This is a genomic window from Paenibacillus sp. JCM 9796 (genome assembly GCF_055379675.1).
Window position 1 is genome coordinate 3,907,512 of the sequence record NZ_AP043723.1, and the last position, 461,373, is coordinate 4,368,884.

398 protein-coding genes, 7 tRNA genes, 3 rRNA genes, 8 pseudogenes, 1 riboswitch and 2 other annotated features (2 of these 419 running past the window's edge) are annotated in these 461,373 nt (G+C 52.1%); of the genes and pseudogenes, 323 read left to right on the forward strand and 93 right to left on the reverse strand.

All coding sequences use genetic code 11. The annotated features are described in order from the left end of the window. The 3 genes in view from ACZ439_RS18945 to ACZ439_RS18955 are tightly spaced (each overlapping or abutting the next) and all read right to left on the reverse strand, a layout consistent with a single transcriptional unit that may run on beyond the window. On the reverse strand, window positions 1-10 hold the start of the coding sequence (locus tag ACZ439_RS18945) for an ABC transporter ATP-binding protein (RefSeq protein WP_127605042.1). Its footprint begins 764 nt before the window's first position; only the first 10 of its 774 coding nucleotides appear in the window; its start codon is at window positions 8-10; its stop codon lies beyond the left edge, outside the window. After that, window positions 10-1,014 carry a FecCD family ABC transporter permease gene (locus tag ACZ439_RS18950; protein ID WP_127604810.1) on the reverse strand — a complete coding sequence of 335 codons (1,005 nt, stop codon included), beginning with the start codon at window positions 1,012-1,014 and terminating at the stop codon, window positions 10-12. The genes ACZ439_RS18945 and ACZ439_RS18950 overlap by 1 nt, the downstream gene beginning before the upstream one ends. Beyond that, complete coding sequence (locus ACZ439_RS18955) at window positions 1,011-1,988, reverse strand: ABC transporter substrate-binding protein (protein ID WP_127604808.1); 978 nt, start codon at window positions 1,986-1,988, stop codon at window positions 1,011-1,013. Before ACZ439_RS18955 ends, ACZ439_RS18950 begins: the two co-directional genes overlap by 4 nt. Window positions 1,989-2,435: 447 nt before the next feature. Between ACZ439_RS18955 and ACZ439_RS18960 the strand changes: the two genes are divergently transcribed. Next, window positions 2,436-6,437 carry an NEAT domain-containing protein gene (locus ACZ439_RS18960; protein WP_464620037.1) on the forward strand — a complete coding sequence of 1,334 codons (4,002 nt, stop codon included), beginning with the start codon at window positions 2,436-2,438 and terminating at the stop codon, window positions 6,435-6,437. A 104-nt stretch (window positions 6,438-6,541) separates the two neighbouring features. Here ACZ439_RS18960 and ACZ439_RS18965 read toward each other — a convergent pair whose 3' ends face one another. Beyond that, on the reverse strand, window positions 6,542-7,174 hold the full coding sequence (locus ACZ439_RS18965; RefSeq protein ID WP_054799191.1) for a bifunctional 4-hydroxy-2-oxoglutarate aldolase/2-dehydro-3-deoxy-phosphogluconate aldolase: 633 nt from the start codon (window positions 7,172-7,174) through the stop codon (window positions 6,542-6,544). 491 nt (window positions 7,175-7,665) lie between these two features. On the opposite strand from ACZ439_RS18965, the gene ACZ439_RS18970 reads away from it, so the two are divergent. From ACZ439_RS18970 to ACZ439_RS19055, 18 genes are all read left to right on the forward strand, one after another. Beyond that, window positions 7,666-8,730, forward strand: coding sequence for a TRAP transporter substrate-binding protein (locus ACZ439_RS18970; protein WP_464620038.1), 1,065 nt, complete (start codon window positions 7,666-7,668; stop codon window positions 8,728-8,730). 53 nt (window positions 8,731-8,783) lie between these two features. After that, window positions 8,784-9,320: a TRAP transporter small permease gene (locus ACZ439_RS18975; protein WP_464620039.1), complete on the forward strand. Its 537-nt coding sequence runs from the start codon at window positions 8,784-8,786 to the stop codon at window positions 9,318-9,320. Then, window positions 9,317-10,594, forward strand: a complete 1,278-nt coding sequence (locus tag ACZ439_RS18980) for a TRAP transporter large permease (RefSeq protein ID WP_127604800.1) — start codon at window positions 9,317-9,319, stop codon at window positions 10,592-10,594. The genes ACZ439_RS18975 and ACZ439_RS18980 overlap by 4 nt, the downstream gene beginning before the upstream one ends. A gap of 52 nt (window positions 10,595-10,646) precedes the next feature. Beyond that, the gene (locus ACZ439_RS18985; protein WP_054799192.1) at window positions 10,647-11,675 is read left to right on the forward strand and encodes a C-terminal binding protein; all 1,029 of its coding nucleotides are present in this window, start codon (window positions 10,647-10,649) and stop codon (window positions 11,673-11,675) included. A 37-nt stretch (window positions 11,676-11,712) separates the two neighbouring features. After that, window positions 11,713-12,762: a TRAP transporter substrate-binding protein gene (locus ACZ439_RS18990; RefSeq protein WP_127604798.1), complete on the forward strand. Its 1,050-nt coding sequence runs from the start codon at window positions 11,713-11,715 to the stop codon at window positions 12,760-12,762. Next, window positions 12,759-14,003, forward strand: coding sequence for a nickel pincer cofactor-dependent isomerase, group 22 (locus ACZ439_RS18995; RefSeq protein WP_464620040.1), 1,245 nt, complete (start codon window positions 12,759-12,761; stop codon window positions 14,001-14,003). The genes ACZ439_RS18990 and ACZ439_RS18995 overlap by 4 nt, the downstream gene beginning before the upstream one ends. Before the next feature lie 137 nt (window positions 14,004-14,140). Continuing rightward, a complete protein-coding gene (locus tag ACZ439_RS19000; protein ID WP_464620041.1) occupies window positions 14,141-14,905 on the forward strand; it encodes an IclR family transcriptional regulator in 765 nt (254 codons plus the stop codon). Window positions 14,906-14,988: 83 nt separating this feature from the next. Next, window positions 14,989-16,713, forward strand: a complete 1,725-nt coding sequence (locus ACZ439_RS19005) for a methyl-accepting chemotaxis protein (RefSeq protein WP_054796400.1) — start codon at window positions 14,989-14,991, stop codon at window positions 16,711-16,713. Between the two features lie 54 nt (window positions 16,714-16,767). Beyond that, window positions 16,768-17,787 (forward strand): zinc-dependent alcohol dehydrogenase, encoded by a 1,020-nt coding sequence (locus ACZ439_RS19010; RefSeq protein ID WP_230876075.1) that lies wholly within the window; start codon window positions 16,768-16,770, stop codon window positions 17,785-17,787. Between the two features lie 205 nt (window positions 17,788-17,992). Further along, window positions 17,993-18,754 carry a glycosyltransferase family 2 protein gene (locus tag ACZ439_RS19015; protein ID WP_054796398.1) on the forward strand — a complete coding sequence of 254 codons (762 nt, stop codon included), beginning with the start codon at window positions 17,993-17,995 and terminating at the stop codon, window positions 18,752-18,754. A 1-nt stretch (window position 18,755) separates the two neighbouring features. Continuing rightward, the gene (locus tag ACZ439_RS19020; RefSeq protein ID WP_464620042.1) at window positions 18,756-19,862 is read left to right on the forward strand and encodes a glycosyltransferase family 2 protein; all 1,107 of its coding nucleotides are present in this window, start codon (window positions 18,756-18,758) and stop codon (window positions 19,860-19,862) included. Continuing rightward, window positions 19,855-20,445 (forward strand): glycosyltransferase family 2 protein, encoded by a 591-nt coding sequence (locus tag ACZ439_RS19025; RefSeq protein WP_054796396.1) that lies wholly within the window; start codon window positions 19,855-19,857, stop codon window positions 20,443-20,445. Before ACZ439_RS19020 ends, ACZ439_RS19025 begins: the two co-directional genes overlap by 8 nt. A gap of 92 nt (window positions 20,446-20,537) precedes the next feature. Beyond that, entirely contained in the window at window positions 20,538-21,542 is a 1,005-nt protein-coding gene (locus tag ACZ439_RS19030) for a CgeB family protein (RefSeq protein ID WP_201318135.1), read from the forward strand. Beyond that, window positions 21,539-22,651, forward strand: coding sequence for a DegT/DnrJ/EryC1/StrS family aminotransferase (locus tag ACZ439_RS19035; RefSeq protein ID WP_127604782.1), 1,113 nt, complete (start codon window positions 21,539-21,541; stop codon window positions 22,649-22,651). The genes ACZ439_RS19030 and ACZ439_RS19035 overlap by 4 nt, the downstream gene beginning before the upstream one ends. Then, a complete protein-coding gene (locus ACZ439_RS19040; protein ID WP_054796394.1) occupies window positions 22,648-23,712 on the forward strand; it encodes a Gfo/Idh/MocA family protein in 1,065 nt (354 codons plus the stop codon). Before ACZ439_RS19035 ends, ACZ439_RS19040 begins: the two co-directional genes overlap by 4 nt. Further along, window positions 23,709-24,668, forward strand: coding sequence for an NAD-dependent epimerase/dehydratase family protein (locus ACZ439_RS19045; protein ID WP_464620043.1), 960 nt, complete (start codon window positions 23,709-23,711; stop codon window positions 24,666-24,668). The genes ACZ439_RS19040 and ACZ439_RS19045 overlap by 4 nt, the downstream gene beginning before the upstream one ends. After that, window positions 24,665-25,654, forward strand: coding sequence for a glycosyltransferase (locus tag ACZ439_RS19050; RefSeq protein WP_464620044.1), 990 nt, complete (start codon window positions 24,665-24,667; stop codon window positions 25,652-25,654). Before ACZ439_RS19045 ends, ACZ439_RS19050 begins: the two co-directional genes overlap by 4 nt. Window positions 25,655-25,677: 23 nt before the next feature. Beyond that, the gene (locus ACZ439_RS19055) at window positions 25,678-26,094 is read left to right on the forward strand and encodes a hypothetical protein (protein ID WP_127604774.1); all 417 of its coding nucleotides are present in this window, start codon (window positions 25,678-25,680) and stop codon (window positions 26,092-26,094) included. Between the two features lie 57 nt (window positions 26,095-26,151). Here the strand turns inward: ACZ439_RS19055 and ACZ439_RS19060 are convergent, their stop codons facing one another. Further along, window positions 26,152-27,165: a DUF4855 domain-containing protein gene (locus ACZ439_RS19060; RefSeq protein ID WP_054796390.1), complete on the reverse strand. Its 1,014-nt coding sequence runs from the start codon at window positions 27,163-27,165 to the stop codon at window positions 26,152-26,154. A gap of 172 nt (window positions 27,166-27,337) precedes the next feature. Between ACZ439_RS19060 and ACZ439_RS19065 the strand changes: the two genes are divergently transcribed. The 13 genes from ACZ439_RS19065 to ACZ439_RS19125 all read left to right on the forward strand — a co-directional run bounded on the left by ACZ439_RS19065 (window position 27,338) and on the right by ACZ439_RS19125 (window position 41,350). Continuing rightward, complete coding sequence (locus ACZ439_RS19065) at window positions 27,338-28,324, forward strand: glycosyltransferase (protein ID WP_054799199.1); 987 nt, start codon at window positions 27,338-27,340, stop codon at window positions 28,322-28,324. 61 nt (window positions 28,325-28,385) lie between these two features. After that, entirely contained in the window at window positions 28,386-29,081 is a 696-nt protein-coding gene (locus ACZ439_RS19070) for a DapH/DapD/GlmU-related protein (RefSeq protein WP_141335627.1), read from the forward strand. Window positions 29,082-29,101: 20 nt separating this feature from the next. Next, window positions 29,102-30,406, forward strand: a complete 1,305-nt coding sequence (locus tag ACZ439_RS19075; protein ID WP_464620045.1) for a nucleotide sugar dehydrogenase — start codon at window positions 29,102-29,104, stop codon at window positions 30,404-30,406. 199 nt (window positions 30,407-30,605) lie between these two features. Next, complete coding sequence (locus ACZ439_RS19080) at window positions 30,606-31,817, forward strand: ROK family protein (protein ID WP_230876088.1); 1,212 nt, start codon at window positions 30,606-30,608, stop codon at window positions 31,815-31,817. A gap of 86 nt (window positions 31,818-31,903) precedes the next feature. Continuing rightward, on the forward strand, window positions 31,904-33,412 hold the full coding sequence (locus ACZ439_RS19085; protein ID WP_219996653.1) for a sugar ABC transporter ATP-binding protein: 1,509 nt from the start codon (window positions 31,904-31,906) through the stop codon (window positions 33,410-33,412). After that, window positions 33,409-34,446: an ABC transporter permease gene (locus ACZ439_RS19090; RefSeq protein ID WP_054796384.1), complete on the forward strand. Its 1,038-nt coding sequence runs from the start codon at window positions 33,409-33,411 to the stop codon at window positions 34,444-34,446. The genes ACZ439_RS19085 and ACZ439_RS19090 overlap by 4 nt, the downstream gene beginning before the upstream one ends. A 90-nt stretch (window positions 34,447-34,536) precedes the next feature. Then, a complete protein-coding gene (locus tag ACZ439_RS19095) occupies window positions 34,537-35,640 on the forward strand; it encodes a substrate-binding domain-containing protein (RefSeq protein ID WP_054799204.1) in 1,104 nt (367 codons plus the stop codon). A gap of 24 nt (window positions 35,641-35,664) precedes the next feature. Further along, window positions 35,665-36,516, forward strand: coding sequence for a sugar phosphate isomerase/epimerase family protein (locus tag ACZ439_RS19100; protein ID WP_127604762.1), 852 nt, complete (start codon window positions 35,665-35,667; stop codon window positions 36,514-36,516). A 27-nt stretch (window positions 36,517-36,543) separates the two neighbouring features. Beyond that, window positions 36,544-36,969 carry a cupin domain-containing protein gene (locus ACZ439_RS19105; protein WP_054796380.1) on the forward strand — a complete coding sequence of 142 codons (426 nt, stop codon included), beginning with the start codon at window positions 36,544-36,546 and terminating at the stop codon, window positions 36,967-36,969. Between the two features lie 32 nt (window positions 36,970-37,001). After that, window positions 37,002-38,237, forward strand: a complete 1,236-nt coding sequence (locus ACZ439_RS19110) for a Tm-1-like ATP-binding domain-containing protein (RefSeq protein ID WP_201318145.1) — start codon at window positions 37,002-37,004, stop codon at window positions 38,235-38,237. Then, a complete protein-coding gene (locus ACZ439_RS19115) occupies window positions 38,230-39,054 on the forward strand; it encodes a phosphoenolpyruvate hydrolase family protein (RefSeq protein WP_127604758.1) in 825 nt (274 codons plus the stop codon). Before ACZ439_RS19110 ends, ACZ439_RS19115 begins: the two co-directional genes overlap by 8 nt. A 41-nt stretch (window positions 39,055-39,095) precedes the next feature. After that, window positions 39,096-39,659 (forward strand): gluconate 2-dehydrogenase subunit 3 family protein, encoded by a 564-nt coding sequence (locus tag ACZ439_RS19120; protein WP_127604756.1) that lies wholly within the window; start codon window positions 39,096-39,098, stop codon window positions 39,657-39,659. Beyond that, the gene (locus ACZ439_RS19125) at window positions 39,656-41,350 is read left to right on the forward strand and encodes a GMC family oxidoreductase (protein ID WP_127604754.1); all 1,695 of its coding nucleotides are present in this window, start codon (window positions 39,656-39,658) and stop codon (window positions 41,348-41,350) included. The genes ACZ439_RS19120 and ACZ439_RS19125 overlap by 4 nt, the downstream gene beginning before the upstream one ends. A gap of 45 nt (window positions 41,351-41,395) precedes the next feature. Here ACZ439_RS19125 and ACZ439_RS19130 read toward each other — a convergent pair whose 3' ends face one another. Next, window positions 41,396-41,662 (reverse strand): hypothetical protein, encoded by a 267-nt coding sequence (locus ACZ439_RS19130; protein ID WP_054796376.1) that lies wholly within the window; start codon window positions 41,660-41,662, stop codon window positions 41,396-41,398. Window positions 41,663-41,933: 271 nt separating this feature from the next. Further along, on the reverse strand, window positions 41,934-43,142 hold the full coding sequence (locus tag ACZ439_RS19135) for an MFS transporter (RefSeq protein ID WP_127604750.1): 1,209 nt from the start codon (window positions 43,140-43,142) through the stop codon (window positions 41,934-41,936). A gap of 355 nt (window positions 43,143-43,497) precedes the next feature. Between ACZ439_RS19135 and rpoD the strand changes: the two genes are divergently transcribed. From rpoD to ACZ439_RS19195, 12 genes are all read left to right on the forward strand, one after another. Beyond that, window positions 43,498-44,616 (forward strand): RNA polymerase sigma factor RpoD, encoded by a 1,119-nt coding sequence (gene rpoD, locus ACZ439_RS19140; RefSeq protein ID WP_127604748.1) that lies wholly within the window; start codon window positions 43,498-43,500, stop codon window positions 44,614-44,616. Window positions 44,617-44,664: 48 nt separating this feature from the next. Continuing rightward, window positions 44,665-44,889 (forward strand): hypothetical protein, encoded by a 225-nt coding sequence (locus ACZ439_RS19145; RefSeq protein WP_230876074.1) that lies wholly within the window; start codon window positions 44,665-44,667, stop codon window positions 44,887-44,889. A 24-nt stretch (window positions 44,890-44,913) separates the two neighbouring features. Further along, entirely contained in the window at window positions 44,914-45,240 is a 327-nt protein-coding gene (locus tag ACZ439_RS19150) for a YnfA family protein (protein WP_054796374.1), read from the forward strand. A 339-nt stretch (window positions 45,241-45,579) separates the two neighbouring features. Next, on the forward strand, window positions 45,580-46,611 hold the full coding sequence (locus tag ACZ439_RS19155; RefSeq protein WP_155614580.1) for a Gfo/Idh/MocA family protein: 1,032 nt from the start codon (window positions 45,580-45,582) through the stop codon (window positions 46,609-46,611). A 130-nt stretch (window positions 46,612-46,741) separates the two neighbouring features. Then, window positions 46,742-47,557, forward strand: a complete 816-nt coding sequence (locus tag ACZ439_RS19160; protein ID WP_372814651.1) for a sugar phosphate isomerase/epimerase family protein — start codon at window positions 46,742-46,744, stop codon at window positions 47,555-47,557. Between the two features lie 28 nt (window positions 47,558-47,585). After that, window positions 47,586-48,770, forward strand: coding sequence for a substrate-binding domain-containing protein (locus ACZ439_RS19165; protein WP_464620046.1), 1,185 nt, complete (start codon window positions 47,586-47,588; stop codon window positions 48,768-48,770). Window positions 48,771-48,804: 34 nt separating this feature from the next. After that, the gene (locus ACZ439_RS19170; protein ID WP_054799207.1) at window positions 48,805-49,968 is read left to right on the forward strand and encodes a levoglucosan dehydrogenase; all 1,164 of its coding nucleotides are present in this window, start codon (window positions 48,805-48,807) and stop codon (window positions 49,966-49,968) included. A gap of 85 nt (window positions 49,969-50,053) precedes the next feature. Then, window positions 50,054-51,547: a sugar ABC transporter ATP-binding protein gene (locus ACZ439_RS19175; RefSeq protein ID WP_127604740.1), complete on the forward strand. Its 1,494-nt coding sequence runs from the start codon at window positions 50,054-50,056 to the stop codon at window positions 51,545-51,547. Beyond that, window positions 51,528-52,496 (forward strand): ABC transporter permease, encoded by a 969-nt coding sequence (locus tag ACZ439_RS19180; RefSeq protein ID WP_054796372.1) that lies wholly within the window; start codon window positions 51,528-51,530, stop codon window positions 52,494-52,496. Before ACZ439_RS19175 ends, ACZ439_RS19180 begins: the two co-directional genes overlap by 20 nt. A 16-nt stretch (window positions 52,497-52,512) precedes the next feature. After that, window positions 52,513-53,664: a Gfo/Idh/MocA family protein gene (locus tag ACZ439_RS19185; RefSeq protein WP_127604738.1), complete on the forward strand. Its 1,152-nt coding sequence runs from the start codon at window positions 52,513-52,515 to the stop codon at window positions 53,662-53,664. Window positions 53,665-53,712: 48 nt separating this feature from the next. Then, entirely contained in the window at window positions 53,713-55,728 is a 2,016-nt protein-coding gene (locus tag ACZ439_RS19190; protein ID WP_127604736.1) for a methyl-accepting chemotaxis protein, read from the forward strand. Window positions 55,729-55,983: 255 nt separating this feature from the next. Beyond that, window positions 55,984-57,153 (forward strand): ROK family protein, encoded by a 1,170-nt coding sequence (locus ACZ439_RS19195; protein WP_164751714.1) that lies wholly within the window; start codon window positions 55,984-55,986, stop codon window positions 57,151-57,153. A gap of 164 nt (window positions 57,154-57,317) precedes the next feature. Here ACZ439_RS19195 and ACZ439_RS19200 read toward each other — a convergent pair whose 3' ends face one another. After that, the gene (locus ACZ439_RS19200; protein WP_464620047.1) at window positions 57,318-57,503 is read right to left on the reverse strand and encodes a hypothetical protein; all 186 of its coding nucleotides are present in this window, start codon (window positions 57,501-57,503) and stop codon (window positions 57,318-57,320) included. A 297-nt stretch (window positions 57,504-57,800) separates the two neighbouring features. On the opposite strand from ACZ439_RS19200, the gene ACZ439_RS19205 reads away from it, so the two are divergent. The 10 genes from ACZ439_RS19205 (at window position 57,801) to ACZ439_RS19250 (ending at window position 63,614) form a co-directional block, all read left to right on the forward strand. Beyond that, window positions 57,801-59,342, forward strand: a 16S ribosomal RNA gene (locus ACZ439_RS19205). 204 nt (window positions 59,343-59,546) lie between these two features. After that, window positions 59,547-62,615: ribosomal RNA gene (locus tag ACZ439_RS19210) — 23S ribosomal RNA — on the forward strand. Between the two features lie 198 nt (window positions 62,616-62,813). Beyond that, a 5S ribosomal RNA gene (rrf, locus tag ACZ439_RS19215) occupies window positions 62,814-62,930 on the forward strand. Together the 16S, 23S and 5S rRNA genes with 7 tRNA genes alongside form the textbook arrangement of a ribosomal RNA operon. Window positions 62,931-62,964: 34 nt before the next feature. Then, window positions 62,965-63,040 (forward strand) — tRNA-Asn (locus tag ACZ439_RS19220). Between the two features lie 27 nt (window positions 63,041-63,067). Then, a tRNA-Glu gene (locus ACZ439_RS19225) sits at window positions 63,068-63,139 on the forward strand. Window positions 63,140-63,145: 6 nt separating this feature from the next. Further along, a tRNA-Val gene (locus ACZ439_RS19230) sits at window positions 63,146-63,221 on the forward strand. 8 nt (window positions 63,222-63,229) lie between these two features. Continuing rightward, window positions 63,230-63,306 (forward strand) — tRNA-Met (locus ACZ439_RS19235). Window positions 63,307-63,350: 44 nt separating this feature from the next. Then, window positions 63,351-63,427 (forward strand) — tRNA-Asp (locus tag ACZ439_RS19240). Between the two features lie 20 nt (window positions 63,428-63,447). Further along, window positions 63,448-63,520 (forward strand) — tRNA-Lys (locus tag ACZ439_RS19245). Window positions 63,521-63,542: 22 nt separating this feature from the next. Further along, a tRNA-Gly gene (locus tag ACZ439_RS19250) sits at window positions 63,543-63,614 on the forward strand. A 111-nt stretch (window positions 63,615-63,725) separates the two neighbouring features. Here the strand turns inward: ACZ439_RS19250 and ACZ439_RS19255 are convergent. The 3 genes from ACZ439_RS19255 to ACZ439_RS19265 are packed head-to-tail and all read right to left on the reverse strand — an operon-like array spanning window position 63,726 to window position 66,647. Next, complete coding sequence (locus ACZ439_RS19255; protein ID WP_464620048.1) at window positions 63,726-65,369, reverse strand: hypothetical protein; 1,644 nt, start codon at window positions 65,367-65,369, stop codon at window positions 63,726-63,728. Continuing rightward, on the reverse strand, window positions 65,356-65,715 hold the full coding sequence (locus ACZ439_RS19260; RefSeq protein WP_464620049.1) for a DMT family transporter: 360 nt from the start codon (window positions 65,713-65,715) through the stop codon (window positions 65,356-65,358). Before ACZ439_RS19260 ends, ACZ439_RS19255 begins: the two co-directional genes overlap by 14 nt. A 20-nt stretch (window positions 65,716-65,735) precedes the next feature. Further along, entirely contained in the window at window positions 65,736-66,647 is a 912-nt protein-coding gene (locus ACZ439_RS19265) for a decaprenyl-phosphate phosphoribosyltransferase (protein ID WP_464620050.1), read from the reverse strand. A gap of 224 nt (window positions 66,648-66,871) precedes the next feature. Here ACZ439_RS19265 and ACZ439_RS19270 point away from each other — a divergent pair, with 224 nt between their 5' ends. From ACZ439_RS19270 to cyoD, 5 genes are all read left to right on the forward strand, one after another. Beyond that, window positions 66,872-67,132 (forward strand): hypothetical protein, encoded by a 261-nt coding sequence (locus ACZ439_RS19270; protein ID WP_054798397.1) that lies wholly within the window; start codon window positions 66,872-66,874, stop codon window positions 67,130-67,132. 266 nt (window positions 67,133-67,398) lie between these two features. Next, entirely contained in the window at window positions 67,399-68,382 is a 984-nt protein-coding gene (gene cyoA, locus ACZ439_RS19275) for a ubiquinol oxidase subunit II (protein WP_054800382.1), read from the forward strand. Between the two features lie 24 nt (window positions 68,383-68,406). Next, window positions 68,407-70,386: a cbb3-type cytochrome c oxidase subunit I gene (locus tag ACZ439_RS19280; RefSeq protein ID WP_464620051.1), complete on the forward strand. Its 1,980-nt coding sequence runs from the start codon at window positions 68,407-68,409 to the stop codon at window positions 70,384-70,386. After that, window positions 70,386-71,015: a cytochrome o ubiquinol oxidase subunit III gene (gene cyoC / locus ACZ439_RS19285; protein WP_054798396.1), complete on the forward strand. Its 630-nt coding sequence runs from the start codon at window positions 70,386-70,388 to the stop codon at window positions 71,013-71,015. Before ACZ439_RS19280 ends, cyoC begins: the two co-directional genes overlap by 1 nt. A gap of 1 nt (window position 71,016) precedes the next feature. After that, window positions 71,017-71,373, forward strand: coding sequence for a cytochrome o ubiquinol oxidase subunit IV (gene cyoD, locus ACZ439_RS19290; protein ID WP_054798395.1), 357 nt, complete (start codon window positions 71,017-71,019; stop codon window positions 71,371-71,373). A 156-nt stretch (window positions 71,374-71,529) separates the two neighbouring features. Here the strand turns inward: cyoD and ACZ439_RS19295 are convergent, their stop codons facing one another. The 3 genes from ACZ439_RS19295 to ACZ439_RS19305 all read right to left on the reverse strand — a co-directional run bounded on the left by ACZ439_RS19295 (window position 71,530) and on the right by ACZ439_RS19305 (window position 77,844). Then, window positions 71,530-73,080, reverse strand: coding sequence for a putative bifunctional diguanylate cyclase/phosphodiesterase (locus ACZ439_RS19295; protein ID WP_430104089.1), 1,551 nt, complete (start codon window positions 73,078-73,080; stop codon window positions 71,530-71,532). A gap of 162 nt (window positions 73,081-73,242) precedes the next feature. Continuing rightward, window positions 73,243-73,935, reverse strand: a complete 693-nt coding sequence (locus tag ACZ439_RS19300; RefSeq protein ID WP_464620052.1) for a response regulator transcription factor — start codon at window positions 73,933-73,935, stop codon at window positions 73,243-73,245. A gap of 105 nt (window positions 73,936-74,040) precedes the next feature. Further along, window positions 74,041-77,844, reverse strand: a complete 3,804-nt coding sequence (locus ACZ439_RS19305) for a response regulator (protein WP_464620053.1) — start codon at window positions 77,842-77,844, stop codon at window positions 74,041-74,043. 177 nt (window positions 77,845-78,021) lie between these two features. Here ACZ439_RS19305 and ACZ439_RS19310 point away from each other — a divergent pair, with 177 nt between their 5' ends. Further along, the gene (locus tag ACZ439_RS19310) at window positions 78,022-78,540 is read left to right on the forward strand and encodes a hypothetical protein (protein ID WP_464620054.1); all 519 of its coding nucleotides are present in this window, start codon (window positions 78,022-78,024) and stop codon (window positions 78,538-78,540) included. Window positions 78,541-78,719: 179 nt separating this feature from the next. Here the strand turns inward: ACZ439_RS19310 and ACZ439_RS19315 are convergent, their stop codons facing one another. Next, window positions 78,720-79,526, reverse strand: a complete 807-nt coding sequence (locus ACZ439_RS19315; RefSeq protein ID WP_054798469.1) for a histidinol-phosphatase — start codon at window positions 79,524-79,526, stop codon at window positions 78,720-78,722. 8 nt (window positions 79,527-79,534) lie between these two features. Further along, the gene (locus ACZ439_RS19320; protein WP_054798468.1) at window positions 79,535-80,437 is read right to left on the reverse strand and encodes a LysR family transcriptional regulator; all 903 of its coding nucleotides are present in this window, start codon (window positions 80,435-80,437) and stop codon (window positions 79,535-79,537) included. Window positions 80,438-80,592: 155 nt separating this feature from the next. Between ACZ439_RS19320 and ACZ439_RS19325 the strand changes: the two genes are divergently transcribed. Beyond that, window positions 80,593-82,155 carry an MDR family MFS transporter gene (locus tag ACZ439_RS19325; protein WP_141335119.1) on the forward strand — a complete coding sequence of 521 codons (1,563 nt, stop codon included), beginning with the start codon at window positions 80,593-80,595 and terminating at the stop codon, window positions 82,153-82,155. A 16-nt stretch (window positions 82,156-82,171) separates the two neighbouring features. Further along, window positions 82,172-82,735, forward strand: coding sequence for a PadR family transcriptional regulator (locus tag ACZ439_RS19330; protein ID WP_054798467.1), 564 nt, complete (start codon window positions 82,172-82,174; stop codon window positions 82,733-82,735). Window positions 82,736-82,823: 88 nt separating this feature from the next. Here ACZ439_RS19330 and ACZ439_RS19335 read toward each other — a convergent pair whose 3' ends face one another. The 5 genes from ACZ439_RS19335 to ACZ439_RS19355 all read right to left on the reverse strand — a co-directional run bounded on the left by ACZ439_RS19335 (window position 82,824) and on the right by ACZ439_RS19355 (window position 88,296). Then, complete coding sequence (locus ACZ439_RS19335) at window positions 82,824-84,446, reverse strand: MDR family MFS transporter (protein WP_196426986.1); 1,623 nt, start codon at window positions 84,444-84,446, stop codon at window positions 82,824-82,826. 44 nt (window positions 84,447-84,490) lie between these two features. Continuing rightward, window positions 84,491-84,925, reverse strand: coding sequence for a MarR family winged helix-turn-helix transcriptional regulator (locus ACZ439_RS19340; protein ID WP_127608860.1), 435 nt, complete (start codon window positions 84,923-84,925; stop codon window positions 84,491-84,493). A 143-nt stretch (window positions 84,926-85,068) separates the two neighbouring features. After that, window positions 85,069-85,863 (reverse strand): HAD-IIA family hydrolase, encoded by a 795-nt coding sequence (locus ACZ439_RS19345; protein WP_054798470.1) that lies wholly within the window; start codon window positions 85,861-85,863, stop codon window positions 85,069-85,071. Between the two features lie 41 nt (window positions 85,864-85,904). Beyond that, a complete protein-coding gene (locus tag ACZ439_RS19350) occupies window positions 85,905-87,572 on the reverse strand; it encodes a sensor histidine kinase (RefSeq protein WP_464621145.1) in 1,668 nt (555 codons plus the stop codon). A 31-nt stretch (window positions 87,573-87,603) separates the two neighbouring features. After that, a complete protein-coding gene (locus ACZ439_RS19355; RefSeq protein ID WP_127608857.1) occupies window positions 87,604-88,296 on the reverse strand; it encodes a response regulator transcription factor in 693 nt (230 codons plus the stop codon). Between the two features lie 208 nt (window positions 88,297-88,504). On the opposite strand from ACZ439_RS19355, the gene ACZ439_RS19360 reads away from it, so the two are divergent. Next, a complete protein-coding gene (locus ACZ439_RS19360; protein ID WP_054798465.1) occupies window positions 88,505-88,996 on the forward strand; it encodes a cysteine dioxygenase in 492 nt (163 codons plus the stop codon). Window positions 88,997-89,777: 781 nt separating this feature from the next. On the opposite strand, the gene ACZ439_RS19365 is transcribed toward ACZ439_RS19360, so the two are convergent. After that, a complete protein-coding gene (locus ACZ439_RS19365) occupies window positions 89,778-90,662 on the reverse strand; it encodes a transposase (RefSeq protein ID WP_054798464.1) in 885 nt (294 codons plus the stop codon). Between the two features lie 935 nt (window positions 90,663-91,597). Here ACZ439_RS19365 and ACZ439_RS19370 point away from each other — a divergent pair. From ACZ439_RS19370 to ACZ439_RS19380, 3 genes are all read left to right on the forward strand, one after another. Continuing rightward, on the forward strand, window positions 91,598-92,041 hold the full coding sequence (locus tag ACZ439_RS19370; RefSeq protein WP_127608854.1) for an NUDIX hydrolase: 444 nt from the start codon (window positions 91,598-91,600) through the stop codon (window positions 92,039-92,041). 331 nt (window positions 92,042-92,372) lie between these two features. Further along, a complete protein-coding gene (locus ACZ439_RS19375) occupies window positions 92,373-92,831 on the forward strand; it encodes a chemotaxis protein CheX (protein ID WP_054798625.1) in 459 nt (152 codons plus the stop codon). Between the two features lie 134 nt (window positions 92,832-92,965). Next, a complete protein-coding gene (locus tag ACZ439_RS19380) occupies window positions 92,966-93,742 on the forward strand; it encodes an SDR family NAD(P)-dependent oxidoreductase (RefSeq protein WP_464620055.1) in 777 nt (258 codons plus the stop codon). Window positions 93,743-93,749: 7 nt separating this feature from the next. On the opposite strand, the gene ACZ439_RS19385 is transcribed toward ACZ439_RS19380, so the two are convergent. Continuing rightward, window positions 93,750-94,010: a DUF2573 family protein gene (locus ACZ439_RS19385; protein WP_054798626.1), complete on the reverse strand. Its 261-nt coding sequence runs from the start codon at window positions 94,008-94,010 to the stop codon at window positions 93,750-93,752. An 86-nt stretch (window positions 94,011-94,096) separates the two neighbouring features. On the opposite strand from ACZ439_RS19385, the gene ACZ439_RS19390 reads away from it, so the two are divergent. Then, window positions 94,097-94,954: an alpha/beta hydrolase family protein gene (locus tag ACZ439_RS19390; protein ID WP_464621146.1), complete on the forward strand. Its 858-nt coding sequence runs from the start codon at window positions 94,097-94,099 to the stop codon at window positions 94,952-94,954. A 7-nt stretch (window positions 94,955-94,961) separates the two neighbouring features. Here the strand turns inward: ACZ439_RS19390 and ACZ439_RS19395 are convergent, their stop codons facing one another. Continuing rightward, complete coding sequence (locus tag ACZ439_RS19395) at window positions 94,962-95,615, reverse strand: MOSC domain-containing protein (RefSeq protein WP_430104104.1); 654 nt, start codon at window positions 95,613-95,615, stop codon at window positions 94,962-94,964. Window positions 95,616-95,758: 143 nt separating this feature from the next. On the opposite strand from ACZ439_RS19395, the gene ACZ439_RS19400 reads away from it, so the two are divergent. Both ACZ439_RS19400 and ACZ439_RS19405 read left to right on the forward strand, forming a co-directional pair. Next, window positions 95,759-97,336 carry a DEAD/DEAH box helicase gene (locus ACZ439_RS19400; RefSeq protein WP_464620056.1) on the forward strand — a complete coding sequence of 526 codons (1,578 nt, stop codon included), beginning with the start codon at window positions 95,759-95,761 and terminating at the stop codon, window positions 97,334-97,336. Window positions 97,337-97,513: 177 nt separating this feature from the next. Next, window positions 97,514-98,053, forward strand: a complete 540-nt coding sequence (locus tag ACZ439_RS19405) for a hypothetical protein (protein ID WP_464620057.1) — start codon at window positions 97,514-97,516, stop codon at window positions 98,051-98,053. A 207-nt stretch (window positions 98,054-98,260) separates the two neighbouring features. Here ACZ439_RS19405 and ACZ439_RS19410 read toward each other — a convergent pair whose 3' ends face one another. The 3 genes from ACZ439_RS19410 to ACZ439_RS19420 form a co-directional block, all read right to left on the reverse strand. Beyond that, on the reverse strand, window positions 98,261-99,709 hold the full coding sequence (locus tag ACZ439_RS19410; protein WP_054798344.1) for a DHA2 family efflux MFS transporter permease subunit: 1,449 nt from the start codon (window positions 99,707-99,709) through the stop codon (window positions 98,261-98,263). Window positions 99,710-99,840: 131 nt separating this feature from the next. After that, window positions 99,841-100,266 (reverse strand): MarR family winged helix-turn-helix transcriptional regulator, encoded by a 426-nt coding sequence (locus tag ACZ439_RS19415; protein ID WP_127608848.1) that lies wholly within the window; start codon window positions 100,264-100,266, stop codon window positions 99,841-99,843. Between the two features lie 170 nt (window positions 100,267-100,436). Continuing rightward, window positions 100,437-102,065: an FAD-dependent oxidoreductase gene (locus ACZ439_RS19420; RefSeq protein ID WP_464620058.1), complete on the reverse strand. Its 1,629-nt coding sequence runs from the start codon at window positions 102,063-102,065 to the stop codon at window positions 100,437-100,439. A 187-nt stretch (window positions 102,066-102,252) separates the two neighbouring features. Here ACZ439_RS19420 and ACZ439_RS19425 point away from each other — a divergent pair, with 187 nt between their 5' ends. The 3 genes from ACZ439_RS19425 to ACZ439_RS19435 all read left to right on the forward strand — a co-directional run bounded on the left by ACZ439_RS19425 (window position 102,253) and on the right by ACZ439_RS19435 (window position 105,087). Then, window positions 102,253-103,491 carry an S-layer homology domain-containing protein gene (locus ACZ439_RS19425; RefSeq protein ID WP_127608844.1) on the forward strand — a complete coding sequence of 413 codons (1,239 nt, stop codon included), beginning with the start codon at window positions 102,253-102,255 and terminating at the stop codon, window positions 103,489-103,491. A gap of 170 nt (window positions 103,492-103,661) precedes the next feature. Further along, the gene (ilvA, locus tag ACZ439_RS19430) at window positions 103,662-104,915 is read left to right on the forward strand and encodes a threonine ammonia-lyase IlvA (RefSeq protein WP_372814393.1); all 1,254 of its coding nucleotides are present in this window, start codon (window positions 103,662-103,664) and stop codon (window positions 104,913-104,915) included. Between the two features lie 16 nt (window positions 104,916-104,931). Further along, window positions 104,932-105,087, forward strand: coding sequence for a hypothetical protein (locus tag ACZ439_RS19435; RefSeq protein WP_464620059.1), 156 nt, complete (start codon window positions 104,932-104,934; stop codon window positions 105,085-105,087). A 200-nt stretch (window positions 105,088-105,287) separates the two neighbouring features. Here ACZ439_RS19435 and ACZ439_RS19440 read toward each other — a convergent pair whose 3' ends face one another. The 5 genes from ACZ439_RS19440 to ACZ439_RS19460 form a co-directional block, all read right to left on the reverse strand. After that, complete coding sequence (locus ACZ439_RS19440; protein WP_127608842.1) at window positions 105,288-106,595, reverse strand: aminotransferase class I/II-fold pyridoxal phosphate-dependent enzyme; 1,308 nt, start codon at window positions 106,593-106,595, stop codon at window positions 105,288-105,290. Between the two features lie 107 nt (window positions 106,596-106,702). Then, on the reverse strand, window positions 106,703-107,647 hold the full coding sequence (glsA, locus tag ACZ439_RS19445) for a glutaminase A (RefSeq protein WP_141335105.1): 945 nt from the start codon (window positions 107,645-107,647) through the stop codon (window positions 106,703-106,705). A 247-nt stretch (window positions 107,648-107,894) separates the two neighbouring features. Then, complete coding sequence (locus ACZ439_RS19450; RefSeq protein WP_127608840.1) at window positions 107,895-109,154, reverse strand: MFS transporter; 1,260 nt, start codon at window positions 109,152-109,154, stop codon at window positions 107,895-107,897. Between the two features lie 72 nt (window positions 109,155-109,226). Then, on the reverse strand, window positions 109,227-110,027 hold the full coding sequence (gene asd, locus ACZ439_RS19455; protein WP_430104111.1) for an archaetidylserine decarboxylase: 801 nt from the start codon (window positions 110,025-110,027) through the stop codon (window positions 109,227-109,229). Between the two features lie 158 nt (window positions 110,028-110,185). Beyond that, window positions 110,186-110,398: a hypothetical protein gene (locus tag ACZ439_RS19460; RefSeq protein ID WP_054798337.1), complete on the reverse strand. Its 213-nt coding sequence runs from the start codon at window positions 110,396-110,398 to the stop codon at window positions 110,186-110,188. A 258-nt stretch (window positions 110,399-110,656) separates the two neighbouring features. Next, window positions 110,657-110,762, forward strand: a riboswitch (TPP riboswitch). Window positions 110,763-110,900: 138 nt separating this feature from the next. Here ACZ439_RS19460 and ACZ439_RS19465 point away from each other — a divergent pair. From ACZ439_RS19465 to ltrA (ACZ439_RS19490), 6 genes and pseudogenes are all read left to right on the forward strand, one after another. Next, window positions 110,901-111,485 carry an ECF transporter S component gene (locus ACZ439_RS19465; RefSeq protein ID WP_054798336.1) on the forward strand — a complete coding sequence of 195 codons (585 nt, stop codon included), beginning with the start codon at window positions 110,901-110,903 and terminating at the stop codon, window positions 111,483-111,485. Window positions 111,486-111,590: 105 nt separating this feature from the next. Next, a pseudogene (locus ACZ439_RS19470) lies at window positions 111,591-111,938 on the forward strand (ATP-binding cassette domain-containing protein); the annotation flags it as partial. A 207-nt stretch (window positions 111,939-112,145) separates the two neighbouring features. Next, window positions 112,146-113,024: an ABC transporter ATP-binding protein gene (locus tag ACZ439_RS19475; RefSeq protein WP_464621147.1), complete on the forward strand. Its 879-nt coding sequence runs from the start codon at window positions 112,146-112,148 to the stop codon at window positions 113,022-113,024. A gap of 6 nt (window positions 113,025-113,030) precedes the next feature. Beyond that, complete coding sequence (locus ACZ439_RS19480; protein ID WP_054798335.1) at window positions 113,031-113,825, forward strand: energy-coupling factor transporter transmembrane component T family protein; 795 nt, start codon at window positions 113,031-113,033, stop codon at window positions 113,823-113,825. A gap of 56 nt (window positions 113,826-113,881) precedes the next feature. Beyond that, window positions 113,882-114,547, forward strand: a complete 666-nt coding sequence (tenA, locus tag ACZ439_RS19485; RefSeq protein WP_054798334.1) for a thiaminase II — start codon at window positions 113,882-113,884, stop codon at window positions 114,545-114,547. A gap of 529 nt (window positions 114,548-115,076) precedes the next feature. Next, window positions 115,077-116,477 carry a group II intron reverse transcriptase/maturase gene (gene ltrA, locus ACZ439_RS19490; RefSeq protein ID WP_054798696.1) on the forward strand — a complete coding sequence of 467 codons (1,401 nt, stop codon included), beginning with the start codon at window positions 115,077-115,079 and terminating at the stop codon, window positions 116,475-116,477. 93 nt (window positions 116,478-116,570) lie between these two features. Here the strand turns inward: ltrA (ACZ439_RS19490) and ACZ439_RS19495 are convergent, their stop codons facing one another. From ACZ439_RS19495 to ACZ439_RS19505, 3 genes are all read right to left on the reverse strand, one after another. After that, the gene (locus ACZ439_RS19495; RefSeq protein ID WP_127608835.1) at window positions 116,571-117,341 is read right to left on the reverse strand and encodes a pirin family protein; all 771 of its coding nucleotides are present in this window, start codon (window positions 117,339-117,341) and stop codon (window positions 116,571-116,573) included. A gap of 60 nt (window positions 117,342-117,401) precedes the next feature. Then, window positions 117,402-117,857, reverse strand: coding sequence for a MarR family winged helix-turn-helix transcriptional regulator (locus ACZ439_RS19500; RefSeq protein WP_054796937.1), 456 nt, complete (start codon window positions 117,855-117,857; stop codon window positions 117,402-117,404). Between the two features lie 212 nt (window positions 117,858-118,069). Beyond that, window positions 118,070-118,819 (reverse strand): EcsC family protein, encoded by a 750-nt coding sequence (locus tag ACZ439_RS19505; protein ID WP_201318175.1) that lies wholly within the window; start codon window positions 118,817-118,819, stop codon window positions 118,070-118,072. A gap of 181 nt (window positions 118,820-119,000) precedes the next feature. On the opposite strand from ACZ439_RS19505, the gene ACZ439_RS19510 reads away from it, so the two are divergent. Further along, window positions 119,001-119,570, forward strand: a complete 570-nt coding sequence (locus ACZ439_RS19510) for a DNA-3-methyladenine glycosylase I (RefSeq protein WP_054796936.1) — start codon at window positions 119,001-119,003, stop codon at window positions 119,568-119,570. 65 nt (window positions 119,571-119,635) lie between these two features. Here the strand turns inward: ACZ439_RS19510 and ACZ439_RS19515 are convergent, their stop codons facing one another. Next, on the reverse strand, window positions 119,636-120,862 hold the full coding sequence (locus tag ACZ439_RS19515; protein ID WP_054796941.1) for an aminopeptidase: 1,227 nt from the start codon (window positions 120,860-120,862) through the stop codon (window positions 119,636-119,638). 296 nt (window positions 120,863-121,158) lie between these two features. Here ACZ439_RS19515 and ACZ439_RS19520 point away from each other — a divergent pair, with 296 nt between their 5' ends. Further along, a complete protein-coding gene (locus ACZ439_RS19520; RefSeq protein ID WP_464620060.1) occupies window positions 121,159-123,918 on the forward strand; it encodes a WIAG-tail domain in 2,760 nt (919 codons plus the stop codon). A gap of 146 nt (window positions 123,919-124,064) precedes the next feature. Here ACZ439_RS19520 and ACZ439_RS19525 read toward each other — a convergent pair whose 3' ends face one another. After that, window positions 124,065-125,168 (reverse strand): YheC/YheD family endospore coat-associated protein, encoded by a 1,104-nt coding sequence (locus ACZ439_RS19525; RefSeq protein WP_141335097.1) that lies wholly within the window; start codon window positions 125,166-125,168, stop codon window positions 124,065-124,067. Between the two features lie 120 nt (window positions 125,169-125,288). After that, window positions 125,289-126,323: a ketoacyl-ACP synthase III gene (locus ACZ439_RS19530; RefSeq protein ID WP_054796930.1), complete on the reverse strand. Its 1,035-nt coding sequence runs from the start codon at window positions 126,321-126,323 to the stop codon at window positions 125,289-125,291. A 776-nt stretch (window positions 126,324-127,099) separates the two neighbouring features. Here ACZ439_RS19530 and ACZ439_RS19535 point away from each other — a divergent pair. Together ACZ439_RS19535 and ACZ439_RS19540 are read left to right on the forward strand one after the other, a co-directional pair. Continuing rightward, a complete protein-coding gene (locus ACZ439_RS19535; RefSeq protein WP_054796929.1) occupies window positions 127,100-127,918 on the forward strand; it encodes a sensor histidine kinase in 819 nt (272 codons plus the stop codon). After that, window positions 127,915-128,586 (forward strand): response regulator, encoded by a 672-nt coding sequence (locus ACZ439_RS19540; protein WP_054796928.1) that lies wholly within the window; start codon window positions 127,915-127,917, stop codon window positions 128,584-128,586. The genes ACZ439_RS19535 and ACZ439_RS19540 overlap by 4 nt, the downstream gene beginning before the upstream one ends. 95 nt (window positions 128,587-128,681) lie before the next feature. On the opposite strand, the gene ACZ439_RS19545 is transcribed toward ACZ439_RS19540, so the two are convergent. Both ACZ439_RS19545 and ACZ439_RS19550 read right to left on the reverse strand, forming a co-directional pair. Then, window positions 128,682-129,635, reverse strand: a complete 954-nt coding sequence (locus ACZ439_RS19545) for an NAD-dependent epimerase/dehydratase family protein (RefSeq protein WP_054796927.1) — start codon at window positions 129,633-129,635, stop codon at window positions 128,682-128,684. Between the two features lie 14 nt (window positions 129,636-129,649). Next, window positions 129,650-130,942, reverse strand: a complete 1,293-nt coding sequence (locus ACZ439_RS19550) for a UDP-glucose dehydrogenase family protein (RefSeq protein WP_127610750.1) — start codon at window positions 130,940-130,942, stop codon at window positions 129,650-129,652. 338 nt (window positions 130,943-131,280) lie between these two features. Between ACZ439_RS19550 and ACZ439_RS19555 the strand changes: the two genes are divergently transcribed. Then, window positions 131,281-131,955 (forward strand): hypothetical protein, encoded by a 675-nt coding sequence (locus ACZ439_RS19555; RefSeq protein WP_464620061.1) that lies wholly within the window; start codon window positions 131,281-131,283, stop codon window positions 131,953-131,955. A 274-nt stretch (window positions 131,956-132,229) separates the two neighbouring features. On the opposite strand, the gene ACZ439_RS19560 is transcribed toward ACZ439_RS19555, so the two are convergent. Genes ACZ439_RS19560 through ACZ439_RS19570 form a run of 3 tightly spaced genes read right to left on the reverse strand, consistent with a single transcriptional unit; the run spans window position 132,230 to window position 136,628 of the window. Further along, window positions 132,230-133,369, reverse strand: a complete 1,140-nt coding sequence (locus tag ACZ439_RS19560) for a glycosyltransferase family 4 protein (protein ID WP_127607719.1) — start codon at window positions 133,367-133,369, stop codon at window positions 132,230-132,232. Between the two features lie 32 nt (window positions 133,370-133,401). After that, a complete protein-coding gene (locus ACZ439_RS19565; RefSeq protein ID WP_464620062.1) occupies window positions 133,402-135,255 on the reverse strand; it encodes a CotS family spore coat protein in 1,854 nt (617 codons plus the stop codon). Between the two features lie 41 nt (window positions 135,256-135,296). Beyond that, entirely contained in the window at window positions 135,297-136,628 is a 1,332-nt protein-coding gene (locus tag ACZ439_RS19570; RefSeq protein WP_464620063.1) for a glycosyltransferase, read from the reverse strand. 224 nt (window positions 136,629-136,852) lie between these two features. On the opposite strand from ACZ439_RS19570, the gene ACZ439_RS19575 reads away from it, so the two are divergent. From ACZ439_RS19575 to ACZ439_RS19610, 8 genes are all read left to right on the forward strand, one after another. Further along, window positions 136,853-137,830, forward strand: a complete 978-nt coding sequence (locus tag ACZ439_RS19575; protein ID WP_464620064.1) for a phosphotransferase — start codon at window positions 136,853-136,855, stop codon at window positions 137,828-137,830. Between the two features lie 176 nt (window positions 137,831-138,006). After that, on the forward strand, window positions 138,007-138,639 hold the full coding sequence (locus tag ACZ439_RS19580) for a YcnI family copper-binding membrane protein (protein WP_127607727.1): 633 nt from the start codon (window positions 138,007-138,009) through the stop codon (window positions 138,637-138,639). Between the two features lie 318 nt (window positions 138,640-138,957). Next, window positions 138,958-139,725, forward strand: a complete 768-nt coding sequence (locus tag ACZ439_RS19585; protein WP_054800184.1) for a peptidoglycan-binding protein — start codon at window positions 138,958-138,960, stop codon at window positions 139,723-139,725. Window positions 139,726-139,815: 90 nt separating this feature from the next. After that, window positions 139,816-140,289, forward strand: coding sequence for a large-conductance mechanosensitive channel protein MscL (gene mscL, locus ACZ439_RS19590; protein WP_054796920.1), 474 nt, complete (start codon window positions 139,816-139,818; stop codon window positions 140,287-140,289). Between the two features lie 235 nt (window positions 140,290-140,524). Continuing rightward, on the forward strand, window positions 140,525-140,749 hold the full coding sequence (locus tag ACZ439_RS19595; RefSeq protein WP_010493958.1) for a helix-turn-helix domain-containing protein: 225 nt from the start codon (window positions 140,525-140,527) through the stop codon (window positions 140,747-140,749). A 270-nt stretch (window positions 140,750-141,019) separates the two neighbouring features. Further along, entirely contained in the window at window positions 141,020-141,220 is a 201-nt protein-coding gene (locus tag ACZ439_RS19600) for a cold-shock protein (protein WP_054796919.1), read from the forward strand. A 70-nt stretch (window positions 141,221-141,290) separates the two neighbouring features. Next, window positions 141,291-141,521 carry a cold-shock protein gene (locus ACZ439_RS19605; RefSeq protein ID WP_155613743.1) on the forward strand — a complete coding sequence of 77 codons (231 nt, stop codon included), beginning with the start codon at window positions 141,291-141,293 and terminating at the stop codon, window positions 141,519-141,521. Window positions 141,522-142,443: 922 nt separating this feature from the next. Continuing rightward, on the forward strand, window positions 142,444-142,758 hold the full coding sequence (locus tag ACZ439_RS19610; protein WP_054796916.1) for a hypothetical protein: 315 nt from the start codon (window positions 142,444-142,446) through the stop codon (window positions 142,756-142,758). Between the two features lie 139 nt (window positions 142,759-142,897). On the opposite strand, the gene ACZ439_RS19615 is transcribed toward ACZ439_RS19610, so the two are convergent. Further along, on the reverse strand, window positions 142,898-144,115 hold the full coding sequence (locus ACZ439_RS19615) for a CynX/NimT family MFS transporter (protein WP_464620065.1): 1,218 nt from the start codon (window positions 144,113-144,115) through the stop codon (window positions 142,898-142,900). Window positions 144,116-144,317: 202 nt separating this feature from the next. Between ACZ439_RS19615 and ACZ439_RS19620 the strand changes: the two genes are divergently transcribed. Together ACZ439_RS19620 and ACZ439_RS19625 are read left to right on the forward strand one after the other, a co-directional pair. After that, entirely contained in the window at window positions 144,318-145,034 is a 717-nt protein-coding gene (locus ACZ439_RS19620; RefSeq protein ID WP_127607738.1) for an AzlC family ABC transporter permease, read from the forward strand. Then, a complete protein-coding gene (locus ACZ439_RS19625) occupies window positions 145,025-145,351 on the forward strand; it encodes an AzlD domain-containing protein (protein ID WP_372813094.1) in 327 nt (108 codons plus the stop codon). Before ACZ439_RS19620 ends, ACZ439_RS19625 begins: the two co-directional genes overlap by 10 nt. A gap of 197 nt (window positions 145,352-145,548) precedes the next feature. Here the strand turns inward: ACZ439_RS19625 and ACZ439_RS19630 are convergent, their stop codons facing one another. After that, window positions 145,549-146,475, reverse strand: a complete 927-nt coding sequence (locus ACZ439_RS19630) for an aromatic acid exporter family protein (protein ID WP_127607742.1) — start codon at window positions 146,473-146,475, stop codon at window positions 145,549-145,551. 450 nt (window positions 146,476-146,925) lie between these two features. Here ACZ439_RS19630 and ACZ439_RS19635 point away from each other — a divergent pair, with 450 nt between their 5' ends. Together ACZ439_RS19635 and ACZ439_RS19640 are read left to right on the forward strand one after the other, a co-directional pair. Next, a complete protein-coding gene (locus ACZ439_RS19635) occupies window positions 146,926-148,101 on the forward strand; it encodes a DGQHR domain-containing protein (RefSeq protein WP_141335083.1) in 1,176 nt (391 codons plus the stop codon). Then, window positions 148,101-149,273 (forward strand): DNA sulfur modification protein DndB, encoded by a 1,173-nt coding sequence (locus ACZ439_RS19640; RefSeq protein ID WP_127607745.1) that lies wholly within the window; start codon window positions 148,101-148,103, stop codon window positions 149,271-149,273. The genes ACZ439_RS19635 and ACZ439_RS19640 overlap by 1 nt, the downstream gene beginning before the upstream one ends. Before the next feature lie 188 nt (window positions 149,274-149,461). On the opposite strand, the gene ACZ439_RS19645 is transcribed toward ACZ439_RS19640, so the two are convergent. Next, a complete protein-coding gene (locus tag ACZ439_RS19645; RefSeq protein ID WP_155613917.1) occupies window positions 149,462-150,649 on the reverse strand; it encodes an ROK family transcriptional regulator in 1,188 nt (395 codons plus the stop codon). 167 nt (window positions 150,650-150,816) lie between these two features. Here ACZ439_RS19645 and ACZ439_RS19650 point away from each other — a divergent pair, with 167 nt between their 5' ends. The 7 genes and pseudogenes from ACZ439_RS19650 (at window position 150,817) to ACZ439_RS19680 (ending at window position 157,978) form a co-directional block, all read left to right on the forward strand. After that, on the forward strand, window positions 150,817-151,572 hold the full coding sequence (locus ACZ439_RS19650; protein WP_127607747.1) for a class I SAM-dependent methyltransferase: 756 nt from the start codon (window positions 150,817-150,819) through the stop codon (window positions 151,570-151,572). Continuing rightward, the gene (locus ACZ439_RS19655; RefSeq protein ID WP_054796914.1) at window positions 151,565-152,566 is read left to right on the forward strand and encodes an MBL fold metallo-hydrolase; all 1,002 of its coding nucleotides are present in this window, start codon (window positions 151,565-151,567) and stop codon (window positions 152,564-152,566) included. The genes ACZ439_RS19650 and ACZ439_RS19655 overlap by 8 nt, the downstream gene beginning before the upstream one ends. Window positions 152,567-152,813: 247 nt before the next feature. Then, window positions 152,814-153,434 carry a type II toxin-antitoxin system PemK/MazF family toxin gene (locus ACZ439_RS19660; RefSeq protein WP_464620066.1) on the forward strand — a complete coding sequence of 207 codons (621 nt, stop codon included), beginning with the start codon at window positions 152,814-152,816 and terminating at the stop codon, window positions 153,432-153,434. A gap of 580 nt (window positions 153,435-154,014) precedes the next feature. Continuing rightward, a pseudogene (locus ACZ439_RS19665) lies at window positions 154,015-155,181 on the forward strand (IS110 family RNA-guided transposase). Between the two features lie 287 nt (window positions 155,182-155,468). Further along, complete coding sequence (locus tag ACZ439_RS19670) at window positions 155,469-156,596, forward strand: Ger(x)C family spore germination C-terminal domain-containing protein (protein ID WP_127607751.1); 1,128 nt, start codon at window positions 155,469-155,471, stop codon at window positions 156,594-156,596. Continuing rightward, on the forward strand, window positions 156,593-157,231 hold the full coding sequence (locus tag ACZ439_RS19675; RefSeq protein WP_127607753.1) for a hypothetical protein: 639 nt from the start codon (window positions 156,593-156,595) through the stop codon (window positions 157,229-157,231). Before ACZ439_RS19670 ends, ACZ439_RS19675 begins: the two co-directional genes overlap by 4 nt. Before the next feature lie 108 nt (window positions 157,232-157,339). Next, on the forward strand, window positions 157,340-157,978 hold the full coding sequence (locus tag ACZ439_RS19680) for a DUF1906 domain-containing protein (RefSeq protein WP_054800178.1): 639 nt from the start codon (window positions 157,340-157,342) through the stop codon (window positions 157,976-157,978). Between the two features lie 45 nt (window positions 157,979-158,023). On the opposite strand, the gene ACZ439_RS19685 is transcribed toward ACZ439_RS19680, so the two are convergent. Then, window positions 158,024-158,551, reverse strand: coding sequence for a phosphatidylglycerophosphatase A family protein (locus tag ACZ439_RS19685; RefSeq protein ID WP_054796906.1), 528 nt, complete (start codon window positions 158,549-158,551; stop codon window positions 158,024-158,026). Further along, window positions 158,548-159,435 carry a sensor domain-containing diguanylate cyclase gene (locus ACZ439_RS19690; RefSeq protein WP_054796939.1) on the reverse strand — a complete coding sequence of 296 codons (888 nt, stop codon included), beginning with the start codon at window positions 159,433-159,435 and terminating at the stop codon, window positions 158,548-158,550. The genes ACZ439_RS19685 and ACZ439_RS19690 overlap by 4 nt, the downstream gene beginning before the upstream one ends. A 191-nt stretch (window positions 159,436-159,626) precedes the next feature. Here ACZ439_RS19690 and ACZ439_RS19695 point away from each other — a divergent pair, with 191 nt between their 5' ends. The 3 genes from ACZ439_RS19695 to ACZ439_RS19705 all read left to right on the forward strand — a co-directional run bounded on the left by ACZ439_RS19695 (window position 159,627) and on the right by ACZ439_RS19705 (window position 162,207). Further along, window positions 159,627-160,667 carry a GerMN domain-containing protein gene (locus tag ACZ439_RS19695; protein WP_054796905.1) on the forward strand — a complete coding sequence of 347 codons (1,041 nt, stop codon included), beginning with the start codon at window positions 159,627-159,629 and terminating at the stop codon, window positions 160,665-160,667. 153 nt (window positions 160,668-160,820) lie between these two features. Continuing rightward, window positions 160,821-161,582: a ribonuclease PH gene (gene rph, locus ACZ439_RS19700; protein WP_054800177.1), complete on the forward strand. Its 762-nt coding sequence runs from the start codon at window positions 160,821-160,823 to the stop codon at window positions 161,580-161,582. Then, a complete protein-coding gene (locus ACZ439_RS19705) occupies window positions 161,563-162,207 on the forward strand; it encodes an XTP/dITP diphosphatase (RefSeq protein WP_054796904.1) in 645 nt (214 codons plus the stop codon). The genes rph and ACZ439_RS19705 overlap by 20 nt, the downstream gene beginning before the upstream one ends. Before the next feature lie 294 nt (window positions 162,208-162,501). Here the strand turns inward: ACZ439_RS19705 and asnB are convergent, their stop codons facing one another. Continuing rightward, the gene (asnB, locus tag ACZ439_RS19710; protein ID WP_155613748.1) at window positions 162,502-164,346 is read right to left on the reverse strand and encodes an asparagine synthase (glutamine-hydrolyzing); all 1,845 of its coding nucleotides are present in this window, start codon (window positions 164,344-164,346) and stop codon (window positions 162,502-162,504) included. Window positions 164,347-164,645: 299 nt separating this feature from the next. Between asnB and ACZ439_RS19715 the strand changes: the two genes are divergently transcribed. The 6 genes from ACZ439_RS19715 (at window position 164,646) to ispG (ending at window position 170,829) form a co-directional block, all read left to right on the forward strand. Next, window positions 164,646-164,987, forward strand: coding sequence for a hypothetical protein (locus tag ACZ439_RS19715; RefSeq protein WP_127607759.1), 342 nt, complete (start codon window positions 164,646-164,648; stop codon window positions 164,985-164,987). Between the two features lie 134 nt (window positions 164,988-165,121). Then, window positions 165,122-166,033, forward strand: coding sequence for a hypothetical protein (locus tag ACZ439_RS19720; RefSeq protein WP_464620067.1), 912 nt, complete (start codon window positions 165,122-165,124; stop codon window positions 166,031-166,033). A gap of 154 nt (window positions 166,034-166,187) precedes the next feature. Next, window positions 166,188-167,477 carry a trigger factor gene (gene tig, locus ACZ439_RS19725; RefSeq protein ID WP_141335075.1) on the forward strand — a complete coding sequence of 430 codons (1,290 nt, stop codon included), beginning with the start codon at window positions 166,188-166,190 and terminating at the stop codon, window positions 167,475-167,477. 250 nt (window positions 167,478-167,727) lie between these two features. Then, on the forward strand, window positions 167,728-168,318 hold the full coding sequence (clpP, locus tag ACZ439_RS19730; protein ID WP_127607765.1) for an ATP-dependent Clp endopeptidase proteolytic subunit ClpP: 591 nt from the start codon (window positions 167,728-167,730) through the stop codon (window positions 168,316-168,318). A gap of 15 nt (window positions 168,319-168,333) precedes the next feature. Continuing rightward, window positions 168,334-169,599, forward strand: coding sequence for an ATP-dependent protease ATP-binding subunit ClpX (gene clpX / locus ACZ439_RS19735; RefSeq protein ID WP_464620068.1), 1,266 nt, complete (start codon window positions 168,334-168,336; stop codon window positions 169,597-169,599). Window positions 169,600-169,716: 117 nt separating this feature from the next. Beyond that, window positions 169,717-170,829, forward strand: a complete 1,113-nt coding sequence (ispG, locus tag ACZ439_RS19740; RefSeq protein ID WP_054796901.1) for a flavodoxin-dependent (E)-4-hydroxy-3-methylbut-2-enyl-diphosphate synthase — start codon at window positions 169,717-169,719, stop codon at window positions 170,827-170,829. A gap of 52 nt (window positions 170,830-170,881) precedes the next feature. Here the strand turns inward: ispG and ACZ439_RS19745 are convergent, their stop codons facing one another. After that, entirely contained in the window at window positions 170,882-171,619 is a 738-nt protein-coding gene (locus ACZ439_RS19745) for an N-acetylmuramoyl-L-alanine amidase family protein (RefSeq protein ID WP_230875893.1), read from the reverse strand. Between the two features lie 147 nt (window positions 171,620-171,766). Between ACZ439_RS19745 and lonB the strand changes: the two genes are divergently transcribed. From lonB to hemL, 16 genes are all read left to right on the forward strand, one after another. Continuing rightward, window positions 171,767-173,473 carry an ATP-dependent protease LonB gene (gene lonB, locus ACZ439_RS19750; protein WP_127607771.1) on the forward strand — a complete coding sequence of 569 codons (1,707 nt, stop codon included), beginning with the start codon at window positions 171,767-171,769 and terminating at the stop codon, window positions 173,471-173,473. Between the two features lie 111 nt (window positions 173,474-173,584). Continuing rightward, window positions 173,585-175,921, forward strand: a complete 2,337-nt coding sequence (gene lon / locus ACZ439_RS19755; protein WP_464620069.1) for an endopeptidase La — start codon at window positions 173,585-173,587, stop codon at window positions 175,919-175,921. A gap of 23 nt (window positions 175,922-175,944) precedes the next feature. After that, on the forward strand, window positions 175,945-176,613 hold the full coding sequence (gene yihA, locus ACZ439_RS19760) for a ribosome biogenesis GTP-binding protein YihA/YsxC (protein WP_127607775.1): 669 nt from the start codon (window positions 175,945-175,947) through the stop codon (window positions 176,611-176,613). Window positions 176,614-176,946: 333 nt separating this feature from the next. After that, entirely contained in the window at window positions 176,947-177,534 is a 588-nt protein-coding gene (locus ACZ439_RS19765; RefSeq protein ID WP_174817579.1) for a non-ribosomal peptide synthetase module, read from the forward strand. Between the two features lie 371 nt (window positions 177,535-177,905). Then, window positions 177,906-178,307, forward strand: a complete 402-nt coding sequence (gene speD, locus ACZ439_RS19770; protein WP_054796898.1) for an adenosylmethionine decarboxylase — start codon at window positions 177,906-177,908, stop codon at window positions 178,305-178,307. A gap of 137 nt (window positions 178,308-178,444) precedes the next feature. After that, window positions 178,445-178,975 (forward strand): S-adenosylmethionine decarboxylase, encoded by a 531-nt coding sequence (locus tag ACZ439_RS19775; protein ID WP_127607776.1) that lies wholly within the window; start codon window positions 178,445-178,447, stop codon window positions 178,973-178,975. A gap of 197 nt (window positions 178,976-179,172) precedes the next feature. Next, window positions 179,173-180,573: a glutamyl-tRNA reductase gene (gene hemA / locus ACZ439_RS19780; RefSeq protein WP_054796938.1), complete on the forward strand. Its 1,401-nt coding sequence runs from the start codon at window positions 179,173-179,175 to the stop codon at window positions 180,571-180,573. A gap of 15 nt (window positions 180,574-180,588) precedes the next feature. Next, window positions 180,589-181,413: a cytochrome c biogenesis protein CcsA gene (gene ccsA / locus ACZ439_RS19785; RefSeq protein WP_127607778.1), complete on the forward strand. Its 825-nt coding sequence runs from the start codon at window positions 180,589-180,591 to the stop codon at window positions 181,411-181,413. Between the two features lie 15 nt (window positions 181,414-181,428). After that, the gene (locus tag ACZ439_RS19790; protein ID WP_464620070.1) at window positions 181,429-182,139 is read left to right on the forward strand and encodes a precorrin-2 dehydrogenase/sirohydrochlorin ferrochelatase family protein; all 711 of its coding nucleotides are present in this window, start codon (window positions 181,429-181,431) and stop codon (window positions 182,137-182,139) included. 44 nt (window positions 182,140-182,183) lie between these two features. After that, on the forward strand, window positions 182,184-183,131 hold the full coding sequence (hemC, locus tag ACZ439_RS19795; protein WP_054798545.1) for a hydroxymethylbilane synthase: 948 nt from the start codon (window positions 182,184-182,186) through the stop codon (window positions 183,129-183,131). A gap of 71 nt (window positions 183,132-183,202) precedes the next feature. Further along, window positions 183,203-184,729, forward strand: coding sequence for a uroporphyrinogen-III C-methyltransferase (gene cobA, locus ACZ439_RS19800; RefSeq protein ID WP_464620071.1), 1,527 nt, complete (start codon window positions 183,203-183,205; stop codon window positions 184,727-184,729). A gap of 64 nt (window positions 184,730-184,793) precedes the next feature. Continuing rightward, entirely contained in the window at window positions 184,794-185,786 is a 993-nt protein-coding gene (hemB, locus tag ACZ439_RS19805; RefSeq protein ID WP_054798546.1) for a porphobilinogen synthase, read from the forward strand. Window positions 185,787-185,987: 201 nt separating this feature from the next. Further along, window positions 185,988-187,061 (forward strand): uroporphyrinogen decarboxylase, encoded by a 1,074-nt coding sequence (gene hemE, locus ACZ439_RS19810; protein ID WP_127607784.1) that lies wholly within the window; start codon window positions 185,988-185,990, stop codon window positions 187,059-187,061. Window position 187,062: 1 nt separating this feature from the next. Next, window positions 187,063-188,004: a ferrochelatase gene (gene hemH, locus ACZ439_RS19815; RefSeq protein WP_054798547.1), complete on the forward strand. Its 942-nt coding sequence runs from the start codon at window positions 187,063-187,065 to the stop codon at window positions 188,002-188,004. 4 nt (window positions 188,005-188,008) lie between these two features. Then, the gene (gene hemG, locus ACZ439_RS19820) at window positions 188,009-189,454 is read left to right on the forward strand and encodes a protoporphyrinogen oxidase (protein ID WP_464620072.1); all 1,446 of its coding nucleotides are present in this window, start codon (window positions 188,009-188,011) and stop codon (window positions 189,452-189,454) included. Between the two features lie 137 nt (window positions 189,455-189,591). Next, a complete protein-coding gene (gene hemL / locus ACZ439_RS19825; RefSeq protein WP_127607788.1) occupies window positions 189,592-190,893 on the forward strand; it encodes a glutamate-1-semialdehyde 2,1-aminomutase in 1,302 nt (433 codons plus the stop codon). Window positions 190,894-191,078: 185 nt separating this feature from the next. Here the strand turns inward: hemL and ACZ439_RS19830 are convergent, their stop codons facing one another. Beyond that, window positions 191,079-192,671 carry a phosphodiester glycosidase family protein gene (locus tag ACZ439_RS19830; RefSeq protein WP_464620073.1) on the reverse strand — a complete coding sequence of 531 codons (1,593 nt, stop codon included), beginning with the start codon at window positions 192,669-192,671 and terminating at the stop codon, window positions 191,079-191,081. Window positions 192,672-192,870: 199 nt separating this feature from the next. Between ACZ439_RS19830 and ACZ439_RS19835 the strand changes: the two genes are divergently transcribed. The 8 genes from ACZ439_RS19835 (at window position 192,871) to corA (ending at window position 203,941) form a co-directional block, all read left to right on the forward strand. Next, window positions 192,871-193,029 carry a hypothetical protein gene (locus ACZ439_RS19835; protein ID WP_155613752.1) on the forward strand — a complete coding sequence of 53 codons (159 nt, stop codon included), beginning with the start codon at window positions 192,871-192,873 and terminating at the stop codon, window positions 193,027-193,029. Next, window positions 193,026-193,901, forward strand: coding sequence for an RluA family pseudouridine synthase (locus ACZ439_RS19840; protein ID WP_054800460.1), 876 nt, complete (start codon window positions 193,026-193,028; stop codon window positions 193,899-193,901). The genes ACZ439_RS19835 and ACZ439_RS19840 overlap by 4 nt, the downstream gene beginning before the upstream one ends. Before the next feature lie 117 nt (window positions 193,902-194,018). Next, the gene (locus ACZ439_RS19845; protein WP_464620074.1) at window positions 194,019-195,161 is read left to right on the forward strand and encodes a LysM peptidoglycan-binding domain-containing protein; all 1,143 of its coding nucleotides are present in this window, start codon (window positions 194,019-194,021) and stop codon (window positions 195,159-195,161) included. Window positions 195,162-195,333: 172 nt separating this feature from the next. Further along, window positions 195,334-195,609: a binding site (T-box leader), on the forward strand. Between the two features lie 153 nt (window positions 195,610-195,762). Further along, window positions 195,763-198,432: a valine--tRNA ligase gene (locus tag ACZ439_RS19850; protein ID WP_127607792.1), complete on the forward strand. Its 2,670-nt coding sequence runs from the start codon at window positions 195,763-195,765 to the stop codon at window positions 198,430-198,432. A gap of 7 nt (window positions 198,433-198,439) precedes the next feature. Next, window positions 198,440-199,819: a bifunctional folylpolyglutamate synthase/dihydrofolate synthase gene (locus ACZ439_RS19855; protein WP_127607793.1), complete on the forward strand. Its 1,380-nt coding sequence runs from the start codon at window positions 198,440-198,442 to the stop codon at window positions 199,817-199,819. A gap of 7 nt (window positions 199,820-199,826) precedes the next feature. Further along, window positions 199,827-201,209 (forward strand): UDP-N-acetylmuramate--L-alanine ligase, encoded by a 1,383-nt coding sequence (gene murC / locus ACZ439_RS19860; protein ID WP_127607795.1) that lies wholly within the window; start codon window positions 199,827-199,829, stop codon window positions 201,207-201,209. A 121-nt stretch (window positions 201,210-201,330) separates the two neighbouring features. Continuing rightward, entirely contained in the window at window positions 201,331-202,791 is a 1,461-nt protein-coding gene (locus ACZ439_RS19865) for an SPOR domain-containing protein (protein ID WP_141334311.1), read from the forward strand. 199 nt (window positions 202,792-202,990) lie between these two features. Continuing rightward, on the forward strand, window positions 202,991-203,941 hold the full coding sequence (gene corA / locus ACZ439_RS19870; protein ID WP_141334309.1) for a magnesium/cobalt transporter CorA: 951 nt from the start codon (window positions 202,991-202,993) through the stop codon (window positions 203,939-203,941). Window positions 203,942-203,993: 52 nt separating this feature from the next. Here the strand turns inward: corA and ACZ439_RS19875 are convergent, their stop codons facing one another. Further along, window positions 203,994-205,265 (reverse strand): N-acetylmuramoyl-L-alanine amidase, encoded by a 1,272-nt coding sequence (locus tag ACZ439_RS19875; RefSeq protein WP_141334307.1) that lies wholly within the window; start codon window positions 205,263-205,265, stop codon window positions 203,994-203,996. A 176-nt stretch (window positions 205,266-205,441) separates the two neighbouring features. Here ACZ439_RS19875 and ACZ439_RS19880 point away from each other — a divergent pair, with 176 nt between their 5' ends. The 9 genes from ACZ439_RS19880 to ACZ439_RS19920 all read left to right on the forward strand — a co-directional run bounded on the left by ACZ439_RS19880 (window position 205,442) and on the right by ACZ439_RS19920 (window position 212,442). Then, a complete protein-coding gene (locus ACZ439_RS19880; protein WP_127607803.1) occupies window positions 205,442-205,684 on the forward strand; it encodes a DUF4321 domain-containing protein in 243 nt (80 codons plus the stop codon). A gap of 43 nt (window positions 205,685-205,727) precedes the next feature. Beyond that, window positions 205,728-206,339: a Maf family protein gene (locus ACZ439_RS19885; RefSeq protein ID WP_372813075.1), complete on the forward strand. Its 612-nt coding sequence runs from the start codon at window positions 205,728-205,730 to the stop codon at window positions 206,337-206,339. A gap of 101 nt (window positions 206,340-206,440) precedes the next feature. Further along, window positions 206,441-207,130: a RadC family protein gene (radC, locus tag ACZ439_RS19890; protein ID WP_054800144.1), complete on the forward strand. Its 690-nt coding sequence runs from the start codon at window positions 206,441-206,443 to the stop codon at window positions 207,128-207,130. A 55-nt stretch (window positions 207,131-207,185) separates the two neighbouring features. Continuing rightward, on the forward strand, window positions 207,186-208,226 hold the full coding sequence (locus ACZ439_RS19895) for a rod shape-determining protein (protein WP_127607807.1): 1,041 nt from the start codon (window positions 207,186-207,188) through the stop codon (window positions 208,224-208,226). 60 nt (window positions 208,227-208,286) lie between these two features. After that, window positions 208,287-209,141, forward strand: a complete 855-nt coding sequence (mreC, locus tag ACZ439_RS19900) for a rod shape-determining protein MreC (protein ID WP_127607809.1) — start codon at window positions 208,287-208,289, stop codon at window positions 209,139-209,141. A gap of 14 nt (window positions 209,142-209,155) precedes the next feature. After that, window positions 209,156-209,683, forward strand: coding sequence for a rod shape-determining protein MreD (gene mreD, locus ACZ439_RS19905; protein ID WP_054798069.1), 528 nt, complete (start codon window positions 209,156-209,158; stop codon window positions 209,681-209,683). 70 nt (window positions 209,684-209,753) lie between these two features. Beyond that, window positions 209,754-210,410 carry a septum site-determining protein MinC gene (minC, locus tag ACZ439_RS19910; RefSeq protein WP_054798070.1) on the forward strand — a complete coding sequence of 219 codons (657 nt, stop codon included), beginning with the start codon at window positions 209,754-209,756 and terminating at the stop codon, window positions 210,408-210,410. Between the two features lie 72 nt (window positions 210,411-210,482). After that, entirely contained in the window at window positions 210,483-211,280 is a 798-nt protein-coding gene (gene minD / locus ACZ439_RS19915) for a septum site-determining protein MinD (RefSeq protein WP_054800146.1), read from the forward strand. A gap of 7 nt (window positions 211,281-211,287) precedes the next feature. Next, on the forward strand, window positions 211,288-212,442 hold the full coding sequence (locus tag ACZ439_RS19920; protein ID WP_127607812.1) for an FtsW/RodA/SpoVE family cell cycle protein: 1,155 nt from the start codon (window positions 211,288-211,290) through the stop codon (window positions 212,440-212,442). A gap of 146 nt (window positions 212,443-212,588) precedes the next feature. On the opposite strand, the gene ACZ439_RS19925 is transcribed toward ACZ439_RS19920, so the two are convergent. Both ACZ439_RS19925 and ACZ439_RS19930 read right to left on the reverse strand, forming a co-directional pair. Next, window positions 212,589-213,620, reverse strand: coding sequence for an anthranilate phosphoribosyltransferase (locus tag ACZ439_RS19925; RefSeq protein WP_054798071.1), 1,032 nt, complete (start codon window positions 213,618-213,620; stop codon window positions 212,589-212,591). Further along, window positions 213,617-214,261, reverse strand: a complete 645-nt coding sequence (locus tag ACZ439_RS19930) for an ANTAR domain-containing response regulator (protein ID WP_464620075.1) — start codon at window positions 214,259-214,261, stop codon at window positions 213,617-213,619. The genes ACZ439_RS19925 and ACZ439_RS19930 overlap by 4 nt, the downstream gene beginning before the upstream one ends. A 517-nt stretch (window positions 214,262-214,778) precedes the next feature. On the opposite strand from ACZ439_RS19930, the gene ACZ439_RS19935 reads away from it, so the two are divergent. The 13 genes from ACZ439_RS19935 to ACZ439_RS19995 all read left to right on the forward strand — a co-directional run bounded on the left by ACZ439_RS19935 (window position 214,779) and on the right by ACZ439_RS19995 (window position 228,159). Then, window positions 214,779-216,014, forward strand: a complete 1,236-nt coding sequence (locus ACZ439_RS19935) for a nitrate/nitrite transporter (RefSeq protein ID WP_127607816.1) — start codon at window positions 214,779-214,781, stop codon at window positions 216,012-216,014. 284 nt (window positions 216,015-216,298) lie between these two features. After that, window positions 216,299-218,719, forward strand: a complete 2,421-nt coding sequence (nirB, locus tag ACZ439_RS19940; RefSeq protein WP_054798073.1) for a nitrite reductase large subunit NirB — start codon at window positions 216,299-216,301, stop codon at window positions 218,717-218,719. Window positions 218,720-218,769: 50 nt separating this feature from the next. Then, window positions 218,770-219,120 (forward strand): nitrite reductase small subunit NirD, encoded by a 351-nt coding sequence (gene nirD / locus ACZ439_RS19945; RefSeq protein ID WP_054798074.1) that lies wholly within the window; start codon window positions 218,770-218,772, stop codon window positions 219,118-219,120. A gap of 29 nt (window positions 219,121-219,149) precedes the next feature. Next, entirely contained in the window at window positions 219,150-221,354 is a 2,205-nt protein-coding gene (locus ACZ439_RS19950; RefSeq protein WP_464620076.1) for a molybdopterin oxidoreductase family protein, read from the forward strand. Window positions 221,355-221,490: 136 nt separating this feature from the next. After that, on the forward strand, window positions 221,491-222,405 hold the full coding sequence (locus tag ACZ439_RS19955) for a M23 family metallopeptidase (RefSeq protein ID WP_155613760.1): 915 nt from the start codon (window positions 221,491-221,493) through the stop codon (window positions 222,403-222,405). Continuing rightward, entirely contained in the window at window positions 222,398-223,306 is a 909-nt protein-coding gene (locus ACZ439_RS19960; RefSeq protein ID WP_201318185.1) for a M50 family metallopeptidase, read from the forward strand. The genes ACZ439_RS19955 and ACZ439_RS19960 overlap by 8 nt, the downstream gene beginning before the upstream one ends. 61 nt (window positions 223,307-223,367) lie before the next feature. Further along, the gene (locus tag ACZ439_RS19965; RefSeq protein WP_155613761.1) at window positions 223,368-224,609 is read left to right on the forward strand and encodes an Rne/Rng family ribonuclease; all 1,242 of its coding nucleotides are present in this window, start codon (window positions 223,368-223,370) and stop codon (window positions 224,607-224,609) included. A gap of 51 nt (window positions 224,610-224,660) precedes the next feature. After that, window positions 224,661-224,749 (forward strand) — a sequence feature (ribosomal protein L21 leader region). A 12-nt stretch (window positions 224,750-224,761) separates the two neighbouring features. Further along, window positions 224,762-225,073 carry a 50S ribosomal protein L21 gene (gene rplU / locus ACZ439_RS19970; protein WP_054798075.1) on the forward strand — a complete coding sequence of 104 codons (312 nt, stop codon included), beginning with the start codon at window positions 224,762-224,764 and terminating at the stop codon, window positions 225,071-225,073. 7 nt (window positions 225,074-225,080) lie between these two features. Then, a complete protein-coding gene (locus tag ACZ439_RS19975) occupies window positions 225,081-225,419 on the forward strand; it encodes a ribosomal-processing cysteine protease Prp (protein WP_054798076.1) in 339 nt (112 codons plus the stop codon). Between the two features lie 14 nt (window positions 225,420-225,433). Continuing rightward, complete coding sequence (gene rpmA, locus ACZ439_RS19980; protein ID WP_127607824.1) at window positions 225,434-225,745, forward strand: 50S ribosomal protein L27; 312 nt, start codon at window positions 225,434-225,436, stop codon at window positions 225,743-225,745. A gap of 133 nt (window positions 225,746-225,878) precedes the next feature. Then, window positions 225,879-226,523 carry a Spo0B domain-containing protein gene (locus ACZ439_RS19985; RefSeq protein ID WP_127607826.1) on the forward strand — a complete coding sequence of 215 codons (645 nt, stop codon included), beginning with the start codon at window positions 225,879-225,881 and terminating at the stop codon, window positions 226,521-226,523. A 36-nt stretch (window positions 226,524-226,559) separates the two neighbouring features. Beyond that, window positions 226,560-227,861: a GTPase ObgE gene (gene obgE, locus ACZ439_RS19990; protein ID WP_141334295.1), complete on the forward strand. Its 1,302-nt coding sequence runs from the start codon at window positions 226,560-226,562 to the stop codon at window positions 227,859-227,861. 13 nt (window positions 227,862-227,874) lie between these two features. Continuing rightward, the gene (locus ACZ439_RS19995; protein ID WP_464620077.1) at window positions 227,875-228,159 is read left to right on the forward strand and encodes a hypothetical protein; all 285 of its coding nucleotides are present in this window, start codon (window positions 227,875-227,877) and stop codon (window positions 228,157-228,159) included. A 6-nt stretch (window positions 228,160-228,165) separates the two neighbouring features. On the opposite strand, the gene ACZ439_RS20000 is transcribed toward ACZ439_RS19995, so the two are convergent. The 3 genes and pseudogenes from ACZ439_RS20000 to ACZ439_RS20010 form a co-directional block, all read right to left on the reverse strand. Then, a complete protein-coding gene (locus ACZ439_RS20000; protein WP_464620078.1) occupies window positions 228,166-228,981 on the reverse strand; it encodes an ABC transporter ATP-binding protein in 816 nt (271 codons plus the stop codon). Between the two features lie 32 nt (window positions 228,982-229,013). After that, window positions 229,014-229,320 (reverse strand): annotated as a pseudogene (locus ACZ439_RS20005) (MTH1187 family thiamine-binding protein). Between the two features lie 31 nt (window positions 229,321-229,351). Continuing rightward, entirely contained in the window at window positions 229,352-229,855 is a 504-nt protein-coding gene (locus ACZ439_RS20010; protein ID WP_054798567.1) for an NUDIX domain-containing protein, read from the reverse strand. A gap of 138 nt (window positions 229,856-229,993) precedes the next feature. Here ACZ439_RS20010 and ACZ439_RS20015 point away from each other — a divergent pair, with 138 nt between their 5' ends. From ACZ439_RS20015 to ACZ439_RS20045, 7 genes are all read left to right on the forward strand, one after another. Next, window positions 229,994-230,464 carry an ACT domain-containing protein gene (locus tag ACZ439_RS20015; protein ID WP_054798566.1) on the forward strand — a complete coding sequence of 157 codons (471 nt, stop codon included), beginning with the start codon at window positions 229,994-229,996 and terminating at the stop codon, window positions 230,462-230,464. Between the two features lie 187 nt (window positions 230,465-230,651). Then, entirely contained in the window at window positions 230,652-231,938 is a 1,287-nt protein-coding gene (locus tag ACZ439_RS20020; protein ID WP_054798565.1) for a homoserine dehydrogenase, read from the forward strand. Window positions 231,939-231,945: 7 nt separating this feature from the next. Next, window positions 231,946-233,007, forward strand: a complete 1,062-nt coding sequence (gene thrC / locus ACZ439_RS20025; RefSeq protein ID WP_127607838.1) for a threonine synthase — start codon at window positions 231,946-231,948, stop codon at window positions 233,005-233,007. 14 nt (window positions 233,008-233,021) lie between these two features. Beyond that, complete coding sequence (gene thrB / locus ACZ439_RS20030) at window positions 233,022-234,005, forward strand: homoserine kinase (protein WP_054798564.1); 984 nt, start codon at window positions 233,022-233,024, stop codon at window positions 234,003-234,005. Then, entirely contained in the window at window positions 234,002-234,886 is an 885-nt protein-coding gene (pheA, locus tag ACZ439_RS20035) for a prephenate dehydratase (protein WP_127607840.1), read from the forward strand. Before thrB ends, pheA begins: the two co-directional genes overlap by 4 nt. Before the next feature lie 5 nt (window positions 234,887-234,891). After that, on the forward strand, window positions 234,892-235,770 hold the full coding sequence (ilvE, locus tag ACZ439_RS20040) for a branched-chain-amino-acid transaminase (protein WP_141334287.1): 879 nt from the start codon (window positions 234,892-234,894) through the stop codon (window positions 235,768-235,770). 486 nt (window positions 235,771-236,256) lie between these two features. Beyond that, window positions 236,257-237,954, forward strand: coding sequence for a LysM peptidoglycan-binding domain-containing protein (locus ACZ439_RS20045; RefSeq protein ID WP_464620079.1), 1,698 nt, complete (start codon window positions 236,257-236,259; stop codon window positions 237,952-237,954). A 196-nt stretch (window positions 237,955-238,150) separates the two neighbouring features. Here ACZ439_RS20045 and ACZ439_RS20050 read toward each other — a convergent pair whose 3' ends face one another. Then, the gene (locus ACZ439_RS20050) at window positions 238,151-238,396 is read right to left on the reverse strand and encodes a hypothetical protein (RefSeq protein WP_127607054.1); all 246 of its coding nucleotides are present in this window, start codon (window positions 238,394-238,396) and stop codon (window positions 238,151-238,153) included. A gap of 127 nt (window positions 238,397-238,523) precedes the next feature. On the opposite strand from ACZ439_RS20050, the gene ACZ439_RS20055 reads away from it, so the two are divergent. Then, entirely contained in the window at window positions 238,524-238,658 is a 135-nt protein-coding gene (locus tag ACZ439_RS20055) for a hypothetical protein (protein ID WP_258313386.1), read from the forward strand. A 90-nt stretch (window positions 238,659-238,748) separates the two neighbouring features. Here the strand turns inward: ACZ439_RS20055 and lepB are convergent, their stop codons facing one another. Continuing rightward, window positions 238,749-239,297, reverse strand: a complete 549-nt coding sequence (lepB, locus tag ACZ439_RS20060) for a signal peptidase I (RefSeq protein ID WP_054798587.1) — start codon at window positions 239,295-239,297, stop codon at window positions 238,749-238,751. 129 nt (window positions 239,298-239,426) lie between these two features. Between lepB and ACZ439_RS20065 the strand changes: the two genes are divergently transcribed. The 8 genes from ACZ439_RS20065 (at window position 239,427) to yajC (ending at window position 247,742) form a co-directional block, all read left to right on the forward strand. Continuing rightward, window positions 239,427-240,143, forward strand: a complete 717-nt coding sequence (locus ACZ439_RS20065) for a BofC C-terminal domain-containing protein (RefSeq protein WP_141334281.1) — start codon at window positions 239,427-239,429, stop codon at window positions 240,141-240,143. 432 nt (window positions 240,144-240,575) lie between these two features. Next, window positions 240,576-241,079: a crossover junction endodeoxyribonuclease RuvC gene (ruvC, locus tag ACZ439_RS20070; protein WP_054798592.1), complete on the forward strand. Its 504-nt coding sequence runs from the start codon at window positions 240,576-240,578 to the stop codon at window positions 241,077-241,079. Then, on the forward strand, window positions 241,076-241,726 hold the full coding sequence (gene ruvA, locus ACZ439_RS20075) for a Holliday junction branch migration protein RuvA (RefSeq protein WP_054798586.1): 651 nt from the start codon (window positions 241,076-241,078) through the stop codon (window positions 241,724-241,726). Before ruvC ends, ruvA begins: the two co-directional genes overlap by 4 nt. A 52-nt stretch (window positions 241,727-241,778) precedes the next feature. Beyond that, the gene (ruvB, locus tag ACZ439_RS20080) at window positions 241,779-242,783 is read left to right on the forward strand and encodes a Holliday junction branch migration DNA helicase RuvB (protein ID WP_054798585.1); all 1,005 of its coding nucleotides are present in this window, start codon (window positions 241,779-241,781) and stop codon (window positions 242,781-242,783) included. 240 nt (window positions 242,784-243,023) lie between these two features. Next, window positions 243,024-245,156, forward strand: a complete 2,133-nt coding sequence (locus ACZ439_RS20085) for a SpoIID/LytB domain-containing protein (RefSeq protein ID WP_464620080.1) — start codon at window positions 243,024-243,026, stop codon at window positions 245,154-245,156. 17 nt (window positions 245,157-245,173) lie between these two features. Continuing rightward, a complete protein-coding gene (gene queA, locus ACZ439_RS20090) occupies window positions 245,174-246,226 on the forward strand; it encodes a tRNA preQ1(34) S-adenosylmethionine ribosyltransferase-isomerase QueA (protein WP_141334277.1) in 1,053 nt (350 codons plus the stop codon). A gap of 17 nt (window positions 246,227-246,243) precedes the next feature. Continuing rightward, window positions 246,244-247,377 (forward strand): tRNA guanosine(34) transglycosylase Tgt, encoded by a 1,134-nt coding sequence (tgt, locus tag ACZ439_RS20095; protein ID WP_127607062.1) that lies wholly within the window; start codon window positions 246,244-246,246, stop codon window positions 247,375-247,377. A 44-nt stretch (window positions 247,378-247,421) separates the two neighbouring features. Then, the gene (gene yajC / locus ACZ439_RS20100; RefSeq protein ID WP_372813111.1) at window positions 247,422-247,742 is read left to right on the forward strand and encodes a preprotein translocase subunit YajC; all 321 of its coding nucleotides are present in this window, start codon (window positions 247,422-247,424) and stop codon (window positions 247,740-247,742) included. A gap of 109 nt (window positions 247,743-247,851) precedes the next feature. Here yajC and ACZ439_RS20105 read toward each other — a convergent pair whose 3' ends face one another. Further along, complete coding sequence (locus ACZ439_RS20105) at window positions 247,852-248,211, reverse strand: TIGR04086 family membrane protein (RefSeq protein WP_054797603.1); 360 nt, start codon at window positions 248,209-248,211, stop codon at window positions 247,852-247,854. 152 nt (window positions 248,212-248,363) lie between these two features. On the opposite strand from ACZ439_RS20105, the gene ACZ439_RS20110 reads away from it, so the two are divergent. After that, a complete protein-coding gene (locus ACZ439_RS20110; protein WP_054797604.1) occupies window positions 248,364-249,047 on the forward strand; it encodes a DUF421 domain-containing protein in 684 nt (227 codons plus the stop codon). Between the two features lie 19 nt (window positions 249,048-249,066). Here the strand turns inward: ACZ439_RS20110 and spoVB are convergent, their stop codons facing one another. Beyond that, window positions 249,067-250,635: a stage V sporulation protein B gene (gene spoVB, locus ACZ439_RS20115; RefSeq protein WP_464620081.1), complete on the reverse strand. Its 1,569-nt coding sequence runs from the start codon at window positions 250,633-250,635 to the stop codon at window positions 249,067-249,069. A gap of 170 nt (window positions 250,636-250,805) precedes the next feature. Between spoVB and ACZ439_RS20120 the strand changes: the two genes are divergently transcribed. The 12 genes from ACZ439_RS20120 (at window position 250,806) to ACZ439_RS20175 (ending at window position 265,113) form a co-directional block, all read left to right on the forward strand. Further along, window positions 250,806-251,402, forward strand: a complete 597-nt coding sequence (locus ACZ439_RS20120) for a post-transcriptional regulator (protein ID WP_306439340.1) — start codon at window positions 250,806-250,808, stop codon at window positions 251,400-251,402. A 166-nt stretch (window positions 251,403-251,568) separates the two neighbouring features. After that, entirely contained in the window at window positions 251,569-252,801 is a 1,233-nt protein-coding gene (secD, locus tag ACZ439_RS20125) for a protein translocase subunit SecD (protein WP_127607068.1), read from the forward strand. After that, window positions 252,791-253,714, forward strand: coding sequence for a protein translocase subunit SecF (secF, locus tag ACZ439_RS20130; protein WP_127607070.1), 924 nt, complete (start codon window positions 252,791-252,793; stop codon window positions 253,712-253,714). The genes secD and secF overlap by 11 nt, the downstream gene beginning before the upstream one ends. Window positions 253,715-253,825: 111 nt before the next feature. Continuing rightward, window positions 253,826-254,731: a cation diffusion facilitator family transporter gene (locus ACZ439_RS20135; protein WP_155613769.1), complete on the forward strand. Its 906-nt coding sequence runs from the start codon at window positions 253,826-253,828 to the stop codon at window positions 254,729-254,731. Between the two features lie 26 nt (window positions 254,732-254,757). Then, a complete protein-coding gene (recJ, locus tag ACZ439_RS20140) occupies window positions 254,758-257,211 on the forward strand; it encodes a single-stranded-DNA-specific exonuclease RecJ (protein ID WP_054797605.1) in 2,454 nt (817 codons plus the stop codon). Beyond that, on the forward strand, window positions 257,208-257,720 hold the full coding sequence (locus tag ACZ439_RS20145; protein WP_054799929.1) for an adenine phosphoribosyltransferase: 513 nt from the start codon (window positions 257,208-257,210) through the stop codon (window positions 257,718-257,720). The genes recJ and ACZ439_RS20145 overlap by 4 nt, the downstream gene beginning before the upstream one ends. Before the next feature lie 223 nt (window positions 257,721-257,943). After that, the gene (locus ACZ439_RS20150; RefSeq protein ID WP_054797606.1) at window positions 257,944-258,159 is read left to right on the forward strand and encodes a hypothetical protein; all 216 of its coding nucleotides are present in this window, start codon (window positions 257,944-257,946) and stop codon (window positions 258,157-258,159) included. 142 nt (window positions 258,160-258,301) lie between these two features. Next, window positions 258,302-260,500 (forward strand): RelA/SpoT family protein, encoded by a 2,199-nt coding sequence (locus tag ACZ439_RS20155; protein ID WP_127607076.1) that lies wholly within the window; start codon window positions 258,302-258,304, stop codon window positions 260,498-260,500. A gap of 27 nt (window positions 260,501-260,527) precedes the next feature. Further along, window positions 260,528-260,977, forward strand: a complete 450-nt coding sequence (gene dtd, locus ACZ439_RS20160) for a D-aminoacyl-tRNA deacylase (protein WP_054797607.1) — start codon at window positions 260,528-260,530, stop codon at window positions 260,975-260,977. An 84-nt stretch (window positions 260,978-261,061) separates the two neighbouring features. After that, window positions 261,062-261,238: a hypothetical protein gene (locus ACZ439_RS20165; RefSeq protein ID WP_155613771.1), complete on the forward strand. Its 177-nt coding sequence runs from the start codon at window positions 261,062-261,064 to the stop codon at window positions 261,236-261,238. A 104-nt stretch (window positions 261,239-261,342) separates the two neighbouring features. Further along, window positions 261,343-262,887: a coproporphyrinogen III oxidase gene (locus ACZ439_RS20170; protein WP_155613772.1), complete on the forward strand. Its 1,545-nt coding sequence runs from the start codon at window positions 261,343-261,345 to the stop codon at window positions 262,885-262,887. A gap of 270 nt (window positions 262,888-263,157) precedes the next feature. Then, the gene (locus ACZ439_RS20175) at window positions 263,158-265,113 is read left to right on the forward strand and encodes an FAD-dependent oxidoreductase (protein WP_054797608.1); all 1,956 of its coding nucleotides are present in this window, start codon (window positions 263,158-263,160) and stop codon (window positions 265,111-265,113) included. A gap of 86 nt (window positions 265,114-265,199) precedes the next feature. Here the strand turns inward: ACZ439_RS20175 and isdG are convergent, their stop codons facing one another. Then, window positions 265,200-265,538: a heme oxygenase gene (isdG, locus tag ACZ439_RS20180; protein ID WP_054797609.1), complete on the reverse strand. Its 339-nt coding sequence runs from the start codon at window positions 265,536-265,538 to the stop codon at window positions 265,200-265,202. Window positions 265,539-266,056: 518 nt separating this feature from the next. Between isdG and isdC the strand changes: the two genes are divergently transcribed. The 14 genes from isdC to ltrA (ACZ439_RS20250) all read left to right on the forward strand — a co-directional run bounded on the left by isdC (window position 266,057) and on the right by ltrA (ACZ439_RS20250) (window position 285,688). Next, window positions 266,057-266,839, forward strand: a complete 783-nt coding sequence (gene isdC / locus ACZ439_RS20185) for a heme uptake protein IsdC (protein ID WP_054797610.1) — start codon at window positions 266,057-266,059, stop codon at window positions 266,837-266,839. A 39-nt stretch (window positions 266,840-266,878) separates the two neighbouring features. Beyond that, the gene (locus ACZ439_RS20190; RefSeq protein WP_054797611.1) at window positions 266,879-268,414 is read left to right on the forward strand and encodes an NEAT domain-containing protein; all 1,536 of its coding nucleotides are present in this window, start codon (window positions 266,879-266,881) and stop codon (window positions 268,412-268,414) included. Window positions 268,415-268,532: 118 nt separating this feature from the next. Next, complete coding sequence (isdE, locus tag ACZ439_RS20195) at window positions 268,533-269,420, forward strand: heme ABC transporter substrate-binding protein IsdE (RefSeq protein WP_372813050.1); 888 nt, start codon at window positions 268,533-268,535, stop codon at window positions 269,418-269,420. Window positions 269,421-269,505: 85 nt separating this feature from the next. After that, the gene (locus tag ACZ439_RS20200; protein WP_127607086.1) at window positions 269,506-270,489 is read left to right on the forward strand and encodes a FecCD family ABC transporter permease; all 984 of its coding nucleotides are present in this window, start codon (window positions 269,506-269,508) and stop codon (window positions 270,487-270,489) included. After that, window positions 270,479-271,249 carry an ABC transporter ATP-binding protein gene (locus tag ACZ439_RS20205; RefSeq protein WP_054797612.1) on the forward strand — a complete coding sequence of 257 codons (771 nt, stop codon included), beginning with the start codon at window positions 270,479-270,481 and terminating at the stop codon, window positions 271,247-271,249. The genes ACZ439_RS20200 and ACZ439_RS20205 overlap by 11 nt, the downstream gene beginning before the upstream one ends. A 565-nt stretch (window positions 271,250-271,814) precedes the next feature. Further along, window positions 271,815-272,207, forward strand: a complete 393-nt coding sequence (locus tag ACZ439_RS20210) for a hypothetical protein (protein WP_054799933.1) — start codon at window positions 271,815-271,817, stop codon at window positions 272,205-272,207. A gap of 137 nt (window positions 272,208-272,344) precedes the next feature. Then, window positions 272,345-276,607: an NEAT domain-containing protein gene (locus ACZ439_RS20215; RefSeq protein ID WP_464620082.1), complete on the forward strand. Its 4,263-nt coding sequence runs from the start codon at window positions 272,345-272,347 to the stop codon at window positions 276,605-276,607. Between the two features lie 161 nt (window positions 276,608-276,768). Then, a complete protein-coding gene (gene srtB / locus ACZ439_RS20220) occupies window positions 276,769-277,599 on the forward strand; it encodes a class B sortase (RefSeq protein ID WP_464620083.1) in 831 nt (276 codons plus the stop codon). Window positions 277,600-278,254: 655 nt separating this feature from the next. Next, a complete protein-coding gene (gene hisS, locus ACZ439_RS20225) occupies window positions 278,255-279,514 on the forward strand; it encodes a histidine--tRNA ligase (protein ID WP_201318195.1) in 1,260 nt (419 codons plus the stop codon). Between the two features lie 106 nt (window positions 279,515-279,620). Beyond that, complete coding sequence (aspS, locus tag ACZ439_RS20230) at window positions 279,621-281,405, forward strand: aspartate--tRNA ligase (protein WP_127607095.1); 1,785 nt, start codon at window positions 279,621-279,623, stop codon at window positions 281,403-281,405. 29 nt (window positions 281,406-281,434) lie between these two features. Next, complete coding sequence (locus ACZ439_RS20235) at window positions 281,435-282,187, forward strand: tRNA threonylcarbamoyladenosine dehydratase (protein WP_054799938.1); 753 nt, start codon at window positions 281,435-281,437, stop codon at window positions 282,185-282,187. Window positions 282,188-282,309: 122 nt separating this feature from the next. Further along, on the forward strand, window positions 282,310-283,095 hold the full coding sequence (locus ACZ439_RS20240) for a hypothetical protein (protein ID WP_464620084.1): 786 nt from the start codon (window positions 282,310-282,312) through the stop codon (window positions 283,093-283,095). 3 nt (window positions 283,096-283,098) lie between these two features. Further along, complete coding sequence (locus ACZ439_RS20245; RefSeq protein ID WP_464620085.1) at window positions 283,099-283,569, forward strand: hypothetical protein; 471 nt, start codon at window positions 283,099-283,101, stop codon at window positions 283,567-283,569. Between the two features lie 682 nt (window positions 283,570-284,251). Continuing rightward, window positions 284,252-285,688, forward strand: coding sequence for a group II intron reverse transcriptase/maturase (ltrA, locus tag ACZ439_RS20250; RefSeq protein WP_464619958.1), 1,437 nt, complete (start codon window positions 284,252-284,254; stop codon window positions 285,686-285,688). A gap of 90 nt (window positions 285,689-285,778) precedes the next feature. Here the strand turns inward: ltrA (ACZ439_RS20250) and ACZ439_RS20255 are convergent, their stop codons facing one another. Continuing rightward, window positions 285,779-287,032, reverse strand: coding sequence for a replication-associated recombination protein A (locus tag ACZ439_RS20255; protein ID WP_054797878.1), 1,254 nt, complete (start codon window positions 287,030-287,032; stop codon window positions 285,779-285,781). 194 nt (window positions 287,033-287,226) lie between these two features. Between ACZ439_RS20255 and ACZ439_RS20260 the strand changes: the two genes are divergently transcribed. From ACZ439_RS20260 to ACZ439_RS20290, 7 genes are all read left to right on the forward strand, one after another. After that, window positions 287,227-287,745, forward strand: coding sequence for a PCYCGC motif-containing (lipo)protein (locus ACZ439_RS20260; RefSeq protein WP_127607103.1), 519 nt, complete (start codon window positions 287,227-287,229; stop codon window positions 287,743-287,745). 112 nt (window positions 287,746-287,857) lie between these two features. Next, entirely contained in the window at window positions 287,858-289,201 is a 1,344-nt protein-coding gene (locus ACZ439_RS20265) for a hemolysin family protein (protein WP_464620086.1), read from the forward strand. 106 nt (window positions 289,202-289,307) lie between these two features. Then, window positions 289,308-289,943, forward strand: a complete 636-nt coding sequence (locus ACZ439_RS20270) for a YhbD family protein (RefSeq protein ID WP_464621148.1) — start codon at window positions 289,308-289,310, stop codon at window positions 289,941-289,943. Window positions 289,944-289,947: 4 nt separating this feature from the next. Beyond that, window positions 289,948-290,682 carry a polymer-forming cytoskeletal protein gene (locus ACZ439_RS20275; RefSeq protein ID WP_464620087.1) on the forward strand — a complete coding sequence of 245 codons (735 nt, stop codon included), beginning with the start codon at window positions 289,948-289,950 and terminating at the stop codon, window positions 290,680-290,682. Window positions 290,683-290,703: 21 nt separating this feature from the next. Continuing rightward, a complete protein-coding gene (locus ACZ439_RS20280) occupies window positions 290,704-291,435 on the forward strand; it encodes a polymer-forming cytoskeletal protein (RefSeq protein WP_054797875.1) in 732 nt (243 codons plus the stop codon). A gap of 15 nt (window positions 291,436-291,450) precedes the next feature. After that, the gene (locus tag ACZ439_RS20285; protein ID WP_201318201.1) at window positions 291,451-291,594 is read left to right on the forward strand and encodes a hypothetical protein; all 144 of its coding nucleotides are present in this window, start codon (window positions 291,451-291,453) and stop codon (window positions 291,592-291,594) included. An 88-nt stretch (window positions 291,595-291,682) separates the two neighbouring features. Next, window positions 291,683-293,023, forward strand: a complete 1,341-nt coding sequence (locus ACZ439_RS20290) for a TrkH family potassium uptake protein (protein WP_141334258.1) — start codon at window positions 291,683-291,685, stop codon at window positions 293,021-293,023. 146 nt (window positions 293,024-293,169) lie between these two features. Here the strand turns inward: ACZ439_RS20290 and mnmA are convergent, their stop codons facing one another. Beyond that, complete coding sequence (gene mnmA, locus ACZ439_RS20295) at window positions 293,170-294,252, reverse strand: tRNA 2-thiouridine(34) synthase MnmA (RefSeq protein WP_054797874.1); 1,083 nt, start codon at window positions 294,250-294,252, stop codon at window positions 293,170-293,172. A 168-nt stretch (window positions 294,253-294,420) separates the two neighbouring features. Here mnmA and cymR point away from each other — a divergent pair, with 168 nt between their 5' ends. The 17 genes from cymR (at window position 294,421) to ACZ439_RS20380 (ending at window position 312,392) form a co-directional block, all read left to right on the forward strand. Further along, entirely contained in the window at window positions 294,421-294,843 is a 423-nt protein-coding gene (gene cymR, locus ACZ439_RS20300) for a cysteine metabolism transcriptional regulator CymR (RefSeq protein ID WP_054800160.1), read from the forward strand. Between the two features lie 38 nt (window positions 294,844-294,881). Beyond that, window positions 294,882-296,033, forward strand: a complete 1,152-nt coding sequence (locus ACZ439_RS20305) for a cysteine desulfurase family protein (protein ID WP_464621149.1) — start codon at window positions 294,882-294,884, stop codon at window positions 296,031-296,033. A 26-nt stretch (window positions 296,034-296,059) separates the two neighbouring features. Further along, the gene (locus ACZ439_RS20310; protein WP_127607115.1) at window positions 296,060-296,581 is read left to right on the forward strand and encodes a PRC-barrel domain-containing protein; all 522 of its coding nucleotides are present in this window, start codon (window positions 296,060-296,062) and stop codon (window positions 296,579-296,581) included. 10 nt (window positions 296,582-296,591) lie between these two features. Beyond that, a complete protein-coding gene (locus ACZ439_RS20315; protein ID WP_014371928.1) occupies window positions 296,592-296,789 on the forward strand; it encodes a hypothetical protein in 198 nt (65 codons plus the stop codon). 252 nt (window positions 296,790-297,041) lie between these two features. Beyond that, window positions 297,042-298,112, forward strand: coding sequence for an AI-2E family transporter (locus ACZ439_RS20320; RefSeq protein ID WP_127607226.1), 1,071 nt, complete (start codon window positions 297,042-297,044; stop codon window positions 298,110-298,112). Between the two features lie 191 nt (window positions 298,113-298,303). Further along, entirely contained in the window at window positions 298,304-299,584 is a 1,281-nt protein-coding gene (locus ACZ439_RS20325; RefSeq protein ID WP_372813037.1) for an ArsB/NhaD family transporter, read from the forward strand. Between the two features lie 15 nt (window positions 299,585-299,599). Continuing rightward, complete coding sequence (locus tag ACZ439_RS20330) at window positions 299,600-299,890, forward strand: hypothetical protein (RefSeq protein ID WP_054797873.1); 291 nt, start codon at window positions 299,600-299,602, stop codon at window positions 299,888-299,890. A 493-nt stretch (window positions 299,891-300,383) separates the two neighbouring features. Continuing rightward, window positions 300,384-303,008: an alanine--tRNA ligase gene (gene alaS / locus ACZ439_RS20335; RefSeq protein WP_127607120.1), complete on the forward strand. Its 2,625-nt coding sequence runs from the start codon at window positions 300,384-300,386 to the stop codon at window positions 303,006-303,008. A gap of 78 nt (window positions 303,009-303,086) precedes the next feature. Continuing rightward, a complete protein-coding gene (locus ACZ439_RS20340) occupies window positions 303,087-303,350 on the forward strand; it encodes an IreB family regulatory phosphoprotein (RefSeq protein ID WP_054797872.1) in 264 nt (87 codons plus the stop codon). Window positions 303,351-303,385: 35 nt separating this feature from the next. Continuing rightward, complete coding sequence (gene ruvX / locus ACZ439_RS20345; protein ID WP_054797871.1) at window positions 303,386-303,808, forward strand: Holliday junction resolvase RuvX; 423 nt, start codon at window positions 303,386-303,388, stop codon at window positions 303,806-303,808. A 7-nt stretch (window positions 303,809-303,815) separates the two neighbouring features. After that, window positions 303,816-304,142: a DUF1292 domain-containing protein gene (locus ACZ439_RS20350; RefSeq protein ID WP_054797870.1), complete on the forward strand. Its 327-nt coding sequence runs from the start codon at window positions 303,816-303,818 to the stop codon at window positions 304,140-304,142. Window positions 304,143-304,166: 24 nt separating this feature from the next. After that, window positions 304,167-304,478: a DUF1292 domain-containing protein gene (locus tag ACZ439_RS20355; RefSeq protein WP_054797869.1), complete on the forward strand. Its 312-nt coding sequence runs from the start codon at window positions 304,167-304,169 to the stop codon at window positions 304,476-304,478. 129 nt (window positions 304,479-304,607) lie between these two features. Next, a complete protein-coding gene (gene mltG / locus ACZ439_RS20360; RefSeq protein ID WP_258313385.1) occupies window positions 304,608-305,624 on the forward strand; it encodes an endolytic transglycosylase MltG in 1,017 nt (338 codons plus the stop codon). A 35-nt stretch (window positions 305,625-305,659) separates the two neighbouring features. Then, on the forward strand, window positions 305,660-306,601 hold the full coding sequence (locus tag ACZ439_RS20365; protein WP_054800159.1) for a peptidase U32 family protein: 942 nt from the start codon (window positions 305,660-305,662) through the stop codon (window positions 306,599-306,601). Window positions 306,602-306,630: 29 nt separating this feature from the next. Further along, window positions 306,631-307,926, forward strand: coding sequence for a peptidase U32 family protein (locus ACZ439_RS20370; protein ID WP_054797866.1), 1,296 nt, complete (start codon window positions 306,631-306,633; stop codon window positions 307,924-307,926). A 443-nt stretch (window positions 307,927-308,369) separates the two neighbouring features. Continuing rightward, window positions 308,370-310,391, forward strand: coding sequence for a methyl-accepting chemotaxis protein (locus tag ACZ439_RS20375; protein WP_464620088.1), 2,022 nt, complete (start codon window positions 308,370-308,372; stop codon window positions 310,389-310,391). 177 nt (window positions 310,392-310,568) lie between these two features. After that, window positions 310,569-312,392 (forward strand): peptidoglycan D,D-transpeptidase FtsI family protein, encoded by a 1,824-nt coding sequence (locus tag ACZ439_RS20380; protein WP_464620089.1) that lies wholly within the window; start codon window positions 310,569-310,571, stop codon window positions 312,390-312,392. Here the strand turns inward: ACZ439_RS20380 and ACZ439_RS20385 are convergent. Next, window positions 312,386-313,669 carry an ATP-binding protein gene (locus ACZ439_RS20385; RefSeq protein ID WP_054797864.1) on the reverse strand — a complete coding sequence of 428 codons (1,284 nt, stop codon included), beginning with the start codon at window positions 313,667-313,669 and terminating at the stop codon, window positions 312,386-312,388. The genes ACZ439_RS20380 and ACZ439_RS20385 overlap by 7 nt on opposite strands. A gap of 183 nt (window positions 313,670-313,852) precedes the next feature. Between ACZ439_RS20385 and ACZ439_RS20390 the strand changes: the two genes are divergently transcribed. Beyond that, window positions 313,853-314,014 (forward strand): hypothetical protein, encoded by a 162-nt coding sequence (locus ACZ439_RS20390; RefSeq protein ID WP_201318207.1) that lies wholly within the window; start codon window positions 313,853-313,855, stop codon window positions 314,012-314,014. Between the two features lie 87 nt (window positions 314,015-314,101). Here ACZ439_RS20390 and ACZ439_RS20395 read toward each other — a convergent pair whose 3' ends face one another. Continuing rightward, window positions 314,102-315,145: a metallophosphoesterase family protein gene (locus tag ACZ439_RS20395; protein WP_464620090.1), complete on the reverse strand. Its 1,044-nt coding sequence runs from the start codon at window positions 315,143-315,145 to the stop codon at window positions 314,102-314,104. Between the two features lie 232 nt (window positions 315,146-315,377). Here ACZ439_RS20395 and ACZ439_RS20400 point away from each other — a divergent pair, with 232 nt between their 5' ends. From ACZ439_RS20400 to ACZ439_RS20410, 3 genes are all read left to right on the forward strand, one after another. After that, entirely contained in the window at window positions 315,378-316,607 is a 1,230-nt protein-coding gene (locus ACZ439_RS20400) for a DUF2157 domain-containing protein (protein ID WP_127607136.1), read from the forward strand. Then, a complete protein-coding gene (locus ACZ439_RS20405; RefSeq protein WP_230875898.1) occupies window positions 316,600-317,154 on the forward strand; it encodes a GDYXXLXY domain-containing protein in 555 nt (184 codons plus the stop codon). The genes ACZ439_RS20400 and ACZ439_RS20405 overlap by 8 nt, the downstream gene beginning before the upstream one ends. Window positions 317,155-317,244: 90 nt before the next feature. Further along, window positions 317,245-318,132, forward strand: a complete 888-nt coding sequence (locus ACZ439_RS20410; RefSeq protein WP_127607138.1) for a lipoate--protein ligase family protein — start codon at window positions 317,245-317,247, stop codon at window positions 318,130-318,132. On the opposite strand, the gene ACZ439_RS20415 is transcribed toward ACZ439_RS20410, so the two are convergent. Then, window positions 318,115-318,840, reverse strand: coding sequence for an alpha/beta hydrolase (locus tag ACZ439_RS20415; protein ID WP_127607140.1), 726 nt, complete (start codon window positions 318,838-318,840; stop codon window positions 318,115-318,117). The two genes, ACZ439_RS20410 and ACZ439_RS20415, sit on opposite strands and share 18 nt — an antisense overlap. Window positions 318,841-319,064: 224 nt before the next feature. Here ACZ439_RS20415 and pdhA point away from each other — a divergent pair, with 224 nt between their 5' ends. From pdhA to ACZ439_RS20440, 5 genes are all read left to right on the forward strand, one after another. Next, complete coding sequence (gene pdhA, locus ACZ439_RS20420) at window positions 319,065-320,135, forward strand: pyruvate dehydrogenase (acetyl-transferring) E1 component subunit alpha (RefSeq protein WP_054798678.1); 1,071 nt, start codon at window positions 319,065-319,067, stop codon at window positions 320,133-320,135. A gap of 18 nt (window positions 320,136-320,153) precedes the next feature. Beyond that, window positions 320,154-321,134 (forward strand): alpha-ketoacid dehydrogenase subunit beta, encoded by a 981-nt coding sequence (locus ACZ439_RS20425; RefSeq protein ID WP_127607142.1) that lies wholly within the window; start codon window positions 320,154-320,156, stop codon window positions 321,132-321,134. Window positions 321,135-321,166: 32 nt separating this feature from the next. Next, window positions 321,167-322,537, forward strand: a complete 1,371-nt coding sequence (locus ACZ439_RS20430) for a dihydrolipoamide acetyltransferase family protein (RefSeq protein ID WP_127607144.1) — start codon at window positions 321,167-321,169, stop codon at window positions 322,535-322,537. 6 nt (window positions 322,538-322,543) lie between these two features. Next, window positions 322,544-323,962, forward strand: a complete 1,419-nt coding sequence (gene lpdA, locus ACZ439_RS20435) for a dihydrolipoyl dehydrogenase (RefSeq protein WP_127607146.1) — start codon at window positions 322,544-322,546, stop codon at window positions 323,960-323,962. Between the two features lie 134 nt (window positions 323,963-324,096). Beyond that, window positions 324,097-324,855, forward strand: a complete 759-nt coding sequence (locus ACZ439_RS20440; RefSeq protein WP_054797154.1) for a GNAT family N-acetyltransferase — start codon at window positions 324,097-324,099, stop codon at window positions 324,853-324,855. A gap of 122 nt (window positions 324,856-324,977) precedes the next feature. Here ACZ439_RS20440 and ACZ439_RS20445 read toward each other — a convergent pair whose 3' ends face one another. After that, window positions 324,978-325,841: a hypothetical protein gene (locus tag ACZ439_RS20445; RefSeq protein ID WP_054797112.1), complete on the reverse strand. Its 864-nt coding sequence runs from the start codon at window positions 325,839-325,841 to the stop codon at window positions 324,978-324,980. A 140-nt stretch (window positions 325,842-325,981) separates the two neighbouring features. Between ACZ439_RS20445 and ACZ439_RS20450 the strand changes: the two genes are divergently transcribed. Both ACZ439_RS20450 and ACZ439_RS20455 read left to right on the forward strand, forming a co-directional pair. Further along, window positions 325,982-326,827, forward strand: a complete 846-nt coding sequence (locus ACZ439_RS20450; RefSeq protein ID WP_141334243.1) for a DUF429 domain-containing protein — start codon at window positions 325,982-325,984, stop codon at window positions 326,825-326,827. A gap of 233 nt (window positions 326,828-327,060) precedes the next feature. Continuing rightward, the gene (locus ACZ439_RS20455; protein WP_464620091.1) at window positions 327,061-328,008 is read left to right on the forward strand and encodes an NAD-dependent epimerase/dehydratase family protein; all 948 of its coding nucleotides are present in this window, start codon (window positions 327,061-327,063) and stop codon (window positions 328,006-328,008) included. A gap of 209 nt (window positions 328,009-328,217) precedes the next feature. On the opposite strand, the gene ACZ439_RS20460 is transcribed toward ACZ439_RS20455, so the two are convergent. After that, window positions 328,218-329,195: an aldo/keto reductase gene (locus tag ACZ439_RS20460; protein ID WP_054797155.1), complete on the reverse strand. Its 978-nt coding sequence runs from the start codon at window positions 329,193-329,195 to the stop codon at window positions 328,218-328,220. Window positions 329,196-329,440: 245 nt separating this feature from the next. On the opposite strand from ACZ439_RS20460, the gene ACZ439_RS20465 reads away from it, so the two are divergent. The 17 genes from ACZ439_RS20465 to ACZ439_RS20545 all read left to right on the forward strand — a co-directional run bounded on the left by ACZ439_RS20465 (window position 329,441) and on the right by ACZ439_RS20545 (window position 347,023). After that, entirely contained in the window at window positions 329,441-330,163 is a 723-nt protein-coding gene (locus ACZ439_RS20465; protein WP_413773675.1) for an MBL fold metallo-hydrolase, read from the forward strand. Window positions 330,164-330,194: 31 nt separating this feature from the next. Beyond that, window positions 330,195-330,875: a CoA transferase subunit A gene (locus ACZ439_RS20470; RefSeq protein WP_054797114.1), complete on the forward strand. Its 681-nt coding sequence runs from the start codon at window positions 330,195-330,197 to the stop codon at window positions 330,873-330,875. Window position 330,876: 1 nt separating this feature from the next. Then, entirely contained in the window at window positions 330,877-331,530 is a 654-nt protein-coding gene (locus ACZ439_RS20475) for a 3-oxoacid CoA-transferase subunit B (protein ID WP_054797115.1), read from the forward strand. 18 nt (window positions 331,531-331,548) lie between these two features. Further along, window positions 331,549-332,751, forward strand: coding sequence for a thiolase family protein (locus tag ACZ439_RS20480; RefSeq protein ID WP_054797116.1), 1,203 nt, complete (start codon window positions 331,549-331,551; stop codon window positions 332,749-332,751). Between the two features lie 121 nt (window positions 332,752-332,872). Continuing rightward, window positions 332,873-333,760, forward strand: coding sequence for an SDR family NAD(P)-dependent oxidoreductase (locus ACZ439_RS20485; protein WP_218029633.1), 888 nt, complete (start codon window positions 332,873-332,875; stop codon window positions 333,758-333,760). Window positions 333,761-333,774: 14 nt separating this feature from the next. After that, on the forward strand, window positions 333,775-335,013 hold the full coding sequence (locus ACZ439_RS20490; protein WP_155613790.1) for an ABC transporter substrate-binding protein: 1,239 nt from the start codon (window positions 333,775-333,777) through the stop codon (window positions 335,011-335,013). Window positions 335,014-335,065: 52 nt separating this feature from the next. Continuing rightward, a complete protein-coding gene (locus tag ACZ439_RS20495) occupies window positions 335,066-335,935 on the forward strand; it encodes a branched-chain amino acid ABC transporter permease (protein ID WP_127607165.1) in 870 nt (289 codons plus the stop codon). Next, entirely contained in the window at window positions 335,932-336,951 is a 1,020-nt protein-coding gene (locus ACZ439_RS20500) for a branched-chain amino acid ABC transporter permease (protein WP_127607167.1), read from the forward strand. Before ACZ439_RS20495 ends, ACZ439_RS20500 begins: the two co-directional genes overlap by 4 nt. Then, window positions 336,948-337,709: an ABC transporter ATP-binding protein gene (locus ACZ439_RS20505; protein WP_054797121.1), complete on the forward strand. Its 762-nt coding sequence runs from the start codon at window positions 336,948-336,950 to the stop codon at window positions 337,707-337,709. Before ACZ439_RS20500 ends, ACZ439_RS20505 begins: the two co-directional genes overlap by 4 nt. Continuing rightward, on the forward strand, window positions 337,696-338,409 hold the full coding sequence (locus tag ACZ439_RS20510; RefSeq protein WP_464620092.1) for an ABC transporter ATP-binding protein: 714 nt from the start codon (window positions 337,696-337,698) through the stop codon (window positions 338,407-338,409). The genes ACZ439_RS20505 and ACZ439_RS20510 overlap by 14 nt, the downstream gene beginning before the upstream one ends. Before the next feature lie 145 nt (window positions 338,410-338,554). Beyond that, window positions 338,555-341,326, forward strand: coding sequence for a BTAD domain-containing putative transcriptional regulator (locus ACZ439_RS20515; RefSeq protein WP_464620093.1), 2,772 nt, complete (start codon window positions 338,555-338,557; stop codon window positions 341,324-341,326). A gap of 214 nt (window positions 341,327-341,540) precedes the next feature. Next, window positions 341,541-342,803, forward strand: a complete 1,263-nt coding sequence (locus tag ACZ439_RS20520) for an LLM class flavin-dependent oxidoreductase (protein WP_127607173.1) — start codon at window positions 341,541-341,543, stop codon at window positions 342,801-342,803. Window positions 342,804-342,816: 13 nt separating this feature from the next. Then, on the forward strand, window positions 342,817-343,623 hold the full coding sequence (locus tag ACZ439_RS20525) for an alpha/beta fold hydrolase (protein ID WP_464620094.1): 807 nt from the start codon (window positions 342,817-342,819) through the stop codon (window positions 343,621-343,623). A gap of 169 nt (window positions 343,624-343,792) precedes the next feature. Continuing rightward, window positions 343,793-344,755: a ring-cleaving dioxygenase gene (locus ACZ439_RS20530; protein ID WP_054797127.1), complete on the forward strand. Its 963-nt coding sequence runs from the start codon at window positions 343,793-343,795 to the stop codon at window positions 344,753-344,755. Between the two features lie 21 nt (window positions 344,756-344,776). Further along, window positions 344,777-345,415, forward strand: a complete 639-nt coding sequence (locus ACZ439_RS20535) for an alpha/beta hydrolase (protein WP_054797128.1) — start codon at window positions 344,777-344,779, stop codon at window positions 345,413-345,415. A 90-nt stretch (window positions 345,416-345,505) separates the two neighbouring features. Then, a complete protein-coding gene (locus ACZ439_RS20540; RefSeq protein WP_054797129.1) occupies window positions 345,506-346,039 on the forward strand; it encodes an NADPH-dependent FMN reductase in 534 nt (177 codons plus the stop codon). A 33-nt stretch (window positions 346,040-346,072) separates the two neighbouring features. Next, entirely contained in the window at window positions 346,073-347,023 is a 951-nt protein-coding gene (locus ACZ439_RS20545) for a 3,4-dihydroxy-2-butanone-4-phosphate synthase (protein WP_464620095.1), read from the forward strand. 208 nt (window positions 347,024-347,231) lie between these two features. Here the strand turns inward: ACZ439_RS20545 and ACZ439_RS20550 are convergent, their stop codons facing one another. From ACZ439_RS20550 to ACZ439_RS20565, 4 genes are all read right to left on the reverse strand, one after another. After that, window positions 347,232-348,047: a methyl-accepting chemotaxis protein gene (locus ACZ439_RS20550; protein WP_464620096.1), complete on the reverse strand. Its 816-nt coding sequence runs from the start codon at window positions 348,045-348,047 to the stop codon at window positions 347,232-347,234. 80 nt (window positions 348,048-348,127) lie between these two features. Further along, window positions 348,128-349,102 carry an electron transfer flavoprotein subunit alpha/FixB family protein gene (locus tag ACZ439_RS20555; protein ID WP_054797132.1) on the reverse strand — a complete coding sequence of 325 codons (975 nt, stop codon included), beginning with the start codon at window positions 349,100-349,102 and terminating at the stop codon, window positions 348,128-348,130. Between the two features lie 23 nt (window positions 349,103-349,125). Then, the gene (locus ACZ439_RS20560) at window positions 349,126-349,893 is read right to left on the reverse strand and encodes an electron transfer flavoprotein subunit beta/FixA family protein (RefSeq protein WP_127607185.1); all 768 of its coding nucleotides are present in this window, start codon (window positions 349,891-349,893) and stop codon (window positions 349,126-349,128) included. A gap of 25 nt (window positions 349,894-349,918) precedes the next feature. Then, window positions 349,919-350,500, reverse strand: a complete 582-nt coding sequence (locus ACZ439_RS20565; protein ID WP_127607187.1) for a TetR/AcrR family transcriptional regulator — start codon at window positions 350,498-350,500, stop codon at window positions 349,919-349,921. Window positions 350,501-350,638: 138 nt separating this feature from the next. Here ACZ439_RS20565 and ACZ439_RS20570 point away from each other — a divergent pair, with 138 nt between their 5' ends. The 19 genes from ACZ439_RS20570 to ACZ439_RS20660 all read left to right on the forward strand — a co-directional run bounded on the left by ACZ439_RS20570 (window position 350,639) and on the right by ACZ439_RS20660 (window position 375,365). Then, window positions 350,639-352,780, forward strand: coding sequence for a heterodisulfide reductase-related iron-sulfur binding cluster (locus tag ACZ439_RS20570; protein ID WP_464620097.1), 2,142 nt, complete (start codon window positions 350,639-350,641; stop codon window positions 352,778-352,780). Between the two features lie 20 nt (window positions 352,781-352,800). Next, window positions 352,801-354,561, forward strand: coding sequence for an acyl-CoA dehydrogenase family protein (locus ACZ439_RS20575; protein WP_054797134.1), 1,761 nt, complete (start codon window positions 352,801-352,803; stop codon window positions 354,559-354,561). A gap of 130 nt (window positions 354,562-354,691) precedes the next feature. Continuing rightward, a complete protein-coding gene (locus tag ACZ439_RS20580) occupies window positions 354,692-356,908 on the forward strand; it encodes a helix-turn-helix domain-containing protein (protein ID WP_155613796.1) in 2,217 nt (738 codons plus the stop codon). A 220-nt stretch (window positions 356,909-357,128) separates the two neighbouring features. After that, a complete protein-coding gene (locus ACZ439_RS20585; protein ID WP_464620098.1) occupies window positions 357,129-358,115 on the forward strand; it encodes an alpha/beta hydrolase fold domain-containing protein in 987 nt (328 codons plus the stop codon). Between the two features lie 271 nt (window positions 358,116-358,386). Further along, window positions 358,387-359,580, forward strand: coding sequence for an MFS transporter (locus tag ACZ439_RS20590; protein ID WP_141334220.1), 1,194 nt, complete (start codon window positions 358,387-358,389; stop codon window positions 359,578-359,580). 28 nt (window positions 359,581-359,608) lie between these two features. After that, window positions 359,609-361,156 carry a class I adenylate-forming enzyme family protein gene (locus ACZ439_RS20595; RefSeq protein ID WP_141334218.1) on the forward strand — a complete coding sequence of 516 codons (1,548 nt, stop codon included), beginning with the start codon at window positions 359,609-359,611 and terminating at the stop codon, window positions 361,154-361,156. A 183-nt stretch (window positions 361,157-361,339) separates the two neighbouring features. Continuing rightward, complete coding sequence (locus tag ACZ439_RS20600) at window positions 361,340-362,539, forward strand: ABC transporter substrate-binding protein (RefSeq protein ID WP_141334216.1); 1,200 nt, start codon at window positions 361,340-361,342, stop codon at window positions 362,537-362,539. Between the two features lie 4 nt (window positions 362,540-362,543). Further along, complete coding sequence (locus tag ACZ439_RS20605; protein ID WP_306439338.1) at window positions 362,544-363,485, forward strand: branched-chain amino acid ABC transporter permease; 942 nt, start codon at window positions 362,544-362,546, stop codon at window positions 363,483-363,485. Window positions 363,486-363,499: 14 nt separating this feature from the next. Beyond that, window positions 363,500-364,519 carry a branched-chain amino acid ABC transporter permease gene (locus ACZ439_RS20610; RefSeq protein ID WP_127607201.1) on the forward strand — a complete coding sequence of 340 codons (1,020 nt, stop codon included), beginning with the start codon at window positions 363,500-363,502 and terminating at the stop codon, window positions 364,517-364,519. A 2-nt stretch (window positions 364,520-364,521) separates the two neighbouring features. Continuing rightward, entirely contained in the window at window positions 364,522-365,289 is a 768-nt protein-coding gene (locus ACZ439_RS20615; RefSeq protein ID WP_141334212.1) for an ABC transporter ATP-binding protein, read from the forward strand. Beyond that, the gene (locus ACZ439_RS20620) at window positions 365,289-366,011 is read left to right on the forward strand and encodes an ABC transporter ATP-binding protein (protein ID WP_127607205.1); all 723 of its coding nucleotides are present in this window, start codon (window positions 365,289-365,291) and stop codon (window positions 366,009-366,011) included. Before ACZ439_RS20615 ends, ACZ439_RS20620 begins: the two co-directional genes overlap by 1 nt. 77 nt (window positions 366,012-366,088) lie before the next feature. Next, on the forward strand, window positions 366,089-367,075 hold the full coding sequence (locus ACZ439_RS20625; protein WP_127607207.1) for an MBL fold metallo-hydrolase: 987 nt from the start codon (window positions 366,089-366,091) through the stop codon (window positions 367,073-367,075). Window positions 367,076-367,220: 145 nt separating this feature from the next. After that, window positions 367,221-368,078 (forward strand): 3-hydroxyacyl-CoA dehydrogenase family protein, encoded by an 858-nt coding sequence (locus ACZ439_RS20630; RefSeq protein ID WP_127607209.1) that lies wholly within the window; start codon window positions 367,221-367,223, stop codon window positions 368,076-368,078. 31 nt (window positions 368,079-368,109) lie between these two features. Beyond that, window positions 368,110-368,889 (forward strand): enoyl-CoA hydratase/isomerase family protein, encoded by a 780-nt coding sequence (locus ACZ439_RS20635; RefSeq protein WP_127607211.1) that lies wholly within the window; start codon window positions 368,110-368,112, stop codon window positions 368,887-368,889. Between the two features lie 24 nt (window positions 368,890-368,913). Beyond that, the gene (locus ACZ439_RS20640) at window positions 368,914-370,098 is read left to right on the forward strand and encodes an acetyl-CoA C-acetyltransferase (protein WP_127607213.1); all 1,185 of its coding nucleotides are present in this window, start codon (window positions 368,914-368,916) and stop codon (window positions 370,096-370,098) included. A gap of 15 nt (window positions 370,099-370,113) precedes the next feature. Next, a complete protein-coding gene (locus ACZ439_RS20645; protein WP_141334208.1) occupies window positions 370,114-371,670 on the forward strand; it encodes a class I adenylate-forming enzyme family protein in 1,557 nt (518 codons plus the stop codon). A 95-nt stretch (window positions 371,671-371,765) separates the two neighbouring features. After that, window positions 371,766-372,176, forward strand: a complete 411-nt coding sequence (locus ACZ439_RS20650; protein WP_054797147.1) for an acyl-CoA thioesterase — start codon at window positions 371,766-371,768, stop codon at window positions 372,174-372,176. 497 nt (window positions 372,177-372,673) lie between these two features. Continuing rightward, on the forward strand, window positions 372,674-374,278 hold the full coding sequence (locus ACZ439_RS20655; RefSeq protein ID WP_464620099.1) for an ABC transporter substrate-binding protein: 1,605 nt from the start codon (window positions 372,674-372,676) through the stop codon (window positions 374,276-374,278). A 277-nt stretch (window positions 374,279-374,555) separates the two neighbouring features. Then, window positions 374,556-375,365 (forward strand): pentapeptide repeat-containing protein, encoded by an 810-nt coding sequence (locus ACZ439_RS20660; RefSeq protein WP_464620100.1) that lies wholly within the window; start codon window positions 374,556-374,558, stop codon window positions 375,363-375,365. A 403-nt stretch (window positions 375,366-375,768) separates the two neighbouring features. Here the strand turns inward: ACZ439_RS20660 and ACZ439_RS20665 are convergent, their stop codons facing one another. The 3 genes from ACZ439_RS20665 to ACZ439_RS20675 form a co-directional block, all read right to left on the reverse strand. Beyond that, a complete protein-coding gene (locus tag ACZ439_RS20665) occupies window positions 375,769-375,963 on the reverse strand; it encodes a hypothetical protein (RefSeq protein ID WP_054799706.1) in 195 nt (64 codons plus the stop codon). Between the two features lie 228 nt (window positions 375,964-376,191). After that, complete coding sequence (locus tag ACZ439_RS20670; protein WP_155613801.1) at window positions 376,192-376,515, reverse strand: hypothetical protein; 324 nt, start codon at window positions 376,513-376,515, stop codon at window positions 376,192-376,194. 60 nt (window positions 376,516-376,575) lie between these two features. Continuing rightward, entirely contained in the window at window positions 376,576-376,860 is a 285-nt protein-coding gene (locus ACZ439_RS20675) for an AbrB/MazE/SpoVT family DNA-binding domain-containing protein (RefSeq protein WP_258313384.1), read from the reverse strand. Window positions 376,861-377,110: 250 nt separating this feature from the next. Between ACZ439_RS20675 and ACZ439_RS20680 the strand changes: the two genes are divergently transcribed. Then, window positions 377,111-377,314, forward strand: coding sequence for a cold-shock protein (locus ACZ439_RS20680; RefSeq protein ID WP_054799707.1), 204 nt, complete (start codon window positions 377,111-377,113; stop codon window positions 377,312-377,314). 133 nt (window positions 377,315-377,447) lie between these two features. Continuing rightward, window positions 377,448-377,720, forward strand: coding sequence for an HU family DNA-binding protein (locus ACZ439_RS20685; protein WP_127610806.1), 273 nt, complete (start codon window positions 377,448-377,450; stop codon window positions 377,718-377,720). Between the two features lie 116 nt (window positions 377,721-377,836). Here ACZ439_RS20685 and ACZ439_RS20690 read toward each other — a convergent pair whose 3' ends face one another. The 3 genes from ACZ439_RS20690 to ACZ439_RS20700 form a co-directional block, all read right to left on the reverse strand. Continuing rightward, complete coding sequence (locus ACZ439_RS20690) at window positions 377,837-378,631, reverse strand: MBL fold metallo-hydrolase (protein ID WP_464620101.1); 795 nt, start codon at window positions 378,629-378,631, stop codon at window positions 377,837-377,839. A gap of 409 nt (window positions 378,632-379,040) precedes the next feature. Then, complete coding sequence (locus tag ACZ439_RS20695; protein WP_464620102.1) at window positions 379,041-380,468, reverse strand: amidase family protein; 1,428 nt, start codon at window positions 380,466-380,468, stop codon at window positions 379,041-379,043. After that, entirely contained in the window at window positions 380,383-381,021 is a 639-nt protein-coding gene (locus tag ACZ439_RS20700) for a hypothetical protein (RefSeq protein ID WP_464620103.1), read from the reverse strand. The genes ACZ439_RS20695 and ACZ439_RS20700 overlap by 86 nt, the downstream gene beginning before the upstream one ends. 662 nt (window positions 381,022-381,683) lie before the next feature. Here ACZ439_RS20700 and sigK (ACZ439_RS20705) point away from each other — a divergent pair. Next, window positions 381,684-382,385 carry an RNA polymerase sporulation sigma factor SigK gene (gene sigK, locus ACZ439_RS20705; protein ID WP_330164460.1) on the forward strand — a complete coding sequence of 234 codons (702 nt, stop codon included), beginning with the start codon at window positions 381,684-381,686 and terminating at the stop codon, window positions 382,383-382,385. 229 nt (window positions 382,386-382,614) lie between these two features. Here sigK (ACZ439_RS20705) and ACZ439_RS20710 read toward each other — a convergent pair. Continuing rightward, window positions 382,615-383,735, reverse strand: a protein-coding gene (locus tag ACZ439_RS20710) for an IS3 family transposase (protein ID WP_464620104.1) whose coding sequence is annotated in 2 segments (ribosomal slippage) — window positions 382,615-383,486 and window positions 383,486-383,735 — 1,122 coding nt in all. Because the reading frame shifts where the segments join, the coding sequence is not laid out codon by codon here. Window positions 383,736-383,798: 63 nt separating this feature from the next. Next, window positions 383,799-385,016: pseudogene (locus ACZ439_RS20715) on the reverse strand (IS110 family RNA-guided transposase). Between the two features lie 479 nt (window positions 385,017-385,495). Between ACZ439_RS20715 and ACZ439_RS20720 the strand changes: the two are divergent. The 32 genes and pseudogenes from ACZ439_RS20720 to ACZ439_RS20875 all read left to right on the forward strand — a co-directional run bounded on the left by ACZ439_RS20720 (window position 385,496) and on the right by ACZ439_RS20875 (window position 431,091). Continuing rightward, the gene (locus ACZ439_RS20720) at window positions 385,496-386,848 is read left to right on the forward strand and encodes an aspartate aminotransferase family protein (protein ID WP_201318243.1); all 1,353 of its coding nucleotides are present in this window, start codon (window positions 385,496-385,498) and stop codon (window positions 386,846-386,848) included. A 13-nt stretch (window positions 386,849-386,861) separates the two neighbouring features. After that, window positions 386,862-387,995: an alanine dehydrogenase gene (gene ald, locus ACZ439_RS20725; RefSeq protein ID WP_464620105.1), complete on the forward strand. Its 1,134-nt coding sequence runs from the start codon at window positions 386,862-386,864 to the stop codon at window positions 387,993-387,995. A gap of 294 nt (window positions 387,996-388,289) precedes the next feature. Then, window positions 388,290-388,475: pseudogene (locus tag ACZ439_RS20730) on the forward strand (RNA polymerase subunit sigma-70); the annotation flags it as partial. A gap of 295 nt (window positions 388,476-388,770) precedes the next feature. Then, window positions 388,771-390,189: a Wadjet anti-phage system protein JetA family protein gene (locus ACZ439_RS20735; RefSeq protein ID WP_023554900.1), complete on the forward strand. Its 1,419-nt coding sequence runs from the start codon at window positions 388,771-388,773 to the stop codon at window positions 390,187-390,189. Window positions 390,190-390,195: 6 nt separating this feature from the next. After that, complete coding sequence (locus ACZ439_RS20740; RefSeq protein ID WP_023554899.1) at window positions 390,196-390,804, forward strand: DUF4194 domain-containing protein; 609 nt, start codon at window positions 390,196-390,198, stop codon at window positions 390,802-390,804. Beyond that, window positions 390,773-394,228, forward strand: a complete 3,456-nt coding sequence (locus ACZ439_RS20745; RefSeq protein ID WP_074727205.1) for an ATP-binding protein — start codon at window positions 390,773-390,775, stop codon at window positions 394,226-394,228. Before ACZ439_RS20740 ends, ACZ439_RS20745 begins: the two co-directional genes overlap by 32 nt. Window positions 394,229-394,252: 24 nt before the next feature. Then, on the forward strand, window positions 394,253-395,527 hold the full coding sequence (locus ACZ439_RS20750; protein ID WP_083351195.1) for a Wadjet anti-phage system protein JetD domain-containing protein: 1,275 nt from the start codon (window positions 394,253-394,255) through the stop codon (window positions 395,525-395,527). Window positions 395,528-395,873: 346 nt separating this feature from the next. After that, window positions 395,874-396,110, forward strand: coding sequence for a hypothetical protein (locus ACZ439_RS20755; RefSeq protein WP_023554896.1), 237 nt, complete (start codon window positions 395,874-395,876; stop codon window positions 396,108-396,110). Beyond that, window positions 396,094-396,360 carry a type II toxin-antitoxin system RelE family toxin gene (locus ACZ439_RS20760; RefSeq protein ID WP_023554895.1) on the forward strand — a complete coding sequence of 89 codons (267 nt, stop codon included), beginning with the start codon at window positions 396,094-396,096 and terminating at the stop codon, window positions 396,358-396,360. The genes ACZ439_RS20755 and ACZ439_RS20760 overlap by 17 nt, the downstream gene beginning before the upstream one ends. Before the next feature lie 217 nt (window positions 396,361-396,577). Then, window positions 396,578-396,847, forward strand: coding sequence for a hypothetical protein (locus tag ACZ439_RS20765; protein WP_464620106.1), 270 nt, complete (start codon window positions 396,578-396,580; stop codon window positions 396,845-396,847). Window positions 396,848-397,151: 304 nt separating this feature from the next. Further along, window positions 397,152-397,307, forward strand: a complete 156-nt coding sequence (locus tag ACZ439_RS20770; RefSeq protein ID WP_157462203.1) for a hypothetical protein — start codon at window positions 397,152-397,154, stop codon at window positions 397,305-397,307. Window positions 397,308-397,395: 88 nt separating this feature from the next. Further along, entirely contained in the window at window positions 397,396-398,529 is a 1,134-nt protein-coding gene (locus ACZ439_RS20775) for a DUF6155 family protein (protein WP_429848583.1), read from the forward strand. 12 nt (window positions 398,530-398,541) lie between these two features. Next, window positions 398,542-399,180 carry a UPF0158 family protein gene (locus ACZ439_RS20780; RefSeq protein ID WP_054799813.1) on the forward strand — a complete coding sequence of 213 codons (639 nt, stop codon included), beginning with the start codon at window positions 398,542-398,544 and terminating at the stop codon, window positions 399,178-399,180. A 28-nt stretch (window positions 399,181-399,208) separates the two neighbouring features. After that, complete coding sequence (locus ACZ439_RS20785; protein ID WP_209844419.1) at window positions 399,209-399,505, forward strand: nucleotide exchange factor GrpE; 297 nt, start codon at window positions 399,209-399,211, stop codon at window positions 399,503-399,505. A 178-nt stretch (window positions 399,506-399,683) separates the two neighbouring features. After that, a complete protein-coding gene (locus ACZ439_RS20790; RefSeq protein WP_464621150.1) occupies window positions 399,684-401,357 on the forward strand; it encodes an SWIM zinc finger family protein in 1,674 nt (557 codons plus the stop codon). A 147-nt stretch (window positions 401,358-401,504) separates the two neighbouring features. After that, complete coding sequence (locus tag ACZ439_RS20795; protein WP_054797303.1) at window positions 401,505-401,684, forward strand: hypothetical protein; 180 nt, start codon at window positions 401,505-401,507, stop codon at window positions 401,682-401,684. Continuing rightward, the gene (locus ACZ439_RS20800; protein WP_054797304.1) at window positions 401,677-402,261 is read left to right on the forward strand and encodes a zeta toxin family protein; all 585 of its coding nucleotides are present in this window, start codon (window positions 401,677-401,679) and stop codon (window positions 402,259-402,261) included. The genes ACZ439_RS20795 and ACZ439_RS20800 overlap by 8 nt, the downstream gene beginning before the upstream one ends. Before the next feature lie 384 nt (window positions 402,262-402,645). Further along, on the forward strand, window positions 402,646-403,602 hold the full coding sequence (locus ACZ439_RS20805) for an HD domain-containing protein (protein ID WP_054799821.1): 957 nt from the start codon (window positions 402,646-402,648) through the stop codon (window positions 403,600-403,602). 92 nt (window positions 403,603-403,694) lie between these two features. Then, window positions 403,695-404,816 (forward strand): Fic family protein, encoded by a 1,122-nt coding sequence (locus tag ACZ439_RS20810; RefSeq protein WP_464620107.1) that lies wholly within the window; start codon window positions 403,695-403,697, stop codon window positions 404,814-404,816. Between the two features lie 127 nt (window positions 404,817-404,943). Then, entirely contained in the window at window positions 404,944-405,321 is a 378-nt protein-coding gene (locus ACZ439_RS20815) for an HIRAN domain-containing protein (RefSeq protein WP_464620108.1), read from the forward strand. A gap of 54 nt (window positions 405,322-405,375) precedes the next feature. Further along, window positions 405,376-406,329, forward strand: a complete 954-nt coding sequence (locus ACZ439_RS20820; protein WP_054799812.1) for a helix-turn-helix transcriptional regulator — start codon at window positions 405,376-405,378, stop codon at window positions 406,327-406,329. Between the two features lie 182 nt (window positions 406,330-406,511). Next, on the forward strand, window positions 406,512-409,334 hold the full coding sequence (locus ACZ439_RS20825; RefSeq protein WP_464620109.1) for a PD-(D/E)XK nuclease family protein: 2,823 nt from the start codon (window positions 406,512-406,514) through the stop codon (window positions 409,332-409,334). Beyond that, window positions 409,327-412,656: a UvrD-helicase domain-containing protein gene (locus ACZ439_RS20830; RefSeq protein WP_464620110.1), complete on the forward strand. Its 3,330-nt coding sequence runs from the start codon at window positions 409,327-409,329 to the stop codon at window positions 412,654-412,656. Before ACZ439_RS20825 ends, ACZ439_RS20830 begins: the two co-directional genes overlap by 8 nt. 33 nt (window positions 412,657-412,689) lie before the next feature. Continuing rightward, on the forward strand, window positions 412,690-414,144 hold the full coding sequence (locus tag ACZ439_RS20835) for a type I restriction-modification system subunit M (protein ID WP_054797313.1): 1,455 nt from the start codon (window positions 412,690-412,692) through the stop codon (window positions 414,142-414,144). Further along, complete coding sequence (locus ACZ439_RS20840) at window positions 414,141-415,349, forward strand: restriction endonuclease subunit S (protein WP_150959875.1); 1,209 nt, start codon at window positions 414,141-414,143, stop codon at window positions 415,347-415,349. Before ACZ439_RS20835 ends, ACZ439_RS20840 begins: the two co-directional genes overlap by 4 nt. Further along, window positions 415,350-418,715, forward strand: coding sequence for a DEAD/DEAH box helicase family protein (locus ACZ439_RS20845; protein ID WP_464620111.1), 3,366 nt, complete (start codon window positions 415,350-415,352; stop codon window positions 418,713-418,715). A gap of 117 nt (window positions 418,716-418,832) precedes the next feature. After that, a complete protein-coding gene (locus ACZ439_RS20850) occupies window positions 418,833-421,055 on the forward strand; it encodes an AAA family ATPase (RefSeq protein ID WP_464620112.1) in 2,223 nt (740 codons plus the stop codon). A 212-nt stretch (window positions 421,056-421,267) separates the two neighbouring features. Beyond that, window positions 421,268-423,952: a DEAD/DEAH box helicase gene (locus ACZ439_RS20855; RefSeq protein WP_464620113.1), complete on the forward strand. Its 2,685-nt coding sequence runs from the start codon at window positions 421,268-421,270 to the stop codon at window positions 423,950-423,952. Between the two features lie 224 nt (window positions 423,953-424,176). Then, a complete protein-coding gene (locus ACZ439_RS20860; protein WP_464621151.1) occupies window positions 424,177-426,717 on the forward strand; it encodes a DEAD/DEAH box helicase in 2,541 nt (846 codons plus the stop codon). Window positions 426,718-426,756: 39 nt separating this feature from the next. Continuing rightward, window positions 426,757-427,293, forward strand: coding sequence for an HD domain-containing protein (locus ACZ439_RS20865; RefSeq protein ID WP_054797326.1), 537 nt, complete (start codon window positions 426,757-426,759; stop codon window positions 427,291-427,293). A 151-nt stretch (window positions 427,294-427,444) separates the two neighbouring features. After that, on the forward strand, window positions 427,445-429,805 hold the full coding sequence (locus ACZ439_RS20870; protein WP_464620114.1) for an AAA family ATPase: 2,361 nt from the start codon (window positions 427,445-427,447) through the stop codon (window positions 429,803-429,805). Further along, window positions 429,805-431,091 (forward strand): McrC family protein, encoded by a 1,287-nt coding sequence (locus ACZ439_RS20875; protein ID WP_464620115.1) that lies wholly within the window; start codon window positions 429,805-429,807, stop codon window positions 431,089-431,091. The genes ACZ439_RS20870 and ACZ439_RS20875 overlap by 1 nt, the downstream gene beginning before the upstream one ends. 364 nt (window positions 431,092-431,455) lie before the next feature. Here the strand turns inward: ACZ439_RS20875 and ACZ439_RS20880 are convergent, their stop codons facing one another. Genes ACZ439_RS20880 through ACZ439_RS20890 form a run of 3 tightly spaced genes read right to left on the reverse strand, consistent with a single transcriptional unit; the run spans window position 431,456 to window position 435,049 of the window. After that, window positions 431,456-432,397, reverse strand: a complete 942-nt coding sequence (locus tag ACZ439_RS20880; RefSeq protein ID WP_464620116.1) for a tyrosine-type recombinase/integrase — start codon at window positions 432,395-432,397, stop codon at window positions 431,456-431,458. Further along, window positions 432,394-433,521 carry a tyrosine-type recombinase/integrase gene (locus tag ACZ439_RS20885; RefSeq protein ID WP_464620117.1) on the reverse strand — a complete coding sequence of 376 codons (1,128 nt, stop codon included), beginning with the start codon at window positions 433,519-433,521 and terminating at the stop codon, window positions 432,394-432,396. The genes ACZ439_RS20880 and ACZ439_RS20885 overlap by 4 nt, the downstream gene beginning before the upstream one ends. A 10-nt stretch (window positions 433,522-433,531) precedes the next feature. After that, window positions 433,532-435,049 carry a tyrosine-type recombinase/integrase gene (locus ACZ439_RS20890; RefSeq protein WP_464620118.1) on the reverse strand — a complete coding sequence of 506 codons (1,518 nt, stop codon included), beginning with the start codon at window positions 435,047-435,049 and terminating at the stop codon, window positions 433,532-433,534. Window positions 435,050-435,324: 275 nt separating this feature from the next. On the opposite strand from ACZ439_RS20890, the gene ACZ439_RS20895 reads away from it, so the two are divergent. From ACZ439_RS20895 to ACZ439_RS20910, 4 genes are all read left to right on the forward strand, one after another. After that, a complete protein-coding gene (locus tag ACZ439_RS20895; protein WP_464620119.1) occupies window positions 435,325-436,083 on the forward strand; it encodes a hypothetical protein in 759 nt (252 codons plus the stop codon). Between the two features lie 270 nt (window positions 436,084-436,353). Further along, a complete protein-coding gene (locus tag ACZ439_RS20900; protein WP_464620120.1) occupies window positions 436,354-437,997 on the forward strand; it encodes a recombinase family protein in 1,644 nt (547 codons plus the stop codon). Beyond that, on the forward strand, window positions 437,951-438,487 hold the full coding sequence (gene sigK / locus ACZ439_RS20905) for an RNA polymerase sporulation sigma factor SigK (protein ID WP_328108706.1): 537 nt from the start codon (window positions 437,951-437,953) through the stop codon (window positions 438,485-438,487). The genes ACZ439_RS20900 and sigK (ACZ439_RS20905) overlap by 47 nt, the downstream gene beginning before the upstream one ends. Window positions 438,488-438,664: 177 nt before the next feature. Next, complete coding sequence (locus tag ACZ439_RS20910; RefSeq protein ID WP_464620121.1) at window positions 438,665-439,504, forward strand: hypothetical protein; 840 nt, start codon at window positions 438,665-438,667, stop codon at window positions 439,502-439,504. Between the two features lie 566 nt (window positions 439,505-440,070). Here the strand turns inward: ACZ439_RS20910 and ACZ439_RS20915 are convergent. Further along, the gene (locus tag ACZ439_RS20915; protein ID WP_127608444.1) at window positions 440,071-441,291 is read right to left on the reverse strand and encodes an IS256 family transposase; all 1,221 of its coding nucleotides are present in this window, start codon (window positions 441,289-441,291) and stop codon (window positions 440,071-440,073) included. An 88-nt stretch (window positions 441,292-441,379) separates the two neighbouring features. Continuing rightward, window positions 441,380-442,642: pseudogene (locus ACZ439_RS20920) on the reverse strand (IS4 family transposase); the annotation flags it as partial. A gap of 246 nt (window positions 442,643-442,888) precedes the next feature. Between ACZ439_RS20920 and ACZ439_RS20925 the strand changes: the two are divergent. From ACZ439_RS20925 to ACZ439_RS20945, 5 genes and pseudogenes are all read left to right on the forward strand, one after another. Continuing rightward, on the forward strand, window positions 442,889-444,349 hold the full coding sequence (locus ACZ439_RS20925; RefSeq protein ID WP_464620122.1) for a spore germination protein: 1,461 nt from the start codon (window positions 442,889-442,891) through the stop codon (window positions 444,347-444,349). A gap of 153 nt (window positions 444,350-444,502) precedes the next feature. Continuing rightward, window positions 444,503-445,799, forward strand: a pseudogene (locus ACZ439_RS20930) (IS1380 family transposase). A gap of 177 nt (window positions 445,800-445,976) precedes the next feature. Next, the gene (locus ACZ439_RS20935; protein ID WP_464620123.1) at window positions 445,977-446,462 is read left to right on the forward strand and encodes a Ger(x)C family spore germination protein; all 486 of its coding nucleotides are present in this window, start codon (window positions 445,977-445,979) and stop codon (window positions 446,460-446,462) included. Further along, entirely contained in the window at window positions 446,443-447,168 is a 726-nt protein-coding gene (locus tag ACZ439_RS20940) for a Ger(x)C family spore germination C-terminal domain-containing protein (RefSeq protein ID WP_464620124.1), read from the forward strand. The genes ACZ439_RS20935 and ACZ439_RS20940 overlap by 20 nt, the downstream gene beginning before the upstream one ends. Beyond that, entirely contained in the window at window positions 447,169-448,269 is a 1,101-nt protein-coding gene (locus ACZ439_RS20945) for a GerAB/ArcD/ProY family transporter (protein ID WP_464620125.1), read from the forward strand. 200 nt (window positions 448,270-448,469) lie between these two features. Here ACZ439_RS20945 and ACZ439_RS20950 read toward each other — a convergent pair whose 3' ends face one another. From ACZ439_RS20950 to ACZ439_RS20960, 3 genes are read right to left on the reverse strand one after another with little or no spacing between them, the layout of a single operon-like run. After that, window positions 448,470-449,312, reverse strand: coding sequence for an aldo/keto reductase (locus ACZ439_RS20950; protein WP_464620126.1), 843 nt, complete (start codon window positions 449,310-449,312; stop codon window positions 448,470-448,472). Between the two features lie 39 nt (window positions 449,313-449,351). Then, the gene (locus ACZ439_RS20955; RefSeq protein WP_054798576.1) at window positions 449,352-449,825 is read right to left on the reverse strand and encodes a tautomerase family protein; all 474 of its coding nucleotides are present in this window, start codon (window positions 449,823-449,825) and stop codon (window positions 449,352-449,354) included. Window positions 449,826-449,837: 12 nt separating this feature from the next. Further along, entirely contained in the window at window positions 449,838-450,314 is a 477-nt protein-coding gene (locus tag ACZ439_RS20960; protein ID WP_464620127.1) for a heme-degrading domain-containing protein, read from the reverse strand. Window positions 450,315-450,472: 158 nt separating this feature from the next. Between ACZ439_RS20960 and ACZ439_RS20965 the strand changes: the two genes are divergently transcribed. Next, the gene (locus ACZ439_RS20965) at window positions 450,473-450,841 is read left to right on the forward strand and encodes a winged helix-turn-helix transcriptional regulator (RefSeq protein WP_054798622.1); all 369 of its coding nucleotides are present in this window, start codon (window positions 450,473-450,475) and stop codon (window positions 450,839-450,841) included. Window positions 450,842-450,876: 35 nt separating this feature from the next. Here ACZ439_RS20965 and ACZ439_RS20970 read toward each other — a convergent pair whose 3' ends face one another. Next, complete coding sequence (locus ACZ439_RS20970; RefSeq protein ID WP_054798623.1) at window positions 450,877-451,647, reverse strand: DeoR/GlpR family DNA-binding transcription regulator; 771 nt, start codon at window positions 451,645-451,647, stop codon at window positions 450,877-450,879. Between the two features lie 240 nt (window positions 451,648-451,887). Between ACZ439_RS20970 and ACZ439_RS20975 the strand changes: the two genes are divergently transcribed. Together ACZ439_RS20975 and ACZ439_RS20980 are read left to right on the forward strand one after the other, a co-directional pair. Beyond that, window positions 451,888-452,931 carry an oxidoreductase gene (locus ACZ439_RS20975; RefSeq protein ID WP_464620128.1) on the forward strand — a complete coding sequence of 348 codons (1,044 nt, stop codon included), beginning with the start codon at window positions 451,888-451,890 and terminating at the stop codon, window positions 452,929-452,931. Window positions 452,932-452,947: 16 nt separating this feature from the next. Then, window positions 452,948-453,436 carry a heme-degrading domain-containing protein gene (locus ACZ439_RS20980; protein WP_464620129.1) on the forward strand — a complete coding sequence of 163 codons (489 nt, stop codon included), beginning with the start codon at window positions 452,948-452,950 and terminating at the stop codon, window positions 453,434-453,436. Here ACZ439_RS20980 and ACZ439_RS20985 read toward each other — a convergent pair. After that, window positions 453,433-453,750 carry a winged helix-turn-helix transcriptional regulator gene (locus tag ACZ439_RS20985; protein WP_464620130.1) on the reverse strand — a complete coding sequence of 106 codons (318 nt, stop codon included), beginning with the start codon at window positions 453,748-453,750 and terminating at the stop codon, window positions 453,433-453,435. The genes ACZ439_RS20980 and ACZ439_RS20985 overlap by 4 nt on opposite strands. A 195-nt stretch (window positions 453,751-453,945) precedes the next feature. Between ACZ439_RS20985 and ACZ439_RS20990 the strand changes: the two are divergent. Then, a pseudogene (locus ACZ439_RS20990) lies at window positions 453,946-455,152 on the forward strand (MFS transporter). A 35-nt stretch (window positions 455,153-455,187) separates the two neighbouring features. Beyond that, window positions 455,188-456,075, forward strand: a complete 888-nt coding sequence (locus ACZ439_RS20995; protein WP_054798624.1) for a LysR family transcriptional regulator — start codon at window positions 455,188-455,190, stop codon at window positions 456,073-456,075. Window positions 456,076-456,126: 51 nt separating this feature from the next. On the opposite strand, the gene ACZ439_RS21000 is transcribed toward ACZ439_RS20995, so the two are convergent. After that, a protein-coding gene (locus ACZ439_RS21000) for an IS3 family transposase (protein ID WP_464620131.1) occupies window positions 456,127-457,679 on the reverse strand; the annotation gives its coding sequence in 2 pieces (ribosomal slippage) (window positions 456,127-457,031 and window positions 457,031-457,679; 1,554 coding nt in all). A 95-nt stretch (window positions 457,680-457,774) separates the two neighbouring features. Then, window positions 457,775-458,434 carry a type 1 glutamine amidotransferase domain-containing protein gene (locus tag ACZ439_RS21005; RefSeq protein ID WP_054796749.1) on the reverse strand — a complete coding sequence of 220 codons (660 nt, stop codon included), beginning with the start codon at window positions 458,432-458,434 and terminating at the stop codon, window positions 457,775-457,777. Between the two features lie 199 nt (window positions 458,435-458,633). Between ACZ439_RS21005 and ACZ439_RS21010 the strand changes: the two genes are divergently transcribed. The 3 genes from ACZ439_RS21010 to ACZ439_RS21020 all read left to right on the forward strand — a co-directional run. Beyond that, the gene (locus tag ACZ439_RS21010) at window positions 458,634-459,650 is read left to right on the forward strand and encodes a LacI family DNA-binding transcriptional regulator (RefSeq protein WP_464620132.1); all 1,017 of its coding nucleotides are present in this window, start codon (window positions 458,634-458,636) and stop codon (window positions 459,648-459,650) included. Window positions 459,651-459,726: 76 nt separating this feature from the next. Continuing rightward, window positions 459,727-460,770 (forward strand): zinc-dependent alcohol dehydrogenase, encoded by a 1,044-nt coding sequence (locus ACZ439_RS21015; RefSeq protein WP_054796751.1) that lies wholly within the window; start codon window positions 459,727-459,729, stop codon window positions 460,768-460,770. Window positions 460,771-460,798: 28 nt separating this feature from the next. Continuing rightward, on the forward strand, window positions 460,799-461,373 hold the 5' portion of the coding sequence (locus ACZ439_RS21020; protein ID WP_054799509.1) for a zinc-dependent alcohol dehydrogenase. Its footprint extends 469 nt past the window's final position; only the first 575 of its 1,044 coding nucleotides appear in the window; it begins with the start codon at window positions 460,799-460,801; its stop codon lies beyond the right edge, outside the window.

The window sequence follows — 461,373 nt, forward strand, 5'->3', positions numbered from 1 at the left end:
TAGCTGTCATCATGCGATTCTCCGTTTCTTCAGCAAGTATAGAAAGAACGGTGCGCCTAAGGCGGCCAGCAGAATGCCGACGGGAAGCTCGATCGGATCAAACCACGAGCGGGCGATCGTATCGGCAAGCACGACAAGACTCGCTCCCCCGATGACGGAAAGCGGAAGCAAGTAACGGTAGTCGTCCCCGACAAGAATACGGATCGCGTGCGGAACGACTAATCCGACAAAGCCGATTAACCCCCCGACGCTGACGGCCGTACCGGCCAATAAGGACGACAATAAAATAATAAAAAGCCGCTGCGCCTCAACCCGTTGGCCCAGCAATTGAGCCGAATCGTCTCCTAATAGCATGAGATTGGACGGTTTTATCGCAAATACGCATGCAGCAAGGCCAGCAATAGCGTAAGGGGCCATGAAGGAAAGATGGTGCCAGCTTTTTCCGCTGAGCCCGCCGGCAAGCCAAGGCAAGACGGCCTGCACGCGATCGCTGAAGACGACCATGAATCCGTTGGTTCCGGCGCCTAGCAGAGCATTGATGGCGACTCCCGCCAAAACGATTTTAAGCGGGGACGCCCCCTTATCCCAAGCCAGCAGGTAGATGACGATGGATGTTGCCAGAGAACCGAGAAATGCCACCGCCGGTAGCAGATAGCTGTATTGCGGAAAAACGATCATCGAAATAATGGCCGCGAGACCTCCGCCGGCTGACACTCCGATAACGCCCGGATCGGCCAACGGGTTTTTCATCACGCCTTGAAGCAGAGCGCCGGAAGCGGCTAGACAGGCGCCGACCAACAATCCGATCAGAACCCTGGGGAATCTTAGGTTATAGATGATTTTTTCGTGCAAAGGTTGGCTGTCGGTTGTGAAGACCGCCCAAATTTCCTGGAGCGATATCGGGACTGATCCGTAGGACAGGCCATAAAAAGTAGCCAGAAGCAGCAGAAGAGGGGCCAGTATGACGAGCCCTTTTCTTCGCATGTTGCGTCGATCTGCCTTCATGACCGTCATTTCGCGGATTGAAGCAGCTTTTGCAGCAAATCGAGCGCTTCAATGACTCTCGTGCCGGGATTTGTGCCGAACAGATCGGACGGCAGCACTTCGATGCGGTTTTGCTTCACGGCGTCCAAGCTGGTCCAAGCCGCGTTCTGCTGCATTTCTTTCACGAATCCTTCCTTCACGGTCTCCGGGTTTCCGTGGCTCATCAGCAGGATGAGCTGCGGATCGGACTGTATGATTTTTTCCGTGTTTAATTGGGCGTATTGCGGATAGTTCTCCAGCTTCGGGTAGTCGGCGGCAATGTTTTCTCCTCCCGCCATGACGAGCATGTCGCCGCTCAACGAATTGTTCAAGGCGGCCATATACGTCCCCGGAGCTCCATACACGAGGAGAACTCTCGGTTTTTCGGCAGCGCGATTATGCTGGAGCTCCGTCAGCTTCTTATCGATGCTCCCAATCAGCTCCCGGGCTTTATCGTCCTTTTGCAGCAATTGGCCGATCAGCGCTATTTGTTTTTTGATGTCCTCGACCGAATTGGCCGAAGTGAGCACCATCTTCGCTCCGATACTTTCAATACTCGGAATATCCTTCGTGTTCATCGGATGATTGCCAAGGACAAGATCAGGGCTGACTAATGCGATTTTTTCCAAATCGATGCCGTGCGTCGTCCCGATTTGTTGGACCTTCTCGGCTTCCTTTACTGCAAGAGGCGCCGAAGTGGTCGGTCTGCCGACCAGCTGGCCGCCAAGCGCGTATACAATATCCATCTCTCCGCTGCTTAGCGCGACAATTTGTTGGGGGACAGCCTGAAAGCTTACCGTACGGCCTGCAAAATCCTGGACGGATACGGCAGCAGATTTGGGAGCGGTTTCGGAGGCCGCGTTTGCCCCCGTTACAGGCCGGGCGGAATCGGGGGTTGCGGTTTGCCCGCAGCCTATAATTACCGAGAGAGAAAGTGCCATAAAGGCAACCCATTTAAATTTCATGAAAGGCCTCCTGTCTGACGATGTAGGGGGAATACACAGTATAATAAAAAGATAGTTGAAAATGATTATCATTGTCAACTATTATTTAGAAATTTTTATCCAGTTAAAAACTTATTCTGGCAATTATCAGACCCGACCGTGCTGAATTTGCCTGTAATTTTTAAAGTTTATACAGGAAATAGATGGCCATAAAGTGATTGACAAAATGAAAGCGGCTAATATAAGATCATCTCGTAGGCGGGACACAGTTGGTAAATTTTTGTTTATCGGAGGGAAGCCGGAACGATATGGCTTATTTAGCGGCGTTTTAGCTGGAAGATAAACAAGGGTTTGCTTTTTTTAGCTTTTTTATTGAGAATGATAATCATTATCTGAATTTTATCTGGAATTGCAAAGCATGACGTGAGACATTCCCATACTTCATTGTGAACAAGGAGAGTAATGACTTTGAACAGGCTACTCAAGAAAAATATTTCAATTCTGCTCATGCTGTTCGTGCTGCTGGCTGCTCTGCAAATTCCGGTAGCCGGCGCAGAAGCAGGTCCTGAAGCGAAATTAAACACCAACACCGTTGCTCAAACCGTCTACTTGGGGAATTCCTTTAGAGCGACGATTAACATCAGCGGTGTGACAGACACCGTCTATCAGCAAGTATACGAGCATGAAGCAACGGTAACTTTTGATCCCGGTCAATTGGAATTAACACAGGTCTTGGCTCCGTACAATACCTTCAATGAGCCTGTGCTGACGGAGCTGTCACCGGGCAAGATTAAAGTTTACACCAGCCTTAAAGAAGGCAAGGCCGGTCTCGCTTTTAATCAGGGCGCGAGAAATTTCGCTGTGTTTCTGTTTAAGCCTAAAACACTTACGCAGGCCGCTTCTGTTTCAGTGAGCGATATCTCCATTACAAACGGACAAGGAAACAAGCTGGAGCTGAACGATGCCTCGACTACGGTAAGCGTATTGCCCGCCGGCGATAAAGAACCGCTAAAGGCATTAGTAACCGTCGCTCAGAATGTGCATGATTCGGCTGTTGAAGGGACTTTGGACGGGCAGTATCCGTATGGTTCGAAAAATACGCTGAAGACGGCGATTAATAAAGCCGAGAGCTTAGCCAACAGCACCGAGGAGCAATCTCAGGATAAGCTGGATCAGGAGGCCGCCTCCCTGCAAGCAGCGCTGGCGGCGTTTGAAGCATCGGTCATTGTAAGCAATCCGGGATCCGGCTCGCTGCAGGACGGGGAGTATACGCTCGGGTTTACGATTTACAAGAAGGGCACGAATGAACCTTCGGTCATGTATGATTATGTCGATCGAAACAGCGGGAAGCTGCAGGTGCAGAACGGGAAAAAGTATGTTTCGTTCACCCTGAAGCAAAGTGCCGAGACGCTCTCGTTCAAGACGGAGAAGAACGGGGCTTTGGTTGAAACGACTACAGTAAGCAGTGATGCGGCAACCAACACAAGAGTCGTCCAATTCGAAGTGGACGATTTGTCGGCAAGACTGAACGGCTGGGTTAAGGTGTATTGGGTGCTTCCTGCGCCAATAGGCATTTACGACCACGAGTATGAAATTGAACTGGGATTCGGCGCCGTTTCCTCCGAATACCCTCTTCAGTTTACGGCGCTGCACGCGACGAAAGATCAGCCTTCTTCCATGGATAACTATTTGCTTAAACCGGGCAAATTGATTGTACAGCAAGATAAGAAGAAAGTGTCTTTTACCGTGAAAGACAGCACGACCGTTACGAGCCTGAAAGTAGAGAAGAACGGAACTTTCGTTGAAACGCAGGTTGTAAGCACGGACCCGGCGGCAAATACTAGAACGGTTGAATTCGAAGTCACCGACTTGACCGCGTTGCTTAACGCTCAGGTGCACATCTCGACTACGATGCCGAACGGCACTCCGTACGAGATGGACCATACCATCCGCCTGAAGTTTAATATCGGCAGCAAAACGGCGCTGAATGCTTTAATTGCCGACGCTCAAGCGAATTATCATGCAGCCGTGGAGGGAAGCTACAAAGGCCAGTATCCGGCCGGCTCCAAGAGCGAACTGCTGACCGCCATCCAAGCGGCTAAGAAGTCGGCGGAAAATCCGGCGTTGAGCCAAGAGCAGGTGGATAACACGGCGGCGGCTCTGCAGCAGGCATTGGCGAAGTTCCAGGCAGCCGTTCATGCAAGCAATCCTTTACCGGCAAATCCGAACGATTTGGCCGACGGCGAATACATGATTCCATTCTCGGCGCTGCATGCTACCAAGGAACAGTTATCCAGCATGGAAAATTACTTCCTCAAGCCGGGCAAATTAACGGTGCAGCAGGGGAAAAAGAAAGTGTCTTTCACCGTAAAAGAAAGCTCTGTCATCCCGCAATTTCAAGTGGAGCAAAACGGTGTATTGACCGATACGACCATTGTAAGCACCAATGCGGCGAATGACACAAGGGTCGTACAGTTCGAAATAGCCGATTTAACGGCCGAATTGAAAGCGGCAGTTCAAATCAGCACAACGTATAACGGCGCGCCTTATAACATGACGCACAGCATTCGATTGAAATTCGATGCGGGCAGCGTGCTGACTCAGCCTGTTGAAGGCGCAGACTATACGTTTAACATTGTCGTAACCTCCGGCGATCAATCGGGAACGCCGGCGAATACGTACCTTGAGGATTCCGGCAAGTTGAAGGTGCAGAACGGCAAGAAAGTGGTGTCGTTCAAGACGAAATCCGGCGTACAGATCAGGAAATTACAGAAGGTGCTCGCGAGTGGCGGAACCGAAGATATTTTGCCGAAAACGGTGGCTAAACAACCGGGCGCGGTGAAGGTGTTGGCAGCCGTAAATGGCTCCCAGGAGGTTCAATTCGAGCTCGAGGATTTGACTGCCGCCTATATCGTCAACCTTGAAGTCCAGCAGGGAGAAGGAACGGAAACGCGCTCGTTCCAAATCGCCTTCAGCCAAGTGACGCCTGTCGCCACGAATCCGGGAACTGGAACAAACCCGGGGACAGGTCCGGGTGGCGGCGGAGTCTCAAATCCGCCGGCTACGTCGAACATTCACGGGCTCGCAGACGGTACTTACAGCATCAATTATAGAATAGTGAAGTTCGAAAAACCTGAGCAAACGTCGGTCATGCAGGATTACGTTGTCACGCCCGGAACGTTAACCGTGACGAACGGTGTGATGTACGCCGCCTTTACGTTAAAGCAAAGCAAGCAGATTACCGATTTCAAAGTCGAGCAAGACGGCAGCCTGTCTGACTCGACCGTAGTGAGTACGGATGAAAAAGCAAACACGAGGGTCGTTCAATTCAAGGTAGCCGACCTGACGGCCAAGACCAAAGCATGGGTTAGCATTGATTGGCCTGAATTTAATTATGATCATAATTATGACGTTTACATTACCTTCGACAAATCGAGCCTGAAGGCTGCTGCCGCCGGCGCAGGTGCAACTCAACTGGAGGCTAAACCGCTGGCAGAAGCGCTGACAAACGGCGAATACGCGTTGGATTTCGTCATGAACGTGCGCGGGAAGGACCAGAAATCGGTAGTTAACGAGTATGTGCTGCATCCGGCCAAGTTGACGGTGAAAGACGGGAAAAGCTATGCTGCCTTCACCTTGAAACGCAGCAAAGAAATGCCCGGGTTCAAGATCGAGAAGGACGATGCTCTGGTGGACGCGGAGGTTATCGGGACGAATGAGCAAGAAAATACAAGAACGGTCCAATTGGAAATCAAGGACGCAAAAACGAAGGTCAACGCGCAAATCCAAATGGCCATCCCGAATCAATATAACGGCGATTACCATGTAGAAATCTTGTTTGATGCGAACAGCATTAAGCCGTACGTCCGGGCACAGAATGGCAATGCCCCGAAAGACGGCGATGCTTCGGCCTCGAAGCCCGGGCAGGCAAGCCTGAACGATCTGGAGAACCATTGGGCGAAAGCTTTGATTGAACGGGCCGTCGGGCTCGGCATCGTGAACGGCTATGAGGACGGCTCTTTCCGTCCGGACGGTCAAGTGAGCCGCGCCGAGTTTACGGTCATGATCAATCGGGCGCTCAAATGGGAAGAAGCTGCGAAAGATCCGGAACTGCCCTTTGCCGATCTCGACAGCATTCCGGAATGGGTCAGACCAAGCTTGGCGCAAGTGGCGGGCGCGAATGTGATCAGCGGCTATGAAGACGGAACCTTCCGGGCGGACCGCTCGATCAGCCGTGCCGAGCTGGCGGTCATGATCGTCCGGGCGTTGGGACTTCCGTTAGATCCGAATACGCAGCTGACCTTTGAGGATGCCGATCAAATTCCGCAATGGGCGCAAGCGCACGTGGCTGCGGCGTTCCAGCTTGGGATGATCAGCGGAAGAACCCCTAACCTCTTTGCACCGAATGAGAGCGCAACCCGCGCGGAAGCGGTCACCCTCATTCTGGCCATGCTGAACCATGTCAAGTAATATCCCACTGTACAACCGATAATCGCATGATGACGGAGATGCCGGATGACCGGTATCTCCGTGATTGAAAAACTCCCTCCGCCTGTTAGCTAAGGGAGCCTTTATTATCCCATTCGTTCGATTAACCGCTTCGCTTTGTCGGTGACCCAGCTGTAATTGCCGCTGTGAATTTCCTTCAGGTTGACGAGCGAGCCGCCAATCCCAAAGCCGTAACATCCGGCATCGAGGAACTGCCTGATATTTTCCTCGTTGACTCCCCCGACAGCTACCATCGGGATGTGGCTCAGCGGTCCCTGGAGCTCTTTCAAATAGCCGATCCCAAGGCTCGCGCCGGGGAATATTTTAACGGCCGTCGCTCCCGTTTTCCATGCTTTCACGATCTCCGACGGTGTCATGGCCCCCGGAAATACCGGCACACCTTGCTCCACGCCATACCTGATGACGTCCTCGTCCGTATTCGGCGTAACCAGATACGCAGCTCCGGCGGCAATCGCCTTCTTGGCGTCGTCCAGATCGATGACCGTTCCTGCACCGATATACATGCGCTCTCCTACACGATCCTGCAGTCGGGGGATGATGTCCAGTGCGCCAGGCGTATTCAAAGTCACTTCCATGGCCTTAATGCCGCCGTCGTACAGGGCGTCAGCCAAACGGTCCATATGCGTTTCCTCAACACCCCGGATAATGGCGATAATACGTGTTTGCTCAATCAAGGCAAGCCCTTGTTCTCGATTCATCTCATACACCTCGTCTTAGGATATAGCTGTATTATGCCATGTTTTTTTTGTATTGCAAACCAGGATTGCATGAGTGAGACCGTGCGTACCGCGCCGGAAGCCGGAAATCAAAATCTATAAAATATTTAATTGACAGCATTTTAAACATATAGTACTATCAAAAAAGTAATCGACAAAATTCGTGAACGCGGTTCTATAATGTAGAACGTTTACATGATTAAAGTTCGGCACACTCCCATTCGACTTTCTAATATTCAGAACTATGTTCTATAATATAGAACAAATGGAATAACGAAGCAGGGGGCGGGGCAAAACTGAACTGCCGCGGTAATGTCGGAACAGAGTTCTATAATGTAGAACTACGGCTTGATATCAAAGCTCTTGACATGTGTCTTCAATGAAATCGCTTTCAAGATTATTGTTCATTTTGGAAAATATCAAAATGAAACATCCACGATGAACATCATTTAAATATTTAAGGGGGCGTTGGAATGAAAATCAGTAACCGTTTGAAAGTTGCAGTTGGAATGACGCTTGTCGCTTCTTTATTCGTTTCAGGGTGCGGAAATGGAAACGCTTCAGGCCAGAACGAAGAAAACGGGGAGTCAGCCAAGCCGGCCGCCGCGAAAGCGATTACAATCAAAGTGGCCAATTATTTCGCTCCTGACCATCCGCAGAACGTTGCGCTTCGGGAGAAATTCAAGCCGCTGGTTGAGAAAAATTCAGGCGGATCGCTCAAGGTAGAAATTTACGAGAATAACAAGCTGGGGGCAGAGAAAGAGTTTTATGACGGCATCCGCAACGGCTCCATCGAGATGGGGATTCCCGGCTTGATCATGCAAACAGAGATTGAGAAGCTTCAAGTAGGCGAGCTGCCATTCTTAATCGAAAGCTTCGCGCACGCTCAAAAGGTATTCCAAGGACCGATCGGCAAAGAACTGACGGTCGACCTTGAACAAAAGCACGGCGTTAAGGCTTTGGCCTGGAGTGCGAATGGATTCAGAATGTTCTCCAGCAATCGTCCTATTAACCAGATGAGCGATTTCAAAGGCCTGCGCATGAGAATGCCGAACGCTCAAGTCTTCCTCGATCTTGGCAAATCACTCGGGATGAACGTAACGCCGCTGCCGCTTTCCGAAGTGTTCACGGCCTTGGAGCAGAAGGTTGTGGATGGACAGGACAATCCGCTTGCCAGCTTACGCGCTTCAGGGTATTACGAGGTTCAAACCGATGTGCTGGAATCCCGGCATATTTTCAGCCCGAACATGTACATCATCAGCAACAAGTTTTTCCAAAAGCTGACACCTGAACAGCAGAAGGTGGTTCAGGAAGCGGCTACGGCCTCAGCGGAGCATGAGTGGAAGCTGATGGAGGAAAGCTATGAAACGGATAAAAAATTCCTCCAAGAGCATAAAATCAAATTCACGACTCCGGATGACAAATTCCGCGGTGAAATGAAAAAATCGGTTCAACCGATGTATGAGCAGTTCTATAAAAAGTATCCATGGGGCAAGGAAATCATCGAGAAAATTCAAGCCGAAGCTAAAGGTTTATAAAACCCGGGGCTTTTATGCCCCTTTTACCAGGTTAAGGAGGGTTTGAAGTCAGCATGTTTATTCGTTTGATTAATGGATTGACCGCCGCTTTTCTCGCTATTATGTCAATTTTGGTCTTTGGGAACGTCGTTTTACGTTATGCCTTTAACTCGGGGATTACATGGTCCGAGGAAATGGCCCGCTTCTTGTTCATTTGGCTCATATTGATCGGTGCGATCAGCACATTGAAAGACAATCAGCATCTGGGTGTCGATATGTTGGTTAAGCGGTTATCCAAAACGGGGAAAAAGATCGTTTACATTGTGAGCAACGGAATCATCTTGTACATCTTATGGATCGTTTTCTTTGGAAGCTGGGACATGACGATGTTGAATATGGATAACAAATCTCCGGCAACGGGGGTTCCGCAATCGCTCATCTATGGAACAGGGCTCGTGATGAGTTTTTGTATGGCTTTAATTATTTTAGGCAAGTTGTACCAGCTCTTTTTTGGCAAGGCGGATATCGATGAGTTGACTCAGGTACTGGATTCCGAAGAGCTGATTGGTGAAGCAGATAGCCATTCGGATCAAGGAGGTGCCGTGAAGTGACTATTGTTATTTTCTTAGGAGTTCTTTTGGGCGCTATGGCATTGGGTATGCCTATCGCGTTCGCGCTTCTCGCCAGCGGCGTGGCGCTAATGTTCCATCTGGATATGTTTAACAACCAAATTGTGGCGCAAAACTTGGTTAACGGCGCAGATAACTTTCCGTTAATGGCCGTTCCGTTCTTTATCCTGGCCGGCGAATTGATGAATGCCGGCGGCATATCCAAGCGGATTATTAATTTCGCTATGGCTTTGTTTGGACACGTTAAAGGTGGACTCGGGTATGTCGCGATCTTGGCGAGCGTCATATTTGCCGGGTTGTCCGGTTCCGCTGTCGCCGATGCTGCAGCGCTTGGCGCGATTTTGATCCCGATGATGGTGGCCGCAGGGTACGACCGCGCTCAATCCGGCGGCTTGATTGCTGCCAGCAGTATCATCGCGCCGATCCTTCCGCCGAGTATTCCGATGATTATCTTCGGCGTAACTGCAGGAGTATCGATTACGAAGCTGTTTATGGCGGGAATTATTCCCGGTTTATTGATTGCCGTTGTATTGACCATTTCCTGGTGGTCCATTACCCGTAAAGGGAATTTCAAAGTTCAGCCGAAGAAATCGTTTAAAGAAATTATGCAAGCTTTCCTGGCGGCCTCTTGGGCGCTCTTCCTGCCGGTGCTCATTATCGGCGGTCTTCGCGGCGGAATATTCACACCGACGGAAGCTGCGGTTGTGTCTGCTGTCTATTCTTTGATCGTAGGACTCTTTATATACAGAGAAATAAACTTGAAAAAAGTATACCACTTGCTGGTGGCCGCTTCCAAAACGACAAGTGTCGTCATGTTCCTTGCCGCCGCAGCGATGGTCTCTGCATGGTTAATTACGGTAGCGAACATCCCGGCCGAGCTCGCCGACGTGCTTGGGCCGTTGATTGAAAACAAAGTGCTGTTGATCCTTGCTATTAACTTGCTTGTGCTGCTTGTCGGAACGGCGATGGACTTGACGCCGACGATCCTGATTTTAACGCCGGTGCTCATGCCGATTATTGAGATGGCGGGTATCGACCCGATCTTCTTCGGATTGATCTTTATTCTGAATAACTGTGTCGGTCTATTGACGCCGCCTGTAGGAACGGTGTTGAACGTTGTAGCCGGTGTCGGCAAGCTGAGCATGGAGCAAATCATGAAGGGCGTCTGGCCTTTCCTGGTAGTGGAAACGCTGCTCTTGCTGATCTTGTCGTTGTTCCCGGATCTTGTGCTCATCCCGCTTGGCTGGTTCACCTAAAAAGCTTCAGGGTGCGACATAAACAATATTTTTTCAGGAGGAAACAGACAGAATGCGTAAGTTTAAAGTAGTCGTAACGGATTGGGAGTATGCAGATTTGCGGTTTGAAGAAAAAGTATTTCAAGCCTATGAAGAGATTGAACTCGTTCCGGCTCAGTGCAGAACGGAAGAGGATCTGATTCGGGTTTGCCAGGATGCCGATGCGTTGATCAATCAATATGCTCCGATTACGCGCAGAGTCATTGAATCCCTTCAAAATTGCAAGGTCATTACACGCTATGGCGTCGGTGTGAATACCGTTGATTTGGACGCTGCGACGGAAAAGGGCATTTGTGTAGCCAATGTTCCGGATTATTGTATGGATGAAGTATCGGATCATGCGCTCGCTTTGCTGTTAAGCTGGGCAAGAAAAGTAACAGCGGCGGATCATCATGTGAAAAACGGCGTATGGGATTTCAAATTAACGCAGCCGATTTACCGCCTGCGTGAAAGAACGATCGGGTTGGTCGGATTCGGCCGAATTCCGCAAGCGCTGGCCGAGAAGGTCAAGCCTCTCCATCTTCGGGTTATCGCCTATGATCCGTTCTTCCCGGCCGATGTCGCCAAACAGAAAGGGGTGGAGCTGGTATCGCTGGATGCTCTTTGCGAGCAATCGGACTTTATCTCGGTTCACGCTCCATTAACTGCGGATACGAAAGGACTTCTCGGGGAAAAGCAGTTTGCGCTTATGAAGAAAGACGCGGTCGTGATCAATACCTCCCGCGGTCCGGTTATTGACGAGCAGGCATTAATTGCCGCGCTGGAGAAAGGGCAAATTGCAGGAGCCGCTTTGGATGTCGTCGAAGAGGAGCCGATCGCTTCCGATAACCCGCTTCTCCGGATGGAGCAAGTGATTCTGACACCGCACGTGGCCTGGTATTCCGAAGAATCGGCGGCCGAATTACGGGCGAAAGCGGCGATGGGCGTAGCGGACGTCCTGGTGTTCGGCGAATATCCGAAATATTTGGTGAATCATAAGGTGAAGGAACAAGGTAAGCTGGAGGCCAGCCAACCTGAAGCGAGATATGCAAAGCTTGTCTAGGTATTCATATAACTAATAAATAAAGGCGGGGTTATCAATGAAACAATGGATTAAACGCAGTATGATCGCTCTAACAATTCCAAGCTTGCTGCTGGCTACCGCTTGCGGCGCATCAGGACAAGACGGCCAGGCCGCCGGCAAGCAGCCGGAAGGAAAAGTGCGCATACTCAAGTCGGGTATCGGATTCAACGAAGATCATTCTCAGGCGCAAGGTCTTATTAAATTTGCGGAAATCGTCGAGAAAAACAGCGGCGGCAGAATCAAAGTACAAAACTACTTCTCGTCCCAGCTTGGTGACGATATGAAAATGATGGAAGCCTTAAAAGCGGGAACGCAAGAGCTTACAATGCCTTCCACGTCGCCGATCAGCAACATGGTGAAAGAGTTCGGGATTTTCGATTTCCCATTCGTTTTCAACAACGAGCAGGAAGCCTATGCCGTACTGGATTCTCCATTCGGACAAAAGCTGTTGGATAAGCTGCCTCAGCACGGACTCATCGGACTCGGTTACTGGGAGAACGGCTACCGGAACTTGACGAACAGCAAGCGGCCTGTTGCAACGGTAGAAGACTTCAAGGGGTTAAAGATCCGCACGCTGCAAAATAAAGTGCATTTGGAAGTGTTTGGCGCATTAGGCGCGAATCCGGTGCCGATGCCGTTCTCCGAGGTGTTTACCGGTCTGGAGAGCAGGACGGTTGACGGGCAGGAAAATCCGATTGCAGCCATTGAATCCAGCAAATTTTACGAAGTACAAAAATACTTAAGCTTGACGAATCACGTGTATACGCCGTTTGTTTTCTTAATGAGTAAGAAGATTTGGGATCAGCTGACGCCTGAAGACCAAAAAATGTTGAAGGATGCCGCAGCTGAAGCGGGTAAATACCAAAGAGCGCTCAACATTGAACAAAACAAAAAGTCGTTAGAATCGCTTAAAGCGAAAGGTATGCAAGTGAATGACATTTCTCCTGCGGAAAAAGAGAAAATTCAACAAATCGTGAAGCCGGTCGTTGATAAATTTGCCAAGGAATTCGGCGAGGACGTTGTGAAGGAAATGTACGATGGCGTTCAAAAGGCCCGCAACAAATGAGCATCATTGAAGAGCTTCTAAGCGACATCCCGCTTCCCAAAATGGTGAAAGTTAAACAGCATTTTCACGCACCCGAGCTGCCGGACGTTCCGGCAGCAGTTCGGGAAGCATTGGCATCAAGGGACGTGTTGTCAAGAATCAGCTCCGGGGACCGGGTAGCCATCGCCGTCGGCAGTCGGGGCGTCGCAGATCTTCCGATTCTTACGCGGGAAGTGGTGTCAGCCGTTAAATCGGTTGGAGGAAACCCGTTTATCGTACCGGCAATGGGGAGTCATGGCGGCGCTACGGCCGAGGGACAGACCGAAGTGCTGGAAGAGCTTGGCGTAACGGAGTCTTATGTTGGGGCCCCGATCGTTTCCAGCATGGAGGTTGTCGAATTGGGGAAGCTGGACAACGGGCTTCCCGTTTATATTGACAAGCATACGTACGAGGCCGACAAAATTATTGTCATCAACCGGATCAAACCGCATACCGCTTTTCGGGGACCTGTAGAAAGCGGCCTGATGAAGATGATCACGATCGGGCTGGGCAAACAAAAGGGTGCCGAAGCGGCTCATGCCTACAGTTTTAAATATATGGCCAAGCATGTGCAGGAAATGGCCCAGATGGTCATCGAGAAGACGCCGCTTATTTTCGGACTGGGATCGATAGAGAATGCTTATGATCGTCCCGCGCGGATTGTCGCTGTACCGGCTGAAGCGCTGTGGGAGGAAGAGCCGAAATTGCTGCTTGAAGCCAAATCGCTCATGCCCAGAATCATGTTTAACCCCCTGGATGTTCTCATTGTCGACGAAATCGGGAAGGACATTTCCGGTGACGGCATGGATCCGAATATTACGGGGCGTTACGCTACTCCCTATGCCAGCGGCGGTCTGGAAGCGACAAGAATCGTAGTTCTCGGCCTGACGGAGAGAACGCATGGCAACGCGAACGGATTGGGGATGGCGGACATGACCACCCGCAAGGCGTTTGATTCTATCGTGTGGGAAAAAGGCTATGCCAATGCGCTGACAAGCACGGTGGTAGCCCCCGTTAAAGTGCCGATGATCTTCGATACGGAGAGTCTTGCCGTCAAGGCCGCGATTAAAACCTGCAATACTTTTGACATGACGAAAGCCCGCGTGGTCCGGATTCACAACACGCTTGAGCTGAAGGAAATTTGGATTTCCGAAAGTTTGCTGGAAGAGGCCAGAGGGCAAGAAGCGATTGAGATCGCAGGAGAACCGGAAGATCTTTTCTAACCGCATCGTTCTTGTTCTTTGAGAGTCCCTATATGGCATTTATCATTGGCAATTTGTTATCGTGTACGCCAGGATTTTTTATTTCAACTATGCTAATATTTAATTGACACGAAAATCCTAATGAGGGAAAAAAATTCATGCCTATTATTCAGTCGATAGAACGCGCTCTGCGCATCCTGGATTTATTTGATGAGAACGAAACGGAATTGAAAATTACAGAAATCAGCGAACGAATGGGGCTTAGCAAAAGCACGGTGCATTCCCTGTTAAAGACGCTTCAGCTGTATCGTTATATCGAGCAAAATCCTGAGAATGGCAAATACAGGCTCGGGATGAAGCTGTTTGAACGAGGTAATTTTGTCATCAGTCGTTTAGACATTCGGACGGTGGCCAAACGTTTTTTGGTTCATTTATCCGAACGGACAGGCCAAACGACGCATTTGGTTATCCTGGATGGCAAAGAAGGGGTATACATTGACAAGGTAGAGGGAGAACAGGCGATGATTCTCTCCTCCCGGATCGGCCGCCGCATCCCGCTGCACGCCACTTCCGTAGGCAAAGTGTTCCTGGCTTTCAAGTCTAAGGAAGAGCTGGCCAAGCTGTTGGACGGCTATGACTTCTACGAGAAAACGGTGAATACGATCACAACGAAGGAACGGTTAATGGCGGAGTTGGATGAAATTCGCCGTCAAGGCTATGCGGTGGATAATCAGGAATATGAGCCGGGTGTGCGCAGCGCAGGAGTCCCCATCTATAATTATGCGGGCGAGGTCGCTGCCGCGATTAGCATCACGACTACGATCGCTCGTGTGGATGACAAGGCTTTCGAACAACTGATTCCCCTGCTGGTTCGGGTAGGCCAGGAAATATCGGAACGAATGGGGTATGGCATCTTAAACTAATGGACATGCGGGGGGACTCCTAAAGAGCTCCCCTTTGTTTATCCAATAACAGCTTAACCCCATGTATGGAAAGGAGAATCCTATTGAGCTGGTTTCATCATCTTAAAATTTCTTTGAAATTTATGGTTTGTTTTGCGCTTGTGTTGATCATTTTACTGGCTACGGGTGTATTGGGACTGACGAATAGCCATAAAATCAACAATAATCTTGTGGATATTTATGAAAACAAGCTGATCACGATTAAGGATTTGGGGGAAATTTCCAGTTCCTTTCATAGAATCAATACGCATCTTGGCAACTATTTGCTAACTGCCAATTTGGACGAACGCATAAAGTCAAAAGAAAAGATGATGGAAAACCAGAAGCATATCGATCTTTTACTGGAAAATATGGCTTTGCGGCCTTTGCCCGAGGAATACGTCAAGGAGCTTGAACTGTTCAAAGGCTTATGGGTCAATTACTCCGAGAAGGGCAACAAAGTGACCGAATTGGCGGATCAAAACCAGAAGGCCAGTGCTCAGCTTATTTACGAGAAGGAAATGCTGAATAAGGTCGAAGGCATCGATCAAACGTTTCACAACTTTATCGAGCTGAATAAAGAGGAAGCGGAGCAGTCTTATTTAAGCTCCTCTGCCATGTATAAGAAAGTTACGGCTATTTCCATCGGATTTATCGCAGGCTCCTTTCTTATTTCCATCGCGCTGGGCTATATCATTACGTCTTCTATGGTGAATCCGATCAAGGAACTTCTTCGCAAGTTCCAGCTGATGGGATCCGGCGATCTGTCAGCGCCTATTTCCATTCAGCGCAAGGATGAGCTCGGCCAATTGGCACTAGCCTCCGAACAGATGAGACAAAGCATAGCTTCTATTATTAATCAGGCCCAAAACTCGGTCTCAACCTTATCCGACGTGTCGGACAAGATCAAACAATCGGCGATTCTGACCGGGAATTCTTCCCGGTTTATTCTTCAAGGGCTGCAGCATTCTACCGAACGGTTCAAGCACCAATCCGAGATGGTTTCGGGCGACGCAGCCATTGTGAAAGAAATGTCCATGGGCTTGCAGCAAATGGCTGGCGACGTCGACCAAATGAACCGCCGTGCACTCGATATGGAAACGGTGTCCGCCCAAGGGGATGTCGCCGTTCGCGACGCGATCGATAAGATGAACGGACTTCAACAGCAAGTAATGCAATCGACCGAGTCCGTTCGGAATTTGGCTCAGCTGTCGAAGGATATCAACCAGGTGATCACGACGATCATGGAGATTGCGGAAGAAACCAATCTGCTCGCTCTCAACGCGTCGATTGAAGCGGCTCGGGCGGGTGAAGCGGGTCTCGGCTTTGCTGTGGTTGCCAGTGAAGTGAGGAAGCTTGCCGAGAACAGCAGGAGCGCGGCCGATCGTGTGCGAATGGACATCGGCAAAATGCAGGCAGGCACGTTGACTGTCGTGAATTCCATCCAAATTTGGGCGGCTGAGATTTTGGACGGCCAGGAGAAGGTGGAGAACGTTAGTCTGGCTTTCCAAAACATTCGCAATTGGGTGTATAAAATGAACAGCTCCATTCAAGAGGTGTCGGCCAACATCGAAGAATTGGCTGCCGGGAGCTATCAAATCGATCAATCGATGCGAAGAATCGAAAATTTCTCGGTGGAGGTATCCGATTCGACGGAAAGCTATGCGAACACATCGGGGGAACAGGTGAAATCGATGAACGAAGTGATTGTTTCCATCGAGTCGATATTGGCCATATCCGAGGAATTGAATAAGGCAACAAGCCGCTTTACCGTCTCTCCCCAAGGATGAAGGAAATTCGCCGGAGCGGAGTCTAGGACGACATTTTAATTTGGAGGTTTAGTGATGGCGACAATGAAAGCAGGACTCTTTCTCGGCGCAAAAAACGTTCAGGTAGGCGAATTGGAAAAACCGTCACCCAAGCAAGGGGAAGCGTTGATCAAAGTAGCTTATGCCGGAATATGCGGAACCGATATGATGATTTATGCCGGCAGACATCCAAGAGCAAAGGCCCCGTTAGCGATGGGACATGAATTTTGCGGTGAAATCGTCGAAATTGCGGGCGACAGCGCTTTTGTTCCGGGTGAGCGGGTCGTGATCGAGCCGACGCTTAGCTGCGGGACTTGCGAAGCTTGCTTGGCAGGCCAAACCCATGTATGCAAAACGCTGCGGCTTATCGGCATTGACGGCCACGGCGGGTTTGCCGAATATGTTGTCGTTCCATTAAACAGACTGCACCGCATTCCTGAAAGCTTGTCGGATGCGCATGCCGCGTTGACGGAGCCACTGGCTGTAGCTGTTCATTCGGTGCGCCGTTCCAACATGAAAGTTGGCGACCGGGTTGTTATTTTGGGAGGCGGCCCCATTGGTCTGATGATCGGCATGGTGGCGAAGCTGGCGGGCGCCCGCGAAATTATCGTGTCGGACATTAGTCCTTATCGGCTGTCCAAGGCGAAGGAGCTTGGATTTGTAGCGTTGGATGCCAAGACCGCGAATGTTGGGGAAGAAATCCGGACGATTACCCAAGGAGTAGGGGCGGACATCGTATTTGAAGTTGCCGGAACACCCGCTACCGTGAGCCTGATGGTGGAAGCCGTCAGAATTCAAGGTCAGGTCGTCGTGGTCAGCTTGTTCAAGCAGCCTCCGGCTGTAGATTTGGCCAGCATGCACTTTAAAGAAATTTCCTTGACGACAACTCGATGCTACAGCACGGGGGATTTTGAAACGGCGATTCAATTCATGGCGAAAGGAATGCTTGATATCTCGCCGATGATTTCACATGAGCTTAAGCTGGATCAAGTTGCACAGGGATTCGAGTACATGGAAAATCCGGATCAATCGTTGAAAGTATTAATTCAACCTTAAGTAGGATGAAAGAGATCTAAACAGGTATGGCCGGGCCCTATTCGCGGGGCTCTTTTTTTTATACAAGCCCATTAATTACCGGAGTGGAAGCAAAAAAATGCGCTTTTTCCACAATTGTCCAAACAATACGTACACTAGCCGTCTCAACTCCTCGTTACTGCCATAATATAAAGCATATTAGACTATGACCAGTTGAGGTGTCCGAATGACAAATGAATTCAATCCGCGGGACCCTGTCGCGAAGCCGAAATTGTCCGTCGTCATTCCAGCCAGGAACGAGTCGACAACGATTGCCTATGTCATAGAGGAGGCCAGGAGCGTTCATCCTGAATCGGAGGTCATCGTTGTTGTCAACGGAGCAACGGACAGAACGGCGGAAATTGCCGCACAGATGGGGGCTAAGGTGATCCGCTATTCGGCGGCGCTTGGACACGATGTCGGGCGAAGCTTGGGAGCCAAGGAGGCCAGGGGCGATATTATCCTATTCCTGGATGGCGATATCGTGATTTGTACCGATCTGCTCACTCCGTTTGTCCAAGCGGTAGAGAATGGGGCTGACGTCGCTTTAAACAAATACCAAGGCCGTGTGAATACGAAAAATGTGCATAATGTCGTTTTATCGAAGCGGGTGTTAAACGCTTTGCTTTCGTCATCCGAACTGGGCGCTTCGTCCATGACAACGATCCCGCACGCCATTAGCCGAAAAGCACTGCGTGTCATTGGCTGCGACAATTTAGCCATCCCTCCCAAAGCTCAAGCGATAGCCCTGACAAGCGGACTTCATGTCGCGCAGGCATGCTTTGTAGATGTCGGGAAGGTCAATCCTAAACGAAGGAAATCCCCTGATCCACTCTCGCAGCTCATTGTGGGGGATCATCTTGAAGCCATTCATTGGCTGTTTAGTCAAAGCGATTCTCGTGCTAACCGTTCGGATCTCGGAAGGCAGCGGGAAAGGGTGAGAGATTAGCATGAAGATCATACCGAAAAAAGCAGCTGTAAAAAAAAAGCGGCCCTTACGCAAACCCGTTGCGGCAAAGAGCGTAAACTCCCTGAAAAAAACAGCTTGGGACAAAGGGGCTTATGCGGCAGGATGCCGTTCGGTCGGATGGTTCTGGCCTAAATCGATCGACGGGGAACCGCCGGAGAACATTCAATGGGAGCGCACAATCAATGTGCGCTGGGCCAAATGGTTTGGGAAGCATGCATTCAGACGCGTGCCCCGGTTAAGCTACCCTCTCGCGTGCGGACGGTTCATTCGCGGTTTTTGCGAAACGGCAAATATCGATATAAGTTCGAATCTGTTGCTTCCGACAACCAAGTCGGTCTGTTGCGTACTTACGGTAAAGAATGAGGCTGCTACGTTGCGAGCTCAATTAAATGAGCTTAGGCGTCTTCCGTTTGAAGAAATAATTGTAGTTGTTAACGGGTCTACGGACAATAGCTACGAGGTTGCCCGCAATCATCCCGTCCAGGCAACGGTCGTTCATTTCGATTCGGCGCTTGGTTACGATGTAGGGAGAGCGGTCGGAGCCAGAATGTCACATTCCGATATGATATTGTTTTTGGACGGGGACATGACGATTCGGGTGGATCTGCTGCTGCCGTTTATTTATGAGATTGAAAAGGGGGCGGACGTCGTTCTGAACCCGATTTCGTCCCTGCTGCCGACATTCGAACGAAGGGATTCCGTCTCTAATATCAAACAGTTTTTAAATATATGTTTGGGAAGGCGGGATTTGCATGCGGATTCGCTAACCGCCGTCCCCCATGCGCTTTCACGACGTGCGATCGAAAAGCTGGGAACCAGCGTACTGGCTGTCCCTCCTGTTGCGCAGGAGAGGGCCGTTCGTTTAGGACTGTCCGTTGTCCGTTCGCCGGTTACGGTCGATGTGATTACCCGCAACCGGCTCCGTAAACAAAATGTCGGGTCAGGAAACCGCGTTGAGCATCTCATACTCGGGGACCATCTGGAAGCCCTTCATGAGCTAATGGGTAATTTCGGTCCGCGGCTGCACTTTACCGACTCCATGCGACAACGTCACCTCATCGAGGAAGGAGCCGACGAAAGTGTCTAATACAAGTATAATCATTCCCGTCCATATGGCGAAGGAGCTTCTCGGAAAATGCATCGCCTCCATTCGCAACCATACGGACATTCCGTATGAAATCATCGTCATTGACAATGGATCGAATGATGGTACGGACGAATATTGCCGCAAGGAGCGTATAACTTTTGTTTCATTGCCGTGGAAGCATGCCGTTTCCGATGCCTGCAATCTTGGTTTAAGATTGTCAACCGGAGAGAATCTGCTTCTGTTGAAACACGATGTCCTGGCTTCACGCAATTGGTTGTCCGGTATGCTTCAAGGTTTGAACAGTCAGGACGATATCGGTATCGTCCGCCCTTCGTTGATCCCAATCCAAATCCATCTAAACAAGCATGTCGCGAATGAGGATATGTTGGAGCGTTGCATCTTGTTCAAGCGGGACTTGCTCAACAAAATCGGCTTCCTTCAGACCCCGCAGTTGTTTGCCGATCGTGTGTTTCATGATTATTGTTCCCGCGCAAGCCAAGCCGGGTATCTATTGATGATTGCCGGTAAGGTGAAGTTAAATCCGGATTCCACCATCGAACGGGTTGCTGCACATACGCCATGAGAAGAAAAAGGAAACGGCGTGTGCCGTTTCCTTTTCATACGAAATCCCATACCTTGCAAAGAAAGCAATCGTGCGTAAGGAGGGAAGCATATTTGAGGATATACAAAATATTTTTTTTGAATCATCTCTCCTGCTATATCAACAGCTTGGCAGATACGTTATGCCAAATGGGCCATCAAGTATATTACCAATCTTCGTGGGATATGAGAGAGATTGAAGCGGGAATTGATTATTATAAGCCGGATCTGTTAATTACCGTAGGCATCGACAAACCGGTATTCAATCCTGCCCTGAACGTCATACCGGCTTTGTGTGAAAAATACGGACTGCTGCACATTTATTGGGCGACGGAAGACAAAATCCATTTCGACGCCATATCGCTGCCGTTTGTTCAACGCATCAAGCCGGACATCGTCTGGACCATTCATCCGGAATGCGTACCCAAATACCGCGAGCTGGGAATGGGCTCGGAATATTTCAATTTTGCTCTTAATCCGCGCTTGTTTCCTCCTAAACCGGAAAGCGCCGAAGAAGTATACGATGTCTCTTTTGTCGGCACGACACATTTGGAAACCCGAACCTTCCGATACGATAGTCTGAAGCAATTATTATTTCCGCTTATTCCGACCGAAGTGGAAATCAACGTTTGGGGAAACAACTGGTTGGAGAGCAGGGAATTTCAAGTAAAGGAATTCGGCGCTTCCGTACCGCTTCATCGTTATCATGGTTTTTTGCCGTACAAGGACACGGCGGACATTTATCACAAAAGCAAAATTATGCTCGGCGTTCAGAACGCCCAAGATCAAGTCACGCAGCGCACATTTGAAATTTTAGGCACCGGCGCCTTTATGATAGCCAGCCGAACGGAAGAATTGGAGAGTCTGTTTGAGGATAAGAAAGAACTCGTTCTCAGTTCCGGCGAGGAAGAAACCGTAGAGCTTGTGCGCTATTATTTGAGTCGTCCGGAAGAACGGATGCTCATTGGCAAGCAGGCGCGGGAGAAAGTCATGGCTAACCATACGTTTGCTCATCGGATGGAGAACGTTTGGCCCGCGATTCATGAATCTTTAATGGAAAAAAGGAGAGTTCGTCGATGATTGAATTAGTTCCGCTGGTGCGTCAATTTCAGTCCATGAAGCAGGACATCTTGCAAGCGATGGCCGATACCATCGATTCGGGTAAATTTATTCTCGGCCCGAACGTTCAACGTCTGGAGAGCGATATCTCCGCTTATTTGGAAGTGTCTGACGCGATCGGCGTTGCTAACGGGACGGACGCTCTGGTACTTACGCTGGATGCTTACGGGATCGGGCCCGGTGACGAGGTCATCACGACTCCCTTTACGTTCTTCGCTTCGGCAGAGGCCGTTTCCCGTGTCGGCGCTACCCCCGTGTTCGCCGATATTGATCCGCAAACTTATAACATTGATCCGGCCCGTATCGAAGAAAAAATAACGCCGGCAACTAAGGCCATTATTCCCGTTCACTTATTCGGACAGCCTGCAGATATGGACGAAATGATGAGCATCGCGAACAAGCGCGGATTAGTGGTGATCGAAGACGCATGTCAAGCGTTCGGAGCCGAATATAAGGGAAGACGCGTGGGCAGCATCGGTCACGCGGCATGTTTTTCCTTCTTTCCAACCAAAAACTTGGGTACGATCGGCGACGGGGGCCTGATTACGACTTCTGATAAAGAGGTAGCGCAGCGAATCCGCCGGCTCCGTCAGCATGGCAGCAATAAAAAATATTATCATAGCGAGATCGGCTATAACAGCCGGTTGGATGAGCTTCATGCCGCCATCGTCCAGCTTGCTTTATCGAAGATCGATTCGTGGAATAAGGAACGGATGCGTCTGGCAGTCCGTTACCGGGAAGCGTTCAAGGATCTTCCGTATTTGCGCGTAGGCCCGGAACCGCAGGACCGGTCGCACATCTACCATTTATTTTGCATACAGTCCGAACACCGGGATCAACTGCAGGAAGCGCTGACTCGCAAGGATATACAGAGCGGCGTTTATTACCCGCGTCCGCTTCACCTTCAAGAAGCCTATGCGTCTCTCCATTACGGACCCGGTGCATATCCCGTATCGGAACGATTGTCGGAGCAGCTGCTCGCTTTGCCGATGAGCCCCTTCCTTTTAGAGAGCGAGCAAGACCAGGTAATCGACGTATTAATCGGCTTAAAAGGAGAATTAAAGCCATGATGGGGTTTGGTATAATCGGCTGTGGACGAATATCCGACAGGCATATCGCTTCGCTTGCCAAATGCGATCGCGCCCGACTGGCAGCCCTTTGCGACGTTCGGGTGGAACGCATGGATGAAATTGAACAGGAGTATAGGAAGCTCTCGGGTTCGAAATCGGAGGTAGCCAAATATCAGGACCTTGCCGAACTGCTGCAGGATGCAAGCGTTCAAACGGTCATCATCGCCACTCCTTCCGCGCTGCACGCCGAATTGGCCAAAGCGGCGATTGCGAAGGGAAAGCACGTCATTCTTGAGAAGCCGATGGCCCTTTCCCTTCGCGATGCGGATGAGATCGTGAAGCATGCGGAGCTGCATCAGGTTTGTGTGCACATGTGCCACCAATTGAGGTATAAGCCGATCATGAAGCGGTTGAAGCAGCTCATAGATGCCGGGGCTATGGGCACTCTTTATCTGGGCGTTATCTCCATGAGGCTGCAAAGATCGCAGGCCTATTACGAAGCGGCCCCGTGGAGAGGAACATGGGATCAAGACGGCGGCATGCTGCTCAACCAGGGCATCCACCTCGTCGATCTGATGCAGTGGTTCATGGGGGATTACAACCAGGTGTTTGGCAGTATGCTCCGCGGTCCATTGCCCAAGCAAACGGAGGACGTTGCTGCCGGAATCGTTAAATTTAACAATGGCGCAATCGGCATCATTGAAGCGAACACCTTGACTTACCCGAGCAATTATGACAACAGCATCACGCTCTTCGGAAATAAAGGAACGGTATGTATCGGAGGAATCGGGCTCAACGAGATACGCAAATGGTCGTTTGACGATCCAACGCTCGAAGCTCCAGCCGGGAGCAACGATTCGGATGAGCACCTTCTCATGTACGAACAGTTTATTCAAGCCGAGGAAGGAAACGCAAACGCCATGGTCATTCATGCCTCCGAAGGGAAGAAGGCGCTCGAGCTCATATTTGCGTTGTACGATTCCGTTCGAACGCAACAAGCCGTACAGGTACCCTTAACCTCATTTTCTACAGGGATGATGGCGAATGAGGGATGGCAATGAAAAATACCTTTGGTCATGTGCTCGTGACAGGAGGAGCAGGCTTTATCGGATCTCGGCTTCTGCGCAAGCTGCTTCCGATTTCGCAAAGCGTGACGGTGATTGACGACTGTTCAACGAGCAGGCGGGAGAACCTTCCCGTCTCGGAACGGCTGACGTTCATTGAAGCTTCCTATGTGGATGAACAGCTGTTGGAGCGGGTATTGCCCCGAACCACTCATATTTATCACTTGGCTTGCAGGAATTTGGTCAAGTCCGCGCAAAATATGGACGACGATTTGCACGTCAATTTATATGGAGGATACTTGCTGTTGAAAAAAGCGAAGGAAGCCTGCCCGCACTTGCAGCGTTTCGTGTATACGTCGACAGCATCGGTTTACGGGAATGCCGACGTTCTTCCAACACCCGAGAGCTGTTACCAGACGTCGGTTCCTTATGCAGCCAGCAAATTTTCCATGGAGCATTATTGTCAAGTTTTTCACCATATGTATCAAATGCCCATATCGGTTCTCCGGTTGTCTAACGTCTACGGGCCCGGTCAATTAACGACGAACCCTTACTGCGGGGTGGTGGCCAAATTTTTCGAGGCGGCCGCTCAGGGTCAGCCCTTCATGATCTATGGCGACGGTACGCAAACGCGGGATTACACGTACGCCGATGATGCCATTGATGCGCTTCTGACTGCAGGGCTTCATACAGGCGCTATAGGAAGGGTGTTTAATGTCGGAACGGGAGAGGAGACGAGCGTGAACCGGTTGGCCGAAATCATATCGGACATAAGCGGCTTGTCCTCCCCGCAGCTGGTCTATCATCCGAAGCGGGCCGTGGATGTCGTTTACCGTCGCTGTCTGGATGCCGATTATCTGCGCCGTACCTTAGGCTGGGTGCCTAAGACCGGATTGGCCGAGGGTCTGCGAAAGACAAAAGAGTGGATAAAAAGGGGGAACCGTTCCGAATGAAAATCTTTCACGGAACGATTGAGATTGCCGGGCAAATGGGGATTCTGAGCGGAGAGCAAAAAAAAAGAGGACATTTGGCTGCAGGCTACAACATCTTTCATTCCTATTTGGGCTACAAGGATCATCTCGTGAATACGAACCCGGATGAAATTCAAAAGACGCATAAGCACATCGTAAATTTCTTTGATCAGTTTCATTTCCATTACGCGACCAGTCTTCTTCCCGATTATCAGGATCTCGAGATCATTAAGCATAAAGGCAAAAAAATGATCATGCATCATTGGGGAAACGACATCCGATTTCATGATAAGGCACGAGTTCATAATCCGTATGTGTATACGGGCGATTCTCCGGCAAATGAAGTGATACACCACCGATTGACCCGAATCAGCCGGTATGTGGACGAAGCGATCGTACAAGATTATGAGGTTTACGCCTATGCCCAGCCTTATTATAAGAAAGTTCATGTCGTGCCGATCTCCATCGATCTTACGCCAATCGTTCCGTTTTACCCTAAGAACGATGTCAAGAGGCCGCTCATTCTTCATGCGCCGACAAACCCCGAATTCAAAGGGACGATGGCCATCGAAGCGGCGATTCAGGAACTGCAGAAATCGTATAGCTTTGAATATCGGCGTATTCAGCACTTGAATCATGAAGAGGCGATTCGGCTTTACCGGGAGGCCGACCTGATCGTCGACCAGATTCGCTGCGGCTCCTACGGCTTGCTTAGCGTTGAAGCGATGGCGCTGGGGAAACCGGTTATTGCCTATATTCGGAACGATATCGTCGCTCAGTTTCCTTCTCAGCTGCCGATTATGAATGCGAACCCGGATAATGTGCTCACAGCTATTCAGTCATTTCTCGAGAACCCCGCGCTTCGAGTGGAGAGGGGCTTGCAAGGGCGGGAGTATGCAGAAAAATATCATGCCAAGGAAGTTGTGGTCGATAGGCTGGAGCAGATTTATGATAACCTGCCTTCTTAATGGAGGGAAATGGAGGATTAACAGTGGACTCCCTAGAGAAATCCATGTTTTTTATTCCTAATCGCTTATTTGTCCAGGACAACGAGATGTACGTTTCCTTTAATATAGCGGGAATCCCCTCGGATATGGAAGTCACCTCGATGATCTTGTACGTCCCTTTACCTGAGGTGAGCTCGGAGGTGCGTCTCGATTTGCACGAAATCGTCGCAGCGTGGGATGAGCAATCGGTTACGCATGTCCGTCCTGTCTATACGCAAGCAAGAAGCAAAGGTTATTTTTGTTCCGAAACGAAGGAAGGCAGCTTTGCGCTGGAACATCTTGCTCATCCTTGGCGCAGTCACAGCTTGGAAAACCATGGGGTATATGTGCGTGTACACAGCCTTGATCCGGTATTGTTGTCCGAAGAACACCCGCCCTACCTCATCGTAAAAACAGTTTAATACGAGATCAGCATGCAAAAGAGCCGCCGGATGGCGGCTCTTTGCGATGCGAGAAAATCAGTAGCTAATGCCGGGGTAATTGATTTTCTGATATAGACCTTTAACAAACAAATAGAGCTGGATATAACCTGCGAGATCATTCCTATAGATCGATTCCAGCGTCTGATTCTGAAATTGATACACAAGGAACGATTCGTTCATATAGCTGTTTTGATCTTCCAAGCCCCGATTAAAGTAGTCGAGATGATGCGTATCGTTATACATCAAGCCTTTGCCCCAGGTCACCTGGATGCCTGTTTTGAAATATTTGGCAAATAAGCAAGCATTGTTTATCCAACCGGCATCAAAGCTGGAATTTCCACTATAGTTGGAGTGCAGGGCTGTCACGTGGAACCCCAATACCTGCCAATCGATAAGGCCGCCGGAGCCATAATTGGGCAGCCACATACTAAGAAGCTTCTTCGCATGGATGGCAGCGTTAATCCATTTCACAAGCATTTCATCATCGCCGTCAATCACTTCCCTTTGCCATAAAAATCCTCTTAATTCCAGCTTATCGTGAAGATGAGAATGTTCCCGCCAACGGTCCAGCAGCTGATCCAGCCACCATTGGATAGCGGTTAGACGGTCGATGTCCGACTCGAAATCAAGATTACGCCCTTGAACGACGCCGAAGCTTCTCTGGAAGGGATGGGGATAAGGAAAAGAAATCCAAACATCCATTTTGTCGTTTCCGGATAAACGATGCAGGGCATGCAAATTTGCTTCAGGGGCAAACAAAGCATCAATCCAGTTCAGCCAATCCGTCATGTCCGAAGGCTCGGCAAAGCCGATAAACAACGGATGGATGGAATGACTTTCCCGGGCCTGGTATCCATTGAAAATAAACCCTTTAAACATGCTGTCGATCGGTTGTCCGTTTAGTATATAACCTGTGTAGTACTTCAGCTGCTCGTCACTCCATTTGAGCGGGGTGCCGTTTAAGAAATCTCCGCATGGAATCATGCATACCTGATTGCGTAAGTCGTAAGCGCTCGGCGATAAGTATCCGCTTGAGGATGTTGGAACCATCTTTTCACTCCTAATTTTATAAGGTTTGTATTGATATTAAATAGTATGTTTCTAAAAATGTTGATGACCTACACAACAAACCATTTTTTACGAGAGTACAGGCGATTATTGTTAGACTTGAATAAATTCTAGTATTGATTATTTATCCATAACTTCGTGAAGGAGGCAACATATGATCATTGTTCATGCGCCGACAGAGATAGCGGGGCAGATGAGGGCGTTGGTAAGCGGCTTAAGGCAAGCTGGGTATAAGGCAAACGGATACAATTGGTTCCAATCCTACTTGAATTATATCGGCAGCGTGATCAATACGGATGCCTATGAATTAATTAAACTGATAGACCCGCTGGTGAACTATGTAGATTTGTTTCATTTTCATAACGGCAACACCTTTGTCGCCAATAACTATGATGTGCCGCTTATTCACGAGAGAGGGAAGAAAATGGTGATGCATCATTGGGGGAATGACGTCCGGACGGTCAAGGGCGCCTTAATGATGAATCCTTATCCCATTCCCCCCAGCTATATGACGGATGAAACGATACACGAGAACCTGACATTTTTAAGTAAATATATGAAACACGCGATTGTGCAGGACTACGAGATATATCCGTATGTCACGGATTATTACGAACATGTTCATGTGCTTCCTCTCGTTTGTGACTACCAGAAATTTCCTTATGTTTATCCATCGCCGGATAATCTCAATCCGGTTATTATTCACGCTCCTACGAATAGGGAATTTAAAGGATCGTACTATATTGAGAAGGCGGTAGGGGAACTGAAGCTAACCCATAACTTCACCTACTTTGCCGTAGAAAACATGAGCCACCAGCAAGCGATGAAGTCGTATTTGAACGCCGATATTATCGTGGATCAAATTTTATGCGGCACCTACGGCATGCTTAGCGTCGAAGCGATGGCCATGGGAAAAGTGGTTGTAGCTTACGTAAGGGAAGATGTCAAAAGCAAATTTCCTCCGGATCTGCCGATCGTGGTAGCCAATCCCGACACGATTCGCGATGTGCTCCTTCATCTTCTTCATAACCCTGAACTTCGCCATAGTATCGGAAAAGCAAGCCGGGCTTATGTCGAGAAATATCACAGCGTAGAACATGTAATCCCCAAGCTGCTTGAGATTTATTCGAAAATCCAGTAAGCGCCGTTGGAAATTGTCCGGCATGCGCATCCAGATGAGGATTGAAAAGGAGACAATATTCATGGATCAAGGACAGCAAATTAGTTATGGGAAAAACGTAACGACCGGCCTTCATGTTGTCATCGAACCGGATGTCACGATAGGGGACGATGTAACGATCGGAAACCATGTGGTCATTAAAAGCGGTACGCAAATCGGCAGCGGCGTTCAAATCGGCGATTTGTCCGTACTCGGAAAGGGCCCTGCGTCCAACAAAAAAATGGCGCTGAAGCCGGCTGCAGACCTGCCTCCGCTTCTCATTGGCGATGATGTGAAAATCGGCTGCGGAGTCGTCATCTATGCCGGGGTAGCCTTGGAGAACGATGTTCTTGTCGGGGATATGGCCAGTATTCGAGAACGCGTTACGGTTGGGGAGAGCAGCATTATTGGTCGAAATGTCATTGTCGAACCGAAGACGACGATAGGGAAACGTGTCACCGTCCAAACCTCATCTTACATTACAAGCGACATGATTATTGAGGATGATGTATTTATCGGTCCCTGCTGCTCGACCGCCAATGATAAATATATGGGACGGGGCAACTATCATCACCAAGGCCCCATTATTAAACAACGGGCGAGAATCGGAAATAACGCCACGTTACTACCGGGTATCACAATCGGCGAAGAGGCCATAGTAGGTGCGGGAGCGGTCATTACCAAGGATGTTCCATCCGGGCAAACCTACGTCGGTAATCCCGGCAGACCTATAAAATAATTTAACAAGGAGGTAGTTTCGTGCCCAGCAGCATAGATCGTCCGTTTCAAAAAATAGCAGTAATCGGTCAAGGATATGTAGGGCTTCCGTTGGCCCTTCTGTTTGTAAATAAAGGTCATACCGTTTATGGCGTTGATGTGGACCCGAAAAAAATTGAAGGGCTGCGCCAGGGTGTCAGCTACTTGCCTGATGTCCAAGACGAAGAATTGCGATGGAGCCTGGCGACAGAGCGGTATCATCCTACCGATCGTTATGAGAAAGTCGCAGAGGCCGATGCGATTATTATTTGTGTCCCCACACCTCTTAACGCTTCCCATTCCCCCGATCTTACGATATTAGAGAAGGCCGTTGTAGAAATCGGCAAGTTTTTGCACAAAGGCCAGATGGTCATTCTGGAGAGCTCCACGTATCCGGGAACGACGCGGGAAGTTCTGCAGCCCTTGCTGGAGAAGGAAAGCGGCTTGACAGCCGGCATCGACTTCCACATCGGTTACTCGCCGGAACGAATCGATCCCGGAAACAAAGACTATAAAGTGGAGCAAATACCAAAAATAGTAAGCGGACTAACCGCTACCTGTGTAGAATGTGCCCAAGCCCTGTATAGCAGCGTCTTTGATAAGGTTGTGAGAGTCTCTTCTCCGGATGTAGCGGAGCTTACGAAGCTCTTGGAAAATTCCCATCGTCTAATCAACATCAGCTTCATGAACGAAATAGCGGCAATTTGCGATAAGATGAACATCGATGTATGGGAAGTAATCGAGGCGGCCCAAACGAAGCCGTTCGGATTTACCGCTTATTATCCCGGTCCGGGAATCGGCGGACATTGTATTCCGGTAGATCCGTTGTATTTACAGTGGAAGGCCCAGAAGTTCGGTACCGAAAGCAAGTTCATCCAGCTATCCGATGAAATCAACCGCTCCATCCCGTCCTACATCATGAACCGTGTGAAGGCTATACTTGCCAAGCAGTCCGCACCGGAGCATGCCAGCATTCTTCTTTATGGCGTCGCTTATAAAAAAGATATTAACGACGTCCGGGAATCGCCGGCGCTTGACCTCATTCACTTGCTTGCGGAAGCGGAATTCCCGGTCTCCTATCATGATCCGTTTATTCCTGAAATTCAAGTGAACGGTCAGCGCTATACGAGTGTCGAAATCGATGAGGATACGCTTCGCAGCGCAGACTGTGTCATTATTTTTACGGACCATTCCGTCATTCCGCTCGACCAAATCATCGAGCATGCGCCGCTTGTGTTTGATACCCGAAACGCTACGGCCGGTGTGCAGGATAAGCATCATGTGTACCGCATGGGAGCGGGGAAATAACGATGCTCCCGGATGAAGCCGCTAATGGCGCAAACCCCCCCGCCCTGTTGGCGGGTCTTTTTTTTGAGCATCTTTTTTGGGAAAATGAGGGACTTTTTTATATTGACTGTAAAAAGTTATCGATATATTTTAGAAATAACCAATAAAATAAACAAATCTTCAACCAAAGTCGACTTTAAGGAGTGGTCGCAACGTGAATATGCCTCGGGTAACTCTTGAAGTGCTTCAGGCGATTCGACGCAGCCGGAAGCCGGTATCCAAAGCGGAACTTGTCCGGCTAACCAACTATAGCCTGGCAACCATCACGGAACATACCGAAATCTTGCTTCGAAATCATTTGGCGCTGGAATCAGACAGAGGCCCCTCCACAGGCGGACGCAAGCCGCAGCTTCTATCCTTTAACGCTGAAGCGGGCTATATCGCGGCTATCGATCTGGAATCCACGCATGCGGGAGTCGGCATAACAGACCTGAACTGCAATATTCTGATATCCGAATCGTCTAACGATATCGATGTGGCCGCAGGACCGGCGGCGGTGCTTGAGCAAATCAAAGATTTGGTTCTTGCCTTGCTCCGGAACAAAGGGATTGAACGATCCCAGGTCAAAGGAATTGGAATGGGTTTGCCGGGTCCGGTTGAGTACAGTCGGGGCCTGCCGGCATCGCTATCCATTATGCCCGGATGGGATCGGTATCCGATCCGCGAATTTTGGGCGCAGCACTTTGAATGTCCCTTATACGTAGACAACAATGTACATACGATGGCTCTCGGGGAGCAAATGCTTGAGCAGGACAGCAAGGTCGATAATTTAATCTTCTTGAAGATTGGCAACGGCATTGGAGCCGGCATCATCTGTAACGGGCACATTTATCGAGGCTCCACGGAGTGTGCAGGGAATGTCGGACATATCAATATCGGCCATGACTTTCTTTGCTATTGCGGAAACCGGGGATGTTTGGAAGCGCTTGCCGGAGGGAGGGCCATCGCCGCAAGAGCCGAGCAGATGGCGCGGGACGGTCAAAGTGAATTATTAGCTGCGATCCTTGCCGAGAAGAAAAAGCTAACCTTGGCGGATGTCAGGAAGGCGGTGGAAGAATCGGACCCGGTTGCCGTAGAGCTTATGCGGGAAGGCGGCACGGCTATCGGGAATGTGCTGGCGAGTTTGGTTAATTTTTTTAATCCGGCCCTGGTGTTGATCGGCGGCGGGGTATCGCAGGTAGGCGATGTGCTGTTAGCCTCGATCAGGCAGGCGGTTTATCAACGGTCCTTGCCGTTAACGACTCGCAACCTGTCCATTCAGCATTCTTTATTAGGGGAGCAAGCAGGCATTGTAGGAGCAGCAGTATTAACGTTCAATGAAATTATGCATATGCCGTTTGTTAACAGAGAACTGACCTTTACTTACAAGTGAACATTGGATTACACACATTCAATCAATTGTAACCGGTTACATCCCATGATACAGACATTGTGGAAAATAAAGGGTGGTGTCTTGTGGTGAATAAACAGGTCGATGATGTTCAAGGAACCCCGTTCTTGGAAATGCGAAATATTTCAAAGAGTTACTCCGGCGTTAAAGTGTTACATAACGTCAATTTGAAGATGAATTCCGGCGAAATCCTGGCTCTCGTCGGAGAGAATGGGGCCGGTAAATCGACGTTAATCAAAATTCTCTCCGGCGCCATTAAAGCCGATACCGGCGAAATATTCATGAGCGGCCGGCAAGTGGAATTTCATACCCCTCTCGATGCCGAGAAAAACGAGATTGTAACCGTGTATCAAGAGCTTAATTTATTTCCTCATCTTTCCGTTACCGAAAACCTATTCTTTACCAGTTATCACCAGACGAAAGGCTTCATCAATTGGAGAGCGCTGCAAGAGGAAGCGCAGCGGTTCCTTAGCGAGTTCGGCGTGCATTTGCCGGTTGAGAAGCCTGTCTCCGCGCTTAGTATAGCCGAGAAGCAAATGCTTGAAATCGCCAAAGCGCTTTACCGGAATGCGCGTGTTATGATCTTGGACGAACCGACTGCCGTCCTGGGCGGAGAAGATGTGGATAGGCTGCTTCACATTGTGCGGATGCTGAAGGAGCGCGGCGTCTGCGTCATCTTCATCTCCCACAGATTGAATGAAATATTCGGCTTGGCGGACCGGTATTTAGTCTTGAAGGACGGGCAGCAGATCGACGCAGGCAGCATGGAAGAGACGAATCCCGACGATTTGGTCGGGAAGATGGTGGGACGTCATATCAGCAGTGCCCCCGCGGGCAGGTCGGGCCATGAGAAAAGTCGGGAGCTGCTGCGGGTCGAAGGGCTGTCCCGAAGAGGGGTCCTTAAGGATATCCATTTCTCCCTTTACGAAGGGGAGGTTCTAGGAATTGCAGGTCTAAGAGGGGCAGGCCGAACCGAGCTGGCCAGAGCGATATTCGGAGCAGATCCGATAGACGCCGGCAAAATATTCGTTCGCGGGCGCGAGATCAAAATCGCCTCCCCGAGAATAGCGGTCGATAACGGGATTGGCCTGGTTCCCGAAGACCGCGGGAGCCAGGGATTGTTCAAAAATCTTTCCGCGCTGCAAAATATGTTCATGGCCTGTTCAAAGCCGAAATGGATACACCGCCGCAAAGAACGAATCGTTGCCAACCGCTATGTGGAATCGCTGCAGATCAAATTGCCGGGATTGGGGATTCTCGTCGGGAGTTTATCCGGCGGCAACCAGCAGAAGATCGTTCTGGCCAAGTGGCTGGAAACAGGCATCGGCATTCTCCTCCTGGATGAGCCGACCAGAGGGATAGATATCGGGAGCAAGGCACAAATATATAAAGTCGTCCGGGAGCTTTGCGAGCAGGGCATGGGTGTGATTTTAATATCGTCCGAGCTGCCTGAAATTTTAGAAAATAGCCATCGCGTTCTTGTCATGCATAAAGGACAGATCGCCGGAGAATTGGATCGACAGTCCGCTTCCGAGGAAACGATTATGAAATATGCCGTAGGAGGGATGACACAGTGAAAAGCGAAGCGAATCATCAGGTGAATCATGAAAGCGCAGTTGTACCCAAGAGCCATGCAGGCAGCGGTAAGATGGTCTTCCAAGTGATGCAAAATTATCAGGTGACTCTCCTTCTTTTTATCGTCATGTTTATTCTCACCGCCATCCTGGCGCCGGAATTTTATAACTTGCAGAACATGATCAATGTGGCGCGTCAGGCTTCCATAACCGGCGTAGTGGCTGTCGGCATGACCTTTGTCATCCTGACGGGCGGTATCGATCTTTCCGTAGGCGCCATTCTCGCTGTCGTCGGGGTTACATTCGCCACGATGATCAAGCAAGGGATTCCCGTAACGGGAGCCATCCTGATCGCGCTGATCATCGGCGTATGCGGTGGCCTGATTAACGGAATCGGGGCCACGTTTCTAGGCATTCAACCGTTCATTATGACGCTTGCGACGATGGCGGCAGGCAATGGCGTTGCGCTGCTTCTGACCAAAGGAACGCCTATCGACTTCAAGGCTAACAGCGCCATGATCGAGCTGCTTGGCAACGGCAAAATAGCGGGCATACCCGGGCCGGTTCTGCTTTTTATACTAAGCGCGGTACTCGCCGGAATCGTTCTGCGTTATTTGCCATTCGGCAGATTTGTCTACGGGATTGGCGGAAGCTTGGAGGCGGCGCGTCTTTCCGGCGTGAGAACGACCCGGATCCTGCTTGCAGTTTATGCGGTTAGCGGTTTGTCGGCAGCGCTCGCCGGATTAATGACGACCGCCAGGCTGTATGTCGGCCATCCGACAGCGGGCAGCTTCATTATGCTGGACAGCATAGCTGCCGTTGTCATCGGCGGCACCAGTTTAATGGGCGGGCGCGGGAGTGTCGCAGGCACGGTTGCCGGGGTTCTTTTATTAGCCATGGTTGCGAATCTTCTGAATCTGCTGGGCGTCTCTCCTTTCAATCAGCAAATAGCGAAAGGGGTCATTATTGTAGTCGCCGTATTGTTTACAACCCAGGGCTTGAAGCAGCGGATCAAACAGCAGTGGTCGGGTCTTTAATAAGGGCTTTGATTACATAAAGGGGGGATCGTATCGTCGTTCGTGGAGCAGGAAGGTTGTTGAAAGCAAAAAAAGGAGGATTGAAAAACAATGAATCTCATGAGAATCATGACTTCGGCAGCACTTTCCGCGTTATTGCTGTTCATGACGGCATGCGGCAGCGGCAGCAGCAACAACAATGGCACCGGGGCCGGCACCGGCAGCAAAGAATCGGCTTCGTCAACGGAAGGAGCGGCCAAAGCCGGGACTTCCGCTGCGCCCGTTCCAATCGACTATGGGCTCTATTGCGGCAAGGAGTGTCAGGAGGCATTAACGCTGAAGGCTTCCCCCGATTCCATTAAAGGTAAAGTTGGTTTTGCAGTCGCTTCTTTGACTTTTCCTTACGGCGCGGCTTTGAAGAGCAGAACGGAAGAAGCGGCCAAGAAATATTTTCCGAACATGGAGCTGCTGGTAGGCGACGGACAAAACGATCCGAGCGTTCAAACGAGTATCGTGGATGATTTTATTTCCAAGGGCGTGCAGGTTTTAATCATTAACGCGGTCGAGAAAGATGCGCTTGTTCCTGCCGTTGAACGGGCTGTGAAAGCGGGCATCAAGGTGATCTCCGTCGATCGTACCGTTAACACCAAAGTGCTGACGACGATCAAAGCCAATGATTTGGATTTGGGGATGAATGCGGGCCAATCTCTTGTTACCCTGTTGAATGGAAAGGGCAACGTTGTTGAACTGCAGGGAAGCCCTTCGGCATCGCCTACCATCGATCGGCACAAAGGGTTCACCGATGCCATCGCCGGCTCTCCGGACATTAAAGTCATCGCCAGTCAGCATGCCAACTATGACCAGGCACAGGGACTGAAAGTGATGGAAGATCTGCTGCAGCGGTTTCCCAAGGGGCAAATCGACGCCGTATATACCCACGCCGACATGATGACCATGGGCGCCTTACAGGCGATTAAGGCGGCCGGCAGACAGAACGAAATTAAATTGATCAGCATCGATGGTATGCAAACGACATTCGATGCCATCTCGGATGGAGAAATCGCGGGTACGGCCGTTTATCCGGTCATTGCGCCGATGAACGTGATTGCGGCTGCCAAGGCTTTGGTCGGCGAACCGATGCCTGAATTCATTAAGCTGGAATCCCCGGTTGTGACCAAAGAGAACGTAGCGAAGTATAACGGCACCACTTATTAAAATAACTTTGGGAGGTCTTCGATCATGACGATGAAATTGTCCTTTAACACTTGGCCCTATGCGAGTTTCCCGGTTTGGCTGCCCGCTTATCCGCTGGAAGAGGTGATCAAGCGCCTCTCCAAAATCGGTTACGAAGGGATTGAGATCGGCGCAGCCAGTCCCCATGCTTACCCGCCCACGACGACCAAGGAGAGGCGCGAGCATATCAAGAAGGTGCTGGAGCATTACGGAATGGAAGTATCCAGCATGCTGCCCGGCCTTAGCGGCGGTCCCGGCCATAATGTCGCTTCGCCGATCCCGGAAGAGAGACGCCACACGATCGAGCATTATAAAGACGTCATCGAATTGTGCGCCTATTGGGGAGGCAAAACGGTGCTGTACATTCCCGGCTGGCAAGTTTTCGGCACAAGCCTTAAACAAGCGTGGGCTTGGAGCGCCGAGGCATTGAAGGAAATTTCCAAGACGGCTGCGGATTACGGGGTAACGCTTGTCATCGAGCCTACCTCGCATGACAGCAACATTGTGGACCGGTGCGACGATGCCCTGAATTTGATGGAAGAGGTTAACGAACCGAACGTCAAGGTGATGTTCGATACGTTCCACGCTCTTTACCGTAAAGAGGTGTCCTCAGATTACATTTACCGAATGGGCGAACATCTTCACCACATCCATATTTCGGATAATGACCGGCTTGCGCCGGGACAAGGCAAAGGGGATTTCGTCTCCGTCATTAACGCGCTTAAGGATATCGGCTACGACGGTTATCTGGCGATGGAAATCGGATTTGACCGCCGGGATGTGGAGCCGGATCTTGTAGCCCGCCAAGCCTACGAATACCTCAAGCCGTTAATCGATCAAGCGGAAGGGAAAAAATAAGAGCAAATTCGAGAGGAGGCTTTCTGGATGAGCGGTAAACATTTCGTTATCGAGACGCATGAAGTTGAGACGATGCTGTTTGACTGGGGCCGCATCGTGATGACATGCACGCCCGAAGTGACCGGATCGGCCGGCTTTAGCGCCGGTATCGTCGAGATGCAGCCGGGACAGGGGCACGACCGTCACAACCATCCGGGCGCGGAGGAGCTTATCTATGTCATCTCCGGCGAAGGGGAACAGATGGTGGAAGATGCAAGCGGCAATCCCATCGTTTATACGGTCGCTTCAGGGAGCACCATCTATGTTCCCGAAAGCAGGTACCATTATACCGTTAATACGGGTAAAGAGCCGATGAAAGTATTCGTGGTGTATTCGCCCCCGGGCTCGGAGAAAGAATTACGGCAGCTTCCCGACTTCAGATCGGTTCCCCCCGTTCAGCAGCCCAAGCGTTAAAGGGAGATAAAATGCCGACGGAGGTTCTGGCGATGGAAACGGTAGTTCTTATAGGAACTTTGGATACGAAGGGCAATGAATATGAATTTGTGATGGATCGTATTCGGTCTGCAGGCTGCGAAGTGATCGTTATCGATGTCGGCGTCCTGGGCAGTCCCCGGATTTCGCCGCACCTGACCAGGGAAGACGTGGCCCGGGCAGCCGGAACCGATATCGGCGTTCTTATTGAGCGAAACGACCGGGGATTTGCTATGGAGCGGATGGCGGCCGGGGCGGCGGAGTTGGTTCGCAAACTGTATCAAGAAGGACGGCTGCACGGCGTGCTGGCGTTGGGGGGCTCGGGGGGATCTTCGATAGCTACTCATGCGATGCGCGCACTGCCGGTCGGCGTTCCCAAGCTGATGGTATCCACGATCGCGTCCGGCGATATTCGTTCGTATGTGGGCCAGTCGGATATTACGATGATGTATTCCGTTGTGGACATCGCCGGGATTAATTCCATCTCGGAGAAAATACTTGCCAATGCGGCTGCCGCCATCTCCGGAATGGCCCGGGCGAGCGCCGCCTATAAGCCGCACCAACAAGCAAGGCCTCTGGTGTCCGTTTCCATGTTCGGGGTTACATCGCCCTGCGTGCTGCAAGCGCGCGATTGGCTGGAAGCACGCGGTTATGAAGTGCTGGTGTTTCATGCCAACGGCTCGGGAGGGCGCGCCATGGAGGGACTCATGAAGGACGGCTTCATCCGTGCGTCACTTGATTTGACGACCACAGAGCTTGCGGACGAATGGGTCGGCGGTATGCTGTCGGCAGGAGCGGACAGGCTTGAAACGGCAGGCCGCCTCGGCATTCCTCAGGTCGTGTCGCTCGGCGCGCTCGATATGGTTAATTTCGGGACGCCCGATACCGTTCCGGCCCGCTTTCAGGGAAGGACGCTTTATAGACACAACCCGAACGTTACGCTGATGCGAACTACCGCTGACGAGTGTGCGGAATTAGGGAAAATCATAGGCCGCAAGTTAAACATGGCAACCGGTCCGGTGAGTGTCTTTATTCCGCTCAAGGGCATCTCTTCGATTGCCAAACAAGGGGAAGTATTTTACGACCCTCAAGCGGACCGGGCATTGGTTGATAACCTGCGGCAAGTGCTCGCTCCCCATATTGAGGTGGTGATCATGGACACGGACATCAACGATCCGGTTTTTGCCCAGGCCATGGCCGAAAAGCTAGATGCATATATCAAATATAGCGAGGTGCTTCGTCATGAGTAGAAAAGAAATTGTACAACGATTACGCAATCAGGTGGCCCAAGGGCTGCCGATTATCGGCGCTGGCGCGGGAACAGGAATTTCCGCCAAATGTGCGGAAGCGGGCGGAGCCGACCTGATCATTATTTACAATTCCGGCCGATTCAGAATGGCGGGACGCGGGTCCATTGCCGGCTTGATGCCTTATGGCGATGCCAACCAGATTGTTGTGGAGATGGCGGGCGAAGTTATACCGGTTGTGAAGAACATCCCTGTGCTTGCAGGCGTATGCGGCACCGACCCCTTCAGACAGATGCCTATTTTTCTTGAGGAATTGAAAAGAATCGGATTTAAAGGCGTGCAAAATTTCCCTACCGTAGGGCTCTATGAAGGACAGCTGCGGCAAAATATGGAGGAAACGGGAATGGGGTATGACCGTGAAGTCGATATGATTAGAATTGCCCATGAGCTGGACCTTCTGACCACCCCCTATGTGTTCAATCCGAATGAAGCCCGTGCCATGGCAGAAGCCGGCGCCGATGTCATCGTGGCCCATGTAGGTACGACGCTCAAAGGATCAATTGGAGCGAAAAGCACGATGACCCTGGACGATTCCATCCGTGCCATTCAAGCTATGCACGACGCTGCCAAAGAGGCGAATCCGGACGTGCTGGTCATCTGCCACGGCGGCCCCCTGGCAGAGCCGGACGACGTCCGCTACGTGCTGGAGCGGACCAGAGGGATCGACGGTTTTTTCGGAGCCTCAAGCATGGAACGGCTGCCGGTTGAGATCGCGATAACGGAGAACACACGGCGGTTTAAAGCTTTGCCTCTTGGCTAGTGCGTTACATACCAGTCGACATACAGGGAGGAGAATCGGCAATGACGGCGAGCGGGGAAAACGTTCAGACGTATATGTTTTTTAATGACGAGGAAGCCGGCACAATCGAGGCTATTACCGCCCGTATCATTCCAAGCGATCCGTTAAGTCCGGGCGCACGGGAAGCCGGAGCCGTTATTTACATCGATCGGGCGCTGGGTGGCTATTTTAGCCACCTCCAAACCTTTTATCGACAAGGAATTACAGCTTTCGACCGTTTGTGCCAAGAGCGGTATGGAGCTCCGTTTGTCGAGCTTACCGAAGAACAGCAGGACGGGATGCTTCATGAAATCGAGGGCTCGCTTACCGATGAGGAGCCGGACAGTCTGGCGCAATTTTTCGCGGTTGTGTATGAGCATACGCTGGAGGGAACGTTCGGCGATCCTCTCTACGGCGGGAACCGGGATGCGGTCGGCTGGAAGCTGGTCGGATTTCCCGGCGCCCAGTGGGGGTATACGGCCGAGCAGATGCAGTTAGGCTATGACGCCAAACAAATGAAAGTGCTGACTCTTGCCGACCTTCGCCAGGAAGCGAACCGATCGGCTGTAAGCGGGGTGAAGCCATGACTGGACGAATTGACGCTATCGTAGTCGGCTTGGGCGCATCGGGAGGCATTGTAGCGACAGAGCTTGCCCGCGCGGGACTTAAGGTGGTCGGACTTGAAAAAGGGGCCTTTTACAAGGAATCCGATTTTCAATCCAAGTTTGATGAAATCCGGTATTACCGCCGGAGCGCCATTGTGCCGCATATGGGAAAGGATCCGCTAACCTGGAGGCCGAATGAAGGCAAAGCGGCTGTTATTTTGCCCTGGGCATCGAATAAGCTTGGCCTGGGCGATCCTTTTCAGATTCCGCCGTCTATCGGAACGGGAGGAGGAACGATCAGTTGGGGCGGGGCTGCGTTCCGGTTCCGCGAGAAAGATTTCAGTATGCGAAGCACGGTTATTGAACGCTTCTCGGAAGCGGCGCTCCCGGAAGATACGACCTTGGTCGATTGGCCCTTAAGCTATCAAGAGCTGGAGCCTTATTATGACCGTGTGGAGTGGGAGATCGGGGTATCCGGATGCGCAGGGCATATGAATGGGGAGCGCCTGCCGGGCGGGAACCCGTTTGAAGCGTCTCGCACCCGGGGGTATCCTATGCCTCCGATGCAGCGCGGATCAACCGATCATTTATTTGCCGATGCGGCCCAACGTCTGGGCTATCATCCGTTCCCGACGCCGACGGCCATAGCTACGGTTGATTATAAAGGCAGATCGGCCTGTACCAATTGCGGGTTTTGCCATGGTTACCCTTGTCACGTTGGAGCCAAAATATCGACCCATGAAATCATTAAATCCGCCGCCGAGGAAACCGGAAATCTGGAGATACACCCCTTTGTCCGGGTTTTCCGCGTGAATCGCGATTCAACCGGCCGGGTCAAAGGCGTCTCTTACTTCGACTCGGAAGGAAAAGCGATGGAACTCGAGGCCGACATTGTGATTCTCGGCTGTTACGCTCTCGAGAACGCAAGACTGCTTCTGGCATCCGGGATCAATAAGAACGGGCAGGTCGGCAAGCATTTGATGCTGCACAATTTCGGTTGGTTCACCGGCATTTTGCCGTACTGGACGAATCCGTTCATGGGATCGCTGCAGGGGGGCTCCGTAATTGACGATTTTACGTCGGAATTGATTCCCGATAATGAGGAAGGGGTTCTTTGGGGGTCTCCGATCAATACTTGGACCGGCGATATGCAGCCGCTTGAAACCGCCCACGGCCTTCCTCCGCACGTTCCGAGATGGGGAAAGGGCTTTAAGGATTGGATGAGTGAAAATTACAGAAAGCTCTTCAGGATGTATTCGCAGCATTCCACGCTGCCTTCCCGCCGATTTTATTGTGATCTTGATCCGGTCGTGAAGGATCAATTTGGCCAACCGGCGTTAAGAATCACGCATGATTGGACGGAGTACGATAAGAAGACCGTCGAATATTTCATGAAAATCAAGCGGCAAATCGCGCAGGAAATGGGGATGAGCGAATGGTGGGAGGATTCGCCTGCTCCCGCTTACCATGTGTCCGTTCATGACGTCGGCACCCACCGGATGGGTTGGGACCCGAATTCATCGGTTGTCAGTCCGTTCGGAGAAGTGCATGAATGCGAAGGACTGTACGCCATAGGAGGGGGACAGTTCCCGACCTTTCCTTCCTATAATCCGACGGAAACGATCATGGCCTTGGCTTATATGACGGCGGATCGACTGCTAAACCGTATATAATAGCAGGCAAAGCGGAGGTTTCGTGTTTATCAAACACGGGACCTTTTAGCGCTTGAATCGCCTCAAGGCTTCGGCAAATCGGCGAATGCCCTCGCGTATGCTGCCGGCTTCCGTACGGCTGTAAGTAAACCTCATAAAGTTTCGGCTGGAACCGAGCGTCGTACCGGGGGCGAAAATAACCCCGTTCTGGATCGATTCCTTGAACAGCGCGTTCTCATCCCATTCCCCGTTTGGTTTGCACCATAAATGTATTCCGCCTTGAGGCTCCATAAAATCGACGCAGCCCTCTAATTCGTTTCTTAACGCATCCATGATCCGGCGGCATGCAATTTATCATACGCGGCAATAACCGTTTCGCGGTTAACGCCCAGTTCTGGACAAGAGCCTTTCGGACGGCAGGCAGCACCGGATCATATTTATGCCCACCGGGATCATTTCAACGAAAGCCATGAAGTCTCCGATCCGGCCGTGGTACGGAGAATAGAAGCATTAGCCGCGCAGGTGCTTCATATGAGCAAAGCTCTGCAAGGAAAGGCATCGGCGGCCAAGTAACCCATATAAAACAGCGAAAAACCTTGAGCGATCAAGGTTTTTCGCTTTGGAAGAACGCGATGTCGTTTCTTTCGCGTGAACGCATCTGCGGTTTATGATGCAGCCCGTAATAGATGACGATCGTAAGCGCGACGATCAAACCGCCTATAAGATACATGGTGCGATAGTTCGTATGGGCGGCGATAACCCCCAAAATATAAGAGCCGGAGGCATATCCCGTATCGAAGAAGACAAAGTATGTACCCGTGGCGAGTCCGCTGCGGTGAGCCGGCGAAGATTGGATGGCAATGGTCTGAAAACTTGGGAGCAGCGCGCCGAAGCCTAGGCCGATGATGCCGGCGGTGAGCAAAAAGATGAAAGCGGAATGCGCTTGACTTAACCCGATCATGCCGCCGACGAACAAAACAAGCCCCGGATAAACCAATACATGCGCGCCCAATCGATCGAACAGCTTGCCGGTAAACGGTCGGGAAATTAAGATGATGGCCGCAAATACCATAAAGAAATAGCTGGCGTACTGCGGTAATCCGAGTTCCTTGGCGTAGACGGAAATAAAGGTGGAAATTGCCCCGTAGGAAAAAGCCAATACGCTTGCGGCGATTGAAATGGGAATGGCCCGGCGTTCGATGAACCGGTTCCAGCTCCAGGGGATCCCCGCAAGTTTGACCGTGACGCGCTCGGGAATACGGGTCATCATGCCGCATACGAACGAGAGCACGGAGGCCGCTATGCATAGTCCGAAGAGTACGGTAAAGTCATAGCTTGACATAACGGTTATGCCGAGGAACGGCCCGACGACCATAGCCAGGCTCATAAATAGCCCGAAATATCCGATGCCTTCTCCTTTGCGCTCTGCGGGTACCGTATCCACCGCAATGGCGGAAAAGGCCGTTGCGGCTATGCCGAACCCGACGCCATGCACGATGCGCAGCAGCAGCAGCATGCTCATACTGCTTACCGACAAATAAAGGATGCAGCAAACGGTATAGAGGACGAGTGAAAGAAAGAGCAGCTTCTTCCGATCCCATTCATCCAGCCATTTCCCCGTTAAAGGCCGGAAAATAACCGCAGCTATAACAAAAACCGTAGTGACAAGACCTATTTCTTGTTGTCCCCCGCCCAAGCTCTCAAGGACGAACGTCGGGAGCGTAACTGCATACACGTAGAAGGTCATAAAAATAAAAAAACTGCTGAAGCAGATTGCTAAAAAATTGAGGTTCCATAACGCTTGTTTCTGCATGTCTTGTTCGCTTCTTTCCTTGTTTTGTTCAAACGCCGGCGCCGGCGTAATAAGCTTGAAACCGCAGGGTCAGGCCTTGGATTAGTTTTCTGCCTATGCGCTAATGATGAAACCTGGCGATTCGTCGTTTCGCATACGTTCACTCCTTTTATATCGCATGTATAATATTATCATAACAATTATATGCATGACAACTATTTATCAGTGAAGCATGGCAGGGCCCGCACGCCGCCAAGGAAAAAAAGATATTGACAAAATAAATAATTTGTGATATATTAATAAGTTTCTCGTTGACAATTTAATCAAGAGTGTGATACATATAAAGATGACTTACTTGGGAGGGGGCCGTTGGACGATGGAGAACGATCACCGTGCTGGATCAGAGACAGAACTTACGCTTGAACAGGTGAAGGAGCAGTTAATCCTTCAGGGCCAACAACATTCTTCATTAACTTATAAAGCCATTATGGAAAAGCTCGCCCCATTTGATCAGGAACCGGAACAAATTGACGAGTTTTTCGAGCAGCTTTTTGAGCTTGGTATTCAGATCGGCAACGATACGGATGACGGGCTCTCTGTAAGGTCTAACGTTCAGGAGCATGACGAGATGCAGGCTGACGATGACCTGTCGCTGCCGCCGGGCCTTAAAACCAATGACCCTGTACGCATGTATTTGAAAGAAATCGGACGCGTGGGGCTCCTTTCGGCAGAGGATGAGGTCGGCTTAGCGAAAAGGATCGAACAGGGCGATGAAGAAGCGAAACGGAGATTGGCCGAGGCGAACCTGCGTCTTGTCGTCAGCATTGCCAGACGCTATGTCGGACGAGGCATGATGTTTCTCGATTTAATTCAGGAAGGCAATATGGGACTCATGAAGGCGGTCGAGAAGTTCGATTATTCGAAGGGGTACAAATTCAGCACGTATGCGACCTGGTGGATTCGTCAGGCGATTACCCGCGCTATCGCCGATCAGGCCCGGACCATCCGCATCCCGGTGCATATGGTTGAGACCATCAACAAGTTTATCCGCATCTCCAGGCAGCTGCTGCAAGACCTCGGGCGGGAGCCTTCGCCGGAAGAAGTTGCGAAGGAGATGGACCTGACGACGGAAAAAGTACGGGAAATTATTAAAATCGCGCAGGAGCCGGTTTCGCTCGAAACACCGATCGGAGAAGAGAACGATTCCAGCTTGAGCGATTTTATCGAGGATCAGGAAGCGCTGCTGCCGGCTGACGCCGCAGCTTACGAGCTGCTGAAAGAGCAGTTGTCGGACGTATTGGATACACTCACGGAGCGCGAGGAGAACGTACTGCGCCTTCGTTTCGGACTCGCTGACGGACGCACGCGTACGCTTGAGGAAGTGGGCCAAGTGTTCGGCGTTACCCGAGAGCGGATTCGCCAGATCGAAGCGAAAGCGCTGCGCAAGTTGAGACACCCGAGCCGCAGCAAGCTTCTGAAAGATTTTCTGGAATAAGACTGGAACAGGTACGGGAATAAAATATACATGAAGGATGGTGGAGGTATGGAATCGGGATTCATCATTCGTTGCCTGCAATGCGGCGAAGAGTATAAGGTAACGCCCGGGCGGCGTTACTACCGCAACGAACAAATTGTTTTTGGTACAGACAATTACGGTGCAGACCAAATATCCTGCGAATGCGGGAATGCTCTCGAGGAAGTCAGCAAGTTTGAGGGGGGCGATTACGAAGGCGAGTTTATCGTGGAGTGGCGCGACATCTCAAAATAAAATATCCAGAAGGAGATGGCCCGGATGTTTGTTGCCATTCTGTTGTTCGTCATAGCCGGGGTTGCGGAGATCGGCGGGGGCTATCTGGTTTGGCTGTGGCTAAGAGAGTCCAAGCCTGTTTGGTACGGAGTAGTGGGAAGCCTTGTGTTAATTGCCTACGGCGTTATCCCCACTCTGCAGATGTTTCCGAGCTTTGGCCGGGTGTATGCAGCCTACGGCGGGGTGTTTGTTGTTCTCGCCGTCTTGTGGGGCTGGGTCGTAGATAAGAAGGCGCCGGATCATTACGACTGGATTGGAGCGGCCGTTTGCGTTGCGGGTGTGTGCATCATGTTGTGGGCACCCAGAAACTGAATGGCGAGGCAGAACCACGGCGGCAGGAGGGAGAAATTCCGGCAGGGCCCGCCGCACCGAAATCGGAGCTTTGCGCCTGATTAGCGTGGACCGTTCCCCGGCTGCCGCCGTTGGAGCCGGGCTTGTAAGCTGAAATATCGGAGGAAAGGGTAACCTCCAGAACCAGGGTCACTTGGTTCTGGAGGTTTTTCGTTTGCAAATTATGAATAAACGGTGAATTTGCCCGCTTGTAGAACCTAGATTTCCTTTATAAAAACATACTTTTAATATTGACAGTTAAAAGTATATCAAATATAGTTTTAAGTATAGTTTACAAAATAAAAAGAAAAGGGTGAATATATGCTAAAAGTTGGTGTGATCGGCTGCGGGGCAATTGCGCAAAGACGTCATTTGCCGGAGTACAGCAAAAGAAGCGATGTAGAAATCGTAGCCGTTTGTGATTTTAACCTGGAACGAGCTAAAGAAGTAGCTCAAACCTTCGGAGCGAAATTTGCGTTCCAAACGCATCAGGAGTTATTGGCATGCGAAGAGATTGAGGCTGTATCGGTATGTGCTCCCAACTTTCTTCATGCGTCCATTACGCTGGATGCGATTCATGCAGGGAAGCATGTACTTTGTGAAAAGCCGATGGCTACCAGCTTGGAAGAGGCGAAGAGTATGGTGGACGCCGCTTCTGAGAAGGGCGTTAAATTAATGATTGGCCACAGCCAGCGTTTTATGCCGGTACATCTCAAAGCGAAAGAAATACTGGATGAAGGAAAATTGGGGAAGGTATTAAGCTTTCAGACGACCTTCGGTCATTCGGGTCCGGAAAACTGGAGCGTGGATGGCAGCAAAAGCTGGTTTTTTAACCAGGATGAAGCCTTCGCCGGTGTGCTGGGAGACTTAGGAGTTCATAAAGCGGATCTGATTCGTTGGCTGTTGAACGATGAAGTCAGTGAAGTCAGCGCCATGTATGGAACCTTGCATAAAAATACGAATGTCGACGATCATGCGGTGATTACGATCAAAACGCACAAAGGTGCAATCGGGACATTGACAGCGAGCTGGACCTATTATCCTAATGAAAATAACTCCACGATCATTTATTGTGAGAAGGGAACTTTGAAAATAGGTACGGATGACAAGTTCGGCTTGATTGTCGAGCATCTGAACAAGCATCGTGAGTTGTATGAAATGGATAAAATGCAGACGAACGAAGCCGGCGGACAAACCGATTCAGGCATCATCGATCACTTCGTGGAAGGGATTTTGAGCGGACAGGGACATTCGATTACAGGAATCGATGGCTACAAGGCGCTTGAAATCGTACTCGCAGGCATACATGCTGCGAATGAAAAGAAAAATATTTCGTTGATTGCAACAATCTAAGTTTTTTCAACTAGAAATAAAATGTTTTTAGACTTACTTTTAACATTGACAGTTAAAAGGTATTGGAATATAGTTAATTTGAACGATATGTAAGCGATTAATTTACATCTGAATATAAGGAGGCCTCGATATGAAGTTGGGTTACCAGACGAATACATGGGGCGGAGTCGTTGGGCATCCGGCCGGCGTAACCTCAGTGAAGGATCTTTATTATTTAGCGAATGGGTCTACCGAGCAAGCGATTCAAGATATCGCTGCGGCAGGATACAAAGGGATTGAACTTTTTGACGGGAATTTGATGCAGTATGCAGACCGGCCCGAGGCGTTTACGGACTTGCTTAAGCGCTATGACTTAACCTTAATCGGCGTTTACACCGGAGCCAATTTTATTTATAAGGATATCCAGGACGATGAGTTTCACAAAATCGAGAAGGTTGCCGAATTCGCATCCCAATGCGGCGCGCAGCATCTTGTTATCGGAGGCGGAGCTATTCGCGCTGCGGGAATTTTGGATTCCGATTATACGGAACTGGCGCAATCGCTGGATCGTGCCGCGGCTATTGCGGTCAAATACAATTTGATTCCAAGCTATCATCCGCATCTCGGTACGATTGTGCAAGGACCGGATCAACTGGATCGAATTATGGAGCTTACGTCCATTAATCTGTGTCCGGACACGGCGCATATCGAAGCGGGCGGCGGCGACCCTGTGGCTACGGTGAAGAAATATATGGATCGGATCCTCTATATCCATTTCAAAGATTATGCGAACGGCGCTTTCCTGCCGTTAGGAGAAGGTCATCAGAACTTTGCTGAAATGGTAACCGCTTTACGCGAGAACAACTACAGCGGTTGGATCACGGTCGAGCTGGATAGCTATGAGGATCCTTTAAAGGGTGCCCAAATCAGCAAGAAGTTTATTCAGGATCAATTAAATATAAAGTAAGCAAAAAATAGAAGGGGGTCATTTCATCATGAAGAAAGCGCTTTCCGCATTATCGGTACTGACCTTGGCATTCGGCTTAGTATTAGCGGGTTGTGGAACTGGCGGCAATGGAAACGCCGGCGAAGCCTCGGGAAAAGCAGAGACGCCTGCCGCTGCACCGGCCAATGAGCAAACGGGTCCGCTGACAATTAACCAAAGCCTTCCGAACAAAGAAATTTTAAGTAAAGGTCCTAACGGTGAGAACGCTGTATCCGCCAAAACGCTGCAGTTGACTCCTGAAGAATTGGCCAAAATCAAGCAAGGAAATTATAAAGCTGCACTTGCTATGCACTATGCCGGTAACGACTGGTCGACAGCACAAATTAAAGGACTGAAAGAAACCTTTGCCAAAATGGGTATCGAAGTGATCGCAACGACAGACGCTAACTTCAAATCGGAGAAACAAGTATCCGACATTGAAACGATCTTGTCCAAAAAGCCGAATATCATTGTCAGTATCCCGGTAGATCCTGTATCTACGGCCGCTGCTTATAAAAAAGCCGCTGCTGAGGGCGTGAAATTGGTATTCATGGATAATAAACCGAACGGCTTGGAGCACGGTAAAGATTATGTCAGCGTCGTATCCGCCGATAACTACGGCAATGGCGTAGAAGCGGCTCATGTGATGGCGAAGGCGATTGGGGAGCAAGGGGATATCGGCGTTATTTTCCACGATGCGGACTTCTTTGTAACGAAACAAAGAACGGATGCATTTGAAAAAACAATCAAAGAGAATTATCCGAACATCAAGATCGTGGAGCGCGGCGGTATTGCAGGACCGAACGACGGCGAGAAAGTTGCTTCCGCTATGTTGACGAAGCATCCGAATCTTAAAGGGATCTTCGTAGTATGGGATGTGCCTGCAGAAGGGGCGCTTGCCGCTGCCCGTTCAGCCGGTAGAAACGATCTGGCTATTACGACGATTGACCTGGGCACGAATGTCGCGCTCGATATTGCCCAAGGCGGGATGATTAAAGGTCTCGGCGCGCAGCTGCCTTACGACCAAGGTGTCGCGGAAGCTATTCTGGCCGCTTATGCGCTGCTTGGCAAAGAAACGCCTCCATATGTAGCGGTGCCTGCGCTTCAAGTAACGAAAGAAAATATCCTGGATTCCTGGAAAACGGTATATCAAGTTGACGCTCCGAACACCATTCAAAACGCTGCTAAGAAATAATGAAATCATTCTTATATAAAGAGGAGAGAAAACAATGCGTAAATTAAATGTAGCTATGATCGGCGGAGGTTTCATGGGGAAGGCGCACTCGTTGGCTTATGCGGGAATGCCTATGTTTTTCTGGCCGGCTCCGGCTCTTCCTCAACGTAAGACGGTCGTGGATATCAACGACGAATTAGCGAAAGCAGCAGCAGATCGTTACGGATTTGAATCCTACTCTTCGGATTGGAGACGTGTTGTCGAGGATCCGGAGATTGACATTATCGATATCGTTACCCCGAACAACTCTCATGCGGAGATAGCGATTGCGGCTGCCAAAGCCGGCAAACATATCATCTGCGAAAAACCGCTTGCCAGAACTGGAGAAGAATCGAAACGGATGCTGGATGCGGTCACTGAAGCCGGCGTTAAGCATATGGTCGCTTTCAACTATCGTCGTACTCCTGCCGTGGCATTGGCCAAGAAGTATATCGAAGAAGGCGCTATCGGGAAAGTCCTCAATTTCCGCGGAACCTATCTGCAGGATTGGTCGGCGGATCCGGCCTCGCCGCTCTCCTGGAGATTCCGGAAGGATATTGCCGGCTCCGGAGCGCTGGGCGATATCGGCACGCACGTTATTGACTTTGCCCGTTACTTGGTTGGCGAAATTACTGAGGTTATGGGTGTGGCGAGTACCTTCATTAAAGAGCGTCCGATTCAATCCGGTTCTGTAGATAAATTGGGAACGGTGAAGGCAAGCGGCGACGTGAAGAAAGAAGCGGTAGACGTTGACGATGAAGTGAGCACCTTGCTTCGTTTTGAGAACGGCGCCGTGGGCAGCATCGAAGCTACGCGCAACGCATGGGGACGCAACAACTTCTTGACCTTCGAGATTCACGGCGAAACGGGTTCCATTTATTTCAACTATGAGCGTCGTGACGAGCTGCAGGTTTGCTTCTCTAACGATCCGAGCGACAGACGCGGCTTTAGAACGATTTATACCGGGCCTAATCATCCGTACGGCGAAGCGTTGTGGCCGATTCCCGCACTAGGCATTGGCTACACCGAAACCAAAATTATCGAAGCGCATGATTTTATTTCGGCTATTGTGAACGATACGGACGTTTCACCGAATTTCTACGACGGCTATCGAATTGCTGTCATTTCCGATGCGATTATTGAGTCTGCCAACAGCGAAAAATGGGTTAAAACGATCTAAGATCAAGAACTGCGAATGCGAATAAAGTGATTTTCTAACGGGGCGGAGTGCCGTCCCGTTAGAATCCTTGCAAAGGGGACTTCTTATGGAAACGCCATTTTTGGAAATGCGAGATATCTCCAAATCATTTAACGGAATCAAAGTTCTCGATAACGTCCATTTCGAATTAAAAAAGGGAGAAGTTCATGCCCTGATGGGCGGCAACGGTGCGGGTAAATCGACTTTGATGAAAATTTTGACGGGCGTTTATGAACTGGATGCCGGACAAATTTATATAAACGGTTCTGAAGTGCAGATCAAGACGCCGACCGATGCGGAAAAGAATGGCGTATCGATGATTTTTCAAGAGTTCAGTCTGATTCCTACATTAACGGTAGCCCAAAATATATTTTTGAGCCGGGAACCGAAAACAGCGATGGGGTTCATCGACGATAAAAAATGCGTGAAACTGACCAAGCAGCTGCTCGAAGAGCTGGATGTTGATATTAAACCGAATGACGTCGTAGCCGACTTGGGAGTCGGGTATTGGCAAATGACCGAAATTGCGAAAGCGCTGTCGAAAGAAACGAAAATATTGATTATGGATGAGCCCACATCCTCATTAACGAAGCGGGAAACGGAAGTGCTGTTTGAATTTATCGGACGATTGAAGCAAAAAGGAATTTCGATTATTTATATTTCGCACCGCATGGATGAAATTTTTCAAATTTGCGACCGAATTACGATCATGGGTGACGGACGTCACATCATCACGGCGGAAACAAGCCAATTGGATATGGACAGCGTGATTCAGCACATCGCCGGTAAAAACTTGGAAAAATTCGAATGGAAAGAACGAAAAGGCAAGTCTAACGAAACCGTTATTCTTCAAGTGGATAATTTGCAAACAAACAACCGGGTGAACGGTGTCAATTTCAAATTGAAGCACGGGGAAGTTTTGGGGATCGCGGGTTTAATGGGAAGCGGACGAACCGAAACGATGCGGGCGTTGTTTGGGATCGATCCGGTGACCGGCGGAGACATCTATATAAAAGGCCAGAAAACCGTAATCCGGTCGCCGCAAGACGCTATCCGCAGCGGACTTGCATTGGTGCCTGAGGACCGAAGAGTTCAGGGATTGATCCTGGATCTTCAAGTGAAAGATAACATTCTGCTGCCGTCCCTCTCGAAGATTACCAACGTCCTTGTCAATGACAAAAAAGGAAATGAAATTTCCGAGGAATGGGTCAAAAAACTGAACATTAAAACAGACTCCATTAACAAAACATCGCGGTTATTATCCGGCGGTAACCAGCAAAAAATCGTGTTTGCCAAATGGCTGGCCAATTCGCCCGATATCATTATGTTAGATGAACCGACCATCGGGATCGATATCCGGGCTAAAGTCGAGATTATCGATATGGTACGCGATTTGGCCGATGAAGGAAAGAGCATCTTGCTTATTTCCTCGGAAATGACAGAGCTTCTGGCTGTCAGCGACCGAATACTCGTCTTTCATGACGGAAAAGTAGTTAAGGAATTTATGCGTGAGGACATCAAATCAGAGGAGGATTTGCAGCATGCAATCCAAGGCTTCTAGTGGAGTTTCATTGCTTAGGCAGTTTAATTGGAGACAATATATCGTTTATTTGGCCTTCATCGGCGTATTAATTTATTTCTCTGTGACTTTGAGCGATGAAGGATTTTTGACAACGAACAATATTTTAAACATTGTGCGCCAAACCGCGATCATTTCGATTATGGGCGTGGCGATGACCTTCGTCATCAGTACAGCTGAAATCGATTTGTCCGTCGGTTCCATCGCGGCGCTTTCCTCTCTAACGTCGGCCATGGCGCTGGAAGCGGGCTTCGGCATGATCGGAGCGATCGTTGCCGGTTTGGGCACAGGCTTCCTGATCGGGCTCATTAACGGATTGCTGGTGACGAAGGTCATCATCCCTTCCTTCCTCGTGACTCTAGGCATGATGGGCGTGACGAAGGGATTGGCGATGTGGGTGACCAATACGGCGCCGGTTCCGATTATTGACAAAACGTTTGTTTATATTTTCGGCTCCGGCGATGTCGGCGGTATTCCGGTCTTATTATTCTGGACGGTCATAGCGGTAGTGCTCGGGCACGTTGTTCTGCGGAAAACCGCATTTGGGCGAAGGACGCTGGCAACCGGGGGCAATCAAAGCGCCGCGAGATTTTCCGGTGTTAACGTAACGAAAACGAAATTGTATGTATTGATCGGCTCCGGCGTGATGGCTGGGCTTGCCGGGATGCTGTATGCGGGACGGATGCACTCCGGACGGTACACCTTCGGCGAGGGAGATGAATTGTCCGTTATCGCTGCCGTTATTTTGGGAGGCACCAGTTTGTTCGGAGGTGTCGGTACGGTCATCGGGACCGTCATCGGATCGCTGATGATCGGAACGATTAATAACGGATTGATTATTATGGGATTGGATGTCAGCCAGCAAATGATCGTGAAAGGACTCATCATCATACTCGCGGTGGCGTTCGGGCGAAAAGCTGTCGCCAAGTGATGGGAAGGGATTTGCTATGGGAAACCTACGAGCGGCGATATTGGGAGCGGGGTTTATCGGGCAAGCCCATATTGAAGCGATAAGGCGGCTTGGCTTTGTCGATGTGGTTGCAGTCGCACAGAATGGCCAAGAGAAGGCTGAAGAAGCTGCCAGATCGTTGAACGTTCCTAAAGCTTACGGGAACTATATGGACCTGCTGCAGGATAAGGACATCGATGTGATTCATAATTGTACGCCTAATTACCTGCATTATGAGACCAGTAAGCAGATCTTATTGCACGGGAAACACCTGCTCTCCGAGAAGCCATTAACGTTGACGAGCGAAGAAGCGAAAGAATTGTACCATTTGGCCAAAGGGAAAGATCTCGTAACCGGAATCAACTTTAACTACCGGCAATTCCCTATGGTTCAGCATCTGCGCGGTATGGTAAGGGAACATGATTTGGGCAATATCCGAATTGTCCGAGGCCATTATTTACAAGACTGGTTGTTGTACCAAACCGATTATAACTGGCGCATAGAACCCGAGTATGGCGGACGCACGCGTGTCATCGGCGATATCGGCTCCCATTTGTTCGACCTTGCACAATACGTGACAGGGGCGAGAATTACGGAGGTTCTGGCTGATACATCGATCGTTTACCCTATACGCTATAAACCGTTAAAGGGGCAGCAGACGTTTCAAGCAAGCGAACAGAAAGAGACAGAGCCCGTTGAAATCAAAACCGAAGATTACTGCTCGGTATTGGTCAAATTCGACAACGGATCGAGGGGCGTATTTACCGTTTCCCAAGTATCGGCAGGAAACAAAAATGCGCTGGAGTTAAATTTAGACGGCGACCTTGCTTCCGGTTCTTGGAAGCAAGAGGAGTCGTTTCGATTGGTCGTGGGATATCGGGACAAACCGAGCGAAACCGTCTTGAGAGACCCGAGTTTGTTGAAGAAAGAAGCGCTTCCCTTCCTGCACTATCCCGGCGGGCATGAAGAGGGCTGGACAGAAAGCCTCAAAAACATGATGCAAAACTTTTACGATGCTGTAAGATCGAAGTCCTTGATTTCGGATTCCGTCGCTTCTTTCAAGGAAGGGTATCAAATTATGCTGATTATCGATGCCATCGTGAAAAGCGCCGACACCGGAAGCTGGGTCAAAGTAGAGACGGTCAGTTAAGATGATCGTAATTCATATTCCATAGAGAATGAAGGTGCGGCCATTCGCTTGATAAGTAGATTTCAATCTGTTGGAACCAAGTTGTTCCTTATTTTTTTTATCAGCATCGTGACCTTTGTATTAACGGTTGGTTTAGTTTCCTATAATATCTCCAAAAATACGATAAGCAGTCAGGTTTCCAAAGCATCGTTGCAGACGGTCGTCCAAGCGAGTGAAAAGCTGGATTTTATGTTTCGTGATTTCGAAACGATATCCAGCCAAATCCAAACCAATACCGAGCTTATGGATCAGATGTGGAAGCTCCTGTATTTTGAGGTCGATCAGGATGAAAGAGTCGCCATCCATCGGAAAATATTGAGTTCGATGAACCTGTTGCTTCACTCGAATCCGAATGCCGAGGGCATTTACCTGTTGAACGAAAAGGGTTCTTTCGGTACATCGAATCAAAAAATTCCAACTCAATTTATGGAGCAGGATTGGTACAAAAAGACAATCGAAGGCGGCGGCAAGTTTTTCTGGCTTGCGCCTCGCGAGCGGGGTTATCTAGGTCTGGGGAAGGAAAACACCCAACTATTTGCCGTTGCACAAGTCTTGAAAAACTCATTAAACGAAACGGTTGGCGTACTGTTGATCGAGTTTGATGCGAATCTGCTGTCGGAAACCTTGGACAAGGTGAAGCTGGAATCGGGCAATGTGTTGATTCGGGAGTCTTCCGGTCAAGTCGTAGCAAGCACAGACCCGTCGTTTACCGATCAGGTTGCTTCGCTTAAGCTGGACGAAGCGGAGGGGCAATTCAGCATTAAGGCAAACGGGATGGAAGCTTTAGTCGTTTACAAGGTGTCCGATGTGACGAACTGGTCCTTAATCGGCTTTATTCCGAAGCAGTTTTTGTACGCCGAAGCTAATTATATTTTCCGTATCACCGTCCTGTGCGCAATCTCGGCCGCACTGCTGGCTGTTGTCATCGGTTATTTAATTGTAAGAAGAGTCGGCAGACCGTTAATCCAAATTCGCGATTTAATGCAAACAGGAGCAAAAGGGAATTTAACCGTAAAGTCGGATCACAGAAGTAAAGACGAGATCGGCCAGTTGGGAAACAGCTTCAACGAAATGATTGAGAAAATCACATCGCTTATTAGCGATACAAGCGTTCTTGCAGGCAAAGTTCTTCATACGGCCAATGAGATCGTCTCCGGATCGGACAAAACTTCGACTTCCGCCAAAGAGATTGCGATGGCTACGGAAAGTATCGCCTCAGGAGCCGGAACACTGGCCGAGGAAGCGATGCGCAGCAATGAAATCACGCAAAACACCCAGCTGCAGCTGTTGTCGGTGGCGGAGAGCAATTCGGAAATTTCGGCATCCGCATCTGAAGTCATGCTGATAAGTAATGAAGGCATTCATCATATGAGCAACCTCATGACGGATACTTACACAGCCGAAGATACTTTGCGTACAATGGCCGACAAAATGGGACGGCTGCAAGAAAGTACTGGATCCATCGAAAAAATCATCCAGGTGATGGAGCAAATCAATAACCAAACCAATATTTTGTCATTGAACGCAGCCATTGAAGCCAGCAGGGTCGGCGCAGCAGGTAAAGGATTTATGGTGGTTGCCCAAGAAATGCGAAGCCTTGCCAGCCAATCGAGGGAATCGATCCAGGTCGTCTCTGGGATCATCCATGCGATTCAGGAGGAGATTACAGGAACGGTCTCCTCGTTCTTGGAATCGCGGCAGATTTATTCCGCTCAAGTGAATGCCGTCAAGGAAGCGAATGCGATATTTCAGAGCGTGCACGATTCGATGGAGCATGTCATCAGCAAATTAGGCGACAGCACGTTATTGATTCAGCAATTGAAGGAATCGCAAACCGCCCTTGGCGAATCGATCGGCAACGTTAGCGCGGTATCCCAGCAAGCGTCCGCCGTGTCCGAAGAGGTTGCCTCTCAGAGCAGCGAGCAGTTGAAAATCAGCCGTGAGCTTGTTGGGCTGTCGACGCAGCTCAAGCAGTTGTCGGATGCGCTGAAGGAATCCTTATCCAAGTTCAAAATAAGTGAATAGGATGCATGCTGACGGGGCTATCCTAAAAGTTTAAACAGACTTCCGGGATAGCCCCTCGTGTTTAAGTATGGAAATAGAAAATGATTTACTATTAGATGGAGGGCCTTTATATTAGATTAGGATACAACCGTCCAAATCAACGCTTGTTACAACCTGCAAGTGTTGTTTTGTATTTAGAAATATGAAAGTGGTGAAATAACGTTGCTTTCCATGACTGCAAATGTTCTCCAGATCATAAGAAGAGCTAAGGATCCGATGGCCAAAACGGATGTAGCAGCCGTATCCGGGCTATCCTTATCCGCTGTATCAGACCATATCGAACGTTTGCTCAAAGAAAATTTAATACAAGTTTCCAATATAGGAAATTCAAGCGGCGGCAGAAAGCCGAGGCTATATACGTTAAATAAAGACGTCGGTTATATCATTTCGGTCGAATTAGGAACGTCCAGTGTCCAAGTGGCACTAACGGATTTTGACTGTAATATTTTATGTTATGATCGTTCGCCGGTTAACCTGAGCGAAGGTCCGGAGACCGTATTAACGTATATTTATAAAATGGTAGAACAATTGATGCTCGAACATCATATCAGTAAGAGCACGGTATTAGGGATCGGCATCGGAATTCCCGGCCCCGTCGAATTTGCTTCCGGCCTGCCGATTTCACCGCCGATTATGCCGGGATGGGACCGCTATCCGATCCGGGAGTTCTGGTCTCAATATTTTGATTGCCCCTGTTATGTCGATAACGATGTAAACATTATGGCCTTAGGGGAACATGCCAAGGGATTAAACTTCGAAATAGACAATTTAATTTATATTAAAATCGGGACGGGTATCGGCGCAGGGATCATCTACGACGGCAAACTGTATCGCGGCTCCAGCGGCAGCGCCGGGGATATCGGCCATTTTGATGTCGGTGCGGATGTCAACTGTTGGTGTGGCAATACAGGCTGTCTAGAGGCGGTTGCAGGCGGGAAGGCGATTGCCTCGAAGGCGAAGGAGCTGGCATTGGCCGGGAGAAGCGATTTCTTGCTTGATATCGTAGAGGAAAAAGGAGGGCTAACGCTTAAAGACATAGGCCTGGGCATTCAAAGACTGGATTCCTTATCGGTGGAGTTAATTCGCGATAGCGGTGCTTTAATAGGGCGAGTCCTCGCATCTCTCGTTAATTATTCCAATCCTTCATTAATCTCGATTGGCGGCGGTGTATCCGAATTTGGCGATATTGTATTGGCAGCTATAAGACAAGGGATTTATCAGAGATCCCTGCCGCTCGCAACACGTAATTTAATCATTAATAAATCGATTCTTGGACGAAAGGCCGGATTGATTGGCGGAGCTTTTATGACTATAGATCAACTAATCATCAATTCTACGGATGACAATGCGCATACGTTTTTTGAACCGAAAGCCAAGCTTCAATAACCGTTAAACCACGGGATCCTTCGTTATTTGCAATGAATAGCCTTGGAGACTCCACTTGTCCTGTGAGCGGGCCTGAGTGGGGAGTCCTCGGGGCTTTTTCGTTGTGGCTGCCGTAAGGTAAGGAATGATTTTGGACTTGCAAACCCATATCAAAATGTGGTACATTACGATTCCGGCTGTTGATAGAGCAGCGGATGCAACCCGAGTTGAAAGCTTCTGAGCATGGCGGATATACCCCTTGAATGGAAGAACAAAAACACGGTTGCCAAATCGAATCGGATGTGATACATTACGATTCCGGCTGTTTGATAGAGCAGCGGACGCAGCCCGAGTTGAAAGCTTCTAAGCATGGCGGATATACCCCTTGAATGGAAGAACAAAACGCAGTTGCCAAATCGAATCGGATGTGGTACATTACGATTCGGCCGTTGAAACAATCGGCGAATGCAAACAAGTTGAGAACTTCTGAGCATGTGGTTAGACCCCTTGAATGGAAGAAAAAAACAAGTTGCAATAACGATTTGAATGTGTTACATTACGAAGCGTTGTGAAATTGCCCTTTGAAAACTGAACATCGAGTGAGTGCTTTAAATAAGAGATAGCAATATCTCAGCTAGCTTCAACAATGAGCAAGTCAGCTTTCTACATTAATGGAGAGTTTGATCCTGGCTCAGGACGAACGCTGGCGGCGTGCCTAATACATGCAAGTCGAGCGGACTTATCCTTCGGGATAGGTTAGCGGCGGACGGGTGAGTAACACGTAGGCAACCTGCCTGTAAGATCGGGATAACTACCGGAAACGGTAGCTAAGACCGGATAGCTGGTTTCACCGCATGGGGGAATCATGAAACACGGGGCAACCTGTGGCTTACGGATGGGCCTGCGGCGCATTAGCTAGTTGGTGGGGTAATGGCCCACCAAGGCGACGATGCGTAGCCGACCTGAGAGGGTGATCGGCCACACTGGGACTGAGACACGGCCCAGACTCCTACGGGAGGCAGCAGTAGGGAATCTTCCGCAATGGGCGCAAGCCTGACGGAGCAACGCCGCGTGAGTGATGAAGGTTTTCGGATCGTAAAGCTCTGTTGCCAAGGAAGAACGCCTCGGAGAGTAACTGCTCTGAGGGTGACGGTACTTGAGAAGAAAGCCCCGGCTAACTACGTGCCAGCAGCCGCGGTAATACGTAGGGGGCAAGCGTTGTCCGGAATTATTGGGCGTAAAGCGCGCGCAGGCGGTCTTTTAAGTTTGGTGTTTAAGCCCGGGGCTCAACCCCGGTTCGCACTGAAAACTGGGAGACTTGAGTGCAGGAGAGGAAAGCGGAATTCCACGTGTAGCGGTGAAATGCGTAGAGATGTGGAGGAACACCAGTGGCGAAGGCGGCTTTCTGGACTGTAACTGACGCTGAGGCGCGAAAGCGTGGGGAGCAAACAGGATTAGATACCCTGGTAGTCCACGCCGTAAACGATGAGTGCTAGGTGTTAGGGGTTTCGATACCCTTGGTGCCGAAGTAAACACAATAAGCACTCCGCCTGGGGAGTACGCTCGCAAGAGTGAAACTCAAAGGAATTGACGGGGACCCGCACAAGCAGTGGAGTATGTGGTTTAATTCGAAGCAACGCGAAGAACCTTACCAGGTCTTGACATCCCTCTGACCGGTACAGAGATGTACCTTCCCTTCGGGGCAGAGGAGACAGGTGGTGCATGGTTGTCGTCAGCTCGTGTCGTGAGATGTTGGGTTAAGTCCCGCAACGAGCGCAACCCTTGAACTTAGTTGCCAGCACTTAAGTTGGGCACTCTAAGTTGACTGCCGGTGACAAACCGGAGGAAGGTGGGGATGACGTCAAATCATCATGCCCCTTATGACCTGGGCTACACACGTACTACAATGGCCGGTACAACGGGAAGCGAAGTCGCGAGATGGAGCGAATCCTTAGAAGCCGGTCTCAGTTCGGATTGCAGGCTGCAACTCGCCTGCATGAAGTCGGAATTGCTAGTAATCGCGGATCAGCATGCCGCGGTGAATACGTTCCCGGGTCTTGTACACACCGCCCGTCACACCACGAGAGTTTACAACACCCGAAGTCGGTGGGGTAACCGCAAGGAGCCAGCCGCCGAAGGTGGGGTAGATGATTGGGGTGAAGTCGTAACAAGGTAGCCGTATCGGAAGGTGCGGCTGGATCACCTCCTTTCTATGGAGTCCATGATGACTGTAGGTCATCGGACAAATCTACAGCAGCACCACTGCTGTATACAGAAGCACTCACTTCGATGTTTAGTTTTGAAAGGCGCAATAGCCTTTCAGTAAAGTTTGTTCCTTGAAAACTGGATAAACGAAACAAAGCAACAATGCTGAATCAAAATCCGGTACGACTTCGGTCGTACATGTGATAGCTGGATAAGCTATAAAGAGCACACGGAGGATGCCTAGGCACCAGGAGCCGAAGAAGGACGTGGCGAACAACGATAACGCCTCGGGGAGCCGTAAGCAGGCATTGATCCGGGGATGTCCGAATGGGGGAACCCGCGTGAGGTAATACTCACGTACCATGCAGTGAATACATAGCTGCATAGGAGGCATACGAGGGGAACTGAAACATCTAAGTACCCTCAGGAAAAGAAAACAAAAGTGATTCCGTCAGTAGCGGCGAGCGAAAGCGGATTAGCCCAAACCAAGGAGCTTGCTCCTTGGGGTTGTAGGACGCCGTCATGGGTGCAGCAGGTTAGGCGAACAGGTCTGGAAAGGCCGGCCATAGAGGGTAAAAGCCCCGTAACCAAAAGTCTGCGAACACCCTAGGCGTATCCTGAGTAGGGCGGGACACGTGAAACCCCGTCTGAATCCGGCAGGACCATCTGCCAAGGCTAAATACTCCCTGGTGACCGATAGTGAAGCAGTACCGTGAGGGAAAGGTGAAAAGAACCGCGGGAGCGGAGTGAAAAAGAACCTGAAACCGTGTGCTTACAAGAAGTCAGAGCCCTATGTTGCGAACTTGTTCGTCAACAGGGTGATGGCGTGCCTTTTGTAGAATGAACCGGCGAGTTACGTTTGCAAGCAAGGTTAAGGTGAGAAGCCGTAGCCGCAGCGAAAGCGAGTCTGAATAGGGCGAAATAGTTTGTAGGCGTAGACCCGAAACCGTGTGATCTACCCCTGTCCAGGGTGAAGGTGCGGTAACACGCACTGGAGGCCCGAACCCACGAATGTTGAAAAATTCGGGGATGAGGTGGGGGTAGCGGAGAAATTCCAATCGAACTCGGAGATAGCTGGTTCTCCCCGAAATAGCTTTAGGGCTAGCCTCGGGAGATGCGTCGTGGAGGTAAAGCACTGATTGGGTGCGGGGCCCGCCAAGGGTTACCAAGTCCAGTCAAACTCTGAATGCCACAGACGTTATCCCGGGAGTCAGACAGTGAGTGCTAAGATCCATTGTCAAGAGGGAAACAGCCCAGATCATCAGCTAAGGTCCCCAAGTGTGTGTTAAGTGGGAAAGGATGTGGAGTTGCACAGACAACCAGGATGTTGGCTTAGAAGCAGCCACCATTGAAAGAGTGCGTAATAGCTCACTGGTCGAGTGACTCTGCGCCGAAAATGTAACGGGGCTAAACACACCACCGAAGCTATGAGTCAGCATCGTGTTCACTGCGTCTTTGAGGTCATGTTTGGCCACGGGACATTCGCCAGATTCAACGACTAAAGTTGATGAAAGAATCTGGCTAAATGTCTCCAGGGGCTAAACATCCTGCTTCGAAGCTGGAGTGAACACGATGCGGGCAGTAGGGGAGCGTTGTATGCGGGTAGAAGCTGGATCGTGAGGACTGGTGGACTGCATACAAGTGAGAATGCCGGTATGAGTAACGAAAAGATCAGTGAGAATCTGATCCGCCGTAAGCCTAAGGGTTCCTGAGGAAGGTTCGTCCGCTCAGGGTAAGTCGGGACCTAAGGCGAGGCCGAAAGGCGTAGTCGAAGGACAACAGGTTGAAATTCCTGTACCACCGTGAACCGTTATGAGCGATGGGGTGACGCAGAAGGATAGTGACGCTGGGCTATGGATTGCTCAGTCCAAGCAGTGAGGCTGGTGTGTAGGCAAATCCGCACACCGTAAGGCTGGGCTGTGATGGGGAGGGAAATTTAAGTACCGAAGGTCATGAGTTCAGGCTGCCAAGAAAAGCCTCTAGCCAGGGAGAAGGTGCCCGTACCGCAAACCGACACAGGTAGGCGAGCAGAGCATGCTAAGGCGCTCGGAAGAACTCTCGTTAAGGAACTCGGCAAAATGACCCCGTAACTTCGGGAGAAGGGGTGCCTCGGTAGGGTGAATAGCCCGAGGGGGCCGCAGTGAAAAGGCCCAAGCGACTGTTTAGCAAAAACACAGGTCTGTGCGAAGCCGCAAGGCGAAGTATACGGGCTGACGCCTGCCCGGTGCTGGAAGGTTAAGGGGAGCGGTTAGGGGCAACCCGAAGCTGTGAACCGAAGCCCCAGTAAACGGCGGCCGTAACTATAACGGTCCTAAGGTAGCGAAATTCCTTGTCAGGTAAATTCTGACCCGCACGAATGGCGTAACGACTTGGGCGCTGTCTCGACGAGAGATCCGGTGAAATTTTAATACCTGTGAAGATGCAGGTTACCCGCGACAAGACGGAAAGACCCCATGGAGCTTTACTGCAGCTTGATATTGGACTTTGGTACGATCTGTACAGGATAGGTGGGAGCCTGGGAAGCCTGCGCGCCAGCGTGGGTGGAGGCGCCGTTGGGATACCACCCTGATCGTATCGGAGTTCTAACCTGGTACCGTGAACCGGTACGGGGACAGTGTCAGGTGGGCAGTTTGACTGGGGCGGTCGCCTCCTAAAGAGTAACGGAGGCGCCCCAAGGTTCCCTCAGAATGGTTGGAAATCATTCGAAGAGTGCAAAGGCATAAGGGAGCTTGACTGCGAGACAAACAGGTCGAGCAGGGACGAAAGTCGGGCTTAGTGATCCGGTGGTACCGCATGGAAGGGCCATCGCTCAACGGATAAAAGCTACCCTGGGGATAACAGGCTTATCTCCCCCAAGAGTCCACATCGACGGGGAGGTTTGGCACCTCGATGTCGGCTCATCGCATCCTGGGGCTGAAGTAGGTCCCAAGGGTTGGGCTGTTCGCCCATTAAAGCGGTACGCGAGCTGGGTTCAGAACGTCGTGAGACAGTTCGGTCCCTATCTGTCGTGGGCGCAGGAAATTTGAGAGGAGCTGTCCTTAGTACGAGAGGACCGGGATGGACGTACCGCTGGTGTACCAGTTGTTCCGCCAGGAGCACGGCTGGATAGCCAAGTACGGACGGGATAAGCGCTGAAAGCATCTAAGCGTGAAGCCCCCCTCAAGATGAGATTTCCCAATTCGTAAGACCCCTTGTAGACGACGAGGTTGATAGGTTCGGGGTGGAAGCGCGGCAACGTGTGGAGCTGACGAATACTAATCGGTCGAGGGCTTATCCTACAAGTTTCCGAAGGAAACTGCTTCGGAAGCATATGGTATCCCCACAAAGTGACGTGAAGCTGACGAAGCTGATTCCGATTACTTTGCGTGGGCCCCAATAAAAGCATTCAGCATGCTGAGTTTCGTATCCAGTTTTCAAGGTGCAAGCCGCCTTGAATGGCAAGATCTGATGTTTCGCGGCAGAAGCATCAACATCCGTTTGGTGATGATGGCGGAAGGGAACCACGCGTACCCATCCCGAACACGAACGTTAAGCCTTCCAGCGTCGATGGTACTTGGACCGCAGGGTCCTGGGAGAGTAGAACGTCGCCAAGCGGATGCATGACACCATGACTCCATTCGATAACATTCCCCGATAGCTCAGTTGGTAGAGCACTCGACTGTTAATCGAGTTGTCACAGGTTCGAGTCCTGTTCGGGGAGCCATTCTTTCCACAATCTATACATAATTATGGCCCGTTGGTCAAGGGGTTAAGACACCTCCCTTTCACGGAGGTAACAGGGGTTCGAATCCCCTACGGGTCAGTCTATGAACGCTTAGCTCAGCTGGGAGAGCATTACCTTGACAGGGTAAGGGTCGGCGGTTCGATCCCGTCAGCGTTCACCATTTGCTATCGCGGGGTGGAGCAGCCCGGTAGCTCGTCGGGCTCATAACCCGAAGGCCGCAGGTTCAAATCCTGCCCCCGCAACCAATTTTCTTTCGAGGTATGAACTTCGAGAGCGAATAACTTCGTGTGGAGCCGTGGTGTAGAGGCCTAACATGCCTGCCTGTCACGCAGGAGACCGCGGGTTCGAATCCCGTCGGCTCCGCCATTTTTGATAAAGTGCAGTACGAGCCATTAGCTCAGTTGGTAGAGCACCTGACTTTTAATCAGGGTGTCGTAGGTTCGAGTCCTACATGGCTCACTTTTTACTCCTCCAATCTCTTGCGGAAGTGGCTCAGGGGTAGAGCATCGCCTTGCCAAGGCGAGGGTCGCGGGTTCGAATCCCGTCTTCCGCTTTCCTTTAAGATAACATGCCTTTGATCGTTATGATCAAAGGCATGTTTTTTTCTTATATCAGGGTGTGTGGCTCCGTACAGTCGGGGTACCGAGCCGCCCGAATGGGAATTTTAGTCGCAATAACGGACGATAGAGAACTTTATTTGGTCCGGATGTTTGCAGGAAAGTTCGTTTTGCGCGTAAGTGAACGCAATCCCTTGTTCCCGCAAACGAAGGGGAACAGAAGCAAAGCCCTCGCCTTCGCGATGAATCTGGAGACGGACCGGCAGCGCATCCAGCTGGGCTTTCAACTGCTGACTGTTCTTGACTTGCACGTGCACCAGCCGGTAGTTCGAACCGAGCGCATTACATCCGATCAACGTTAGCAGTAAAAGGGCGGCCCATTTCGGCACCTTATGCCGGGCAACATATCCGCATAGAGCGATAACGACCGGTATCAGCCAAAATTGCGGCACATAGCGGGCCCACCAGCTCTCCGGATTGATGAATACAGTCGCTGACAGAGCGGCGACCGCTAAAGCCGCCCCAAGCGCCAGACGCCAATCATACGCGAGAAGCAGGAACCCGAGCGCAATGGAGCCCAGCGCGATCCAAAACATGAACGGGCCGAAACCGCCGATTCTTGTATCTTGATCCATGTGCCTGAATTCGGTTTTGATTTCATCCAGATCTAGCGTAAACAAGTCGCGGGGCTCCGATTGCAGGGGTTGAATCGGATTGCCGGTTTTCCGGGTCAAGGAAAGCACCATTTTCTCAAGCGTCCCTTTGCCTGCAAAATCGGCCGGCTGGTTGGCTGATATAATATCGATTTTGCCGGACCCGGCCAGCGGATAAAACGGATGCCCCTTATGAACCGTGTTGGTAACATAGGGGTTATAGCCGAATCCGATGATACCGGCCATGAAGGTAAGACCTAAAGTTAAGGTGACGATAACCGATTTGAACCTGTTCGCAAACGTCAGGTAAACCACAAAAATAAGAGTGATCAATCCCGCATAAACGATGGCCGTAAATTTAATGTTCAGCAGAAGCAGCAGCGTTACCGACGCCAGGATCAGCGATTTTCGCTCGAATGTCTTGGCATAATGGGCAAGAGCCGCGATGTAAACCAACATCAGGCTGCCCAGCAGACCATCGTTATAATACGTAAACAATTCCGCCACAACGACAGGATTCGCCGCCATAACGGCGCCCGATAAACCTAAGACGAAGAGAGAGCGGTTCCGGAAAATGCGGGCCAATGCGCCAAAAGCTGCAAAAAAAGAGGCCAGCCAGCAAATCACGTTCGTTGCCTTACCGACTTCGATCGAAGGCCAATAAGCATAGAAAAACGCCGCAAGCAGCCACGGCGCCTTGGCATAATGCTCAATCCAGATCGAAAGCGGAAACGCAGAATGGTACAGTGGATTCCAGCCTTCCTTGATGGAACTGATTGCAAGAATATGATACACTTGGCCGTCATATGACGTATCGAGAATCGAAGTGCTCATGAATAGAGATAGAGTCACCCCAAGAATGGCCAGCGCATACGAAGTCCGGGCGAATGAAATCCCCCATCTATGCATGGCTATTCCGAATATGACCCAGAGAACTAGCGCAATCGGCGTCAATACCGCTGCATGCGGAGGCAAATTACACAGAAGGGCCGTCAGGATGGCCGTGTAACCGATGCCTAGAACGGAGATGAGCAGCAGAGCTGTATCAAGGCTCCATTCCCCCCGGTGCATGGAGGGCTCCCGTCTATGATATCGCAAGCACAAGCACCCCCAGCACGATCAAGGCTAGACCGCCCATTCTGGGCAGCGTGACCGGTTCATGAAAAATAACGGCCGCCAGCACAAACACGATGATATAGCCGCCAGCCACCATAGGGTACGCCTTGGATAGGGGGATGCTCCGCAAACCGCAAATCCAGAACGCCACCGATACGGCATACAATCCAAGCCCGGACAGGATGGGGGCATTGGTAAACATCTGAATGTTCCGGTGCCATACCGATCCGGTTATTTCTGCGGGCGTCAGCATAGCGCCCCATTTCATTAAAACCTGTCCTACAGCTCCAAGCGGAACGGATAAGAGCAAGTACATGTACGCTTGCATACGGAGCTCCTTTTCATTAATCAACCGAATGCCTTGAGAATAAACACAACTGAAATACCGTAAGTCATGACCGTCGTCACAATTCCTGTGTCCTGAAGCAGCAATTCTTCAGGCTTGCCGCCCTTGCCGAGGACATGGATGAGATAAAGGTACCGGAACACACCGTAAATAACAAAAGGAATCGTCCACATTAAATGAATGGTACGTCCCGATAAAAACGTAAACATGCTGTAAGAGATGATGGTCGCTGTCGTTACGATCCCCGTCATCTGATCCAGAAGCGTTTCGGAATATTTATCAAGCACCTTGCGGTGAGTTCCTTTGTCATTTTGCAGCAGCATGAACTCGTGCCGGCGCTTCCCGATCGCAAGCAGAAGCGAGAGCAGAAATACGCATAGCAAAAACCACGGCGTAAAATGAACCTGAATCACGATACCCCCGCCCAGTGCGCGCAGTACGAACCCTGCTGCAATAATCATAATGTCGATGATCACGACTTGCTTCAAGGCAAGCGAGTAGGCAACGTTGAGAGCAAAATAAATGAAGAGCAGCAAGGCGAACAGCGGATGTTCCCGTACAGCCGCGGCCATGGAGCAGACGAACAGCACGAAGCCGAAGGCAACGGCGAGCTGCGGATTCAATCGGCCGGAGGCCATGGGACGATGGCGTTTGTCAGGATGCTGGCGATCGGCTTCCCGATCCATATAATCGTTCAAAATGTAAACGCAGCCGGATACGAATGAAAACAAGATAAACGCGGTAAGACTATGGATAACAGCGCCGGGGTGCATTTTGTCGATGGAAAAAGTAAAAGCTGCAAAGACGAGCATGTTCTTCGTCCATTGCTTCGGACGAAGCTGCATAAATAACAGTTTGGAGGTCTCCATGAAGCTGCGGTAATTTCTGGCTTGATACAACATGCTGTCTGTCATGATTTTTGCTCCCTTTTCCAAGCATAGGTGTAAACTGAACCTTGCTTCTCTTTTATCCCAACTATTTTTCCAAAAATGTAAATGATTTATACGGATGCGTCTGCAAATTTGTCCTTTCTTTGTCCTTTCTTTGTCCAAAGCGTGAAAAAACTTTGAACAAATTGCGAAAAATGTGGTATACTAAGGAAAAGAAAACACTTTCATCTCAGATTGGAGTGATTAGCATGACGACGAGAACGGCATCGGCTAACGAGGTAAATCACAGTGGGCGGGATGTGGGTCGTCTAGTCACGATGATGACGGTGGCGGCTTGGGTCCTACTCGGTATCGGCTTTGTACTCAGTTTGCTTAACTTGCATCATTTCAGCGATCGGAATCCTTCCCTGATGGTCGGCATCGGCTTTATGGTCGGCAGCGTTCATATTTACGTCATCCGCACAGCGATCCACTTGGTGCATTCGCGCGCAGCCTCAAGAACGGAATAAAACCAACGATATTTTGCTAAAACAGAAGCAAGGCCAATCTTGTCGAGCAGACTGGATTGGCCTTTTTGCGTGTATCCATTCTCATAAAGACAGGTTACCGTCAATGTCGAACCGGTGACATTTGTTTTACAGGATCAAGGCGATTGCTTGACGTATTTGTTAACCCTGATTCAATAACCGCGGAAATCTGTTAAGTTATAGTTATAGATAAGTGAAGTAAATCACAAAGTTTTCATCGTGGGTTGAACGAGGATAGGAGGATCGTCATGGCAAAACCGAAAAGGGCTGTTCGGCTCGCATTCCCGTTCTTAATCGTAGGCATGGTCCTGCTATTGTCGGGGTGCGCGGAACAAATCATCGTGATGGACCCAAAAGGGCCGATTGGTGAAAGTCAGAAAGATTTGATTTGGTTTTCAACGATATTGTGCGCGATCATTCTGGTGCCGGTGCTGGCTCTGACCGCTTATATCGTATGGAGGTACCGCGATAAGCCGGGGACGAAAGCGACCTATCGGCCAGACTGGGCGCATAGTACGGTTATGGAGGCGGTATGGTGGGGCATTCCCATTCTGGTTATCATCGTGCTCGGCGTCGTAACGGTTCGGTATACGTATGAGCTCGAACCTTCGAAGCCGATCGCATCGGAGAAGAAGCCGATTACGATCCAAGCGACATCGCTGGACTGGAAATGGTTGTTCATGTATCCGGAGCAAGGCATTGCAACGGTGAACTATTTGCAAATTCCCGAGGATGTGCCGATTAAATTCGAGCTAACCTCGGATGCGCCAATGAACTCGTTCTGGATTCCTCAGCTGGGGGGGCAGATGTATACGATGTCAGGCATGGCGATGACGTTGTTTCTGCAAGCGGACCATCCGGGAACTTACTACGGATCGGGCGCTAATTTCAGCGGCGAGCATTTTGCCGATATGACCTTTGATGTGAAAGCGACGTCGGAAGAAGAATTCAAGATGTGGGTCGGCAGCGTGAAACGCACGTCTCCGGTGTTATCGATGGAAGGCTATGAAGAGCTGGCCAAGCCAGGCAAATCCAACCCGCAATATTATGCTTCGTTCCCGGAAGGCTTATTCGGGCAAATCGTAACGAAATACGCGGTTAACGGCCAAGGTCATGGAGCGCACGGAGGTCACGGGGCACCGGCACAGAACGAGGCTCCCAAGGCGCAGCCGGTCATAGAAACAAAGCCGAATCCGCAGTCGTCTACGACACACGAACATGCGGGGCATTAATTTAGACGAGAGGAAGGTTCGCTCATGCTGGATAAGATCAAGCAATTTGCTTCCGAGTTTTTCGTAACCGGCGATCCGCTCATCCTCGGCGCTCAGGTCAGTATCGGACTTACGATGGTCGCTATCGTGTTCGTGCTCACGTACTTCAAAAAGTGGGGCTGGCTGTGGCGCGAATGGCTGACGAGCGTCGATCATAAACGGATCGGCATCATGTATATTATTTGTGCCATTCTTATGCTGTTCCGCGGCGGAGTGGACGCCCTGTTGATGCGGCTGCAGCTCGCGGTGCCGAACGCCGAGTTTCTGCATGCGGAGCACTATAACCAAATTTTCACGACGCACGGCGTCATTATGATTTTGTTCATGGCCATGCCGCTCATGTTCGGGCTGTTCAACATCGTCGTTCCGCTGCAAATCGGGGCGCGCGATGTCGCCTATCCGTTCTTGAACTCGCTGAGCTTCTGGATGTTTTTCTGGGGCGCGATGCTGTTCAACGTCTCCTTCATTATCGGCGGCTCGCCGGATGCGGGCTGGCTCGCGTATCCGCCGTTGTCCGGTCTGCAGTTTAGTCCGGGCGTCGGGCAAAATTTTTATATTTGGGGCATTCAAATTTCCGGTATCGGTAGCTTGGCGACGGGGATCAACTTTATCGTAACGATCCTGAAGATGCGCGCGCCAGGCATGAAATTGATGAAAATGCCGATGTTCACCTGGTCTGTTTTTTCCAGCTGCGTCATCATCATTTTCGCCTTCCCGATCTTGACGGTTACGCTCGCGTTGTTATTCCTGGACCGTTTCGTCGGAGCGCATTTCTTCACGCTTGACGGCGGCGGTAACCCGATGATGTATATCAACCTCATCTGGATGTGGGGTCACCCGGAAGTGTACATCGTCGTTTTGCCCGCATTCGGGATTTTCTCCGAGATTGTGGCGACGTTCTCCAAGAAGAAGCTGTTCGGCTACAAATCCATGGTTTTTGCCATGTTCAGCATTAGCGTGATGTCGTTCTTTACCTGGGCGCATCACTTCTTCACGATGGGTTCGGGCGCTGACGTTAATGCATTCTTCGCCTTAACGACGATGGCGATCGCGATACCGACCGGTGTCAAAATATTCAACTGGCTGTTTACGATGTATAGGGGAAGGCTCTCTTTCCCGACGCCGATGCTATGGACGATCGCCTTTATCCCATGCTTTGTAGTCGGGGGGATGACCGGAGTGCTGCTGTCGGTCGCACCGGCCGACTTCCAGTTCCACAACAGCTATTTCCTGATCGCCCACTTCCATCAAGTACTGATCGGGGGCGTGGCGTTCGGTTACTTTGCCGGCCTGTATTACTGGTGGCCGAAGATGTTCGGCTTCCAGCTGAACGAGCATCTCGGCAAATGGGCGTTCTGGCTGTGGAACATCGGCTTCTACGTCTGCTTCATGCCGCAGTACATTCTCGGTCTGATGGGCATGACGCGTCGGATGTACACGTACGACTTCGACATGGGCTGGGGCCCGCTCAATATGGTGTCGACGATCGGCGGGTTCCTGATGGGGATCGGCTTCATCTTCCAAGTATGGCAGATCGCCTACAGCATCAAGCAGAACAGACGCGATACGACTGGAGACCCGTGGGACGGCCGGACGCTCGAATGGTCGATTCCTTCTCCGGCGCCGGTGTATAACTTCGCAGTCGTGCCTCAGGCGGGCAAGCTTGACGATTGGTGGGAAACGAAGCAGCAGCGCGCGAACGGAATCAGCCCTTCGGATACGGTTAAGCCGAAGTACGAACCGATCCACATGCCGAAAAACTCCGGCATTCCATTCATCATGTCGGCGTTCTGGTTTTTTGCCGGATTCGGCTTCGTCTGGGATTGGATGTGGCTGACGATTCCAGCGCTGGTCGGCGTCGCCATTTGCATGCTGGTACGCTCGTTCACCTATGATACTGATTATTATATCCCGGTCGACGAAATCGAACGGACGGAAAGAACGTTAAGGGAGGCGAAAGTCTAATGGCGCACACGGCAGTTCACAACGGACATGGGCATGACTCGCACGATCATGCGCACGACGACGGCCATCACGACCAAGAGTCGCTCAAAACGTTTGGGTTTTGGCTTTTCCTCATTACCGACTGTATCTTATTCGGCACCTTGTTTGCTACGTATGTCGTTCTTCGTGCCAATACGAACGGCGGACCGACGCCGGAAGAACTGTTCCTCATGCCCGGTATCATCGCCGAGACGTTCATCCTGCTTACGAGCAGCTTCACGAGCGGTCTCGCCGTGCTCGCGATGCATCAAGGCAAGAAAAACCAGCTGATCGGCTGGCTGGGGGTAACCGCGCTGCTGGGCGCTGCCTTCATTACGCTGGAGGTGTCGGAATTCGTGCATATGGTGCACGAAGGAGCGACAATCAGCACCAGCGCGTTCCTGTCGAGCTTCTACGCCCTGGTCGGGACGCACGGTATGCACGTCTCGCTCGGGCTCGTCTGGATGGTCGGCCTCATGCTTCAGCTTCGCCGCAGAGGCATTACGCCGGTCACCAAACGCAAGGTCGAAGTAATCAGCCTGTACTGGCATTTTCTCGACGTCGTCTGGATTTTCGTGTTCACGGTCGTTTATTTGATGGGGGTGATGTAGGATGGAGCGTATAAACGCGGCTTCTTCGCACGGACACGGACACGAGCAACACGGCTCACACAACGGCTCGCACGGTTCCCTGAAGTCCTACGTCATTGGATTTCTGCTTTCGATTGTGCTGACGGTCATCCCGCTCGTGGTCGTGATGAACAAAATGATGAGCCAGACCGGCACGATCTTATTGATTCTCGTCATGGCGGTGCTGCAATTCGCCGTTCAGCTGCTGTTCTTTATGCATCTGAAGGAAGGAGAGAATGCCCGTTGGAACATCATGGCGCTCATTCTCGGTTTGATCATCCTGCTGACCATCGTGGCGGGCTCGATCTGGATCATGACGTATAACGCGGTGGCGCATTAAGCGCAGCTCATACTTGTAGACCCTTACGCGCGTCGTAAGGGTCTTTTTGTTTTTGGGAAGCGAGGCGCTGAAGCAAGTCTCACGAAGGCGAAAAGCCGCTGACATGAAGGCCCGGACCTCTTAGGCTGGAAAGGGGAACACAACCCCGGAGGCCGGTTACGGGTGGACGAGGTGTTTAGCGATAAATGCCGGCAGCTGCTCCGGCGCAAGCGGCCTGCTCAGCAGGAAGCCTTGAGCGACGTCGCAGTCCATCTCTTTCAGCCGGTTCAACTGATCGAAGGTTTCCACTCCTTCGGCCACGACACGGTAGTCGAGATGTTTGACAAGCTGAATGATCGCTTCGGTCACTTTCGCTTCCTTCGGGGTGGTGAGATCGTTCGTGAAGCTCTTGTCGATTTTCACCACATGGAAGGGCAGCTTTTTCAAGTAGTTCAAAGAGGAGTAACCGACCCCGAAATCATCAAGCGCGAGTATAATGCCGGCCTGGCTTAATCGCATCAGCTGCCGCTGCGCATATTCAAGCGAAGCCATCAGCGCCGTTTCGGTCACTTCCAGCTCGAGACGGTGGGGCGGCAGCCCGGCGGAACGGGCGATCTCCTTCACGCATTCGGGAAAGTCCGGGTCGTTAATCTGGACGGCGGACACGTTCACGGACATGACGGCATCCGGGAACACGCCGAGCAAGGAAGTGCCCGTCTCACACGCTTGGCGCAGCACCCACATGCCGAGCGGTACGATCAGGCCGGACGCCTCGGTCAGCGGAATAAATTCGGCGGGCGAGATGAAGCCGTGCTCCGGATGGCGCCAGCGCAGCAGCGCTTCGAAGCCGCGCACCCGGCCGCTGCGAATATCGAATTGCGGCTGGTAATGTACACTGAATTGTCCCAGCTTCAAGGCGTCGCGCAGGTGCTCGGTCAATTCGGCGCGCCGAGCCGCTTCCGGGTCAGGCTGAACAGTCACGCCCAAATGCTCCGGGTGGGGAAGGCGTAACGAGCCTAGCGCACGTTCCACCAGCGCTGCCAACCCTTCCTCGTCGCCCCGATAGGTGACGAGAGAGGACGCAACCTCGGCGTAGAAGTGTTTGGATCGGACCATCCAAGGCTTGACCAGCTCGCACTTGGTTATAAATTTCCATTCGATAAGCTCCTCACGCGTTCCGCCCTCCACGCAAATCCAAAAAAGATTGTCTTCGGATAAGCTCATGCGCCAATCGGCCTGAAGCCTTCCCTGAATACGGGCCGACATCGTATCGAGTAAGCTTTGGCAAACGTCAGGACCATACCGTTTCTTCATATCCTGCAGGTTGTGAATCTGGAAAAGAACGACGGTAAAAGGAATTTCTTTATTCACGAGCCGGTTCAACTGCTCCATCATACAGCGGTGCTTGGTCAGGCAGGGCCTCCAGTAGGGCCGTCGGCTGCGCGTTAACGGAAAGTCGAGTGCATAAGCGCCAACTAATAAGGCGGCGGCATGAAGCGACAAGGAGAGCAGCAGGTAAAGACTCCATTCCCGGATACCGGCTTGCTGCCCGGGGAAAGCAATAACGAAGGACAAGAGGTCGGCAAGTCCCCAGAGCAAGCCTGCGGCCATCAAGCGGCGTATGGCCGCGCTTCGCGCCGCAGCCTGATTCCACCGGTTTGTCCAAACAAGAAATAACCCTACATCAAGCACACTGTGCCATACATGCCTTGCGATATCTCCGATCACGGTGATCCTATCCTCCCAGTAAACCTTAACTTTTTCCAGTATAAGGTGAATGTATTTGGAAAGTTTAGGAATAATCGTTAAGCGCCTGTTAATTTATCGACAATAAGCCGACATTCCGCTTAAACGGAAGTCGGCTTGTTACCGCGGGGGAGCGGGCTATGGCTATGGAATAAACTTATATCCGACGCCCCAGACAGTTTTAATATGAACGGGCTCCTTCGGACGGTTCTCCATTTTTCTGCGCAAATTGGTCACATGCACGTCGATCGCCCGGTCGTTCACGAACGAATCGTAGCCGCGGGCGGCGTTGATTAATTCTTCCCGGGAAAATACTTTGCCGGGATTGTGGCAGAACAGCTTCATAATTTCGTATTCGGAGTAGGTAATCTCTACGTAGTTCCCGCGCACGATGAGCATTCGCCGGTCGGCATCCAGTTGAATCTCGTCGCCCGGATCGCGATCCGTTTCGACGGCTTCAGGCAATGCCGGCGCGACCAGGGAGCGGCGCAAAACCGCATCGATACGGGCTTTCAGCTCCTGCATGCTGAAGGGCTTGCAGAGATAATCGTCGGCGCCGGCCGTAAGGGCCTGTATGCGGTCGGTCACGTTCGTCTTCATGGAGACGACGATAATCGGCGCCGTCGTCAAATCCCGGAACGTGGCGCATAGGCCGACTCCTTCCGCGTCCGGCAGCATTAAATCCAGAAGAAGGATATCCGGTTTAAAGGTGCCGAGCGCCATCATGCCGTCCTTGCCGGTTTCTGCGCGAAATACGATGAAGCGCTCCTCGGTCAAATACAGTCTGAGCATTTCTCCAATAATATTATCATCTTCTATGATAAGTACCTTGTACACGTTATCGGCCACCCGCCTTTAAACGATCAAATGTTAGAGACGCTAACACTTACCAAACACTTTTGGCATATTCGTATAAATTATATAGGGGTGAAGGCCGTTAGTCTATGTATCCTTTTGTCGAAAAGGCAACTCTCGAATTGCTTGTGTCAGTTGTTCGAGCTGATCTTTTAAACGAACGGTCAATTCCGGCAGCGCGCCGATCCCTGTTTGTAGCGCTTCTTCAAGTGCTCCCGCAGTGAGGAACACGTCCTTTGCCCCCAAATTGCCCGCGGCTCCGCGCAGCGAGTGAACGATCCGATGCGCATCGTGGCGGTCCGCAGGGTCCGTCAGCGATAGCTTGTCCCCGATCCTGCCATATTCCAGCAAGAAAGCGTCCAATAATTGGATATACATCTGTTCACGTCCGCCCAAAAAGGCGAGTGCGCGTTTCGTGTCGAGCGGCCCTTCGAAGGACCATCCTCCCGTGCCGACATCGGATAAGTCTGCGTCCGTGATTTCCTTGGACGCCGCCGTCAGCGGTTGGGCCGAAGGCAGCCATTGCGCCACGGTGCGGATCAGCTTCTCGGGCTGAACCGGCTTCGTCAGCACCTCATTCATCTCAGCCTTCAAGCACGCTTCCCGCTGTTCCTTCGTAGCGTCGGCTGTCAAGGCGATGATCGGCAGGCGGGCGAAGGCGGCATCTGTACGAATGCGCTTCGTCGTTTCGATGCCGTCGAGCCCTGGCATATGCAGATCCATCAGCACGAGATCGAAGCGGGTCTCTTCCAACCGCTGCAGCGCTTCAAAGCCGTCGCCCGCTACCGTAACCTGCAGCCCGTGCGAGACCAGAATTTCCCGGGCGACCGTCTGGTTGATACGGTTGTCCTCCACCAGCAGAATGTGCCCCGCTTGAGTCTCGCCGTACACTTGCTCGAGCTGTGCGGCCTCGGGTGCCGTCTGCCGCTGCTTGTCCCGTACGACGGACAGGACGTCGGCGAGCTCGTACCGACTGAACGGCTTGACCATGATCCAATCGGGCCGCAGTTGTTCGGGGACAAGAAGCAGGGCGTCTCGACCGGCCAGGGTCGTACACGCCACCGTCAGGACACCTTGGCGATCTGCCTCCCGTTTCAGCTCGAACCACGTTTCCTCCCCGTACATATCCGCCGATTCCATGTCGAGAAAGGCGATATCCGGCGGGGCTTCGACGATCCGGCGCAGCGCATCTTTCCATGTAAGCACGCCGTAAGCTTCGCCGGTGATTGAAGCGAGCGCCCCTTGCCATAAGCGGCACGTCGCCGGATGATCCTTCGCGACCAGCGCCTGATACGGGAACTTCCCGGCTTCCGCCCCTTGCCCGGGGATGACCGGGAAAGGCAGCCTGAAGCCGAACTCGCTGCCCTGGCCTTCGAGGCTGCGGACCCGAAGCTCGCCGCCCATGCGCTCGATCAGGCTTTTGGCGATGACGAGGCCCAGACCGGTGCCGCCGTACTTGCGGCTCGTCGAGCCGTCCGCTTGGACGAACGGCTCGAACAGGTGCTCCAGCTGCGCTGCGTTCATGCCGACACCCGTATCCTTGACGCTAAAGTCGAGCCAGATGGACGCGGCGTTGGCGCGATGGAGGCTAATGCCGAATTCGATCTGGCCTTGCGAGGTAAATTTCACCGCATTGCTGAGCAGGTTCAATAACACTTGCTCGAGCCGGAGCGGATCACCTGCCAGCTCATCAGGCACCTCGTGCCCGATATCGGCTACGAGCTCTACCGGCTTATGGCCGATGAGCACGCTAAGCGTGCCGTTTAACCGCTTGACGATGCCGCCCAGGGAGAAGGAGATGCGCTCGATGTCGAGCTTGTCCGCTTCGATTTTGGAAAAATCAAGAATGTCGTTGATGATGCCGAGCAGCGACTGGGAGGAGGCGACGATTTTGTGCATGTAATCGGCTTGAATGTCCGACAATTCCGAGCGCTGCATCAGATGCGACAGCCCCATGATCCCGTTCAGCGGGGTGCGGATTTCATGGCTCATGCGCGCGAGGAACAAGCTCTTGGAGCGGTTCGCTTCGTCCGCTTCTTCCTTGGCTTCGAGTATGGCCCGCTGAATGCGCTTCTGCTCGCGGATGTCGCGGACGATCGTCGAATAGTACGTTTCCCGACCGTCGGTCGAGGTGTGGGCGACCAGCGTTTGCGAGGTCACGATTCGCTCCCCGCGGGCGGTCCGGAATTCGATCTCCTCCTCCCAGAACCCGCGTTCCTCGGCGTTCCTCACGCCTTTCGATAAGCGGAACGCCATCTCGCCGACCAAGTAGTTGCCGATATTGCACGTATCCTCATCCAGCTTCTCAATACCGAGTAATTGCAGTCCCGCCTGATTGATGTAGAACATGTCCCCGCGCTTATCGAACGAAGCGATAAAATCGTGGGCGTTCTCCATAATGTTAAGCAGCCGATTTCTCGACTCGAGCGTTTCCTTATATCCTCGAATATCTTGGGCAATGAGGACGAAGCCTTTCACCTTGCCTTTCGCACCGATCATCGTGCTGACGTTGACGTTAACGGGAATGCGCGCTCCAACCCGATGCAGCCATAACCACTCGGTATCCATCGTCATTTTGCGCGCTGCTTTTATGAAAAAGGCGGTACAGTCCGCCGGAATAGGCTCCTGGAGCTCCTGCGCATACAAGGCCGCCCGCTCTGCCAGCTGTTGAGGGTCCAGCCAAATGTGCGGCGTTTTCTTATGAATGACGTCGATGGCCGAGTACCCGAGCAATTGTTCGGCTTGCCGGTTAAAGTACGTGATCTTATATGCGGCGTCCGTCACGATCATGGCGTATTTGTTCTCACGAATAAACGCTTCGAACGGCTCGAACAAGCTGCGCAAATTTTGAATCATGCCGTTGACCGACTGCGACAATTGCCCGAGCTCGTCGCTGGATGAATGATCCAGAGGGCTCGTGTAAAAGTTGCCGTCCGCTACCGATTCGGTCGCTTTCAGGATCGGCTTCAGCCGCCTGATAATGAAACGGTTGACGGTGAGACGGATGATGAGGAAAAGACACAGCTCGGCCGCCGCGATAATCAGGAGCGTTGTATACAAGAGCGAGCGAAGCGGTGCTTCGAAGTTGGATAAGCCGACCGAGAGCAGGACGATCCAGTTCGTCAGCGGCATTCTCACAAAGAAAGACTTGGACGGGCCGAAGCTGATTACCGTCTGGATCGAGCCCCGGTCTTGCTCCGAGACGATATCGTACTGATCCGTAAATGCGGGAAAATCGCGCCGGTAATTCAAGACGAAATTTTTGGAAGAGTCCGTATTGTAGAGCACGGTCGACTCCATGTTGACGACGATAATGCGCCGCTGTTTGGCCGGATCGTCCAAATTCAGCTGCGACGAGAACACGCTCCGGGCGTCCAGCGCGACGCTGAGCACACCGGTCACATGCCGTTCCTCGTTAAAGACGGGAACGAGAATAGAGATGACGGAATTATTCGTCATTTGCCCGATATACGGGTCGGAGACAGCGGATTTTCCTTGCAGCGCGGTTGCGAAAGCGGCTGTGTGGGCAAGGCTGCCCTGTTCGCCGTCCGACAGCGTCAGGTTGCCCTGCAGATCGGCAATGCCGATGGACAAGTAATGGCGCTCCAGCCCTTGCTCCAGCTCTTTAGCCAAATAAGCGAGCTTCTCCGGCAGGGTGCCGCTTCGGATCACCGTCGTCCGGCTGATGATTTCGGCCTCGGCCGTGCGCACTTTCAGGTAGGCGTCCAAGTTGTCGGCGGCATTGCTCAGCGTGTCGAGCGTTTGCTCCTCCAATTGCTGGTACAGCTTATTTTTGGAGAGTTGGTAATGGGTAAATCCGACAATGCCTAGTGTCAGGGTTGTCACCAGGAAGAGGATCGCCATCATTTTCGTTTCCAACGTCAACCTCATCGGTCAGGCCTCCCGCTCGCAGAATGAGTCCATCTAATCCAACGGCTTCATCTAATCATAACCCATTTTATAGGATTGGGTGAAGGTACAAACCTGTGCGACGGAATGGTCATAAGCTAGGGTATATAGATGAATCGGAGTGTCCGAGAAATCAGGAGAAGGAAGGGTGAACATCGTATGAGCCAGAAGCCAAAGGCTGCCCCCAGCTCAGGGAGCCAAAAGCAAAAGGCCGCCCCCGGTTCAGGCCGCCGGAAGCAGGCGGCAAGCGCATCGGCAGCGACGGGAAAGGGCGGTCGTCCAGGGAATGTGCGTAAGCCGCGGATCGCGAATCCGCAGCCGCAGCTTAACACGGCGGAAGTTCAAGGGTTGTTTAATCCGTTTGCCGGCGGAGCGGCGACAGGCGGTCTGGGTGCCGCTGCGGGCGGCGAGTCGGGTTTCGGCTTCATGTCGCTCTTTAACCGCGTAGGCGGGCTGGACGGCATCATTTCCACGATGGGCAAGGTGCAGAAGGTGATCACCATCATGAAGCAAATCGGCCCGGTGTTCAAGCTGATCGGCGGCTTTGGCGGCTTCGGCGGGCTGGGCGGGGGATCGGTGAAAACGGCGTCGCTTCGCCGCCCTCAGGCAAGCAAGCCCTCCGTGAAGCGGTCGTCTGCGCCGCCTGGCCGCCGGCCCGGCGGTTCGGCTCGCCGGTAGCCCGGCTCAAGCCGGCCGTGCCGCCTTGCGGGAAGCAGCGGTATTTCGCGTATGCATTGCGGCATCATGAAAAATAGCGGGACTGTGCTCGTCACAGTCCCGCTATTTGAGTTGTGCGCAGGTTTGCTTAAGATATCAGAAAGTATCTTCCACGGAAGGGCTCCGATCAGGAGCTTCTCTTACAAGGGCACGACTTGCGGCCGCTGCTCCTTGTAGTACACCCATTCGCGGTAGCCGATCTCCTTCAGCCGCGCGGCGACTTCGTTCCAGTCGTCCCCGACGCGACTCGGAACGTGCGCGTCCGAGCCGAAGGTGACTTGCACGCCATAGTGCAGGGCCCGCTCGAGAATGGCGTCGATCGGGTACCAGCCTCCGCACGCCTTCGTTTTGCCAGATGTGTTGATTTCGATCGCAATGCCGCATTCGCCGATCGTCTTGAGCGTCCGGTCCACCGCTTCCGTCTTGATGTCCGAGAACGCCGGATAAAACCCGCGCATCGCGTCGATATGCCCGAGAATATGGAACATCCCGCTGCGGGCCGATTGCTCGATCAGATCATAGTACAGCTCTTTTTGCTCGACTTTTTGCCGATCGGACAAGCCGTTCCAGCGCTTCTTGTTAAAGATGCTCACCCCGCCCGACAAATGGACGGATCCAATGATGTAATCGAACGGGTACAGCTTATAAACGTCGCGGTACACATCAGCGTGCTCCGGGAAGAAGTCCGACTCCACGCCGAGCAGCACATCGATGCGTCTGGCATATTCCGCTTTCAGCTTCAACACTTCGTCAACGTAACGCTTGAACTCGCTTTTGGCCATCGCAATGCCGGGCTGCGCCCGATCTTCGTCGCTGGCGAAATAAGGAGAGTGATCGCTGATGCCGATTACCTGAAGTCCGTGGGCGATACCCGCTTCGATGTAATCGCGTATCGTGCCCGTCGCATGGCCGCAGCGCTCGTGGTGGGTATGTAAATCGAATTTCATCTTTTGTCTCACTCCGAACCGATGAATTGAGTTTCCTGCATACCTTTCAAGTCCTGCAAAAACTGATGTAATGCCGAGCTTAAATAACGCCCGGACTTGTAGACGACGCCGACGGGATGACTGATTTCCAGTTCGTTCACTTTCACCATTTTAAGCGTACCGAGCCGCAGCTCGTTTTGAATCGATAGCTTCGAGATAATCGCCGCGCCGAGATTCAGCTCGACCATCCGTTTCACTTCTTCGCTGCTGGACAGCTCCATCACGATCTGAGGCGTGATGTTCAGTTCCTTGAACACTTGATCGACGAATCGGCGGCCGGCCGTTTCGGGGGACAGCATGATGAGCGACAAATCGTGAAGGCGTTCGATCGGCACATGGGCGTACCGGGCCAGTGGGTGATCCGGGGCTACCGTCAGCTCGAAAGTGTCATAATAAAGCACCGAGCTTTCAAGGGACGGATGCTTGTCGAACAAATACGTGATGCCGATATCGATCGTTCCGTTCTCGACGCTTTGCATAATTTGCGAAGTTGACATGGAATGGATCGTCGTTTTGATCAGCGGAAATTGGTCTTGAAAATAAGAGAGAACCCGCGGCAAAATTTGCATCGCGATTGAAGTTGTCGTGCCCAGATGAATATGGCCCTGCGGCGTTTGGTTCAAATCTTCGAGCCGCTGCTTCAGATCCTCAACCGTCTGCAGGATCATTATGGCATGCTCGAGAAACACGCGACCGCTATCGGTTAGCGTGACCGGTTGGTTCCGGTCAATCAGTACCGTTTTGAATTCGTCCTCCAAACTCTTGATTTGGGCGGACACGGCCGGCTGCGTCAAGTTTAAGATTTCACCGGCCTTGCGGAAACTCATCGTTTTCGAAATCGTAATTAACGTTTCCAATTGGTTGAGGTTCACGTTGTACCCCCTCTCCAAGGTGTGAACGTGTGAGTCACACTTCATTATATGCTACTTGAGAGGGAAGGGCAAACGATGAAGGGAGTTGCCATATATTCAAATTTGAGTATAATTGCTTTAGAGTTAAATATTTAAGAAGTAGGTGACCTGTTGAGATGGAAGCAACTAAAAAATCGAACATTCCGTGGACAGTGACAGGCCTGATGCTGGCGCTGCTGCTGGCTGCGCTTGACCAAACAATCATATCTACGGCCATGCCGACCATCCTGGGCGAGCTTGGGGGATTGGATCAGTTCGTTTGGGTATTCTCGGCGTACTTGATCGCCAACGTCGTATCGATGCCGATATTCGGCAAGCTCGGCGATATGTACGGACGCAAGCTGTTTTTCCTGCTCGGGCTGATCGTCTTTATGATCGGTTCCGCGCTGTGCGGCACGTCCGAATCGATGCTGCAGCTCATTATTTACCGCGCGATTCAAGGGATCGGAGGCGGTGCGTTGATGCCGCTTACGTTCACAATCGTCTTCGATATTTTCCCTCCGGAGAAGCGCGGGAAGGCGCAGGGGCTGTTCGGCGCTGTCTTCGGTATTTCCAGCGTGCTGGGACCGCTTGCGGGCGCTTATTTCACCGATTATGTCAATTGGCAGTGGATCTTCTATATCAATCTGCCGCTCGGAGTTGTCTCATTGATCCTCATATCCCTGTTCTATCACCCGGTATTGCCGAAAAACAAGAACCTCAAGGTCGACTGGCTCGGCACGCTCGTCTTCGCAGCTTCGATCATCGCTCTCATGCTCGGCCTCGAGCTCGGGGGCAAGGATTACGCGTGGAATTCGCCGGTCATTATCGGCCTGTTCGTGGCGGCGGCGGTTTTATTCGTGGGATTCTATTTTATCGAACGTGCCGCTTCCGCGCCGATCATTCCGTTTCCGCTGTTCCGGTCCCGATTGTTTACGGCGAGCATGGGGATCAGCTTTTTCTACGGGGCGCTGATGATATCGGCTGCAACGTATATTCCTTTGTTCGTTCAAGGGGTGTTTCAAGGCTCGGCGACAAGCGCAGGACTCGTGTTAACCCCGATGATGCTCGGTGTGGTTGCCAGCAGCGCATTCAGCGGACGTTTTCTCGGTAACGCGTCGTTTCGCAGCATCATGCTGTTCTCCGCCGGTTTGCTGCTCGTCGCCACCGTACTGCTCGGCACGGTGGCGGTCGATACGCCGAGATGGCTGGTGACGATGTACATGATCGTTCTCGGACTCGGAATCGGAACACAGTTCCCGGTGATTTCGATTTCGTCCGTGCAAAGCGTCAGCTTCCAATACCGCGGCGTCGTTACGTCGCTGGTGTCGTTCTTCCGTTCGATCGGCTCGGCCGTCGGCGTGACCGTACTTGGTACGATCCAGTCGTATGCGCTGAAGAACCGGATCGTCGAGCTCATGCCGGACAACGCTTCCGCACAGACGCCTGCCGATCCGCAAGTGCTGCTCAGTGAACAGTTTCGGCAAGCGGTGCCGAAGGAAATCATGGACAAATTGATTATCGGGCTTGCCGATTCGATTGCGTTCGTGTTCCAGGTCTCGATCTTGGTCGCAGCGTTAGGGCTGATGTTCGTCTTATTGATGGGCAAAGCCAAGATGGAGCTTGGGCAGCGCGGCCAGCAGAAGCCGGACGGAGCGGGCGAAGGCGAAGAATCGACCGTACAGCACGGTCATCTGTAAGGCGGGTGGACCATCGATGTCCATGAAGCTCGTCATCTTGGGGCTGCTGATGGAAAACGACAGCCATCCCTATCAAATGCGACAAAAGATGAAAGAGCGCGGAATGCTGCATTATATCAAAATGCAGGAAGGCTCGCTGTATTACGCGATTGACACGCTGGCTAAGGCGGACTATGTGAAGGCCATCGAGACGATCAAGCATAGCGCGGGCCGGCCAGACCGCACCGTGTACCGCATTACGGAATCGGGGAGACGGCTATTCCAAGAGCTGCTCGACAAGCAGTTCGCCGAGAACAAAGCTGTGTATCATCCGATGTATGCGGCGTTGGCCTTTGCCAAGCACGGTGACCCGAAGCGGATCCACGACTTGCTGCAGGGTAAGCTCGAGGAACAGCGGAAGCTCGCCGCTTCCTTGCGAGAGCTGTACGACAGCCATATCGATCAAGTGCCGCGCGCCGTGCTGCATATGATGAAGGGGCGCTTGGAGCATGCGGAGATTGAGCTGCGTTGGCTGGAGCGTCTGGCCGAAGACGCGTTGAACGACCGTCTCAAGGAATACGGCAAGCCGATCAAGGATTAACAGGTAAAGCCGCCGCCCGCGCATAAATAAAACTCCCGCAAGCACTGTTTATTCAGTGATTGCGGGAGTTTTTCATATCCTTTATCAGTTACTCGGTTGCAACATCGCTTGAAACCGCCTTGCCGCGTTTTTTGCGCGGCTGTTTGACCAGCTTGATTTTGCCGAGCATCGGCGTCAGCAGAGCGCCCAGCAGCACGAACATCAGCCCGAACCAAAACACGGCGTGCAGCGAATCGACAAGCGCCGATTTCACGATCGGCACCATCGTATGAATAAGCTCTTGCGGAAATTGGCTCAGCGTCTCCGGACTTAACAGCGCCGAGTACAACGCCTGCGGATTCGTATGAATGGAGGCCGTAATTTTCTCGACCATCGCGCCGCCCTGTTGAGGAAGCTGTTTCAGCACGGGCACCAGGTTTTCGGACAGCAGCGTATCCGAACGATTGTTCATTACTACGCCCAGAATGGTCATCCCGAACGTACCGCCGATCTGGCGGAAAAACTGGCTGGAACTCGTCACGACGCCCAGCTCGGATTTCGGAAAGCTTTCTTGCAATATTAACGTCAAGAGCGGCATCACCAGTCCCATGCCGAGCCCGATCACCATCATGATGCCGCTGGCGGCAAGCTTGCTCGTATCGATGCTCATGGTGGTCAATAGCAGAAAGCCGATGGCCATAATGATCATCCCGATGCTCATTTGCAGCTTTGGACCGATTTTGTACACGATTTGACCGCCGATCACGCTGGCGATGATCATCGTAACCATCAAAGGCGTCATGACGGTTCCCGAAGCGGAAGCGCTAATGCCGACGATGCCCTGCATGAACAGCGGAACGAACATAATCGCGCCGAACATCCCGATGCTCATAAAGAAACCGATGCCGTTGACGACCGTGAACGTCCTATTTTTGAATAAACGTACAGGCAGGATCGGCTCGCTTGTTTTCGATTCAATCCATACAAAGGCCGTTAAAGAGATAGCCGATAGCACGAACATGCCGATAATAGGCCAGGATGTCCATGCGAACTCCGTTCCTCCGAACGTCAAAGCAAGCAGCAGCGAAACAACCCCGATGATCATCGTAGCCATACCGGCAACGTCGAACCGAACAGGACCTTCCGCTTTGACACCTTTTAACCCTAGTGAAATCAGAATCGTCGCGATAATCCCGACCGGCAAGTTAATGTAGAACACCCAATGCCAGTTCAGCGAGTCCACGATCCAGCCGCCGACCTGCGGCCCGATAACGGAAGCAAGACCGAAGATGGCGCCGAATACCCCTTGCCATTTGGCCCGTTGCTCACCTGTAAAAATGTCCCCGATAATAATCATTGCCATCGGCATCATAATCCCGCCGCCCAGCCCTTGCAGCGCACGGAAGAAGATCAGCTGCTCGATCGTCTGCGACATTCCGCAAAGCGCGGAACCGACCATAAAAATGATGAGGCCGGATACGTACACCGATTTCCGTCCTAACAAGTCGGCGAGCTTCCCTGCGATCGGAACGATCGTCGTAGAAGTCAGCATATAAGCGGTCGTCAGCCAAGTCATCAGGCTAAGTCCGCCGAGCTCCCCGACGATACGCGGCATGGCTGTGCCGACAATCGTCCCTTCCAAGGCGCCGAACAGCATCGCGATAATAAGCCCTGAGATCAGCAGGCCGCGGTGTTTTGTCGTTGTATCCTCCGCATTTAGTTTTACCTCCATAGTTGGCTCCTCCTCTAGGTAGTATTTCATTATGAAAACGCCCGTTATTCTTCGATTTTTTTAACAATTTTTTCGAATGTGGTCAAAAATAATTCCAATTCATCCGCCTCTACATGAGACAAGTAGGTGTGGATAGCCGCGGTTCGCAGCTTGTTCAGCTCTTTCAGTACTTCCTTGCCTTTATCCGTGGCTTGAAGCAGCACAATTCTTCGGTCCAGTTCGTCATGCTTCCGTTCCACGAATCCGTTCTGGACGAGCCGGTCGATCATGACAGTAATCGCGCTGGGGGTAACCTCCATCTTGCCGGCGAGCTTGCCGGCGGGACAGGGGCCCATTTGGCTGATCGTGTAAAGCATCATGGTCTGCGGTCCGGTTAGCGTAATATGGTCAGGTAAACCAAGTTCAGGACCAAGCTTTTTGAACAAGGTAAAGAACGCTCGCTGGAACCGTTCGATTTGAGCCTCGCGGGATGTTTCCATCGCAATGTCACCTCCTTCAAATGGACATTTTTAATTCATTGATTTAATTTTTATTGCTTAATAGTTGAGTACAAAATAATTAAGTAGTTTAAATAATAACAGCGACTTTTCTAAAAGTCAAACCAAAAAAAAGAGGCGATCGTTTACCCGATCGCCTCGGCCAGTTCCATTAAATGATTGCATATGACGTCCGGTGTTACACCGCTGCGGCTCATATCATCCGCGGCCGTTACCGCCGTCACAAGCCCGGTCAGAACGAGCGCCGTCCGGCTGCCGATGGCTGCGCCGCCGCTGATGTCCGTCGCCAAGTTATCACCGACTGTCCAAATATCCGAAGCGGGAAGCCGCAGCTTGTCCACCGCAATTTGCATGACGATGCTTGACGGCTTGCCGATCACGACGGGGGCGATGCCGGAAGCCCGCTCGATCGATGCGGCAATGGAGCCTGCGCCCGGTGTTAGCTCGCCGTTCCAGGGCAGCAGATGGTCGGGATTGGTCAACACCGAAATGGCGCCTCGGCGCAGCTGAGAGGTCGCCGCCCTTAATTTGTTGTAATCGAAGGCACGGTCAATGCCTTGGACGACAGCCGATACGGTGCCCGCCTCATCGTGGGGCTCGGCCAGCTCGTAACCGGCATCTGTCAGCGCAAGTCTCAAGCCCTGCTCCCCGATGCACAGCAACCGGTTGTTAGCCAGCGGCAATCTGCGCAGATATAAAGCCGCCGCCTGCGAAGAGGTCAGCACCTCCGAGGGATTCGCCGAGATTCCGGTCTTCTCCAAATGCGCCGCCACCTCATCCGGCGTACGTGAAGAATTATTCGTTAGAAATAAAAACGGATAGCGTCGCTCCCTCAAATAATTTACAAATTCGGCGGCGTAAGGAATCGGCCGGTCGCCGTGATATAACGTTCCGTCCAAATCGAGTAAAAACCCGGGCATGATGGCGATCATCCTCTCCATGATGTAAAAAGCCGGTATCCTTAGGATACCAGCTTCAGTTTAACATAAAAATGTATGTCTCCGTCGTCCGACTCGGCCCAAATTTGGCCGTTATGCGATTCGACGATGCTTTTGGCGATCGCAAGGCCGAGTCCGGAGCCGCCTGTGGTTGAGCCGCGGGCGGGATCGATGCGATAGAACCGGTCGAACAACAGCTCCAGCTCCTCCCGTGTCAAAGCATCCGCCTTATTGCTGATGCGAACGACGGCATGTTGTTTGTCTTGGGCGAGCCCCACCGAAATGACGCCCGGTTTCGGGCTGTATTTGATCGCGTTGCTCAATAAATTATCGAAGACACGGATGATTTTATCCACATCGACTTGAACGATGAGCTTGTCTTGCGGGATGCTTCGGATTAGCGTCAACTTTTCTTCTTCGCTAAGCGTCACATACTCTTCCAGCAGTTGTTCCAGCACTTCATTAAGCACGACGCCGCGCTTATGGAGAGGCACGTCTTGATTCGAGAGTTTCGTGTACTCGAACAGATCGTCGATCAGCCCCTTCAGCTTTTCCGCTTTGCTGTAGGCGATCGAGACGTAACCTGCCGCTTGCTCCGGCGATTCATAGTTCTTGTCATGCAGCAGCCGCAAATACCCCATAATGAGCGTTAAAGGCGTACGAAGGTCGTGGGATACATTCGTGACAAGCTCGTTCTTCAATCGTTCGGCCCGGCGCTCTTCCTCCATCTTGAGCTGCAGCTCGCTGACCATTTGATTCATATCCCGGGCTAAGGAGCCGAGCTCGTCGCGTGAACGCTCGACCACCCTGTGGTCTAAATTTCCGGTAGAGATGATCCGCAAGCCTCCGGCAAGTTCTTCCAAATAACGCATTTTGCGCTGCGTCATAAAGTAGAACAGGAAGATAAAGACGCCCAACGCGCTAAGCATCGAAATCGGACTTTGACCTTTCACATAGCTAATATGCGGCTGCGGGATGCCTGTCACGACCAAGTACGATTTTTGATTGTTATACGTAACCGGATAGAAGCTGGAAAATTCCGTACGCGAATCCCGGAAATCGTTCCGGGTATCCATCGCATTGCGAATGACGCTGTGTACGTCCACATACATCTCAGGGGCGTTTTCACTGCGGAAAACGACTTTCCCGTAAAGATCGGTAACTACAATTTTAAACTTCTCATTAGCTGCCAGTCGTTTGACGTTGGAAGTGAACGAGCGCAGCCGGTTTTCGTAATCGTCCTGCCGCCGCTTGTTCGGATCGTCTTCCATTTGCGTATCGGGCGGATGACCGGGGCTGCCCGGTTCGGTCGCATGGTGTTGAACGATTCCCGGCTCCGGTATCCTCTCAACCGCCATTTCCGAGGGAGCAACCGGTTCTTCAGCTTCTATTTCGTCTTCATAAGAAGGCGGTTCCAGAATTCGAACCAGGTTCCGGGCTTCGTTATCAATGCGTTCGATGCCCATCGTATAATCGATGACCGTTCCTTTATTGATCTGTCCGAATAAGGCCGAGCTTACTCCGTAGAACAGAAGAGCGGCCCCAAAGCAAGCGGAAAATGTCAAGACCAGTTGAAGTCGAACGCTTCGTTCCACATGATTGCGAGCCAGATGGTACATATCGATAATGAAGTAGATAAATGCCCGCAGCAGCGTAAACGGAAACCATGTGAAGGGAAAGCGCTCAAGCATAGGCTTCCGAGGTTTTTTAACTTTCAATGACTTACTCAACTTTATATCCAACTCCCCAAACCGTTTTGATGAACCTTGGTTTCCGAGGATTATCCTCGATTTTCTCTCGTATTTTGCGGATATGGACCATTACCGTATTATCCGAATTCAAATACGCTTCTCTCCAAACAGCCTCGTAAATTTTTTCGATGCTCCACACTTTTCCGCGATGACGGGCAAGCAGCTCCAAAATCGCAAACTCCCGAGGGGTCAATTTAATTTCCCGACCGTCCAGCCTGACCTCGTGCGTCGATGTATTAATCGTGAGATCGTCGATTTCCAGTTCAAACTCCTTATTCGGAAGCGAGACATTCAGCCGCGTATAACGGCGAAGCTGCGACTTGATGCGGGCGATTAGCTCCAGCGGGTTGAACGGTTTCGTGACATAATCATCGGCTCCCGTGCTGAGTCCCAAAATTTTGTCCATGTCCTGGCTTTTGGCGGAAAGCATGATGATCGGCATGTTTCTTTGCTCGCGGATTTTCATGCACGTTTGGATTCCGTCCATCTTCGGCATCATGATGTCGAGCACGATCAGATCGACATCTTCTTTTTCGAGCAATTGGAGAGCCTCAGTCCCGCTGCCTGCACGAAGCAGATGGAAACCTTCGTTCTTTAAATAAATTTCGAGCAGGTCGATGATTTCTTTTTCGTCATCCACCAATAGAATCGTGGGCTGCGTCATAACCGGCCGACCTCCTTCACATGATGACATATCTTGTAGGCGTCTTGTTGCTGAATACAGTATAGCTGCAAAATCTTAACAAAGGCAGAGCTGAATTCTTAAAACATTCTTAATAAGTCATCACCCCAATGGGCGCGACAGCATACATAAGTATAAGGAAAATTGATCAAATTCATAAATAAAATTGAATCACGGAGGAGAAATGAGCATGAAAGGGATCGAAACACTCGAGCAAACGCTCGATTCCATAAGGAAACCGTCCCCGCGCATTTTGCAGCAATGGATCGCAGAGCAGGGACTGACAGCCGAAGTGTTCAAAGATGATGTGACGGAGCCGAAAGGACTTCCTTACGGCCGAACTTGTCTCTTCCGCAGCAATGCCGCGGAAATTGTACTAGTCCATCTGCCGCCGGGCGCGCAAACTTGGATACACGACCACGGCAGGTCGATCGGCTGTGCGCTTGTCCTGGAGGGGACCCTGTCCAATTGTATTTACGGGCTTGATGCTTACGGCTTCCCGCAGCTTAAGAAGCAGACGGCTCTTACGGCTGATGAATATTTTCATGCACCACGAGGGCAAATTCATCAAATGAAAAATAACGGTCCCCTTAGAACCGTTTCCCTCCACGTCTATGCCCCGGCTCTCGCCGGCACTCACACGTACTATGCTTACGAGGACGCTCTTGACTTCGTTATTTAAAACCAATATACCGTTCCTGTAAGATGAAGGGAACGGTTTTTTTGTTTTTTTCTTTCCTTATATTGGGATGGGAAGGGGGCATGGAGAACTGGATTGAGCCGCCAATATGGAGTTGGGTTCAGGGCCAAAGTCAGAGCCAGAGTCAGGGTCATACCTCAGCGACCCTTTTGAATGTTATCCCGTTGTCTCAGGAAAATTGAAGAAGCCTTATTCAATTCAACCGCGCAACTAAAGTAAGCAAGCCTAAAGAAAACGGTCTGAAGAGAGTAAGACCGAAGAAAAAACAGACTGAAGAAAGCAGATTGAAGAAAGCAGATTGAAGAAAGCAGATTGAAGAAAGCGGAGCTGCGTGAAAGAACTGAAGAATACAAAGTTGAAGTAGTAAGTAACAGAAATTAAGTAAACAGGAGTAGGAAGTAAAGAGTAAGCAAACAAGAATGAGCAAACAAGAATGAGCAAACAAGAATGAGCAAACAAGAATGAGCAAACAAGAATGAGCAAACAAGAATGAGCAAACAAGAATGAGCACACAGAAGTAATCAAACAGAAGTAAGTAAAATTGAAGTAAGTAAGTCAGAAGCAAGCAAGCTTATGAGAGCAGACTTGAATCAAAGAACAGAAGAAATAAAACCAAAGTAAGGAAAGAAGAAGTACGTAAATCCGAAATAAGCCGCAGTAGAAGCAGATATGACGAGTACTGCTTGAAATGGGAAGCAGGTGCAGGGCATGACAAAACAGCACGTCAAAAACAACTGTGATGAATGATGACAACTGCCGATACTTAGTAGTAAGAACAGGCCAATTTTTGAATAATTACAGAATAAGGTACAGCAGCAGTAGTGGCGGAAAGGCGTAGCATATTGTGGAAAATTGGTGTATCACGCAGTGTAAGATTAAGGCGGTAGCAGTATTCGTCCATATAAGTTTGGAGGTGCTTAGGCCCGATTCCATGGAAGGTAAGGTTAATCCAGCGGCCTGCATCTGCAGCCACGGCGAGTAAACGATGAAATCGGCGAGGACTAAAACGCGCAGTTATATATTCTATATCGACATTAGCCGTCTGATCCACATGCTGCTCAGTGAATAGTTGCGTGCCGGTGCGACGAACCAGTCCATCGTTTAAGTATTCTTTGGAAAGATGCTTTATCTTGAAGCGGCAAGGCTCTCCACTTTCTTTCATGGTTGCAGCGATAAACAGAGGTTGTCTTTGAGGGTGGGGCACTATGATCGGACAATGGGGGCGTCCGTAATGAGCGATATTCACTCGTACAATTCCTGAGAGAAGATCGCTATCGATCGCTTGATTCATGGCATGACGAAGTTTTTGGAGCATAAGCCAAGCGGTTTTGTAGGTAACGCGGATGATTTTACTGAGATGCTTTGCGTTAATACCGGAATCCGTACGAGAAATGAGAAATATGGCGTGCAGCCATTTGCGTATATCGGTTCGGCTGCCTTCCATGACAGTACCGGCAATAAGAGAGTTTTGGTAGCGACAGGCGTGACATTCATATAGAGGAAGTCTGCGAGTATGAATCTGGTAAGCGTGACGATGCCCGCAGCGTGAACAAATGAAGCCATTAGGCCATTTTGCCTGAAATAAAGTTTCGAAGCAAGCTGTTTCCGTCGGAAAATTGAAAGGCGGCGTCATCATGGTAAGGTCCATAAACAAGGCTCCTATTTTACAAAATGGGGAACAAATGTTCCTATTGTTAATAATATCAAACATTTGTTCTTATTTCAAGTTCTATTTTAATTAACATGTAGCCTCTTCTAGGCTAGCTTCTTTAAGTACGTCGTCCTATAGTTTGCCTGAGTAAAGGGGATAGTAACCGAAGACTAGTTGGGGTAATGACATGGTGGAGGAGCTGGAGGTTGAGAACATGCAGGGGCAAGCAAGGTGGAGGAGCTGGAGGTTGAGAACATGCAGGGGCAAGCAAGGTGGAGGAGCTGGAGGTTGAGAACATGCAGGGGCAAGCAAGGTGGAGAAGTAGGAGGTTGAGAAAATCAGGGTCGAGCGAGATGGAGTAGTAGGGGATTGAAAAATGCAGGGGCAAGCGAGATGGAGGAGCAGGAGGTTGAAGAAGTGGGGGAAAACAACGATAGAGGGCCAGCAGGTGGGGGAAAGGGAGAGGAAGTCTGGACTAAGAATTGAGTATGAAGGTTGAGTATGAAGGTTGAGTATGAAGAAGTCAGGATGGAGAACTCAGGGTGAAGAAGGGGGCCGTGCGACTAATGAATGAGGGACAAACGAGGCAAGAGGATACGGACCCTGAAATGGGGTAAAGAGACAAAAGAACGGGACGTAAACCAGGCAGAGGTTCAGGAAACAATGAACGGTAAACAGATCTACTAATGTTATTATTATTATCCAATTCAACTTCCTGTGTGCGGATTTTGTTGAATGCATACAATGGAAGAAGGATGAGGCCAGGGTGAGAAGTGTTACTCCAGTAGGCGTCGTATGGCGCGACGATGTTTGCGATAGGAGCAGCCAACACGATGGGGAAAACGGGCGGCTTGTTGTCTTGGAACCTGGACGGGATCTAAAGCGATGGCAGCTGTGTTTCAGGAATATGATGAGCAAAGCAGGTGGGATGAATGGATAAACCATGGTTTCATATATACGGCGCCGTTTATTTGCTGTTTGTACGCGAAGGGAAGCTCCTGATGCTGCGGCGAACCAATACGGGCTATGAGGACGGAAAGTTCAGTCTGGTGGCGGGGAAACTGGATGGCGGTGAAGAAGTGAAACAGGCAGCGATCCGGGAAGCGGAGGAGGAAATCGGTATTCGGCTTCATCCGGACAATTTGGAGGTTGTGCTTGTGATGCACCGGATGTCGGACTCGGGGGAGTGGGTCGATTTTTTTCTACGCGTCAACGCATGGGAAGGAGAACCGTTCAACAACGAGCCGGAGAAATGCTCGGAGATGGCATGGTTTCCGCTTGAGATACTTCCTGACGCTACGATTCCGCACGTTCGTCAGGCGATTTCCAGGATCAGGGAAGGCGTTGTGTATGACAGTTTCGGCTGGGATATATAAGGGTACGGCAAGCAGGAACGATGTGCAACCCGCGTTGGATGGCATATGAGCTTCAGGGCTGTTACTTCAGCATCAGCGGGTTTATCGATGTCGTTGTAGCCGGGATGGGACTGCTGCGGGGTGAGGGGCGATTGTTGGCGAAAAATCGCGTTTTGGGGACGAAGGATCCATGTTTGCCGATGGCTTTATAGGAGAAGTTTAGGAAATTCGTTATTCTTGTGAAGTATATCACAGGAATATGCCTATACGCCGAGCTTGATATTAGGTATAATGAAGTAATAATAAGTCCTACGAGTACAAAGGATTTGTCGAAAAGGAGACCGGTCTTCGAATGAAAGCAGAGCTAATTAATCCGTTTCTGGAATCAGCTAGAATCGTTATTGAACAGGTCGCCAATATTCGACCGTCCACCGGGCAGCTTGGCATCAAGGACGTAAAGTTTGTTGAGAATTACATATGGATCCAAATCGGCATGACGGGACAAATGCAAGGTGACATCGTATTCGGGCTGCATGAGAGCGTCGCTCTCAAAGTCGTTTCGGCGATGATGGGCGGTTTCTTGATCACGGAATTGGATGACATGAGCAAGAGCGCGATCTCCGAGCTGGGCAATATGATCAGCGGCAATGCAAGCACGATGTTGTTTAACCAGGGCGTCCGCGTAGACATTACACCGCCGAAGCTTCTGCATTCCGCCTCTTCCGCAGGGTTCGACGCCAAGAAGGCGTTGACGATTCCGTTGATTATGGAAGGAATTGGTGAGCTGGATATTCAGGTTTTGATCACGTAAAAGACAAAGAAGATTTTGTTGCTATCTCACCCGCAATATGTATAAGCTTAAGCGAAGGCGATACTCTGATCCGACCCGGACAGCGGCGCTTTCGCTTTTTTGTCGGTTTAACCTATGACTAGGGGGATAGAAGCATGTCTTTTCAAGATAAAATCGTTATCATTACGGGAGCGTCCAGCGGTATTGGGGCCTTGATGGCCCACATGTTTGCCGAGCGTGGGGCGGTGCCGGTGCTGGCTGCCCGATCGGAAACGAAGCTGGCCGAAGCTGCAGCCCGTATTCGCGGTCCTCACGGGACCTATGCGCTGGATGTGACGTCCGCCGAACAGGTGGAGGACGTAATGGGGCGTATTCTGCGCGAATACGGAAGGATCGATATCCTGATCAACAATGCGGGTTACGGGGTGTTCGACTCTTTCGTCAATGCGCCGCTTCGCGAGTTCGAAAATATGATGGACGTTAACTATATGGGGACGGTCCGATGCACGAAAGCGGTGCTGCCTTCTATGCTAAAGCGGGGAAACGGCCATATCGTCAACATCGCTTCGATGGCCGGCAAGATCGGTTCGGCCAAATCAAGCGGTTATTCGGCTACCAAGCATGCGGTGCTGGGGCTAACGAACTGCTTGCGGCAGGAGCTGGTCGGATCAGGCGTGTCATTGACGGCTGTGAATCCGGGACCCATCGATACGCCGTTCTTCGATATCGCCGATCCGTCGGGCAGCTACGTGAAGAACGTGAAATGGTTTATGCTCAAGCCTGAGCAGGTGGCTGAACGAGTGCTGCAGGCTATCGAACGGCGGACGCCGGAGGTCAATTTGCCGTTCACAGCTGCGGCGGGGGTCAAGCTGTATCAGCTGTTCCCACGGCTTTTTGACCGGATCGGCTACAAGCTGTTGAACAAAAAATAAACGGAGGTCATCCCTCCGTCTGTTTGTTGGCTTCTTTCAGCTTCTGGTTCAGGTTACGGACTTCTTCGTACAGCGCGCGGATGTCCGCTTTACTTTCCGGATGGTTCTGGTTCCAATGGCTGGCGAGCGCCGGCATCGTCTTATGAATATGGTTGTAAATCGACCATACTTTTATTTTCTCTACCATCTCGGGAGAAGTGTCCCCGGTCAGAAGCTCGGCAAATTTCTCAAGCAGCGCGTCGAATTCGGTTGTAAAACGTGCATTCATTGAAAGCCCACCTTTCCGGTCATAATAAGTTTTAGTGTAACTCCCGAAGCGGGATGTGTCAAAATGGAGCGTGAACTCGAATGGCAATGGAAACGATAGGTTCGGATAGCAGCATCGGTGAGTTCTCAAGAGCTTGCGTAAAATCGGAGCAGGACGGGGCACTGGTGGAGAGACAACCGCTCAGGAGCGCAGCAAAAGGGATTTTATTGTACGTACTGACATATATCAGTCAAGGTCTGAAGGTAAAAGGATATTTGGCCGTACCCGAAGGGCGGATGCCAATGCCTGCCGTCATCTACTGCCGCGGCGGCATTCGCAAGGTAGGAATGGTGCGAAAGCGCCGCATTTTCTCCATGGCCCGCCGGGGGTATGCCGTGTTTGCGCCTTTCTACCGCGGCAATGAGGGCGGCGAAGGCCGTGAAGACTTCGCCGGTGAGGATCGCTTCGACGTATGCCACGCCCTCGCCATGGTACAGTCTCTGCCCGAGGTCGAGAGCGGTCCGGTGCCGCTGATCGGCTTCTCGCGAGGGGCGCTGATGGCGATGCTCGCTGCGAAGGAATGCCCCGGTGCGGGGCCGGTTGTCGTATGGGGCGGGGTCAGCGACCTGCTCGATACGTATGAAGAGCGAGTCGACATGCGGCGGATGCTGAAGCGGGTCGTCGGACATCCGAAGAAGCAAACGGACGCGTACGAAGCCCGGTCGCCAGTATATTGGATTGACCGGATCGACGTTCCCGTGCTGATCGTGCACGGCACCGCGGATCACCAGGTGAGCGTGGAGCAGGCACGCAAGCTCGCGTTGGCGCTCGAAGCGGCCGGCAAGGACTATGCGATGGAGCTGTACGAAGGGCTCGGGCATCGTTTTCCGAAGGAGGAGGACGAACGGGCCCTGGATGCCGTGTTTACGTGGATTACCCGCAAGCGGCAGGAGATGAGCGAATAATATAGGGTTAGTTCAGTTTCGCTAGGCGTTTGCGGAACGTAGCCTGCCAGCTTGCCGAAAGCGCGGGGAGCTGGAGCAGACGCTCCATAGCGGCGGCATTTGTTTGGTCCCGATACATGATTCGATTGGCATAGTCGATTGTTACGGCTTGCGGGTCACGCTCGAGCAGCTGCAGGCTGCTGTCTGCGGACACCCGGCCTTCTTCCAGTACACGGAAATAATAACCGGTATATCCGGTTTTTTCGACTTGCTTCGGAAGTTCCGGCCAGCCGTGCTTGGCTGCCAGTTTAAAGCAAGGCTGGCGGGGCTGGCTGATTTGTACGATCGCGTCTCCCCATTGAAACGTATCTCCGATATAAGCTTCAAGCTCCGTAAGCCCGCCTACCGTCACATTTTCTCCGAACGCCCCGAAGGATAGGGTCGTGCCTGTCAAGGACTCCCAGTACGGGTAATGCTCGACGCAATAAACGCATACCGCTTTATCCCGGCCGCCGTGATGAACCAGATCCGCCTGCTCATCTCCGTCAAGATTGAGTAGAGAGAGTTGCAGAGGTACGGACACCGGCGTTTTTCCGATGCCTGAGGGGACGATCTTGTTCTGGTAAGCAAGGGGGGCGGGACGGCCAACGTTTACAGATACGATCTCGATCTTTGTACGCATAGCGGGTTGAACCCTCTCTTTATAGAATGAATTCTTTTTACTAAGGTATATAAAAACAAGCGCTCGGTCAAGACGGGGCAGGGGAAATTCGCGGAACAATTTGGTATACTAGGATCACGATATGCAACTGAAGGGATGATGACATGAGTTTAACGGGGTTTTCGGCGTTACGGATCGATCCGCCGTATGTGAAGCGGTTAGCGGAGCTTGGGATCACCGATCCGTCTCCGATTCAGGCGGAGGCGGTTCCGCCGGCATTGCAAGGCAAAGATGTCGTGGCCCAATCGCAAACGGGTACGGGCAAGACGCTTGCCTATGCGCTGCCGGTTCTGCACCGAATCGAAGCGCCGCTGCGTGAAGTGCAGGTGCTGGTCTTGGTGCCGACGCGGGAGCTTGGCATGCAGATCGTGCAGACGCTGGAAGAGCTGACCAAGGATACGGGTATTCGCGTGCAGCAGCTGATCGGCGGGGCGTCGATCGAGAGACAGATCGATAAGCTGAAGCTGAAGCCGCAGATCGTTGTCGGCACGCCTGGACGGGTGCAGGAACTGGTGAAGCTGCGGAAGCTGAAGCTGTCGGGCATCCGCATGGTCGTGGTGGACGAGGTCGATCAGGTGTTTGAGCTCGGCTCGATGGGTGAAGTCGAAGCGCTGCTCAAAGGAATGCTGCGCGACCGGCAGATGATGTTCTTCTCGGCGACGTATCCGCCGCAGCTGCAGGCCGTCATCGAGCGCTGGATGCGTGACCCGGTCTATGTGCGGGTCAATCCGAGTCAACGGACATCGGAAACGCTGGAGCATTTATATTTCGTCAGCGAAGAGCGGGACAAAATCGACACGCTGCGGCGCTTGGTGAGGCTATATAATCCGAAGCAGGCCATCGTATTCATTAACGAGACCGACGATATCGGTGAAGCAGTAGCGAAGCTGAAGTATGCCGGGTTATCGGTCGAAGGGCTGTACGGCGATTCCTTCAAGCAGGAACGGGCCAGAGCGATGCAGGCGTTCCGCGCCGGGCGGTTTCAACTGCTGCTGGCGACCGACGTTGCTGCGCGCGGACTTGATCTGCCTCAGGTAACGCATGTCTTCAACCTCGATCCGCCGGTGGATGCGGATCATTATGTGCACCGTGTCGGCCGTACCGGCCGGATGGGGCGTAAAGGAACGGCGGTTTCGATCGTTACGCCGCGGGAACATTTCATTATGGACAAATTCGCCAAGTCGCTGGGCATCGATCTGCAGCGTAAAATCATGTCGCACGGCAAAGTGTTCGATCCGAAGCCGGGGCGGGGCGCCGTCGCGGGGGAACCCGGTGCTGACAGCAGGAACCCGGCGGAGCGCAGGAAGCCGGAGGACGGACGTCCGGCAATGGCGCGAGAAAGCGCCGGGAAGCTTGCGGGAGCGGGACGCGCGGCCGCCGGAGACAAGCGAAGCGTGCGGGCAGCCGGTGAGGGGCGCGCCGCAGCGTCGCAGATGAGCAGCCGCAGCGAAGCGCTGCGGGCCGAAACCGCCAGCGCCCCGGTCCAGCGTCAAGCGCCGAAGGCGAAAGGGCCGGCGGGCCCGGGGCCGGTGAAGAAGGGCGCGCCGGCGGTGCCGGACAAGCGCCAGACGGAGCGGGAGCGCGAACGCGAACGCAAGAACAAAGGCGCGCCGCGCTGGCTGAAGTCGAAGCCGGAACGCACCGACATGCCGAAGGCGGAGCGCAGCCATAAGCGGAAGTAGCGGGAAGCGGGTGCGCTCCGGAAGGGCTGGTGCGGAGAACCGGCATAGACCGGCTCGAGTCTCCGGCGCCCGATAACGGCTTGCGAATGCGGCCGGTGAGCCGCCTCCGACCCCATGCAGGCCGGGATAAGCGCGGCGCCGGGGGAATGTGCGTGCAGCAAGGAGGGAGGGGCTGCGATGAAAGCTGTGAAAGCGTTGATCGCCGTGCTCATCATCGGTGCTTTGGCCGGAGCTGCCGCGCTATGGTACGTCAAGCCGGCGGAAGCGCTCGATTTAAGTTATGCGCCGCTGCGATTAGACGACAAGCTGGCGGCTCTGCTGCTGGAGCGAAAGTTCGAAGTGAGCTTGAGCGAAAGCGAGGTCGACTCGCTGATCAAAAAATCGCTGGCCGCGCGGCCCCGCGTCCATCCCGATGCAACCGTAACGGGGGCGCGCTTTACGCTGCGCGACGGTACGCTCGTGGCCGACGTGAACTTGCTCGTCAAGGAGCGCTGGCCGGCAAGCGCGAAGCTTCGCTTCGAGCTTGCCTGGCAGGAGCCGGTCTTGACGATCCGGCATGTCGGCACCAACATCCGGCAGGCGTCGCTTCCCCTCGATTGGTTCCAGCTCGATCCGATCGACATTCGGCTGGATTCGTATATGCCCCGGCATATCGGCATCCGCAGCGTCTCGTTTGACGGCTCGGACATGAAGCTGCAGCTAAAACTGCGGTTTTAGCGAAACTACCCACGAAGCATGAATACCTGTAAATGGAATTATAACCGAAAAAATAGCGGAACTTGAGTGCGCTTTTTGCAGTGAACGGCAGTTTGTGAGCCGTCTGCCAGCAAATAAGGTACCTCAGTTCCGCTATTTTCTTTGATGCGCCCGGAAAGCGCAAAATCATTCATGAAATCCCGCTTTCGTTTCGCGGCGCAGAGGCGTCTAGCCGCTTACGCCTCTTGCAGGCCGGGCGGCTTCCTTCGCCGTTTTGTTCACGTCGTTATCCGGCTTCTTGCGATTGCGGAGCACGAAAGCGAACGGTATGCCGACGAGCACGATGAATGTGGCCAGCCAGTATACATCGTTCACGCTGTTCGTGAACGCCTGTGCGCCGAGCAGCGCCTTGTCTTGGACCGCACCGGAAGCGGCAAGCTCCTCCCCGTGCACGGTTACCCGGGAGGCGAGCATCGTTGTAAATAAACCGATCGAGAAGGAACCGAGTCCTTGGCGAGTCCAGTTATTCGCCGACGAAGCGTGTCCGGACAATTCTCTCGGAATAACTTCCATCCCCGCATTGGATGAAGGCATCATGGCCAGCGCGATTCCGATGTTCCGTACGGTCATCCAGAACACGATATAGCTGTGCGGAATGTCGACGCTTAATTGCGCCATTGCGGCCGTGCCGACGGACATCAGCACGATACCGGAGATGATCAGCCACATCGGGCCGATTTTCGTGTACAGCTTGCCCGTAATCGGCATGAAAATCGCCATCGCAAGCGAAGACGGCAGCAGGATAAGGCCGGTATCGAACGCCGACACGTGCTGAATGTTCTGCAGGAACACCGGCGTCAAATACGTGCCGGAGTATAGGCTGATGGTCATGATACAGCTGATGATCAAGGTAAACGTGTAACGCGGATACTTAAATACGCTCAAATTCAGCAGCGGCTGCGGCGTGCTGCGCTCGCGCCGGATGAACAGGAACAGGCTGACCAGCCCGACCGTGATGAGCGTGAGCGTCTTCCACGATGCCCAGCCGAAGCGATGCGCTTCGCTGAAGGCAACGAGCAGCGAGGCGCTGGAGATGATCACCGTAATAAATCCGTACAAATCGAACGATTTCGGCGTATTAAGCCGGTAATAAGGTATCATTTTTACAGCGACGACGACAGCGAGGACGCCGAACGGCAGGTTGATGTAGAACAACCAGCGCCAGTCGAACGATTGAATCAGCCAGCCGGCGAGCGTCGGCCCGAGCGCCGGGGCCAGCATCGCGGCCAAGCTCCACATGCTGATGGCGTAGGCCTGTTTGCTGCGCGGGATGACTTGATAAATAATGGTCATCGTCGCCGGCATGACCATGCCGCTGAACACGCCCTGCATAACCCGGAAAGCGATCAATGATTCGATATTCCAGGCGGTTGCGCAAAGGCCCGACGTTAACGTAAATCCGATCAGGGCGGTCACATATAAGTACTTGGTGCTGAAGCGGTCCCCTAAGTATCCCGTGATCGGCGAGATGATCCCGGTCGACAGCATGAACCCGGTTAGCGTCCATTGCACCATGCCGAGATCGGTTTGAAATTCATTCATTAGGACGGGAATGGCGACATTGATCGTACTCATCCCGAGCAAGGCCAGGAACGATCCGAAAAAGATGCCGATCATCACCGGCCAAAACGCGATATTCCCCGCCGCGCCTTGACTCTCATTCGTTGTTTCCTTCGTTGCCGGTTCGGTCGTTGACATATTCATTCTCCTTCTTCGAGGTGAAATTAATGGGGGCTGTTGGGGCGGGCCTATTCTTTAGGCTGCATCGCTTTACGGAGCAGCCGGGTTAATTCGTCCACTTCCGCCGGCTCAAGTCTCGACCAGAAGCGTTCGACGAGTCCGGCTGCTGCGTCATCGAGCTCTTTCAGCGCTTCGAGTCCTTTCTCCGTAATGCGTACGTATACGACGCGGCGGTCCGCTTCCGTCAATATCCGTTCGACATAACCGCCGGACACGAGCTTCTGTGTCAGGTTGGTAATGGCCGGAAGCGTAACGTGAAGGGACTCGGCAATGGCGGAGCTCTTCATCTGACGGCCGTCGCGAAGCACCTCGAGCATGTAATATTGCTGGATAGGCAATCCTTGTTTCAGCAGAACGGACATGTCGGCGTGCCACTTGCGCATGACTAAACGAGTCCATTTTTCAATTGGAGAGGATGCATGTAATTGATCCAAAAAGGGTACCCCGTTTCTTTCAATAAATATTTTAAGGATAAATAGTTCAATCTTTTAACTAAATTATTGTAGTTGTTTTGTTCGAGGGTGTCAATTGAAAAAAAAAGCTCCCGGCCGACTTCATCCGGAAGTCATTCGGGAGCGATTCGCTGAGGCCGTCTCGGACGGCGCTATTTTTTTCTTGTTTTTATATAGGAGGGGTACACGATTTCGCCGGTATCGAGCTTAGCGAGCTCGTCGGCCGTCCAGCCGGTCAGCTTGTTGTTGCCGGTCACGCCGGTCAGCTTGATCTTGTACTTGCTTTCCAAGTAGGCATGGAGCGCCGGCATATCGGCTTCTGTCACCGCGCGCAGCTTCTGACGGCCCTGGATTTGCCCGAGGATGACGCCGATCGATTCGGCAGCCAGGCTCGTATTCGGCTGAATGCGCGCGCTGCCGTAAGCGATAGCGGAAGCGCCGACATTTTTACCGGCCATAATGACGTTGTCGAACCCTTTCAACAAAAAGCTGCGCAGCGGCATCCCGTATTTATCCGGGCGTCCCATCTCGATTCCCCACTTATTGGCGCTGGTGCCCTGCAGATCGAGCGGGTATCCGGCGATGCTGACGTTGTCCCAGAACATCTTCGCGCCGAGCATGTCCGACGGCTTCAATACGTAATCCGTTTCATAATGGTTGTACTCTCTAACATATAGGTAGTTCGGGAAGCCGTTCAGCTCCGCGTGTTCCCAGCCGACGATATTTTTGCGAAAATGCTCGAGAATGAGCGGCATCTCTTTCTTGCCAAGCTCCATCGCCTCCCGGATGGAAGCGTCGTTCGACGGATCGACGGTGTAGATGAGGAAGGCGTTGATCAACACTTCGCCGTCCCGCTGGTTAACCGCGTTCAATCCCCGCAAGAATACGCGATCGTTCGTCGGCTTGTACCGGCTCGTCATGCCCGAGAGGCTGATGGCGAAGCTGCCGTCGACCGAGCCCCAGCCGTACTTCGCATTACGCTCTTCCTTCGTTAATTCATTAAACTGCTTCTGGAATTTCGCCCAGTCGACGTTCTTGAACTTCATCATCAGGCCGGCGCTCATATACTCGACGTTGTTCTGGCCGTAAAAGGCTTCCAGTCCCGGCAGCCGGGGCACCTGCAGCTTGCCGACCAAGGCCGCGAAGTCGGTGTTGTCTACCCAGTAGGACGCCTCGATCCGTTTCTTCTGGCCGTCCTTCGATTTGTAGACGACCGCCTTCACCGCCTGCGGGCCAAACTCGCCGGGCTGCAGCTCAATGCCTTCGATGACGACGCCCTGCTCGACGGGAATGTCTTTGCTCAGCTGTTCGAAGTATTGCTCGAATTCCTTCAGCTTACGGATCTTGCCCTGCCGGAAGCCGTCAAACAGCTCTTTCGCCCGTCCTTGCACGAGCAGCCGGTGCTTGTCGTCGCGCGTTTCGTCGAGAAACAACATCTCTCCCTGCAGCACCTGGCCGCCGAACGCCTCGCGCGGGTCGATCACTTTCACTTTCAGCCCTTCGTCCGCCGCAGCGCGGGCCAAGTACAGCCCCTCCAGCTCGCTGCCGACGATGAGCACGTCAACCTTGTCCGCAGGGAGCGCCGTATCTTTCGTCTGCAGGGATTGTGCGCTTTCCGTATGTACGACGGCGTTCTTGTTCGAATCGCTTGTCGGCTGTGTCTGCGACTGCGTTTCCGTCCGGGAAGGAGAAGACGTATTCGTAAATAAATAAATGGCTGCGACCATGAGGAGAGCCGCCGTCGCCAGGACGACGGACAGCGTAGTTCCTTTGCGTTTCATCGGTTTTCATATCGCTCCTTTGGGGGGTATAGAGATAAGTCTATCATTTTTGCGACGGATCAGTAAGTGGCACCCCCACAAACATTTTCCAAGCGGCGAAAGCTATGGGTGAATCCAGGAACACTTCGCGAAGGTTCTGAGGTCTTACAGCCTTTTATTCATTCTACCGGTTAAAGGAGATCTGATGATGAACAACACATTCAAAAAAACGCTTGTTTCGGGATTGACGCTGGCCATGGTGCTGGGAAGTTCGACGGCTGCATTTGCACACGGTAACGACAAAGACCGTGACAAAGACCGCAAAGATAACGACCGCAACGAACGCAGCTCGATCCAGACGAAGTATACGCCGAAGAGCGCTAACCTTGAAATCAAACTTACCTTTGACGATCTAAGAGGAAAAGACGTGGAGTGGGCGGCCAGATACATAGCGAGCCTGGCATCCAAGAAAGTATTCGAAGGCTATGAAGACGGCACATTCCAACCTCGCAAAACGATCAGCCGCATCGAGGCGATTACCGCCGCCGTCCGGTTGATGGGTCTCCGCGACCAAGCGGAATCGCCGGAAGCGAAGCAGGCGAACTTGAACTTCAGCGATGCGAAGAAGGTACAGGAGAAATATCCTTGGGCCGTCGGCTACGTGTCTGTGGCGCTGCAGAACGACCTGTTCACGGAAACCGACACCATGGTGCAGCCGGAGAAAGAAGCGGACCGTCTGTGGGCGACGACGCTGCTTGTGAAGGCGCTCAAGCTGCAGGACGAAGCGAAGGCCAAGATGAATGCTAAGCTTCCGTTTAAAGATTCGAACAAAATTCCAGCGGGATCGGTCGGTTACATCGCCGTTGCGCTTGAGAAAAACTTGATCGACGGTTACGAAGACAATACGTTCCGTCCGAACCAACCGGTAACGCGTGCAGAGCTTGCGGCCTTGCTTGACCGTACGGGCAGCCAGCTGCCGGATCATACATCCGTCAAAGGCTCGGTTGTCGCTCCTGTTGCGAACAACATCCTGCAGGTGAAAGCTTCCAATAACGAAACGGTAAGTGTTGAGCTTGATGCGAACGCATTCGTATTCCGTAACGGCGCTCGCGTCGCTTGGAGCGAACTGCGTGCGAACGACCAGGTGCTGATCCGTACGTACGGCGGCAAAGCGATTTACGTGGAAGTCTTGAAATTAGCCGAAGGCAATCCGCAGCAAACGGTTGATTTTTCGGTGACGGGTACGCTGAACGGATACACCCTGAACTCCCAAGGGTCGATCGCGACGATTTCCATTAATCAAAATGTCAACGGCAGCGTTCAAACAGCCGTATACGGCGTATCGCCTGACGTGTATATCTCCGGTGACGTCAGCTTGCTGACAAGCGGTCGTTCGGTTGAGCTGCGCGGCAAACAACAACTCGTACACACCGTCATTATTCGATAATAGATAAAGATTGTTAGAGAGTAGAAAAAGGTTAGCCTTACAACGAAAGAACGGTCCTCCTCCTAAGTCTGCGGGCTTGGGGGAGGGCTGTTTTCGTTTTTATTATTTTCTTTTGGTCCGGGCCGTGTATAATAGTAGAAATTAAGTATAACGGGTGAGGAATGAAAACCATGGGCGAAAATCGGATCAAGCTGGAAGATATCCTTGTGGCCAGCCATGTGCTGAAGGATGTGGTGCATCATACGCCACTGCAAAAGAATTATATCCTGTCGGAAAGATACGGCTGCAATGTGTTCCTGAAACGGGAAGATTTGCAGGTGGTGCGTTCGTTCAAAATTCGCGGCGCTTATAATCTCATACGCAGCTTGTCGGACGAGCAGCTCGCCAAAGGCGTCGTCTGCGCCAGCGCGGGCAACCATGCCCAAGGGGTCGCATACTCGTGCAGAGCGCTCGAGATTCCGGGCAAAATCTTCATGCCGACGACGACCCCGCGCCAGAAGATTTCACAGGTGAAGCTGTTCGGCGGCAAGTTCGTGGAGGTGCTGCTGATCGGAGACACCTTCGACGATTCGCTGCGCGAGGCGCTCGCATACGGGGAACGGGAAGGGGCGGCGTTCATCCATCCGTTCGACGATGCGAAGGTAGTGGCGGGGCAGGGTACCGTCGGCATGGAGCTGATGGCGGACATGCGCGAGCCGGTCGATTTCGTCTTCGGCGGCATCGGCGGCGGCGGCTTGATGGCGGGCATCGGCACGTACGTCAAGAGCATCAGCCCAGGCACGCGCGTCATCGGGGTGGAAGCGACCGGCGCGCCGTCGATGAAGCAATCGCTCGATGCGGGGGGCATCGTTACGCTCGGCGAGATCGACAAGTTCGTCGACGGCACGGCGGTGAAGCGCGTCGGCGAGTTGAATTACACGATCGTGCGCGAGGTGGTCGACGACATTGTCGTCGTGCCGGAAGGCAAGGTGTGCACGACGATTCTCGAGCTGTACAACGAGAATGCGATCGTGGCGGAGCCGGCTGGCGCCCTCCCGGTGGCCGCTTTGGACTTGTACCGCGAACAGATCGCGGGGCGCAACGTCGTCTGCGTCATCAGCGGCGGCAACAACGACATCGACCGGATGCAGGAAATTAAGGAACGGTCGCTTATTTACGAAGGACTGAAGCATTATTTCATGGTTAATTTTCCGCAGCGTGCGGGCGCTTTACGGGAGTTTCTCGAGTTCGTGCTCGGCCCGACAGACGATATTACGCGTTTCGAATATACGAAGAAGACGAGCAAGGAGAACGGCCCGGCGCTCGTCGGCATAGAATTGAAGCATAAGGACGATTACGGTCCGCTGCTGGAACGGATGAACGAACGCGGTCTCCAGTACAGCGAGATCAATAAGGATCCGTACTTGTTTAATTTGTTGATTTGACGGAGGGTGAGGACTATTGCAGGAAAAACAAGAGACGGTGACCGACACGTTTTTGGAGGACTACGAGGAGTTTATGGATGAGGACGATCGTTGGTGTCCGGCGGGCCGATCCTTGCCGGGCGAGCGCGACCGCAACGGGCTCGCACGGAGAAGGCGCGGCACACGGCTGTAGACGAATGCCGTAGAAGGCGTGAGGACAGGCGGATGAGCGCGCTGCGCGAAGGGGCGTCAGAGCGGAGTATGGGCGGCCTTCGCATATCTCCCGGATGCTCCCGGCTGCACTGCGGATGTGGGCAACTACCAGACATCCGCACGCTCCGAACAAAAAAAGCCAAGCTTGGACCGGAGCCGGTCGCAGCTTGGCTTTTACGTTTATTTGGCGGTGACGGCCTGGATGTCGAGCACACCTTGATAAATCGAATCGAACAACTCGTCGAGGTTCGATTCTTCGATGCAGGAGAACGCGACGCGCAGGTCGGTTTCGCCGAGGGCAATCGTGCCGATGGCATATTTATCAAGCAAATGCGTGCGCAGCGCTTCGGCTTCGACCGTTTTCAGCTTCAGGCACATGAAATACCCGGAGTTGAACGGGTAGTATTCCCAGACATCGCCGTACTTGCCGCTGTCGAGCAGCGCTTTGACCCGGTTGGCGCGGCCCTTCATGATGTCGAACTTCTCTTGCTTTTGCGCCTTGAACTCGGGCGACTGCAGCGCATGCAGCACGAACGTCTGCGACGGGTGCGGCCCGCTGGAAATAGTGGCGCGGATAATGCCCATCGTTTTTTGCTCCAATGCGGCCAGCATGGCATCGCTCTGACCGGCGTAGGTGATGAAGCCTACGCGGAAGCCCCACACATACTCTTCCTTCGTTGCGCCGTCGATTTTGACGGACAGCACGCGAGGATGCAGGCCGGCAAGTTGCCCGGCAAGCGATTCCTGCAGGGAATCTTCGAAGAACAATCCGAAATACGCGTCGTCCGTGACGGCTACGACATTGATGCCGGCTTCGGCGGCTTCGCGGATCGCGGCTACGATCGCTTGGCCTTCTTCGGCGCCAGGCGTATATCCCGTCGGGTTGTTCGGGAAGTTCAGCACGACGATCGCTTTTCCTTTATCTTTTTGCGCCAGCAGCGCTTCGCGCAGTCCTTGCGCATTGAAGCGGCGGTCCGCATTATAGAGCGGATAGTACACAAGCTCGGCGCCGCGGCGGATGCCGAAGGTCAGCTCGTAGTTTTCCCAGTTCTTATCCGGAATGATGACGGCGTCGCCGGGACCGGCGAACAGGTCGGCGACGATGCTGAGTCCGTGCGTAAGCGCATTGGTGACGATCGGATTGCCGAGTCCTTTGCCTTGCAGGGACGGATTCTCCTCGATCATCTTTGCGCGCCAGGCGGCACGCAGCTCCGGCTTCCCGGCCGGAGGGGCATATTCGTAAATGTCCTTCGGTTGATAGGCGGACAGCGTGTCTTGGATCACCTTGAGGTGCATCGGCTGACCGTTCTCCAGCGCTGTTCCGATGGTAGCATTGAATTTCTTTGCTTTGGCCTTCGCCTCGGCGGATTGGCTCAAGATCCCTTCTTTCGGGAAGTAAATTTGCCGGCCGAGCTCGGATAGCATTTCGTAGACGTGCGCATTTTCCTGAGCGATCGTCTCGTTCAGTTTCTGGGCAAGAGAATTCATGAATTTCATTCCTTCCTAAATCTTTCTTCCGTACATTAGCCAATATTATACCACTTTGACGCGGGAGCGTCACGGTGGTTTTTCCCGGGCGTGTTGACGGCGGTCTGCTAAAAAATGCTCCAATCGCACGCTTCGGACATCGTCTGCAGCAAATGAACCCCGGCGACGCTGTTGCCCTTATCGTTCAGCGCCGGGCCTACGACACCGATGCCGTATTTGCCCGGCACCAGCGCGAGGATGCCGCCGGCGACGCCGCTCTTGGCCGGCAGCCCGACACGGATGGCGAACTCTCCGGACGCGTTGTACATCCCGCACGTAATCATGAACGACTTGGCGATCTGCACGTAGCGCCGCGGAATGAGCTCGCGCCCCGTATCGGGCTCTTTGCCGTTCAAGGCGAGCACCAGCGCCATCCGGGCAATATGATGGCAGTTGACCTCAATGGAGCAGTGCTTGAAGTAGACGTCCAGCACCTCCTCAACATCTTCCTCCAGTACGCGGTTGTCCTTCAGAAAATAAGCGAGGGAGCGATTCCGGTGCGCGGTCGCCGATTCGGAAGCGTACACCGCTTGATTGTACGTCAGCGACGCATCGCCGGCTATCGTACGAAAGAACGTCAGGATCCGTTCCGTCTTCTCCTCCGGCGTCCTGCCGCGAATCAACGAGGAAATGACGATCGCCCCCGCATTAATCAACGGGTTGAAGGGGATGCCGGGTTCCACGAGCTCCAGCTTCAGCATGGAATTGAAGTCGTCCCCGGTCGGCTCCATGCCGACTTTGCGGAACACGCCTTCTTCGCCTTGATCCATCAGAGCGAGCAGCAGCGTAAATACTTTGGAAATGCTCTGCAGCGTAAATGCATGCCCGCACTCGCCTGCAGAGATTTTCTGCCCGTCGGGGGCCATAATCGTTACGCCTAGCGCATCGGCCGGGGCGTGTGCAAGCTCGGGGATGTAGCTGGCAGGCTTTCCGTATGCGGCTTGCTGCCGGCTGGCTTCCAGCCAGGACGGCAGCAAGCCGCATAACTCGGCCCATTCGGTCTCCGTTTTCATTGTAAGCCTCCTTGGCGGATGTTGCTCCGGTTTTTTCTCTAGCATACCCGTTTACGCCTGTTTTTGGAAGCTGCGACGCGGTTTACACAAGGAAAGACCAATTGCGTAGGCCCGTCGCGCATGTTCCTGAGTGAAAGGGATAGCCGCTCAAAGCGTCGCTGACACACACCGCCCTGCTAGGCAAAGAGAGCGGGCCTGTTGGCCCGGACCATACATCCGCATGCCAAAGGATGGACCGCTCGATCGTTTAAGCTTCCTCCTTCGCCCATTCCTGAAGCTTCCGGTCTCCCGGAAGGAAGAACGTAAGCAGCCCGATGATCGGCAAAAAGCTGACCCAGCTCATGACGCTTTGCAGGTGATACTTATCGATCAAACCGCCCAGCGCAACGGCGCCAAGCGCACCAAGGCCGAAGGCCAGGCCTGTGATCAGGCCGGAGACCGTGCCGATTTTGCCGGGAATCAGTTCTTGGGCATAGACGACCGAGACGGAGAAGCTGGATAAGATAATGAAGCCGTTGATCAGTAAAATCACGTAAGCCCAGAAGGCGTCGGCGTAAGGCAGAATTAGTGCAAGCGGAGCGGCGCCGAACATGGAGAAAAAGATGACGTTGCGCCGGCCGAATTTATCTGACAGCGGACCGCCCATGAACGTCCCGACCGCCCCCGCGGCGGCGAACAAAAAGATATACAGCTGGGCTTGCTCCAAGCTGATAGAAAACTTTTCCATTAAATAAAACGGGTAGTAAATCGTAACCCCGGCATGGTACCACGAACGGGCAAAGACGAGGAAGATCAGCATAACGACAGCAAATTGAATGTGCTTCTTCCGCTTTCGATCCATCACACGGACGCCGTTCCTCCGGGCGGCCGGCGGATTTGCGGCTACATAACCGCTATACCAGCGTGAAATGAACAGCTGCACGGCGATGCCGATGCCTGCGACCGCCGTAAACCAGATAGCGCCAATCTGGCCCAGCGGGGCGAACACGAGGGCGGTCATTACGGAAGCCAGCGATTGGCCGGAGTTGCCGCCCACTTGGAAGATCGACTGGGCGAGTCCGCGCCGGGAGCCTCCGGCCATGTAGGCGACGCGCGAGCCTTCCGGATGGAAAATGGCCGAGCCGACGCCGATCAGCAGCACGGACAACAGCACGAGCGTGTAGTTCGGCGCGATCGCCAGACCGAGCACGCCGAGGAACGTAAATCCCATGCCGATCGGCAGCATATAAGGGCGCGGCTTGCGGTCCGAATACAGACCGACCACGGGCTGCATGACGGAAGCGGTCATGTTCAGCGCAAAGACGATAATACCGGATTGCGTATAATTCAATTGCATCGTTTCTTTCAATATCGGCAGGATGGCGGGAATGACGGATTGAATCGTGTCGTTAAACAGATGAACCAGACTGATAGCAAGCAAAATGCGAAAGACAGTCGGCTTGACGTCGGCTTTCGGCGGTTGACGCAAAGCCGGACCGTCGGCGGCCGTTCGGGTTTGTAAAGACATGTGAAGCGCTCCTTTCCCGGAGGGAACATAAAAGTCGGTACGTGCAGGCTGGCAAGCACGTACCGACTCATTCTAACGCGAGGACTGGGCCGGTTTTAAGGTGCCGAGAGCCTCGCCCATTTTGACTTTGCTGCCGACTGTGAGATCGGATCGGGCTTCGTACGTGCCGCTTTCCATGAGCAGCACGACTGTAGAGCCGAACTCGAAATACGCGAGCTCGTCACCGGCGGACAATTTCTCCGGCAGCGGCGATACGTATTGGATGGAGCTGACGTTCAACGCGCCGACCTTGACGACGGCGACTTCGCCGGTACCGTGCTGCATGTACGTAATAAGCCGCTCGTTACGGCTGAGTACGCGGCGCATATGTTTTAACCCGAAATCGTTGACGGGGTACACTTTGCCGGGGATGTGCTCCTTCTCGATAATCGTTCCCGAGATCGGCGCATGAATGCGATGATAGTCGGTCGGGCTTAAGTAAAGCACGTAGAAATAGCCGTTCGTATAATTGATGCGCCGCGGGCTCTGCGCCAGCAGCTCTTCGACGGTGTAATCCTGCCCCTTGACGCTCAGCATCGTTCCTTCGCGTATGTCGCCCATCCCGGTGATCAAAGCGTCTACCGGACTGACAACGCTGTTATCGGCGGTGTGAACCGGACGCAAGCCGGGTTTCAATCGTCGCGTGAAGAAGTCGTTTAACGACGCATATTCGTGCAGCGCTTTCTCCGCATCTTCAACGCGGATGCCGTACGTCTTGGCGAACTGCGCAATGAACGTGCGGCTGGCACGCGATTTGGCGAAGGCTCCTGTGAGGCGGGATACGGTCTTGCGCGATGAAAGTTCCGTTAAGAGCCGAAAAAACGTTATCTTCATGGGGTTTATGCGTCACCTGTTTCCTTCGTTAACGTAGTTTGAATCTATCGATATCTTGACACAGAACCGTAGACAAAGCAACCTGCAAACAGCCGTAAAAAAAGCACGAAGGCCCCCGAAAGGGCCTTCTACTTGCGCGGTCCGGTCGATTTTCACGCCTAGGTGCTTTTCTTGTATTCACCGCAAGTCATGCAGGTCGCCAAATTAACATGAATCGGGCTGCAGGAACCGGAAAATTTGGTGCAATGTACTGGCGTCCGGCAATACGGATCGCCATGCACCTGCGTGCAATATCCACAATGCGACACCATCTCGATGGTGACGAACACCGGTTCAACCGCTTCGAATTCACGATGAATTATGTTTTCCATGGTCTCGCTTCCTTTCCGTTAATAAAAAAGATAGCGCTTCCAATATGATCTGACGCCTTTTCTTATCGACTTCTGTCCACCGCTTTTGCCAGCTACCGAGAAACCCCCTTAGAACGTATCGACCAAATTATGGAATATGACAAATCAAAGTAATATTAACAGAATTCAAAACGATTGACTAGGCCGTTTCTGCAAAGATTTTTTTAAAAAGATAAGCAAGGAAAGCCATTGACATTTATTTCAATCGTGTTAATATGTTTATGTCACTAGGGGAGCCGCATCGGCTGAGATTGGATCAATAGATCCTAGACCCTCTGAACCTGATCTGGATGATACCAGCGTAGGGAAGTGGAGAGCGTAAGCACGCTGGTTCAATAGTGCTCACAAGGCCGCTTCCGAATCGATCGGGGGCGGCTTTTTTGGCGTAATCCGCACAGGGGAGACAGGCGAGCCTTGGGACGTCTTGTAAGGACAATTATTTATAAGAAGAGAGGGATCGTCCATGTCAAAAGGTTTGAAATTGACCGATATTTTGGTCACTATCGTGATTGCGGTCGTGTTTGCTATTATTTATCGCTTGTGGGGCGACGTATACAACGTACTTAAAGTACCAGGCTTGCAGTTGGAACAGCTCACGTACGGAATGTGGTTTATCGCTGCCACGGTTGCGTTCCTTATTATTCGGAAACCCGGCGTGGCGCTGCTCGCTGAAATTGCGGCTGCATCCGGTGAGCTATTGGCCGGTTCGCAGTACGGGGTCGAAGCTTTGACGTACGGCATTGCACAAGGGTTGTGCGCAGAGCTGATTTTCGCTGCGTTCCTGTACCGGAACTTCTCTTGGGCAGCGGCCGGCCTGGCGGGTATGGCTTCGGGCTTCGGCGCCGTGGTGTTCGATTATTTCAAAGGCTATTTGCTGGAACTGACAACCTGGAACTTGACGCTGTATATCGTATTCCGCTTCGTCGGCGCTTTCGTCATTTGTGGTCCTCTCGCTTATGCGCTTGTGAGCGCGCTGGAGAAGACGGGCGTGACCCAGTTGGTGCGTCCGGTCAACAAAAGCGATTATAACGCCCTGGAACGTAAATAAGCCATGATGAGCGCATTCGATACAGGAACGACAACTCCGGGTCTATGGGTATCGCAGCTTCGTTTGAAATTTCCCGGCAGCGCGTCGCTGCTGTTCGATGACTTGTCGCTGCATGTCCGGCCCGGCGAGAAGGTGCTGCTGCTCGGACCGAGCGGCTGCGGCAAATCGACGCTGCTGCAGGTGTTAAGCGGCTTGATACCGGACGTGATCGAGGTGCCGATGAAGTTCGACGGGATCAGCCGGCCGACATCTTGGGGATATTTGTTCCAAGACCCGGACGCCCAGTTTTGTATGCCCTATGTGGATGAGGAGCTGGCGTTTGTTCTGGAAAACTTGCAGGTGCCTCGGGAGAGGATGCCGGAGCTGATCCGCTTTTATTTGGAAGAGGTCGGGCTAGAGCTTGAAGATCCGCACTTTCCGATCGCCTCGCTGTCTGGCGGTATGAAGCAGCGGCTGGCGATCGCCTCGCTGCTGGCGCTCGATCCGGCCGTCTGGTTTCTCGACGAGCCTTCGTCGCTGCTCGATCCGGAGGGCACGCGCGAAGTATGGGAAACCGTCAAACGGGTGACGGCGAACAAAACCGTACTGATCGTCGAGCACAAGATTGACGATATCGTCGATTTCGTCGATCGGGTCGTATTGTTTGACACGGACGGCCGGATGCTGGCGGATGGGGAGCCTTCGCGTATTTTCCGCGAGCATCGACAAGAGCTGCAGACCTTCGGCATCTGGTACCCCGGCATATGGGACGACTACAGCCGCAAGCGTAAGCTTTCCGCCGAACGCGGCGCTGCATGCAAGCCGGGCGGAACAGGCGAGCCCTTGATCCGGCTCCGTCAATTTGCCGGATACCACGGCAAGGCGAAGAAGATTGAGGTGGACTTGGCCGAGCTGCATCCGGGCGAATGGGTGACCGTCGTCGGCAAGAACGGGGCGGGCAAAAGCACGCTGCTGTCCGCCCTGATGCAGCTCATTCCGACAGAGGGCGGTTATTGGATGAACGGGTCGGCGGTGAAGGGGCTGACTGACGTCGTCGATACGGCCGCATTCGTCTTTCAAAATCCGGAGCTGCAGTTCATCGCGAACAGCGTGTTCGACGAAGTCGCTTTTAATTTCCGGAGGGATGGCGAACCGGAAATCGGCGTTGCCGCGAGAACGGAGGCGCTGCTGGACGAGTTCGGACTGCTGCCGCAGCGGAACCAGCATCCTTATCAGCTGTCGCTCGGCCAAAAGCGCCGGCTCTCGGTAGCCGCCGCCACGGTTAAGGCGCAAGCCTTGCTGCTGCTGGACGAACCGACGTTCGGACAGGATGCGGCCAGCACGTTCGCGCTCCTGGAGAAGCTGGAAGCGTGGCGCGCGGAAGGCATCGCGATCGTGATGGTGACGCACGATCCGGGCATCGTGCGCACGTTTGCCACCCGCGTCTGGGAAGTGCGGGACGGCAAGCTGGCTGCGGACATGCTTCCGGCTGCGTACGAAGCGACCGGCAGAGCGTCCGGCACTGGGTCTGAGCAGCAAACGGTTAAGGTGAGGAGTTGAACGTCCATGCCACTGATGAAGGCAGGCCGCGAAACGTGGCTGCACCGGGTGAATCCGAGTTTTAAACTGCTGCTGTCCGTCGTGATTTTCGTGATCGTGCTGTTAACGCATAACATTAACGTACTGATTCATGTCACATGGATGTACGTGCTGCTGCTGTTTCTCGCTTCCGGTCAGCCGGTGTGCAGGCTTATGCTGATTATGCTTCCGTTCGGGATCATGTTCGTTTCGTCCGCCACCTCGATGGTATTTTTCGGTCAAGGCGAGACGACGTGGTTCCGCTATGGCCTCGTGCATATTACGGAAGAGAGCTTCTTCCGAGGCATGCACATCGGCTTTAAAACGATCGACATGGCGCTGATCGGGCTGCTGTTCGGGTTGACGACGAATCCGGTATTCCTGTTTTATTCCTTGATGCAGCAGCTGCGGCTGCCGCCCCGCTATGCGTACAGCTTCATGGCCGCGATCCGGCTTATCCCGATTGCTGCAGCCGAATACCGCACGCTGCGTTCGGCCTTCCTGGTGCGCGGCGTGCGAATGCCGCGGGGCTTGCGCGGCGTGCTCGATTCGGTCAAGCGGTATGCGATTCCGCTGCTGGCGCAAAGTATCCGCCGCGCCCAGCGAATTGCTGTCGCCATGGAAGCGAAGCGCTTCTCCGGCAGCGGAGCGCGCACGTTTTATTACCGCATCGGCTGGTCGGGGAACGATGCGGCGCTGGTTGCGCTCATGGCGTGCATCTGGTGTGCCGCGCTCGTGTTTGCCACGCAGCTGCCGCACTTTAGCATGACAGACGTGCGTTAACCGCATGTCTTGCGAAGTCGATTTCATCGGAAAATTTGGAGGAGGCTGGTCTTTTTATGAAATTTTCAGAGCAACTTCGGGCAGCGGTCGATACAAGCTGGAACGCAAGCTTCGAACATCCATTCGTTCGCGGCATCGGCGACGGTACGCTGCCTCTCGATTGCTTCCGCCATTACGTGTTGAACGACGCTTACTATTTGTCGCAATTCGCCCGCGTGCAGGCGCTTGGTGCCGCAAAGGCCGGCGATCTGTACACGGTCAACCGGATGGCGGTTCACGCCCAAGGCACCTACGGCGCGGAGCTTTCCCTGCATGAGAAGTTCGCCAAGCTGCTCGGCATCACCGAGGAAGAACACGCGGCGTTCGAGCCGGCGCCTACGGCCTACGCCTACACCTCGCATATGCTGCGCGCGGCTTATTCCGGCTCGCTCGGCGACATCGTGGCAGCCATCCTGCCTTGTTATTGGCTGTACTACGAAATCGGTGAGCGGCTGCAGTCCTGCACGCCTGACGAACCGATTTACCGCGAATGGATCGCAGCTTATGGCGGTGAATGGTTCCGTGAGCTGGTGGAGGAGCAGATTGCGCGGCTTGACGAGCTCGCGGAGCAGGCGTCCGAAGCCGATCGCGAACGGATGAAGCGCCATTTCGTGATCAGCAGCCGGTACGAGTACATGTTCTGGGAAATGGCTTACGACAAGGAAGCGTGGCCGATCGATTAAATCGTTGATAGGGTACAGAGGGTCGAGCTGAACAAGCAGATCTTCCGGAAAGCGGCGAAGGGGCAGCCCCTCAAGAAGGTCAATTCCTGACCTTGAGGGCTGCCCCTTTTACTGTGCGCCCGGCATGGGCGATAACTTGGCGGTGAAAGTCCGCTACAGGCTTGGCAGTAGGAACTGTTAGCCAAAGGCAAGGGTGTCCGCCGCGAGGCGGAATCTGAAGGAAGCCGGAGGCAAACCCTCGGTCTGACGAACAGAAATCACATAGAAGGCATGATGAGGCGGACGAGCTTGCAGTACAAAGCGAAGTCCAATACTGCCCGAATCTCATCATGTAGATGTGGCAGATGGATGAGGGGAAAGTTATCGCTCTTACCCGGGGAGATCTCACAGACGTCAAGTAGACCATTCGAAAGGCGGAGTAAAGCTTGCTGTGAGAAGTCAGCAGAGGCCATACTACCGGAAATTTTTTTTTCGGGAAGGGCCGAACAATCGTAAGCCTCAAGTACATGCAGGAAGGAGAACCGATACGATGAAAGCAGAATACCGAAAGGGCTGCCCGCAAAGGGATAGTGTGGAACACGAAGAGTATGCAGGAGCGCGGAGTATCGGAGCTCGGGAAAGCAGAGAAAGAGACAGTGCAACAGACCTGCTGGAGAGGATACTGGGCAGGGACAACCTAAACAGAGCCTACAAGCGGGTCAAAAGCAATCACGGAGCGCCAGGAATCGACGGAATGACCGTCGAGGCGGCACTACCGTGGTTGCGGGAACATAGAGACGAACTCTTGCAAAGCATTCGGGAAGGAAGATACAGGCCAAGCCCTGTGCGGCGCAAGGAAATCCCCAAACCGGATGGAAGCGGAGTGCGAAAACTTGGCATTCCCACCGTAGTGGACCGTGTGATCCAGCAAGCCATTGCCCAACAGTTGCAACCGCTGTTCGAACCGCTTTTCTCGGAGGGTAGCTATGGCTACCGCCCCGGACGGAGTGCGCAGCAAGCGATCCAGAACGTGAAAGCTTATACGGAGCAGGGGCACGGCTATGCCGTAGAAATCGACCTCTCGAAGTATTTCGACACCTTGAACCACGAACTGCTGATGAACTTGCTGCGCAAGCAAATCCGTGACAAGCGAGTAACCGATCTGATTAAGAAGTATCTCAAAAGCGGAGTCATGGAAAACGGAGTGCGACGTGAGACCGAAGAAGGTTCACCGCAAGGCGGCCCGCTATCGCCGCTACTCGCCAATATCTACCTGAACGAGTTTGATCAGGAGATGAAACGCCGAGGCGTAGTGGTCATACGCTATGCGGATGACATCGTCGTGCTGGCGAAGAGCAAACGGGCAGCAACGCGGCTTCTGGAATCCTGTAGGGCGTACTTGGAGAACAAGCTAAAACTCAAACTGAATGCGCAGAAAAGCAAGGTCGTCAGCGTAGTGGCTCGGAAACATTTCAAATTCCTTGGCTTTGCTCTGGGGAAGAACGGAAGCGGGATATATATCCGTGTTCATTCACAATCTCTCGCAAAAGCGAAGAAGAAGCTGAAAGAACTAACGAGTCGGAGTCAAGGCAGGAATGTTCGACAGGTCATGGAGGACGTAAAGGTCTATATTCGCGGCTGGATCGGTCACTTCTACGTGGCTGACATGAAACGGATTCTACAAAGCTGGAACGAGTGGCTGAGAAGACGATTCCGCATGTACATCTGGAAACAATGGAAGAAGCCGAAAACAAAGGTACAAAACCTGCGCAAGTTGGGGATACCGGAGTGGCAGGCTTACCAGTGGGGAAATACTCGTCTGGGATACTGGCGCGTGGCCGGAAGCCCAGTGCTGTCTCGTTCCATAACAAACGAAAAGCTCGTACAGGCAGGGTATTATGACTTCCCTGCCCAATACGAGCGTCTTCGTAACTTGCACTCAAGCGGTTGAACCGCCGTATACCGAACGGTACGTACGGTGGTGTGAGAGGTCGGCTACTCAACTAATGGGTAGCCTCCTACTCGATCAAGCCGGACGCGGTTATCAACGTTTCGGATATAACGGGTACGCCACTTGGGTCGGCACCTCGATCCAGATCATGCGCAACTTGTCGTTGTCGCCCGCTTTCAATGTCACTTCGGTTGGTTGGTCGGCTCGCATCGTCATGAAGTCTTGGTGGTTGAACGCCGTATCGGAGCCGTTCGCTTGCGTCCACGCGCCTTGGCCGCGAATGGCCAGCGCCGTCAGCGTACGTCCGCCGGGGATGGTATGCGTATAGGAAGCGCCCGGCTCGAGCTCGATGTCCCAGACGTGCACGTCGGCGACGAGCTCGATGGGCGAGCCTTCGCCGATCACCGTTTTGAGCACGGCGCCGTTCGCTTGGCGGATCGGGAACTCCTCATGCTCGAACTGCTTGTACGTCGGCTTCCGCTGCATGGCAGCGCGCAGCTCAGGCTCGAACCAAATCTGGAAGCCCTCCATATCGGGGCCGATGAACCGTTCCTCGTGCGAGACGCCCGAGCCGGTTTGCATCACCTGCGCACCGCCGGGGCCGACGACGCTGCGGGTGCCGAGCGTATCGCCATGCTCGGCTTTGCCCTGGATGACGTACGTCATGATCTCGAACCCTTGATGCGGATGCAGCCCGATGTACCCTTCATGCTTGGAGAATGCCCAAGACCAGTAAAAAAGCGGTCCGACTCCTTTCACGACCGAGCCTTCGCCGGGAAATCCGACCGGCTTCCGCTCGGTGATTTTGCCTCCGTCGAAAGCGCCGGTACCCTGCATGCTTGGGGGATATACCATGATTTGCATAACAATCGTCTCCTTAATATCTTAATATTGAGATAAGTGTGCGGCCGGACACGCGGAGCGTTAGTCGGCGGGGAGCTTGAAACTTTCTTTAGCGCTGATACCCAGCTTCTTAAGCAGCGCGATCGCTTGCCGCTTCTCTTCCGATGTGAGTCCGGCCACCGCATTCGCAACGACCTGCTGGTGCGCAGGGAAGGCATCGTTCAGGAAGGCAACCCCTCGTTCCGTAATCTCGGCAAAACTGACCCGCCGGTCTTCGGGACAAGGCTTGCGGACGACAAGCTGTTTCTGCTCCAGCTTATCGATGACGTAGGTGATGTTGCCGCTGGTCATCAATATTTTCTCGCCGATCTGCTGCAGCGGCTGCGGTCCCTTGTGGTACAGCAGCTCAAGCACGCCGTATTCCGTCGGATTCAGCCCATGCCGCCGGATGTCCCGATGCGCGTGCGCCGTGACCCATTCGCAAGCCCGGGAGAGGACGACAAATAAGTGTAAAGATTCATCGCGTTCATTCGGCATAAGTATCGTCCTTTCTGCAATTTGAAGGAAGCAATAATCTTAATATTAAGATAATTCAATGGCATGTAAAAGTCAAGCTGCAGCCAGTCCGGCCACGAACGAACCTTCCTGCCTGCCCTCGAGGCAGCGCCCGGCTGGAAGGCTTGGCGGGGAAAGCGAGCCGCCGCCTTCCGATTCGCGCCGCGGCGGCTCCTCCGGGCGTCCGGTCCCGGCTAAGACCGCGCAGCCAGCCAGCGCATCCGGTACACGTTCATGCCGGTTTGGCCGAGTTCCTCGAGCAGGCCGTAATTGGCCCAGGCGCCGACGACGGCGCCGATGCCGGGGACGAGCTGCAGCATTTTACGGAAATCGATCGTATCGCGGTATTCTTGCTGCAGCTGCCTCCAGTCGATGTGCGATTCGAAGGAATCGGCCGGCGGCAGCGATTTCGACGTCTCGGGCCATTCGGCAAGCGTGCGAAGCAGGGCCGGCTTGATCGCCTGGCTGGAGAAGGCGAGCTGAAAGATGTGCAGGATGTACAACCGCTCCCGGTAGTCGAGCGTGGAATGTCCGTATACGTGGGCCAGCTCGAACAGAAACTTCATCTTAATGCCGATCAGGATCGGAAAATCGGCCAAACCGAGCAGCAGTCCGCCCGCTCCGGTGCCGGCGCCCTCGGCCGCGGCCAGCTTTTTGTAGAAAGCGAGCAGTTCCGCCGCCTTGTGATCCCGTTCGGCAAGAGAAGCGGCGGCCAGCGGCTCGTTCTTCGGGATATAGTCCATCGTGAAGAGGGCGGATCGTACGATGCCTTTGACGGCGGCGGTAATGGCCGTATGCACTTTCTCGGGAATCACCTGGTTAATCCGGGTTTGCACCGCTTTGGACGTTTTTTCGAAGAGGCCGGGCGTCCTCAGCAGCTCCTTCTCCCAACGGATCAGTGCTTTGGCGGTTTGCTGCTCGTACACGGTATATTTGCCGTTCATCATGATCTTCACCTACCGAATCGTATACTGGGTTCTCCATAGTTGATACGCATGGCAAAGAAAAAGTATGCGGACCGGAAACAAAAGGCATATTTGCTCCGGGCTGAAATTGTGGTATGATACGGGAACGTACGTTCTATAACAGGTAGGAATAACCGCGAGGATACAGGAGGTTGGAGAGATGACACACCGCTGCGAATGGGTGAATGAAGATCCGTTATATATAAACTATCACGACCACGAATGGGGCGTCCCCGTTCACGACGATCGCAAGCTGTTCGAGATGCTGGTGTTGGAAGGCGCGCAGGCGGGCTTAAGCTGGTACACCGTGCTGCGCAAAAGAGCCCGTTACGTCGAAGCGTTCGACGGGTTCGAGCCGTCCGTCGTCGCAAATTACGACGAGGCGAAACTGTCGGAGCTGCTCGCCGATCCCGGCTTGATCCGGAACCGGCTGAAAATCCGCTCCGCCGTCACGAACGCCAAGGCGTTCTTGCGGGTACAGCAGGAATTCGGCAGCTTCGACGCGTACATCTGGCGCTTCGTGGGCGGCGCGCCGAAACGGAACCGGTGGGCGTCGCTGCGCGAGGTGCCGGCGAGCACGCCGGAGTCGGATGCGATGAGCAAAGATTTGAAGAAGCGCGGCTTTTCGTTCGTCGGCTCGACGATCTGTTACGCGTATATGCAGGCCACCGGCATGGTGATGGATCATACGACCGATTGTTACCGGTATAAGGAATCGATGGAAGGTTGAGCAAGCCTACCGCACATCTGGCCAAAGACCCTGGTGGAGCTTTCTGTCGTCAGGGTTTTTGGATATTACGCCCAATTGCCGCGGCGAAAAACAGGTTCGGTCACGCCGTCTGCGGTGATGCCGTCGATGTCGAGCTCGTCCGAGCCGATCATGAAGTCGACATGCAGCAGGCTCAGGTTTGCCCCGAGCCCCTCGAGCTCTTCGGGATTCATGGATGTGCCGTTCTGCACGCAGAGCGGATAGGCGTTGCCGAACGCCAAGTGGCACGAAGCGTTCTCGTCGAGCCCCGTGTTGTAGAACAACACGTTCATACTTGCGATCGGCGAATGCTGCGGCACGAGCGCCACCTCGCCGAGCCGTGCGGCGCCTGCATCCGTCGCGATGAGACGCTGCAGCGTGTCCAGCCCGGTTTCCGCGGTGCAGGCCACGGCAACGCCGTTCTCGAACGTGATGCTGAACTTGTCGATCAACTGGCCGTTCCAGTTCAGCGGCTTCGTGCTCGCCACGGTGCCGTTCACGCGGTCACGGTGCGGCAGGGTGAACAATTCTTCGGTCGGAATGTTAGGGACGAAGAATGTGCCTTTCGCATTGCGAATGCCTCCCGCCACCCATTGGTGCTCAGGGGGCAAATCGATCGTCAACTCGGTTCCGGGAGCTTTGTATTTCAACCGCGCGTACCGCTTGGCGTTCATGCGGTCCGCATGCCCCTTCAACTGCAGCAGATGGTCGTGCCAAGCTTGCACCGGATCGTCCCGGTCGGCCCGCGCCGCCTGAACGAGATATTCCCACAGCTTGCGGATGGCCTCTTCCTCGCCGGAGCCCGGGAATACTTTCTGCGCCCATCCCGGCGAAGGTGCCGACACAATCGCCCAGCTGATCTTACCGGCTTGCATCAGAGCGCGGTATTCGCGCATGGCCGAGCCGTACGCCTTGCTGGCAGCGGACAGCCGCTCGGGCTTGACGTCCTTCAATAAGTCGGGCGTCGGCGAGTACACCGTTAAGAATGCGGCGTCCGCCTCCGCCATTTCCAGGTACCCGTTTGCCTTCCACTGCGGATATTCATGAAACGCCTCATCCGGCGCCAGCAAATATTTCATTCGTTTCAGCTCGTCGTCGTCCCATTCCACATGCACGTGTTTGGCGCCTGCCTCATAAGCTTTCTTCGCGATCAATCGAACAAAATCGGCGTTGTACAGCGGCGCGTGAACGACCAGCGTCTGGCCCGGCTGCACGTTAATGCCCACCTGCACAGCCAACCCGGCATATCGTTCGATGGCGGTTTGCAGCGAAATCACCTTCCATCATCCTTTCGCTTGGTTAACTTCGAACGGGACGGCTAACGGCCGCAAGTGACGTTCCGTCGTTCCCCCTCATTATGCGGATTTCAGCGCGGAATTACAACTGGATGAGGCGAATCGCTTGAACCTGGCGCTGCGTAGAATCCCGGCGTACCGCCGCGCTGGTACGCGACCGCCTATTTTTCACAGGGCGAATGACCACCGTATAGGGGCATGCATATGTTAGCAGTGATTGCTTAACCATCATCAGCGATGTACTGCAGGAACAAGGCATAGTAGGAGGATCCCGGATGAAAAAGGTGAACCGCCGGAATTCCGGCAATGTAATAAAGCCCCCTCAAAAGCGGGTCGATTCGTTATATGACGAATTACGCTGGTTGAATGAGGATCGGGAGAAGCAGAACGACGGAGATGCGATGAGCTGGACGTCCGCCGCGAATCTTACAAAGGAAGAACCGAATATTTCCTCGTCGGATGAGAGCTCGTTGAGGGCATCGACCTCGAAAGTGACTCTTGAGGCGGAAGCTTCTGTATACACGGACGATTTGGCTGATGAAGCCGTCACCTCAGAGAAAATTGCGCGCTATGCGATTGACGGAAGCAAAATTAAACGAGGCAGCCTGGGCAAGGATACGTTGGCGGACTACGCCGTCGATACCTCCAAGCTGGCGGACCGCAGCATAAACCAGCAAAAGCTGGCTTGGGGTGCGGTGACGCAGGAGCATTTGGCGACGAATTCGATAACGACCGATAAAATTCAGGACCGGGCGATCACAGGCAGCAAGCTGCTCGATAACAGCATCACGTCCGAGAAACTGGCCGATAAAACGATCGATGCGATCAAAATCGCCGAACAATCGATCCATACGTATCATTTGGCGGATGAGGCCATTACCGGAGAGCTGCTGCAAAATCAATCGATTACCTCGGATAAAATCAAAAGCGGCGCGATTCTCTCGGGCAATTTGGCAAACGGCGCCGTCAACACTTCCAAGCTTTCGGACGGCGCGGTTACCACTGAGAAGCTGCGCGATTTGTCCGTGACGGCGGCCAAGCTGGTGGACGGCGAGATAGGCACCGATAAGCTGGCTGACGGTTCCGTGACGGAGGAGAAAATGGCGCCTTGGAGTATCGGCGCGGAACAATTGAAGCCGAGGGCCGTCTTGAACGAGCATTTGACATCCGGTCTTATTCGCGGCGTCAACGTCGCTTCGAAACAGATCGAAGCGATTCACTTGGTTGATGAAGCGGTTCATACCGCTCATCTGAAGGACGGCACGGTCACTTCCGCGAAGCTGGTCAAAGGCGCGGTGCAAGGCTTGCACGTACAGGACGGCTCTATCGAAGGGAGGCACGTGGAGCCGGGCGTCATCGTGAGCCGTCACTTGGCCGATCGCGCTATCACCGTCGACAAGATGGCATCGTCGAGCGTCGGCACGCCGCAGTTGACGGAAGGAGCCGTGACCGAGGCGAAGCTGGCGGAAGGAGCTGTCAGCTCGCGGAAGCTGGGGAGAGGGGCCGTCAAGGCCGAGCATGTATCGGCCGGTACGGTCGATACGCAGCATTTGGCCGATCAGGCGGTGCAGGCGGGACAGCTTGCGCCGAAGGCGGTCGGTACCGAGCATGTGCAGGAGAGCTCGCTCACGACGGAGAAGCTGAAAGACGGCGCGGTCACGTCCGACAAGCTGGGAATCGGCGCAGTGCGTTCGCAGCATCTGCATGACGGCGCGGTATTGAACGGCCATCTCGGCAACCACAGCGTCACGACTTCAAAAATTTCCAGCGAGGCGGTGTCGACCGATAAGCTGACGAATTTGGCGATCACCTCGGCGAAGCTGGGGCAAGGGAGCGTCACGTCGGAGAAGCTTAGCCGGGAAGCGGTGCAAGCGGAACACGTTTCCCCGGGCGCGATTCATCACGTGCACTTGAGCAAAGCCTCCGTTCGCACCCAGCAGCTGGTTACCGGTGCGGTGACGCGCGAGAAGCTGAATGACGGCGCGGTGACGACGGAAAAGCTGGCGGAGGGTGCGGTGACCGGCGTAAACCTGGCGGAAGGGGCGGTGCGCGGCGCGCATCTGGCGCCGGGGGCGATCGGCACGGAGCAGCTTGCCGCGGAATCGGTGACGACGGATCGGCTGGCGGATGGCAGCGTCACCTCGCAAAAGCTGGCGGACGGGAGCGTCACGACCGACCGTCTGGCGGATGGCAGCGTCACGTCGGAGAAGCTGAGCGCAAACGCCGTGAACAGCTCGGCGCTTGAAAGGGGTGCGGTGACGGCGGAAAAGCTGGCGGCCGGGGCGGTATCGACGGATCATGTAAGCGTCGATTCCATAGACGGCCTGCACATTATGCAGGAAACCTTATCGGGGTACCACTTGATCCCCGGTACGATTTCGATGCTTCATTTGGACACGTCGCTCCAAACGCTGTTGAACGGATTTTCGGCGAGCGAAGCGGCAAGGCAGCTTAAAGAGGCCGCTGAAGCCGAGCTGGAGCTTAAAGCAACGCCGGAGGCCGAATTAGAAGCGGCCGAGACGGAGACGAAGGCAGCGGTCATCCTTCCCGGGAACTCGGCTGCGGAAACGTTCATCGATGCTTCGTACATCGAACCGGTTGCGGAGACGGCCGAAGCGTTTACGATCGAGTCTGTCGCAGAGGACCAGAGCGCTCGGCAAGAGGCTGAGAACAAGCTCCGGCTGCATGCGCTATCGCCGGAAAGCGGGATGGTGATCGAAAGCGAAGCAGCTTCCCCGCGGTCCTACCTGCGTCCGGTGCAAGCGATAGCGGGGCAACCCGTTGTGCAGCAATTCGGATTAAGCCTGTTCAACCTGTACACGGAAGAGGAGAAAGTCGAACTGCTTGTCACGTTCGATCAACCGTTCGCTGACGCTAACTACGTGCTCGTAGCCACGTCAAGCCAGTCGGATGCCTTTGCCGTTGTGAAAGAAAAGCTGGCTGATTGCGCGATCCTCGAGCTCGTTCGTTTGAAATCGGCGGCCGATATTCAAGGGATCGTGAACTGGATTGCGATCGGCCCCCTGAGCGAATAAGGCGGCACTGGCCCCCCGCGGCATCTTCGAAGCGCCGTGCCGGCATAAGGTCGAACGATCAGGCGACGCCTGGTTCGCCAAATGCGGCGAGACATGAAGAAAGGACCGTCCCGGGTTTGAACGGTCCTTTCTTCATGTTCGGACGTTCAAACGTGGCCGGAACAGCCGTCGAGCAAATATTTGGCGTATGCCATCGGATTGTCGTACGTAGCGATCCATTCGCTCAGCATGCCGGCTTCGCGGAAGCTGTAGCGCTGGTCTTTACCGTTGCATTCGATAAACAGCGGGTAACCGTCCGTCGTGATTCCGACGTCCAGCCCCAAATCTGCCAGATGCGGAAGCCGATCGGACAGATGGGAGGCGACAAGTATGGAGAAGTTATAAATACGCTGTACGACTTCCTCGGGGTCCAGGTGAGCATATTCTTCTTGCAGGATGAGGGGCAGCTGGTAAGTCGTGCCGCCTTGGGCGACGTTCGTCACGAACGTATGCTTGGAGGCGACTTTGGCGACGATTCCCGTTACATCCCAGCTTCCGTCCGCCGTCCGCTGCACGGAGACGCGCAGATCAAACGGGCTTCCTTGAAACGTTGCCAGCGGCAATCGCTGCTGTACGATGTACGTTTCTTTTCGGAGGCGGCTGCGTAGGACGGCCGGCAGCCGCGTTCCTTTCCATCTGACGGTGCGCCACTTTTGGTTCACCGGGCCGAACGAAATCGGATAGGATAGCTTCCATCCTGTTGGGGTCCGGTCCATTCTCATCACGCCGCGTCCGATGCTGCTGTTGTTCGGCTTGATGATCAACGAGTCGAACCGTTTCATCAATCGTGCGATACCGTCCGGCGTAGCTCGTCGGGTTGCCGGCAGGTGCGGATGCAACGAAGGGTTTTCCAGCATCAATTGATGGATGCGCAGCTTGCCGTACCGGTTCCAGCGGTTGAACAGCTGGCGGCCGTCGCGAACCCAGGAAGACAACCGGCGATCCTGGGATTTGCTCAGATAGATCGCCCGGTTGTGTATGACAAGCGGAGCGGGGATTTTCCGCCGTACATAACCTTCGAGCTGCTTTACGTAGGCTTTCACCGTCTTTTGCCCGGCGCGAAGATCGCAAATCCTGAAGAAGCAGGGGGTGAATCCGTATTTTTTTCCCGCCTCTTCATAATGTTCAATAGCTTCGTATTTCCAAGTTCCCAACGGGATTTTACGGAGTTCGTTATCATTCACGAGAATGCCCACGTAGGGAGGATACACGGCGATCCCTCCTCGATCTGTTATCGATCCTTACCTGTGACGATCGTTTATACAGCATATGTCGGGGATCGTGTGGCGGTATGGACAGGTGTCGTAGGCATTCGTCCGGATGTTCCGCGTTTATCCTTCCCTCAGGTCGCTCCACCGCATCAATAGCCCGCCGTGGACGAAGCCGCCGCCGAAGCCGAAGAGCAGCAGCCGATCCCCGTCCCGGAACCGTCCCATCCGAACGGCTTCATCCATGGCCAGCCCGATGGTGGCCGCCGATGTGTTGCCGTAAAGCTCGATTGTGTGCAGCGTTCGTTCGAGCGGGAGGCCGGTTTTGTCGCAGATGGATTCGATAATGCGCAGGTTGGCGCTGTGGGGGAGGAACCAATCGATGTCGGCAGTTGTCAAGCCGGCTTGGGCGAGCAGCTCGGCAACGCCCTTTGGGACGGTTTGCACGGCGAATTTGTACACCTCGCGCCCGTTCTGAACGAGCTTTCCGTCTCCGCGCAGGGGGGCGCCGTTCAAGCTTGCCGCTGTGTTCGAGCGGTACAGATGCGCCGCCCCGTTGCCGTCGCTGCCTGCGGTATAACTGAAAAACGCAGGCTCCGAGCGGGGATCGTCCGTCCGCTCGAGCAGCACGGCAGCCGCCCCGTCCCCGAACAGGATGCAGGTCGTGCGGTCGGTATAGTCGGCGATTTTGGACAGCGCGTCCGCGCCGATGACGAGCGCCTTCCGGTGCATGCCGGAAGCGATCATCCCGTCCGCCACATGCAGGCCGTAGACGAAGCCCGCGCAAGCCGCGCTCAAATCGAGCGCAAACGTCTGCTCGATGCCGAAGTGCGCTTGCACCAGGCAAGCGGTGGAAGGAAACGAGAAGTCAGGCGTGCTCGTACAAACCAGCAGCAGATCGACATCGTGCAGCGCCACGCCGTAGCGCTCCTGCATATTTTGCACGGCTCGAATGGCCAGACGGCTCGTGAACTCGTCAGGCTCGCCGATGCGGCGTTCGCGGATACCGGTGCGCTGTACGATCCATTCGTCGTTCGTGTCGATCATGCGTTCAAGCTCGGCATTCGTCAATATGCGCTCAGGCACATAACTGCCGATAGCGGTCATCCGGGAACGGTAACGCGGCCCGGACATCGGGAGAACAGGTTCGGTAAACATGATTAAACACCTCGATCGAATAAAATGGGGTCACTGTTCATGTATGCAAGAATATGTTGGTTAATACCAGTACCAAGTATTAGTACCAGATACTAAAATTTTAGCGGGATGTTGTTCGTTTGTCAATGTGGACGCAAGTGAATGGTTTAACAGATTTACATGAATATGCTTTATAATGAAGTTGTTTGTCATGTCTATCCTATGGATTCCGGCGCCGCATATCCTGAAGTTGAAAGGGAAGAAAGGTTATCCATGAAGAAGCTTAACAAGCGATAAGGCAGCTTTCGGCACCTAACTTTTTAATAAATGTCATCCGTCCAAGCAACCAACATGCAATTCTCATATTTTAGATTGTGAGACTCGTATGCAAAACTTCAGTGCGGGAATGAAAAAGGAAATCTATCCTTGAACGGGTGAATGTGAAGGCCTTCCTTGCTCAGTATCCAGTTGATGAGACGGCGATTACTCCTTATATGGGGCGTTCTGAAACGATCATTCAGAGTATCCAAAACAAGCTTCGTTCGAATGGTAAAGTAAAGTCTGCGCAACCACGTCAGGAGCTTCGTCTCCCGGCGTCTTTGGCTTGCTGAAGCGTCTTTCGGGCAAGTGACTCGCATGAGGGCGAATTGTGTCTGTATGCGGAAAATTTCAGATTCAGCTGGCTTGTTCGAGAAAACCCATTATAATGTAACTAACGTTATGGCAGCGTCCGCGAATATGAAGGCGGCCCTCTGCAACGCCTTAATTTTCAATGAAAGTGTGGGAACGGAATCATCATGTCCATGAGAACGCTGAAATGGTTGACGATATTGCTGCCTACGCTGCTGATCGGAGGATTCGAATACGTCCGGCACGACTTTCTGCTTGATTCTTTATCGATGGAAACAGGCAATCTATATATCACGCTGCTGACGCTGCTGATGTCCTTCGTGTTCGCCACTTGGATGTTCAAACGTATCGCTCGAATGAACGATACGCTCGCGAGGGAACAGGCTAAACGGGCGGTCTACGAGGAGCGGGAGCGTCTCGCCGAAGAGCTGCACGATAATATCGCGCAAGTGCTGTTCTTCTTGAACGTACAGCTGACGAAAGGTCAAATCTCCGAAGCGCGGGAGGCGGTTTCCGAGATTGACCACCACTTGCGGCAAGTGATCTTCAACCTGCGGACTGTCCCGGAAGAAGGGGCCGGCTTTGCTATGAGGCTGCAAGCCTGGCTGGAGGAGTGGAGCGGCTTGACCGGCATTGCGGTCGATTGGCTGGTCGAACCGGCGGAAGAGAACGTTCCGCCGTCCGCCGAGGTGGCGCTGTTCTCCATCGTCCGGGAAGCGTTCACGAATATTCGCAAGCATTCGAACGCCGACCAAGCTTGGCTCGAGCTTGCCCGGACGGAGGACGGCCAGCGGTGGCGGCTGCGGATCGCCGATAACGGCCTCGGCTTCGACATGTCGGACGGTGTGGCCGTAAACCGTTACGGGCTGTCCATTTTGAACAAACGCGCAATGGACCTGGGGGCTGAGCTGCTCCTGCGCTCGTCGCCGGGTACCGGGACGGAGCTCATCTTGACCGGTCCGATGCGGGAAGGGAGAATGTCATGAACTATAGGGTATTGGTGGCCGACGATCATCCGCTGGCCCGCCGTGCGGTACGGGCGCTCATTGAGGGAGAGCCCGACTTTGAATGGATCGGGGAGGCTGCGAGCGGAAGCGAGGCGGTGGTGCGGTGCGGCGAGCTGCTGCCTGACGTTGTGCTGATGGATATCCGCATGCCGGATGGCGGCGGACTCGAGGCGACCAAACGGATTAAGCAGTTGTATCCGCACATTCGCATCGTTATGCTGACGGTATCCGATGACGTGGCCGATCTGTTTACCGCTGTGCGCTACGGCGCCCAAGGCTACTTGCTCAAAAACATGAACCCCGAGGACTGGGTTCACTATTTGCGAGGACTGCTGGACGAGAACAGCGAAATTTCCAGGGTCATTACTGACCGGTTGTTTCAGTCGTTCCGCTCCGAAGGCAGGACTTCATCGGACGAAGCTCCTCCAAGCGTCCTGTCGCAGCGGGAGCTAGAAATTTTAAGCTGTGTCGCGACCGGGCAGAGCAATCGGCAAATCGCTGAAACGCTCGTCATCTCCGAAAATACGGTCAAGAACCATATCAAGAACATTTTGGGCAAGCTCGCCTTGGACAATCGCGTTCAGCTGACCGCCTATGCCGTTCGTCATGGGCTAACCCAGAATATGTCTCAAGGCGACGGCCGCTAATTAACCCGCATTCCCCGGCAGAACGGGTTCCTCTAAATAAACCCGCATTCCCCGGCGGAACCGGTTCCTCCTATGGAAAGCGGGTTTATTCAGCCTTACTGGACCCTGTACAGATCGCGCAAGAACCGGTATTCCGCTTCCAGCCCGGTGCGCAGGTCGGTTTGAGGCTGGTAGCCGAGCAGCGACTGCGCTTTTCCGATATCCGCCCACGTTTGCTTCGGTTCTCCATAAATGTCTCCGACTTTCTGAAGGTCCGCCTTACGTCCGAACAGCTCTTCGATGATGGAAATGCATTCCAGAACAGAGGCTCTTTCCTTCCCTCCGATATTAATCGTTTCCCCGATTAATCCATCGGCGTAAGCAGCCCTGGCTACCGCATCCACGCAATCGGCTATATAGGTGAAATCGCGAGATTGGCGCCCGTCTCCATATAGCGGGATCGGCTTGTTCTCCAGCATGCGCCGAATAAACCGATGGAAAGCCATGTCTGTACGCTGTCTGGGTCCGTATACCGTGAAAAATCTGAGAATGGTCAATGGCAGTTGTTCATTATAAGCATACACCTTGCACAGATGCTCCCCCGTTAATTTGCTGACGCCGTACGGAGACAGCGGCTCCACGACGGCTGATTCCACAACCGGTCCCGTCTTCTGGCCATAAACCGACGAGGTGGAAGCATAAATAAATTTGCGGATGCTATACCGTTTGCACCCTTCCAGCAATCGCTGCGTCGCTGCGATATTGTGGGCAATGTAGGTTTTGAAATCTTCCCCCCAGCTTGACCGTACGCCAGGCATTCCCGCCAGGTGGAAGACGATATCGACGTTAGGGAGAAGCTGATCCCAGCTGACGGTACGCAAATCGATCTTGACCAAAGTAAAGCGCGGATGCCGGAGCAATGCGTGTAAATTTCTTTCCCTCATCCATATGGGGGACGCCGAAGGAACGAAAGCGTCCAGGCCGATTACCTCGACACGCTCATCTTGAAGCAGCCTCTCGCATAGATGGGAGCCGATAAATCCGGCCGCTCCGGTCACTAATATTTTCATAGCGTCATCTCTCCTCACGGATTTCCGAGGCATCGGTAGCTAAACCCCAGAGAGCTCATCCGCTTACCGTCCAGCGCATTTCTTCCGTCAAGAAAGTAATGCTGCCTCATGCTTTCTTTCAGCAGGCCCCAATCTGCCGTCGTATACTGCTTCCACTCCGTGCAAAGGATGACAGCGTCACAAGCGGCGACCGTATCTTCCAGCGTCTCGAACTGGCGGACGCGGTCGGATGCCATGTCGGCCGGCAGCTTGGAGACAGGGTCATGTACGCGAACGATGGCTTTCTCTTCCATCAGGTGCTTCAGAACGGAAAGTGCCGGGGATTCACGCTGATCGTCTGTTTCAGGCTTGAAGGACAGACCTAGCAGGGCTACGGTTTTATTGCGAAAGGATCCGAAGGTTCTTTCCCAATTATGCACGGCGTAAGAGATTTGCGTTTGGTTCACGGCGACGACGCTGTTCAGCAGCGTCATCTCGCTGCCATGCTCTTTTGCGGTATACAGCAGCGCTTGAATGTCTTTGGGAAAACAGGATCCGCCGAAGCCAATGCCTGCCCTTAGAAAGTGCGGTCCGATGCGAGGGTCGGTTCCCATCCCGTGAGCCACATCAGTAACGGAAACCCCGAGCCGGTCGCAGAGCCTTGAAAGCTCGTTGATGAAGGAGATTTTCGTCGCCAAAAAAGCGTTTGCCGCATATTTGATCATCTCCGCGGTTTGCGGCTTGGTGACAATCAGGGGACAAGTCATATCTTTGTATAAAGCGGTGATGATTGCGGTCGCTTGCTTGTTCGTACTGCCGATTACGACGCGGTCGGGATGGAGCGCATCGTGCAGAGCGCTGCCCTCTCGCAAAAACTCCGGGTTGGATATCACATCGAACGAAACCGGCTCCCGCTGCGCCTCGCCGATCCACCGGACAACCTGTTCGTTCGTGCCTACGGGAACGGTGCTTTTAATAACTACGAGCTTGTATTCCGTCATCAGGGAACCGATCTGTTCGGCAGCCTGCCGTATAAACTGCAGATCGGCGCTTCCATCAGGCCGGGACGGAGTGCCGACGCATAAAAAAATGATCGGATGCTCCCGCAGGGCGGTTTCAAAATCGGAGGTAAACGAGATGCTTCCTGCACGGCTGTGTTCTTCAAGCAGAACGTCCAAGCCGGGCTCGTAGAAGGGCAGGGTTCCTACGGCCAGACGGTTCAGCTTGGCCTCGTTCGTATCGAATCCGGTTACCTTCCAACCGAGCTCAGCTAAGATGAGCCCGGTCGTGACGCCGACATAACCCATGCCTACAATCAAAATGTTCATTTGCCCGTCCCTCCAGCATGATACAAATTTCGATCATTTTGGTGATCCCCAAATTGCTCAGGTTTATTCTTTTTTTTCTTGCTCCGTATGGTTTTACTCCTTGTGACTTAGTGCTTTATTATAAATATTATGTAAAGCATCTATACCCCGTAAGGGTATTTGCGGATGAACACCTAAATATGTGTGTATGTGCATTTTTTTGTGTAAATAACAATAAGTTGGTAAATATCCGCTTTCGTCTTCTATAACCAGCCTATACATCGCGACTACGAGATCATAGTATACAGTGAAACTAACTAAAAAAAGTTTCGAGACGAACATGGAGAGGAATGGTTGTTTTGTCTAAAGCCGAAAAAGTGAAGCACTGGCTGGCTGCCTACCCTGATGCTGCTGAAGTTGAAATTGAGTTTGCGAACGGCGATAAGATCAATTACTCCTTGGACGAAGGGGTATCTGCTTTGATGAGCAAAGTGGACTGGGAGGAAGTTGAAGAAATAGAAGTGGAGATGGCTGACGGCGAAACAGAAAAGTTAGAATTGGACGATGACGACGATGACGACGATGACGACGATGACGACGATGACGACGATGACGACGATGAAGACGAAGATGAAGACGAAGACGAAGATGAAGACGAAGACGAAGACGAAGATGAAGATGAAGACGAAGACGAAGACGAAGACGAAGACGGGGACGAAGACGAAGACGGGGACGAAGATGAAGACGGGGACGAAGACGAAGAAGAAGACGGAGACGAAGACGAAGAAGAAGACGGGGACGAAGACGAAGACGAAGATGAAGATGAAGACGGGGACGAAGATGAAGACGGGGACGAAGATGAAGACGGAGACGAAGACGAAGAAGAAGACGGGGACGAAGACGAAGACGAAGACGAAGATGAAGATGAAGACGGGGACGAAGATGAAGACGGGGACGAAGATGAAGACGAAGATGAAGACGGGGACGAAGATGAAGACGAAGATGAAGATGAAGATGAGGACGAAACTGACTAACCTGCTGTAATTTCGTCTTGAAACGATCCACTCTTTTCCGCTGCTGCGCGATTGGAGGGACGGGCAAGCAGCGCCACTCGCCCGTCTCTCCAATCGCGCAGCCCAATAAATCGAACAAGCCTCCTGCCTGCAGGCCTCTTTTATTTACGGTCCATAGAGACCGTTTATGAATGAGGCTATAAGTGTTTCGTGGCTCGGACGCGCGCTGCAGCCAAACCTCCGGTCCTCCGCCATGCAAGCTCTGCTTGCATGGCGGATAGGGAGAGCGTCATGGTTACGGCTGCCAGACGGTTAAGATGTCCCTGGCCACCCGGTCCCAAGTAAAGCCCTTCTCGACAAAACGGCGGCCTTGGAGTCCGTGACGACGAGCCGATTGCAGATCCGATAACAGCACATTCAGCTTCTGGGCATATTCGGCCGGATCTTCCGGGTTCTGAATAAGCTTGCCGAACGGATCGGCTGCGATCTCGGGATTGCCCCCCCTTGCCGTAGTAAGAAACGGTAGCCCGGCTGCCATCGCTTCGTAATGAACTCTGGCCAGCGGTTCCTGCCACAGCGAGGTGCACACAAACACATCTCCCGCATTAAACCAGCGGTGTACGTCGTGAGCTTCCACATAACCGGTCGTAATGACGGGTATTGGTGATTTTTCGGCAAGCGCCCGTACGTAAGCGATATAATCGCTGATCGAGTTGTCGCTGTACCAGGCACCTCCGACAACGACAAGCGCAGCATCCTTATGCGAGAGCTGGGACATCGCCTTCACCAAAACATGCGGACCTTTATTTCGTGATAACCGGCCAACGAACAAAATTACTTTTTTAGATCCGAGTCCGTATTCGGACCGGATCGTCTCTCTATCGCGATGCGACGATTCCGATTCCGACCAAGGGGAAAACCGGTTTAAATCGACTCCGGAATAAACCGTCTTCACTTTAGCCCTCGCATTTGGAAAAAGAGCGGCAATCTCATTTCCGATATAGTTGCTGATCGTGATGATACGCTCCGTCACTTCGACGACGGCGGCGCCTTCGCTGGGATGAATTTTGGCGGAGTTAAACATATCGTTGTGCATGCTTAATACGATTCTGGCGCTGGGCGCTGCCTTCCTTACGGGCAATACAAGCTTCGGCCGATTAAATATATGAATCAGATCATAGTTCCCGCCGAATCTTGAAACGAAGTCCAGCACACCTTCGGCGTATACCTCCAGTAGGCCATCGGAAGGGACACGGACATAACGGACTCCGTTGACCACTTCGTCATTCGGTAATTCGGGGTCCGTTCGTCCGAGAATCGTAAGGTTGTGGTGCTTATTCAATAAACCGGCCACTCCGACGATGTACGTTTGAATCGCTCCGCCTCGGATGTTCGGTACAGGCAGTTTTTCCGTGCAAATCATCAATACATTCACTCTTAGCTCACCATCCTGTCTCAAAATGTCCGTTACCGCCTAGCTGCCTTTCGATTATTGGCGGCGGCGGGTTTCCGAACGCGAGTCGTTTTCCCGGCCCTATTTTTATTCGGGTTGAAGACGCCGGCGGGCTTCTTCGTTTGGCTTGTTTTTTGTTTCTGTTTGGGTGCGAGCTTCAGGGCCTGCTTCGAGCGGTCAGGTTTCGTCCGGCGTTTGGGCGGTGTTACGCGTACGGCCGGTTTAAGCAGGGAGGCGCTTTTTTGGACGCTTCGTTTCTTTGCAGCTTGCTTTTTCAGTACGCTTTTTTTCGCTGCAGACCTTTTCTGGGAGCTGGCCGGCTTCCTTCTGCGTTTCGCAGCCGGTTGGGCCTTCGCGTCTTGAGCAACCGGTAGAGCCTTTGCGTCTTGTGCTGCCGGTTGGGCCTTCGTATCCCGAGCAAACGGTAGGACCTTCACGTCTTGACGAGCCGGTCGGGTCTTCGTATTTCGCTGTGGCGGCAGGGCCTTCGCGTTTCGACGTTGCGATTTGTCCTTCGCGGTACGTCGAGGACGCGACGTTGCGATTCGTCGAGCCGGTTGACCTGTTTCGATAAGAGGCAAAACGGCGACCGGCTCCATCGGGCTGATAGGAATGATATTTGGCTGGGTCGTAACCGGTTCGACCATGGCAGCGGGCGGGAGCAGTTCCGGCATGGGAAGCTCTTGGCCTTCCAGCACGCGCTCTGTCCGTTCGACAGGCAGCAGCACAGCCGCTTCCTGCTCCGGATAATGGCCAGGGACGTAATTCGCTTTGTCCTGCTCCAGCTCGGCCAGCGCCTGCCATTTGGTGCTCTCGGCAATCAGAACCCGGTCCAAAATGCCGTTCAATTCCGTCTCCATGAATAGGGTCGGCTGATAAACGATTTCTTTTACATGTTTATAAAATTCATTCGGAAACGCCATATCAAGCCACAGCAGCTCGAAGGTTTCACGGTCGATCGGATTGGCTTGATGGTAAGCTTCAATCATGCCGCGAATCCAGGTTAAATCCCACACTCCCATATCATCCATCGTGCTGGTGATCAGCTTGCGCAAATCCCGGATCGGCAGGTCATACGCCACGCCGTCCAAGTCGATAATCCAAATCCCGCCAGGACCCATCTGCCCGTTTGACCAACCGTAATCCTGGTGGGCCAAGCCCCAATGGGGATCGCCCATGGCTGCCATCCGGGGATAGGACGACAGTTTAAACTTCTCATAAATCTCCCGGGCCTGCCGGTCGTAATCGTCAACGATTGACAACAACCGGGAGCTGGCGGACAGTTCCGGGTACGCTTGGGCGATATCTCGAAACCAGCCGATTTTGGCAATAATTTTCTCGTAATATTTCGGCCATCTCGGCAGCCGGGTCGAACGCGCAGCGCCGAACGGCGGAACGTAGCCCTGGGACAGTTTGTGGAATTCGCCAAGCCCTGTGCATAGCTGGGCTGCGCCTTCCAAATCGATTTTGGACGCCTGAACGAGCGACTCGATCCACTCCGTGACGATCCACAGCTTACCGCCGGCCTCTACATAAAGCCGATCATCCTTCGTCCGAATCAAGGACGGAACCCGTGCCCCCTGATTCACCAAGTACTCCTGTGAGCCGACGCTGAACAGGCTCCGTTTCGGTTCGCGGTGGAGCACCTTAATACTGCGCGGACCGCGATCGGTATTCATTTTCCAGATAGCGCCGCCTTTGTCAGGCTTCGAAGTGACAAGCGTCATATCCGAGACCTTCATCTCGTAAAGCTCGGCGACTTTCCAAGCGATCGCTTCCAGCTCGGGCGGAACATATTGTTCCAAGACAATCCCCGGGTCAACTGTACCTTCCAGATGGTCCCATGGACCGATTCTGTACTCTTCCAACGTCATCACTCCATCATCAAGTTCAGCGATTCGACATGTATTCACGACAAATCGGAAATTCGGGCATCTTTCCTCGATTTGAGCATGTGCGCGTACACGTCGATCAGCTTATCCGTAGTTTGTGAAATATGGAAACGGTCAATCACGAACGACCTTCCGGACCGCACGTTCCGGACGATGTCCGTCCGATCTTCATGCAGCGCTTTTCTCACGTGTTCCGTCAATAAGGTTTGCGTTAAGGGGAGATCGGCGTCATGATCGCCGAACCAACAGTTCCATATCTGTTCGTACCGCTGCGGTTTCACGAGACCGCAAAAGCCTTTGCTGCCTACGGCAATAAGCGGGCGCTCGCATGACATGGCCTCCAGCGAGATTCTTCCCGTTCCGATGACACAATCACTAATGGAATAATAGGCGTTCATATTCAAAATCTCGCCGGCATAGTGAATGAACGGGGATTGCGTTTGTTCGTTTTTGCTTTCGACGATCTGCTGGATTTCGTCTTGTTTCTTACCGCCGCCCGCGATAAGCAGCTGCAGGTCGGGGTAGTCGGTTTGCTTCATCAGAGTCAAAGCATGAATGGTTTCTTCGCAAATGTCCGCTTTTTCCCACGACAGGCGGCTTGCATACATGACGACCGGGGCTTGCTGCGGAAGCCCTAATTTACGCCTGAGATAAGAGCGGTAAGCGGTGTCCAGGGGATGGTACTCCGATGGGTCGACGCCGTTCGGAACGACAAAGGCCTGGATCCCCGCGTTCTGAAGCATGCGCAAGACGGCGGGACTGACACAGGTTACGGTCGCGCTTCTTCTTAGAACGCTTAAAAATGCGGGATCATAGTAAGTGCCGTGGACCGTAAACAGGAACGGCACCCGCAGCGTTCGAGCCGCCTCCAGGGCTACGATCCCGGAGGGAACTTGATGGGCATGGACGAGATCGATCTTCTCCGTTCGAATAATCGATTGAAGCATGGCCATGTGGGCGCTGCGATTGGCCTCATCCCGCTCGTAGTCGTCCCCGACGAAATCAATCTCGTATACCGGGCAGCCGAGCCCCAGGAATGGCTCCAGCAGCTTTCCTTTTTTGGCGGCGATCAAGACGGAGGCTCCTTTTCGAAGCAGTTCTCTCGTTAGAGACAGCGTATAGGTTTCCGTCCCGCCGATATTCAACTGATCGAGTACCATCAGAACCCGAAGGGGGGGGGCGGGGAATTCCAGCCCGGATCTGGGAAGAATCAAACGGAGCGGGCCCGCCTTAGCCCGCCGTTTTCGGATTCCGGCATATGACTTCGGAACCGTGCTTTCGTTGTACGCCGTTCTTTTTTTTAGCGGAATTACGGATTTTTTAGGTAACGCGCGTCTGCTTTTTTTCAAGACTTCACCTCCAATCAGGATGGGGCGTACCTATACTCATGCATATGTCTCATGGATTGGGAATGATAGGTGCATTCGTGGATAGGCTGTAAAATTTTATTAAATACGCATATATCCTATTAAAATTTTGCAGAAGGCGAATATAGTGTAGTACCAATAAGTTTGGCAGTGGTTATGAGGTGAAGCATTTGGGGTCACCTATTCCAAGTCAAGGAGTGAGCGCTATGGAAAGCTCCCAACCTTCTAAACCGTTCGACGACGCGCTGCTGGAGTTCGTATGCGAGCGGTTCCAATTGGGCAGATTCATCCGATTTGACGGTATGCTGGGCGGTTCATTCAATGTGAACATGAAAATGACAACGTCCGACGGAACCTTTGCGGTCCGGGTGCTGAACCGCTCTGCCGCTCCGGAGCATTTGGGGCATGCCCGGCAGGCAATTGCGCTTCTGCGTGCGAACGGCATTCCCGCTGCGTGCCCGTTGACGGCGGTGGGAGGCGATCCGTTTATCCGATATAAGGAAAAACTGGTACAGGTGACTCCGTTCGTAAGCGCGGATTCGTTTCAATGCAGAGAAGCGCAGGTTTTTGAGAGCGCCCGCATGTTAAGAGCGTTTCACGAATCGCTTGTCCAAGTTCCGGCAGGCCCCCGTCCTTCGTGGTCGTTCTATGCCGATGCGGCCTATTATACGGAAGCGCTTGAGCGGATGCGCAGCTTGTCCGGTATACCGGTGGATGAACGGGCCGAGGCCGAGAAGCTGATCCGGCGGGTGCTGGATCAGTGGGGGGATGCCGCAAGCGGCTTGCCTTGCACGACGCTTCACGGCGATTGGCATTTTTGGAATCAGTGTTATGCGGAAGACCGCGTTTGCCTCGTGATGGATTTTGATTTTATGCAGCAGGGACAGCGTGTTCAAGACATCGCCTATGCGCTGTGGGTCATTAACTTGCTGCTTCCCGAGCATGCGGATACGTTTGATCGTTGTTTTCTCCGGGGCTACGGGAAGTTGACCGAGGAGGAAGCAGCCATTATGCCCATCGCGGCAGCCAGAGTCAGCTTGTTCTTCTTGTGCCATGCCGCCAATGCCTCGAGCCCGGCGCAAAGCTGGCGTAAACATTATCGCAAACAGCTGCCGTTCATCCGATCGATGCTGGCGGAAGGCGGGCAGCGGGTGGTGCGGTTGGCCCAGGAAAGTCAACTCTGATTGGCCGGAGTAAGCGCGAGAAGCGGCAGGCGACATGCCCGAATGCGCTCAGTCACAAAACGTCCAAAAAGACAACGAAAAATAGCCCGGTTGAGTCATTCTTCCAAGCAGCGGTTTACGATATATTACGAATGGAAATACTGATCGTTGTAACCAGGGAAGGGGATAATTTGGAAATGAAAAAGCTGCCATTCACGTTTGGACTCGTCCTGCTTTTATCTCTCTTGTTGTCGGGCTTAGCAAGCGCTCACGTGACCGTGCAACCGAAAGAAACGACACAGGGAAGCTATGAGAAATTCACTGTCCGCGTACCGTCGGAAAAAAACGAACCGACCGTAAAGGTTGAAGTGAAATTTCCGCTGGACGCGGTAACCGTTTCCCGCTTCGAGCCGAAGCCCGGCTGGAAGTACGAGCTGACCAAAGAAGGCGATAAAATCAGCGGCGTCATCTGGACGGCAACCGGAGAAGGCCTTGGACCGACGGAATTCGGCGAATTTTACATGCAGGGCAAAGTCGCCGATACGGCTACCGCGATTACGTGGAAGGCGTATCAGACTTATAAAGACGGCAGCGTAGTCGAATGGGTCGGCGCCGAAGGTTCGGACAAGCCGGCTTCCGTGACGAAGGTGAATGCGAAGCCGGCAGGTGCGGCAGCCGATAGCCACGGACATACCGCAGCGCCGTCAGCGGGCGATTCGCCAGCCGCAGCTTCGACTGACGGGGCATCGAACACGCCGCTTTACTTATCGATCGCAGCCGTTGTGCTGAGCGCAGCGTCTCTGCTTGTTTCACTGGTGCGCAAGAAATAAGCGAACTTCCGATTCGCGGTAAGCCTGCTTCTTCCTTCCGGGAGAAGCAGGCTTTTTGCGTTGTCGGCAGAACGGCGGCGCTTTCTCCTGCGGCATCCGCGCATTCCCCTACAACCCATTCTTATACGGTCCGTCAGATCGGCCGATACCGCTCCGCTTCACCGGATCGCGGCTCCACGGATTCCGCCTGCTGCCTGCTTCGGCAAGCGTGGAGAAACCGGCCGAATATCCGTTCATAATATTGCAATCGTCGGGGGATGCTGGAAGTAGGCAATCGATCAGCCCCATCTCACTTCTGTTCAGGAGGAATAAATTCACATGTTTAACCGATTACGAACGAAGAAAACAACACTGCTGCTTACGATCGCTCTGCTGCTTAGCTTTGCCGTCTCAGGAACGGTGTTCGCCTTCGGCAAAGGCGCCCAAGGACCAGATGTTTACGCTGTGCAAGGGATGTTGAAGTCGCTCGGTTATTTCTCCGGCTCCATATCGGGTTATTACGGACCCGTCACGGAGAACGGGGTCAAGAGGTTCCAGAAGGCGTACGGCCTTCCGGTAACGGGGGCGGTCGACGATAAGACGCTGCAATCAATCCTATGGGCTTACGGTAATTTGAAAATTCCGAAGAAGCCTGCGCCCGCTCCGACGCCAACGCCAACCCCGGCTCCGGCTCCGAATCCGCAGCCGCCAAGCGACAACAAGCTTAGCGCGGAGGAGCAGCAGATGATCGACTTGGTCAATGGGGCGCGTACCCAGGCCGGCTTGCCGGCGTTGACTGTCGATCCGCAGTTGTCCCATGTGGCGAAGTTGAAAAGTCAGGATATGGTGGATAAAAATTATTTTTCCCACCAGTCCCCGACGTATGGCTCGCCCTTCGATATGATGAAGCAGTTCGGCATCAGCTACCGCAACGCCGCCGAGAATATCGCCTGCAACAAAGGGGTAGAGGCCGCACACCAAGCGCTGATGAATTCGTCCGGACACCGCGCCAACATATTGAGTAACGATTTCACGCACATCGGCGTCGGCATCGTCGACGGCGGTCCGTGCGGCAAAATGTTCACACAGATGTTTATCTCTAAATAACCAAACCAGAGCAAGCTCCAGCAAAGCACAAACTTTGCGGGAGCTTGTTTGTTGTTATAAACTAATAAAAAAAACGGAGGTTTGAACGAGATGAAAGCAACGGTCTGGAAAGAATTTAAAGAGTTTGCCATGAAGGGCAATATGATTGATTTGGCGATCGGGGTTATTGTCGGCGGCGCCTTCGGCAAGGTGGTCACGTCCATCGTCAACGATTTGGTTATGCCCCCGATCGGCCTGCTGCTGGGCCGTGTAAAATTCCAGGACTTGTTCATCAGTCTGGACGGCCGGTCTTTCGCTACGCTGGAAGATGCCAAGAAAGCGTCGGCGCCGACGTTAAACTACGGCTTGTTTATCAGCACAATGCTTGATTTTCTGATCATTTCGTTCGTCATCTTCATTGCCGTGAAGCAATTGAACCGACTGCGCAAGAAGGAGGAGGCAAAGCCCGATCCGAAAGCCGGCTTGCAGGAATGCCCGGAATGTTTATCCGAGATCCCGAAGAAAGCGATTCGCTGCAAATATTGCACGGCTATCGTGAAAGCGCAAGCGAACGGACAAGCCTGATCCATAGCGGCACTTCAGTAGATCCATTCCATGTTGGGTATCTTAAGATGTAACCATAACCGTATGCCGGAAAACCGTACCCTGGCGGATTCCCCGCCAATAGCTGCGATGCCTCATCGTCTCGCCCATTTTTGGACGGTTGCCGCACCAGTATACGTGATCCTTCATAAACTGAATTTGACTGTATCCCTAGACCTTGTAATGATACAAAAACCCGGGCAAGGAGGGGTGACATTTGAAGGGCAGCGATCACAAAAGTAAATTTTTACTCACCAATCGCGAACGCGAAGTATTTGAACTGCTGGTGCAGGACAAAACGACGAAAGATATCGCGCAGCAGCTGTTTATCAGTGAGAAAACCGTACGCAACCATATCTCCAACGTCATGCAGAAATTAAATGTAAAAGGGCGTTCGCAAGCGGTTGTCGAGCTGATTAAGCTTGGGGAGCTGCAGATCTGAGGAAATCCAATGGACCTAACAAAGTCTTCTTTTTACGGTTCTTCTTTGCGGAGAATCGTAAGACGAGGGCTTTTTGGTTTGTGGAGGAGAGAAAAACTTGCCCTTTGCGTTTGAGTGTGGTATGATTACTTTAATCATATATTTGAAACCTTGATTCACATATTGCAAAGGGTTATCATTTGTGCGATGGTACCTTTTTCAATGTGTGAATTTTTTATTTGTTTCCAAAAATAAAAAGTACATGTTAAATAAAAATTTGGAGGTCATATTATGCAAACAGGTACAGTGAAATGGTTTAATGCTGAAAAAGGTTTTGGTTTTATCGAAGTGGAAGGCGGCAACGACGTGTTCGTGCATTTCAGTGCAATCACAGGCGATGGTTTCAAATCGTTAGATGAAGGTCAACGTGTTGAATTCAATGTCGTACAAGGAAATCGCGGTCCGCAAGCCGAAAATGTTGTAAAGCTGTAAAACCCAAAGCAAGCTGCCCTAACAAATATGGAGGGCAGCTTTTCTTTTGGATCATAAGGAGGGGTTCATCATGTATTTTCGGAAAAAATTGTTAGAGGATATCCCTACGGAAAATACGATGATTTGGTCATGTGAAAATGAAGACTGTAAGGGTTGGATTCGTGACAACTTTGCCTTTGAATGTCAGCCGATTTGCCGACAGTGTCTTGCTCCGATGGTAAGCAGCATGAAGATACTGCCGTTGCTCTTAAACTCGAACATCGACCTTAAATCACTTAAAAAAGGTGTGCAGATTTCTTAGCTGTCGCCCCCCTAATCAAGCCTTCTTTTTACGTTCCCTCTATAAGAGGGATCGTGAGATGAAGGCTTTTTGGTTGTTGGGGAAAAGAAAAAACGCGATTCATCGAGTAAAAAGCATGAAATAAAAGACCGCATGATATGTAAGCGGTATCACGCGTCGTTTTATCAAAACGATGTCTAATATCTTGATTTCATCTGTATTATAGCTTTTTTGAATAAGCGTATAATACAACTCATGAAAACAAAATAACGTTTCTAATTCTAATTCGCTTAATTTCCCTTTGGGAAAGCGGGGGAACCAAACTCAGGCTTTGCTTGCTGGGTGAGAGCCAAAAATCAAAGTTTGATGGGGGTATGGATCATATTCCTTTCCCTTCCGGTTGTTATCTATTTCTTTATTCGTATCCACAAGCATTACCTGAATATGGCTAATGAACTGCGGATTGATCCGAAAGCAGAGACGCCAGTGACCAAAGGTAATGTGATCGTTGTCCCGGTGGCAGGGGTTAATCGGGTCGTTTTAAATACGATCGGGTATGCCAAGTCGATATCAGAACATTATTGCCGTTTATGTTGCTTTTGACGACGATGATGCACAGAAGATGGAGAAAAAAGGAAGGAGTGGAATTCAGGCGTTCGGCTTGTTATTTTAAAATCCAGTTATCGGAGCATACTGAGACCTTTAATTAAATTTATCGATACAATTGAATGGAAAACCAGCGAGACGGATTATGTAACGGTGATGATTCCGCAATTTATTACAAGGAGTTGGTGGCACAATTTTCTGCATAATCAATCCAGTATATTAATTCGTGCCTATTGATTAAATCGAAAAGACGTTACGATTTCGACTGTACCTTTTCATTTGAAGCATTAATTAGAGTTGCTGCGTTCAGACCAAAATCCACGAATGGAGGCACCTGATGTTGAATTTATTTGAGCTGGCGAATCTTCATCCTGATATTGAAGCTGTTCACGAGGTCGTCCAGGCTTTAAAGGCTCGCATTGATGGTAAAGAAGTCGGAATTAAAATCCTGAAGAATGAAGCCGGTCATTACTTTTATGAACTAAGTTATTATTATAGAGGAGCGGATAATGCCAACCCGTACGTTTCAACGGACAATCGGTTTGCTTCAGTCGAAGAGGCGGCACGGGGAGCGCTCCGGTCGGCAACGATGTTTTACCGGAGCACCGATGAGGGTGGAACTTGGTTGAAGAACGAATCCTTTTATCCGTAATATCAAGCGAAGATTTTTGTGCCGGCGGCCCCCTGCCCCGCACGAATCTGAAGCAGGACCTCCGCAATTGCGAAGGTCCTGCTTCAGATTACGCTCCAGTTAAATCATCGGGTAAATCCGCTCCAACAAAGCTTTGATCTCATGATGATTTTTTCTTGCTGCCGGCTGTCACATACGCGTTGCGTCCGGCCCCGAGGCCCACGGACAGCAGCAGAAGACTGGCCGCCACAGTGATTAACAACGGAATTGCCCAAGTGTTGGTCACGTCATGAAGAAACCCGAACAGGACGGGGCCGAACGCGGCAAGCAAATATCCGACGGACTGCGCCATCCCCGACAGCTCGGCGGCTTGACGCGCATTCTGCGTGCGAAGCCCGAAGAAAGCAAGCGCCAAACTGATGCTTGAACCTACTGCAATCCCAATACAAATAATCCAAAGCCAGATCAGCGAGGTATTCCCGCTAAGCAATCCGAGGTATCCAATAAGGTGAAAGAGCACCGTTACGATTACAATGCCTCTTTGGTTGGAACTGCGCCCGGCGAGAATCGGAACGATGAATGAAACCGGCAGGCTTACAAACTGCATGGCGGATAGCATCCATCCGGCGGCTGAGACGCTCATCCCCCGGCTATGCAGAATTTCGGGCAGCCATGCCGCATTAATGTAAAAAAGCCACGACTGCAAGCCCATGAACAAGGTGACCTGCCATGCCAGGGAGGAGCGCCAGATGGAGCCGCCGCCGCCCGCAGTTGACGCTGCCTGGCGGGAACGAAGCTGCGGCAGCCAGAAGAGCGCGGCCAATCCGCCTAAGACAGCCCAGCTTGCGAGAGACCCCCGCCAGCCAAGTCCTGCCCCCACCGAAAGGGGGACGCTGATACCCGAAGCCAGTGCGCCAAAGACGTTCATCGAAACCGAGTACGCACCGGTCATGAATCCTACATGCTCGGGAAAATCCCGTTTAACAAGGCCCGGCAGCAGCACGTTTCCGATCGCAATGGCAAGACCGATGATGATTGTACCCATGAATAGCGTGACGACCGAAGCATAGGACCTTAGAAGAATCCCGACAATTAGCACGATCATGCTTAGGAAAAGCGTCATTTCCATCCCGATTTTGCGTGAAATTTTAGGGGCAACCGGGGAGAGCGCGGCAAAGGCCAGTAACGGCAAAGCGGTTAGCATGCCGGTTACCGTATTCGATAAATGCGTCTCTAAACGAATCGCATCTACCAAGGGGCCTAATCCTGTGATGGCGGCCCGAAGATTTGCGGCGACCAGCAATATCCCCAGGATTAACCACACGGTCTTCATCCGGGAACGCACGTAATGTCCGCTAGAGTCATACTTCAGAAGCATATTCCTAGACACCTGCTTTCTAGTCTGACAAATTACACATTCTATAATCATATCAAAAAAAATAGAGAAAAACATCATAGGTCTGGTCAATCGGGAGAAAATTTGCAGGCGCATGAGGAGGACTCTTTGGTTGGCGAGTGCGAAAATGATATAATTAATAGAATATGGCATTGAAAACTGATGAGATGATGGAGCAGATCACATGCAAACAAACACGACAGCTGCCCCCAAGGACGATACGTTCATACAGGGGGTAAAGGATTGTATTCCTACTTTGCTCGGGTACTTAAGCATCGGGTTCGCCGCAGGCGTCGTGGAGAAGACCGCAGGCTTAAGCTTAGCGGAAATCGCTCTTCTGTCCTTGCTGCTTTATGCGGGTTCCGCACAATTTATTTTTGCCGGGATGATCACGGCCAGTTATTCCGTTACCGCCATGATCTTTACGATTTTTTTTGTGAATCTCCGCCATATTTTGCTAAGCGCGGCCTTATCGCCTTATTTTCGACATCTCTCTCCGATGAAAAATATTGGGATAGGTTCCCTGTTAACCGATGAGACGTTCGGAGTGGCATTAACCCGGGCAGCCGGCAAGGAGCGGATCAGTGAAAGATGGATGCACGGTCTTAACGTGACAGCATACTTGAACTGGTTTGTCGCGAATATGGCCGGCGCGTATTTTGGCCAATGGATTACAAATCCGGAGAGGTATGGTCTTGATTTTGCTTTGCCGGCGATGTTTATAGGACTTCTTGTGCTGCAAATGGCAAGCCGCGGTCAAATCATGAAAGACGTTGTTGTCGCAATCAGCGCGATCTTCATTATCGTGGGCATGAGCATGATTTCATCCGGAAGCTTAGGTGTTATCGTGGCTACCGTTCTAGCTTCAACCATAGGATTGGTGATGGATAAATGGAAATAAGATGGCACATCGTATTCATTATTGTCGGAGCGGCTATTGTAACCTTCATTCCGAGAATTCTTCCCCTTGTAGCGCTTAGCCGTATTCAATTGCCAAGCTGGGCATTGCAGTGGTTGAAGCATGTTCCGATTGCTATTATGGCTGCGTTGATTGGACAGGAACTGTTCGCACCGCAAGGGGAGGCTTCGTTTTTTATAAATAAAGCGGAGTTAATAGCCGCCTTGCTTACTTTTACGGCAGCCATGATCACACGCAGCCTGCTGGGGACGGTCCTCATTGGCATTCTGAGCATGTTCGCACTGCGTTTATTTATTTAGGGCACAGCCGGAATCCTTGATATGAAGGCGAATCTTAGGTACTTTTAGCTATCTTTCGACAATAAGATTTGTTATGATTAGGTACAAAGTGCGACAGCTGCTTCTGCAGCGAAGTAGTCGTTCAGCCCAGCCAAATAGCCTTCTCTTCGCGCATCCCGTCCGGACTGTGCAAAGCAGAAGGCTTTTGTGAGCGCGAATTACATGGTTTCAATGAACTTCTCCAGCTCATTCGCTAAGGAGAACAAGTTTGCCCGGTTCTCGAACTCGGCGCGCGTGACCGGGAGAGGCAGCTGCTTGTGGTATTCGCGGATCGCTCTCAGCTTCTCATGGTACGAGGCGAGGTCTTGCCCCGCTTGAAGGTCACGTCCGAGCTCGTCGATCAAGCGTCCGATGCGCACGCCTTGCTCGAGGGTGGTGTCCAGCATCGAGACGAGCGTCAGCATGCGTTCGAGTATTTGATACTGCCGCTGCTTTTGTTCGAAGTAGTACAGAAACGGATTATCCTTCCGCATCATGTTGTTTTCCACTTCGAGAATGGCCAAATTTTTGCCTTTATCGAGCAGCTTGGCGAGCGTGAGCAGCTCTTTGCCGTCCCACAGCCCGTAACCTTCGACTAAATATTTAGCGAATTGGCCGAGGATGGCGGACATGTTGGCATGAATCTCTTCTTTGTATTGTGAAATTTGTTTATCAATGCCCGGCATATACAAATTGACGATAAGCGCCACGCCGAGCCCGATTGCGATGATGGCCAACTCATTGAGCACGAAGGACGTGTTAAGCGCGCCGTTCATATAGATGTGCATGATGATGACGGAGCTGCTGGCGATGCCGCCTTGAATTTTGAACCTGACGCAAACCGGAATGAACAGCATGTACAGCAGAATGAAAATTAACGGATGACGCCCGAAAAAGTGAAACATGAAGCCGGACATCGCCATTCCTGCGAGGCAGGCGAGGAGCCGTTCCCAGACGGCTGTGAACGACTGTTTTCTTGTTTTTTGAATGCACAGCAGCGCCAAAATCCCGGCCGACGTATAAGACGACAAGTGCAGCGATTGTGCGATCAATATAGCGATGCTGACGCCAACCGCCGTTTTGATCGTGCGAAATCCGATGGTCATGCCAACCCCTCCCCGAAAATCCTGACCGCTATAAAGTCATATATATGTAATAATATATAACATATACGCGGGGAGTCGCTCTACAGATTTGTCGAAAATATGAAAATAACAAAAATTACACTTCCACAGTCAGCCGTTAATATTTGAATCGGCCACAGTTTTTATTTTATGATGGGAGTAGCTGCAATTCGCTGTCTGTCTGGATGTATGCGTTCGGCCGCTCGTTCGACGCTTTTTTGTCTAAGAAGCTAGTGAATCGACCGGGGTACTCTAGCGGAACGAGAGGGAGAGATTCACTTTTTTCGTGAAAAAACGAATCAATTCGGGGATAAGCTGAATGTTTAGGTCTTAAAACGTGTATAATGGAGTCATATCAACCTATTTTTGCCATTTTGATTCGAAAGGCATGACGGCTTCTTAATAACGAGCCCGCAAAGGAGGAATTTAGCTTTGGATCAAATCTCATCTTTATCTGAATTGTTGGCTGTACAAAAAACGTCGTCGTTCATCGAAATTCCGGGAACGCTCTCCCGAACGTTCGGTCAAACGACGTTGTCCACTACGCTGCCGATGAGCAAGCTGTTCGCGATTTACGAAGTGGATCTCGAAGTACAGCGCTCCATCGTTCCGCTTAATTTATCCCGGATGATGGACTATATCATGTTGTATCTGGACCACGGCCAAGGCATTTATTTTCCGGGGATCATCCTGTCTGCCCGAGGAGCCGGGGAATATGATCCGGCATCCGGTGTATACCGCCTGCAAGCGATCGAGAAGCTCTATGTCGTGGATGGGCAGCACCGGTTGGCCGCTTTCCGCCGTTTGATGGAAACGCTGCAAAGCGCGATGGCGCGCGCCAAAGACCGCCGGGAGTACGACCGGATGGAAGAAATCGGCAAGAAGCTTAGCAAACTGTACACCTTCCCGATGTCGACGATGATTTATTTGGACATCAACGCCAGACAGGAGCGTCAGCTGTTCTCCGACATCAACAAGCTTCCGCGTAAAATCGGGGGCAATCTGGCTGTGCTTCGCGAACAGCGCCGTTTCTACCACGTCCTCGCCACGCGTCTGGTGGAGGAATCGCCGATCATGAAGCGTATTCCGGTGGATATGTTCACGGAGCGGGGCAAGGGACCGGAGTTTTTGTTCTCGTACCATTTGCTGATCGAAATCTTGATCGGATTGTTCGAGGGCAGGCTGAAATCGGCTTCGCGGGGCAATGGCTACTACTTTGAGGATCATGAAATCGAAAGCCAGATGAAAGTGGCGGAGCATTATTTCGAAGGCATGCTGCGACACTTGCCGGAGCCGGAGAAGGGCGAGCTGTGCTGGTCGGAGAACCTGCAGATCGCACTGGCGATGTTCTTCCACGGGGAAGCGACGAAAAGCGGCACGTTTAACAAATATGCGCTTGATTATGCGCTTCACATTTTGCCGCACTTGGATTGGAACGCGATTTATTCCGGAGACGAGAAAGACCGGCTGCCTAGACGTTCGCGCATTATGAAAGCTTTCCAATACGTGAAAGGTTTTTATGAGGAGCACCACTTGTTCCTGATTCGCGAATCGGACATGGCAGATGAGATGGAGGACGAGAAGGAAGCTAAGGAGGATGTCGGTTAATGGACGGCTTGCGTTTGAAAATGACAATTCATCCGTTTTGCGACCGTTTCGGTCTCGCGACGGTTCCGATCCAGGTTCAGGATCTGTTAAATTACACGACGATCGACCCGATGGTGCAGCGTAAGCTGAGCGGGGGCCAGCGTCGGAAAATCGCCAATTACTTGCAGGAGCGGGAGCTCGATCGCGTCTTCTTCGGACCGGTGACGCTGTCGCTGCGCGATGTGGCCAGTTTAGCCAAGACGGAAGAAGGATTAAGCTTGCGGCCGGGTTCGAAGCTGAGCATTCTCGACGGTCAGCACCGGATTTTGGCGCTCGGTTACGTGAATGAGCAAATGCTGAAAGAGTCTCGACGGCTGGAACGCAAATTGTCCGGTCTGAAGGTCAAGGTTCGCAGAAATCCGGAGGACACGGAAGCCGCGACCGAGCTGGAACTGCTGGAAGGTCAGATCGAGCAGCTGGAACGCCGCAGACTGGAATTGATGGAGAGCGAGCTGGCGGTGCAAATTTACATCGGACTGAGTGAAGAAGAGGAGAAGCAGCTGTTCGGCGACATCAACTCGAAGGTGCAGCTCGTAAGCAAGGAGCTCGGTCATTCGTTCGATTCGATCGACCCGCTCAACCTCGTCATTCAGCAGGTCCTCGAGCACAACATGTTCCTGAAGGGGGCCGGGGTGGAGCGTCGGGCGAACTTAACGGCGTACAACAAAAACTTTACGTCGTTCAGCTGGCTGTACTCGACGGCGACGATGCTGTTTACCGGCAAAATGCAGCCGTCTTACGAGCTGGCGCGCAAAATCAAAAAAGATCCGACCCTGTATATCGAAATTTTGCATCAGTTCTACAGTACGCTGCTTCCGCTTATGCCGGAGCAGCCGGGCTTGCCGCAATACAGCTCGTCGGCGCGCGCCATGCAGGAGAGCATCGCCTTGTTTGCACACCGGTACTTATTCACAGACGGTCAATATACGAAAAATTGGACGACATGTCTGCGCATCTTCGAAGGCTTCGATTGGACGCAGGAGAACGAACTTTTGATCGAACGATTCGGTCTGCTCGATAACGGCAAGCTGAATTTGATTCACGAGAAATCGCTTCGCAAGCACGGACGATTGGTTCAACTGTTCCAAGAGCTGTACGGCGAACCGTCATCGGAAGACGAAGCAACGGCATAGTGCCGCATATGGATGCAGCCTGTGCGTCTGCATCCGGGCATGAACGTTATGAGCTCTGCTCCTCGAACGCGAGGGGCAGAGCTTTTTGGTTTATGAAACGCGCGGATCGGTCGCATTTTGTGGATAAGAGCCGGGGCAGCGCCGCCGCTCTGTGGCGGGCCTTTAGGTAAAAGGCTCGGGCCGCCTGCCTATACAACGCTCAGCCGGTTGATGACCATCAGGGCGGCTCCGGCGGCAAGCGCGTCATCGCCGAGCGAGCCTTGGCTGAAGACGACTTGATATTTCGGATAATAATAGGTGCGCTGAATCGCTGCGCGTGTCGCGATGTGGAAAAATCCGGGGTGGCTGCCAATGACCGCGCCTCCCAGAATAACCTTCTCCGGGTGCAAAATGTTCAGCAAATTGGACAGGCCGATGCCGAAATAAGTCGCTGCCTGGGTAAACAGCTCTACCGTTAGCGGATCGTTCTCCTGCAGCGCCTGCTGCAGGTGGGCGAAGTGAATGAGATCGGGGTCCCGTTCCATTCGCTGCAGCGCGCTGTCGCGTCCTTGCTTCAGGCGTGAGCGCGCCTGCTGTTCGAGCGCGGGGATGGAAACATAAGATTCCAGCGCGCCGTAGTTTCCTTGCCCCCAGAGCCGGGGACCGTCCGTCTGGATGATCATCTGACCGATCGAGCCCTCCATGTCGACGGCGCCGTAGACGACATGCCCGCCGGTCATCATTGCCGAGCGCAATCCGACCCCGACATGCACGTAGAGCAAGTGGCGGTAGTCGCGTCCGCGGTCGGACCATGATTCCCCGATGAGCGCGGTGTTCGCTCCGTTGTCCAGCATGACGGGGAAGCCGAGCCGCTGCTCCAGAAACTCGGTCACGTGCACTTGGGTCCAGCCGGGGGCCGGGAAGTGAAGCGGGTCCAGCAGAACGCCGGATTCCCGGTCGAGCGGTCCGACCGCGCCGATCCCCATGCCGAGCACCCGGTCCCCGGTCAGACCGCGCTTAAGCAGCATCGCTTCCGCTTCCGCCGCAATTTCTTCCAGAAGTACCTGCGGCGTCGTCTGTTCGGTCATGACCCAGCGTTTCGCTTCGAGCCGGTTCATTTGCATGTCGAAGAGCATCAGCTTGGAGTAGATGCGGGATATATCCAGTCCGAACACATAGGCATAATCGGAATTAATCGTATACAAGATTGGCCTGCGCCCGCCGGTCGACTCGCCGAAGCCGGCTTCGGCAATAAACCCTTGGTTCGTCAGTTCTTCCAGCGTACGGGTCAACGTGCTGCCGGTCAGGCCGCTTTTTTCCAACAGCTCGATTTTCGAGACGACGCCGTGCTTGCGGATATGCTCATAAATTTCTTTCGATTTCCGCCCGTTGATCATTTGTTCGATTCGTGTACGGTTCACGTATATTCCTCCATGGGTTGGAGACCTGTTTTACAGAAAATCATTATACTACAGGCCCTTCCGGTTAACCATAGCTTTTACAAACACGATTCTGGTAAAATAGGGCGTAGTCTGTGTAAGCGAAGAAGGAGTAGAAGAGTCCTATGTCGGAATGGTACAAAAAAAGTTTCGGAGACGACTATTTAATCGTATACAAACACCGCGATATGAAAGGGGCTTACGAGGAAGTCCGGCGCATGATGGAATGGCTGGAGCTGCCGGAAGGATCGGAAGTGCTCGATTTATGTTGCGGTATGGGTCGTCATTCGATGGCCTTGACCGGTTTCGGTTTCAAGGTCACAGGCGTCGATTTGTCGGAAGTGCTGCTAGGGGAAGCCCGCAAGCTGGACAAGAAGGGCGAAGTGCGCTGGGTCCACGGCGATATGCGGCAAGTTCCGCTCGAAGGCCCCTTCGACGCGGTCGTGAACTTGTTCACGTCGTTCGGTTATTTCGACAACGATGCCGAACATGAGCGCGTGTTGAAGGAAATTTGGAGGCTGCTTCGTCCCGGCGGACGGTTTATCGTCGATTTCCTCAACCCGGAATACGTGAGGGCCCATTTGGTGCCGCATTCCGTGCGGACGGAAGACGGGCTGCGCATCGAAGAAACGCGCCGAATCGAGAACGGTTACGTATGCAAGACGATCAGGCTGGTGGAAGAAAACGCCCAGACATCAGACGAGGCGCGCGTCTACGAGGAACGGGTGAAGCTGATCGACCTCGACACGTTCCTGGATCTGTTGTGCCGTGCGGGATTGAAAGTCGACGCCGTATATGGCGGTTACGACGCCTCGCCTTACGAGTCGGAATCGGCAAAACGGATGATCTTTGTAGGCAGGAGGGGTGAAGGCGATGAGTAGCCGCGTTCCGGTTCCGGGCCAACCGGCCGTCTTGACGAAGCACGGCGACGTCGTGCAGGTGAAAGTTCCGCTCCCGTTTCCTTTGCGCTGGGTGAACGCTTATTTGCTGCCCGGCCCCTCAGGCTGGACCTTGATCGATCCGGGCCTTCGAACGACGGCCGCCGAAGAGGTCTGGACCTCGGCGCTTGCGGAGCTGGGCGTATCTTTTCGGCACATCGACCGCATCGTGCTGACGCATCACCATCCGGACCATTACGGGCTCGCCGGCTGGTTCCAGGAGCGCACGAACGCGCAGGTGTTCCTGTCGCAACCGGGCTTGGAGCAGGTGCGCCTGCTTTGGGGCGAGGGCGCGCCGATGACGGAGCGGCTGCTTGCGCTGTTTCGGCGGCATGGGCTGCCGGCCGAGCTCGAGGCGCCGATGCGCGAGCATATGGACGGCTTCATGCCGGCTGTGTCGCCACAGCCCGAGGTGACCGTGTTGTCCGGGGGCGAGGAGATTCGGCTAGGCGAGCGGACTTACACGTCGATACTCACGCCGGGGCATGCCGCCGGGCACCTTTGCTTTTATCAGGCGGAGACGAAAGAAATGTTTTGCGGCGATCATGTGCTGCCGCAAATTTCGCCGAACGTCAGCTACTTGCCGGGCGGCATCGACGAGAACCCGCTCGCCAGTTATTTGGAAAGCTTGCGCACGATTAGCCGCTTTGAGGTTCGGCTTGCGTATCCGGGGCATCGCGAGCCGTTCGGACGGCTGGCTGCGCGGGCAACCGAGCTGATCGCGCATCACGCCGAGCGCCTGGAGGCGATGCAGGCTTGCTTGACGGAGCCGGCAACGGCTTATGCGGTATGCCGGGCGACGTTCGGCGAAGCGCTCAGCTTGCACCAGCTGCGGTTCGCGCTATCGGAAACGATCGCGCATCTGATTTATTTGCGGGAAACGGAGCGGGCTGGCGTTGAAGAGCAGGACGGCGTCGTATTTTTCGGGCACAATTGAACAGGCAGGTAAACGCGCTGGAAGCACGCCGGGACGGAAACCGAACCGTCAGCGGCGTGTTTTTTTAAGTTATTTCAGTAAGTATAAAGTTTTCGGAGGAGCTGACAGGTTCTGTATCGCAAGTAAAAGCTGCCACCCAAACATGAAAGTTTTATGGACAATGAAGTTACTATCAATCTGTCGTTAGAGAATAACATATTATGGTATGATGGTTATACTAATATTTGGAAGGCGGGAAGTTAGATTCATGCCCAAAGTTAAAGACGACTCCGGACTCATGCTAATGGCAGAACAACATTTAATCGATTTGAAAAAAGTTATTGAGAACATGGACACTCATCGAGGACGAACCTTCATACGATGGCTTGCAAAGCAAAATGAATACTTAGAATGGGAAGTCGGTTTTAAACCAAAAAAATTAAAGAACTATAAGCGCGGAGAAATCGTACATATTAACTTCGGTTTCAATGTAGGTTCTGAACATGGCGGCCCACACTGGGGCGCAATACTTGATGATAACAAGTGGTCGAGTCCGACAGTGCTAGTTATCCCACTCGGTTCACTAGAAGAAGGACAAAGCGAAGCAGATGTACATATTGACGATGTTTACCTTGGCCAAATTCCCAGCATTAATAATAAACTTGTGTTTGGTATCCCGACTCAAATTAGAGCAATAAGCAAATTACGCATTACGAAGCCTAGAAAAGCTGAAGATAAAGAGTATAATCTTACAAGCGAACAGCTTGATCTTATTGACAAGAAAGTTTACCCCCTCTTTTTCTCTAATTCGAAAGCTATTCATGAAGTTGCTGTAGCTTTTAAGGAAGCTGCATCTGCCGGGCAATTGATAGTTGACAAGATAGAATAACTCTTGTATAGTGAGTTAGGAAATATGAGGAACAACAACAGCGCCCTTGCGGCATCTAACTTGTACAGAAACCTAACGATAAAGCCATCCTTCGGGATGGCTTTTGACGTTAAATCGAACGAAACCCAAACGAGCATGATTTCTGAATGATCGGTGTGTAAAGTTGATCAACAGATCTAGATGAAACGATGGTGAAGCCGGCAAACGGAAAGGTTAGATAAATCAAAACCCATTTTTAAACAACTTTTATTTTTAATCCCGCCATTGGAAAGGCGGAATTTTCTGATTTTATCATCGTGTTTTTAATCAACTTTATTATCGAATGACCACAGGAGCTTTTCGTATTATCAGGTTAACCAGAAAAATCTGGCTGGCCTTTTTTTATGTTCGGTATAAGATGGCGGTAGGCGGGAGAATGAGGGGCTTTTAGGGGAGTAACCCCGGAACAAAAACTGTTCTCCCACTGCCACCCAATAACCATGTTTGAGCTGGTAGAGACACAGATCTCGTATCACAAGCGAAGCTATGGCGTTGGAGCTATCGGGGGAATGCCGGCAAATACGCGTAAAGGAATGGTGAAATGGAACCGGTTGTAGGCTTAGATGTGTCTAAAGGAACGAGCATGGCGCAAGCATTCACCGGACGAAATGAAGCGGTTGGGAAATCGAAGTGCATCGCCCATACGGAAGAAGGATTTGAGCAGTTTGGAGAATGGCTCGATATCTGCGTCAGAAAACGGGAAAAGAACCGGTAGTGGTACTAGAAGCAACGGGGCATTACCATCGAGGGATCGTGGCCTACATGGAACGAAGTGGGTTTTGCCACAGGGTCATCAATCCGCTGCAGTCCAAGCGAGCCAAAGGCACTCAGCTGCGAAAAGTAAAAACAGATGCCACGGATGCCTTGTACTTAGCAGAGATGTACTACCTGGAGATGTTAAGCCTCATCGTAAATGTGACGAGCAGCTCCTGGAGCTTCAGCACCTCACAAGACAGCATGAGTTCGTAACATCGATGTATGTGCAAGCCAAGCTGAATATGCGGGCGTTGCTTGATCAAGTTTTTCCTGCCTACGAGGGTGTGTTTTATGAACTGTATATTCAAAAACAGCACTGCGCATTTTGCAGCAATATTTGGGGGGCGTGGTTATCACAGAAGATACCATCCGGGAAACAGCACGCAAGTCACACGGTCAGGCATGGATCAGGAAGAAGGCGACCCATCTTCAGAGCATCACTCCAAGCAAAGGACAGAGTCGGGCACAAACAATAGCTTTGCAAAGTATGTTAGGCTTGCTGCTCACATTCCAAGAGCAACTGTATCGTTTGGAGCAGCGGATTGAGTAAACGGTCGCAGTTATACCGGAAGTAGCCATTCTTAAAACCATCCCGGGTGTTGGAGATAAGTTGGCTGCTGCGCTGATCGCGGAGATAGGGGATGCTACACAGTTTGGACATGCCAAACAGCTTGTTGCTTACGCAGGACTCGACCCCAGTGTTTTCAGTTCGGGAAAGTTCACGGCTTCGAGCAGTAAAATCACCAAGCGAGGTTCGAAACGTTTACGTCGGGCAGTATACGTAGCGGTGCAATGCGGTTTACGCAAAGGAATAAATGAACGGATTAAGGCCTATTATGACAAGAAAAAGAAAGAGGGCAAGCCCTACAAGGTGGCCGTGATTGCTTGCGCCAACAAGCTTCTCCATCACGTCTATGCCATTCTTACCCGAGGCGAACCCTATCGAACATAACCATTAAATCCCATAAACTTCCACGCCAATGGAGGTTTATTTGTCATTACTATAAGCAGTATAACAAAAATTCTTTTATACACCTAGACGGAAGTGCTTGACAAACATTAGCTGGTTTTATTTTCTTTGAGGTCCTTGTCCCGGGCCCAAGCTTCTCATGAACGTCCGGCGTTCCTTCGGCGGATGGGGATTGCTGCATAAAAAGGCTGAAACTAGGAAATAGTAGGTATTCGACCGATAATACGATCGGGAATACCTAGTTTATGTAGACGAAGGAGGACGGCCGGATGGATGGGAGGATGAGCAGTCGTCCGGGACGACTGCTGCTGCCGGCGGCGCTGCTGCTGATATGGGGGTGCGCGGGCTGCGGGGGGACGGAGGACGCCGCATACCGGCTGCAGGAAGCCGCCGGCACTGCCGTAACGTTAGCGGGAGTGGACGAAGACCCCGCCGGTATTCGCATGACCACGCGGCAAGCGGTTCCCGGGCAAGCGGGGAGCGGCCTGCAGGCGAACGCAGTGACGAATGTCGAGGCGCGGTCGTTCGTTTCGCTGGCCGAGGGGGCGATGCGATGGAAGCAGAAAGATCCGCCGCAGGTGGTGGTCATCGGCGAGGCCTGGGTGCGCCGTCACGGGATTCCGGCGTCTTGGCTGGCCGAGTTCCGCCGCATGGGGATTCGACAAGGCAGCAGGCCGGCCGTCGCCGTTGTCGGAGGGACGGCGGAAGCTTTCGTCCGCCGCCCGGACGCAGGTTCGCTCGGTCGAATGGCTCTGGAGCCGCAAGCGGTCGTTCGCAGCTCGCTGTACGAAGCGAAGCCGGAATACGAATCCGATCTCGCGCTTCCCTTCTTTGCGTTGGATCCTTCCGGTACGGGGACTGGCACGGACGGAAATGAAATTGGAAGAAATCCCCTTGTTTCAGTGAAAGCGATGCTGTTTAAAAAACAACAGCTTGTCGCCATTCTCCCGCCGCAGCAAAGCCGGCTGCTGGTCTGCTTGCGCGGAGGAAGCTCGCTTCAGGAGCCGCTCGGAGCGGGGGCGGCGCAAGCTGCGTTACAGCCGCAAGCCGGGAACGGGGGCTTGTCCGTATCGTCGGTGTCCTGCCGGACAAGCGTAGCCGCTAACGGCGATTTGCAGCGGCCTCGCCTGCGCATCGCCCTGCATGTGAACGGCATTGACGCTTCGGACGCCGTTACTGCTGCCGAGGCATCCGCTTACGAGCGGTCGATGTACATGCAGGCGAAAGCGCTGATTGAGCAGCTGCAGAGGCTGGAGATCGATCCGTTGAATTGGGGAGAAGCGATGCGTTCGCAGTACCCCGGATTTTGGACGGCGGATCGGTGGAGATCGGCGTTCGCTAAAGCAAGCATTCAGCTTGACGTGAACGTACACATTCGCGGAGGTGTCACACAATGACGAATCGACTAACAAATAAGATGGTGCGGAGAGCGGCGCTCGCCGCGGCGGCGCTGCTCACTGCGGGTACACTGCTCGCCGCATGCCAGAAAAGCGAAAAGAAGCCGGAGGATAACGCTCAAACCGCACCGGCTCCGGCGACCGGCGGGGAGCAGCAGCCCGGATCGGCTGGTCAAACGCCTCCAGCCGGCCAGGGCGGGACCGGTACGGCCCCCGGCGGAACGGCTGCACAGCCGAATGAGCCGGTTAAATTAACGCCGCTCTCCTATCTGGAAGAAGAGAAAAAGTTTATTCGCGAAACCGCAAATAAGCTCGGCGTCAAAACCGTCTATTTGCCGCAGCAGGGCGCTCCCGACGATAGACTGAGCCAGGTGCAGGGAATGGAGAAGGCGTTCGCGCTTGTCTTTTTGAAGATGCAAATTGTCGAATCGGCTCAAGAAATCAAACCGGCGGACAAGCCCGAATCGGAACGGGAGGTCAAGCTCAACATCGGCACGGGCAAATGGGTCACCGTCGCCGGGCAGCCTACGCTCTACTTGAAGCTCGGCGATACGTATTTGGCGCTAAGCTCGGCAAAATCCGTCTCGCCGCAAGAAATTGAAGCCATCGCCGAAACGTTGGCGCCCATGAAGTAACGGGTACCTGCCGACCGCGAAGACGGGCGTTCTTCTCAGCTCGATTGTCCCTTGCGCGCATAGGATGAATGTAGCAGTTCGATTCGATACTTGCGGGAGGGATCCATCATGGCGGAAGGCATCGACCGCGCGGCCCCTTTTACGACGGCGGCGCCGCTCGACTGTTTGCGCAGCAACGGCATCACGTTTATCGGCAGATATTACAGCAATTCCGATTGGAAAAACTTGACCCGCAGCGAAGCGCAGCTCATTTCTTCGCGCGGCCTTTGGATCGTGACGGTTTATCAGGATGCGGCGAATAACCCCGGCTATTTTACGTATGAGCGCGGGGTCAGCGATTGCAGCAGGGCGATTCAACGGGCAACGGACGTCGGTCAACCGACCGGCACGCCGATTTATTTTGCCGTCGACTTCGAAGTGAGGGCGCAAGATTCGCGTCTGGCGAATGTGGAGCGGTATTTCGAAGGCGTCCAGCAGCGCATGCGGCAGTATGCGCAAGACAACGGCGGCGCGAGCTGGCCGCTCGGCATTTACGGCACGTACGACGCGGTGACGTACATCCGGGACCGGGTCGACGACGTGACGTATATATGGTTGACGTATGCATGGAGCCGCGGACGTACGCTCGATGAAGCCAACCTGTACCAGTACAGCAACGATCTGAAGCTGGACGCATGCCGCAACGCCGGGACTGTGGACCGGGTTCGTTCGAACGGCAGCGGTGGAGGGTTTAAAGTGAATGCATAAGAAAACGGCGCTTTCTCTTTGCGAGAAAGCGCCGTTTTCAATTCGTCAGGAAGGAGGGAGCAAGCCCTTCTTTTCTTTTTCCTCCTGCTTGCGATGGGCGATGCGGCTGCTGGCCGAGGCGGCGATTGCGCCGACGATGTCGTCCAGAAACGTATGCTTGTGCGGGCCGGATTTATCGTTCAAGGTTTGGACGATGCCGGGCTTCAGCTTGTCGATGTACCCGAAGTTCGTTAATCCGATGCTGCCGTACACGTTGACGATCGACAGCGCCAAAATTTCATCGCAGCCGTACAGGCCTTCGTCGTTCTCGATCATTTCCTGCAACGGGGAACGCAGCTTTCCTTCTTCGGTGAGAATATCGAGCTGAATGCCGGTCAGGATGGCGTTCTGCACCTCGCGTTTGGACAACACCTGCTCGACGCTTGTTTGGCATTCTTCGATCGTCAAGGTGTCGTAATAATTTTGCTGAAGTAAGAACGTAAGTTCGGCGATATCTTCGATACGAACGCCGCGCTCCTGCAGCCATTGCTTGGAAGCCTCGGCTACTTGTTGACTGTTCAAGCTGTAGGTCATGCGGATCCTCCTTTGGGCTGCGTGTAAAACTGAAAGTCGTTTTTGCCCTGCTGCTTCGACGCGTACATGGCGATATCGGCGCACTGGAGGAGCGAATCGGCGTCAGGGGCGTCCTCCGGGTAGAAAGCAGCTCCGATGCTGCTTGTAATCGCGATCTGTTGGCCGCTCAGCTCGAACGGCTGGCTGAGCACCTCTGCAATGCGCCTTCCGATCTTGGCGACATCCTCCCGCAGTTCGAACTGCTGCAGCAGCACAACGAATTCATCCCCGCCCATCCGGCATATCGTATCCGGCTCGCGTATGGAATGGGAGAGACGGGAGGCGGCGGTAGCGAGCAGCTCGTCGCCGATGGCGTGCCCGTAGGTGTCGTTGATGCGCTTGAAATCGTCCAAATCCAAGTACAACAGGGCTAGTTTATGATGATAGCGCCTCGCAATATGCAGCGCTTGCGTGAATCGATCGTGAAATAGACGGCGGTTGGGAAGCCCCGTTAACGCATCATGATAGGCAAGACGAGTAAGCCGTTCTTCCTGCTGCTTATAGGAGCTGATGTCTTTCGCGGATAGAGCGGCTTGTCCACAGGCTCCGTCGTGGTTCAGCGGGTAGCCTTTGGCTTCCAGCCAAAGCAGCTTGCCGTCGGGCAGGAAGATGCGGAACATCATGACAAAGGATTGGGACTGCTGAAGCAACACCTGGCAGGCGTTTTGAAGCCCCTGTAAATCCCCGTCGAATACCTTGGCATATAAAGGCTCGCCCGCATTGTGAGCAGGAGAGACGCCGATCGGCGTTCCGGCTGCATCAAACAGCCACAACCAGTCCGGCGATTGCTGAACGGCTGTCCGGTATAGACGGTCGGTGAAAGAATCGGGGAGACGGTTTTCCATCGGAATCACCTCTTTTTGGAAAAACTCTCCTTTATTATAGGTTTCGGGGGCTAGTTAAATCAAGATAATATGCGACTTTGGAAGCAAATAAGTTTCTGCTCAAAATGGACAAAGTACAGGCATAAACTTGTCTTCCTCCCGTATATATAGAGGTAAACGGACAACACCCCAATACCAAGGAGGAAACGTAAATGAAACAGGATAAGTGGATCCGGTGGGCCGCCGTTACCGGCCTTGTCATGGTTGTGACGACAGGCTGCTCGTTATTGGACACGAAGGAACAATCGCAGCCCATCGACCAGCCTCCGAGCGGTATAGAAGCGAAAACGACGAGTGTACAGCCGTCCGCGGAGATCGCCAATCCGATGCAGCTGACCGTGTACGCCAAAGACGAGCGAGGGTTCGTAGCCCCGATTTCGCTGCAGGTGGAGAAAACCGAAGGCACAGCGAAGAAAGCGCTCGAGTATATGGTCGAAGGCGGTCCTTCCGAGGGACGTCTGCCTGCGGGCTTCAGCGCGCTGCTGCCCAAAGGCACCGAGGTCAAGGGCATCAACATTATCAAAGATCAGAAGCTCGCGGTTGTCGACTTTTCCAAAGCCTTTAACGACTACAACCTGCAGGACGAGCGTAAAATATTGGAAGCCGTAACGTGGACCGTGACCGGATTTCCGACTGTCGATAAGGTGCAAATCCGGGTCGAAGGCACGGCGATCAAAGAGATGCCGGTTGGCGGAACGCCGCTCGACGAGCCGCTGTCCCGCACAATGGGCATCAACATTGAGAAGCCGGACGGCGTTGAGTACGGGCAGACGACGCCGGTCACGCTGTACTTCCTGAGCCAAAACCAAGAAGAGTATCCGTATTATGTGCCGGTTACCCGTTTGATTAAACGTACAGACCAAATCTCCGAAGCGGTCGTACAGCAGCTGATCGCGGGACCGGATCAAAGCAAAGGGCTTGAAGCCGTCTTGAACGCGGGCAGCGAGCTGCTCGGCGTCAGTCAGTCGTCCGACGTGATCACCGTCAACTTCTCTGACAAAGTGCTCGGACCGGATGCCAAAGCGCCGGCTGAAGCGTTGAAGGCGGTCGTTCTGTCGATTACCGAAAATGCCGGGACCGGCACGAAGGTGCAAATTCTCGTGAACGGCGATGCCAAAGTCAACGGAACCGACAATCAAAGTTATGCCAAGCCGGTCAGCCGCCCTTCGACGGTCAACCCGAATAAATTATAGGGCTTTCGCCGCAAGCCGCGCCCTCTCCGGAAGCTTCGACGCCTCGGGGATCGGGCGCTTTTCTTTGACGCGGCCGGTCATCAGGCGTTTGGTTTTCCAGGAAGCGTTTGGTACAATGGGTACGTTAAAGTAAAAGGAGGATTCGACGAGTTCATGAGAAGCGACGGGAGAAGAGCCGATCAGGCAAGACCGGTCCGGATTACGACGGGCTATAATAAACATGCGGAAGGGTCCGTATTAATCGAAGTCGGAGACACCAAGGTCATTTGCACGGCGACGGTTGAGGAACGGGTGCCGCCTTTTATGAAAGGACAAGGGCGAGGCTGGGTGACGGCGGAATATTCGATGCTGCCCCGGGCTACGACGGTTCGCAATCAGCGGGAGTCGGCCAAAGGCAAGCTGGGAGGCCGCACGATGGAAATTCAGCGTCTGATCGGCCGAAGCTTGCGTTCTGTCGTTAATTTGGAAGCGCTCGGCGAACGCTCGATTACGCTTGACTGCGACGTGATTCAAGCGGACGGCGGCACGCGAACGACGTCGATTACGGGTGCATTCGTCGCGATGGCGATTGCGATCGATAAAATATCGCGGGAGAAAAATTTGAGTCGCTTTCCGATCAACGATTTTCTCGGGTCGCTCAGCGTCGGCATCATTCAAGGCGCCGCCTGCCTCGATCTGAATTACGAAGAGGATTCGAAAGCCAAGGTCGACATGAATGTCGTGATGACCGGTCAAGGAAAGTTCGTCGAAGTGCAGGGAACCGGCGAGGAAGCTCCGTTCTCCCGCCAGGAGCTCGACGAGCTGCTCGCTTTAGCCGAAGCGGGCATCCAGGCGATGATCGCGGAACAGCAGCAAGCCCTGGGGCCGATCGCAGATCGGATAAGGGGGAATTCGCATGCCGCTTCCCGGTCCTGAGGTGGTCATCGCCACCAAGAACGCCGGTAAGGTGAAGGAATTTCAAGCGCTGTTCGGTGAACGAGGAATCGCCGTCCGAAGCCTTCGGGATTATCCGGATATTCCGGATATCGTGGAGGACGGCGAAACGTTCGCAGCGAACGCACTCATCAAGGCGAGAGCGGTAGCGAAGGCTATCGGCGCGCCTGCCGTCGCCGACGATTCGGGTCTCGCCGTGGAGCGGCTGAACGGCGCCCCCGGCGTCTACTCGGCGCGTTATGCGGGTGAACCGGCCGACGACGCGGCGAATAACCGCAAGCTGCTCGCCGAGCTCGGGCAGCTTGGGGCGACGGCCGGCGCTGCCGCGAATCCGGGCGGCGTGAAGCTGCTCAGCGCCGCGAAGTTCGTCTGCGCGATGGCGTTCGTTGACGCGGACGGGACAGTCCTTGCGGCGGTAGAGGGCGAATGCGACGGCGCGATTGCGGCGGAGCCGAGAGGCGAGCACGGCTTCGGCTACGATCCGCTGTTTTACATCCCGCAGCTCGGCCGCACGATGGCTGAGCTGTCGATGGAAGAGAAGAACGCGCTCAGCCACCGGGGGCAAGCGCTGCGCAAGCTGTGGCAGGCCATGGACAAGCAGGGCTAGAGCCACATTACGATGCCTTATTTCGCCGTTTATTTATGGGTATACCAAATAGCGGAACTCTGGTACTCTATTTCTCGAAAATCCGTGCTCCGGCACGGTTTCGGGTGAAATAAGGTACGGTGGTTCCGCTATTTGTGTTGCGGTTCCGCCAGTTCCCGCGGCTGCGGAAGCTCGCTTTTTTCGGAAAGGGGCGCCCGTAACAGGCGCGGCTGGCTGCCGCCCAGCGCATCGCGCCGGGCCCTCCCGAGCGCCCCGCCGACCGGCACCGCTTTCCGCCAATCGGGTCGGTGTTCCTCAACGAATCGCGACTTTATACTGACGCAGCCACGTATCCACCTGCGCCAAATAGGCGAACAACTGCGGACCCGTCATCAACTGGCCGAACCACGGCAGGTTGAAGGCGCCGTTGTCGTTCTCCGCGAGCGCGCGGATTTTGGCAACGTCGATGAATTGGAGCAGCGGCGAGGAGGAATCGTTCAATATTTCAAGCACCCAGCTGCGGACGGCGGCCAAGTAGTTCGGGTTGTGCGTTTTGGGGTACGGACTTTTCTTGCGGCCGAGCACGTCTTCCGGCAGCACGCCGCGAAGCGCCTTGCGCAGAATGCCTTTTTCCCGTTCGCCGGACGTTTTGATCTCCCAGGGGATGTTCCAGACGTATTCGACGAGGCGATGGTCGCAGAACGGCACCCGAACCTCGAGGCCGACAGCCATGCTCATCCGGTCTTTGCGGTCGAGCAGCGTCGGCATGAAGCGGGTGATGTTCAGATACGACATCTCGCGCATCCGGTTTTGCTGCTGGTTTTCCCCGGCGAGCCGGGGCACTTCGGATAAGGCTTGACGGTAGCGCTCATGCACGTACTGCTCCGGCTTCACCCAGTCCACGAAGTCCGGCGCCAGCAGCGACACGCGGTCCGGGGTGGCCAGCGCCCAAGGGAACGTATCCGCGTTAAGAGATTGCTCCCGGTGAAACCAGGGATACCCGCCGAAAATCTCGTCGGCGGCCTCGCCGGATATTGCGACTGTAGCGTCCTTCTTGATTTCCCGGCAGAACAAGTACAGCGAGCCGTCGACGTCGGCCATCCCCGGCATATCGCGGGCCGTTACGACCGTTTTCAGCGACTCAACGAGCTCCGGGGTATCGAATTCCTTATAATGATGAACCGTGCCCAGGTATTCGGTCATCCGTTTGATCCACGGGGCGTCCGCATTCGGCTGGAAGACGTTCGCCTTGAAGTGTTTATCGTTGTCGACATAATCGATGGAGTACGTATGCAGCGTACCGAGGTCCTGCTCTTTGTAATAGGCCGCGGCGAACGAGGTTAACGCGCTGGAATCGAGACCTCCCGACAGCAGGGTGCAGATCGGCACGTCGGACGCCAGCTGGCGGATGACCGTGTCTTTCAGCAAATCGTGCACGGTGGCCGCTGTCGTGTTCACGTCGTCCTCGTGCGGCTTGCTTTCCAGCTTCCAATAAGCGCGTATTTGAATGCCGTTCGCATCCATCACCATCAGATGGCCGGGTTTGAGCTCATGCATATTTTTATAGATCCCGTGGCCGGGCGTGCGCGCCGGTCCGACGGCGAATATTTCAGCGAGCCCTTCCCCGTTGATCTGCGCAGGGAAATCGGGATGCGCCAAAATCGCCTTCGGCTCCGAGCCGAACAGCAGCCGACCCGGGGAATGCGAGTAGAACAGCGGCTTGACGCCGAGCCGGTCCCTGGCGAGAAACAACGTTTGTTCCTCGTCTTCCCATATCGCGAATGCAAAAATGCCGTTAAAACGGTCTACGCAAGCGCGGCCCCATTCAATAAACGAAACGAGCAGCACCTCCGTATCGCACGTCGTAGTAAAACGGTGGCCTTTCGCTTCCAGCTCCCTCTTCAATTCGGGGGCGTTGTAAAGCTCTCCGTTATACACCACGGTGAATGTATTGTCGCCGTATTTGCGCGTCATCGGTTGGGAGCCGTTCGCCGGATCCATCACGCTAAGGCGCCGGTGTCCGAGTGCGCATCGCGGAGTGATCCACGTCCCGGATGCGTCCGGTCCGCGCAGCGACAGCGTATCCGTCATATTGACAAGAATGGAAGGATGCTGGGTTAAATCTCGGTTCCAATCAATCCATCCCGTTATGCCACACATACGTCTCATCCTCTCTGGTCTCATAAGTGAGCGGCTTTTCTAGGCCTTCGCAGGCGACAGCAAGATGATAAAGGTTATGCGGGCGGGGGGCGGTTCATGTCTGTCCGCTTCGTTTCGACAATCCGAAATTGACAGGTTCAGATTGGACAAAAGGCTTCGGACAAGCTACACTAATAGAACAGTAATTACTTGGTAGGTCCCGCCAACTTCTCCGTGAATAGAAAAGGCTGGTTTTGTCCCAATCTATCCTTAGGACGAGGGCAGGGTGGAATGGATCAACATGAAAGGTGGTCGTCACATTGAAAAGGACAATGTCTGAGCAGCAAAAGGAATATAAAGAAGCCAAGGAGCTTTTCCAACAAGCAAACAGCGAATTTGAGAAAAAGCTGGCTACGACCAAGAAACTTGGGAAGGTCACTCAGGAAGTGATGGAGCGTTTGGTCGAGGACACGGGGCTGCACACTGCTTTAAACCGGCTCGGGGCTGCGGAGAAGGCACTGCTTGAATGGTCGCACGAAATGATTCAGAATGAGCGCGACTATTTGAAAAACAAAGATTCCGTCGATCGTATGTACGCATTCATCGATCAAAATCCGAACATTAAAGCGCAGCTGATTCAAGCCGCCATGAAAATGGAATAGGCCTGTTACATACGGCAGCCGGGGATCGCACTCCGGCTGCTTTTTTGCATGGCGGATAGAAGTTTTGCTTTCGCCAACAAATTCCGGTACACTGGCTTTCAAAGACGAAAGTACCGAGGAAAGGCGGTGACTTGATGAATTCGCTGCCCCATGAAAACGTGATTCTTTTTCCGAAAACCGTCGAGTACTACCAATACGAGCTGACTCGGCTGCTTGAAGCGGAACGATACGCCGAAGCGATGAAGATGCTTCGCTTTTTGCTGGGCTGCCGTTCGGATGACGTCACCGCGCGGGAGGAATGGCAATCTTTGCTCGGATGGCTGCAGATGATGTTTCCGGATATGGCCTTGAAGAATCAGGACCAACCGGATGAGGAGGATGAGAGCGAGTCCGATTTGCTGCGGCAGCAAATGCTGGCGAAGGGCGAGCAGAGCGAAGCCTATGCGCAGCGGCTGCTGGAGAGCATTCGCAGTCAGCATGCGCCCGATAAGCTGATGCTGGCGCTCGACCAGCTTGCGTTTCTCGAGCACCCCGGGATCGACGAAACGTTGACCGGATGGCTGGAGGAGGAGGAGCTTCACCCCCTGATCCAGTTCAAAACGCTGCAGACGTTGAAGAAGCGGGGAGCTGCGGGCTCTGTTTCGATCCGGAAAAACGGCGAAGACGTCATTTGCGACATCGAAGACACGCCTGAAAATTTCGAAAGATTTCCTTCGCAAATCCAGGACATTATCGCCCGCGTGCAGGAAATCAGCGAAATGAACCACCCGGCGCTGGCGTATTTCGCCAGCGAGATGTGGAACGAATTTCTTGCTTACATTTATGGTACGTCCGCTTACCGGCAAATGCTCCGGCAGGACGCCGCATGTGTGGATGTGTGGGCGGCCGCCCTGCATCTGACGCTGCTTGAGCATGTTTTCGAGGGCGGAGATAAGGCCGAATTGATAGAACTTTACGGAATCACCTCCGAGCTTTCTTTTCAGTGGGAGCAGTCGTATCGGATTATGCAGCATTTCGCATCGGCCGTATTTACGCGGAGGTTGTAACTCTCTCGATTCCGTTTGATCCATACCTTGAAAACGAAATTCATTATGGTTATAATAGAATGGTTATATGGGCGGGCTTGTCCGAATGATCGGAGGCTGGCAGCCGCACGTGAAAAAATACGCGATGGAACATTTTTGGAGGGGAAGGCATAAAATGAAAGCAAGTTGGGAAAAAATAGAGAAGAACGTCGGCGTTCTGGATATCGAAGTGGATGCGGAACAGGTGGCCGCCGCTCTGGACAAGGCATTTAAGAAAGTTGTAGCAAAAGTGAACGTCCCGGGCTTCCGCAAAGGCAAAGTGCCGCGCGCGATTTTCGAATCGAAATTCGGTGTGGAAAGCTTGTATCAAGACGCGCTTGACATTATTGTACCGGACGCTTATGTGGCGGCTGTACAAGAAACCGGCATTGTTCCGGTCGACCGTCCTGAAGTGGACGTCGAGCAATTTGGTAAAGGCCAGGTTTTGAAATTCAAAGCGAAAGTCGTCGTTAAGCCGGAAGTGGAGCTTGGCGAGTACAAAGGCATTGAGGTTGAAGCCGGCGATGCATCCGTATCGGAAGAAGAAATCAACGAAGAGCTGGAAAGACTGCAAAAACGTCATGCCGAGCTTGTGCCTGTTGAAGAAGGCGTAGCCGAGAATGGCGACGTGGTCGTGATCGATTTCGAAGGCTTCGTCGACGGCGAACCGTTCGAAGGCGGTAAAGCCGAGCGTTATTCGCTCGAACTTGGATCCGGCAGCTTTATCCCTGGCTTCGAAGAGCAGGTTGTAGGACTGGCCAAAGACGGCGAGAAAGAGATCACCGTCACGTTCCCTGAGAACTATCAGGCCGAGGAATTGCAAGGCAAAGAAGCTGTATTCAAAATCAAGCTGCACGACATCAAACGTAAAAACTTGCCGGCGCTCGACGATGAATTCGCTAAAGACGTAAGCGAATTCGAAACGCTTGACGAGTACAAAGCGGATCTTGCCGAGAAGCTGAAGGAACGCAAGCAAAACGAGCTCAACAGCAAAAAAGAAGCGGAAGTTGTCGAGAAAGTGGCAGCCGCTGCCCAAGTGGAAATCCCGCAAGTTATGCTGGATGATGAAGCGGAGCAAATGGTGAAAGAATTCGAAAACCGTTTGCGCACGCAAGGCATGAACATCCAAATGTACTACCAGTTCACCGGTCAAAGCGCCGACGACTTGAAAGCCCAAATGAAAGGCGATGCGGAAAAACGCGTACGCAACAACCTGGTGCTTGAAGCGGTAGCGAAAGCGGAGAACATTGAGGCTTCGGAAGAAGAAATCGAAGCCGAGCTTGAAAACTTGTCCAAAATGTACGGCCGTTCCGCGGACGAGATTCGCAGCATTTTCGCTTCCAACGGTACGCTTGGTACACTGGTGCAAGATATCGTAGCCCGCAAAACGGTTAAATTCCTTGTAGACAACAGCAAAACGGCTTAAGCGTCGCGAACGGCGCACATAGTTAACAAAGGCACGTGTACCTTCATGCGTGCCTTTGTTTTACCTTCAAACGCTATACATACATAGGGCAGACCTTGGTGACAATAGCCGCAGGGCGGGCAAGGAAGCCCGGGAACGTCGCGGGAAAACAAGCATGGGGCAGCGGAATATGACTTTGGGTTTCAAACGTGTTACAATGTTGGTTGAGGCGTAAAAGGTTAGGCACTTTGGCGTAAAGGGGTTGGGACATTTGACTCTAGTACCTATGGTAGTGGAACAGGAAGGACGCGGAGAACGATCTTACGATATATACTCCCGTTTGCTGAAGGATCGCATTATTTTTCTGGGAAGCGCGATTGACGATGACGTCGCCAACCTGGTTATTGCGCAGCTGTTGTTTTTGGCTGCTACAGATTCCGAGAAGGATATCAGCTTGTACATTAACTCGCCGGGCGGTTCAGTTACCGCCGGAATGGGTATTTATGATACAATGCAGTTTATCAAGCCGGACGTGTCGACGATTTGCGTAGGCATGGCTGCCAGCATGGGCTCTTTGCTGCTCACGGCAGGCGCGCCGGGTAAGAGGTTTGCGCTGCCGAACAGCGAAGTGATGATTCATCAGCCCCTCGGCGGGGTTCGGGGACAGGCGTCGGACATTAAAATCCACGCTGACTGGATCATTAAGACGAAGCAAAAGCTCAACCAAATCTACGTGAACCGTACAGGTCAACCTTACGAGAAAATCGAACGCGACACGGACCGCGACAATTTCATGAGCGCGGAAGAAGCGAAAGCTTACGGGCTTATTGATGCGGTTATCACTCGGAGTGATTTGACTTAGAAAAGGAGTGATCCCATGTTTAAATTTAACGATGAGAAAGGTCAGCTGAAATGCTCCTTCTGCGGCAAGTCGCAGGAACAAGTGCGTAAGCTGGTCGCCGGACCCGGCGTTTATATATGCGACGAATGCATCGAGCTTTGTACCGAAATCGTTGAGGAAGAGTTGGGTCACGAGGAAGAGCTCGACTTGAAGGACGTGCCGAAACCGAAAGAAATCCGCGCCATTCTGGATTCTTACGTCATCGGCCAGGAGCAAGCGAAGAAGTCCATGTCCGTCGCGGTATACAACCACTATAAACGGATTAACTCTCAAGCAAGCAAAGGCGAGGACGTGGAATTGCAAAAGTCCAACATCGTCCTTGTCGGCCCTACGGGCAGCGGTAAGACGCTGCTTGCCCAAACGCTGGCCAAAATTTTGAACGTACCGTTTGCGATCGCCGATGCGACGTCTTTGACGGAAGCCGGCTATGTAGGCGAAGACGTCGAGAATATTTTGCTGAAGCTGATTCAAGCGGCGGATTACGACGTGGAAAAAGCGGAACGCGGCATTATCTATATCGATGAGATCGATAAAGTGGCCCGCAAGTCCGAGAATCCGTCGATTACGCGCGATGTATCCGGCGAGGGCGTCCAACAGGCGTTGCTGAAAATTTTGGAAGGCACAGTTGCCTCCGTTCCTCCGCAAGGAGGCCGTAAGCATCCGCATCAAGAGTTTATCCAGATCGATACGACGAACATCTTGTTCATCTGCGGCGGGGCGTTCGACGGCCTGGAGCAGATCATCAAACGCCGTATCGGCAAGAAAGTGATCGGCTTCGGTACGGACGGCCACAAAGCCGACCTGAAACCGGGTGAATATTTGTCGCTCGTGCTGCCGGAAGACTTGCTCAAATTCGGCTTGATTCCCGAGTTCGTCGGTCGTCTGCCAGTCATCTCCACCCTGGAGCCGCTTGACGAAGCTGCGCTTGTGCGTATCTTGACAGAGCCTAAGAACGCACTGGTGAAGCAATACCAGAAACTGCTGGAGATGGACAACGTGACGCTTGAATTCGATTCCGAGGCGCTTGAAGAAATTGCCAAGGAAGCGATCAAGCGGAATACCGGAGCCCGCGGTTTGCGGGCCATCATCGAAGGCATTATGATGGAAGTGATGTATGAAGCGCCTTCGCGCACCGAATCGTCCAAATGCCTCGTCACGAAGGATGCCGTTCAAGCGAAAATCGCGCCGCCGATAACGGCTGCCGATGCGCCGCCGGTCAAGAAAAAAGAAGAAAGCGCGTAAGCGCACGTATACTAAAAAAACCGGACACCTCCAATCCGTTGATGGATCGTCTTCTTGTCAGGCGAAATCCGTCAGCGGAGCGGAGGATGTTTGGTATCATGGGAGAGAAGAAAACGCATGTTCCACAGAAGGGAAACGATACCGGTTAAAGTCGGCAATTTGACCATCGGGGGAAGCAATGACGTTATCATTCAGAGCATGTGCACGACTAAGACGGCCGATGTAAAAGCGACCGTCGCGGAAATTCACCGTCTGGAAGATGCGGGCTGCCAAATTGTGCGCGTGACGGTAAACAATAAGGAAGCGGCAGAAGCGATTAAAGACATCAAGAAGCAAATTTCGATTCCGCTCGTCGCCGATATTCACTTCGATTACCGTCTGGCTTTGATGGCGATTGAGAACGGCATCGACAAAGTGCGCATCAATCCGGGCAATATCGGCCGCCGGGAGAAGGTCGAAGCGGTCGTGAAAGCCTGCAAGGAGCGCGGCATTCCTATCCGTATTGGCGTGAATGCTGGTTCGCTCGAGAACCATTTGCTGGAGAAGTACGGTTACCCGACACCTGAAGCGATGGTGGAGAGCGCCTTATACCACATTCGAATTCTCGAGGAGCTCGATTTCCGGGATATTATCGTTTCGCTGAAAGCATCGGACGTGCCTATGGCGATTGCCGCCTATACGCAAGCGGCGTCGACCTTTAAATATCCGCTGCATCTCGGGATCACGGAGGCGGGGACGCTGTTCTCGGGTACGGTGAAAAGCGCGGCCGGACTCGGAGCGCTGCTCAGCATGGGCATCGGATCGACGATCCGCATTTCGCTCAGCGCCGACCCGGTTGAAGAAGTGAAGGTTTGCCGCGAGCTGTTAAAGTCGTTCGGCCTTATAACCAACGCCGCTACCCTCATATCGTGCCCGACATGCGGCCGACTGGACATCGACTTGTTCTCGATCGCCAATGAGGTGGAGGATTACATCTCGAAGCTGAAGGTGCCGATCAAAGTGTCGGTGCTCGGCTGCGCGGTTAACGGTCCCGGCGAAGCGCGCGAAGCCGACATCGGCATCGCCGGCGCGCGGGGCGAGGGCATGTTATTCCGCTACGGCGAGATGATTCGTAAAGTGCCGGAAGCGGAGCTGTTGTCCGAGCTGAAGAAAGAAATCGACCTCATCGTAGAGCATTACGAACGAACCGGGGAAATTCCCGGAAGAAAACATCATGCTGGCGTAAAGTGAACAAAGCGTTCCAGGGATAATCCTTGGAACGCTTTTTGCGTGTTTTGCACGTTCAATTCGGCTGCTCAGCGGATTTCAAGTAAGCCACGACGCCTTCGGCAATTTTGTCGGCAATCGCTTGTTGGCCGGCAGCACTGGTCAGGAACGCGCGATCCGACGCGTTGGTCAGAAAGCCCATCTCGACGATAACGGCGGGCGCGTTCGTATGCTTGAGAAGGTAATACGTCCGTCCGTATACCGCATCGTTCGAGATTCCGTACAATTCGTTTAAGCGGCTTTGCAAGGCGGCAGCGAGCGATTTGCTTTGCTCGTTTTTTTGATGAAGCAGCAGCGCTCCGCGCGTATTGGCGTTGCGGGCCGAGTTGACGTGAAGGCTGATCAGCAGCTTCGGGTTTACTTCATTAGCCAGATGGCTGCGCTGGGCCAAGTCTTTAATATGCCGGGAGCGGCTGCGCAGCCAAAGATTCTCGCCGCTGAGCGCATAGTCGTTCATCCGGTTCATCAATACCAAATAACCGTTGCGGCGCAGTGCCTCATACGTTTTTTGGGCGATGGCCAAATTGATGTTTTTTTCCAGAATGGAGCCGTGGGACGTCCCGCCGTCGATACCGCCGTGACCGACGTCTATGACAATGTCAACTCCCGAGATAGCCGGGTGATCCGTTTTGATTTCAGGCAGTAAGAACGAATCCGGAAGAACGGAACCGGCTGCGGTCGGCGAGGCAGGCCAAACCGAGGCTATCGCTAAAATTACGGCGTAAAGCAAGGCCCTAACGGGTTGTTTCATCATCAGTCATCATCCTCTTCCGAGTGTACGATGCTTGCAAATCGCATCGTCCATAGCTTCCCCGAAAAAGATTGCGCATAGGGGGATTAATGCTACCAACGGAGGGCAATACTACCAAATATATTAAGTAACGGGAGGTCGATCCGTGGGATGAGTATCAGTGTAGTTTTGATGGTGATTCAATTGTTTTTTGCCATTGTCATCGGCTTGTATTTTTGGAATTTGCTGCGCAACCAACAAACCAACCGTTCAGCGGTGGATAAAGAGTCGAAAAAAGAATTGGAGAAGCTTCGCAGGCTGCGGAACATCTCCTTAAATAAACCGCTGGCTGAAAAAACAAGGCCGCAAGCGATGGAGGACATTGTCGGCCAGAAGGAAGGGCTGAGGGCGCTTAAAGCGGCGCTGTGCGGAGCCAATCCCCAACATGTGATCATCTATGGGCCGCCGGGCGTCGGCAAGACGGCCGCTGCACGAGTCGTGCTGGAGGAAGCGAAGAAAAATCCGGAGTCGCCGTTTCGGCCGGACGCCAAATTTACCGAGATCGATGCGACGACGGCCCGCTTTGACGAAAGAGGCATCGCGGATCCATTGATCGGCTCGGTGCACGATCCGATTTATCAAGGCGCCGGCGCGATGGGCGTAGCGGGGATTCCGCAGCCGAAACCGGGGGCGGTGACGAAGGCGCACGGCGGCATATTGTTTATTGACGAGATTGGTGAATTGCATCCGCATCAGCTGAATAAATTATTAAAGGTGCTGGAGGATCGCAAGGTGTTTTTGGAGAGTGCTTACTACAACTCTGAGGACACGAATGTGCCGAGTTATATTCACGATGTATTTCAAAACGGTCTGCCCGCCGACTTCCGCCTTGTCGGGGCGACGACGCGCAATCCGCAGGAGCTGCCGCCGGCGATTCGGTCGCGCTGCCTGGAAATTTATTTCCGCCCGCTGCTGCCGGAGGAAATTGGTTTGATTGCGGCCAAGGCACTAAAGAAAATCGGCTTCCCCGACAATGAGGCCGCCGTTGAAGTCGTGAAGAAGTATGCGACCAACGGCCGCGAAGCGGTTAATATCATCCAGTTGGCTGCGGGGATGGCGCTAACGGACCAACGGAGGGAGTTATCGGCCGCCGATGTGGAATGGGTTGTCAACAGCTCGCAAATTGCGCCGCGTCCCGAGAAAAAAATTCACAGCCGTCCGGAAATCGGTTTAGTGAACGGACTCGCCGTATACGGTCCGAATCTTGGCATGCTGCTGGACATCGAAGTCACCTCGATGCCTGCAGCCGCGCCTGGAGCCGGACGCTTCACCATTACCGGGGTTGTCGACGAAGAGGAGATGGGCGGCGGCAGCAGGACACTGCGGCGCAAAAGCATGGCCCGCGGCTCGGTGGAGAACGTGCTGACCGTCCTGCGGCGTCTGGGATTGAAGCCGAACGATTATGATTTGCACATCAACTTTCCCGGCGGGGTGCCTATTGACGGTCCGTCGGCCGGAATCTCGATGGCCGTTGCCATCGCTTCCGCGATTAAGCAAATTCCGGTGGATAACCATATTGCCATGACAGGCGAAATGAGCATCCACGGTAAAGTGAAGCCGGTGGGCGGCGTCGTCGCTAAAGTGGAGGCTGCTTTTCAAGCGGGGGCTACGAAAGTGATCATTCCGAAAGAAAATTGGCAGGAAATATTCGCGGGGTTGAACGGGCTTGAGGTCGTTCCTGTCGATAGTGTGGAGGAAGCGTTGTTTCATTCGCTCGGGCTTCGGTTCGCCGTAACGTCCGAACCTGAAGCGCTGCCGCAGCAGGATGCGATGTCGCCGGCTTCCGTTACGATTTTGCACGCTGATGCGCTCGAATAGAGAGCGTCTTTCCATGAGGGGTGATCGAACCGCCCCTCATTGGTGTTTTGATTTTAATTTTGTTAAAATGTAATTCACACGCAAGTTAGTATAGTCTGGAGGTGCTCGCGGATGGGACCGAGCAAACATAAGATGCGCCGCTTGCCGCTGCTGCCGCTGCGGGGTCTGTTGGTGTACCCGAGTATGGTGCTGCACTTGGACGTCGGCAGAGAGAAGTCGGTTCGTGCGCTCGAGAAGGCGATGGTCGACGACAGCATGATACTGCTGTGCTCGCAGTCCGAAGTCAACATCGAGGAACCGAAGACCGAAGATATTTACCGCATCGGGACCATTGCGAAAGTACGGCAAATGCTGAAACTGCCGAATGGTACGATCCGCGTGCTGGTTGAAGGCGTCATCCGTGCAGAAATCGTTGAGTTTTTGACGAACGACGAATACTATGAAGTGAACATCCGGGAGTTGGCGGAGCAGGAAACGTCCGACCCGGAGATCGATGCGCTGATGCGTACGGTATTGAACCAGTTCGAACACTATATCAACCTGTCCAAGAAAGTAACGCCCGAGACGCTTGCCGCGGTGTCGGACATTGATGAGCCCGGCCGTCTGGCCGATGTCATCTGCAGTCATTTATCGTTAAAAATTAAAGATAAACAAGAAATATTGGAAACGGTCGACGTCAAGCAGCGTTTGGAGAAGCTGCTGGGCATCCTCAACAACGAGCGGGAAGTGCTTGAGCTGGAGCGGAAGATCAACCTGCGCGTCAAGAAGCAGATGGAGAAGACGCAGAAGGAGTACTACCTTCGCGAGCAGATGAAAGCGATCCAGAAGGAGCTTGGCGACAAGGAAGGCCGGGCCGGAGAAGCTGACGATCTGCGCAATCAGCTGGCGCAAAGCGAAGTGCCTGAGAAGGTGCGCGAGAAGATCGAGAAGGAGATTGACCGGCTGGAGAAAATGCCGGCGACATCCGCGGAAGGCTCGGTCATCCGCAATTACATCGATTGGCTGCTGGGCCTGCCTTGGTCGCCGGCGGGGAATGACGATCTGGACCTCGACATCCGCAAAGCGGAAGAGATCCTCAACGAGGACCACTACGGCTTGGAGAAGCCAAAGGAACGGGTGCTGGAGTATTTGGCCGTGCAGAAGCTGGTCCAGAAGCTGAAAGGGCCGATTTTGTGCCTCGTCGGGCCTCCCGGCGTCGGCAAAACGTCGATTGCCCGCTCGATCGCCCGTTCGCTCAACCGTAAATTTGTACGCATCTCGCTTGGAGGCGTGCGCGATGAAGCGGAGATCCGCGGTCACCGCCGCACCTATGTAGGAGCTATGCCGGGCCGGATTATCCAAGGGATGAAGACGGCGGGTACAAACAATCCCGTCTTTCTATTGGACGAGATCGATAAGATGGCGATGGACTTCCGCGGCGATCCGGCTTCGGCTTTGCTCGAAGTACTCGATCCGGAACAGAACAGCACGTTCAGCGACCACTTCGTCGAAGTGCCGTTTGATTTGTCGAACGTCATGTTCGTGACGACAGCCAACGCTGTGCATAATATCCCCCGGCCGCTGCTCGACCGGATGGAAGTGCTTTATATTCCGGGGTACACGGAAATCGAGAAGCTGCATATCGCGAAAAATTACTTGCTGCCGAAGCAGCAGCGCGATCACGGGTTGCAGGACGGCCAGCTGCACGTCGAAGAATCTGCGCTGATGCGTATCGTGCGTGAGTACACGCGTGAAGCGGGCGTGCGCAATTTGGAGCAGCAGATTTCTTCCGTCTGCAGGAAGTCGGCGAAACAGGTGGTCGGCGGCACCGCCTCCGTACACGTGACGCCGGATAATTTGCAGGACTTTCTCGGACCTCCGAAATTCCGCTTCGGCATGGCGGAGGAACGTGACCAAATCGGTGCCGTTACCGGTCTGGCCTGGACAGAGGTGGGCGGCGATACGCTCGTGATCGAAGTGACGGTTATGCCGGGCAACGGCAAGCTGACGCTGACGGGGAAACTCGGGGACGTCATGAAAGAGTCCGCGCAAGCCGCGTTCAGCTACACCCGCTCCCGCGCCGATCAGTTTCGCATTCAACCGGACTTCCACGAGAAGTTCGACATCCATATTCACATTCCGGAAGGCGCGATTCCGAAGGATGGTCCTTCCGCGGGGATTACGATGGGAACGGCGTTAATATCGGCGCTTACCAACATACCGGTTTCCAAGAATGTGGCGATGACCGGAGAAATTACGCTGCGAGGCCGTGTGCTGCCGATCGGCGGTCTGAAGGAAAAATGTTTGGCTGCGCACCGCGCAGGCATTCGCACGGTCATCCTGCCGAAGGATAACGCGAAGGATATTGAAGAAATACCGGAAAGCGTCCGCCGCGAGCTGACGTTCATTCCGGTGTCGCATATGGATGAGGTGCTCGAGCATGCGCTTGTGAAGCCCGCGCGCGTATAACTTTGTGAAATGAGTGAACGAACATGAAGGTCAATCAAGCTGAGTTTATTATCAGCGCGGTTGGTCCGAGTCAGTACCCTGTCGATGCCTTGCCGGAGATTGCTCTGGCAGGGCGTTCTAATGTAGGGAAGTCCTCTCTGATTAACCGGATGATCAACCGCAAAAATTTGGCAAGAACAAGCTCGAAGCCTGGCAAAACCCAGCAATTGAACTATTATCGCATTAATTCCGATTTGTATTTCGTTGATTTGCCGGGTTACGGGTACGCTCAAGTGTCCAAAACCGAACGTGAGAAATGGGGCAAGTTCATCGAACAATATTTAATGCACCGCGAGCCGATGAAGCTGCTGCTGCATATGATTGACTTGCGCCATCCGCCTTCCAAAGACGATCAGGCGATGTACGCTTGGCTGAAGCATCACGGGGTACCGATCTGCATCGTCGCGACGAAGGCCGACAAAATACCGAAGGGCAAGTGGCAAAAGCATATCAAGATCATCAAGGAAACGCTGCAGGCGGACAAGTCCGACCCGCTCGTGCTGTTTTCTTCGGAAACCGGCATGGGCAAAGAAGAGCTGTGGAGCGTGATCGAGCAGCGAATCGGTTATGCTGCATCCGGCGAGCAGGCGGATAAGGCCGGGAACGCCGCTGACAAGGACGAAGTCAAAGAACCGTCTATCGACGGCGAGTAGAACGAAGCGTATCCTCGTACCCGTTATAAACAAAGCCTCTTGCCGCTACATGGCCGGGGGCTTTTTGGCCTATCCCGGGCCAAGAGTTTTGGCCGTGCCCGTTCCTTACATCAGGGAGCGAACTGCGGAACATCGATAGGGAACTCGAGTTTTTTGAACATTCCGTCGTCTTCCTCACGGGAGAATGGATTATTTTCTGAATTCTGGCGAAAAACACAATTCGTCTAGCAGGAATATTAAATAAATATGTAGTATAATGTATATAGAGCAACGAAAATAATCACAAGCAGCATGGTTCGAAATGGTTCGAAAAAAATGAATCGAGGGATTTTTATGGCAAATAGGTTAGCGACTGAATATGTCAAAACCTGCCTACAGTTAACGGAAGCCGAAATGGACAGCTTTATTCGGATGTTCAAAGATCATGGAGCTTCTATGCAAGTCAAAGTACTCGAAAACGGAAATCAAGAGGTGGTATTGCAGGATGACGCGGGCGAAGAAATCGTCCTGTCGTTCGAACGAAAAATGAACTTGTACGTGTGCCAAGGAACCTGCCGCATTCATAACAAAAACATCGTCAATTTGATGCGAAAAGCAGTGTCTGTCTTCAAAGGCGATGCTATCGTTCACCGGATTTACACGGGCTACACGATGGTTTATACGTACAAGCAAGGCGCCGTGGTAAAGATTACGGAAAATACCGAAACGTCCGAAAAAATCGTTTACGAATACCGCGATACGGCCGGCCAGTTGGAGCGGTTGTATAACAAAAACGAAGTGGAAGCCGAGATCGACGCTATCCGGGCTCAAATCAACAGCTTGCTCGATTTGAGAAACGAGATCGCAGAGAACGGCATCCGCGAACATATCGACGGCCGTTTGCACAAACTCACACACCGACTGTTCGTACTTGAAGCTTAATATACAGGATTGGCCGAGAGCCCGATTCCCTGGCGCACACAGCAGGGGATCAGGGTTCTTTTTTTTATTCAGCTCAACCGTGCATAAGCGGGCTAGTTGTCGGATTCCGCGGCGATCACACCGCTCAGGGCATCGAATACAGGGTGTCATGCGCAGAGGAAGCGGGGACATGGAAATAATCTTCATAAAAAAAGTATTGCATTTCTGTTCAATAGATGTTATTTTTATTCTCGTTGAAAACAAAATAGGAACCAGGATTCACTCAGGACATTGAATGTTGCGAGAGATTATTCCCTCGAGAAGTGAATGACGTAGGTCCTAGCGGATGAAATTTTCAAAACATTTTATTCCTAGGAAGGGGGAACCGAAAGATGGAATACTCAACTTTCGGAAGACACGTAGCTGTAGACACTTGGGGAGTCGATTTTGATCTTCTCAACAATGCAGAATGGTTGCAGGCGCAAATGGTAGAAGCTGCTGAGGTATGTGGAGCAACTGTATTGTCGGTACAATCCAAACAATTTGAACCCCAAGGAGCAACAGTTCTCGTATTGCTCTCGGAAAGCCATCTCTCCATTCATACGTATCCTGAGAAAGGATTCGCGGCCCTTGACTGTTACACCTGCGGTGAAACGGTTGATCCACAGCTCGCAATCGAGCATATGCTGTCCGTTTTGAAGCCTGAGACGGTTCATGCGAAGAAGCTGGTTCGCGGGATGGGCGAGCTGCAAGTTGAAACACCGGTTCTGAAGCAAGCGCAATTGGTTAAATAATAAGGCAATGCATATATGGTAACCTCGGAGGTCAAATTCCGAGGTTATTTCTTTTTCGCTTGGCCCATACAATCTCAGAGAAGGCTTGTATGGGCATCGGCGCCTGTTGTCCGGTGCGGGAAAGGTGGAACCGGTAAATGAAGCGGCAGCGAAAAAAATGGTTTATGTACGCCGTCGTGGGCGTCCTTGTATTATGGTCGGGGCTGCAAATCGTCGAGCTGGCCGGCCGCGGGACGCCAGTGGAGCGTGCGGATAAAATGCTGTATCAAGTCGCGCGGTTTCAGATGGAGCTGCTCGGCAGTCATTTGACGGAAAGCGCGAAAGCGAAAGATACCGACGGGCTCAATTCATTGCGGCAGGCGGCGTATTCCGCGGCTTACGCGCACGAGCATCTGGTGTTAGCCTACGGGGAAGGCAAGCTGGCGAAGCTGGAGGCGCCCTCGAAGCTGCTTCAATATTTGGTGCGGCTTCAAATTGCCGGAACGCGCCCTTTGAAAGCCGATGAGCAGCAGACACTTGCCGAAGCGGCGCGCGGCTTCGCAGCATTGTTCGCGGCTTACGGCAGCCTGATGTCGCCGGGCGACGCGGTCGTCAGTTCGCAGAACACCAAGCTGACGGAAGCCGACAAGGCGCTGGCGGAGCTGCTCGACCGGAAGCTGCTGCCCTAGAGATGTAATAAGCGGTGGTCGGGTACATAAGAATTAACCGTCAGAAGTATAACGGAACGATTTTCCGTTGAAACTAAATTGGCAGAACTGTCCTTCAGGCTGTGGCTGTAATAAAATCTTCATAAATAAGATCGAAGTATCAAGTATCGTATGGTATAATAAATTGAAATTTATAGAGGGGGAGGCAGGTGAACCAGATGCATATCGTCGTAGCGGGCTTGAATTATCGTACGGCACCGGTGTCGATTCGTGAAAAGTTTGCATTCGTCGACGGAGATTTACCGTTAGCGCTGCAGGAGCTGAAAGCGACCAAGAGCGTGATGGAATGCGTCGTTGTGGGCACCTGTAACCGGACGGAATTGTACGTGGCGGTGGATACGCAGCACTTATGCGGGCACCATTTGCGTGCCTTTCTCGAGAAATGGTTCAACGTGCCCAAAGAGCAGTTCAACAAGCATTTATATATTTATGAGAACGAGATGGCCATCCAGCATTTGTTCCGGGTGACGAGCGGTCTCGATTCCATGGTTATTGGCGAGACGCAAATCTTGGGGCAAGTGCGGGATGCCTTCCTGCTCGCTCAGCAAGAGAAGACGACGGGCGTTCTGTTCAACACGCTGTTTAAGCAGGCGATCACGATGGCCAAGCGGGCGCATACGGAAACGGGCATCGGCGAAAATCCGGTATCGGTCAGCTACGCCGCGGTTGAGCTTGGCAAACGAATTTTCGGCAGCTATGAGAACAAGAACGTGCTGATCGTCGGCGCAGGCAAAATGAGCGAGCTCACCGTCAAGCATCTCGTCAGCAACGGCGCCAATAAGGTGACGGTCGTCAACCGTACGTTAACCCGTGCTCAAGAGCTTGCGGAACGGTTCCGGGGCGTAGCCAGTACGATGGACAAGCTGCTTACGCATCTGGAGGATGCCGACATCGTAATCAGTTCCACCGGTTCCGCAGGTTACGTATTGAAGTCGGAGCAGGTGTCCTGTATTTTGCAGCGGCGCAGATCGCGACCGCTGTTCATGATCGATATTGCCGTGCCGCGCGATTTGGATCCGCGTCTCGGGGATATGCCGAATGTGTTCCTGTACGATATCGACAACTTGCAGTCGCTTGTCAATTCGCACATGGAAGAACGCCATAAAGCGGCGGTGAAAATCGAAGAGATGATCAAGGCCGAGATAGCCGCATTCGAGCAATGGTCCAAAACGCTGGGCATCAGTCCCGTTATCCAAGCGCTGCAAACGAAAGCGTCCGCGATCCATGAGGAAACGATGGACAGCTTAATGAAGAAGCTGCCGGAGCTCGACGAACACGAGCTGAAGGTTATACGTAAACTAACGAAGAGCATTGTCAATCAAATGCTGCGCGATCCCATTGTCCGCATCAAAGAAATGGCTGCCGAGCGTCACGGGGATGACGCGCTGGACATGTTCACGAAAATTTTTGCTTTGGAAGAGCAATTGGAAGGGCAAAAGCGGGCGGAGCAGGAACTGCGGCAGCGGGAAGCCGAGGCGGCACAGGAGCGGGCGAAAGAGGAACTGCTTGCGAAGGTGCGGCATGCGGTGCCTGGCGGCGATGCTCTGGCCAAGGCTTAACCGGAAAGGAAGACCATGGTCACGCAAACCTGGTTTTACGATGCGATACTGTATATTTATGCCCTGAGCCTCTTGTTTTACTTCGCGGATTTCAGCAATCCGAACCGAAGTGCGAAACGGATGGGGACAGGGTTGCTTCTTTTTGTATGGGTTTTGCAGACGATTTATTTGGTGTACAGCCTGACCTCACATCTCAGCTTGTCGGCGTTCTCGATGTTTGAGACGCTGTTCATATTCGGGTGGCTCCTTGTTACTGTGTCGCTGGCGATGAGCCGGTTTTTTCGAATCGAACTGTTCGTGTTTTTCGTCAATGTGTTCGGATTCGCCATGCTGGCTCTGAACATCTTCAGCAAGCCGGGCCTGGCGCCAACGTTGTCCCGTTGGAATGTAACGGACGAGCTGCTATTCATACATATTACGCTCGCCGTTACCGGGTACGCCGCGTTTGTCGTATCGGCAGTGTTCTCGGGCATGTACTTGTTTCTGCACCGCAAGCTCAAAGAGAAGAAGTGGACCCAGCGCATGCAGCGGCTTCCCAGTCTGGAGAAGATGGATCATTACGCGCTTGTTTCGGTAGTGATCGGGGCCCCGCTGCTGCTCTTGTCCCTCTCGCTGGGCATTGTGTGGATCGCGCTGCAGGGCGATTACCGGTTGTTCTTCGATCCGAAGGTGCTGAATTCCTGGTTCGTTCTGCTCGCCTATGTATTTTATATGTTTCAGCGGCTGTTGTTGAAAGCCCCGGGCAACCGTTTGGCGGTATGGAACTTGGCGGCCTTCGCCATTACGCTGTTGAACTTCGTGCTGACCAACTATTATTCGACGTTTCATCAATGGTCGTAACGGAGGGATGCGGCGGTGAAAACGTATTACCCGATTATGCTTGATCTGGAAGGAAAGCCGTGCTGTGTCGTCGGCGGCGGTCGGGTGGCGGAGCGGAAAGCCAGAGGTCTGCTGCAGGCGGGCGCGGCCGTGACGATGATTAGCCCGGCCTTCACGCCGGAGCTGGACCGACTGGCGGCCGCAGGCGACGTTCATGCGATTCGCCGGCCGTACGCGCCCGGCATGGCGGAAGTGCGGTCCGCGCAGCTGCTGTTCGCGGCTACGAATGACGCCGCGGTCAACGCCCTTGTGTGCGAGGAGGGCCGCTCGCTCGGCATTTGGGTTAACGGAGCGGGCGATACGGATCACGGCGATTTCATCTTGCCGGCGACGGCGCGGCGCGGGCGGCTGACGGTCGCGGTCTCGACGGCAGGCGCCAGCCCCGGCTTGTCCCGGCTCGTGCGCACGGACATCGAGCGCCGGCTGGATCAGGACGGCTATGCTCCGTACGTAGAGCTGCTGCAGGAGCTGCGCCACACGCTGCAGGAGCTGGTGGCGGACTCCGGCGAGCGGCAGGCGATGTTTCGCGCCATGCTGCAGTGGGAGCTGCTTCCGCGCCTGCGCGGAGAAACGGAGGTGCCTGCCGGGCTGCGGCAGATGCTGCTGCACGAGGTCAGGCAGCACCCGACGCTCTCGGGCATCCGGCGAATCGGCGAGTCGCTGCTGCGGCTGGACGAGGGAACGTGACGTTACAGAATCGAATGAATTCACTAAGCTAGGGAGTTAACCATATGCGCAAAATTGTAGTGGGAACACGGCAGAGCGCGCTTGCTTTGACTCAAACCGGACAGGTGGTTGAGCATTTGCGCAAGCTGTGCGAAGATAACGGCATCGAAGCGGAATTCGAATTGAAGAAAATCGTGACCAAAGGCGACCGGATTCTCGACGTGACGCTTTCCAAAGTGGGAGGCAAAGGGCTGTTCGTCAAAGAAATTGAACAAGCGCTGCTCGACGGGGATATCGACCTGGCCGTTCACAGCATGAAGGACATGCCGTTCGAGCTGCCTCCGGGCTTAACGGTCGGCGCAGTGCCGGAGCGGGAAGATCCGCGCGACTGCCTGATCATGCGCGACGGGTACGGCATCGACGACTTGCCGAAGGGAGCGAAGGTCGGAACGAGCAGCTTGCGCCGGGCCAGCCAACTCCAGCATTACCGCCCGGATCTGAAAATTGAACCGGTGCGGGGCAACATCGATTCGCGTCTGCGCAAGCTGGAGACGGAAGGCTTTGATGCGATTTTGCTGGCAGGCGCGGGGCTGCACCGCATCGGCTGGAGCGACCGGATATCGGCCTATCTCGATCCGGAGCTTTGCTTGCCGGCGGTCGGCCAAGGGGCGCTCTGCATCGAATGCCGGGATAACGATCCATTCATTTTGGATTTACTGGCGAAATACCGGCACGAGGCGACGACGGTCGCCGTTGCGGCCGAGCGCAGCTTCCTGGGGAAGCTCAACGGCGGCTGCCAGGTGCCGATCGGCGCGTACGCCAAGCTGACCGGCGAGACCGGTCGCGACGGGCGGCCTCAAATCGAGCTGACCGGGATGGTCGGTTCGCCGGACGGCGCGAAAATTCTTAAAGATACGCAGCGTGGAACCGATCCGGAGGCGCTCGGTTTAGGGCTGGCGGAATCGTTGCTCGCCAAAGGGGCGGCGGAGCTGCTCGCTGCCGTTCAGGAATAACCCGTTCGTACAAGGACAAAGAATGCCATGGGATAGAGAGATTCGGATTCGGAAGTAAGGGGAGAAGCGGTATGAGTAAGGCGAGCGTGTATTTGGTTGGAGCAGGACCCGGGGACCCTAAACTCATTACGCTGCGCGGCCTGGAGGCGATCCAGCGCGCGGACGTTGTCGTGTACGACCGGTTGGCCAATCCGCGGCTCTTGAGGCATATGAAACCGGGTGCGGAGAAAATTTTCGTCGGGAAGCTGCCCGATAAACATATGCTCAAGCAGGAAGAGATTAACCAGCTGCTCGTGGATCTCGCCCTGCAGGGCAAGACGGTTACGCGTCTTAAAGGGGGAGACCCGAGCGTGTTCGGCCGCGTCGGCGAAGAGGCCGAGTTGCTGGCGGAACACGGCATCCGGTACGAGATCGTACCGGGCATTACGTCGGCCATTGCGGTTCCGGCTTATGCGGGCATTCCTGTCACACATCGCGACTTCACTTCGTCGTTCTCCATCGTAACCGGGCACGAGTACAAGAACAAGACGTATTCCAACGTGAACTGGCCCAATTTGGCGCAGGCGTCGGGTACGCTCATCTTCTTAATGGGCGTTGCCAACCTCGAGACGATTTGCAAGAGCCTGGTTGAGGGCGGAAAGCCGGCGGATACGCCGGTCGCGCTTATTCGCTGGGGAACCTGGATGGAACAGGAGACGTTGACGGGCACATTAACCGACATCGTCGAGAAGGTGCGCGCCGCAGGCTTTCAATCGCCAGCCGTTACGATTGTAGGCCAGGTGGTCAAGCTGCGCGAGAAGCTCGCCTGGTTCGAAACGAAGCCGCTATTCGGACGGCGCATTCTTGTGACCCGGGCGCGCAGTCAAGCGAGCGAGCTGGTTGGCCAGATCGAAGAGCTCGGCGGCGAAGCGGTCGAGTTTCCGGTGATCCGCACCCAGCCTTCCAGCCGCCCGGAGGCGCAGCAAGCGCGCGACGCCGCGTTGAACCGTCTGGGCAGCTTTGATTGGATCGTGTTCACAAGCGTTAACGGGGTGGATGCGTTCTTTGAGCGGTTGAAGGAACTGCGTGTGGACATTCGGGCCATGGCCGGGGCGCGTCTCGTTGCCGTCGGACCGAAGACGGCCGCCGCGCTGGAGGCGCGAGGCTTGCTGGTCGAGGCGATTCCGCCGGTGTTCCAAGGAGATGCGCTGCTGGAGTCGTTAGCGCCGCAGCTGAAGGCGGGCGAGCGGGTGCTGCTCGCGACCGCGGATATTGCGAGAACCTACTTGCCCGATAAAATGCGGGAGATGGGCCTCGACGTTACCAAAATCGATATCTATGAAAACGTGCTGGAAACCGAGGGAGGCGACGAGATCGTCGACTTCCTCCGGAAAGGCCAGCTTCATATCGTCACGTTTACGAGCTCGTCTACGGTCACCAACCTGCTGGAAGCGCTGAAACGGCTTGGGGTAGAGTCGCCGCTTGAGCTGCTGCAAGGCTGTAAAATCGCCTGTATCGGGCCGATGACCGCACAAACGGCCGAGAAAGCCGGCTTGAAGGTCGATTATTTGGCTAAGGAAGCGACCGTTGAGGCGCTCGTTCAAAGCTTGTACGCCTAAAAAAATGGCATAAGGCCGGCCTTGTTCAGGCCGGCCCGCCCAGATCCGCAAGGAGGTAACAATCATGGGTTTTCCGATCGTTCGTAACCGTCGTCTGCGCACGTCGGCGGCTATGCGGAATTTAGTCCGCGAGCATGCCGTTACGGCGAACGACTTGATTTATCCGATTTTTGTCACGCACGGCACGAATGTGAAAGAGGAAATCTCCTCGATGCCGGGCGTATATCACTTGTCGCTGGATCGGCTGGAGGAAGAAATCCGCGAGGTCGTCTCGCTGGGCATCCAGGCCGTGCTGTTGTTCGGCGTTCCGCATGAGAAGGACGCTCACGGGAGTTCGGCTTACGATCCGAACGGGATCGTCCAGCAGGCGACGCGCCAAGTGAAGGCATGGGCGCCGGATCTGCTCGTGGTCGCGGATACGTGCTTATGTCAATTTACGGATCACGGCCATTGCGGCGTGGTGCATTACGACGAGGCCAAAGGGCGGGCCGACGTGCTGAATGATCCGTCGCTCGAACTGCTCGTCAAGACAGCGGTATCGCAGGCCGAGGCCGGCGCGGACATCATTGCCCCGTCGAACATGATGGACGGCTTCGTCTATGCGATTCGCCAAGGCTTGGACGAGGCCGGTTATGAGAACGTGCCGATCATGTCTTACTCTGTCAAGTACGCCTCCGCGTTCTACGGCCCGTTCCGCGACGCCGCTCATTCCGCTCCGCAATTCGGCGACCGCAAAACGTATCAAATGGATCCCGCTAACGCCCGGGAAGCGCTGCGCGAAGCGGACAGCGATGTGGCGGAAGGCGCTGATTTCCTGATGGTCAAGCCGGCTCTGGCTTACATGGATGTGCTGCGGATGCTGCGCGACCGTTACGATTTGCCGCTTGTCGCCTACAATGTGAGCGCCGAGTATTCGATGGTGAAGGCAGCTGCCGCTCAAGGCTGGATTGACGAGCGCGCGATCGTCTTGGAGACGATGCTCGGCTTCAAACGGGCCGGCGCCGATCTGATTATTACTTATTTTGCGAAAGATATCGTCCGTTGGCTGCAGGCATAAAGGCAAGAAGCTTAAACCCGAGCCGTTCCGACGGCATTGCGTCCTGATTCCTTCCGGGAAATCAGGACTTTTTTTGCAGGCAGGTTACGCCTGATGTCAAAGATTTGTCGGAAACAACCGGATGATTTCCGTTGTTACCCGGTTCCAAATAGGGCATAATGATACTTAGACTATGGAAGTATACGGAAAAGAGGTACGGGAATGAGTTACAACGACTTGTTTATTCGCGCATGTAAAAAGCAGCCGGTCGATAGGCTGCCGGTATGGTACATGCGCCAAGCGGGCCGCTATGACCCGGATTACCGGAAAATTAAGGAGAAGTACAGCCTGCTCGAAATTTGCACGCAGCCGGAATTGGCCGCGGAAGTGACGATGATGCCGGTGAAAAAGCTTGGCGTCGATGCGGCGATCTTGTATTCGGACATCATGAATCCGGTCGCGTCCATCGGCATCGACTTTGACATTGTCAAAAATATCGGACCGGTCATCCATAACCCGATCCGTACGGCGGCGGATGTCGAGCGGCTTCGTCCGATTCAAGTGGAGGAGCACCTGCCGCATATTTTGCGGACGATCGAGCTGCTTGTCGCGGAGCTGGAAGTGCCGCTCATTACGTTCGCGGGGGCGCCGTTTACGATCGCCAGTTATTTGATCGAAGGCAAGCCGTCCAAAAGCTATATTCGCACCAAAACGCTGATGTACAGCGAACCGAAAGTGTGGTTCCAGCTGATGGATAAGCTTGGGGACATGGTCATCACGTATTTGAAGGCGCACGTCGCCTCCGGGGCTAAAGCGTTCCAGTTGTTCGACAGCTGGGTGGGCGCGTTGTCGCCGGTCGACTTTCAAACGTACGTGCTGCCGACGATCAAGCGTATTTTCGATGAACTCAGCCACCTCGATCAGCCGAAAATTTATTTCCCCGGCGTCAGCTCGGGCGAACTGCTGCCCACGCTCCAGGGTGTCCAAGCCGACGTGATCGGACTCGATTGGCGGGTTTCGATTCCTGAAGGGCGGCGGCGGTTAGGCAGCCGTTATGCGGTGCAGGGCAATCTCGATCCATACGTGCTGACGGCGCCGATGAGCGTCATTCAAGAGCAGACGAAAGCCATTATCGATGCGGGCATTGAAGAGCCGGGCTACGTGTTTAATCTGGGACACGGCTTGTTCCCGGAGGCGTCGCTCGAGAAACTGAAGGAATTGACCGACTTTATTCATGCGTATTCCAGTCAAGCGATTCAACAACGCGGCACATTGAAGCAGGAAAGCGGTGTATAAGATGAGCGAGAACCGGATTCAACGAATCGGCGTGCTGGTGATGTCTTACGGAACGCCCGAGAGCATCGATCAGATCGAAGCGTATTATACGCATATTCGCCGGGGCCATGCGCCGACGCCCGAACAGCTGCAGGATTTGAAGGATCGTTACGAAGCGATCGTCGGCGGTGTATTCCCTCTGCGCGAGAACACCGACAATCAGGTGAAGGCGCTGGAAGCGCGTTTGAACGAAAAATATCCGAACATCACGTTCGTCTGTTACCAAGGGCTCAAGCATGCGTCGCCTTTCATCGAAGACGGCGTAGAGCGGATGGTGCAAGACGGCATTACGGAAGCGGTGGGCGTCGTACTGGCGCCGCATTATTCCGCGATGAGCGTCGGCGGTTACATCAAGCGGGCGCAGGAGAAAGCGGATGAGCTCGGCTTGAACATCGCGTTCGTGCGCAGCTATCATCTGCATCCGAAGCTGATTGAAGCGCTGGCGCTGCGGGTGGAGGAAGCGTTGGCCCGTTTTGAGGTGCCGAAGGAGCGGGTGCAGGTGCTGTTTACCGCGCACAGCTTGCCTGAGAAAATACTGGAAATGAAGGACCCTTACCCGGAGCAGCTGCTCGAGACGTCGAGGGCGATTGCGGACAGAACCGGCATTACGCAGTGGCAATTCGGCTGGCAAAGCGCAGGCCAAACCGGCGTACCGTGGCTCGGACCGGACATTTTGGATGTCTTGCGTACGATCAAGCAGGAAGAACGCGCGCAGCATGTGCTCGTATGTCCGGTCGGCTTCGTGTCCGACCATTTGGAGGTCTTGTACGACCTTGACATCGAAGCGCAAAAAGTAGCGCGGGAGCTCGGCATTCAGCTGGAGCGGACGCGTTCGCTCAATACCGATCCGCTATATATGGAGACCTTGAGCGACGTCGTGTACGCCCTCGCCCGGAAGGACTGACACCATGGACACCAAACCGCATGTGGTCGTCATCGGCGGCGGGATTACCGGACTAAGCGCCGCTTATTATTTAAAGAAGCAGATGGAAGAGACCGGGCAGGCTTGCCGGATTACCGTCATGGAGAAGAGCGACAGATTCGGCGGCAAGATCAGCACGCTTCGGCGGGACGGCTTCGTCATCGAGAAGGGGCCGGATTCCTTTCTCGCCCGCAAGCCCGCGCTGGTCGAGCTGGCGCGCGAGCTGGGACTCGAGGATCAATTAACGGGAACGAATCCGAATGCGAAAAAGACATACATTTTATCGCGGGGCAAGCTGCACCGGATGCCACCGGGCTTAATGCTCGGCATTCCGACTGAAATTATGCCGTTTATGCGGACCGGCCTGCTTTCGCCCGCAGCTAAAGCGCGTGCGGCGCTTGACCTGGTGCTGCCCAAACGGACGGCGGACGAAGACGAATCGCTCGGCCACTTCCTGGAACGCAGGCTCGGCTCCGAGGTGCTTTCGCAAATCGCCGAGCCGCTGCTGGCCGGTATTTATGCCGGGAACACGTATGATTTGAGCGTGAAGGCGACGTTCCCTCAATTTCATAGCATCGAGCAAAAACACCGCAGCCTGATTCTCGGGATGATGAAAAACCGGAAAGAAGGCGGCGAGGAAAGCCGGACGCTGCCGGAATCGGCGCGGAATACGACGTTCCTCACCTTCAGAGAAGGATTGGAGACGATCGTACACGGTTTGTTGGATGCGCTGGACAACGTGCGTTTCGTGAAACAATGCGGCATTGCCAAACTCGAGAAAGCGGCGGACGGACGCGGTTACCGGCTGACCCGCGAGGACGGCGAGATCGAGGAGGCCGACGGCGTCATCCTGACGCTCCCGGCTTACGCCGCCGCCGATCTGCTGGCGGCTTCGAAACCGGAAGCGCAGGAGCTGCGGAAGGTCGACTATGTATCGGTCGGCAACGTCATCCTTGCTTATGATGAGAAGGATATGAAGCGGGAGCTGGACGGATCCGGCTTCGTCGTGCCGCGCAGGGAAGGGCGCTTCATCACGGCCTGCACCTGGACCTCGAAGAAATGGCTGCACACCGCTCCTGACGGCAAAGCGCTGCTGCGCTGTTATGTCGGCCGCTCGGGCGACGACCGCTGGCTGCACATGTCCGAGGACGAAGTCGTCCGGGCGGTGCGCCAGGATCTGAAGGCGACGATGGGCATTACGGCCGAGCCGTTATTCACGGAGCTGACGCCGCTGATGCACTCGATGCCGCAATACCCGGTCGGCCATCTGGATCGGATTCGCCGTATACGCGAAGGATTAGCGAAGCGGATGCCGGAGGTGCTGATTACGGGAGCCGCGTTCCACGGCGTCGGTCTTCCCGATTGCGTGAAGCAGGGCAAAGAATCGGCGCTGGAGCTTTCCCGGCTGCTTAAAGAAAAAATCCCGGTGTGAGTATCGGGCATATCCGCGAAGTTTGGCCAAATCCAATAGGATATCGTTCCCTGCGAGCGCGAGAATTTGCTTTTCTTGAAAATCCCGGCTCGGTTTTTCTTCGTTTTCAAGCATATTCTAGTAAAGGTGTGGATGGAATGAACGAACCGCAACAACGCTTCGCAGCGCGCTCCGCGACAGCTTTTGAGGAAGCGAAACAAGTTATCCCCGGCGGAGTCAACAGCCCCGTCCGCGCATTTAAATCAGTTGGATTGACCCCCCTCTTCATGAAAAAAGGGGCCGGCTCCCGCGTTACCGATATCGACGATAACGAATTTATCGATTATATCGGCTCTTGGGGACCGCTCATTCTCGGTCATGCGAAGCCCGAAGTCGTCGAAGCGATTAAACGGGCGGCGGAGCTCGGCACGAGCTTCGGCGCGCCGACCGAGCTGGAAACGGAAATGGCCAAGCTGGTGGCGGCGCGTATCCCGTCCATTGACCTGGTGCGCATGGTCAGCTCCGGTACCGAAGCCACGATGAGCGCGCTGCGGCTTGCGCGCGGTTATACCGGGCGCAGCAAGATCGTGAAATTCGAAGGCTGTTATCACGGCCATGCCGATTCGCTCTTGATCAAGGCGGGCTCCGGCGTTGCGACGCTTGGTTTACCCGATAGTCCGGGCGTACCGGAGAGCATTGCCGCGAATACGATTACGCTGCCGTACAACAACCTGGAGGCCGTCCGGTTGGCGTTCGAGCGATTCGGGGACGAGATCGCCGCGGTGATCGTTGAGCCGATTGCCGGTAATATGGGGGTCGTGCCGCCTGCACCGGGCTTCTTGGAAGGGCTGCGTGAGGTCACAAAGGCGAAGGGCAGCCTGCTTATTTTCGATGAAGTGATGACGGGCTTCCGCGTCGGCTTGAACAGCGCTCAAGGGCTGTTCGGCATAACGCCGGATTTGACCTGTTTGGGCAAGGTGATCGGCGGCGGACTACCGGTTGGCGCTTACGGGGGCAAGCGGGAGATTATGGAGCAGATCGCCCCGGCAGGGCCGATTTATCAGGCAGGCACGCTGTCCGGCAATCCGCTGGCGATGGCGGCGGGTTATACGACGCTGAAGCTGCTGGGCGAGCCGGGCGTGTACGAACAGCTCGAGCGCCGTTCCGCACGGCTGGAGGAAGGCTTCGCCGCGAATGCGCGCGAGCTTGGCGTGCCGCTGACCATCAACCGGGTAGGCTCGATGGTATGTCCGTTCTTCACGGACCAACCGGTGACCGACTACGAGACGGCCAAACGGTCCGACTTGCAGCGGTTCAACCGTTATTTTGCCGCGATGCTCGATTTAGGCGTCAGTCTTCCGCCGTCGCAGTTCGAGGGCATGTTCGTTTCGACCGCTCACAGCGAGGAAGATATTGAAGCGACGATCGAAGCGCAGCGCGAGGCTTTGAAGCGGTTATAGTCGCAAAGCGGAGACTCGCGGTTAACGGAACCAGGAGGCGCTGAAGTCCTTGAGTGGGGAAAGCGCAAGAGGCCGGAGCGAGCTTCCCGGCTCCCGCCCGGGCTTCGCAGCTATAGGTTCGAACAAACGAAAGCCCATCCGGCGCAGGTCCGGATGGGCTTTGCTTTGCTGTTATGTATCGTACTTTATGGCGTCTTAATAGGCTCTGCAGCCGTTGCTGCCGGTGCAGGCGTCGCTGCCGGCGTTGCTGCGGCGTCGCCGGCTTCCACCGGCTTGGTCGCTGTCCCGCCGCCGTCGGGCGCGATTGGCTTAGCCGCCGAAGGCGCGGGCGTCGAGTCCGTTGACGGGGCAGCGCCGGCGCCTGCGGGCTTAGGCGCCGTACCGCTCCCACCGGGCTCCGTACCCGTCTGGCCCTGCGTGCCTGCGGGCTTCGCCGGCTCGCCGCCTGAGCCCGCAGCGCCCGTGCCAGAGCCGTTTCCGGCCGAGCCGGTACCGCCGCCGCCAGCTGCCGGCTCCTTGCCGCCTGGCGCCGTCCCCGGCTTTGCCTCGCCGGACGTCCCGCTGCTCGCCGGGGCTTTGCCGCTCGTATCGGGCTTGGCCGGTTCCGTCTTCGGCGCAGGCGCAGGCGGCTTCGTTTCCGTCGCCGGTTTGGGGGTCGTCGTCTGGCCCTTCGCCCGCTTCTCCGCCTGCTCGCGCAAGAAGTCGGGATGGTCGTGCGACCCGCCCGCATCAATCTTGTCGATGCCGTCCCAGACGCGCGTCGCTTGCACCGAATCGGGATCGTCGTAGACGAGGAACGCTGAAGGAAGCCGGCGTTCGCCGTAACGGCTGGAAGGCTTCGTGACGAGCTGACCGTCGACTACAAGCTCTGAGGAGGCCCCTCCGTCCAGATTGCCTGCGATAACGGCGCCTTCCGCCAGCAGCAAATCCTGCACTTCCTTCAAGGTGGCGCCGACGCTGTGCTTTTGACGTCCGTCTATAACGACGAAGATAACCGTTCCGTCGGCACGCTGCCCGACGGCGGTACGCGGCGCGCGGCCCCAGCCGCCGTCGCCGCTCGTGATCATCGGCTTGCCGTTAGCGATCAGCCGCGGATAGAACGAAACCGCTTCGGATACGCCCATATCGCGCAATTCGAAGGCGTCGTATTTCCCGACGACCAGATGGCCTTCCTTCGTAAAGCCGACGATGTGCTGCGGGATCGAGCCGTCCTGATCGGTAAAGATGATGTCTCCGCCGGAGATGATCATGCCGAGTGCGGCAAAACCGTTGCCCAAGCCTTCCGGATCGTCGAAGGCGCCGCCGTTTAAGCCGGCCACAGCGCCCGTACGGTTAACCATGGACGTGATTCGTTCGCCTTCGCCGGGCTTGTTCGGGGTCATGATCTTGATCGTCGTCGGATCGTAGACATACATTTTTTTACCTTTCCAGAGCGGGCCGGAAATATCTTCGACTTTGATCAATTCATCGATGGAACGCGCTTTCCCGCTTTTTTTGCGAACGGAGACGAGCCCCAGATTTTGCTTCTCCAAGGACGCCAATTCGATATCGTCCTGCATCTTCTTCACTAGCAAATCGCGTCGTTCCGCGCCCACGAAAATCCAGGCCCAACTGCGGTGCTGCGTCGTAATGACGGTCTGTGCCATCCATTCGCGCACTTTTCCGCCAGGCGGGGTCAGGAACAAAAAGCTGGAGGTCAAAAAAGTGAGCAGCGCGATATAAAACAACGTTCTTTTCATCAAACTCCACTGTTGGATCGCTTGCAAGCTGCCTTTCAATATATTCCTCTCCTAATAACAGGCTTAATGCCGTATTCTATCTATGAATCTACAATATTCTATCATATCAAGGCTGCATTTAACAGCAATTGCTAGAGTTAGATGAAGGCACAATTGGCAGTGTAACCGCTTTGATAATGGGGACCGGTTTGGTAAAATAAGCTTCGGTATCTATTTATCGAGGACGGGAGCTGTACATGTGTTAAAAAAATACAGTTTTTACGGAATCACGCTGGACATGCTGCTCGTATTCGGCATATTCGGGCTGCTGCTTGCACTTATCGTCGGTTACGCCTTCCTGGAACAGCGGCGCAGGAGCAAACCGCGAAGAGTCCGCGGCGGGGAGGACTCGGCATGAGCGGATGGCGCAGACAAGGAGAATGGCTCGAATGGCGTGCGGCCGGCGATATCCAGGGCAGGGAGCAGGCGAGGCAGCTCGCTTCGGCTTTGATAGGTGAGAAGTGGAGCCGCACCTTGCTGCATAACGGCGGCTTGCTGTGGCAGGGCAGCCGGCTGCGGCTGCGGTTATTTCCCGAGGAGCCGAACGTTCAAGCGGACGAGTGGACGGATATCGAGTTCTTGTATGAAGACGATTTTTGCTTCGTGGCGGATAAGCCTGCCGGGATGAAGGTACACCCGACAGCGGAAGGCGAGAAGGGGACGCTGCTGCAAGCGGCAGCCTCCAGGCTTGCCGCCGAGGGGCAGCTCTGCCGTCCGCGGCATATTCACCGGTTGGACGAAGACACGACCGGTCCGGTGCTGTTTGCCAAGTACGACTGGGTGCAGACGATTCTTGACGCCCGGATGCGCGAGAAAAGCATCGGCCGCACGTACGTCGCCTTCGTCCAAGGCAGGCTTGCGAAAGCGAAGGGCCGGATCGACGCACCGATCGGCCGCGACCGGCATCACCCGACACGTCGCCGGGTTTCCCCGACAGGCGAGTCAGCCGTCACCTTATATGAACGGCTGGAAACGTATCCGGACGCTGCGCTCGTGCGGTTGACGCTCGAAACGGGGCGGACGCACCAAATTCGCGTGCACCTGAGTCATTTGGGTCACCCGTTGATCGGAGACGCGTTGTACGGCGGGCGGCGGGATGCCATCGGCCGTCAAGCGCTGCACGGGGAAGCGCTGGTTTTTCCGCATCCTTTTACGAATGAGCCCGTGGCGGTTTCATCGCCTTGGCCTGCCGATTTCGGCGCACTGCAAGAACGGTTGAAAAATTTGTAGTCATGCTGCTCCTCCCGAACCCATATACATGTTGTAGAGGTTGTTATATGACAATGCGGTCTAGTATCTTACTTTTCTTACGGGAAAAGGAAGTCATACGAAAGGGAGGACTTAACCTTGGCAACTGATCAAAACGGATTGCGATTCGATATTTACGAGCGTGTACATTTAAGTGAGGGCGTGCTCGGCATTAAGGAGCTGGAGAGCGTCGAGCTTGTCCCGCATATTCAAGTGTTGTCTCAAGGAGAACAAGCCGTTCTGCGCGGCAATCTGCTCTTGACCGGCGCCTATGTGGATGAACAAGGCCGCGAGGCGCAAACGCTGGAGCATCTGATCCCGGTCGAAATTACGCTGCCGATGAACCGTGTGCAACGCGTTGAAGATATCTCGGTGGAAATCGAAAACTTCGACGTCGATCTGCTGTCCGAGCGGAGCTTGAATATTACCGGCGTGTTATCGTTAAACGGTCTGGAAGTGTTCTCTTCTTCCGAAGGCGAGCGGTCCTGGAGCGAGACGGAAGAAGAGGTCGTCTTCGTACATGAAGCCCGGGTTCCACAGCGTGAGGCTGCGGCTGAACCATGGGCTGAAGAACAGGCAGAAAGAGTTGCGGAGCGGGAGCCATCGATTCTTCACTCTTCCGCAGCGGAGCCTGCAAGTCCGTTTACGTCCCGTCAAGAGGAGCGGCAGAACGGATGGACGCCGGAGGAACCCCGAACGGAGGCGTCCGAGAAAGCGTCCGTGCAGAGCGTAGCGGCTGCTGAGCCTGCGCTTGCGCCCGAGTCTGCCCAACTTGAGCAACTTGAGCAACATGAGCAACCTGCGCAACCTGCGGAGGAAAAGAAAGATGTGAAAGTGGGCTTCGGCATCAAGGGCTCGTCCGCCGTCGAGCCGTCTCCGGCCCCGGCACAACCGGCAAGCGGCAAGCCGTTCGGATTCACTTCGCTCGTTCAGTACGCGGCGTCGAAGTCGGAAGCGCGCGAAGCGGAAGAGGCTGCAGCCGCAGCCGCCGCAGCCGCAGCCGCAGCCGCAGCCGCAGCCGCGCAAAGCCAGGCCGACGAGAAGGTGGAGTGGAAAAACCTGCTCCCGGGCAGGCAGGGGCAGCAGGAGTTCCGGAAGCTGCGGCTGGTGATCGTGCAGAAGGAAGAAACGCTCGAAACCATTGCCAAAAAATACAATGTGAGTCCGCGGGAAATCGCGCTTCATAACCGGCTCGGCGAAAGCGAGCTGGCCGCCGGACAAATCGTATATATCCCGAAATAACGGCGCGCGCCCAAAACAATGCGTCCGGACAGCCTGAAGCAGGCTTGTCCGGGCGTTTTTTTGGTTATACTGATCGGATGGAGGTTCGCGGCCCGGAAAGTGGATGGTATTAAACGCGGCCTCGTATTGACTCTGCCGTTGCGATTGTTTATCATAATACGCATAAGATGCTGTAATAACGTGGAAAGGGAATAGTAGGCAGCAAGCCCTTCAGAGAGCGGAACCGGCACCACGCTGAGAGGTTTCCCGCAGGATGCGTACCTGTCGAAGTCGCCCCGGAGTTGCCGAATTGAAAGCCATGCGGCTTAGATTCGGCCGGTCACAGCCGTTATCTGTTTAAGCGCCGTATGGGCGGCTTTCATCCCGATGGAATGCGGGTATCCCGCGCTCCTGCAGGCTCATGCGGAATAAAGGTGGTACCACGGATGCGAAAGCCTTCGTCCTTTACGGGCGAGAGGCTTTTTTTGGTTGATAGAAGGCATCAACCTTGACGAAGGCGCGTTTCCTTGCCGGACAAGGAAAGCGTGGCCGTTAATCGCGGCTTCAAGCCGTAAGCTTGCCGATACAGCGAACAGTAACCAGTTGGAGGAGAGAAAAGGTTATGGAAGAAACGAAACCAGCGGCACCGGAAACGTCGATGCCGACCACGTACGATCCGAAGGAAAGTGAGAAGAAATGGTACGATTATTGGCTGCAGGGCGGATATTTCAAAGCCGGCCAACGGCCGGACGCCAAGCCTTACAGCATCGTCATACCGCCGCCGAACGTGACGGGGATGCTGCATATCGGACACGCGCTGGATAACACGCTGCAGGACATTGTCATCCGGGCCAAACGGATGCAGGGCTACGATGCGCTCTGGCTCCCGGGCACCGACCACGCGGGAATCGCGACGCAGACGAGAGTGGAGCAGAAGCTTCGCGAGGAAGGCCTGTCCCGATACGATCTCGGACGCGAGAAGTTTCTCGAGAAAGTGTGGGAGTGGAAGGAGCATTATGCCGGCACGATCCGTGAACAATGGGCCAAAATGGGCCTGTCGCTCGATTACTCCAGGGAACGGTTTACTTTGGACGAAGGGCTTTCCAAGGCGGTTCGCGAAGTATTCGTCCGTCTCTATGAGAAAGGTTTAATCTACCGCGGCAAATATATTATCAACTGGGATCCGGCGGCCCGTACGGCGCTGTCGGACATCGAAGTCGAATATAAGGAAGTTCAAGGCGCGTTGTACCACCTGAAATATCCGGTCAAAGACAGCGGAGAATTCATCGTCGTCGCGACGACGCGCCCGGAGACGATGCTCGGCGATACGGCGGTAGCGGTGCATCCGGAGGATGAGCGCTATCGGCACTTGATCGGCAAGACGCTCGTCTTGCCGATTATCGGCCGCGAAATTCCGATCGTCGGCGACGAGTACGTCGAGAAAGAGTTCGGAAGCGGCGCCGTAAAAATTACGCCGGCGCACGATCCGAACGACTTCGAGGTGGGCAACCGCCACAGCTTGCCGCAGGTGCTCGTGATGGACGAGTCCGGCAAGATGAATGAGAACGCGGGCAAATATCAAGGGCTGGACCGTTTCGAATGCCGCAAGCAGATCGTGGCGGACATGAAGGAGCTCGGCGTGCTGATCAAGATCGAGGAGCACGTGCATCAGGTCGGACACAGCGAGCGCAGCGGCGCCGTCGTAGAGCCGTATTTGTCGACGCAGTGGTTCGTGAAGATGAAGCCGCTGGCCGAACGCGCCGTCGAAGCGCAGAAGTCCGGGCAAGGCGTCAACTACGTGCCGGACCGTTTCGAGAAAATTTATTTGCACTGGATCGAGAATGTCCGCGACTGGTGTATTTCCCGTCAGCTGTGGTGGGGTCACCGGATTCCGGCCTGGTATTGCGGCGACTGTAAAGAATTGATTGTCGCGCGCGAAGATGTCACGGTTTGTCCGCATTGCGGCGGCACGCATATGAAGCAGGACGAGGATGTGCTCGATACGTGGTTCAGTTCGGCGTTGTGGCCGTTCTCGACGATGGGCTGGCCGGATCAGACCGAAGACATGAAGCGTTATTACCCGAACGATCTGCTGGTGACGGGCTACGATATTATTTACTTCTGGGTGGCGCGGATGATTTTCAGCGGTCTTGAATTTACGGATCGCATTCCGTTCAAGGACGTGCTTATTCATGGACTTGTGCGCGACGCCGAAGGGCGTAAAATGTCCAAATCGCTCGGCAACGGCGTCGATCCGTTCGACGTCATTGAGAAATACGGCGCCGACGCGATGCGCTTCATGCTGTCGACGGGCTCTACACCGGGGCAAGATCTTCGCTTCCGTTGGGAGAAGGTCGAGCAGGCCAGAAACTTCGCGAACAAGATTTGGAACGCTTCGCGTTTCGCGCTCATGAACCTCGGGGATTTCAAATACGAAGACATCGATTTGACCGGCCAACTCGGAACGGCGGACCGTTGGATCCTGCATCGTCTGAATGAGACGGTACGCGAGGTAACCCGACTGATCGATGCGTACGAATTCGGCGAAACGGGCAGGCTGCTGTACAATTTCATCTGGGACGATTTGTGCGACTGGTATATTGAATTCAGCAAGCTGTCTTTATACGGGAACGACGAAACGGCGAAAAAGACGACGAAGTCTGTCCTCGCTTACGTGCTGGACCGGACCCAGCGCCTTCTGCATCCGTTCATGCCGTTCATCAGCGAGGAAATTTGGCAGCACTTGCCGCATGAAGGCGATACGATCACGCTTGCCGCATGGCCGACGTTCGAAGCGAAGTTCGAAGCGCCGGATGCGGTGCGCGAGATGGAGCTGTTGATGGACATTATCCGGACGGTGCGCAACATCCGGGCGGAAGTGAACGTGCCGATGAGCAAGAAGATCGAGCTGCAAGTGAAGCCGACCGGCGCCGAGACGGAACATATTTTGAAGCGAAACGAAGAGTACCTCCGCCGGTTCAGCAATACGTCGGTCTTGACGATCGACAGCACGCTGGGCGCGCCGGATAAAGCGATGACAGGAATCGTCACAGGCGCGGAATTGTTCTTGCCTTTGGCCGGATTAATCGACATTGCCCAGGAAATAAGCCGCTTGGAGAAAGAGCTTCAGACGCTCCACGCCGAAGTTGAGCGCATTGAGAAAAAACTTGCGAACGAAGGCTTTGTCGCCAAAGCGCCGGCCAAAGTGATTGAAGAAGAAAAAGCGAAGCTGGCCGATTACTCCGGCAAGCGGGATAAAGTGACGGCTCGTATCGCGGAACTGAAAGGATGAACGTAAGATGACGAAGGACGCTAACGCTCCGATCCAGGGTTCCTTCCGCACCGCGAGGGAAGCGATCGACTGGATCGTCCGTTTCATTCCGATGACGGGTATCAAGCTTGGGCTGGAGCGTATGGAGAAGCTGATGGAGCTGCTCGATTATCCGCACCGCCGCTTGAAGTTCATTCATGTGGCGGGCACGAACGGCAAAGGCTCGGTCTGCGCGTATTTGACCGAAACGATCCGGCAAGCCGGCTATGATGTGGGGACGTTCACGTCCCCCTACATCGAAACGTTCCATGAGCGGATTCGATTGAACGGGGAAAACATCAGCGACGAGGATTTGCTGCAGGTCGTTAACAAAATTAAACCGCTGATCGATGAAGTCGCCGCCGAATACGGGCAGCCTTCCATGTTCGAAATATCGACCGTCATCGCGATCGAATATTTTGCCCGGACCGCGTACCCGGACTTCGTTGTTTGGGAGACGGGTCTTGGAGGCCGGCTTGATTCGACGAATATCGTATCGCCGCTCGTATCCGTCATTACGAACATCGGGCACGATCATATGGACTACCTCGGGGACTCGCTCGCCTCGATCGCCGCCGAGAAGGCCGGGATTATCAAGGCCGGAGTTCCGGTCATCAGCGCCGTCGAGCAGCCGGAAGCGCTGCAGGCGATCGAAGACAAGGCTGCCGAGAAGAAGAGCAAAGTTTATTTGCTGGGTCGCGAGTTTCACCTGGAGACGGTTGCTTCGGTCGAAGGCGAGCAGACGTTTCATTTCGAAGGATTGTTCAGGCGCATTCCGAACGTCTCGATCTCGATGAACGGCCCGCATCAGGTTAAAAACGCGGCCGTAGCCCTCATGACCCTCGAAGTGCTGCGCCAGTATTACGCGCTGATCGTGGACGACGAGGACTTGTATCGGGCGATGAAGACGACATCTTGGCCGGGACGGCTGGAGAAGGTGTCTGACAACCCGAGGATCGTCATCGACGGGGCGCACAATCCGGAAGGAGCCGAAGCGCTTGCGGTTTCGCTGACGACCACTTACAAGTACCGCAAGCTGCATTTTATGATGGGGATGCTGGCGGGCAAGAATCATTCAGGCTACTTCAGGCATATACTACCAATAGTGGATACCCTTATCTTGACCGAGCCGAATTGGCATAAAAAAGCGTCCGCCGCGGATCTTGCCGCGATCGCCCGTACCATGCTCGCCGAGCTCGGCCGAGACCAGGTGGAAGTGATCATCGAACCGGATTGGAAGACGGCGTTTGAACGAACAAAAGAGTTGACGGCACAAGACGACTTGGCCGTCGTTTCAGGTACGTTATATTTGATGGGGGATATACGTTCCTGGATCAAGCATCAATCCGATTCTGAAAAAGGCTGGTGAAACGGGCGTGAATACATCGGAGCACATCCATTTTATCGGCATCGGCGGGTATGGTATGAGTGCCATTGCCAAAGTGATGCTGGAAATGGGCTACCAAGTTTCGGGATCTGATTTGGCGCAAGCCGAGCTTACGGAAAAGCTCGCAGCCAAGGGAGCGCAAGTGTTCATCGGGCACGAAGCGCAAAATGTGAAAGGCGCAGACGTCGTCGTTTACTCGACCGCTCTGTCCAAAGATAATGTGGAAATGCTGGCGGCTGAGGAATTGAACATTCCGATTCTTCACCGTTCCCAAATGCTCGCGCAGCTGATGAATGCGAAGAAAGGGATTGCCGTAGCAGGCGCGCACGGAAAGACGACAACGTCCTCCATGATTGCGCTCGTGCTTGAACAGTGCGGGCAAGATCCGACCTTCATTATCGGGGGGGAAATTCTGAACGTCGGCAGCAACGCGAAGGCCGGTAAAGGCGATTACGTCGTGGCCGAAGCGGACGAGAGCGACGGATCGTTTCTTCAATATCAGCCTTTGATCGCTTTGGTGAACAATATCGAAGCGGATCATTTGGAAAACTACGACGGTGACTTTGAAAATTTGAAAAAAGCGTATGCGCAATTTCTTAGCCAAGTGAAGCCGCAAGGTAAAGCCGTCATCTGCAAGGACGATCCGTATTTGCTGGAAATGATGCCGAACATCCAAAGCGAGGTCATCACGTACGGGATCGATTCGGAAGCGGACGTCGTCGCGCGCAACATCGATCTCGGCGACCGTAAAGTTTCGTTCGACGTCGTGCGCGGCGGCCGGACGCTCGGTACGATTCGATTGTCGGTCCCGGGCAAGCATAACGTGTATAACGCGCTCGCCACGCTGATCACCTGCATGGAAGCGGGGCTGTCGTTCGAGCAGGTGGCGGAAGCGATTCCTTCGTTCCGCGGCGCGAAGCGGCGCTTTCAAGTGCTCGGCGAAGTGAACGACATGCTCGTGATCGACGATTATGCGCATCATCCGACGGAGATCGAAGCGACGATTCAAGCGGCGAAGGCGACGGGCAAGCGCATTGTGGCGGTGTTTCAGCCGCAGCGTTATACGCGCACGTACTTCTTGTTCGAGCAGTTCAGCCGCTCGTTTCCGGAGGCTGACGAAGTGATTATTACGGACATTTACTCGCCGGCAGGCGAAAAACAGATCGAAGGCATAACCTCGGCCAAGCTCGTGGAACTGATTAAGCAGAACAGCAATCGGAACGTGCGTTACATCCCGACGAAGGAAGAGGTTCAGGCGTATTTGTCCCGTGCGGTGCAGCCTGGAGACTTGGTGCTGACGATGGGCGCGGGGGACATTTGGAAAGCGGCGGCGGGTCTCGCCAAAGCATTGGAAGAACGGCAAAGTTCATAGTACTGCGAAGAGAGGCTCCGATTCCTTGCAAGCTTGAAGGAAATCGGAGTTTTTTTGTTCTATTTCGTGTCCGACTCTCATAGTCTAGTAACACGAAACCGGACAAGGGAGAGTAGGAGCAATGAATAAAGCCAAAATGACGTTTCGATTTTCGCATGAACGCCGGCAGGATGATTCTTCCCCGCGCAGGGAAGTCAAAGTGATTCCGCTGCATGCGGAAGAGTATCGTGTGGTGCAAGAGCCCGAAACTCAACGCGCCGAGGTTCCGTTGCACGGGTCTGAGGCTTGGACGGAGACGGAGACGGAAACTGGTTTGGACGATAAGGCGGGGAGGCGCGGGGAAGCGGGAGCGCGGTTCGGCAGCGGCACGGAAACGAACGGGGGGACGCCGTTCCATACGGGACAGGCTCCCTCCCGGACGTCCCGAACGTCGGTAAAGCCTGCGGGCCGGAGTGAGTTCTCTTCGCCAAGCGTGAAGCCGCTTAACGATTTTACGACCGATTTTGGGGGTTGGCAAAGCTCTTTCGATTTGGAGACGGAGCGCGTCGAGCAGATCATTCGCTCTGCCGGCGGACCCGCTGCCGATCCGGAGACAGGCTATTTCGAACGCGAGCCGAGGCCGTCCGGAGGCCGCCGCTCCCACCGCGGGGTGATCGTGGATGATCATGTACATTACTCCAAGGCGCCGGGGGGCGGCTCGTTCTTGAAAATTACGGCTTCGGTGGCCGGAGCGGTTATTACGGGCGTCGCCTTCGGTTTTTTGGTGCTGTCGATGTTCTCCGGCGGCGAAGGGAGCGGCACGACCGCCGACCCGACGCAGGCGCAAGCCTCGGCAGGCGGCGCGGCGCAGCCGCAGAACGGGGACAAAGCGGACGCCTCCGGCAGCGGAACGGGGACGCAGGCGGCTGCGCCTGCAGGCGCCTCGGTGCCGGCTGCGGCCGCGGACGGCGTTGCGATCGCGCTGCCGGCTGCCAGCTATACGTTTCTGCAGGGCGGCGTGTTCAGCACCGCGCAAAGCGCGGAGACGGCGGTGGCCGACTTCCGCAAGAAAGGTCTTGCCGCAGTGAGCGAGGCGGGAGACAAATATACGGTCTATGTCGGCATGGCGTCCGGCCGTGATGAAGCTCTGGGACTTTCGCAAGTCTACGAGGCCCAGGATATCGACGTGATGCTAAAGCCATACGACATTCCGGCGGTATCCAAAATCCGTTGGAACGGCAAGCAAGCCGATATATTCGGCACCTACATGAATCAGGGCACCAAGCTGGTGCAGCTCATCGCGGCGCAAACGGCCGTTCACGCCGGCGAGCAGACGGCCGGCGCTCTGGACGAGAAGGCGCTGCAGACGATCAAGACGACGCACCAAAGCTGGTCGCAATCGGCGGCTTCCGTCAGCGACGGGCTCGGCGAGGCGGGCAAGGCTGCGCTGCCCAAGATGAACAGCGCCTTGAATACGGCCGTTGCCTCTATGGAGGAGTACAAGAAGAACCCCTCCGCCGCGTTCATATGGCAGGCGCAAACGTCGCTGATGCAGTACCTGGTAGCTGAGAAAGAGCTGCTCAAGGCGATCGTGCTGCCGTAGAACTCAGGTCGGGAAGCACGAATGGTTTCTGTATCGCAAGATCAGCTGTGGCAAAAACACGAATATATCTTCCTCGAAGGGCTCCGGTAAGGAGCTCTTCTTTCTGCGTTTGCAGGTGTAGGGACGAATCATTTGCAAAGAATAAGATTATGGTATACTCAGAACTATACCAACAAACCGAATGACCAAGGAGTTATTCATGATTCGTTCATTAGCGGTAACCTACGATTTGCAAGTGATGAAGGACGTTTCATTAAACCGGCTTGCAGATGCCGATATTCGTTGGTATTGGGTCGACTTTAATGATCCAACCGAAGAGGAAGCGAAACTTTTAGAAAGTCATTTTCATTTTCACCCGCTTGCCGTCGAAGATTGCTTCCATTTGCTGCAAAGGCCTAAATTAGATCATTATGAGGATGTGCATTTTTTCGTCATGCACGCGATTCATCCCCAAACACTTGCCGCTGAGGAAGTGGATTTATTTTTAGGAAACAACTTTGTCGTCACCTTCCATTTGAACCCTGCGAGGGAAGTGGAGGATGCCTGGGCCAAGATCAGCGGGCAGAATAAAGGCGTTGACCAAGGCCCCATTTATGCGGCTTACCTCATTATGGACAAGCTGGTGGATCAATATTTCCCCAGTGTTTATCAAATCGAAGATCAGCTGAACGATATCGAGAATAAGGTTAGGTCGGAATCGATCCAGGCGTTAATGGACGATATATTCGAAATCCGCTCCAAATTGTTAAAGCTTCGGCGAACGATTGTACCTATGCGCGATCTTCTGTACCGGGTCATTAATTCCGAACGTATTGAAGGCATCAAGGAACATTTGTTTTACTTCAAGGATGTCCATGACCACCTGCTGAAGCTGTCCGAGATGATTGACTCCAACCGGGATGTAACGGCCGATATGCGGGATAGCTACATCTCGCTGAATTCAAACCGGATGAATACGATTATGAAAACTTTAACCGTTATTACGACCATCTTCATGCCTTTAACCTTCATCGCGGGCATTTACGGCATGAACTTTGAGAACATGCCCGAGTTAAAATGGCAGTGGGGCTATTTTATCGTTTTGGCGCTGATGTTCGCCATCGGTTTTGGCATGTTTACCTGGTTTAGAAAAAAAGGTTGGTTTAACTAGAAAAATCCGATGCTCCCTGACCAGGGAACATCGGATTTTAGCGGATTGGCCGTTATTTGGGATTCTTATAACGGTCGATCAGCGCTGCGGCCTCCGCCCGGTTCATTGCGCGCTCCGGCGCAAATTCGGTTGCGGTAACGCCGTCAATGAAGCCGCTCGCTTTCAGCGCCGCGATCGCCTCCGCCGCCCAGTAGTCCCCGGGCACGTCGCGGAACGGCTGGCGGACGCTGTCCGCCGGCGCAGGCTTGGCCAAGCGCTGGAACAGGGCGGCAACCTCGGCGCGGCTGACCGGGTTGTCCGGTCGCAGCGTGCCGTCGGGGTAGCCGTCCAGCAGGCCGGCCTTCACAGCCTGATCCAGCGCGGCGTAAGCCCAGTGCCCCGCCGTCACGTCGCGGAAGCCGGACGCTCCTTTCTTCGTCGCGTCGCTGCGGCAGCCGCCCGCGTCATACACGGCTTGTGCGACCGTCGCTGCGGCGCCGCTTGCGCAAGCCGGGTTCTCAGCCGCGGCCGCGTCCAGGTCGAACAAGCGGCCGAGCAGCGTCACCCACTCGGCTCGCGTCAGCGCACGTGCCGGTTCGAAGCGCTTGCCGGTGCCGGTCACGATGGCTTGATCCGCGAGGCGCTGGATCGCTTCGCGCGCCCAATGGCCGCGCGTATCGGGGAAGGTTAGATTCGGCGGCAGATACGCCTCGATGCCCTTGGCGATTCCTTCCGCCATCGTCAGACGAGCCGAATCGTTCGCCAGCAGCGCCGCATCCGCGGAGTTCGACAGAAACGCCGTCTCGACCAGCACGCTGGGAATATTACCCGACCGAACGACGTACACGGCGCTCGGCACCAGACCGCGGTCTTCGCCGCCGACGGTTGCAACGAAGCTGTCCAGCACCTTCCTGGCGAGCTCGCGGCTTTCGGAGGTCAGCGCTCTCATCTCCGCGCTGGCCGGATAACTGGCTTGGGGATAAGCATCATCGTAGTAGAGAACCATGGCGCCTCGAGTGGAAGGATTCGAGTACGAATTCGCATGGATGGATACGAACAAATCCGCGTTTTGGTTTTTGGCGAAGGCGACCCGCTCGCTCAGCGATAAATAAACGTCGGAGTCGCGGGACATGCGCACATCGTAGCCGCGTTGTTCAAGCAAATCGCGCAATTTACGGGAAATGTCCAGATTGACAACTTTCTCTTGCAGTCCGTTCACGCCGATCGCGCCCGGATCGTAACCTCCATGCCCCGGATCGACGACCACGGTCGCCGCCGAGGCTTGTCCGGGCAGCGTCCAGACGCATAACGCAACAAGTGCGGCTCGAAGCCAACGTTGTGCCATCCGGTCCCCCCCTTTCCGTCATTATTCTACAGGCATTTATGAGCACTGTAAGCTGGTAACATCCTCCAACAAAAAACAGCCCGCCTCTTCCAAATATGGTATAATAACGAATGGCCCTGACGTATAAAAATCAGACAGCACGGGTTAATATTTTCCCGAAAGAGGTAACCTATATCTTGAAAAAAAATACGTTTACCCTCATTCTATTGCTGCTTGTCGGTCTCATTGCGGGAACGCTCATCGGGCAGTTATTGTCGGCTTATTCCGTACTTGCCTTTTTGACCAGGTCGGTCGAGCTCTCCTGGCAGCCGAAGGCGGATTTGCTCGTCATCCGGTACTACCTCGATTTTCATATCCGACTTAACCTGATCAGCATTGCCGGATTGGCGGCGGGCTTTTGGACTTTTAGGAAACTGTAAGAAACGGCTACCTTATTAAAAATTCGAAGCGGGGGATCGTTTTATGTCGATTACGACGACAAAAATCGTCATTTTGGCTTCATCGTCGCCGCGGCGGCAACAATTAATAAGCTCTTTGTCGCTTCCGTATCGGATCGAAGTCAGCGATGTCGATGAGACGACGGACCCTGGAAGGACGCCGTCGCAAATCGTAGAAGAGTTGTCCGAACGCAAAGCGAGGGCGATCTACGAACGTTATGAGAGAGAACCTGCCCAAGCGGAGGACGGCGTCATTGTCGGTTCCGATACGATCGTTGTGTTGGATGGGAACGTGCTCGGCAAGCCGCGCGACGAAGAGGACGCTTTCCGGATGCTGAAACGGCTGCAAGGACGCGAGCATGAGGTGTACAGCGGCGTCGCTTGCATCGGACTTGCCGACGGACGGACGAGCGTGGCCCACGAGCGCACCGTCGTCCGGATGAAGCCGATGTCGGATGAGCGGATCCGCCGATATATCGCAACCCGCGAACCACTGGACAAGGCCGGTTCTTATGCGATCCAAGGGATCGGCGCGACGATCGTGGAACGAATCGAGGGCGATTATTTCAATGTCGTCGGACTTCCGATGTCGCTGCTTTCCGACATGTTGGCTGATTTTTCTATTGCTGTTTTTTGACCGGGTGAAATGGTATAATGGGTGTTCTAGAATAACCGGCTGCAGGCGTGACGGCGGGTTTGTCCGCTGTCGGCCGCCAGGGAGAAGAAAGAGGGGAATGCATGGAATCGCACAATATCACATTGCGCGATGTCCCGAATGAAGACCGACCTAGAGAACGAATGATGCAGCATGGGGCTGAGGCTTTAAGCAACGCGGAACTGCTCGCCATATTACTGCGAACCGGCACCTACCAGGAATCGGCGGTCCGCTTGGCCGAGCGGCTGCTTCGGGAGAGCGGGGGGCTGCGGGCGCTCGTCGATGTAAGCCTGGAGCAGCTGACTTCTTTCAAAGGCATCGGCGCCGCCAAGGCGCTGCAAATCAAAGCCGGGATCGAGCTTGGACGAAGATTGGCGCGGTCGGCGATGAACGAAACCGTGACCATCCGTTCGCCGCAGGATGCCGCCGCGATTTTGACGGAGGATATGCGCTATTTGCAAAAAGAACATTTCGTCTGCTTGTTTCTGAACACGAAAAACCATGTGATCGGACAGGAGACGCTATCGATGGGCAGCTTGAACGCTTCGATCGTGCATCCGCGCGAAGTGTTTCGGGCCGCGATCAAACGAAGCAGCGCTTCCATCGTATGTGCTCACAACCATCCGAGCGGCGACCCGACCCCAAGTCCCGAGGACATTCAAATGACGAAACGGCTTGTGGAGGCCGGTGACATCGTGGGAATCGAAGTGCTCGATCATCTCATTATCGGCGACCTCCGCTTCGTGAGTTTGAAGGAACTCGGATTGATGTAATATAATACAAAACGCGTGAGACACGCCTTCAAATAGAGAAGGGAGTACCCTATTTATGTTTGGTTTCGAAGGATTTACGAAAGATTTAGGTATCGATCTCGGTACCGCCAACACACTAGTTTACGTCAAAGGAAAAGGCATCGTCGTCCGGGAACCGTCCGTAGTCGCGATCCGTACCGATACGAAAACAATTGAAGCCGTCGGCGAGGCCGCCAAAAAAATGATCGGACGCACCCCCGGCAACATCCGGGCCATCCGTCCGATGAAGGACGGCGTCATTGCCGATTTTGAGACGACGTCGACGATGATCAAATATTTCATTCGCCAGGCGCAGAAGCAGCGGTTGTTGTTCCAGCGCCACCCCAGCGTCATGGTATGCGTGCCTTCCGGGATAACCGCCGTCGAGAAGCGCGCGGTGGAAGACGCGACGCGGCAAGCCGGCGCGCGCGATGCCTATACCATTGAAGAGCCGTTCGCCGCGGCCATCGGCGCCGACTTGCCGGTCTGGGAGCCGACCGGCAGCATGGTGGTTGACATCGGCGGCGGGACGACCGAGGTGGCTGTCATTTCGCTCGGCGGTATCGTCACGAGCCGTTCGATCCGAGTAGCCGGCGATGAGATGGACGAGGCGATCACCCAATACATTAAGCGCACCTACAACTTGATGATTGGAGAACGGACCAGCGAGCAGATCAAGATGGAAATCGGTTCGGCGCTTCCGATGGAAACGTCGGCCAAGCTGGAAATCCGCGGCCGCGACCTGGTGTCGGGACTGCCCAAAACGATGTCGATCAGCTCGGATGAGATCACCGAAGCGTTGAGCGATACGGTGAACAGCATCGTTGACGCGGTAAAGGTGACGCTGGAGAAATGCCCGCCGGAGCTGTCTGCGGACATCATGGATCGCGGTATTGTGCTGACAGGCGGCGGGGGACTGCTGCGCAACCTGGACAGGCTGCTTGCACGCGAAACCGGGATGCCGGTGCTTGTGGCGGAAAATCCGCTCGACTGCGTAGCGATCGGAACGGGCCGCGCGCTTGAGAACATCCATTTGTTCAAAACGAGATCGGGTCCTACCAGTAAAGCCAGACGTTAAGATGATTGTTCCGATAGCCGGATTTACCGCATTAAAGGTTGCAGGTGGAAGGTGTAAGCATTGAAGCTACTGGGGAACAAAAGACTGCTTATTCTGATGCTCGGCCTGATTTGTTTCATCGCGCTTATGGGATTGACGTTCGGTAAGCGGGGATATGAAACATGGCCGGAAAAGTTTGTCAAAGACTCAATCTCCTGGACGCAGGGATTGATTTATAAGCCGGTGGGCATGATCACCGGTTTCTTTCAAGATGTAGGCCAGCTGTGGACGATCTACGAAGAAAACAAGGTGCTTCGGGGAACGTTGTCCCGTTATGCCCGCGATACGACGCGTTTGAACGATCTTGAATTGCAGAATCAGCGGCTGCAGGACGCCCTTGGCTTTACCGAACGGCAAAAACAGATGAATCAATACAAATTCCGCATTGCCGAGGTCGTGTCGTTCGTCCAACAAGGGAAATCGATCACGATCAATTTAGGCGAGAAGGACAACATTCGGCCGAACATGGCGGTCATATCGGTAGAAGGCTTGATCGGCCGTGTGACCGAGGTGTCTGCGTTTTATTCGAACGTGCAGCTGTTGACCGGCATCGACGACAAAGCGGCGCTTGAGTCCAAAGCGATATCCGTCACGGTCAAGACGAAGGAGAACGAGTCATTCGGTTTGATCGAGAAATACGATCCGGAGGCGGGCAAGCTCGTCATGACCAAAATCGATCCGAACGACCCGCTCCAGGTTGGGGATACGGTCATTACATCGGGCAAAGGGCTTGTGTTTCCGCGCGGCATCGAGGTGGGCAAAGTCATCGAACGGCGCGAAGGCGATTTTGGCATTACCCACGTCGCCACGATAGAACCGTTCGCTTCCTTCAATCATCTTCGCGAAGTGTTCGTCGTTGAAGTGCCGGAGAGTTGAGGTGACGGGCAAAAGTGAGTTATAAGAAGCTTTGGTTGATTTTGTTCGGTTTGTTTTTGTTGGAAACGACGCTGCTGCCTTGGATCATCCCCCTCAGTTGGCAGTCGAACGTGGAAGTGAACCCGCACTTCGTGCTCGTTGTCGTTCTGTTCATCGGGCTATACATCCATCGGCATGTGGCGCTGATGTACGGATTGATTTTCGGCATGCTGTTCGATTTCATGACCTTCTCGCCGATGCTGGGGCCGGTGACGTTCGCCATGGGGCTGGCCGGGTATTTGGCCGGCTTGATGCAGGGGAGGATTTATTCCAGCATTGTGATCAGCATGCTAGTGATCGGTCTCGGCCATTTATTTTACGACGCAGCCTTATTCGGAATTTATCGTTTATTTCGCGTGACCCATATCCAGTTTGAGTGGGTGTTCCTGCATCGGATGCTGCCCAGCATGCTCATTAATTTGTTATTCGCACTGGCCATTTACGTGCCGATACGTCGTTTGTTCGAGAGCATGCCCGGAAAACCGGCGGAGAACGAAGAATAAATTTCCGCGGCCCGGCAGGAGAACGCCTGCGCCAAGCCGAATTGTATAGGCTTAGGAGGTAGGAACGTTTATGACGGCAGCCAAACATCATGTGACAATCAAAGGTGTTAAAGACGGGCTCGTCTTTTTACTTGATGATACATGTGAATTTTCTGACGTGCTGGAAGAATTGAACCACAAGTTGGAAAAGACGCATCAGCAAATTTTAACCGGACCGATTATCCATGTCCATGTAAAGCTCGGAAAGCGGGCGGTTACGGACGAACAGAAAGAACAGGTGCGCCGGATTATTAGTCAAAAGGGCAATCTGTTGATCCAATCGATGGAGTCGCTGGATCCCTCGCAAGACAGGGAGATGCCGGACGCCTCAGACGTGAAGATCGTCAGAGGCATCGTTCGCTCCGGACAAACCTTGACGCATGAAGGCGACATGCTGCTGCTTGGAGATATCAACCCGGGGGGCGCCATCGTCAGCACGGGCAGCATCTATATTATGGGTTCGCTGCGCGGAATGGCGCACGCGGGAGCGGACGGAGACGAGACAGCCGTTATCGCCGCCTCGCACATGCGGCCGACGCAGCTTCGCATAGGGGGTATCATCAGTCGTCCGCCGGACGAGTGGGACCTCAGCGAAGCTTTTGATGCGTATATGGAGTTCGCTTATGTGAAGCATGGTAAAATGGAAATCGACAAAATTCATCACATGCACCGATTTGCGCTCTTATAATAAAATTAAAGACCGGAACTATACATGTGATCACTGTGTACTTTTTAAACTACCCTTGAAGGAGTGGGACCTATGGGAGAGGCAATCGTCATCACTTCAGGCAAAGGCGGTGTCGGTAAAACGACGACGTCGGCCAACATCGGCACGGCATTGGCGCTGCAGGGCAAGAAAGTGGTCATGGTCGATACCGATATCGGGTTGCGCAACCTGGACGTCGTGATGGGCTTGGAGAACCGGATTATTTACGATCTGATCGACGTAGCCGAAGGACGCTGCCGTTTGCCGCAAGCCTTGGTCAAAGACAAGCGCTTTGATGAACTGTACATGCTTCCTGCGGCGCAAACGAAAGACAAACATGCGATTTCCCCGGACGCGGTCCGGCAAATTGTGCTCGATCTGAAGCGGGACTTCGAATATGTCATTATTGATTGTCCGGCCGGTATCGAGCAGGGCTTCAAGAACGCGATCGCCGGCGCGGACAAGGCGATCGTCGTCACGACGCCGGAGAATGCGGCCGTCCGCGACGCCGACCGGATCATCGGGCTGCTGGAGAAGGAACCGAACGTGGAATCGCCGAAGCTGGTGATCAACCGCATTCGTCCGAACATGGTCAAGAAGGGCGAAATGCTTGACGTCGATGAAATTTGTTCGGTGCTCGCCATCGATTTGCTCGGCATCGTCCCTGATGACGAATATGTCATTAAAGCGGCCAACATGGGCGAACCTACGGTGATGAACCCGAATTCCCGCGCGGCGATCGCTTACCGCAATATCGCCCGCCGTATACTTGGCGACTCCGTGCCGTTGATGCAGCTTGAAGACCGTTCCGGTATGTTCATCAAAATGAAAAAGTTTTTCGGGATAGGATGAAAGTCAAGTGCTGCACAAGTTTAAAAAAATTGACCCGCTGATCGTCTTCCTGCTGCTCGCTTTTATGGTGATCAGCACGCTGCTGCTGTACAGTGCGACCTTGAATGACAGTATGTTCACATTCGATACGAAGAAGCTGGCGATCGTTTACTCGATTTCCATTGTGGCATTCTTTTTGACGGCGGCTTTCGATTACCGGGTGTTGATCAAGACGTCGTATTATTTGTACGGTATCGGTATTTTGCTGCTGGTGGCCGTTTATTTCTTCGGTTCCAAAATCAACGGCGCCCGCGGTTGGTTCAAAGGACTGCCGTTCGGACTCGACTTTCAACCGGTCGAACTTGTCAAAATTATTTTAATCTTGACGCTGGCTACCTTCATGGCGAGACGAAAGGGCGAACCGCTTGAACTGCTGCGCGATGTCATTCCCATCGGTCTGATCGCGCTGCTGCCAATTTCACTTGTCATTATCCAGCCCGATCTCGGCAATGCGATCATCTTGGGCGTTATCTTGATCGGTATGTATTGGATCGGAAATATCAAGCTCATCTACGCTTTTCTTGGCGCGGCGATCATCACCGGCCTCTCGTACTTGTTTATATTTTTGTTCAAGCTGTACCATGTGCCGCTGCAAGCGTTCTTGAGATCGAAGGAGCTGCCGACGCACTGGATGGATCGGATCAATACGTTCGTTAACCCGACCGAAGCCGATAAGAACGATACGTACCACGTCGATAACGCCATCCGCGCAATCGGTTCAGGTTCGCTGACGGGGGAAGGGTATTTGAACGGATCGTCCATCCACAGCAATTTCATTCCGGTCGCCTATACCGATTCGATCTTCGTCGTCGTCGGCGAGGAGTTCGGGTTCGTAGGCGCGTCGATCTTGCTTTTAATGTATTTCGTGCTCATCTATCGGATGATCCTCATTTCCATTTATTGCGACAATTATGCCGGTTCGTTCATCATTATCGGCATTGTGTCGATGCTCGTCTTTCAAATCTTTCAGAATGTCGGCATGATGATCGGCATTATGCCGCTCACCGGGATTACGCTGCCGTTCATCAGCTACGGCGGTACGTCGTTATTGATCAACATGGTGGCGATGGGGCTCGTAATGAGCATTCGTATGCATGACGACAAGCTGTTGGACGAAGAATGAACGACGGGACCGTACGGCTGCCACAAAAAAAGCCCGATAGCGCACCATCGTTTCGCTGCTTTCACTTGCCGGCTGTGGCGAGTCCAAGCGGTGCGGCAGCGCAAAAAGAAGACCCGAGGCCACAGAAGCCTCGGGTCTTCTTGGAATTACAGCGTCGAAACCGGATTGACCGCTTCCGTCCAATCCTTGTAGGTCTGAAGCGCGGTTCCTTGAATCAGCGCGTGACGGGCCAAATAGACGCCCTCTTCAATGGAACCGGCGATTCCGCCTGTCCAGAGACGAACGGCGCTGTTCAGCAGCACCATGTTCAAGTAGGGCAGCTCGGCGTCGCCGCGAAGCACGGAGAGCGCGGTGCTGGCTTGACGCTCCGCCGTCCATTCGCCTTCCGGCACTTCGACCATCAGCTCGAACAATTCCGGATCGACGATGAACAGCTCCCTTGCGCCGTCCCGTATCACATAAGTACGGGTACGCTTATCGACGGCCAAGTCCTCGGAGCCCTCCATCCCTTGTACGACGATGCCGCGGTTTACTCCGAGTTCGATTAGTGTGCCGGCGATTTTCTCGAACACCGTGCCGTGGAATACGCCGACGGCCATCGCTTCGGCATCCGTAAAGCGAAGCAGCTTCTCGGCCGTATTGAACACGGTGCGCAAGCCGAGTTCCTGCCTGAGCCCGCGCAATTCGCCCAGCGGCTTGCACCAGCGCTCGGTCGGTACGAACATAAATCCGGTTTGCTCTGCTGCAGAGATCAACGCATCCCGGGAGGCGTGGACGGCTGGAATATGAAGCGCCTGCAGCACGTCCGCAAGGGTGACGCCGTACTTCGGCGGCAGACTCGGGCTGCTGTGCAGCGTCGCCGGCATTCCGCAGGCAGCCAGAACGAACGCGGTCGGGAACGTGGCGATGAACGTGCGCGTTCGGCCGTCGTAAGGGCCGGCGCAATCGAAGCTGCCGCGAATCGGATACGGCGTGATGCGCTTGCGCAAAGCGTCGATGAAGGCGCGCAGCTCGACCGGCGATTCCATTTTGATCCGTTCCGCGACCAGGAAGGCGCCGATTTGAGCCGGGGTCGCTTCGCCGGTGAGAATGGCTTCGGCCCCTTGCGCGGCTTCGTCGTAAGTGAGGTCTCTGGCGCCGCGTTTGCCGCGGCCTACTTCTTTAAGTAAAGATATCATCGTCTTCGGCCTCCTTTATTCTCATCCTGCAGCAGCTGATATACCTTGACGATGGAGGTGGCGACGTCTACCATTCGTTTTCGTTCGTTCATGGCCTGCTTGCGTAAAAAATCGTAAGCTTCCGCTTCTGAAATGTGCTTGATTTCACACAGGATTCGTTTCGCCTGATCGACCCATTTGCGCTCCTCCAGCTTGGATAACAACTGCTCCCGTTCCTGCTGCCACTCGGTCCTTTGGAAGTAATGGTTCACACCGAGCAGCAGCGCGCAGTGAATTTCCAACTCGCTCATACAGGAACCGAGCAAGCCGTCAATGCCCGGATCGAGCTTGCATGCGTGGCTCGGGAATGTCTCGCGGTCGCACCACCAGAAGACGGGGAGACTGCGTTCGGCAAGCACCCGGCTGCGCCAGTTCACCACTTGATCGGTCGGCACCGATAACAGGACCGCATCCGCTTTTCCGATGTGAAAGGATAGCTCCTTGGAGCTGAAGGCCGCGTAAACGCGAAATCCCATATCTTTCAGCATCGCTTCGGGCACGGATTCCTTAATGACGGCGTCGGGGTCTTTCCGGATACTTGGCATGGAGGCGGCAGCGCGAGTTGGCTCCAACTCGTCAATAAGTAAAAAAGACTGTAACATGTCAACGCCCCCACGAATTATAATTTCATATTGTGTCATGTATATGTTAGGTTTTGGTTGATGATGCTCGCTTTCCAATTAGAAATATAACATAAGACTCTGTTTTTTGTCGACAAACGAAAGGAAATGGTTAGGTTCTGGTTTTTATGTAATGTTTATTGACACATCAAAAATCCCGTACTATAATAACGATATGAACAGTAAACGTTCGTTGACACAATGGTGTGTCAAACCTTGAGGCAATGGCGCCTATCCCTTACAATTACGTAAACGGATAGGCTTTTTATGTGCGCTTACACGCGACGCCATCTTACATGCAGTTCACAATGCTGTGGCTGCTGCGGCAATGAGGCCGATGGACGCTGTGCCCTACTGGCGCGGGTTTGTCCGTCGGCCTATTTGCGTATGTGATCATCAAGACATCACGGCACAACACTAAAAAAACGGCAACAGAGTCAGAAAGAGACAGAAATTTGCGGATAGGCAGGCTTCAAGCTTATACAAGGGAGAGGATACCATGGTCGATCGGAAAGGTTTCTTGCAAAGCGGGCACAAAGGTTCGTTAATCAGCGCATTCTTGTATTTTGACGTGAGTTTTATGTTATGGGTTTTGATCGGTCCGATGGCGGTTTTGATTGCAAACGACTTTAACATGAACGCCGCGGAAAAAGCAAACTTGGTCGCGCTGCCTCTTCTGGGCGGATCGATTCTCCGATTGGTATTGGGATACTTAACCGACCGTATCGGACCAAAGAAAACGGCAATCGCCGGCATGCTCTTGACCGTTATTCCTTTGATTTACGGGTGGCAAGCTGCCGATACGCTTAACGACATGTACTTTGTCGCTCTCATGCTCGGGATTGCGGGAGCGAGCTTCGCAGCAGCGCTGCCGCTGGCCAGCCGCTGGTATCCGCCGCAATATCAAGGTTTGGCGCTCGGGATCGCCGGCGCGGGCAACAGCGGAACGATCTTCAGCACCCTGTTCGCCAACCGGCTGGCCGGGCATTACGGAGACTGGCACGTCGTCTTCGGCATAGCGCTCATTCCGCTTGTCATCGTTTTCCTCATCTTTATCTTCCTGGCGAAAGACAGCCCGACGCAGCCTGCTCCATTAAAGCTGGCCGACTACGGACGGGTGCTTCGTCAGAGAGACACATGGCTGTTCTGTCTGTTGTACATGGTGACGTTCGGCGGATTTTCCGGTATGGCAAACTACTTGACCATCTTTTTCAATACGGAATATAAGCTCAGTGCGGTAACGGCGGCGGATTTCGCAACCATCTGTATTGTCGCGGGAAGCCTGTTCCGCCCGATCGGCGGATGGATGTCCGACAAGATGGGCGGCATCCGGATGCTCATAACGCTGTACGCGGTAATCGGCATCATGCTGGCTTTTGTCTCCACGCTTCCTGCTTTGTGGCTCACGACCGGACTCTTGTTCATCGCGATGATGGCTATGGGCATGGGGAACGGCGCCGTGTTCCAGCTGGTGCCGCAGCGCTTTAGTCAGGAGGTCGGCATCATTACAGGCATCGTCGGCGCGGCCGGCGGCTTGGGCGGCTATTTCCTGCCGAAAATTCTCGGCAATTTGAAGCTTTCAACCGGCTCTTTCACCCCCGGCTTCCTGATCCTGAGCGGCATCGCTCTCGTCTGCATCGTTGTCATTGCGGTCGTTCAAGGCAAGTGGAAGCGCACTTGGATCGGCGAAGGCGGTAAAGTCAAGACAAGCGGGTTAGATGGCGTCAGCGCATAACGGACCGCGGGATCGTTCGGGCACGCTGGCCGATCGGCCAGCGGCAGCCGGATCGGCGCAAACGTCTTGGCATATGCAGCTCTGGGCCTGTGGGCTGCATACGCAAAGACGTTTACGACCACTCGTCTTTGGTAGTTTGCGGGTCGAACTAGGCTAGCTCGATATCCCAACTTTCGTCATTCGGGAGTGAGGAAGCGCACGGCTCCCGGTGACCTTTTTTCCGGCGGGATGTGGATAGATATACGGCGATATTGAGAACACATAATGGGAAGGGATGATTCTGCATGGCACAAAAAGAGAAGCTCGTATTGGTTGGAAACGGAATGGCCGGGGTGAACGCTGTCGAGCATTTGCTTAAGCTGGCTCCAGGAAAGTACGACGTTACCATTTTCGGGAGCGAACCGCATCCGAACTACAATCGGATTCTTCTGTCATACGTGCTGGCGGGCGATTCGAGTGTTGACGATATCGTCATCCATCCTTTTGAATGGTATGAAAACAACGGAATTACGTTATATACGGGGCAAACCGTGACGGCTATCGATACGGCGGCGCAAACCGTCACGAGCGATCAAGGGCTGACGGTTGCTTACGATAAATTAATTTTGGCAACGGGTTCCAATCCGTTCATGCTTCCGCTGCCGGGAGCCGATAAAGAAGGAGTTATGGCTTACCGTACGATTCACGATTGCGAGAAGATGATCGCCACAGCGAAGACCTATAAGAAGGCAGTCGTCATCGGCGGCGGTTTGCTCGGGCTTGAGGCGGCGCGGGGCTTCCTTAACCTGGGGATGAAGGTGGACGTCGTGCACATCGTCGATACGATCATGGATCGTCAGCTGGACCGGACCGCGTCGAAGATGCTGCAGGCAGCGCTTGAATCGCAAGGGATGAACTTTCTGCTCGGCAAGCAATCGGAACAGATTGTCGGGGATCAGCGCGTCACCGGACTGAAATTCAAAGACAGCACGATCGCCGAAGCCGATCTGATCGTCATGGCCGTCGGCATCAGGCCGAACGTGCAGCTGGCTAAAGAGGCCGGCCTCGAATGCAGCCCGGGCATCGTCGTCAACGACTACTTGCAAACGAGCGCGCCGAACGTTTATGCAGTCGGCGAATGCGCGATGCACCGGGGCATTGCTTACGGCCTTGTCGCTCCGTTATACGAGCAGGGTGCCGTACTCGCGAAGCATCTCGCCGGGGTGGAAACCGGGCCGTACGAAGGCTCCGTCGTGTACACCAAGCTTAAAGTGTCCGGCGTGGATGTGTTCTCCGGCGGAAGCTTCAACGATGCCGAAGGAACCAAAGCCATTCGCGTACAGGACGATTTCTCGGGCGTCTACAAGAAGGTCGTCATTAAAGACAACAAAATTATCGGGGCCGTCCTGTTCGGCGACACGTCCGACGGCACCCGCTTGATGCAAATGATTCGCGAAGGCACGGATATTAGCGGCATGGAGAAGACAGCCATTCTGAAGGATACGGCGGGGACAGGCGGCGCGGGCGGCGGCGTGGCGGACATGAGCGACGGTACGATCGTTTGCGGATGTAACGGGGTTACGAAAGGAACGATCTGTTCTTCGATCCGCGATCAAGGATTAACCAGCGTCGAGGAAGTGAAAAACTGTACGACGGCTTCGCGTTCTTGCGGCGGCTGTAAACCGCTCGTCAGCGATTTGCTGGCTTACACGCTCGGCGATGCTTACGATAAATCGCATGCGAAGGAAACGATGTGCGGCTGTACCGGGCACACGCGTGAAGAAATCGTGGAGGCGATCCGCGACAAAGGGCTCAGCCACGTGCGCGAAGTGATGCATGTGCTCGGCTGGAAGAACGAGGAAGGCTGCTCCAAATGCCGTCCGGCGCTGAACTACTACCTCGGCATGATTCATCCGCAAACCTATGAAGACGACAAGGCGTCGCGTTTCGTGAACGAGAGGATGCACGCGAACATTCAGAAGGACGGCACGTACTCGGTCGTCCCCCGAATTTACGGCGGCGTAACGAATCCGGCCGATCTGAAACGGATTGCCGAAGTCGCGGAGAAATATAACGTGCCGACGGTGAAGCTGACCGGCGGTCAGCGGATCGACTTGCTCGGCGTGAAGAAGGAAGACTTGACCGCGATGTGGGAAGAGCTCGACATGCCGTCCGGTTACGCCTACGGCAAAGCGCTCCGGACCGTCAAAACTTGCGTCGGCGAAGACTATTGCCGATTCGGAACGGGCGATTCGATGGGCGTCGGCATCGCGCTTGAGAAACGGTTCGAGCGGTTGAATACGCCGGCGAAATTCAAGATGGCCGTATCCGGCTGCCCGCGTAACTGTGCGGAGTCCGGCATTAAAGATCTGGGCATCGTATCCGTGGATGGCGGCTGGGAGCTGTATGCGGGCGGTAACGGCGGCGTGAAGGTGCGCGTGGGCGATCTGCTGACGACGGTGAAGACGGAAAGCGAAATTATCGAATATACGGAAGCTTACATGCAATATTACCGGGAAACGGGCAAATACGGCGAGCGCACAAGCGAGTGGGTCAACCGTTTAGGCATCGACCATATCCGTAAAGTCGTCGAGGACGAAGAGCAGCGTAAAGCGCTCTGCGCCAGAATGGACATCGCTTTGTCCGTCACGAAGGATCCGTGGAAAGAAGCGATTCACAGCGAAAAGCTTCAAAAAGATTTGTATGAAGTGGTCGAGCTGAACTAATTCGTAAGAGGAATCCGACAGACAAACAGGTGCCGGAAGGAGCGTTTGCGATGAGCGTACAAGAAGAACAAACGGTATGGGTCAAGGCCGTTTCCTACGAGGATTTGGCCGTGAACACGGGAAAGACGATTCGTTATCAAGGGGAAGAGGTGGCGCTGTTCAAATTGAGCGGCGGCAAGCTTCACGCCATTCAAAACCGCTGCCCGCATAAACAGGGGGTACTCGCGGAAGGCATCGTCTGCGACGAGCACGTCTTTTGTCCGATGCACGACCGCAAAATTCATCTGCCGACCGGGGTTGTGCAAAAGCCCGATACGGGCTGCGTACGCACCTATCCGACGAAAATCCAGGACGGCCTCGTGTTCATCGGCTTCTCGAAAGCGGAAGAATTAGCCAGCTGACGTCATTTCTAGCGGGAGTGTGAGGTGCCGTGATTGCAACCTTAATGTCATTAACAAACAAACAAACCGCCTCGCACTGCTGCTTCTGCAGCATGCAGTGCGGGCTCACCCTGCAGCCGAGCGGGGAAAGCCCGGGCTTGACCGTGAAACCGAGCCCTGACTTTCCGGTAGCGACAGGCCTTCTTTGCCAAAAAGGGCTGAACGCGCTGGATCATGTGCTGCATCCGGAGCGGATTACCGCTCCTTTGTTCCGGACGGACTGGCTGAAGCTGCCGTTCCGCCCCGCGGAAGAAGGCCTGCGCGAGACGGCTGCAGGGAAGGAAGCTCCCGCTGCGGCGTTTCCTTCGGCACGTTCGGCCGGAGCCGCGTGGAGCTCGGCGCCCTGGGATATCGCGCTGAAGGATATCGCGTCGCGAATCCAGGCGCTGCAGGCGCAATACGGCAACGATGCGGTAGCCGTTTACGGCGGCGGTTCGCTGACCAACGAGGTGTGCTACTTGCTCGGCAAGTTCACCCGTGTTGCGCTGCGCTCCAGGTATGTCGATTACAACGGGCGGTACTGCATGTCTTCGGCGGCGGCGGCGAGCAATCAAGCGTTTGGGCTCGATCGCGGCATGACGATGCCGCTGTCGGAGATTCCGAATGCGAAGTATATCATTCTGGCCGGCACGAACATCGCCGAATGCCAGCCGACCATGATGCCGTATTTGCTCGAAGCGAAGAAGAACGGCGCCAAGATCGTCACCATCGATCCGCGCAACACGATGACGTCGAAGATGGCCGACATTCACGTCAGGCTGCAGCCGGGCTTCGACTCCGTGTTTATGAACGGATTGCTGCACGTGATCATTACGGAACAGCTCGTTGCGAAATCATTCGTCGACGAGCGGACGACCGGCTTCGATCAGCTTGTTGAAGCGGTAATGCCGTTCACGCCCGCACGAGTGGAAGAGCTGACCGGAGTGCTCGAGGGCGTCGTTCGGACGATCGCGCGCGGCTTCGCGAAGGCGGAGACGGGCATGGTGCTGACCGCCCGCGGTTTGGAGCAGCAAGTGAACGGCGTGGAGAATACGCTCAACTATATCAATCTTGCGCTGCTGACCGGTAAAATCGGGCGCCGAGGCTGTGGTTACGGCGCCGTTACCGGACAGGCGAACGGCCAAGGGGGACGCGAGCACGGGTTAAAGGCGGATCAGCTTCCCGGTTATCGGCTGATCGAAGATCCGGCGGCGCGCGAGCATGTCGCGAAAGTATGGGGCATCGATCCGGGGGAGCTTCCCGGGAAAGGCGTTTCCGCCTACGAGCTGCTGAAGAAGGTGGACGAGGGCGAAATCAAAGCGCTTCTTGTGCTCGGCTCGAATCCGATCGTTTCCAGTCCGAACAGCCGGATGGTGGAGCGGGCGCTGCAGAAGCTCGAGCTGCTCGTCGTCGTCGATATGTTCGAGACGGAGACGGCGAAGTACGCGCACTGGCTGCTGCCCGGGTCATCGTTCCTCGAAGGCGAGGGGACGCTGACGAATCTCGAAGGCCGGGTGTTTCACCGCGGGCAGGCGCTCGAGCCGCCGGGTCAGGCGAAGCTGGATTACCGCTTCATTTGCGAGCTGGCGGAAGAGCTGGGCCGCGGTCAATATTTTCAATACGAAACCATCGAAGATGTCTTCAACGAGCTGGCTCTTGCCTCCGCCGGGGGCAAAGCGGATTACAGCGGCATAAGCTACGATCGGCTCAAGCGGGAGAAAGGCTTGTTCTGGCCTTGTCCGTCTCCGGAGCATGCCGGCACGCCGCTCCTGTTCGAGGAGCGCTTCCATCATCCGAACGGCAAAGCCCGGCTGTTCGGCATTACGCCGAAAATGCCTGCGGAGCCGATCGATACGGATTATCCCTACGTATTGACGACCGGCCGGATCCCGAATCATTATTTGAGCGGGGCGCAAACCCGTCGTACCGAAGGCTTGAACCGGAAGTCGCCGGAGCCGGTTGCGGAAATTCACCCGTGGCTGGCCGGTAAGATCGGGCTAGGCGTCGGAGACAAAATCCGGCTGACGAGCCGCCGCGACTCGCTTGTCTTTCAGGTTAAGGTAACGGAGGGGATTCAGCCTCGCACCGTCTTCGTTCCTTTCCATTGGGGCGGGGAAATGTCGGTTAACCGGTTGACGGTTGACGCGCTCGATCCGACAAGCCGCATGCCGGAATTTAAAATTTGCGCGGTTCAAGTCGAACGCGTACATGGTTAGGTTTTCCCTGCAACTCCCATCCGCTGCTGGCGCAGAAAGGATGGGAGTTTTTCGCGCGGCGGCCCGTATATTTGCCCCTGCAGGCTCATAGGATGAAGTAAACAAGCTAGCTATAGGGCGAGGGAGGGGCAGGGGCTTGAATACGAGAAAAAATGTGCGTGAACGAAGGAACGAAAAAATCCGCAAGCTCCAGGAGCATGATTGGCGGCGCGGTTTCGGGGAGCCGGACTTGACCCATATGCATTTTCCGCTGAACGCCGATCCGCGTTACGCGTATCCGGACGAGCCTGGCGAGGACCAGGGTCGCTTCAACCGGCGCAATGATGGCATTCCGCCCGTACGTTCCGATCCTGAAGAGGAATGGAACCGCAAGTATCAACGGGAATGGGCGGCTTACGATAAACGCTATCCGGCAGGCGGCGGGGTGGCCGATCGTCCGCGCTTCAACCGGTTTGCCGTCCGAATACTGCTGAGCGGGCTGCTTTTTGCCGCCGTCTGGGGCTTATATAAGCTGGACCATCCTTGGGCCGAACGGGGGAAGGACATCGTATCCGCCGCTTTGTCGGAGCCGCTCGATACCGCTGCGCTCGCCGTCTGGTACGAGCGGTATTTCGGCGGGCCGCCTTCGTTTCTGCCGGCGATTAATCCGGCCAAGCATCAGGATGCGGAGAAGGTGGCCGCGCTTCCGAAGCATTATTTTGCGCCGGTACAGGGCAGGCTGATCGCCGAATTTACGCCCGAGCAGGGCGGCGTGCTGCTGGGAGCGCAGGCGGGGACGCCGGTTTCCGCGATCGATACGGGAATGGTTACGTTCGCCGGGGAGAAGGACGATACCGGCTTTACGGTCGTGCTGCGGCACACCGGCGGGATGGAGACGGTATACGGGCATTTGGCCGCAGGCAACATTCAGGCGGGGGATTGGCTTAAAGGAGGAGAGACGGTGGGCACGCTGGCCAAACCGAAAGCGGGACAGGCGTCCGGGACGTTGTTCTTCGCCGTTTCCAAGGCGGGCAAGCCTCTCGACCCTTCGGATGTGATTACATTTGAATAAACGCCGGGGCATCTCTTGGAACTTATGGTTCGGCATTACATTTCGCTTTCATCCGCTATTCACGCTGCTGCTTCTATTATCCGTCGTCACCGGGTATGTCGTCGAGATGCTCACGCTGTTCGGGATCGTCCTGATTCACGAAATGGGGCATGTGGCGGCGGCCAAAAGCTTCGGCTGGGATATCCGCGAAGTGCAGCTGCTTCCTTTCGGAGGCGTGGCGGTCGTCGAGGAAGCGGCGGGCACGCCCGCTTATCAAGAGGCGGCTGTAGCTCTGGCCGGGCCGCTGCAGAACGTCTGGATGATGCTGGTCGGTTATATGCTGATGCTGCTTGGAATCATTCCGCCCGTCTGGGGGCAATATTTCATAGAAGCGAACCTGCTGATCGCTTTGTTCAACTTGATGCCGGTGCTTCCGCTCGACGGGGGCAAAGTGATGCAAGCGGTGATCGGTTTATGGCTTCCTTACCAAAAAACGATGCAAGCGGCCTCCATGGTCAGTTTAATTATGAGCGCGCTGTTTATCGCCGTGTCGGTCTTTCACCTGTTGACGGACCGAGGGGGCATTCAACTGAATGGGCTGTTGATCGGCGGCTTCTTGTTTTATTCCAATTGGTACGAATGGCGCGGGGTTCCGTATCGCTTCATGCGTTTCCTGCTGCACCGCGAGCGGCGGTTTGAGGAGCGGGTCTTCTACGGCACCCTCGCCGGGCCTATTGTCGTGCACGGTCACCGCAAAGCGGTGGACGTCGTACAGCTGTTTATGCGGGACCGCTATCATGTCGTCTATGTCCTCGATGACCGGGCGGCGCGCATTCGCCATATTATTCCCGAGCAGGCGATGCTCGATTGCTATTTTGACCAAACGAAGCGGGGAAGGACGGTTGCCGAGCTGTTCGCATGAGCGCGGCGAGCGCGCGATTCGCCAAAGATTATGGTACAATAGAGCCGAGGTGTTGCTGCACATGAAACGAATATTGGTGAAATGCGATGACGAGCATACCGAATTGGCGATTTTAGAGCACGGCAAATTAACCGAGTATTATAAAGGCCGGAGGGATCAAGGCCAGCTTGCGGGCAACATCTACATCGGCCGCGTCGTGCGCGTGCTGCAGGGCATGCAGTCGGCGTTTGTCGATATCGGGTTGGAACGGAACGGATTTTTGTATATTGATGATTTGCTTCCCGCGAATTTGGACAAGCAGCCGAAGGAGAAGCCCCCGATACACGATTTGGTCAGCGTCGGCCAACAAGTGATGGTGCAAGTGGCGAAAGAGCCGGTCGGCACCAAAGGCGCGCGGGTGACCACCCATTATTCGGTTCCCGGGCGTTTCGGGGTGTATATGCCTTATGCCGACTATGTCGGCGTATCCCGCAAGATCGACAGCGCTTCGGAGCGGGATAGGCTGAAAAAGATGGCCGAGCGCCAGCTGCAGCCGGGCGAAGGGTTTATCGTCCGGACGGCAGCGCTCGGCGAGACGGAAGAGGCGCTTGCCGCTGATTTGCAGGAGCTGCGAAACCGGTGGCAGCGGCTGGAGCAGGCCTTGAACCAGGAGGGTTCCGTGCCGCGCAAAATACACAGCGATCTGGAGATGCTGCCGCGCCTGATCCGCGACTTGTTTCGCGAGGACGTGCAGGAAGTGCTGGTGAGCTCACCGGACGTCATGGCCGAGGTACGGGGGATCGTATCGATTCCCGGTTCGCATTGGCTTGCTGAACGGGTGAAGGTTCATACCGGCGCGGACGTGATGGATGACTTCGGCGTCGGCAAGCTTCTCGATCAAGGGCTGCGCAGGAAGGTATGGCTTGATAACGGCGGATATTTGATCGTGGACCGGACGGAAGCGCTGACGGTTTTCGATGTGAACACCGGCAAGTATACCGGATCGATTGATTTGGAGCAGACCGTTTACGACACGAATATGGAGTCGGCCCGGGAAATTGCCCGGCTGCTGCGTCTTCGGGATATCGGCGGACTTATTATCATTGATTTTATCGATATGGAAACGGAAGCTCTGCGGCAGCAAGTGTTGGACGAGCTGATCAAGGAAGTGAAGAAGGACCGGACGAAAACCGTTGTCGTCGGCTGGACGAAGCTCGGCTTGGTGGAAATGACCCGTAAGAAGGTGCGCGACAGCAAGGAGATTACGTCGCCCGAGCCTTGCCGGGCCTGCGGCGGCACCGGCTTCGCGAACCGCGAGAAATAACCGTTGCATTGCTCCAGGTGTTTATGATAGAATATCATGGTGTGTTGCTATAGCATGCTGTAACCGCACGAAGCGGGTTCCGTTCAAGCGCTTGTCTTTCGGGTCAAGCCACCTTGGCTTAGGCGAGTCTGAGACATGAGGAGGTGCAACAAATGTACGCTATTATTGAAACAGGCGGTAAACAATACAAAGTTTCCGAAGGCGATGTTCTTTACATCGAGAAACTGGAAGCAGGCGCAGGCGATGCCGTAACGTTCGATCGCGTGCTGGCCGTTTCCAAGGAAAGCGGTTTGGTCGTAGGAGCTCCGCTCATTTCCGGCGCTACCGTTTCCGGTAAAGTCGAGAAACACGGCAAAGGCGAGAAAATCATCGTTTATAAATACAAAGCGAAGAAAAACTATCGCCGTAAGCAAGGTCATCGTCAACCGTACACAAAAGTTGTGATCGAAAAGATCCAAGCGTAAGAACGATATGATTCGCGTCACGATTAAACGGGGAGCGAGCGGTCGGATCGAGCGTTTTCATGCGGACGGTCATGCGCAGTACGACGAACCGGGCAAAGATATCGTTTGTGCCGGCGTATCGGCAGTCACGGTCGGCACGGTCAACGCGATTGAAGCGTTAACCGGTGTGCAGTTGAAAACCCGGATGAAGCACGGATTTCTGTCGGCGGACATTCCGCCAGCGGCCGATGCCCAGACGGAAAGCAAAATGCAGTTGTTACTTGAAGGCATGGTCATCATGCTGAAATCTATTGAACAGTCGTATAGTGCATATATAGCAATGCAAGACCAGACATCATCCAAGTAAGGAGGTAGACAGACATGTTACAATTGAATCTTCAATTGTTCGCATCGAAGAAGGGTGTAGGTTCCACCAAGAACGGTCGTGACAGTATCGCGAAACGTCTTGGCGTGAAACGTGCCGACGGTCAAACCGTAACGGCCGGCAGCATCCTCGTTCGTCAACGCGGAACGAAAATTCACCCGGGCAATAATGTGGGGATCGGTTCCGACGACACGCTGTTCGCGAAAGTGGAAGGCGTCGTGAAATTCGAACGTCTCGGTCGCGATCGTAAAAAAGTGAGCGTCTACCCAGCAACGGCAGCTCCGGTAGCCGCTGCGGTAGAAGTGTAACAAACGGCAAACGTCCAAACCCTGGCGAACTGAGCTTCGCCAGGGTTTGTTTTTTTGCAGAAAATCGTGAACTTTGCTATACGGCATGCTATACTGTTAAGGATATCCATGAGCGGAACGGAGAGATCGGAGCATGGCCCCAAGGGTAAATGATGGCGATAACGAACAGCATAATACGGACAAGCCGGCACCGCGCCTTGCCCTGGAGTCCGCTGCGCTTGCGTCGGAGCAGGACTTGCTTGTGCTTCGTTTATTCAATCACTACCGGCATGATTGGATGAACGACATCCAAATCTTAATGGGTTACGTGCAATTAAAAAAGTATGATAAATTGCAGGCAATGATGGAAAAAATAAAAGACAAGGTGCAGCAGGAAAGCTTGATTTCGAAGCTTGGCATTCCGTCTTTAATTGTGTACCTGCTCTCGTTCCAGACGGAAGTGAAGGAGCTGCAGCTGCACATGCGGATGAGCGAAGAAATTCGCCTGCAGGAGCTGCCGCACGCGCATGAGGTGGCCGAGGGCGTGAAGGCGCTGATGGAAGGCTTCAAGCAGGAAGCGGTCTCTTCGACGAATTCGGAGGTCAACACGCTGGAATTGACATGGTCCAAGCAGGATCGGACGCTATGCCTGGATATCAGCTATGAAGGCGGCTATCTTCCGGAGCGGCTGCAGCGGCTAGAAGCGAGCCTAAACTCCCGTTGGAAAACGGGCGGGTGGAGCATCCGGAGCCGGTACGATGAACGTTCGGTCGTTTGGGCGGCAGCCTGGACCTATTAATTTGCAGGATGGATACATAAAGAGGGTGAACGGGTTATGTTTGTAGATAAGGCTAAGATTTATGTTAAAGGCGGCGACGGAGGCGACGGTCTGGTTGCGTTCCGCCGGGAGAAATACGTACCCGAAGGCGGGCCGGCCGGAGGCGACGGAGGGAATGGCGGCAACGTCATATTCCGTGTGGACGAAGGGTTGCGGACGCTAGTCGACTTTCGCTATCAGAAGCATTTCAAGGCGGAGCGGGGCGAGAAGGGGCGCAACAAAAGCCAGCATGGCGCGAATGCGGAGCATATGATCGTGCGCGTACCGCCCGGCACGGTCGTTATCGATGACGACACGCAGGAGATCATCGCCGATTTGACGCGTCACGGCCAAGAGGTCGTCATTGCGAAGGGCGGCCGCGGGGGCCGCGGGAATACGCGGTTTGCTACGGCGAACAATACGGCGCCGGAAATCGCCGAGAATGGCGAAGAAGGCCAGGAGCGCTGGGTCGTGCTGGAGCTGAAGGTCATGGCCGACGTCGGTTTAGTGGGCTTCCCGAGCGTAGGGAAATCGACGCTGCTGTCCGTTGTGTCCGGGGCGAAGCCGAAGATTGGCGCGTACCATTTTACGACGCTGACGCCGAATTTGGGGGTTGTAGACGTCGGCGACGGACGCAGCTTCGTGATGGCGGATTTGCCCGGTTTGATCGAGGGCGCGCATGAGGGCGTCGGACTCGGGCACGAATTTCTGCGGCACGTCGAGCGAACGCGGATCATTCTGCATGTCGTGGATATGGCCGGTACGGAAGGACGCGATCCTTTCGAAGATTGGTTGAAAATCAACGAAGAGTTGAAGCTGTACAACGCCAAGCTGGAAGAGCGCCCGCAGCTTATAGCCGCGAACAAGATGGACATCCCGGACGCCGAAGTATACCTCGAGTCGTTCAAGGAACAGCTGGCTGCCCGCGGGCTCGATATACCGATCTTCCCGATTTCGGCCGTGTCCAAGTCGGGCGTGCAGGAGATGCTCTACAAAGTCATGGATTTGCTCGAGACGATTCCGGAGATGCCGATGGTGGAGGAGCTAGTCGATTTGTCGGAGCGCAAAGTGTACCGCCTGGAAGAGGGCGATGACGACTCCTTCGTTATTCGCCGGGACAACGAGGCGTTCGTGGTCGAAAGTCCGAGCATCGAGAAGTTGATCAAACGAACCAACTTCAGCACGCAGGAGGCCGTTATGCGATTCGCGCGCATCCTGCGCAAGAAGGGCATTGACAAAGCGCTGCGCGAGCGCGGTGCGAAGGATGGTACGACGGTACGGATCGGCGACTTCGAATTTGAATTTGTCGAGCAGGAGTAGGAGGGGACGCCGCTTGCTGCATCACTGCCGGGCGGCGCAATTCCAAATAAATAGCGGAACTAGGATGCCGTATTGTCCCGATTTCTGGTGGAACAACCAGATCTTGGGACGAATAGCGCATCGCAGTTCCGCTATTTTTTTATGGATTTCATTCAGCGGAGCAAAGGGAAGCGCGCAGGCTGCCGTCAGCCGCCGCAGCGTCTGGAGTCCGGCACGAAGCGGCGTAACGGGCTCGTCTGCGGCCGCCCGGCAAACGGCCGGCGTAAGCCGCCTCGTCCGGCTGCGGCAGGCGGCCTAGCGCTCGCTAGCTTTCCCGCGGCGACAGCCAAGCGCGGCCTTGCCGCCAATGCACGTCGACGGGAAGTTCGAAGAAGCGGGAGAGACGTTCTTCGGTAAGCAGCGCCGTCGTTGCGCCCGCATCGAACACTTCGCCCCGGCGCAGCAGCAGCGTATGGCCGAACATCGGCAAAATTTCCTCCGTATGGTGCGTAACGTACACAAAGGTAGGCGCATCCGCCTGCGCCCCCAACGCTTCAATGCCGCCAAGCAGCGTTTCGCGCGCGAACAGATCGAGCCCGTTGCACGGCTCGTCCAAAATGAGCAGCTTCGGCGAAGCCATCAGCGCGCGGGCGATCAGCACCTTCTGCTTCTCGCCCTGCGAGCACGTCTGATACGGCCGATCCCACAGGTGGGCGCAGCCAAGCTGGCGCATCAGCTCTGCAGCCTGTTCGAAGTCGTCGTCATCTGGCTTATCGTATAAGCCGATTGTAGCGAATTTGCCGCTGAGCACGACGTATTGCGTCCGATCGCTGGCGTGCAGCTTTTCCTGTAAAGACGAGCTGACCCAGCCGATCGACTTGCGCAGCTCGCGCAGATCAACCGTCCCGTACGTTTCGCCAAGCACGGCGACGCTTCCGCGGGTCGGCCAGATGTAACCGGTGATCATGTTGAGCAGCGTCGTTTTGCCCGAGCCGTTCAAGCCGAGCAGCGCCCAGTGCTCCCCTTTGCGAACGCGCCATGTGACGTCCGCAAGCAGCGTCTTCTGATCCCTGTTGTAGGTGATACCCTGCACGTCAATATCGTAAACGTATCTTTCATCTTTCGGGTTCTCATCGATCACGTTCCGTTTTCCTCCCACTCCCATGCGGGGCTCTAGTCCAGTTTATCCGCTACCGAGCGCAGCTTCTGCGCGACGGAGCCTTGCTTGTCGCGGCGGTCGTCGAACTTGACCGAAGTACACACCCGCTGCGCGCCGGAGGCGAAGGGCAGCTCGTGCATGCCGCGAATGACGCGCAGCAGCTCGTCGAATTCCCCTTCGACGATCGTGCTCATCGCGGTCAGCTCAAACGATATGGCGCCCTTGGCTTGTTCATCCGTACCGGTGAATGTCGGCGACATAGGCGCTCAGGCTGGTCGACGCCGTCCCGACGGGGATAACCGTAATTTCGGCAATGGCCATGATGTCTCGCCCCTTTCTTCCGTTTAAATCGTTACCTTTGCTGCGGATCCACCAGCTCCGTCCAGTGAACCGCGGGCGAGCCGTCCGGTTCGTAACCTGCCGTTCCGACCCAGACGTGGGGGCTCGGTCCGTGCTCGAAATAATGTTCAAGCAAGCGGTGGAAAATAAAAGGGATTTCACGATTCAGCACCTGTTCGCGGGGAATCCAGAACAGCTCGCCTTCGTCGGTTTGATTGACCGTGCGCTTCCCGGTCCTTCCCGTATAAATGAACTGCTGGCGCACTTCCTGTTGATTTAACCGGATAAGGATGTACTGCAGGCGCAGGTCGCGCAAATCTTCGGGAAGCAGCCCCGTTTCCTCATGGATCTCGCGAAGCACGGCCGATTCGGGATCATTAATTTCATGAGGCTCCAAATGACCGCCGACGGCCGCCCACATACCGGGGGATAACGTACGGTACGGAGAACGCTTCATCATCAGCATGTCGTTCTGATGGAATAATATAGCAGTCGCTATCATCCTCGCTCGGATCAACCGGAATCGCTCCTTTTCGCAGGTGTATATCATCACTTTATCATATTTTCAAGTGGAAAGCCTATTGCCGGGGAGAGCGTGTTGCGATATAATGTCCACTAGATGAAAACAATCGTCTGTGTAGAGAGGACTGTTATCGTGCCTGACAAACATACCGAGGGAAAACCGCCGCAGGGGCAGCGATTTTTCTTGGTCCGCGAGGACATCTTGCCGGAAGCGCTCTTCAAGACGCTGCAAGCGAAGGAGCTGCTGGCCCGCGGCGAAGTGAAGACGGTCCACGAAGCGGTGGAGCAGGTGGAATTAAGCCGCAGCGCTTTTTATAAGTACAAAGACGGCATCTTCCCGCTCACCAAGCTGGAGCGCGACAGGATCGTCACGATCTCCATGGATTTGGAGCACCGATCCGGCATCTTGTCCCGCGTGCTCGCGCTGATCGCCGGGCTGGAAGGCAATGTGCTGACGATCCACCAAACGATTCCGCTGCAGGGCATCGCCAATGTCGTCATCTCGGTAGAGACGTCGATGATGGGCGAGAACGTGAGCCATTTGCTCGACACGCTGCGCAGCCAGGACGGCGTCACCCGCGCCACCCTCGCCGGGCAAGGCTAATACTAATAATAGCAGCGTTTTGGATGATGATAAGGGCAGTAAAAAAGAACCGGGGCGTGCAACGCCTTTGAAAATGAATTCGAACATCGCCTAGGGCTATCGTTCAAAGCATTCATGTTCAATCCAGGCTGGAGGTCTTTATTACGAACCGGGACTTATCGTACAACAACGCATAAGGAGGACACATATGAAACCCGTCAAAGTAGGATTACTCGGTCTAGGTACAGTCGGTACCGGGGTCGTTCGCATTGTGGAAGGACACCAGCCCGATCTGCTCAGCCAATCGGGCTCCCCGATCGAAATCGTGAAAGTATTGGTCAAGGACAGCAGCAAAAGCCGCGGCATTCATGTGGCTGCGGATAAAGTCACGGAAAATCCGTGGGACGTGATCGAGAACCCGGAAATCGACGTCGTTGTGGAAGTGATGGGCGGTATCGAGCTGTCCAAACAATTGATTCTCGCAGCGCTGGATCGCGGTAAACATGTGGTCACCGCCAACAAGGATTTGATGGCGCTGCACGGGCCGGAGATTTTGGCGAAAGCGGCAGAGAAAGGCTGCGACGTGCTCTACGAGGCGAGCGTCGCCGGCGGTATTCCGATCCTCCGGACGCTGGTCGAAGGTTTTTCCTCGGATCGCATTACGAAAATTATGGGGATCGTCAACGGTACAACCAACTATATTTTGACGAAGATGAGCCAGGAAGGCGCTGCGTACGAAGATGTGCTGAAGGAAGCGCAGCAGCTCGGCTATGCGGAGTCCGATCCGACCTCGGACGTGGAAGGCTTCGACGCGGCGCGCAAAATGACGATTCTCGCCACGCTCGGCTTCCGTGCGAACGTAGAGCTGTCGGACGTGTCCGTAAAGGGCATCTCCAAAGTATCCAAAGAAGACATCGCGTACGGCAAACGTCTCGGATATGAAGTGAAGCTGCTCGGCATCGCGGAGCGTCAAGACGAGCACATTAGCATCAGCGTGCAGCCGACGATGGTCAAGCATTCGCATCCGCTCGCATCGGTCAACGGCGTGTTTAACGCCGTGTACGTTTATGGCGAAGCGGTGGGCGAAACGATGTTCTACGGACCGGGCGCCGGCGAAATGCCGACCGCGACCTCTGTCGTGGCCGATCTGGTGGCCGTCGTGCGCAACCTGAACCTTGGCATCAACGGCCGCCGCGGGTTCGTGCCTTATAAGGAGAAGAAGCTGAAGACGGACGAGCAAATCGCGTCGAAGAACTTTATTTTACTGCATGTGGAAGACAAAGCCGGCGTACTGGCGCAAATTACGCAAGTGTTCGCCCAGCACGAAGTGAGCCTGGAGTCGGTGCTTCAGCACCCGAACGCGACCAACCCGCTTGCCGAAATTATCATCATTACCCATGACGCCAATAAAGCTGCGATGAATAACGTGTTGAAGCAAATCGAGTCCATGAACGTCGTTCAAGCGATCAAGAGCGTCTACCGAGTGGAGGGCTAAGCAAGACATGAGATGGAAGGGACTTCTGGAAACGTACAGACCCTATTTGCCGGTGAATGAGAGCACGCCGCTGCTTACTTTGCAGGAAGGCAATACGCCGCTTGTACGCGCGGAGAACTTGTCAAACGAGCTCGACCTGGATCTGTACTTTAAATACGAAGGGCTGAACCCGACCGGCTCTTTCAAAGACCGCGGTATGGTTATGGCCGTAGCCAAAGCGATGGAAGAAGGCAGCCGTACGATCATGTGCGCGTCGACGGGCAACACCTCGGCGGCAGCTGCGGCTTACGCGGCTCGCGGCGGCTTGAACTGCATCGTGCTCATCCCGAACAACAACATTGCGCTCGGCAAGCTGGCGCAGGCGATCATCTACGGCGCGAAAGTCATCGCGATCGAAGGCAACTTTGACCGGGCGCTCGAAATCGTGCGCGAAATTACGGCCAAGCATCCGATCACGCTTGTTAACTCCGTCAACCCATACCGCATCGAAGGGCAAAAAACGGCCGCCTTCGAAGTGTGCGACCAGCTCGGCGGAGCGCCGGACTATCTTGCGATTCCGGTCGGTAACGCAGGCAACATCACGGCTTACTGGAAAGGCTTCAAGGAATACTACGAGAAGGGCAAGTCCCGATCGCTGCCGAAAATGATCGGTTTCGAAGCGGAAGGCGCCGCGGCTATCGTGCGCGGAGAGCCGATTCCGAATCCGGAAACGATCGCAACCGCGATCCGCATCGGGAACCCGGCCACTTGGAAGGGCGCCGAAGCGGCGGCTAAAGATTCCGGAGGTCAAATCAACTTTGTCACGGATGACGAAATTTTGCACGCCTACAAAACGATCGCTGCACGCGAAGGGATTTTTGCCGAACCGGCATCCGCGGCTTCGATCGCAGGCGTGATGAAACTGAAGCGCGAAGGGTATTTCGAGAAAGGTCAACGCGTCGTCTGCGTGCTGACCGGCCATGGGCTGAAAGATCCGAACATCGCCATTAAGAGCGTGGCCGCCGAGCCGGTTGTGGTGAAGGATTCCGAAGCAGCGGTTATGGAAGCCATTCGAAAGCTTGAAGGTTAGGGGCGCGGACAGACATGACGGATATCAATAAACGCAGAGTGCGTGTGAAGGTGCCGGCCAGCACGGCGAACCTCGGACCCGGCTTCGATACGCTCGGCATGGCGCTGGATTTGTATGCATGGATTGACATGAGCGTGTCGGACGAAACCCGGATTACGCTGCACGGGGATCAGATGAACGGCGTGCCTACGGATAAAAGCAACCTGATCTATGAAGTGGCTCAGCTCGTGTTCAAGCGGGCGGGAGTCGAAATTCCGGAACTCGATATCGCGATGTACAGCGACATTCCGCTGACCCGGGGACTCGGCAGCAGCGCCTCGGCCATCGTCGGAGCACTGACGGCGGCAAACGCGCTGATTGGGGACAAGTTCACGAAGGATGAGCTGTTTCAAATCGCCACCGAATTGGAGAAGCATCCCGACAACGTCGGTGCTTCCTTGTTCGGGGGCATCGTCGTGGCATTCTGGGACGGCAAGCGGGCAGAATATATTCGCGTAGAGCCGCACGAGAGGCTGGACGTGCTTGTGGCGATTCCGCATTTTCAGCTGTCTACGGAGAAAGCGCGCGGCGTGCTGCCGCGTGAGCAAAGCCTCGAGAACGCCGTGTTCAACGTAGGTCACTCGTCGGTGCTGGTCGCCGCTTTCTGCACGGGCCGGCTCGATATGATCCGTGTGGCGATGAAGGATGCGCTGCACCAGCCGTACCGGGCTCCGCTTGTGCCTGGCCTTGCCGGCATTCTCGCGGAAGCGACCGACCACGGCGCGCTAGGTGTCGCGTTGAGCGGCGCGGGGCCGACGATATTGACGCTGGTGGATCGGGATTCGGATAGGAAGAACGAGCTGGAATCATTCATGCGGGGCAAGCTTCGGGCCGAAGGGATCGAAGCGACTTTATTGTGGCTGAAGCCCGATCGGGAGGGCGTCGCTGCCCAAGTATTGGCGCCTGAGGAGCAAGGGTGTTCCTTGCTTGAATTCGTTAAAGGGGAGACCTTGGGATGAAGCGAATCGCACTTCTCGGTCCGGGGACATTCACCGAGGAATCGGCTCATTATGTGCTCGGAACGGATGAATTTGAATATGTTAACTGCAAACTGATCGCGGATGTGTTCCAATCGACCGTGAACGGAACAACAGATTACAGCGTTATTCCCATCGAGAACACGTTCGAAGGCTCGGTGACGCTGCATGTGGATATGCTGGTCCATGAGGTGGATTTGCCGATACAAGCGGAGTGGGTGTACCCGATTTCGATCAATTTGCTCCGTTTGCCGAGCGGCGAAGGGCAGGGGACCGAGCTGGAGGCGGCGTGCGGGGAGATCCGTAAAGTATACTCGCACAGCGTCACACTGGCGCAGTGTCAACGGTTTCTGCGCAAATTCCTGCCGCATGTCGAGCTGGAGCAGGTCGGCAGCAACGGTGAAGCGGCCCGCCTTGTGCGGGAGCTGGGCGATCCGTCGGTCGCGGCGCTTGCTCCGATAGGTGCCGGCGTATTGTATGGGTTGTCGACGGTGGCGGCAGGCGTGCAGGATCACCAGAACAACTATACGCGGTTCGTGCTGATCGGACAGGAGAAGCCGCAGCTGAAGGCGTCGCCGCAGCAGAAGACGACGATTCTTATAACGATGCCCGAAGATTATCCGGGGGGACTGCATCAGGTGCTGTCGGCTTTCGCCTGGCGGCGCATCAACTTGTCCAAGATCGAATCCCGTCCGACGAAAAAACGGCTCGGTAATTATTACTTTTATATCGACATCGAGGCTTCCATGGATTCCGTGCTGCTGCCGGCCGCGCTGCAGGAAATTGAGGCGATCGGCTGCCAGGTGCGCATCTTAGGTTGTTACCCGACATATTCCTATGACCCAGAACAAGCGGAGGTGTAAAGAACGTGGCCCAAGTCATTTACTTGAACGGCGGCTTTGTGAGCAAAGAGGACGCTAAAATTTCGGTGTACGACCACGGTTTTTTGTACGGAGACGGTATTTTCGAAGGCATTCGGGTTTATAACGGCAACATCTTCAAATGCAAGGAACATCTGGACCGGCTGTACGATTCGGCCAAGTCGATCATGCTTGAAATCCCGCTGACCTTTGGCGAGATGCAGGACGTGCTTGTCGAAACGATTCGCCGCAACGAGCTGCGCGACGGGTACATTCGGCTGGTCGTCTCCCGCGGACCCGGGGATCTCGGCCTCGACCCGCGCCGTTCCCCGAAGGCGAATGTCATTATCATCGTGGAACAGCTGGCGATTTACCCGGAAGAAGCTTACGTCAACGGGCTGAGGACGGTGTCCGTCTCGACGCGCCGCAACGTGCCCGACGCGCTCAATCCGAAGATCAAATCACTGAATTACCTGAACAATATTTTGGTGAAAATTCAAGCGAACCTTGCCGGCGTGGGTGAAGCGATCATGCTGAATTCGCAAGGCTACGTAGCCGAGGGCTCGTCCGACAATATCTTTATCGTCAAACGCGGCGTTGTGTTTACCCCGCCCTGCTACTGCGGGGCGCTGGAAGGTATTACCCGCGCAGCCATTATCGAGCTGTGCGGCAAGCTCGGCTATAAGCTGAAGGAAGAGCCCTTCACGCTGCACGATGTGTACGTCGCCGATGAAGTGTTCTTCACCGGTACGGCGGCGGAAGTCATCGCGGTGCGCGAAGTCGACGCGCGCACGATCGGCGAAGGCAAAGCCGGACCGATCACGACGAGCCTGCTGCGGGAATTCCGCAAGCTCGTCCAAGTAGACGGCGTGAAGGTGTACGAGTAGGCTCGCGCACCTTCACGGTCCGCCGCCGAACGCGGCGTGTTTGTGCCCTTACGATAAACATAGCGGAACTCCAGTATCTTATTCCTGCAATTGACGCCGTTTGGCGGCGAAGTATAAGGAATAAGATGTCAGAGTTCCGCTATTTTTTCGTTAGATAGGAAAGTGGCTCGGGTTAGGGGGGGGACGGGCTCACAGGAATTGTTCCGGTATACGGAAGTGCAGGCGAACGGCAACACTGCCGGGTAACGTCATGTTGGGGGCTCGAGCCTGAATCGCATACGGAGCGTATAGCGGGAAGGTGGACAGTTCTGCGCTAATCGTCGGAGATTAGAGCCAAGGCATCCGGGAAACCTGGAAATAGGACCTTATCAGCGACAGGATGGAAATTTTTCAAGTTTGCGTGGTCAAATGCCTACCTTCGTGCATAAACTGTAATGTCATTTTGTTCCGGTAGCACAAAGCGCAAAACTAAGGAGGTTTATGCAATTGAAAATCCATCTTGTGAAAAAAGGTGACACCCTTTACGAGCTCTCCCAAAAATATCACGTGGAGCTCGACCAACTTATTGCCGCCAATCCGCAAATCGCTAATCCCGATGTGATCGATGTCGGGATGAAGGTGAAAATCCCGGATTCGCCTAAGCCTGTCCAGCAGCCGACGGATTACTTATATAAGCATGTCGTGGTGCAGGGCGACACCCTGTGGAAGCTTGGCAAAGCTTGGGGCGTGCCGTTGGCCGATATGGTGGCTGCGAACCAGCAGCTGAAAAATCCGAACGTGCTGATGACCGGGGAGATCGTGTACATTCCGAAGCTGAAATCCGACACGGGCCCGTCAATGCTTCACCACTTGGCCAAAGCGGATACGTCCGTAATGCCGTTATCTCCGCTGCCGGTTGAGGAGGCGCCGATGATGCCGGAGGCGCCGCAAGCGCCGTTGAAGGAGGAAGCGCCCGGCATTACGCCGTATCCGAATATCCAGATGCCGACGCCGAATATCGGGATGCAGTCACCGAATATCGGGATGCAGTCACCGAATATCGGGATGCCGACACCGAATGTCGGAATGCCGACTCCGAATATCGAAATGCCGACACCGAATGTCGGAATGCCGTCTATGGAGCCTACGTATGCCGGAAATATGCCGCCGGTAGCGAACTTGTTCCAGCAATTCCAAGTGCCGGCAACGGAAGTGATGATGCAAAGTCCCTGGGCGACGGAGCCGGAGCTGCCTGTATTTCCGAACCAGCCAAAGCACGGAGAAATGCCTTATACGATGAGTACGCCGAACGTGACCTACTCGCCGTATCCGAGTTGGGAAGCGCCGGCAGCAAGCAAAGGCTGCGGCTGCGGTCAACCGAATCTGCCTTATGCGCTGCCCCAAATGAACGCGCCATACGGCCAGGAGCCATTGGAGGCGTATCCAAACGCGCCATATGGCCAGGAACCTCTCGCGACGGACCCGAACGCGCCATACGGCCAGGAACCGCTGGGGGCATATCCGAACGCGCCATACGGCCAGGAGCCGCTGGGTGCGTACCCGAACGCGCCATACGGCCAGGAGCCGCTGGGGGCGTACCCGAACGCGCCATATGGCCAGGAACCTCTCGCGACGGACCCGAACGCGCCATACGGCCAGGAGCCGCTGGGGATGTACCCAGGCACGCCGTACGGTCAGGAGCCGATGGGGATGTATCCGGGCACGCCGTACGATCAGGGGCCGATGGGGATGTATCCGGGCACGCCATACGATCAGGAGCCGATGGGGATGTACCCGGGCACGCCGTACGATCAGGAGCCGATGGAGATGTATCCGACGCCTTACGGTAGGGATCTGTACGACGCATACCCTGCTTCGCCGTACGGGTCGCCGATCTTGCCGCATGCCGTAGCGGGCTACCCGTTTCCGGAACCTGGCATCGCGGTGAACGTATATCCCGGCCTCGGGGCGATGCCGTTTGCGACGGCGGAACCTCTGGTTGCGGAGGAACGTGCGCTGTCGATCCACAAATCGAAGGACGGCAAGTCGGCCGCCGCTCCGGCTGCGAAAGAAGACGCGAGGGCGAAGCGTCCAGCCCGTGGGAAATCGGCCCGCGCCGCCATCAGCAGCTTGATTGAACGGAACAGCCGCAAAGCTCATCATCCTCCGAAAGTCAAAAGAACAAGACCTTGGTTAAACGACTAAGTCTGTCCGGTTTTTCACTAAGCAAATGCCGTCTTCCCGGAACGAATGCGTACGGGGGGCGGCTTTTTGTCCTTTATTTAAAGGCTGTGTTACCGTGTATTATTGATTTTAGACCCAAATAAAAACCGCCCGCTGAAAAGGCAGTTAATTAATCTATCGTATCAGGTAGCGTAACAATTTTATTGTAAGTTCATGTTCAATTCTCTTTGCTTTTTGATTCTTTATTTTTCTTATAGCGGATAATAGCCATGGGTAAATTTATGATTCCTAGAAGAAAAGTCGTAAAACTTGGTATCAATTGAAATATAGTAGGATTTGCATTCCCATCGCCTACTGGTCCTGTTTTAGATTGGTTGCTATCCCATATTCCATACATAACACCGAGTATGAGTAAGATCAGACATGCGATACTGGCAATTATATAGACTACAAACCTGTTCAAGCTTCAACCCCCTCTGTATACAGCGTCAGTTACTTATGATCTGCAAAGGTAGAAGTTTATTGTAGCTAATCTCCGTCTTTTTACTGCAATCAATTTACCATAAAAAAATATGGCTCGGCGAAGATTGGTGTTTGTCTCATGGATCAAGGATGTGCCTTTTACCGACTCCGGCGTGAAGCTGCTGGAAGGGACGAAAGCTTTTTTAGTCGAAGAGAAGCTGGCGCAGAAGGGCTTTGATTTGAATCAGTGGATTTTGAAATGAAGATAAAAAAAGGCAATGCCCTTGCTGCAAGGCTTGCCTTTTTGAACATTTTGCCGGATAGGCTCCGTTCGCGAGCTAATTTATATTCAACTAAAACTTAATGCCAAGCACATGGTCGATCGGCACGAAGCCGATATCCCGGCTATCCTTGCTGTGGTTTCTGTTGTCGCCCATGACGAATACGTGGCCTTCCGGCACGGTCCATTGCCGTGAAACGGGAGTATCCATCGTTTCGTTCAAGTAAGGCTCGTCCAGAGGCTGACCGTTTCGGTACATTCTGTTATCTTTCATCTCCAGTATGTCGCCTGGCTTCCCGATCACCCGTTTCACGTACATGTTCGGGTCATCCTCACCGCGAAGGAGGCGAAGCAGCGGATGCTCCAGCAGATCGTCCTTCAAGGTGCGGGGGCGCTCCACCCGGCTGTCGATAATGACGATATCCCCGTAATCCGGTCCGTACCGGAACGTATGCGACAGTTTGGAAACGTAAATTCGCTGTTGATCGTTTAGCGTCGGATCCATGGAATGTCCGAGCACTTTGGTCGGCTGGAATATGAACATCCCGATCAAGATGGTTAGGACAAACGCGGCGGCAATGGAACGGATCCAAGCCCATACTTCTTTCAAAAGCGACTGCATAGGTAAGTCATCATCCTTCCCCTCATGGGTTGTTTACCATAAGACACAGTATACATCCATTCCGTATAAACGTCGATCCCCATGGGAAAAATAGTAAATCATAACGATATAGACAAGAGGGGATCTCCTATGCAAGTGAAAGAATGGTGGAATCAGCTCAAAAAACAACTGAAACGAAAGCTTCGCCTTAAACGCGGCTGGCTGCATTTGGCGGTCGTGCTGCTCGCAATGGGCGTGTTTGCTTCGTGGCTTTGGTTCTCGCGTAGTGCGGTACAAGCTCCGCTTTCCCGGGATTTGGGAGAATGGCAGCAGGATCGGGCCGTATTCAGCCGTCAAGTGACGGCGTTCAAACAGCCCGAGGAAGAGGTGCGGAAGATCATTAGCGGAATGGAGGGTAAACGGGAAGCATTCTCGAAGAAAGCCTATGTGTGCGGGGAGGAGCTCGAACGGATCGGACTGCTCGATTCGAACGGCATTATGAATTATTACCGCAACCATCCTTCCATAACGGTCAGCCTGGGCGAGACGAACACGGTGTACTTCACGGAGTCGATCGACGACTTGTCGCCGGCCTGCAAGGAAAAGGCGTACTTCGGGCTCGATGCGAAGGGCAACCTTTCCTTGTTCGAAGGCGTCCCGAACTCCGGAACGGAGAACGTCATGCGCACGTTCTTTCAATTGAACATTGAGCACCTGGAAAGCAGTCTGCCCCGCGAAACGGTCAGGCAGCTGTACCATGGCATACGTATTCACGATCTTGAAGATTACAACAGCGTATTGTCCACGTTGAGCGACTATGCGGTGGAGGAGACGGAGAATGCGATGCAGCGGGCGCCTTCCCCTTGAAGGACGATAGAGGCTGGCCCGTTTCATCCCCGGTTTGGATGAGGGTCAGAGCGGAATAAACCTCCCGGTCCACGTTATGAAGTGGTCCAGGAGGTTTATTTGCGTTGATGACGGGATCGGCTGCGCATGACCATCCGGGGATAGCTGCGGGGCTTGGAGAGCATCCGCTTGCGGCCGAGTGCGCATGCGGTTGATCCAGCGCCGTTATTTTGCTCTGATGGCAGAGTCGGCGAGCATAACGCGCCGCAGTTTCCTCTAATGCTTACCGGAGGGCTGGTGCGAGGCGCCTGACGGACGGTTTTCTTCCATACAGCGTGTTCATAGGGGGGATAATCTGATATAATGGGCTGGTGAATACATATGTTCGCTTTCTGGTGTCCTTTGAACGTCATAGAGGCTCACGGAGGAGCGGGCGGGGGAGTTGGAAGCCGCGTGCGCATATTAGGCATCGACCCGGGAATCGCCATCGTCGGTTTCGGATTTATCGACAAGCAGGGACATAAATTGGTGCCCGTCCAGTACGGCTCGATTCAAACCGAGGCGCATACCGAAGATTCAGTGCGTCTGAAGCAAGTCTATGAAGCTATGGTCCAATTGATAGACAAATATAAACCTGACGCGGTGGCGATCGAGAAGCTGTTCTTCAACCGCAACGTAACGACCGCGCTGACCGTCGGTCAAGCGCGCGGAGTATTGATGCTGGCGGCTGTGCAGCAGGGACTGCCGATCGGCGAATACACGCCGCTGCAGGTCAAGCAGGCGATTGTGGGTTACGGTAAAGCCGAGAAGAAGCAGGTGCAGGAGATGGTCAGGATGTTCCTGCACTTATCGAGCGTGCCGAAGCCGGACGACGTGGCGGATGCGCTTGCCGTCGCGATTTGCCACGCGCATTCGGCAACACTTTTACAAAAGATGAATGGAGCAACCAAGCGATGATCGACTTTCTAAGAGGAACCGTCGCCCACCGGGAAACGGAGTATGTCGTGCTCGACGTGCGGGGCGTCGGCTATCGGGTGTTCTGTGCGAATCCGTTCGCCGTTGCGCCGAAGGACGGCAAGGACGGCGGCGAAGTGACGATGTATATCCATTACCAGGTGCGTGAGGATGCGCACCTGCTGTTCGGTTTCACGTCTCGCGAGGAGCAATCGCTGTTCCGCCTGCTGCTGGAGGTAAGCGGAATCGGGCCGAAGGTCGCGATCGGCATCTTGGCGGGCGGGCGGCCGGAGACGATCGCCTCGGCGATCCGTCAGGAGAATGTCGCGTTCTTGACAAAGCTGCCCGGAATCGGAAAGAAAACGGCGCAGCGCATGGTGCTTGATCTGAAGGACAAGCTCGGCGCCTGGACGTCCACGGACGACGATATGGCGGGGGCTGGCTTCAGTCTGGCCGACACGGCCGCAGCTCCGCTGGGCGGAGGCGCTTGGGCGGAGGCGAAGGCGGCGCTGCTCGCGCTCGGTTACACCGAGGCGGAAGCGGACCGTGCAGGAGCGGCAATCAAACCGAAGCTGCAGGGCGGCGAGACGACGGACGCCGTGACGAAGCTGGCGCTGCAGGCGCTGTTCCAACAGTCGATGATGAGATGACGTTACGGCGCCCGGCGCAGCGTTAAGAACGGTTAGAAAGGAGAATCGCAGCATGGATGACCGGATTATATCGGCGAACTTGATGATGGAAGATCAGACGATGGAATTCAGTCTGCGCCCGCGCTATTTGGCGGAGTATATCGGCCAGTCGCAAGCGAAAGAAAACTTGAAAATATATATCGAGGCGGCGAAAATGCGCAAGGAAGCGCTCGATCACGTGCTTCTATACGGCCCTCCCGGACTCGGGAAAACGACGCTGTCCAATATCATCGCGAACGAGCTTGGCGTCAATCTTCGCACGACGAGCGGCCCCGCCATCGAACGGCCGGGCGATTTGGCCGCTATCCTGACCAATTTGCAGGAAGGCGATGTGCTGTTCATCGACGAAATCCACCGCCTGCACCGCACGGTGGAGGAAGTGTTATACCCGGCGATGGAGGATTACGCGCTGGATATTATTATCGGTAAAGGACCGAGCGCCCGCTCGGTGCGGCTCGACTTGCCGCCGTTTACACTCGTCGGGGCGACGACGCGTGTCGGCTTGCTATCCGCGCCGCTGCGCGATCGTTTCGGAGTCGTCAGCCGTTTGGAGTATTATACGGTAGATGAGCTGTCGTACATCGTCAGCCGCACGTCCGACCTGCTGCAGGTGCAGATCGTCGGCGAAGCGGCTCACGAGATCGGCATGCGGTCGCGGGGAACGCCGCGGATCGCCAACCGGCTGCTGAAGCGGGTGCGCGACTTTGCCCAAGTGAAGGGCGACGGCATCATTACGCTGGACATAACGCAAGCTGCGTTGTCGAGCATTCAGGTCGATCCGCTCGGTCTTGACGAGATCGATCACAAAATGCTGCGCGCGATTATCCTAAGCTTTCAAGGGGGACCGGTCGGTCTTGACACGATAGCGGCCTCCATTGGCGAAGAAAGCCAGACCATTGAGGACGTGTACGAGCCTTATTTGCTCCAAATCGGATTTTTGCAGCGCACTCCGCGGGGGCGGATGGTGACGGCGAGCGCGTGCAAGCATTTGGGCTTGCCGATGCCAAGCCGGTCCTAAAAGTTTACTAGGGGATCATTACCGCTACAGAAGCGAGACCATACAACCGGCATCATCACAGCTCGATGCAACGGTTGCAATAGGATTGACAACCGGCATCATCGCAGCTCGATGCAACGGTTGCAATAGGATTGACAACCGGCATCATCGCAGCTCGATGCAACGGTTGCAATAGGATTGACAACCGGCATCATCGCAGCTCGATGCAACGGTTGCAATAGGGGAGGAGAATCACGCAGCATGGGGAGTCCCAAACGTCATAACGTTGATCATGAACGAGGTCGGCGCCCGCTTGGAGCGGGTCTCAAGACGGCGCTGTGCGCTGCCGTTGTCTGGACCGGCGTGTTCGCAGCGCCGGTGGTCACGCCGCTCGCGCCTGCCGCGCAAGCGGCAATTCCGGCTGCCATGCCGGCTTCCGTCCGCGTCGCGCTATTTATCGATACCGGCCGTTACAGCAGTCCGGCATCGGCGGTTACGCTGAGCGCGGACACGGCCGCACTCGCGCTCGGCTTGCGCGATGCAAGCGGCTTCAAGCCGCTGCATCAGGTGAATGCGAAAGAAGCCGTACGCGCCTATGCGAACGGCTATTATGCGCTGCTTCCGCAAAGCGCCGATGCAGCCGTCGCAAGAGCTCAAGCGCAGAAGCTGGCGGTTGGCGGAGCGGGTACGGGCATCGTGCAGCGCTCGAAGCAGGGGAAGCCGGCATATGCCGCATATATCGGCCCGTTTCCGACGAAGGAAGCGGCCGCTGCGGCGGCCAAAGCGGATGCAACCGCCCAAGTTGCCGGACCGCTGGGCTGGAACGCCGGCGTTTACGCCACGGAGCCTGAAGCGCAGGCGCAAGCGGATGCGATCGTGCAGGCCGGCTTTGACGCTGACGTGGCGCTCATCGGCGGCGGCTTCGCCGTCATGGTCGGCGGAGCGGCTGATGACGCTTCGCTGAAGACGCTAAAGGACAAGGTAAGCGCCGCACTGCCTGCAGCCCGCTTGACGGCCGTGGATCAAACGGCGGGCTACGTGCTCAAGCGCAGCGAGCTTTCCGTGAGCGGGGATGGGGCCGTACAGCCGGTCACCGCTTTCGTTGTCGGCGGCGGAGCCAAGCTGTGGGCGGCACCTGTAGATCCGAAAGCAGGCGTGCAGGTGGCTGAGCGATCGAACCGTTCGTACCGCGGCGGCATCGAGGTGACAACGTTGAACGGCAAGCTTGCCGTCATCAACGAATTGGCCATTGATCAATATTTATACAGCGTCGTCGGTTCGGAGTTAAACTCGTCTTGGCCGGCGGAAGCGCTGAAGGCGCAGGCGATCGCCGCCCGTACATACGCGTTGAAGCAGGGCGACAAATACCAAATTGCGAATGTGTCCGATTCGACAGCGGATCAGGTGTACAAAGGGCGTGAAGCGGAATTCGCCGCTGCGATTCAAGCGGTCGATTCGACCAAAGGTCAGGTGCTGACCTACAAGAACGCTTTGATCGACCCGCTCTTCTATTCCAATGCAGGCGGCATGACGGCCGATTCGAGCGAGGTATGGGGCAACCCCGTCCCTTATCTGAAGAGCGTGCCGTCGCCGGACGAAGGTGCCCAAGCAGGCAAAAAGCCGTGGTATCGGATCGTCCTGCCCAGCGGATTAACCGGATATATTCATTCGGATTACGCCCGCGACACCGGTACGAAGAATGAGATCGGCCTGCCTTATTACGAGTCGACGACGGACGCGGTCAACATTCGTTCGGCACCCTTTGTCGACAATGCGGCCAATCCCGCTATCGCGAAAGTCGATGCCGGCAGCCGGTTCGTTGTGATCGGCCAAATGATGGAATCGAACGCGTTCGCATGGGTTCGCGGTCCGTTCGACGAGGGCAGGCTGAGGGAGAAGCTCGGCTCTTCGCTGCCGGCTTCCGCTGCCGGCGGCATTACCCGCCTCGAGGTAACGAAGCGGGGGCCGTCCGGACGTGCGCTGGAAGTGTCCGTCAACGGACAAGCCGTGAAAGCGTCATATCCGGATGCGCTGCGTTCGCTGCTCGGCGGGCTGCCCAGCACGCGGTTTGAAATTGAACAATCGGAACGGTATACTATACGGGGAGCAGGAAGCGCTGTCCGCGAGCAAAGCGCCTCCGATGCGCCGCTTTACTTCGCAGGAGGCTCGGGTACGCCTCAAGCTTACGAGCAGGAACAGTTCTTCGTACTAAGCGCCGACGGAAACGTAAAGCCGGTTTCCAAAACCACGCAATTCGTGTTTAAAGGCACCGGATTCGGCCATGGACTCGGCATGTCGCAATGGGGTGCCAAAGGTTATGCCGAGCTGGGCTATGATTATGTGAAAATTTTACAAGCGTACTATTCCGGGGTGACCGTCACCACTTTACCGTAAAGGGAATGAAGTTGTTCATGCAGGTAGATTTGTTTGATTACCATCTCCCCGAATCGTTGATCGCGCAGACGCCGCTCGAGAATCGTACGGCCTCGCGGCTGCTGACGCTGAACAAGCGTACCGGGGAGATCGGGCATTACGGGTTCGAGCAATTGGAATCTTTTCTACAAGCCGGGGATGTGCTCGTGCTTAACGACACGAGGGTCATTCCAGCCCGGCTCTTTGGCGTGAAGCCGGACACCGGTGCGAAAGCGGAGGTGCTGCTCCTGAAGCAGCTCGAAGGAGACGCCTGGGAGGCGCTCGTTCGTCCGGGCAAACGGCTGAAGACCGGCGCGCTTATTCATTTCGGGACGTCGGATTCGGGAAGCGATGAGGGCGAACCGATGCTGACCGCTGTTGTGGAATCCGAAGGCGAGATGGGCACGCGGGTTCTTCGATTTTCATACAAGGGCATATTCAATGAAATTCTCGACCGTCTTGGTTCGATGCCGCTGCCGCCATATATTAAAGAGCAGTTGCCGGACCGGGAGCGGTATCAGACGGTGTATGCCAAGCATCAGGGCTCGGCGGCGGCGCCGACAGCAGGGCTTCATTTCACGGAAGATTACCTGCATAGGCTGGAACAAAAAGGTATACAATTAGCCTATGTGACGCTTCACGTCGGGCTTGGCACGTTCCGCCCCGTAGCTGCGGATACGATTGAAGAGCATGAAATGCACGAAGAGTATTACGAGGTGTCGCAGGAGACGGCGGACATCATCCGCGCTGCCAAAGCCCGCGGAGGCCGCGTGGTGTCCGTGGGCACGACGAGTGCGCGAACGCTGGAAACGGCGGCGCGGTTGGACGGCACGCTGGAAGCAGGCAGCGGTTGGACGGGTATTTTCATATACCCGGGCTACGAGTTTAAGATTGTCGATGCGCTGCTGACGAATTTCCATTTACCCAAATCGACGCTGATGATGCTGATCAGCGCGCTGGCTGGACGCGAGCGCGTGCTCGCGGCCTACAAGGAAGCCGTCGAGCGGGAATACCGCTTCTTCAGCTTCGGCGACGCCATGTTTATTTATTAGAAAGAAGTGACTGATTAATGGCCATCACCTATGAACCTATCAAAACGTGCAAGCAATCCGGCGCCCGGCTCGGACGTGTGCATACGCCGCACGGCGTCATCGAGACCCCGGCGTTCATGCCGGTCGGCACCCAGGCAACCGTCAAAACGATGAGCCCGGAAGAACTGAAGCAGATGGATGCGCACATTATTCTGAGCAACACCTACCATTTGTTCCTGCGTCCCGGGCACGAAGTCGTGAAAGCGGCCGGCGGCTTGCACAAATTTATGAACTGGGATCGCCCGATCTTGACGGACAGCGGCGGTTTCCAGGTATTCTCGTTAAGCGAGATGCGCAAAATCACGGAAGAAGGCGTTCAATTCCGTTCTCACTTGAACGGGGACAAGCTGTTCATTTCGCCTGAGAAATCGATCGAGATCCAGAACGCGCTCGGCTCCGACATCATCATGGCGTTCGACGAATGCCCGCCTTATCCGGCCGAGCACAGCTACGCCAAGCAATCGCTCGAGCGGACGACGCGCTGGGCGGCGCGATGCCTGGAGGCGCATGGGCGCAAGCATGATCAGGGGTTGTTCGCCATCGTTCAGGGCGGGATGTACGAAGATTTGCGCAAGCAAAGCGCGGCAGAGTTGACTTCCATGGATTTCCCGGGGTATGCTATTGGGGGACTCAGCGTAGGCGAACCGAAGCCATTGATGCTTGAGGTTCTCGACTACACCGTTCCGCTGCTGCCGGCGAACAAGCCCCGTTACCTGATGGGCGTCGGTTCACCGGATGCACTCCTGGAAGGCGCGATTCGCGGCATCGACATGTTCGATTGCGTGCTGCCTACGCGTATTGCCCGCAACGGCACCGTGATGACAAGCTCCGGCCGTATGGTTGTGCGCAATGCCAAATACGCCGAAGATTTCCAGCCGCTTGATCCGGAATGTTCCTGCTATACGTGCCGTAACTATTCGCGCGCTTACATTCGCCACTTGATTAAGGCGGACGAGACGTTTGGCATACGGCTGACGACTTATCACAATCTGCATTTCTTACTCGAACTGATGCGCGGGGTTCGGCAAGCGATTCAAGAAGACCGGCTGCTTGATTTCCGCGACGAATTTTTTGCAAAATACGGCATCGACGAGAACAGCAAAGGGTTTTAACCAACCATCATATATACATATGCCAGGTAAAAAGGGAGGAAACGATCATGATTTTGGCTACGGCCAACCAAGCTCCGGCAGGCATCGAAAGTTATTTGATGACCTATGGACCGCTCGTCCTAATGTTTGTTGTTTTGTATTTCCTGCTGATCCGTCCTCAACAAAAACGTCAGAAAACCCGCAACATGATGTTGAGCAGCGTGAAAAAAGGGGACAAAATCGTTACGATTGGCGGTTTGCACGGCACTATCGTGGAGCTGACGGACGATACGATCGTCCTGCGCGTCAATGATGTGACGAAACTGACCTTCGAACGTTCGGCGATTAACGCGGTAACCCCGGCGCCTTCCGTTGAAGACAAGTAGTAGCGCGCACTGTTAAACAATTCCAGAGACAAGAAAGGCGTACTTTGCGCCAGAGAGCCATTCTCTGCCGCATGCACGCCTTTTTTGCGCAGCTGCCGGCTTATTTCACTTACTTCTTCACATTGACCCCGATCATGCCGCCGAGTGCGCCCATTACGAGCACGATGCCGGAGAGGATCAGCAGTTCTTGCGTCAGCCCGCTGTCGTAGGCGAGAAAGCCGATCATCCACACAATAAGCGTATAGACCAGGCCGAGCAGCCCGCCGTGGTACCAACCTCTGGATTCGCACCGTTTGCCGGTGACGAAGCCTCCGATCAGCAACGACAGCCCGTGAATGAACAGCGTGGTCCGGAGCCAGGAGCTTTCGGACAAATCAGTGGCGAGCATAAGGAGCGAAGCAAGCAGCGTGCCGACTAAGGTGACGACAGTGGAATACGTCAATCCGGATAAGAGCGGCGAACGTTTCATAAGGATGGCAACCTCCCGATGGATTGGTTAGTCCCATTTTATGGGCTTGGCTATCAAAATAGTACAGGTCCCGTTACCAACATTTCTCCCGAATGAGGGTTCCTCTCCAAGGTCAAAATACCCATGGAACCGACTGCGGGGAGGAATGTCGCTTGGAGTTGTTGATCCTTTTTCTACGGACCATACTGGTTTACATCATTGTGTTCTTGACGATGCGCATTATGGGTAAAAGGGAGATCGGCAAGCTGTCCGTTTTCGACCTTGTCATCTCGATCATGATCGCGGAAATCGCGGTATTCGTGGTCGAGGACGTCAGCAAACCGATGCTCGAAGGCATTCTGCCGATGGCGACGCTGGTGGTGATTCAATTGATTATCGCCTTCTTCTCGCTGAAGAGCGAGAAACTTCGCCGCTGGGTGGAAGGCAGCCCGGCCACCATTGTTGACAAAGGCAAGCTGGACCGTTCGGAGATGAAGCGTCAGCGCTACAATCTGGACGATTTGCTGCTGCAGCTTCGCGAAAATAAAGTGATGAACCTGGCGGACGTGGAATTCGCCATTTTGGAACCTTCCGGAAAACTGACGGTCACCGAGAAAAGTTCCGATCCCCCATCTTCGCCGGGCGACGGCGATCGGAAGCCGGTCTTTCGCTACGAAGGCCTGCCGCTGCCGCTCATTATGGACGGACGGGTACAGGACGAGAGTTTAACCAAGCTGGGCAAAACCCGGTTTTGGCTGAAGCGGGAACTGCAGTCGAGAGGGATTAACGACTTTAAAGATGTGTTCTTCTGCTCGGTCGACCATCGCGGCAAATGGTTTATCGATAAGAAGAGATAACGAGGGACGCTTAGTACGCTTATTTGACGAAACGCTTGCCGAGCCAGATCATGCGGAACAAGTCGTCGCGTTCGATCAGGCGGGTAACCAACGCGAGCAGCACGTACAGCGTCATGCCCGTGCAGCAGGAGGCCAGAAATCGCAGCAGGCCGTCGTCGATCCAGGACGAGTGCATAACCACGGTGCTGGCCCAGCCTGTGCCCGCCATGCATACCCCGACCTTGAGAAAGTCGCCTGACACCATCCGGAATTTCAGCAGCTTGACAACGCTGTGACCGTGAAGAATCGTCACGAGCATAATATTGACGGTAATGGCGACAATCGCACCCAGAATACCGAATTCGGGACGGCTCGCCAACGCATAAATCAACGAGAGCTTGACTGCGGAGCCGATCAGCGTATTGACGAGCGCCGCTCCGGGTTTGTCCAGCGCCTGCAGAGCGGCTTGAAGCGGAGCTTGAAAGTAGATGAACAAGGCGGCCGGAGCCATCATTCTCAGCATCGAGGCGATGCCGGGCTGGGCATACATGTATGCGCAGATCGGTTCCGCGAGCACATACATCAGAACGGCGAACGGTGCGCCCGTGACGAGAGCCAGCTTGAGCGACTGGCGCAGGCGCATATGGATCGTCTTCATATCGCCGCGCGCCGCGGCTTCCGAAAGCGAAGGAACGAGAGAGACGGCAAGCGAGTATGTCAACGCGCCCGGCAGCATGAGCACGGGAATGATCATCCCCTGCAGAGCGCCGTACTGCGCCGTTGCGACGGTCGTAGCAAGGCCGGCAAGCGCCAGGCTTTGCACGATCAGAATCGATTCAAGGAAGTAAGAACCCGAGCCGATGAGCTTGCTCCCCGTTACCGGGAGCGCCAGCTTAAGCAGCTGTTTCAGGTTGGCCATGCGGGACAGACGGCGGGTTGTCCCGATTTGGGCGAGAATCGGTCCTCTTTCGGGAGTCAGACGCTCTCTTTTGTACAGAAACACAAGCACGAGCGTGGCGCAAATTTCCCCGGCCAGTACGCCGGCCATCGCTCCCGCCGCCGCATAGGCGAGGCCGTAGGGCAGCATGGCATAGGCGAATGCCAGTACGGCCACGATGCGGACGAGCGTTTCCATCACCTGCGAAACGGCGGTCGGAATCATGTTCTGCCGCCCTTGAAAGTAACCGCGGAGCACGGAGGATACGGCAACAAGCGGCACGATAGGCGTCATGCATAGAAACGTATAGTACACTCTCGGGTCGGTGAACAAATGATCGGTAATCCAGCGCGCCCCTATATAAATGACCCCTGTGAAAAAGAGACCTAACACGGTGGCGACGGCAAGCGCGATGCGAAAAATACTTTTCACCCGGGCTTCATTGCCCTCGGCTTCGGCAGCGGCTACAAGCTTGGCCACCGCAACCGGAATGCCGCCCGTGACGATCGTTAGAATGACAATGAGAAAAGGCCATCCCATCTGGTATAACCCGATGCCTTCGGGCCCGATGACCCGCGGCAGCGTCATACGCGGGATGAAGCCCAGAATGCGGTTGATAATACCGGCAGCGAGAAGAATCATCGTCCCTTTGATAAATGATTGTTTGGTCAATGCCATAACCTCTTTTCCCACGTCGGTTTATTTATTAATGGATATGCCGGACCTGTCCGGGCGCATGCACACATTTTTATACAAGCCCTGTAGGAGACGAAGAAGGAAATAAGCGTTGCACAGCGAATTACATACAACATGAGCAGGCTGCGCACCGGGAGGGGTTATGGATGACAGACGGCAAGCAATATGAGGATCGCAGCGCCGGGACGAACCCGGAATCGCCTGAATCGCCGGATATCGAACCGGATCGTTCGATGGAGAAGCCTGAGGAGAATCGCGATATCGGCAAGGACCAGGAAGTTCCGTATATGGAGCTGTTCTATTCCCAGGAGACGGCGGCCGCGACATCGGTTAAAGATGCGCAGGAGCTGACGGCCGGGACGGCGGAGGCGGCTGCGGAGCCGGAGCCAGCTCCGGGAGACCCCGGAATCGGCGTGGCTGCGGGCGCGGAGGAAGAGCTTGCCGGACCGCCGGCCGGGACGCGTGAAGACGGCTATGCCGAAGACGACCCGGCGGCAGAGATGGACGAGAACGAGCTTAATCTGATGATCGAGGATCTTTGCAAAAGCAAGGCGCAGGAGTTTCGGATGCTGGGCTATGAGCATGTGACCGGGCAAGAAGTTTGGGAGTGCGTCAGCGATAAGTATCAGAAGCAAGGCGTGCCGCCGCTGCACCGGATCGTCAATGATATTTTGTCGTTAAAAGTCACTTCGTTTATGAATTGGATGACGATGAGCATATACAAAGACTCCCGTTTCCGGTAGCGGGAGTCTTTTGCTGATTTCCAGGCTTTCCGCATCCGCCTTGAGATAAGAGGCATACCCGAGTTTTCCGGGGCCCGTTTAACGGGCTTTTTGGCGATCGATGGCAAATTGACTCGATTTTCGCAGGTGGGTATAATAGGACTATTGAGGGTGGAAGGAGATCGTTATGGACATCAAACGCATCGTCGCATTTGTCGCGATAGTTCTGATCGTATTTGCATCGGTTGGAGTGACGAGCCCGCAGCTGGTGAAGAACATCAAGCTCGGTCTCGACTTGAAAGGCGGATTTGAGATTTTGTATGTAGCGGAGCCGATCGAGGCCGGGAAGCCGGTAACGAGAGAGTCTCTTAACCAAACGGCGCTCAGCCTGGAGCAGCGCGCGAACGCTTTGGGCGTTACGGAGCCGGAGGTTACAACTGAAGGATCCGACAGGATTCGCGTTAAATTTCCAGGGGTCAGCAATGAAGAAGAAGTGCGCAAGGTGATTAAAGAGCCGGCGCAGCTCACTTTCCGGGGTCCGGACGGAACGAAGGAATTGATCGGAAGCGACTTCGTCGAGAACGCGGCCAAAGTCCAGTTCGACCAAACGAACCGGGCTATGATTCAAATCGAGGTTAAAGACAAAGAGAAATTCCGCAAGGTTACCGAGAAGCTGCTCGGTCAACCGATGTCGATTTATTTGGACGAAACGCCGCTTTCCTCTCCGATCGTGCAGCAGGTGCTGACGGACGGCAAAGCGACGATTACCGGTAACTTTACATTCGACGAAGCGAAGAAACTGGCCGATACGATTAATTTGGGTGCGCTTCCGCTGAAGCTCACCGAGAAATATACACAAAGCGTAGGCGCTTCGCTTGGCCAGCTGTCGCTGCAGGAGACGGTGAAGGCGGGGCTTGTCGGCTCAGTTCTCATCTTGTTGTTTATGCTCTTCTTTTACCGGATTCCGGGCTTGGTCGCCTCGATTACGATTATTACATACGCCTGGCTGCTGCTGCTCGTATTCAATCTGATTCATGCGACCTTGACGCTTCCCGGCATCGCAGCCTTCATCCTGGGGATCGGGATGGCGGTCGACGCCAATATCATTACGGCCGAGCGGATCAAAGAAGAAATCCGCAGCGGCAAAAGCATCTTGTCCTCGCTGAAATCGGGCTCGAAGCATTCCTTCCGGACGATCATGGATGCGAACATTACGAATATTATTGCAGGCGCCGTCCTTTTTTACATCGGGAACGGAGCCATTCGGGGCTTTGCGCTGACGAATATGCTGAGCATCGCCTTGAGTGTCGTAACGAACGTCTTCCTTGCGCGGTTCCTGCTCGTCTTGCTGATTCGCGCCAACGTATTTAAAAAGCCTACTTACTATGGCGTAAAGGAGTCGGAAATTCGTGCCCTTTAAAAACAACTCTGCATTTAAAAATTATTTTGACTTTGTCAAAAACCGGAAATATTTTTATATCGCTTCCCTGATTATTTGCGCGCTGGGCGCATGCATGCTGATGTTTAAGGGGTTGAATTACGGTGTCGATTTCCGGGCCGGCACCTCGATGGATATATCGGCCAGCCAATCGATCGATCGGGCGAAAGCGGAAGAGCTGCTCAAGTCGAACGGTACCGAGCCGGCCATCCTGACCCTTGGCGGAGACAATAACAACCGGTTGTCCGTCCGGTTTAACGACATTCTGACCGACGATACGGTGAAGAAGATTAAGGAGAGCTTTGTGGCCGTTTACGGCAGCGACGTCTCGCAAGAAGTAAACACCGTCACGCCGGATATGGCGATCGAGCAGAAGAACAAAGCGCTCTTCGCGATTGGCGCGGCCAGCCTTGCGATTTGTTTGTATGTGACCATACGGTTCGAATGGCGGTTCGCGATCGCTTCGATCATTGCGATTCTGCACGATGCGTTTGTGGTTATCAGCTTCTTCGCGATCTTCCGTTTTGAAGTGAATCTGCCGTTTATGGCGGCGATTTTGACTACGATCGGGTATTCGATTAACGATAAAATCGTAATTTTCGACCGCGTCCGGGAAAACCTCCGCTTTGCCAAGCTGAAATCGACCGAAGACGTGGCCGGTCTGTTGAACGACAGTATTTGGCAAACGATGAAACGGAACATCAATACCGTTATTACCGTCTTGATTGCCGCGGTGTGTTTGCTCGTTCTCGGCAGCCCGGCGATCAAGCTGTTCGCCCTCGCGAAAATTATCGGCTTGACGAGCGGCGCTTACTCTTCGGTCTGTATCGCCGGACCGCTGTGGTATGAATTAAAAAACAAAGCTGTCGGATCCAAGAAGAAAGCCGCCGCGTAAGCAATGCCATGGCCGCCGCAACAAGGCAATATGCGGCGGCTTCGCCCTTTTATCCGGTACATATTTCTTGTCTTTCATCGAACGATAATCACTTTCATGGAGGAGTGCCCCATGACGGAGGAACATAAGAAACGAGCTGCAATCGGCCTGTGGGTCGGAATCGGGGTTAATCTGGGATTAACGGTGTTGAAAGGCGTCGCCGGAATGACGACGCACAGCAAGGCGCTCCTGGCGGACGCCTTGCATTCGGCATCGGATACGGCCGGCGCCATCGCCGGAATCCGCGGACATCGCGCGGGCGGTCCGATCGTTTCGATCCTTTTATCCGTGCTTGCGACGGTGATCGGTGTAGAGATCGTTATCGCCACCGTGAAATCTTTAAGTCAAGAAGCTCCGCAAGCACCGGACCGGCTGGCGTTCGTCATTATCGCTTTATCCATTGTCATTAAAGAAGCGATGTTTCAATATCAATACAGGGTTGGCAAAAAAATCGGGAGCCAGGCGGTGATCGCGAGAGCCTGGGAACACCGTTCCGACATTTACTCGTCCATCGTCGCTTTCATCGGCATTGGGGGAGCGATGCTCGGCCATTACATAGGGATGCCTTTGCTGTATTATTTGGACCCGATTGCCGGACTGCTCATTGCGGTGCTGGTGATGCGCCTGGCCTACCGCTATATGATGGAAGCGGTGCAACATTCGACCGACCGCGTGCTGCGCCAGGAAGATTCGCGCGAACTGTTCGATACGGTGCAGCGGGTGAAGGGGGTCATTTCCATCGACGATTTGCAGGCGAAAGAACACGGGCATTACGTAATCGTCGATATGACGATCAGCGTCAATCCGAGAATTACGATTCTTGAAGGACATGAGATAGCAAAGACAGTGAAACAAACGTTAATGAAACGGTTCATCCACGTATCGGACGTTTACGTGCAGGTTAATCCGTACGATCCGGGCTATCCGTACAAGAGCACGGATGCCGGGCACGATGACATGCCGACGCTGCTTCATTAACGGAGGGATAGGGAGGAACAGCCCGTATGCTTCAGGCTAAAGCAAGATGGAACGTCGGTAAACTGGAAGAGGAGCAAGCTCAGACGATTGCGCAAAGCTTACAGCTGTCTCCGCTGCTCTCGCGTTTGCTGGCGGTTCGGGGGATAACCGACATCGAACATGCGGCTGAGTATTTACATGGCGGGACGGATCGCACCCATGATCCGTTTCTTCTGGACGGCATGGACCGGGCTGTGGAGCGGATACGCCGCGCCATTCGCGATGGCGAGAAGATTCGGGTTTACGGCGATTACGATGCGGACGGCGTGAGCAGCACGTCGCTGATGGTGCACTTGCTGAACCAGCTCGATTGTTCGTTCGATACGTATATCCCGCACCGTGTTCATGAAGGATACGGCTTGAATAAGGCTGCCCTGGATGCGGCAAAGGCGCAGGGAATCGGCTTGATCGTGACCGTAGACACCGGTATTAGCGCCATCGAGCAGGTGGCTTATGCCGCATCGCTCGGCATCGATATCATCGTCACCGATCATCATGAGCCGCCCGAGCAGCTGCCGGCCGCTTATGCGCTGGTCAATCCGAAGAAGCCGGATTGTCCGTACCCGTATAAGCATCTGGCCGGGGTCGGGGTCGCTTTCAAGCTCGCGCAAGCGCTGCTCGGCCGCCTGCCGGAGGAACTGCTCGAATACGTGGCGATCGGCACCATCGCCGATTTAATGCCGCTAACCGGCGAGAACCGGATCATGGTGAAGCAAGGGCTGGAGCGTATGCGAGCGACTTCCTGTGCCGGCATTCGCGCACTGCTGGGCGTCGCCGGCGTCGCGGTCAAGGAAGTAAACTCGACGCATATCGGGTTCTCGCTTGCGCCCCGCATCAATGCGAGCGGCAGGCTGCTCAGCGCCGATGCGGCCGTTCAACTGCTGACTACCGCGAACGAGCAGGAGGCCGAGCAGCTGGCGAACGAGCTGGATCAGCTCAACAAGGAGCGTCAGCGCATCGTTGACGACATGACGAAGCAGGCCGTCGCCATGGTAGAGGAGCTTATAGCAGCGGCCGGAGAATTGCCCAAAGCGATCGTGCTTGCCCAAGAAGGCTGGAACGTCGGCGTCATCGGCATCGTGGCTTCGAAGATGGTCGACCGTTACTACAGGCCGACGATCATTCTCGGCATCGATAAGGAAACCGGTATGGCCAAAGGATCGGCGCGGTCGATCGCGGGCTTCGATATGTACCGGGCTTTGACGCACTGCGACGATCTGATGGATCATTTCGGCGGGCATCAGATGGCTGCGGGAATGACGCTGGAAGCCGGAAATTTACCGGAACTGGGCGAGCGGTTGTGCAAACTGGCGGCAGAGTGGCTGACTGCGGAGGATTACATGCCGCTGCTGCATGCCGACCTTGTTTGCGCTTTTGAAGATATTAACCTGGAGAACATCCGCCAGCTGGAGCAGCTCGGTCCGTTCGGCGCAGGCAATCCGTCTCCCCGTTTGTTGTTCACGGGGCTTGCCTTGAATGAGATGCGTACGATCGGGAAGGAGCATCAGCATTTGAAGCTGTCGCTGCAAAGCGGCGCCCGTGAATCGGCGGCTGCGGTGGAAGCGGTCGGCTTTGGGAAAGGGTCGCTGTCGGAATGGATTTCCCCGGCGTCCGCCACCCTGGATGTGCTCGGCGAGCTGTCGGTCAACGAATGGAACGGCGTCCGGCGTCCGCAAATTATGATTCAGGATTTGAGAGTGCCGACCGTTCAGCTGTTCGATTGGCGGGGTGCGGCCAAGCCTGAACGTAAAGTAGCCGAGCTGCTGGAGAAACTGAAGCGTAAACCCGCGCAGGCGGCGTCCGGCAATTGGCCGGCTGCGGTCGTTTCGTTCGGCAGCTCGCTGCCCGAAGCTTTGAAGCCGTTCAGCGCGGATACGGCGTTGTGGACGGTCGACATCTCAGCCAGATTTCACCCGCAGAACGAGCTTGCGCGCAAGTTCTCTATATCCGAAGCGCGCGATATCGTCCTGTTCTCGATTCCCGATACGATGGAACAAATCGAAGCGCTCGGCTCGCAAGCCGGCGCGGTCGAGCGATATTACGCCGTGTACGGCGATACGGACAGCGACCGGCAGGCCGGTGTCATGCCAGGCCGGGATATGTTCAAGACGGTGTACGGCGCCGCAGTGTGGCTGGAGAAGAACGAAACGCCGCGCACCGGTTATTGCCAGGCGATCGCCAAACGAGCCGGGCTTTCGCCCGCGCTCGTCCGGTTTATGATGGAGGTCTTCGCTGAGCTTGGACTGGCCGAACCGACGGCCGACGGTTACCGCTTAGTCCCATCGGCGACGAAGAAAGATTTATCCGCCTCCTTGTTGTACCGCGCGCGGATGAAGCGTCCGGACGTGGAGCAAGCGATGCTGTACTCATCCGCTAAAGAATTGTTGGATAAATTAATGGAATACCAACCGAGAGAAACCTTATTGGAGGAAATTGTATGAATTTCAAAGATTATATCCGGGTTATTAATGATTTCCCGCAGCCTGGCATCAGCTTTAAGGACATTACGACGTTATTGAAGAACGGCCAGGCTTATCGAGAGGTCATTGGGCAGCTGACCGAGCGTTTGCAGGGCAAACAAATCGATCTGATCGCAGGGCCTGAAGCCCGCGGCTTCGTTATCGGAGCGCCGCTCGCGATTGCGCTTGGCGTCGGCTTCGTGCCGATCCGCAAAAGCGGTAAACTGCCCGGTGAAACGATTGAAGCCGATTATGCGCTCGAATACGGCAAAGATAAGCTGGCGATGCATAAAGACGCTATTGCGCCTGGGCAAAAAGTGTTGATCGCCGATGATCTGCTCGCTACGGGCGGCACAATCGCGACCTCGATCAATTTGGTGAAGCAGTTGGGCGGAGAAGTGGTAGGGGCAGCGTTTCTGATCGAGCTGCTCGAACTGAACGGTAGAGAAAAACTGGACGGTGCGGAAATATTTTCACTCATCCAATATTAATCGCGGGGCCCTCCGGGGCCTCTTTTTTGATCTCGCAGAAGGTCGTATTGTGCAGGCCGGCCCCTCGCACCCGTCCTGCTCTGCACACCCATGCAGGGGTTCAGCGCAAGTGACAGGCAGCTTGCTGCGTCAGTTTCCATAGGTATGGGGTAAGAAAGTACAAGCGCCCTGGAGCGTCAGCCAGACAAAAAACTTACCCCAGTCCGCCAAAGGAGTCATGACGATGATGAATACCATGAGCCGCCATGTAAACGCTCCATCGATACAGTTAAATGACGCCCTCCTGAAGGAAAGAAAGAAGCTGGAAGCGCTTTTTGCCGTTCAGACGGGAGCAGGCGGCGGGGATGCGGCCGAACGCGCGTTGGACGAACGGCTGCTGCAGATCGACAGCGCCTTGACGCGCATTCGTATAGGCAAGCACGGGGCGCGAGAAGGCTGAGCCGAGTGAGCGGACTGTGACCGCTTACGGCAAGGCTGAGCGGAATCCGCGCAAAATGTCGGTTTGTCCCGTAAATTCTTGACGCAGGGCCCGGTTCAAGGGCATAATGGATTAAAATCGAATTAAGGGAATGGATAGACCGATGGGGATAGAGCAGCTTCTTGAGAAGGCATCCAGTTATATCAAAGAACAGGATCTCACTCGAATCCGGGAAGCCTACGAATTTGCCGACCAAGCCCATTACGGTCAAGTGCGCAAGTCGGGCGAACCGTATATTTTGCATCCGCTCGCGGTAGCGGAAATTTTGGTCAACATGCAAATGGATACGATCTCCATTATTGCCGCGCTGCTTCATGACGTGGTGGAGGATACGACCGTCTCGCTCGAAACCGTACGTGAGAAATTCGGGGCAACCTGTGCGATGATCGTCGACGGCTTAACGAAGCTGGAGAAGATCAAATTCAAGAGTAAAGAAGAACACCAGAACGAGAACTATCGTAAAATGTTCGTCGCGATGGCTCAGGATATACGCGTCATTTTGATCAAACTCGCCGACCGTCTGCACAATATGCGCACCTTGAAGCATCAGTCGGAAGAAGCGCAGCGGCGGATCGCGGACGAGACGCTGGAAATTTTTTGCCCGATCGCGCATCGTCTCGGGATTTCTGCGATCAAGTGGGAGATGGAGGATATCGCCCTCCGTTATTTGAATCCGCAGCAGTACTACCGGATCGTCAACCTGATGCAGAAAAAACGCACCGAGCGCGAGCAATACATCAATGATGTCATTCAGAACGTCAGCGAAAAGCTGAACGAAATGGGTATCGACGGCGATATTTCCGGTCGTCCCAAGCATATTTACAGCATCTATAAGAAAATGACCGCGCGCAACAAGCAGTTCAATGAAATTTACGACCTGCTTGCTTTGCGCATCATTGTCGACAATATCAAGGATTGCTACGCCACGCTCGGAATTATTCATACGTTGTGGAAACCGATGCCGGGCCGCTTCAAGGATTACATCGCGATGCCGAAACCGAATATGTACCAGTCTCTCCATACGACCGTCATTGGGCCGAAGGGGGAGCCGCTGGAGGTGCAGATCCGCACGTTCGAGATGCATCGCACGTCCGAGTACGGGGTAGCGGCGCATTGGGCCTATAAGGAGGGCACCAACGTCCCTTCCGGGGGCTATGAAGACAAGATGCAGTTCATCCGCGAAATTATTGAGCTGCAAAATGAAGCGCAGGACGCCTCCGAGTTCGTCGAGTCGTTGAAGATGGACTTTTTCTCGGATCTCGTGTTCGTCTTCACGCCTAAGGGTGAAGTCATCGAGCTGCCGGCCGGGTCTGTGCCGCTCGATTTTGCATACCGGATTCATACGGAGGTCGGCAACCGGACGATCGGCGCGAAAGTGAACGGACGCATCGTGCCGCTCGACTATAAAATTAAGACCGGCGACATCGTGGAGATTCTCACCTCGAAGCATTCGTACGGTCCGAGCCAGGATTGGGTGAAAATTGCGCAGTCGTCGCACGCCCGGACGAAAATCCGGCAATGGTTCAAGAAGGAACGCCGCGAAGAAAACGTAATCAAGGGCCACGAAATGATCGAGCGCGAAGTGAAGCGACTCGGCTTCGAGCCGTCTGTGGTTATGAAAGACGACGAGATGCTCGAGGTGGCGAAGAAGTTCAACTTCCACGAGGTCGAAGATATGTTGTCCGCGGTCGGCTTCGGCGGCATTACGGCGGCGCAGATTGTGACCCGCTTGACGGAGAAAGTGCGCAGGGAAGCGGAAGAAGCCCAGCAGCAGGCGCTTCAGCTCACGTCTGAAGTGAAAGAGATGAGGGCGCCGGGCATGGACAAGGAGCGCAAAGGGCGCCCGACCAACGGCGTTAGAGTCAAGGGCGTGGACAACGTGCTTGTCCGTTTTGCGCGCTGCTGCAACCCGGTGCCGGGGGACTATATCATCGGCTACATTACACGCGGACGGGGCGTCTCGGTGCACCGGTCCGACTGTACGAACATTCCTTCGGCGGAATGCAGCGACGAAGGCAACCGTGTTATCGACGTGGAGTGGGCGGACGATGTCGAGGCGAACTACAACGTCGAGATCGAAATTACGGGTCACGACCGCCGGGGATTGTTGAACGAGGTGCTGCAGGCGGTGTCTGAAAGCAAGACGGTGCTTTCCGCCGTGTCGGGCCGTTCGGATAAGAATAAGATGGCGATGATTCATATGACGATTCTCATTCGCAATATCGATCACCTGCATGCGGTTGTCGAGAAAATCAAACGCGTCAAGGACGTGTATTCGGTGCAGCGGATTATGCAGGCTTAACTTGGACAGGAAACGGGGCAGACCATAGTGAAAGTCGTATTGCAGCGCAGCAAAGCGGCGCAGGTAACGGTAGACGGTGTTACGGTCGGACGGATCGACGCCGGGCTCGTGCTGCTCGTCGGCATCGCAGAAGGCGACACGGAGCAGGATGCCCGGTATGTCGCCGAGAAGGTGGCGGGGCTGCGCATCTTTGAAGACGAGTCCGGAAAAATGAACTTGTCGGTGCTGGACACCGGAGGTCAAATCTTATCGGTATCGCAATTTACGCTGTATGGCGATGTCCGTAAAGGAAAACGTCCGAATTTCATGGCGGCGGCCCGGCCGGAGACGGCTGAACCGCTGTACGAACGATTTAACGAGCTGCTGCGGGATCAAGGGCTGAAGGTGGAAACCGGCAAGTTCGGCGCCATGATGGACGTATCGCTCGTCAACGACGGGCCGGTTACGCTCATTGTGGAGAGCAAGCCCGGGGCATAAAGGGATAAGGCAGTCGCTTTTGGGGAACCCTGACAGGTGTGGACGCAATCTCACATCCAGACGGACCCGAAGGAGACACACGGTATGTACCGATCGCCGAAAGAACAAATCGCGACAATGCCGGAGCTGTTCACGGCTCTCGGTCATATGGGAGAGGCAGTGGCGCTTCTATCGTCAGAGGGGACGGCGGGCGAAATGAGCTCCACATTCTCTTCCGCGCACGAGCAATTGAAACGAACGCCGCGCAAGACGTTTCGTTAACGACGAATAGGCCGTTCTCGCAGGCAGGCTGCGAAAACGGCCTATTTCTTTTCCAGTCCGGGGCAAATGTGCTACACTATGGCTAGTTTTAAATGAAGGGCGAGATGAAGTTGAAAATAGAGCTGGAACGCGTCGGATTCGGCGAGCAGGCGAGCGAGCCGTTTCATATAGGCAAGTTGTTTTTTGAAGAGGTGGAGACGGTGTACGAACCGTCGGAAGACGCCGATCTGCATCTGCGTATCGAAGTGCGGGTGGACGAAGCCGGGGGGCATGTGACGGCGCAGGCGAAGCTGACCGATCGGGCTGACGGCACTGTCTGCGAATGGACGCACACGCGCGCCGCAGCGCAGCGGGATGAAGGGTACAAACGAACCGCGAAGCGGGCGGCCAACTACGCTTTGCTGCAGGTGCTTGGCGAGTACACCGGCATGGAGCAGCCTTGGGGCACGCTGACCGGCGTCCGTCCCACGAAGCTGATGCACAACCTGATGATGAAGAACAACAGTATCGAGGCGTGCAAGCAGGTGCTGCGCGACGAATACCTCGTGACGGAACCGAAGGTCGAGCTGCTGGCCGAAATTGCGCAGCGGCAATTGAACGTCATCCCGGATTTGTTCCGGCTCGATCGCGAGGTGAGCGTGTACATCGGAATTCCGTTCTGTCCGACCAAGTGCGCGTACTGCACGTTTCCCGCCTACGATATCCGGGGGAACACAGGGTCGGTGGATGCTTTCCTGGAAGGGCTCCACGTCGAAATCCGCGAGATGGGCCGCTGGATGCGCGCGGCGGGCGTGAGCATCACGACGATTTATTGGGGCGGCGGCACGCCGACGAGCATTACGGCGGAGCAGATGGAATCGTTATTCGTGACGATGCGCGAAGCGTTCCCGGGTATGGATCGCGTGCGGGAGCTGACGGTGGAAGCCGGACGGCCGGATACGATCACCGAGGATAAGATCGAAGTGATGAAACGGTTTGGCGTCGACCGGATCAGCATCAACCCGCAAAGCTTCACGCAGGCGACGCTCGATACGATCGGTCGCCACCATACGGTGACGGAGACGATCGAGAAGTTCAATCTGGCCCGCCGGCTTGGCATGAACAATATCAACATGGACCTGATCATCGGATTGCCGAACGAAGGGATGGCGGAGCTTGAACGGACGCTTGAACAAACCGGGAAGCTGATGCCGGAATCGTTGACCGTCCATACGCTGTCGTTCAAACGGGCGTCCCGCATGACGAAGAACAAAGACGCGTATGAGGTGGCGGAGCGCGACGAAATCACCGAGATGATCAAGCTCACATCGGATTGGACGGAACGCCGCGGTTATGTGCCTTACTACATGTACAGGCAGAAAAACATTCTCGGCAATCAGGAGAACGTCGGCTACGCGCTGAAAGGGTACGAGAGCTTGTACAACATCCTCATGATGGAAGAACGCCAGACGATTATCGGCCTCGGCTGCGGCGCTGTCAGCAAGGTGCTGTTTCCGAAGGTGGAGCATGAGGACGGGTACGAACAGCGGATCGAGCGCTTCCCGAATCCCAAGGAGCCGGCGGCGTACAACCAGGCATACCGCGAGTATATCGAGAAAAAAATTCGCCTGCTTGACGAAGCCTACGGGCTCGGCGTCGCACCATCGTAACAGTTGCGGCAGGGAAGGCGAAACTGGGAAGGCGAAGCCTGGGGGATTCGAAAGCGCATGAGCAAGTGCGCGCAACAGCAGTTGACGGCTTGAAGGCGTGAAGGCAAGTTGCGCTTAAAGGGAGGGGAGCTGAGGGCTGCCCTATCCCTTTGCGGCCGCGCGTTGTCGCTTTTGCGCGAATGTTGAAACCTTTTGAGGTGGCCTTACGTATGTAAAAGGGGCGGAAGCCGGGCTGAAACGGACTTTTTATTCTAGTACGAGAGGTGTATTATGGCGGGCAATTCCAATTATGCTTCGGGCGGAAGTCTGAAGGGCTACATAGGCGTACTCGTGGCGCTCGTATTGATCGCGGCGGCAGCAAGCGGACTTTACGTATGGCAGAAGAAAGCGGCGGTCCAGAACGTTAAAGCCGGTCAAGTACAAAAGCTTCAGGAAGTTCAAACTGTGAAAACGCCGAAGGAGCAGTACGACGTCATCGTAGCCGGCACCGATCCGGAGGGCGTCGCAGCCGCTGTCTCGGCTTCGCGCAACGGATTGAAGACGCTGCTAGTGGACGGGCGCGATCGCGGCGTGCTGGGCGGCTTAATGACGCTGGGCTGGCTCAACAGTCTGGACATGAACTATGAACCGGAGAAAAGCATTCTGCACAAGCGCGAGGTGCTGAACCAAGGTATTTTCAGCGCTTGGTACAGTAAAATCGAAGGCGATTCGTTCGACGTCGTGACGGCGGCGAATGCGTTCAACGAGCTGGTGGCGGCGGAGAAAAATATCGACGTGCTGCTCAAGGTACAGGCGATGGAGCCGGTCGTGCAAGCGGGAGGCGCAGCTCAGACGGTGACGGGCTTGAAGCTGACGCTGGCGGACGGCACGACGCAAACCGTTAAGGCGGGCGCGGTGATCGATGCCACGCAGGATGCCGACATCGCCGCGCAGGCTGGCGTTCCGTATACGACGGGCCGCGAGGACCTTGGCGACAAGAAGGCGCGCATGGCGGTAACCCTCGTGTTCCGGCTGAAGAACATTACGCCGGATGTGTGGAAGAAAGTGCAGGAGCGTCTGGAGAATGACGGTGATGCGGGAACAGGCGCCAATGCGATGAGCGCATGGGGCTACAAGGAGATGAAGGATTATCCGCCGCTTAATAAAGAGCGGGTCGCGATGCGGGGGCTGAACATCGGTCGTCAGAACGACAATACGATGCTGATCAATGCGCTGCAAGTTTTCGGCATCGACGGCACGGACGCCAAGTCCAGAGCGGAAGCGTTCGAGCTTGCGAAGAACGAGCTGCCGAACATCGTCGCTTACATGAAAGAGAAGTATCCGGAATTCGCCGGCATCGAGCTCGATGCCACGGCACCGGAGCTGTATGTTCGCGAAACGCGGCACATTCAAGGGGAATACCGGTTGAGCATTCTGGACGTGCTGGAAAATCGCGACCAGTGGGATCGCATCGCTTTTGGCGAGTACCCGGTCGACATTCAGCGTATGTCTCCTGCGGATACTGGTGCGGTCGTTACCGATCCGAAGCAGTACGCGGTGCCGTTCCGCAGCATCGTGCCGCTGAAGGTCGACGGGCTGCTCGTGGTCGGCCGCGCTGCCAGCTATGACTCGCTGCCGCACGGTACGGCGCGCGTCATTCCGGTCGGCATGGCCGCCGGCGAAGCCGCCGGAGCGGCCGTGAAGATCGCTGCCGAACAGAAGCTTTCGTTCCGGCAGATGGCCGCCTCTAAGGAAGCCATCGCCGTGCTGCACCAAACGTTGAGCGCGCAGGGCATGGTACTGAATCCGTACGAGCTCAAGCCGGAGCCGTTCATGCAGCATAAAGCGTATGAGGGCTTGAAGGCGGCCGTCACGCTTGGCTTGGCGACGGGCGGCTACGATAACAACTTTGCGCTCGATGCGAAGAGCAACCAGCAGCGCATGGTCAATATGCTCGAGGGCATGCGCAAATTCAAGCCTTCGGTAATGACGGGCAATCCGGCGGCCGCGCTCGCCAAGGGCTCCGATCCGAAGAAGCTGCCGGTGACGATGGATCAAGCCGCTTATATGCTGGCGCTGCTGTTGAAAGTTGAAGCCGCGGAGAACAATGCAGTCAGCGCGCTGCAGAGCAAAGGCTACTTGACTCCGGCTACCGTGGAAGCGATCGCGGACAAGCAGGAGCTGACGAACGGCGACACGTATATGATGATTAAGGATGTCTACCAGGTATTAAGGAATGACAAATAAATAACGACAATCAACCGCGATACAAAAAGGTCGAATCGAGAGATTCGGCCTTTTTGCAGTACACCCGGTTACGGGTGCATTATGCATTAACCAACGGATAAAGAAGCGTCTCCTGCAACGATGGGATGGCGGACAATTTTCACCTCGTAGAACGTAATTTTGTTGGAGATGATGTAATCGGGCTTCTCACGATGAGAATGGGATTCCCGGAAAGCATCGCTGCGCGTCCACGCATTGAAGTCTTCCTTCGAGTTCCAGCGCGTAACGACGGTTACTTCATCGTATTCCTTCGTGTTTTCAGTCAAAAGAACTTCCAGACCGAGAAATCCTTGCATATACTCGACTTTGCCTACTTTGTCAAAGCGCTCAATCAGCTTGTGAGCTTCTCCATTCGTAATGTGAGAGGTGTTTGTAACAATGATCATGGTTAACTCCTCCTTGTGGTTTATACAGGTTTAAGCGGGATCATGACAGGATAATCGTCTTCGAACTTCACTTTAGCGGTATAACTCGCATTGGTGACCAAATTGTGACAATCCTTGATAAAAAAATAATAGATGAGAATGAATATCATTGTCAACATATTTTATGGTATGATTATCCAAAAACATGCAAGAAAACAGTTTCTTATTGAGCGATTAGTAAAGATTAGATCAAGAAAACATCTGATTTTGAGGATTTATACGGCGTTAAGCCATGCTGAAAAGTGTTGACATTTTCTAGCAGCTTAAGCTATCATCAAGCCGTTGGGAAAATTTTGGACTCGTGTGGACACATTTTTTTAGGTTCGAGGTGTTGTGATGCTGAAGCAGCGGTCTCGGTAGGGGAGATGTAGAAATGATTCGAATCATGTTGAGTCGTCATTTTTTTTGAGCTATCATTGAGAATGATAATCATTATCTTGTCATTAATTTATCCAAGGAAAATGGAGGAAGAACGATAAATGAAAAGAAGGTTAGCTTTGCCGTCCTTTGTCATCGCGCTGCTATGGGCACTGCAACTGGTTATCTCGCCGGCTGCGCAAGCCGCTTCAGATTTGGCAGATGGTGCATACAGAATCGACTACGTGATCACGAAGGCGGAGAATGATTCTGTATCCATGGCCAACGACTATTTCGAAAAGCCGGCTTTGTTGAATGTTAAAAGCGGAGAAATCACGGCACAGATTCAATTGAACCACAGTAAATGGATCACGGTATTTAAAACGCCGGCTGGCAGCGATTTCGCTGATGCGAAGGTGATCAGAAGCGATAACGAAGAAGATACCCGGGTGGTTCAGTTCAAGATCGATGATCTGAGCAAGCCTTTGATTTCGAAAATTCACGTGACGGTACCGGATATTGATTATGATCACGATTATACGATCAGGTTCATCTTTGACCCAAAAACGATCAAGAGCACGGGAGCCGCACCGGCCAAGAGCGAACCGCCTGCAGCAGCCAAACCCTCCGAGGCCACGAAGAACAGCGCACCGGCTTCTAATTCACAGGGAAGCAAAACTGCCGAGAACAGCAAGTCTGGCGCGGACAAGGCCGCAGCGGGCCAATCGGCTCCGGTGTCTGCCGCCAAATCTTCAGGATCTGCAAATGCGGGTCAAGGATCGGCCGTTGTGAATCCTCAAACCGGGGACGAGGCCCCGATCGGTATGCTGGCAGGTATGCTGGTTGTATCCGGCTTGTTTGTGGCGTATCAGATTCATGGAAGAAAGCGTCGTCAACAGCCCTGATCAAATAAAAATAGGGCAGCCGGAGGGAGAGAGCCTATTTTGAGCAATCGTATACAAAAAGCAGTTTTCGTATGGACGATGTTGTTTGCACTGCTGGCAGCCGTTCAGACACCTGCGGTCTATGCGGATGGAAACTTAACGGGCGGGGAGAGTCCCGGTGGAGGCGTTCCTGTCGTTAACTCGAATCCACACGGAATTGCAGACGGTACGTACAGCATGGCTTACAAATTTCTTAAGTTTAACACGACCGATACTTCGGTGATGCAGGATTATGTCATTACACCGGGAAGGCTGACGGTCCAGAATGGAACGATGTTCGTCGAGATCACGTTAAAGCAAAGCAAGGAAACCACCGATTTTAAAATTGACACCGGCGAAGGCTTGTACTCTCCGGAAGTGACCCAAACGGATGAGCAGAAGAATACGCGAACCGTGAAGTTCGAGGTCAAAGACCTGACCGAGAAATTAAAAGGGTGGGTCAAGGTTTACTGGCAGGTAAGTCCAACTTTCCTGTACGATCACGAATATGATATCCACCTGACGTTCGACAAATCTACGATCAAGGCGATCGCGAGCGGGGCAAATCCGGCACAAGATCATGCGAATAAGCCGTTCTTGGAAAAATACACAGAGGGAGAATATGCCATCGAGTATGCGCTGAATCTACGGGGCTCCAAGCAAACATCGGTAACGAATGACTATGTGAAGCACCCGGCCAAGCTGGTGCTGAAGGAAGGGAAGAGCTATCTGGCGGTCACGGTGTCCAACAAGGAAGTGACGGGACTAAAGATCGAGAAGGACGGCGTCTTGACCGATGCGGAAGTCGTCTCGACGAACGGGCAGCGGAATGAAAGAACGCTGCGGTTCGAAGTGAAGGACACCAAGACGAAAATATTCGCCCAATTCATTCTTGCGGTGCCAGGCCAAGACAAGGAAGAGAGCAACGTAGAATTTGTACTGGATGGAAGCAGCGTGAAGCCGTATGTAGAGCAGCCGGCCGACGATGGGTTAACCGAGACGGGTAAACAACCGGACACAGGCAGCATTGCCGATCTTGAAGATCACTGGGCCAAGGCATCCATCGAACGAGCCGCAGGTTTAGACATTGTGAACGGCTATGAAGACGGGATATTCCGTCCGAATGCTGACATTAACCGTGCAGAGTTTACGACGCTGCTGAGCAGGACGTTGAAGCTGGGGCCAAGCACGAAGGCGTTGAGCTTCACCGATCTGGCGGACATTCCGGAGTGGGTGAAACCGCATCTGGCCCCTGTGGTGGAAAACGGAATTATTGGAGGATATGAGGACGGTTCGTTCCGTGCCGAGCGCAAGATCAGCCGTGCGGAATTGGCGGTCATCATCGTACGCGCGTTGAAGCTGGACGTAGAGGCGAACGCGCAGGCAACCTTCGCGGATGCGGACCGCATACCGCAGTGGGCGCAAGCGGAAGTGGCGGCAGCGCACAAGCTGGGTATCATAAGCGGGCGGGATAACAACCTGTTTGCCCCTGATGAAAGCGCGACGCGTGCTGAAGCGGTCACCCTGATCCTCGCATTGAACCATGATGTAAAATAATAAGCTTGGACTAACATGGCTGCAGACCTTGGAGGATACCGGCACCCGGTGTCTTCGGGTATTTCTAAGCCATTATGTGTAGAGGGCAAATTGGATTGAAAGGAGCGATAAGCATAAAATGCGCATGAAATCATGGATGGGCGCTTCACTCGTATCATTGGCCGTCCTCGTAACCGGCTGCTCCGGCAACGTGGCAACAGGCGCATTGTCAACTGGGGAAACACCGGCAGCGGAGAACTACAGAGTCGTATCGACGACAGTAGCAGCGACTCAATTCACAGATGCCCTGGAACTCGATCTGGTGGGCATTCCGACCAGCTCCAAGGTGTTGCCTAAACGCTATGATGGGGTAACGAAGGTTGGTAATCCGATGACACCGAATATGGAAATTGTCAAGTCGCTTGATCCGACTGAAGTGCTGTCCGTTACGACCTTGGAATACGATTTGGCCCCGGTATTTAAGAATGCGGGCATCACGGCAAAATTTCTCGATTTCACCAGTCTGGACACGATGAGCCAAGCCATTCTTGATATGGGAACCAGATATGGTCGGGAAAATCAGGCAAAGGCTATTGTGGATGGATATAAGGCCAAGGTGGAGCAGATCAAGAAGCAGGTCGAGGGCAAGCCTCAGCCAACGGTGCTGATCCTGCTCGGCGTGCCCGGAAGCTATTTGGTCGCTACCGAAAATTCCTATATCGGAGATTTGGTAAGGCTTGCGGGGGGCAAGAACATCGTGCAGGGGGAAAGCGTTGAATATCTGGCTTCCAATACGGAATATTTACAGAAGTCCAATCCCGACGTCATTTTGCGCGCAGCCCACGGCATGCCTGAGGAAGTCGTAAAGATGTTTGAGAAGGAATTCAAGAAGAATGACATATGGAAGCATTTCTCCGCTGTGCAAAATAATCGGGTGTATGACCTGCCGGAGGAGCTTTTTCCGACCACGGGCAATTTTGCTGTGAGCGAAGCGCTGGAAGCGACGGTGAAAATGCTGTATCCCTAAAAGCCGTAAAAACCCGCATGAACGCACATGAATTCATGTGCAGAACCGTATGACGATAACCTACACCTAACAAAGGATGCTTGGGATGAACAAAAAGGTATGGAGCATATGGGGGGTCATTGTCCTCCTGATCGCGGTCACTGTCTACTCCGCCAGCACGGGCAGTATTAAAGTCGGGGGACTTGAGCTGATCCAAGGATTATTTACAGGAACGAACAAACAGGTAGAGGTCATCCGGGATTTGAGACTTCCACGTATTATCGTTGCGCTGTTCGTAGGGGCGGCTCTTGCCGTTTCCGGGGTGCTGCTGCAAGCTGTGATGCGCAGCTCGCTGGCGGACGCAGGGGTCATCGGGATCTCGTCAGGAGCCGGCTTTGTCTCGGTTCTGACCGTGTCGATCTTCCCGAACCTGTTTTTCTGGATGCCTTTGTTCGCGTGCCTGGGGGGAGCTTTGGCTTGTTTCTTGGTCTATTCGTTTTCATGGAAATCGGGTCTGATTCCGATCCGGATTATTCTGGTCGGGATTGCCATTAATGCAACCTTCAGCGGATTGGGACAATCCTTTAATTATCGTGGCAGCTACGCGGTCACGAGCATCAATCAGGCGGTCACCTCCATCCTCACGATGAAGAACTGGGGTGATGTGCATATTATGCTGGTTTATGGAACCATCGGGCTTCTGCTCGCCTGGCTGGTCAGTCCGTGGTGCAATTTGCTTGCCCTGCAGGACAAATCGGCTAAGAATGTCGGGCTTCACGTATCCCGGGCACGGCTGTGGATTTCGGCGATTGCCGTGCTGCTGGCAGCAGTGGCCACAGCCATTGGCGGGCTTATTGCCTTCGTTGGACTGCTTGTCCCTCATATTGCACGTCTGCTGGTCGGATCGGATCATAAGGTGTTGATTCCGTTCTCCGCCCTGGCGGGGGCTTTATTGATTCTGACTGCGGACACGCTGGGCAGAACCGTGCTCGCTCCGGCGGAAATTCCGGCCTCCATTATTATGACCGTTATCGGGGGGCCCTTCTTAATATTTTTGCTCAGGAAGAGTGATCGCGTCTATGGACATTAAGCAGCTGAGCTTCTCGTACGATAAAAAGAAAGACCAGCTCATGGGGATCAACTGTCAGTTTCAGCATGGCAAAATTACAACGATCATCGGTCCGAACGGCTGCGGGAAATCGACCTTGCTCGGGGTCATGTCACAGAATTACATGCCGCACAGCGGAGAGGTTATTCTGGACGGCAAGGCTATCGCCAGCTACAAGCCCCGGGAGCTCGCTCAGAGGCTTGCTGTCGTTCACCAACAGAATGAGGCTCCGCTGGATTTAACGGTTGAGAAGCTGACGAGCTTCGGAAGAATGGCATACAAAGGGCTGTTCTCCGGACATGGGGAAGAGGATGAGAAGGCCGTCGACTGGGCCTTAAGCTGCACCAATTTGCTGGAGAAGCGGGGAGTGACGCTGGACCAGCTTTCCGGCGGGGAGAAGCAGCGGGTGTGGATTGCGATGGCGCTCGCCCAGCAGACGCAAATTTTGTTTCTGGACGAACCGACTACATTTCTGGACATCTACTATCAGATTGAAGTGCTGGAGCTTGTCAAGAGCTTGAACGTGTCCCATGGATTGACCATTATTATGGTGCTGCATGATATCAATCAGGCGATTCGTTACAGTGACGAAATTGTCGTGATGAAGCATGGTCGCGTGGAGCTTCAGGGAGCGCCTCAGGAGATCATTACGGCGCAGACGATTCAATCTGTCTATGGGGTGCAGTCTATCATCCGGCAGGATGAGGAGGCCGGGATGATTGTTTTGCCTGTGGGGATCTGATTGTAATGTTCGTGTATAACAAACGATGAATAGTTCCATTAGGCATAAAGACATGTCTCTATGTCTAGTTCATCTATGCCCTCAAAGAACGGCCCCCTGTTCATCCATTTGAGCGTTCAGGGGGAGAGAGTCTGCATCTGCTAAGGCTTGCATTCTGTTTTTGCGTCCCTCGGAAGCAAAATAAATTAGGGGTTTTTCATGTAAATTTAAAGAAAAAATAGCAGGAAAAATAGATATTGACAAAATTTAGAACGCAAATATAAGATAGGGGTGTCGAAAGATGGTGCACACGTCATCGATGTTCTGAAGAGAAGGGGTACTTGTTTATAGGCCTAATCATGTACCTCAGCCGCAGAAGTTTTTTTTTACATCCAGACTGATAATGATTATCATTATCTACAAAATCTGCTTTTTCTGTGGCATTCAAACACGCAGGAAAGGAGGACGGGAAGTCCGGTTCATTGTTTTGCAGCTTCGAGGGTCGCCCGTGTTTAATTAGTTTCTGCTTGTTCAACGCGTTCATGTCCTAAGCACAAAACCAAAAAAACCAAGGAGTGTGTTAATAATGAGAATGTCCATGAAAAAGACTTTTTCGATGATGCTGATGCTTTTCGTATTCGCGCTTGCTCTGGCCGTACCGGCTTTCGCGGCCGCTTCTAACTATGAATTTTTGGATGCTGCCGGCAATCCTTCTCCACATGCAAGCTCCTTCACTAATGATGCGGTTGTTTCGGGAAGCACAGTTACGGTGCATTATGACACGGATTATATTTACGGGTTGAAAGTCTATAATTCTGCAACAGATGCATACGACACCATTACAGGCACAGTGTCGGGCGACTTCATTTATTTTACGTTTGACGTTGCTGACTTTGAAGAAAATCTGCCGGTTCAGCTTGGAGTGAATGCGGGTCCTCATAGCGGATATATGAATTTGCAAATTAAATGGAATCTTTAATTTACAGATAAGTAGTGAAGAATGGCTCAGCACCAGGGGCCATTCTTCACTTGCAATAAAGACATTTACTGTTTTTACAAGGTTGAATAACCATTTTTGTATCGATAAATGGAATCTGTTTGAGGAGAGACGATCAATTGACTAAGCAAATTCAGAAAACAATGGCAATTTGGCTTGCCTTCGTATTATTGCTGTCTGCCCTGCAAATCGGGTCGGTATCGGCGGCGGAAACATCCTCTATCGTGCCTGATGGGGAATATGCGATCGGATACCGGTATGTTAAGGATACAAACCATTCGGAAGTATCGGCTGCCAACGCCTATATGCTGCCGAATACAGGAAAGCTGATTATACAGAATGGTCATGCGAAATTCGAGAATCAGATTACGAAGGAAAACTACGCTACATTCGCCTATTTCGGCTCGCGTATGGCAGGCAGAGACAAGGCGGTCATTCATGAAGAGGTAGGAAAAGCACCGGTCGTTACTGGAATTGAAGGCTATAAGCCGGTTGTGACCCGATTGACGGAAGACGGCAGGAATGTCATCGTGCAAATGGAAATCGAGGATATCAGTAAGATCCAGGATCTTTTACTTCATGTTGACGATAAAGATAATATTTTCAAATTACCTGTACCTTATAACTATTGGTATCATGTCGGATTGGAACTGGATATAAGCCAAATCGTCATTCCCGATCCCGGTAATGGCGAGGGCGGGAGCGGGGGCCCTGGTAATGGCGGAGATAACGGTAATGAACCGGTTACGCTGGCCATGTTTAACGAACTGGCTACAGTGGCGCGTTCTGTTTATGCCAGTACCTATGAAGGAACCGGGGACGGATACTACCCGGTCGGCTCGAAAGCGGAGTTCTATCTCAGCATCACCCAATCGGAAACCATTGCAGCTAATGCGGGCGGAGAACCGACGATCATCAAGGCGGCCTATAATAAACTTAAGGCGGCTCTAGACAAATACAATGCCCTGAAGATTGTTGTGGACAAGGCGCCTTTAATCCAGTTAATTGAAGAAATAAGAGCTTTTACGCAAACGGCCAAGGATGGCGGGGCAGCTGAGGGAGGGCCGGGCAATCAGGTTGTCTATGCCTTCTCGGAGAACGAGTATCCCTACCCCACGGTTCAAGGTTTTGTTAATAGGACCCAAGCTGCATCGAATGTTGTAGCTGATGTCTACGCTTCTCCCGAAGACGTATCCAAACAATATAATAATTTGTATAATGGCGATTCCCTCACACCTGGATTTAAAGATATACAAAAGCGGAAGTTTGTGGCGTCTGCCGTTAACATCCTGATTCTGGATTCGGATACGGATACTGCTACGGAATCGGTTTATGCGAATGAATTCAAGCATACAGCCACTATCCTGCAGCAAGCGGAAGATCCGTATTATCAGGCGTATGCGAATATTACTTTTGTAAATCCTGCCGGTGAGCTTGATGTGAAAAGACTTTCTCCTAATGCCGCAGGCTCCTATGGAACGTCGTATTCGCTCGCCGCGTCTGCCGTGAAGAATCAGTCGGATGCGCAGAACAAGGTTTATCAACCCGCTATTCGGTATGCTTCTGCAGATGACTCCAAGTGGCGGGGGTTAACAGGTTTGAGGTACACGGTGAACGGTGTGACCAAAACCGTTTACATCAGCTTCAATGCGGATCAGCTTGCAGCCTTAAACAATTCCGTTGCCTACGCCAGACAGCTTCATGAAGGTGCGGTGGAAGGCACGGAGCCGGGACAATATCAAGCCGGAGCCAAAGCGACGCTGTTAGAGGCTATTGAGCTTGCGGCGGTTACCGGAAGCAAGCTTGCCGCTTCAAGGCCGCAAATCGCCGACGCTTCTGCGAAATTGCAGGCGGCAGTCGATGCGTTCCAAGCATCGGTGATCCCTGCCAACCCTGATCCTGGAACAGGAAATCCGAACGAGTATCCGATCGGCTTTACGATTTATAAAAAGGGCACCGATCAAAACTCCGTGATGTATGATTATGTGGACCGGAACAGCGGCAAGCTAGTGTTGGAGAACGACAAGTACTATGTGTCCTTCACGTTGAAGCAAAGCAAGGAAGTCGTATCGTTCAAAACGAAGCAAAACGGCGTACTACAGGAAACAGAGACTGTAAGCACCGATGAGGCAGCCAATACACGTACAGTCCGCTTTGAAGTTGAAGACTTAACGGCTCGCAAGGATGGATGGGTCAAAATTTATTGGCAGATCACCGACTCCTACCTGTATGACCATGAATATGACGTAGAACTGGGCTTCAGCAACTTGCCTGTGCTTCCTGTGAGCAAGACGACGCTGAACAGCAAAATCACAGAAGCTGAAGCTAAGTATCAAGCAGCCGCAGAGGGCAGCTCGCCCGGCCAATATGCGGCAGGGGCCAAGGCTGCCCTGCAAAAGGCAATTGATACGGCTAAAGACGTTTCCTCTAGTACGACAGCGACACAACAAGCTGTGAATGAAGCTGTGAATGCTCTGAAAAAAGCTTTGGTCATCTTTAACGCTTCCGAGATTCTGGCGGATGCAAGCTACACCTTCAGCTTGCCTGCCATGATTACCGATGCAACGGGAGCGCCAATCAGCAATTATGTTTCCAGCGGTGCGAAGTTTGAGGTGAGCAGCGGCAAGCAGGTAGCCACTTTCGAATTGAAAGCCGGTGTGAAGCTTAAAAAGATTCAAATGAAAAAAGCAGACGGCAGTCTGGAAGACGTGGAAAAGGTTACAGCTGCTGCCAAGCAAGCGGGAGTTGTGACCGTGTTAAGCGCGGACGGCGCTGCATCGGCAATCAGCTTTGAAGTGAAGGATCGTACGGCTGTGTACGTGCTAAGCCTCGTGGATGCCGATCAGACGGAGCGTGCCTTTGAAATTGCGTTCGCTGAAGTAGCGCTTGTTCCACCTCCGACAACCAATCCGGAGGGGCCTGGTGGAGGCGGACCTGGCAGTGGAGGACCCGGCGGTGGAGGACCCGGCGGTGGAGGCACGACACCTAATATTCATGGAATTCCGGATGGCACGTACAGCATCGCTTACAGGTTCCTGAAGTATAACACGAACGAAACTTCGGTGATGCAGGACTATGTCATTACACCGGGAAGGCTGACGGTCCAGAATGGAACGATGTTCGTCGAGATTACGTTACAGCAAAGCAAGGAAGTCACGGATTTTAAAATTGACAATGGCGGAGGTATGTCCACTCCGGAAGTGAGCCAAACGGACGAAGAGAAAAATACGCGGACCGTAAAGTTCCAGGTCAATGACCTGACGGAAAAATTAAAAGGCTGGGTCAAGATTTACTGGCAGGTGAGCCCGGACTTCTTGTACGATCATGAGTATGATGTTCACCTGACCTTCGACAAATCTACGATCAAGGCGATCGCGAGCGGGGCAAATCCAGCGCAAGATGATGCGAATAAGCCGTTCTTGGAAAAATACACAGAGGGAGAATATGCCATCGAGTATGCGCTGAATCTACGGGGCTCCAAGCAAACATCGGTAACGAATGACTATGTGAAGCACCCGGCCAAGCTGGTGCTGAAGGAAGGGAAGAGCTATCTGGTCGTCACGGTGTCAAACAAGGAAGTTACGGGATTGAAGATCGAGAAGGACGGCGTCTTGACCGATGCGGAAGTCGTCTCGACGAACGAGCAGCGGAATGAAAGAACGCTGCAGTTCGAAGTGAAGGACACCAGGACGAAAATATTCGCCCAATTCATTCTTGCGGTGCCAGGCAAATACAATGGAGAGTACAACGTAGAATTTGTACTGGACGGAAACAGCGTGAAGCTGTATAAGGAGCAGCCTTCGGATAACGGACAAATCAAGCCGGGCAAACAGCAGGGCGTAAGCGGCAGCTTCGCAGATCTTGAAGACCATTGGGCGAAGGCGGCCATTGAACGAGCCGTAGGGCTCGGCATCGTGAACGGCTACGAAGACGGTACGTTCCGTCCGGATGCCGAAATTAACCGTGCGGAATTTACGACGCTGCTGAGCAGGACGTTAAAGCTGGTCCCAAGCACGGAAGAACTGAGCTTCACCGATCTGGAGAACATTCCGGAGTGGGTGAAACCGCATCTGGCTCCTGTGGTGCAAGCCGGAATTATCGGGGGGTATGAAGACGGTTCGTTCCGTGCCGAGCGCAAGATCAGCCGTGCGGAGCTGGCGGTCATCATCGTACGTGCGTTGAAGCTGGACGTAGAGGCGAACGCGCAGTCGACTTTCGAGGACGCAGGCAGCATTCCACAGTGGGCGCAAGCCGAAGTGGCGGCAGCGAATGAGCTGGGTATAATTAGCGGACGGGACAACAACCTGTTTGCTCCTAATGAAAGCGCGACGCGCGCAGAAGCGGTCACCCTAATCCTGGCTCTGAACAATTATGTAAAGTAATAAGCTGGTACTAGCATAGCTGCAAAAACCTGAGGATGCCGGAACCCCGGCGTCCTCAGGTATTTTTAATCCGATTTGAACAAGGCCGGCAGAGGATACTTACGGAGAATTTAACCGAAGAATAGAGACGGTTAACTTTGGAGCGGGGGAGGCGTCGGCACATGCATCGGGTCTGGACCCTGCTGGCGGTTGCTGTGTTTATGTATGCCTCGATTCGATTGACGGCCGTTGGTTGGGGATACTACGAGAACCGTAAGGTGCTCGCTGAGGCGAGCCGAATGTTCGCAGCAGAGCAAGTTAAGGAATCGTTCTCTTCTGCGGGAGCCAGTGCCGTAGCGGAGAGCGTCTACGGTGGGGGGAGCGAGCGTCCGATTCGCAGCTCGTTCAAGCCGCTGCTGGAGCTGAATCCAGACGTAGTGGGGTGGATCAGGCTGGAGGGCAGTCGGATCGATTATCCCGTGGTTCAAGGTTCTGATAACGAGCATTACTTATATCGCAACTATAAAGGAGAGGCATCCAAGGCGGGCAGCATTTTCCTCGATTTTCGCAATAACATTGGAGCGGACGACCGCAATACGATTATTTACGGCCACCGGATGAAGGATGGTACCATGTTTGGCGAATTGAAGCAGTATGTGAATCGGGACTACTATGATACGCATCGGAAAATCCGTTTCGACACCTTGTATGAATCTTATACGGCTGAGGTTTTTGCGGCTTATTATACGACAACGGATTTTAATTATATAGAAACGGAATTTAACGATGAGGGGGCTTATGCGGCCTTTCTGGAGAATATTCAGAAAAAATCACTGTATCCGAGGGATGTGGAGCCTGGCACCGAGGACCGGATTATAACTTTGTCCACCTGTGATTATTTGCTGGACCCGGTGGCAGGCAGATTTGTCGTACATGCCCGGTTGGTGAAGGATGAAGCGGGCAAAGCTTTTCATGCTGATCATGAAACAGCCGAAATTTCGCAGACTCGATAAAATAATATACATGTCAGGTTTATGGAATGTATATGTTATGTTTTCCTGGTAATCGTTAAACGTCTTCATCAGCATGCTTCATCCCGGCCGGGTCTGATCACGGGCAGAACGCAATCAGAGCGGAGTGTCGCCCCAGGACGCCTGGGCGGGCGGTGGACACGGTTTTCGCCACCCGCCTTCAATTTCGGGCTTGCCGTTTATGCGCAGCAGCGTATGCTTGACTTTGCCAAAATTCGCAGTTAAAATGTGAACATTGAAAGTCATTGATGCGATCCATGGATGGGAACAAGTAATTCGAACCTTGCATAGGACAGAGAGGGAAGCCCAGGCTGCAAGCTTCCTTATGCGAATCGGATGAACAGACCTCCCGGAGGACAGTCGGGGAACCCCGGCGCTACCCGCGCTTTTCGTGCTGACAGCCGAAAGACAAGGGAAGCCGGACAGTAGCCGTGCTGCGTGTAGCGGGCGTTATCCGCCTCAAGTGTGAATGTCCTTCTTCCGTCCGGCTTGCCGCGGCGGCCGATGCATTCAAATCGCGGGTGGTACCGCGGGAGAACCGGAACCGATTCTCTCGTCCCTGTTTTATCGACAGGGGCGGGAGATTTTTTATTTTTCACACCTGTGTTCGTGTCAAGGAGAAAGGAGCCAGACCCAGATGAGTATACAGAAACCTAAGGGCACGCAAGATCTGCTGCCCGGCGAGATCGAGAAGTGGCAGTATCTCGAGAATAAAGCCCGCGAGCTGTGCCGCCGGTTCAATTACCGCGAAATTCGCACGCCTGTTTTCGAGCACACCGAGCTGTTCCAACGCGGCGTCGGCGAAACGACGGACATCGTGGAGAAAGAGATGTATACGTTTCAGGACAAGGGCGACCGCAGTATCTCGCTTCGTCCGGAAGGGACGGCCGGCGTCGTTCGCGCATACGTAGAGAACAAGCTGTACGGCGAACCGGACGTCAGCAAGCTGTACTACATCGGGCCGATGTTCCGCTATGAGCAGCCGCAGGCCGGACGCTACCGTCAATTCCACCAGTTCGGCATCGAGGCGTTCGGTTCCGTCGATCCCGGCATTGATGCGGAAGTCATCGCGCTCGGGTATTCGTTCTACCGGGAGATCGGCTTGAAGGACGTCACCGTGGAGATCAATTCGGTCGGCAATCCGGCCGTGCGCGCCGCTTATCGCGAGCACATTCAACGCTTTTTTGCGCCGGTGAAAGACCAGCTCTGCAAAGACTGCCAATCGCGGTATGACCGCAATCCGATGCGGATTCTCGATTGCAAGATCGACCAGAAGTTCTGCGAGGGCGCGCCGACGATCGTCGAGCATCTGGATGAAGAATGCCGGACGCATTTCCAAGCGGTGCAGGATCACCTGGCGGCGATGGATATCCCTTACCGGCTCAATCCTCGCCTTGTGCGCGGATTGGACTATTACACCCACACGGCGTTCGAGTATAAGGCGGCGGGCATCGGGGCCATCGATACGATTGGCGGCGGAGGCCGTTATAACGGCCTTGTCGGCCAAATCGGCGGCAACGACCAGCCGGGCGTAGGCCTTGGCCTCGGCCTCGAGCGCATTCTGCTCGTGCTGCAGGCGCAGGGTGTCGAGATTCCGGCTGCGAAGCCGCTCGACGTGTACTTGATCGGCCTCGGCGAGGCGGCCGAGAAGGAAACCGTGAAGCTGCTCCAGCAGCTTCGGATGCAGGGGCTGTCCGCAGAGCGGGATTATCAATCGCGTAAAATTAAAGCGCAGATGAAGTCGGCTGACCGCCACCGCGCCGCTTATGTCGCCATTCTCGGCGAAGATGAGCTCGCGAAAGGCGAGATCACCGTTAAAGCGATGGCGACGGGCGAGCAGGAGACGCTGCCGCTCGCTGGCTTTGCCGCAGCGCTGGCCGCCCGGCTGCGGGCGTAATAAGCTGCCGGCGCGCACCCGGATATTCGCGCACCGCAGTTCCGCAATTTGCGGGCAGTACTAAGTTCAATCCTTGTTGACCACACTTTGGAGGTAGGTACGAATCATGACACAAATGTTAAAAACGCATGACTGTGGAACGTTAAGTAAAGCCAACGTCGGTGAAACCGTCACTTTGAACGGCTGGGTACAGCGCCGCCGCGACCTCGGGGGCGTCTTGTTCATTGACCTGCGCGACCGGAGCGGACTTGTGCAAATCGTGTTCAACCCGGAATTTTCCGGCGACGCGCACGGCATCGCAGATCGTGCGCGCAACGAGTACGTGCTGGCCGTTCGCGGTAAAGTCGTCGAGCGTGATGCGGAAACGGTGAACGCGAACTTGCCGACCGGCGAAATCGAAGTGCAAATTACCGAACTCGAAATTATGAACCCGGCCAAAAACCCGCCGTTCTTCATCGAAGACGGCATCGATATCGACGAGTCGCTGCGGTTGAAGTATCGTTACCTCGACCTGCGCCGTCCGGAAATGCAGCGCACGCTGCAGCTTCGTTCCAAAGCGGCGAAGGTGTTCCGCGATTACCTCGACGAGAACGGTTTTATCGAAGTGGAAACGCCGATCCTGACCAAGAGCACGCCGGAAGGCGCGCGCGATTACCTGGTGCCGAGCCGCGTCCATCCGGGCGAATTTTTCGCGCTGCCGCAATCGCCGCAAATTTTCAAGCAGCTCTTGATGGTCGGCGGCCTCGAGCGTTACTACCAGATCGCCCGCTGCTTCCGCGACGAAGACCTTCGCGCCGACCGCCAGCCGGAGTTTACCCAGGTCGACATCGAGACGTCGTTCCTGTCGCAGGATCAGCTGCTTGATCTGATGGAGAAGCTCGTCGTACGCTTGTTCCGCGAAACCGCCAACACGGAAATCCCGACCCCGTTCCAGCGGATCAGCTACGCCGACGCGATTGGCAAATACGGCTCGGATAAACCTGACCTGCGCTTCGGTCTTGAACTGAAAGACGTGTCCGACATCGTCGCCCAATCCGGCGTTCAAGTATTCGCCAGCGTCATCGCCAAAGGCGGCCAGGTGAAGGCTCTCAACGCCAAAGGATGCGGCGTCTGGAGCCGCAAAGAAATCGACGATCTCGGCGTGTTCGCCGCCCGTTACGGAGCCAAAGGGCTGGCCTGGATTACGTACAAAGACGGCGAGCTGAAAGGCCCGATCGTGAAGTTCTTCAACGAGCAGGAGCTCGAATTGCTGAAAGAGCGTCTGGAAGCCGAAGAAGGCGACCTGCTGCTGTTCTCCGCCGACACGAAGAAAGTCGTTGCGGACGTACTCGGCAACCTGCGTCTGAAGATCGGCAAACAGCTCGGCCTGATCGACGAGAGCCAGTTTAAGTTTGCTTGGGTCGTCGACTTCCCGCTGCTCAGCTACGACGAAGACGAGAAACGTTACGTGGCCGAGCACCATCCGTTCACGCGTCCGAAGGAAGAGGACGTTCACTTCTTCGATACCGATCCGGGCCAAATCCGCGCGCAAGCGTACGATCTCGTGCTTAACGGGTACGAAGTTGGCGGCGGCTCGATGCGGATCTACAAGCGCGAAGTGCAAGAAAAAATGTTCGCCGCTCTCGGCTTCTCGCCGGAAGAAGCGAATGAGAAATTCGGCTTCCTGCTGGAAGCGTTCGAGTACGGCACACCGCCGCACGGCGGGATCGCGTTCGGGTTCGACCGGTTGGTCATGCTGATAACCGGCCGCACCAACCTGCGTGAGACGATCGCCTTCCCGAAAACGGCCAGCGCGACCGATTTGCTTACCGATGCACCTGGTACGGTGGACGATAAGCAGTTGGAGCAGCTGTCCATTCGCATTGCCGTCAAGCCGCCGGTTACGAAATAAGAGGATTTGCTGAAAGGAGCGTACCCTCGATGCTGCATCAATTTTCACGAACGGAACTGGCGATCGGCCCGGAAGGGCTGGACGTCATGAGAAACAGTACGGTTGCGGTGCTCGGCATCGGCGGCGTCGGCTCGATTGCCGCCGAAGCGCTGGCCCGCACCGGGGTCGGCCGCATCGTTATGATCGATAAGGACGTGGTGGATATCACGAACGTGAACCGTCAAATCCACGCTCTCCTATCGACCGTTGGTGAGCCGAAGGCGGAGCTGATGCGCGACCGCATTCTGCAAATCAATCCGGAGTGCGACGCCATTGCACTGCGCATGTTTTATACCGAGGAAACGTACGAGAAGCTGTTTGAATATCCGCTTGATTACGTCCTGGACGCTTCGGATACGATCAGCTACAAGATTCACCTGATCAAGGAGTGCCGGCGCCGCAAAATCCCGCTCATTTCGAGCATGGGGGCGGCGAATAAGATGGACCCGACGCGTTTTCAGGTGGCGGACATCTCGAAAACGACGGTTGATCCGCTTGCTCGCGTCATTCGTCACAAGCTGCGCAAGGAAGGCATCCACAAGGGGGTTAAAGTCGTCTTTTCCACGGAAGAGCCGATAAAGCCCCGGGAGGATGTCACCCAGCGGATCGTACCGGACAACGCGCCGGAAATCCGCAAGGCGCAGCAGCCTCCGGCGAGCAACGCGTTCGTGCCGCCAGTGGCCGGCCTGATTATGGTTAGCGTTGCGGTGCGCGATCTGCTGGCTAAAGCCGGCCTCAATTAACTTCTGCCAACCGGCATCTCTGCTTCATGCGGATGCCGTTTTTTTTGCATTTGTAAAATTTCCAGAATTGGGGCAAGCTACCTGGTGTCTGATTTAATCGCAACCTTATCGGGGTGAGTCGTATGAACGGCAAGGCGAAAAACCGCAACAACCGTCGCAGTTTGGCTCATATGAGCACGCTGAATGTCAACATATTGCATTTCCGCAAGCCATGGGTGACTGCCTGGTGGTCGGCCGCTTTTCCGGGCTTCGGGCATTTGCTGCTCGGCAACCATTTCAAGGGGGCTATCCTCATCGTGTGGGAAGTGCTGATCAACATGCAATCGCACATTAATGGAGCGATGGTGTTATCGATTCACGGCAAATACAAGCAAGCGGCGCTCATTATAAATCCTCGCTGGGTGCTCTTATACATTGCGGTCTACATTTATGCCATATGGGACAGCTACCGAACGACGATCGAACAAAACAAAGTGTTCACGCTTGCGGAACGGGAGAATGCGCCGATCATCCGTTTTCAGATGAACTCGCTGGCGGTTCAATATTTGGACCTTCGTTCGCCATGGCTGGCGATGGTCTGGTCGCTGCTCATGCCCGGGCTTGGGCAGATGTATCTGCACCGGATTCCGACCGGTTTTTTGCTTCTTATCGGCTGGATTGTAATGGCTATCAACTCCAATTTTATGGAATGCCTTCTGCTTACGATAGAGAGCTGGGGCCGCATTCATTCGCCCATGGACCCGCAATGGTCGTTGTTTATGCCGTCGATTTATGGCTTTGCGGCCTTTGACGCCTATGTGTATGCCGTGGAAAACAACAAGCTGTTTGAAAAAGCGCAGCGGCAGTGGCTGGAAGAAGAGTACCAAACGTTGGGATTTTCGATCAAATCAGGTGCAGGAGGGTTGTAATCGATGTATATCGTAGCGACCTTCCGTTACTCCATGGAATTGGAACTTGCGATCAGCGACCTGCACGGCACAGGGATCGGAGCGGATTCGATCGCGGCGGTTCCGCTGGATCGCCAAATGCCGGGTCGGGCTCATTTTATGGATACGATGCATCGATCGGACGGTGTCAGCCTGTTAGACGGCCCCGCTGTGCTTGGGACCGTGTTAGCTGTTCTGGGCGCTTCCCTCGGGTTCAGCTGGACATGGGGGCCGATTATATGCGGGCTGCTCGGGCTTGCGCTGGGTGCGCTGCTCGGGATGGGAATCGATTACTGGGTAAACCGGAAAAAAAGAAACCGTGAAGCCAGCTCGTCACAGAATGAAGGCCAGGTTGTATTGATCGTACATTGCTCGGAAGAGCAATCAGAGCTGGTGAAGCAGATGCTCCGCTACCGGATGGCGATGGCGGTCGGCCAGTGGGGATCATACGCATGAGACGAAAAGAGACAGTCCCGCTTGGGACTGTCTTATTGCGTGCGACGGGCAGTCGTGTCACTAGCGCAATGGCGCTATGAGCTATCTATTAAAGGCGGCGGCAACGATACCGTAGGTAAAAACGAGCCAAGAGCCGAGAACGATACTTTTCTCGAAGGTGAAAGTCCTTCCTCAAGAGTTCTGGTACAGCTTGAGAAACCTAATCTAGGGCAAGGATTGCGAGGTGCTTGTCTGAAGGAGATGCGGGATGTCGAGAGACCCGTAGGTGGATGAGCAGACCCAAATGCGAAAGCGTGAAGCACGAAGCGGCGGGGTAAGTCGGCGACTGTGCGTAAATAACGGGAAGCCTGCGGAACGGCAAACCGTTGCTCAAGGAGCCAGACGAGCAGCGGTGGCTTATCATGTGAAGGTGCTGGGTATGTTCAGAAGGAAGACACGATGACCCCGTGAGATTCTCTGTCCTCCCTGTAAAGGATGGCTATCTATAAGGCTTCGCCGAAGTGGTACCCATGTCAGAGAATTCAGACGTTCTCATAGTACGGAAGTAGGCAGACGACCAAACGTCTGCTGAACGGAAGGGGAACGACCTCGTGGACGAACACTTGAATGTAGCGTCGAACAACCGTAACGATACCGCGGTAAGAACGAACGGAATGGACGCAATGAAAGGTGAGAGATAGACTTGAATCAGGAATTAAAGCTAAAATGGCACAGCATCTACGGACAGATTCTGTTTGAAAGACGACTTCATGAAGCATGGAAACAAGTAAAAGAAAACAAGGGAGCAGGAGGTATCGACGGGGTAACGTTGGAGGCGTACGAGAAGAAACTGGAACACAATCTCACCATGCTCCTGAACAAACTCAGAGCCAGAGAATACGTACCTTCTCCGGTCCGAAGACGTTACATACCGAAGAAAAACGGAAAACTACGACCGCTTGGAATTCCAAACATCGAAGATCGAATCGTACAACAAGCTATAGTCAATGTACTACAGCCGAAGTGCGAAGAATCCATCTTTCATCGATGGTCATGCGGATACCGCCCAAACTATGGAGCAAAACGGGTAGCCCAAATCATCCTATGGAACATTGAAACGGATCATCATTACATCTATGACTGTGACATACGGAGCTTTTTCGATAAAATCCCGCACAAGAATCTCATACGTGTGCTGACGAAATATATAGCCGATGGAACTGTCTTAGATATGATCTGGAAATGGCTGAAGGCAGGATATATGGAGGAAGGGAAATACCACGAGGTAGATTCCGGCACTCCACAGGGTGGCGTGGTGTCGCCGTTGCTTGCGAATCTGTATCTAAACGAGCTGGATTGGAAACTAGAGGAACATGGCATACGGTTCGTACGTTATGCCGATGACTTCTTGCTCTTCGCCAAAACAGAAGAGGAAATTAAGAAAGCCGCGGAGATCACCCAAGCAATGCTACAAGAGCTAGGACTCGAAGTGGCTATGGAGAAAACGAAGACGGTTAACTTCAAGGACGACGACTTCGACTTTCTTGGCTTCACCTTCGAGCATTGGCGAGAACGCAAGAAGGACGGCAAGCGATACTTCATAGCGAAGCCAAAGGATAGCACGTGGAAGGACTTCAAACAAAAGATCAAAGTGAAAACGAAGAAGACCTTGACACTGAACAAAAAGGCATGGTTGGAACGAGTAAACCCCATCGTTCGGGGGAAAGTAAACTACTTCCTAAACTTGTACCATGCGATGGAGGAAAACAAGAAATACGGACAAGAAAGCCGTTGCTTCGTAAATGCCTGTCGAAACAACCTACTCGACATCGACGGCTATATCCGCCAGAGATTGAGAGTTGCCATGATCCACAAGCATCCGAGTCAGAGAAAAGGACATGCGATGAAAACCAAATGGAACAACGAGTTCTTTGCCCGAATAGGGCTAGTCCCTGCCCATTGGCTGTACATTCATGAGCAGTACGGTTACTCCCTTGAAGAATATCTAGACTACATGAAGCGGCGTCAAACAGTTAAACAAGAACGTAAAGTACAGAAAGCAAAAGAATGCGGTGAAGAGTATTACACTCCCGACCGCGTCCGCAAGATGCAGTATTCCCAGAGATTAGCGACATTCTGAATTCAAGTTGAATCACGTTGGTGAGCCGTATGCCTTAGTAGGGCACGTACGGTTCGATAAGGGGGAAACCATGAGAGTGGTTTCCCTACTTTATTTTTTCATATAAATTTTCGCTTCGACGCCGCTGTTCTGGGGCTCGTAAAATTTCGCGTCCTTCAGCGGCTCCGGCATATACTGGACCTTGCCGGCACGGTCCGGATGGTCGATCGGATTGACATATGTCTTCGAGCCGTCCTTGATCGAATCCGGCACCGGGTATGCCCGGTTGTTCTTCACGGTGTCGAAGGCGCGCGCGATTGCCTTGTATGCGGAGTTCGACTTCGGACTTTCGCATAAGTAAACCGCAGCCTGCGCAAGCGGGATCCGAGCTTCCGGCATGCCGAGGAACAGCACCGCATCCTTCGCGGCGAGCGCAATTTGCAGCGCGTGCGGATTGGCCATGCCGATGTCCTCGCTGGAATGGACGACCATGCGTCTGGCGATATACAGCGGGTCGACGCCCGATTCGAGCAGCCGGGCCATCCAATAGAGCGCCGCATCGGTTTGGCTGCCGCGGATGCTCTTGCAGAAGGCGGACGTCAGGTTGTACATGTCGTTCGTCGTGACGGCGTTGAGCCGGAATTGGAACGCCTGCTGCACGGTCGCCAAATCGACCGTATCCGCATCGGTGAGACTGTACACGGCATTCTCCAGCGCATTCAACGCATTGCGGATGTCGCCGTTGCAAATGTCGGCCAAATAATCGAGCGCTTCTGTCTCGATCGATACCTTCAGCTTGCCGAGGCCGCGCTCCGGGTCGTTAAGCGCCTCGAGAATCACGCGCTTGATCTCCGCCTCAGACAGCGCCTCGAGCCGGTATATCCGGCAGCGGGAAGCGAGCGGGGGGATGATGTCGTGCGCGATCGATTCGGTCGTGGCGCCGATCAGCGTGATCGTGCCGTTCTCGACGACGGGCAGCAGCGCTTCCTGCACATTCGATTTCATCGCGTGGATCTCATCGATGAACACGATCGTTTTGTGACCGTACAGCTTCAAGTCATCAAGCGCCTTGGCGAATACGCCGCGCAGCTCGGCGACGGTCAAGGAGACGGCATTCAGCTTGACGAAGTGGGCGGACGTTAAACGGCTGATAACGGCGGCCAGACTTGTTTTGCCCGAGGAGGGCGGACCTTGCAAGATCATCGACGACACGCGGTCTTGCTCAATCAGATTGCGCAGCAGCTTCCCTTTGCCAATCAGGTGCTGTTGGCCGGCAATGTCATCCAAGCTGCGGGGGCGAAACCGTTCCGACAACGGCTCGACGACTTCCCGCCGCTCTTCGTAGTTATAATCGAATAGGTCCATGGCTAACTCTCGCTTTACATATGGAAATTAGAACGGATGTTTCTATTTCATAAAGTTATTTTACCACATGAGCGGCAAACATGGAATTTCAACGCAGCTCCAGCGGCGAAAGCTCTCCACACGGTAAGTTTTGGCACCGCGGCCATTATTGATGTACAATCGAAGGTAAACGAATGAAGGAAAAGAGGGAACGTATGAAACAAGCGGTCAAACCGGTAATCGCGCTTCTGCTGCTGGCCTCCGTCGTCTCGGCCTGCGCGCCGAAGACGGCCCCTTCTGCCGAAGGTAACGGCAGTGCGCATGCCGGGCACACTCAGCAAGGACATCCAACGCCGCAGGGCGATATTCAAGAAAAAACAGCTTCCGCGGACGCGCTGCCGCGTTTTCTGGACAAACAACCCGAGGATGTGCGCCTCGTCTATGAAGCCGCCGGCAAAGCGGCCGATCTCTTGAAGTGGATGCCCTGTTACTGCGGCTGCGGGGAGAGTGCCGGTCATATGAGCAACATGAACTGTTTTATTAAGGAAGTGCAAGCGGACGGCTCCGTCGTCTGGGACGATCATGGCACGCGCTGCGGCGTATGTTTGCAAATTGCAGTCAAGTCGATCAAGATGAAGCAGGACGGCAAGACGCTGAAGGAAATACGCCAAACGATCGAGCAAACGTACAAGCAAGGCTTTGCCAAACCGACCCCTACGCCGATGCCGTCGTAACCCGGAAGGAAGACGAAGCGTCGCACTTTCCCGTTCTAGCCGTGCCCTTGGATGTATAGGGTATTAGTATAGTTTCAAACTAGACTTCTTGCGGTTGGGAAGGTGAAAGGGCTTGATCAGCGATCCGTTCCCCCTTTGGTTAAACATCGGGTTTGTACTGCTGCTGGTGTGTTTGAACGGTTTTTTTGTCGCTGCCGAGTTCGCCATCGTCAAAGCGTCCCGCAGCCGGCTCGCGAAGCTCACTTCCGCCGGCTCGCGAAGCGGACGGTGTGCGAGCTTGGTCCTGAGCAATGTGGACGCGTATTTATCCGCCTGTCAGCTCGGAATCACATTAACCTCCCTCGGGCTCGGGTGGCTTGGGGAACCGGTCGTTTCCAAGCTGCTGGCGCCGCTTTTGCGCCCGTTCGGGCTGCCGGAGTCCGTCGTTCACATGGCGGCTTTCGTTCTGGCATTTACGCTCATCACGACGCTGCACATTACGCTCGGCGAGCAGTTTCCCAAGACGTATGCGATTCGCAAGTCGGAACGTGTGACGCTGCTTTCATCCGTTCCCTTGGCGGCGTTCTACAAGATCATGTACCCTTTCATTTGGATGCTGAACGGGCTGTCGAACGCGCTGCTGAGGCTGACCGGCATCGAACCGACGGAGGAGCATCGCAGCGCCCATACGGAAGACGAAATACGCGTGCTGATGAAAGAAAGCAACCAGAAAGGGTTAATCGACAATACGGAGCTGACGCTTGTCGATAACATTTTTGAATTTACGGAAACGAATGCGCGTGAGATTATGATTCCCCGTACGGAAATGATATGTTTGTACGCCCAGCGCTCCTATGAGGACAATAAAATGATCGCGATCAGCGAAATGCATACGCGGTACCCGGTATGCGATCCCGATAAGGACGCGATCATCGGTTTTGTCCATATTAAAGATTTATTGAAGCTGACGGATGGCGAAGGCGAGTTGCTGACGATCGTAAGGCCGATTATGAAGGTCGCGGAATCCATGCAAATCAGCGCCTTATTGAAGCTGATGCAGAAGCGCAAAGCGCAGATGGTGCTATTGATCGACGAATTCGGCGGCACGAGCGGACTTGTTACCTTCGAGGATATTATCGAGGAAATTGTGGGTGAAATCCAGGACGAATTCGACGAAGAACGCCCGCAGATCGAGCGGAAGGACGAACGGACGCATTCGATCGACGGGCGCTTGTTGATCGAAGAGGTGAACGGGTATTTCGGTCTCGAAATCGAATCGGACGATTACGATACGATCGGGGGATGGATGTACGCGCAGGTTGAGATGCCGCCCACCAAGCTGCAGCAGGTCGAGTGGAATGAACGGTTTGTGTTTACCGTAGAGGAAATCGACCATTTACGTATCTCCCGCATTCTCGTGACGCCGAGTAAGAATGCGAAGCATAGCGATCCGGCATCCGGAGACCATGGGATGTAAGCCGATAAATGCCGGAAAAATTGACCTGCGGGAAGGTCATTTTTTTTCGAGTTTACAACGTAACAATGTTATGTTACATTATTTCGTATAAGGTGGTGCGGTTATGATCGAGCAAGAGCTCATATCCAAGAAAGAATTGCTGGAATTGACAGGTATTTCGTATGGCCAACTGTACCGCTGGAAGCGGAAAAATTTAATTCCCGAAGACTGGTTCATCCGCAAATCGACGTTTACCGGGCAGGAAACTTTTTTTCCGAAGAAAAGCATTTTGGCTCGTATCGATAAGATCGTCAATATGAAGGAAGATTTATCTCTTGACGAGTTGGCGGACGTCTTCTCGCCGGAAGTGGCGGACATGGCGGTAGGGCAAAGCGAACTTTTGGAACGTAACATTGTTTCGAAACAATCGCTGGAGTTGTTCACGAACACGTTCGGCGACGGACCCGTGCTCCCGTTCGGACGCATCTTGATCGCTTATATGCTCGATAAGCTGCTGCAAGCTGGCGATATCAATCTGGACGAAGGCGTTATGATGCTGCAGACGCTGCATGGCCACGAGTCGGCAATAGAGAACAAAAGTTGGGTGCTGGTGTTCATTCGCAAGATGGGCATCTCTTCGTTCCTGATGATCGGCGGTTCGGATTCCGTTATGTTCGACCCGGGTACGAAAGTCGTGGCCCGGTTGAGCTTTGCCGCGTGCATGGAAGAACTGAAGATGAAGATGAACGATGGAAGGGGATGACCCAATGGAATCGCGCAACAATTTGACGGTCACCGGGACGGGCGGCGCGGCCGGGGGCTTGTATAAAGACATCAAGGTGATGGGGGAAGCGGACTTTAACGGCGATGTCGACTGTCTGGCTCTCAAGTGCAGCGGTACGGTGAAGGTAAGAGGCGGCGTGAAAAGCACGTCGTGTCGTATCAACGGAACCTTCGATGTCAGCGGCGATTTGGTCACAGGGCGCGCGACGATCAACGGGAGGATGGCGGTCGAAGGCAACGTGAAGGCGCAGGAGATCAAGTCGAACGGCGAAACGACTATTCGGGGCCATGTCGCGGGGGACCGAATTCATTTGGAAGGTTATTTCCAAATAAAGGGCCGCTGCGAAGCGGAGCAACTGCGGATTAAGGGCATCTTCAAAATCGCCGAGCTTGTCAATGCGGATTCGGTTGATCTTGCTCTGCACAGCCGATGTCAGGTTAAGGAAATCGGCGGCGAACGCATCGAAGTGCGGCGCGGGACCGGGACGATGCTGAAGAAGCTGCTCGGCTCCTTGTTTCTTCCGGCGGATTATTATGAAGGCACACTGACGGCTGAATCGATCGAGGGCGACGACGTTTATGTGGAGTACACGCAGGCGGAGGTCATCCGGGGGCGGAACGTAGTCGTCGGACCCGGGTGCCGCATCGGCCGGATTGAATATAAGAACAAGCTCGAGCATACGGCGGGATCGGATGTTACCGACGCTGTGCAAATTTGATGGGGGAATGGAGCGATAACGATGGGCTTACGCGGCGATTTGAATATTTCAGGCGTAATGGGCGGCGCGGGCGGAGGCGCGTATAACAACGTTAAGATTAACGGGCAAGGGAACGTGAACGGTCCTTTGGATTGTGTGAGCTTCGTCTGTAACGGAAGGTCGAGCATACACGGCGAGGTGAAGGCTCAAACGGTGGAAGTCAACGGCTCGACTTCGTTTGAAGCGAAGGTGGATACCGGCAGCATGCAAATTAACGGCAAAGCGGACGTGGAAGGAAGCTTAAGCGCACGCGAGCTGAGAGTCGACGGGCAGTTGAAGGTGAAGGCCGGCTTATCCGGAGAAGACATCGTGGTGAACGGTTATTTGAAGGTTCAGGGCGCTTGCGAAGCGGAATCGTTCCGTTCCCGCGGCTGCTTTCGCGTGGACGGTCTGCTGAATGCGGGTAGCATCGAAGTCGACTTGTACACGGAATGCCGGGCTAAAGAAATCGGCGGCGAAACGATATCTGTCCGCAAAACGGAGCTTGCCGGCGCGCTAGGCAAGCTGGTACGGGCGCTGATGTTCGCAGAAGATGCGCTGATCGTCGATACGATTGAAGGCGACGAGGTTTATCTGGAGCACACCCGCGCCGGCATCGTCCGGGCCAAGAATGTGAGCCTGGGGCCCGGCTGCGACATCGGATTGGTGGAATACGCGGATACGTTCAATCACCATCCGGATTCGCGTGTCGGAGAGAGCCGTAAAAGCTTATGACCGCAGGAGGCCTGCATGGACGAATTTCTTACACAGCTTTCGGGCGGTATCTCCCGATATGCCGAGATGGGTCGTGACGATCTATATGGTGCTGACGGCGCTCGGTATCGGCGCTTGAACCCGGCTGAAGCTTCGCATGCGGAAAAGTCCGCTGCTTGACGAAAGGTGACGATGACGTTTGCCGCCTAGTTGCGTCGTGGTATACTAGCTCATAAGAAGGAGCCCGGTGCAAGGAGATGACATACGAGTGAAACGCAAGTCCAAATGGTTCAAACTGACGCCGCCGCGCGTGTTTGCCGGCGGTTTCGCCCTTATTATTGCGGTCGGCACGCTGTTGTTGTCGCTGCCGGCCGCTGCCGTAAGCGGGGAAGCTACCCCGTGGGTCGACGCGTTGTTCACGGCGACCTCGGCTACTTGCGTGACAGGATTGCTCGTGGTCGATACGGGCACTTATTTTACAAAGTTTGGTCAAGTCGTCATCCTGATTCTGGTGCAGCTCGGAGGTTTGGGCTTTATGACGACGGTCACATGGTTCGCAATCGCGATGAAGAAGCGGATTTCGCTGCGCGATCGGCTCATGCTGAAGGAGTCGATGAATCTTCTCGGCATCGAAGGCGTCGTGCGGCTTATTATGAAGGTGCTGATCTATTCCGTCGTCATCGAGAGCTTTGCCGCGCTGTACTTCGCCTATCGCTTGTCGCAGGAGATGCCGCTCGGCCATGCGCTTTATTACGGCGTGTTTCATGCCATATCGCTGTTCAACAACGCGGGCTTTGAGCTGTTTGGCGGGTTCCGCAACCTGACGCCTTATGTGGCGGACTGGGGAATCAACCTTGTGTCGATGCTGCTTATCTTGTTCGGCGGTATCGGATTTATCGTGCTCTCAGAGCTCGTGGATTACCCGAGCTCGCGGCGCCTGTCGCTGCACAGCAAGGTTGTGCTGACGGCTACCGGCATTTTGACGCTGTTAAGCGCACTGCTCATCTTTATATTCGAATATACGAATGCGCGTACGCTCGGCCCGCTCAGTCTCGACACGAAAATTCTCGCCTCGTTGTTCCAAGCGATCACCTTGCGCTCCGCAGGAGTGAATACGATCGATATTACCGGATTGCGGTCGGCTACGCAATTCCTGATGGTCATCATGATGTTTATCGGCGCGGCTCCCGGCTCCACCGGCGGCGGGATCAAGCTGACAACCTTCGTTATTCTGGTCGGCGCCGTACTGACCATGGTGCGGGGGAAGCAAGACATGGTCCTGTTCCGTTACCGGGTCCCGAAGAGAGATATATATAAAGCGACGACCTTTTCCTTGCTTGGCTTGTTTTGCCTCGTGCTGTCCACGATGGCGTTATCCACCGTGCAGGGGCAAGATTTCCTGATGATTTTGTTCGAAGCGGCTTCGGCTTTCGGGACGGTGGGCTTAAGCGCGGGACTGACGCCAGAGCTAGGCTTCGCCGGCAAAATAAACATCATTGTCATGATGTATATCGGCCGAGTCGGTCTGATCACGCTGGCGTTCGCTTTGCAGCCGAAGCTTAAGAAGGACAGCTATCGGTATCCGGAAGGCAAGCTGACGATCGGTTGAGCGGTCTGCGTTATAACCCGGGAAATAATTTTATACAAAAAAACCGTCAAGGTGGAGTACCTTGACGGTTTTTGTATATGGGACGCCGAACGCTCAAGTCAGCCGATCTCCGGTGCCTGATGCGGTATAGCCAAACCTTGTCCGCGTCACTTCACCATCTTGTCGATGACCGCTCCGCCCAAGCAGACATCGCCGTCATAGAACACGACGGATTGTCCCGGCGTAATCGCCTTCTGAGGCTGATCGAATTCCACGCGGCAGCTGCCGTCCGCTTCGAAATGAACGATGACGCCTTGGTCCGGCTGGCGGTATCTGAACTTGGCCGTGCAGCGGAACGGGCTTTGCGGAGGTTCTCCCGAGATCCAGGTCAAGTCGGTGGCCAGCAAGCCCTTCGAGTACAACGCCGGATGTTTCTCGCCTTGAACGACGTACAACACGTTACGCTCCAGGTCTTTGCCGGCGACGAACCAAGGCTCGCCGCTGCCCGAGCCGCCGATGCCGAGCCCTTGGCGTTGTCCGAGGGTATAGTACATCAGGCCGTCGTGGCGGCCCTTCAATTCCCCGTCCAGCGTGCGCATCTCACCCGGCTTGGCCGGCAAATAACCGCTGAGAAACTCTTTGAAATTTCGCTCGCCGATAAAGCAAACGCCGGTGCTGTCTTTTTTCTTCGCGGTCGCAAGACCCGAGTTCTCCGCGATCGCGCGGACTTCCGGCTTCGGCAGATGGCCGATCGGGAACATGGCCTTGGAGAGCTGGTACTGGCTCAGTGCGTGCAGGAAATACGTCTGATCCTTATTCGAATCGACGCCTCGCAGCAGCCGATATACGCCGTCAACTTGCTCGACGCGTGCATAATGGCCGGTCGCAATATAGTCTGCACCAAGCTCGAGCGCCTTGTTCAGAAACTCGCCGAATTTGATTTCCCGGTTGCACATGACGTCCGGGTTCGGCGTGCGACCTTTGCGATATTCGTCCAAGAAATAGGCGAACACCTTGTCCATGTATGGTTTCTCAAAATTTACCGTATAATAAGGAATACCGATTTGACTGCATACCCGGCGCACATCTTCGGCATCTTCTTCCGCCGTACAGTGTCCGAACTCGTCGGTATCGTCCCAGTTTTTCATGAATACGCCTATGACCTCGTAACCTTGCTCTTTCAGGAGCAGCGCCGCAACGGACGAATCGACGCCGCCTGACATGCCGAGGACAACACGTGGTTTACTCATTCTTAATCCCCTCGCTTTGCTCTTGTGGCCTGCTTAGTATTATACATAGATTTGCTCATAAATAAAATTATTTCAACATATCGTCATTGTTTTTCTCCCACAATAGAAGGTTTTGTGTTACCATAGAAAAGATACCAAAATGTATGATATGTAAATGAGGTGCTCGATTTGAAGATATCAACTAAAGGCCGCTACGGGCTGACCATCATGATGGAGCTTGCCACCAGGTTCGGAGAAGGCCCCACCTCACTGAAAAGCATCGCCGAAAAGCATCAGCTTTCCGAGCATTATTTGGAGCAATTGGTTGCCCCGCTGCGTAATGCCGGGTTAGTCAAAAGCATTCGCGGCGCTTACGGTGGATATATATTATCAAAATCGCCCGAGGAGATTTCCGCTGGAGATGTCATTCGGGTACTGGAAGGTCCGATCAGCCCCGTCGATTTTACGGAGGAAGACGACCCTGCCAAACGGAACTTGTGGATACGCATTCGCGATGGCATCGCACAAGTGCTGGATTCGACCTCGCTGCAGGATATGATCTCCTATCATGACGAGGGAAGCCATCACGACAGCTATATGTTTTATATCTAAGTGTCTTTACATTTCTTATGAACGATGTGGTGAGTACATTGAACCTGATTTATTTGGATCATGCCGCAACAACCCCGGTTCATCCGGAAGTGGTGGAAGCCATGATGCCATATTGGACGAATAGCTTCGGGAATGCCTCCAGCACGCATTGGGCCGGCCGCGACGCGAAGAGCGCGCTGAACGAAGCGCGCGATCGGATCGCCTCTTTCGTCGGATGTGCGCCGTCTGAGCTCGTCTTTACCGGCGGAGGCACGGAGAGCGATAATATGGCGCTGTTCGGCGCCGCTGAAGCGAACCGCGCTCGCGGCAACCATATCGTTACGACGCAGATCGAGCATCATGCGGTTCTGCATACATGCGAGAGATTGGAGCGCCTCGGCTACGAAGTGACCTACGTGCCGGTCGACGAATACGGACGGGTCTCGGTGGACGACATTAAATCCGCGCTTCGCCCGGATACGATATTGATCAGCGTCATGTACGGCAATAACGAAGTCGGCACGCTGCAGCCGATCGAAGCGATCGGCGCACTGGCTCGCGAGAAGGGAATCGCCTTTCACGTCGACGCGGTTCAGGCGCTGGCTTACATGCCGCTTCATTTGCATGCGCTGCCTGTTGACTTTATGAGCTTTTCCGCGCACAAATTGAACGGTCCCAAAGGGGTCGGCGCGTTGTATATAGCGAAGAACGCTCGGTTCGTGCCGTTAGGCTACGGCGGCTCCCAGGAGCGCAAACGGCGCCCAGGTACGGAGAATACCCCGGCGATCGCAGGTTTTGCGAAGGCGGTTGAACTTTTTGACCGCGCGAGGTATGAAAAGAAACATCACGTGGAAACACTACGTCAAGAACTGGTAAACGAGCTGGAAAAGCGGCTCAGCCCGGACGATTTCATCGTGAACGGACATCCGAGCGAGCGGCTGCCGCACATCTTGAACGTCAGCTTCCCGGGCGTCTCGACGGAATCGATGCTGATGAATCTCGATTTGGCCGGAGTCGCGGCGGCAAGCGGATCGGCGTGTACCTCCGGATCGCTGGAGGTATCCCATGTGCTGAAAGCGATGGGGTTATCCGAAGCGAGAACTTCGTCGGCGATTCGGTTCAGCTTCGGCGCCTCGAATGATTCCGCACAGATTCGCGAAACCGCGTCACGGGTTGAAACCGTCATCCGCCGTTTACGTAGTATCGTTTAAGCCAATTCACGATTGGAGAGAGTTTGGTGAGACGTACGCGGGATGTGATCGGGTTGCCTGTGATCTGCGTGCATACCGGCAAACAAGTCGGTGAAGTTACGGATCTGCTGCTCGACGAGGATTGGCAAGTGCAGGCGTTTCTGCTAGGGGCGGGACATTGGTTTCAAGAAGCGACTTGCGTGGAATGGGAAGACGTTATCGCACTAGGCGAAGACGCCGTTACGATCAAGCGGGAGGACGCGATTAAGCCGCTTGAAGCGAAGAATACCTGGAAGCTTCTGCTTGGCGGGAGACACCGGATCAAGGGACTTCCGCTGCTGACCGTGAACGGTCAACAACTCGGCGTCGTCGAGGATGTTTATTTAGATGCAAAAACGGGTAAAAAAGTAATAGGATACGAATTGACCGAGGGTTTCATTTCAGATCTCAAAGAAGGGCGCAAATGGCTGCCCATGCCGGATTCCGTGAAAGTCGGCGAGGACGCCTTAATTGTTCCCGTACGCGCAAGCGAGGCGTTGGAGGAAATCTTCGTACCAAAAGAAGAATAGGGTGATACAGATGTTACGTTGTCCAAACTGTAATTCCAAAGATATCGGCAAAATCGGCTCGCATCAATTTTATTGCTGGGGCTGCTTTATCGAACTGACCGTGAACGGGGAGAAGATGTCCGTATTCCAAGTCGAGGAAGACGGCACGTTAAGTTCGTTGGATGATCTCTTCTTTGAAGAGGAAATGCCGCAAGTTCACGCCAACTAACGGTTCGGACCGGCAAGCCGACTTACAATATAACGCCTATGAACACCGCTGCAGGGAGCGTCGCTCCTTCGCTTGCGGTGTTTTTTTGTCCCGTTCGTCCTTCTTCATTGTATTCGGCTCGTGCCGGCTTTATGTGCGGGGGACGTCCGAATATTGGGTTAAGAACCAGGGGTTGTACATATACTGTAGTATATGGATGTTCGTTCGTACTGACGAAGCCGGTACCGAAAGATGCCGAAGGAGGGGACGTGTCTGGAACGGCTGCCCAAAAACCGCGTTCTGCTCGGGATGGTTTATACCTTGCTCATTCTTGTTATTTTATATTTGCTGATGCAGCTCCGGCCGATGATTTCAGGGGTGTATTGGTTTTTGCGCGAAATTTTGACACCGTTTATCATCGCGCTCATTATTTCCTATGTCTTGAATCCGGTCGTCTCGCTGCTGGGCGCACGCAAAGTGCCGCGTACGATCGCTGTGCTTCTGATCTACGCCTTGTTCATCATGTCCATGACGGTCATCCTGATGAACGTGATTCCGATGCTCGTTCGCCAGCTGGCGGAGCTGAACGAGCACATGCCGGACGTTTCGTTCAAGGCGCAGAGCCTGGTCGACGACTTGAACGGCCTGCAGTTTTTGCCGGACAGCGTCCGGATCGGGATCCATCAATCGTTGGCGAAGCTGGAGGACGGCATCTCGCTGGCGATCGCCGATTACATCAACGGGATCGGCAATACGATCAATAAGCTGTTTATGATTTTTATTATCCCGTTCGTCGCATTCTATATTTTGAAAGATTTTCAATTGATCGAAAAAACGACGCTGGCCATTGTGCCCAGAACGCACCGCAAAGAGATTGTGTCGATGCTGACCGATATCGATACGGCGCTCGGCAACTACATTCGCGGACAGTTTACGGTTTGTCTGATTGTCGGGCTGCTTGCTTACATCGGGTATTGGGCAATCGGCATCCCCTATGCGCTGCTGCTGGCAAGCGTGGTCGCGGTGTTCAACATCATTCCGTACCTGGGGCCGTTTCTCGGCGCGGCTCCGGCGCTCATCGTCGCCTCGACGATTTCGATCAAAATGCTGCTGCTGGTTATCGTGGTCAATACCGTCTGCCAAATTCTCGAGGGCAACGTCATCTCACCGCAGGTAGTCGGCCGTTCTTTGAACATGCACCCATTATTTATCATGTTCGCGCTGCTCGTTGGAGGAGAGGTGGCGGGTGTGGTCGGGCTCATATTGGCGGTTCCGTTCTTTGCGGTAATCAAGGTTATTCTGCAGCATGTCTTTTTATATTACGTGCATAAACGAACCGTTTAAAAAAAAATTTGGTCATGGGCGCAACAAATTGCAACCTCCGGCGTATATACAGATGGAATTTTTTTCGGGAGACCCTGAAGCCCGTCTACAACTGCATATTCAGCAATCGTTTCATAGGAGGAGCCTGTCACCAAGGGCTCCTCTTTGTCTTTTTTCAGGGTCTCACCAGACATCGCAGGAGGACTATCAATATGGACATGCAAGCGCTCATCGCTATCGGGTTATTTCTCGTCGCCTACGGATTCATCATCTCGGAGAAAATCCACCGAACGATCGTCGCCATGACCGGCGGCATTCTAGTGGTTGTGCTCGGAATCGTTAATCAGGAAACGGCGCTCCATCACATCGACTTTAACACGCTCGGACTGCTCGTCGGGATGATGATCATCGTCAGCATTACGGCGGAGACGGGGGTATTTAAGTACGTCGCGATTTGGGCGGCCAAAAAAGTCGGCGGACACCCCGCGCGCATCATGGTCGCGCTGGCGATCGTGACGGCGTTCGGTTCGGCGTTCCTCGACAACGTCACGACGGTGCTCCTGATGGTGCCGGTCACTTTCAGCATTACGCGACAGCTGCGGGTCAATCCGATCCCGTTCTTCATTTCACAAATATTTGCGTGCAACATCGGCGGGACTGCGACGTTAATCGGCGATCCGCCGAACATTATGATCGGCAGCGCGGTGAAGGAACTGACGTTCATGGCGTTCATCAACAACCTGACGCCGATTGTGATCATCATCCTGATCGCGACGATCCCGGTCTTCGTCCTGCTGTTTCGCAAAGACATTCAGACAACGGAGGAGCTGCGGCGCGGCGTCATGGATCTGGATGAAAAGTCGGAAATCCAGAACCCGGCGCTGCTTCGCAAAAGTTTGGTCGTGCTGGGCTTAACGATCGGCGGCTTCTTCATCCATCAGATCGTCCATCTGGAATCGGCCACGGTGGCCTTGGCCGGCGCGTTCCTGTTGCTCCTGTTAACCGGGGAGCATTATTTGGAAGAATCGTTCCGCCGGGTCGAGTGGATGACGATATTTTTCTTCATCGGATTGTTCGTGCTCGTATCGGGTTTAGTTGAAACCGGCGTCATCGCGGCTTTGGCCGAGCAGGCGATCAAGTTGACCGGCGGGGATGTGACGAAGACGTCGATCATGATTTTGTGGTTTAGCGCGCTCGCTTCGGCGTTCCTCGACAATATCCCGTTCGTGGCCACTATGATTCCGATGATCTTCGAGATGGGAACGATGGGCGTATCCGATTTGGAGCCGCTCTGGTGGAGCCTTGCGCTAGGGGCTTGCCTCGGCGGTAACGGGACGCTGATCGGGGCCAGCGCCAACTTGATCGTCGCCGGCATGTCCGCCAGGGAAGGATATCCGATATCGTTTATGAAATATATGATAATCGCATTTCCTTTGATGCTGTTTTCGGTGGCGCTGGCGCACGTATATATTTATGTAAGATATTTGATGTAAGGGGGAAAGGCTGCGATGACAAAGCTTCGCTATACATATGACGAGAAGCTCTTATCTTGGGAGGAGCAGAACGACGGGGAGGCGGACGTGGAATTTTGGCTGCGTCTATCCGTGCCGGATGCGAGTGTCGAGAAGGGCGTGAAGGCGGTGCGCGATTATTTTGGCCATAACGACGTTCTGACCGACGTGTTGTTCTATGCGCACCACAATGCGGTGTACCAATGGATTGTCCGCCGCGACTTCTACGAGGCATTCGTCATCCGGGCGTTCGAACACAAGCTGTTGACCTCCCTCGTTTGGGAGTAGGGCCCCGGCCCCGCACGGGACACGGGAACGGGATACGCCCAAATGCCGGGCTCTACAGGGCGGATCTCGGTTGACAGGCCCGCCGTCGGAAAGGTATAATTTTGCTTTGTAAAGCTTTGGCTTCCAAACAAGAAAGCGTTGAAGAAATTCAGTAGGTTGTAGTCCATTAGCCAGAGAGAAGGCTCGGATGCATACCGATACGGCGAGAAGGCAGGCGCAGGCCATGTCCGAGAGCCGGGCTTGGGTGCGGTCCGCTGCGAGAGTCTTCCTAATGAAGGGCGACTGAACGCTCATTTCGGAGCGCGGATAAACTCCGCCGGAAGGACCCGTTATCGTCCGCGAAGAGGAGATTGCACAGAACCGCCGAGCGTTAACAGCGCAGGCGAAGGCCGTGCAATAACCAGGGTGGTACCGCGAGCAATCGTCCCTGTTTTCAGGGGCGTTTTTTTATTGTTTTTCCCGTTTCATTTCAATTCAGGGGGGGCTTACGAAAGTGAAAGCTAGTGAAATTCGTTCCAAATGGTTAAAGTTTTTTGAAAGCAAAGGCCATAAAATCGAGCCGAGCGCCCCGCTCGTGCCTCACAACGACCCGTCGTTGCTCTGGATCAACGCCGGGATGGCGCCGCTGAAGCCGTACTTCGACGGCCGCATCGTACCGGAGAACCCGCGGATCGCCAACTCGCAGAAGTGTATCCGGACGAACGACATCGAGAACGTGGGGAAGACGCGCCGCCACCACACTTTTTTCGAAATGCTCGGCAACTTCTCCATCGGCGATTACTTCAAGGAAGAAGTCATCACGTGGGCGTGGGAGTTTCTGACCGACAAAGAATGGATCGGCTTCGATCCGGAGCGTCTCTCCGTTACCGTATATCCGGAAGATACGGAAGCGTTCGAGCTTTGGAACAAGAAAATCGGGATTCCGGAAGAGCGAATTTACAAGCTCCAGGAAAACTTCTGGGATATCGGCGAAGGGCCTTGCGGACCGTGTACGGAAATTTTTTACGACCGCGGCGACAAATACGGCGACCTGAACGATCCGGAATGCTGGCCGGGCGGCGAGAACGAGCGCTTCCTCGAGGTGTGGAACCTCGTATTCTCGCAGTTCAACCATAATAAGGACGGCAGCTATACGCCGCTTCCGAACAAAAACATCGATACCGGCGCCGGACTCGAACGGTTCGCTTCGATTCTGCAAGATGTCGATTCGAACTTTGACACCGATCTGTTCCAGCCGATCATTCAAAAAACGTGCGAGCTGGCCGGGGTCAAATACAAAGAAAACGACGAGCAGGATGTCGCGCTCAAAGTTATCGCCGACCATATCCGGACGGTAGCGTTCTCCGTCGGCGACGGCGTACTGCCGTCCAATGAAGGACGCGGCTATGTCATCCGCCGTTTGCTTCGCCGTGCGGTCCGATACGGCAAAGTGGTGCTTGGTATGGATAAGCCGTTCCTGTACCTGTTGACGCCGGTCGTAGGCGAAATTATGGGCGTGTACTACCCGGAAGTGGTGGAGAAGCGCGAATTTATCGAGAAGGTGATCCGTACCGAAGAAGAGCGTTTCCATGAGACGCTCGGCGGCGGTCTCGCCATTCTGGCCGAGTTGACCGAGAAGGCCCGCAAGGAAGGTTTGACCACGATCAGCGGATCGGACGCTTTCAAGCTGTACGATACCTACGGATTCCCGTTCGATCTGACGGAGGATTATGCTTCGGAGCAAGGGCTGACGGTGGACCGCGAAGGGTTCGACCGTGCGATGCAGGAGCAGCGGGACCGCGCCCGCGCGGCACGCCAGGAGTCTGACAGCATGAAGGTGCAGGGCGGACCGCTGGCTGATTTTACGGTTAAAAGCGAGTTTGTTGGATATACTGATTTGGTAACAAGTGCTAAAGTGATCGCAATCGTGCATGAGCAGCAGTTCGTCGATCTGGTCGGAACGGGTGAAACGTGTCAGGTTATCCTGGACCGGACGCCGTTCTATGCGGAAAGCGGCGGTCAAGTCAGCGATCACGGCTACATGACAGCGGGCGATACCGTGCTTAAAGTCGAATCGGTCGGCAAAGCCCCCCACGGCCAGCACGTGCATACCGTCGTCGTCCAGGCCGGTGTGCTGCGCAGCGGAGAGACGGTGCAGGCAACTGTGACTCAGGATGTCCGCGAGGACATTATCAAGAATCATACGGCGACGCACCTTTTGCATAAAGCTTTGAAAGAAGTGCTGGGCGACCATGTCAATCAAGCGGGCTCGCTCGTTGCGCCGGAACGTCTGCGTTTCGACTTCTCGCATTTCGGAAGCATTTCCGCCGAAGAGCTGCAGGAGATCGAGCGGCGGGTCAACGCGCAAATTTGGAACAGCCTCGAGGTGGACATTTCGCTCAAGCCGATCGCCGAAGCGAGAGCGATGGGCGCTATGGCGTTGTTCGGGGAAAAATACGGAGATGTTGTGCGTGTCGTTCGCATCGGCGGTTACAGCCTGGAGCTGTGCGGCGGTTGCCACGTGTCCAATACGAGCCAAATCGGCTTGTTCAAGCTCGTCAGCGAGTCCGGCATCGGCTCCGGCATACGGCGGATCGAAGCGACGACCGGGCGTCAGGCCTACCAATACTTGGACGGACAGCTGCAGCTGCTGCGCGATGCGGCAAGCCTGCTGAAGTCGAATATTACGGACGTGCCGAAACGGGTGGAAGGCTTGTTCACCCAATTGAAGGAGCTTTCCCGCGAGAACGAATCGTTGAAAGCGAAGCTGGGCGGCATTGAAGCCGGCTCCCTGACCGATCAGGTCAAAGCCGTGAACGGGGTTAACGTGCTTGCGGCCGAAGTAAGCGCGGGCGATATGGAATCGCTGCGCAATATCGTCGACCAGATGAAGCAAAAGCTCGGTTCGGCCATCATCGTGCTCGGCGCTGCGGCGGAAGATAAGGTGAATCTGGTAGCGGCCGTTTCACAGGATTTGGTCGGGCAAGGCTATCATGCCGGCAAGCTGATTAAAGAAGTCGCTGCGGCTTGCGGCGGCAGCGGCGGCGGCCGTCCGGATATGGCGCAGGCGGGCGGTAAAGACGCCTCCAAGCTGAAGGAAGCCCTCGGAACGGTCGAACGGCTGGTCGCATCCAAATAAATGTTCGCTGTCAACAGGAATTTTATGGCCGATGGCGAATAAGTCAGTAATAACTTTGCAGGGGGGTGCTTCGCAGATATGAGTTCTATGGATAAAACGATGAAATTCAACATGAAAGCGGAAGAAATCGAAACCTCGCCCAAAGAAGTCATTCTCGCGGTGTACGACGCGCTTCAGGAAAAAGGGTACAATCCGATCAATCAAATTGTCGGCTACCTGCTCTCCGGCGATCCGGCCTACATTCCGCGTCACAACAACGCCCGGAGCATCATTCGCAAACGGGAACGGGACGAACTGATCGAAGAGCTGGTTCGTTCCTATTTGCAGCAGTACAAATCTTAGAAGCGGGACGCAAGAGGGACGGACAGGAGCAAGTTATGCGCTTAATGGGCTTGGATTACGGGGACAAAACGATCGGCGTTGCGGTAAGCGACGAGCTGGGCTGGACCGCGCAAGGGCTGGAAGTCATCCGTCGTACGACGGAAGAGAGGGACACGAACCGGCTGCGCGAAATTATCCGCGATTACGGCGTGTCGGAGATCGTGGTCGGCTTGCCGAAGAACATGAACAACACGATCGGCCCGCGTGGGGAAATTTGCATTGCATTTTCCCAAAGTTTACATGAAAAACTACAATTGCCCGTACATTTGTGGGACGAAAGGTTGACCACCGCCTCCGCGCAGCGTACGCTGCTCGAGGCGGACGTCAGCCGCAAGAAAAGAAAGCAGGTCATCGATATGATGGCGGCCGCGCTCATATTGCAAGGATATATGGATGCCAACTCCAACTCGAAGAGGTGAAGAACTCATGTCTCAGAACGACCAGAACGTGAACGAAGAGCTGTTGCAGGAAGAAGAGCCCGAAATTATATTCATTCCGGATGATGAAGGCAACGAAGAAGAATTTGAAGTGATTATGAAGTTCGAAGTGGACGGCTCGGACAAGAAGTACATGATGGTCGTCCCTGTGGACGCCGACGAGGAATCCGACGAGGTGTATGCGTTCCGTTATGAAGAAGACGGCGACGATCTGCAGCTGTACACGATCGACGATGAAGAAGAATGGAACATTGTCGAAGAAACGTTCAACACGCTGATGGACGAATTCGAGGAAGACGAAGAAGAGTCCAAGTAAGCTTAGGTGCAAAGGAGGAGGCCCATGTCGAATTCGGCCTCGGAAGCGGTGCCGACGCGCCAGTTGCGGGAAGCGTACGGAGATGATATTATTTTATCTGATGAGCATCAAGAATCCGTCGTGTACCGCATTGTGTCGGAGCTTGTCAGGAACGGCCAAGGCTATGCCATGCTGGAGAAGGCGAAGCCGGGCAAAGAGGATGAACCGGAAGTTTTTCGCGTAACGCGTAATGAAGACGGGGAACTTGCGCTGGAGACGATCGAAGACGACGACGAGTGGGAAGAGGTCTCGGAGCTTTTCGACGAATGGACGTTTCCGGCGGATGAATCGTTGTAATGTAGGTTGGCCGTATACCACGAGCGGAGATTCTCCGCTCTTTTTCGTTTGAATAGAAGAAAGGAGCGGCGCCCTTTCAGGTGCAGATAGCAGGCGATGTCGCTGAAACGTGTTGGAATTGCAGCAATCATGATCATAATTCTCATCGGCCTTGGGACCGCGCTAGGGCTGATGCTGTACGTCAGCCGCGGGCTTGCGCCGCTTCCGGCGTCAAGCGAGCTCAAGCGGGTGGCGTACCCTCCCGGAACGGGGATCAGCGAGCTTGCCTCGCAGCTTGAAGAGAAAGGGTTAATCCGCGATGCGCGGCTCTTCAGGTGGTACTTGAAGCTGAAGGGCGAGGGCGGCAAGTTTCAAGCGGGCGAATACGAGCTGTCGCCCGGCTTGTCGAAGGAAGCGATCGTCTCGCTGTTCAATCGCGGCGAGACGGTGAAGTCGGCGGGTATACGCCTCACCGTTCCGGAAGGCTTTACGCTGAAGCAAACAGCCGAGAAGCTGCAGCAGCTCGGCGTCGACGCGCAGGCGTTCGAAGCGGCGGCGCAGCAATTCCAAGGATCCGGGGACTCGGTGGCTTCGGGCATACCGGCGGATCCGCATATGAAGGTGCGGCTGGAAGGTTACTTGTTCCCCGAAACCTACGAGTGGAAGAAAGACGCCTCGGCGCAAGAGATGATCGCCACGATGGTCGGCGAATTGGACAAACGGCTGCAGGAGCTGCCCGAAGGCTGGCGGCAGGCGATGGCCGAACGCGGCCTTTCGTTTCACCAAATGTTAACGCTCGCCTCCTTGGTGGAGAGGGAAGTGGCGGTAGAGGAAGAGCGGGCGCTCGTCAGCGGCGTTATTCACAACCGGTTGAAGCAAAACAAGCAGCTGGAAATTGACGCCACGATTCAATACTTGTTCGATAAGCCGAAAGAGCGGCTGTTCGAGAAAGATTTGCGTATCGAGAGCCCGTATAACACGTACTTGAACAAAGGGCTGCCTCCGGGGCCGATCGCCAGCCCGTCGCTCGCTTCGATTCACGCGGCGATTTACCCCGCCGAGACGAACTATTTGTTCTACGTGACGAAGAAGGACGGCAGCCGAACGCACTTGTTTGCGGAAACGTTCGAGCAGCATAAGAAAAATATTGCCGAGAGCAACAAGTAGTCAAAGTTGTCTCAAGGAAAGAAGGTGTGATGGTCATGACGAAAAAACCGGAATTGCTGATCCCGGCCGGTACGGTCCGGGAGGCGCAGCGTTATATCGAGGCGGGTGCAAACGCCGTTGTCGTAGGCGAGCATCGTTTCGGCCTGCGCTTACCGGGCGAGATCTCCATAGCCGGGCTTGAAGAGCTTGTTCCTTGGGCGCATGCACGCAACGCCTGTGTGTATGTGGCGGTGAACAACCTTATGGATAACGGGCTGCTGGCCCCGCTTGAAACGTATTTGAAAGAGCTGGACCGTGTGCAGGTCGACGGGCTCGTTTTCGGCGACCCTGCGGTACTGATCGCCGTTCGCAGAGCGGCGCCCGGCATGAAGCTGCATTGGAATGCGGAGATGACGTCGACCAACTACGCGACGGCCCGGTATTGGGCGGGCAAGGGAGCCGTCCGGATGGTGCTGGCACGCGAGTTGAACCTCGAGGAGACGCTGGAGATCAAGCGGCAGCTGCCCGAGCTGGAAGTTCAAGTGCAGGTGCACGGCATCACGAACATTTACCACTCGAAGCGGAGCTTGCTGACGAATTACAAGGAACATCAAGGCCGTCCCGAAGAGCTGGAACAGCTGGATCTCGGCATGGATGAAGGTTTGTTCCTGATCGAGCAGGAGCGTCAGAACGAGCGGTATCCGGTGTACGAGGATGTGAACGGCACGCACATTATGAGCTCGGACGATGTCTGCATGCTGGACAGCCTTCACGAGCTGCTGGAAGGCGGCATCGACTGCTTGAAGGTGGAGTCGCTCTTGAAGACGCCGGCCTACAACGAAACGGTGCTGCGCAGCTACAAACAAGCGATCGATGCCTATACGGCGGACCCGGGCGGTTACCGGTTCCAGGAAGAGTGGCTGGAGGCGATTCGCAAGCTGCAGGATCCGCGGCGCGAGCTGTCGTACGGGTTCTTCTATAAAGAGCAAGTATACTAAGAAGCGTTACACGAAATGGGGTGAGTGCGATGACATTAATCAATCAAGAGCTGCTGGGCAAACGCGTGCGTCTGGATAAACCGGAGCTGCTGGCTCCTGCGGGCAGCCTGGAGAAGCTGAAGTTCGCCGTGCATTACGGCGCGGATGCGGTATATATCGGTGGGCAGCAGTACGGGCTGCGTTCCAACGCGGATAATTTCACATTCGAAGAAATGCGCGAGGGCGTTGAGTTTGCCGAAAAATACGGCGCCAAGGTGTTCGTCGCGACTAACATTTTTGCGCACAACGAGGATATCGACGGCCTGGAGGACTATTTGCGCGGCATTCAGGATGCGGGCGTACACGCGATCATCGTAGCCGATCCGATCATTATCGAGACGTGCCGGCGGGTGGCGCCGAAGCTGGAAATTCATTTGAGCACGCAGCAGTCGACGATGAACTGGCAGGCCGTGCAGTTCTGGAAGGAAGACGGCGTGGACCGCGTCGTGCTGGCGCGCGAAGTGAGCATGGAGGAGATCGTCGACATCAAGCGCAACGTGGACATCGAAATCGAAGTGTTCGTGCATGGCGCGATGTGCAGCTCCTATTCAGGCCGGTGCGTACTGTCGAACCATTTTACGGACCGCGATTCGAACCGGGGCGGCTGTTCGCAGTCGTGCCGCTGGAAATATGACCTGTTTACAACGGAAGAGGAGCTCGGCGGGACGTCTGCGTCTCAGATCGGCATCAAGGAGCTGCCGTTGTTCCAGGAGGGTGACAATCCGTTCTCGATGAGCTCGAAAGACTTGTGCATGATCGAGCACATCCCCGAGCTGATTCGCTCCGGAGTCGACAGCTTCAAGATCGAAGGGCGGATGAAGAGCGTCCACTACGTGGCGACGGTCGTGAATGCGTACCGCCAAGCGATCGACGCGTACTTCGACGATCCGCAAAATTATACGTTAAAGCCGGAATGGCTGTACGAAATTCAGAAGGCGGCGAACCGTCCGCTGAACACCGGCTTTTTCTACGACGAACCGGGTCACGAGGATCACATCTTCGAGCCGGAGGACAAAGCGGCGCCTTACGACTTCGTCGGCGTCGTGATGGACTACGATCCGGCCGAAGGCATAGCGCTCATCCAGCAGCGCAACCACTTTAAACCGGGACAAGAGGTGGAGTTTTTCGGCCCGGGCGGCACATTCTTCAAGCAGCAGGTGCCCAGCATCGCGAACGAGGCCGGAGAGGCGCTTGACGCCGCCCGCCATCCGCTGCAATTGATTCGGATGAAAGTGGAGCAGCCGGTTCGTCCGTTCGATATGATGCGCAAACGAGTCGGCAAATAACGGAAATGCGAAAAAGAAAGGCCCGCGAGCAAGCTTCACGCTCGCGGGCCTTTTTGCGTGTCCGGAAATTCGAACAAAAAAGTACTTCAAAAGGACGGGCTTTATCCCGATATATATAAACATGCCTATAAAACCTTTTCATAGGCTAATCGCCAAGCACTATGTTTATTGGAAAGGAATACATAAAAGGTGGAGGATTTTGGCTTAATATGTCGAATAGGTTCTTGTACCTAGAAGCAACAAGAAAATGATTTGAAACCAAAATGAATTAGGTGGTGTTTCCTGTGAAGAATAGGTTGTCTTCACTACTTGTAAGCCTGCAAAAATTCGGCAAAAGCGTACAAATGAAACTTGCTGCACAAACATCCCGGTCTAAGCGGTCTGGCACAAGCGCTGCCGGTTCTGTCGCCGAATCTTTACAGAACATGCGGATGACCCATCTTATGAAATCCGTCGGGGCGAAGCTGTTCTTGATTTTTTTCTTCTGCATCTTGTTTTTTGTGTTGACGGTTGGCTTGACTTCTTATTACAAGTCCAAGCAAGTCCTTCAGAACAAAGTGGCGGACGCTTCGGAGCAAACGATCATTCAAGCGGGATCGAAGCTTGACCTGATCTATTCGACCTTCGAAGATTTGACCATGCAGATGATGCTGAACGAAGATTTGCGGGCAACGATCACGAATCTTCGCGCAACAGGACGAGATACATACGATTATATGAACTTGAACCGGTTAGTGAACGAGAAGCTGAATGTTTATGCTTTCTCTAATAAAAGCATTAAAGCCGTGCATTTGCTGACGGAAACGGGCGAACCTATAAGTTCGACGGCCAATACGATGGGCAACGACAGCCGGGCCGAGAAGGACTGGTTCAAGAAAATTATCGAGGGCAACGGTCAGGCGGTCTGGCTTAGTACACAGGAGAAAGGATTCACCGACGGCGTTCTGGGGAACGCGCAGCCGACGTTCGCCCTGGGCCGCATACTGAAAAGCCCGTCGACGAGTCAAATTACCGGTGTGCTGCTGATCGAAATCGGCGTCGATACGATCGGCCGGGAAACCGAAAGCATCAGCATGGGCGAAGGCGGAAGCACGATCATCGTTTCCGATACGAATACGTACGTGTACTCCCCGAATCTGGAACAGCTCGGCAAAGAAAGCAAGCTGGATGTGCCCGAAGGCGCTTTCAAAGAGGGGAACGGCCAGCTGACCAGCATTAAGGGCGATTACCAGATCGTGTACTACAAATCGCAGGTTAACGGATGGAACTTCATCGGTTATATGCCGGTCAACGAATTGGTCAGAGACGCTTCGGTCATTTTCAACCTGACGCTTGGCATGGCGCTCGGGGCGATGGTCATTGCCGTCATCATCGGTTACTTCATCGCCCGCATGATCGGGCGTCCGCTCGTGCTGCTGCGCAACCTGATGAAGGAAGGCGAGCAGGGCAATCTGCGCGTCCGTATGGATGTGAAGAGCCAGGACGAAATCGGGCAGCTTAGCGTCAGCTTCAACCAAATGATGGAGAAAATTACGGCGCTTGTGCAGCAAACGAACGCTTCCGCGCAAGAGGTGCTGCAGACGGCGGCCGACTTGTCCGATGCGTCGAAGAGAACGGCGATGTCCGCCAAAGATATCTCGATCGCGACCGAGGAAATCGCCAACGGCGCATCCAGCTTGGCGGTCGAGTCCGAGCGAGGCAACGAATTGACGCACAACATCGCCAAGCAGATGAAAAGTGTCGTGGAAGCGAATGTGATCATGGGCACGTCAGCCGGCGAAGTACAAGGCTCGAGTAAGCAAGGGATCACTTATATGAGCGAGCTGATCGGCAAAACGAACGAAACGGAATCGATGACCCGCTCCATGGTGGAGAAGGTCGATAATTTAAAAGAAAGCACGCGCTCCATTCGTAAAATTCTCGACGTGCTCGGCAATATGACGAAGCAAACGAACATTCTATCCTTGAATGCGACCATCGAAGCGGCTCGAGCCGGCGCGGCAGGCAAAGGCTTTATGGTCGTGGCCGATGAAATCCGCAAGCTGGCCGATCAATCCCGTCAGTCGATTGCGATCGTCGGGCAAATCACGGAGCAAATTCAGAAGGAAATTGACGAGACGGTGCAGGTGTTGTCGCAAGCGTATCCGATTTTCCAAGAGCAAATTTCGTCGGTTAAGGAAGCGGATTCCATCTTCAAGCAGGTTGATACGCAAATGGCAGGCTTTATCGAGCGCCTGTCCGAAGTGACCGAGTCGATCAGTCAATTGGAATCGTCCCAATCGGTGCTTAGCGATGCGATGGCTAACGTCAGCGCGGTGGCGCAGCAGTCGTCGGCCACTTCGGAGGAAGTGGCATCGCTCAGCTCGGAGCAGCTCAACGTGTCCACCGGACTCGTCAAGCTGTCCGACAAGCTGGAGGAGCTGTCCAATTCCTTGAAAGAATCGTTGTCCAAGTTCCAAGTATAGACCGAGTGATCGGTTCACGTTACGGCGCTTGCCTCTGCGGAGAGGCGGGCGCTTTTTTCCATTTCATGGGATTGAAGGCGTGCGGCTTTGACTTCAAGCTCTGCCGCGTTTGTCGAAGCTTGTATATGCGCATACTGGAAGAAAACAGCACAAGCGCGAAGCGAGCAGGTGAGTGCCATGAACGAGCATGAATCGTCAACCTTGAAAAAAAACCGTATTTTTACCGTTTTGATAGGCATCGTTCTTGTTTTGATCGGCTGGAACGTACGGCTGTTTTGGATCCAGGTCGCCTCCGCTACGCATTTGACCGACCGGGGGATCGATCTGGTTGAAAATTCGGTTGTGCAGCGGGAACAGGGAATCGTGCTCGACAGCGGACGGGGTGACTTTGTGGACCGCAACGGCGTATCGCTCACGGGGAAGACGATGCGGGTGTTGACCGCATTTCCGATCGAAACGGACCCGAGCGTCGCCGCCGAACGAGAAGCATCACTCGCCCGAGCGGCGAAGGTGCTTGGCGTCCCGGAGCGGCAGCTGACCGTTTTTTTGGATTCGCTTACGGCGCCTCAAATTTGGACGGTCGATGGCAGAGCGGCTGCCCTGACCGAGGATCAGGCGCAGCGGCTTGACGCGCTAGGGCTTCCCGATTTACGCGTGACGACGTATAAGGAACGGTACGACAGGCGCCAGCCTGCAGCCCAGGTCATCGGGTATATCGGGCAAAACCCGGAACGGATCACGAAGCAATTCACAGACCAGTTCCATAAGGGCGAGCTGCAATTGACGAGCAAAATCGGCAACGCCGGACTGGAGAAAACGTTCGAGCCGTGGCTGCGCGGGATCGGCGCAACCTCGGTGTCGCTGTTTACGGATGCGGCAAGGCGGCCGCTTCCGGGGCTGGATATTCGCACCGTAACGCCGGGCAACCCGTATTATCCGTTGAAAATTGTCACAACCTTGGACCGCAAGCTGCAGGAGCGTATCGAAGGCAAGCTGGAGCAATGGGCTATTCGCGACGGGGCTGTCGTTGTGATGGATATCGAAAACGCCGACGTTATCGCGATGGCCAGCCGCCCGAGCTTTCAGCCGGAACACGTCGATATGGCGAATGAGGCGGGCTGGGGCAATCGCGCTTTAAAGGCGGAGACGCCGGGTTCCATATTTAAGACGGTGACCGCTGCGGCCGCGATGGACGAACACGTCGTCAAGCCCGGCGAAACGTTTCATTGCGACGGGGAGCTCGGGAAATTCGGCTTTACGTGCTGGAAGAAGGAGGGACACGGCACGCTTACGCTTGAGGAGGGCTTCGCCCAGTCGTGCAATATCGTGTTCGCGGAAGTCGCGCAGCGGCTTGGCGGAGAACGACTGGAGCGCTATGCGCAATCGCTTGGCCTGACGAACCGGGTCGGCTGGCTCGGGGATACGTCAGCGGCGGCGGGATTCCGGCAGCTGGACGGGGAAGAAGCCGGTCAAGTGTATGCCGCATCGACCGACCGTAAAGACGCGGGGGCGCTCGTCCAGACGGCGATCGGCCAACGTGACGTGCTGCTCACCCCGCTGCAGGCGGCCAATCTTGTCGTAACGCTGTTCCACGGCGGCCAGGTGCTGTCGCCGCGGGTCGTGCAAGAGGTTCGGTTCCGGAACGAAAGGTTATACGAGCGGTTCGATTCGCGTCATGCAGCAGATGCGGAAGCGTTCCCGTCCATTCATCAGGCGACGGCGAAGACGATGCTGGGCTGGATGACGCAAGTCGTGGACCACGGCACCGGCAGCGCGCTGCAAGCCGCCAAGTGGCCGGTGGCCGGCAAGTCCGGGACGGCGCAAGTGCAGCTGGCCGGCGGCAAGCCCGGCGAGAATCATTGGTTTATCGGATACGGACCGGCGGACCATCCGAAATATGCCGTTGCCGTCCTCATTCGGCATGTGCCGGCAGGAACGAAAAATAAGTCCATCCTTCTTTTTCAAGAAGCGATGGACATACTGGCGGAGGCTGATCAATGATAGCTGCTCGGCTGCAGCGAAGGGAGCGTGATTGTAAAACAGGTGCCTTTCCCCTGCTCGCTCGTGACATCGATACGGCCTTGAATGTTCTGAATGACGCGGTAGGTCACCATCATGCCGAGTCCGGTTCCTTTCCCCCGCGTTGTGTAATAAGGAGTGCCGAGACGTCCGACTTCATCCTCGGTCATCCCGATGCCCTGGTCGATGATGTCGATGCTGACGCGGGACGATTGCACGGACCCGATGATGCGCAGGATGCCCCCGCCCGGCATCGATTCGATGCCGTTCCGGCACAAGTGGACGATGCACTGGGTCAATTTGTCCGCGTTCGCGCTGATCATCAGCTTGTCCTGCAGATCGACTTCGATGCGGACGTTCCGCAGTTGAGCGAAGGTGTCGAGCTGCTCCAGCGCCCGAAGCACAAGCTGCTTGGCGTCCAGCAGCTCCAGCGCTTCCATTTGCGGTCTGGCGAACGACAAGTAGTCGTTGATGATCGACTGGGCGCGATCCAGTTCGTCAAGCACCATCTGGTTGTAGACCTGCCGCTTCTCTTCGGTAAGCTCGCGCTGCTTCATCATCTGCACGAATCCCCGCGCAACCGTCATTGGATTGCGGATTTCGTGGGCAAACGAAGTGGCCAGCTCGCTCAACAGGTTCATTTTGTCGCGCTGCTGGATTTGCTTGCGCAAATCGAGATTGATGCGAATTTGCCGGACGATACATACGATAATGACCGAAGTCCCCATATAAGTCAGCGCATAGGCGACAAAAAAAAGCGCGATTTCCGGACTATAAACCATGCGGCCGAGTCCCGCGAACGGTATCGATAAGACCGCGGTGATGGCGACAACGACCAGGCCGATCCATCCCGCGACAAGCGGCTTTTGCAGCAGCGCGGACGGATGAATTTTGCGCTTCACGGCCCACAAGAAGAGGAAGACGACTGCGGTGATGGCGAGCGAAACGTAAGCGCCGGCGCCCCCCTCCATAAACCGGTAGAGCACAACGACGGCGAAGACCGCCAGCGTAGGAAGCGTTCCTGTATACATGAAACAGGCGGTGAGCGCGATAAAGCGCATGTCGTATTGGAAGCCGTCGGCCAGTTGAACCGGATACGTCATGCTGAGCACGGCCGAGAGGGCGGCGAGAGCGGCGGCGGCCCACCGGTTTCCGGTGTCGTCGATGTGCTGCAGACGATCGATCCAGAACAAGGGGTACATCATGACCGGAGTTACGACAAGGAGCATATTCAATAGTAATTGGGTAACAAAATCCACGACCGTTCATCACCTTTTGCAACAAATTCGATACATCGATAGTTCAATTCATATTTACATTCGACAACATTTGCCTATTTCCTACATGGATAAAAAAAGAATCTATCCGAAGATCGGACAGATTCCAGAAGCAGGCTTACAACCACCGTTCCGCTTTTTCCCCAGCCGGGTGAACCAACCGCGATGAAAGAGCGCGTAGGATGGCTGGCCCGGGAGCAGAAGAAGGGACTTGCGGTTTTCTCGGTCATTGCGCCGGCGGAGGATCCGTCAGGCCGGAACGAAGCCGCCAAGCTCAAGTATGTGCACGGGGATGCGGTTTACGGGTATGATCGATTGCATGAATAGATGACGGGCTGGCTCGAAGGAGCGAAGCCCATTTTGTGTCGAAAGCGTTGGAGGCGTTGATCGCCTTGAACACCGCGCCCGCTTCTTCTACACGCGCAACGGCACGGTCCATTCCGCGCCCGGAATCCACGAACGGTCGGTGAACTCCCGGCCTTTCACGACGACTTGGTGCGGGTACACCTGCACGTACATGCCTTGAACGGTCGGCGTGCCGCTCGTGCCGCCCCTGGTTTTGCCGACGGAGGCGTTGTTGAACCAGTGGAACGTGTTCTCCTGATTGTAATGGTTCTCGTTCACAAAGGTCCGGTGGGAATGTCCGGAGAACACGAAGACGTTGCGGTACGGTTCGAGAATGGCGCGGAACCGTTTGGCGCGAATGAGCCGGTGCGTGCCGCCGTCGGTTCCGGGTGCGGGCAGGGGCTGATGGATGAACACGAGCGCCGGTTTGCCGTCCGCGTGCGCCTTCATTTTATCCTCCAGCCAGGCGAGCTGTTCGTCCGAATACCAGGCGCCCTCGCCGACATCGGGCTTCTCCTGCACGTACGCCTCCTGTGAGAGCAAGATGAGGTGTACGCCGTTCACCCATACGTCTGTATACGGTTTATCCTTATACCCGAAAAAGCGCATGAACCGCTCCCGCGCCATTGCATCCGTCTTGCCGTTGGGCATCGTCCCGGTGGAGAAAGCGCCGCGGTCCGTCAACCAAATATCGTAATAGTCATGATTGCCCATATTCGCGTAATAAGGAGGCAGCTTGTAGGCGCCCAATATTTTTTTCAGCTGATTGTACTCGATATCGCGGGCGAAGTCGGTCAAGTCGCCGCCGAAGACGATCGTATCGACGCTTGATTCGAAATTGCTCACGTCTTTCAACGCGAGGTGCAGCTTATCGCCTATGCTCGAATCGGCTGCGCTGATATGCAGATCGCTGAGCAGGAAGAAGGACAGCAGCGGCGCGCCGGAAGCTGCGGGTTGGCTCGCAGGGGCCGGGACCGGCAGCTTGGGCTGCACCGGCGGAGCGGCTGGATCGCCGGGGGCGGCTTTTCCGAATAACCGGGTAGCGGCTGCGCCTCCGGTCATTAAGGCAAGCAGGCCAAGCAATTGCTTGACAAAAAGTCTTCTGGACATCATATAGGAACAATCCCTCCGGGGGCAACGCCAAATAGAAAAATAAGAAGCTAGATTCATTATAATGTAGCAGAGGGTAAATTTGAATAAGATAGTTCGGAGTTTTCCTGCACCCACTGATGGAAAAATGGGCAGGTACTAGCCGAAGTTAGTACTGTTCTCGGCCTCGTTCTTCGCTATACTGAAAGTATCAGGACGGCATACTGGAATGCGGTCCGGACAAGAGGTGATACGCTTGAGCAAAAAATGGGTGGAACGCGAAGCGTCGGCCTGGGTCGATCAAGGAATTGTCACCCGTGAGCAGGCCGATCGGATTATCGGACTCTATGAGGATAAAAAGCATGCGGTCGGCCTGCTTCCGATTTTGGGAAGCGTGTTGGTCGGTCTCGGTATTTTGAGCTTTATTGCAGCAAACTGGCAGGATATTCCCCAACTGCTCCGGCTTCTGCTGATCGTGCTCGTCATGTGCGGATTTTACGCTGGCGGCGAGGCGGCGACGCGGCGAGGCGCGCAGAAGCTGGGGATTGCGCTCGCCGGTCTCGGGGTCGTCAGCTTCGGCGGCGGCATCATCCTGATCGGTCAAATGTTCCATTTGGTCGCTTACAATGCCGGGTCGTTCATTCTATGGGCGGCGGCGGGTGCTTTGGCCGCGTACATGTACCGCAGCCGTTACTTGTACTTGCTGGCGCTGCTGTTGTTCGATGCGGCGCAGGTCTACAGCGTCGCTTCGTTCGGCAGCTTCAGCTATACTGCCTTTCTTCTCATGGCGGCGGGACTTGGCTATTACGGCTGGAAGTTCCGCAGCGATCTGCTCGTATGGTGCTTCAGCTTAAGTGTCACGGCGCATGCGCTCATGTGGGTGCTGTCGGAAGAGTATAAATTCATGTGGATGTTTATCCCGGCGCTTGCGCTGTATGTGTTGGGGGACTGGTTGAAGGAGCGCCGCGGCGCCTACGCGCTTCAAGCTGCGCCGCTCGCCGCCGCGTTCGTGTTCGGCGTGTTCATGGTGCTGATCGGCGGCGAGTGGAGCGAACGTTCGCTGCGCGAAGGGCTAAGTCCGGAGCCGCTGGCCTACCTGAGCGCGCTGGGCGTGCTGTTCGCTGCTTCGCTGGCCGGCAAATCGATGCGGGGGCGGTTGTCGACCGCATACGAATGGGTGCTGTTCGTTCCGTTCTTCTACTTGAGCGCCGGTATATACGTGATGTATTTGCTGTCGCTGTTCTTCTTCTCGCTGTACGTGCTGTGGCGGGGCTATGCCGAAAGCTGGCGGTTCAAAATCAACTTCGGGACGGCGCTGTTCATTTGCAGCACGCTCGTCGCTTACGGCAAGCTGACGTGGGACTTTATGGACAAATCGCTCTTTTTCATCATCGGGGGCGTTCTCCTGATCGGCTTGAGCTGGTTCTTGAACCGAAAAAACAAACAGGTGTTACACGATGCGGGGGAGGGGAACCGGGATGCCTAACGGGGCGATGAACTTGAAGAAAAGACGGTCGCGGCTGGTCGCGCTGTTCGCCTTGCTGCAAACGCTTGTGCTCGCCGGCATCGCGATCTCGTACTACGCCGTCGGCTGGTACGGCCAGGATATCCGGATCCGCACCGTACCCGTCGACCCGCGCGATTTGTTGTACGGCGATTACGTCACGCTGGCATATGATATCAATACGGTTACGCCTGCGATGTGGAAAGGCTCGGACCGGCAGGTCAAGCGCGGGGACGCCGTATACGTCGTCGTGAAGCCGGGGGCCGACGGCGTATACGAGCCCGTGGCGGCTTACGATGCGAAGCCGCCGGTCGGAGCGGGCGAGGTGACGCTGAAAGCGCGCGCCCTGTACACGTGGGATAACAGATACGAAGGCGGCTTCCGGGTGAGCTACGGCATTGAGAAGTATTACGTCCCGGAGAATACGGGCAAAGAGCTTGAGGAAAAAGCCGCGCAGCTGATCGTGCATGTGAAAGTGGCCCCTTGGGGACAGGCGAAGATCGAAGGGCTGGAAGACGCGACAAGCTGATGCGGCACAGATTTCTGGTAAGCTTCCCTTGAATCCCAAGAGGATCCTCTTTACAATGAGAGGAACAAGATGGGGAAAAGGGGAACGGGCATGGAACGCGCATACGAACCACTTAACAAAGACGATACGGGCCATCAGCCGAGCGGGTGGGAAGGCGTGCTGGTCCTGGACCGCACCGACGAGCTCGGCGAAGCGGACGTGCTGTATCCGTTCGCGCTTGAGGAATTGCTTTGCCGTTATGCGGGCGAAGGAGGGCCTTCCATCGTCCATCTGTGGCGGCATCCGCGAGCGTTCGTGATGGGGCTGCGCGACAGCCGGCTGCCGGGGGCGCCGCAAGCGACCCGTTGGCTCCAGGCTCAGGGCTACAACGTCGCGGTGCGCAACTCCGGCGGGGCGGCTGTGCCCCTGGATCTCGGGGTGGTGAACGTCTCGTTCATCCGTGCCAAGCGGAGAAAGGGAGACCTTGATTTCCGCGACGATTTCGAGACGATGTACGAATTGATCGCGACTGCGCTCCGCGAAGCGGGGGGCGGCGTCGATAAGGGCGAAATCGTCGGAGCGTACTGTCCCGGCGATTTCGACCTCAGCATCGGCGGCCGCAAGTTTTGCGGCATCGCCCAGCGGAGACAGCAGCACGCGTACGTCGTGCAGGCGTTCGTAGTGGCCGAAGGCGCGGGTGCCGCTAAAGCGCGGCTCGCGCGTGCGTTCTACGAGCGGGCGGCCGAAGGCGCAGCGGCCGATGCGGCCTATCCGCGGGTGACGGAGGACAGCATGGCGAGCCTGACCGAGCTGCTCGGCGAGCGGTTCGGCGGCGCCGCGGCGTTCGCCGATGCGGTGAAACGCGTCGTTCGCGAGCGGCAAAGCGAGGCCGGGCTGGCCGCGGCTTCCGCCAAGCTGTGGCTTCCGCAAGCCGCCGAGGTGCGGGAGATGGCCGAACAGATGCGCGCGCGTTACGGCATTCTAGAGAAACCGCAATAACATCGCAGGCAGCTCCTGCTGCCAGAAGCCCCACAGATGCTTGCCGGGCTTCTCCATATATTCAAGCTGGCAGCTCCTCGCGACGAGGAGCTGTTTTGTTATGCGGTTTGCCTCGAGGAAGTCGAACGTGCCGCGGCCGGTGGAGACCTCTGTTTCTTCCGTGCCGATGAGCATGGACAAGGATAGCCAGGACAAATCGCGCTCTTCGGCGATCCGTGCCTGGGTTGACTGCAAAAATGCTCCGGATAAGGATATAACTTGCTTAAATAGGCTAGGATAATCTAAGGCAAGATGCAGCGAGACCGTTCCGCCCAGCGAGTCGCCGGCAAGTATCCGTTCGTTTGAATCGGTGCGTACCGGGTAATGATGTTCAGTGAAGGGCAGCAGCTCTTCTGCGAAAAACCGGCAGTAGGCCGCGAAACGTTCGCCGCCCGGCGCATATTCGCTCGTCCGAACGCTTTTGTCGACGTCGACGCCGACGATAATCGCTGGATCGGCGTTGTGATCGTAGATCAGCCGGTTCATGGCGGTGGCGATTCGCCCGAAATTAAAAAAATCTTCGCCGTCCTGGCAGTAAATAACGGGATAGGACAGAAGCTCATTGTAACCGGGCGGCAGATAGATGCGCAGCGCGCGGTTTTCGCCTAAATATGTGGACGGGACAAGCTCTTTGACGATCGTTCGTTTATAGTAGACGTCTTCTTCCATCGGTCGATACCTCCGTTTGTATTATAATAGTTTTCACAATTTTCACCCACTGTACTATTCATTTTGTGAAACTGTTATAGTTAGTATTTGTGAAAAAAATCATATTTATCAGGATAGTTCTTGTGTTATTTGCAAAAACAGGTTTATAATACTACTATAACAGAATTTGTGTTTTTTCGATATTGCCCCTGTTCCAACATTAACTGTAAGAGGTGACTTATCTGATGAGTAAGCCATATATCGTTGGCGTACAAGAAGTGCAGCCGTTATCCGTTCTCGGTTCCGACGGCCAAGTGGTCAATCCGGAAGCGATGCCGAAATTGACAGACGAGCAATTGCGCGAGCTGATGCGGCGCATGGTATTCACCAGAACGTGGGACCAACGTGCCGTGAACTTGACACGCCAAGGACGTCTCGGCTTCTATGCGCCGGTATCCGGTCAGGAAGCGACGATGATCGGCAGCGAATTCGCGCTGAATCAAGACGATTTCATTTGCCCGGGCTACCGGGATATGCCGCAAATCGTATGGCACGGCTTGCCGATGTACCAAGCGTTCCTGTATTCCCGCGGCCACCAGCACGGCGGACAAATTCCGGAAGGCGTGCATGTGCTCATGCCGCAAATCATCATCGGCGCTCAATATTTGCATGCGATGGGCGTAGCAATGGCGTTCAAGAAGCGCGGCGAGAAACGCGTCTCCATCACGTATACGGGAGACGGCGGTTCATCCGAGGGCGACTTCTACGAAGCGCTGAACTTTGCGGGCGCGTTCAAATTGCCGGCGATCTTTATGGTGCAAAACAACGGTTATGCGATTACCACGCCATTCTCGAAACAAACGGCGGCTTTGTCCGTTGCTCATAAAGCGGTAGCTGCGGGTATCGAAGGCGTGCAAGTGGACGGCATGGACGTGCTTGCGGTTGTCAAAGCCGTACAGGACGCTGCCGAACGCGGCCGCAGCGGCGAAGGCGCGACGTTGATTGAAGCGATCACCTACCGGTTCCTGCCGCACTCGATGTCCGGCGACGACCCGTCCAAATACCGCACCAAAGAAGAAACGGCTGAATGGGAGCTTAGAGATCCGCTGAACCGCTTCCGCCTCTACTTGACGAGCAAAGGCCTCTGGACGGAGGAAGAAGAAGCGGCTGTCGTGGAAGACGCGAAAAATACGGTAGCCGAGCAGATCAAGAAGGCGGAAACGACCGAGAAAATGACGGTTGCGGGCTTGATCGACAGCATGTTCGAGACGACGCCTCAGCACCTGGAAGAGCAAAAAGCGGATTATTTAGCGTAAAGGAGAGGACTTTCAGCCATGGCTCAAATGACAATGATTCAAGCGATAAAAGACGCGATGCGCGTCGAGCTGCAGCGCGATCCTAACGTCGTCATTTTCGGGGAAGACGTCGGGAAAGTAGGCGGCGTGTTCCGGGCAACGGAAGGGCTGCAGGGCGAATTCGGCGAAGAGCGCGTATTCGATACGCCGCTGGCCGAGTCCGCGATTGGCGGTATGGCTGTCGGGATGGCGATTCAAGGCTTCCGTCCGATTATGGAAATTCAATTCGTCGGCTTTATTTTCGAAGCGTTCGACCAAATCGCGGTGCAAGCGGCACGGATGCGTTACCGTTCCGGCGGCCGTTACCAGGCTCCGATCACGATTCGAACGCCTTTCGGCGGCGGCGTGAAAGCAGCCGAGCTGCATACGGACCCGCTTGAGGGCCTGCTGGTGCAAACGCCGGGGATCAAGGTCGTTGTGCCTTCGAACCCTTACGATGCCAAAGGCTTGCTGATTTCGGCGATTCGCGATAACGACCCGGTCTTTTTCATGGAACACTTGAATCTGTACCGTTCGTTCCGCGCGGAAGTGCCGGAGGGCGAGTACACGGTGCCGATCGGCAAAGCGAACGTCGTTCGCGAAGGCTCGGACGCCACGATCATCACGTACGGCGCGATGGTGCATACGTCCTTGAAAGCAGCGGAAGAAATCGAGAAAACGCGCGGCGCGAAAGTCGAAGTGATCGACCTGCGTACGCTGATGCCGCTTGACATCGATACGATCGTCGAGTCGATCAAGAAAACGAACCGTGCGATCGTCGTGCAAGAAGCGCAAAAAACGTCCGGTATCGCGGCTGAAGTGATCGCGCAAATTAACGAAAAAGCGATCCTGCACCTCGAAGCCCCGGTACTGCGCGTAGCGCCGCCGGATACGGTGTATCCTTTTGCGCAAGTCGAGGATCAATGGCTTCCGAACCCGGCGAAAATCGTTGCCGGCTTGAATAAAGTGCTCGATTTCTAAAACGATGAAGCGACAAGGACGGTGAGTGATCGATGGCAACGTTTGAATACCGGTTTCCGGAGCTGGGCGAAGGCATTCATGAAGGCGAGATCGTCAAATGGCATGTAAAGCCCGGTGATTCCGTAAACGATGAAACGATATTGATGGATGTGCAGAACGATAAATCGACAGTAGAGGTTCCTTCTCCGGTAGAAGGCAAAATCGTCGAACTGAAAGTTTCCGAAGGTACTGTATGTACGATTGGCGACGTCATCGCGATCATCGATGTTGTCGGCGAAGTACCTCAGCAAGCCCACGGCCACGGCGAAGCAGCCGCGGCTCCGGCAGCGGCGCCTGCTCCAGCGGCGGTTGAGCCGGTCGGCAGCGCGATCGCGGCCAATGTTGCGGCGGCGAAGATCGACACGCCGATGGCGGGCAGCGCTCCTGCGGCAAGCCCGGCGTCTGCGCCGGCAGCGGCGGCAGGCCAAGTGCTGGCGACGCCGAGCGTGCGCAAGCTGGCGCGCGAGAAAGGCGTGAACATCGCCGACGTGCCGGCGACAGGCAAGAACGGCCGCGTCACGAAGGAAGACGTGCTCGGCTTTGCAGCTGGCGGCGGCAAGGCTGCTGCTGCGCCTGTGGCTGAGGCTGGCGCAGCAGCGCCGGCGGCAGCTGCAGCGGCACCTGGCGCGGCTTCGTCCGCAGCGGGCGCTGTCAGCGGCGACCGCGAGGAAGAGCGCGTGCCGTTGAAGGGCATCCGCAAAGCGATCGCGAACGCGATGGTGAAGAGCGCCTACACGGCTCCGCACGTAACGCTGATGGACGAAGTCGATGTGACGCGTCTGGTCGCGCTGCGCGAGAAAGCGAAGCCGGTTGCCGAGAAGAAGGGCGTCAAGCTGACCTACCTGCCTTTCATCGTGAAGGCTTTGGTCGCAGCGGCTCGTCAATTCCCGGCGATGAACGCGATGATCGACGAAGAGAAGCAAGAAATTGTGTACAAAAAGTACTATCATATCGGCATTGCTACGGATACCGACAACGGCCTGATCGTACCGGTAATCCAGGATGCGGACCGCAAAAACATTTGGACAATCGCAGCGGCGATCAAAGATTTGGCGACTCGTGGCCGCGAAGGCAAGCTTAGCGGCAGCGAGCTGAGAGGCTCCACGCTGACGATTACGAATATCGGCTCCGCGGGCGGCATGTTCTTCACGCCGATCATCAACTTCCCTGAAGTGGCGATCCTGGGTACAGGCCGTATCTCCGAGAAGCCTGTCGTGAAGAACGGCGAGATTGTGATTGCTCCGGTTATGGCGCTTTCGCTCAGCTTCGACCACCGCATTATCGACGGCGCGACGGCGCAAAACTTTATGAATTACATCAAGCAGCTGCTTTCCGATCCGGAACTGCTTGTAATGGAGGTGTAACCCGCTATGGTAGTAGGTGACGCATCGGTAGAAATTGACGTATTGGTCATCGGCGCAGGACCCGGCGGTTACGTGGCGGCGATTCGCGCGGCGCAGCTCGGCAAGAGCGTGCTCGTCGTCGATAAAGAGGAAGTCGGCGGCGTGTGCTTGAACCGCGGCTGCATTCCGTCCAAGGCGCTGATTTCCGCGGCGCATCAATACGAGGTTGTCAGCCATGCCGAGTCCATCGGCATTACGGCTGAGAACGTCAAGGTCGACTTCGGCAAAGTGCAAGCATGGAAGGACGCAATCGTCAAGAAGCAAACCGGCGGCGTCGGCATGCTGCTGAAGGGCAATAAAATTCAATATTTCAACGGCGAAGCGTTGTTCATCAACGAACACGAAGCGCGCTTGTTTAACGATAACGAAACGGCCCGTTACCGTTTCAACGCCTGCATCATCGCCACAGGCTCCCGTCCGATCGAGCTGAAGGCGTTCCCTTACGGCGGACGTATTCTCTCGTCGACGGAAGCGCTGAAGCTGTCCGAAGTGCCGAAGAGCCTGATCGTCATCGGCGGCGGCTATATCGGCATCGAGCTTGGCCAAACATACGCGAAGTTCGGTACGAAGGTTACGGTGCTGGAGGGTTCCGATTTCATCCTGCCGGGCTTTGAGAAAGAATTGACTCGACTCGTCGAGCGCAATTTGAAAAAAATCGGCGTCGACATCGTCACCGAAGCGCTGGCGCAATCGTGCGAGCGGACGGAGAACGATGTGACGGTGACGTATACAGTCAAAGGCGAAGAGAAGAAAGTGACGGCCGATTACGTGCTCGTTACGGTCGGACGCCGCCCGAACACCGACGGCGAATTGTCGCTGGAGCTCGCGGGCGTCGAAGTCGGCGAACGCGGCTTGATCAAGGTGAACGAGAAGTGCCAAACGAACGTGCCGCACATCTACGCGATCGGCGACATCGTCGCCGGTCCGGCGCTGGCGCATAAAGCGTCGTACGAAGCGAAGGTCGCGGCGGAATCGATCGCCGGACTGCCTAGCGTCGTCGATTACAAAGCCATTCCGGCCGTCGTGTTCGCCGACCCGGAAATTGCGGGCGTAGGCCTCAGTGAAGCCGAAGCGAAAGAGAAAGGCATCAACGTCGTAGTCGGCAAGTTCCCGTACGGGGCGAACGGCCGCGCACAATCGATGAACGCAACCGACGGCTTCGTTAAGCTGGTCGGCGATAAAGACAGCGGCCTGCTCGTCGGCGGATTCGTCGTCGGCGCGGAAGCGTCGAACCTGATCTCCGAGCTTACGCTTGCAATTGAGATGGGCGCTACGCTCGAGGACATTGCGCTTACGATTCATGCGCACCCGACGCTTGGTGAAATTACGATGGACGCCGCCGAAGGCGCGCTCGGCCATCCGATTCATCAGTTGGGTAAAGCGTAAACCGAATCGAGAAGAAGAAGCAGCACAGAGAAGGGCTTGCCTCCGCGGCAAGGCCCTTTTTTGTCGAGCTGGGACAATTGCACGCAAGCAGATTCGACTATAATTCGTTCAACTGGAAAGGAGGCGAATGGTATATGGGAACTGACGTTCGGATTGTCGCATTAATCGAAGAGCTGGCCGCGAACGCTTGGCCGGCTTACACGCAGCAATCGTACGGCGCTTGGAAACTGAGGGCGACCTTCGGAACGACCAAACGGGCAAACAGCGTGTTCACGGTCGGTCCGATGCCGGAAGATGCGGATTGGCTGCGCCGGATCGAGCGGTTCTACCAAAGACGCGGACTGCCTGTTTGTTTCTATGTCAGTGACGTGTCACCGGATGGGCTGGATGCGGAGCTGGCCGGACAAGGCTACCGGCTGGAGATGGATTGCTCGCTCATGCTCGGACGTACGGGGGAGGTGCTGGAGCGGGTAACGGACGGAGGCCGGTTTACTTTCGATTGTGCCGAGGAAGCCGATGACGCCTGGATTCACGATTTCATGCGGCTGGAAGCTTTTCCTCAGGAACGGTTCGCAGGGTATCGTCATATATTTTCGGCCGTCGGGCCGGAGAAGTCGTTCGTACGTGTCCTGGAGGACGGCGCAACGGTTGGTCTCGGCACGGTTGTGGCGGAGCGGGGCTTCGCAGGGATCAGCAATATTATCGTGGACCCGAAGCATCGGCGCAAAGGCATAGCCCAGCAGCTGCTTCGCGCGCTCGCCGTATGGGCGCAGGACCACGAAGCCGACCGCTTGTATTTGCAGGTGATCGACGACAACGCGCCGGCGGTGACGCTGTATCGGCAGCTTGGTTTTGACAGGATTTCAGGTCACCGGTACTGGATAAAGCCTTAGGAGGAAAAACAGGACGAAACGTTCGTCAAGCTCGGGCATGGGATTGCTGCAGGGCTTGCTCCGACCTGGCGGCCTTTCGCCACAAGGATACAACCGTCATTCGTTAGGCCCGGCATCAGCTTTTATCTGGAGCCTTTCTGTCTTAACCAGTAAGCCAGCGCAGCTTTGACGATAGATATGGAGCGATCCACGAGTCCGAATCCGAATCCGGTGACGGTGGTTGATGCCGGCTTTGCCAAGGAGGAGGCGGTCTTGAATGGTTTCCGCACGCCTCCAGCGGATGATTTGCGTGGCTTGGCCGTTCGTATGGCGGAAGCAGGCGCTCGGGATGAAGCATCGGGGCGGAGTTCGTCATTGCCTGGCATTCCGGGGCTGGAAGCCGTAAATTTCCCCATGTATAACGTTTTGGTTCGTTGATGATATGAAAGCGGCACCTGTTTCCCTTCGCTTAGGCGGAGCTTCCTGATTAAGTGAGGCGACAGAAGGAGTTCATCCCTGAACTGGTTTTCGGGAATGACGAGCTTGGCCTTAAGTTTCACGCCGTTTTTGCTCACGGTCAGTCTGGAGTTCGTGTGCCCGCCCATTCCAAGGGTGGCAATCAGCGCGGGGCCGAGCGTAATGCGAGGTTCCCGGCCGCGCTTTCGATCCGTCCCGAGCACGGCTTCACCGCTGCTTAACGTAATCCGGGTCAAAGTGATCGCATTCAGCAGCGAGTTATAATCGATCAGATAGCGGCTTTGATCCTGCAGTCCGAGCGCCAGTGCGGTTTGCGGACCGACTTCGATATACGGGTACGCGCACTCGTCGCCGTCTTCCCTATGAACTTGCACCATCCGTTCCGCGCCTTCGTTTATTAAAATAACGTTCGTTCGGTTGTACAGATCTTCCAAGTCATGCGCAACTTTGCAGTAACATTCCACGACAAGCGTGATTTCATGCTCGTTCCGCCGGTCGGAAATCAACACATCGACGACGTCTCTGCCCATCTTACATCCTACCCTTTCGTCAAGAGTCCGGTTCAATCCGTTACAACGTATGTCAGCGGCTGAATTTCCGCTTGTACGGCTGTCCCTGCCCGCATATATCGGGCTCCTCACGCGAGCCGTAAGGGAATGCGGCGGCCTGTATGATACAATCGGAATATACCCATTTATGGGAAGAAGCGGGGGCGAATCGTTTGCAACATATTCCGGAAAAGCAAGGAAGCGCGGCGGTATATGTCGGCATCGACGGATGTCCGGGCGGTTGGTTCGCCGTCGCCTTGACGGGGGAAGACGGCGGCTGGCTGACATCGTTGTATGCGACCGTCGAAGAGCTGTGGGCCGCTTATGGGCATGCCCGGCTGCTGCTGATCGACATGCCGATCGGGTTGGCGGACGGGCCGCTGGACCGGCGGTGCGATGCGCTCGCCAGGGAGCGGCTAAAGCCCGGACGAGCATCAAGTATTTTTCCTGCGCCCGTTCGCGAAGTGCTGGAAGCCGCCGATTACGCGGAGGCGAACCGTGTGCAGCGGGAAGTAAGCGGACGCGGGTTGTCCCGGCAATCCTGGGGGCTGGTCGGAAAAATCCGCGAGCTCGACGAGCTGCTGCGGCGCGACCCGCAAGCGCGGGAAGCGTTCCGCGAAGCGCACCCGGAGCTTGTCTTCGCCGGACTGTCCGGCCGGCCGATGGAACACGGCAAAAAAACGGAAGACGGGTATGCGGAGAGGATGAGCCTCTTACAGAGCGTATACCCGTCCTCCGGCCGGATCGTAGAGGAGACGCTCGCCCGTTACCCGAGGCGTACGGTACGGCGCGACGATATCGTTGACGCGCTCGTCCTGGCCGCTGCCGCACGGCTGTGCGGCGGGACGCCGGACGAGCTGCCCGAGACGGGCGACACGGATCGCGCCGGTTTGCGGCGGACGATTTCCTTTGTCGATCGGGTCCGCAGGTCAAAGCCCGGTTGGGCGGAAATTCCGACGCCTCTTTGAACGAGACTCCCGGCATCCCCTGAGGCTGTATGGCGCTGTTGAAGACGTGGCTGGGAATCGCCGTACCCGGAGCGCTCTGATTCGCTCATCAGCGCGTGAAAGAAGGCTTGCGCGCTCGGGCAGGGGCTGCTGTCGTCAAGTTTGGCGAAGCGATTGTCTATGGCGGGAAACGGGTTGTTAGCGGTATGATGGTAGAAACTGACTTAGGAAGAAGGGACGGGGGCTAACGCGTTATGAACATCTTAGTTACCGGAGGGGCTGGCTTTATCGGCAGTCATTTGGCGGCCAAGCTGCTCGCCAAGCACGACGTGACGATCGTCGATATGCTGCATCCTTACTATTCGCCCGAACGAAAGCGGGCTCATCTGGAGGAAGTGGTCGGAAGCGGGGCTTGCCGCTGGATCGAGGCGGATTTGCGCGATGAGGAAGGACTGCGCCGCATCATGGAGGCGGGACGTTTCGATGCGGTGTATCACCTGGCGGCAGTTCCCGGCGTGACGCCGTCGATCGCCGATCCGCACGGTTATGTCGACCATAACATTCATGCGACGATCAATGTGCTGCGAACAGCCGGGGAAACGGGCGTAAATCATGTGCTGTTCGCCTCCTCGTCCTCTGTATACGGGGAACGGGAAGGCGAGGCGATTCGCGAAGAAGCCGCCAACGGCCGCGTCATCTCCCCTTATGCGGCGTCGAAGGTGGCGGGCGAGTCGCTGTGCCATACGTACAAGTATTTGTATGGGTACCGGATGACGATACTGCGCTTTTTTACCGTGTACGGGCCTTGGGGACGTCCGGACATGGCGATTGCCAAATTCATCCGCAGCGCGATGAACGGCCGGGCGATCGAAGTGTTCGGGGAAGGATCGGCGCGGGATTACACGTATATCGACGACATTGCGGACGGGCTGAAGGCGGCGCTGAACAGTCCGGAGGATGTCGGCGTGTATAATTTGGGCTGCGGGCGGCCGGTTGAGATGAATCGTTTGCTGGACGGGCTGCAATCGTATTTTCCCGATCTGCAAATTGTGCGCAAGCCGGAACGGGTCGGCGACGTGAAGATGACGTGGGCCGATACGTCCAAGGCGGAAGCGCTGCTCGGTTATCGTCCGAAGGTGAGCATCGAAGAAGGGCTGGCCCGCTCGATCGCTTGGGCGCGAAGCCGTCCCGAACACGTCTAGAGCCGGGGAGCCCCTGAGGCCAGGCGGGCGGGCGCTCCAATGAACGAAGCGAAGGACGCCGTCTGCCCGTTCTTCGTTACGGGCACTTATTTCCTGGGGAATGTCCGCATGCATGTTCCGCGCTTCGGCAAGGAGCATGCTGGACATCCATGTTCGTGAAAGGCCCAAAAAAAGTTCGGCCCCCTGCAGGCCGAACTTTTTTTAGCCTCTTATGGCATGTTCGCGCCTCTGGCGCTGACATACAGCTGATACCACTCCTCGCGGGTCATCAGCTCCGCTTGGCGCTCCGCATCGCGGCAGGCGGCGATCCGCTTCGGATTGGCGGTGCCGATTACGGGCTGGATGCGCGCCGGATGTTTCATCAGCCAGCCGAGGACGATGGCTTCCGGCGTCGTTTCCTTCTGCTGCGCCAGCCTGGCGACGAGCGCGGCCGTTTGCCGGATGTGCTCCGGCTCGCTGTCCGCCGCACGTCCGGTGAATACCCCGCGGGCGAGCGGGCTCCACGCTTGGATTTGGATGCGTTCCGTTTGGCAGAACTCCAACAAGCCCTCGGCGAAGTTGACGCTCGTGCCTGCGTGCTGATTGACGAGAATGCCCTGCTCCAGCCAGTGCAAATGCCCCAAGCTCATTTCGAGCTGGTTGACGATGATCGGCTCGGACGACGCCTGCTGCAGGAAACGAATTTGCCCGGCGCTCATATTGGAAACGCCGAACCGCTTCGCTTTGCCCGACGATTTCAGCGAATGGATCGCTTCCGCAACTTCGTCAGGCTCCATTAACGGATCGGGCCGGTGCAGCAGCAAAATATCCAGCGTCTCGATCCCGAGCCTTTGCAGAATGCCGTCCACCGCATTCAAAATGTGCGATTTTGAAAAATCGTACCGGCTCGGCACGTCGCCCTCCGCAAATCGGATGCCGCATTTGGACTGGATGACGATACTGTCGCGAAGCTGCGGCCGCTTTTTCAACACTTGTCCGAAGACGGTCTCCGCTTTCCCCATCGTATAGATATCGGCGTGGTCGAACATCGTAATGCCGGCCTCCAGCGCCGCTTCGACCGCCGACTCGGCATGTTTCAGGTGTTCATTCGTAATGGGATCGCGGTTCCAGCCTCCGCCAAGCCCCATGCATCCCAGCACGAGCCTGCTCGTATTCAAGCCCCAATGCGATAACGGTTGTGATTTCATCGTATCCTCCTTCATGATGTACACTAACAAATCCATCATAGCCGATCTGCCGGCTTAACAAAAGGGATAAAATCGTTGAAACTCTTCGTTATAGGCATAGATTTGTAAGATATTCAGATGAACCTGTAAGGATCCAGTTAGATTTTTGTTTTACTCTTGTAACGGGGTATGAGCCGCAAGAAACGCTTCGGAGAAACGAGGTGAGCCACAGTTCATTGACCAGGCTGATGACGGAAGACGTTGCGATGAATAAGAAACTACCCATCGAAGATCATTTTCACAAGGAGAATGGTGATATGCAGGCAGCCGGGCTGGCAGCTCTTGACTTAACGATGGTATTTGGCGGAGATCGCAAGATCATTCATCCTGCACTGATTTGGGACGAACAAGATGTTATTTTGGTGGATACCGGCACGCCCGGGCAATTGGAAGCGATCCGGAATGAAATGGAAAAACTGGGGGTACCTTTTCGTAAGCTCACTAAAATTATCGTAACCCATCAAGATCTGGATCATATCGGCAGCTTGCCGGAATTGCTCGGCGCGGCTGACCACAAAATTGAAGTGCTGGCGCACGAAATGACGAAGCCGTATCTGGAAGGCGACAAACGGCTGATCCGCTTGCCTGCCGCTGCGCCGGCCCCTGCTGCGAAGGTGGATACCGTGCTTAAGGATGGCGAAGTATTGCCCTATTGCGGAGGAATCACGGTGATATCGACTCCGGGGCATACGCCGGATCACACCAGTTTCTACGTGCACGCATATAGAACATTGCTCGCCGGTGACGCGGCCATCGCCGTTCAGGGTCGGTTGCTCGGACCGGCGCAGCAGCACACGCTTGATATGGATGAAGCGATCCGCTCGCTCTCCAAGTTATTGTCGTACGACATCGAGACGGTGGTTTGCTACCATGGGGGGATTTGCCGGCATGAGGTGAAGCAGCGTCTTGCCATGCTGGCAAACACGTAACACCGGATGCAGTCTTTAGGAGGTGATGAGGATGCAAAAACGGAAAGCGGCCGATGAGGTAATACGCGTCATTACATCCGGCAACACCATCATGGTCGGAGGATTTGGCTTGGTGGGCGCTCCTTTAAGCCTGATCGACGCCCTGACCCGTCATGATGCCGAACAGCTGACGGTGATCAGCAATAACCTGGGCGAACCGGGAAAAGGCCTGGGCCTCTTGTTGCGACAAGGCAAGATCAAGAAGGCGATCGGGTCTTATTTCACAAGCAACCGGGAAGTAGGAGACCGCTTTAACGAAGGCAAGCTGGAGATCGAGCTGTTGCCCCAAGGGACGATGGCCGAATCGATCCGGGCCGGAGGCGCGGGTATCGGCGGTTACTACACCAAGACGAGTGTAGGTACGGAATTGGCCATAGGCAAGGAAGTAAAGGAAATCAACGGCCAGTTATATGTGCTGGAGAAGCCCTTGTGGGCGAATGTCTCCTTAATTAGAGCGGCGAAGGCCGATACGCTCGGAAATTTGGTTTATTACAAGACCGCGCGCAATTTTAACCCGGTGATGGCGACGGCGGCGGACTACGTGATCGCAGAGGTTGATGAAATCGTCGAAGCGGGAGAGCTTTCGCCTGAAGAAATTGTAACTCCTCATTTATTTGTAGACGCCATTGTGAAGAGCACGCTGGTGTTGGGAAAAGAAGGAGTTGAATCTTAATATGCGTTCGAATCAGGAGATCCAAGAGTTGATTGCCAAGCGGGCTGCGGTGGAAATTCAGCCTTATTCGATAGTTAATCTGGGGATAGGCATTCCTACGTTAATAGCCAAATATGTGAAGCCGGACGGCGGTTATTTCCATACTGAGAACGGGATGCTGGGTGTCAAGGAGCTGACGAGCGAAGAGGAGCTCGACCCGAATTTGGTCAATGCCGGGAAGCTGCCGATCGCTGAGCAAATCGGCGCCTCTTACTTTAATAGCGCGGAGTCGTTCGCCATGATTCGCGGGGGGCATGTGGACATGGCATTTCTAGGCGCCTTGCAGATCGACGAACACGGGCATATCGCCAATTGGGCCATACCCGGACAAAGCATTATGGGAGTCGGGGGAGCGATGGATCTGCTGAGCGGGGTGAAGAAGGTCGTGATCACGATGAACCATACCGCCAAGAACGGAGCTGCCAAAATCGTGAAATCGTGCACCTATCCGATCACCTCGGTACGGAAAGTGGATATCATTATTACCGAGCTGGCCGTGTTTGCCTATCGGAACGAGCGGTTGGTATTGACAGAGCTGATGCCTGGAGCCGACCTGAACGAAGTGAAGGACAAGACGGAGGCATCCTTTGAAATCGCCGACTCTGTCACACAATGAACGGAGGTGCCCGAACAAATGGATAACCGCGTATATGTAGTAAGCGCTCATCGGACAGCTGTGGGCAAATTAGGCGGAGCGCTTAAGGATATGCAGCCGGATGCTCTGCTGCTCCCTTTATTCCAGAATTTGAAGGAGAAAAACCTGATTCCCGACGAAGCCATCGATGAAGTCATTATCGGCCAAGCGAAGCAAAGTCAGGATCAATCGAATATTGCCAGAATGGCTCTGCTAAAGGCAGGCTTTCCGGAATCGCTTCCCGGGTATACGGTCCATCGTCAATGCGGCTCCGGCATGCAGGCTATCCATAATGCGTATTTGTCCATCCGCGCCGGAACCGGACACGCCTATGTCGTAGGAGGGGTGGAAAGCATGAGCAACGCCCCCTATTATATCCGAAACGCCCGATTTGGCTTTCTTTCCGGAAACAGCGAGATTTTGGACCCCAATAAAGAAAGTCAGCCGGGCTCGCAGCCGGAAGAAAAGTATGGCCGTCTCGTCATGGGCATGACGGCGGAAAATTTGGCCGAGGAGTACTCGATTTCCCGCGAAGAACAAGACCGTTTTGCTTACGATAGCCAGATCAAGGCTCGTGCCGCCATAGAAGGAAATGATTTTAAGGACGAAATTGTCCCGGTTGTCGTACCGCAGCCAAAAGGAAAATCTTCCATTTTTAATACTGACGAGCATCCAAGACTAACGGATTTGGAGAAACTGGCAAGCCTGCAGCCGGTTTTCAAGAAGAATGGAACGGTGACCGCCGGCAATTCTTCCGGTTTAAATGACGGCGCCTCCTTGCTGTTGCTGGTTTCCGGAGAGATGTTGAAGCGGTATAAATTGGAGCCGCTGGCTGAAGTAGCGGGCCTTGGGGTGTCGGGCGTGCAGCCGGAGCGGATGGGGATCGGACCGGTAGAGGCAACGAAGAAAGCATTGGCTATGGCCGGTCTGACGCTCCAGGATCTGGATCTGATTGAACTGAACGAAGCATTCGCCGCTCAAGCGTTAGCCGTTATCAAGGAACTGAACTTACCGCTGGACAAGACGAATGTGAACGGAGGGGCAATCGCCCTGGGACATCCGATTGGGAACAGCGGTGCAAGAATTAGTGTGACCTTGATCCATGCGATGCTGAAAAGACAGGTGACCTGGGGCCTCGCCACCCTATGCATTGCCGGAGGTCAGGGGATTTCCACGATATTCCGCGCGGTTCGAAATACATGAATACATTTCATTATGCGAAGTAAATTTTATATTACAAATTGAAAGCGTGTGCATGTTATTGATATAGTGATATAGGGATTAGATCATGCTATCGATACGCACCGCAAATATGGAGGAAACGATGATGAAGGATCTAGCAGGCAAGGTCGCATTTATTACCGGCGGGGGAAGCGGAGTAGGGCTGGGCATGGCGAAAGTGTTCTCGGCCGCCGGCATGAACGTGGTCATCGCCGACATTCGTCAGGATCATCTGGATCAGGCGATGGCGTATTTCAACGAACGGAACGCTCAAGTTCATGCCATTCATCTCGATATTACGGATCGGAAGGCGATGGCCGAGGCGGCGGATGAAGCGGAGCGCGTATTCGGCAAGGTGCAGCTCTTATGCAATAATGCCGGCGTCAACCTGCTGAACCACATCGAGAAGGTGACCTACGATGATTGGGACTGGTTAATGAACGTTAATCTGAACGGCGTCATCAACGGGATTCAAACCTTCGTTCCGCGCATGATCGAGTACGGCAAGGGCGGACACATCGTGAACACCGCATCCATGTCCGCTTTTTACGCGATTCAAGGCAGCACCGTGTATACGACGTCGAAATTCGCGGTACGGGGGATGAGCGAGGCGCTCCGCCTCGATCTGGAGCCCCGTGGTATCGGCGTATCGGTGCTTTGTCCAGGCGCGGTCAATACGAATATTCACGAGTCGGTGGTCACCCGTCCGCAGCAGCTTTCCGACACGAAGACCCAGGTGGATGCCGAAACGATGAATCGAATGAAAGCGTTCAGCGAGGGCGGGATGGACCCCGTCAAATTAGGCGAGAAGGTGCTGGAGGCGGTCGAGAACAATGCCCCTTACATTATTCCTTATTCGGAATTCCGCGGGCTGTTGACACGCTTGCACAACGTGGTGCTGGATGCGATGCCGCTTCCCGAGAATGACCCGGATGCGATCAAGCGCGTTGAGACGATGAACAAGCATAGTAAGAGCAACCATAACCTGTAGCCGGAGGGATTCTCATGAAATTAACAAACAAAGGTATGCAAAGATCACTCGCTGTTGTCATAGCAGCTTTTCTCCTATTTCTGACTGCCTGTGGAAGCAATGGAGGCAGCGCGCCGGCAAGCTCAGGTACGGAAAAGCCGGCTGGCAATCAAGCAGATTCGGTTAAAGTCGGCGTATTGCTGACCTTCAGCGGTCCGTTCGCAACGGTCGGAGAAGGCTTGAAGCGCGGGCTGGAGCTTTATTTCGAGTTAAATAACCATACGGTGGGCGGCAAAAAAGTAGAGCTTGTTTATGAAGATGACGAGAACAATCCGCAAGTGGCCTTGCGTAAATATCACAAGCTGGTTGACGAAGACAAGATTGATTTGCTTATCGGGATGACGACCAGTACGACTTTATACGCTCTGAGGGACCAGATTGACAGGGATAAGAAGCCTCTGATCGTTGCCAATGCGGGCGGGAACGACAGCTCGTGGGACAAGAAGAGCGACTACATTTACAGAGCAGCCGCTTCCAACTATCAGCAAGGCGCTGCGATTTCCGATTATATAGCCAAGAATGTCGGGAAGAAGGCGTATATCGTTTCATATGACAATCCTGCGGGTCGCGAGCAGGCTGAAGCTTTCAAGAGCGCCTATGAAGCTGCGGGCGGCCAAGTGATGCAAATGGAATTTCCTAAAGTAGGCACGAACGATTTTGCCGGGTTCATGACTCAAATCGCCCAAGCCAAGCCGGATGTCGTGTACAATATGGGACCGAGCACGGACGGGATGAGGTTTGCTGTTCAATTCAAGGAATTCGGTTTGAAGGATAAAATCGCGTTAATTTCTACAGTGCCGACGGATTTGGCCACGACGCCGGAAATGATCGCCGCTCTGGATGGCGTATACGGGATCAAAATTTTCAAAGATTCCTTGGACAATCCGGCGACTAAAAAGTTTATGGAAGCTTTCACGAAGAAGCATCCTAACATTCCGCCTAACATTGAAATTATGGGATACGATTCCGCTATGCTGGCCGACAAAGCGATCGAAAAGGCCGGAAGCACAAAGGCAGAGGATCTGATTCAAGTGATGAAGAACATTAGCCTCGACAGTCCTCGCGGTAAATTTCAAATGGATCCTAAAACAAACAATCCGATATCCGACTTTTTTGTGCAGAAATTTGTAGTGAAAGACGGAAAGCTCGGATTCGAGTATCTGGATACGATGAAAGATGTAGGGATGCCTGAAAAAAATCCATTCAAAAAATAAATCACACCCGTAAAGGAATGTGTTTGTAAGCGCATTCATTGGAGGAGATAACTTGAATGTATCCACATTATTACTACAACTTCTAACAGGCTTGGCTTATGGAATGCTCTTGTTTATGATCGCATCGGGAATGTCTATTATATTCGGCTTAATGAATGTGGTGAATATGACTCATGGTACATTTTTTGCGCTCGGTGCATATCTCGCCTATACATTTACGAGTCAGCACTTCGGATTTTGGGTCTCGTTGATTTTATCTGTCATTGTGGTTGGCGGGATCGGCCTGTTTATTGAACGCGTGCTGCTGGCCCCTGTTTACGGATCGCATGATAAAGAAGTTCTGATGACCTTTGGACTCATGTTTATTATTGCCGATTTGATGAAGTGGATGTGGGGCTCCAATCCGCTAACGTTAGGCGTGCCTCCCATTCTTAACTTTTCCATTTCGATGGGACCTGTCATGTTTCCGTCGTATCGGCTGTTCGTCATTATCATCGGAATCCTGCTGGCTTTCGTTCTGTGGTATATGGAAAATCACACTCAAACCGGCGCGATTATTCGGGCGGGCGTTGATGATAGGACGATGCTGGGCGCACTAGGGATCAACGTGAAATTCGTGTTTGCCAGCGTATTTGTTTTTGGGGCGGCTTTGGCGGCATTCGGCGGCGTATTGGCCGGACCGATCCTGAGCTTATATAACGGGATGGATATTGAAGTTTTAATTCTTTCTCTGGTCATTGTCGTTATCGGCGGACTGGGAACCTGGAAAGGAACGTTTATCGCTGCGATTTTGATCGGTTTGATCGAAAGCATGGGTCAGGTGTATTTCCCTTCCGTTTCCATGGCGCTTATTTTCATCTTTATGATCGCCATCCTAATTGTTAAACCGACCGGATTGTTTGGAAGGGAAGTGGGAGCATGAATAAAAATCAGGTCCTTGCGATTGTTGCCGTAGCGGCAATTCTTGCCCTTCCATTCATACTTTCCACCTATGGCATCCGGTTGGCGGGCGAGCTGTTCATCATGTCCATTTTTGCCCTCAGTTTGGGACTGCTCATGGGATATGCAGGACTTACATCGTTCGGACATGCTTCTTTTTTCGGAACGGGCGTATATGTGGTCGCGATATTGAGCCAGTTTGTGACCAACACGTATGTGCTGATCATGGCTGCCATTGTGATTACCGGGCTGCTTGCCTGGATTGCTGCACTTATGTTCGTGCGTATAACGGGATCTTACTTTTTCATGCTGACGCTTGCGTTCAACCAGCTCCTTTACGTGTTTTTCTATAAATTTAAAAGCTTGGCCGGAGGCGCGGACGGCATGTCGATCAGCGTAAGACCTGACTTTGGTTTCGGTCCTGTTACGACTCCGATAGGCCGGTATTATGTAATGGCTGTCATTTTTATCTTATGTTATATCGTGCTGCACTATTTCATCAATTCTCCGACAGGCAAAATTGTGATTGGCGTGAAAGAGAACACTTCCCGTATGCGGGCTTTGGGGTATAACACGGAAAGCTATAAAGTGCTTGCCTTCACGCTCTCTGGAATGATGGCGGGATTAGCGGGCTCGTTATACGGCTTCTCCAACCAGTTCGCCAGTCCGGAAATCATTAGCTGGGGGCTGTCCGGACAAGCGCTGATCATGGTCATTATCGGAGGCTCGGGAACGTTGCTCGGACCTCCGATCGGAGCTGCGGTGTTCGTCGTCCTGCAAAGCTATATTAGTTCCTATACGGAACGATGGCCGATTATTATGGGCGCTCTGTTTCTCATTCTTGTTTTGCTAGGACGCGGTGGCGTGGCTCATTTGCTGATCGGCCTGTGGAGAAAGCTGACCCTGCCTCGCACGGACGTTGACGCGGATAATCAGAAGCCGTCCTATGCAATGCCCAAAGTTACGGAAAGCGACAGCGTAGGAGGGAACCGGCCATGAGTCTTCTGCAGGTGGAACGTTTATCGAAATCGTATAAAGCTTTGCAGGTGCTCAAGCAGGTTCATCTGGAGGTGAAGCCCGAGGAGCGGCATGTGATCATCGGGCCGAACGGAGCGGGGAAAACGACGCTGTTTCACTGTATTACGGGAGTCGTGCCCATGAATGAAGGAATCGTGAGAATTCATGGCCAGGATGTAAGCCGGATGCCTTCCCATACCCGGGTATCGGCCGGCATGGCGCGAACGTTTCAGAAAAACAATTTGTTCGGCAAATTAACGATTGAGGAGAACTTGCACTTAGCCATTACGGCCTGCAAGCCTTATCGGAACCGTTTATTTAAACCGCTGAACCAATATCGCGATATGATGGAAGAAGCGGAAGAGCTGCTGACCCAGTGGAATCTGTGGGAGCGCCGGAAACGTGTGGTGAACGAGCTGTCATACGGGGAGCAGCGATTGCTGGAGATCATGCTTGCGATCGCTTCGAAACCGCGTATTTTGCTGCTGGATGAACCGACGTCAGGCATGTCGCCGGCCGAAACGGTCCAGACAACGAAGCTGATTCAAGGCTTGCCCCGCTCCATTTCGCTATTGGTCATCGAACACGATATGGAAGTCGTATTTTCGATTGCGGACCGCATTACCGTGCTGCATCATGGGGAAGTGTTCTTAACCGGCAGCCCTGATGAAATAAGCGGAGACGAACGAGTGAAGGCGATTTATTTCGGCGGAGGTGCACGGGAACATGCTCAAGCTTGAGAACGTTCATACGTACTATGGGAACAGCCACATTCTGCAAGGCGTTTCGTTCGAAATTCCGAAAGGCAAGTGTGTTGCGCTGCTCGGCCGCAACGGTGCGGGCAAAACGACAACGATCCATTCCATCGCCGGTCTGACTCCTCCCCGTAAAGGAAGCATCCGATACGGGGATAAGGAGCTATTAGGCGAAGCTCCTTATCGTATTGCCAAGCTGGGCTTCGGTTTGGTCCCGCAGGGAAGACGTATCTTTCCATCGTTAACGATCAGAGAAAATTTGACGATGCCTGCAAGGAAGCCGCAAAATTCAGGGGATACGAAGCTGGACCCGTGGACTTTGGAGAAAGTATACGAGCTGTTTCCGGTTCTTCAGGAACGGGAAACCAATATGGGCAACCAGCTTTCGGGCGGGCAGCAGCAAATGCTGGCTATCGGAAGAGCGCTTATGACCAATCCCCATTTCCTGCTGATGGATGAACCGTCCGAGGGTCTTGCACCGGTTATTATCGGGCAGGTGGGCGAAATTATTAGAACTTTGAAGCAAAAGGGTTTATCGATTCTCCTGGTGGAACAAAATTTTTTCTTGGCATGCGGTGTTGCGGATGAAGTGATGGTCATGAATAAAGGGCAAATTGTGTGGCAAGGGAGTCCCAAAGAACTGCTGGCGGATAACGATATTCAGCACCGCTATCTGGGTGTATAAGAAATTCGGACCGGCGCCGGCATTCCATGGCGTCTCATCGCATCCGCTCGTATGAGGCGTCCATGAGTTGTAATTGCCAAGATCACCAAATTCCTGTAAAATTTTGAATATCATAAGTTTTCGATATTATACAGGGAGGAACGCCGTGATTATCCTTGAATCTAAACTTCGCGTGCCTAATTACTCTCTTTACCTCGTTAGAAATCGTTTATTCTCGTTTATTGAAAATCATCTTGATCGTTCGCTCATTTGTTTGACCAGCGATGGAGGGTATGGCAAAACAACGCTAATCTCAAGTTTTGTTAAGGAAAAAAAGCTTCCGGCCGTCTGGTATCAGTTATCGCAGCAGGACCGAAACCCGCATACCTTTCTCTCCTATATGAAGACGGCCATCTTGCGTAGAATTTCCGGTGAACAAATGATTTACGACGTCAGACCGGAACAAATCGATGAGGAGCTTGACCATCTCTCCGCCTTGCTGTCAACTTGGCCGACCCGGCTGATCATCATCCTGGACCAATACCAATCCGTCGATCAATGCGAACAGATCCAGCACATCTTGACCAGATTGATTGAAAACGCTTCCCCGTCGGTTACTTTTATTATCACGAGCCGGACCCGTCCCAGCTTGCAGCTCGTAAGTTTAAAATTGCAGAACCGCCTGGCTGAATTGCACACCAAGGAGCTAGCGTTTACCAAAGATGAAATCGGTATGTTTTTCGTTGATTTGCACGGTATTGCCTTGCAGGAGAATGAAATAGATCTCATCTATCATAAGACGGAAGGCTGGGTGACCAGCCTGCAGCTTCTGAAGGATTTGATCAAAGAAGTGAATGATGCCGACCGTCCTTCATTTTGGCTGAAGTTCAACGGAACCCCTGACATCAACGATTACTTAAGTGCCGAGATACTGGCTTCCCAATCGGAAGAGATTCGCGACTTTCTGTATAAAACGTGTCTGCTTACGGATATCAACTCCAATGTGATTAACAAGTTTCTCGGCATTCATAATGCGGACGAAATTCTGGAACATTTACTTCGAAATCATCTGTTTATATATAAAAACAATTTGGGCATGATTAAATATCACAAGCTGTTCCGGTCATTTTTGTACCGGGAATTATCCAAGCGGCACAGTAGCACGGAAATCGACGAGTTTCACCAGAAGCTTTCGCTTATTTATGAAAAGAAATCGGATTTTATTCATGCTTTTGTCCATTCGGTGATGGGCAGTCAATTCATTAACGCCGCGACTTTAATGAAAAGCATGAAAGAGCGCTTCACCCGTTCCCAGTTTCTAACACTGATCGATAAGTTATCGGAAAATTTCTCCCCGGATCTTACTTTCGCCAGTATCAGCCTGTTCCTGTTCAGGTGCATCCCATTAGATATGATTAAAGATTTAATCACGCCGCTCGAAATCAATTTCAAAAGTATGAATGGCAATATGAACCCTAAATTATCGGTTCATTTTCAGCATCAGCTTGCAGCCATCTATTATTTTGTCGGTGAAATGAACAAGGCGGAGCAATTGTGCAGCAATTCCTTGAACGAATCGTTGAGCATCAAGGATCAAGAGATGATTTGTAAAAATTTATCGCTGCAAGCGATGCTTTGCATGAAAACCGGGAGGCAGGAGGAAGCGGTGCAATGCGCTCAAGAAGCGTTATCGTACCGGGGCACGTATAGTAATTATCATCCTCATCACATGTCATTGTGCGTATTGGCGGAAATTTATCTAGATCAAAACAAATTGTTGAAAGCGGATTCTTTGATCAAAGAAACACTGAAGCTATCGGAAGAACGCTTTGACTGTGCCATCCTGTTTCCTTACCGGTTGATGGGCAAATATTACCGTCTGCAAGGGGACTATCAAGAAGCGTTTGCCTGGTTCAGGAAAGCCGAGGATATCGGGGTTCAGTTCCATTTGGATTACGATCTTGGCAATGTTTATTTAGAGATGGTTGCCGCCTACATGGAAACCGGACAATGGGAAGAGGCGGAGCTGTATTTATCGAAATCGAGCGTGTCTTTTACACACAATATTTATTTATCCAATAAAGTCAAGCAAATGCAGCAAGCCCTTTCGGAAAAAAGGGGATCTTCTACATCGGGCGTCGACATGGTCGTCCCGACACCCCAATTGGAAGCGCACCGTCCGCTGGTCGTGCAGGAACCCGAACATGCCAAAATATCGATACGCGTCTTGGGTAAATTTGAGATTCAATCGGGGGATCAGATCGTCACCTTAAAAAGAAAATCGAGCTTAAGGCTGCTGCAATTTTTCATTACGCATCGGGAAAGCAAGCTGACGAAAGACAGCATCATCGATGAAATTTTTCCCGAAGGCTCGTTTGAAGCGGTGAATAATCAATTTTATGTAACGTTGTCGTATCTTAGAAAAACGTTGGAGCCTCAATTAAAATCGGGCCGGGATTCCTTATTCATTAAGCAGTCCGGCGAACATTATACGTTAAGTTTGGATCATATGGATCTGGATATTCATCAATTCACGCAGCTTATTCATAAAGGGGAATACTCCTCGCTGGAGCATCTCGGCAAATTAAAAAAAGCGGAGCTTTTGTATCGGGGAGATTATTTCGAGGAATATCCTTATGTCAGCTTCCTTGAACTGGTTAGGGAAAAATTTCGTGTTTATTATTTAAAAGTGCTGCAGGAATTAGCTGTATATTATTGGGATCAAGCCGATTACGAGCAAGGCATTTCTTACTTTGAGAAAGCGCTGCTTAAGGAGCCTTATGAAGAAAGCGTATATTTGGAATATATGGAGCGGTTGATGAAAGCCAATCTGGTTCTGCAAGCCAAGAAAGTATCCGAACTGTATCAAAAATATATTGAAAAAGAACTGGGTATTCCTGTCCAGGCCAAATTGCAAAAAATGTTTCATTCCACGTAAGTCTCTTGACGCTGCAGGAAACCATATGCCCAAGCCTCCTCCGATGAAAAGAGGCTTGGGTTTTTTTGTGCTTCCGTAGCTGCTCCGTTCCCCAATTGACAGAGGGCCCGACCGTTATCACTGAAATTGTTAGAACTTGTAAAGATCGTGTAAGAACTCAGTTAGGTTTGCAGTTTATGCTAATGATGTAACCAAGACTTGGGAGGGATAAGCCGTGAAATTTGTTTTCGTAAACATCATGCCGTATCGGGATTTGCCCGAGGACTTCGTAGAAAATCATGAAAGTGTATGGATCACCATTCCGAGTGAATTATACGATGCCCGGAAAGGCCATCAGATTTTTAACGAGTACATCAAACAATATGAGCTTGCCGTTGACGGGGGCTTCGATGCGATTGGCTTTAATGAACATCACAGCAACGCCTATGGATTGGATAATTCTCCGAACATTATGGCGGCTATGCTGGCGGGGAAAGTTCGCCAATCGGAGAAAACGTGTCTTGTGCTCGTAGGAGACAGCATCGCTTTATACAATCCTCCGATCCGCGTGGCTGAAGAGCTGTCTATGCTGGATACCGTGACTGGCGGCCGCGTCGTTGCCGGTTTTCCAAGCGGAACCTCCATGGATACGAATTTCGTATATGGAATTCCGCCGGCCGAATTAAGACCCCGGTTTTATGAAGCGCTTGATCTCATTAAACAAGCCTGGAGCCGAAGCGAGGTGTTCTCTTTTAACGGGAAGTATACCCAGCTCAAGCATGTCAACTTGTGGCCGCGCCCTTATCAGAACCCGCATCCTCCGATTTGGATTCCCGGCAGCGGAAGTGTGGAAACTTGGGACTATTGTATCCGGAACGATCACCCCTATTATCATCTCAGTTACAGCGGCTTTGAAGCGGGCAAGAAATTTGCGGAATCCTTCTGGGAGCACCGTCAAAAGTCCGGCAAGGATTTAAATCCTTATTGGCTCGGCTACAATCAAATGATCTTCGTTTCCGAAACGGATGAACGAGCGCAGCAAGACTATGAAGAGCATTATCGCTATTTTATAAGAACGCTCATGCATATACCCGGCAAGTATGCGGAAGCGCCAGGGTATCGCAGCGCCAAAAGCGTGGCCCAGAGCGCGGTGAGTCAGTTTGCCGTACACGGCAAAAGCCGGTATGCGAGAAAACAGGATATCAGCTGGCAGGAGCTGGTTGAAGCCGGCAATGTCATTGCCGGTTCGCCTGAAACCGTTCGCGACAGACTCAAGCACTTAATTAAAACACTTCGCGTCGGAAGTATTACGGCGCACCTGAATGTCGGATCTATGCCGCACCATCTGGCTGTAAAAAACATCGAACTGTTCACCAAAGAAGTCATGCCGCACTTGCAAGGCATTTGGGACGATCAATGGCCTGTTGTGGGATGGCCGGACGTTGCTCATAACGACATCAATAAAGCAGCCTCGTCCAAAGCTGCAGTTTTATCTTAAGGGGGAAGGGAATATGGCGACGCCTCAATTGACGGCTATTCCGATACGAGATGGTCATATAGCCAAGGTGCTTGTAGCAGGGGAAGGAAAACCGGTGGTCTTCTTGCACGGTGCCGGTGGTTTGAAATGGGATTCCTATTTAGACGAACTGGCGAAAGCATATAAAGTGTATGCTCCCTTCTTCCCCGGCTTGGAAGGAACGTCAGGCAGCAATGAGCTTGATCTCCGGAACTTATGGGATGTTGTTCTGTATTATTACGATCTGTTCGATTTATTAGGATTGGAGCGCATTGATCTTATCGGGCATTCCTTTGGCGGCATGCTGGCCGCGGAATTAGCGGCAACCGATTCGAGAAGAGTCAACAACCTGCTTCTCATCTGCGCAGCCGGATTGTGGAACGAAGATATTCCCATGCCGCAGGCATCTTTCCCTGAGGATTTATACTACGATGCCCAATCACCCGTAGCCCAAGCCGCCATGGCGGTCCCGGAAGATCCGGACGAACGGATGAAATTTTTTATGGATCAACAGCTTGCAATGGCGGAAGCAAACCGCTACTTATGGCCGATTCCCGATAAAGGTTTGCGCCGTCGGCTGCATCGTATCCGGGCAAATACGTGCTTGGTGTGGGGCAAGCACGACAAAGTTATTCCTGTCGCGTATGCTTATGAATTCCAGAAAGAACTTCCGGACTCGCAAATCGCGGTCTTTGAAGAGTCGTCCCACTTCCCGCAGTTAGAGCAATTGCCGGAAGTTCTCCGAACGACCTTAACCTTACTGGCTCCTGAAAGGTATGAGGAAGTAGGCTCGTCAAGTTAGGTGAATCATGAGGATATGCGAAGCCAAGGCGGCCCGGATTGCCGTATGTTAGAAATGATAAAGATCCTGTAAGAATACAGTTAGGTATGCGTTTTATTCTAAGGATGCAGAAGCTAAACACATTCATGTAAGCGATACCATCTCGACAATAAGAAGGAGGAAAAGAAATATGACAAATTTTATCACCGGTATTCACCACGTTACGGCCGGCGTCGCCGGCGCACAGGAGGATGTCGACTTCTTTACGCAAATCGTCGGCCAGCGCATGGTCAAGCAGACGATTCTGTTTGACGGCGCGGACAGCATCTACCACCTTTATTATGCGAACCGCAACGCCGAGATCGGAACCGTCATGACAACCTTTCCTTACAAGCAGACCGGCGTTCTCGCCCGGAGAGGCTCCGGGCAAGTCAAGATTACTTCGTATACCGCTCCTGAATCGTCGCTTGAATTTTGGCAAAAGCATTTTGACAAGCATGGTGTGAAGCACGGCGCGATAGAAACGCGTTTCGGTCAGAAGCGGGTTCATTTCGTTCACCCGAGCGGCCTCGAGTTCGAAATCGTCGGCGACGATAACGATAAGCGCGACGGCTGGATTACGGACGAAATTTCCGAGTCGGAAGCGGTTCGCGGCTTCCACAGCGTCACGATGTCGGTTCGCGAAGTACCGGAACAGGAACGCTTCCTTACCGAAGGGCTCGGCTTCAAGAAGACCGGGGAGGAAGGTCCGTATCATCGCTTCGAAATCGGAGAGGGCGGGGCGAAGAACACGGTATTCCTCCTCCATGAGCCGGATGTTCCGCAAGGCAGCTGGATTCTTGGTCAAGGGACGGTGCATCATGTTGCATTTGCCGTCCAGAATGACGAAGAAGCGACGAAGCTCAAGCTGCATCTCGAAGGCTTGGGGTACACGGATGCTTCCGAGGTGAAAGACCGCAACTACTTCCACTCGGTTTACGTCCGCTCCCCCGGAGGCATCCTGTGCGAAATTGCGACCAGCGATATCGGCTTTGCAACGGATGAGCCATTGGATGGGCTCGGACGAAGCTTGCTGCTCCCGCCCTGGTTCGAGCATCGTCGTCAAGAGGTTCTCGCTACGCTTGAACCGATTACAAATCCGCAGGCCGTCTAGAAGATTGCGGGAATACAGTTGATGAATATTCATTTGCAGCAGCCTGTCGTTACGCGCGGTGTGCCACTAGATAAGAGCAGCGCGGTAGTTATGATGATGCACGGACGTAATCAAACGACGAACGATATCCTTGAGCTTGCGGACCGAATCAGCCTTCCTGACGTTCATTACGTTGCGCCGCAAGCGGCCGGCAACAGCTGGTATCCGAACGGATTTATGTCCCCGCTCAACGACAATGAACCTTACTTGAGCTTCGCGCTGGACTGTTACCATACGCGGATCTCCGAGCTGCTCGAGCAGGGGATTCCCGTAACCAAGCTGGTGCTCCTCGGTTTTTCGCAGGGAGCCTGCTTGACGGCCGAATATGCCGTGCGGCGCCCTGGACGATATGGGGGGATCGTGCTGTACACAGGCGGTGTGATCGGTCCCGAAGGCATGCAGCGGAACGTTGAAGGATCGTTCCTGGACACGCCGGTTTTTCTGGGGTCAAGCGACATCGACGGTTGGGTGCCCGAGCAGCGTGTGCTTGAAACGGCAGCTCTCTATAAGCAGATGGGGGCGGATACGGTAGCCCGGATTTATAAAGATATGGACCATATTGTCAACGACGATGAAATTGCATTTGCAAGAGCGCTCATCCGGCAGGTGCAATCGGCCTAAGCGCCGGGTTGGTCGTCGGGAAGGGGCAATTGTAGAGGTTGCCCCTTCCTCTATGGGTCGCGAAGTTGTATGGAAGGAGACTGTGACTACATGAAATTATTGGCGATCTGCGGGACGATAACCGGATCGAAAACGCTCGCTGTTCTGAACAAGGTGCTGGAAGAAGTGAAGAACGGCGACCCGGCCATTGAAATCCAGCTGCTGGACATGAAGCAATACGATGTGCAGTTTTGCGACGGGCGCTCTCCGGACGCCTACACAGGGGATACGAAACAAGTGATCGATATGGTCAGCTCGGCGGATTGTTTTCTTATCGGCACCCCGATCTTTCAAGGCTCCATTACGGGAGTCCTGAAGAACCTTTTTGATTTGGCACCCGTTTCCGCGTTCAGACACAAGGTGATGGGCTTCATAGCGACCGGCGGAACCTACCAGCACTACCTGGTGATAGAAAATCAGTTGAAGCCGATTGCAGGTTATTTTCGCGCATATACGGCGCCTAGCTACGTCTATGTTCATAACGATCACTTTAATGCGGCCAATGAGATTACGGACCGGGATGTGCTCGATCGAATCTCGTATTTGGCTGAAGAATTGATCATGATGCAAAAAGCGCTCAAATAGGCTGCACCATTATGGGAAAGGGGATGTTCGATCATGGGTCATAAAAGCGGCTGTCAGGAGGGGAATGGATCGAATGACAAACCCTTGATTATTGTGGACGATGTAGAGCAAAAAACGGGTTATTGGATGGGGGCGGCCCGATACGCGACCCCGGAGCAAGTGAATGTTATGATCAAAACGGGCAAAGGGCTAGTCTATGTATGCATAACCGAGGAGAAGGCAGAGCAATTAAACCTTCCTCTCATGACGAGCCATGGAAGCAGCGGATCAACTAAAAATTTTACAGTTTCCGTTGATTATAAAACGACCTCTACCGGAATTTCCGCCTATGAACGGGCGGATACCATTAAAGCTTTGGCCGACGATGCAACCGAATCGCTTGATTATAGAAGGCCGGGGCATATCTTTCCTTTGGTAGGCAAAGCAAACGGGCTGCTTGAGCGGCAAAGCATTGTTGAAGGCGTTCTCGAATTATCCGAAGAGATGTCCGGCCAGCCGGTCGGCTATATGTGCGAAATTTTAGATGATAACGGGGAAATAGCAAGCATAACGGAAATCGAACAGCTGGCTCGCCGGCATGATGTTCCTATTGTTTGGTTGAGCGAGCTGATCCGCAAGAAATTGGAAGAGCATTGCCGGTTAAGCATGGTTCGTTATGCGGAGCGTGAAACTTCCGGCAAGCCGAGGAAAAATTATTCCGAAGATCAAATCGTCCATTTCACCGATCTTTTGTTCGTCGATTATTGCGAGAAGCAATTTGGCGTCAATAAAGGAATTTACAATACCATCGAATCCTGGTTTTACAAGAAAGGGCATATTGACATAATAGAACGAAGAAAGACCGTGCTTCGGTTTCTCCAATTTGTCGATGGAAGCAATCGGGAAAATAACCGAAAGCTTAAGTTTGGCCACAGAGGGTTAGTCCCAAAGCTGGACGAATTTACGGTCAACGATCTATTGAACAGGAGGACTCTCAACCTGTGAAAGGAAGGAAAGTCTCATTAAGAAACCCATCCCCGCAGAAATAGCGCCGCACCTGACATGCGCACCTCCTTCAGGAAGGGGCTCATCTCGTGTTCATGTTGAAGCCTTAGGATGCCTCCATACATCGTGAACCTGCTCCCCGCAGGCACACGATGTATGGAGGCATCCTTGTCGTTTCGTAGGAATTCGTTTGGAGCACAAACTGCTTTCAAACTTTGGCGGAGGCCAGCAATTCTTCCGACGTAACGTGAATGCCCTCGCACACCGTGTTGATTTTTTGCAAGCCGGCCGTATGTTCCTCCGAGAAGGCCGCTACATGCTCAATCGAATGATGCATCATGGACACGTTCTTTTGAATTTTATCCATCTGGAATTGAACATCCTGCGCAAACTGTTTACAATAATCGGCCATTTTCCTAATTTCCGATGCGATCACTTCAAATCCCCGGCCTTGTTCCCCGAGTCGTGCCGCTTCAATCGCCGCGTTCAGACCGAGCAGCTTGGAGTTCTCGGCAATTTCCTGGACGGAATTCAAGATCGCATAGCTCCGCTCCACATCATTGATGATTTCTTCGGATTGCCCCTGAATGATTTGAATTTGCGTGGCCAGGTCAGTTGAGGTCTGGCTTATTTCCTGCGTGGAAATCGCCATCGTTTCAAGAGCGTTCGATATTTTGGAGGTCCCGTTTCTTAACATTTCGAGTCTATGCGTGGACACGAGCGCGGTCAGCACGCCAAGCAGCTCGCCCTCTTCAAATACAGGCACCGCCGTAGAAATGTATGCGACTCCAAATCGTTCGGGCCCGCGTTCTTCCCGGAAAACCTGTTGTTCCTCCAGGGCCTTGGAAGTGACCGTCCCTTTGAATGTTGCCATGGGCTCCCCGATTTTAGTCGGCCAATCCAGGGTTCCCCCAGGCAGCTCCGCGATTACTTTCTCTTTATTGAACACCGTTAGTCTGACATCCTCGGGAAAAGCCAATTGGATAATATCCAGCAGGCCGGCCAGTTGCTCAAGTTTGTTCAAAGCGAAGCCCTCCTTAACTTGTTCATAGTATGTGCAAACCGTAACAAATTGCGGCTCTCGGGGTATTTGCGGTGAAGGCGCTAGGTGAGCGTTACTTTAAATTCTTCGGTCAATAGCGGCACCACATCGAATAAATCGCCGACAATGCCGTAATCGGCCACTTGAAAAATCGGAGCTTCCGGGTCTTTGTTAATCGCGATAATAATCCGGGATTGGCTCATGCCGGCCAGATGCTGGATGGCGCCGCTAATGCCGCACGCAATATAAATTTCGGGCGTAACGACCTTGCCGGTTTGTCCGATTTGCATCGAGTAGTCGCAGTAGCCTGCGTCGCAAGCGCCGCGAGAGGCGCCGATCGCCGCGTTCAACGCCTCGGCCAGTTGCTCCAAAGGTTTAAAGCCTTCAGCGCTCTTTACTCCCCTGCCGCCGGCCACTATAATCTTGGCTTCGGTTAAGTCGACCTTCCCGGAGGCCTTGCGCACGACGTCTTTCACGATGGAGCGCAGCGCTGCGGGAGGGCTGTAGCTTACGGGAACGATCGGGGCCAGGGAGCCGGTTTTCTCCGCGGGAGGCACATTGTTCGGGCGAACGGTAACGATCGACGGCCCCTGAACAAACCGTTTCTGTTCCAACGCTTTTCCGGCATAGAGGGAACGTGTAAACAAGACGTCGGCGCCGGACTTCTCAATGGCCGTGACATCGGAGATTTGTCCTGCGTTTAAGTGGGCTGCCAGCATCGGAGCCAGGTCGCGCCCGATGCCCGTATGACCGAGGAATACCGCATCCGGGCGGATGCCGTCGATGAGCTCGGCTATGGCAGGAAAATAAGTATCCGGATTATAATTTTCCAGACTGGGATGATCCAGCACGTGGACGGACTCTACGCCGTATTGGGCCAGTTCTTCGGCCAAAGAAGTGATTTGATGCCCGGGAAAAACGGCAACGAGGCGATCTGCGTCATTTTTAGCGATTTTCGCAGCGTGAAGCGCTTCCAAAGTAACTTGACGCAGCTTGCCGGAACGTGCTTCGGCGATAACGATATAGGTTAGGCTCATAGGTATTCCTCCTCGATTGAATGTTAGATGGCTTTCGCTTCCGTGCGAAGCAGTTGTACCAATTGATGGGCTTGTTCTGCCGGGGTCCCCTGCAGAAGCTTTCCGGCGCCTCGGGCCGGCGGAAGAGAAAGGGAGGCCTGAACGGTTTTGGCGGCGATCTGTGCCGGCGTTAACCCGAGCTCATCCAAACCGATGAGGGTGAACGGCTTTTTCTTGGCTTTCATAATGCCGGGCAAAGAAGGATAACGGGGCTCGTTCAAGCCCTGTTGGGCGGTAAAGAGTGCCGGGAGCGAGATTTCCACCGTTTCCGTATCTCCTTCGGCATCGCGAAGAGCGACCGCTTTGTCACCCGAAATTTCCAGCTTCGTAATGGAGGATACGTGTGGAACATGGATCAGCTGAGCCAGCCGTACGGCGACTTGGCCTGAACCGTGATCTACGGAGAAATTTCCTCCAAGGATAACATCGAACGATTGCTTGCCGAAATAAGCGGCTAAAGCGTTGGAGACGCTAAATTCGTCATTCCCGATGCGCTCGTCCGAGATCAGAACCGCTTCGTCGGCCCCCATGGCCAAAGCGGTTCTTAGCGCTTCGGCACAACGCTCCGGACCGACGGATACGACAACGACATGGCCGCCGTGCTGCTCTTTTAACCGGATGGCCTCCTCCACCGCATATTCATCGTACGGGTTGATGATGAATTTGACCCCGTTGTCGGCTATTTTCCCGTTCTCGATTACGATTTTTTCCTCGGTATCGAAGGTTTGCTTGAGGATGGCATAAATATTCATCGGAATCCCTCCTGCTTTGGATGTATTATTTTAAACCTTTGATTAAAAATTCAGTGGTGCTTTCAATAAGCGACGTCAGGGAATACTTTCGGCCCGATATCAGCCAAGAGGAAATGACTTGATCCATGGCCCCGAACAACAGCCTCCGGGCGTGCTTGACTTCAAGGTTAGGGCGAAATGCCCCCTCCTCCTTACCTTTCTGCAGCACATCTTCGATGAGCCTGAAGAACGGGCTCGTATACTGGCTGATTTCTTTGCGTAGTTCCATCGGATGTTGGCGCAGCTCTACGATGTTTAAGTAGGCGATATGGACGTTTTCTTCCATGAACGTAAATAAAATCTCGCATATGGCATGTATCGCTGCATCCGCATTCAAGGTTTCCTTCAGACGATCGGTTAAGAGCTGGGTAAAACCGGTTAACGTTGTGCGGTACACGGTCGTCAGGATGTCTTCCTTGTTCTGGAAGTATAAATAGATCGTACCGTCGGCAACACCTGCCTCCTTGGCAATTTTGGATATTTGCGCTCCGTTAAAGCCGTGTTCAGCGAATACCTTTAAAGCTGCCTGTAAGATGGCATCCGTTTTGTCAATTTTCTTTCTTGCCATGAAACCTCCGTCATGATAGAATAACTCACAATTAATGAATCTACATTCATTAATTATTGTAGATGACGCCATATGAATTGTCAATGCTTGCAAGAACCGGAAGATAGCTTGCAGACCAAGGAAGGAAGGGAACGATGCATGACGTGGCAGTGGATTAACTTCATCTTGTTTTTGGCGGTAGTCGGGTATGGACTCTATCTGTTTTACAAAGCTGTGTTTCATCGATATTTATATGTAAAGCTCGGCCAGCCCGCCGAATTTCATTCGAGTCTGCAGGGCGGACGGCTTCAGGAATTTGTATCACAGGTATTTGCCCAGAAGAAGCTGATGAAAGATCCGAAGAGCGGCTTGATGCACATCATCATTTTTTACGGCTTTATCATTCTGCAATTCGGCGCCCTGGATTTAATAGTGAAAGGTTTGACAGGCGGGGGCGCTTTGCCGATTCCAGGCTATGATGCATTCAGCTTGATGCAGGAAATAACGGTGTTCGTTATTCTTGTGGCGGCGGGTTATGCCGCATACCGCAGATATGTGGAGAAACTGCCCCGCTTGAAAAGAGGCTGGAAGCCGAGCCTGGTGCTGTTTTTAATTTTTTTCCTGATGATGACAGTCCTGTTCTCTCTCGGGTTCGAACGGATCTGGCTCATGCACGAGGCATCCGTGTACGCTCCGCTTTCATCGTTGATCGCTGCGGTCTTCAGCGGAATGTCCGAAACGGCTGCGAAAGCCGCGTTTTATATGTTTTGGTGGGCGCACTTGCTGATTCTTCTCGCTTTTCTCGTGTATATCCCGCAATCCAAGCACTTTCATCTCCTGACCGCACCGCTCAACATTTGGTTTCGCCGGGCTGAGCCGGCAGGCCGGTTAAAGAAGCTGGATCTGGACAATGAAGAGGCCGATAACTTCGGGGTAGGCAAAATCGAAGATTTTACGCAAAAGCAGATGCTGGACTTTTACGCTTGCGTGGAATGCGGCAGATGCACGAATGTGTGTCCTGCGTCGAATACGGGGAAAGCGCTGTCTCCGATGCATATGATTATGAAGCTGCGGGATCATTTAACGGAAAAAGGCGCCGCGATTACGTCCAAATCGCCCTGGGTGCCCGGATTTGCTTTCTCTTCGTCCGGCGTGCATGCGATGTCCGGGATCAGCGTGAACGGAACCAACTGGGATTCGCCGGAAGTGACCGATATTGGGCCGACCCTCGAATGGCAGAAAGGCCATTGGGCTGTGCAGGAGCGCAAGGCGGAAGAGCTCGAATTGATCGGAGACGTCATGACGGAGGACGAAATCTGGTCGTGTACCACGTGCCGCAATTGCGAGGATCAATGTCCGGTCGGCAACGAGCATGTCGACAAGATCATCGACCTGCGCAGGCAGCTCGTCTTGATGCAGGGCAGCGTACCGGCTGAAGGCCAGCGTGCGATGCAAAATATCGAAAGACAAAGCAATCCATGGGGCTTAAGCCGGAACGACCGCGAGAAGTGGACGGGGGAAATCGAAGGCTTGGCCGTGCCGACGGTGAAGGACAATCCGGATTTTGACATCCTTTTCTTCGTAGGATCGATGGGCTCTTATGACTTGCGCAGCCGCAAAATTTCCCGGGCTTTCGTCAGATTGCTGCATGAAGCCGGGGTCAGCTTCGCCATTCTCGGCAACGAGGAGAAAAACTCCGGGGATACGCCGAGGCGGATGGGGAATGAATTTTTATTTCAACAGCTTTGTCTGGAAAACATCGAAACCTTCCAAAAGTATGGGGTTAAAAAGATTGTAACCGCTTGCCCGCACACGTACAATACGTTGAAAAACGAATACCCGGAATTCGGGCTGGAGAATGTGGAAGTGCTTCACCATACCGAGCTGTTGGATCGGCTGGTCCGCGAAGGAAAGCTGAACCCGCAGTATGAAATAAAAGAACGCATCACCTATCACGATTCCTGTTATTTGGGCCGCTACAATAACGTTTACGAACAGCCCCGCCGCATATTGAAAGCGATTCCGGGCGTCGAATTGGTCGAGATGGAACGAAACCGCGAGAACGGGATGTGCTGCGGTGCCGGCGGCGGGATGATGTGGATGGAGGAAACGGCAGGCAAAAGGGTTAACGTAGCCCGTACAGAGCAGGCTCTGCAGGTCAATCCGACGGTCATTAGCAGCGCATGTCCGTACTGCCTGACGATGATGGAGGACGGTACGAAAATGAAGGAAATGGAAGACCGGGTGAAAGCGAAGGATATTGCCGAAATATTGGAACAATCCGTCTTCGGATTGAACTAAATGATGAAGGGGAGAGTAAGATGAATAAAATTGTGGGCGGCAGCTTTCTGGTGCAAGAAGCGGATTTGAATCGAATCGTCACACCGGAGGATTTCACGGAAGAGCAGCGTATGATCGCGCAATTGGCGGACGATTTTGTAACGAATGAATTAGAGCCGCTGGAAGAGGAAATGGAACATCAATTGAACGTCGAGTTAACGAAGGAAAAGCTGCGGACCGCGGGTGAACTGGGCTTGCTCAGCGCAGAAGTACCGGAGCGGTATGAAGGCCTCGATGTGGATAAAGTCAGCGCGCTGTTAATCAATGAGAAGATCGTCAGAGCGACCTCGTTCTTTATCTCGTATGGAGGTCAGACGGGCATCGGTTCGCTGCCGATCGTGTTTTTCGGCAACGACGAGCAAAAGAGGAGATACTTGCCGGGTATTGCAGCCGGAGAGAAGCTGGCCGCCTATGCGCTGACGGAAGCCTCGTCCGGGACGGACGCACTGGGAGCGAAGACGCATGCTAAATTATCCGGCGATGGCGCTTATTATATATTGAACGGAACGAAGCAATTTATTTCCGGATCGAGCTTTGCGGATGTGTTCATCGTCTTTGCGAAGGTGAACGGGACGGACTTCAGCGCGTTTATCGTGGAACGGTCGTTCGACGGGCTGCATATCGGACCGGAGGAGAAGAAGATGGGACTCAAAGGCTCTTCCACCTGCTCATTAACTTTGGAGGATGTGAAGGTTCCGGTTGAAAATTTGTTGGGAGAGGTCGGCAAGGGCCACCTGATCGCGTTCAATATTTTGAATCTCGGGCGATTGAAGCTGGCGGCGGGAGGCCTGGGGCTCTCCAAGGCGGCGATCGAAATTTCGGCTGCCTATGCGAATGAACGCAAGCAGTTCGACCGGCCCATTGCTTCCTTCCCGCTCATCGGCAAAAAGCTGGCCGACATGAATATCCGGACCTTCGCGCTTGAAAGTATGATTTACCGAACGGCCGGCTTGCTCGACGAGGGCTTGAGCGTGCTCGATCACAGCCATCCGAATGTCGATTCCTTGTCGGCCAAAGCGATTTCCGAATATGCGCTGGAATGCTCGATCAATAAAGTGTTCGGCTCGGAGGTTCTCGATTTTGTCGTGGATGAAGGATTGCAAATTCATGGGGGCTATGGGTACATTCAGGAATACCGGATTGAGCGTATGTACCGGGACTCGCGGATATTCCGCATTTTTGAGGGAACGAATGAAATTAACCGGATGCTGATTCCGGATACCCTGGTGAAGCGGGCGTTCAAAGGCGAGCTGCCTTTATTGGAGAAGCCGGGCGAGCTGCAATCCGTGCCCAGCTCCTCTGCCGGCGAAACGTTGGAACTCGAAGCACGGCTAATTGCAAACGCCAAGCATACGTTCCAATGGCTGCTGGCGCAAGCCGTACAAAGATATGACAAGAAGCTGAGCCAGGAACAGGAGATCGCAGGCAACTTGGCCGATATCGTCATTTCCATCTACGCCATGGAGAGCGTGCTGCTTCGGACGAAGAAAATGATGGCGCGGACTCGTGAAGACCAAGCCCGCCATGCCATTCAGATGACGATCGCTTTCGTGCATGAAACCGTCGACAGGATCGCATCCTGGGCCAAGGAAATGATATGCGCCGTCCTTTCCGGCGATGCGCTGCTTGCCGCGTTGGCGGCGTTGACCAAGGCAACGGCCTCCGTACCCGCCGTCAACCTTATTGATTTGAAAAGGAGCGTCGCTTCGCGAGTGATCGACGCGGAAAAATACGTCGTTTAATGGCAGGTCGGCTCTCCTCTCTAATTGCATTACTTTCCATGAGGCGATTTTCTAACTATAATAAAGATATTATTTTTCTTTATTGGCAGAAAATGTGGATGAGCGATGAATTCGAAAGGGGAGCGAACGGTTGGATACCCAGAAACAAAAACACCTATTAGAAAAAATCGATCACCATCTTCGAAAAACGGCACGGCGGATGGTTCAGTTTGATACGCTGGACGAAACGCTGCATTACTTAATCGATTCGTTTCACGAGCAGTTCGCTTGCAACTATATGGCGATTATTATCAAGGACGGGCATACGCTGAAGATTAAAGCGAAGAAGGGCGAGGCCCCTCAGTTTGAGCAGCATTTTCCATTGAGCAGTGAAGCCTGTTTGCCCCGCGTTTATGGCGAGCCGCTCTGTACGTTTGATTTGATTAAAGAAGAAGACAATTGCTCTTTGTTATCAGGTTTAAATGCGGAGCAGTTTCAAACGTGGTTTACGTTCCCGATCCGGCAGGAGAACGAAGACAGCTTGGGCTTGTGCGTGATCGGCTTCCGTTCCTTTGTTCCTCTCGTACTCGGTGCGGAGAAGCTTTTCGAGGAATATGGCAAGGACATCGCGATCGCATTTGCCCTGGGGCAGCAAAAAGAAACCGAGCTTAAGAAAATAAAAGGGCTCGAGTGGTTGAAGGAAAATGTATATTTGGGCGGCTCCTCGTTAGAAGAGATCGTAAGTAAAATCGTGGAACGCGCAGGAAAAGGGACGAATGCGGAATCTGCCTTCATTTACCTGTATGACGAAGACACGAACTGTTTTTTGTATCAGCCCCCGTCTTACGGAATTAATATTCCGCAGGACAAGATCGATCTCAAGGAAGCCTACGATTTAAACCCGTTTTTTGCTTTCCTGGAAAAGCCGGGCGGCGGTGAAATTACAATTCCGTTGATCATCAATTTGAAAACGATCGGCGTCCTGCATGTCATCAATAAAGAGCATGCGTTGTTTACAGCCGACGATTTAGAGCTGCTGCAGTTTTTAGCCTCGCACGTTTCGGCTCTGATTGAGAATGCGAGATTGTATTCCAGTGAAAAAGACCGCAAATACCGGCTTGAAACGTTCATGCATCATCAGCAGGAATTGGTCAAGCATACACTGGAAGACGACGGATTCTCCAAAATTTCCGAGTTTTTGTCGGATATGATGAAATGCTCCGTTTTTTTGTTTGACCGGTTCTTTCATCTGACTTCGAGCTGTATCCTGGAATCCGATCCTGCGATGGGGGAGCGTATTCTATCCCAGGTGAAGAACGAAAGGCGGCACTTTCAGCAAAGCAAGCAATTGGAGTATTGGATCACGGTTAACGACCAGCTTGAATTCGGCATGTTTAAGGTCGTTGGAGCAGGTGATCTGTTGGGCTATCTGGGCCTGGCGATTCCCAGAAAGAAGCTCGATACCGTATTAAAGATGACCCTGAACCATGCGCTTAACGTATATGCGGTTCAATTCATCAAGCAGAAGGTTGTTCTTGACGTGCGGGAACAGGTGAAGGACAGCTTTTTCAATCAGTTATTTGTGGAGGAAATCCATAACAAAGGCAAAATATTAGAGTACGCCAATCTGCTGAATTGGAATATTCTCGAGCCGCACGTCATTGGATTGTTTTCCTTTGTGTTCGAAGAGAAGGAAGAGCAGAAATCCAATCTCCTTGAAGTCGATGCCCAAAAAACATGGATCTGGGATCGGATCCGCGACCATGTTTCCAGATCAGAGCCCGGGATTATCCTGACACGCAAGGATGAATATTATGTAACCATTGTTCCCCAAGCCAAAGCGACCGGTGCGTTTTGGAAAACCTTTTATGAAAGAATCAAGAAAATCATTAGCTCCGAGTTCGACCATGTGGCCAGTTATTTGGGAATCAGTCAAGAGGCCCATAAAATCGAAGATTACTATAATTGCTACAAGCAAGCGCAAAAAACGTTGGCTATTCTTTATAATCGCTTTCCGGACAAGCAATTTCTCAGCTTTCATCAGCTAGGCTCCTATACGGTGCTGTACAACTTGGCGGATCCCCATATCGTTCCCCTATTTTTGAGAGCGTATCTGGACCCGCTGCTGCAGTACGCTAACGGAAAGAACCGCGACCTGTTCGATACACTGCGGGTATATTTGCAGACGAACGGAAATATCAAAGATTCCTCCGATCGCTTATTCATTCACCGCAGCTCCTTTAAATACCGCCTGGAAAAAATCAGGGAAATCCTTCAGGTGGATATTGACGATGCCGAGCAGCGATTTAACATCATGCTGGCGTACAAGCTGTATGATCTGCATCTTACGGAAAGCTCCGATGCCTAAACCTTTGTTTACGGCGGAGAATTTTCATTTGTTCTTTTCCTGCATCACGAACGTACCCAATCATGGGTATTCATTGTATGATGATTTCAACACAAGGAATGACTTCGCTGCATAGAGAACGAGCATGAAGGTTTAAGTAACCGCTTTCTTAGCAGGAGGAGGGATGCTCACTTCGATTGCCCTGAATGTATGATTCATATATTTTAGGAGGATGTCGTCGATGAAACTGAAAAAAGCAACCCTTCTCACCCTGTTAATGGTTTGTATCTTTACCGCAGCCACCGGACTTGCCGTTGCCGCTACTAACGGAGCTAAGCTGTTAGAAGTTTCTATGAAAAAGCTCTCTGTAGACTTTATTTCGGACATTGTTTACTCGCAGCCTTCAATCTTTGGCGATCCTAATTTCCCTCTTCATATGGATATTTTGAAGCCCGGCAGTCAAGAGCTTCTTCCCGCCGTTGTATTTGTTCCTGGCGGAGGCTTTATGTCAGCCAATAAAGACAGCTCTTTACAACAAAGAATGACGATGGCCGAATCAGGCTATGTCGTGGCAAGTATCGAATACAGAGTCACCCCCAGAAGCACCTTCCCTTCACCGCTTGAAGATGTAAAGTCGGCGATCCGCTACCTTCGGGCCAATGCTGCTAAATATGGTATTGATCCGGACCGTATCGCGGTGATGGGGAATTCAGCCGGCGGCTATCTGGCGGCATTCAGCGGAACAACCAATGAGGTTGCGGCATTTGACAAAGGCGATTATCTTCATCTGAGCAGCAACGTGCAGGCCGTCATTGATTTATACGGTTTGTCTGATTTAACGAAGGTAGGATACGGTTTCTCCAAAGAGGTGGAAGCTGTTCACGACTCTCCTTCCGCGCCGGAAGGGATGTGGGTAAACGGACCTGCGGTGTTCGGCCCCGGCGGATCGATCCATTCCAATCCTGAGAAAGCGGCCAAAGCCAATCCGATCACGTATATTACGAAGGATGCACCTCCATTCTTAATTATGCATGGCGATAAGGATACGTTGGTTTCTCCGAACCAAACGGAGATTTTGCATGAGGCTCTCGTAAGCCAAGGAGTGGATTCCACCTACTACGTGGTTCAAGGTGCCGGACACGGCGGACCGCAATGGGTGCAAACGGAAATTACGGATATCCTTATCGCTTTCTTGGATAAACATCTGAAAGACAAGAAGCCGAAGTGAGCTTAAGAGGCTCCATCATGGCTTATCAAATCGTCCAACCTTCCATCGTTTTCGTTGGAAGGTATTTTCTTTCTTGTTCATACGTCACGATGCGGAAATTTATGCGCTTACTTTCCTGCACGATGAAGGTATTTTTTCGCCGGATTTCTTTTTATAATAAGATTTAAGGAAATCGGTTATTTTAACCCATCCAAATGTAAGCGATAACATTGTATCCAGTCAAAATGAAGGAGGAATCCGGGAAGCAGGTTTACTTTCGGAAGGTGATGTCATGGACCAGCAGCAGGATCAATTGTGGACCAAGGGATTTTTGGGGATCACACTTTGCGGGTTTTTATTATTTTTAAACTTACAGATGCTGATCAGTTCTCTCCCTGCGTATTTAAAGGAGCAATTTCAGGCCAGTGATTTCAGCATCGGAGTGATAACGGGCCTTTTCGCCTTATCCTCGGTGGCCGCGAGACTGTTTGCAGGCAGACCTGGCCAGAAAGAAAGAATGGGTCGGCTTTTGTTCCTTGGTTTATTCATCGCATGGATAGCTACAGCCGGCACCTATTGGTGTCATGCCTTAATCGCCATTTTAGGTATAAGAATGGTGTATGGTTTCGGCTTTGGCGTGGCCAGTACCGTATTGCCCACTATGGCATCCAATCGGGTTCCTCTCGCGCGAATGGGAGAGGGCATGGGGTATTTCGGATTTTCCAATACACTCGGATTGTCTGTAGGGCCCCTCATCGGGATGTATTTGCTCGCCAATTACGGCTTTGGGACTTTAACGGCCGCAGCTTCGATTGTTCTTCTTCTGATTTTTCCTATCATCTACGGGGTGTTGCCAGGAGCAAGCACAATGGCGACAGGAGCGGTTCGAGGGAAATCTTCACAAGGAAACACCTACTTTTCCCGGAAATTAGTTCTGCCCGCCATTTTGAATATGCTCTTATCCATCACTTACAGCGGCCTGATCGGTTTCATCGCACTGTTTGGCCTTCAGCGTAACATTGAAGGCGTGGGCAGCTTCTTTCTGGTTCAATCCTTGATGGTACTGCTGATTCGGCCTTTTGCCGGAAAAATATTCGATCGCAGGGGGCCTGTTGCCGCCGTGATACCCGGTGGTTTTCTGGTCATGCTGGGAGTCATTTTCCTTTCCTACTCGGACCGCTTGCTCGAACTTATTTTGTCGGCAATCGTCTATGGCTGCGGGTATGGGATGATCCAGCCGTCCATTCAGGCCTGGATGATCAAGGAAGTATCCGCAGATGAGCGGGGGATCGCGAACGGAATGTTCTACAATTCCATCGATGCAGGGGTTGCGCTCGGCTCCATCTTATTGGGCGTACTGGCCTCGGGTGTAGGGTACGGCTTGATGTATCGTTTGTCTTCCCTGTTTATGGCTTTGTTTTTATTGATTTTCGGGCTTTCGATCATGTTAACGCGTCATCGAAATAAGGTTACCCAAAATATGTAGGACACAGGAAGGTAAGGTGAATGATCACATGCAAGGGAATAGCGTGTCTGTTTCACAACTGTTGGATATGGCGGTGCAAGGCAGTCCCGATAAAGAGGCGATTTATGACCTGACGCGCAGACTGACCTACGGCGAGCTGCAGGAGGAAGTCAATCGGTTAGCATCTGCTCTCGTATCGCTGGGCATCAAAGAAGGGGATCGGGTCGGCGTTTCTTTACCCAACTGGCATGAGACGGTTCAATTATTTTTTGCCATTGCGAAAATAGGGGCCATTCTCGTTCCATTTAACCCCAAGTATCGGTTGCATGAATTACAGCATATTTTAGGAAATTCGGGAGCCAAAGTCGTTTTTGTATCCCAGGAATTTGAAAAAACAGGCTTTGAAAGCGGAGAACCGAACCATTTGCAGCTCATTACGGTCCGGTATGAGAAGGAGGGCTGCCTCTCATTTACCGACCTTCTAGCAGGCTCGAATGACGTCATTCCGCCGCAGCCTGCCATCGATCCTCTGCATGATACGTTCTGTATTTTGTATACTTCGGGAACGACCGGCGTGCCGAAAGGGGCCATGGTCACTCATCGCAGCGTCGTTCAGTCCGGCATGACGATTGCGAAGAGCCTGCAATGTGTCTCCGATGATGTGTTTATTATTCTGGCGCCGATGTTTCATATCTTCGGAATGGCCGTTAACTTGATGTCTGCCGTCTATTGTCAATCCAAAATGGTGCTGCTCGAAAAATACAAACCGAAAGACGCCTTAAAGCTGATCGAGCAGGAAAAAGTAACGATTCACCACGCGGTTCCGTCGATGTTGAATCTCGAATTGAAGGACCCTGATTTTGACTCCTACGATTTATCTTCGCTGCGGGCGGGAATAACGGGAGCGGCCACTTGTCCTCCGGAAACGATCAAAGGGGTCCGTGAGAAGATGGGCATGAATCTTTGCATTTCCTACGGCATCACCGAGACCGGTACGGTAACCATCACGCAGTATGATGATAAAGAAAGCAACATTCTCGAGACGGTCGGCAAAGCAGTAGAAGGCGTCGAAGTGAAAATTGTCAATGACCGGAGGGAAACGCTGCCTCCAGGTGAAACCGGCGAAATTGCTTGCAGAGGCTTCGGCGTCATGAAAGAATATTACCAATCTCCTGAGCAAACCCGGCAAGTGCTTGATCCTGAAGGGTGGTATTATACGGGCGATTTGGGCACGATGGACGAAGACGGGTACATTCGATTTGTGGGCCGCAAGAAGGAATTGATCATACGGGGCGGCTACAATATTTATCCCCAGGAAATCGAAGGCTTGCTTCAAAACCATCCGAAAGTTCTGGAGTCCGCGATTGTCGGCCTGCCTGATGCGACTTTAGGCGAGATCGTATGCGCCGCCGTCAAGCTGAAGCCTAATGTCCAGGCGACGCAGGAGGAAATCATCGATTACTTAAAAACGTATATCGCCAGCTATAAGCTTCCCGGCAAAGTGGTATTTGTGGAGGAGCTGCCGACAACGGCGAGCGGAAAAATCCAGAAAGTCAAATTAAAAGATGAGCTTATGAATCGTTTAGAGGCCGGCTGAACAATAGTTCATGCAGAAGTTCATGCTATTCCTACATAGTGGATAAATTGACAAATTATAATTCCTACATGATGCAGGTATACTTAGTTTGAATTTTCTGTAAAATTAAAATTATTACAGGATATGACAGCGTTTTCAATGTCGAAAAAGAGTTAGGTCTAATTATTAAGAAGGGGTGTTCATATGAAAATGTCAAGCCGAAACATGTTAGTATTCGCTCTTGCCGTCATGCTTCTTGTATTGGCAGGGTGCGGCCCGCAAGGCCCGCAAGCAGGTAATAACGCATCCAACAGCGGCGCGCCTGCCAAATCGGATGGAAGCGGCGGCGACGCCAAAGAAATTAAAATCGGATTGGTGCTTGCCGAAACCGGACCCGCATCCACATTAGGCTTGACGGAAGTTCAAACACAAAAATTGTTTCAAAAGCAATTGGATAAACAAGGGCCTATTAACGGCTATAAAATTAAACTAGTTATGCAGGACTATGAGACGGATGACACCAAAGCCGTCATTGCCATGGACCGCTTGATTTCCGAAGGCGTCGTTGCGGTCGTGGGAGCAACGCAAGTAAGTACAACCGCCGCAATTCTTCCGAAGGCGATCTCGGCCAAGCTTCCGTTTTTGACGGTTGCACCTGCCAATTCGGATAAGGATAACGTATTTGTCATGACCCCAAGTTCAAAAACCGTTTCCGTTAAGGTCGTGGAATGGTTAAAGAAAAAAAATATTACGAAAGTGGCTTGGGTAAATGCCAAGGATGCGTTCGGCGTTGAAGGTCTTCCCGCATTCAAGGACCTTGCAAAAGAAAATAATATTGAAATTGTAGCACACGAAGAATTCGACGCTACGGCTACCGATATGACCGTTCAATTAACGAATGTCAAAAAAGCGAATCCCGAGGTTGTCGTCGTATGGTCCAGAACGCCGGGCGCCGGGGTTGTGGCGAGAAACTTTAAGGCCCTCGGCTTTAACATTCCGATGATTCAAAGCACCGCATCCGCGAACCAGGGATTCCTCGATCAGGTAAAAGGCAACAATGAAGGGCTCTATGTGGTTGGAAGCCGGTTAAGCATCGTCGACCAGCTGCCGGATTCGGATCAGAAGAAAAGATTGCAGGCGTTCCGTGACGCATTCAAAGCCGAATTTAACGGCGAACCCGACTTGTTTGCCGCTCATACGTATGACGGGCTTTCCATGATCGTGGAGGCGATCAAGGCAGGACATACAACTCCGGAAAATATTACGAAGTTTTTAAATAAAGATTTGGGCAAATATCCGGGCATTACCGGAACCTTCGATTTTGCACAGACAAGGCTGACTTCACAGGTGGACGGATTGACCGTACTCGGCATTAAAGACAACGCCTGGAAATACGAAGAATAGTTGGATGGATAATAATCTATGGCAGATATCGATCTGCCATAGATTTTCACTAGAAGGGAGATCGAACATGGATTTCGCGCAATTTTTGCAATTTCTCATCACCGGACTTACCGTTGGCAGCATTTATGCACTGCTAGCCATCGGATTTGTCACCATCTACAATACAACGGGAATATTAAACTTTGCTCAAGGTGAGTTTGCGATGATCGGGGCGATGTCGTGTATTTCTTTAATTGGTTTTGGTCTTCCCATGTTCGCAGCGATTCCAATAGCGATCCTTTTTACCGCGTTTATCGGCTTATTCATAGAGAGAACACTTATAAAACCGGCGAGAAAGAGCGCACCCGTCACCCTTGTTGTCATTACTATCGGATTGTCCATTTTTCTTAAGGGACTCGGATTAATTATTTGGGGTACTTATCCGAAAACCTTGTCGCCGATTGTTCAGATAAAGCCCATCCATTTTTTCGGGGCCGTTATCAACCCGCAAAGTTTGTTTATTTTTGCCATACTGATCGTCCTGCTCGCCTTGCTGTATTTCTTTTTTGATAAAACCTTTATCGGATCCGCCCTCAGAGCGAGCGAGACCAATCCCCGCGCCGCAAGCTTAATGGGGATCAACACCCAGGCGATGTCAGGCTTATCCTTCACGTTGGCCGCAGCCCTTGGAGCCATCGCCGGCATTATTATCGCTCCCTTAACGGACGCAACGTACGAGATGGGCTTTCTAATCGGTCTTAAAGGCTTTGTCGCCATGGTTATCGGAGGGATGAATAATATTTCCGGGGCCGTCATGGGCGGTTTGGTGCTCGGTGTAGTCGAAGCTTTTTCAAGCGGTTTGCTTTCCAGTACGTATAGTGACGCCATCAGCTTCACGGTATTGCTGTTGGTGCTATTCTTCAGACCGAACGGTTTGTTCGGCAAAGCAACCGGTCTAAGAGTATAGAGGGGGCAATCATAATGGCTAAACTTGACGCAATTTTATACGGCAATCGTTGGAAACCGTTTATCGGTTTAATTGCCATCATATTAGCTCTTCCGTTTTTCGTCCATGCTCCGCATATTTTTACGGTGCTGATTCTAATCGGCCTGTACAGCATCATTACGGTCGGACTAAGTCTGCTGATCGGCTATACGGGGCAAATCTCTTTAGGGCATGCCGCATTCTTTGGAATCGGAGCCTACGTGTCCGGCATGCTGACGACGAAAGCCGCGATGTCGCCTTGGTTGGCCATGATCCTTGGCATGGTGGTCACTTTTGGCATCGCCTATCTGATCGGAATTCCCATTCTCAAGCTGAAAGGACACTTTCTGGCTTTAGCCACCCTCGGTTTTAATATTATCATCTATATTCTAATTGTAGGGTTGTCGGATTATACGGGGGGCCCCTTGGGCCTGCACAGCATTCCGACTTTATCGTTGTTCGGTCTGGATCTGAGCAATCCGCTCTATTTTTATTATTTCATATGGACCGTTGTGGGGCTCGTGATCATTTTCTCAACGAATATCGTTCGCTCTCCTATTGGCCGGCTGCTCAGAAGCATACACGACAGTGAAATCGCTACGCAAACCTTGGGCGTTAACGTCGCCAAATATAAAGTGGCCATTTTTGCGATCAGCGCCGCATATGCCTCGTTAGCGGGCAGCTTTTACGCGCATTTTATTAATTTTATCGCACCTCCTACGTTTTACATTAATTTCTCCATTTTGCTGCTGATCATGGTCATGGTCGGCGGAAGCCATTCCATCTGGGGCGCTATGCTGGGTACGGGCACCATCATGTTCCTGCAGGAACTGATCCGGTATATCGGTAAAGACTACCTCCATCTCAGCGGTCCGGTTGAAATTGTGGTTTACGGTTTTATGATCGTGATTGTGATGATGTTTGCTCCTAGAGGGGTCATTTCGATACTATCAGGCGCCTGGGTCAAAGCTTCGCGCAGCAAAACCAAAATGATGAAAGAAGCAAAAGGGGTTTAAACATGACAAACTTACTGGAAGTTAAGGGATTGACGAAAAAATTCGGCGGAGTAACCGCGGTCGATAACGTTAGCTTTCAAGTTGGGGAAGGGGAGATTGTGGCGGTCATCGGTCCGAACGGTGCCGGGAAGACCACGTTGTTCAATACGATTTCTTGTTTTATGCCGCCTACCTCAGGAGAAGTTATTTATCAAGGAAATCGACTTACCGGCAAAAAAATATATGAGCTGGCGCCGCTTAAAATATCAAGGACGTTCCAAAATCTTCAAATTTTTCGCAATATGACCGTTCTGGAAAATGCCATGATGGGCGCGCATGTGAAATTGAGGACGAATGTGCTCAGTGCGGGATTTCGACTGCCGATCGTCAAGAAGGATGAAGAACAAGCGTATCAGCTCGCTCTGGACGCGCTCGAAATGGTAGGGCTGCTCCATCTGATGCATGAAAAAGCAGGGCAGCTCTCCTACGGACTTCAGAAGCAATTGGAATTCGCCCGCGCCATCATGTATGAGCCTACACTCGTCTTGTTAGACGAACCGATGGCGGGTTTAAACGATGCGGAAACGAAAAAAATGTCCGAGTACATCGTAGAGTATAAAAAGAAAGGCCATTCTTTCTTGTTTGTCGAGCACAAGATGGCTACCGTTATGGAAATTGCCGATCGTATCGTCGTCATCGATTTCGGCAAAAAAATTGCGGAAGGAACTCCCGAAGACGTACAACGCAATGAAAAAGTAATTAAAGCGTACTTGGGGGAGGAGGCGGTTTAATGCTGAAAGTAGAAAACTTAAGCACACATATAGGCAACATCCAAATACTACACGCCATTAATCTCGAAGTACATAGCGGCGAAATCGTTTCGGTGATCGGTGCGAACGGCGCCGGAAAAAGCACCCTGTTGAACACGTTAGCCGGTCTTTACAAGCCGTCGGAAGGGAAAGTGACTTTACACGGCGAAACGATCAGCGGTTTCCCTTCCCATCATGTTGTTGGCAAAGGTTTGGCACTTGTTCCCGAAGGGCGGCAAATTTTCAGCAACCTGACCGTTGAAGAAAATTTACGGCTCGGCATGTATTCCAAATACTTTAAAGAGAAGGAAAGCGTCAAGGGAAACCTGGAGAAAGTACTTGAGATGTTCCCCGGATTGAAAAAACATATGCATAATCTCGGCGGTTTTCTAAGCGGCGGAGAACAGCAAATGCTCGCGATCGGACGAGGCTTAATGTCGAATCCGAAAATTATTTTGCTGGATGAGCCGTCTATGGGGTTAGCACCGATGATCGTGAATGAAATATTGGAAAATTTGAAATATATCAAAGAGCAGCTTGGCACGATGGTCATCCTGGTGGAACAGAACGTCAAAGCCGCCCTGAGAGTGGCCGACCGCGTTTATGTGATGGATCAGGGCAAAATCATTCTAAACGGCACGAGAGATGAAATTAGCAATAACGCAAACGTTCAATCGGCTTATCTGGGAGTGAAAATTTCTTGAACCATACGATTATTCAAGGGGTGTTTGGTTACCGGCATCCCGTTTTTTTATTTTAGCCCGTATTGGAGGAGCATTCCATGTACTCGGTTCATAAGGACGGTTATGGATTCCATCAAATCACGCTGCCGACCCTTCTCCCGGTCGGTCCGGTCAACGTGTTGGTTATTGAGCGGAACGGCAAGTTAACCTTGATCGATGCCGGCATAAATACAGATGAAGCGTTTGCCATTCTGCAAAGCTCACTTGGAAACTTAGGCTATTCATTAACGGATTTGGAGCGAATTGTGCTCACCCATCATCATCCCGATCACATCGGATTAATTAACAGGATTGCGGAGCGTTGCAAGATTCCTGTCCTGGCCCATCCGTTGGCGGTTCCGCGGCTTACTCGGGATCCGGAATATTTAAGCTTTCGCTGTGACTTTTTTGATACATTGTACCGTGAGATGGGCTGCGGTGAGTTAGGCGCTCAACGTATCGAGCAGATGAAAAGAAGTATGGTCGAAAATAAACATGAAAAAGTGACGGCTGAAATCATTGAGGTGGATGAGGGAGGGAATATTCAAGGGCTGGACAGCCTGGAGCCTATATACGCGCCGGGTCACTCCCCCGACCATCTGATGTTCTATGACCGCCAAAGAAAGGTTTTGGCGGCAGGCGATCACCTGCTTCCCAAGATTTCAAGCAATGCGCTTGTCGAGCCGGATATAGACGGGAACCGGTTGCCCTCACTTGCTTTGTACCGGGAATCGCTGTTGAAATGCCGGGAGCTCGCCGCGGATATCGTGTTTCCCGGTCACGGAGAGGCGTTCGGTCAACATGCGGCCTTGATCGACTCCAGACTTTCAAGGATGGATGAAAAGGCGGACAGAGTCAAAGAGCTGATCAAGCTCAGGGCAAAAACGCCGTTTGAGCTGGCCAAGGAAATGTATCCTACGGAGTACCGGCGCCAATTTACATTCGTGATGTCGGAAGTCATCGGAATGCTCGATTACATGGAAACGAATCTGCAAATTGAAAAAGTATTCTCCAATCACGTTTGGTCGTACGCGGCTAAAGACTGATCGAATTAAGTTGATTACGGTGGACGAAAAGTTATTCCGTTTTTCCTACATCGTGAACGTGTTTGGATGCAACTAAATTTTTTATAATTAAACTATAAAGCGCATACAAAAATACGAGCTTATTTTAGAGAAGGAGATTTATAAGATGAACGAACGTATCATCGGCGTTGTCGGAGCGGGAACGATGGGGAGCGGCATAGCGCAGCTTGCGGCTCAGAAAGGGTTTCGCGTTGTTTTATATGATATGAACGACGAGCTGGTCCATAAAGGAAAAGGCCGAATTGCTTCCATCTTGGCCAGATTGGTTGAAAAAGGAAAGCTGACGGAAGCCGATAAAGAAACGACGTTGGCTAACATAGAGGCTACCTCTGATTTAACGCGGATGGAGCAGGCCCATGTTGTCATCGAAGCGATCGTTGAGGATATGAAGATCAAGCAGGACATGTTCCGTCAGCTGGACGCTGTTCTGGGACCCGAAGCGATCCTGGCCACCAATACGTCCTCGTTGTCGATCACATCGATCGCGCAAGCGACGAAACGTGCCGACCGCGTAGCCGGCATGCATTTTTTCAACCCGGCTCCGATCATGAAGCTGGTTGAAGTCGTTAGGGGTTATAACACTAGCGACGATACGGTTGCGACGCTGATGGGCCTGGCCCGGGATTTCGGCAAAGAACCGATTGAAGTGAAGAAGGATTCGCCGGGGTTCATCGTTAACCGGGTCATGATCCCACAGTTCGTCGAAGCGATGCGCCTGGTGGAGGAAGGGGTCGCGACGATGGAGGATGTAGATAAGGCCGTAAAATTGGGGCTCAATTACCCGATGGGCCCGTTTGAACTGCAAGATTTTGCCGGAGTCGATATCGGATTGCATGTGCTGGACTACTTCTATGAGGAATTCAAGGATGACCGCTTTGCGGCGCCGCAATCCTTGAAACGAGTGGTTCGCGCAGGACGTCTGGGCAAGAAAACAGGAGCAGGCTGGTATGATTACAACAAATAACCCCCACAATCCAAAGGAGATGAACAAGACGATGGAGTTTGAAACCCTGGAACTGACAGTAAACGGTAGAGTTGCGGTGCTAAGCCTGAATCGGCCCCCGATGAATCCTTTGAATAAGAAGCTTTTCAGCGAGCTGTATGAGATACTGGAGGAGCTGGAAAATAACGATGACATTGGCGCCATCATTATTACCGGCAAGGGGGAGCGCGCATTCGCGGCGGGCGCCGACATCAGCGAAATGAAAGAACTCGACGCTGCGGGCATCGCCAGGATGAACCGGATTTCACGCAAAGCCTTCGAGAAACTGGAAAACATCGGCAAGCCGGTCATTGCCGCCATCAACGGACTCGCACTGGGAGGCGGCTGTGAGCTCGCCCTATGCTGCGATTTCCGGATTTGCTCGGAGAACGCGAAAATCGCCTTGCCGGAAATCAACTTGGCGATCATCCCCGGCGGGGGCGGTACACAGCGGCTGCAGCGGCTCATTGGGCAAGCGCGGGCTAAAGAGCTGCTCTATTTTGGCGATATGATCAAAGCGCAGGAGGCGCAGGCTTACGGTTTGGTCAGCAAGGTGGTGCCGCTGGAAAGCTTGATGGACACAGCGCTTGAATGGGCGGCGAAGCTGGCCGAGAAACCGGCGGTTGCCCTGAAGATGATGAAGACTGCCTTGCATACCGGAGCCGATACCGATCTGAACAACGCATTGACCATCGAGACGGTTTGTTTTGGCATTACATTCGAGACCGAGGACAGAAAAGAGGGAATGGCTTCCTTCTTCGAAAAGCGCAAGCCTGTTTACGTCGGTCGATAGAAAGCCCTTGGGAGATGAGAAGCGATGGATAACAATACCGATATCGTTTTGCTGGAAGGCGCACGGACGGCGTTTGCGGAATTTTGCGGCTCGTTTCGCGATATTTCCGCAACTGATTTAGGGGTTGCTGCGGCCAAAGAGGCAATCAAGAAAGCGAAGATCGAGGCGGAAGAGATCGACCAAGTAGTGTTCGGTAATGTTCAGCAATCGAGCCGGGATGCCCACCTGTTGGCGCGCCATGTCGGTTTGAAAGCGGGTCTTCCCATCCCGGTCCCGGCCTTGACGATTAACCGCCTGTGCGGAACCGGCCTGGAGTCCATTCTTACCGCCGCCCGATATATTCTCACGGGTGAAGCTAATGTGGTCCTGGCCGGAGGAACGGAAAGCATGAGCCAGGTGCCGCATGTCATCCGGGGCACCCGCTGGGGCAAGGCGTTAGGCGCTCCTGTGATGGAAGACTGGTTATGGGATGGACTTTATGACACATACGGCGAGTGCACGATGGCCGTTACAGCAGAAAATCTCGCCCGAAAGTATGAGCTTTCGCGCGAGGAGATTGATCAGCACGCGTTGTCCAGTCATGAACGTGCACTAGCTGCAATCGAGAAAGGCTATTTTGCCGAAGAGATTGTCCCGGTTTCCGTGCAGGATAGGAAGGGAATTAAAATCATTGATACCGATGAACATCCGCGAAAAACGAGTCTGGAGCAATTGGGCAAATTGAAGCCGCGCTTTATCGAAAATGGGGTCGTGACGCCCGGGAATGCAAGCGGGATGAATGACGGGGCGGCAGCTGTCATTGTCGCATCGGGAAGCTACGCCGCCCAAAAAGGATTGAAGCCCATCGCGCGCCTGGTCTCTTGGGGAGTCGTCGGGGTCGATCCGAAATACATGGGGATCGGTCCGGTTCCAGCGATCCGGCAAGCTTTAGAGAAGGCGGGTATGACCATAGATCAACTGGATTTGGTTGAGATCAATGAAGCCTTCTCCGCCCAATATTTAGCTTGTCAGAAGGAACTGAACTTCGATCCGTCGATCGGTAATGTGAATGGAGGGGCTGTTGCCCTGGGGCATCCTCTAGCCGCCTCGGGAACTAGAATCAGCTTGTCTTTACTCTATGAACTGGGCCGCAGAGGGAAAAAATACGGGGTATCCTCCGTATGCATAGGTGGAGGCCAAGGGATTGCCGCCATCTGGGAAAGACTCTAGAGGGGGAGTCGTTAGATGTCCGGCAGTCAATGCGAATTATTAAATGTATATCAATTATTGGAAGCGTCCTCTCAAAAGAGGCCTGATAAAGAAGCCGTATACGATCGAACCCGCAGGCTAACCTATGCCGAGCTGCTGCAGGAAACCGACCGGATCGCCGCCGCTTTGGACGCGAAGGGAATTAAACAAGGCGACCGCGTGGGGGTAAGCTTGCCCAATTGGCATGAAACCGTTGCGATCTATTTTGCCGTTGCCAAAATCGGGGCCATCCTGGTCCCGTTTAACACCAAATATCGTTTGCACGAAGCGCAGCATATCATCAAGGATTCAGGAATCAAGCTTCTCTTTGTTAGCGCCGAATTCGACGAGCAGGTTGGGGTCGAATCCGTTGCTCCCCTGGTTCAGGGTGTGGTTTCCGTCCGCTTCGACAAGGAGGGCATCATTTCTCTTGAAAGCCTGATTGAACAGGCGGGGAACCATGTACCTGCGTTAGTTGAAATTGACCCTGTGCGCGATGTATTTTGTGTTCTCTATACTTCGGGAACAACCGGCTTTCCTAAAGGAGCCATGCTTACCCATCGGGGCATGGTCTGGTCGGGCAGAACCATCGGAGAGAGTATTCATAGCAGCCCGGAGGATGTTTACCTCATTCCTGCTCCGCTTTTCCATATTTTTGGCATGGGAATCAATCTGTTTGCGGCGATTTCGATGCAATCGAAAATCGTGCTGATGGACGTTTATAAAGCCAAAGAGGCGTTGGAGCTCATTCAACAAGAAAAAGTAACCGTTCATCATGCGGTGCCGACGATGTATATTCTTGAATTAAATCATCCCGATTTTGCAAGCTATGATTTGTCTTCTTTACGGACAGGGGTTGTTGGCGGAGCTCCGTGTCCTGCGGAAACGATAAGGGCGATCAAGGAAAAAATGAGGATGAACATTTGCAACTCCTTCGGCATGTCCGAAATCGGTTCATTAACGATTACAGCCTATCAGGACACGGAGAAAAACATTCATGAAACGATAGGCAAAGCGATTCCCGGAGCCGAAGCCAAAATTGTTAATGACAGCAGGGAACCGGTTCCTTTTGGAGAAGTTGGCGAAATCGCTTGCAGAAGTTTTGGAGTGATGAAAGGCTATTATAACAATCCGGAACAAACGAGCCAGGTCATCGACCAAGACGGATGGTTTTATACGGGAGATCTGGGGGTTATGCAGCCGGACGGCTATATTCGTTTTGTGGGACGCAAGAAAGAGATGATCATTCGCGGCGGATATAACATTTATCCGGGAGAGATTGAAGAAATCTTGTACCAGCATCCGAAAGTGCTGCAAGCCGCGGTCATCGGACTTCCCGATCCGGTGATGGGGGAAATTGCTTGCGCCGTCATTAAGTTAAAAGCGGATGAACAATCGTCAAATGAAGAAATGCTGGCATACGTTAAACAGCATTTGGCGGATTACAAGGTTCCCAAGCAAGTGGTGTTTACGGAGAGTCTGCCAGCTACAGCAAGCGGAAAAATTCAAAAGTTAAAATTAAAAGAAGCCATATTGAAACAAGCAAGTCATTGAGTTACATGTACAAATAAAGGCGCTGAAATGAAAGCGTTTTATCCCCGGAGAAGAGTGCTCCCTATGGAACAGGGAAAGTTTAATCGGAGGCTGCCATGTATAAAAGTGTTTGGGAATTTAAGGTTAGATTCGCTGAAACGGATGCGGCGGGCATTGTCTACTATCCGAATTTCTATAAGTGGATGGATCAGGCTTTCCATGAGATGTTTGCAGCCATCGGGTTTCCTACAAGAAAGCAGCAAAACGAGAGTCTGGGAACTCCGCTAGTTGAAGCTCATTGCCAATTTCGCCGGCCGCTGAACTTCGATGATTGGGTGAAGGTAGTATCCGTGGTGTCGGAAGTGAAAAACAAAGTGTTTAAGATCGAGCATACGTTTTATCTCGGGGAGAATCTGGTTGCGGAAGGCTACGAAATTCGGGCTTGGGTTTCCTTGAATGGCGGTAAGCTGAAGGCCGAGCCGATTCCCGAGGAGCTCCGGCAAAGACTACTATCGTCCAACCTGTAGTGACATGCGTCTGCTAACAGTACGACTGCAGATCATAAGTCCATAGTATCGTTGTAAGGAATGAAGGCTGCCGCGAGGCAGCCTCTTTGCGCTGCAAAAGTAGATACAACAATAAAATTAAAAAAGCACACATATTCATAAAAAAAACACACCAATTTCACAAGTAATTGAAGTAACATACGAATAGGTCCACCATAAATCCAACGAAAGGTTTTGCCTCGAACCCATTGCCGCTAGTAGATGTTGCTGTGTATCCGCTTCAAAATGTAAGCGCTTTATACACGTTCGATGAGATCGCTTTGTCCCGCTGGATCGAAGAGGCTGCGCGTACTGCCGGCATTACCTTGATTCTCGCCATGTTGCAAAATCCCCCCATTTTCTAGCCGGAGAGGAGGTTCTTGCTGTCTGTTGAACGGTGTCTGGGTTAAGATTGGCGGTAACAGCATATCGGAACCGTAAATCCACAGAAAACTTAAACCGAAAGAGGGAACGTTCAAATGGGAAAAAAGTCAGGAGTGGCTCAGCTTATCTATGCCAGCCTCACAATTTGTCTGTTGATCTCCGTGGTACTAGCCGGATGCACCAAAGAAACCAGTAAGCAAGAAACTTCTAAACTGGAAGCATCGAATGATCTGAAGAGTTCAGAACCGAGCCATGGGGGCACGTTAAGAATGATTTGGGTCGACAATATTACCAATATCGGTTATCCGGCCGATCAACGGGTATCCTCCAATTTGTACTTTGTTCAGCCTGTGTTTGAAACGCTTGGTCGCTATGACGAAACAGGAAAGATTACACCGTGGTTGACAGAAAGCTGGCAAACCGATCCCAAAATGAAAACGATTACTATTAAATTAAAGAAGGGGATCAAGTTTCACGATAATACCGACTTTAATTCGGAAGCCGTGAAGTGGAATATCGAAGAATACCAGAAAGCAAAGCGAGCTGAGGTCAATGGTATACAGTCGATCGATGTTATCGATGAGAACACCGTTCGACTGAATCTTGTAGAATGGAATAACAGCTTGCTTGAATCTGTAGCCTATTACGTCAAGATGGCATCGCCCACAGCTATTACAAAGAATGGTAAAGAGTGGGCCAACAACAATCCTGTAGGTACGGGGCCTTTCAAGTTTGTGAGTTGGGAGAAGGATGTTTCCTTAAAGTTTAAGAAGAACGAAAACTATTGGCAAAATGGCAAGCCTTATTTGGATGCCATAGAGTACTCCCTTATTTATGACAGAAACACGGCAGCAATTGAATTTAAATCTGGAAAAGCTGATGTTTTTACGCAAATGAATGCTGATGATTATATCGAGTTGGAGAAGTCAGGAAAATATGTGACCCGCTCGGATGAGAAGATAGCCGGGGCCTTAGTAGGTGTTGGGCTAATGTTTGACAGCGCCAATCCTGATTCCCCGTTTGCCAATGTGAAGGTTAGGCAAGCGGCTATGCATGCAGTCGACTCAAAGGCAATTGCCGACTCGGTCTTGAGAGGATTAGCTGTCCCCACGAACCAATGGAATAACTCTTCGCACCAGTATTACAATCCGGATGTGAAGGGATTTCCTTACGATCCGGAAAAAGCGAAGCAATTGCTGGCGGAGGCAGGGTATCCGAACGGCTTCAAGACGAAGATCACAACGGATGCACCTAGGGTACAAGAAATGACCGCTATTCAAAGCTATCTTGCCAAGGTAGGTATTGATGCTCAAGTGATCAGTGTGGATACTCCGAAGTGGGTCGCTCTGATTGGAGATAAGTGGGACGGGATGGTTATGAGTTATAGAGTGTTGTCACCTAGTACGATAGTCCAGATGAACAGATTGTTGAGCAAGGACGCAGCACTTTATGCGAAAAGCATCATCCACCCGGATAAGGTAGAAAAGCTGCTGGCTGATGCAAGAACCGCGCCTGATTTTGAATCCTCAAAAAAAGCAGTTCTTGAACTGCAAAAAGTAGTCTTTGATGAATACGCCATTAGTTTCCCAACGTTTAGTCTGATAAATGGTATCGCCTTTACACCTAAAGTACAGAACCTCGGGATGTTTACAACCAATGCCTTGGATTGGAATCCTGAAGATACGTGGATGAAGAAGTAATTGGTGAATCTGGGCATGCAGCTTCCGGCTTACCCTCGATGCTGTACATACTTTGACGCTGTCATCCAATTCCTGTAAAACGAGATCAACAGATCCCACCACGCCTCTTAACAATGCGTACCAAGGTGGGCCTTTTTATTTTACGGAGGATAAGTATGGAGCAGTGTACTGCTGGATTGTGAGCTTTTAAAATGAACAGATTTAAGTTATTATTGATTGCAAAATTAAATTATATTTTATTGGCTTTATAATAAGAATTAATTTAGGAAGTGGTTTTTTGAATAGTAAATTGCAGTCTGACTGTGAAAATTGTTTTGGGTTATGTTGTGTGGCATTACCCTATACAAAATCAGCAGATTTTGCTTTTAATAAAGAAGGCGGGGTCCCTTGTCGTAACTTGTGTCCAGATAATCGTTGTAGCATACATGAACATCTAAGAGATAAAGGTTTTCATGGGTGTGTTTCCTATGAATGTTTTGGTGCAGGACAACATGTTTCACAAGAAATTTTCAAAGGTAATGATTGGCGAAGGAATCCAGAGTTATCAAAGGAAATGTTTGCAGTATTTCCTATTGTTCAACAGTTGCATGAGATGCTTTGCTACTTAAGTCAAGCTTTAGATTTAGAAGAAACTCAACCCATCCAGAATGAATTGCAAAGCGTTTTTGATAAAACTTTATCTCTAACTAATCTTAATCCGAAAGATATTCTAAATTTAGATGTACCCGCCCACAGAGAAATCGTGAATAATTTATTACTCAAAACAAGTGAATTAATTCGAAAAGAATTCATTCAAAGTAATAAGAAAAGCAAGATACGCAAGGATTTTATAGGTGCGAATTTAAAAGGTGCTAACCTACGAGGTATGAATTTAAGAGGGGCATTGTTGATTGCATCTAATTTGAGGGGGGCTGACTTAAGAAAAGTGGATTTTATTGGTGCAGACTTAAGAGATGCTGATTTATCAGGTGCAAATCTTACCGGATGTATTTTTCTTACTCAAGCTCAAGTTAACTCGGCTAAAGGTAATAAAGATACTAGATTACCTCATTACTTAAAAGTTCCTGCTCATTGGTCAGAAGAGTAATATGCGCCTTGAAAATATGGATACAATCATTCGGGAGTCTGACAGGGTCGCGCAGGTTGCGAGTAATTCGAGAGCCATTTTGGATGATCTGGAACGTGATTTTGAAGCCGTTACCGGGTTAGACAGTCTGGATGTAAAATTTCTTTTTTTTTTGCAACGGCTCTGCAGTGTGCCAGACAGTACTTTTTAGCGAATGACAAGTTTAGATTTGACAAGGCAGCGGATGGGGCAAAGTTTATGCGTAAATTAGTTCCCAAAAGCTATGAACACATTTTACTTGGGTCGGTCCCTTATGATGCCATTAGAAAGTACGAGGGCTTTGAAGGGCTGAATACCGGAATTAGCGGGGCGAATCACCGATATACGACTTTAGGGCACGACCCTTTAGCATCCCATTTAGTGCTTATCTTACCTTAAAGCCGAATTCCTTTTTGAGGAAATAATCGCCAGCGATAAAAACGGCGTCAATATCATGATTTTTAATAAACCCGCCGTAATCAATACATGTATTTCCGCGCCAAACTGAAACCGGTACTCTCAAAAACATGGCGTTATCAAAATCGATTTGATGGTCAAGCCATTGATTTTGTGTGAACAAGATAGATCACCTCATGTCATTCATTGTTTTGAGCTGCACAAAGAAAAAAATCACACCTTATAAAATGTATCCCTTTAATTCCGCGATACGTTTTATAGGGCATGACTTAGTTTTCCATATAAACCAATAATTTATTATATCACAGATCTTAGATGAAATCTAGGATCTCCAAATGGTCCAACTGAGTAGTAACTGACCATCCCATGATTAGCATGGAGAGGTGGCGCATCATACCGAAGGTTTTTCATTGACCACTTTCACCTTGAAAATGTTGCCCAGCTTGCCATCAAACCGTTTGTTCAGCGGATTTTTCATATCCCTTCCCAACTCGCGAAAAAACATGTCCACTTCCACAGATTTTGTTTGCACCAGCACATTCAGAACACCCGCGGAAGCGATATCCTGATTCTCGTCGAGGGGCACCGAAGTGAGCACCATATACTTCTTCGTTAGTGTTTTCATATGCCTTGTGAAGGACTCGATGAGCTCATGGTTTTCGAATTCATTGATCGCTTGCTGTCCCTGTGGCGTAAACCATAATTCCACCTTCATGTTTATCTTTCCTCCCAATCCTTAATTCCGAGAAATCTCTGATCTTCGCTTCTTCATTTCTCATACCTGTTTCTTATCCCTGGGCTTGCCCCAGGAATTCTCCTGATTTGTTTCCTGTTTATTTTCAAATTCCTGTTTGGAAATCCCCTGATTTCTAGCACCCCTTGCCATGGTCAGCTGAAAATCATTGAGCGCAACCAAGCTGGCTTTGGTTATATAGGCTCGTCCATTTTCCTCTATAAAAAGAATACGATCCCCCGCATCGACTTCTAATAATTCACGAATGCTCTTGGGAATGGTGACTTGTCCTTTACTGCTGATTCTGGAAATTTCCAACTTATTCACCCTTCTTTTAGTTTCCTGCGATTTAGATATTTGTATAAGCTTGGAAAATTTAAGTTCTTTACTTTCTTTACTTTCTTTACTTCAATTCATTATATCCCTATTTATTCAAAATGTATATTATTTTCATCGGACCGAATATGAGGTTGCGCCTCAAATAAGGACATTTTATGATGGAATTATTTTCAAGGTATAATTTTTTTTATTTTACGGAAAATGATCATGTTACAAATTTGTTTTTGGAGGAACTACAATGCAAACAGGTACAGTAAAATGGTTTAACGCTGAAAAAGGTTTTGGTTTTATCGAAGTTGAAGGCGGAGACGACGTATTCGTTCATTTTAGTGCGATCCAAGGTGACGGTTATAAATCGTTGGATGAAGGTCAACGTGTTCAGTTTAATGTGACACAAGGTAACCGCGGACCGCAAGCTGAGAACGTTACGAAAATTTATTAAGATGCGCATCAAGCTGCTCCTAACGTTGTAGGAGCAGCTTTTCTTTTGTTCGAGTTGACCCTCTAGAGTGATGAAAGGGGCATGTACTGTTGTGTAATGGAATATAATATTAAAATGAAGCGAGGTGTTAAGAATGAATCGAGACGATTTAATAGAAAAAGTCGCAAAATCAAGCGGTTTTTCAAAAAAGAATGCAGAAATGGCGGTTGCCTCTGTGTTGGATTCGATTTTTGATGCTTTAAAACAAGGTGAAGACGTTCAGCTCCATGGTTTTGGTAATTTTGATGTACGTGATCGTGAAGCGCGTATGGGAAGAAACCGTAAAACAGGTCAAGAAATAGAACTGCCTGCTGGTAAAGTTCCGGTTTTCTCAGCAGGAAAAGCTCTGAAACAAGCTTTAAATTAAAAGTGTACGGGTAAGCAGGGAAATGAATTAACCCTCACAGATGATCTGTGAGGGTTATATTGGGGCGCTTCACGTAAAACCTGGATAAATGACTCTATCACCTGCAATTTCTGACCTTATACCAACTTGTATACTTTTCCTTGCTGTAATAAACGGTAGGCACCAATCTCTTCGCTTGGATTCTCCGTACTGTCACTATAGGCTGTGTCTGCATAATGGCACAGGAGCGTTTTCCGTTGAAAATCCTCTGGTAGTGTTAACAAATCAGCAATCGGCGTGTGAAGATTACGAATGTTTCCTCCTAATGCTTCCGTTTCGCCGAACCATGCATCGTGGATGATTAAATCGCACTCATTAAGCCAAGCAATTAAATTATGATCAAATCCTGTATCCGGGGCATAACCAAGCTTGAAATTACCAAAGTCGAATTTGAAAGCTAGCGTTCGCGGGACGTGACGCGTGTAGGTATAGCTGACTTTGAAGTCCCCGAAATCATGGAAATGATCAATCGGAACCGGGTCAAAAAACCAGTCAAAGTTAGCAAGCCCGCCTCCTTCACGCACAGAAGGCTCAAGTGCTGGACGTAAATGAGACCAAATGTCTTGAAGCAGCCAGTCTGGACCATAGAGCTTAACGGGGTTCTCGGTCTTGTAATACTGAAAGTATGCGAGTTCCTCGAGTCCGCCGACATGGTCTGCATGCATATGAGTAATGAACAGCTCGCGATAACGATTAAGCTCGAGTTGCTGTTCCCCGTTCTCATTGTTATAATGAAACATTTTTCCTAGATAAGCCGGGCAGTCAATGAAGAACTCACGACCGTCCACGTTGATTAAGCAGTTCACAAAAAAATGTCGCGCAGTGAAGGCATCTCCGACGCCAAGTGGATAAAGTGTTACCGATTGTGCCATATTGTTACCTCCATCTCTTAGTTGTTTAAATTAAACCAAATCCAAAAATCAAACTAACCTCCATTGAGGAAGCATACAACCTCCAAATGAAAAAAAGCCTTCTTAACTCTCATGAAAATACGAGAGAAGAAGGCTTCCATCCATATGGTCAGCATTCCTATGAAATTACTTTGTTTTATAGTTAGTAATTTAGCATATACGAGCGCGGTTGTCAAAGAAAATTCTTGTAATAACAGCTACTCTGCTGTTCTAACCGACTCCAATCCTATGCGAATATTGGGATTCATGCTCGATGTCTTCGCTATACTCGTCCATAATATGGGTGCGCCCCCGTTTAAGCTAAGTTAGCCTAAATCGGGTGCGCTTATGAATTAAAGTTCTTAGTCTAGATGGGGCAACAATAACCCGCTTACGGCGTCAATTCCGGTGCTTTACGGTGATGCGTGTTCTGTTCGAAGGAATAGGCTAGTTTGAGCAATGTCGCTTCACTAAAGGCACGGCCAAAGAAGTCCATCCCCACTGGCAAGCCATCCGAAGTAAATCCTGCTGGAACTGTTACGGTTGGCCAGAAAGTAAAGGAGCTGAGTTTAAAACCTTCACCAATATTTTGATACTCTTTCATTTGAGTATTGTCAATTTTAACCGGCGGGTTTGCTGATGTCGGGAAAATGAGTGCTTCCAGCTGGTTGTCCGCCATCATTTTAAGGATGGCTTCTTGCGCAAGCTTCGTTCGATGAAGCAAAATATCTTTGTACTCTTCAGAATTCAATGATTCACGACTGTTGCGCTGCTGAAGCATTTGCTCGTTGGAAGGGTGGTATTTTCCTGCTTTGATGATATCATCCAAAGAATGGAATGGCGCTTCTGCACCAAGGGATTTTAAATAATCGTTGAAATTGAATTTAAATTCCCAAGCGCTTAAACTTCCGTATTTGTTTATTTCGGCGAAGTTTGGAATTTTCACATCGTCTACAATAATGGCTCCTGCCTTCTTCATATCCTCGATCGCTTGATTCATTACTTGGTTAACTTCGGGATTCGTACCGAAAACTTCGCGGACGATACCGATGCGGGCGCCTTTCAAACCTTCCTTATCAAGGTATGCTGTGTAATCCTCAGGGACAAAGCCGACACTCTTCGCCGTTGAAACGTCATTAGGATCGTATCCCGCTGTGGCGTTCAGAATTAAAGCGGCATCCTCGACAGAGCGGGCAATCGGGCCTCCTGTATCCTGCGCATGAGCAAGCGGTGCAATGCCGTCAACGCTGGAAAGCCCAACCGTGGGACGAATGCCCACAAGACTATTGAATGAAGAAGGTACGCGTATGGAACCTCCGGTATCAGTCCCCAGTCCTACAGCTGCAAAATTGGCTGCGATGGCAGCACCCGTGCCGCCGCTTGAGCCGCCAGGTACACGAGTGAGGTCATACGGGTTTAATGTCTGCCCGCCAAGAGAGCTTACAGTCGTGTATCCGAATGCAAATTCATGGAGATTCGACTTCGCCAAAATAATCGCACCGGCATCTTTCAGCTTTTTCACTTGTGCTGCGTCATCCGGAGCCATCGCACCTTCAAGGCAAATACATCCGGAAGTAGTTGGCATATCCACTGTATCGATATTATCCTTCACAATAATGGGGATGCCATGCAATGGTCCCCGAGGCCCTCTCTCGGCACGCTCCGCATCAAGTGCCTTTGCAATATGGATCGCCTCAGGATTTAACGTAAGGATCGCATTCAAGGCAGGTCCCTTATCGTCGTATTTTTCGATCCTGGTTAAATACTGCTGTACAAGCTCCTCGGATGTCAACCGGCCGGATTCCATCGCTTTCTGCATCTCTGTTATGGAAGCCTCGGGAAGCGTGAAAGGAAGTAAGTATTTGTACACTCGATAGGCGAGTACGGCTGCGTCTTCGTTGGTGAGTGGTTTTCCATACCCGAATGATTGGGAATGATATGCCGTTCATCAATTCCGCTTGTCTGACATTTAGAATTGAAGACTCATATGGACTGTTCTGAGGAATATCGTTGTAAACGAATTTCTTGGCATAAGGAACTTTAATGATTTTATCAAGCAAGGAAGCCGCTTTCTCGCGGGAGAGAGACTCCTCAGCTTGTGAAAGAGTCATGTCCAAGGATGCTCCGGCGGCTTTACTTGCGGCAAACAGTGCATCGTTGAAATCTTTTTCCGTTACAGCAGAATAGGAACCGGCCTTTTCCTGGAGTGCTTTAGGAATCCAGTTTTGCGCTAAAGCTTCCTTTACTTCGGACGATTGGACGGAAGCGATGGGTAGAGTAGCGACTTTGGGCGCTGCATATGCAGACAAAGATCCGACTACAAGAGTTGCCGCAGTACAGGCCGAAAGAAAAACATACTTAAAGTGTTTCATCATTCTACCTCCAACAAAATTATGTATACGATTACTAGAAAGTAAATATAAGAAGTTCCTGATAGATCGTAAAATAGACGTAGTTTGGATCATGTGATATTTTCGCGAAAATGATAGATGTTCGACGTAGTAGTAGTTCAACTAAGTGTTATATTCATAACTTCAACCCCTATCATGTTATATTAAATAACAAATTAATGTTAATATATATATCATTATATGCTATAAAGATCAAGAGTTAATAAAATAAATTTATATCAATAGATTTGGATAAGTTTGATAAGGATTGTGTATAAAAACTCTGCAAAGATACTGGCTGTATAAGGTTTGACTAGTATCTTCCGTCTGTAGAAGCAACTTTATTACTTTAATATGATGATATTAATAAACGATGTTATGAAAGTTAACGTGTTTATTTTGAACTATTTTATATATAATTTGGTTGCATTTATAATAAACCGATCGCAATAAATGAATTGTTACATAATAGGAAATATATGGGCTCTGTTACTGCAACACACCGTTCTACGTCAACCAAAGTGGAGGACTGGTGCTATATAGGGTTAAGGACGATAAGCTGTAGTTAATTTTTATGACGTACAGGCACGGATAGGCAGAGGCCCTCATATCATGATAGTAATCTCGTCTAGGGGGTGGGTGGAGTGCCTGGTTTTTTCTCAGCGATTGCTTTCTTTATTAAAAACTTGATGCTTCTTGTATCGTATGTAAAAAATAATGCATTTCCTCAACCGTTGTCTGAACAGGAAGAGGAGAAGCATCTTCGATTGATGTCTGAAGGCAATCAACATTCCCGTAATATGTTAATTGAACATAACCTGAGACTTGTCGCCCATATCGTCAAAAAATTCGATAATACGGGGGAAGATTTGGAGGATTTGATCTCGATCGGTACGATCGGGTTAATCAAAGCGATCGAGTCGTTCTCGCCGAACAAAGGAACGAAGTTGGCTACATTCGCAGCTCGTTGTATCGAAAACGAAATCCTGATGCATTTACGATCCCTGAAGAAAACAAAGAAGGATGTATCCCTTCATGACCCCATAGGAACGGACAAGGAGGGAAATGAGATTACGCTGATCGACATTCTCGGCTCGGAGGCGGACGATGTTGCGGATAAGGTCGAGCTGAAGATTGAGAAGAGCAAAATATACCGCAACCTCGATATCCTGGATGAGCGGGAGCGGGAGGTTGTCGTCGGCCGGTTCGGGCTGGAGCTCGGCGGCGAGGAGCGGACGCAGCGGGAGATTGCGAAGGAGCTTGGGATTTCGCGTTCCTATGTGTCACGGATCGAGAAGAGGGCGCTGATGAAGCTGTATCATGAGTTTTATAAAGCGAAGCGGTGAAAGAAGTGTCGGGTAGATCGCGAGGGCGATCTGCTCTTTTTTCATGGGACAAGTACTCCTACGTGATTCCGAAGGGGGATTAACTTAGTGCGCTGAACACGCTCAACCATTGCCTCCTATTTTTTGAAGAGTTGCTCAAAGGTTGTGCAGCCTATTAAGTTGGGAAAAAATCAAGGAGAGTCTGCCAAGTGTTTTGTTATACAACGAAATGTGGATTGTCAACAGAAAATCAGACAACTTTTTTAAGGGCTTCTTGTCGATACTGAACAGGCGTCATATAGTCTAAGGTTCCATGGATGCGATGCTTGTTGAACCAATTGACGTAATCATATAATTCCAATTCCAAATGACGGAGACTCTGGAAGGTCATCTGGTTCACAAACTCTGTTTTCATGATTTTGTATGTGGCTTCAGCCACAGCGTTGTCGTAAGGACAGCCTTTCATACTTAGCGATCGACCAATTTCAAACGTCTCCAGAAGCTCTTCCATTTTTTGATTTTTGAACTCGCTGCCACGGTCGGTATGAAACCATTGAATCTGGCGCAGATCACCCTTAACGGTCGCGAAGGCACGGGTAATCAAAGCAGCATCCTTGTTCGGGCCTGCACTATGACCAATGATTTCTCGATTAAATAGATCCACCAGCACACAAATGTAATGCCATCGGTTCTGGACTTTCACATACGTTAAATCACTGACGACGAAGCGTTTAGCTTCCGTTTGCTCAAACTCCCTCTTCAAAACATTCACCGTCGTCGCTTCGTTACAGGCCGATTTATGGGGCTTATATTGGGCCACTGTGTAAGTGGAAACGAGCCCTTGCTCTTTCATGATGCGACCAATGCGGCGTCTGGAGACGATGAACCCGCGCTCATGGAGCTTCACTTTGATCTTGCGTGTGCCATAGGCTTTTCGGTTTTTGAGAAAGATATCCACAATAGCTTCAGTGACATCATCTTCAGTGGCTCGTTCTTTGGCGTCGTAATAAAATATACTTCTTGCGATTTGCAGGACGTCGCACATTGCTGATACCGAGTATTTATCACGGTTGTTCTGAATGATAGCTACTTTCGTCCCATGATCAGCGCGGCTTGCTTTAAAATATCCACCTCCATTTTCAGTCGCTGATTCTCTTTTCGCAAAGCAATCAGTTCCTCTTCTTCTGACGAGCGATTGTCCTTCTCCTTGAAGGAGCCCGTTGTCTGAGCTTGGTTGATCCAGCGGTCTAAAGCAGAAGCTGTGAGGTCATATTCCTCCACAATCGCTGCTCTGGACTTCCCATTTTCATAGAGCTGCACCATTTGTTTTTTGAATTCTGAAGTAAATGTACGTCGTGGTTGTTTGGGCATTGTAGAAATCCGCTCCTTAGCATGATAAGTTTATTCTACAAGCCCTTATTTTTTCTGTCCAACTTAGTGTAGCCGATCCAGTTGGCCGTTGCGTAGCAGCGCATCGACCAGACGCACAAGTTTTCTTGCCGTTAAGACGAGGGCGCGTTTGTGTTGATGCTTGGGCACTTCCGCGAATTTCTTCCGGTAAAACTCGCCGAATTCCGGTTCGCGGTTTTTGACCGAGTTGGCAGCTTCAACCAGGTAATAGCGAAGGAATCGGTTGCCGGAACGAATGCGTTTCGTATCCTCGGCCTCGAAGGGGCCAGACTGATGCTTCCGCCAAACGAGGCCCGCATACTTGGCCACGGCCGCTTGATCACTGAAACGCTCAATATCGCCGATTTCGGCCAGGATGCCGGCGGCGTAGACCCGGTCAATGCCGGGGATCGAGCGCAGACACCGGGAAGTCGGAATGCCTTCAAGCATGCGTTCGATCGCTTTGTCGAGTTCCTTGAGTTGGCTCTGGATGCTTCGGATGGCCTGGATCGAGGTGCCGAGCACCAGGTCGATGGAATCCTCGACGACCTTGGACAGACGGTAGGAGGCGCGAGCGGCCTTCTGGATGCATTTGGCGACATGTTCGGGATCAGGGAAACGATTGCGCCCTTTCTCCCTGAGATAGTCGGCCAGGTCGGCGACTTCCATGTTTGCGATATCGTCAAGGCTGTACTTCTCGGAGAGCATTTTCAGGTTCGCGTGGCCGAATACGGAGCTGTCAACCTCGGTACGGAACGCGTTGCATTTGTAAAACAGGTTCTGCAGGAAGTACTGTTTCTCACGCGTAGGTTATGGACGAGGTGGAAACGCATGCGAGTCAGCCGTTGCAGTGCCACATACTGTTCCTGCATGACGATCGTTGTGGTCAGCCTGCCGAAGCGCAAGCGGTCGGCGATCATCCAGGCATCGATCCGGTCGGTCTTGTCCAGATCTGCATAAGCCTCCCGGAACTTGTGGATAAGCTTTGGATTAATCGTGAACACCTTGGTTTTCCGCTCTTGAAGCGTGGCATCCTCATGCAGGTACATGGCGGGGTGCCAGCTGTAGACCGAAGTCGCTTCCAGGCCGATATGGATTTCAGAAGCCGGCAGCTTGTCCGCAGCAGCGAATGCGGTCGCGCAGATGCGAGGCACCGTGCAGATTGTTTTCGACTTTGAGCGTTTCAAGCGTATCGCCTTCTGAATTCATGAAACACGCTTCCAGTTCTTCTGAATTGACGTCAATACCGACAAATAATTTCAAGGGTGATCCCTCCCTTCTGTATTGGGGATTCAGGGAATTGGACTCTTCGGGATGCCCCCAGCGCGCTCGCCGATCAGTCACCCTCGCCTATGAGAACTGCCTCTGGTCCATGAGCTGCCTCGAAGCTGCTATCTTCGAGCATGGGTTGCCAAAGGGAACTGCCAGCGGGTAAGAAGCTCAGCGCGAGTGCTGGGGAAACAGACTTTAAATGTAGTCGAGCTACAGGAGGAAAGTCGAATTTCCCCAAATGACCCCAAGATCATTGTCCGGGAACATCACGAAAAATCCAAGACCCTGATAGAATTTTTTATTGAATTGTCAAAGAGCGAATTTACTCCAGACTCTGACTTCCGTTCCTTGCCCTCCTTGCCCTTCGGGCTTAGGTACGGATTCAGATATACGCCCATGAAACAACTGAAAATTCACTGGAAATTCGTCGAAAAGAAGGTTCTGAAAATATAATACGAGGAGATGAGAAGATGTTTCGGAAAAGTGAATCCGACGGTGTGCTTGAACAAGACCGAAGGTATTTATGGCATGCTATGTCACCTTATAACGAGAAGGTGCCGCCTATGGTTGTTACAGGCGGCAGTGGTTCTTGGATCACGGATATGAACGGAAACCGGTATTTAGACGGGATGTCCGGTTTGTGGTGCGTCAATGTAGGCTACGGTCGGGAGGAACTTGCCAGGGCGGCGTACGAACAATTGAGCGCAATGCCTTATTATCCGTTGACCCAAAGCCACCTGCCTGCCGTTCAATTGGCTGCCAAGCTGAATGAATGGCTGGAAGGGGAATATGTTATTTTTTTCTCCAATAGCGGCTCTGATGCCAATGAAACTGCGTTTAAGATCGCAAGACAATACCATCAGCAAAATGGTGAGAACAGTCGCTTTAAATTCATTTCACGGTATCGTGCTTATCATGGCAATTCCATGGGAGCCCTAGCGGCAACGGGGCAGGCCCAGCGCAAATATAAATACGAGCCTCTAGCGGCAGGGTTTGTACATGTTCGTCCACCGGACAGCTATAGGCGCCCTTCAGGGATGACGATTGAGGATTTTAATCTGCAGTGCGCTCGCGAGATTGAAGAAACGATTATCTGGGAAGGAAAGGAAACGATAGCCGGGGTCATTATGGAGCCTGTGATTACAGGAGGCGGCATCATTATTCCCGACCAGATCTATTTAGATGAAGTGCAGCGTATTTGCAAACAACATAATGTGCTGCTCATTATCGATGAAGTGATATGCGGGTTCGGAAGGTCGGGTCAAAAATTCGGATTTATGAACTATGGTTTACAGCCAGATATCGTTACGATGGCAAAAGGTTTGACCAGTGCCTATTTGCCTTTGTCCGCGACCGCCGTGCGCAAAGAGATTTATGATGCCTTTAAAGAAAATACCGAATACAACCACTTTCGACATGTGAACACTTTCGGGGGAAGTCCGGCTTCTTGTGCGGTGGCCTTGAAAAACCTTGAGATTATGGAACGAGAACAATTGGTCGAGCGGTCCAGGCAGCTCGGGGACAAACTGAATACGCAGATGCAGCAGCTGTTGGACCATCCTCAGGTTGGTGACATACGAAGCTTCGGATTTTTAATGGGAATTGAAATGGTGCGGAACAAGGAGACAAAAGAACCGCTACATGTTGCGAATATAGGGGAAATTATAGCAGCGTGTAAAAAGCGAGGTCTAATTATAGGGAAGAATGGGGATACCGTTGCCGGTTTCAATAACGTGTTGACACTTTCTCCTCCCCTTTCGTCTACGGATGAGGATTTGGATTTTATGGTTCATACAATGAAAGAGGTTATCAGCAATTACTAAAGGGGGGATAGGAATGCTTATTGGGCTTCCAAGAGAAATAAAAAATAATGAAAGCCGTGTAGGTATGACGCCGGCTTCAGTCGCGGTTTATAAAGCTGCAGGTCATGATGTGCTTGTAGAGACAAATGCGGGGGCAGGTATCGGATTTACGGATCAAGATTACGTTGAAGCCGGGGCTACAATCGTGGCTACGGCCAAGGAAGCATGGGCCGGGGAAATGATCGTCAAAGTGAAAGAGCCGCTGCCGGAAGAATACCGGTATTTTCGGGAAGGGATGATCATATACACATATCTCCATCTGGCTCCGGAACCTGCGCTGACAAAAGCGCTGGTGGACAATAAGGTGACTGCGATCGCATACGAGACGATCCAATTGGATAACGGCAGTTTACCGCTGCTTACGCCGATGAGTGAAGTAGCTGGACGGATGTCGATCCAAATAGGAGCACATTTTTTGGAGAAATCGAATGGGGGCAAGGGAGTCCTCTTAAGCGGAGTGCCGGGAGTTGAGCCTGCGAAAGTAGCCGTAATCGGTGGCGGAATCGTCGGACTCAACGCTGCAAAGATGGCACTAGGATTAGGGGCAGACGTTACTATTCTCGATATTAATCCAGAACGATTGCGGCAGCTGGATGATCTGCTCACCGGCCGTATCAAAACAGTTATGTCAAACCCGAAGAACATTGCATGTGCAGTACGAGATGCAGATTTAGTTGTCGGAGCGGTGTTGATTCCTGGCGCGCGGGCCCCGCGTTTAGTCACTGAAGATATGGTGAAGAACATGAGTCCCGGATCTGTAATTATCGATGTGGCAATCGATCAAGGGGGATCGATTGAAACGATAGACCGGATTACGACCCACGACGACCCGATTTATAAGAAATTCGGCGTTATCCATTATGCTGTTGCCAACATGCCTGGGGCGGTAGCAAAAACTTCGACCATCGCCTTGACTAATGTGACTACGACATATGGCTTGCAAATTGCTAACAAGAAGCATCGGCAGGCAGCATTGGAAAACACGGCGCTGGCCAAAGGAATTAACGTCATCGATGGCAAAGTTACTTTTAAGGCAGTAGCCGAAGCCCATGGTTATAATTACGTAGACGTTTATACCGTATTAAAGGGTACTCCCATTGCGATCTAAATCAGAAACAGGGCTGATGGAAGCCACCGGCTAAGTCCATATCAATTGAAAGCGAACGCCAGAAAATTCACATTTATACAATGACGGATTGGGTAGACATACGGGAGCAGTTCCAAAACCCTTGTTGACTGTAAGAAATTGTAGCGTATTTTCTCATAGGATCCGATAGTTCACGGTACAGGCACGATTAGGCTTACGCCCACATACACTGTAGTGATGCGCCACTCCTATGCCGGTCAGGCGAGGGCGGGCAAAACTTCAGGGGGTGAACTGATCCGTGCCTGTTTTTTTGCAATGATTGCGCTTTTCATTAAGCAGCTCATGCTCTTGGTCTCCTATGTCAAAAATAACGCGTTCCCGCAGCCGCTCGCCGAAGAAGACGAGGCAAAGCATTTGCGGCTAATGGCCGAAGGAAACCAAGAATCGCGAAATCTGTTGATTGAGCACAACCTGCGGCTTGTCGCGCATATCGTCAACAGGTTGTGAACACGAACCGACGTCAGGAAGCGGCGCGATTTGTGTGCAGCGGGCGGTTTGTGCGGTGAGGGTGGACGAGCTATATGGAGCCTGAATCAGCCGGTCCGAGGGGGCCGGTTTTCTGCTTCTTCTGGAGTTAATACCGATACTTGAGAACCTTGTGCGGCAAGTATTCCGTATACCAATGGAGCTTGCCATTAAGATTGAAGGGAATAGCCGTATTCTACCATACTTCATATCTTCCAAATCTAGTATAATAAAGTATCGACATTTTTCTCCGAAAGGGTATGCGCGCGGTATGATGAACTTGTTTGATGTAGTACCGGAAGGATTATTTCATCTTCTGACGGGTTCCAATCGGAAGATATATGCGGAAGCACTGCTGCTTTTATACGAGCATTCGCAAAGGGAGCGGTTCGGCATTCGCTATGAAGTCATGCGGGATCTGCTGCAGGAGCTGCTGGAGACTCAACAAGAAACGGGTATGGTCATTTCTGCCGATGAGGATGAGCCGGTTGGAGCTGGAAGAGAGGATCAGCTTACGTTAGAGGATGTCTCCAGAGCTCAGGCCAATGCATTGCTGCGACGGCTGGAACGGGCGAAGTGGATTGATGTGGAAACCCGCAGCCAGTTCGAAGCTTATATTGTACTTCCCCATTATGCCAGCCGGCTGATTGCGGTGTTTCAGGAATTATGCGAAGCACGGACGGTCGAATATCAACGGTTTGCTTTTGTAACTTATCAGCTTCTTACCGGCGAGGAGGCCAAAATGCGCCCTTGTTTCGCCGTAATGGAGGCGGCACAGGTAACAAGGCAATTTCGCCATGAATTGATTGGGTTATACAATAATATGAAGCATCACATGGAGACAGTTGTTCAAAAAACTTCGATTCGCGAAGTGCTGGACCATCATTTTGAAACCTATAAATCGCAAATTGTAGATAAAAGCTATCACCGGCTCAAAACGTCGGATCATGTGGCGCGCTATCGTTTTCAAATCCTTCATACGGTTCAGAAGTGGCTCCTAGATCGGGGTTTGCTGCAGGAAGCTGCAATGGACGGCGTCAAGAGCGAGCTGTATGAAACGGTTGAACAAGCGGAATATGCCGTCAAGGAAGCTTTATTCTTCATTGAAGAAACCTTTGTCGGGCTGGAAGAGATTTTCTATCAGATTGATGTGCGGCATAACCAGTATCTTCGTTCTTCCTACGACCGGGCCAGATATTTGAGTCAGCAGCATGAAGGATTGGACCGCCGGTTGACACGTCTGCTGGAGTTGCTCGGCCAGCAAAAGCAGGATGCGGAATACTCGCTGTTCGCGATTAATCAGGTTCGCGGATGGTCAGAGCAGTCACTCCTGCCGCCGCGCCGCCGAAGGATGGCTCATCAGCCGGAGACCCATGTTACGGTTCCGATTCCGGCACACGTGATGGAGGAGCTGCGACAGAGGAACGTAGAGAAAATGCGCAAGGCCATTACCCGTAAAAAAGTGGATGATTACGTCATGACCCGGCTTGGTGACCGAAAGCGCATGGAACTGATCGAGCTCGCTCCAAGTAGTGCCGAGGAATTTCTTATGCTGGGGTATGTTTATTTGTATGGCTCGGATGGTGGCTCGCGTTTCAGCTTGGACCGGCAAGGCAAGCGGCAGACGGTTAGTGTCGGAAGATATCGATTCCACAATCACGACATTGTCCGTAAAGAGCGGGGAGGATAACGATTCATGATGTTTCAAGATTTGAGCGACTCTGAACAATCGAAGGTCAAAGAAGTAATCCAGCGACTCATGGAGGTTAACCTTCTGATCAAAGACAAGGACCGGGAGTTGTATGCGACAATTCGTCGCTACCGTACCGCGTTGGAGGGCTATTATCGATTCCTTGGTTGGGAACTTGTCGTGGACGAGCGGCATGAATGCGTCTATCTGCATATTCCCGATGGCCGTCTTCGCCGTAGGCTTGACCGGGAACAGACACTATGGCTGCTGGTGCTGCGCTTACTATATGAGGAGAAGAGGCAAGGCCTATCGCTGGCGGATTATCCTATGATTACCCTTTATGAAATTCGCAGCAAGTACGAGACGTTCCGGCTGGAATGGGTAAACCGTACCGCATTGGACAGGCTGGTTAGATTGTGTGTACAGGCCCAATTGATTGAACCGCTGGATTCCGACATTCGTTCCGATGATGCCCGGTTCAAGCTGTTCCATACTTGGATCTATATGATTCAGACGGATGAGATGCAGTCGTTACTTGATAAGCTAGAATTGTACCTGACGAACGCGGAGGGAGGATTGCTGGATGAAATGGATGAAGCGGCTGCGTCTGATTAACTGGCATTATTTCAAGGACGAGGAGCTGGAATTCGGAAAACAGACGTTGATCACTGGACAGAACGCCGCGGGAAAATCGACGATTATTGACGCGCTGCAGGTGCTTTTCGTTGCTGATCATCGAATGATCAAGTTCAATGCGGCTGCACACGATGACGCCAAACGCAGCTTTATCAATTATCTTAGGGGAAAAATCGGCAGCGACGAGCGCTCCTTTTTGAGGGACGGCGATTTTACGACTTATATTGCAGCTGAATTCCGGGACGAGGACCGTAAGGAATGGTTCGTTGTCGGGGTAGCGATTGATGTATACCGAGGAAGCACGACCGGGGAAGAAGAGTATTTCATTTTGTCAGATCGGCGGTTGGATGATTTGCAGTTTGTCAAATCCAACGGCCAGCTGCTCAATCGAGACGAATTCCGCAAGCGCTACGGTGGGGAAAGCGTCAGGGTCAGCGGGCTCTCCGGAAAAAAGGCTTTGTTTGAAAGGAACAAGACCAACTATCAGAAAGCCTTACTCGCCCGGATGGGACAGCTTCATGATCGGTTTTTCACAATATTCACCAAAGCGCTCTCGTTCAAGCCGATCCAGAATATCCGTGCTTTTGTCAACGATTATATACTCGACCGAAAAGAGCTGCAGTTGGATTTGATGCGGCAAAATTTCGAGATCCACGAACGGTATCGCCAGGAGCTGGAGCATCTTCAGGAGAAGAAGCTGCACCTGCAATCCATACGTGAGTGTTATGCCCAGTATGCCAAATACAAGGAGACTGCCATTGAGCAGGATTATGTGATCCGGCGCTTGAAAGCGGATTACGAGAGTGAGAATCTGGAGCAGACCGAACGGGACAATGTCCGGCTGGAAGAAGAGCTGCGACAGCTTGCGGATGATATTGACCTTGCCGCCCGGTTGCAGGCGGAAGCCCGGGACAAGCAGCAGGATGCTTACCAGCGCTGGCAGAACCATGCTGCGGAGAAGCGCAAGAAAGAGCTGCACGAGGACATTGCCCGGCTCACCGCTCAACAGAGCGAGGGAGAGAGGCTCTTGCTCACGTATCGGAGACAAATTGAACGGGAGCTTCAGCTATTGGCGAACTTGTACGATTGGCCGGACAATCCGTACTGGACATGGAAGCCTGGAGAGAGGGAGACGCTTCGCAGTTATCAGGAGAGCCTGGCGCGTCTTGACGCTGTGGCACGTTGCGGAATCATTGAAGTCCATGAGGAAGAAGAGTGGACACGGGATCTGGCTGAGATTGGAGAAGGTCTAACGGCGTGGCGTGACAGGATGCTCGTTCAACATAACCAGTTGCAGGAAAAGCTGGGTGAAACGGACGCTCGAATCGAAGAGTTAAGAACGATCATTCGTGATCTGGAGCAGCAGAAGCGCAGCTATGCCGAACCGGTGCGCCAGTTGAAGGGCATCTTGGAGGAACGGCTGCGGGGCCGCTCGGCGGTTTGGGTGTTTTGCGAGCACATGGAGCTCAAGGAAGAGCTTTGGCGTAATGCGGTGGAAGGGTATTTGAACACCCAGCGCTTCGATCTGTTGGTTGAACCGGAATGTTTCGCAGAGGCATTGTCTATTTATGAAAGGGAGAAGCGAACCTATCGGCTGGAAGGCGTCGGTCTCGTCGATACGGAGAAGGAGAAGCGGTATTTGGGAACGGCCGTAACCGGTTCCCTGGCACTCGAGCTGCAGGCGGAGCATCCCGTAATCCAGGCGCACGTCGAGCATTTGCTGGGCAAGGTGATGAAGGCTGCAAACGAGCAGGAACTGCGACACCATCGTACAGCGGTGACCCAATCATGCATGGTTTACAACAACCTGGTAGCCCGGCAGATGCGCAAGGAGCAATACGAGGTTCCGTTCATAGGCGCCAAAGCGATCGCCCGCCAGTTGGAAATCCGCCGCTCCGAGCTGGTGTCTGCCCAGGACGAACGGCGCATGCTGTATGCTTGGGGTGAACACCTTTCCGAATGGATCGGCAAATTGAAGGAAACGGGCTGTACCAAGCTTGCCGACCATCTTGGCCTGATGCGGCATATCCACGAATGCTCGGAAATGCTATTGCAGAAGACAGAGGAACTGAATGGTCTCGATTTCAGCGAAGCGGAGCGGCTGCAGGCGGAGTATGAGCAGTGGAAGAAGGATGAACAGAAGTGGCAACAAAAATGGGGATCCTTACTCCAAAAGCAAACGGAAACCGAATCGAAAAAGTCCGAAGCGGAAGGAAAGCTGCACTTGCTTCGGATTAAGGTGCAAGAGTACGAAGCCGCATGGCGGAATTGGATCAATGAGCACGGCAGCGAGCGGGAAGCGGGAGCGATGCAAAGATACGAAGAAGCATGCAATTCGTCCGCCTCCACTTGGCAGAAAATCCAAAATTGGGAAGGCAGCTGGAAGGGTCAGCAGACACTGCGCGACAGCCAGTTCAACAAGCTGCAATTAATGCGGCAAAAATATAATATCGATCAAAATTTTATCGCCGACATCCAGAAGGTCACGAACGAGGATTACGATCGGCTGCTTGAAACGATCGAACACCTGAATATTCCGGAATATCAGGATAAAGTTGCGGCGGCTTTGAAAGAATCGGAAGAGGAGTTCAAGTCCCACTTTATTTTTCGGTTAAGGGAAGCGATCGAGATGGCCCGTAGGGAGTTTCACGAGCTGAACTATGCGCTGAGGCATTTTCCTTTTTCCGACGACAAGTATCATTTTGAGGTTTCCCCTAGTGAACGTTACAAGCGCTTCTATGATGCCGTGATGGATCCCATGCTTTTGGAAAAGGGTTCATTGTTCGAATTACCGGACAATGATCGTACCGAGGTTCTGCATGAGTTGTTCGATCTTCTGGTCAAAGGTGAGGCCGGACAATTGGAGGAGTTCTCGGACTATCGGCAATACTTGGATTTCGATATTATCGTAACATCCGGCAACGGCAAATACCGCTTCTCGCAAGTGCTGAAGGAGAAATCGGGAGGCGAGACGCAGACACCGTTCTATATTGCGATATTGGCTTCCTTCCACCACTTATATTCCGGAAAAAGCACGCGGCTTGTCATTTTCGATGAAGCGTTCAATAAAATGGACGAGCAGCGGATTCAATCCAGTCTGCGGTTGATTAAGCAAATGGGTCTGCAGCTGATTGCCGCCGTTCCCGATGAGAAGATGCAGCATATGGCTCCTGAGGTGTCCACCACGCTGTTCGTCAGCAAGCATAACTACCAGTGTTATGTAGACATGATTGACAAATGGGACAACGGGGCGGAAGACGAGATGGCGAGAGCGGGAGCCGTGGAAATAGCGGAATATGAGGCTGAGGCGGCTGCCGCATCGAATTTATCGAACGTTGACAACGGGAAATCCCCCTCAGCCGATGATGCGGATGAAGGAAACGGTCAAGGCTTTTTATTCTAGATTTTATGGTAAGGGGTGATCTGCTTGGAGATTCATGAAACGCCATATAAATCCAAATTTGTCTCCCAGCTGCTAAACCTCCTGTTGGACAAATACGAGTTAAGCCAGTCTTTTGTAACCGGGCAGCCTTCCAAGCAAAGGCCGCAGCTATCTCTTAACAAAAGTCCATTCTGGCAAGATTATACAGACGAAATGGATTTCCGTAAACGAATTTGGATCAACGAAGCAGCTTCCGAGTTGGAGCGGCTCGGACTTGTTGAACTCAATTGGGCCCGGTTTCGCACCGGCGAGCAGTTGGAAAGAATCTATCTGCGATGGAGTGAGTTGAAGACGGCTTATCGCGTTGCGGGGCGGATGCCGAAGCGGGACAAGCTGGAACGCTTGCGGCACATCCTTACTCCCTTATCCCGCCATCCTTGGGAATGGGTCAGGGTGTGGTCTGAACAAGCCGATGTATCGCTAGCCGAAGGTAAAACTGCCCACCTGGAGGTGGACGATCCAGAGGGGTATAAGGATCTTGTTTGTGTATTGCTGGAGCTTCCTAGGCTCGAGCGAGCCGTTCCAATAAGATTACTTAGCCAGAGGCTGTTCAAGGACTCCAAGCACATGGAAAGAAACGTTCAACGAAGGTTGCTTTCGCTCGCCAAGCAGGCATCAGGAGAGGAGCGTGAAACCGAGGAAGAATGGCTTGATTTCCTCGGGGTGGCCAAAAATCCACAAATTGTGCTGGTAAGCGGGCCTCTTTCATTCCGTACTACCGACAGTCGTAAGGTTGATATTGGAGTGTTTGCCGGTGGGGTTGGCTTATCGGATAAAACGGTGGAAGAAATGTATCAAGTGCAAACAGTTGCCACTCGGATAGTAACAATTGAAAACTTGGCGACTTATCATCTGTGGCTCGAACACGCTTCCGAGCTCCGCGACACAGAGCTTGTTCTATATACCGGGGGATTTCCCCATCGGTCATTGCAATCCTTTTTGTGTAGACTGGCAGAGCATTTGGCCTCGGCATCGGAAAAGAACATTGAAGTGTATCATTGGGGTGATATTGATCTGGGAGGAATCCGGATTTTTGAATACCTGCGGAAGAAATTCTTTTCTAATCTGAGGCCCATGCTAATGGATGCGGAGACGCTTCTTCGTTACGAGTCCTCAGCGGCGTCAATCAGCGATGAATATGCCGGAAAGCTTGAGGAGGCTCTAAAGGATACCCGACTGACCCATTGGAGGCAGGTGCTGCAAACGATGCTTGATCGAAGGATACGCTTGGAACAGGAAAGTATTGTGGAATTGGATTAAAGAAGAAAACAATGGACATTAACTTTCTGACTTTTTGTTATGGAGGAAAACCAGACCACTCATCTTTGACGAGGGGTTCAGGTAACGTTCTTGTATTCACGAATCCGAGAACCTTAAGGCAGCGTAGCTGCCGGCCGCGACGCGGTTAGGTTCGCAGGGTTGTCTGCATGAATCTTCTCCCCCGAAATGCCTCGGGCAGACCAAGGGCCGTATGGCCCGAAGCGTGAATACGGTGTTAGCTGATGTTGCTGACTACCTTGAAATAGCCCGTACGATCTTTATGAAATTTCATTAAGTACGTGTTATAATAAAATTAATTTAGCTTTTCTAGATAGGGGTTGATCGAATGGCAGTTTCAAAAGATCATTTGAACAAATTAATTCAACAATTACCTGAAGAAGCCCTTCCAATCGCTGCTGATTTCTTGGAAAAATTAGTCACAAATAAAGAGTATCGTCATATCCCTTGGGATGATGAGCCAACTACTCAAGATGATATTGAAGCAATTAAAAAAGCTAAAGAATCCTTTAGACGTGGCGAGAGTATTAAACTTAAGGATGTTATCGATGACTTACTCAATTGAGTTCTATAAAGATGCTCTTAAGTATTTACAAAAATTAGATAGGACGAATCGTATTCGAATTACTCAACATCTACAAATTCTCTGTGAAGACCCTTATCATCCAGAGCTCGATATCAAAAGGATGCAAGGAACAATGGACGAATATCGATTACGAGTGGGTTCTTATCGAATTATTTATTCAGTTGAGAATGATAAGTTACTTATCCAAGTAATTAAAATTGGCTCTCGTGGTGATGTATATAAATCTTAACTTCTAGGTCTATTCTTACAGGGTAGGCCTTTTTACTTTTCTTCAGATCTTCAGCAATTTCAGCTAACGGCGCGGTTTGCGAAGTAAGGGTGGACGAGCTACATGGGCGATATGCCGGTCCGTGGGGACCGGTTTTCTGCTTCTACAGGATTCGGGGCGGTTTATGTTATACTGGTGATAAAAGAGCGGAAAAGCTTATGACATGGGGTGACATCGAATGGAAAAGGTCAATTCACCGGATGAGTTGATGGAGAACATATCGAATATGAGCCGCGACAACTCCGTGTACCACTTTCATATTCCAGGAAAGGGAAAGTTCACTCTCGTCTTGCAAGAGGAAGAGCAGCGGTCCATTCAAGCTGACGTTGAGTCTAATCCGGAATTGAAGGTCATGATTGAACAAAGCAGGAAGGAATTCAAGCTTGGCAAAGCCTTGAGCACATCGGAGTTACTGAAATCCTTATCTCCCGAGGACTTTCGATCATGAACCGCGTAGTTTTATGGTCTCCGGCAGTAAGCTCTCCCAGTTTCGCAGCGAGTGATTTTCTCCCGAGAAAACGTATGATTTCATATAATTATTCATTCTTGAAACAGAAGCTATACTCACCAATCCCATTATAGGCAAAGCTTATACTGAGGAAGACAGACCTATGCGGGACTGTCGCGTATCATTGTGAAGAGGTCTAGGATTTCTTTTGAACAGCAGGAGAATGAAGTTTAGAATGTTCCTGTTTTGTTTCCCGGAGAGAAATGAAAATGATTGCTCAGATTTATAATTGGGAGGAGAACAGTTGGCTATGCCCCTGCCAAATAAGTTGGACCGACAAATGTCTGAGGATGAATGCAGCATTGACGATATCCTTGAATCGGCTGGAGTTTTAACTCCGGAACAAGCTGCGCATTTGACTGATGAAATCAAAAGGATGCGCGAAGAAGAATGGGAATGAATCTAAATAGCCTACCCATTGTAATTCCAACCGGGATACAGTGGGATTGTTTATATACTCGGAATACTTAAAAGGAGAACAGACGATCATGGTTTATAGATGCAGAATCGAACTGAATGAGATTGCCCCGAAGATTTGGCGGGAGTTTCAATTTCATCCGGACGTGACGTTTCATCAGCTTCACAAAATCATCCAATCGGTCATGGGATGGGAAAATTACCATTTATACGAGTTTCATGTGAAAGAAAAGGTGATCGGTCTGCCCGATCCGACATTCGCAGATATGGAAGACCGAGAGGTATTGAATGCTCGAAGAGAAATCGTTCAGAAGCATGTTCACGAAGAAAACACCGTATTTACATACGTGTATGATTTTGGAGATGATTGGCAGCACACGGTTACGTTGATCAAAATCGACGCATCGACATCCGACCCGGCACCCTTGTGTCTAGATGGTGCCCGCGGCTGTCCGCAGGAAGATGTGGGAGGCGTGTGGGGGCATCAGCATATGCTGGAAGTACTGCTTACTCCCAATCATCCGGAGCGGGATCATTTTATAGGCTGGGTTCGAGAAGGATATGATCCCGAACATTTCTCCTGCGAAGAAGTGAATCAGGAGCTTGAGCGACAGAAGGACAAGCTGATCCCCAAGTCACTGGTTAAGCGGCCGGTAGGGAAAAAGCCTGTGAAGCTGACGAAGTCTGCTCTGAATAAGCATCTGAAGCAGCTAAATAGCGACCAGCTTATCGATTTGGTGAAGGCTTGTCATGGCGCCAGCAAAGATATGGAGAAGTTTCTTGCTGTAAGAATACTGGGCGATGAAGCAGTAGAGTCTCTCTTTCAAGAGTATTGCAAGAAGGTTGAGAAAGAGTTTTTCCCTGAGCGGGGATTTGGCAAGCTGAGACTCCAGGAAGCGAAACATGCGATCTCGGAATTCGAAAGATTGACTGGAAATGCCAGGTACGCCCTGGAATTGAAGCTGGTCTACGTTGAAAATGGAGTTGATTTCACCCTAAGCTACGGGGATATTGATGAACGCTTCTACTACAGCATGGTGTCCATGTATGCCGATATCATTGATCAAGTAAATAAAGATGAAACAGCCGAGTTGTTCGACGAATTCGAGGAGCGCCTTGAAGCCGTGGTTTCGAAAACAGAAGGGATCGGCTGGGGTTTTCATGACAATTTGGCTAATCTGCACGCTCAAATAAGATGGATTTAGGTGGGGAACTTAATGCGCGGCAGGAAGAAAAATAAGCGGACCGGTCAGAAAGCGGAATTCACGGGGCTGTTGGAGCAAGACGAGAATTTCTATTTTATCGCCGGATATACGGATGGCGGCTTCCCGTATGGAACCACGTGGGAGGAATATGAGGCGGAACAACGCGGCGAGTTGATCAAAGCGATAGTAGCTGAGGGAGAACCTATGAAAGAATTGAAATTGACCAAGCAGCAGTTTCAGGAGATTGTGGATGCATACGACATGTACGTAGAAGGAATAGAGTCCTTCCTGAATATCGAAACTGGAGATGTTGTCACGTTGCGAACGTTTGACCGGGATGAAGAGGACGAAGAATTAAGCGAGATCATTGAAGAAGGCTTTAATGAAATTTACTTTCGGATACCGAAACGGGAGTCGGATGAAGGATATACCGACATGGTTGATTTTGCGGAAACGGTTGAAGATAAAAAGCTGCAATCCACTTTGATGCACATATTAAGCGGCGGCAAGAGAATATTCCGAAGATTCAAGGATGCGTTATCTTCCGACAGTGAGCAGTTAGAGCGGTATTACCAGTTTGTTGAAGAGCAGAATCGCAAACGTGTTTCTGATTGGTTGGAATCCATTGAAGTGAAGTTGATTCTCGAGTAATCAAGAAATGTTTGGGCAGGGGATACCGGTGAAACGTTCTTCAAGACAGACGATGATTAAGCTGTATGCTCAAGCGGTCATTTCGGAACTTCAACAATTAGGTTATCCCAATGATCAAGCTAACGCAGTCTTTTTTCGACACTATCGAGACATGAAACGTTTATTTGGTCTTGAGCAGAATGTATGCGATTTTGCAAAGATGATTGATGAATTTGAACGTGCCATGCAGAAGAAGCATGACCCGAGTGATCCCAATTCAATTGCTGTTGGCCATCTAAACCACTTGGCTAAAACATACATCCTTAAGCATAAAAGCAACAAATGAGCAGGATTATTTTCCAAATGGCAACCGATATACGACCTGTGTCGCTGTCACCATTTCTAAAAGATGAATATGTCGACGCTGCGGCAGACCAACATATTCCCTTCTTTACCACGGTGCGATCTTATCAGGTGTTCATCGACTATTGGAATTCCAAAATGGAAAGAAGCATCCAAAGGGGGTGGTCCTCTTGAATTTATCCGATTTTTCCAGATACATAGATCCTGCAGTTGTACACAGAGGGAAGGAATACGCGTTCGAAGGACGGGTAATTTCCTTGAAGTCCATTGCCGATGAAAAGTACACTGCGGTTGTGCGCGGGTACGAGGATTATGAGGTTTATGTAAGGCTAGACAACGAGAACAACATAATGGAATCGGAATGCGATTGTCCGTACGATTTTGGACCGGTATGCAAGCATCAAGTCGCCGTATTCCTCGAGCTTAAGAATAGAGAAGCAGACGGGGTATCTTCACCGGAACCGTCTCTCCGGCAACTGTTGGAAGCAGAGAGCAAGGAGAAATTAATCGAATTGCTGCTCTCGATTGCATCGGATTCATATACCGCGGAAGAGCGCATCAGACTCCACTTGTCGAAAAGGGGCGCGGATCAGGAGTTGGACGCCTGCCGACGGTTGATTCGATCCTACATTGACACATATTCGGATGATCATGGTTTTGTGTCTTGGCGGAACGTAAGCCGCGCGGTGGAAGGTGCGGAGATCGTCGCTGAAAAGGCTCTCTCCGCCTTCGATGAAGAGGAATGGTTGCACGGGCTGGCGATTCTGTTTTGCATCATCGAAGAGATGATTGAATTATTGCAGTCCGCCGACGATTCGGACGGTGGAGTCGGGATCGTGATCGAAAGCTGTCTGGAATCGATCTTCAAGCTGGTTCAGGATCACCATCATATTCCGGCGGAAGAACGCTTGAAGATTTTCCGCCGGTTGTTGGAGGAGACACACCAGCCTTATTACGACGGGTGGTCGGATTGGCAGCTCGCGCTCCTCGAGGCGGCGGGCGCGCTGATCGAGTCGGAACAGATGCAACATCAATGGGATGATGCGGCGGATTCGCTCCTGGGTCATACGTCCGGAAGCAATTGGTCGCGGGAGTACACAGACGAGCGGGTAACTGTGCTCCGATATGGTCAAATTTTGGAACGTTCAGGTGAAGAACAGGCGAAAGCTTATTTGTATAAACATCTGCATTTCCCGGAAATTCGGGAGATTGCGATTCGAGCGGCGCTTGAGCAAGGCGATGCCGAGGAAGCGATCCGATTGGCGGAGGCCGGGGAAGCCCAAGATCAGAGGCTGCCGGGGCTCGTCTATCGCTGGAAGAAATATCGGTATGAGGCATACCATCGCACAGGACAAGTCGAACAGCAGCGGAAACTCGGGATGGAGCTGATTGTGAACGGAGAGTATGCGTATTATCGCTCTGTGAAGGATACATTTTCCGATGAGGGAGAATGGACTTTGTATTTGCAAGATATGTTAGATCAATTAGAGCAGAGCCCGAGGGGAGAGCATACGTATACCCAAATTCTGGTGGAAGAGGAGATGTACGCACGGCTTTTGGAACATGTCCGCAAGGCACCTTACCGAATTGAATCGTTCTATGAGCAATTGCTTCCGCATTACCCGGAGGAGGTGAAGGCGCTTTTCGTGGCATATATCGAATTCCGGGCGGATCAATCCAGAGACAGGCGAGATTACGCCGATGTTTGCCGGATCATTCGAATGCTTCAACAGGTTGGCGGACGGAAAGAAGCGTTCACCGTCACACAAAAATTGTTAACCAAATTTCCGCGAAGACCGGCTTTCCGGGAGGAGCTGGGGAAGATTCGTTTTTGAACTTTATGGGAATAAGAAGTAACGCGGTTTGAGCATAGCTTGATTTTTGTGAGTGGGTGGACAAACTGGTATGCGAGGCCTGTAATTTTGATCTGAAACGAGTATGTTATAATAATGGCAAGATTAAGTCGGGTTGGATGGTGACCTATGATGGACCGTATTCAAGATTTGCAAAAACTGATCAAACTTACGGGCGATCGCGCGAAACTGGATGCAAAAGCGAACGGAACTTATATTGTCTATCAAACGGAAAAAGGCCAGATTGTCAAAGAATATTCAAACGGTGTGATCGAGCCAATCGACAATCCTGGGGTTCATCATGAATGAGTACTCCACAGTGATGGTTGTATTCGCCGGCAATAACGGCAGCGGCAAAAGCACCATTCGCAATTTGATAGTGGACAGGCTTGGTATCAGTGTCAATATAGATCCCGACGCTTTAGCTCGCGGCATTGATTCTGACCATCCGGATCGTCGCAAAGTATCCGCAGGCAAAGAAGCGATTAAACTTGCGAGAGATTGTATCCATCATAAACGCGATTTTTCTGTAGAAACGACTTTGGCCGGCGGTAATGCGATACGACTGATACGGGAAGCCAAGGCGAACGGCTTTGAAGTGACGATGTTTTATGTGGGTCTAAATGATGTTCGGCTCAATATCGAACGTGTTGCCGCCAGAGTTCGAAACGGCGGACATCATATACCGACTGAAGACATCATTCGGAGACAAACCACATCCATGCAAAATCTGCTAACTCATATCCATCTCATTGATCATTTGATTGTGATTGATAATAGCGAAGTTTCCGGTGAAATCGTTATACAAGCCGAACATCATGTTTTAAAATATCAGGCCAAATCTCTTCCAATATGGGTGCATAAGATCAAGGATCAGTTACATTGATTATGGAGAATCATATGAAGTTTGAAATTAGCAAATCTATGGAAAACAAAATTAATAATTGGGATAAATGTGAACCCAAAGATGTAACGGGAGCAAAGTTTGCGTACATATTTATACCAACAAGTCTAGGATTGGTTATCAAGGTCCAGTGTGATGTTTGTAAAAGGGAATTACTACTAACCGAAGATGATTAAATCTTGAATTTTACATTTCTCCCAATGTGAATAAGGAATTCTACGCGACCGGATTAGATCTGGTCGTTTTTTTTGTGCAGAACATATATTCGCTGACAAAAAGTTGTCATGACTTAATTATAAAATAAAAATATACTAGATCACTGAGGCAGAGGCAGAGTTTTTGGAGTTGTAGATGGGGGTGAAAAGAATGACTTTGATTAAAGATCTGAGTACGAATGATGAATTCGTCGGCTTCTATTTGCTGAAAGAGCTGGAGCTGAAGCAGACCAACACATCGCCGGCAAAGGATTACTTCGATTTGGTGCTGTGTGATGCCAGCGGACAGTTACCCGCCAAGTATTGGGATGTGGAGGAAACGGAAAGAGACAATTTTTCTCCGATGACGCTTGTCAAGGTTCAAGGAATCGTTCAGTTATATCGGGAAAAACCGCAGGTTAAGATCATCCGGATTCGCAATATAAGGGACGAAGACGGTGTGTCCCTAACCGATTTTATTCGAGCTGCACCAATTGGATCTGCGGAATTATTAGAGGTCATAAGCAGAGTCATCGAGAGTATTTCGGATCCGGCGATTCGCGATATAGTAAGCTTTTGCGTCGATAAGGTGAGAGAGAAATTAGCTCATTATCCGGCGGCCAAAATGCACCATCATGCTTACTTCGCAGGCTTGGCCTATCATATCGTTCGTATGCTGGAGATCGGAGAGTTCCTTTGCAAGCAGAGGCCATTTCTAAATGCGGACATGATCAAAGCCGGGATTATCCTGCATGATATCGCGAAGCCAGAGGAAATGATCGCTCAGCTTGGGGTCGTGATAGATTACAGCACCCAGGGTAAGTTGATCGGTCATATTGCCATGGCGGCTAGTTGGATCACAGAAGCGGCTTTGCGGCTGGAACTTCCACTCGATTCGCAACAAGTGATCGGATTGCAGCACCTTATTCTCTCGCACCATAACCTTGGGGAATGGGGAAGCCCGGTGCAGCCGCAAACGGCAGAAGCGGTAGCATTGCACTATATTGACGCACTGGATGCCAAACTCCAGATGGCGGAGGACGCACTAAGCGCCACTTCGGACAAGGAGTTGTGGACACAGCCGGTCCGAGGGCTGGAGAATAAAGCGTTGTACCGGATGTCATTGTAGAAATTAAAATATACGAAGAAAATGCAATGAAACAAAAATACTTTGCGGCAAAATAGCGGCAATGGTATAATGTTATTGAGGAAGGTGATGTTATGTTTACACCCAAATATTCAATAACGGACACCATAGCCCGCAGACTAATGGATATACAACGCGCCAGTGTTGTGGTGGATTTGCTTCCATTGCCCGCATCTATTCTGGATATGCTTAAGAAAGAATCCATGGAAAAGACAGTCATTCTTTCAACGAAAATTGAAGGAAACACACTTGACGAGGCGACTAAGCGAAAAGTTTTGTACCAAACCAGCAATGACAATGAAGAGCAGGAAGTTTATAACTTAATGAAAGCTTTGGAATACCTGGATGAAGCCGAAAAAAGGCAGCTCCCGGTCACAGAGGAATTTATTAAAAAGCTGCATGCCATTATCCGAATATCGCACGGACGAAGACCGCGTGTTAGCGAGTATCGCGAAGAAAAGAATCAAGCAGGCAGCCGCAATGCCTCCGGTTTTTATTTGCCGCCGGAATGGAAAGATGTCCCGGTATTAATGGAGGATTTGGTTGCCTGGGTGAACTCGCCGGAAACCTATTCGGTTCCGGTTCCTATCAAGGCTGGCATATTCATGTGGCAGTTCCTAACGATTCATCCGTATTTGGACGGGAATGGCCGAACGGCCCGGATGATCACGACATATCTTTTACGACGCGGCGGATATGGTTTAAAGGGGTTATTTGTACTCGAGAATTTCTATGACCGCAACTTGGCTGAATATTATCGACGACTCCAGTTGGGTCTCCATCACAATTATTATTTTGGGCGGAATGAGGCTGACTTGACGCCTTGGCTGGAATTCTTTATCGATGGTTTGGCGGAGGTTTTTCAAGAAGCCGCTGCCATCGTAACCGAGAAATCTGCTCAAATGACGAAAATCGAACCGGATCTGATTCGCAAGTTAGATCCCCAGCAAAGAATGGTGTTTGCTCAATTAACCTTTAAACAAGATACCCTAACGACAAGCGAAATGAGGGACCTGCTGCGTTTGTCGGACCGTTCAATAAGGGAAAAGGTAAGTCATTGGAGAGAAGAAGGATTCATTGAGCCGCGCGATCAAGACGCCAAAAGAGTTCGTTCGGTCAAATTATCCGCGGAATACGAGAAGTTGGCACAAGACATTCGGAATGCGCCGGATCAGTTTGCCCATTTTCTTAAATGAATGCAGCACTGCGATCTCAAGTTGAGATGCCGCAGTGCTTTTTTTGTGCGCAGAACATATATTCGCTGACAATCTATGGTCGTTGCGATCCGTCATAATGAAGGAAAGACATGCGGGAGTGAGTACAGTGGATCAACCGATCTATATCGCCGTCACAGGCACGCAGCATTACTACGGAGCAGCATTTCTAAAGCCGGGTCAGGTCGTTCACTTGATCAAAGACCCGGATAATCCGCATGACCATGAAGCGATAGAGGTGGATATGATCCCATTGGGCAAAATCGGTTATGTCGCCAACAGTCCGCATACCGTACCGAAAGGATGCCGCAGCGCCGGCCGGATTTATGATAGGTTTGAGCATCATGTTTGCGGCATGGTGCGATTTGTCGTTAAGGATACGGCAATTGTTGAACTTACGCCGGGTCTAGAGGAAGTGTACATCATCAAAACGACAGAGAACGTTGCGTTTTCTCCTTATAGGCAGGAAGAACCAGGTAAAGCGTAGAATCCCAATGATGATAAGGATTTACATTCTATATGCCACGATAGGAGATATAGCATGACGGATAAAGTGATTCGGCTCTTTAAAATACTTCTCGCCATTCAATCCAATCCGGGGATTTCGGCCAAGGAGCTGGCGGACAAATGCGAGACAACGGATCGTACGATTTATAGGGACATGCGGATTTTGGACTTGATCGCACCGATCACGAACGAGGGTTATGGGAAAGGGTACCGTTTTGTCGGTAATTTCGCCATGTACCCGCTGAATTTCACGGAGCAGGAAGCGTTGGTGTTCTCTGTCCTGCCCTCCGTGTTGGACACCAGCAAGTTGCCTCCAGGCTTTGAATCCGCCTACGACAAGGTGATGGCTACCCATGTGAAAGAAACCCGGAAGCGGTACGATACATTGGAAAATGTCGCAGGCATGATCCAAATGGGCACCCCGGCTTATCGGGAGAACAGTGCCAACTTCTTGCTGTCCATCATGGAAGCGATTATCGCCAGTAAGACGATCAGGGCTGTTTACCATACCCAGAGCCGGAATGAATTGACGGAGCGCCAAATTGATCCGTACTATTTGGTCCCGCGGGATCAACGGTTTTACTTGATCGGCTATTGTCATTCCAAGCAGGACATTCGCACGTTTCGTATAAGCCGTTTCCGCCATGTAGAGTTGACAAGTAATCGATTCGACAAGGGTGATTTTAACATTGCTCAGTATATGAAGCATACCTGGTCGATTGAACGCGGGGATTCTTTAATCACTTTTAAGATTAAATTCCATCCGGATGTCGCCCGCTATGTGAAGGAAGAAGAATTGTTCGTGAGACCGAAGATGACCGATCTGCCGGACGGCAGCTTATTATTCGAGGTCACCGTCAACCACGAGCGGGAGTTTATGAATTGGGTGGTTCAGTACGGACCTTCAGCGGAGATTTTAGAGCCTGCATCTGTCCGGGAAAAGTTTAAGGAACAGCTACAGCGTTGGGGACAGTTGTATGGGCAGTAAGGTGCTGTTGTTGAAAGATAGACGAAAGGAAGGTATCCCTTTTGAAAATAGTAGGCACGTTTCTAGAACGTTTATATGATGCAATCCGTAGAGAGCCATTTCGCCGCAAAATTGTTATTGCTCCTTCCTACATCGAAGGACAGTCCTGGTTGATGCGAATATGCCGGGAATTAGGGCCGGTTATGAATGTGGAGGTCCAAACGGTTCAATCCTTTGTAAGAAGTCAGGTTCAGTTCTCCCTGTATCAACAAGGGCTGACTTTAATCGGGGAACAGCGGTCCTTTTGGATTATCCATCATGTCATGGAACAAATGGCTTTCGAGCCGGATTCCTACATCTCCATGGATCAAGTAAAGCCCGGTATTGCCATGCATGTTCACCAAGCCATTATGGATCTGCGCCGTGCCGGAGTGAGAGCGGGGGAGCTTCGAGACGACCACTTTATGAGCCAGCAAAAAGGCAGCTATGTCAGAAAGGTGCTGTCAGCGTATGAGCGCTTTCTGAATCAGCGGAGCTGGATCGATTTCCCCGGCCTTTTGTCGCATTTACCAACCCAATTGCCGGAAAACGTGGAGCTTATTCTGCCAGACCCTATGCCGCTTTCACTGGTTTCCGCCCGGATGATGGAGCGGTTGTCAAACGGACGGATGACGAGGATTATTGCGGATTCTTCCTTCACTGACGTTCAATCCACATTGCCGTTCGGAGAGGTTCAGTTCTATCATGCGACCGGAAGGCTGGCGGAGGTTCGCGAAGCATTGAGACGCATTATTCAGGGCCGGATGCCATTGGATGAAGTGGAGATGATCGTCCCGGATGAAGAATATGCGTTGGTTATTTCGACCATGTGTGCTTCTTTCGGTCTTCCCTCTTCCTTTGCAGACGGGCTGCCTGTGATTACATCCGGAATGGGAAGAGCCGCACATTTTCTGCTGAACTGGTTGGAGTCCGGTTATCAGGTGCGGCAGCTGGTATCAATGCTACAGCAGCAATTGATCACGTTCTCCGATCGTGACCAAGGAATAACGAATTCGGATTGTATTCGAGCCCTGGAGAAAAGCGGAATCGGCTGGGGGAAAGAACGGTATATCAAGTTGCTGGTGGCAGGGCATGTTCGGTCCCAAGGGGATTCAGATGAAAAACCCGAAGAACGGGAGCGGACGGAACAACAACAGCGGGATGACGAGATCAAGAAGCATCTGACAAACCTCATGGGAGAATTGTTTCCTGACGAAGCCGCGCTCTCCTCTCCTAAGGGAATCTGGGGATGGCTCGTTAACATCTTGGATCGATTTGGTGTATGCGGAACGGAAGAGGATGCGATCGTCCTGCAAGAAATGAAAGGTATCGCTAAAGAACTGCAGGAATGTCCTGTTCCGGACTCGATGCCGTTTCAGCAAATGTTCTTGTATGCCCGAGACATGCTGCAGGAACTTCGAGTCGGGGTGCAACGGTTACCCAAGCCCGGATTCCTGTACATATCGAGTTTGTCGAACGGGGGGATCAGCGGGAGAAAACATACGTTTCTTCTCGGGATGGATGAACAGTCGTGGTCCGGGAATATCAGGCAAAATCCCATGCTTCTCGATGAAGAGTGCAGACGGATCGGTGCCGGGCTTCAAACAGCCGTGCAGAGACAAAGAGATCGGCAACGCCTTCGTGATGGTCGGTTTGGGATGATAAGCGGCAATATCACATTTAGCTTCTCGTCGTATGACTTGGCGGAAGGAGCGACAGCAAGCCCGGCTTTTCAACTTCTACAGGTATTCCGAAAAGTATCCGGAGAAACGAATGCGGACTATGAGATGCTGCACCGAAGCTTAGGCGAACCTGTCGGGTATTTGGATGTAGAGCAGCCATCCTCTACTGAGCTAAATGGACTGCCATTGGACGGCTCTCATTATGTCTTCCGACAAATCCATGCGAATGTAAACCTTATGAGGGACCGGCAATCCTTCATCGAATCGGTCTATCCGTCGCTACGTCAAGGCAGACTTGCACTCGAGGCACGCGGCAGCTCGCAAGTGACGGAGCATGACGGATATATAGCGGGGGATGAATGGACTGATGATTGGAAAGGCCGGGACGAACGGACGCTTAGCGCAAGTCAATTGGAGAAGTACGCGGAATGTCCGATGCGATACTTTTTCCAATATGTGCTCAGGATTCGCGTGAAAGATCAGGTGACTTTTGACCGTACTTCCTGGCTGAAGCCGAATGAAAGAGGCTCGCTGCTGCACGAGGTTTATCGTCGTTATATGACGGAAGTCAACGCAAGTAAAGTCATACCTATTACACACGATTATGCCCGTTTGCTTCGTATTGCTGAGGAGACGATTCTCTTGTATGCCGAGCGGATTCCGGCACCGAGCCCTCATGTGTTTGAGAGGGAACGGCAAGCGATGCTCCGGGATGTGGACGTGTTCTATCGCATGGAATTGCAGGCTAAGACGGCTCCCCGGTTTTTCGAACAAGAGCTCATCGTGGACGGCCAGCCGTTGCACCTTGAGCTTGGCGAGGACATGGCGATTACGCTGCGCGGGATCGTCGACCGGATCGATCAAGTTGCGCCGCATCAATATCGGATTATCGACTATAAGACCGGCAGTCCTCGGCCTTACAAGGAAAATGGCATGTTCGCAGGCGGTACGCAGCTGCAACACGCGCTTTACGCAATGGGGACGGAGCTATGGATGCGGCAAACGGGTGTGGATTCTGATGCAAAAGTGCTTGAAGCGTCTTACGTCTTTCCAAGCGAACGGGGGCACGGGCAAGTGATTGCACGCCCGCAAACCGAACGGAATCGAGTCACCGCGGTGATCCGGGGAATCCTTTTGTCGATGGAACAGGGATTGTTTATTCCCGCTTCAAATCCTGCGGTCTGCCGATATTGCGACTATGCGGCTGTATGCGGAGAGCACGCAGAGATGATGGCCCATAAGCGAAAGGATGAAGCAAATTCGGAACTACTGCACACGCTGCTGGAGGTGGAGAACATTGAATGAACCATCCGATCAACAAGCTAGAAAGAGGATATTGGAGGAGCTGAACACGACCTTTCTGGTAGAAGCCGGTGCAGGCTCGGGAAAGACAACCAGCTTGGTCGGCAGATTGCTGGCACTCATCGAGTCCGGAACGGCGAAGATGGAGCATATTGCGGCGATCACCTTTACGAATAAAGCGGCGGATGAGATGAAGGAGCGTTTCCGCATTGCTTTAGAGCGGAAAACGGCTGATGTTGAAGGCGAAACTAGAGAACGAATGGAAGAAGCTTTGGCCAATCTGGACCAAATCTTTATTGGAACGATCCATGCGTTCTGTTCCTCCATGCTTCGCGAGCGACCGATTGAGGCCGGATTGGACCCTTCTTTCGAAGAAATGGATGATGAAATGAATCGTGCGTTCCACGATCAATGCTGGGATGAATATCTGATTCAGCTGCAGGAGGAAGATAGTGAAGCACTTGCCTCCTTTACCGAGGTGGGAATCGACGTCAGCATCCTGAAGAATGTCTATGATCGGGTATCCCTTTTTACGGATCTCCAAATCCCTTGCGAACCGGTTCATCGTCCTGATTTCAACCTCATCCGACTCTCCTTGCTTCCCATGATTGAAGAAGCCAACAGGTTTCTACCGACAGCTGAACCGGAAAAAGGGTGGGATAATCTTCAGGCAAAACTGCGTACTGCTAATCGTATGCTGCGGTTGTCGGATGAGCAGGACGATATGTTGATGCTAACGCTTGCGAAGATGTTTGACTTCAAACTGGATGTGAAGCAGTACAAATGGACGGATAAGAAGCAAGCCAAAGCCATATCCGAACGATTTCACGATTGGCAGATTACGGTCCTGTTCCCCTTTCTTCAATCGTGGCGGGAATATCTGTATCCGAAAGTCATTCAATTTGTCTTGCCTGCATTGGAGTATTGCAGAGAACGGCGATTGCAGGCAGGGAAGCTGAACTTTCAGGATCTGCTGATGTATGCCTGCCGTCTTCTGCGTGATTACCCGGAGGTTCGCGCATTTTTCGCCGGGCGCTACCAACGGCTTATGGTCGACGAATTTCAGGACACCGACCCGGTCCAAGCGGAAATGATGTTTCTCTTAACGGGGGCCGGCGATGATCCGAATGAACGGAATTGGCGGAAGCTTACTCCAAAGCCGGGTTCCTTGTTCCTCGTGGGAGACCCGAAACAGTCCATCTATCGTTTCCGCCGCGCGGATATTTCCATTTATAACGAGGTTAAATCGCGGATTCAAGCATGTGGAGATGTGCTTCACTTGACCAGCAATTTCCGATCCGTCGATGCGATCGGCGATTTTGTGAACGGGCAATTTATCGGCAAGCTTCCCGTCCGGGAAACCGATGTTCAAGCGGCGTATGTCCGGATGGAAACGAATATACCGAATCCAAAGGGGAATAAGCGCGCGGATCACGGGGTTTATGCACTCACTTACCCGAAAATTCCCGGAGGCAAGGATGAAGTGGCGGCGGTTGACGCACAGCGTATTGCCGCATACATCGCGTGGGCTTGCCGCGACGGAAATTTGCTTATTCAGGAGCGGGATGGCGCATCCTGGGTGTTCAGAGAGGCACGGCCCAATGATTTTCTTATATTGACAAGGACAAGGCATTATTTGCATCTCTACGCAGAAGAATTGGAGAAGCGGGGCGTTGCTGCGGAAACTGTAGGAAGCTCCGCTCTATACCCCGAGCTTCATACGCTGGGACAATTGGCCCTCTACCTGGCCGATCCGTCCGATCAGGTGGCGATGCTGAACGTATTGCGCGGACCTCTATTCGGTATTAGCGACAAGGAGCTGATGGCGCATCGTGCTCTAGGGAATGTGTGGTCTATCTATCGGTTGCCAGAGGAGTCAGCTGATCAGGGTAGTCAAGTTGTCGCTGCATGCCGGAAATTGCGGGAATATGCCGATTGGGTGAAAGAAATGCCTGCATGGTCAGCCTTGTATTGCATTCTGGAGGATACCGGTCTTTTGCCTTATTCCACGGTGCAAGAAGCAGGAGCAAATCGGTCTGGAACACTGCTTAAGATGTTGGAGCGATTGCAGCGTGACGCCATGCTCGCATCGGATTGGCATGAACTGGCGCATGCGATTTCGGCCATTCGGGAGAGCCAAGGTATGGAAACCGCCAGTCTCTACACAGGCAAAGGGCAAGCGGTACGGATCATGAACGTGCATAAGGCAAAAGGGCTTGAAGCGCCTATCGTGTTTCTCGCTTGTCCTTGCGGGGAGAAGGATCATGACGCTGACCAGTTTGTTGATCGCTCGGAGTCCGAGGCTCAGGGCTATTTCTTGATCCAGCAATCGAAAGGGTTTCAGAAAGAAACGATTGCCCAGCCGGTCGGCTGGGAAGCGATGAGCGTGCGGGAGCGAGCATTCATGCATGCGGAGCGGGATCGACTTCTCTATGTCGCGGCGACACGAGCTAAACAAATGCTAGTGGTCAGTCTCTATCCCGAACAACCTGCCAAGTGCCCGTGGAGTTCACTCATGGATGGGATGGAGCTAATCCGGGAGTTGGATGCTCCGGAATCTGTAGAACAAGATATCTTAGTTGGGACAACTTCATCTGGTTTATCCGAATCCGAAGCAGCATCCATTGATCTGGGTGCGTACTTGGATCTGAGAGATCAAGTATTTCAGCAGCTTCGCCGACCGACTTATGCCGAAGCAACTGTTACCGGGCTGACGAAGAGCGTTGGCGACACACCGGAATGGTCAGCCACGGGAAGAGGCCAATCCTTCGGCAGTGTGATCCACAAGGGACTTGAAGCAGTTGGAAAAGGTCTTCCGATGAGCGAATTACCTGAATACGTTCAATACCTCTGCCAGGTCGAAGAGGTTGCAGAGAAGGACGCGGGGGATGCTCTGCCTATTCTCCGAGAAGTTCTAGACAGTGAACTCTGGCAACGCAGTCTGCGAGCGAAGCGGCGATTGTTTGAAATCCCGATAATGATGATTCGAGGCAATGGGGAGACAACACCTTTTCTCGCAACAGAGCAATTGTTGTCTGAAACAGCCGCCGGGGTATTAAAACACCAGACAGAAAATGGCGGCGATCTCTTGGTAAAGGGAGTAATAGATTTTGCATTTGAGGAAGAAGATGGCTGGGTGATCGTCGACTTCAAGACCGATCAGCTTGACGAAGGCAAATTGCAGCAGTTTGTCCATTTCTATGCGCCTCAAGTTCAGGCGTATGCTTTGGCTTGGTCTGAGACGTTCGGATATCGGGTGAAGGAAGCAGGATTATATTTTGTTAGTCTGCAGAAATATGTCACATTAGGGCAGTCTGTTGTATAATTAGACAAGAATCTACATACAGAGGAGAACGTTATGATTACAGGTGAATTAAGGCAAAAAGTAGACCGGATTTGGGAGACATTCTGGACCGGCGGCATTACCAATCCTTTAAGCGTAATCGAACAGTTTACATATTTGTTGTTCATTAAAGGTCTGGATGAAGCGGAGACACGTAAGGAAAATGAGTCCATGCTGCTGTCGGTACCGTTTACTGGACTATTTCCAAGCGATAAGCAGTATTTGCGTTGGAATCACTTTAAGAATCTTGATCCGCAGCGTATGTATGATGTTGTTTCCAACGAAGTATTTCCGTTCATTAAGTCACTTCATGGAGACAAGGATTCAGCCTATGCCAAATATATGGGCGATGCCATCTTTATGATTCCGACTCCCAATATGCTTGTACGCATTGTCGAGGGCATTGATACGATTGATATGAAGGATAGGGATACCAAAGGGGATTTATATGAGTATCTATTATCCAAGGTAGCTACAGCTGGAACGAACGGCCAATTCCGTACGCCAAGACACATTATCGATATGATGGTTGCTTTGATGAAGCCGACTCCGGAAGATATCATTTGTGACCCGGCTGCAGGATCGGCGGGTTTTCTGGTTGCTGCAGGTGAATATTTGCGTGACCATCATGCCGATCTATTTCTGATTCAGGGTTTGAAGGAGCATTTCAACAATCATATGTTTTATGGTTTCGATATGGACCGTACGATGCTTCGTATCGGTGCTATGAATATGCTGCTTCATGGAGTGGATAACCCGAATATCGAATACCGTGATTCCTTGAATGAAAACAATACCGACAAGGACAAATATACACTAATCTTAGCCAATCCGCCGTTTAAAGGATCGCTTGATGCAGATTCAGTAGCAGCAGATCTGCTGCGTGTGACTCGCACGAAGAAAACGGAGCTTTTGTTCCTTGCCCTGTTCCTGCGGATGCTCAAGGTGGGCGGGCGCTGCGCCTCCATCGTACCGGATGGTGTTCTATTCGGTAACAGCAAAGCTCATAAAGACATTCGTAAGGAAATCGTCGAGAATCACAAGCTGGAAGCGGTTATTTCGATGCCAAGCGGAGTATTCAAGCCGTATGCTGGGGTATCGACAGCCATTATAATCTTCACCAAAACAGGTGCAGGCGGAACGGATCACGTTTGGTTCTATGACATGAAGGCGGACGGTTATTCGCTTGACGACAAGCGGAATCCCATTGAGGCGAATGATATACCCGACATTCTGGAGCGGTTTGGCAATTGGGAAGCAGAGAAAGGTCGTAAGCGTACGGAGAAATCGTTCCTGGTTCCGGTCGACGAGATTCGCTCCAATGCCTATGACCTCAGCATTAATCGCTACAAAGAGACAGAGTATGAGGAAGTTCAGTACGAGGACCCGAAGGTTATACTGGCTTCGATCAAGCAGCTAGAGGATGAAATTGTTGAAGGGCTTGCGGAACTGGAGGCGTTGTTGAGGTGAAGGAATATCAGGTGATTGATCTTCTAGATAGTGTAATAAGTGGTGAGTGGGGTAATGAACCTAGTGGTAAGCAAGATGTCTTTGTTTTACGGACAACAAATTTCACCAATAATGGAAGGATAGATCTTGGTAAAGGAGTTGTTAAGCGAAGTATTAATGAAAAAAAAGTGGAAGCTAAAAAGTTAAGATATGGCGATATAATTATTGAGAAATCAGGCGGCAGTGTGGATCAACCTGTTGGTAGGGTCGTTTATTTCGATATTCATGATAACACTAGTGCATATCTTTGTAATAATTTCACAGCAGTATTACGTCCAAATACTGGTCTTGTTAATCCAAAATTTCTATTCTATTTTTTATTTTTTCTATATAAGTGTAAGGCGGTTTTGAAATTTCAGAATCAGACTACAGGAATTATTAATTTGAAGTTAGATAATTACTTAAGAAACAATAGTATTTCTATTCCTATGATCGAGAAACAAGAACATATTGTCAAAATATTAGATAAAGCCCAAACCTTAGTTGATAAACGCAAACAAGCAATAGCCAAACTTGATGAATTGGTTCAAGCTGTGTTTTTGGATATGTTTGGTGATCCAATTGAAAATCAATATGGATGGCCGATTAAACCTTTCTCATATTTCGCGAAGATTGACACAACAATGACGACGGATTTCGAATATTATAGTGAATATCCACATATTGGGATTGAAAATATTGAGAAAGATACAGGTGAATTAGTAAATTTTAAGCTAGTGAAAGAACAGCAACTATCCAGCGGCAAATATATTTTTAACGAAAAACACATTATATATAGTAAAATTAGACCTTATTTAAATAAGGTAGCAATTCCGGAATTCTCTGGATTATGTAGCGCAGATTCATACCCAATTTTTGTTGACACAAGCAAAACTAATCGGACATTCTTCGCATATATGCTTCGGTCAAAACGATTTTTGAACCATGTTGAAGGATTAAGTACAAGAACGAATATACCTAAAGTAAATAAGTCTCAATTACAATCCTTCGAGTGTCCTTGTCCACCTTTGTATTTACAAAATGATTTTTGTAATAAAGTTACTAATATATTAAATTCTAAAAGAAAAATGAAATTCCAACTCCAACAACTAGAATCCAACTTCCAGGCACTACTTCAAAAAGCTTTCAAGGGCGAATTGATAGTGAAGGATGGTGTAACGGTCTAGATGGGCGATGTGCAGCTAACGAATTTTGGATTTCTCAGAGAAAATAAAACCTATGCCAGCTTTGCAGGTGCATGTATAGAGGCGGAAAAGGCGTTGGTCGTCAGTCCCGCGACCAGCGCTATCCTCAGCCGACGTGCTTTAGAGCTTGCTGTCAAATGGCTGTTTACCTACGATAGCGACTTGAAGGTCCCTTATCAAGACAATCTGTCAAGCTTGATTCACGATGTAACTTTTCTCCGCGTAATCGATCAGTCCATGCTACCACAGTTGAAATATATTACGAAGCTAGGAAATGTCGCCGTGCATTCCAATGCAACGATCAGCCGTGGCGAGGCGATTCTGTCTCTTCGCAACCTGTTTAACTTCATCAGCTGGATCGATTATTGTTATTCGGTCGAGTATACGGCCAGAAGTTTTGACGAACAACTCTTATTGGAAGAGAACAAACAACAAGAAAAAGTTAGGCCTCAGGAGCTGCAGGATTTATACGACCGATTAGGTTCAAAAGACCGTAAGCTGGAAGATCTGATCAAAGAAAATGAAGAGCTTCGGAAGCTGCTGACCGAGCGCAAGGCGCAGAACACGCAGGAGTACAACTTTGTTCCGGATAAAATCAGCGAGTTCGAGACTCGCAAACGTTACATCGATCTCGAGCTTAAGCTGGCCGGATGGACATTCCAGAAAAATGTACTGGAAGAGTTTGAAGTACAAGGCATGCCAAACGGTCAAGGGATCGGTTATGTCGATTACGTGTTATTGGGTGAGAACGGGAAGCCGCTTGCCGTCGTGGAAGCGAAAAGGACCAGCGCAGATCCCAATGTGGGCAAGCAGCAAGCGAAGCTCTATGCGGATTGTTTGGAGCAGCGGTATGGACAGCGTCCGTTGATTTATTATACCAATGGATTTGTAATAAATTTCTGGGATGATCTTCACTATGCCAGTCGGCAAGTATCTGGTTTCGCCAGTCAGGATGAGCTGCAGTTGCTCGTCAACCGGCGCTCGATCCGTAAACCGTTGCAGAAAGTACAAATCAACAACTCCATTGTAAATCGCCCTTATCAGCATGAAGCAGTCCTTTCGGTTTGTGATGCATTAAATAAAGGACAGCGGACCGCTTTGCTTGTCATGGCGACCGGAAGCGGTAAAACACGCACTGCGAGCGCCATTGTTGATGTGCTGAGCCGATATAACTGGGTTAAGAATGTGCTGTTTCTTGCGGATCGTACAACGCTTGTTCGCCAAGCCAAAAACAGCTTCAGCCAGTATTTGCCCGACATGACACTGTGCAACCTGCTTGACAGCAAGGACAATCCGGAGACGGCAAGAATTGTTTTTTCCACTTACCCGACGATGATGAATGCCATCGACGAGGCCAAGCGGAAGGACGGCAAAAAGCTGTTTACGGTTGGTCATTTTGACTTGATCATCCTTGATGAATCGCATCGAAGCGTCTATAAGAAATATAAGGCCATATTCGATTATTTTGATGCTATCCTGCTGGGCTTGACGGCAACTCCTAAAGATGAAGTCGACAAAAACACATATGACGTGTTCCGTCTGGAAAATGGTGTTCCAACCTTTGCCTATGAACTAGAGCAAGCAGTCAAGGAAGGATATTTGGTGGATTACCGTACCGTGGAAACAACAACCAAGATCATGGACGACGGCATCCGCTACGATGATCTGTCCGAAGAGGAAAAAGAGCAATACGAAGAAGTGTTGCTGGAGGATGAAGAAGAGGAGCCGCGGGATATTGATAGTGCAGCGATTAACGAATGGTTGTTTAACCAGGATACGATAGACCGTGTGCTGCAGTTTGTTATGGAGCGGGGCTTGAAGGTAGAAGGCGGAGATAAGCTGGGCAAGACCATCATATTTGCCAAAAACCATCGGCATGCAGTTGCAATTGTAGAGCGGTTCGATAGCCTGTATCCTGAATTAAAGGGGCATTTTGCACGGGTTATTGATATCAAAACGAATTATTATCAATCTCTGATTGATGATTTTTCCATTTGGAACAAGCTTCCTCAAATTGCTGTTTCCGTTGATATGCTCGATACAGGCGTAGACATCCCTGAGGTTGTCAATCTGGTATTCTTCAAGAAAGTTCGCTCGAAGTCGAAGTTTTGGCAGATGGTGGGCCGAGGGACACGGTTGTGTAAAGATCTGCATGGTATTGGTGAGGACAAGAAGGAATTCTTGATCTTTGATTTCTGCCGTAACTTTGAGTTTTTCCGAGTAAATCCAAAAGGGAAGGATACCGATATTGTCGAGACTTTATCGGAAAAATTGTTCAATGTCCGTACGCAGATTGTACGTGAACTTCAACAACTGCGTTATCAGGAGCCTGAGTATATCGCACATCGCACGGAAATGGTGAAATTGTTAAAGGATAGCGTGAACGCGTTGAATGAAGAACATTTTCGCATCAGGCAGCATATCCAGTATGTCCATAAATATAAACAAGACGTTGCATGGCGCTCCTTGACCGATACCGATATGGGGGATTTGAAGGAGTATATAGCTCCTCTTGTCGTTTCTTTAGACCATGACGAATTAGCAAAGCGGTTTGACTATATGATGCTGATCATCGAATTGGCTAAGCTTCAGGGAACACAATCGGTGAAGCCAATTCGCAAAGTCATGGAGACGGCAGAAAAACTCTCCAAGTTGGGTACGATTCCTCAAATCGTCGCACAGCGACATGTCATAGAGAAGGTCTTGACGGCAGAGTTCTGGGAAGAAGCGGACATCTTCCAAATGGAGAAAGTACGTGAAGCTTTACGGGAACTGATTAAGTTCCTCGAACGGGAAACACAGCAAATATATTATACGAATTTCAAAGATGAATGGCTTGCTGTAGAGGAAAGTAGAGGCTTCTATAACACCAATGACCTGCAAAATTACCGCAAAAAGGTCAACCAATATTTACAAACTAACAAGGATCAAATAGCTATCTATAAATTACGCAACAACAAACCGATCACGAAACAAGACCTGGAGACGCTTGAACATATTCTATGGGCAGAACTCGGAACCAAAGCAGATTACGAGCGGGAATATAAAGACTTACCGGTAACGAAGCTTGTACGGACGGTCGTAGGGCTTGATCAGGAGGCCGCGAATGAAGCCTTTATGGTTTTTCTACAAGAAAACCGTTTGAATGTCAGTCAATTACGGTTTGTAAAGTTGATTATCGAATATGTAGTTAAAAACGGTATCATTGAAAAATCCGTACTCCAAGAGGAGCCGTTCCGCTCGGTTGGCAGCATAACGGAACTGTTCAGTAATAATCTGGACGATGCACGAGCAATTATCGGTGTTATTGATACGATTAATAAGAACGCTGAGGTTGTTGGGGCTTAGTTTTTACGGATTGTAGATACTACTACTAATTTAATTATTTGCATCTGGGCGTAACTAAAATGGACATCTATTTTAGTTACGTCTTTTTTAAATTAACATTTTCGGGGTGAAGAAGTAATGATTAAAGAAATTTCCATTAAGAAGATAGCAACTTATGATAGTACAGGTGTTGTCTTTAGTGGATTAAAGAAAATTAATTTTTTCTACGGTTCCAATGGAAGTGGGAAAACATCATTATCAAATGCTATGAAAAATATTGAGAACTTCCCGGATTGTAATATTGATTGGGCATCACAACCATTAAAAACATTGGTATATAACCAGAAATTCGTCGAGGAAAATTTCCATCAGGATTCGAACATAAAGGGTATATTCACATTAGGTAAGGAGTCAACTGAAATAAAAAATGAAATTGCTGAAAAGAAGAGGCTTGTTGATAAATTAGACGAAGAGATTCGTAGATTGCGTACTAACTTGTCCAATAAAGAAGAGGAATATAACGCGAATGAAAATGAATTTATAGAAGATTGCTGGGAATTGAAAAGAAAATATGATAACGAGTTTTTGCAAGCTTTTTCAGGTGTTCGAAATAATAAAATAAACTTTATGAATAAATGTAAACAGTCGCATTCACTTGAAAATAAGTTATGTGATTTAGAGGATTTACGTGCTCGTTCAAATAAATTATTTAATGGAAGTTTAGTGAAAATTCAAACGTTGCAAACAATAAAGAATGACGATCTAAACGTTGCTTGTTCAAGTCGAATATTCCAAAAACAAATTGTTGGTAAGCAGGAGGTCGATATCGCCGCTCTCATTTCTAGACTGGCTATAAGCGATTGGGTAAAAAGAGGATATGATCATATACATAAGTCGGAAGGTAAATGCCCTTTTTGTCAACAGTCATTGCCGGATGGTTTTTTGAATAAATTGGAAGAGTACTTTAATGAAACCTATGAAAATGAAATGAAGGAATTGGCAAATTGTGTTAAACTATACATGGAATCCTATGATAATCTTGAGACTTCGATCCAGGATCTAATGGAAAAAGAAGTACCATATATCGATAAAGAGAGAATAAATCAACAGTTAGAAATAATAAGATCGAAAAACGAAATCAATCTCGAATTAATTGAACAAAAACAAAAAGAACCAAGTAAGAAAATTGCATTAGTTCCTGTTGACGAATTTGTAAAAAGTATCAATTTAGAAATTGAGAGGGTTAATCAGGAAATCCTTGGACATAACAGGTTGGTTGATAACCGAGCCCATGAAGAACAGCTTCTTAAGGATCAAATATGGAGATTCATTGCAAATGAAAATCTGCATAATCACGAAAAATATGTACGCAAAGAATTTAATATTAAGAATGCGATTACAGGGATAAAAGATGGGATCACATCAAAAACATCTGAGAAAAACAGATTGATTTCAGAAATCGAGGGTTTAGAGGCTCAAATCACTAGTGTAATTCCATCCGTTAATGAAATGAATCGTCTGTTAAAAGCGTATAATTTTACAAATTTTAAGTTTGCGCATACACAAAACCAGGGAAATTATCGCTTGGTACGATCCACTGGAGAAGATGTGAATCAGACGTTGAGTGAAGGTGAAAAGACATTCGTAACGTTTTTATATTTTATGCATTTGTTGAATGGAAGTAATAACAGAGATCTTATTACAGAGAATAAAGTCGTTGTAATTGATGACCCTATTTCTAGTTTGGATAGCAATGTATTATTTATCGTTAGCAATCTTATTTTAAAACTTATTGATGATATCAGGAACAATCAAAATAATATTGTTCAATTATTTGTTTTAACCCATAATGTATATTTCCACAAAGAAGTAACTTTTAATAAAAAGCGTACAAAAGGCGGAAAATTACATGATGAAACATTCTGGATTATAAGAAAAGTTAATAAAGTTACTGAGGCTCAATCCTATGATACAAATCCAATAAAAACTTCATATGAGTTAATGTGGCAAGAACTTAGATCTGCAACACAGAGTAGTTCTTCAACAACGGTTCAAAACTTGATTCGTAGAATTATAGAAAATTATTTTAAAGTATTTGGTAATTTTAGTGAAGATGATATACTGAATAAATTCGATGAAGAGGAAAAGGTAATATGTAAATCGCTTTTATCCTGGGCGAATGACGGGTCACACTTTGCAAGTGATGATTTGTATATTGAACATCCATTAGATACAAATGCTAGGTACCTTAATATATTTGAAAAAATATTCAAAGTTACAAATCATCATGCACATTATAAAATGATGATGGGAGTAGAAGAAGCTGATCAGAGTGAGATCCCTCATGCGCAGGTATCGTGATTGATTACTAAATACAATACAATTTACCCAAATAAAGCGGTGATTTATTGCTTTGTTTGGGTTTTTCGCATTGTTACAGGACTTATTGCCTATATTGTCGAATTAGCAGCAAGGGGGTTTTATTCCATGAGAACGTATATTCTATGACAACATGTTGTCTAATCAGTATGTTCTAATATGATCAGCAGACATTAGCGATGGAGGGATTAGGAATGGCATTTCTGAAATGTTCCGAATGCACGAGTATGCTGAAGGCGATTCAAATTTCTAATAAGATCAGTCAAGTCGGGGAGCAACGGCTCCTAGAATATTCGCCAACCGGGATCAAATGCTCAGACTGGACTCCTGTAATTGAAAACCTCCGAGGATACGAAGAGGGAATTTACTGCCCTTCTTGTTTTGCTTTCGTTCCTTTAGAGAAAGAAGAATTTATTCTATGTGAAGATAACCGAATTCCCGGCGTAGTAAGTCATGAGTTTTCATCCGATGATGTACTGGATAAGCTGAAGAAGTTGGCCGAGGAAGAAGTTGCCGAGATTTATGTTCATACACTTCCTGCGAAAGAAGCTACTTTTGCGGATATTCCTGAATCAACGCCAGAGCCCATCAAGGACGCCTTACATCGAATGGGAATTACGCAGTTATATTCTCACCAAGCACAAACAGCCGATGCAGTCCATTCTGGGTCGAATGTTGTCTTGGTCACTTCAACATCATCCGGAAAGACGTTGTCCTATAACCTGCCGATTCTTAGTCGTTTATATAACCATCCTGAAGAACGTGGATTATACATATTTCCAACAAAAGCGTTAGCAAATGATCAGTTGGATCAAATTAAACGTTTTGGCATGCAACGAACGGAGAATAATTCTTCCTTGGATGAGTGGTTTGAAACTCAATTGCACTTAGGAGATCGCCTGATTCATATCGGCCGGCTGGATGGTGATACCGAGAATGGGCCGCGGCAGCGAATCATGGAAAAAGCACAGGTATGGATGACGAATCCGGATATGATTCATTACTCCATTCTCGGGCAAGTTCAGAAGGTGAAGTACGCGACCGCACACCACATTCGAAATTATCTGCGGAACCTCAAATTTATAGTGCTTGATGAGATGCATATGTACCGAGGTACATTCGGAAGTCATGTCGCATTGGTACTCAGACGCCTGCTTAAGGTTTGTCGAGAACTTGGTAATACTCACAACATCCAGATTATTACGAGCTCAGCAACGATTGAAAATCCTATTAGATTAGCAGAGGATCTTACAGGTCTTAGCGGATTCACCCTCATCAATACAGATGGTTCCGCCCATCAGAAAAAGGGGATCGTCCTCTGGAATCCTGGCATGTCAGCCGACGAACAAGTCCGCCGCGCGCCTTCTACCGATGCCATTACGATGGCGAAACAAATTATGACTGTGGATCAGAAGGTGATTAAGAGTATCATTTTTCAGCCTTCTCGCAGCCAGACGATGGTCTTTACCCGCTACATCAAAGACGTATTGCGCCAGCCTCTCCGGTTACCTAAAGAGAAAGTGGATGGAGAAAAACTCGCGGCTTTTTATACTGGAATCCTACCGAATGATACCCGGAAAAGGATTATTGAGCGGCTCAAGTCCCACGATATTCATGTCATTATTACGACCAATGCCCTTGAAGTCGGGATTGATATTGGTGATTTAAGTCTTGCCGTTCTTGTTGGTTATCCCGGATCGAAAGCGGCATTCTCCCAACAGATTGGGCGCGTAGGCCGCAAAGGCGAGGGAGTCGCCGTATTGATCTTGCAAGACGAACCGCTTCAGCAGTATTACATGCGAAACCCACTTGAATTTATTCATAAGGCTCCCGAAGTAGTTAGAATTAATCCAACAAATTACAAGTTGTTGGCTTTGCATATTCCTCTAATGAGAGAAGAGCTGGGGAGAGAAGTTACGAAGGAAGACTTGCAGAACATGTTCCCTGGAGTACTCGAAGACTATATTGAGACTGTATTGCAGGTTGCCGCATCTGAAAATCAGGAAGAAGTCGTTGATAAAAAGTTTAGCCTTCGATCCATCTCCGGGCAAAACTACAGCGTCACTATTCGTGGACAGGATCAAACGATAGTTGACAGTTTGGATGAGTGGAGTGCTCTTCGTGATTTTTATGAAGGCGCGATCTATTGGACTCCTGGAGAGAAAGGCTATCGAGTAGACTCTATCAATCGCAGAAAAGGTGAAATTATTGTATTGCCCATTCAAGAACTAACTTATTACACCCAATCTACTTATCGTGATGCCATCGATATTATGCAGACTTATCAGAAGCAAAATATCGAAGGAATCGATATGGCCTATGGTGAACTGGAGATCAAGCGGAGCGTCTTCGGTTATAAAAAAGTTTACTTCGGACAGAAGCATGAATCGGAGCAGGTTCAATTGGACCATCCGTCCGTCACCCGATTTACTCCCGAAGGAATGTGGGTTACTTTAACGGATTCTCAATGGAGCCAATTGAAAAATGGCATTCAGGAGTTAGCGGATGAGGGCAGATCCATCGACTTATTGGCTGAAGCTTCCCTTCACGCTGCAGGTCACGCTATGACTTCGGTTATTCCTGACCTCATTATCTGCGACGCTAATGATTTTACAGGGTTTTCGGCGAGCGGGATGACGGCTTTTGCCAATAGACCTGTTATCGGCTTCTATGGCGAGAACGGGTCCGGTCTCGGGACCATCGAAGCGATCTATGAGAAACTTCCGCAAGTGCTTCGAAAGGCTCTTGAACTTATTGAGAGCTGCCCTTGTGCCGAAGGATGTCCTAGCTGCGTGCAGCTCCCAGGTAAAGGGAATATTGAATTGTTCAAACCTGGAGCCAAAATGCTGCTGAAGATTTTGATAGAAGGGATCGATTAAGAATGCCTGTAATCTGTTCCGCTTGCGGAGGCCAAAGACCTTACGGGGACTTCATTCAAATCAGCTATAAGGCGGATCCAAAGGGCTATTACCGTAAGATCCATCAACGGGCAAACGGGATTCGAGTTTCAGAATGGCGCTCCCTTGAACCCGATACGGAGTCCTATATAAACAAACCATCCGGCGTTTATTGTTCACATGATAGACATTCAATCTTGGACGACATGCTGACACCGGAAGAAATGGAATTGCTCATAGACCGCAGACTTCCCGTACAACAAACATTCGATAGTGAAAATCTCGTTCAGAATTTGCTCGAACTCGGAACTCGTATTCGAAGTGACGTCCACGTGCATCAAATTGACGCCAACCAAGGCGCTTATGCTGACCAAATCCTTATGCCCAGTTGGCTGCAGCGGAAGCTTCATTCTCTGGGGATTAATAAACTGTATGAGCATCAAGGGGAAGCTATACAGAACATCCGTGAAGGCAGAAATGTCGTTCTCTGCACGAAAACCGCATCTGGAAAATCATTGGCGTACAATGTTCCCATCATCGAAAAATTGGTTGCTGATCCGAATGCCTGTGCGCTTTATTTGGCCCCGTTCAAGGCATTAGTCGAGGACCAGTACGCTCACTTGAAAAAATGGGCTGATGATGTAGAAGAGCAGGGGAATCAAATCTCGCTTAATGGATTTTCTCGATTCTCTGTTAATGGACAGCAATTATCCGTTGGGGTTCTCCACGGGCAACGTAACGTTCCAGAGCATATGAGAAAAGATCAGGCATCTAGCTTCGTGTTCTCTGAGGGGCGCTATTGGCTGACCAACGTACACTATCTGCATTTAATTCTTCAAGGTGCAGGTTCGCCTAAGGGAAAAGGCCCTGGGCTGTTGCGCTTTCTGCAAAATCTTCGGTTTGTCGTCATTGATGAGCTGCATCAATACTCAGGCTTGTTAGGTTCAAAGGTTTCTTTGGTCCTTCGCAGATTAAGAATGTTATGTGACAGGTTGGGGAATAAAAACGTCCAGTTTATTGCCTGCTCGGCTACCATTGCTAATCCAAAGTATCTAGCTGAAGAATTAACAGGAATGCGTGGACTGAAAGGATTTCATGAAATATCGGGTGTACAAGCGCCAGTAAAGAAGAAAGCGATTTTGATGTGGAATCCGGGCTTATCAGACGATGAGCAGAAGAAAAGGGCTGTTGTTTCCGATCTCTATGAAATTCTGCGCACGATCTACAAGGATGGAAGATGGCCGAGAAGTATCATTTTCACAAGCAACCGCCAGCAAGCCCAGCTTTTAAGTCGTGAAATAAACATGATACTGCGCAGCCACCTTCATGATCATGGCGGGCTTTCGGCAGACGAACCACATGAGTTTTTTCTGCCGTACCATGCATACCTCACGCAAGAAGTTAAAGAACGAACCATACAAAAACTTGAGCAAGGCGAGATCCTTGGAGTGGTCACTACTAGCGCCCTAGAGGTCGGAATTGATGTGAAGTGTCTGGATGTATGTATCTTACTCGGATACCCTGGCTCCCAGGCTTCCTTTTGGCAGCAGGCTGGACGAGTGGGACGCAGCAGAGACGGTGTGGTGATTATGATGCTTCAGGAAGAGCCATTGCAGCAATACTTTGCCCGCAATCCTGAAGAATTCTTTAAGCTCCCGCCTGAATCAGCAGCGATTAATACAACGAATCCCAAGCTATTAAAGGAGCATCTCGCATACGCAGCTCACGAACTGGGAGGAACGTTGACCAATGCTATGAATTATGTTCGCTCTTCGGCGCTTCGCAAAGTGGTTGCGGAAGCAAGCGACCAGTGGCAGCAGATCGAAGGAAAACTCCTCTATCATGGTGAAACGCCAAGATATCAAACTTTGTTTACAATGGGGGCTACTTATACGGTTGTAACCAAGAACGGCTGGAATGAGGACATCTTGTTTCAAAGTGTAGATGAGCGTTCCTTAATAAGAGATTATCACGTGGATGCAGTATTTCTGGGACCTGACAATCGTACCTTCTATAAGGTCAAGTGGGTCAACGGTAAGCAACGCAAAGTGGTTGTGGAGCCGGTAAGAACGGATTATCATACCCGCGGAATTGTTCGCGATAGCATTGAAATCCATGACATAACCAATCCACTGAGAAGTGACGCGGCGATCAAATCCAATCTTGGAAGCATCATCGTAAAACGAAGTACATTTGGCTACAAAAAAATCTACAATCACGGCGCAACGCCTCCCGAAACTGTGCAATTAACAAACACATATCCTGTCAGTTTCCAAACAGAGGCATTTTGGCTGATGTGGGACCACCAAGGAAGGGATGAACTTAAGGGTCTGCTCAAGGATGTGCAGAATTGCGAATCCATTGACTTGGAGAACTTGGTTGAGGGAAGCCTTCATGCCGTTGAACATGCCATAGCTTCGGCGATACCGGCTGTTGTAAGGTGCAGTATGGCCGATTTTCAACACACTTCTTTTTATTCTGGCTCTGCCTTATTTGGAATGCCCGGGATGTTCTTCTATGACAGCCAAGCAGGAGGCGGTTCGGGTATAGTCGAGGTTGTCGCTGAAAAGTTCGGGGTTCTATTGGAGAAAGCCCAACAGATCATTAGCAGCTGTGGTTGTTCGGACGGCTGCCCATCCTGCATTCAGCTGTTTCATTGTGAGAAGCAGAATGAGCCGCTGCATAAGGCTGGGGCTTTGCTGGTTCTTAATCACCTGCAAAAATATCCGGTTTGCAACCATTCATGAGAAACTGATCTTTGAAATTGAAGGGAGGAAACCGTGTCCATGACTTTAATCGATAAGGCAATTGAGTTTGCTGCCGTTGCACATCGGGAACAGCGCCGAAAAGGCACAGTGATACCATACATTAGTCATCCTTATGCTGTGGGCATGATTTTGCAGCGGGCAGGTTGTTCGGAGGAAGTTGTCGCGGCTGGAATTTTGCATGACACGTTGGAAGATACCGATACAACGGAGGAGGATTTACTGGCCTTCTTCGGTCCTAAAGTATTGGAAATCGTAAAAGGCTGCTCAGAACCGGACAAAGGTGCATCATGGGAGGAAAGAAAGCAGCATACGCTCGATGAACTTAAACATGCAACCGTTGCTATTCGGCAGACGTCCTGTGCAGACAAACTACACAATATTCGTTCGATTAAGAGGGACTTGAAGCAGTACGGTGAGGAGGCATGGTCTCGTTTCAAACGAGGACGTGATAGTCAGGAATGGTACTATAAGGGGCTGGTGGAAAGCCTCGGGTACAAATCACGGTTTAAGTTGCTTGAAGAGTCCCGAAATATGAGGCAGACTTCGATCGTCTAGCTAACTATTTGGTGGAACGCGGGATCGAGTTTCAGTCGAATAGTGAAGGGCCAATCCTGATCGGCTTCTGCACAGCGCTGATGCAGCTATTGAACTTATATCCGCATGAGATTTATCATCATTTCAATAAATGAAATCGAGGAGATCCAATATGAGCAAAGTATATTTCGGCAAGTTTGACAGTAGAAGACCGCATCAAATCCAAGAGAAGTATTACGCCGCCGGCGCCAAGGAGAGTACCTGGTACGGAGGGATCGAACCGGGGGATTTCGTGTTTGTGGTGACCAATGCCAACGTAATTGCGTTATGGAAAGTGAGGGAATATGGGCATAAGGTAAATCCTATTAATCCGTCGGATACAGGTGTTGTTTTTTTCGAAGAAATCAAGCGGTTGCCGCATCCTGTACCCGTCGTGCAATTTATTAAAAGTCCATATTTCAATTTGGATCTCAACTTGCTTAATAAAATTAACAAAGCTACTCCAGGTCACGGTTTCTTTCCCATTGAGACAACCTCGGCGTTTCCCATGGAAAACTGGGATCAGCTTTCTTTTACATCGGTTCGTCGTTATTACGTCACACTAAGTTCTCAACTCCCGCCAGTTGCAGAAAACGACATCATGGTTGTAATCGACAATCTCGTAACATCAAGAATAGTCGGGATATTGGAATGGAAGAATGGACAATCCCAACCTTATGCCAGTTTGCAGAAACTGTACGAGGACAAAAATTCCGTCAATGAACGGTATACATTGCTACAGTTGCTTGAATTTGCCGAAGAGGAAGCGCCGATTAAACGTAACTATTTGAAAAGCGTCCTGAATGAATTGGAAAAGCAAGGTTATTTTGTAGTGGATAATCCTATTCGCCTTTATGACAACGTATTGGTTGGCCGCCGCAAGACACCGATCAGCAAACCGAATATGGAAGTTGGAACTGATGGGAAAACGCCAATCACGCATGCGTTAGAATCTTCGGATGTCGAGGACGCGCCGGAATTGTTTGAACAATACCGTGCGTATGCTGAGTTGCTGGATTTCAACCCCAATTTGATTTTATACGGACCGCCGGGAACAGGGAAGACGTTCGCTACGAAGAACATCATTGAAGCGTTTGAGTATACATTCCGTAAACGATATATCCCGTTCGTCCAAGTTGAACGGGAAGAACGGGTACGTTTCATCACTTTCCACCAGTCCTACTCGTATGAGGAATTTATTGAGGGTATTCGCCCCCAATTGGAAGAAGACATGAAGCAAGACGAAGCAGGTGGTGAGATTCGGTACCGTGTGGAGCCTGGCGTTCTGAAAAAGATGGTGGAAGAAGCGTCAGCACAAATTATCAAAGCGGAATCTGAGTCCTCCGGTATTTCGGGAGCCGAGTTCATACATTCGGGATCCCGTGTCTGGAAAGTATCGCTCGGCCGCCGCAACAGCGATCACATTTACAACCAATGTAAAGCAGGCAAACAAATAGCGGTCGATTTTCTCGATCACATCGACCTTACAGACAAATCATATGACGAAATTTATTCCTTGCTTGAGAATGAGCGGGATGATGGGGCTCAAAAGCCTACAATGGACGCCAATACGCTAGATACTCTCATTAACCAAATGGAACGAGGTGATATCGTTTTTGTCTATGATGGCCCTCGGACGATTCGGGATATTGGTGTGATAACGGGGGATTATGCTTATATAAAAGGACAGGTGGCACCGCACGTCAGACCGGTTGCATGGTTGAAAGAATTTACGGAGCCCGCGGATATTTACGATATGAACGGCGGAGTAAGTCTTACTCTCAAAACGATTTACGAACTTCCCCGAATTCACATGTCCGACGTTCAGAAATTGATCGGTATTTCCAACGATATAAATAAAACGGTTAAGACACAGCAGCATCAGCAAAAACCATACTATTTGATCATCGATGAAATCAACCGAGGTAACATCTCTAAAATCTTTGGCGAACTGATAACATTGATTGAAAAGGACAAAAGGCAAACGGTCAGCACGATCTTGCCCTATTCCAAAAAGCCTTTCTCGTTGCCTAGGAACCTGTATATTATCGGTACGATGAATACTTCCGATCGATCGATCGCGATGCTGGATACCGCGCTAAGAAGACGGTTCGTATTCGCGGAAATGGAACCAGATTATGCGGTTTTCGAACAAAATACAGCAAAAGTGGGCTCGGTGGAACTTGCAAGTCTTTTGCGCAGCCTTAACGAAAAAATATCGGAGAAGCTGGATCGAGACCATCGGATCGGCCACGCCTATTTGATGGATGTTTTAACGATCGATGATCTTTTTAAGAGCTGGTATTATAAAATTTTGCCATTAATCGCTGAATACTTCTACAACGATGTCGCTGCTATTCAGTCGGTTGTTGGAACCAAGTTCTTCGAGAAATCCGGAAGCATGCGGTTCTTAAGCACGCAGCCTTCCGATAAAGATACGGTTTCCGACTTCGAGAAGGCCTTGTTGACCCTCTATAAAGGAATAGAAGACTGATGCCGAAACTCATCACCGTCTTTGAAGACAGGTATTCGTTGGAACCAATCTCGAATGAACATAGGATGGAATTATCTTCGTTGGAGTCCATTTGGGGAAGGCAAAATATTAGCTTCAGTGTAGATAACCGAGTGCTGCTAAGGAAGTATGTTGGATTTATCGCCACTCCTTCCTTGCAGCTACAGATTCTGCCCAAACTTTATGAAGATGCGGCATCCGCTGAAGACTTCGAAGAGGAAAAACGTTCGTCCGTTCGGATGCTGTTCCGTTTGCTGGCATCTAGCGGGTTCCTTTCAGTCAAAGATATTCCGGATCCTCAACTTATAGCGGCTATGAACGGAGATTTGCTGGAGATTTTCATTCACATTTTCATTAAGAGGTTCTTGGAACTCTTTCAGAAGCAAATTCATCGTCAATATGAAGATTTTGAGGGCAACCTGGCCTTCATTAGAGGAAGGATCCTTTTTCAGCGGCAGTTGCTCAGGAATGGGGGATTTAAGCATAAGCATTATGTTAGTTATCAGGAATTCACGGAAGACAATCTGCTTAACCAAATCATTAAAGCCACAATGATTTCACTTAGAACATTGACGAAAAACGAGGAAAACAAAACTTGTTTGAGCCATGCGCTTTTGCTTTTAGAGGATATCTGTCCCATCCGGCTTACCGAATCGATGTTCCAAAGAGTACGATTCAATCGGTTAAACGAAGACTATCGCCCGGTGTTTGAACTCGCTAAGATGTTTTACCTTAACCGTCAACCTGGGGTCCATGCGGGCGACGAGCGTACCTTTACCTTTTTGATCCCATTGAATCAATTATTTGAGTTCTCGTTATATCAATGGTTGGATAAAGGGTTATCTTCGGATGATTGGGTGGTCCGTTATCAGACGCCACAACGTTACTTGGATGCTGAAAAAGAGGTTTTTCTGCTCAGACCCGATATTACAATCGCATGCAGCCGAGCAGGATCAGACACACCAATCGAAATGATTGTAGATGCGAAATATAAAAATCCCATTTCTGAAGAGAATACTCGACTTTCGGAGTCGGATGTTTACCAAATGTTGGCCTACGCAGTCCGTTATCAATGCAATCGGTTGTTTCTGGTATACCCAGTTTTCCGTGCGAATAAATATTTCCGGAATCCGCTAGCAACCTATTTGATACATAACGGAAATCAGGAGATCCGGATATCAGCTCTTCATATTGACATTGCTTCCGAAGACCTGGATCAAATACAAAAAGAGTTCATAAAGTTAATATGCCATTTTTTTGAGAGTTAAGAAGGGAGCATGAAATGAAAGTTCCGGAAGAGGCTAGTCCTTATGAGATACGAGAACTAGCCGAGCAACAGTGACCTTTGCTATTATTGATTTCAAAGCACATCCACTATATAATAAATTTGTTCCTTCTATCGCTTCTGTTCCCAACGGAAGCCTAATGAGTGGCCATCCTCTGGCCCAAATCATGTCCTCGCGGGACAGTTAATTGATACCATTTCCTCGAGCCAGGTGCTTTCGGTATCCAATTCCCTTTATGGTGATTAATTACAACACGGGAGTAGTCTGTCCTTGTGTACTATAATTGTTCAAATAATGAACCCGAATGAAGCATGTTTTCTTTGCTTTCTTCGGGTTCTTTTTGTTGTTATTCAATTAGAGTTGAGCACGCGTCGTTCAACAGCTTGGCAGCGTCAACTGGAGGAACATATCGCAAAGTTGTCGACAGCTGCTTATGGCGTAGTTGTCGTTTTATAGCGATAATGTCAATCCCGCTGCTCTGCATCAAGTATGCCGTTGTATGTCGAAAACTATGGGCAGTGACTGTCTTTTGTATACCGGCCTCTAGGCAAAGATTCTTGATGATTCGGTTTAATGCTGCTTTTGTTAGTGGTCGATTGTTTTCAAAGAAAACCTCGGAATGTCCGGAATTCTGCCATTCTTCTACAACCGGATGATGCAAATAACGCTCCAACTCAACAACGAGGGAATCGGGCATATAAACGACTTCGGAGGAGGTTTTCTGCCCTTTGTTCACCAGAATAACCTTGCGCTCAAAATCAATCTGTTCGTACGTTAGCTGTATAATCTCCCTGTTTCGAAGAGCGGTCGTTGACATTAGCAATATGAGGATATAGAACTTCCGGACAAATGGATCGGCTTTAAGCGCTGCTTGAAATAATCGCTGACATTCACCAATGGAGAGGGAACGATCTATTATTCGGCGTTCATAGTACGGATTCGGAAAATTCTTCATGGGGTTTTGTTTAATCATCCCAAGACCGTGAAGTAACGTGAAAAAATGTTTCAGGTAAACAATGTTATTGAAGATAGTATTCTTGCTTGCCTGAAACCTCTTCTTGAGAAACTGGATATAACCGTCAATACATTCAGTATCGATCGGGTGATAAGTCTCGGATTCAGTATCATAATAAAATTTATCGAAATCCAGCTCTCCCTCAAAGTCTAAGCTCAGATATTGTTCAAATTTCATGAACTGGCGACTATAAGCGTAAATTGCAGAATCCTTGAGATGGGTATGTTTTTTCCAGTTGGCATAGTAAGGGGAATCCAATAACAAACGTTTCATTTGTTCTCCAACCTTTCTCTAATTTTTTGAATAATCTCTTGAGCAAATGGGTGTTTGTTAATGGCGTCTCGAAGTTGATCATCGAAAAGCCGCAAGTACTTCATCGTGCTGTCGATCGACTCGTGACCTAGAAGTTTTGAGAGGGTGTATATATCGATCCCTGCTTCAAGGCCTTGAACGGCAAAAGAATGACGAAAAGAGTGAGGACCTAAACGATCTTTGTCTTCCTCTTTTATCGACCGAGACTCGCGAATAATACGTTTCATAAATTGCTGAATGGCTCTAGATGTGATGGGTTTATCCCCGGCAGTGCTTGAAAAGATATAGAGCCTTTGATAATCGGAATCTGGCATCACCTCACGAGCGCGACTGTATTTTTTCTCTATAAAATCTGTGAGTATCATTAAGGCGAGCTCGTTGATTTTTCGGACTTTCTTGGTATTCTCAGCCCCTTTGGGTGTTACCTTGATTGTTTGAGTATCAGGTGTGATATCACCGATCCTTAGATGGCACAGCTCGTTTATGCGAATTCCACTCCCAAGGAAAGTCCAGATAATTGCAGTGTAAAGGCTATCATGATTACGAGATTGAGCGATCTGCAAGATTTCTGCGATCTGCACTTTAGTAAAGGCCTTTGGTGCGTCATCGTTTGACCATCGAACGCGTAGTATAGTCTTCAAGTCCCCGAGATCTTGATGCCCATAGAATTTTTTGTAAGTAGTCTTGATGAAGGTTCGAAGAAAGGAAGATTTCTTGGCTTTTGTATTAGGATCCTCATTAAGCTTAATATAGTCAGACAAGAATTCGCCGTTTGTTACCTTTTCAAACTGCGGATCGTCGCCAAACTTTTCCTTGACATGTTGCTGGAAAAGTTTCATCTCTGACCGATACGTTGTTTGCGTGGTCCGGCTAAGTCCAGAAAACTTGCTGCTTTGATAGAAAGCATCAACGGCTTCGAGAAATGAAACGTTCCGCACTGCCAGGGGCATATTAGGTTTTGTCTGTGTCTGGACAGGCAAGGTTTCCATAACTTGCCGCATTTTCTCTGGACCATAAAGACATAACAGCTGATTCAGTTGTTCTTTAAGTTCGGTATACTTTGTATCGTTGATTACTTTAGGCATGGGAACCTCCTCAGTAATTGATTTTGTTTACAGCATTTGTTAATTGATTGGAGCTCCGGTGGACGTATCGCGCAGTATTTTCTGGCCGATCATGTCTTGCCAAGTACATAAGCAATTGTGACGGGCAATCTGTACGTTCCGACAACCTGCTGATGAAAGTGTGCCTCAGTAAATGGGGACCCCCCGGATATTTCCATCCCGAGACAAAAGAATAAAGTTTGTACTGTGCCCTTAATTTGCGAATAGTTGATTGGCTGTTGTTTCCAAACAGATGGATATCCTGACCTTTGTTGACAACAAGCTTTTGAAAGTAATTCTGTAGCGGATCAGGTAAGGGTAGAATGGCCGATTTCTCGTTTTTTCCGAAGACAGAGATGGTTCTATTCTCGACATTGATATCCTGATAGTGAATGTTAGCAACTTCATGAATTCGCAAACCGAGACAAAGCATCAACCCAAAGGCTGCCAGTTCCAATGTGGGATGATCAGAATAGAGTTGGATATTATGAAAAAAACACTGGAGTTCAGCATCTGTTGGTAACTCGCGATAATAGTATCTCTCGTACGGGATTCCTGTAACATCCATTGTTATGTCTTTAGCAAGCCAGCCCAATTTATAGAGGTTAGCCAGAAGGAATCGGATATCGTAAAAACAATTGCTAACCGTTTGCTTGATATAGATCCCTTTCTTTTCTAAACGGAGTAAATATTGTTTGAATTCGAGTAGATGCTCCTCAGTAACTAATGACAATGGTAATTCGTCGCATGAAGTGCTCTGGAACTGAACGTATGTTTTATTCAACCAGTTTAAAAATAGGGCGTAACTGATTTTATATTTACCGTTAAAGCTTTTTTCCTTGACTCCTGAACGGTGTAAATCTTTAATATGCGCAGTGATAGCGGGATGATTTATATCTTGAGTCCTCTTTTTTGTAGAAATACCGTTTGTTGATTTCTTTAATTCGAACCCATTAGAGATTAATTTTCGAGCTATTGCTAGAATCATGTCACGTTGAACGAAATTGTAGGAAGAATGCTCAATGAAATTAATAAGTGCATCTTTATTTGCCAATTCTTTGTTTTGAATGGATCTAGCATCAAGCCCATAACGGGTTTTAAAAAAATCAATGAGCTCTAGTGCGTATTCCATCAAAGAAAAGTAGCTGGTGGATTTGATCGACTTTTTATTATCAAGGTAATCCAGTAGCACGGGGGCAAAGATTTTGCCTTGAATCTGGGTTGAAAAGATCCATTCATTTAATGCAAGAGAACCACTTTCTGGTGAACATATCTCGACGTCCTCTTCAGGCCAACGAAATGCATACATGGTATTCAAGAACGTGAGCACCTTCTCCCAACTAAGACTCTTAATATCATGATTGCCAGTTGGGACAGTTTGTAAACATTCTTGCGAAGTAGAGTTCTCATAAGAAGCAATCTCTGCAATAGTTTTCGCATTTTGCTTCCAATGATCCGAATACATGAATCCCAAAATATCGATATTTTTAATATTCTGATCGTTATCCATCTACATCTCTCCCTCAGATTCTGTTTCTTTGACCGTTCAGACAGCAGCTTTTGCTTAAGAAAGGAGGTGGGGCCCGATGGTCCACATCATTGATGTAAAGGTATCATTTGCTTTCGTTTTCTGTCCTGGTTGCTCCACAAATGGAGCAAAAGCTCGTTGGGTTTTCGGGTTATGCGAGGATTTCGGTCGAAAGAAACAAGAATCTGCTCCATTTGTGGAGAGTTGATGATGAGTGCTTTGATACGGGATTAAGCTGATGGAGTGTAAAGCTTAGGTTGAAGGAAGACCTTCTTCAACTAGCCTTAAAATTCATCCATGGTGAAATAGACGAAATCACTTATATCAGCAGGCATGATCGAGACTGGTATGAGGTGAAAGAACTGGCAGCTACTGACCCAATAACTTTTGGTATTCTGCTACGGAAACTATCCTTGCCTTATCGTCGAAAAGCATTGATACATGCCTTTAGTTTAAGGACAGCGGAGTTAAGAACACTCTTGCTGGGAGATTTTTCGGAATCATCTTCTACAATTTTCGACTTAACGAACCCTTTGAAATCTAGGAGATTCAGCAATGAGCTACTGGCCCAATTTGGCATCATCCACCGTGTTCCTTTTGATTGGGCTTATAAGGATAGGCTTGTTATGGAGCGATGGAACTTTAAAAATTATGATTTTAGCGGGATAGCTTTAACTTGTATGGAAGACCTGATTCCGTTATTGAGAATGGCTGAAGATCGTAATAGAGATGTAAAAGGATATGTCATCCAGACAAACACGGATCAAGAATGTTATATCCGTCTAGAATCACGAACCGATGTGATCGTCGTTGATCTATATCAAAATGACCTATTAAGTTTGGACAAACTCATGTCCGCTCTAAAATCGAAGTCCTTAACATGGTCAGGATTCATTACCCAATCCGTTGTGCCCGGGTACCGGTACTGGACATTCATTGGAGCGGAAAATGAATCGGCTATTGTTCGAATCATGGAAACGGAGTTCAAGTATATCCAAAACACCATGCGCTTGTGATAGGACAAACCGCAGACGGAATAAGGTGTATTGAGGTGAAAAGTATGGAGCGAATGCCGACAATCAAAATCGTATATGTGCCTCATACTTTATGTAGTGATTCAGTTCAAGTCTCAAACACCTTATCCGCTGCAGAGGCCAAAAATGCCGTTATCGATTACATCCTAAAGCGTTTGATCTTGAAACCGACTGAATAAGCCGGTTTTTTTGTTTCTCTCTTTGTCCATACTGGAAAGTGATAGTGATAAGAAAGGAGAAGAGCGAACCTCCATGTATACGGCCATATATCCAAGGGTTTCTACAGGCATGCAAGCCTCAGAGGGCACAAGCCTTGATGCACAAATTGAGATTTGCATGCGGAAAGCGAAAGACTTGGGAATTCCCGAATCCATGATCAAAGTTTATCGCGAAGAAGGATTCACAGGTGAAGATATCGATCGGCCCGCCATGAATGAATTCAGACAAGATGTTGCGCAAGGGCTGGTCCGTCGCTTGATTGTTACCCACCCCGACCGGTTGACCAGGGACTTGACGGATAAATTAATCCTTTGCCGTGAGCTGGAGCGGAGCAATATCGAGCTGGTGTTCGTGGACACGGAATACCGGAATACGCCGGAAGGGCAGCTTTTCTTTAACCTGATGAGTTCCATAGCACAATACGAGTTGTCTTTAATCAAGAAGCGGACGGTACGCGGAAGACTCAAAGCGGTGGAAAAAGATAAGAAGATCATGCCCATGCGTGTGGCTCCCTATGGATATGATCTTCATGAAAATACCTTGATTATCAATGCGCAGGAAGCCGAATTTGTCCAGAAGATATACCACTGGTATGTTCATGAGAACTATACGCTTCGTGAAATCGGGGATCGACTCTATGCGTTGGGGGCAGTACCCAAACGAGGGGAAAGCAGGAACTGGAGCGCCAGTTCCATTAGAAGGGTTCTTACTTCTGAGGTGTACATCGGCAAGTTCTATTACAATCGTAGAGAAACCCGGAAGATTCGCGGGGAGAAAACCAAGAACGGCACACCGAAAAAAACATATGCCTTTCGCGAGGAAAAGGACTGGATCGAGGTTACCGTGCCAAGTATCATTGACCCGCAACTGTTTGAATTAGCCCAGGTGCAGAAAGAGATAAACATGAAACGGTCAGGAAATGTAAAGTATGAGTATTTGTTAAAATCCATGATCCGGTGTGGACATTGCGGCAGAATGTGGCAAGCAACTACTTATACAGGCCGGGTAAATAAAGAAACGGGAGAAAAGATCCGTTACACATGCTACAGATGTCCAAACCTCTTCCCAAAGAAGTATGGTGAAGGAGTTGAGAAGTGCCCAACTCAAACGTTGCGCGCCGATATGTTGGATCATTACGTCTGGCAGCTCATTTTGGAGACATTGTCTAATCCCGATGATTATATGGAGCGGCTGCAAAGCAAATCGAATGAGATTAACCTGGAACTTCAATCCGCCGCGGACCACATCAAACGTCAGCTGGAGCAGAAGGAGAAGGAAAAGGAAAAAATCAAAATCATGTTCAAGCGGGAGGTCATTGATGAGCAGGAGATGCTTACCGAAATGCAAAAGATTAATGCCGGACTAAAGTCGTTGGAGCAAGAGCTTGCCGGGTACGAAAAGCAGTTGTCAGAACAAGCGGAGAAGGAAATATCGGCCAATCGGATTGCCGAGGTCTCCAAGGCTGTCCGATACTTTATCGAGAGCGCCGGCGACGAGCTTACCCTTGAGGAGAAGCGACATATCCTGGAGACCCTGGTTGATGAAGTTATTATTCGCTACGACGGGAACGAAGTACAGATTACTGCAGTCGGAGCACTAGATGAGTTAAAACGCCAACAATTTATTCAGCATGAGGATGACATCGGTTCGTGTTCACAACCTCAAAAAATTCGATAATACAGGGGAAGATTTGGAGGATTTGATCTCGATCGGTACGATCGGGCTGATCAAAGCGATCGAGTCGTTCTCGCCGAACAAAGGAACGAAGTTGGCTACATTTGCAGCTCGTTGTATCGAAAACGAAATCCTGATGCATTTACGATCCCTGAAGAAAACAAAGAAGGATGTATCCCTTCATGACCCCATAGGAACGGACAAGGAGGGAAATGAGATTACGCTGATCGACATTCTCGGCTCGGAGGCGGACGATGTTGCGGATAAGGTCGAGCTGAAGATTGAGAAGAGCAAAATATACCGCAACCTCGATATCCTGGATGAGCGGGAGCGGGAGGTTGTCGTCGGCCGGTTCGGGCTGGAGCATGGCGGCGAGGAGCGGACGCAGCGGGAGATTGCGAAGGAGCTTGGGATTTCGCGTTCCTATGTGTCACGGATCGAGAAGAGGGCGCTGATGAAGCTGTATCATGAGTTTTATAAGGCAAAGCGGTGAAGAGGGGGCAACCCCTCTTCTATATTTTTCATCAGCGGTGGACAAGCAAGCGCAATGAGGAAATAGATTGCTACTCCGCCGCGCTAATTTGAGCAACCCAAGTATACATTCTATTAATTTGTAAATAATTGTACTAGATTCATAATCTAATAGTTTCATAGAAAGGATGCGAACGATTTGACTGTACGCGGAATCGAGGGGTTTATCCAGTCCGGCTCATACAGAGAATTAAAACAATTAGAAGCAAAAGCTAAAATTTTGAAAGGCATGATTCGTGATGAACAATCGGCACTAAAGAGAAAACGGATGGTTTGGAAGAGGCTTAGGGTGGTCGGACAATTTCAATATTTCAGTATGTATGAGTATAATCAGTTAGAATTGAACGAATACCTTTACGATCTTGGCCTTCTGCCTGAAATCGCTTCGGTTGATGGGAATTTATTATCCAATGCGCAAGTTGCGGAGCTTAAGCGATTCTGTATTCCTGGCAACAAGTATGTGCGATATACACCGAATCGTATGGGAAGGGTCGATTGTTCTTTGTCTGATGACGAATATAAATCTTATTTTAGCTTGCCATTGATGAATAAGGTGGGTTTTTGGAGAGAATTGCATGAAAGAAAGGAGGCGTTAAGCTTAGCTTGGGGCAATGAACGTGTACTAGCATTAGATACGAAAGGCTTTCAGGAGTCAAGTAGTATCCCTTTGGAATTAGGGACACTTTCTTTACTAACGACACCGGTGAGCTACCGAGCATTAGATGTCCTCCAATCATTGGGCCCTGATACATTAATTCAGTGCGCAAAAGTTGATCAAGAAAAACTAGATGAGTATGCAGCAAGGGGATACTTGAAAAAATCAGAGCTCAAGTCATTCAGAAAGTTGGTGGATGTTCAAGAAAGATACCTTCTGATGACCTTGCAGCGCGAAGTGGAGAGGCGATTATACTGGAATTCAAAATTAAACAGACTCTCCATGTTGAGTCAATTATCAAACTTGCGCGATAGCAGCTATTAGGTATTTTATTCACAAGATATTAACATGTTCAACATGTAAAAAGCGGTACAAGGCTTCAATTTCATTTATTTATTAACATATCCACATAGGAGATTATCCACAAATAGTCTGACTTGGTCTGTTCACAATGTCAAAAAATTCGACAATACCGGCGAAGAGATGGAAGATTGATCTCTATTGGGACGATTGGATTGATTAAGGCGATAGAGTCATTTTCTCTGGACTTAAGCGGTGAGATTAAGTTTTGAATGGAAGGGATGATAAAAATCCTTTCCGTTATCTAATTGACTCAACTTTCGCAGCATGAAATCGGCAAACAAGCCTTGATGTAACTGGGCAAAACGGCAATCCATTGCTGGAGTTGACGCTGTATCAGAGCCGAAAGCTTTTTGCGAGTCTGTCAATAATTTTGTGTAATCTCTCTTTCCCGAGTCTAGTAACAGTGAGCCGCGGCTTGACTTGGAACCTCCGGCAGGCATGATGTCCTTGCGAAAGGGCGAATAGCTGAAGACTAATTCGCACCGGCATCCAGCCTATCATGCCTGCCCCTCCAAGTAAAGCCGCTTTTAACGTACTTGAACGCGTTCTGGATAGTATACCGTGAGTTGCAGCAAAATCTGTCCCCAGTTTTGCACGCGGCCCGTCCACCTTTTTAGTACGTCCATCGTGGAAAGATATAACATTTTTAAAAGCGATTCATCCGTTGGAAAAATGCTCTTGCCTTTCGTGACTTTGCGAAGCTGCCGATGGTAGCTTTCGATCATGTTCGTCGTGTAGATGAGCTTCCGAAGTTCCGGAGGATACTTGAAGAAAGTCGACAATTCATCCCAGTTCTGCCTCCATGATTTCACTAACAGGGGATATTTACTTCCCCAGGTCTCTTCAAAACGATCCAGCTCCAGCAGAGCAGCTTCTTCCGTAGCCGCCTTGTAAATGGGTTTAAGGTCAGCCGTCACCTTCTTGAGATCTTTGTAGGATACGTATCGCGTGCTGTTTCGAATCTGATGAATGATACATTTTTGAATCTCCGTTTGCGGGTAGCATGCAGAGATGGCCTGGGTGAAGCCCGTTAGGTTGTCTACACAGGCAATGAGAATGTCCTGCACTCCACGATTCTTGAGATCATTCAGTACGCTGAGCCAGAACTTGGCGGATTCATTCTCGCCAATCCAAATGCCGAGTACGTCTTTATTGCCTTCCAGATCAATCCCAATGACCATATAGGCCGCTTTGTTTACAATATGCCCGTCCTGCTTTACTTTAAAGTGGATCGCGTCCAAGAAGACAACCGTGTAGATGTTTTGTAGCGGCCGGTTTTGCCATTCCTTAATGATGGGAACAATTTTATTTGTAACGTTTGAAATGAGTGTAGGTGAAACCTCAACGCCATACAGATTCAGCAGGTGATCTTGAATATCTCGCGTGCTTACTCCCTTAGCATAGAGAGCCACAATTTGGTCTTCAATCCCTGTGACATTGGTTTGATGCTTCTTCACCACAACCGGATCAAACTCGCCCAAGCGGTCACGAGGCACTTGGATTTCAATGTCCCCATACTCCGAAGATACGGTTTTCTTGCTGTAACCATTGCGGCTGTTCTTTGTTTTTTTGCTTTTGGCATCGTAACGATCATACGCTAGCTGCGTATCCAACTCAGCTTGGAGCGCCTCTTCAAGTACGTCCTTAAACAATTCCTTCAAGGTTGTTTGAATGTGTTCAACCGATTGAAAGTTGTGTTCTTTTACAAACTCACGCAAATCCTTTTTGGTCCAAAACTTCTCGATCATGTCTTCGTACCTCCACCGGGTTTTCTATGATAAAAGTATGCCCATTTTTCCCCGGTTTAAGAGGTTACACGATTTATTTTACAGACCCCTTTTTGCCGGCCTTCGTGGCAATTTCGTTGATGAGATCGAGCAATTGTTGTAAGGCAACCGCCCAATCGAGCGTACCGACTTCGTCGCATAGCAAATAAAACAAGCCTCCGAAGGAGCGCGCATCGGTGCTTTGCCGATGCTGCCAAGCCAGCAGGATGTAGCGCGAAAACACAAGCGTCGTATGGCTGATCAGCAAATCATAGGAGCGGCCTTGAAACTCTTTTTGCAAACGAAGCAGTGATTTGGTGCACTTGAAGAAGACCTCAATGTCCCAGCGAATCGCGTAGATGCGGATCACGTCCTCTACGGAAAGGGAAAGGTCTGTCGTCAAAATAGCGAGCCATTCATTCTTCTTCGTACGATGACGAACGAACACCACGCGAACCGGAATGTCTGGGGCAAGCTCGGTTCGAATGCAGCGGAGAATGCCACGCTTGTTGCTCACCACAGGAAACGCTGCCGCGTACAGTTCTTTGAGCGACAGCTTCCGGCCTTGAACCAGGAAACGCTTATTGTCATTCTTGACCATGCCGATCACGTCGAGCCCGCGGGCAATGACTTCGCCAATGAGAGGCGCATGCGTAAACCAGCTGTCCATCAAGACGTAGGAGGCGGTCGCCCCTGCTGCCAAAGCGCGATCCAGCATGGACGCAATGACCTGCGGAGCCGATCGGAGCGATTCCTGACGGCGCTTGTAGCCGTGCGATCGTTTGTCGATGTTCTCGCTCATGCCGTTGATGGCAGACTTGCTTGAACTGAGCAGCGCGAAGTCGAGCGGCAAGAAGGTATGCCCGTCGGACCAGCCCATGGTGAGCATACGAAATCCTTTGTAATAAGCGCCGGTGGCATGATCTTTGAATCGGGCGAGCAACTCAACAGCCTTGCTGCGATTGCGTTCGAACATCGAATCGTCAACGATGAAGACGGTGTCCCGGTCGACAGACGTAAGAGTGCTGACCTTCCGTACCGTGGCGACACTGAGTGATGTCAGAAAGCGACGCCAGGCAAAGCCGGCATGATTGAGGAAGCGATACACCGCATCTTTGCCGGGAAACGATTCTCCCTTGCTGCTCTCGAGCAGACGAAACCAGTTCTTTTGATGAAACAACAGGACAAAGACGAGTTGGAACAGTCGGGCACAGCTGAAACCAAATCGCTTGCGCAACCCAGCTTGTCGAAGATGTTTCATGACGTTCAGTTCTTGAAAAGCAGACTTTAATTCGTTTGGCAGTTGATTAAGATCGGGCTGATGGTCTATCATGATGGAAGACACCTCTTCTGTTTGATAGTGATTGCTCGCACTTTCACTTTACCAAACGAAGCGGTGTTTTTCTATTTTGCAAGCCATGTATCTGATTGCTTAGTAGCCCTGTGGCTGCAAGGATTTAGGCTAGTTTTTGCTCTGCGAAAGTTGAGTAATTGACTCCCCTTTCGCCATGGTGTGTATGTCCGTGTATTATTCTGGATATGTTAAATGTCATCTGGAATGCAAAAGTGGGGAATACAGGTGACCGAAGCGCATCGAAAAAATATGATTTCCGGTGATTTACATATCGATGAAGCTCGATTTAGGGCCCTTTTCGCACAATGCGACGACGTTGTATTTCGAAATATATTGCTTGGATACAATCGTAAAGGATTGCTTGTTTTTCTAGACGGCATGGTGGACCAACTTCGATTAGAGACGGATATTCTGACACCTCTTCAGTCTATAGACGAGATTCAAAGGAAAGACGACCTGCTGTCTTGGTTGACTGAAAAGGTACTTCCGGTTGAAAGGATCAGCCGGAATGTACAAGAGGATAAAGCTGCAGAAGCTATATTAGGCGGAGAAATCTTGGTTTTGATTGACGGTATTCCCGGTTCACTTCTGATCAACATGACATCCATGAAGATGAGATCGGTAGATGAACCTACTTCTGAAACGGTGATTAGAGGACCGAGGGATGGTTTTACGGAAAGCCTGCAAATCAACACGACACTTATTCGTCGCAGGTTGAAGACGACAAGACTGAAAACTCATTATTTTTATGTCGGTACTTTGTCCCGAACTCAAATAGCTGTCATGTACGTTGAGGGTATTGCCGAACTAAAGCTGATTGACGAAGTTATGGCACGTATTCAAAATGTACAAATTGATGTAGTTCTGGATAGCGGGAACATCGAAGAGCTAATAAAGGACAATCGTCATTCGATTTTTCCGCAAATGATGTCCACCGAACGTCCGGATCGTACCGTGGCTTCTTTAGCCGAAGGAAAGGTAGTGATTTTGGTGGATAATACGCCGTTCGTTCTCATAGCCCCCACTACTTCATTTGAAATGCTACAAACAGCGGAAGATTACAGTCAGCATTTTATCATCGCAACTGCGTCACGTTGGCTTCGAAATAGCCTGTCTATAATGGCCCTTATTTTCCCATCTTTGTATATAGCCATAACGACTATGCATCAAGAAATGCTTCCCGCCTATCTCTTGCTAAGTATTGCGTCTTCCAGAGATACCGTTCCGTTCCCTGCAATTGTTGAAGCATTGTTTATCGAACTGGCATTCGAAGGGCTGCGAGAAGCGGGGGTACGACTTCCTAGGCAAATCGGTCAGGCTGTTAGCATTGTTGGAGCATTGGTGATCGGACAAGCGGCTGTTCAGGCTGGCCTTGTTACGGCTTCCCTTGTCATCGTTATGTCTGCGACAGGTATCGCATCTTTTATTTTTCCTACGTACAACTTAGGATTGTCGATAAGGTTCTTACGTTTTCCTCTAATGATTATGGCTGGTTTTCTGGGGCTCTATGGTATTTTTATTTTCTTGATTGCCCTGCTCATTCATATCAGCAAATTAAAATCCTTCGGTACCCCGTTGATGTCTCCCGTTAGTACTATGGATCACAATGAAATTAAAGATACATTGATCCGATTGCCTTGGTTTGATCGATTTAAACGCAAGCGAATCGCTGCAAATGAAAAATAGCGCAGCATTTACTTTCCTGAGACAAGAAGGTAAGAGGTTATTTATCCTGAATTTCGAAAGTACGACTCTATGAAAACGTGAAAAGGGCTCCGAATCTTTGGTAGAATGGTGTTTGTCGAAAACACATCACCCAAAGAAAGGAGCACCTTTTAGGTGAAGTCTACCACACCCGTCAGCAAAATCAAGACCGAATTTTCCCTGCAAAACGCAACGAGCTACGGCGGCGTCAAGGTCTTTCTTGAATATCTCGAAAAAATCAAGCTTGCCGCGACCATGCGCAGCTTCTCCGATGGCAAAGCGCATAACGCCATTTTCCCTCTTCATCGCATCCTGCTCTATCTCATCATCGGCTGGATGCTCGGCTGCGAGCGGATTTTTCATTTTCGCAAGCTGCAGCATGATGGGCTGATCCGCCGTTTCCTGGGCGGACGCTGCCCGCATCATAGCTTGTTGTATAAGGAACTGGTCAGACTGGGCCGGTCGCCTCTCGAACTCGTGGCGGAGATTCGGACGCTGAGTCAAGAGATCATCCTTCCCTGCCTGCCTTCTGACATCATCCTCGACCTGGACTCGACGGTGGAGACGGTGTACGGCGACCAAGCCGGCGCGGCCAAGGGCACCAACCCGCACAAGCCGGGCCGCAAGAGCTATCATCCCTTGCTAGCTTTTGAAGGGCGGACGCGTCTGAATCTGAACGCCCGGCTTCGACCGGGCAACACCCATTCCTCCACCGACACGATCGACTTTCTGAAGCAAACCTTCGACCTGCTCGGCGAGCCCAACGTCACCTACGTCCGGTTCGACAAGGGTTTTGGCGGCGAAGAGTTCTACCGCCTGCTGGAAAGCCGGAAGATCGGCTACGTCGGCAAGCTGAAATGGACGCAGCGGCTGGAACAGGAAGTTCGGAACTGTCGCTACTGGACGCGTTACGTCGACGAAGATTGGATCATCGAAGGCATCACCCTGATTTACAAAGCGACATCCTGGAAAAAGGCCCGTCGTGTCGCGATCATCCGCAAAGCCCAAGTGTTCGATGACGGGCAGGGCCGACTGGTGTTCGACAGCGACTGGCGGTACGAAGCCAACGTCACGAATTTGGAATGGGAGCCGATCGATTTGTGGCGCTTCTACAACCAGCGTTGCTGCATGGAAAACTACATCAAGGAAGCCAAAAACGGGTTTTCGATCGATTGCATCGCCACGAGCAATTTTCAGGGCAATGAACTGGATTTGTTGATCAAGCTGCTCGCCTACAATTTGTTCGTTCAAGCTTGACTGCTGCGAGCCGGTCCATCGGGGGTACACGATCGCCCGGTTCCGGCTGGAATTCTTTCATTGCGCAGCCACGCTCATTCAGCACAGTAGATCGGTCATCCTCAAACTGGCGAAGGATTTCGCCAATCAGTACGCCTGGAAGCGGCTAGAGACTCGAGTAGCTCAATTGGAATGATGGTTTCCACCATCTTACATGGAAAGGACGAAGCCTCTTCAGTGGGGAGGGGGCAGAACTATCCATCCTTTCAGTCATGCGGGCTGTCCCCAGGAAAATCTCTCTTTATTTTACAGCCGGTACGACCTATTACTCCCCCGCTGACATTGCTAAAGTGGACTTTCGAAATTTAGGTTTATGTCTTTTGTCGTAAAGCGATTATTAGCACCGTTGCTAACTTTGTTATTACTCAGTGGTTGCTGGGAAAGAAAGGAGGTTAATGATATTGCGATTGTTACCGCTACGGGTGTCGATTTATTGGATGATGAATCTATTCGCGTAACTGTTTTACTGGCTGTACCGAGATTAATCGGAACGACCTCGGCGCAGGGAGGGGGAGAGTCGAAGTTAGAGTCTTCAGCCGGATGGATTGTATCGGAACAAGGAAAAACCGTAATGGATGCCTTTACCGGTTTGCAAGATAAACTTCCTCGCAAATTGTTCTTATCTCATAACAGAACCATCGTCGTCGGCGAAAAGCTTGCACGGAACGGGATTTTCCCTCTGCTTGATTTTTTCATGCGCAATCGTCAATCTCAGTTGAAAAGTACAATGATCATATCAAAGGAAGACGCGCTAGACGTACTGAAGTTCAAGCCAAAGTATGAGAAAGCTTGCTTCTGAAGTCATTCACGGGCAACTTGACATGAGGAACGGGACTTCCGTCGATCTTGGCCGATTTTTAACCTTATTAATGGACGAAGGACAAGAGGCTTATGCTCCGCAAATTTCTGTAAAGTCTGCTAAGAACAATGGTGACGGATCAACAAGCGTTATGGTAAGCAATGGAGCAGCTGTGTTTCGTGATGACCATTTGGTTGGGTGGCTCAGCGATTCGGAATGGATGGCATTATTGTGGCTTAGAAACGAAAAAAAGGATGGAGATCTTATGGTTCGAATTCCGGACCAGAGGGAAGGAGGCTATGTCGGTGGGGAGCTTAGAGGTGTCAACAGCAAACTATCTGCCTTGAAACAAGGAGACAGTATAACGATGAATGTTCAACTTACAGCTTTGTTTAACGTTTCGGAAAATACATCCAAGCTTGATCTGGATTCCGCCGATGAGCGATCGTTCATTAGTGATTTGCTTGAAGCCGATATCAAGGATCGAATAGATAATTTGTGCAAAAAGGTCCAGAAAAAGTTCCAATCCGATATTTTCGGGTTCGGTCTGAATATTTACAAGCAAGATCCAAAGGTATGGAAGTCCACTTATGCTAACGAATGGGGGGGACTTTTTCCAAACGTTAAAGTGGTTATTTCGGTTGATACCAAAGTTGTACAGTCAGGATTACTTGGGAAGGGTGCCAACCGGGAGGACATCAAATAAATGAACCGTATCTCTTCCTATCATTTTTTCTCGCTTATGGTGATGTTTGAATTGGGGACAACCATCATTTTTGGCTCTGGATCCGCCGCGGGCAGGGACGCTTGGATTTCCTCGGTTATTTCCTCATTGCTCGGGGGGATGCTTATCGTAGGTTACACTGTTATCGCCAGACTCAACAAGTACGCTCCGTTAGTGGAATGGTACACATTATGCTTCGGCAAATGGCTGGGGACCGTATTGGCCTGGTTGTATCCCTTGTTCTTTATTTATACAGCGGCGAGGGTCATTTGCGATATCCGGTTTCTTCTCCCGCTTACGCTTCTTCCCAAAACCCCTGCATGGGTTTTTATCGGCGTGCTTGTCTTGCTGCTTCTCTACTGTTTGTTTGCAGGCGTCGAAGTATTGTTTCAGATTTCAGGTATTCTCCTGCCGATTCTGGTTGTTTTTATCATGCTGGAAGTTGTTGTCTTGCTCGCTTCAGACAGCTTGCATGGCGACTATTTGAGACCTGTGCTAAGCGGAGGGATGGGAAGGGTGACGAATCAGGTATGGCCGGTCGGCGTAACAACTACTTACGGAGAATGCTATGTGATGGGAGCTTTTTGGTACATGCTGAGAAAGAAGCAATACGCAGGACGCATCGGCTTCTGTGCAGCAATCTTTGCCGGAGTTTTCGTCGTATTGTTTAATATTCTGGCTATAACCGCACTTGGAGAATATTTATTTCAAAGAATGATTTTTCCTGCTTATGCCATTTTGACGCTGTCCAGTATTGCTGATTTTCTAGAGAATCTAGAGGTGCTTGGAGCGATATATTTTTTGTGTTCGGCTTTCGTCAAAATCGCTGTTTATTTGTTTTCAGCCGTTTTCTGTATTCGCGAACTTACTCATTCGTCGAAAGATCGATCGGCTATCTGGATTGCGACAATCAGTACCTATATCATTGCTATGACCATGGCCAATAATTTATCAGAGCACTTGCAGGTTTGGGTTGGCAAGATGGCCCAGGTCATTGTGGCTCCTATGTACGTTGTATTGCCGGGGATCATGTTGATCATTTCACTCGTCAGGACGTGGAAAAGGTGGGGGACGTCTCCATGACGATTCGCTTTCCTTGGGAATCTGAAATTGTGCTAAGACAACCATGGTTAATGCCGGCTGTAATGATTGGGGCTGCTATTGTACTTTCCTTCCTCAGTTGGTTTCGAGCAAGAAAGGGGAAGTGATAATGGGCAATCGCCAATCAACTTGCCCTTTGACAGGCTGATTGGCGATTGTCTCTGTAGTCTGTATGGTTACTATTAAAAATCGAAATTATCCGGATCCGGGCCTACGCGGAGATTTTGATTGAGACTGTCGAGCCTGTCCATATCGGCGCTTGTCAACTCGAAATCAAAAACAGCCGCATTTTCAACGATTCGATGCTCTTTTGTCGACTTCGGAATGGTCACTACCCCGTTTTGCAAATCCCAGCGGAGAATGGTTTGAGCAACCGATTTGTTGTATTTGGCTGCAATTTCCTTAATGACCGGATGATCCAAAAGCTGTCCTTGCATTAAAGGAGACCAGGCCTCGAGCTGAATTCCTTGTTGTTTGCAATAATCATGCAGTGCTTTCTGCGTCAGGCGCGGGTGATATTCCACCTGGTTGACCATGGGCTTTATTTCGGCGTCTGTCATCAAGTCTTCAATATGATGAATTTGGAAGTTGCTGACTCCGATCGCTTTGACTCGGCCTTCTTTATATAGTTTCTCTAACGCTCGCCATGCCGCTTTATATTTGCCTTCGGCCGGCCAATGAATGAGATATAGATCGAGATAGTCCAAGTTCAATTTTTTTAAGCTCGTTTCATAGGCGGCCAAAGTTGACTCGTATCCAAGATCCGCATTCCAGACTTTGGAGGTCACAAATAATTGTTCCCGTGCAAGTCCGGACTCAACGAGTCCTTGTCGGATTCCCCGGCCGACTCCTTCTTCATTTCCATAGATGGCTGCTGTATCAATGCTTCGATATCCGTGCTTGATGGCTGTTTTCACCGCATTCTCAAGCTCTGGGCCTTCCTCAACCTTATAAACGCCCAATCCAAACCAAGGCATTTGCACATTATTATATAAAGTAGTGGTATCTTGTAAACTTTTGAACATTCGTATATCCCTCCAAGATATTTGAGTTAGAGTGTTAACTTACAAGGCTCGGCTTTTGGTAAGAAAGTCCGGGTCCGCTCCGGTCACCCCGCTCTGTCCCCAATTGCCGGGAATCATCTCTCGGATAACGATTAGAATTTTATCCAGAGGGGCATTTGTAAACGTGTGGATGAGGTGACTAAGGCGCATCACCCAATGATCTTTCGTTTCCTGATCGAACGTGTTCCAAATATCTATCGTTGCGATAGCCATCCCCCGTATTTCATTGCCATCCGAATGGTAGGACTCTTTGGTAGCCCAATTCGTAAGCCTGCTGTCATGGGCAAAATTCGGGTCCGAAGCAGCGGCGCCCGCTTTTCCCCAGTTTTCGCGTTCAACTTCTTGGATTAACACTTGGATTTTATCCGGAACAATTTGCAGAACGGAAACGGTAAGCTCGGTGATCGCATAGATCAATTCCCGTTTCTGCTCTCTTTTAAGGGTTGGCCACATATTGAGCGTAATTAACGGCAAAGCGATTCCCCCTTACAGCTTTAAAACGGCGCTCAGAGCCTTAACGATCAACTCATGATCTTCTTGAGCCGTTAACCCGGATACGGTGACGATTCCAACCATGCCGGTGCCTTTAACCCATATAGGAAATCCTCCCCCGTAGGGACCATACGCTGCGTCGTCAAGAAAATGCCTCTCATTATACGTCTGCCCATTCACCTTGCCTTCAATTTCAAGATAATAGGAACTGTGATTGCTCAACTCGACGACTCGATGTTTCCGTTGAAGCCATTCATTGTTGACTAGAGTCGTGCCTGTCATCATATAATGAAAAACTTGAACGCCATGTTTGGTAATATCGACAGCAACTGCTTTCCCAGCCTGCTTAGCCAAATCAACGATCGACAATCCTAACTCAAGTGCATCCTCGTTTGAGAAGGAGTCGTATTGCAGCGTATGCTCTTCATTGCTTATTTTCTGCAAAGCCTGTTGCCAAGATAAGTTGCTCAAGTTTAAACACCTCTCAATCTGAAAATTTTTGGCGTCATGAGTGGTCATTACGTCATGACAAGTGTTATTATGAATAATAGAAGCCAACAAGAAAAGTACGTACTTTTTTGTACATAGGTACTAAAAAGTGCCCATGCTTCCTTATACGGAGGGGAATTATGAGTAAAAAGAAGTATAATATTTCAGTTGAAGCTACTCTGGAAGTTATCGGAGGAAAATGGAAGTGTGTCATTCTATGTCATCTTACTCATGGGACAAAGCGCACGAACGAATTAAAACGCGCGATGCCCGGAATTACACAGAAGATGCTGACCCAGCAGTTGCGGGAGTTGGAGGATGACGGAATTATCAATAGAATCACTTATAACCAGGTTCCGCCTAAAGTGGAATATGAACTTAGCGAATACGGATGGAGTTTGAAATCGATCTTGGATACCTTATGCAAGTGGGGAGATCAACATATCATCAAGGTCTATGGGGATAAAGATGCCGTATTGGAAGAAAGCGTATTGACTAGATCGCGTTAGCGTCGAGATCACGCATTCAGAGCCGGGCGGATCGATTAGGATACGCCCCGGTCTGAAGCAACGACGACTTGAATATGAAAGTCGGAAAATATTTTGCCGAAAGGAGCTTTCGGTTCAACATCCGTAATAAGCATATCGATGGCATCAAACGGGCATACGCGATGGAAAAGATGCTTCTCGAATTTGGCTGAATCGGCCAATAATATGACTTGATTTGCTCTCTTTATCATCTCTCTTTTCAAGTAGGCCTCTTCGACGGTAGGTGCAAACAAGCCTTCGATTGAGATTCCGCACGTACCCAGAAATAATTTATCCACTTTGATATCGTTAAGCATTTCGACGGTACGAGGACCGTACGCATAACGATGCCATGTGTTCAACATTCCTCCGAGCAAATGAATGGCCGTTTGAGGCTTGTCGCAAAGTACGGCAGCGATATCGATGGAATTGGTAACGATCACATTATCGACGGTAGTCATAAATTCGGCGATGTATTGGGTCGTAGTGCCCGTATCCAAGAGTATATAATCCCCGTTTTGTATGAGAGACGTTGCGGCAACCGCAATGGAACGTTTGTTATCGGCTTCAGTCAACCGGTCTTTGTAACTATTGATGTGTTTGGTCATGGAAGGCAGGATGGCTCCGCCGCGCACCCGAACGATCAGACCATCCGTTTCCATTTTGACTAGATCGCGTCTGGCCGTATCGTAGGAAACATCGTACAAAGAACAAATATCCTCCATGCTGATTTTCCCGTTGAACTTCAAATAATCCACGATCGATTTGACTCGTTCCTCTTGATTCATTCCTAAGCCACCTTCTAAGCCATCTCGTTTTTATTATAATCAGCTCGCAAGTTTTTGAACAAGTAAAACTCGAAAGTGATTCGGTTCTTTCTTGTTTAGTTGCAAAAGAAATACCCGAAAAAATTATTAAACTTAAATATATAAGTATAAAAATTATTAATTATTGTAATTTTGCGTAGAACTCATTATACTGAAGTTGGAATTTCGGCACATACCAAAGGGTTGAAAGAGGGAGTACCAATGAAAAAGATTAACGTGGGAATTGCGGGCTTCGGATTATCGGGGCAAACGTTTCATGCACCAATCATTCGTACGGTACCTGGAATGGAAATACGGAAAGTTGTCTCAAGTAGTCCCCGGAAAGTAAACCAACAATTGCCGAACGTCGAAGTCGTGGCCGACTTCGAAGACTTGTTGTCCGATGAGAGCATTGATCTTGTCGTTATTACAACGCCCAATCAGACTCATTACCCTTTTGCGAAACAGTCATTGCTTGCAGGCAAACACGTTGTTGTCGAGAAGCCTTTCGTCATTTCATCGAAGGAAGCAAGAGATCTGATCGAGACGGCACGCCGTCAAAACAAACTGCTCAGCGTATATCAGAACCGGAGGTGGGATAACGATTTTTTGACTGTCAAGAGCTGCATTGAATCGGGGGTGTTGGGAGATCTGGCCCTGTACGAGGCCCACTATGACCGGTACCGTCCGGAAGTTACAGACAGATGGAGAGAGAAGGACAAACCCGGGGGCGGGATGCTGTACGATTTGGGATCGCATTTAATCGATCAAGCGCTGCATTTGTTCGGGAATCCGGAAAGCGTGTATGCCGATGTATTCCAGCAAAGAACCGGTTCCAAGGTCGACGACTATTTTCATATCGTATTAGCTTACGGGAAAACGCGTGTCATTCTTCATAGCGGTTCTCTTGTATGCAAGCACGGGCCAAGGTTTCAACTGCATGGAAGCCAGGGCAGCTTTATCAAATACGGGCTGGATTCTCAAGAAGATATGCTGCGGCAAGGAAGCGTGCCCGGGGACCCCGGTTGGGGGAGTGACAGAAAGGAATGGTACGGCGAGCTCACATTCACGATGAACGGCACAACGAAATCCGAGAAAATCGAGACTGTGCCGGGATGCTATGAAAGTTTCTATCACGGCATGTATCGTGCAATAACGGACAATGCCCCTGTACAGGTTAGCGCGGATGAAGCGATGAATACGATTAAGGTCATTGAATTCGCGATCCGCAGTAGTAGGGAGAAAAAGACGATACCGTTTGAATAAGCAGGAGGGTTCATCCATGGAATCGGAATCGTTGCAAGCTTTACTGGAAAAGCTGAAAGAAGAAGAAGAACAAATTCAATTTGACCGCTTCGACAACCGAATGGCTTATGAGCTGGGAATGCTGCTGACCGAGGAAGCGTATAGACAGAGCCTGCCTATTGCGATCGACATTTGCAAGGGAGAGCAGCAATGGTTTCACCATGCGCTGCCCGGAACATCCAAGGATAACGATGAATGGATTCGGCGAAAGAACCGAGTCGTCAACCGGTTTTTGCACAGCTCTTATTATATGGGGACGTATTACAAATTACATAATACCGACATTAGGGAAAAATCGTTTCTGGACCCTGCGGAATATGCTCCACACGGTGGTGCATTTCCGATCATTTTCCGGAATGCCGGCGTCGTCGGCACCGTGACCGTTTCCGGCCTTCCGCAAAAAGAAGATCACGAGTACGTGGTCGGTATGCTAAGACGGTTTCTGAACATCGGGCCCTTAAGTTAAGCTTCCGTTTTCTGTTCGATATATCTCTCTCCCCACGAACACATCGTATCGAGAATCGGCTTCAGGGACCAACCGTATTCGGTTAAGGAGTACACGACTTTGGGAGGAACTTGTTCGTAAATGGTACGTTTCACAATCCCATCTTCTTCAAGCTCACGCAATTGTTGCGTGAGCATTTTTTGCGTGATGTCGGGAATTAATTTTTTCAACTCGCTGGTCCGTTTCTCGCCCTTGTCCAGATGACAAAGGATGACGACCTTCCATTTGCCGCCAATGACGTCGAGAGTAGCTTCCACCGGAATATTGTATTTCATCTCATCGTCAACCTCCGTATGCAGAGAAGGGTACTTTTAAGTTCCTATGGTACTTTTAAGTGCCTATATCACTTATAAGTACGTACTTACTTCAATGTGCGTATGCAACTATAATAGCACTTACGCAGCGAATATAAAAGAATGCTGCATAAGGAGTACCTGAGACTATACTGTAGGAGGAATTGAAATGAGTCAATCTTATGTACAATCAGCTTCCAAGCGCAAGCAAAGGACAAGTCGGGAACTTGGGCGCTGCTAGCTCTTGCCGTTAGCGCATTCGGGATCGGAACGACAGAGTTTGTTCCCGTTGGTTTGCTAGCTTCAATCGCAAATGACCTGCATATCGGAATAACGTTTGCAGGTTTGCTTATTTCAGGTTACGCTATCGGTGTTGCCGTCGGAGCCCCGATTTTGACCGCGTTGACGAACAGGGTTAACCGCAAAACATTGCTCATTGCATTAATGGTACTATTTACTTTGGGCAACGTTGTCGCTGCTTTGTCAGGATCGTTTGAATTGCTGCTCGTAGCCCGCTTCATCACGGCATTTTCGCACGGCGTCTTTTTTTCCATCGGCTCGACCATCGCGGTGCAGCTTGTGCCCCCGCATAAGAAAGCCAGCGCGATTGCTCTCATGTTTACAGGACTGACGGTCGCCACTGTTACAGGCGTTCCTTTAGGAACCTTTATCGGGCAAGCATTTGACTGGCGGGCTACTTTTTGGGGTGTCTCCTTGCTGGGCGTTATAGCTATGCTTGCAAGTGCTATCTGGATTCCCCGAGATTTAAAACAAGCCCCTCCGGCTAAATTCTCGGATATGTTTCGACTCGTTACAAACCCCCGGCTGCTTTTTGGCTTTGCCGTCACGGCGCTTGGCTACGGAGGAACTTTCGTCGCTTTCACCTACTTGACGCCGATATTGGAGGATGTGACGGGGCTCAGCAAAAATGTCGTCAGCATCGTCTTGCTTGTGTATGGAGTCGCTGTAGCCATCGGGAATTCGATCGGCGGGAAATGGGCTAACCGGAACCCGATTCGTGCGCTGCTGTACATGTTTGTATGGCAAAGCGGCGATTTTGATTGCACTCACGTTTATGATACTCTTTAAAATTGCCGGCTTGATTGGCATTTTCTTGATGGGCCTGCTTGCATTCATGAACGTGCCGGGCTTGCAGCTGTTCGTCGTTCAACTTGCAGAGAAATATGTTCCTTCCGCGGTCGACGTCGCTTCGGCGCTTAATATCGCCGCCTTCAACATCGGAATCGCAATCGGATCGGTAATTGGAGGCATGGTGGTAGACTCAATCGGTCTTGTGCATACGCCATGGATAGGTGGTATTATGGTGTTGGCGGCTGTCCTGCTTACAGGCATTGCAGCTAAACTCGAGCGGGATTCTGCTTAATCCACTGGATAATCCCGGCTGGAAAGGGTCATATTATGGTTGACTTCGACTGGTTTCGGAGTTTCGTTTTTATCTATAAATATCAATCCGTATCGGAAGCGGCCAAAGCACGGATGATGACGCAGCCGGCCATGAGCCAGCATTTGGCTGCATTGGAGGCCGAGGCGGGAGAACTGCTGTTTACAAGAACGCCGCGTAAAATGATTCCGACGGTACGGGGAAAAGAACTGTATACCCGTGTGGCTCCTCTCATCGAGGCTTTGGAAGAAACGGCGAATCAGTTCAAAGCCCCGCTTTTGACAGAGCTTCCGGCCATTAAAATCGGAACGGCCCATGAATTTTTCCGGGAATATATCGCTCCGCATCTTGATAGGTATCCGATGCGCGTGCTCGCTCATTACGGCGTCGCATCGGACCTGATAGAGATGCTGCTCGAAGACAGGCTTGACCTCATCGTCACTTCGGAAAAATCGCCGGCTTCCGGCATCGAGCATGTTCATTACATGCAGGAGCAATTTGTCGTTGCGGCGCCTTACGGACTGACCGAACCGGGGCTAGACGATCCGAACAATCTGGAAGCATGGCTTTCATCGCAAGCTTGGCTGAGTTACGGATTTGAACTGCCGATCATCAGAAGATTTTGGCGGGCTCACTTTCATAAGCGCCCTCAAATCCAGCCTGTCCATGTGCTGCCCGATCTGCACAGCATCTTGGCGGCGATCGAATGCGGAGCGGGGATTAGCCTGCTCCCCATCTACATGCTGCACGGGGCGCTGCAGGCAAACAAAGTGAAAATCGTTGCCGAGCCTTTCAAAGTTGCGAATGACATGTATTTCGCTTACAAAATAAAATATAGAAACTCGCCCGTCGTCCGATTGTTGATCGAGGAAATGAGCAAAAGGGCTGCTTCCCCGGCAGAATGATCTGCCTGAACTGCACCCCGTCAAGTAGACAGTACAAAAAATAAAAATCAGTTAAGCGGCCCTTGTCCTGAATTCCATGGGACTGAGGCCGTTTAGTTTTGCTTGTAATCGTTCGTTATTGTAAAAATGGATATAGTCATCTATGTCCTTTTTCAGTGCCTCAAAGCTGCGGTAGGTATGCAAATAATATTTCTCGCATTTCAACGTTCCCCAGAATGATTCCATGGGGCCGTTGTCGATACAGCAACCTACCCGGGACATGCTCTGTTTCATTTTAGCTTCATCCAACATCTCCTTAAAGCGCAATGACGTGTACTGGAAACCACGGTCGCTGTGGAGCATTGGCCGGCTTTTAGGCGCGGCACGCAGGGCCAATTTCAACGTCTTAAAGACGAGAGGATTGTTGTTGGAGTGCCCCAATACATAGGAAACAATGGATTTATCATGGAGGTCGAGAATGGCGCTTAAATATGCCTTCTGACCGTTTCCGTATTTGAATTCCGTTACGTCGGTTACCCATTTCTGATTTGGTACGTCCGCTTGGAAGTTGCGATTAAGCAGATTTTCAGCCACCTGTTGCGGTGTAGAGCGTTCATACTTCTTTTTCTTTCTGCGGATCACTGACTGAATCCCCTTTATCTTCATCAGGCGTTGCACGCGCTTATGATTAATGGGTCTCTTGGTTTGGCGACGCATATGCAGCGTTAACTGACGGTAGCCGAAGGTGCCCTCAACCTTCTCGTACAAGAACATCATCACTTCCGTCAGTTCCTGGTTCTCTGCTTCGCGAACACTCGGAACGCGATGAAGCCATTTGTAATAGCTCGACCTTGGAATCCCCGCAACCTCGCACAGAAGCTGTATGCTGAGCGACTCCGCTTGCTGAATGGCTTGGATAGCTAGGTAGACGTTCTCTTGTCGCAGTGCGCTTAGGGACGCCTCCTTTCGAACTCCTGCAACTTTTTTAGAAAAGCATTCTCCGCCCGGAGTCGTTCATTCTCGTACTCCAGCTTCTTCATGGCGAGCTTATGATGATCCGCATCGGTTAGCTCCTCTGGTGCCTTCGTACGCCCTCTTCCGTCCCGTAGAGCCTCTTGGCCGCCTGCTTCATATTTCTTGACCCATCCGTACACTTGCTGATAGGAAACCTGGAAATGATTCGCTGCTTTCTTATACTCTTGTCCATTTGCAAGGCAGTACAGGACAATGTCAATCCTCTCCTGCCATGTTGTCGAGCGTCCCTTGGTCATAGCTGTTCCCCCTGTATAAGCCCTTAAGCTACTATGACCATTATACTTCTTTATCCAGCGCGAGAGTTGATTTCGGCTGGCCATCTTGTACTTATCGATCACCTGATACTGCGATAATCCACCTTCAAGATAGTCTTTGACGGCTTGGAGTTTAAGCTCGGCAGAATAACTGCGATTACGGGTGCGAACCTCCAATCCTTCATAGCCATACAAGCGATACCGACGGCGCCATTTGGCGATGGTTGTTTTGGTAATGCCGAAATCTTTGACTGCAGTTTTAATGCTAATACGACCCGTTTCGATTTCCTGAATGATGGCGAATTTCTCTGAGGCTGTCCGTTCTTTTATAGTCATGAAAATGCTCCCCTTACAGTAACAGGTTTTAATATTTCACCTGTCTACCGTATGGGGAGCATATCAGCCATGGAACAGCCCTTTTTGCATATTCGTCATGAGAGATGTTGGATGACCGCTTCGGCAACTAACGCCGTCGATTGCGGATTTTGACCGGTGATCAAGCGGCCGTCCACTTCCACATGGGAAGACCAATTCGGTGCCGCGACGAAGATCGCTCCCAGCTCGCGCAGCTTGCTTTCCAGCAAAAACGGCAAATCGGGTCCCAACTGAGTGACCTCTTCCTCGCGGTCCGTAAAGGCGCTAATCCGTTTGCCCACAACAAGCGGCTCGCCGCTCGATAAGGTTGCGCCAACGAAGCCTGCAGGTCCGTGGCATACCGCCGACACAATCTTGCCCGATTCATAAAAGAGACGAAGCAGCTCATGAAGCTTTTCACTCTGAGGCAAGTCGAACATAGTTCCATGGCCTCCGGGAAGAAAGACAGCGTCGTAATCGGTGACCGATACTTCATGTAACGGTACGGTTTGCTCCAGATGCTTTCTTGCCTCCAAAATGTCGGGCGGGAGCTTCGCATCGAGGCTTCCAGGGTCGACTGGTGCTTCTCCGCCGCGAGGGCTAGCCACCGTAATCCTGAAACCCCGATTACGGAAGGCATGATAGGCCTCCGCGAACTCCGACAACCAGACTCCGGTCGGTTTTCCGGGTTTGAGTTCATGATGATTGGTGACGACGATCAATACGTTTGCTGACATTCCGGTTTCCTCCTCGTAAGAGATCGATGTACGATGGTACGAGGTTCATTATAGAAGGGCGGTCGGTATAATAAAAATTATAATTTTTCGAGAGCGGTATAAAAATATTTATAGTGAAAATGCTGTATAGACAAAGGGAAGTTCCTGTGATATCGTTATATCTAATCGATTAGATTTTTTTGATGGCTGGTGATCAACGATGGCAACAATCAAAGATATTGCCCACAAAGCCGGTGTTTCGGTTGCCACTGTATCCTATGTTCTGAACGACACGCGTTGGGTTCACGAGGACAAGAGGAAGCGGGTATTGGAAGCAATCGCAGAGCTGAACTATGTGCCTAATGCGGTAGCAAGGGGACTCAGGGTTCAGAAAAGCAAGGCGATCAGCTTTGTCGTTTCCGACATCACGAACCCGTTCTACCCGGACTTGGCCAAGGCGTGCGAGGAAGCCGCCCAGCAGCAAGGGTACACGATCAATATTGTAAATACGGACGACAAGGCCGACCGCACGCAGCATGCCCTAAACCAAGTAAGGCAAGGCAAGGTGGATGGGTTTATCCTTACATCCGCTTTAGAACAAGACAAGGAGCATATCGGGAATTTAATTGCCCAAGGTTTTCCGATGGTGCTCGCAAGCAGGACGATCGAGGGGCTTCAAGTCAATTCGGTGGCGGCGGACAATGTGAACGGCGGCCTGATAGCCGCGAATCACCTGATTCGTCTGGGGCATACCAAGATCGCGTTTTTGCCGGGTATCGTCGGCTCTTCCATCACACGCGGCAGGATGAAAGGGTATTTGCAAGCGATGGAAGAGGCCGGTTTACACGTTAGTCAGGAGTGGCTAACCCCGGGCAAAGCAAGATATAAGGAAAGCTACGATACAACCCGGTTTTTGCTAAGCTTGCCGCAGGAGAAGCGGCCGACGGCTGTAATCAGTCTTACCGATATCGGCGCTTTAGGCGTTCTGGATGCGGCCAAGGATCTTGGAGCCGGCGTTCCCGACGATTTGGCGGTCATTGGCTTTGACGATTTGTTCATCTCGGGGACGCGCAGCATTCAATTGACGACGGTGAAGATTCCGCGATATGAAATGGGCACGACAGCAGCCTCCTTGCTTCTCGAGATATTAAACGGCGAGGGGAAGACTCAGGAATGCCGACAAATCGTACTTCCTGTTGAACTGATCGTCCGTCAAACATGTGGAGCAAAGAGATAAACTTAAGTATCCAATTATTTTTTTAGCAATCATCTAATCGATTAGATATATTTTCATACATCTACGGAGGGATTATATGTTAGCTGTAGTGAAGACAAAATCAGGACCTGGGAACGTCGAGCTGTTGGAGGTGCAGGAGCCTGCAGTCGGTGCCGATTCGGTCAAAATTGAAGTCAAATACGCAGGCATTTGCGGCACGGATCTTCATATATATCACGATTCGTACAAAAGCAACCCGCCCGTCATTCTCGGTCATGAGTTTTCAGGGATTGTCGTTGAAGCGGGCGAACGGGTAACCCGCCTGAAGGTTGGCGATCGTGTGACAGCGCTTCCATCGACGGCCGTTACATGCGGTTCCTGTGAGCATTGCCGCACAGGGAATTATATGTTCTGCACGGAACGGAAATCGCTCGGATCGGGAGTTAACGGTGCTTTCACGAAGTATGTTGCTGCCAGAGAAGATATGGTATACCGCATTCCTGACCATTTGTCGTTGGAAGAAGCGGCTTTGACCGAGCCGCTGGCCTGCGCTGTGAAAGCGATCGAGGAATTGACCCCTATCCATATTGGCGATACCGTACTGCTCTCGGGTCCTGGGCCGATCGGCTTGATATGCTTGTCGCTTCTGGCGATGAAAGGCTGCAAAATTATCGTAGCCGGAACGACGGCAGATGCATCCAGGTTAACCATAGCCAAGGAATTGGGAGCCGATGTTATCGTCAATGTCAGTGAAGAGGACTTGCATGAAGTTGTCGGCAGGGAGACCGGCGGCAAAGGCGTTGACGTTGCGGTAGAATGTGCGGGAGCAGGGCCTTCCGTCGCGAGTTGCTTACGGGAGGTGAAAAAGCGAGGGAAATATATTCAGGTCGGAATCGTAGGCAAGGAGATCGCGATCGACTATGACGTCATTTTGTATAAGCAGCTTCAAGTTGTTGCCTCCTACGCACATTCGATTGAAACCTGGGATCGCGTCATGAACATTTGGAACCAAAACAAAATTCGTTTGCAGCCGGTCATTACCTATAAGCTTCCCATTCGTAGATGGAAAGAAGCATTCGAGATTTGCGAGCGCAAAATCGGCGGGAAAGTGCTGCTGTCCTACGACGATTCTCCCGAATGATTCCCGAACTAAGAGAGGTGCAAATCGAATGAAAAGCCTGATTGTAGACAAGAACGGAACTCCTGACGTCCGCGACATCGCTAAACCGACTTTCGGCGAATATCAGGCGCTAGTGAAAATGGTGAGCTGCGGCATCTGCCGGGGAACGGATTTGAAGCTGATTCACGGGGAGTTTAAAGGCTTCGAAACCTATCCTGCTGCGCTCGGTCACGAAGGAGTCGGCCGTGTAGTCGAAAAAGGCTCGAAGGCACGCCATCTGAATGTGGGCGATCTCGTCCTGCTGCCTTTTCTGGAGGGCTCAACCGATGGAGTGCATTCCGGGTGGGGAGCGTTTTCCGAGTATGCCGTCGTGGGGGACGTCAAGTCGCTGCTTGAAGACGGCAAAGGTCCAGGCGCTCCGGAGTTCTCGGAAGCGTATTACGCCCAGCAGGTGCTACCGCCCGATATCGATATCAGATCCGCGCCGATGATCGTGACGCTTCGCGAAGTGCTAGGTGCCTGCAAGAGGTTCGGTGTCCGGCCAAATGCAAGCGTTATCGTGTTCGGTGCAGGCCCCGTAGGCTTAACCTTTATGAAATTTGCAAAGCTGCTTGGCATGGGGCC

Excerpts from the sequence above, each read along its gene's own strand:
- ACZ439_RS18950 (WP_127604810.1), bottom strand. The coding sequence starts at position 1,014 with ATGACGGTCATGAAGGCAGATCGACGCAACATGCGAAGAAAAGGGCTC.
- ACZ439_RS18955 (WP_127604808.1), bottom strand. The coding sequence starts at position 1,988 with ATGAAATTTAAATGGGTTGCCTTTATGGCACTTTCTCTCTCGGTAATT.
- ACZ439_RS18965 (WP_054799191.1), bottom strand. The coding sequence starts at position 7,174 with ATGAATCGAGAACAAGGGCTTGCCTTGATTGAGCAAACACGTATTATC.
- ACZ439_RS18970 (WP_464620038.1), top strand. The coding sequence starts at position 7,666 with ATGAAAATCAGTAACCGTTTGAAAGTTGCAGTTGGAATGACGCTTGTC.
- ACZ439_RS18975 (WP_464620039.1), top strand. The coding sequence starts at position 8,784 with ATGTTTATTCGTTTGATTAATGGATTGACCGCCGCTTTTCTCGCTATT.
- ACZ439_RS18985 (WP_054799192.1), top strand. The coding sequence starts at position 10,647 with ATGCGTAAGTTTAAAGTAGTCGTAACGGATTGGGAGTATGCAGATTTG.
- ACZ439_RS18990 (WP_127604798.1), top strand. The coding sequence starts at position 11,713 with ATGAAACAATGGATTAAACGCAGTATGATCGCTCTAACAATTCCAAGC.
- ACZ439_RS18995 (WP_464620040.1), top strand. The coding sequence starts at position 12,759 with ATGAGCATCATTGAAGAGCTTCTAAGCGACATCCCGCTTCCCAAAATG.
- ACZ439_RS19000 (WP_464620041.1), top strand. The coding sequence starts at position 14,141 with ATGCCTATTATTCAGTCGATAGAACGCGCTCTGCGCATCCTGGATTTA.
- ACZ439_RS19010 (WP_230876075.1), top strand. The coding sequence starts at position 16,768 with ATGGCGACAATGAAAGCAGGACTCTTTCTCGGCGCAAAAAACGTTCAG.
- ACZ439_RS19015 (WP_054796398.1), top strand. The coding sequence starts at position 17,993 with ATGACAAATGAATTCAATCCGCGGGACCCTGTCGCGAAGCCGAAATTG.
- ACZ439_RS19020 (WP_464620042.1), top strand. The coding sequence starts at position 18,756 with ATGAAGATCATACCGAAAAAAGCAGCTGTAAAAAAAAAGCGGCCCTTA.
- ACZ439_RS19035 (WP_127604782.1), top strand. The coding sequence starts at position 21,539 with ATGATTGAATTAGTTCCGCTGGTGCGTCAATTTCAGTCCATGAAGCAG.
- ACZ439_RS19040 (WP_054796394.1), top strand. The coding sequence starts at position 22,648 with ATGATGGGGTTTGGTATAATCGGCTGTGGACGAATATCCGACAGGCAT.
- ACZ439_RS19045 (WP_464620043.1), top strand. The coding sequence starts at position 23,709 with ATGAAAAATACCTTTGGTCATGTGCTCGTGACAGGAGGAGCAGGCTTT.
- ACZ439_RS19050 (WP_464620044.1), top strand. The coding sequence starts at position 24,665 with ATGAAAATCTTTCACGGAACGATTGAGATTGCCGGGCAAATGGGGATT.
- ACZ439_RS19060 (WP_054796390.1), bottom strand. The coding sequence starts at position 27,165 with ATGGTTCCAACATCCTCAAGCGGATACTTATCGCCGAGCGCTTACGAC.
- ACZ439_RS19065 (WP_054799199.1), top strand. The coding sequence starts at position 27,338 with ATGATCATTGTTCATGCGCCGACAGAGATAGCGGGGCAGATGAGGGCG.
- ACZ439_RS19070 (WP_141335627.1), top strand. The coding sequence starts at position 28,386 with ATGGATCAAGGACAGCAAATTAGTTATGGGAAAAACGTAACGACCGGC.
- ACZ439_RS19080 (WP_230876088.1), top strand. The coding sequence starts at position 30,606 with ATGCCTCGGGTAACTCTTGAAGTGCTTCAGGCGATTCGACGCAGCCGG.
- ACZ439_RS19095 (WP_054799204.1), top strand. The coding sequence starts at position 34,537 with ATGAATCTCATGAGAATCATGACTTCGGCAGCACTTTCCGCGTTATTG.
- ACZ439_RS19100 (WP_127604762.1), top strand. The coding sequence starts at position 35,665 with ATGACGATGAAATTGTCCTTTAACACTTGGCCCTATGCGAGTTTCCCG.
- ACZ439_RS19105 (WP_054796380.1), top strand. The coding sequence starts at position 36,544 with ATGAGCGGTAAACATTTCGTTATCGAGACGCATGAAGTTGAGACGATG.
- ACZ439_RS19110 (WP_201318145.1), top strand. The coding sequence starts at position 37,002 with ATGGAAACGGTAGTTCTTATAGGAACTTTGGATACGAAGGGCAATGAA.
- ACZ439_RS19115 (WP_127604758.1), top strand. The coding sequence starts at position 38,230 with ATGAGTAGAAAAGAAATTGTACAACGATTACGCAATCAGGTGGCCCAA.
- ACZ439_RS19120 (WP_127604756.1), top strand. The coding sequence starts at position 39,096 with ATGACGGCGAGCGGGGAAAACGTTCAGACGTATATGTTTTTTAATGAC.
- ACZ439_RS19125 (WP_127604754.1), top strand. The coding sequence starts at position 39,656 with ATGACTGGACGAATTGACGCTATCGTAGTCGGCTTGGGCGCATCGGGA.
- ACZ439_RS19130 (WP_054796376.1), bottom strand. The coding sequence starts at position 41,662 with ATGGATGCGTTAAGAAACGAATTAGAGGGCTGCGTCGATTTTATGGAG.
- ACZ439_RS19135 (WP_127604750.1), bottom strand. The coding sequence starts at position 43,142 with ATGCAGAAACAAGCGTTATGGAACCTCAATTTTTTAGCAATCTGCTTC.
- rpoD (WP_127604748.1), top strand. The coding sequence starts at position 43,498 with ATGGAGAACGATCACCGTGCTGGATCAGAGACAGAACTTACGCTTGAA.
- ACZ439_RS19145 (WP_230876074.1), top strand. The coding sequence starts at position 44,665 with ATGGAATCGGGATTCATCATTCGTTGCCTGCAATGCGGCGAAGAGTAT.
- ACZ439_RS19150 (WP_054796374.1), top strand. The coding sequence starts at position 44,914 with ATGTTTGTTGCCATTCTGTTGTTCGTCATAGCCGGGGTTGCGGAGATC.
- ACZ439_RS19155 (WP_155614580.1), top strand. The coding sequence starts at position 45,580 with ATGCTAAAAGTTGGTGTGATCGGCTGCGGGGCAATTGCGCAAAGACGT.
- ACZ439_RS19160 (WP_372814651.1), top strand. The coding sequence starts at position 46,742 with ATGAAGTTGGGTTACCAGACGAATACATGGGGCGGAGTCGTTGGGCAT.
- ACZ439_RS19165 (WP_464620046.1), top strand. The coding sequence starts at position 47,586 with ATGAAGAAAGCGCTTTCCGCATTATCGGTACTGACCTTGGCATTCGGC.
- ACZ439_RS19170 (WP_054799207.1), top strand. The coding sequence starts at position 48,805 with ATGCGTAAATTAAATGTAGCTATGATCGGCGGAGGTTTCATGGGGAAG.
- ACZ439_RS19175 (WP_127604740.1), top strand. The coding sequence starts at position 50,054 with ATGGAAACGCCATTTTTGGAAATGCGAGATATCTCCAAATCATTTAAC.
- ACZ439_RS19180 (WP_054796372.1), top strand. The coding sequence starts at position 51,528 with ATGCAATCCAAGGCTTCTAGTGGAGTTTCATTGCTTAGGCAGTTTAAT.
- ACZ439_RS19185 (WP_127604738.1), top strand. The coding sequence starts at position 52,513 with ATGGGAAACCTACGAGCGGCGATATTGGGAGCGGGGTTTATCGGGCAA.
- ACZ439_RS19195 (WP_164751714.1), top strand. The coding sequence starts at position 55,984 with ATGGCCAAAACGGATGTAGCAGCCGTATCCGGGCTATCCTTATCCGCT.
- ACZ439_RS19200 (WP_464620047.1), bottom strand. The coding sequence starts at position 57,503 with ATGCTTAGAAGCTTTCAACTCGGGCTGCGTCCGCTGCTCTATCAAACA.
- ACZ439_RS19260 (WP_464620049.1), bottom strand. The coding sequence starts at position 65,715 with ATGCAAGCGTACATGTACTTGCTCTTATCCGTTCCGCTTGGAGCTGTA.
- ACZ439_RS19265 (WP_464620050.1), bottom strand. The coding sequence starts at position 66,647 with ATGACAGACAGCATGTTGTATCAAGCCAGAAATTACCGCAGCTTCATG.
- ACZ439_RS19270 (WP_054798397.1), top strand. The coding sequence starts at position 66,872 with ATGACGACGAGAACGGCATCGGCTAACGAGGTAAATCACAGTGGGCGG.
- cyoA (WP_054800382.1), top strand. The coding sequence starts at position 67,399 with ATGGCAAAACCGAAAAGGGCTGTTCGGCTCGCATTCCCGTTCTTAATC.
- ACZ439_RS19280 (WP_464620051.1), top strand. The coding sequence starts at position 68,407 with ATGCTGGATAAGATCAAGCAATTTGCTTCCGAGTTTTTCGTAACCGGC.
- cyoC (WP_054798396.1), top strand. The coding sequence starts at position 70,386 with ATGGCGCACACGGCAGTTCACAACGGACATGGGCATGACTCGCACGAT.
- cyoD (WP_054798395.1), top strand. The coding sequence starts at position 71,017 with ATGGAGCGTATAAACGCGGCTTCTTCGCACGGACACGGACACGAGCAA.
- ACZ439_RS19305 (WP_464620053.1), bottom strand. The coding sequence starts at position 77,844 with ATGAGGTTGACGTTGGAAACGAAAATGATGGCGATCCTCTTCCTGGTG.
- ACZ439_RS19310 (WP_464620054.1), top strand. The coding sequence starts at position 78,022 with ATGAGCCAGAAGCCAAAGGCTGCCCCCAGCTCAGGGAGCCAAAAGCAA.
- ACZ439_RS19315 (WP_054798469.1), bottom strand. The coding sequence starts at position 79,526 with ATGAAATTCGATTTACATACCCACCACGAGCGCTGCGGCCATGCGACG.
- ACZ439_RS19325 (WP_141335119.1), top strand. The coding sequence starts at position 80,593 with ATGGAAGCAACTAAAAAATCGAACATTCCGTGGACAGTGACAGGCCTG.
- ACZ439_RS19330 (WP_054798467.1), top strand. The coding sequence starts at position 82,172 with ATGTCCATGAAGCTCGTCATCTTGGGGCTGCTGATGGAAAACGACAGC.
- ACZ439_RS19335 (WP_196426986.1), bottom strand. The coding sequence starts at position 84,446 with ATGGAGGTAAAACTAAATGCGGAGGATACAACGACAAAACACCGCGGC.
- ACZ439_RS19340 (WP_127608860.1), bottom strand. The coding sequence starts at position 84,925 with ATGGAAACATCCCGCGAGGCTCAAATCGAACGGTTCCAGCGAGCGTTC.
- ACZ439_RS19345 (WP_054798470.1), bottom strand. The coding sequence starts at position 85,863 with ATGCCCGGGTTTTTACTCGATTTGGACGGAACGTTATATCACGGCGAC.
- ACZ439_RS19350 (WP_464621145.1), bottom strand. The coding sequence starts at position 87,572 with ATGCTTGAGCGCTTTCCCTTCACATGGTTTCCGTTTACGCTGCTGCGG.
- ACZ439_RS19355 (WP_127608857.1), bottom strand. The coding sequence starts at position 88,296 with ATGACGCAGCCCACGATTCTATTGGTGGATGACGAAAAAGAAATCATC.
- ACZ439_RS19360 (WP_054798465.1), top strand. The coding sequence starts at position 88,505 with ATGAAAGGGATCGAAACACTCGAGCAAACGCTCGATTCCATAAGGAAA.
- ACZ439_RS19365 (WP_054798464.1), bottom strand. The coding sequence starts at position 90,662 with ATGGACCTTACCATGATGACGCCGCCTTTCAATTTTCCGACGGAAACA.
- ACZ439_RS19370 (WP_127608854.1), top strand. The coding sequence starts at position 91,598 with ATGGATAAACCATGGTTTCATATATACGGCGCCGTTTATTTGCTGTTT.
- ACZ439_RS19375 (WP_054798625.1), top strand. The coding sequence starts at position 92,373 with ATGAAAGCAGAGCTAATTAATCCGTTTCTGGAATCAGCTAGAATCGTT.
- ACZ439_RS19380 (WP_464620055.1), top strand. The coding sequence starts at position 92,966 with ATGTCTTTTCAAGATAAAATCGTTATCATTACGGGAGCGTCCAGCGGT.
- ACZ439_RS19385 (WP_054798626.1), bottom strand. The coding sequence starts at position 94,010 with ATGAATGCACGTTTTACAACCGAATTCGACGCGCTGCTTGAGAAATTT.
- ACZ439_RS19390 (WP_464621146.1), top strand. The coding sequence starts at position 94,097 with ATGGAAACGATAGGTTCGGATAGCAGCATCGGTGAGTTCTCAAGAGCT.
- ACZ439_RS19395 (WP_430104104.1), bottom strand. The coding sequence starts at position 95,615 with ATGCGTACAAAGATCGAGATCGTATCTGTAAACGTTGGCCGTCCCGCC.
- ACZ439_RS19400 (WP_464620056.1), top strand. The coding sequence starts at position 95,759 with ATGAGTTTAACGGGGTTTTCGGCGTTACGGATCGATCCGCCGTATGTG.
- ACZ439_RS19405 (WP_464620057.1), top strand. The coding sequence starts at position 97,514 with ATGAAAGCTGTGAAAGCGTTGATCGCCGTGCTCATCATCGGTGCTTTG.
- ACZ439_RS19410 (WP_054798344.1), bottom strand. The coding sequence starts at position 99,709 with ATGATCGGCATCTTTTTCGGATCGTTCCTGGCCTTGCTCGGGATGAGT.
- ACZ439_RS19420 (WP_464620058.1), bottom strand. The coding sequence starts at position 102,065 with ATGAAACGCAAAGGAACTACGCTGTCCGTCGTCCTGGCGACGGCGGCT.
- ACZ439_RS19425 (WP_127608844.1), top strand. The coding sequence starts at position 102,253 with ATGAACAACACATTCAAAAAAACGCTTGTTTCGGGATTGACGCTGGCC.
- ilvA (WP_372814393.1), top strand. The coding sequence starts at position 103,662 with ATGGGCGAAAATCGGATCAAGCTGGAAGATATCCTTGTGGCCAGCCAT.
- ACZ439_RS19440 (WP_127608842.1), bottom strand. The coding sequence starts at position 106,595 with ATGAATTCTCTTGCCCAGAAACTGAACGAGACGATCGCTCAGGAAAAT.
- glsA (WP_141335105.1), bottom strand. The coding sequence starts at position 107,647 with ATGAAAACGGAGACCGAATGGGCCGAGTTATGCGGCTTGCTGCCGTCC.
- ACZ439_RS19450 (WP_127608840.1), bottom strand. The coding sequence starts at position 109,154 with ATGTCTTTACAAACCCGAACGGCCGCCGACGGTCCGGCTTTGCGTCAA.
- asd (WP_430104111.1), bottom strand. The coding sequence starts at position 110,027 with ATGAAGATAACGTTTTTTCGGCTCTTAACGGAACTTTCATCGCGCAAG.
- ACZ439_RS19460 (WP_054798337.1), bottom strand. The coding sequence starts at position 110,398 with ATGGAAAACATAATTCATCGTGAATTCGAAGCGGTTGAACCGGTGTTC.
- ACZ439_RS19465 (WP_054798336.1), top strand. The coding sequence starts at position 110,901 with ATGTCAAAAGGTTTGAAATTGACCGATATTTTGGTCACTATCGTGATT.
- ACZ439_RS19475 (WP_464621147.1), top strand. The coding sequence starts at position 112,146 with ATGCTGGCGGATGGGGAGCCTTCGCGTATTTTCCGCGAGCATCGACAA.
- ACZ439_RS19480 (WP_054798335.1), top strand. The coding sequence starts at position 113,031 with ATGCCACTGATGAAGGCAGGCCGCGAAACGTGGCTGCACCGGGTGAAT.
- tenA (WP_054798334.1), top strand. The coding sequence starts at position 113,882 with ATGAAATTTTCAGAGCAACTTCGGGCAGCGGTCGATACAAGCTGGAAC.
- ltrA (WP_054798696.1), top strand. The coding sequence starts at position 115,077 with ATGAAAGCAGAATACCGAAAGGGCTGCCCGCAAAGGGATAGTGTGGAA.
- ACZ439_RS19495 (WP_127608835.1), bottom strand. The coding sequence starts at position 117,341 with ATGCAAATCATGGTATATCCCCCAAGCATGCAGGGTACCGGCGCTTTC.
- ACZ439_RS19500 (WP_054796937.1), bottom strand. The coding sequence starts at position 117,857 with ATGCCGAATGAACGCGATGAATCTTTACACTTATTTGTCGTCCTCTCC.
- ACZ439_RS19505 (WP_201318175.1), bottom strand. The coding sequence starts at position 118,819 with ATGAACGGCAAATATACCGTGTACGAGCAGCAAACCGCCAAAGCACTG.
- ACZ439_RS19510 (WP_054796936.1), top strand. The coding sequence starts at position 119,001 with ATGACACACCGCTGCGAATGGGTGAATGAAGATCCGTTATATATAAAC.
- ACZ439_RS19520 (WP_464620060.1), top strand. The coding sequence starts at position 121,159 with ATGAAAAAGGTGAACCGCCGGAATTCCGGCAATGTAATAAAGCCCCCT.
- ACZ439_RS19530 (WP_054796930.1), bottom strand. The coding sequence starts at position 126,323 with ATGTTTACCGAACCTGTTCTCCCGATGTCCGGGCCGCGTTACCGTTCC.
- ACZ439_RS19535 (WP_054796929.1), top strand. The coding sequence starts at position 127,100 with ATGTCCATGAGAACGCTGAAATGGTTGACGATATTGCTGCCTACGCTG.
- ACZ439_RS19540 (WP_054796928.1), top strand. The coding sequence starts at position 127,915 with ATGAACTATAGGGTATTGGTGGCCGACGATCATCCGCTGGCCCGCCGT.
- ACZ439_RS19545 (WP_054796927.1), bottom strand. The coding sequence starts at position 129,635 with ATGAAAATATTAGTGACCGGAGCGGCCGGATTTATCGGCTCCCATCTA.
- ACZ439_RS19550 (WP_127610750.1), bottom strand. The coding sequence starts at position 130,942 with ATGAACATTTTGATTGTAGGCATGGGTTATGTCGGCGTCACGACCGGG.
- ACZ439_RS19575 (WP_464620064.1), top strand. The coding sequence starts at position 136,853 with ATGGAAAGCTCCCAACCTTCTAAACCGTTCGACGACGCGCTGCTGGAG.
- ACZ439_RS19580 (WP_127607727.1), top strand. The coding sequence starts at position 138,007 with ATGAAAAAGCTGCCATTCACGTTTGGACTCGTCCTGCTTTTATCTCTC.
- ACZ439_RS19585 (WP_054800184.1), top strand. The coding sequence starts at position 138,958 with ATGTTTAACCGATTACGAACGAAGAAAACAACACTGCTGCTTACGATC.
- mscL (WP_054796920.1), top strand. The coding sequence starts at position 139,816 with ATGAAAGCAACGGTCTGGAAAGAATTTAAAGAGTTTGCCATGAAGGGC.
- ACZ439_RS19600 (WP_054796919.1), top strand. The coding sequence starts at position 141,020 with ATGCAAACAGGTACAGTGAAATGGTTTAATGCTGAAAAAGGTTTTGGT.
- ACZ439_RS19605 (WP_155613743.1), top strand. The coding sequence starts at position 141,291 with ATGTATTTTCGGAAAAAATTGTTAGAGGATATCCCTACGGAAAATACG.
- ACZ439_RS19610 (WP_054796916.1), top strand. The coding sequence starts at position 142,444 with ATGTTGAATTTATTTGAGCTGGCGAATCTTCATCCTGATATTGAAGCT.
- ACZ439_RS19615 (WP_464620065.1), bottom strand. The coding sequence starts at position 144,115 with ATGCTTCTGAAGTATGACTCTAGCGGACATTACGTGCGTTCCCGGATG.
- ACZ439_RS19620 (WP_127607738.1), top strand. The coding sequence starts at position 144,318 with ATGCAAACAAACACGACAGCTGCCCCCAAGGACGATACGTTCATACAG.
- ACZ439_RS19625 (WP_372813094.1), top strand. The coding sequence starts at position 145,025 with ATGGAAATAAGATGGCACATCGTATTCATTATTGTCGGAGCGGCTATT.
- ACZ439_RS19630 (WP_127607742.1), bottom strand. The coding sequence starts at position 146,475 with ATGACCATCGGATTTCGCACGATCAAAACGGCGGTTGGCGTCAGCATC.
- ACZ439_RS19640 (WP_127607745.1), top strand. The coding sequence starts at position 148,101 with ATGGACGGCTTGCGTTTGAAAATGACAATTCATCCGTTTTGCGACCGT.
- ACZ439_RS19645 (WP_155613917.1), bottom strand. The coding sequence starts at position 150,649 with ATGATCAACGGGCGGAAATCGAAAGAAATTTATGAGCATATCCGCAAG.
- ACZ439_RS19650 (WP_127607747.1), top strand. The coding sequence starts at position 150,817 with ATGTCGGAATGGTACAAAAAAAGTTTCGGAGACGACTATTTAATCGTA.
- ACZ439_RS19655 (WP_054796914.1), top strand. The coding sequence starts at position 151,565 with ATGAGTAGCCGCGTTCCGGTTCCGGGCCAACCGGCCGTCTTGACGAAG.
- ACZ439_RS19660 (WP_464620066.1), top strand. The coding sequence starts at position 152,814 with ATGCCCAAAGTTAAAGACGACTCCGGACTCATGCTAATGGCAGAACAA.
- ACZ439_RS19670 (WP_127607751.1), top strand. The coding sequence starts at position 155,469 with ATGGATGGGAGGATGAGCAGTCGTCCGGGACGACTGCTGCTGCCGGCG.
- ACZ439_RS19675 (WP_127607753.1), top strand. The coding sequence starts at position 156,593 with ATGACGAATCGACTAACAAATAAGATGGTGCGGAGAGCGGCGCTCGCC.
- ACZ439_RS19680 (WP_054800178.1), top strand. The coding sequence starts at position 157,340 with ATGGCGGAAGGCATCGACCGCGCGGCCCCTTTTACGACGGCGGCGCCG.
- ACZ439_RS19685 (WP_054796906.1), bottom strand. The coding sequence starts at position 158,551 with ATGACCTACAGCTTGAACAGTCAACAAGTAGCCGAGGCTTCCAAGCAA.
- ACZ439_RS19690 (WP_054796939.1), bottom strand. The coding sequence starts at position 159,435 with ATGGAAAACCGTCTCCCCGATTCTTTCACCGACCGTCTATACCGGACA.
- ACZ439_RS19695 (WP_054796905.1), top strand. The coding sequence starts at position 159,627 with ATGAAACAGGATAAGTGGATCCGGTGGGCCGCCGTTACCGGCCTTGTC.
- rph (WP_054800177.1), top strand. The coding sequence starts at position 160,821 with ATGAGAAGCGACGGGAGAAGAGCCGATCAGGCAAGACCGGTCCGGATT.
- ACZ439_RS19705 (WP_054796904.1), top strand. The coding sequence starts at position 161,563 with ATGCCGCTTCCCGGTCCTGAGGTGGTCATCGCCACCAAGAACGCCGGT.
- asnB (WP_155613748.1), bottom strand. The coding sequence starts at position 164,346 with ATGTGTGGCATAACGGGATGGATTGATTGGAACCGAGATTTAACCCAG.
- ACZ439_RS19720 (WP_464620067.1), top strand. The coding sequence starts at position 165,122 with ATGAATTCGCTGCCCCATGAAAACGTGATTCTTTTTCCGAAAACCGTC.
- tig (WP_141335075.1), top strand. The coding sequence starts at position 166,188 with ATGAAAGCAAGTTGGGAAAAAATAGAGAAGAACGTCGGCGTTCTGGAT.
- clpX (WP_464620068.1), top strand. The coding sequence starts at position 168,334 with ATGTTTAAATTTAACGATGAGAAAGGTCAGCTGAAATGCTCCTTCTGC.
- ispG (WP_054796901.1), top strand. The coding sequence starts at position 169,717 with ATGTTCCACAGAAGGGAAACGATACCGGTTAAAGTCGGCAATTTGACC.
- ACZ439_RS19745 (WP_230875893.1), bottom strand. The coding sequence starts at position 171,619 with ATGATGAAACAACCCGTTAGGGCCTTGCTTTACGCCGTAATTTTAGCG.
- lonB (WP_127607771.1), top strand. The coding sequence starts at position 171,767 with ATGAGTATCAGTGTAGTTTTGATGGTGATTCAATTGTTTTTTGCCATT.
- lon (WP_464620069.1), top strand. The coding sequence starts at position 173,585 with ATGGGACCGAGCAAACATAAGATGCGCCGCTTGCCGCTGCTGCCGCTG.
- yihA (WP_127607775.1), top strand. The coding sequence starts at position 175,945 with ATGAAGGTCAATCAAGCTGAGTTTATTATCAGCGCGGTTGGTCCGAGT.
- ACZ439_RS19765 (WP_174817579.1), top strand. The coding sequence starts at position 176,947 with ATGGCAAATAGGTTAGCGACTGAATATGTCAAAACCTGCCTACAGTTA.
- speD (WP_054796898.1), top strand. The coding sequence starts at position 177,906 with ATGGAATACTCAACTTTCGGAAGACACGTAGCTGTAGACACTTGGGGA.
- ACZ439_RS19775 (WP_127607776.1), top strand. The coding sequence starts at position 178,445 with ATGAAGCGGCAGCGAAAAAAATGGTTTATGTACGCCGTCGTGGGCGTC.
- hemA (WP_054796938.1), top strand. The coding sequence starts at position 179,173 with ATGCATATCGTCGTAGCGGGCTTGAATTATCGTACGGCACCGGTGTCG.
- ccsA (WP_127607778.1), top strand. The coding sequence starts at position 180,589 with ATGGTCACGCAAACCTGGTTTTACGATGCGATACTGTATATTTATGCC.
- hemC (WP_054798545.1), top strand. The coding sequence starts at position 182,184 with ATGCGCAAAATTGTAGTGGGAACACGGCAGAGCGCGCTTGCTTTGACT.
- cobA (WP_464620071.1), top strand. The coding sequence starts at position 183,203 with ATGAGTAAGGCGAGCGTGTATTTGGTTGGAGCAGGACCCGGGGACCCT.
- hemB (WP_054798546.1), top strand. The coding sequence starts at position 184,794 with ATGGGTTTTCCGATCGTTCGTAACCGTCGTCTGCGCACGTCGGCGGCT.
- hemE (WP_127607784.1), top strand. The coding sequence starts at position 185,988 with ATGAGTTACAACGACTTGTTTATTCGCGCATGTAAAAAGCAGCCGGTC.
- hemH (WP_054798547.1), top strand. The coding sequence starts at position 187,063 with ATGAGCGAGAACCGGATTCAACGAATCGGCGTGCTGGTGATGTCTTAC.
- hemG (WP_464620072.1), top strand. The coding sequence starts at position 188,009 with ATGGACACCAAACCGCATGTGGTCGTCATCGGCGGCGGGATTACCGGA.
- hemL (WP_127607788.1), top strand. The coding sequence starts at position 189,592 with ATGAACGAACCGCAACAACGCTTCGCAGCGCGCTCCGCGACAGCTTTT.
- ACZ439_RS19840 (WP_054800460.1), top strand. The coding sequence starts at position 193,026 with ATGAGCGGATGGCGCAGACAAGGAGAATGGCTCGAATGGCGTGCGGCC.
- ACZ439_RS19850 (WP_127607792.1), top strand. The coding sequence starts at position 195,763 with ATGGAAGAAACGAAACCAGCGGCACCGGAAACGTCGATGCCGACCACG.
- ACZ439_RS19855 (WP_127607793.1), top strand. The coding sequence starts at position 198,440 with ATGACGAAGGACGCTAACGCTCCGATCCAGGGTTCCTTCCGCACCGCG.
- ACZ439_RS19865 (WP_141334311.1), top strand. The coding sequence starts at position 201,331 with ATGAATAAAGCCAAAATGACGTTTCGATTTTCGCATGAACGCCGGCAG.
- corA (WP_141334309.1), top strand. The coding sequence starts at position 202,991 with ATGATTCGTTCATTAGCGGTAACCTACGATTTGCAAGTGATGAAGGAC.
- ACZ439_RS19875 (WP_141334307.1), bottom strand. The coding sequence starts at position 205,265 with ATGGCACAACGTTGGCTTCGAGCCGCACTTGTTGCGTTATGCGTCTGG.
- ACZ439_RS19885 (WP_372813075.1), top strand. The coding sequence starts at position 205,728 with ATGTCGATTACGACGACAAAAATCGTCATTTTGGCTTCATCGTCGCCG.
- radC (WP_054800144.1), top strand. The coding sequence starts at position 206,441 with ATGGAATCGCACAATATCACATTGCGCGATGTCCCGAATGAAGACCGA.
- ACZ439_RS19895 (WP_127607807.1), top strand. The coding sequence starts at position 207,186 with ATGTTTGGTTTCGAAGGATTTACGAAAGATTTAGGTATCGATCTCGGT.
- minC (WP_054798070.1), top strand. The coding sequence starts at position 209,754 with ATGACGGCAGCCAAACATCATGTGACAATCAAAGGTGTTAAAGACGGG.
- minD (WP_054800146.1), top strand. The coding sequence starts at position 210,483 with ATGGGAGAGGCAATCGTCATCACTTCAGGCAAAGGCGGTGTCGGTAAA.
- ACZ439_RS19925 (WP_054798071.1), bottom strand. The coding sequence starts at position 213,620 with ATGATATCTTTACTTAAAGAAGTAGGCCGCGGCAAACGCGGCGCCAGA.
- ACZ439_RS19930 (WP_464620075.1), bottom strand. The coding sequence starts at position 214,261 with ATGTTACAGTCTTTTTTACTTATTGACGAGTTGGAGCCAACTCGCGCT.
- ACZ439_RS19935 (WP_127607816.1), top strand. The coding sequence starts at position 214,779 with ATGGTCGATCGGAAAGGTTTCTTGCAAAGCGGGCACAAAGGTTCGTTA.
- nirB (WP_054798073.1), top strand. The coding sequence starts at position 216,299 with ATGGCACAAAAAGAGAAGCTCGTATTGGTTGGAAACGGAATGGCCGGG.
- nirD (WP_054798074.1), top strand. The coding sequence starts at position 218,770 with ATGAGCGTACAAGAAGAACAAACGGTATGGGTCAAGGCCGTTTCCTAC.
- ACZ439_RS19965 (WP_155613761.1), top strand. The coding sequence starts at position 223,368 with ATGAAACGAATATTGGTGAAATGCGATGACGAGCATACCGAATTGGCG.
- rplU (WP_054798075.1), top strand. The coding sequence starts at position 224,762 with ATGTACGCTATTATTGAAACAGGCGGTAAACAATACAAAGTTTCCGAA.
- ACZ439_RS19975 (WP_054798076.1), top strand. The coding sequence starts at position 225,081 with ATGATTCGCGTCACGATTAAACGGGGAGCGAGCGGTCGGATCGAGCGT.
- rpmA (WP_127607824.1), top strand. The coding sequence starts at position 225,434 with ATGTTACAATTGAATCTTCAATTGTTCGCATCGAAGAAGGGTGTAGGT.
- ACZ439_RS19985 (WP_127607826.1), top strand. The coding sequence starts at position 225,879 with ATGGCCCCAAGGGTAAATGATGGCGATAACGAACAGCATAATACGGAC.
- obgE (WP_141334295.1), top strand. The coding sequence starts at position 226,560 with ATGTTTGTAGATAAGGCTAAGATTTATGTTAAAGGCGGCGACGGAGGC.
- ACZ439_RS20020 (WP_054798565.1), top strand. The coding sequence starts at position 230,652 with ATGAAACCCGTCAAAGTAGGATTACTCGGTCTAGGTACAGTCGGTACC.
- thrC (WP_127607838.1), top strand. The coding sequence starts at position 231,946 with ATGAGATGGAAGGGACTTCTGGAAACGTACAGACCCTATTTGCCGGTG.
- thrB (WP_054798564.1), top strand. The coding sequence starts at position 233,022 with ATGACGGATATCAATAAACGCAGAGTGCGTGTGAAGGTGCCGGCCAGC.
- pheA (WP_127607840.1), top strand. The coding sequence starts at position 234,002 with ATGAAGCGAATCGCACTTCTCGGTCCGGGGACATTCACCGAGGAATCG.
- lepB (WP_054798587.1), bottom strand. The coding sequence starts at position 239,297 with ATGCAGTCGCTTTTGAAAGAAGTATGGGCTTGGATCCGTTCCATTGCC.
- ACZ439_RS20065 (WP_141334281.1), top strand. The coding sequence starts at position 239,427 with ATGCAAGTGAAAGAATGGTGGAATCAGCTCAAAAAACAACTGAAACGA.
- ruvA (WP_054798586.1), top strand. The coding sequence starts at position 241,076 with ATGATCGACTTTCTAAGAGGAACCGTCGCCCACCGGGAAACGGAGTAT.
- ruvB (WP_054798585.1), top strand. The coding sequence starts at position 241,779 with ATGGATGACCGGATTATATCGGCGAACTTGATGATGGAAGATCAGACG.
- ACZ439_RS20085 (WP_464620080.1), top strand. The coding sequence starts at position 243,024 with ATGGGGAGTCCCAAACGTCATAACGTTGATCATGAACGAGGTCGGCGC.
- queA (WP_141334277.1), top strand. The coding sequence starts at position 245,174 with ATGCAGGTAGATTTGTTTGATTACCATCTCCCCGAATCGTTGATCGCG.
- tgt (WP_127607062.1), top strand. The coding sequence starts at position 246,244 with ATGGCCATCACCTATGAACCTATCAAAACGTGCAAGCAATCCGGCGCC.
- ACZ439_RS20105 (WP_054797603.1), bottom strand. The coding sequence starts at position 248,211 with ATGAAACGTTCGCCGCTCTTATCCGGATTGACGTATTCCACTGTCGTC.
- ACZ439_RS20120 (WP_306439340.1), top strand. The coding sequence starts at position 250,806 with ATGACAGACGGCAAGCAATATGAGGATCGCAGCGCCGGGACGAACCCG.
- secD (WP_127607068.1), top strand. The coding sequence starts at position 251,569 with ATGGACATCAAACGCATCGTCGCATTTGTCGCGATAGTTCTGATCGTA.
- ACZ439_RS20135 (WP_155613769.1), top strand. The coding sequence starts at position 253,826 with ATGACGGAGGAACATAAGAAACGAGCTGCAATCGGCCTGTGGGTCGGA.
- recJ (WP_054797605.1), top strand. The coding sequence starts at position 254,758 with ATGCTTCAGGCTAAAGCAAGATGGAACGTCGGTAAACTGGAAGAGGAG.
- ACZ439_RS20145 (WP_054799929.1), top strand. The coding sequence starts at position 257,208 with ATGAATTTCAAAGATTATATCCGGGTTATTAATGATTTCCCGCAGCCT.
- ACZ439_RS20150 (WP_054797606.1), top strand. The coding sequence starts at position 257,944 with ATGATGAATACCATGAGCCGCCATGTAAACGCTCCATCGATACAGTTA.
- ACZ439_RS20155 (WP_127607076.1), top strand. The coding sequence starts at position 258,302 with ATGGGGATAGAGCAGCTTCTTGAGAAGGCATCCAGTTATATCAAAGAA.
- ACZ439_RS20165 (WP_155613771.1), top strand. The coding sequence starts at position 261,062 with ATGTACCGATCGCCGAAAGAACAAATCGCGACAATGCCGGAGCTGTTC.
- ACZ439_RS20170 (WP_155613772.1), top strand. The coding sequence starts at position 261,343 with ATGAAGTTGAAAATAGAGCTGGAACGCGTCGGATTCGGCGAGCAGGCG.
- ACZ439_RS20175 (WP_054797608.1), top strand. The coding sequence starts at position 263,158 with ATGGCGGGCAATTCCAATTATGCTTCGGGCGGAAGTCTGAAGGGCTAC.
- isdG (WP_054797609.1), bottom strand. The coding sequence starts at position 265,538 with ATGATCATTGTTACAAACACCTCTCACATTACGAATGGAGAAGCTCAC.
- isdC (WP_054797610.1), top strand. The coding sequence starts at position 266,057 with ATGAAAAGAAGGTTAGCTTTGCCGTCCTTTGTCATCGCGCTGCTATGG.
- isdE (WP_372813050.1), top strand. The coding sequence starts at position 268,533 with ATGCGCATGAAATCATGGATGGGCGCTTCACTCGTATCATTGGCCGTC.
- ACZ439_RS20200 (WP_127607086.1), top strand. The coding sequence starts at position 269,506 with ATGAACAAAAAGGTATGGAGCATATGGGGGGTCATTGTCCTCCTGATC.
- ACZ439_RS20205 (WP_054797612.1), top strand. The coding sequence starts at position 270,479 with ATGGACATTAAGCAGCTGAGCTTCTCGTACGATAAAAAGAAAGACCAG.
- ACZ439_RS20210 (WP_054799933.1), top strand. The coding sequence starts at position 271,815 with ATGAGAATGTCCATGAAAAAGACTTTTTCGATGATGCTGATGCTTTTC.
- srtB (WP_464620083.1), top strand. The coding sequence starts at position 276,769 with ATGCATCGGGTCTGGACCCTGCTGGCGGTTGCTGTGTTTATGTATGCC.
- hisS (WP_201318195.1), top strand. The coding sequence starts at position 278,255 with ATGAGTATACAGAAACCTAAGGGCACGCAAGATCTGCTGCCCGGCGAG.
- aspS (WP_127607095.1), top strand. The coding sequence starts at position 279,621 with ATGACACAAATGTTAAAAACGCATGACTGTGGAACGTTAAGTAAAGCC.
- ACZ439_RS20235 (WP_054799938.1), top strand. The coding sequence starts at position 281,435 with ATGCTGCATCAATTTTCACGAACGGAACTGGCGATCGGCCCGGAAGGG.
- ACZ439_RS20240 (WP_464620084.1), top strand. The coding sequence starts at position 282,310 with ATGAACGGCAAGGCGAAAAACCGCAACAACCGTCGCAGTTTGGCTCAT.
- ACZ439_RS20245 (WP_464620085.1), top strand. The coding sequence starts at position 283,099 with ATGTATATCGTAGCGACCTTCCGTTACTCCATGGAATTGGAACTTGCG.
- ACZ439_RS20255 (WP_054797878.1), bottom strand. The coding sequence starts at position 287,032 with ATGGACCTATTCGATTATAACTACGAAGAGCGGCGGGAAGTCGTCGAG.
- ACZ439_RS20260 (WP_127607103.1), top strand. The coding sequence starts at position 287,227 with ATGAAACAAGCGGTCAAACCGGTAATCGCGCTTCTGCTGCTGGCCTCC.
- ACZ439_RS20275 (WP_464620087.1), top strand. The coding sequence starts at position 289,948 with ATGGAATCGCGCAACAATTTGACGGTCACCGGGACGGGCGGCGCGGCC.
- ACZ439_RS20280 (WP_054797875.1), top strand. The coding sequence starts at position 290,704 with ATGGGCTTACGCGGCGATTTGAATATTTCAGGCGTAATGGGCGGCGCG.
- ACZ439_RS20285 (WP_201318201.1), top strand. The coding sequence starts at position 291,451 with ATGGACGAATTTCTTACACAGCTTTCGGGCGGTATCTCCCGATATGCC.
- mnmA (WP_054797874.1), bottom strand. The coding sequence starts at position 294,252 with ATGAGTAAACCACGTGTTGTCCTCGGCATGTCAGGCGGCGTCGATTCG.
- ACZ439_RS20315 (WP_014371928.1), top strand. The coding sequence starts at position 296,592 with ATGTTACGTTGTCCAAACTGTAATTCCAAAGATATCGGCAAAATCGGC.
- ACZ439_RS20325 (WP_372813037.1), top strand. The coding sequence starts at position 298,304 with ATGGACATGCAAGCGCTCATCGCTATCGGGTTATTTCTCGTCGCCTAC.
- ACZ439_RS20330 (WP_054797873.1), top strand. The coding sequence starts at position 299,600 with ATGACAAAGCTTCGCTATACATATGACGAGAAGCTCTTATCTTGGGAG.
- ACZ439_RS20340 (WP_054797872.1), top strand. The coding sequence starts at position 303,087 with ATGAGTTCTATGGATAAAACGATGAAATTCAACATGAAAGCGGAAGAA.
- ruvX (WP_054797871.1), top strand. The coding sequence starts at position 303,386 with ATGCGCTTAATGGGCTTGGATTACGGGGACAAAACGATCGGCGTTGCG.
- ACZ439_RS20350 (WP_054797870.1), top strand. The coding sequence starts at position 303,816 with ATGTCTCAGAACGACCAGAACGTGAACGAAGAGCTGTTGCAGGAAGAA.
- ACZ439_RS20355 (WP_054797869.1), top strand. The coding sequence starts at position 304,167 with ATGTCGAATTCGGCCTCGGAAGCGGTGCCGACGCGCCAGTTGCGGGAA.
- mltG (WP_258313385.1), top strand. The coding sequence starts at position 304,608 with ATGATCATAATTCTCATCGGCCTTGGGACCGCGCTAGGGCTGATGCTG.
- ACZ439_RS20365 (WP_054800159.1), top strand. The coding sequence starts at position 305,660 with ATGACGAAAAAACCGGAATTGCTGATCCCGGCCGGTACGGTCCGGGAG.
- ACZ439_RS20370 (WP_054797866.1), top strand. The coding sequence starts at position 306,631 with ATGACATTAATCAATCAAGAGCTGCTGGGCAAACGCGTGCGTCTGGAT.
- ACZ439_RS20375 (WP_464620088.1), top strand. The coding sequence starts at position 308,370 with ATGAAATCCGTCGGGGCGAAGCTGTTCTTGATTTTTTTCTTCTGCATC.
- ACZ439_RS20380 (WP_464620089.1), top strand. The coding sequence starts at position 310,569 with ATGAACGAGCATGAATCGTCAACCTTGAAAAAAAACCGTATTTTTACC.
- ACZ439_RS20390 (WP_201318207.1), top strand. The coding sequence starts at position 313,853 with ATGAAAGAGCGCGTAGGATGGCTGGCCCGGGAGCAGAAGAAGGGACTT.
- ACZ439_RS20395 (WP_464620090.1), bottom strand. The coding sequence starts at position 315,145 with ATGATGTCCAGAAGACTTTTTGTCAAGCAATTGCTTGGCCTGCTTGCC.
- ACZ439_RS20405 (WP_230875898.1), top strand. The coding sequence starts at position 316,600 with ATGCCTAACGGGGCGATGAACTTGAAGAAAAGACGGTCGCGGCTGGTC.
- ACZ439_RS20410 (WP_127607138.1), top strand. The coding sequence starts at position 317,245 with ATGGAACGCGCATACGAACCACTTAACAAAGACGATACGGGCCATCAG.
- ACZ439_RS20415 (WP_127607140.1), bottom strand. The coding sequence starts at position 318,840 with ATGGAAGAAGACGTCTACTATAAACGAACGATCGTCAAAGAGCTTGTC.
- pdhA (WP_054798678.1), top strand. The coding sequence starts at position 319,065 with ATGAGTAAGCCATATATCGTTGGCGTACAAGAAGTGCAGCCGTTATCC.
- ACZ439_RS20425 (WP_127607142.1), top strand. The coding sequence starts at position 320,154 with ATGGCTCAAATGACAATGATTCAAGCGATAAAAGACGCGATGCGCGTC.
- ACZ439_RS20430 (WP_127607144.1), top strand. The coding sequence starts at position 321,167 with ATGGCAACGTTTGAATACCGGTTTCCGGAGCTGGGCGAAGGCATTCAT.
- lpdA (WP_127607146.1), top strand. The coding sequence starts at position 322,544 with ATGGTAGTAGGTGACGCATCGGTAGAAATTGACGTATTGGTCATCGGC.
- ACZ439_RS20440 (WP_054797154.1), top strand. The coding sequence starts at position 324,097 with ATGGGAACTGACGTTCGGATTGTCGCATTAATCGAAGAGCTGGCCGCG.
- ACZ439_RS20445 (WP_054797112.1), bottom strand. The coding sequence starts at position 325,841 with ATGGGCAGAGACGTCGTCGATGTGTTGATTTCCGACCGGCGGAACGAG.
- ACZ439_RS20450 (WP_141334243.1), top strand. The coding sequence starts at position 325,982 with ATGATACAATCGGAATATACCCATTTATGGGAAGAAGCGGGGGCGAAT.
- ACZ439_RS20455 (WP_464620091.1), top strand. The coding sequence starts at position 327,061 with ATGAACATCTTAGTTACCGGAGGGGCTGGCTTTATCGGCAGTCATTTG.
- ACZ439_RS20460 (WP_054797155.1), bottom strand. The coding sequence starts at position 329,195 with ATGAAATCACAACCGTTATCGCATTGGGGCTTGAATACGAGCAGGCTC.
- ACZ439_RS20465 (WP_413773675.1), top strand. The coding sequence starts at position 329,441 with ATGAATAAGAAACTACCCATCGAAGATCATTTTCACAAGGAGAATGGT.
- ACZ439_RS20470 (WP_054797114.1), top strand. The coding sequence starts at position 330,195 with ATGCAAAAACGGAAAGCGGCCGATGAGGTAATACGCGTCATTACATCC.
- ACZ439_RS20475 (WP_054797115.1), top strand. The coding sequence starts at position 330,877 with ATGCGTTCGAATCAGGAGATCCAAGAGTTGATTGCCAAGCGGGCTGCG.
- ACZ439_RS20480 (WP_054797116.1), top strand. The coding sequence starts at position 331,549 with ATGGATAACCGCGTATATGTAGTAAGCGCTCATCGGACAGCTGTGGGC.
- ACZ439_RS20485 (WP_218029633.1), top strand. The coding sequence starts at position 332,873 with ATGATGAAGGATCTAGCAGGCAAGGTCGCATTTATTACCGGCGGGGGA.
- ACZ439_RS20490 (WP_155613790.1), top strand. The coding sequence starts at position 333,775 with ATGAAATTAACAAACAAAGGTATGCAAAGATCACTCGCTGTTGTCATA.
- ACZ439_RS20500 (WP_127607167.1), top strand. The coding sequence starts at position 335,932 with ATGAATAAAAATCAGGTCCTTGCGATTGTTGCCGTAGCGGCAATTCTT.
- ACZ439_RS20505 (WP_054797121.1), top strand. The coding sequence starts at position 336,948 with ATGAGTCTTCTGCAGGTGGAACGTTTATCGAAATCGTATAAAGCTTTG.
- ACZ439_RS20510 (WP_464620092.1), top strand. The coding sequence starts at position 337,696 with ATGCTCAAGCTTGAGAACGTTCATACGTACTATGGGAACAGCCACATT.
- ACZ439_RS20525 (WP_464620094.1), top strand. The coding sequence starts at position 342,817 with ATGGCGACGCCTCAATTGACGGCTATTCCGATACGAGATGGTCATATA.
- ACZ439_RS20530 (WP_054797127.1), top strand. The coding sequence starts at position 343,793 with ATGACAAATTTTATCACCGGTATTCACCACGTTACGGCCGGCGTCGCC.
- ACZ439_RS20535 (WP_054797128.1), top strand. The coding sequence starts at position 344,777 with ATGAATATTCATTTGCAGCAGCCTGTCGTTACGCGCGGTGTGCCACTA.
- ACZ439_RS20540 (WP_054797129.1), top strand. The coding sequence starts at position 345,506 with ATGAAATTATTGGCGATCTGCGGGACGATAACCGGATCGAAAACGCTC.
- ACZ439_RS20545 (WP_464620095.1), top strand. The coding sequence starts at position 346,073 with ATGGGTCATAAAAGCGGCTGTCAGGAGGGGAATGGATCGAATGACAAA.
- ACZ439_RS20555 (WP_054797132.1), bottom strand. The coding sequence starts at position 349,102 with ATGAGCCTAACCTATATCGTTATCGCCGAAGCACGTTCCGGCAAGCTG.
- ACZ439_RS20560 (WP_127607185.1), bottom strand. The coding sequence starts at position 349,893 with ATGAATATTTATGCCATCCTCAAGCAAACCTTCGATACCGAGGAAAAA.
- ACZ439_RS20565 (WP_127607187.1), bottom strand. The coding sequence starts at position 350,500 with ATGGCAAGAAAGAAAATTGACAAAACGGATGCCATCTTACAGGCAGCT.
- ACZ439_RS20570 (WP_464620097.1), top strand. The coding sequence starts at position 350,639 with ATGACGTGGCAGTGGATTAACTTCATCTTGTTTTTGGCGGTAGTCGGG.
- ACZ439_RS20575 (WP_054797134.1), top strand. The coding sequence starts at position 352,801 with ATGAATAAAATTGTGGGCGGCAGCTTTCTGGTGCAAGAAGCGGATTTG.
- ACZ439_RS20585 (WP_464620098.1), top strand. The coding sequence starts at position 357,129 with ATGAAACTGAAAAAAGCAACCCTTCTCACCCTGTTAATGGTTTGTATC.
- ACZ439_RS20590 (WP_141334220.1), top strand. The coding sequence starts at position 358,387 with ATGGACCAGCAGCAGGATCAATTGTGGACCAAGGGATTTTTGGGGATC.
- ACZ439_RS20595 (WP_141334218.1), top strand. The coding sequence starts at position 359,609 with ATGCAAGGGAATAGCGTGTCTGTTTCACAACTGTTGGATATGGCGGTG.
- ACZ439_RS20600 (WP_141334216.1), top strand. The coding sequence starts at position 361,340 with ATGAAAATGTCAAGCCGAAACATGTTAGTATTCGCTCTTGCCGTCATG.
- ACZ439_RS20605 (WP_306439338.1), top strand. The coding sequence starts at position 362,544 with ATGGATAATAATCTATGGCAGATATCGATCTGCCATAGATTTTCACTA.
- ACZ439_RS20610 (WP_127607201.1), top strand. The coding sequence starts at position 363,500 with ATGGCTAAACTTGACGCAATTTTATACGGCAATCGTTGGAAACCGTTT.
- ACZ439_RS20615 (WP_141334212.1), top strand. The coding sequence starts at position 364,522 with ATGACAAACTTACTGGAAGTTAAGGGATTGACGAAAAAATTCGGCGGA.
- ACZ439_RS20620 (WP_127607205.1), top strand. The coding sequence starts at position 365,289 with ATGCTGAAAGTAGAAAACTTAAGCACACATATAGGCAACATCCAAATA.
- ACZ439_RS20625 (WP_127607207.1), top strand. The coding sequence starts at position 366,089 with ATGTACTCGGTTCATAAGGACGGTTATGGATTCCATCAAATCACGCTG.
- ACZ439_RS20630 (WP_127607209.1), top strand. The coding sequence starts at position 367,221 with ATGAACGAACGTATCATCGGCGTTGTCGGAGCGGGAACGATGGGGAGC.
- ACZ439_RS20635 (WP_127607211.1), top strand. The coding sequence starts at position 368,110 with ATGGAGTTTGAAACCCTGGAACTGACAGTAAACGGTAGAGTTGCGGTG.
- ACZ439_RS20640 (WP_127607213.1), top strand. The coding sequence starts at position 368,914 with ATGGATAACAATACCGATATCGTTTTGCTGGAAGGCGCACGGACGGCG.
- ACZ439_RS20645 (WP_141334208.1), top strand. The coding sequence starts at position 370,114 with ATGTCCGGCAGTCAATGCGAATTATTAAATGTATATCAATTATTGGAA.
- ACZ439_RS20650 (WP_054797147.1), top strand. The coding sequence starts at position 371,766 with ATGTATAAAAGTGTTTGGGAATTTAAGGTTAGATTCGCTGAAACGGAT.
- ACZ439_RS20655 (WP_464620099.1), top strand. The coding sequence starts at position 372,674 with ATGGGAAAAAAGTCAGGAGTGGCTCAGCTTATCTATGCCAGCCTCACA.
- ACZ439_RS20670 (WP_155613801.1), bottom strand. The coding sequence starts at position 376,515 with ATGAAGGTGGAATTATGGTTTACGCCACAGGGACAGCAAGCGATCAAT.
- ACZ439_RS20680 (WP_054799707.1), top strand. The coding sequence starts at position 377,111 with ATGCAAACAGGTACAGTAAAATGGTTTAACGCTGAAAAAGGTTTTGGT.
- ACZ439_RS20685 (WP_127610806.1), top strand. The coding sequence starts at position 377,448 with ATGAATCGAGACGATTTAATAGAAAAAGTCGCAAAATCAAGCGGTTTT.
- ACZ439_RS20690 (WP_464620101.1), bottom strand. The coding sequence starts at position 378,631 with ATGGCACAATCGGTAACACTTTATCCACTTGGCGTCGGAGATGCCTTC.
- ACZ439_RS20695 (WP_464620102.1), bottom strand. The coding sequence starts at position 380,468 with ATGCAGAAAGCGATGGAATCCGGCCGGTTGACATCCGAGGAGCTTGTA.
- ACZ439_RS20700 (WP_464620103.1), bottom strand. The coding sequence starts at position 381,021 with ATGAAACACTTTAAGTATGTTTTTCTTTCGGCCTGTACTGCGGCAACT.
- ACZ439_RS20720 (WP_201318243.1), top strand. The coding sequence starts at position 385,496 with ATGTTTCGGAAAAGTGAATCCGACGGTGTGCTTGAACAAGACCGAAGG.
- ald (WP_464620105.1), top strand. The coding sequence starts at position 386,862 with ATGCTTATTGGGCTTCCAAGAGAAATAAAAAATAATGAAAGCCGTGTA.
- ACZ439_RS20735 (WP_023554900.1), top strand. The coding sequence starts at position 388,771 with ATGATGAACTTGTTTGATGTAGTACCGGAAGGATTATTTCATCTTCTG.
- ACZ439_RS20740 (WP_023554899.1), top strand. The coding sequence starts at position 390,196 with ATGATGTTTCAAGATTTGAGCGACTCTGAACAATCGAAGGTCAAAGAA.
- ACZ439_RS20745 (WP_074727205.1), top strand. The coding sequence starts at position 390,773 with ATGAAATGGATGAAGCGGCTGCGTCTGATTAACTGGCATTATTTCAAG.
- ACZ439_RS20755 (WP_023554896.1), top strand. The coding sequence starts at position 395,874 with ATGGCAGTTTCAAAAGATCATTTGAACAAATTAATTCAACAATTACCT.
- ACZ439_RS20760 (WP_023554895.1), top strand. The coding sequence starts at position 396,094 with ATGACTTACTCAATTGAGTTCTATAAAGATGCTCTTAAGTATTTACAA.
- ACZ439_RS20765 (WP_464620106.1), top strand. The coding sequence starts at position 396,578 with ATGGAAAAGGTCAATTCACCGGATGAGTTGATGGAGAACATATCGAAT.
- ACZ439_RS20775 (WP_429848583.1), top strand. The coding sequence starts at position 397,396 with ATGGTTTATAGATGCAGAATCGAACTGAATGAGATTGCCCCGAAGATT.
- ACZ439_RS20780 (WP_054799813.1), top strand. The coding sequence starts at position 398,542 with ATGCGCGGCAGGAAGAAAAATAAGCGGACCGGTCAGAAAGCGGAATTC.
- ACZ439_RS20795 (WP_054797303.1), top strand. The coding sequence starts at position 401,505 with ATGATGGACCGTATTCAAGATTTGCAAAAACTGATCAAACTTACGGGC.
- ACZ439_RS20800 (WP_054797304.1), top strand. The coding sequence starts at position 401,677 with ATGAATGAGTACTCCACAGTGATGGTTGTATTCGCCGGCAATAACGGC.
- ACZ439_RS20805 (WP_054799821.1), top strand. The coding sequence starts at position 402,646 with ATGACTTTGATTAAAGATCTGAGTACGAATGATGAATTCGTCGGCTTC.
- ACZ439_RS20810 (WP_464620107.1), top strand. The coding sequence starts at position 403,695 with ATGTTTACACCCAAATATTCAATAACGGACACCATAGCCCGCAGACTA.
- ACZ439_RS20820 (WP_054799812.1), top strand. The coding sequence starts at position 405,376 with ATGACGGATAAAGTGATTCGGCTCTTTAAAATACTTCTCGCCATTCAA.
- ACZ439_RS20825 (WP_464620109.1), top strand. The coding sequence starts at position 406,512 with ATGAATGTGGAGGTCCAAACGGTTCAATCCTTTGTAAGAAGTCAGGTT.
- ACZ439_RS20835 (WP_054797313.1), top strand. The coding sequence starts at position 412,690 with ATGATTACAGGTGAATTAAGGCAAAAAGTAGACCGGATTTGGGAGACA.
- ACZ439_RS20845 (WP_464620111.1), top strand. The coding sequence starts at position 415,350 with ATGGGCGATGTGCAGCTAACGAATTTTGGATTTCTCAGAGAAAATAAA.
- ACZ439_RS20850 (WP_464620112.1), top strand. The coding sequence starts at position 418,833 with ATGATTAAAGAAATTTCCATTAAGAAGATAGCAACTTATGATAGTACA.
- ACZ439_RS20855 (WP_464620113.1), top strand. The coding sequence starts at position 421,268 with ATGGCATTTCTGAAATGTTCCGAATGCACGAGTATGCTGAAGGCGATT.
- ACZ439_RS20860 (WP_464621151.1), top strand. The coding sequence starts at position 424,177 with ATGCTGACACCGGAAGAAATGGAATTGCTCATAGACCGCAGACTTCCC.
- ACZ439_RS20865 (WP_054797326.1), top strand. The coding sequence starts at position 426,757 with ATGACTTTAATCGATAAGGCAATTGAGTTTGCTGCCGTTGCACATCGG.
- ACZ439_RS20870 (WP_464620114.1), top strand. The coding sequence starts at position 427,445 with ATGAGCAAAGTATATTTCGGCAAGTTTGACAGTAGAAGACCGCATCAA.
- ACZ439_RS20875 (WP_464620115.1), top strand. The coding sequence starts at position 429,805 with ATGCCGAAACTCATCACCGTCTTTGAAGACAGGTATTCGTTGGAACCA.
- ACZ439_RS20880 (WP_464620116.1), bottom strand. The coding sequence starts at position 432,397 with ATGAAACGTTTGTTATTGGATTCCCCTTACTATGCCAACTGGAAAAAA.
- ACZ439_RS20885 (WP_464620117.1), bottom strand. The coding sequence starts at position 433,521 with ATGCCTAAAGTAATCAACGATACAAAGTATACCGAACTTAAAGAACAA.
- ACZ439_RS20890 (WP_464620118.1), bottom strand. The coding sequence starts at position 435,049 with ATGGATAACGATCAGAATATTAAAAATATCGATATTTTGGGATTCATG.
- ACZ439_RS20900 (WP_464620120.1), top strand. The coding sequence starts at position 436,354 with ATGTATACGGCCATATATCCAAGGGTTTCTACAGGCATGCAAGCCTCA.
- sigK (WP_328108706.1), top strand. The coding sequence starts at position 437,951 with ATGAGGATGACATCGGTTCGTGTTCACAACCTCAAAAAATTCGATAAT.
- ACZ439_RS20915 (WP_127608444.1), bottom strand. The coding sequence starts at position 441,291 with ATGATCGAGAAGTTTTGGACCAAAAAGGATTTGCGTGAGTTTGTAAAA.
- ACZ439_RS20935 (WP_464620123.1), top strand. The coding sequence starts at position 445,977 with ATGTCTTTTGTCGTAAAGCGATTATTAGCACCGTTGCTAACTTTGTTA.
- ACZ439_RS20940 (WP_464620124.1), top strand. The coding sequence starts at position 446,443 with ATGAGAAAGCTTGCTTCTGAAGTCATTCACGGGCAACTTGACATGAGG.
- ACZ439_RS20945 (WP_464620125.1), top strand. The coding sequence starts at position 447,169 with ATGAACCGTATCTCTTCCTATCATTTTTTCTCGCTTATGGTGATGTTT.
- ACZ439_RS20950 (WP_464620126.1), bottom strand. The coding sequence starts at position 449,312 with ATGTTCAAAAGTTTACAAGATACCACTACTTTATATAATAATGTGCAA.
- ACZ439_RS20965 (WP_054798622.1), top strand. The coding sequence starts at position 450,473 with ATGAGTAAAAAGAAGTATAATATTTCAGTTGAAGCTACTCTGGAAGTT.
- ACZ439_RS20970 (WP_054798623.1), bottom strand. The coding sequence starts at position 451,647 with ATGAATCAAGAGGAACGAGTCAAATCGATCGTGGATTATTTGAAGTTC.
- ACZ439_RS20975 (WP_464620128.1), top strand. The coding sequence starts at position 451,888 with ATGAAAAAGATTAACGTGGGAATTGCGGGCTTCGGATTATCGGGGCAA.
- ACZ439_RS20980 (WP_464620129.1), top strand. The coding sequence starts at position 452,948 with ATGGAATCGGAATCGTTGCAAGCTTTACTGGAAAAGCTGAAAGAAGAA.
- ACZ439_RS20985 (WP_464620130.1), bottom strand. The coding sequence starts at position 453,750 with ATGAAATACAATATTCCGGTGGAAGCTACTCTCGACGTCATTGGCGGC.
- ACZ439_RS20995 (WP_054798624.1), top strand. The coding sequence starts at position 455,188 with ATGGTTGACTTCGACTGGTTTCGGAGTTTCGTTTTTATCTATAAATAT.
- ACZ439_RS21005 (WP_054796749.1), bottom strand. The coding sequence starts at position 458,434 with ATGTCAGCAAACGTATTGATCGTCGTCACCAATCATCATGAACTCAAA.
- ACZ439_RS21010 (WP_464620132.1), top strand. The coding sequence starts at position 458,634 with ATGGCAACAATCAAAGATATTGCCCACAAAGCCGGTGTTTCGGTTGCC.
- ACZ439_RS21015 (WP_054796751.1), top strand. The coding sequence starts at position 459,727 with ATGTTAGCTGTAGTGAAGACAAAATCAGGACCTGGGAACGTCGAGCTG.